The sequence below is a fragment of the Bacteroidota bacterium genome (genome assembly GCA_016194975.1).
In the GTDB taxonomy this organism is placed as follows: domain Bacteria; phylum Bacteroidota; class Bacteroidia; order Palsa-965; family Palsa-965.
On sequence record JACQAM010000007.1, the window covers coordinates 57672 to 405030 of the forward strand.

Below are 347359 nucleotides of genomic sequence, written 5' to 3' on the forward strand. Positions count from 1 at the left end.
CCGCTTTGTTTTGGAAACAGCGGGGGCTTCTTAATTCTGAGACGTCCTTTCCGGCATTGGAGGCCTTACTTGAAGGGTTGCCGGCGGACAGCCAAACACCTTAACCAGAATTGTTACTCAATTGTACGATGAATTACCAATACAGTTATTGCACTTTAAACAAGTGGCCGATTCTTTTTTTATCTGGAAATTTTTTAAGGATAACTGGGAAATTCAAAATTGAACTATTGAATCTTTGAATTATCGAATCTTTCAATCTTTAATCTCTTCGAACTCCACATATTCTCCCTCGGAAGCCGGGATCCTTGGAGCAGAATTTGTTTTTACTTCCACGCGTGCATTTTCCGTGTCCGGTGTTTTCTTCGAAGATTTCTCCTGATAATTAGTGCGGGTTGTGCTGGAATACATCCGTGCAGAAGAACTTCCTGAAAAAACGGAGAATAATTTCAGGATGACCCAGATGCTAAGAATGGTAAAGAAGAATTCCTCCATTCAGCAAAGGTACTGAGTTATTGAGGTATTAGGGTATTGAGAATAGATGATACAACAGCACATTCCCCAAATACCTCAATACCCCATTACGCATTAACGAATAACTTTGTCTAATGAAAGTAACAGTAACCATCAAAGCACTGAATCCTGATTTCAAACAGGAAATTGCAGACACCCATCACGACGGAAAAGAAAGCGAAGACAATTTCAAATACAGCTGGGAGGATGAGTTTGAAGTGAACGGCGAAGTGAATGAATTTCTCATACGCAACAACGATTCTTATTTTCTCGAAGGAATGAATGGCAATGAAAAATTCAGTTATGAAATTCCATCCATGACGATCGTAGAATGTTTGGGAGAAGACGGATCGATCACAAGATTTGCTGCATCAAGAAAACTGATCAAAGACACCAAAAAGAATATTGACAAAAATGAGAATGTTCACTTTTATCTTTTTCTCAAAGGCGGGCAACGCATTGCAAATCCTTTGCAGGGAATTTACATCAGCATGAAAGATTTTCCTTCTGAATTGCCGCTACCGGAAGAAGAAGAGATAACCGGTGATGAGGAGGAATGAGGAATGTGCTAATGAAAAAATAAATAAAATATTTTGAAAGTGGAGGCATGTGCTGCAGACTCTCGCTGAAACTTTATGGAATTTCTACAAGATCTCGTCATAAGTTAAATGAGGTCACTGCTCCTTCTCTTGTTCTTACTTCCGCAAATTCTTGCCGCGCAATCAAGGCCTCTTAATGAGAAAGAAAAAATATGGCTTGATTCCGTTTACCAGGTACTCGGGAAGCCGGCAAATCTTTCCACTTACTTCGGCGACCGAATGAAAAATGAAGGAACAGTGAATATTTATTTTTCTCAAACAGGTGACACTTCATTTAGTTTTTCAATTGATCTATATCCCAATGGCCTTGTTCCGGACGATGGCGAGCACTACATTGCATTTTCTTATGACACGGAAAAAAAACTGCTCTCGACCGGCTACTGTTTGAATATTTATTTACTCCCGGAAGGGCCGGTCTTCTTCTACCTGAATTGTGGCGGTTTTACCAATTCGGGAATTCACGGCGCAACGATTTATTCACTTCATGATACTATTTTCAACTGCGGTTACAATAATGTGATTTCAGATACCGCCGTTCCTTCCCCGTGGTCGCCCGGGAAATATTTATTATTCTGCAACGGTGGCAATGCATCAGAAATTTTGCAGGTAATTGTTGGCAAGAAAGAAAAAAAGTTCCATCGGAAATATTCTTACGGAGAAAACGGAATTCTCGTTAACTGTATCCTCGATTCATTTGTGAGCTATAAAAATTACATCTACCCAAAATTTCAAAGGGGAAGTTCAATGCAATTACTCTTTACTAAAAATGATTTTGGAAAAATTCACACGGGTGATACGCTCCTGGTTTCAGTCATTCATTTTTTCAAAGGCGACAGCACACGCATTTATGATTACGCGATTGTTAACCGGGTCTTTCCTTTCAGCTATAAAAGGGTGGAAGAAATCGTGGAGTTCAGAGAATCTTATATCACCGGAATTTATCGAAGGTTGTCGTTCCATGTCCGCCTGACCTTCAACAATGGGGAATCGCAAAAAGGAAATCATGTGTTCCGATATCTTCGCCGCAAAAAGATCTTTTCGATTCCGGTTTATTGATATTGTCCAAATGCAATCTTCGTCTTCTTATTGTCAGACTGAGCTTGTCGAAGGCTGACATCAGAATCTCGGACGAAATCCTTTCTTCCCTTTGAAATTTTTCGGTTCCGGTTCGGGTTCTGGTTTTTCATCGCGGGGAATCATTTTCAACTGCGCTTTTAATTTTTCGATCTCCGCTTTTGCAGCGTCCACTTTATTCTGGTAATCGGCGACAAGTGATTGCGCCCCTTTTGATTTTCCGAAAAATCCGAGATTTGTTTCGAGCGTATTGATCTCGCCCTGCAAACGTTTTATTTTATCCTGGATATTCATGCGCTCGCGGTGCATCTGCTCTTTTCCTCTTTCAGTTTGTTTCAGCTGATCGTAATGAATTCGTTTCAGAATACTTTCATCGCCGCCTTTTTCTTTCAGTTGCGCGATCATTTTGTCGGTTGCCTTTTTCCATTCTTTTTCCAGGTGCTCGCGGTCGTTGCGCGCAGGAGGCGGAAGTTCATTCCATTTTTTCTGGAACGATACGATGACCTCACGTGCAGAAACAAGATCGGCTCCGAGATCCGCAGCATTCGCTTCGGCGATCAATGCCTCTCTTGCAACAGAATTCTCTTTGAACTTTGCATCGGCTTCTGCGAACTGTTTGTTCCTTCCTTCGAAAAATGCATCAGCCGCCGATTTGAAACGCTGCCATATTTTTTCTGAGACTTTGCGCGAAACAGGCCCTGTATTTTTCCATTCGTCCTGCAATTTTTTGAACTGCGTCGCTGTATTTTTCCAGTCGGTACTTGTTTTCAGCGCCTCTGCTTTTTCGCACAATGCCGTTTTCTTCACAAGATTCACTTTGAATTCTTCACGCAACTTGCCATAATAATTTTCGCGGTTGCGGAAAAATTTCAAACGCGCTTCTTTGAAACGTTTCCAGGTTTTTCCTTCATCTTCCTTCGGCACATGGCCGATTTTTCTCCATTCTTCAAATAAAGCATCCGTTTTGTCATTTGCATTCGACCATTCTTTATGCGAAGAATAATTCTTCTCTGCCTCTGCATCCATTTTTTCGCAAAGGGAGATCTTTGTTTTTAAATTTTCTTCGTGCTTTGCTTTTGATTCGAGCAGCAATGTATCGCGGCGTGCGTGTACTTTATCGGAAGCCGATTTGAATTTTTCCCAGAGCTGGTCATTCAGTTCTTTCGCTGCCGGCCCGATCTCTCTCCAGTTCTCATGCAATTCATGCAGTTGATTCAACGCACGTTTCACCGAAGCTTCTTTATCCAGCGCTTCCGCTTTTGAAATGATTTCTATTTTCAGTTCATGATTTTTCTTGTGATCGAGTTCGCGCAATTCGCGACTGATCTTTACCACATCATAAAACCGATCGAGATGGTGTTGCCAGTTTTTCCTGAGCTCCTCCACATTCGACTGCGGAACAGTGCCCGTTTCTCTCCATCGGTGTTGCAGCAATTGTAATTTATCAAATGCCTTGTGCATGCTCTCGCTCGTTTCTGCGAGTGCTTTTAATTCATCAACGAGTTCGAGTTTGGCAGCGAGATTTTTTCTTTGTACTGCTTCCTTCTGCTTCCGAATCTCAATTCTCCTGTTATTGAATTTACGAATGAGTTCATCGAATTTAGAAACAAGCGGATCTGTCGCAGGCTCGAATTTATCGTCCTCATCCTCCTTCGTTTCTAACCATGCACGATGTTTCGCTTCTGTTTCTTCCTTCACCATTTCCTGGAATAATTCTTTCACTTTGTCGGCATTCAATTTCACCGCATCATGATCGGTGGCCGCAAGAAGTTCTTCCATTTTTTTCAACAGATCTGCTTTTCCCAGTCCGGAGTAATCTTCCGCCTGCTGCAATTCGTCCTGTGGATCGTGGTTCTCTTCGGTGTTAATAATTCCTGCATGATCTTCCTGCCCATTGAGAAGTTCCTTGTCGGAGACGGGCTTCTGCTCTTTCGCGTTCTGTTCCATTGTGTGAGAAATAAAAACCTTGTCGTTCGACAAGGCCGGCGTGCATGTTGTTTCCTCAAAAATAGTAAAAGTCATTCGTCCGGCAGCTATGCAAAAAATATTTTTTCACTGATAAAACACCGGATTTCTATTATAGCATGGCGCTTACTTGATTATCTTCATAGCTTATTACCGGAATAAAAATCATTTTAATTTCAAAAAATTATGCCGACAACTGCCACTAAAACTTCATTGAGAAAACTCGACAACTATGCGCTCGGAAAATGGATCACGGGCGAGGGAGAAGGACAGATTCTTTATAATGCGATCACCGGCGATCCGGTTGCCGCTGCTTCGAGCAAAGGGCTTGACTTCGGTGCAATGTGCGATTTCGGAAGGAAGACGGGCGGTTCTCATCTGAAAAAAATGACCTTTCATGAGCGCGGGCGTATGATGCGCGCACTTGCGCTTCATCTGCTCAACAAAAAAGATGAGTTCTATAAAATTTCCTGGGCCACCGGTGCAACGCGTAACGACAGTTGGGTGGATATTGAAGGCGGTATTGGAAATTTATTTGCTTATGCTTCGCTGCGCCGTCAATTTCCCGATGAAACTTTTTGCGTGGAAGGTGATGTGGCAAAACTTTCGAAGAACAATACCTTCATCGGCCATCATATTTGCGTTCCTAAAGATGGTGTGGCCATTCATATCAACGCATTCAACTTTCCCGTTTGGGGAATGCTTGAAAAAGTGGCGGTGAACTGGCTCGCGGGTGTTCCTGCCATTGTGAAACCGGCAACACTTACTTCTTTTCTGACTGAAGCAGTGGTGAAAGAAATTGTTGCGTCCGGAATTCTTCCTGAAGGAGCATTGCAATTGATCTGTGGTTCTGCCAATGGAATTCTTGATCACGTGATCAACCAAGATGTGGTAACGTTCACCGGTTCTGCTTCCACCGGGAAAATGCTGAAATCACATCCGCGCCTGCTCGAAGAATCTGTTCATTTCAATATGGAAGCCGATTCACTGAATTGTTGTGTGCTCGGCGCAGATGTTTCGCCCGACAAACCCGAGTTCGATATTTTTATTAAAGAAGTGGTGCGCGAAATAACAACGAAGGCCGGGCAAAAATGTACAGCAGTGCGCAGGATAATTGTGCCTGAAAACCGCGTGGAAGAAGTTCGCGTTGCATTGGGAAAACGTCTTGCTCAGAATATCATTGGCGATCCGAATGTGGAAGGTGTGCGCATGGGCGCGCTCGCGGGAATTTCACAGAAGAAGGAAGTGATGGAAAAAATAGAGCATCTTTCGAAAACACAAAAGATCATCATTGGCGATTTTGAGAATTTCGAAGTGAAGGGTGCCGATAAAAATAAAGGCGCATTCATGCCTCCTGTTATTTTCCTCAATGAAAATCCTTTTAAAAATACGGATTGCCACAACATAGAAGCGTTCGGCCCCGTGAGTACGATCATTCCTTATAAAACAACAGATGATGCGATCGCCCTTGCGCGAATGGGAAAAGGTTCGCTCGTGAGTTCCATTGTTACTGCTGACGATAAAATTGCAAAACAATATGTGCTCGGTGCGGCGAGTATGCACGGAAGAATTTTAATTCTGAATATTGATTGCGCAAAAGAAAGTACCGGTCATGGTTCGCCTATGCCCTTGCTCGTGCACGGAGGCCCGGGCCGTGCAGGAGGCGGAGAAGAAATGGGTGGCAAGCGCGGCGTGTTTCATTATTTGCAGCGCACAGCCATTCAAGGATCGCCAACTACCATTACAAATGTGACGAACCAATATCAGTACGGCGGAAAATACATTGACAAAAAAATTCATCCGTTCCGCGAATATTTCGAAGAATTGGAAATTGGTGAAACCATTATTACAAAAACGCATACTGTTTCCGAAGACGATATTCTGAATTTCGCAGAATTGAGCGGCGATAAATTTTACGCGCACATGGATGCGGGCGCGCTCGATGGAACAATTTTCAAACGCACAGTTGCACACGGCTATTTCATACTCTCGAGAGCGGCCGGATTATTTGTGGATCCGCCGAAAGGACCCGTGTTGCTGAATTATGGAATTGACGAATGCCGTTTTACGAAACCCATTTACCCGGGAATGACCATCGGTGTACGTTTCACCTGCAAAGAAAAAATTGAGAATGACAAACCGCTGAAGGCGGCGAACGGAACAGAAGTAAAATGCGGAATTGTAAAATGGGTGGTGGATGTTTATGATGCGAGTGAACAGGATGTGCGTGATCAATACGGCGTGGAAGGAGCAACAGGAGATACAGTTGCGATCGCTACAATTCTCACGATGGTGAAATTGAAAAATCAAACGTAATAAATTCGATTTACGATTTGATCGACAGCATAAATGACGTCCGCATAAAATTCAAACAATGAACTGCTTTTAAATCCGCAAGTAGTATTGTTAGAATAAATTACAGAAGTAATGACAAATAAGCAGGCCATAGAATTTAAAAACTTCCGGTTAACGGCCTTCCTGTTTTTATTTTATTTTTTTTCTGTTCAGGAATTTTATTGCCAGAATAAAACAATTGATTCTCTTCTCTCGCTGATCAAAACTGAAAAGGAAGACACGAACAAAGTGAATTCTTTCAATGACATCAGCCGGCAATACCGGCTCATCAGCGACCTTACTACTTCTCTGAACTATGCCAACAGTGCAATGGAATTGAGCAAGCGCCTGCATTTCACGAATGGAACTGCGTACGCTTACACTAATATTGCATTGTATTATTACCACAAAGGAAATTATGCCGAAGCGTTAAAGGAAAATTCGCTTGGAATGGAAATATATAAAGTCACCAATAACAAGCAGGGATTATCAAATGCGTACAATTCATTCGGGCTTATTTATCGTCACCAGGGAAATTATCCTGAAGCGCTGAAAAATTTCCTGGTGGCGCTGCACATCAACGAAGAACTTGGCCGGCCGGAAGGAATTGCTTATGCCTGCAACAATGTCGGAAATGTTTATGCCATGCAGGAAAATTATACTGAAGCGCTGAAAAATTATTCGCACTCACTTGACATCAGGAAAAAAATAAATGACCGGCAGGGCATTGGCGATTGCTATCTGAATATCGGGAATATTTATTATGAAACCCACAATTACGATGATGCGCTGAAGAATTACAAGGCGGCATTGGAAATTTTTCTCGTGACCGGCGATAAACGTGGAGTCGCTATGCTCTATGGAAATATGGGAGATATTTATTATACCCTGGAAAATTATCCCGAAGCCATGAAAAGTCTTTTGATGGGCAAGAAAATAAATGAAGAGGTCGGTGACAAGGATGGAATTGCTGTTTCATGCGTGAACCTTGCAAGTCTGTGCATTAGCATGAAAAATTTCAGCAGCGCATCCGCTTATCTCGATAGCGCTCTGTCGCTCTCTCTTGAAGTAGGCAGCAAAAGAGATTGCCGTGACACTTATAATTGTCTTGTTAAACTCGATACTTTGAAACTTAATTACAAAAAAGCATTTGAAGATTATAAAATGTTCATCACTTACCGCGACAGTCTCGTTAACGAAGAGAACACGAAAAAAACAGTACAAACGCAAATGCAATACGACTTCGATAAAAAAACTTCAGCCGACTCTATAAAAAATACAGAACAGAAAAAGCGCGACGATCTTAAACACACGCAGGAAATTCAGCAGCAGAAAATTTATTCTTATGGAGGAGCCGCGGGATTTTTGCTGATGCTCATTGTTGCAATAGTCTCCGTTCGTGCATTCCGTAATAAGCAGCGGGCGAATGAAATTATTTCGCGGCAGAAAGAATTAGTGGAGGAAAAGCAGAAAGAAATTTTGGATAGCATTCATTACGCGAAACGGATTCAGCAGTCGCTTTTGCCTAATGCTAAATTAATTGAACGTCACCTTAAGTCCGGATCAAATTAATATGAAAAAATATTTTCCACTTTTCCTAACTGCAATAATTTTATTAAACGTCAACTGTTGCCACGCACAACAGGATTCGTTAATAAAAGCACTGTCCATGGCAAAGGATGATACCAATAAAGTGAATGCTTTTATTAAATCAGGAAAAAATTCGATAAAGGATGGAGATTATGATAAAGCGAAAATGTGTGCACTTGCCGGCCTCACGGTTTCTCAAAAATTAAATTTTGATAAAGGCACAGGAACACTTTACCGCATTCTGGGCGCTGTGGATTATTATCAGGGAAGATACCCGGATGCCCTACAGGATAATCTTTCGGCTTTGAAGATCGCTGAGAAAACAGGGGACAAACGAAGTATGGCCAAAGTTTATTCGAATATCGGCGCCATTTACACCGACCAGCTTAATTACAATGATGCCATCTTTAATTTATCTGAAGCGTTGAAAATCCAAATCGAAATTGGGGACAGTGCAGGCATTTCAATCGATTATAATAATATCGGCACGTGCTGTGCTCACCAGGGTAAGTATAATGAAGCGCTTTCCAATCATCTTGCCGCTTTGAAGATAAAACAATTGCTCGGAGACAGCGCAGGTTGTGCGGCTTCGTATATCAATATTGGCGTGGCTTATTATTCACTTAAAAATTTTGATGCTGCTCTCAAAAATCAGTTCACCGCATTGAACCTTGCTGAACAGATCGGAGATAATCAAAGCGTGGAAACCAGTACCATGAACATCGGGAATATTCTCGTTCAGCAAAAGAAATTCGGGGAAGCAGGAAAGTATCTTGACAAAGGACTACAACTCGCGAAAGAAACGGGTGATAAATTCGGAATAAAAACATGTTATTTTTCTTACACTCAAATGGACAGCGCTCAAATGGATTTTCACTCTGCACTGGAACATTATAAATTATTCATTCTCTACCGCGACAGTCTCAACAATGAAGAGAACACAAAAAAAACAGTACAAACGCAAATGCAATACGACTTCGACAAAAAATCTTCCGCCGACTCCATAAAAAACTCGGAACAGAAAAAACGCGACGATCTTAAACACACGCAGGAAATTCAGCAGCAGAAAATTTATACGTACGGGGGCGCGCTCGGGTTTTTATTGATGCTCATTGTTGCAATAGTTTCGATTCGTGCATTCCGTAATAAGCAGCGGGCGAATGAAATTATTTCGCGGCAGAAAGAATTAGTGGAGGAAAAGCAGAAAGAAATTCTCGACAGTATTCATTATGCGAAACGGATTCAGCAGAGCCTGTTGCCGAATGAAAAATATATTTTAAAGAACCTGAACCGCTCTGCCAATAGGAAATGAAGAAAATTTACCTGCTTATTCTTTTTTTTATTTTTTCCGGAAATGGTCATTTGATCTTTTGCCAGGGCAATGTAATTGATTCACTTTCTCATCTTCTTCAAAAAACAAAATCGGATTCGGAGCAGGTAAAGTTGCTGAACTCCATTTGCTGGCAACAATTTATTCTGGAAGATTATGCAAACGCGAAAATGAACGGCAATGAAGCGCTGAAACGTGCCAGGACATTGAATTTATCAAAGGAAGTTGCGCGCTCTTATTCTTATCTCGGCAGTATCGCATCGAGAGAAGGAAATTATCAGGAAGCGATCGCCGATTATTTTTCTTCGCTGAAGATCAGGGAAAAAATGAATGACAGGAAAGGAGTGGCCGGAATTTACAATAACATGGGCATGGTTTATGAATCGCAGAACAATTTAAAAGACGCATTGCAGAGTTTCCGATCCGCAGTCTCCATTTTCGATTCATTGAAGGATAAAAAAGGGATCGGGAACGGATTGTTGAATATCGCCAATATTTATAATGACCAGAACCTGCTGGATTCAGCACTCAAACTTTATGAGCAGGCGCTTAATTACAGAACAGAAAGCGATGATGCACGTGGAATGGCTACTTGTTATAATGACATCGCAGTGGTCTACGACCGATTAGATAAGAATGATAAAGCATTGGAGTATTATAATAAAGCGCTGCAGATACGACAGGAAATTGAAGATGATTATGGAGTGGCAACTGTTTACGTGAATCTCTCGGAATTTTATATGAAACTGAATGAAATGAACAAAGCAAAAATAATGATCGATGATGCAATCCGTGTCTCAGAGGAAATTCAGAGTAAAGATGAATTGCTCGATTGTTACGAAACACTTTATCATCTCGACAGTATTTGCGGAGACTTCAAAGGTGCCTATAGTTCTTACAAAGAATATATCACTTACCGCGACTCCCTCATCAATGAACAGAATACAAAAAAAATAGTTCAACAACAAATGCAATACGGCTTCGATAAAAAAACTTCTGCTGATTCTATTAAAAATTCAGAACAAAAAAAGCATGACGACTTAAAACACAAGCAGGAAATTCAGCAGCAGAAAATTTACACGTACGGGGGCGCACTCGGGTTTGCGCTCATGCTCGTGGTAGCAGTCGTGAGTTTACGCGCGTTCAGGAATAAACAGAAAGCAAATGAAATTATTTCGGCGCAAAAATTATTAGTGGAGGAAAAACAAAAAGAGATCCTGGATTCCATTCATTATGCGAAAAGAATACAAAACGCATTATTGCCGAATGAAAAGTACATCCGGAACTCGCTGGACAGGTAGTGGATCGATTTGTTTTTTTCTTCGTGTCCCCGCCTCCGTGAATAAGCTCAGTGCGGCGGGCAGTCTGGTGCCTTCGCGGCATAAAAAAGGAACACTCAATCCTAAAATCATAATGTGATTTTTTTATTGATTCACTGCTGTCGAAATGCTTCTTTCATTTTCCTGATTTATTTTCCTAATTTTCAAGAATGATTTCACCATCCGCACTGGAATCAAAACTCGAACTCCTTACCAACGACCGCGCAAAAGCCGATCTGCTCAACCGGTTTTCATTCGAAGGAAGGAACATCGATCCGAAATATTCAGGCGAACTTGCCTCGCGCGCGCTGAATATCTCGGAAGCCATCCATTATGATAAAGGAGAAGCGGAGAGTCTTCTTCACCTTGGCTTTTCACACATGCAGCTCGCGCAGCATGAAAAAGCGTATGAGAATTTATTCCGTTGTATTTCCATTTATGAAAAGACCGGCGATGAATCCGGAATGGCACATGCCCAATACAACATCGGCATTCTGCACGTGCGCGTGGGAAATTTCAGCGACGGAATAAGTGTATTGCAGAAAAGTCTCGCATGGCGCGAAAGAAATAATGACAAAGCAGGAATGGCTGCCTGTTATTTTCAGCTCGCCTATATCAATGTTCATTTCAATGATCTCGACGATGCGCAACGTTCCGGCGAAAAGGCGCTTGCTATCCGTGAAGAAATGAGTGACGATGTAGGAATTTCCGCAGCGCTCATGATCCTCGGTGATATTTATCTCCGGAAAAAAGAATTTGAAAAAGCAAAAGAAGCACTCGCGAAAAGTCTGCAACTGCGAAGTGAATCCACAGAAACACTGGGTTACTTTGCTACACTCATCCGCTGGGTGGAGTTGCATATTGAGACCGGCGAAATTCAAAAAGCGCGCGAACTCGCGCAACGTGGATTGAAACGTTCGCGCGAAGAAGGAGGAATTCCCTATGGCATTATGCGTTTCCTCATGCTGCTGGGCCGAATCGATGAACTGGAAAATAATTTTTCCGAAGCAAAAGAAAAATTTCTTGAATCGTTGGTGTATGCCGAGAAATCAACTTTCCGAAGCGTGTCTTATGAAATCCTCGAATCGATCGGTAAACTTTATGAAAGAGAAGGAAATTACAAATCAGCTTTAGAATATTACCGGAAATTCCATTCTATTAAGGAAGAAGTGATCAGCATGCAATCGAATACCAAATTGAAAAGCATCCAGTTCCTCAACCAGGTGGAGTTCGCGAAAAAAGAAGCGGAACTGGAAAAAATAAAAAATACAGAACTGCAGAAAGCGTACACCATCATCGAAGAAAAAAACAAAGACATCCTCGATAGTTTTCATTACGCAAAAAGGATACAGGCAAGTTTATTGCCCGGAGAAAAATATATTGAACGGCACCTCCGGTATCTTTTCGAAAAACAAATGAATGAAAAATAATTTCCTGTAAATACTGCTTTTCTAATTTTTAATGAATAAACACGTCGATCACCATTGCCGTAAATTCAGGTTGTAATAAAACACAACCTAAAATTAATACCAGATAAACTATGGAAAGAAAGATTTACAATCCTGTTCAGAAAGATCATGTCACATTTCTGAAAACTCATGCCGATACCAATGGCGAATGTACTCTGGTAGAAGTAGAACTCGCCGATGGAGGCGGGGTCGGCCTTCATTATCACAAAACGTATTCCGAAAGTTTTGCCTGCCTCGAAGGCGAAGTGCAGATACGGCTCGGAAAAAAAATTCATACACTGAAAAAAGGCGAATCAGCAACTGCCCATCCCAACATTCATCATTTGTTCCGAAACCGATCGGGCAAGACGTGTAAATTCAAAGTTGAACTTCGCCCGGCGTCGATAGGATTTGAACAATCGCTGCAGATCGGTTACGGACTCGCGCAGGATGGAGAAACCGACAAAAAAGGTTTTCCGAAAAATAAACTCGCTCTTGCATGGCTCTTTGATATTTCTGAAAGCAATCTCCCCGGTTGGATGAGTATTTTTGAATTCATTCTTCGTAAGCAGGCAAAGAAAGCGCGCGCACGCGGGATCGATAAAATGCTCACTGAAAAATATGTTCGCTTCTGAAAAAATAATTATGGATAAAAAATCTGAACTGGAAACGCTGCGCAACATGGTGGATGCTACGCGGCAACTTGCGCACTTCGCCATAAAAAAACTCGACAACAAAAATGCAGATCTCAAAAAAAGATTTGAGGTGGAAGGAAGAAAGATCAACAGCGTCTACTGGCTTTTTGCACACATGACCTGGGCAGAGAGTATTTTAATTCTCCGTTCTAGCGGCGGGCCAAATCCCGAATTACCATGGATGAAATTATTTGCATTGGGAAAACCGGCGGAAGAAGGACAGGACAACGGTCCGCCGTGGGAAGAAGTATATGCCGGATTCAAAAAAGTCCACGAAATGTCGATGGCTCATCTTGCAATGTTGAATCCGGAAGATCTCGATTCAGAAAATAAATTGAGTTGGGAAATTCTCGGTGGAAAAACAATGCGCAACACTATTATGCATCACATTCGGCATGAGAGTAATCACATCGGGCAATTGCTGTGGTTGGTTAATTTTCACGGCGGTCGCACACTTTAGTACGAACTACGAAATGGGCGAATACGCCAACTACGAAAACGCGAATCGTACTTAGTACGAACTACGAAATGGGCGAATACGCCAACTACGAAAACGCGAATCGTACTTAGTACGAATGCACAAACAATATCTACAAATCAATTCGAATCTTTCGCGCATGTGAATTACGCGTATTCCCCCATTTCGTAGTTCGTACTAAAGCGAATTTACTATTCTCTTGAACTGAACACCATTCTCAGTAAAGCGAATAATAATTCCAAGAAGCTTACCGCTCGCTTTAAGATATTGAAGTACCTGATCAAGTTCACTTGGGTAATCGAACTTTCCGCGTTTTAATTCGATGACAATTTTGTCCTCGACGAGAAAATCAAAATAATTGGTTGCTACTTTCTCTCCATGGAACAACATATCATACTTCATTTGTTCCTTGAATGCAAGACCATTGGCTATCAATGAGACAGCCAACGCTTTTTGATAGCTCTTCTCCAACAAACCTGGTCCTAAAGCTTTGAATACCTCAAAGGCACATCCTACGATCTTGTAACTCAATTCAGGATACACAAGATCTTTACGTAATAATTCAGCTTTCATATTTTTTTAGAATTAATAATTAAGGGCGCAATGGTAGAAAATATTTCTCAATCCATTACAAAAAAACTTTTCAACACACCTTTAGTACGAACTAAAGCAAGTTTTCGAATCTTTAGCGAATCTGTATTACGCGTATTCGCCCATTTCGTAGTTCGTACAAAAGATAGTTTTCGAATCTTTAGCGAATCTGTATTACGCGTATTCGCCCATTTCGTAGTTCGTACAAAAGATAGTTTTCGAATCTTTAGCGAATCTGTATTACGCGTATTCGCCCATTTCTTTAGCGAATCTGTATACGCGTATTCGCCCATTTCGTAGTTCGTACAAAAGCTAGTATTGTTCTTCCTTATTAGGAAAATCCTTCCTCTTCACATCACCAATATATTTTTCTACTGCACTTTTTATATCATCGTACAAATTCAAATAACGTCTTAGGAATCTCGGGTGAAATTGTGTGGTAAGTCCAACGAGATCGTGAAAAACCAAAACCTGTCCGTCCACTCCTCCACCCGCTCCAATACCGATCACGGGAATGGAAACTTTTTTCGCCACTTTTTCTGCGAGTGCTGCAGGAACTTTTTCGAGCACGATCGCAAACACGCCCGATTGTTCGAGAAGAATTGCATCTTCCACTAATTGCTTTGCTTCATCTTCTTCCTTCGCACGCACGTTGTATGTTCCGAATTTGTAAATCGATTGCGGCGTTAATCCCAAATGTCCCATCACAGGAATTCCTGCCGATAAAATCCGTTCCACCGATTCTTTCACTTCTTTTCCGCCTTCGAGTTTCACCGCGTGCGCGCCCGATTCTTTCATGATACGTATCGCCGAGTTCAGCGCTTCTTTCGAATTTCCCTGATAAGAACCGAATGGCATGTCCACCACAATGAGCGCACGATCTATTCCGCGTACCACGCTCGATGCGTGATAGATCATCTGGTCGAGTGTGATCGGCAATGTTGTTTCATGTCCTGCCATTACGTTCGAAGCAGAATCGCCAACGAGAATTACATCAATGCTTGCAGCGTCTACAATTTTCGCAGTCGTGAAATCGTAAGCAGTGATCATGGAAATTTTCTCACCATTGCGTTTCATTTCCTGCAGTACGTGCGTGGTTACTTTTTTTACTTCTTTTTTGTGTATAGACATGCGCGTTTGTTTGAAGGCATAAAGGTAGTGTATCGGGTACGGATTACGAATAATACGGATATACGCCCGCCTGCTTGCCCGTGCCGCCCGCCCGGACGAGCCATTCGGACGGGGTAAGGACGGGAATGGCGAAGTCGGGCAGGAAGCACAGATTTTTTTATTGAAGTTTTTTGTTTGGAGCGGCAGCTTCAGTGCTTCAAATTCTCACCTGTCCCGCTGCGCCCCGAGTACTCGGGGCACATCGGGGCTAGGAAAACTGGTCCGTGCATTTAAATACCTCACTGGATAATTATTCCCATTTTGGGAATATATTTACCATTTTGGTAACTTTTGGCTATCTTTACCGTATTATTAGTGATCAGAATGAATATTTACAACAAGAGTTCCCTAATTGACGCTTACCGTAAGCACGCGGATGCGAAAGTTTCATTGGAAGTCTGGTACGAAGAAGTTCTTTCAAAAAACTGGAAAATACCAAACCAGGTTAAACAGGATTATGGAGGGAGTGTAAGTATTCTCAAAAGCAGCCGTGCTGTTTTTGACATCAAGGGGAATGACTACCGGTTGGTAGCTTCGATCAATTACGAGAATGGCTGGGTATTTATCAAATTTATTGGAACGCATAAGGAGTATGATTCGATTGACGCAAATACAATAGACATGTTTAAACCGAAAAAAAAAAAGAAAAAATAGATAAGAAAAAATAGCACTATACCACTGAAAGTAAAACTGTAAAGCAATGGAAGTAGAAGTATTAAAAACTAAAAAGCAGTATTTGAAAGCTTTGGCTCGCTTTGAAGAAATTTTTCTTGCAAAGTCAAATACTAAAGAAGGGAAAGAGGCTCAGCTTCTTGCTCTTGTTATTAAAGATTACGAAGACAAAAACTATAAAATTGAAGCGCCAGATCCTGTTGAGGCCATTCTATATCGCATGGAACAAATGCGTATGACAAAGAAAGAGCTCGGTGCTATTTTGGGTTATACAAGTCGTGTTAGTGAAATTCTAACTCGTAAACGTAAGCTAACACTCGAAATGGTTCGTAACCTTCATGTGAAACTTAATATCCCATTGGAATCACTTGTTCAGGAATATTAATGCGCTCTTTATTAGTGAATATCAATAATCAATCCTATTGAATAATGATTTTTTGTGTGAAAGATTTTTTTTCGGTTTTCACAGTCATTAAATAAATTCCACTTGATTGACTGGATAAATCAATTGTGGATATTGGAGAATTGATCTTTGATTGAAAAATAATTTCTCCCAACACATTGCAAACAGAAATTTCCCCATTCGCTGTTTGGGAATTCAAATTGAAAATTCCGTTTGAAGGATCCGGATAAATAATAAAATCATTATTATTTTCCAATTGGGAAACGCCAGTGCACGTAAGAACAATAATATTTGCAGTGTCCATCCCGATACATCCGTTTGCACCTGTACTTGAAACAGAATAAAAAGTAGTAGTAGTTGGAGCAACTGAAATAGAAGAGGTCGTCGCACTCGTGCTCCATAAATAATTTGTGTTTGGAGAAGCGGAAAGTATTACCGACTCGCCGACACAAATGGTATCTAAGGAAGGAGTAATGGTGACCGTTGGTGAGGGATTTACCGTAACAACTACGGGAGATGAAGTTGCAGTTCCGCAGGAATCAGTAATAATTACTGCATAACTTCCGCTTGTTGAAACCACAATACTTTGTGTGGTTTGACTGCTCCACCATTGATAACTGTTACCGGTACTCGCAGTAAGCGTTACACTTCCGCCACTGCAAAATGTTGTTGGCCCGCTTGCCGTAATTGTAGCAGTAGGAAAAGAAGAGCAAGGCGTGTATTTCCAGAAATCCTTTTTTCTTCCGCTTCCATCATGTCCAGTTCCAATATATCCTCTATTCCCAATAGAAAATCCAACTCCTTCATTGCGCGGCGATGCAAGATTAGCAACTAATATCCATGTGTTTGTTATGGGATCATATTCCCCGAAATCACTTCCAGCACCGCTATCATCTGTTAATACATAACCATAATTTCCAATTGAAAATGCTGCTGCATAGAACGGATCATATACAATGACATTTGCTTTTTGTGCCCATGTATCATTTGAAGGATTGTATTCCCAAAAATCATTATAATTACTACTGCCGCCGCCTATATATCCTTTGGTACCAATTGAAAATCCAAATGCCCCATTCCTTTCAAGCCCTCCGAAAAAAGCTTTCTGTGACCACGAATCTGAAGTGGTATCATATTCCCAAAAATCATTTTCATTTACACCGTCATTTCCTGTGCCTATATATCCTTTGGCCCCGATTGAAAAACCTACTGCCAAGTATCGTGCTGTTCCTCCAAAGTCGGATTTCTGAGTCCAAATATTTGTAGTTGAATTATATTCCCAGAAATCCTTTTTTCGCGCTTGACAAACCGAGCAGGTATCTAATCCTGTCCCAATAAATCCTTTGGTGCCAATTGCAAATCCCACAGCCCAACTTCTCGGAGAACCGCCAAAATCTGCTACCTGAGTCCATGCGTTTGTTAGTGTGTCATATGCCCAAATGTCTTTTGTCAAAGCAGTGTTGCTCCAACCCGTTCCTATGTATCCTTTTGAACCAATGGCAAAACCAACATCATCGCTTCTAAATCCCCCGCCGAATAAAGGTTTTTGAATCCACGTGTTTTGTGCATTTGCAATTGTGCAAAGTGCGATAAATACGATAAGTAATTTTGTTTTCATTTTTTTTAGTTTTTATTGTCAAGCCAGTCTTTTCATTTCTCAAAATATGACAGCAATATTTTTATGAAATTTACCAATAAATAATAATCAGAGCAAATTATTGGTTCGCCATTGGAATTTATTTAATTCACTAAAAAAAACTGCCGCTGCGCGCCTGCTTGTGCGAACTCAAAACCATCCCCACTCCGTTTCTTCCGTTCCCAAATAATATCCGTCTTCTCTTTTTTCTATTGGAAAAACACGTGCTGCTTCTGCGGCTCCTCCGCGCGCGCGTCCGGTTTTAAAATCAAAAACATAACGGTGCAATGGACAAATGATCGCCTCGCCATCGGGCGTGCACGACGCGTACTCGAGCGAGAATCCGTTGTGCGGACATTTTTCTTCTATCGCGTGAACGCCTGTGCCCGTGCGCACGAGACAGATCTTTTTTCCGGCTATGAAACGAACTACCGGAATTCCCAATGAAAATTTTTCGGGATCGTCTTTCAGTTTATGCCAGCGTATTATTTTTCGCGTTAAAGACAATGATCAGTTCATTAGCGGATGAAAAATTCTATCATGCAGTAAAAGTTCATCGTCATTCGCCGCCGGATCTGCTTTTATGAAATAATCGATGAGCACCGTTTTCTCCATCGGGTACGAAGAAGCCACCATGTTCTGATCATTGCGGATGAAACGGATCTCCACTATTTGTTCATCCGTTGGCGAATACACGGGGAGCAATGCTTCATCAAAATTTGCAGCGCCTACCACTACTCCATCCACACTCAGCAAACGATCTCCATTTCTCAGTCCGAATAAATTTGTGGTGTCGGCGTTGTGAATGAGGAATGCATCTTTCTCATCATCATAAAGCAAACCGAATTGTCCGAACGTGAGTACAGAATCAATAGAAGAAGGTGCATACGCCCAACCGATCGCTTCAAGATCTTTGATGAGCGGCAATGGTTTTATTCCATTCACATAATCGCGGAAAAAACCGGCAATGGCAGGATCCGAGAGTTGAATTATTTTTTTCTCCAGCGAGTCGGGCGGAATTCTTCCGTTTGCATTCATTTGCAGAATGAGTTCGCGCAAACCTGTTTTTCCTCCTGTTGCTTTTGTAATTTCTATATCGAGCAAAAAAGCAACGAGCATGGCTTTCGCGCGTATGCCTTCGCGCCGGAGCGGACTCTTCATCATGGTGATCGCATTCACAACATCACTCACCGGTTTTTCAGGACACACGAGAGACAAACGGATCTTCGCACTCACTGCGCCCATGAATTCATTTTCGCTGGTAAAAGAATCGCGTACCGCAGAAAGCCATCCGAGATACATGTTCGCTCCCTGGCAAAACCACCACGACGAAGACATCTGCGGTTTCGAAAGATCGCCCGATCCGCAGGAAGAAAGATAATCGAGCGGTGAAAGCAAATGAAGAATATCTCCGGAAGTAACACGCTGCACTTCGCTCTCGAGTTCATCTTCATCTGCAATTTCAGACATGAAATAAAATGAACAGTGACGATGGGCAAGTCCGCCGTAACTGCCATATTTATTGAGGATCGTTTTAAAAGGAGTAGTGAAATAAAAAATCATTTTGAAATTCTGTTCGCCTATGTCGCCTATGAAATTAAGGTTGGCCATCGTCTGTGCTGCAATGAGCCGGCGCACAAGCCGCGCCGAGATTTTTCCATTCTCCGAAAAAACAGAAACGGAAATATTTATTCTTCCATCGGAAAAACTGCATGTATCGGGACGCGAATACATGACCGGATTATCGATGAGTTCATAATAAGTAGCTGCATGGTATTCATCTCTTGACCGCGTTTGGTGAATGATCTTCAGGTAAGAAGAGGATTCCAGTTCATCGGGTTTTATGATGGTGATGTTGTACGGAATATTCGCAAGCCCTTCTAGATAACCGAAAATAAAAGCGTGGTTGAGTACAAAATTATTTCCGGCATCGATATTCGTTCCAGCACATTGCGGAACGTAATTGAATTTCTCATCCGATTCTTTTGCTTTCACTTTTTCAGCATCCCATGTATCGTCGATCCAGTATTCGATCTTGCGCAGTGTTTCTCCTTTTTTCAGGAAGAGGAGAATAGTGTTCTCTCCTTTCTTTTTCACCTTGAGCTGAAATCCGCGATCATCAATGGCATAGAACTGGTGAATGAATCGTCCTGCATCAACTTTTCCGGGAACGCCTGGCAAATAGGTAGGGAGAATATATTTTACAACCGGCCCGCTCACTGCAGGAGGAAGCACGGTCACTTTCACACGGTCTTTGTCTTCACTTACATTCTGGAGATCGATGGTGATGGAATAATTATAAGCGGCGATGGAAGCCTGCGCGGAAATGAGCCGCGGAAAAATGAGGAATAAAAAAAAGAAAAAGGTTTTTGCAGGGTGCATTGGCCATGATAAAAGTAGGAAAAGCCCCAACATCAATTTGGCCGGGAAGAATAATTTGCTTCTGAGTATTGAACAAAATTCCAAAACCCAATACTCAATACTCAAACCTCCATTCCCATCACCAGCACATCATCGATCTGTTCGAAATTTCCTTTCCAGCTGAGATGTTCTTTCTCCAGTAGCCTGCGGTGAGTAACGAACGGTTCTGTTTGAATTTTCGAGAGATAATCGACGAACGAACTGCGCTTGTATTTTTTTCCGAGTTCTCCGCCGAACTGGTCGGAATAGCCATCGGATGCAATGTAAAGGCGGTCGCCTTTCTGCAGCGCGTATTCTTTGTGTGTGAATTTTTTCAATTCTTCTTCTACAAAAAGTCCGACCGGAAATTTATCGGGAGACAATTCAATGAATTCTTTTCCGCGGAAAATAAAAACAGGATTGTATGCGCCGGCAAATTCTAATTTATTCGAGTGCTTGTGAATGCAGCAGAGTGCAATGTCCATACCATCGCGCACACGCGATTCATCCTGTCGCTGCCGAAGCGTTTCCGATAAACGGATGTTCACATCATTGAGAATTTCATTCGGCTGCGTGATGCCATGTTCTTTCACCGATTGCGTGAGCAGGTTGCTGCACACGATACTCATGAACGCGCCGGGAACTCCGTGGCCTGTACAATCAACCGCCGCAAAAAGTAAATGATCATTGGTTTGCGCCATCCAGTAAAAATCGCCGCTCACAATATCTTTCGGGCGATAAAGAATAAATCCTTTTTCATGAAAAGTGCTGGCGAATTCCACTTCGGGCAGAATCGCTTCCTGGATGCGGCTTGCGTACTGAATGCTATCGGTGATATCTTTATTTTTCAATTCGATCTCTTTATTCGCCGCGTGCAATTTCACATTTTTATTTTCGATCTCCGCTTTCTGCATGTTCAGTTTCACATTGGTCCGCTTCCTTACAACAGCACGGTTCCAGAGGAAGAAAACGATAATGAGAAATAAAAATCCGCCGATGAATGCGCCGATAGTGATGAGTTGTTTCTGCTTTTTTTCTGTGCGCGTGGCGTTCTCCGCTTTTTCCACATCGTACTTCGCCTGCATTTCTGCTATACTGTTCGACAATTTATCGTTGAACAACGAATCCTTCATGCTGGAATATTTTTTGTAATACTCAAGTGCTTTCTGCGGATTGCCGATCTTCTGGTAAACCTGCGAAGTGCTTTCGAGAATATTCATGGCGAGTTTCGATGCTTCAATTTTTTTTGCAATGGTGTACGACTGCTCCATATAGCTGATCGCCTGGTCCTGTTTTCCCAGATCGGCGCTGGTACTTCCAAGATTTGCGAGCGTAACGGCCATTCCTTTCTCATCGCCCGTCTGTTTCTGAATCGCGAGCGCCTGCATGAGATAATCCATTGCTTTATCGAATTGACCCATTTCTTCATACGTAGATCCAATATTGTCCATTACTTTTCCCAAGGCGAATTTATTTCCTGTTCTTTCATCAATGTCTTTTGCTTTCATGTAACACTCGAGCGCTTTAGCGGTGTCGCCCTTGTCGCCATAAATATTGGCAAGGTTACCTAAGGCAGTAGCTTCGTAGGAGAGATTGCCGGCCTCTTCTGAAAGCGTCATTGCTTTTTCATAATCATTTATGGCTTTATTGGAATTTCCCATCGTGCTATAAACAATTGCAGATGCAATAAGAGATCCCGCCATACCATTCTTATCATTTGATTTTTCACAGATCCGGTAGGCATCAAAACTTTTATTCAGCGCTTCGTTGAAGTCTCCTTTGCTCTGGTAAGCATCTGCTTCTGAATTCAGAACTGCAGCGGCGTCTTTTTCGAGCCCAATTTGTTTAAAAGTTTTTATCGATTCTTCGAAATTCAATATCGCATCGTCATAATGTGCCATTTTAAAATTAATGTGCCCGATATTCTGAAGTGCCCTTGCGAGTAAAGTGTCGTTCCCTAATTGAACCGATAAAGCTTTTGCTTCACTTGCAGGTTCTATCGATTTTTTAAGATCATACTGGCTGTAGGCATCAGAAAGTCTCAGCAAAAGAATAACACGGGAAGTGTCATTCGAAAAACCCATCACACGTTTAATGCTGTCGGCCAGTTCCCGCTGTGCTGCACACGGAAATGCAACCGATAAGATCAGAAATGAAAAAAATATTTTTGTTGTACTCCTGAAAAAGGACATCGTGATGAATGGGGTTGAAACGAAGATAAAAAAACAATCCCGCACTAAGCGAATGCAAAATACGGGAGTGTTAGAAAAGAATAATTGAAGATCAATTCTGGCCTACATTCACTGCAATTTCACCCTTAGTGGTGTAAACAAGTGTATATCTGACCGAATCACCTACTGCAATTCGTAATTCAGCAAGGTGTGCCTGATAAAAGTTCACGGTTTTCCCGGAAGTTTTTTCCGTGATCGTTCCTGAAGCGCCATCTGCATTGATAGTTGCAATTGTTCCAGTTTGTATTCTTTCAAGATAGACTGGAATATCAGGTTTCTGCATGGGTTGAGGAAGCACTTCAAATTTTACGGAGTCGCCTACATTAAGATTCATGGAACCGTAATAAGGGATGTTGAAAATATATTCCTGACCGGTACGATCACTGACAACCGTTACTAGAATCTGACTGAGATCAATAGCGCCGCCGCCGATAGAGCCGGTAGAACCTCCACCTGAGGTGTAAGTGATACCGCCGCCTGATCCCATATCGTCTTTAATGACTTTTATTTTTCCTGTTTCTGCCATAAAATTTTGTTTTTAGTGGTTAGTATTTTTTTTTGGATTGCGATAAAAATAGAAAATGAAATGAGAATCACAACTATTTTCCGGAAAGAAACGAAATAATATTTTTTTCCACGCGCTGCTTCATCACCGAAACATCGGCCCGCTCGAATTTTTTTCCAGTAACTTTTTCGTAAAGTTCTATATAACGATCCGAAACGCTGGCCACATATTCATCCGTCATAACAGGAATCTGCTGTCCTTCCTTTCCCATGAACCCGTTTTCGATGAGCCACTGGCGAACGAATTCTTTCGAAAGTTGTTTTTGTTCTTCACCTTTCCGCTGACGTTCTGCATAACCATCAAGATAAAAATAGCGCGACGAATCGGGTGTGTGAATTTCATCCATCAAATAGATTGTTCCATTCATCTGGCCGAATTCATATTTTGTATCTACAAGGATCAATCCCTGTTGTGCTGCCATTTCATTGCCGCGCGCGTAAAGTGCGCGCGTATAATTTTCGAGCTGCACATATTCTTTTTCTGCCACAAGCCCGGAACTGATGATCTCTTCCCTCGAAATATCTTCATCATGTCCGACTGACGCTTTTGTAGTGGGAGTGATGATCGGTTCCGAAAATTTATCGTTCTCTTTCATTCCATCGGGCATTGTCACTCCGCAAATGCTGCGCTTGCCCGCTTTGTATTCGCGCCACGCGTGCCCGCTCAGATATCCGCGTATTACCATTTCCACTTTGTAAGGTTCGCAGAATCTTCCAACGGTAACAACCGGATCAGGAACAGCGATCACCCAATTGGGAACAATGTCTTTTGTAGCTTCCAGAAAATGTGCTGCCACCTGGTTAAGCACTTGTCCTTTAAAAGGAATTCCTCTTGGAAGTACAACATCGAATGCGGAAATGCGGTCGGAGACCACCATCACCAGCAATTCATTTTTTATTGTGTACACATCGCGCACTTTCCCTTTGTAAAATGCGGTTTGTCCGGGCAAACTGAATTTTGTTTCAGTAAGCGCGCTATTCATTTGATTTTCCTTTATCATAAATTTCAATTATACGTTTTACTAATGTATGTCGTATTACATCATTGTTGTCGAGAAAAATAAAATCAATTCCCTTTGCGCCGCTGATGATGCGAATGGCCTGCAATAATCCGCTCGGTTGATTTCTCGGAAGATCGATCTGCGTCACATCGCCGGTGACAACGAATTTTGCAGAAGGCCCCATGCGCGTGAGAAACATTTTCAACTGGCTCTCGGTTGCATTCTGCGCTTCATCGAGAATGACAAATGCATTGTCGAGTGTGCGCCCGCGCATGAACGCGAGAGGAGCGATCTGGATCACATTCGATTCGATGTACTGTTTCAGTTTTTCGGTGGGGATCATATCAAACAATGCATCGTAAAGCGGCTGAAGATACGGATCGAGTTTTTCTTTAAGATCGCCCGGGAGAAAACCGAGATTTTCTCCTGCTTCTACAGCGGGGCGCGTGAGAATGATCTTTCTCACTTCACGATTGCGCAATGCCCGCACTGCAAGCGCAACTGCAGTGTAAGTTTTTCCTGTTCCAGCCGGGCCAATAGCGAACACGAGATCATTTTTTTCTGTGCTTTCAACGAGGCGTACCTGTCCGGGTGTTCGTGCTTTCACGAGCAATCCGTTATTCCCGTGAACAAGAATATTATTTTCTCCGTCCGCCTGTGTCATCCGGGCAGGCGATTCCTGCTTCTCCCCGTTGGGCTGATTTTTTTTTGCGCCGAGAACCGCATCGATATTATCGTTCGTGAGTGTTCCGTATCTTTTGAAATACTGCATAAGTGCATCGATCGATTCTTCGAAGCGGTTGATCTCCGAATTTTCTCCCACCACTTTCATCATCTCACCGCGGGCAATGATCTTCAGTTTGGGAAAGAAGGAGCGGATGTATTCGAGTTTGGTATCATTCACCCCGAAGATCACAACCGGATCCACATTGACGATTTCAATATTCTTTTCTGCCAATTTATTCAGTTCTGGTTTGAAAAATCAATGCAGTTCAGTGCAAATTTTTCTTCGCCACAGGCCTCCAACCTATTTCGCTAATTTTACCACAAATTAAAAGTATTTCATCCTAACTGCAAGGAACAAAATGCCGGTCATTACGCTCACTACCGATTTCGGATTGAAAGACCATTATATGGCTTCGGTAAAAGGTGCGCTCATCGGTAAATTGCCGAATACACACATCATCGACATCAGTCATCAGGTTCCGGCTTTTGATTTTGCACAGGCAGCTTTCATTCTCAGCCGCGCATTCCCGGAATTTCCGGCCGGAAGTATTCACATTATTTCTGTGAACAGCGGCGGAGGTCCATTCGATCATGTTGCGATACGGTTGCATAAACATTTTTTTATTGGTTGTGATAACGGGATATTTTCTTTGCTCTCCAATGAAGAAGAACCCTCGAAGATCATTCTTCTTGCCAAAGCCGGAGAAGAACCATCAACATTCGCGGCAAGGGATATTTATGTTCCTGCTGCGATAAAACTTGCGAACGGAATTCCACTCGAAAAATTAGGAACTGAATTGGACAGGATCACGCAGCGTATTCGCCCTGTTGCTCCACCCGAAAATGATGTGCTGAAAGGAACCATCGTTCACATTGATAATTTCGGGAACCTGATCACCGACATTACCGGCGATGAATTCGACCGCATTGGCAAGGGAAGACTTTTCACGATCGATCTTACGCGCGATGAAATAACAGAATTAAGCAGAACGTACAGTGATGTTCCTCAGGGAGAAAAACTTGCATTCTTCAATTCATCAGGCGTTCTCGAAATTGCAATGAACCTTGGCAAAGCATCCGGCTTGCTGAATATGAAGATCGGCACAGTAATACGGATCAGGTTTGAATAATAATATTTCTATTGCACAGAAACATTTCAAATGCGAATGAAAACCATTACCCGGATCGTGAAAATGAAATTCAGGAATGAAGCGACCGGTACATTCATGGAAATTTTTTCTGCGAATAAAGAAAAGATCGCGGCGAGTCCCGGATGTATTTCAGTGGAATTGAGAAGAGACTTGTATGACGAAACACTTTTCTTCACCATTTCCCAATGGAGATCGGCAGAAGACCTTGAAAATTACAGGAAGAGCGAATTGTTCACCGAAGTTTGGGAACGCACCAAAAAACTTTTTTCTGAAAAGGCAGAAGCGTGGACTGTAACCTGAAAAGGAAAAGAGATCAGAGCATTCCCACTTCTTTAAAACCAAAACTTTTTTCTTCGCCGTTCTCCATTCGAAGAACAAGTTTTCCTTCCGGCGTCACATGCACGATCTCTGCATGAAAGATCTTCCTGAAATCAGTGAATCGCTTCTGTTCGCCTCTGCCAAATAATTTTTTTTCATATTCTTCACGCAGAAGAACTTCGTTTCCCGCGCGCAGATGCAGGTAACGCGCCTCCACGCAGGAAAATAATTCTGCGAGCACTTTTTCCATTGCAGAACTTTTTCCTGATTCAATAAAGAACGACGTAGCATTCGGCAAACCTTCGAATTTTTCCTGGTTAACATTCAAACCGATCCCGATCACGGAAGAAGCGATCACATTCCCTGAAATGATATTCTCGATGAGTATGCCGCCTGTTTTTTTTTCGCCGGCGTAAATATCATTCGGCCACTTGATCAGAATTTTTTTTTCGCTGACGAATTTTTCAGTGACCTCTGCCAATGCGAGCGCTACTGCCCGCGTGAGATCGAATTGTTCTGTAACCCCGAGGAATGAAGGTTTGAGTAAAATGCTGAGCGTAATATTTTTTCCGCTTTCACTCATCCATTCCGCTCCTCTCTGCCCTCGTCCACCGGTCTGCAGACCTGCAATGATCACGATGCCTTCCATAAATTCCCTGTTCCGTATCATCTGCAAAGCATACGTATTGGTGGAATCCACCTCTTTCAGCTTCACTAACTGCTGCCCTATGAAAAGCGCTTCCTGCATCCGCAAGGTCAATTTTAGTTACCTTTGATTCTCAATAATAACAATAAAATTCAATCCTCCGTCCTCAGCGGAAAACACATTGATGAGCATAGCAAAAAAGAAAAAAACTGTCGCAGTAAAAAAGAAGAAGAAGAAACCGGCAAAAAAAACTTCTGCCCCTTCACGCAAATCCAAACCTGCAAAAGCAAGCGGAAAGAAAAAAAGTTCCGTCAGATCGAAACCGGCAGATAAGAACGGGTCGATGACCCTTGCCGAATCTGTAGTAAGAGGAATTCTCGAAAAAAAAGGAGAAGAGATCGTTTGCCTCGATCTGCGCCCGATGGAAAATGCAGTCACTGATTTCTTCATCATCTGCGAAGCAAATTCGAACATACAGGTGGAAGCCATCGCCGACTCCGTAGAAGAAGTAGTGAAAAAAGAATTGAAACAAAAACCCTATCGTTCGCAGGGAAGAGAAAATGCAACCTGGGTGCTTATCGATTATATCAGCGTTATCGTTCACGTTTTTGAAAGAGAGACACGCTACTTTTACAATCTTGAATCGCTTTGGGCCGATGCAGCAGAAGTAAAATTTCAGAAGGCAAAAAAAGCCGCTGTTCACGGTTAACACTTCTTAACGGCGCACTACAGAAAATCTATTCGGAAATAAAATATAACCGGCCGCATAAACGACATTGAATTAAAAGCACGAATTATGAGTGAGAATCAGAATCAGCAGCAGCCGGATAATGACCAGGACCGTTTTCGCGATAAAGGAAATCCGCGTAAACCACAATTGCCGCGTTCGCCTGCAGGATTTTTCTGGGTGTACATCATCATCATTGCCGGGCTGATTGGATTTTTTGTTCCGGGAATGATGAACAGTTTGCCGGAAGTAAATTACAATGAATTCACTGCGCTGGTGAAAGATCATGCCGTACTTGAGATCCGGCGCGTGTCCAATGATAATAACGTGATGGAGATTGTTCTCGATGATAAAAAAGCAAGCGCACCTTCCATTGCCGATATCAAATCAAAAAACAAAGGATGGAGAGGACCGGTTCCTCCCGGAGAAGCGCATTTGCAATTGTCGAGTACCTGGTCTGAAGAACTGGAAAAACAAATTCGCGCTACCGAAGATTCTGCTCATTATAAAAAAGACGGAATAGAATACATTCCCATCAGGGAAGTGAAACATCAGAATCTTTCTGACCATCTCAGCTGGATTCTTCCGATCCTCATGCTCGTGGTACTCTGGATTTTTGTTATGCGCAGAATGGGTGGAGGTGGAGGCGGGCAGATTTTCAACATCGGTAAATCGCGCGCCTCGCTCTATGACAAAGACACTTCTGTGAATGTGACGTTCAATGATGTGGCGGGACTTGAAGAAGCAAAAGTGGAGATCAAAGAGATCGTTGATTTTCTCAAGCACCCGAAAAAATATACCGATCTCGGTGCAAAAATTCCGAAAGGCGCATTGCTCGTTGGCCCTCCCGGCACAGGAAAAACACTGCTCGCAAAAGCAGTTGCCGGTGAAGCGAAAGTTCCTTTCTTCTCACTCTCGGGTTCCGACTTCGTGGAAATGTTCGTAGGCGTAGGCGCATCGCGCGTGCGCGATCTTTTCAAACAGGCGAAAGAAAAAGCGCCGTGCATTATTTTCATTGACGAGATCGACGCGATTGGCCGCGCGCGTGGGCGCAGCATTTCACAAGGTGCGAATGATGAAAGAGAAAATACGCTGAACCAATTACTCACTGAGATGGATGGATTCGGAACAAACAGCGGTGTGATCATTCTTGCTGCAACGAATCGCGCTGACATACTCGACCGCGCACTCCTGCGTGCAGGACGTTTCGATCGCCAGATCTATGTTGATCTTCCTGACCTGAATGAACGTCGTGCTATTTTCCAGGTGCACCTGAAACCATTGAAGCTCGATAAAACTGTTGACTTGGATTTTCTTGCCAAACAAACCCCCGGTTTTTCCGGCGCTGATATTGCAAACATCTGTAACGAAGCGGCACTCATTGCGGCGCGTCACAATAAAAAATTAGTGGAGAAACAGGATTTTCTCGATGCAGTGGATCGTATCATTGGCGGACTCGAAAAGAAAAATAAAATTATTTCCAAAGCAGAAAAAGAAACGATCGCATTCCACGAAGCAGGCCATGCCACAGTAAGCTGGATGCTCGAACACGCGGCGCCATTGGTAAAAGTGACCATTGTTCCTCGCGGGCGTTCGTTGGGCGCTGCCTGGTATCTGCCGGATGAACGTCAATTGACAACCACCGAACAATTCATGGATGAGTTGTGTGCAACTCTTGGCGGAAGAGCGGCAGAGGAAGTGGTGTTCGGAAAAATTTCTACCGGTGCACTGAGTGATCTCGAGCGTGTGACCAAACAGGCTTATGCGATGGTCATGTATTATGGACTGAATGAAAAAATGGGAAATATTTCCTACTACGATACGAGCGGACAGGAATTCATGATGAATAAACCTTACAGCGAAAAAACAGCCGAGACGATAGATGAAGAAGTAAAAAAACTGATTGCTGTTGCTTACGAAAAAACAAAACAGATCCTGCGTGACAATAGAGATAAACTGTCCCAGCTTGCGCATAAGCTCATGGAGAAGGAAGTTATTTTCAAAGAAGATCTCGAAACAATTTTCGGAAAACGCAAATGGGATAAATCAGATGAAAATCCTACGCCGGAACAAATGAAGAATGCCATTGAAGTGGATGAACCGATCGTGGAGCCGGGAGAAGAAGCAGCAGAAGGAAAAGATGTTCCTGCAGTTCCGAAAGTTGATGCCCCGAAGGAATAGAGGTGAGAAGTGAGAACTGAGAGGTAAGAACTGAGAACTTAGAAATGGGAAGTGGGAAATGGGAAATCAGGATGTTAGTAATTTTTTTTGAGGGTTGTTTGCCGGAAATATAGTTTTGCCTCCTATTTATCTATTATTAATTTTTATTTATGAAACACATTGTAAGAAAACTTAAAATCTGGAATGAAGCGATTGATCTCGCTGTAAATGTTTACGAACTGTCTTCTCATTTTCCGTCGGACGAAAGATTCGGATTGATCTCACAAACGAGAAGAGCATCTGTTTCTATTTCCTCAAATATTGCTGAGGGCGCCGGCAGAAATACCAACAAAGATTTCGCCCGATTTCTCGGAATTTCCAATGGATCATCTTGTGAACTGATGTCGCAATTGGTCATCGCGCAAAGGCTCGACCTGGTTCAGGAATATCAGGTTGCTCCTGTTCTCAAAAAAATTGACGAGATTCAACGCATGACTTATTCCTTCAGGCAGCAACTACTGTCAGGTACTGTTTACAAAAACTCTAAGTTCTAAACTCTAAGTTCTAAGCTCTAATCTCCCCTATCTCAAAAATGACTGACACCACCTCCAGGGAAAAAATTCTCAAGAAAGTACGGGCAGCACTCATTCACAAATCACGCGCGGAGCAACCTTCCATCGATTTCGACAGCAATATTTATCATGAACCGGAAGATGCGCTCGAACTTGTTTTTGCGCAACAATTCTCTGATGCCGGCGGACAATTTATTTTCTGCGAGAACGAAGAAGATTTCATTTACAATATCGGTGCGTTGACCGCCGATGAAAGTTTCGGTACTATCTGGTGCGGAGAAAAAGAAATTCACGAATTATTGAAAACTGCCGGCGTAAAATTTACCGGTGAAAAAAAAGATATTTCTGAAGCAAAAACTTCGGTTACCGGTTGTGAATTTCTTATTGCGCGCACAGGAAGTATTCTCGTGAGTTCAAGACAAGGCAGCGGAAGAAGAGGTTTCATTTACCCCGATCAGCATATCGTGATCGCGAAAACTTCCCAACTTATTTTTACGCTTCGCGAAGGATTGAAAGCGCTGAAGAAAAAATATCCTGAATTGCCTTCGAGCGTGAGCATCATCACCGGCCCGAGCAGAACTGCCGACATCGAAAAAACATTAGTGACCGGCGTTCATGGCCCCGGAGAAATTTATCTTTTCCTGATTGATGATGTGCCGCCTGTAATGGAATAAAATTTCATTGGCAACTTTAATGCAATTGTTCGTCTTTAAACAAAACTTCTTTGCATGAAAAAAATTATTCCGATCATCGCTGCCACATTTCTTGCCTCTGCGCTTCACGCACAACACCGGCCCGACTCTCTGCATTTTTTCAAACCGCAAGCGATCACTTTGTCGGGCGGAATGAATGTTTACAATGAAATTCCATTCACGCTCGGTGAGATGAGAAAGATCGCTCCCTCGTCGGTGATCCTTTCCGGCGATTTTTCTTCTTTCACCAGTTCAGGTACGCTCAGCGGATATTCCATGAGCACTAACGCACTCGGCGGACTGCTTGCGGAATTTGTTCCTTACTCAAAAAAGAAAAATTCATACGCCTGGAATTCGGTGGTACGCGCAGGATTGAATTACGCTTCGTTCCAATTCGACGGCGAAAGTTTTTCCCGTTCTTCTTCGGTTCGTTACGATACGGTCACTTCAGGCAACATGACCTTTTACATGGATTCTACTTTCTTTGAGAATTATTCCTTTTCATGGAATACGAGTGTGATCAGCGCCGACCTCAGCCAGCTTTTTCATTCGAATGAAGCAAAATTATTTTCGATCGGAATTGGATACGGAATTCAATTCGGCGCCGGAATAAATTCTGGTTTTACTGCTTCGTATTTCGCGATGCATGAAGTGACCATGACACAATATCCCGGGGGAGGAGGAACAGCGGGCATGTACTCCGTGAGTTCCGATCTGCATAATGAAAATGAATTGGTGAAAACGAAAAATGCATTTTTCGGAAGAATTTATGTTCCCCTGCAATTCCAGTTACGCCTCTCGAGAAAAAATACATTCTGGAATAAACTTGCACTCACTTCTGAAATAAGAACCAGTCTTGATTTTGTGACGGTTCCAAATCTCGGATTGCAAACGCATCCCTGCTATTTTCAGAATTTCGGCATCAAATATTATTTTCAGAATAATTCCACGGAGACTTTCATGCCGGGGGCCTGGTGAAAAATTTTAATTTTTCGTTTCGTGTCCCTCGTACGCGACTGCGGTAATTCGAAAATTCCAGATTCGAATGGCAGGCAGGTATTTTGAGAACGCAATTAGTACCTTCGTTCTGCCAATGGATAAAAACTTTTTCCAGCGAACCCTTACCGGTGCAATTTTCGTGATCGTGGTTGTGTCTGCCCTGGTTTTCAGCGCATGGAGTATGTTTGCATTGTTTCTGTTCATCGCTATTCTCGGGCTGAATGAATTTTACAAACTCGCTGAGAAAACCAGCGCACATCCGCAAAAACTTTATGGAATTTCGCTGGGAATATTCATAGTTGTCGTTGCCTTTCTTAGCAAAGCATTTCCGTTGCCGAATGAAATTCATTTTCTTGTTCCATTGGTCTTTCTCCCGTTCTTCATCGAACTCTTCCGGAAAAAAGAAAATCCGTTTTCAAACATTGCGTGGACATTTCTCGGAATAATTTACATCGCTGTTCCAATGTGCATGATCGTTGGGACTTTTACACCGGAATTTCTGCTAATGAGTTTCCTGAATCCACACGCAGAATTTCTTCCTGCTTATGCAGGCATAAAATATAATTATCCGCCGCTCCTAACTTTCATCATTCTCATCTGGGTGAATGATACGATGGCTTATCTCTGCGGAAAATTTTTAGGACGGCATAAATTATTCGAAAGAATTTCTCCGAAAAAAACATGGGAAGGATTCATCGGCGGAATGATCTTTACCATCGTTGCCGGGGGAATGATCGCGAACTGGTTCATTGGCAATCCGCACAATTATCGTCATGAAATTCTCTGGATACTGATGGGCTTTACCATTTCGATCACCGGAGTTCTGGGCGATCTTGCAGAATCTCTTTTCAAACGCAGCATCGGTATAAAAGATTCTGGAAATATTTTCCCGGGCCACGGCGGAATTCTCGATCGCTTCGATGCACTTTTTCTCGCCACTCCTTTTGCCATGGCGGTTTACTGGTTGTGCGATGCTTTCCTCAACACCGGAACTTTCTACTTTCCACATTAGAATTCATCTCTCATTTTCAGACGTTTATCTGCCCCGAAAAGCCGCCTGTCACAGCTCATATCCTGTCCTGAAAAAACCCTTAATTTCGTTCTCCGGATCACCACTAAAAACACAACGGAAAATCTCAAACAAAAAATATTTTATGGATACCACGATGAATAAAAAGACCGAAGAAACTTCAAATGCAAAAGCAGTTGTTCAGCATGCAACCATGTTCGAAGAAGTACTTGCCCGGCTCGATAAAGCGGCAGCACTTTACGGACTCGCTCCAGAAATTTTAGAGATTCTCCGTCACACAAAAAGAGAAGTTACCGTAAGTCTTCCTGTAAAAATGGACGACGGATCAATAAAAGTTTTTGACGGATTCCGTACGGTTCATTCCACTCATCTTGGCCCTTCAAAAGGCGGAATACGTTATGCAATGGATGTGAATGCTGATGAAGTTCGCGCACTTGCTTCGTGGATGACTATAAAATGTGCGATCGCAAATCTTCCTTATGGTGGTGGAAAAGGCGGAGTGAAATGTGATCCTAGAAAATTATCTGCAGGAGAACTCGAGCGCATTACACGTGCATATACGCGCGCAATGTCGGATGTGTTCGGTGTGAATAAAGATATTCCTGCTCCCGATATGGGAACAGGAAAAAAAGAAATGGCGTGGCTGCTCGATGAATTCAACCGCATCAAAGGAGAAGATACTCCCGGCGTTGTTACCGGAAAACCGATCACGCTCGGTGGATCGCGCGGGCGCGAAGCTGCTACCGGCCGCGGTGTAATGGTCGCATCACTCGCTGCAATGAAAAAGATCGGCATCAATTATAAAACGGCGACAGCCGCTGTGCAGGGATTCGGAAATGTGGGATCGAATGCAGCGCGGCTTATCGCTTCGAAGAATATTAAAATTCTGGCGATCTCCGATCACACTGCCGCTTTTCATAATGCAAATGGATTCAATATTGACGATGTGATAAAATTTGCTGCTGATAATGGCGGTGTGCTCAAAGGATTCAAAGGCGGAGACGAGATCACGAATAATCAACTCATCACTTCAGAAGTAGATCTTCTTGTTCCGGCTGCAATTCAAGGTGTGATCACCACTGCAAATGCAAAAGATATAAAAGCAAAATTAATTGTAGAAGGTGCGAATGGCCCCACTGAAGCAGATGCCGATCAACTCCTGAATGACAAAGGAATTGTTGTTGTTCCCGATGTGCTGGCGAATGGCGGCGGCGTTACTGTTTCTTATTTCGAATGGGTGCAGAACCGCATGGGACATTACTGGAGCGAAGATGAAGTGAATGCAAAACATGACGCAAGCATGGCGCAGGCATTTGAAAATTGCTGGTTCAATTCGCAGCAATACAAAACTTCCATGCGCATAGGCGCTTACATTACCGCGCTGAAAAAATTAGATAAAGCAATCCGGTATAAAGGGAATTATTAAGAGAACTTAGTGCGAAGAGTTTAGAACTTAGATACGAAAGGCCTGGAGATTTTCTCCGGGCTTTTTTTCTTGCTGATTTGCCTGCTCGCCGGAATTTTAATGAAGGCGAGGAACGGCGGCTTCAGCGTTTCATAAAACCACCTGTCCTGCTGGTGCGCAATCCCGAACGCGTTCGGGAAAAACGCACCATCAGGGTTAAGAAAGTTGGTTCGATGCAGCAAAATGAGTCACACAGATCTCACGGATTTACACAGATTAATTTTGAATCTTGAATTTTAAATTTTGAATGCGCGAAGCATTTCGCGTTTTCCCGGCGGGCCTTCCGTCCGCTCCACTTCAAATCCCGCAGCTTTCATATTCCTCCTCACCTGCCCCTTCGCGCAATACGTAACGAGGATTCCATTTTTTCTCAAACACAAAAACATTTTCCGAAAAACTTCCTCCGTCCACAATTCCGGCTGCACACGCGGAGAAAATGCATCGAAGAAAATAAGATCGAAACTTTCTTCCGCAGGAGAATATTTTTCCAGCGTTGTTTCAAGTTTTGTCAATGAGAAATCCTGTGATAACTGAATCTTTGCATTCCATTCCGCGCGATGCAATTCTTCAAACACGCTTTTCTCTTCATCATTATTCGCATAATTGATCGCACTCCATTCCTCTTTCTCCAATGGGAACGCCTCGATCGAAGTATAATCACAATTCGCTTTCGCATTTACATTCACTAAGAAAGCATTCAATCCCGTTCCAAAACCGATCTCAAGAATAGAAATCGTGAGGCCTTCGTTTGTCAGACTGAGCTTGTCGAAGGCTGAATTTTGAATTTTCAATCTTGAATCCTGAATCTTTTCCAATCCCATTTTCATGAACACGTGCTTCGACTCCGTGACCGCACCGTGAATGGAATGATAATGTTCGTTGTGTTCGGGAAGAAATAAAGTGGGGGAACCGTCTTTGGTAATAAATATAGTTTTCTTCGGAGAGGAATTCATCTGCTGTTTGACAATGGTAATGAGTTTTGAGTTTAATAAATACAATAGGAGTTACTCTCTCATAATTCATAACTCATTACTTACTCGTAATCTTAAACTCCGTCCGCCTGTTATTCGCTCTTCCCTCATCCGTATCATTCGTATCGATCGGTTTCGATTCTCCATAACCCACCCACGTCATACGATCTGCTTTTATTCCTTTGCCCACGAGATAATCTACGCACGCTTTCGCACGCGCCTCCGAAAGTTTCTGGTTGTAATCATCGGAACCTTTTGAATCGGTGTGTCCCGACAATTCAATTTTTATAGTAGGATTATCCTGCATGATCTTCACCAATCGATCGAGTTCAATATCGGATTCCGGTTTCAATGTCGATTTATCAAAATCAAAAAACACATTCCGGAGCACGATCGTACTGCCGACGCTGATCGGCTCGAGCTGCACATCTTTCGTCACTTCCTGATACATGGCTGTGGCGGGAATATCAAAATTCTCCGAGTGGAAAAGATAACCATCCATCTTCACCGCTATTCCATAATTTTTTCCGGATGGCAACGAGACTAAATATTTTCCGCTCGCGGAATTCGCCGGAAAAGTTGCAACGATCTGCGCCGTGGAATTATCGACGATCTCGATCATAGCTCCGAGCGGTTTTCCATTGGTAGCATCGGTCACCGTTCCTTTCAGGAGCGTTACCTGCGCAGTAGGAACTTCCACCGTCTTCAAAGCTTCTATCGATTTCACCGGCGCAGTTCTTCCTGCAAGAAGATTATCTTCATTACTCAACGCAAGTGGTTTCTCCGGGCCGAGGAAAGTAATTTTGTAAATATCTTTCTCTCCCTGTCCGTCACTTTTGTTCGACGCATAATAGCCGTGTTTTCCATCGGCAGAAATTACAAAGAACACATCATCATCGGGGCCATTGATTGGCCATCCGAGGTTTTCCGGCTCTCCCCATTTTCCATCTTTGAATTCACTTTTGAAAATATCGTAACCGCCCATCGAATTATGTCCCTGCGAAGAAAAATAAATTGTTTTTCCATCGGGGTGAATGAACACGCCTTCTTCTCCGTAAATTGTATTGATCGGTGCGCCAATATTCGAAGACTCTCCCCATTTGCCTTTTGCATCCATTGTAGAAACCCAGATGTCGCGGTTGCCCATCGTACCGTCTTTATCGGAAATGTAATAGAGTTTTTTTCCATCGAAAGAAAGTGAAACTGAAGATTCGTGTCCATCAGAATTAATATTTTTATTCATTCGTTCCGGATCAGTCCACTTGTCGCCTTTCAAAACACTTTCATAAAGATCACCGCCGTTCGTTGGACGATATACATACAGTTTTTGTCCGTCGGGAGAAAGGCCTGCCGTTGCATCATGGTCATCTGTGTTAATGGGCTTTCCCATATTCACCGGCGCGGTCCATTGCCCGTTCACATAATTTGTTTGATATAGATCTTCGAAATATTGCCCGTCTTCATCTTTTTTTGCTCCTGTAGAAGTTGCGCGGCGCGATGTAAATAACATTTCAGATTCATCGGCGGTTATGAGCGGTGTGTATTCCGGATCGGAAGTATTTACCGTTGCACCGAGATTATCAATGAAAACGCGCTGCGGGTTTTTCTGGAATTCTTTTCCGTTCACACATTCCTGGATCTTGCGATTCATATCCGCGATTTTATCTTTATTTTTTGCTCCGTCCACATTCAGCGGAACAAGATAAGCGCGGTATGCTGTGATCGCTTTATCCCATTGTGCGCTCAGGTGATAAAGCCGCCCGAGATAATACTGCACATCAGGAGCAACATTCGGATTGAGTTTATTTGCTTTCTCAATGTAACTCAATCCCATTTGTTTCTGCGAAGAAATATTATAATAGCAGATCGACATTTTATAATTCAGCGTTGCGCTGTTCGGGTTGAATGTATTTGCAATGAGAAATTCATCGAGCGCCTGCTTGAAAAGATCGCCGCCCGCACCACCGAGTTCATTGATCCCATTCGGGAGGTAATGATTCTTGTCAATAAAATATTTCAACTCGCCGGCCTGCGACGCCTGCGCCTGCCCGAAAATATCATTTCCTTTTTCATAATGTTTGTTGGCTTCCTTGAAAGCTTTATGATCCGGAAAATTCTTGTCATCCCATTCTGTGTTGGTTTGCGCGGAAATTTTTCCGGCACCGGAAACGAGAACAGAAATAAAAAATAAAGAGGAGAATAATTTTTTCATTGTGAAAATTTTTATTGGCATTCTGCAGAATATTGTAAGGCCTGTTTTACGCCGAGGTCAGCCGCTTTAATAAAATCGGAACAAGCCGAATCGTCGCGCAGCATTTCTTTGGCAATACCGCGATTCATGTAAGCTTCGCCGTATTTCTGATTCAACTGTATCGCTTTGTTGCAGTCTTCAACGGCTCCTTTGTAATCGCGTTGCTTGTAACGGACCGCAGCGCGATTCACATAAGCGAATGCATAATCGTTTTTTATCTGGATCGCGCGATTGAAATCAGACATTGCTCCATCATAATCGCCGGAATCGAATTTTGCTGAGCCGCGATTATTGTAAGCGATGTAATAATCACTTTTCATATTCACAGCAGTCGTGTACGATTCGATCGCTCCTTTGAGATCACCTTTTTCCCGCCGCGCACTTCCCATGTTATTGTAAACGAAAGCAAGTCCCGGATTCACCGTGATCGCGTGCTGGTAATCGAAGATCGCTCCATCGAGATCTCCGCTTTCTCTTTTCGCAGAGCCGCGGTCGTTCCAGTAGTACGCATCTTTCTGATTAATATTTATTGCCTTATCAAAATCAGAAATGGCGCCCTTGTAATCCATATTCTCGAATTTTATTTCTCCGCTGTGATAAAGCGCTTTGTCGTTCGACGGATTTATTCTCACAGCTTGCGCATAATCGTCGGCCGCTCCTTTCATATCATTATCCGCTTCTTTCACCTGCCCGCGCGAGAAATAAGAATAATCCGCAGCAGGATTGAGTTCGATCGATTTCGAAAAATCTTCTTTCGCGCTGTTATTCATAATGAGTTGAAATTTCGCCAGCCCGCGATTGTAATATGCTTTTTCAAAATCGGCTTTTGCTTCGATCGCTTTATTGAAATCGGCAAGCGCATCGGCATACTGGCCGGCATTGAGTTTTGTAGTGCCGCTGTTGTAATACATTTCGGCTTCGGGTGGAGGCGCGAGCGTATTCGCTTTCACGGTGTCCTGTGCGCGCAGGGAAAAACTTCCTGCTATTGCGAAACAAATGATGAAGAATAAACGTGCGTTCATGTTTACCGGGTTTAACGGACTAAAGTAGGAAAATCATTCGGGTTTCTAAATGAAAATAATACAAAATACGGGCCGCAATTCCAGAGAATTTTTATTCACAAATTCATTGGCTTGTTATTGTATCTTTAAACACAATTTATTCTTATGGCAAAAAAAACAACTACTCCCGATAAAAATACCATCTTAGGAAAAGAAGAACTTGCTTTTCTTGAGCGCTACATCAACAATTCATCGCCCACCGGTTTTGAAACGCCGGGGCAGCAAATGTGGCTCGACTACATTCGCCCTTTTGTGGATTCCACTTTCACCGATACGTACGGAACTGCAGTCGGTGTAATTAATCCCGGCGCAAAATATAAAGTGGTGATAGAAGCGCACGCCGATGAGATCTCCTGGTTCGTGCATTACATCACGAAAGACGGATTTATTTATTTGCGCAGGAACGGCGGATCGGATCACCAGATTGCTCCGTCGAAGCGCGTGAACATTTACACCGAAAAAGGAATTGTAAAAGCTGTTTTCGGTTGGCCTGCCATTCACGTGCGCGATGCGGCAAAAGAAGAAGCTCCTTCACAGAGAAATATTTTTCTCGACTGCGGATGCATTTCCGATAAAGAAGTTGCCGCACTGGGAATTCACGTGGGCTGCGTGTGCACGTACGAAGATGAATTCATGGTGCTCAATGATCGCTATTACATGGGGCGCGCACTCGACAACCGTGCAGGCGGATTCATGATCACGCAGGTGGCGCGGCTGCTGAAAAAAAACAAAGTGAAACTTCCGTATGCACTTTACATTGTGAATTCGGTGCAGGAAGAAGTGGGATTGCGCGGTGCAGAAATGATCGTGGAAAATATAAAACCAAATGTGGCGATCATTACCGACGTTACGCACGACACGCAAACACCAATGATGAATAAAATTGCGCAGGGCGATATTTCCTGCGGAAAAGGACCGACGGTAACTTACGGCCCCGCTGTTCACAACAAATTACTGAAGCAGATCATTGATACTGCTGCAAAAAATAAAATTCCCATTCAGCGTGAAGCCGTTTCCCGTTCTACCGGAACAGATACGGATGCATTCGCATATTCATCAGGAGGAATTGCATCGGCGCTCATTTCTCTTCCGCTGCGTTACATGCACACCACGGTGGAAAGCGTTCACAAAAAAGATGTGGATCAGGTAATCCGTCTTATCTTCGAAACACTGAAGACCATTAAGGCCAACCAGGATTTCCGTTACATAAAATAAACTATGAAAAAATTCGCAGTTCCGTTCCTGTTTTCCTTTATCGCTGCTCTTGGAATTTTTTCCTGTTCCGGCGATAAACCGAATGATGCCACGCATAACGATTCGGTGGGAGATACTTCATCCGACATTGGAAATGTTCCGGATTCAGTGAAACAGAAATTCAGAAAATTAGTTGCGGCATTGCCGGTTCCATTTGAAGTGCTCAATCGTTTTTCCGGCGCGCACCTTCCCTATCACGGCGAATTACTTAATCCTCCCGATAATGCAGATCGTTATAACGGCGGCAATATTGAGGCGGTGAATCTCGGAATTTACGGAGCGGATATCGCTTACATGATCTCACAGAATAATCTTGGAGAGTCTGCTCCTTACATGAAAAGTATCCGCCGCTTGTCTGACGAGATCGTTATTCCTACTGCGTTCGATGAAATGATCATGAAACGATATGGCGATAATAAAGACAGTAAGGATTCCATGCAGAGCATCATCACCGATTCTTATCACCGCATCGACAACACACTTCAAAGCAATGATCGTCTTACACTCGCAACGCTTGTTATCTGCGGAGGATGGATCGAGAGTATTTATTTAACCACGCAGCACATTGGCACCGAGCAACAGAATGAAAAAAACAAAGTGTTGTTCGATATGCTCACCATGCAACAGCCGTACATCGAAAAGATCGATGACCTGCTCAGTTCATTTCCGAATGACAGTACGTGCGCAATGATCTATCGCGATATGAAATCCATGCAGGATGTTTTTCCATCTTCGGAAATGAGCCCGGAAATTTTTTCGGCACAGTTGCAGAAACTGGATGCGATCATTGCAAAAGACCGGAATCAATTGGTGAAAGTGCAGTGATGTATCATCAATAAATTTATTCATCATGGCCATTCTTGGATCGATCGTAAAGCGAACACTCAATCTCAATAAAAGAATTCCGCGTTTCCGGAGGAGAGATGCTTACAACCAGCAGATAAAAACGCTGAAGAAATTATTAACGAAAGCAGAATTCACTGCGTTCGGCGAGCATTACAATTTCACCCGCATTCTCAGTGACGCCGATCCTGTAAAAGCATTCCGCTCTTCGGTGGATCTTTACGATTACAATTCCATGTTCCGCAAATGGTGGTACCGAACGCTCAATGGAGAATCGTATGTGTGCTGGCCCGAGCGCGTGAAATATTTTGCACTCAGTTCCGGAACTTCCGAGCAATCGAGCAAACATATTCCGGTTACAAAAGACATGATGCGCGCCATTCGCAAATCGAGTGTGCGGCAGGTGCTCGCGCTTTCGCAATATGATTTTCCCCCGGAATTTTACCAGAAGGGAATGCTCATGATTGGCGGCAGCACGCACCTGAATTACAACGGCACTTATTATTCCGGCGATCTCAGCGGAATTACAACCGGTAATGTTCCATTCTGGTTCCAGCATTTTTACAAACCGGGAAACCGAATTGCACGCGAGCGCGACTGGAGTACAAAACTGGAAGAGATCGTTCGCAACGCATCGCAATGGGATATCGGAATAGTAGCCGGTGTTCCTGCATGGATACAAATTCTTTTCGAACGCATCATTGCTCATTACAAAGTGAAAAACATTCACGACATCTGGCCGAATCTTGAAATTTATGTGTGGGGCGGAGTTTCCATCAAGCCGTACAAAAAAGGTTTTGAAAAATTAGTGGGGCGGCCGATCAAGTATCTTGAAACTTATCTTGCCTCGGAAGGATTCATCGCTTTCCAGAAAAATCCGGATTCAGAAGGACAGCGCCTTGTAACAGACAACGGGATTTTTTTCGAATTCGTTCCGTTCAACGAAGAAAATTTTGACGGCGATGGAAATTTAAAAAAGAAACCGAAAGTTTTAACGCTGGCAGAAGTGGATGGAGAAACGGAATACGCGCTCGTGATGAGTACGTGTTCGGGCGCGTGGCGATATCTCATTGGCGACACGGTGAAATTTTCTGACGTGGAAAATGCGGAGATCATCATTACCGGAAGGACAAAACAATTTCTGAGTTTGTGCGGCGAACATCTTTCGCAGGACAACATGAATCGCGCGATCGATCTTGTTGCGGAAGAATTCGATATTGAAATTCCTGAATTCACAGTGGCAGGAATCAATTATCAAAATCTTTTTGCGCATCACTGGTACATTGGCACAGACAGCAAAGTGGATGCAGAAAAACTGAAAGTTTCGCTCGACGAACACCTCAAAGCACTCAATGATGATTACCGTGTGGAGCGTATCGCTGCGTTGAAAGACATCATCATTGAAATTCTGCCGGTGAATGCTTTTCTCGACTGGATGCGAAAGCATGGAAAAATGGGAAGCCAGCATAAATTTCCCAGGGTAATGAGATATTCAATGCTTGATGACTGGAAAAAACATCTCGGGGAATTCAAAAGATCAACAGTTGCAAAATAAAATATGTTAGGCGCAATAGGCCAGGGAATATTATTCGGCATCGCTCTCTGTTTTTCCATTGGGCCGGCATTCTTCGGCCTTATCCAGACGAGCCTGCGCCACGGGCACGCCGCGGGAATAGAAATGGCGCTTGGAATTTTTGCTTCCGATCTTACTTATCTTCTTCTCGCCTATTTCGGTTTGTCGGGATGGATGATGGATGAAAAATATGCATTGCCTGTCGGGCTCACCGGTGGCGCATTACTCATCGGTTATGGTTCTTACCAGATCTTCAAAAAAACAATTGTGCAGAGTGTGGAAGGAGATGTCGAGATCAAATCGCCGACATTGGGAACGATGATGCTTAAAGGATTCCTGATGAACCTGCTGAATCCTTTCATTCTTATTCTGTGGCTGAGCGCAATGACGCTGGCATCGAACAGGTTCAATAATGACTATTGGCCGATGTTCGCATTTTTTGTTGCGACACTCGCCACTGTTTTGGGAACTGATATTCTGAAAGCGCTCGGTGCCGGAAAAATAAAAAGTTACCTCAACGAAAACATGCTTCACAAAGTAAATATTATTGCAGGGATCATTCTAGTTATTTCAGGGTTGGTTCTCATAGTGCGCGTTTTCGTGGAAGAACCATGGGCGAAAAAATAATTTTGGAATTTTTATTTTAGATCCTGTTTCCCTTCGTCGCCTATCACTCAAAACTCGGAACTCGGAACTAAAAACTCATAACCAAATGCAGGAAGACAACAGCGGGTACAGGCATATTTTCGTGATCGGTTTTTTTATCGGCTTGTTCGCACTTCTTGCATTCGTGATCATTTATTTTATTGCAACAGGAATTCACGTCATCCATGTTCCGGATAAAAAAGATTCATTGAAGAAAAATGATTCCGTTTCTGCATGGTGGAATCAAAAACCCGGCGCTGAATTTCACGATTCACTTTTTTCATTCTGCATTGTTTACTATTCTGTAAAAGCCGACAGCATGATTTCCGATTCCATAAGCCGGATCGATATTTATCATTTACCCGATAACAAAAAAATACAATCTGTTATTCCGGATTTCTCTTATGAAACAGAACGCATTCAGCTCGATTATCTGCATCCGTTCGTGATGGAAGACATGAACTTCGATGGCTACAGTGATTTCCGTGTGTTATCGTGGGTAGGCATTCGCGATCAGCAGATGAATGAATGTTGGATCTATGATCCGGAAAAAAATATTTTTCGAGAAGATTCTGTGCTTGATGAAACGTGGGATGTGGTTTTCGATCACAAGAAAAAAACAGTTTACTCGAATGAACGCGATGGATGCTGTTACGATCATTGTAATAGGATGATGGCTTGGGAAGGAGATTCGCTGGTAGTGCTGCGTGAAGAAGATGTAATGAGCAATCCAATGGATACGCTTTTTGAAGATGCCGACATCACTTTGTCCAAACGTGTTCATGGAAAATTGAAAGTGATAAAAGATTTTCATCTTGATTCCATCACTGAAAAATATTTAGGTTATGATTCTACAGGATGGTGTTTCCAGCAATAAAAAATCCAAAATAACTGAACTGAGAACTGAGAACCAATTTTCCTTCTTACCTTCACAAATCTAAAAAAATTCAAAATCCAAAACCCAAAATCCAAATCTGTAACCCTCCCCCATTGCATTTTGAATCCTAAAGTGAATTTCCAAAAGAAAAATATTGCCATGGCATTGCAGGGTGGCGGTGCACATGGCGCTTTTACCTGGGGTGTACTCGACCGTTTGCTGGAAGAGGAAGAAATTGTTGCGGAAGGAATTTGCGGCACGAGCGCGGGCGCAGTGAATGCGGTGGTGCTCGCATACGGGTTGCACATGGGCGGACCGGGCCGCGCGAAAGAAATGCTCGAAGAATTGTGGAAGAAGATCGCGCAATACGGAAGTTATCTTTTCAAACCTTCTACGTGGGATAAGACGATGAATTTCGGCGATCTCTATACTTCGCCGGGTTATCTTTTTTTCAATAGTATTTCGCAATCACTTTCTCCTTATCAGCTGAACCCGTTCAATTATAATCCGCTTCGTGATATCCTGAATGAACTGATCGATTTCAATGAACTGCGACGATACAATACAAAAAAATTATTTGTGTGCGCGACGAATGTGAAAACAAATCGCGCAAAAGTTTTTCATAACGATGAAATAACCGTGGAAGCCGTTCTTGCTTCTGCATGTCTTCCGCTTTTATTCCAGGCCGTGGAGATCGACGGAGAATTTTACTGGGACGGCGGCTATATGGGAAATCCTCCACTCACGCCGCTCATCACTGAAACAAATACGCGTGATGTTGTACTTGTAAAAATAAATTCCATCAATATCCGGACACTGCCTACCTCAGCGCGTGATATTGCCGAACGTGTGAATGAGATTTCGTTTAACAGTTCGCTCATCAATGAAATGCAGATGGTGCATTACCGGAATGAACTGATCCGAAAAGGCGTGACACTTCCCGAGCAGGACCGTGAAATATTTGTTCATTGTATTTCCGGTTACGATTCTCTGGACCATCTTTCCTATTCTTCGAAACTCAATACTTCGTGGGAATTCCTGATGCACCTGAAAGAGGAAGGAAGAAAAACCGCCGGCCAGTGGCTGCTGAATGATTATGATCTCGTTGGCGTGCGTTCTTCATTCGATGTGGAAGAACATTTTCTGAAAAAGTACTGAAAGTTTTAGGATGTCAGGGTATTGATTGCGGCTGGAAAGGTTGTGTCGCAATACAACCCCAATGACTCAATAACTATTAACTATCCTCTTCAAAATTTTTACCACCTGCGGAATTGCTTCCAGGTTCAGCGTATGTCCGGCTTTTTCGATGACAATGAATTCTGCACCGGGAATATTATCAGATACATCTTTTGCCACCACGGGAGGAATGAGTACATCTTCTTCTCCCTGCGCAACGATCACGCTGGCTTTTATTGTTTTCAATTCGTTACGGTAATCACCGCGCACTTCCGTGGCACGCATCAGTTGCATTAAACTTTCTGCAGACAGGTCTCTCGCTACTCTTGATTCTTTCAGTGTTTCTATCGGAATGATCGGATTTATGAAATAAGATTTCCCAAGCACATCCGGCAACATCACATCGAGCATTTTCGGATAACCGCCTTCTGCCAGGGCCACCTTCCAGCGTTCTCCCATTTCATTGAACAAAACTGTTTCGTGCGCGAAGGTGGAAAGAAGCAGTGCACTTTCTGCTTTCTGCGGATAATTCACAAGAAAATGTTGTGCTACAGCACTACCGTAAGATATTCCGCAAAGAACTGTTTTTCCGCGCCCGTGTTCCCCGACCAGGTTAAAAACATCAGCGGCATGCTCATCATACGTTCTGAATTTTGGAGCCGTCCCCGATTGCCCCTGGAAAACAAGATCGAGCAGAATAATGCGATGATCCGTATAGAAAGCAGGTGCAACACCAAGCCACGATTGCGTGCTTTGTGAAAGTCCGTTGAGAAAAACAATAGTTGATCCCGCAGATAAATTTCCCTGCAACTCAAAATAAATTTCAATACCGTCCGGAAGTTTGTGGAGCATTTTCGTCCGGCTAAATTAACTATTGCATTATTCATCCGGATGATCATCCGTTCACCGTGTGGTTTTGTTAGCAATTAATGGTGTTTTTTACATTGTAAAGGATTGATTTCAAGCACCGGATTGATTAACTTTCGCACGCTTAAACCACCTTCCTGCCCAATGAAAAAATTTCTAACGTTTCTCCTGCTGTTCCTCGTTATCACAAGCAGTGGAATTTTTGCGCAATCGGCCTGCCCGCAGGTTACTATTGCACCGGCTTCTTCTATTTGCTCCGGCCAATGCGAAAATCTTACTGCAACTGTGCAGGGATCTGTTGCTACAACTTCGTATAATGTTTCCAACATTGCTTATGCACCTTATGCATTTACCGGCGGTAATCCTGTACTTGTGAATATCGATGATACCTGGTCAAGTGTTGTAACTATGCCATTCTGTTTTCAGTTTTTCGGTAATACCTACACTCAATTTGTTATTGGATCGAATGCACTTATTTCCTTCGACATCACACAAGCCAACGCCTATTGTCAATGGCCGATCAATGCAGCCATTCCTACCAATACAAATCCCATGAATTCGATCATGGCTCCTTATCACGACATTGATCCTTCTGTTGGAACTCCAACATCCGCGACTGATATCAATTGGGCGGTATATGGAACTGCACCTTGTCGTTACATGGTTGTGAACTGGAATGATGTTGCTATGTTCTCCTGCACAACTCTTATTGCAACTTCTCAATTGGTACTTCACGAAACTACAAATATCATTGACGTTTACATTCAGAATAAACCACTTTGCGCATCATGGAATGCAGGTGCAGCAATAGAAGGAATTCAGAATTCCACAGGAACAGTTGCCTACTGGGTGGCGGGAAGAAATTATCCGACGCAATGGACTGCCTCTAATGATGGAAAACGATTCACGCCTTCGGGTGCGCCGCAATATACACTCAACTGGACGGGGCCATCAGGAAATTTAGGAAGTGCAAATCCACTCAACGTTTGTCCCACCACCACTTCCACATACACATGCACTGTAACCAATACAACATGCGCCGGAAACGTTGTTGTTTCTTCAACAGTAACAGTTCCTGTAACTTCTGGATTGACCGTTGCCGGTACGCAAATAAATTCAACTTCCTGTTTAGCATGCAATGGATCTGCGACAACTACTGTCACTGCAGGAACCGGTCCGTTCACTTACGCGTGGACTCCTTCGGGTGGAAATGCAGCTACATCAAATAATTTATGCGTAGGCACCTACACGTGTACGGTAACAGGAGCGGGCGGCTGCACGGGCACACAGGTATTCACCATCACAGGGCCGTCTCCTCCAACTTCGACGCAGGCAATGACAAATGTTACTTGCAATGGCGGATGTAACGGAACCGGAACCATCACTCCGAATCCTGCAGGCGCATACACTTATGCCTGGTCGCCAAGTGGAGGAACTGCTGCAACTGCCAGCGGACTTTGCGCAGGAACATACACCGTCACTGCAACAAATGCCGGGGGTTGTACTACAACACAAACCATCACGATCACACAACCAACAGTTCTTGCTGCAACAGTTTCCACAACTGCAGCAACATGCGGTGGTAACAACGGATCTGCAACAGTTTCTCCTTCGGGAGGAACGGGGCCTTACTCTTATTCCTGGGCCCCATCGGGAGGAACGGGTGCAACTGCGAATTCACTCGTCGCCGGAACGTACACATGTACAGTTACTGATGCAAGCGGCTGCACAACTACTGCGACCGCGATCGTAGGCAGCAGTGGTGGAATAACAGCAGCAACAACTGCAACAGTGAATGTTTCCTGCAATGGAGGAACCAACGGATCTTCTACTGCATCACCAACAGGGGGAACCGGGCCTTATACTTACGCATGGTCTCCGTCCGGCGGAAATGCAGCAACAGCAAATAATCTTGCTGCAGGAAACTATACATGCACGATCACAGATGCAAATGGATGTATCGCTACAACTACAGTCACCATCACACAACCGGTTGCGCTCACAGCAATTCAAGCTCACACCAATGTTACCTGCAACGGGGGAAACAACGGCTCTGCTACAGTAACTGCTTCCGGTGGAACCGGGCCTTACACTTACGCGTGGTCTCCGTCCGGCGGAAATGCAGCAACAGCAAATAATCTTGCTGCAGGAAATTATACGTGTACCATCACGGATGCCAATGGTTGTACTACAACACAACTCTTTACGATCACGCAGCCGACTCTTCTTACTTCCACCAACTCAACAACGCTAGCCACCTGCGGAAATTCGAACGGATCTGCAACTGTGACAGCTTCCGGCGGAACCGGACCTTATACTTATTCCTGGTCACCGGCCGGTGGAAATGCAGCCACAGCAAATAATATTCCTGCTGGCACCTACACGTGCACGATCACCGATGCGAGCGGGTGCACGCAAACTTCTATTGCAACGGTGAATAACAGCGGAGGCCCGGTTGCAACTATGAGTGCGCCGACAAACGTTTCCTGTTTCGGTGGCAATAATGGTTCGGCTAACGTAACTGTTGCCGGTGGAACAGTACCTTTTACATATTCGTGGTCACCCATTGGTGGCACTTCTGCAACCGGTGCAAATCTCACAGCGGGTAATTATACGGTTACTGTCACGGATGCGAACGGATGTATTACAACTTCGTCAGCGGTGATCACGCAACCAACTGCGCTCACGATAACCGGAACATCTTCCAATGTCGATTGTTTCGGAAATTCAACAGGAACGGCATCCGTTATTCCCGGTGGCGGTTCGCCTGCGTACACGTATGCGTGGTCGCCGGCAGGAGGAAATGCCGCGAATGCAAATCCTCTTACGGCAGGATCCTATACCTGTACTGTTACAGATCTAGATGGTTGTATTATAACACAAACCTTCTCGATCACAGAACCGCCGCAACTGACTCTCGCAGTAGCCGGATTCAATGTCACTTGTTTCAATGCATGCGATGGACAGATCGTTTCCATTCCTTCTGGCGGGGTTCCCGGTTATACTTTCAACTGGAGTACCGGTTGCAGCGCCGCGTCGTGCAATAATATCTGTGCGGGAAATTACACGTGTACAGTTACTGACGCTAACGGATGTATCATCACTAATTCCGCAACGGTCACACAACCAACAGCGCTTTCCATTGCCACCAGCGAAGTGGATGCGCATTGCAATCAGAGTGACGGTTCAGCAACGGCGACAGGCTCGGGTGGAACAGGAACATTGAATTATCAATGGACAGGAGGACCTTCGAATGCAAACTGGAATAATATTTCTGCCGGAACGTATTGGATTATTGTCACTGATCAGAACAATTGTATTGATTCAACTTCAGTAACTGTGAATAATATTGCGGGTGTGAATGCTTCGTTGCAAAGTGTTTCAAATATTTCCTGCAACGGAGCATGTAACGGAATTATTACAGGAACTTCAAGCGGAGGAACAGGAATACTCACTTATTCCTGGTCACCATCGGGTGGAAATACATTGACAACAAATCCTGTTTGCGCAGGAAATTATACACTCACTGTTACAGATGCAGTTGGTTGTACAGCTACGTTCACAGCAGCAGTAACACAACCTCCGCCACTCACAGTAACGGCAACTGCAAATCCTCCTTCGCTTTGTGCCGGATCATCAACAAGCATTAGCTGTCCGCCGGCTGGTGGAACTCCTGCATATAATATTACGTGGATGCCGGGAAATCTTTCCGGTGCGAATCAAACTGTTTCTCCTAATGTTACTACGACTTATTCGGTGGTGGTAACAGATGCGAACGGATGTATGGACAGTACAAATGTTACGGTAACTGTCAATGCAAATCCTGTTGCGACACTTGCCGGCGATTCGCTTTCGGGATGTGCGCCACACTGCGTGAACTTCAGTGATCTTTCTACCGTTTCGAACGGAAACATCACGCAATGGTCATGGGATTTCGGCGATGGAAATAATTCCACATCACAAAATCCGGTTCATTGCTATATCACAGCCGGAAATTATACGATCATTCTCACTGTTTCCACTTCTACCGGTTGCACCAACACCATCACGATGAATAATTACATCAGCGTATTTGCCATTCCGGTTGCTGATTTCACTTCCAGTCCACAGCCGACCACGGAACTTGACCCTACTTTATTTTTTACAGACGCATCACAAAATGCTTCTTCGTGGATGTGGAATTTCGGCGATACAACAAATGCAACTTCCATTCTGCAAAGTCCTTCTTATATGTATGGAGGGCCCGGATGTTTTGATGTAACACTAACTGTAACTTCTTCCAATGGATGTATGGATTCAACTGTTCACCCGATCTGCATTGATCCCGATGTTACGATTTTTGTTCCGAATGCATTTACACCGAATGGAGACGGAGTGAATGAAACTTTCTTTGCGCAGGGAGTCGGAATTGATCCGGATAAATTTGAATTGTGGATCTTCGATCGCTGGGGCAACCTGATTTTTTATTCGAAGGATATGAATAAAGGATGGAACGGAAAAGTGCAGGGGCACGAAGATCTTTGCCAGATCGATACTTACGTATGGAAAATAAAAGCGGTGGATGTGTTAGGCCACAAACATAATCTCATTGGTAAAGTGAGTCTCGTCAGGTAAAAAGTGAATTGATTTTATTTTGAAAAAATCCTGTGAAAAAATTCGCAGGATTTTTTATTTGAGCTCAATTGTTACTAAGAAAAAAAAATTGTTGAAAAGTATCGGGGGGTTCCGGCTCCAAATTACCGCTGATTTGGCCACAATAATAATATCTCATCGTCATTAATTTCATTTTCATCTTACTAATTAGCTTGTTTGTCGAAAATAATTTCAGATGTTCGCTTTTGACCTTTCTCATCAATGAGAATTCGCAAATTGTTATATATTGTAGGACGTAATTTCTATATCATTTACACACCATCAGGACGGCAAACCCTGAAAAGTAAAAGAATATGAAACACATCCACTCACGACTTCTTCTGGCGTGCACATTGCTCTATGCGATCGCGTCTAATGCACAACCTTCTCAACCCACAATTTGCCCGATCAACGCGGGACCTAATCAAAGTGTGTGCGTTCCTACTTGTGCAAATCTCTCGGGAACTTTTACTCCTACTTTTCAAACCAATACGTACTCGATGAGTACGATTCCGTACACACCGGATCCTTTCACCGTAGGAACTGCGCTTGTTCTTGGTGATGACCAATGGTCCTCTGCTATTCCACTGCCATTCACATTTTGCTATTTCGGCAATCCCTATACACAATTACTGATTGGCTCGAACGGTGCTTTGACATTCGATCTTACACCCGCAGGCGGTTATTGTCAGTGGCCAATTAGTGCTGCAATGCCTACTGCAAGTGACCCTGTAATGATCGGCGGTCCCTGGCAGGATCTTTATCCTCCTGGTGGCGGAACAATTAAATACACAACTTACGGGGTGGCTCCATGTAGAAGGTTTGTTGTTTCATGGTACCAGGTTCCGATGTATTCGTGCACAACAACACTTTGTACTCAGCAATTGACATTATATGAAACGACCAATGTCATTGACAATTATCTGCAGTCAAAAGGACTTTGTACCGGGTGGAATGGTGGAAATGCAATCCAAGGAATCCAAAACCCAGCTTTTAATACCGCCTTTGTTCAAGCCGGTCGTAATTATCCAACTCAATGGTCCGCAGTTAATGATGCCAAGCGCTGGCAACCAGCTGGCGCTGCAACTTCAGTAGTTTCATGGTACCAGGGAGCAACTGCAATTGCTACTGTAGTAAATAATGGAACCGGAATTGCAACAGCAACAGTTTGCCCGGTTGCAACAACAACTTATACGCTTCAGGAAATTTCTACAAATTGTAATGCTACTACTGCAACAGTAACTTCGACTATGACAGTTACAGTAAGTTCACTCACACTTTCAGGAACGCAAACGAATAACGTGTGTTCGAGTAGTTGCACAGGAACAGCAACCACAACCGTAGTTTCAGGTACTGGTCCTTTTACTTATTTATGGACACCAGCACCAGGAGGAGGACAAGGAACTGCAACTGCCACAGGTTTGTGTGCAGGAACTTATTCGTGTACTGTAACAGGCGCCGGTGGTTGTCAGGGAACTCAAACTTTTACAATCACAGCTAATCCACCAATTACAGACGTCCCGTCTCATGTGAATGTAAGTTGTAACGCTGCATGCAATGGCTCTGCAACTGTAGTTGCTTCCGGCGGAACGGGAACATATACTTATTCATGGGCGCCGGTCGGAGGAACATCGGCAACTGCCACCGGATTGTGTGCAGGAAATTATACATGTACAATTAGTTCACCGGCGGGTTGTACTATAACACAAACCTTCACGATCACGCAACCCACTGCTCTTACTGCAACACAGTCGCAAGGAACTATTTTGTGTAACGGAGGAACTACAACAGCAAGCGTAGTTGCATCAGGAGGAACTCCGGCTTATACTTACAACTGGACACCTTCCGGAGGAACCGGTGCAACTTCTACACCTCTGGGTGCGGGATCATACACGTGCACGATCACTGATGCGAACGGATGCTCGATAACAAAAACATTTACCATTGCCCAGCCAACAGCGATCACTGCAACTTCTACATCAAGCACTGCAACATGCGGAAGCCCGAATGGATCTGCTACAGTTACTCCTTCCGGAGGAACTCCTGGTTATACTTATTCATGGGCACCAAGTGGTGGAACAGGTTCAACCGCGAGCGGATTAACAGCAGGAACTTATACTTGCACGATCACTGATGCGAATGGATGTTCTATTACAAAAACAGTTACTGTTTCCAGCACGAATAGTTTAAGTGCAACCATTACCGGAAACGTTTCAGTTTCATGCAATGGAGGAAATAACGGAAGTGCAACTGTTACTCCTGTCGGAGGAAATCCGGGTTTCACTTATTCCTGGTCACCAACAGGTGGAACAGGTGCAACGGGTGTGAATCTCACTGCAGGAAATTATACGGTAACCGTGAATGATGCCGGCGGATGTTCTGCAACAGCAACTGTAACAATAACACAACCGACTGCAGTTACTGCAACACAATCTCAGACTAACGTAACATGCAATGGAGGAAATAACGGCACTGCTACTGTTGTTGCATCAGGAGGAACTCCTGCTTATTCTTATTCATGGGCGCCATCGGGCGGAACGAGTGCAACTGCATCCGGGCTTTCTGCAGGAACTTATACCTGCACGATCACAGATGCGAATGGATGTTTGATCACAAAAATATTTACGATCACTCAGGCAACTGCGATCACAGCTACCACTTCATCTACACAAGCAACCTGCGGAAATCCGAATGGAACAGCGACTGTAACACCTTCAGGCGGAACTCCTGGTTATACTTATTCATGGGCGCCAAGTGGAGGAACAGGATCAACAGCTTCAGGATTAGGAACAGGAACTTATACATGCACGATCACTGATGCTGCAGGTTGTTCGATTACAAAAACAGTTACGATCACCAATGCAGGTTCACCAACAGCAACGATCACTTCGTCAACAAATATTTCATGCTTCGGTGGCAACAATGGATCTGCTACTGTTTCTGCTTCAGGCGGAACTGGCCCTTACACTTATTCATGGTCTCCGATTGGAGGAACAGGAACTACTGCAAGTTCACTCACAGCAAATACCTATACTGTTACTGTTACTGATGCAAACGGATGTTCGAACATTGCAACCGTTACCTTGACACAACCAACAGCATTAACTGCTACTGCAACTGCATCACCGGTTTTGTGTAATGGTGGAAATACCGGATCTGCAGCAGTGACTCCTGCCGGAGGTTCTCCAGCGTACAGTTACTCATGGTCACCAAGCGGTGGAACTGGTGCAACAACAACCGGTGTTGGCGCAAATACATACACGTGTACAGTTACAGATTCACACGGATGTACAACAACAGCAACGGCAACAGTAACACAACCTACTGCACTCACTGCAACAACTTCTCAAGTAAATGTTCTTTGTAATGGAGCATTGACCGGATCTGCAACAGTGAATGCAAGCGGAGGAACTCCTGCTTATTCTTATTCATGGGCACCGAGCGGCGGAACATCTGCTACTGCAAGCGGACTCGGTGCAGGAACATTTACTTGCACAATCACTGATGCAAACGGTTGCTCGATCACAAAAATATTTACGATCACACAGCCAACTGCATTGAGTGCAACAACTTCGTCCACACAATCTACCTGCGGAAATCCAAACGGATCTGCTTCTGTAGTTGTCAGCGGAGGAACTCCTGCTTATTCTTATTCATGGGCTCCAAGTGGCGGAACCGGTTCTACTGCTTCCGGACTCGCATCAAATATTTATACAGTAACAATCACTGATGCTAATGGATGTTCGCTAACTGCAACTGCAAACGTAACAAACGCGGGTTCTCCAACAGCAACTATTACTTCTTCTACAAACGTTTCCTGTTTCGGAGGAAATAACGGATCGGCTACTGTTTCTGCTGCTGGTGGAACCGGACCTTATACTTACAATTGGACACCAGCAGGTGGAACCGGAATCACCGCAAGCGGATTGACCGCATTGAATTATAGTGTAACGGTGACCGATGCGAATGGATGCACAGCAACTGCTTCAGTTCTCATCACTCAACCAACCGCTCTCGCTGCAACTGCAAGTTCTTCTCCTGTTCTTTGTAATGGAGGAAATACAGGATCTGCAACTGTAACAATAACCGGTGGAACTAGTGCTTACACACAGAACTGGACACCGATCGGTGGAACAGGAACGACAGCAAATAATCTTACGGCGCAAACGTATACATGTACCGTGATTGATGCGAATGGATGTTCAACTACTGCGACAACAACTGTTACACAACCAACAGCACTCACTATTACCGGAACGCAAACCAACGTGAATTGTAACGGTGGAAATACAGGTGTAGCGAATGTGACAGTTGGCGGCGGAACACCGGTTTATACTTATTCATGGTCACCGACTGGTGGAACCGGTGCAACTGCAATGAATCTCCCCGCACAGAATTATACGTGCACAGCTACTGACGGCAATGGTTGTATTATAACACAAACCTTCGCGATCACTGAACCACCACTGCTCACGGTTACTACAACAACTGTTTCTTCCACCTGCGGAAATCCAAACGGATCTGCTACTGCAACTCCTGCCGGAGGAACACCGCCTTACTTCTATTCATGGTCGTCCGGCGGAACTGCTGCAACTGAAACAGGATTGAGTGCAAATACTTACACCGTTACTGTTACGGATAATAAAGGATGTACAGCAACTGCGGTTGTCACGATCACCAACATGGGATCACCAACTGTAACGATCACTTCTTCTTCGAATGTTCTTTGTTTCGGTGGCAACACCGGTTCGGCAACTTCGAATGGAACAGGCGGAACAGGCGTGCTCACTTATGCATGGTCGAACGGCGGAACAAATCCAACTGATAATAATCTTTCTGCAGGAACATATACGATAACTGTTACTGATGTGAACGGTTGCCAGGATACAGCACAGGTTATCATCACTCAGCCACCAGTGCTCACTGTTTCAACAACGCAAGCCGATGAACTCTGCAATGGTGGATCGACCGCTTCTACAAACGCAATTCCTGCCGGTGGCGTTACCGCGTATTCTTACCTCTGGTCGAATGGCGTAACCACTTCCACCAACTCAGGAATTCTTGCAGGAAATTATTCTGTTGTTGTTACTGATGCGAATGGATGTACTGCAAATGCAAACGTTACGATCATCGAACCAACTGCTCTTGCTCTCACCACTTCACAAGTGGATGAAACCTGCTTCGGCGGTTCTACAGGATCTGCGACTGTAACTGCTACGGGTGCGACACCTACTTACGGTTATCTCTGGTCGAATGCAAGCGCTGCTGCAACAACTTCGAATCTCACTGCAGGATTGTACACCGTGAATGTTACCGATGCAAACGGATGCACAGCTTCTGCAACAGTAACAATAACTGAACCGACGCAAGTGACAGCAGTCGCAACTGAAGTGGATGCGCATTGCAACCAATCTGATGGTTCTGCAACTGTGACCGGCGGAGGCGGAACTCCGGGACCGGGTTACACTTACCTCTGGTCGAATGGAGGAACCACTGCAACCATTTCGAATATTCCATCGGGAACTTACAATGTTACTGTGACCGATGCGAACGGATGCAGCGCTACAACTTCAGTTACTGTAAACAATCTCAACGGTGTGAACACTTCTGTGAATTCAACAACGAATATTCTTTGTAATGGAAATACAACAGGACAGATCCTCATCAATTATGGCGGAGGAAATGGCCCGTACAATTTTGCCTGGACACCGAACGTAAGTGCGAATGATTCTGCAAATAATATCGGTGCGGGAACTTACACTTGCGTAGTCACTGACGCAAACGGATGTTCTTCTACAGCGACAGCAACACTCACGCAACCCGCTGCACTTACTGTTACTGCGAGTGCATCTCCTCCTGCAGTTTGTGCCGGCTCGTCTGTTCAGTTGAATGCAAATCCAACTGGTGGAGTTGGTCCTTATACAGTAACATGGGGCCCAATAGGAATGACAGGAACTTCGCCGAATTATACTCCTGCTGCTTCCGGTGTTGATACGGTTTACGTTGTTGATGCGAATGGTTGTACCACAAATACAACTGTGAATGTTATTGTATTTGCAATGCCGGTAGTTTCATTCACGTCCAATATTCAAGCCGGTTGCGATCCTGTTTGCGTTTCATTCTCCGATCTTTCTACTGTTGCAAATCCGGCGGTGATTAATGCGTGGACATGGGATTTCGGTGACGGAAATAATTCTTCATCGCAGAATCCTGGTCATTGTTATTCCGTATCCGGTTCTTACAATGTTACACTCACTGTGAAAACCCAGGATGGTTGTTTGCAAACGATCACGATGAATTCTTACATCACCGTTCATCCGAATCCTGTAGCGGCATTCAGTGCATCGCCACAACCGACAACTATTCTTGATCCAATGATAGACTTCACGGATGCTTCAACCGGTGCAACAGCATGGTCATGGAGTTTCGGTGATCTCGTCGGTACATCCACGAATGAGAATCCATCTTATACCTATCCAAGCGTGGTCGATTGTTACCAGGTTGTACTTACTGTAACAAGTGTTGACGGATGTGTTGATACAGTTTCTCACCCCGTGTGCCTCGAGCCGGATGTGATGATCTATGTTCCGAATGCTTTCACACCTGACGGAAATAATACGAACGATATCTTCAACGCAGTTTGTCTCGGAATAGATCCCGATAAATTCCAGATGTGGATCTATGACCGCTGGGGCAACCAGATCTTCTATACTGATGACATTAATAAAGGATGGGACGGAAGAGTGATGGGACATCCTGACGTTGCGCAAATCGATACGTATGTATGGAAGATAAAAGCAACTGACCTCCTCGGAAAACAACACAGTCTGCTGGGAAAAGTAAGTTTGATCAAATAATTGCTCACCGGACCCCGATTAGAAAATCCCCTTGCTACAGCCTGGGGATTTTTTTTATGGTTGTATTCCTACACAACCTTTACTTTGCAGAAATTCAAGCCACAAAAGTGGCAAGTGATGAAGTGAATTTAATGCACTGCAGTAACACAACCAGCCCCGGCCACGCGCCTGCTCCCGCTGCGCACGGACGGGAAGAAAGGAAATTTAAAGTGAAAGCGGTGCGCTCCAAAACGCAACCCTCAAGATCGCTTCTTCCGGATAAATCCGGGATCGCGATGACCATCACACCGGTATCAGATTTAAAATAAAGAAACCGTCCCCGGGGATGCGGGACGGTTTCTTCAAGTGAAAAAAATTATTCTTTTTCTGTTTTGATAAAATTTCCTGTTTCATCGAAAATATAATCGAGTCCGCCGGCTTCTGCTTCATAGGTCACTTTCCCTGCGGAATCAGTAATACGTGAAGCTTCTGTGATCTTTTTTGTAGGAACATTTTTGCTCATGTACAATGTAACCGCGGCAGGAAGCTGGCTTTTGTCGATTCCCACTTCGGTTTCCTGTACATTTCCGGAAGCATCGAGAAGAAGAGAAGTTTCAACACCTGCATTTTTAAATTCAGCTTCGTAGTTATTTCCCTCAACGCCCCATTTTACGCCGGTTGCGTTAGGATACAACTGTGTCAGTTTTGTTTTGCATGCCGCAGGAATATTACTTTTCTGTGCGGAGACGGTAATGCTTGCTACAGCGAGCATGAGAATGAAGATGATTTTTTTCATGGTTGTATGGTTTTTGTTTCTGGTGTTACAATAATAATACCGCATTCTGTAGAGATTCTGTGTGACCAGCGGGAAACGATCATTTCAGAACCCAATGGTGAAGGAATGCACTCCATTTTCAAAATTGTGTGAGAGTATAAGTGAATATGTATCTGCGATCTGCTTGACGAGTGCAAGGCCGAGACCGGTAGATTCTGTAGAATTATTTTCCTTGTAAAATCGTTCGAACAATTTTTCGGGCGGGCCCTGTAGCGGAGCGCCGGTATTGGCAACAATTAATTTTTTTCCGTCGAAATTCACCAGCAGTTTTCCCCCGGCCACATTATGACGGATGGCATTCGTGAGCAGGTTGGAAACGAGTACCTCGGCCAGCACCTGGTGGATCTTCACTTTTGAATGCGGCGTAACATTCATTTCCGTTTTTATTTCCTTGTGCGCAATGATATCACCCAGTAATTCCATTCTTGATTTTAAAATTTCAGAAAGATCAGTCTCTTCCGCAGTATCGAATTGCCTGTTCTCGATCTTAGCGAGCAACAGGAGTGTCTGGTTCAGTTTTGAAAGTTTACGGGTCGTCTGGTTGATGCGCTGAATATTTTCTACAGAACGTTCGTCGAGATTTTTTTCCTGAAGTAACTGCTCAGTAGAAGCAAGAATCACCGAGAGCGGTGTCTGCAATTCGTGTGAAGCATTTTCGGTGAATGATTTCAGGTTGCGGTAATCGGTCGTAATTTTTTCCGTCATTTTCTCCAGCACACGATTGAGTTCGCGGAATTCTTTTGTAGATGTTTTCGAAAAAGAAACCGGTTCTTTTTCTTCAAGTTTGAATTCTTTCAGCTTGCCGACGGTGGAGAAGAAAGGTTTCATGATCTTTCCGGCTGCAATGCGATTGACAATGACCGTTACGACCAGCAGCACGATGATGATGGTGATGAACGACCAGGAGATCGCTTCCACGAGATCATCAGTCTCAAAAAGATTCTTGCTGATGAGAACGGAATATTCGCCCTTGCCCGCTTTGATCGGGAAGACGAGTTGCCGAAATGGAAGATCCTCGCCTTCTTCTTTCGAGAACATGATCGTATCGCGCAAATGTTTTGCCGGCGGATGAACCATAGGGAAGAACTGGAGTTCATCTCCTTCTGTGAAACTGTTGCCGGGAATGGTATCGTGCTCTTTAACGAAATCCTCCACCTGCGATTTTTCTGTAAAGAGCCGTTCCGTCGTTTCTTCATCCACAATTTTCCTAAGGTTGTAATAAAACACAACCCCACCGCTCGCAAAAACAAAGAGTGTCGTGACAAAATAAATGAGTCCTGTTTTAGCAAGCAGCTTCATTCTTTACTGAATTTATATCCTGCGCCGTAAACCGTGCGGATGTAATCGCCGCTCCCCTCGCCTATTAATTTTTTACGGAGATTTTTTATATGTGAATAAATGAAATCGTAGGAGTCGGCCATGTCCATATCATCGCCCCATAAATGTTCAGCGATCGATTCTTTTGTGATGACGCGGTTCTTATTACTGATGAAAAATACGAGCAGGTCAAATTCTTTTTTGGTGAGCACAATACTTTTTCCTTTCACTTTTACCGACTGCGCTTCGGGATCGACCGCGATCTCTTCGAAAATAATTTCTTTGTTGCCTTCGAAACTCATTCTCCGGATGACCGATTTTATTCTTGCATTCAATTCAGAAAGATGAAAAGGTTTGGTGAGATAATCATCGGCGCCCAGTTCGAGTCCGGCCACTTTATCATCGAGCGAATTTTTTGCAGAAATAATAATGATCCCGGCTTTTGATTTTGAATTCTTCAGTTGCTTCACAATATCGAGCCCGTTCCCGCCGGGCAAAGTAATATCCACAAGCACACAATCATAATCATACACACCAGCTTTGTCGGCAGCTTTTGCAAAATCGGAAGCCGACTCCACCAGGTAACCTTCCTGGTGAAGGAATTGCTTGATGGAACGGCGCAGTTCCGGTTCATCTTCTACAAGGAGCACTTTCATGATTCGAAACTAAGGTAGGAATCTGTACGAAATCTGTAAGCGTACGAATTACGAATGGGGGTTTATTAAATGATCCATTTATCGCCAGAAATTTCTGATTCTTAACTGTTTTTTGTAATTTACTAAACCCTTTCACAATGAAATTCAGGATTTTTATTTTATCGATTTTATTTCCTCTCTTGCTGTTTTCACAAACGGATAAAGGCGGCATCGATTCTGTTTCTTTTTATTCGAATGCCCGCCAGCATGACTCGGTCGGGCGGGGAAATCTTCGCTACGTGCATGAGCGCTATGAGGTGCGCGAATCGGAATACACGTATCACGAGAACGGGCGCCTGCACACAGTAAAGTCCATAGTTCCGAATGAATCTTACAATTTCACGGAATATTCTGAAGATGGAAAAATGCTTTTCGATACGGTGTGGACGCCTGATTATTATGTTCATTCTGCACATTATTATCCCGACGGATCGAAGAAAAGTTATTATTCAAAAAAAATGCGCCAGCAATCGAATGATACTCCTATTCTCACACAATATTTTTCATGGGATCAGAATGGAGAATTGAATCATTTCACAGAAGTGGATACTTCGGGAAGAACAGCTACGGATGAAAATTATCCTTTGCGGAAATATAAAAATCTTACATTTTACCGGGCATTTTATTCTTCGGGCTATTTGAAAGAACAGGGATTTCTTGCACCATCGATGAGCGATTCGCCCGGAGAAAAAAATAAATACGGAGCGTGGTTTACTTTTTTTTCCAACGGACAATTGCAAACTGCCGGACTTTTCATTGCCAATATTCCCTGGGGGATGCATTATGAATATGAAGAGAACGGAAAATTACTTTCGGTGAAATATTATGTGAAAGGAGTTCTTGTACAAAGCGAACCGGGAATTTCCATAACGACCGTGAATTTCACCAGCGGAAAAGACACGATCCATTCTTTTACGTGGAATCATTTTGGTTATGAAGGATTGTATGAAATGGGGCAAGACTACAAAAATCCTTACGCTCATTCTTATTATTTTCATGCGGCTGATCTTGCCAATGTTCCGGATCCTTCGCCCGTCGCACGCCTGCACGAAGGAAAAATGATTTTCGGTTTTCCTCCCGGCGATGTGTGGTGCACATGGAGTTTGTATTCCATTACCATTGATGAACAAAAAAATATTTCTGCAGTCAGTGAAGGAATTTCAGAGAACAGTTATGGATATTATGACAATGGCCAATTACGTTCGTGGGTAAAAGGAACAACCAACACCAGGTACGATTACAATGAAAACGGAAGTATTTCAAAAATTGAAACTACCGGCCACTTGAGAACATGGTTTATTTACAATGTATATCCTGTGAATTTTCCGGTTGATACGACAAGAACTTACGACCGCAACGGAAGAATTTCCACAATGACTATTTACGGAACACGAGGACAGATTTTTAAAACGATGAATAGAAATGCCGACAGTACCTGGACATCCGTCGTCGATTCTTCTTACCAGCATTTTTATATTTTAATAAAAGGACATTGGGTGGAGATCCTGGATCATGATGCAACTTTTACCGGCGAGTGGAAATTTATTTGTGAGAATGGAAATTATGTAATGGAAGGACATTATGACGGCGGAAAGAACGGCGAATGGAAAGATTATTACCGGAATGGAAAATTACATACCGATCAATATTATGACGACAACAAAGAACATGCGGAAGGAATTTTCAAATCGTATGATGAGAATGGAACCCTGATACAGAAGGGATATTACGATGGCGATCGGAAACAAAACGGCGTTTGGAAAGCATATACCAATGGAAAAAAAATATCGCGCGTGCGATACGTACATGATCGCGAAGCAGGGTTTTATTCCTGTAAAAAATGTTGCGCAAACAAAGATGGGCGCCCACGAAATCAACTTTCACTTTTCATAAATGGAAAAGAGATCCTCCATCTTCACAACTGCCACAGAAAACATTGGGATTATGATTATTGATTTTTTGCCTGCTCGCCGAAGTTTTTACGAAGGTGAGGAGCGCAATACCATCACTTCAAATTTTCTTTGCTCCCGTCCGTGTTATTACTCCGCACTTTCATTCCTGAATAAATTCCGTGGCTCGTGTGCGGGGTAAAGCACGTGGCCGGGGCTAATGAATTCACTTCATCACTTCAAATCATCAAACTTGTTTTTACAAAAAATTATTCCGGTTCCTCTACCGGAATAGAATCAGGATATTGCTGCTCCATTGTTTTCCTGTTCGCCATTGCCCAATCAGAAATAATTTTTTTCTGCGTGTCCGAAAGTTTTGCATACCGGTGAATCCACAGATACGAATTCAACGGCATTCCATCCGGATCATTCACTTCATCGGAAATTGCTTTGAACTTGTCCATTTTTCGCGAGATGCAATAGGAATTGAACTGCGAAAAATTCAATGTACGTTTTCCCCCATGCACATGTCGCGCCAGCCACCAACCCACCGGCTGAATATTCGTGTACCACGGATAAACCGTATGATCTGAATGACAATCGTAGCAGGAAGTTTCCAGGATTGTTTTTACATCAGCAGAAACCGCAGTTGCATGCGTTATATCATTGGGAGAATCCGAATTTCCGGAATTTCTTACCGGGCGGATGAATTGGATAACGACAAGAATGATCAGCAGCGTAATTCCGATCTGTTTTTTCTTTGCGAGGATCTTGCGGAAGAATTTTTTCATCATGCAGGGAACTATTTTTTGTCCACATAAATTTAACCAATTCTGAATCCCCTGTTCGAAAACGCCGGCAATAATTCTTCGAACGTATGTTCTATCAGTTCATCTTTATCTGCCACACCGAGTGAATACAACATCGGCACATAATGATCGGGAGTTGGAGAAGCGGTCAACCCCAATTTATTTTTTTCATAATCGATAAGCGATTGAAAATCCCGCTGGTCCACTTTCATTTTCACCCACTGATCAAATTCTTCTTCCCAACCGAAAAGGGATCTTTCTCCGTGCAGCATTTTTTTCATTCCCTGTTTCAGGTTATGCACCACGGCGCCGCTGCCGATGATGAGTACACCTTTTTCACGAAGCGGTTTCAATTGTTTTGCAAGATCGAAATGATATTGCGCCGACTGGTAATAATCGATGCTCATCTGGAAAACAGGAATATCTCCATTGGGGAAATAATGACGAAGCACCGGCCATGAACCGTGATCGAGTCCCCACTCTTTCGTTTCATTCACTACCGGTGCAAGTTTTTTCACTTCGTGCGCATACGCGGGCGAGCCATGCGCAGGATATTTTATTTCGTAATACTCCTTTGGAAAGCCATAATAATCGTGGATTGTTTCCTGCACTTCGCCAGCGTTCACGTACGTACCACGCGTGAGCCAGTGCGCGGAAATAACGAGCACTGCATTGATGGAAAATTCATCGCGGATTTTTTTACTCACTACTCCGAGACTGGTAAAAAAAGGAGTTGCGTTCAGATCAGAAAGCGCTTCCATGGGATTTCCATGCGAAGTAAAAAGCACCGGCATTTTTTTCGTGGAAGAAAATTTATCCACGATCTTCGACAGGTCGGTTGTTTCCATAATATTTATTTTCTCTTTTACTGCGTTACTAATTTACTCTTATTCCGATGGAGTTTAGTGCCAATGCTGTAAGGCCCTGAACCGAAATACGCAATGAAAAGTGCACCGCCGATCATTGCCATGTTCTTCATGAAGTTGGCCATTTGCATTTGCATCATCATCGGATCAGTAACTTTCCAGAACGCATGCATCCAGAAAGTGACGGGTACAAGAAAAGCGATGATGATCCATGCACCCCACTTCGCCCTGTAACCGGTGATCAAACTCAAGGCGCCCACCACCGCCATTACACCCGAAATCGGAACAAGAACCGACGCCATGGGAACTCCCATAGAAGCTGCATAACTTACACTCTGAGAAGAGAAGTGACCTAACCCGGCCACCAGAAACAGGAGCGAGAAGAATATCCGCCCGATCAATGGAATTACTTTCATGTTTTTAGTTTTTTAGATTGATTCATTTACAACACAAAGTTCCGACAATTTGGTATAAATTATATACTGATATACTAAAGTATACCAGTATCCTCCTGTATACCGCCTTACGATTCGAAACTTGATTTATATTTGTAATACCTTTGAATATGGCACCAAAAAAAACAGCCGGTTTCGGAAAATTGGATTCCACAGAATGCGCAGGGAAACTTCTTCCCGTTACAGATGCCTTGTACGTTCTCAGCGGGAAATGGAAACTCCCGATCATCATTGCGCTTGGCCATGGGCATAAACGGTTCAAACAATTACAGCGGGAAATAAAAGGAATAACCGCGAAAATGCTTTCGAAAGAACTGCGCGAAATGGAAATGAATGAACTCGTAACAAGAACTGTTTACGATACAACTCCTGTCACCGTGGAATATGAATTAACCAAATACGGAATGACACTCGACAAAGTGATCTTTGCATTGGGGGAATGGGGAGAAAAACACCGGAAACGGATCAGGGGAAAAAAGTGACAGCGCGTATTTACAATCCACATTTGCGCATTGCCGGAAATAAGATCGGTCCCTGGCCCTGATGTGTTTACGGAGTTCAGCGTTGAGAAGAGATCAGTCTAAGAGGCTGTCTAAATTTCATTCGTGCAAAGTTGCTTCCATTCAAAAAAGAACTATTTTTAGAATTCTAACCCTTAACCCCATTCATCATGAAAACACTTTCAGCAATGGCCCTGCTTTTGCTTGCAGGAATTTCCGCCCATTCACAGGACTGGTCAGGAACTATTTACAAAATCGGCGTGATCTATCCTGGTTTTTATGTTACCAATACCGGCGACACGGTGAACGGATATTTCATGCACGGAAACCAGGTGGAGAATCAGCAGAAGTGCCAGTATTACAAAAATGAAACCGACCACAAACCAACTTCCACATTCAAGCCGGAAGATATTAGGAGTTACAAAGTGGCGGATAAACTTTACCGTTCCATTCATTACAGCGGAGGCCTGCTTGAAAAACCTCTTCGTTTTAATCTTGTGATCAAGGACGGCGGCATCAGTGAATTTACTTTTTACAGCGAAACGTGGGAAAGAAATGCAGATGGAACGTTGAAGAGCGATGACGTTTTTTTTAAAGCGAATGATCCTGCTAATCCTAAACCAATAACGCTGCAGGATTTCGGCTTCGGGTTTGCAAAAAAAATGAGCGCCTTCGTAGCGGACGATGCTGAACTTTCGAAAAAAGTTTCTGACAAAGAAAAAGGATACGGCATGCTCAACCTGCTTGATATCATTGACGAATACAACAAATGGTACACAACAAAATAATTTAAACTCCTAACCTCTTCTCTATGAAAACATTTTTTATTTCAGCGCTTTGTCTCGCACCGTTCGTTTCATTGGCACAGACCGCAGAATTTATTGAACCCCGCAATGTGCAGAGTGTTGCTATTCCGGAGGTGAAAACTTTTCACGTGAAAGATTATTCATACGTCCTGTACAAACAATTCGATATGAAAAGCCCGATCAATCACGATCTGCAGCTCGATGTTTATGACGGATCGCTGAAACCTTCCGGCTCCTACCAGATCGATAAAACTCTTGATCCGGGCGACGCGAATATTTACGAAGGTATTTTTGCGCTGCCCGACAAACTCGTCATGTTCAAATCGGAATATGAAAAAGGAAAAGGATCGGAACTGGAATATTATCCTTTTACGCTCACGGGTTCGCGTCAAGCCGGAACTCTGCTGGTAAGTTTTGATGCGGAAAAAGCAATGAACTCCGGAAATTTCGAAGTGAATGCAAGTGACGATGGAACAAAGATCGTGGTGTTGTGTGAATTACCTTATGTAAAAGATTCCGTGGAGAAAACGATCATTTATGTTTTCGATAATAATTTCAAACAACTCTGGGAAAAGGAATACCGTTTCCCTTATGAGAGCGGGAAAGCTCCGCATAATGATGTTTTTGTGAGCAACAGCGGAACAGTTTATGACCTGAAACGTGTGCCGGTAAAAAAATCATTCGACTTCTTTACCGTTTTTACTTTTACCAATAACGGAAGCAGTGTGCAGGAAAGAAAAATGGATCTTGGCGAGAATGGAACTATTTCAACTTACAGATCAGCATTCCTGTCCAATGGCGATCTCGCGCTCGGCGGATATTATTATCCGGATAAAAAAGCGGGCATGAATGTTGAAACACCGGCCGGAACATTTTATGTAAAAGTGAGTGCGGTTGACGGAGGAATGCCGGTTGACAAGATCAATCCTTTCACACCGAATGCAAATATCAAAGCGCTGTATCTTCTTGCGCAACCCGACAACAGTGTGATCCTCGTTGGAGAAGATGAATACCAGAATTCGACTCCCAAACCAGGAAGCACCACTTTCGAATACGATTATGATTATGATTATTCAACCATCATCGCAGTAAAAATGGGTGCAGACGGATCGAAGAGTTGGGAATATTCAATCAACCGGGAAGTAAGATCACGCGACGATGGCGCACGGTTTCTCTCGTGTTACGCTTGCATGATGGGTGAAAATCTTGTGATCACTTACCAGGATTTTCTTTACCAGCATGACGGACAAAAACACACCGGCATCATCGATCCTATTTACGGAAGCTGGAGAGTGAACGTGCTTGAAAAAATAAATAAGGACGGAGGAAAGGCCGGTGAAAGTTATATCAATGACAAGCGGCTTGCCGGCCGCGACAGTGAATATGCACTGATCCCTGTTACGGGAATAAAAATCAATGATTCCACTTTATTCTTCATTGGCGCGCGAGGAATGGAATTGGTGGGAATAAAAGTTGCGATGTAAAATAATTTTGAGAAAAAATTCCGTCAGGCATTTGCCGGATCTGAAACCGGGGAAATATTATTTCCGATTTTAGAGGCTGTTAAAATTTCATCCTTCTGTTTTGTTATGCGCCATTTTTGTTCATCCTTCCCTGCCCGCCCACGCACGACCCATTTTCCTTTAGCAGGCGGGGTTGCATTTCTTGGCCGTAGTCGCTCCACTATGGCCTGCAAAATGCGTCTCGATTTTTCCATCGATATTTTTCCGATGTAATACTGGTGAAATTCTTTTTGTTTTTTAAGGGGGCGGTAATAGCCAAAAAATATTTTAGGATCTACCGGGTAAGGATAAACCTGTTTCCCTTCGCCGATGTAATGGCCATTCTGATCGTAATGATAAAAGATGGTGTCGTTTACAAATATTGAACGATTGCCTTCTCTGCGCCGTATGCTGTCGATCTGCAATTCCGTCATTCCTGAATTCTTGTATCGCTCATCTAAATAATCGGTGTATGGAACAAGTGAATTGCCATCTTCCGAATAAACACTATCATCAAGAGGAATGAGAACAGAGTAAATTAATTTTCCATCATTGTCGAAAACATTTTTTGCATATTCAGTCGGAGGTTGTTCGCACAGGTGGCAGGAAATATCCGTTTCTGTCAATGAAAAAGAATCGTTCCTGTCATCCACGGTAGTATTCGCAAAAGATCCCTGGCCTCCTCCCTGGTTTCCGTTGAAATTTCCGCTGCTGATATCGTAATAATCGCCGTTGATAAGTATTGCTTTTGTTAAAATGCTATCATAATTAAAAACAAAATTGCTGTCCTTGATAATGTACCAATCGTAACCAATAGTTTCATCGGTGAATGACTCTATTGTAATATCCCAATACTGTTCCATTCCTCCTGTATGCTTTGCCGGTTGCTGATCAATTTCCACGATCGAATCAATTTCAAATGCGCGGCGTAATGAATCGGAAATGAAATAAACTTTTTTATTCTGCCCGTAGTTGAAAGGAGATTGTGCATGAATATTATTCACAGAAAATAAAAATCCGAAGAAAAATATATTTTTCATTCCAGAATTATTTGCTTTAATAAAATTCGCAAATATTCATTGGTAATCGGACCTGTTTGAACAAGTGTTGCTTCTATTGAATAAGTGAAGAGAAAATAAAATAGGAGTGCCAGGATCGGAAGTTTTTTTATTTCGCCGGACTAAATCCACCTTTGGAGAACCAGATGTTATAACCGATCATAAAATAAAATCCGCCCTGGTTCACTTTTCTTGGATCGCTCGTATTGGAAGGAGGAGTTGAATAAGTCCATTGCGGATCGTGGAACTGAAAAGTATATCCGAAAGAAATGGTGGCGGGTATGCAATCGAATTTGAATTTCGGCCCCCTGAGAAGTTTAGGAAGTTCAAGCATTCCGCCCACATTGATCAGCGTGCTTTTTACATTTCCATATTCGAGATAAAAAGTAGTATCTGCATTCACTATTCCTTTTCCGCTGGCTTTGGAATAGATGGTTGATTTTACAAATTGAATTCCGGCAACAGGATAAATTCCGCGAAAACCTTTCAGATTCGCTTTGCCCTGAACATTGTAATACAGCGACGCTCCCCAATAGCCATAATCGCCACCCGAACGGACCGTGTAATTATCATAATTTCCTTTCTTCTGTTTGTTCAATGAAAAAACAAAAATGTCGGAAATTCCCATGTACGCCGAAAACAATAATTTATCCCTTCGCCCCGCTAAAAAACCTACTTCTTCTTTTATGGAAAAATCCGGCGGCTGATTTAACAGGTAACCATATTGCCGCAGATCATAAAAATTCATTTGTTGCATTCCAGCGCGCACATATCCCGCAAAAAAACTTTTATGTACAATGTGAGCTGAATCGTTTTGGGAAAAAGAAAATGTAGAAAGTGGCGCAAATAAAAATACTACAATGACTTTTTTCATTGTAATAAATGTATTGAAATATTTCTGTTTTATTTGCCAGCAGAAAGTTAATTGCTGACCTTTACTAAAATTACGCGGACGTGTCGTAACTGGTAGCCGAGCCAGACTTAGGATCTGGTGTCGAAAGACGTGTGGGTTCGAGTCCCCCCGTCCGCACAGAAACTCCGAAGATCAATCGGAGTTTTTTTATTTTTATTTTTCCGTGGACAGGTAAAACGGGATTATTTTCTTCGAAAACAAATGTGGATTTTCGAATGGAAGATAATGTCCGCAATCATCGAGGAGTTCAACTTTTGAATGAATGATCTTTTGTTTTGCAATCTCCGCGATATCGGAAATTTTCATGGATGAATGAAGAATTCTATTGGGAATGAGCTGGTCATTTTTCCCATAGAGCACAAGAACCGGTTGATGAAGATGGGGAAGAAAACTCATCACGGGTTCGTTGAGCATTCCTTTCACGCAGGAAATAATTGTTTCACTGAATTGCGAAAACATTTCTTTCTGTTGTTCGAGATGTTCCTGCGCAAGCTCGCTCACCTGTTCAGCACGCGCGCCCAGCTGTGGTGCGTACATGCTCATCACGTGCGCAACATCCATAGGAGCGCGATAAAAAAATTCAGTGCCCTGCACAAGATGCATTTTTTCTTCGGGAGAAAAAGTTTCAATTCCCGCAGGAGAAATAAGAACCAATCGCTGCACCACAGACGGCATTTGCAAAGCAGTAACGATACTGATCTGTCCGCCCATCGAATGTCCGGCGAGTGTTACATCCTGCAGGTTCAGTTTTTCAATCAACGCGCGCACAACTCCTGCAAAAAAATTCATAGAAAAATCGCCGCGGAATTTTCTTGAACAACCGTGCCCGGGAAGATCGATGGCGATGCAACGGAAATCATTCCGCAGGTATTCCACTGCATAATTCCAGAATTTTCCATTCAATCCCAATCCATGTACAAAAACAAGAACAGGTTTATTCGCCTGCGTATCAGATTTAACAATTCCCGAATCGTAAAATGCTATTTCATCTTCAGGAGAAATATTAAGATAATGAGGAGTGGCCCACATTGGGAAACGGATTACGAATGAACGCTAATATACGGATCGCGGATAAAAAGCTATTATTTTTTTTTGATAAAACACGCTCCATCCGCAATACGTTCCCCGCACGTGAGCATGCGCGCTGTAAAATAAAACATCCCGACTTCATGGGTAGAACCGGGATGTTTTCCAAACAAACAAGTAATCAAACTAAGCGGTATCCTAACTACCGCCAAGTGTCAGTCGCGCGAGCCGAGAAATTTAATTACGGCAGGTGCAAGTTCTTTTTGTGAGCGGGTACCAACGAAAACGCCGATATGTCCACCCGGAAATTTATATAATTCATTGTCTTTCGTTCCGAGTTTTTCATTGAGCGGAATAGATGCCGAAGGAGGAACCAAATGATCTTCTTCGGCATAAATATTCAGAACCGGAATGGTAATATTTTTAAGTGAAATTTTTTTTCCGCCGATCACCAATTCATCTTTAAACAATTTATTTCCCTGGTAAAGATCTTTCATGAACTGGCGGAAACATTCTCCGGATTGATTCGGAGAATCGTTTATCCATTTTTCCATTCGAAGAAAATTCAGCATTTTATTTTTGTCTTCCATGATGTCGACCATGCCCATGTATTTATTCACGCGCATCATCGGTTTCAACATCGAGAATCCGTTATTGAGAAATTCACCGGGAACAGTTCCATAAGAATCCACGAGACGATCGAAATTGATATTTTTAGACCATCGGAAAAGCAATCCTTCATTGGTAGAAAAATCGACGGGAGTAACGAGCGTAACGAGATTTTTTATTTTCTCCGTGTGCAGCGAAGTGTAAATAAGTGAGAGGGTTCCTCCCTGGCAAATGCCCATGAGATTTACTTTCTCCACTTCATTATTCTTCCGCACAAAATCAACGATATCGTCGAGGAACCAATTCACATAATCATCAAGCGTCACATCTTTATCGGCCTGCGTAGGATATCCCCAATCGATCATGTAAATATCCAGGCCAAGATCGAGGAGATTTTTTACAAAACTTCTGTCGGGCTGAATATCGAGCATGTCATGGCGATTCACCAATGCGTACGATACGATAACCGGCGTATTGAATTTCGCAGGAGTCTCTCGCTTGTAGCGGTACAATTTGATCTTATCGACTTTGAAAACAAGTTCTTTCGGAGTGGTAGCAACTTCCACCTTGTCGATCTTCACAAGATTATCATAACCTTTCACCAGTTTGGTTCCGGTCTCCGCGATTTGTTTTACAAGATTCTCGTTCGCCATTTCAGTTGGAAGTTGAGAGAAAAATCCGGAATATTTCCCCGGACTCCTCTCGCCGTTCTCCGGACTTATACTGTCGCAGTTTTTTTCTTGGAAGATTTTACTTCTTTCGATTCTGTTTCTTCGCTGCCAGCCTGTTTCTCGAGTGCATGAACGCGTTTACGGAGTTCGTAGATCGTCGTATAAAGTTCATTGGCTTCGCTGCGCAGAACAACAGGAAGTGGTTGAAGAAGGATCTCTGCAATTTTTTCTCCGTGCTGTTTTATTTCAAGGCCGAGGTCAAGCAGTTCTCCCTGCAGTTTTGAATACTCATCACTCTTGAAAAGCGTAAGAAAAACTTCTTCATTCTTGTTTGTCCATTTACGGAAAGCTTCCTGCGAATCAGAAAGATCAGTTCCTTTTTTCACCTCTTCAAAACTTTCGAGTGTGTAGGTTTCCCATGACTTTGCCCCGGTAGCATACATGAACTGTTGGAGTTCTGTAAGTTTTTGTCCGTACACAGTCATTTTCTCAGCAAGTGAAACGAGATCTTCATTGAGTTCAGTTTCTTTTCCCGGATTGAAAAGTTTCACGAGTGGAGTAAGCGCGCGTTGGTAAATGGAGAAAATATTGTTGTAAGGATTCTCCGGATTATTTCCGAATGCGAGATAAGGAAAAAGATTTTTGAAAGTCTCGGGAGTACTTCCTGCAAATTGACCAAAAACATGCTTGGAATAATTGGAAGTTACTTCTGTCCAGTTCTGCCATTGCTGGAAAAGATCTTTTGTCTGCACAGGAGATATCCAGGAAATGGTTTTATCCATCAGGTCTTTGAAGGCAGAAGCATTGAATGAATTTTTCATCCATTCATTGCTGTAGGTATTGCTCATCATATTTTTATAAAGCGGTGACCAGAGTTCATAGAATTTCACAAATGAACCGGAATAGTTCATCATGTTATTCCATGTTTCTTTCATATTCGAATCATTCAATCCGCCAGACCAGTTCTGGAACGGTGTGACCCATTGCTGCCACATCTCGGAAGATTTTTTTGTCCAGTCCTGGTTTGCATTCCACCACTGCTGGTTGAATTCAGCAGTTTTATTCAGTGTTTCGGTTGCGAACTGGTTGTTTGAAGTATAAGGTTGGGAGAATGTGCGGAAAGTATCGAACGATTTTTCGGCGATCTCTTTCTGTGCTTTCATCCAATTGGAATACGCTTCTGAAGAGTCGAATGATTTTCCGTTTTTGAAAGCTTCCGTATTTTTTTCGAATTCGGTTTTAAAAGTTTTCGACGCATTTTCATTGGCATTCTTCGTGATCTCCATTTGCTTATTCAGCCATTCCTGATAAATGGTTGCGCCCTCTTTCATTGAAGATCCTGTTTTCACAGAATCCTGAAGTTTTTTGTTGCTTTCTGTCCAGTTGTTCATCAACTGTTTCTGGGTTTCCAACCAGGCATCGAAGAAGTTGTTGTTTTCCATTGTTTTTGCGTTCTAATACTGTGTTTATAAATGATTTATGCTTTATTTCCGAATTTGAGGGTGCAAAGGTATGTTTTTTTATGGTCTCTTCCTATTAGTGGTCAAAATATTATTGTTGGTCGGTGAAACAGACTTGTTCGTGGATAAAACCTGCTTTTGATCCTATTCCTGATTCCGAAACAATAATCTTTTCATGATCAGAATATTTCTGTTCCGGTTGTTTTGATAAAATCTATTTTCGCATCATCAAAAACAAAACAAGATGATAGAACAGGGAACTAATTTCAATCACACCTTCCGTTTCACTCAAAAAGAAGTTGAATTATTTGCAGAAGTAACAGGTGATAAAAATCCGGTTCATCTCGATGCAGATTATGCAGCGAAAACGATGTTTAAACGTCCGATTATTCACGGATTCCTCGGCGGAAGTGTTCTTTCAAAAGTTTTCGGAACGTTATTTCCAGGTGAAGGAACGATCTATCTCAAACAATCGATGTCATTCATGCGCCCGATGTTCGTTGACACGGATTATGAAGTGCGCATGATGGTGAAAGAAGTGAACAAAGAAAAACACCGCGCAATTGTAGAAACGAATATTGCAGATCTAAAAACAAATGAACTTGTAATCAGCGGAGAAGCAACAGTGATGAACGTGAATAAAATCTGATCAGAAAATTTTTTACTTGATCAGGCTTACTCCACCAATGAGACGATACTGTTTGCCTTCTGTGTCTGTTGCAGTGATCTTGTAAACGTAAGTGTCTTCCTGACAAAGATCGGAATGTCCCTGTACTTTTCCATCCCATCCTTTATTGATATCTGTAGTTTCAAAGAGAAGATTTCCCCATCGATCGAAAATCATCATGCGATAATGATCAGGATTGATCCAATTTGATTTAGGAAGGAACACATCATTATGTCCGTCTCCATTTGGAGTAAAAGCATTTGGTACATACAAAGCCGGATCGGGCATAACACAAACGTCCTGAACAGTTGTATCAATACAACCATCTGTTGTAGTTACAACGAGCATTACGTTTCGACATCCTACATAACCAAAATCATAACTAGGATTTTGCAAAGTAGAAGTTCCGCTTGCGGTATCACCAAAGAACCATGACCAGTTGTTGATACTTCCGATTGAAAGATCGGTGAAGTACGCCGTTGGTGCTTCTTCCATGATAGGAACAGGAATCCAATCGAAATTAGCAACCGGATTCGGCTTCACAGAAATATAATTGTTTAATGTGAGTGAATCAACACAGCCGGCCGACGACCAAACTATGAGAGTCACATTGTAATTACCAGCAGAAATATAACAATGATTAGGTGCAGAAGAACTGGAAGCGCCTCCATCACCAAATGACCAACTCCATCCGGTTAAAGAAAATGGCGGAGCAATAGAAGAAGCATCGGAAAAATTAATGCATGCCGGAACGCAATTAGCATTCGTATCACTGGTGAATGCAACTGTAGGAGGAGGACTAACAGTAACCAGCACTGTTGATGAATTCGTACATCCATTCGCATCAACTATTGATGCAGTATAGGTAGTTGTAGCAAGAGGATTGATCGTGATCGGTGTTCCGGAAGGTAAAACACCAGGTGACCACGTTGTGGTATAAGCGGAAGTTCCTCCAGTTGTAGTTGCGGTTAATGTAACCGGAAGTCCGGAACAAGCAGCCGGCGGCGCTGCAGTGACAACAGTAGACAATGGCGCAGGTTGAGTAACGTTGATCGTTGAAGTGCCGATACAACCATTCGCATCAGTAATGATACAAGTATAAGTTCCTGCGTTCAGATTATTGGCAGTCGATCCTGTGCCACCACTCGGTGCCCATTGATATGTGTAACCCGGCGTCCCCCCGGAGGCGACTACGCTGGCAGTCCCGGTACTTCCGCCATTGCATAAAACACTTGTCATTGTTGCGGGTGCGGCGACAGCCGAGGGTTGCGTTATTGTAAAAGTTTGCGTGGCATTACAACCGGAAGTTGCGCTGACATTACAAGTATAAGTTCCCGCACAAAGGTTGGAAGCTGTTGCACCGGTTCCACCTGATGGTGACCATAAATAAGTGAACGGTCCATTGGCACTTGTGACATTTATTGTTGCAGTTCCATTGCAATTATTATTACAAGTCAGATTGGTTTGCGATGAAGTATAGGTCATGCTATTCGAAACAACGATCGTCACATCATCCGACGAGGTACACGTTCCCATGGTGCCCGTTACAGTATAGGTGGTAGTTACCGTTGGCGAAGCAACAGGATTAGCAATATTCGGATTACTCAATGCAGTAGTTGGTGACCACGACCAGGTAGTGACACTGCTCGCACTTGTCGCATTGAGTTGCACAGGAGCACCTGGACAAATTGTATCATCAACACCAGCATTCACGATCAGACTATTCACCACAACATTTACAGTGTCATAAGCAGCGCCTGCACAACTTCCCAAGGTTGCAACATACTGTGTTGTTGTTGTCGGGCAAACAGAAACAGTAGTTCCGGTTCCGACTAATTGATTTCCGTTATACCAACTTACTGCGGTAGCAGGAGAATTTAAAATAATCGGAGCATAAGGAATCAAAGCTATTGTATAGGTGTTCGGTCCTGTTGGAGTGAACCGGTATCCTTCATTGCTTGTAGTCCATACTGAAGGATAATTTCTACCTGGAACTACAAATGCAGTGGTTCCTGTGGAATTCTGAATTCCATGAATAGCGTAACTTCCATTCCACGGGCAAGTATATTTATTTGCAATATGCGTTTCAATAATATTGGAGGTTTCATAAAGCAAAATACTTCCGGTGTACAAAAGATTGGTACAGGAATACATTGGAGTTGAACAATAAGAAACAACAAATATCCTGTTGGGAGCAGTGCCAATAGTTGCATAGATTTCTGTTCCGCCCGCCGGAGGAAGAAGATCTTCCCATGGGCACATAATGGAATTCATCGGATCTGCATTAGTAGGAATAGCAGCGCTGATAGGCCACGGATCGTAAGTATTTGCAGCAGCAAGATCGAAGGTGACCATGTTATTCGAACCCACTACGATCTGGCTATAGGTATTTCCGAAAAAAGTAAAATTAAAACCGAGAGGAATTACTCCTGAATACCAGTCGTCGCTCAATGTGAGCGCAGTACCGGTAATTCCCACAGTGGTGGAAACAGTTGCAGTTAATGTTGCACAACCAGGCGCACAGATGGTATCATCCGGCCCGGCATTGATCGTATTCTGAGCGAATAATTTATCCGCCTTTCCTATAAACAGGAAAAATACGATTGCAAAACATTTTAGAAAAGTAGATTTCACTTTCCGCATGTATTTATTTTTTCAAGAAGAAGGAATTCCAGGGTTTGGAATCTCATTTATTTGCCGAATTAAAGATAAAACAAAATTCGAAAAAACCAAGCTATATCATTGTTAATTACCCCCTCAAATACCGGGGAAACAGGTAAATCAGGCGTTTTTTGCCCGGTTCCAGTATTCATCCATTTCAGCGAGTGACATCTGCCCCAGTTTTTTTCCGTCTTTTTGTGATTCCTTTTCGAGAAATTGAAATCGTTTTATGAATTTCTTATTGGTTTTTTCCAGCGCGTCTTCGGGATTAACGCCAATGAAACGCGCATAATTGATCAGTGCAAAAAGTGTATCGCCGAATTCTTCTTCTACTTTTTCCAGTGAACTTTTCTTTTCCACCTCCGTTTTCAGTTCACACAACTCCTCTTCCACTTTATTCCACACGTGTTCCGGTTTTTCCCAATCGAAACCTACCGCACGCGCCTTCTCCTGCATGCGCCACGCTTTCACGATCGCGGGCAGTGACACAGGAACACCCGCGAGCACGGAACGAAATCCATCGCCGGTCATACTGTCTTTCTCTTTCAATTTTATTTTTTCCCAGTTTTCTTTTACCTGTTGTTCATTTTCCACTTTCACATCGCCATAAATATGCGGATGCCGGTTCACCAGTTTATCACATTCCGCATGGATCACATCAGCAATGTCAAATTCATTTGTTTCGCTGGCGATCTTGGCGTAAAAAATAATGTGCAGTAAAACATCTCCCAGCTCTTTTTTTATTCCTGTAGTATTTTTTTCAAGGATCGCATCGGCCAGTTCATACATCTCTTCGATCGTTAGATGGCGGAGACTCTCCATGGTCTGTTTTTTATCCCACGGGCATTGTGCACGCAATTCGTCCATGATAATAAGCATCCGCTCGAATGCTGCTTTTTTTTCTTCTGTAGAACTCATCATAAAATCATTTTAACGAAGGTACGAAGTTAACTCCCGTTGATTTGTTGCCGGCTTAATCTTAAATTTACCATCCGGAAAAATGAGAAAAACAATTGCTTTATTGATGGGATTTTTTTCATTCGCATGTGCACGCGCGCAACACGATACTATTTCCGCTCCTGCAGATGTCCGCTATTTTCTCGGCGGAAGTTTTCATTATGGATTCATCTGGACGCATCACGCCGATATGGGCCTTCTCGTGAAAAAACATATTGTAGCGGGAGAGATCGATCTTTTTAAAACAACGGCGGGAAATAAAGCATGGCACGATCCTTATCATTATCCTACATGCGGATTGGCCCTGCACATCATTCCGCTTGGAAATCCGGATCAGACCGGAACTGCCATCGGACTGTATCCGTTCGTGAATTTTCCACTGGGAAAAAGAGAACGCCGTCTGAAATTATCTATGCGCTATGGATGGGGACTTGGCTGGCTGACCAAAAAATTTGAGCCCCTCGACAATCACAAGAATATTGTCATTGGTTCTCACTTGAATACCTGTTTCAGTTTGCGTTTGAATGGCATGTGGTGCATTGACGAAAACGATCGAATGGAATTCGGGATCGGCCTCACGCATTTCTCCAATGGGGCAGTGACAAAACCAAATCTCGGTTTTAATATTCCTCTTCTTTCGATCGGGTATTTTCATTCCATTTGCATTCAGAAAGATTATTGCAGGAATCATAACATGGAGAATGATGTGGAAGACATGGGAGTGCCGGCGATAAAAAAAATCCTCGCCGATCATTCGTGGCATTTGAATACACTTTTAATTCTCGGAATGAACGACGTGGATCCTCCCGGTGGAAATCGTTATGGTGTTTCAGCTTTACAGGCCTGTATGATCAAACAAACCGGGAGAAAAACAAGATTTGGTTTCGGATTCGATCTCATGTACAGTCAGGCGATACAGAAGAGATTGGGTGATGAAGGAATTTCTGTGAATGCAGCGGGAGCTTTGCAACCGGGAGTGAAAGGTGTGTATGAACTTGTACTCGGAAGAATTTCATGTCCGTTCGAAATCGGTACTTATATTTATTCCCGCTACAAAGGAAACGGGCCAATCTACAGCCGCTTTGGCGTACGTTATCTTGTAACGGATCACCTGGTAATTAATTTCTCTCTGAAAACACATTTTGCAGTGGCCGAATACTGGGAATTCGGGGCGGGATGGAGATTCTGAAAATGAAAAAACAATTCGCATACCTTCTTCCTCTTTTGCTTTTCTCCTGGAATTGCAAAAAGGAGAACGACTGCGATTGTTTCAAAGGAACCGGGGAGATTGTGACCGAAGAAAGGCAACTTCCTATTTTCAAAAGCGTCTTGGTAGAGAATAACATCAATGTGATATTTCTTGAAGATACTTTTCAGCGCGTTTCGGTGGAGGCCGGCAAACACCTGATCAAACTCATAAAAACCGAAATGAACGGCGATGAACTTCACATTACCAATGAAAATACGTGCAATTTCATGCGCCGGTATGATATTCCCATTAACGTTTATATCCATTACAAACGAAACCAGTTTTACCGATTGACTTACCGTGGAACAGGAACGATGTCGAATAGTAATCCATGCACCAATGACTCGATCGATCTTCAGTTGCAGAGTTCGGGCGACATTAATTTTGAAATGGGTTATGGAACTGTATTCACACACCAGCACGGCGCAGGCGACATCACGCTAACGGGCGCATGCGGAGAGGTCATCATTTATTCTATCGGTACAGGATTCACGATCACAGATGAATGCACCAATGGTTACACATGGTTGTATACTAACACAACCGGTAAGATCACCGTCGATCCTTCCGGCCTGCTGATCTCAAATATAGACGGAACCGGTAATGTCTATTATAAAGGCGCACCTTCTACTATTCAGAATTCTGAAACTTCCACCGGGCATTTACTTCCGTTGCAATGAGGCATGGCGTTTGATGTACGATTTATGATGTGCAATTTACAATTTGAATAATCCAAAATGAAAATGCTGACCACATTCCGGAGGTACCGGATCTTAAATTGTAAATTGTACATTGTAAATTGTACATTTTCTCTGGTCGCATTTTTCATCGCCGGTACAAAAGTTTTCGCTGCCCCCGATTCTATTCCTGATTATTATTCCGATCGTACATTGCATTATGATGACCGTGTGTATGTGAAGAATATCAAATCGGTGCAGTTGAGTCCCGATCCGCAGATCCTGGCGCCTGCTATCATTAAATTGAATACCGATGATAAACTCTACCTGAGCTTCGATGATCTTGATGGCGATTACAAGGATTATTATTTCACTTTCATTCATTGCACTGCCAAATGGGAACCGAGTAATATTCTCGTCTCGGAATACCTCGATGGATTTACAACAAATCCCATTCACGATTATCGTTTTTCTCGCGCAACTATACAGAGATACACGCATTATTCGCTTGCGTTCCCGGGCGATGGTGTGAACCTGCTTAAATCAGGAAATTACATCCTGAAAGTTTTTTCTGACAATGACGAGGACAAGATCGTGATCACCTGCCGCTTCATGATCCTCGATCAGAAAGTTTCAATTGATGAAACCGTTCATGCAGCAACTATAGTTGCCGACAGAAACTTCAAACAGGAAGTAGATTTCAATATCAATTATAATTCGGCAGAAATTTCTAATCCTTACGCTGAGCTTTCACCTGTGATCCTCCAGAATTACAACTGGAGCAATGCTGTTAAAGATCTCCAACCTCAATTTGTGAAAGATCAGCAATTAGTTTATGATTATGAAGATGTCAATGTTTTCCGCGGGGGAAGTGAATTCCGCTGGTTCGACACCCGAACATTGAGATTACAGACGGAAAGGATCCAGAGCATTGAACGCGACAGCAACAACGCCTACCAGGTATGGCTTCTTCCCGACGAGCGAAGAACTTACAAACGTTATGTGAACAGCAATGACATTGATGGAAAATTCCTGATCAAAACGCAGGATGGAGGAACGAACGATGTGGATGCAGAATATTGCTACATCCATTTTTTCCTTCCTTGGGATCTCCCCGTCTCGGATGGTAACATTTATCTTTTCGGCGCACTCACTAACTGGCAATGTAAACCGGAATCGCGGCTCACGTATAACTATACTTTAAAAGGATATGAAGCAACTTTGTACCTGAAGCAGGGCTATTATAATTACGAATATGTTCTGCTCCGCGATAACGACCCTGTTCCAGATGAATCATTCGTGGAAGGCATGCACCAGGAAACCGAAAATGATTATACCGTGCTGGTTTATTACCGGAGGCAGGGATCTTGGATAGACGAACTCGTCGGATTAAGAACAGTGAATACCCGCATGTAGATCCGCTTTTCTTCTTCTTACTGCTCTTTTTATCAACAATTTCACTTTGTTTGTCACAATAAAGCCGCCAGTTGTAAAAGTGGTCTTGCTTTTTACAAATACCCATTATAACATTGTGAAACCAAATCGTTATGCAGATGGCAACCTGCGTCACCCACGGAATAAGAATAAGCGCTCAGAGTTCATACCAGGATTTGTATTCAAGGCCTGAGATGAATAACTATTATTTTTCCTATCGCATCCGCATAGAAAATAATAGTAATCAAACGGTGCAACTGCTGCGGCGTCATTGGTATATTTTCGATGCTACCGCCGAAAAAAATGAAGTGGAAGGCGAAGGTGTTGTAGGACAACAACCGATTCTCAAACCCGGCGAATTTTACGAATATGAATCGGCATGCAACCTGAATTCAGAGATTGGCAGTATGTATGGCATTTACACTTTCGTGCGCATTTCTGATGACGGGCTTTTTGAAGTGGAGATCCCGCGTTTTGAACTTGCTGTTACTCACCGGATGAATTGAGTCCCGGATTCATTAACAGAAATTACCATTCCTTATTCATTTTATTTTATCGCTTCCAATTTTAATGGTTGATGACTACCTATTTTTGCAGGCGTCATGCATTATTTCCGGAATATTCTTTTCCTTGCTTTCATTTATTTTATTCCATTGCAGAATGAGATCAGTGCCCAGAATATTATTCATGGAAAAGTAAGCGGCACCCTAACCGACAGTTCCGGATCAGATCATTTACAATTTGTAACCGTGGTGTTGCTCCGGGTAAAAGATTCAACTGCAAAAGCGGGCGGAAGTTCCGATGTGAATGGAAATTTTCTTTTTGAAAATATTGAGGAAGGAAAATATTTTCTGCGATGTGATCTCTCCGGTTACACCGAATTCAATTCACACTCTTTTTCCGTTACCGGCGATTCTTCCTCCGTTGACCTCGGGAAGATCAAACTCACTGCTGATAAAAAGATGATGAGTACGGTGGTCATCTCCGACGAAAAATCGGATTACTCGAGTGATGCTGACAAAAAAGTATATGAAGTGGGCAAGAATCTCACGGCTACCGGGGGAACAGCAACAGATGTTCTGCAGAATGTTCCATCAGTCACTGTGGACAACGATGGCAACATCAGTCTGCACGGCTCCGCCAATGTCACTGTTCTCATCGACGGAAAACCATCAGGAATAACAGGCGAGGACAGGCAGGCGGCTTTGCAACAGATACCGGCCAACATGATCGAACGCATCGAAGTGATCACGAATCCTTCTTCGAAATACGATGCGCAGGGAATGGGGGGCATCATCAACATCGTTACAAAAAAAGGAAGTGGAAAAGGATGGAATGGAAATGCAACTGCCGGGGCCGGAACGAACAATAAATACAATGGAAGTGTGGCAGTAAGTGACCGTACCGATAAAATTAATTTTTATGCGAATTATAATTACCGTTACGAGGAGAAATGGGGAAAGAGTTATGGATCGCAGCACACCTTCACTTCAGACACCGATTATTTTTATCAATACAATGGCGGCAGCATGAACCGGTCTGCATTTCACAACGGGAAGATCGGCGCCGATTTTTATTTGAATGAAAATAATACGCTCAGCATTTCCGGCGCATACACCATGAAGACGGAAAAAAAGAATGACAGCACGATGTATTCCTTCATGGATAAAAATCAGCAACCCTTCTCCGGTTTTCAACGCAACACATGGACGAATGAAAAAACAGGAACAGCAGATGCAAGCGCAGATTACAAACACATTTTCAAAGGGAAAAAACAAACGCTGAATGTACTCGGAAGTTTTTCTTCCAATGAAAAACAACAGTCCGGCGCTTTCCAGAATGATTTTTACGGATTTGAAAATCCGCCGTACGAGAAAAATAACGGAACAACAGATTTTATTTCTTCCATTGCACAGGCCGATTATTCCAACGCCATCAACGACAGCGTTCATCTCGACGCAGGCTTGAAATATTCGCTCCGGCGAAACAATTCCCTGCAGGAAGGAGATCTTTACGATTTCGGAAATAATATTTACAACCTCGATCCGCGCTTCTCCGATCATTTTATTTTCGACGAGAGCGTGTACGCCGCGTACGCTCAATACACGGAGCGCGTGCACCGCATCACGTACCAGGCAGGTGCGCGCACGGAATACACCGATTTGCATGGCGCTTCTGAAAGCACTGGAATTAATTTTCATAATCCTTATCTCTCCTTTTTCCCCAGTGCAAATATTGTTTTTGATATTAAAACCGGCGAACAATTCCGTGTCTCGTACAGCAGAAGATTGAATCGCCCGAATAACCAGCAGATCAATCCCTATATTGATTACAGCGATTCCATTATGGTGCGAACCGGAAATCCGTACCTGAAACCTGAATTCATTCATTCAGTAGAAACAGAATTTTCAAAATCATGGGAAATTTTTTCTGTGAGCGCCACGGGTTATTACCGGCACACGGATAACATGATCTCCTGGTCGAGAATATTCGACACACTCACGGGAAAAGGAGAAGTGAAACCAAGAAATTTCAGCAGTTCAGACAATGTAGGCATGGACCTCGTGATCCGTTCTTCGATCGGTAAAAAAATTAATGCGATGCTTTCTGCCAGCGGATATGAAAGCCACATTAACGGAGAAAATATTGAAGCAGGATTACAAACCGCCTATTTCGGATGGAACGGAAAAATTTCTTTGTCGTGGAAGATCACAAAGGATATGGCGGCGCAGTTAAACGGAAATTACGGATCGCCCATGAAACAACCGCTGGGTTCATTCCAGATGCCGGGCGGAATTGATCTCGGAATGCGCCAGGATTTTTTCAAAGGAAGAATGTCCATAACACTGAACGTGGCCGATATTTTCAACACCAAAAGAATGAACATAAAAAGTTATAACACCGGCTATGATTTCACCGGGTGGAAACAAAAAGAATCGCGGATCGGAATGTTTACGCTCTCGTGGATTTTCGGGCAGGGAAATGATCAGTTGAAAAAGAAAGCGATCATACAGCAGGAAGAGAACAGCGGAGGGGAATAATCTCAAATTTCAAATCTGAAATAGTCTCTATTTCTTACTCATCATTTCTTTAAGCCATTGAATGGCTTCCGCTTCATCCGAAAATTGTTTTACCGGGTAAGAAGGTTTGAACATGCTCACGTAAGCATTCGAAAGCATACGGACAACTGGATTCGTAATCAAAACTGCTGTTGCGATTCGGAATGAAGAATTTGTGGCAATATATTCCTGCGCATCTTTTTCCCAAGTGTAATTTGTCCTTGCATCAATCAATACCGGGAATTTTTTTTTCTCAGCGAGCCGCATCATACTTTCATTCATCAGCTTCGACTGCCGCAGATCGATCACTGAATTCTCATGAATTTTCATACGCAGAATTCCGTCCTCTCCGTAAGTGAGCAGCATCGATTGCAATAAAATTTCTTTCGCCATCAGCATTGGATCTTTCAAAGGGGAGAAGATCCTTCTATTAAAACGCAAATTTAGTGCGCATCGCCCCCGCGCCTTATTTCATTGCACAACAGGAACAGTGGAAACGCTAAGTGGTCGCATTCATCCTTCAATTGGTATTTTGTCAAACCTGCTTCACTATTGAAAATAACTATCTTTGCATCCCTTTCAATTATCCTATTAATAAATCATTCTCATTCCTGAACAATGGATATTACCAAAGAACTCATCGATGACCTTAATGCGGTTGTAAAAGTCAAACTCGGCCCTGCAGATTACAGCGAGAAAGTGGACAAGGCATTGAAAACTTACCAGAAACGCGCGAACGTTCCGGGATTCCGTCCGGGAAAAGTTCCTGCATCACTCGTAAAAAAAATGTACGGCAAATCGGTTCTCGCTGAAGAACTGAATCGTATTCTTTCCGATTCTCTTTACAAATACATTAAAGAAAACCAGATCGAAGTTTTGGGAAACCCTTTGCCGAAAGAAGAGAACGATCATATCGACATCGAGCACCAGCAGGAATTTGAATTTCGTTTTGATATGGCGCTTGCTCCTCAATTCAATCTTGAACTGAATTCATCCCTCACGTTCAACGAACCGGTGGTGAAGATTGATGATAAACTGGTGGATGGATATGTGAGTGATATGGCCCGGCGTTACGGAAAAATTGAACCTGCAGAAATTGTTGGTGAAGGAGACCTGATGTATGGCGATGCAGTGGAACTCGACAGCAACGGAGAAATTCTCGCAGGAGGAATTTTCAAATCGATCACCTTATTCCTCGACAAACCCGCAAAGCCGGCACATCAGCAGATCATCGGTGCAAAAGCAGAAGATAAATTCGATCTCGAAGCGAAAGATCTTTCCGACAACCCGAAAGATCTTGCATCAAAACTCGGTATCGAACAGCAAAAAGCCGAAGGACTTTCATCTATGTTCCGCTTCACGGTGAAAACGATCAGTCATCTTGTTCCTGCAGAACTCAACGCGGAATTATTCGACAAATTATATGGGCCTGGAGAAGTTACAAGCACGGAACAATTCCGCGATAAGATCCGTGTTGAACTCAGCCACATGTTTTCACGCGATTGCGAACAACGTTTGCTGAATGAGATCACCAATGAATTGCTCAACAAAACAAATCTCACACTGCCGGATGCTTTTCTCAAGCGCTGGCTCATTGCCGCCAATGAAAAACCGGTGACTGCCGATCAGGTGGATCATGAATATCCTGTTTACGCACGTCAACTTCGCTGGCAACTCATCGAGAATAAACTGATCAAAGAAAATAATATCGGCGTCACTGCTGAAGAAGCAACTGAACACGTAAAAAATATTTTGCGTGCCAATTATGCGAAGTACGGGCGCAAACCGGAAGAAGTGTCGGACGAAGAATTAAATGATACGGCAAAACGTGTGCTGTCGAAAGAAGACGAAGCAAAAAAAATCTTCGAGGAATTATATGCGCAGAAACTGATGCTGCTCTACCGCACTAAATGCACGATCAATAAAAAAGAAATGGCATACGAAGAATTTCTTGGCAAATAATGCCAGACTGTCACTAAATTCACAGTGGCATTTTAATTGACAGAATAAATTCATAACCAAAAATAATTTTATGTTCGACCAGAATGAATTCCGAAAATATGCTGTGAAGCATCAGGGCATCAACAGCCTTACACTGGATCAATATACTTCCGCTATCGGCACAAGAATGTCAGTCACGCCTTACATCATTGAGGAACGTCAGTTGAATGTTGCGCAGATGGACGTCTTCTCCCGTTTGATGATGGACCGCATCATCTTTCTCGGCACAGGCATTAATGACCAGGTAGCAAATATTGTTCAGGCGCAACTGCTCTTTCTCGAATCAGTAGATGCGAAGAAAGATATTCAGATTTATCTCAATTCACCGGGAGGATCCGTTTATGCAGGACTTGGAATCTATGACACGATGCAGATCGTTCAACCTGATGTTGCAACTATTTGCACGGGCATGGCCGCATCTATGGGCGCAGTGCTCATGTGCGCGGGTGAAAAAGGAAAACGTACTGCGCTCACACACGCGCGCGTTATGATCCATCAGCCGCTTGGTGGTGCAGAAGGACAAGCTTCCGACATCGAGATCACTGCGCGCGAGATCATGAAACTGAAAAAAGAATTGTACGAGATCATTGCCAAACACAGCGGACAGACGTACGACAAAGTGTGGGCCGACAGTGACCGCGATTACTGGATGACCGCTCAGGAATCAAAAGAGTACGGTATGATCGACGAGATCCTTGTTCGCAAGGACAAGTAAGAAAAGAGACCATTCAATTTCGTAACTTTGAAAAGCATCCATGATCATAACGGGTGCTTTTCACATTAAGCAATTACCCAATGGCCAATAAAGAATCACAGATACATTGTTCCTTCTGCGGAAGAGATAAACAGGATACGCTCGTGCTGATCGCAGGAATACAAGGGCATATTTGCGATCAGTGCATTCACCAGGCTTACAAAATTGTGAAGGAAGAACAGGATTCGAGAAAAACGCAGGCCATTTCTTCCGCACTCACTTTGTTGAAACCGATCGAGATCAAACGTCAGTTGGATGATTATGTGATCGGGCAGGAACAGGCGAAGAAAGTTTTGTCTGTTGCAGTTTACAATCATTACAAACGCATTGCGCAAAAACCGGGAAAGAAAAATACCGAAGAGATCGATATAGAAAAATCAAATATTGTTCTGGTCGGAGAAACAGGAACAGGAAAAACTTTACTCGCGCGCACGATCGCGAAATTGCTCAACGTTCCATTCTGCATTGCTGATGCAACGGTGCTTACTGAAGCCGGTTATGTAGGAGAAGATGTGGAAAGCATCCTCGTTCGTTTATTGCAGGCTGCCGATTACGACGTGAATGCTGCAGAACGCGGAATAGTTTTCATTGATGAGATCGATAAGATCGCACGTAAGAGTGATAATCCTTCCATTACCCGCGATGTTTCCGGTGAAGGTGTGCAGCAGGCATTATTGAAAATGCTCGAAGGAAGCGTGGTGAATGTTCCACCACAAGGCGGAAGAAAACATCCCGAGCAGAAAATGATACAGGTGAATACGAGAAATATTCTTTTCATCTGCGGTGGCGCATTCGACGGCATCGATAAAAAGATCGCGAGAAGAATTCAAACGCAAACCATCGGCTACGCTTCGGGCGAAGAACGCCAGCAGGTGGATAAAGATAATTTATTGCAATACATTGTTCCGCAGGATCTGAAATCTTTCGGACTCATTCCTGAATTGATCGGCCGGCTTCCCGTACTCACTCACCTCGATCCGCTCGACCAGGATGCGTTGCGCAGAATTCTTACTGAACCGAAAAATGCGCTGACCAAACAATACATCCGTTTGTTCGAAATGGATAATGTGAAACTTTCCTTCGACGATGATGTGTTTGATCACATCGTTGAGAAAGCAATGGAATACAAACTCGGTGCAAGAGGATTGCGTTCTATTTGTGAAGCAGTGATGATCGATGCGATGTATGATATTCCTTCTGATCCCGGAACAAAACGTTTGCACATCACACTTTCCTACGCAAAAGAAAAACTGAGCAAAGCGCGGATCGAAAAACTGAGAGTTGCTTAGTTTTTTCATGAAGGAGGTTTCCTGTGATATCAAAACCAAAACGATCATCAGCGTGATCCTACTGACCATCGTAGGCATTTGTATGCTGGTGGCTCCGCTCTTCTTTCATTTTAATTCGCATTTCTATTTACTCCTTCTCGGAATGAAAATTGCCGGTTGGTTCTTTGTCGTTGTTGGCGGATTATCCATTCTTATTTTTAAAAAAGTAACTCTGCACCAGAATGGGATCCGCGTGGAATATTACATGGGCAGAACCATCAATTATTCTTTCAACGATATCATCGACATCACGGCGAATATGAACATGACCCCGATCACCATTTCCGGCAGGCTGAGTGGGGAAGCGAGGCACCAGATCGTACTCACACCTGCCGGAGGAAAAATGCGCATCATTCTCCATGCGGCGAGTTCCACCAATTTCATGGAAATGTACCATTCACTTCTTTTTGTTTTCAGGGAACGCGTTCGTGTGAATGACAAGGGGATGCGGTAAAAAATTCGAAGTTCAGGATTCAAATAATTATTTTTTTGCAATTACGGTTTCCTTTTCTACTTTAGTCTAAATCTAATCCTACAACTATGGCTAATCATACTCTTGTGAATTTCCAGGAAGCTAATGGAAAACACTATTTCACTTATGGAACCACTACTCCTGAAAAAGTGGCGCAGTCCTTTTCTGCTTATATGGCGGCACACGGTTATCGCCTCGAAAAAGGCGATGTCTATCGCGGAACTTATGGAGTGGGCAACCAGGTGATGCGTGTACTCTTTGGTGCATTTGTAAAACGCTACACCTTCGATTTTGCCTTGCAGCCGAGCGGGGAAAATGTGGTGATCGAATGGTCAAAAGCCGGAAGCGGATGGACCGGAGGGGTGATCGGTATAGCAAAAACGAATTCTGAATTCACCAAGCATTCGACCAACCTGAGACAGTTGTAATAAAACACAACCTCGGGAATAAAAAAATCCTCCCTTGCCGGTTCGAACGACAAGGGAGGATTTCTTTTCCCCCGGGATGGATCACATCTTTTTCCGGATCTTGATGTGTTTATCTACTGAATCTTTTTTACAGGACGCGCTATCGCCTTTACAACTTCCACCATTGCAATTCATCATCATCATCCTGCAGCAACAGCAGCAGCAGCCATTCATCATCTGCATTCCGCATCCACCGTCCTTATCCATTTTACAATTTCCGTTTCCCCCGCCCTGGCAATCCGGACGGACGGGCATAGGGCAGGAATTCCCTTTCATGCTGCATCCTCCGTTGTCTTTATCGCATGAATTTCCGCCGTTCATCATCGGGCATCCGTCATCATCATCACCCACAATGATGCGCACTTCTTTGTGAATATTCCCGTTTGAATCGCACGTTTCGGTAACGATCTGCCGGCAGTGGTCATTATCGCCGCATTTTCCATCTTTCATTTCCATCTGGCAATTATTTTTCCAGCGACAGCATTTTCCATTGCATGGAATGAGCCAGAGGATAACAATGAATCCAATGAGTGCGATGAATACCGCAGCAGAAGTGATGGCTAATTTTTTCATTTCAATTTATTTTTTGTTACCCGAAGATACTCAACTTACCGTTTTCTTTCATAGCGGATGAATGTGTAATCCCAGGCATGTTTTTCATCGGCCTTTTTTTCTTCTCTCCAGGTTTCTTTCCATTGCGAAAAGTCGAGCGCGGGAATGAACGTGTGCGCATCAGGGAATGTGTGATGCACGCGCGTAAGCCATATCACATCTGTAAGCGGCAGCGCGTGCTTGTAAATTTCTCCTCCGCCAATGACAAAAAGTTCGGTCTCATGAAGCGTATTTGCTTTTGCAACGGCTTCTTCGAATGAATGAACGACCACAGCGCCGGGTGCAGAATATTTTTCCGATCGGGTGACAACGATATTCGTGCGGCCGGGAAGCGGGCGGAAATTACCGGGAATGGATTCATAATTTTTTCTGCCGGTGACCACGCAATGCCCGGTGGTTTTCTCTTTGAAAAATTTCATGTCGAATGGCAAACGCCAGATAAGACGGTTGTCTTTGCCGATGGCATTGTCTTCAGAAGCGGCTACAATGATTGAGATTTTCAAAGTGACTTTGATGTGATGAAGAAATTATTTAGCCCTGATGTGGCGCCTGCTCCGTCAGCGCCGCAGCAGGAGCAAAGATTATTTGAAGTGATGCTGTTGCGCTCCCAGTCCTCGTTAAAACTACGCGGGCATGCAAAATATTTATTACACTGCAACCGCAGCTTTTATATGCGGATGGGGATCGTATCCTTCAATGATAAAATCTTCGTATTTGAAATCGAAAATATTTTTCACTGCAGGATTTATTTTCATTTGCGGTAATGAACGAAGATCGCGCGACAGTTGAAGATTGGCCTGTTCAATGTGATTGGAATACAAATGCGCATCACCCAGCGTGTGCACAAAATCGCCGGGCTGCAGGCCGCACACCTGCGCGATCATGAGCGTGAGCAACGCGTAGGATGCGATGTTGAATGGAACGCCGAGAAAAATATCTGCGCTGCGCTGGTACAACTGGCAGCTTAATTTTTTATCAGCAACATAGAACTGGAAGAACGCATGACATGGCGGCAATTTCATTTTCTCAATTTCACCCACATTCCACGCGCTAACGATCAGTCTTCTGGAGTCAGGATTTTTTCTGATCTGATCGATCACATGGGTGACCTGGTCAATATGTTTTCCATCGGAAGTTGGCCACGAACGCCATTGCGAACCATAGACCGGACCGAGATTTCCATTCTCATCCGCCCATTCGTCCCAGATAGAAACGCCATTGTCTTTTAAATATTTTATGTTCGTTTCTCCTTTGAGGAACCAGAGCAATTCGTGAATGATGGAACGGGTGTGAACTTTTTTAGTGGTGAGCAGCGGAAATCCTTCTGCGAGATCGAAACGCATCTGGTAACCGAACACGCTTAAAGTTCCGGTGCCCGTTCGGTCTGTTTTTTTTGCGCCGTGTGCAAGTACGTGGCGCATGAGATCGTGGTATTGTTTCATTGGTAAATTCAGTCGCAAAAATACTTCACCCGGAGGAAATCCTCCCGGAATAATTTCCCATCTTTTACAAAAAATATTAACCGAAAGAGAATTTCCATACTTTAGCGCCATGAATTTCAACAAACAATACTATTACTACTATCAGGAGTCTTCCCGGCCGGAGAAGTGGTAATGGACATTGTCCATAAAATAACACAAGCCGGTTCAGTTGAACCGGTTTTTTATTTGGGAAAGATTACAGATAGTACAAATTACCAAAGCCCTCCCACAGGATTGCTTCTCCCGAATAAATTCGGGATTGCAATGACCAACGCACAATCTGTATATCTGTACTACCTGTAATCTGTATTCTCAGTAAATATCCGTAATCCTCCCTTTATGAAACAAGAATGGAACAAGTATACGATCGAAGATCACGAAGTATGGAAATTACTTTTTGAGCGGCAGGTAAAAAATCTGCAGAACAAAGCATGGAGCGAATACCTGCGCTGCATTCCTCTCGCAGGATTGAAAGCAGATACGGTTCCTGATTTCGGGATCGTTGAACATTATCTCGCAAAAAAAACAAAATGGGAAATTGAAGTCGTGAAAGGAATTATTCCTGTGCAGGAATTTCTTGAACTGCTCGCGAAGAAAAAATTCTGCTCCTCAACATGGTTGCGGAAACGTCACCAGCTCGATTACCTCGAGGAACCGGATATGTTTCATGATACCTTCGGCCACCTGCCTTTGCTTGCGAATGAAAAGTATGCGAAGTTCGTGCAGGATTTTGCCGTGATGGGATTGAAATTCTGCAGCAATGAAAAGGCGGTGATGCTGCTCGAGCGCCTGTATTGGTTCACTATAGAATTCGGATTGATGAAGGACAATAGTCAGTTGAGAATTTACGGCGCGGGAATTCTTTCTTCATTCGGCGAAAGCAAACATATTTACAGCGACAAAGTGGAATTAAAAAAATTCTCTATCCGTGATGTGTTGCTGCAACCCTTTCACAATAACGAGGTCCAGAATTTATATTTCGTAGTGGAAGACATGAATGATCTGTGGAATTGTATTCCTGAAACGGAAAAAATGCTGAGTGATTTTGTGAATAGAAAAATTCCGGAAGAACAATTTCACTTCGGAGAACAACTGGGAAGCGCTAATGTATAATGAATAATGGATAATGAATAGTGGATAATGGATAATATAAGATAGTTTCGTCCGATAAAACTCTATTTGCAATTATGCATTATTCATTAGTGTTTGACATCGGCTACTGCATCCGGATCGTGTTTGTGGCGGAAGAACAGCATGAATAAAATTGCAACGACGAGCGCGTAGAGGGCGAACGTCAACCAGATCGGACTCCATTCTTTAATCACTACATCATTCCTAAAAGTACCATTTCTTAAAACTTCATTGTGAAACAATAGATTCTTGACAGCAGGATTATTGGCGTCTGTTTTAAGAAATCTCAAGAGGCTATCAATCGTTGTGAATTTGAGCGTGAAATATTTTGCGATGATCAATCCGCTGGTTACACTGCCGATCACAGCTCCAAAACCATTGGTCATCATCATGAAAAGTCCCTGGGCACTCGAACGAATCTTATGATCTGCATTTATTTCGACGAATAGCGAACCGGAAATATTGAAAAAATCAAACGCCATTCCGTACACAATGCAGGACATGAAGATCATCCATAATCCGCTTCCCGGATCGCCGTAAGCGAATAATCCGAAACGCAGCACCCATGCAAGCATACTGATCACCATCACTTTTTTGATACCGAATTTTTTCAGGAAGAATGGAATAGCAAGAATGAACAGTGTTTCAGAAACCTGAGAAATAGACATGATGATGGTTGAATATTTTTCAACGAACGAATCCGTATACCGGGGAACATTCTTGAAATCAGAAAGGAAAACATCTCCGTACATGTTCGTCAATTGTAAGGCAGCTCCAAGAAGCATCGAAAAGAGGAAGAACATTGCCATTTTTCTATCGGTGAATAAACGGAACGCATTCAACCCGAACATTTCCAATAATGATTTCTTTCTTTCCGGATTTGTCTGTGGCGGACAAACTGGAAGTGTGAAAGAATAAATTCCAAGAACGAAAGCCGCGATCGCCGAAATGTAAAATTGATTGGCTGTTGCTTTATTTCCCGAGAGATTCGTTGTCCACATGGCCGCGATGAATCCTATTGTTCCCCAAACGCGGATGGGAGGAAAAACTTTTATTACATCGAACGAATTTGATTTGAGAATATGATACGCCACTGAATTGGAAAGCGAGATCGTCGGCATATAACAGATCATCGCCGCAAAGATCACCCAGAAAAAATCGTGCGGATCATTGACAAATGGAATACAACACATAATTGCTCCGCCAAGAATGTGCAACACGCCATACAATCTTTCCGCATTGATGAAACGGTCGGCAAGAATTCCAATGATCGCCGGCATGAAGAGAGAAGAAAATCCCAGTGTAGAAAAGATCGCACCGAACGCTTCGGGTTGCCAGTGTTTTGTTCCGAACCAATAATTAGAAATGGTAATGAGCCACGCTCCCCATACATAAAACTGCAGGAAGCTCATAACAGTAAGGCGGAATTTTATTCCCATTCAGTCCAGGATAAATTCTGAGAAAAATAAATCAGGAAATTATTTTGACTTGCGCTTTTTCAATTCGTCGCGTATGCGTGACGCGCGCTCGTAATTTTCATCTTCGAGCGCTTTGCGCAACATCTCTTCTAATTCTTTAACGGTTTTCCTTCCGAACTCAGGCCCGCCCGCTGCAGCAGCAACAATCTCCTCACCTTCTTCTTCGCCTGCCTTTTTTTCTTTTTCTTCTTCTGCAGGAGTTTTTTCGTCTTCAAGAACAATTCCTGCCTGTGAGAGAATGAATTCGTAAGTGTAGATCGGGCAATTAAAACGAACTGCAAGCGCTATTGCATCAGAAGTACGCGCATCTACTTCTGTTTCTTCCGTTCCGTTAGAGCAGATAAGTTTTGCAAAAAATATTCCTTCAACAAGATTATAGATGAGCACTTCCTGCACACGAATATGAAATGCTTCGGCAAAACTTTTGAAAAGATCATGAGTAAGCGGCCGGCTCGGTGTCATTTTTTCAAGCTCGATCGCGATCGCCTGCGCTTCAAATCCTCCAATGATAATTGGCAATCTCCGCTGGCCTTTTGCTTCCCCGAGCACGAGTGCGTATGCGCCTGACTGCGTCTGGCTGTACGACAGGCCGACGATCTCAAGCTTCATTTTTTTCATGCCGCTGCTCACTGAATGGGAGACGAATGTTGGAATATTAAAGATAACAAATGCCTGTGAATTAATGCTGCGCCGCTTTGAACTTTTTGACTGCTTCAGTAAGGCGCGGAACAACTTCAAATGCATCACCGACCACACCGTAATCTGCTGCTTTGAAAAATGGCGCTTCTTTATCGGTATTGATCACCACCATTGTTTTACTTCCGTTCACTCCTGCGAGATGTTGTATAGCGCCGGAAATTCCAATAGCAATGTAAAGATTCGGTCGAATGGCCAAACCGGTTTGTCCTACATGTTCATGATGCGGGCGCCAATTCATATCTGCAACAGGACGCGAACATGCAGTGGCGGCACCCAACGCTTTTGCAAGATCTTCTATGATGCCCCAGTTCTTCGGATCTTTCATTCCACGGCCGCCTGATACAACGAGATCTGCTTCGGGAAGAGGAACAGTTGTAGATGATTCCTTCTTCACTTCTTTAACAGTGACCCTGTTGGTGAATGAAGACAGGTCGGGTTTGAAAGAAGAAATTTCTGCAGTGGAATCTGTGAGCTTTACAGGAATTGAATTAGGAAGAACAGTTATAATTTTTTTTGCAGAATTCATTGTATAAACTGCCGTGGCTTTTCCGGAGTAAGAAGTTTTTCGCACCGTAAATTTTCCGCCATCTGTTTTTGGAATTTCAACTGCACCTGCTACTACTCCTGCTTTCATTCTTGCTGCTAATCTTGGTGCTATATCTCTTCCGGGAAGATTGTGAGAAAAAATAATCACCTCGCAGGATTCTGCATTTGCAATTTGCTCCAGCGTTATCGCCCACGCACGCGCGATGCCGGCGCCGATCTTCTCATCGGAAACTGTCAGCACTTTTTTCGCTCCTGCTTTTCCCAGTTGCGCGAGCGCTTCTTGCGGCGTGTTACCATCGATCACGGCGACAACGCTTGTGCCCATTGCATTCGCTATAGCTGCTGCATAATTTGTCACTTCTAATGAATCCTTGCGGATCTTTCCATTGTTGGATTCGGTGTAAACTAAAACTGACATTTTGAATTACGATTTAAAATTTACGATTTAAAAATTTTTTGCGCTAAATTACTTTCGCTTCGGTATGCAGGAGATTCACAAGTTCATCCATATTATTTGGATCGATCATCTTCACTGCTTTTCTTCCTTCTGCTGGTGTATAATTTTCTACTGACGTAAGCACAGAAGGATTCGCCGCCGGAATAACGTTGAGTGGTTTTGTTCTCGCTGCCATGATGCCGCGCATATTCGGAATTCTTGCTTCGGCCATTCCTTTCTGGCAGGAGATCACCGCAGGCGTTTCGAATTCGAGTACTACTGTTCCTCCGTCAATGTCTTTTTCTACAGTGATCATTTTCCCCCGTCCGAATGGCTCGGCCGGGCGGGCATTCACATCAAGCTTTGAAGTGAGTGAGCAGAATGGAACAGATAACATTTCACCGAGCATTCCGCCGACCATCGAACTATTCGTGTCAATGGTTTCTTTCCCGGTGAGAATGAGGTCGAAATTTTTGTCTTTCGCATACGCTGCGATCTGCTCTGCTACAAAATAAGCATCACACGGATCAGCGTCAATACGAACTGCATCGTCGGCACCAATGGCAAGTCCTTTGCGGATGATCGCTTCGTTCTCGACTGGCCCAACATGAATGAGTGTAACTGTTCCTGCTCCCAATGCTTCTTTGATCTCGAGCGCACGCACGAGTGCATACCACTCATCATACGGATTGATGATGAACTGCACGCCGGTTTTATTCAGCGACTTCCCATCGGGAGTGAAAGCGATCTTCGTTGTTGTGTCAGGAACATTGCTGATGCAGACTAATATTTTCATGAAGCAAATTTTGGGTACCAAAAGTAATGTACAATTTACGATTTACAATGGACGATTTTGGAGTTCATGACAACCGGATTATTACCTGCAACTTATCTATCCTCACGTCAGTCAACGACACGGTGTGAGAATCACGCCCTAATTGTAAATCATAAATTGTAAATCGTAAATGCACTAAGAGGCTGTCTAAAATTCATTTTTTGGAATTGTTATGATGCCATTTTTGTTCAGCCGAGACGCATTTTGCAGGCCATAGTGGAGCGACTACGGCCAAGAAATGCAACGAAGGATGAAATTTAGACAGCCTCTAAGGTTCATCATAATTCACCACCACTCTTTCGCTTGCAGGATGTGATTGACACGTGAGAATATATCCTTGCGCTACTTCATCATCCGTCAGCGCGAAATTCTGATCCATCGTCACTTTTCCTTCCATCAGTTTCGCGCGGCACGTGCAACACACTGCGCCCTTGCACGCATACGGAACATCAAGATCGGCGTCGAGCGCAGCATCGAGAATGGCCTGCCCGTTCGAAGGAAGATCGATATTCACTTTCTGCCCATCCATAATGATCGTCACCTTACTCGTGATCACATTTCCATTGGCAGATGAAGCTTCTGCAGCTTTCACCGCATCAGCCACCGCTGTGAAATATTCGATGTGAATTCTCTTTGCATCGGCTTTCATTTCCGTCAGCGCATTCTTCACATTGTCCATCATTGGCCCGGGCCCGCAGATAAAATATTCGTTGTTGCCGGAGATCACTGCATGTTTCTCAAGAATGGAATTCACTTTTTCTTTTGTGAGCAATCCTTTCTGAATAAATTCATTTTCCGTCTCCGTATGCTCGAGTACATGAATGATCTTCAGCCGTCCGTTGCTTTCTGCAACAATTTTTTCCAATTGTTTTCTGAAAATAATACTTTGCTCATCGCGGTTTCCGTAAACAAGCGTCACTTTACTTTTTGATTCGGAATGCAGAACCGTTTTGAGAATCGAAAACATCGGCGTGATGCCGCTTCCTCCTGCGAAAAGAAAATAATTTATTTCGTTTGATGCATCGATCGGTGAATGAAAATTTCCAAGCGGAGTCATCACTTCCACTTCATCACCTGCTTTCATTTCATCATTCACAAATTTCGATCCGCGGCCATCTTTCACTTTCTTTATTGCGATCCTATATTCCGTATCCGCAACAGGGCTTGAGCAAAGTGAATAAGACCGGCGCAATTCTTCACCATTGACATGCAATTTCAGCGTGAGGTATTGCCCCTGCACATACGCAAATTCACTGCGCAGATTTTCAGGCACATCGAACACTACAGAAACCGTGTCGGGAGTTTCGTGCGTGATTTCTTTAATTCTGAGTTTGTGAAAGCGGGCCATGAATGATCAAATCAAGGCGCAAAAGTAAAAAAAAAGGAAGCGCACAGGGAGATTACCGCTCAATCAAAATCCCGTATCGGATTTTTGTGTTTTGCCACACTGTCGGCCACATGCGTGCTGTCTTCTTTCGAAAGATGAAAAGGTGTTTCCGGTTTTAATTTCTGCGCATTATCCGCACTATCCTTAGTGAATTGCTGACGTTGTGCCTTAGCCGCAGAATCGCTGATCGCCACATCGCCTACCACGTGGCCGGGACCGTTATTATCACCACGGCAGGAAAAAAGTCCGAATGAAAAAACAAAAAGCAGTGCAGCAAAGAATTTCGCTTGTCGTTTTTTCGGTTTGAAAAATAATTTCTCCCGCTGAATTCTTCCGCATACGCGCAAACCATTTTTATTCTTCACATATTCCACGATCTCTTCATCGGAGAAATCCGAAAAATCAACGACCGTCTTACAACACTTTTCACAGGAGCGTCCACCGGTTTCCGGCGACATGTTTTCCCACTTTTCAGGACAAGGGTTTTTTATTTCGATCATGAGCTAATGTAATAAAAACCCAAAATCCAAATTCCAACTAAGAAAATGAACTGCTTACTGCCTACCGCCTACTTCCTTCTACTTCGGAACATACTGCACTTTTCCCATTATCTCTTCTTTCGTCGTATCTGTTTTCGGCGGATGCGTGCAAATAACTTCTCCCTTCGGATGGTTATCTTTTTGTGGCGTATCGAGAACCGGTTTCGGAATGAAATTATTCTGAATTGAATCGGGAGTATGCGGATCGACCATGATGCCCATCACTTCTTTTTCTTTATGATGAGGAAATATTTTACAGCCGTTGAATAATGTTGCACCGAAAACAAAAACCAGCGCCGCGAGAAATAATTTTATTCTGCCCGTATAACTTTTGTTCTTCTCCGGAAATTCCGGAACAGAAACCTGATCGGAACGGAATCGCCCGCAGATCTTCTGATCTTTTCTTTCACTGATGTAGTCGACCACTTTTTCCGTTGGCATCAACGTAAAATCCACAACGACTTTGCAACAGACGGAGCAATGCCGGCCTCTTTCTTCGGGCGACATTTGTCCCCAATCTTCATGACAAGGTTTTGGAATGGAAAGCATGGAAGTATTATTTTAAAGTATCAGGAAAATAAGCAACATCGCCCATGATCTCATGCGGTTCATTCACCACCTTGTTGCATTTTTTATGTTTTGCATTTTTCTTCGTCACAGAATCAGTACGCAAGGTATCACCTGCGGGGCCAAAATTATTCTGACCTGAATTCTGCACCGTAACTTTTCCCATTACTTCTTCATTTCTTCCGCTGTGACAGGAAGTGAAAAGCAAACTTCCGAAAACAAATAAAACGGCAGCAGCAAAAATTTTATAACGCGGCATCCGCGGTTTTACAAAAGTGGGAACGGTAATCTCCGTTGCTTTGAATCGCCCGCAGACCTTTGACTCGGAATTCTTCTGCAGAAAGTTCACGATTTCATTCGTGGTTTTCTTTGTAAAATCTACAACAACTTTACAGCATTTATCGCAAAGACGGCCCTTTGCTTCGGGCGTCATCTCGTTCCAGTTTTCAGAACAAGGTTTGGGAATAGTGATCATGGTTTTAGCGGTTTTGATAGTAGGATGCAGGGAAAACCTGGATTCCATAAACAAAATTTATTTTTTTTGAAATAGCGTGAGTTCAAGTGGTGAATCATTTTGATAAATTCTTCGCGCCTTAGCGACTTGACGGTTAAATAAAAAAATAATTTAAGAACCGCGAAGGCACAAAGGCGCTAAGTTGAACTGCAAAAGAACAAGCATCTTTCATTTAATAACGACCGGTTCAGAAATAAATGGCTCCTGGAAAACAACACTTACCCTCTTTTCCCACACCTGTTCAAATAAAACCACACTTATCAGGAATGCCCTGCCTGACTCATGATCACGGACTATCTTTGTTATGGGTGAAAAAATTCATTGCCATAACGAAGAAAATTTTTCCTGCTGCATGGAAACAAGCAAAAGGAATTCCTTCCCGCTATGCACAAACGTGGAAAACACGCAGAGGCCGATGGGCCAACTATATTTCAGCTCTTCTTCTCACTTATGCATTCTGTCTTCCGTCAAAACTTTTTACAGATCCTACCTGCACTGTCATTCTTGATAAAGACGGAAAATTGCTCGGCGCAAAAATTGCGAGCGATGGCCAATGGAGATTTCCCGATCGGAAAAAAGCTCCTTACAAATTTGCGCAGTGCCTCATCCAGTATGAGGACCGGCAATTTTATTCTCATCCCGGCGTAAATCCTGCCGCACTTTTCCGCGCCGTAAAACAGGATCTCTCCAATGCAAAAGTGGTTTCAGGAGGAAGCACACTCACCATGCAACTCGTGCGCATCTCAAGAAAAAATCCGCCGAGAAATGTGTGGCAGAAATGTGTGGAGATCGTTCTCGCAACACGCGTCGAACTCGATTACAGCAAAGAAGAAATTCTTGCACTGTATGCCTCACACGCACCGTTCGGAAGTAATGTCGTTGGCATCGACGCTGCTTCGTGGAGATATTTCGGAAGAGATCCGGATAATCTTTCCTGGGCCGAATCGGCAACGCTTGCTGTTCTCCCGAATTCTCCTTCGCTCATTTATCCGGGAAAAAATCAATTGCGCCTCAAAGAAAAACGCGATCGTTTACTCGACCGGTTGAAAGATGCAGGAATCATCGATTGCAAAACGCGTGATCTCGCCAAGGAAGAACCTTTGCCGGGAGCGCCGCATCAGCTTCCCCGCATTGCTCCTCACCTGCTCGATCGCGTAGCGAAGGAAGGAATGGAAGGACAAATTGTGAAAACAACAATTGATATCGATCTCCAGGAAAAAGTAAATGGAATAATCGCGCTGCATCACGCAGAATTAAAAGGAAATCAAATCAATAATGCCGCAGCAATTGTGCTCGATGTGGAAACAGGAAATGTTCTTGCGTATTGCGGAAATACAAATGATGATGCAGCAGAAAATAATGGCGATGATGTGGATGTGATCATGGCGCCACGTAGCACCGGAAGTATTTTAAAACCATTTCTCTATGCGGGAATGCTCACCGACGGACAACTTCTTCCGAACACACTTGTCGCTGATATTCCAACGGATCTTTCCGGTTACAATCCGCAGAATTTCAATCGTACGTATGATGGCGCTGTTCCCGCACGTCGCGCACTCGCACGTTCGCTCAATGTGCCTGCCGTGCGCATGCTCCAGCAGTACCGCGTAGAAAAATTTCATTCGCTGTTGCAGAAAATTGGATTGACAACCATCAATCAGCCGCCCGATCATTATGGACTTTCACTTATTCTCGGTGGCGCCGAAGGAAAATTGTGGGATCTCGCAGGTGCATACGCATCCATGGCGCGCACGCTCAATCATTACAACACAAATAATATTTATGACAAAAAAGATTTTCATGCGCCCACCTATCTTCCTCTTCCGAATGAAAAACACGATGCGCCCATTGGAGAACATTCGTATTACGATGCATCCGCAATCTGGTTTACGTTCGATGCGATGACCGAAGTCGTGCGTCCCGATGAAGAAGTAAACTGGACCGCATTTCTTTCTTCGAATAAAATTGCGTGGAAAACAGGAACGAGTTTTGGCTTTCGCGATGGATGGGCCATTGGTGTAACGCCGAAATATGTGGTGGCGGTGTGGGTGGGAAATGCAGACGGAGAAGGAAGGCCGGGACTCATAGGCGTTCAAACTGCGGCGCCCATTCTCTTCGATATTTTTTCCGATCTCCGTTCACCGGGTTGGTTCAAACGCCCCGACAACGATATGGTGAAAGTGAATATCTGCAAAGAGAGTGGTTATCGCGCCGGTGATCTTTGTGATGCAGAAGAACAATGGATCCCGAAAAGCGGATTGAAGAGCGGCCCCTGTCCATACCACCGCATGATACATCTCGATGCAAGCGGAAAATTTCAGGTGACGAGCGACTGCGAAGAAGTTTCAAAAATGCAACACGCTCCGTGGTTCGTGCTTCCGCCTGCAATGGAATATTATTACAAAACAAAAAATCCTTCTTACAAAACTTTACCTCCGTTCAAAGATGGTTGCGGTGGCGTCACTGTGAATTCCATGGATTTCGTTTACCCGCGCCAGGAAACACAACTTTATATTCCCACAGAATTAGATGGCCGCCCCGGAAAAGTTGTTTTTGAAATTGCACATCGCAAATCAGGAATGACCGTGTACTGGCATCTCGACGATCAATACATGGGAATGACAAAAGACATTCACCAGTTCGCAATGAATCCCGATCCGGGCGCGCATACGGTTACGTGCGTAGATGAGAATGGAGAAAGTATTTCTATGAAGTTTGAGGTGGTGAGTAAAAAAAAATAGGGGTACGAATTACGAATGGGTGCGAATAGGTGAATTGCTGATTTGCTGATGAAGTTGGATTGAGAATGCAAGAATTTGAGAATAGAAGAATGAAATATTTTGCAGTGAAAATTTTTGGGCGTGCCGGTGAAGTAGGCGCTTCGCTTTACTTCACCGTCGGGCTATCCGCGCTGCATGGCAGCTTGCTTCTATCCCTCACGCAGAAAAATTATTTGCTGCTTTGCGGGAGAAATGCAAACTATGTTGCAAAAACATATAGAGGCTGTCTAAATTTTATCCTTCTGTTTCTGATTTTGTTCAGTACAAATATTCCCGCGCAGGATCTCTGCAATGAAAAAACTGCCGGTGCGGAACAAGGATTATGCGGAAAAATAAACGGGCAGAATATTTATTATGAAGTGTGGTTGGAATTCGATGCAGGTGGATTCCGGAAAAATGTTTTGTTCTTAAGAACCGACACGATTGACATCAGCGATTCCGTTTCTTTTTGTGTCGATAATATTTTTGGTGGCAATGAAGAACATGGCGACAGCATTGGTGTTTCAATGACGGTGAACGATACAGCTAAAGAATTTTACACAATGAATGCAAATGATATTCCAACGGTAGTTCAGATTCTCGATTTTCATTATGGGAATGAGGAATACGGTGGTTTCAATCAGGGTGGGTCAGGATATTCAATTAAAATAAAAGGAAAAAAACTTTACCTCACCACTCTTTCTTCTTCTTCTAAATACGACGCGACGTTTGAAGTAAAAAGAAAATACAAATACAGGAATGGAATTTTTGTACCGGCAAGAACGAGATACAGGAAAATTTCGGATGGATATACGCTAACAGGAGAATAATATTTTCTTCTTGTTACCAAACCAGGAAGTCATTGTAATCTTTCCAGACACGCCCGCCCGCAAGACTCCTTCACTGCGCTCGGAGTGACCAACGCACTTTTACAATAGAGTTTATTCCGAATAAGATACTAAATGCGAAACAGGAAACTTTTTGACATTCAAATGAATCAGACTGAGCATCGGGAATACCTTGCAAATGCTCAGTTTTTAATAATGGAGCGCTTGCAATCATTGTTATGCAAATCTTAATCGATATAAACTCTAATGAATTCAGAATAAGATCTGGCACGAAGGCAGCAACGCCTGCAGGCATTCTACCTCGTAAGGATCAATTGGATTTCCACGCAGATCGAGTACGGTGAGATTTTGCAAAAAACAGATCGTACTCGGAATGTGCTGAATTTTATTTCCACGCAACGAGAGAATAGAAAGATCCTGCATGAGTGAAATATTTCTCGGCAGCACAGAAATATTATTACTGTCGAGCCACAACTCTTTAAGTGCGGGCATGTGCTTCACAGGCGCGGGAAAATAAGTAAGCCCACATTTGTAGAAAACAACTTTCTGCAGTTTAAACATGTTATTCATGTCGTGCGGCAGGGTATCGAGGATCGTGTTGTAAATGCGCAGTTCTGTAAGCGAATAACCCAGCGCAGAAAATTCTTTCGGAATGTACAAGGTGTCTTTGTTGTGATCGATCGTAAGTGAAGTGAGCCGCGTGAGCCCGGCAAGGCCAATGGGTAGCGTATCGAAATTCGTTCCGGAAAATTCCAGGTAACGCAGGTTGCCCAGCATCCCAATCGAATCACTGAGACCGGTAAGCGGGTTTCCGAATGAACCGAAATATTGCAGCGACGAAAGCGAAAGAAATTCAGAAGGAATTTCCGTGAGTCCATTGTTGCCGGTCTTAAGCGCCATCACATTGGTGAGCTTCGGGATTTTCGGCAATAATTTTTTGTCGAGCGTGAAATTCTCATTGGTAAGATCGAGACGATAACAAACTGCCGCTTCTTTGTAAGCAGTTTTTATATCCGTGTAAACATTCGATCCGGGAGGAGCAACAAAATCAAAAGGAGATTCTGCCTGGGAATGGAGATTAGTCGCAACGAATATTACCGCGAAAAAATATTTTGCCTTTCCTGACGAAAAATATTGCCGCAGATTCACACAGATTTTCACAGATTGCTTTTGGGATTTTCAATGCCGTATCAACTCCATCGTCTTCGAGAATTTCTCTGAATGCAGTGTTGCAAAATACGTGCCCGCGGCAAACAAAGAAAGATCGAGCGGCAAAATTGCACTTCCTCCATTCACGATCTTCACGTCAGAGGAAAAAATAACTCTTCCCGAAATATCTGTGATGTCGATCGTCCCGCTGAATTCATTCGCAGCATTTACATCGAGATAAAAAATACCGGAAGACGGATTCGGATAAATATTGCAGTTCACATTTTCCCCGGCGAAAATTCCCGTTGAAAGCATGGCCACTTGCCCATCGCTCTGCACATGCACAGAAGTGAGTAACGCATTATTCGTTGCGCGCACGGAAAAATAATACCACTGCCCTGCCGTCAATGAAACCGGGGTGGTAACAGAAATAAGATTTCCATTGTTCGTCCACATCACCACATCGGAGTCTCCGGAAGTTGTTCCTACAGCGAAATCGTAATTCATTACACCGGAATTTGTGTCTGCTGCGGCCGCCCAGTTCGCCTGCAGTTGCGCGAGGTTGAACGTCGTGTCAATATCTGCAGCAGTTCCATCAAGAATAATTCCCGGCATGACCGGCGCTGTCCAGTCCACATTCACATCCTGTTGCGCGATCGTAGAAATATTATGTGCGTTATCATTATTAATGGAACGGATCCTTCCGCCCGGCGTTGCAGGATCCACATTCTCATTCTGCATATCGCAGGAAGCGCAATTTCCAACCGTAATTAAAGTTTGAGTATTTGAATAACGCGAACGATACACCTGGAAATTATCGACCTGCCAGTTGCAATTTCCACTTCGGAAAGAAATGTAATCTCCTGTTGCTATCGGAGAAGGATCGGTCCAACTGCCAATGAAAACATCATCCTGGTAAACTGTAATTTCTCCCGTGATCCGGTCATAGGTTACTTTCCAGTCGTACCACTGTCCTGCATTCACCGTCATCGGCACGGTGTACATCAAACTGAAAACATCGTTCGTTGTTTTATAAAACTGCAATTGCGACTGATCGACACGGAACCAAACGAAATAATTATTTCCGCGGTTAGGAAGCGTTGGATTATCGCAGAAGAAATGCAATCCCGCACGACGATTATTTCCGGTACCGCTTATCATTCCCTGCCAGTGATACAAATAACGATTGGAAAGATTTTCAGTGAGCGGCGCATAAATATTCGTGTTGGAATTTGTTTCATCACTCTGCTCGAGTTGTCCCGTTGCATTCGCATTCCATATTCCTGTTACACCCGTCCATTGTGGATTTATTGTTTGCTGATCGAAATCGTCATTGAAAAATCCTGCTGCATCATTCGAGCGCCATTCCGTTCCATTGTAGCCACACACCTGGTAAAAACTTTTATCGAGGCCGCTTCCTCCCGAATTATCAGCGTCGTTGAACGTCGCGTTGAAATCCTGCGTGATCCATCCCGGTGGAGTAACAATCTGCGTGGTCGGAGAAATATTATCAGCAATGCAATTCCAGATCGCAGTGAATCCCGGGCGATTAGTATTGTTATCCGATTTAAATCTCAATGTGAGCGATGGGCCGGTTGATGTAACTGTTCCCGGGGAATTCGTTCCCGTGTAGGCGCCAATGAGCGGAGAAATTGTGGATGGCCCGTCGTAAAGAAAAAGAGAATCGTAATTCAATTCCACATCAAATTGTGAAAACGCCAATGAAACAGAAGATGCGCCGGTCGGAGAAATTGTTGTTGTATAATTTTCTGCGTCATAATAATTTCTCGTTGGCCCGCCCATATCCCACAATGTATCACTGCAGGGAATCGTTGCGCAATCAGAAAATTTATCGCGGATGGCATCCCAGAAATCAGAATAGCCATCATCGTAACCGAGTGCCCATATCCCTATTCCTCCAATGCCATATTGATTCACTACATCGAATCTTCTGCGCATGCTCCACGAATTATCGCACCAGCATTGACGATCGTTACCCAGATAAACGTAAGGATAAAACGGAGAAAAACTGTTCGCTTCCCATTGGGAATTTGAATAATATCCATTCACATTTGCTTTCACCACATTGAAAGTTTTTGTCGCCGTGTACGCGCCCGTGGTCGCGGAAGGCGCAGTCAATCCTGTTGTTTCCCATTCGCGGCCGTAATAAGGAAGCCCCAATAATAATTTTGCTGCGGGAACACCCTGCTTCCGATAATACGTGATGGATTTTGAAAGTGTGTAGTTGTAAGTCGTCTGAAAATTGTACAGCGGATCTTCGGGGCCGGCAGTTGTACTTCCTCCGTAATAATAATCATATCCCATGATCACGAAGAGATCGACATACGGAGTAAGATTCGGAATATCGAAAACTCCGCTCCAGTCCACTGAATAAAGTGCAACAGAAACTTCCGATCCTGGAATGGCAGCGTGCAGTTGATTCGAAAGATTCTGCATGAACGCAGTGAAGCCCGCTGTGTTCGACGAACCCATTCCTTCGAAATCAATATTCACTCCATGCCCGCCGCGCGATTGAAGCAAAGAAATAATATTCGTGATGAAAGTCTGTTGTGCAGAAGAGCTGGCAAAAAAAGTAGAATGACTGCTGAACATGGTTGCGCAGATATCGGCATTCACCCCGTTACTGATCGCTGCAGTAACCGCCGCACTTGTACTCCATGCGAAAGAACCGTTTGTATTATTTCCCGTATTCGGGCTCACCGTGTAATCGAAATAACAGAGATCAGAAAGTAAATTCCATTGGTAATTCGAGTACACGCTTCCCACCCAATAAGGATGCCATCCGAAAACACGTTTGTTGAGATTGCAAACCGATTGCGGGGAAACATTCTGATTTGTTGTAACGGGAGCGCCTTCGCTGTAACGAAGCTGATCCCAATATTGATCATCGTGCACACCGAGCGAAGAATAATGTTGCGACTGTTCCTGTATCACGGAAATATTCTGCGCGAAGGAATTGCCAATGAGAAATACAGCGGAAGCGGAGAGTAAGATTTTTTTCATGGGTGAGAAAGCGAGTACGCAAGTTAGGAAAAATGTCAATGGTCGCTGGTAATGAGTTATGGGTTTTGAGTTTCGAATTCAGCGTTGTGGAAATCGTTCAGAAAAAAAATTATTTTGATTGACTGCTGCTACCGCTCATCAACTGCCGCTCCCTTGTCACATCGAGCATAGTCGAGATGCCGCTTACTTATTTTTTGCCCATTGCAGAATCGCCTCTTCATACGCATTCGTGACATCTTCGAGACGCTGATTGTAAATAATTGGATTCGGAAAATCCTGGATATATAATTCACATTCAGAAGAAAGCTCTAAACATTCCATGTAATTATCCTGGTACAAGGTTTCTCCGTAGATGATGGTTCCTTCCACTGTTCTTGTCAATGAAAGATCGCGGCAGAAAACTCCGGGCTGGTTGGTAGCAATGCAACTTTCCTGCAAATAATTTGCATCGTTGATCGTTGCCAGCGGAACTTTCAGGTAGTTCTGAAATGCGTGAGTTGCGTAACCGGAAGCGCGAATGCTGTTCGGAAGATCGTCAGTGAGAATGAGCCGGAGAAAATCAAATCTTCTCAGCGAATCAGAAAGTTCATCCGGTAAAAAACTTCCGCCGACAAAGGCCATGCAGAAATCTTTACCGGACGGTTTGGTCCAGTCTTTATTTTTTTCATCCACGTTGAAGTGAATGATCACGGTGAGATCGGGTTGAAATGAATTGATGATCTCGGCGCGTTTTTTCATTTCCACATTGAAGAAAACAAAACGGAAAATAAAACGATCATCTTTACGGATTCCTTTTTTAAGTTTCAATAAATTTTTGTCTGCCGGATTTACTTTCAGCAATGAGTCGAGTGTTCGCTGGTAGTCGTCTTTTTTCCATTGCTCAAAAGTTTTCCCGAACGCGCTCACGCCCGGCGCGTGTGTGATCATCACGATCGCGCCCTCGCCCCTGAGCCGGCGTGCGAGATCCTGCGCTACGATTTCCGTGAGCATTCCTTCTGCGAGATGAATTTCTACACTGTCGCCCACCTGGTGAATTTTACAAAGATCGGTATCGAGTCCGGGCGGAATGTATTTCACTTTGAAATTAATGAAACGTTCTTCCACTCTCCCGAATGCAGTGTCGCCGGCAATATGTCCGGGATCGATGGCGATACGAATTCCATTCAGCGGTTTGGAAGCTGTTTCGGATGGGGTTAAAATTTCCGGCGGTAAAGCACGATCGGAAAAATTTTTTCCTCCCTTTTGCAACATGATCTTCAGCGCCGCATCTTTCGGCTCTCTCGCCATTACCTCTTTGTACATTCCTATTTCATTCCACGCCACAAAATATTCGGGATTATTTTTTTTCTTCTGAACACTGTCTTTGTAAATGAAAATTCCGGCATCATTTAAATTATAATACTGCTGCAACTTATGATCGTGATCGAGATAGGTATTGATCCGCGCGGCATAAAATGATTTTACGGTATCAGAACGTTGCGCGAAGAATGACTTTGCAGTATCAGGACGTTGCGCGAACACAGAGGATGCAAGGAGCATAAAAACCAGGAGAAAATATTTTTTAAACATGGAATGCTCTCCTCCTTCTTCGTTTTTCAATGTGAATAAAAACCGCTTTCCCATTCTCATATTCAATCGTGTGATTCCTCCTCTTATCGCACCAGGTTTCCTCGAAGTGAACACGATTCCCGTCTTTATCATAATCGATCTGCTGGTAATAAATTTCATAACAATGTTTCCCGCTCATCCCGTTCTTAGTGATGCGCTCGGTATGTTTTATCCTCTTACCGGTAATGGAATCAAATTCCGTGCAAATGACCGTTGTCTTTTTATAAAAATTAAAAAGATCAACATAAAGATTGGTGGTCACTTTGGTTTTGGTGATGGTCTTCGTATTCCCGTTTGCATATTTTTCTCTCACCACGTGCCTGCGCGTACGCGTTTGTGCCTGCATTCCTGCGCAAAAAAGAAAGACAGTAACCAGGATTAAGGTTCCTCCGCGTATCATATTCCATCTAAAAATACGAATTGTACTGAGTATTAAGTTTTGAGAATTGGCAGGTAAGAAATATTCTGTTTCCATTATGCCTCAACCCATAACCCATAACTTTACAGCATGAACATCCGCGAATTGAATCTGGTCTGCGAAGCAACAATGAAAGCAACGCGTTCGGGCGGTGCAGGCGGACAGCATGTGAATAAAGTTTCTTCGCGCATGGAACTTTATTTTGATGTGCGGAATTCGAAACTGCTTTCTGAAGAACAGAAAAATATTCTACTGGAAAAACTTGCTTCGAGATTGACGGAGGAAGGAATACTGCGTCTCACCGAAGATGGTTCCCGTTCGCAATTTGAGAATAAAGAAAATCTCATTGGTAAATTTTATTCATTACTTGAAAATGCGCTGAAACCGGTGAAGAAGAGGAAGAAGACAAAGCTCCCGAAAAGTGTGAAGGAAAAAAGATTACAATCGAAAAAGAAAAAATCGGAGAAGAAAAAACTGCGCCGGAATAAATTCGATTAATAATGAATAATGTATAATTGGACAATGCAAGATTAGAAAACCCTCCCCATTATACATTATGCATTATGCATTATTCATTATTAATTCTTTTATTAAGGAAATATCATTCGCAGAGAACCAAATCACACCAGGAAAATTCCGCCACCACGTTAATTGCCGCTTCGCATAATTCCTTGAATGTTGTTGGATGAGTTCAACCGCTTTTTCTTTTGTTGTTTTTCCTTCGAAGAAATCGAAAAGTTCTTTGTAGCCGACTGTTGATAAAGTCGGAATATTTTTAAATGGCAAAACTTTTTTCGCTTCTTCCTCCAAACCATTCTTCATCATCACGTCCACGCGTGTGTTTATGCGCGCATACAATTCTTCCCTCGGCAGATCGATGCAGCAAAGTAATACCCGGAAATCATTTTCCTGTTTTCCTCCCTTACGCAACTCCGAATATTTTTTCCCTGAAGCGCGACAGATTTCAATCGCACGCATCAGGCGCACGTGATTGCGCGTATCCATCTGCGCGTAATGTTCCGGGTCGAGTTGCTGCAATTCATCCCGGAGCGATTCCAAACCCGACTCCTCGAATTTTTTTCTCACTTCAAAACGTATTTCATCCGGGACGACAGGCAGTTCATCAAATCCATTCACAAGCGCATCAATGTAAAGTCCGCTGCCGCCACAGAGGATAAGAATATTATTTTCCCTGAATTCTTCCTGCACGAGTGCGCGCGCTTCCATCGCATACGCGCCTGCATCAAGCGGTTCGCGAATGCTTCGATCTCCAATGAAAAAATGCGGAACAAGTTTTAATTCTTCAGCAGAAGGTTGCGCTGTCCCAATGGGAATTTCACGATAGAATTGCCGCGAATCGGCAGAAATTATTTTTGTTTTAAAATGAAGAGCGAGTTTTAAAGCAATTTCAGACTTACCGACACCGGTCGGGCCTGTGATCAGCACCAATAAATTTTTGCTCATCAGAAATCATCTCCTTCGGCTCCGAGTGAACCGGGATCAAAATCTTCGCCGGCTTCCTCTTCACTTTCTTCCGCATCCTCTCCATTTTCCGAAGCAGTTTCACTTTCCTCTTCATTGTGATGCGAATCCTCCCCTTCTTCATTGCCGGGATGTTCCGAGTGATCGAATTGCTCTACAGCAGTGAATGCAAGATTTTTTCTCTTTTTATCTTCTTCATCATCTTCCACCTCTTCATCTTCCACCGGGGGAGCAACGGTCTGTTTGTATTGTTTGGGTGCAGCGCCGGAAGTTTTTGTGGTCTTCGGATAATTCACTTTAGGATCGTCCGGAATAATGCGCACCAGTTCCATCAGCAAGGTCCAGTTCGCTCCGGGATCAAAAACATAAACAAATCGCTGGTGAGGATCATCAATATGATCGGCGATCCTTTCGCCCGACATTTTTTTTGGTTTCTTTTTCCTGGGGGGAAGATCATCGTCGTCGTCATGGCCGGAAACATTCAGCGCCAGTTCCTCTCCTTTTCTCCAGAGATCATCACTGATGAAAAAGGAAGCGTTCTTTGAATTATCGAAACCGATCGCTTCCTGTATTGCACGGTGCAACTCTTCGTAATTCTGCTTTCCCAGAATATCTATTTCGCGCAAAACATCCTCGTGTTCTTCGAATGTGATCCTGAAGCGGTAAACTGCCATGGCTCAAATTTACCGAATAGGAATGAAATGAAAAAAAGAAAAAACAGATTCATAAATCCCAAATAACAAATCCCAAAACAAAATAATTACCCGACGCCCGGAGTTTGTAAATTGGAATTTTCTGCTTTGAATTTGGTACTTTTCTTCCTCGTACTTTTGACGCGTGAAGAATCACCAGGAATTCATGCGGCAATGTTTTTTTCTCGCGGAAAAGGGCGCAGGAAATACAGCGCCGAATCCGCTCGTGGGATGTGTGATCGTACACAATGGGAATATCATCGGGCAGGGCTATCATCGTTTTTTCGGCGGGCCTCACGCAGAGGTGGACGCCATTACGCATACGGGTGATGCGCGTTTACTGAACGAATCTACTTTGTATGTGAATCTCGAACCCTGTTCTCATCACGGAAAAACTCCTCCGTGCGCTGATCTCATCATTGAAAAAAAAATTCCTTACGTCGTTATCGGTTGCCTCGATCCGAATCCATTGGTGAAAGGAAAAGGAATTCAGAAACTCATTGCAGCGGGGATCGATGTGAAAGTGGGATTGCTCGAAGCAGAAGCAAAATTTTTGAATCGCAGATTTTTCACCTGGGTGGAAAAGAAAAGGCCGCACATCATTCTCAAATGGGCGCAGTCGGCCGACGGATTCATCGATCATGACCGCGAAGAAAATAATAACGAACGGGCCATTATCAGTTCGCCCGAAGCGCATTTGCTCGTTCACCAATGGAGATCGGAAGAAGCTGCTATACTCGTAGGTACGAATACAGTGCTTACTGATGATCCTCAACTCACCGTGCGCCTCGCAGATGCAACGGGTACATTAATGCAGAAAAAAAATCCGGTGCGTCTCACGTTCGACCGCCGTGGAAGAATTCCGATGCATGCAAGAATACTCGACGGAACATCACCCACTGTTGTTTTTCATTCGGGCGCGCATTACCAGGCCGCACATGCGGAATATGTTCCGGTCGATTTCGGGAATGATCCGATCACGCAGGTGATGAATTTTCTTTACAACCGGGAATTGCAATCGGTATTGGTGGAAGGGGGCGCGGCCCTGTTGAATAAATTTCTTGAAAAAAATTTGTGGGATGAAGCGCGCGTTTTTGTTTCGAAAAAAAATATCGGCAAAGGTGTGAAAGCACCGGCATTCAATAAGACTCCCGTTAAAGAGGAAATGGCCGGCCCTGATAAACTTTATTTTTATCAGAATAAGTGAGCAGCTTTTTTTTTATTTCTACATGATCGAAAATGAAAAATCAAAAATAAATGTACTGGCTACTGCTCAGTATTTTTACGAACTCGGCATTATTGCTCATCCTGAAATCATTCACAAAATTCAGGATCGATACGCTGCAGGGCATCGTGGTGAATTATTTCACTGCGGGATTTATAGGCATTCTCATTGGGAGAATTCCACTTTCTGCAGGGGAGATCGCGCACCAGCCCTGGGCGTGGATGCCGCTTGCCCTTGGTTCATTGTTCATTTCTATTTTTCTTCTCCTCGCGAGAACTGCGCAAACGATGGGCGTTTCAGTTGCCACTGTTGCAAATAAAATGTCAGTGGCCATTCCTGTTGTTGCAGCTATTCTTCTCTATGGAGAAGCGGTTACGTTCAAAAAGATCACCGGCCTTGCGCTCGCGCTTACCGCTGTTTATCTCACTTCCTTGTCGAAGGAAAAAAGCGGCAGTGGAAATTTAAAACGATTATGGATGCCGGCTCTTGTTTTTGCCGGAAGCGGTATCATCGATGCGCTCATCAATCATTCGCAGAAAATGGTTTCAGAAGTTTACAATTCTTTTTTCATTTCACTTTGTTTTCTTACCGCCGGTATTTTCGGAATTCTCATTGTCGGTTACAAAGTAGCCATGAAAAAAACGAAGATTGATTATCGGAATATCATCGCAGGGATCATTCTCGGAATTCCGAATTATTTTTCCATTTACGGGATCACACACGCGCTCAACAGCCACATCATGGAAAGTTCGGTGCTTTACCCGGTGAATAATATGGGCATCGTGGCACTTTCTGCTATGGGCGCGTTGCTGTTGTTCCATGAAAAATTATCGCTCATCAATTGGGCAGGGCTTATTTTATCGCTCTGTTCCATTGCACTTATCGCTTTCTGAAAAATAATGTTCGACGACAATTACAAAACGATCGCATCAACAGCCGAAGGAATTTTCAAAGACCGCGGAAGTAAGTTTCTTGCTTATGCTTTCCCTGCGGCAAACGAACAGGAAGTAAAAGAGCAACTCGCTTCATTGAGAAAAGAACATCACAGTGCGCGTCATCATTGTTATGCATTCCGCCTTGGCGCCGACAAACAATTTTTTCGTGCGAATGATGATGGCGAACCATCGGGCACTGGAGGAAAACCAATTCTCGGGCAGATCCAGTCGCATGGCCTGACGAATGTGCTCATTGTGGTGGTGCGTTATTTCGGCGGAACACTGCTTGGTGTGAGCGGGCTCATCCATGCTTATCGTTCGGCGGCGGCTGATGCATTGGCGAAAGCATCGATCATGGAAAAACAGATCATGGAAATTTATGAACTTCATTTTCCCTATGCTACAATGAATGATGTGATGAAAATTCTAAAAGATGAAGAACTCCGCCAATGGGAACAGGATTTTCAGCTGGAATGTAAACTGAAATTTGCAGTGAGAAAGAGGGATGCCGATAAAATTGTTGCGGAATTACGGAATATGGAAGGCGTTCAGATCAGTTACCACTCGACCAGTTAGTGCAGTGTCAATGATCATTGGTTCGATTCGGAAAAAGTGAACTTAAAAATATTTGCTGATTGCATTAATGAATTCCTGCGGCGCGTTCCTTGGTTTTTTCGTTTTCGCGTCAATGAACACCAATGTAGTTTCTCCTTCGTTGATCTTTTCTCCTTTTGAATTATACATTTCATATTCAAAACGCAATCGCGTTGATGGCAATTCCACAACCGATGTTTTCAAAGAGAGCAGATCATCATAAAAAGCAGGGCGGAAATATTTTATGCTGAACGTGTAAACCGGCAGGAGAATTCCCCCGTCTTCCATGTCTTTATAATTCCATCCCAATGCGCGCAACGCCTCTACGCGGCCAACTTCATAGTATTCCGCATAATTTCCATAATAGGAATAACCCATACGGTCGGTCTCGCCATAACGCACACGAATAGTTGTCTCTGATATAAACATAGTACGAAATACGAAAATACTACTAAAAGTTACGCAATACGAAAGTGCAGATGATCGCGGAATTCGTTTCCACTATTTCATTTTTCGTAATCTTTCGTACTTCGTATTTCGTGAATTTCGTAATTCGTACAATAATTATATTTGCGCCCGAATTATTCGTAACTTACATTCCCGAAATAAAAAAATCGGTTTTTTCATTGGTAAAAATGCGCGGCGGTAAAAAAATAATCTTTGTTGTTCTTTCCGGAATTCTCCTTGCGGGCGCGTGCCATCACCCCGCGCAGGTAACTGGCGTGAACGTGGAGTATGTGGAGATGAATGGCAAAAGTGATGTTCACGATACTGCCACAGAAAACATCATTGGCCCTTACAAAAAATCGCTCGACCAGGAAATGAATGCGGTGATCTGTTATTCAGACACGGCGATGAATAAGGAACGCGGCGGACTCGAATCTTTACTGGGAAATTTCACAGCGGATGTTGTACTCGGTAAAACGAACGAACGCTATACGCTCGATGATCCTTCAAAATATTATGATGCGCAGATCTGTTTGCTGAATACCGGCGGCCTTCGCAATTCATTACCGAAAGGAAATATCACGAAAGGAAATATTTTCGAACTCATGCCGTTCGACAATGAGATCGTGGTGGTAACTATTAGCGGAAAAAATATGTGGGAACTTCTCCGCTACATTGCAGCAACAGGAGGACAACCTGTTTCGGGAATAAAAATGGGACTACGGAATGATAAAACGCCGGGAAAAGTTCTGATCGATGGAATTCCACTCGACACGACAAAAACTTATAAAGTGGCGACGTCGGATTATCTTGCGAATGGAGGAGATAAAATGACTTTCCTTATGAATCCTGTGAAATTGGAAACGACTGGCTACAAAATACGCGATGCACTGCTCGACTATTGTTATGATCAGCAGCGAATGGGAAAACACCTGCATCCGCAACTCGACGGGAGGATCTATTATGAATAACAGCAGGAGAGATTTCATTCGCATGATGGCGAGCGCCGGTTCTTTACTTGGACTCGGCATGCTCACTTCTTCTTTCAGGAAAGATGAAGAGCAGGATGATAAGCACGTGCGCATTGTCATTCTTCATACCAATGATGTTCACTCGCACATCGATCCTTTTCCCGATAATGATCCGAAGTATCCGGGACTTGGCGGAGTGGAGCGCAGAGCAACACTCATCAATGAGATACGTGCGCAGGAACCGAACATCATTCTTATTGACGCCGGCGATATTTTCCAGGGCACACCTTATTTCAATATGTACGGAGGAGAAGTGGAAATGAAACTGATGACAAAGATGGGTTACGAAGCTTCTGCGATTGGCAATCATGATTTCGATGGTGGGCTCGATAATCTTGCGAAACAACTCGAACATGCATCATTCCCGCTCCTGTGTGCCAATTATGATTTCACAGGTACACCCATGGAAGGAAAAACGCAGGACTATAAAATTTTCGAACGTGAAGGAGTGAAGGTCGGTGTGTTCGGACTTGGAATAGAACTCGCCGGGCTTGTGGACAGCCGTCTTTATGGAAAAACAATTTATCTCGACCCTATTGTGAAATCGGCAGAGATGGTGAAGACACTGAAAGACGACAAGAAGTGTGATATTGTAATTTGTTTGTCACATTTAGGATACAAATACGAGAATGATAAGGTGAGTGATGTGAAACTTGCGAAGGAATCGCGCGACATTGATGTCATCATTGGCGGTCACACCCATACTTTCCTCGACAAACCCGTTGTAATCACCAACCGGAAAGGAAAAGAGGTTCATGTTGCGCAGGTTGGATGGGCCGGAATCAGGTTAGGAAAAATAATTATCACCACCAATAAAAAATCAAGAAAAAAATCGCTGGAGAGCGCATCTGTTTTAATTACTGAAAAGTCAAGTGTCTGACAAAAATATTTTAAAAATTATTTTTTTGATAAATGTTTGATGGTAACGATGAAATTATAATTTTGGGACACGATTGAGGCGAACCCATAACATCATCATAATACGCAGGAGATTTTACGAATGGAGAAAACACACGAAAAGGTCTGGTCAAGTTGTCTCAACATAATCCGGGACAATGTTAGTTCACAAAGTTTCAAAACATGGTTCGAACCGATAAAGCCGCTCAAACTTTCGGCGAGTGTTCTTACCATTCAGGTTCCGAGCCAGTTCTTTTATGAATGGCTGGAGGAACATTACATCACGCTATTGAAGAAAACCATTAAGAAGGAACTCGGCATCGAAGGAAAGCTCGAGTATTCCATCATTATGGAGAATGCATTCAACAATACAAAACCGTACACGGTAAAAATTCCTACTTCCAATCGCCGTGAAGTGAAAAATCCTTCGGTGGCTATGCCCATCGATCTCAACAAGAATACGATCAGAAATCCATTCATCATTCCCGGCCTCAAGAAAGTGAATGTTGAATCGCAACTCAATCCGAATTATTCATTCGAGAATTTTGTAGAAGGAGATTGCAACCGGCTTGCACGTTCTGCAGGATGGGCTGTTGCAGACAAACCCGGCGGAACCGCTTTCAATCCACTCCTTATATATGGCGGAGTTGGTTTGGGAAAAACACATCTCGCACACGCGATAGGATTACAGATCAAATACAAGCATCCCGGAAAAACTGTATTGTATGTTTCTTCGGAAAAATTCACGCACCAGTTCATTGATGCAGTGAAGAACAATAACCAGAACGACTTCATTCATTTTTACCAGATGATAGACGTGCTCATCATTGACGATGTGCAGTTCTTCGCCGGTAAAGACAAAACACAGGATGTGTTCTTCCATATTTTCAATCACCTTCATCAGACCGGGAAACAATTGGTGCTCACTGCCGATAAAGCGCCGGTAGAAATGCAGGGAATGGAACAACGCCTGCTTTCCCGTTTCAAATGGGGACTCTCTGCCGATCTGCAGATACCCGGACTTGAAACACGCATTGCTATTCTTGAGAAAAAACTTTACATCGACGGAATTGAACTTCCGCGCGAAGTGATCGAATATCTTGCTTACAGCATTACCACCAATATCCGCGAACTCGAAGGTGCTTACATCTCCCTGCTTGCACAGGCGTCGCTCAATAAAAAAGCGATCACGCTTGAACTTGCAAAACAGATGATCGACAAATTCGTGAAGAATACTGCGCGCGAAGTTTCTATCGATTACATTCAGAAAGTGGTTTGCGATTACTTCGATCTTCCTATTGAACTGCTCAAATCCAAAACACGCAAGCGCGAAGTGGTACAGGCAAGACAGATTGCAATGTATTTCGCGAAGAGCATGACCAAATCTTCACTTGCTACTATTGGAATGCACTGCGGAGGAAAAGATCACGCTACTGTTCTTCATGCATGCCGCACAGTGAACAATCTCATGGATACCGATAAACGTTTCCGCGCCTACATCGAAGAACTCGAAAAGAAACTGAGCATCCAGTAAAAAAATCTTGTTTCCCTCAGGAAGGCCTTCATAAGAAATTGTGAGGGCCTTTTTGTTTAGAGTACGAAATCCCGAATTAATTCGGGATTTCGTATTTCGTACCCCTCAGAATCTATCCTTCACATTTTCCGAAAACTCAATTATGTATTTCGTTCCTTTTTCGTTATCCAATTCCACTTTTGCATTGATCTGCCCGCTGAGCATATTGATGAGCTGCATTCCGAGCGAGTCGGCGGTTTTGAAATTTATTCCATCCGGAATTCCCTTTCCATCATCAGAAACGATGAGCAGGAATTTGTTGGTTTCTTTCTTATGAAGCGAAACAAAAAGATTTCCTTCATTCTTATCCGCAAACGCATACTTGAGCGAATTGGAAATGATCTCGTTCAGGATAAGCCCGAGCGGAACTATAGTATCAATACGGAACGGATGATCTTCGATATCCGTCTTCAGATGGATGGCTTTATTGGAATCATACGCATCAATGAGCGAACCGATGAGTTCGTCGATATAATTCCCGATATCAATATTCACCAGGTTTTTACTCTGGTACATTTTTTCATGAATGAGCGCCATGGAATTCACACGATGACGAAGATCCTCGAACAAGGCAAGCACATGTTTATCGCTGATCCCTTCTGCCTGCAGGTTGAGTAAACTGGAAATGACCTGGAGATTATTTTTTACACGATGATGAATTTCTTTCAGCATCAGCGTTTTTTCTTCATTCTGTTTTGAAATCTCCAGTGTGCGCTCATGCACCTCATGCTCGAGTAATTCTTTCTGATGAACGATCCTCCTGTTCCTTCCCACGGAAATGTAATAGAGCGAACCGCCGGTAAGCGCTAAAGCGAAAAGGATAAACCACCATCTCGCATAGAATGGTGGAGGAGCAGGAAGAATAATGATGGGACAGGAAACAGCTTCGGGAACATTCCATCCTGTTCCGTTATTCGCTGCTTTCACATGAAAAGTATAATTGCCCGGAGGAAGATTGGCGTACGTGATCTCTGTAGCTGTTGTGACCGGCTGCCACGTGGAATCAAAACCAGTGAGCATGAAAATATATTTCGTGCTTTGTGGATTCTGAAGATTAACGGCCTGGTATAAAAAAGTAAGATGGTTCTGTTCATAGCTGAGAGAAAGTTTATCAGGCAAATGATAAAATCCTTTTTCTTCCACACCGGTCCATCCCCAATCTGTTGTTTCGAGAAACAAACGGATAGCGCCCAAATGAACAATGGGCTGAATATTTTCCTTCTCTTCTTTCGATGGATTGTATTTGATAACGCCTTTCACTGTTCCGAACCAGAGACAACCATCTTTCGAAACACAAACAGCTCTTGAATTACATTCTATTCCACGAAAACCTTCATTGCGCGAATAATTTTTTACAGAATGAAATTTCCCTGCTGCATCCACTTTCACACGATCTATTCCCTTGTTCGTTCCCACCCATAAATTACTGTCGTTGTCAAATGCAAGAAGATAAAATGTATTGGAAGCCAAACCATTTTCATCCGTGTAAGAAGTGAAAACATTTCCATCAAAACGCATAATACACTCATCTGTATGAAACCAGATATTTCCCCAGGGATCTTCCACTAACGAACCCACATAAGCATTGCACAGGCCATCACCCGCTCCATACGAACGAAATGTTTTTCCATCGGTGCGGCAAAGTCCCCCGCCCGTTCCGATCCACATAATTCCGTTTTTATCCTGGCAGAAAGTGTGTACGTAATCATTCGGCAACTCTTTCGTTTCCATATTGTGCGGCACGAGATTTTTTCCATCGTACACATACAATCCTTTTCCCCACGTACCGATCCAGAGGTTTCCATCGCGATCACAATACACAGAACGAACACGTATTCCTTCGAGAATTGTTTTTGTCACATGTCCGTTTTCCACGCACGACAATCCATCATAATGGCCGATCCAAATCCGCTTGTCGTGATCTTCCGCGCAGGTCACCGGTTGTTTGAATTGTTTTCCGTTATTGAGAACAGCCACAGAATTTTTTCCATCGTAACAATAAACACCGTCCTGGTTGGAACCTACCCAGATTCTCCCGGAATGATCTTCATAAATGCGGAAGACCGTTCCGCTTTCCATTCCAGGAAGATTTCCATAATAAGTAAAAGTTTCACTTCTTAATTTCAAAAGACTCTGCTCCCGCGTTGCAAACCACATGTGATGCGAGTTGTCTTCAACGATCATGAAAATTCCTTCGGCGGTCAATCCATTACTGCTCTCGAAAGTTTTGAAAGTACCATCGCGCGCGAGTGACACAACGAGATTGTTCAGCGTGCTTGCCCACATGGTACCGTTATGATCGCAGTAGATGTAATGAACTGTTTTTCCATTGAGAAGATCAGCAAGTCCATTGCGCGAAACTGTACTTGAAGAAGGACGATAAATGAGCATACCATCGCTGAGCCCGATGTAAATGAGTCCGTGCTTATCGCTGCAGAGCGAATAAATACTTCCGGAATAACCTGCGGGCAATTTCAGGTCAACAGAATCGCAACGGTATCCTGAGAATCTGAAAAGTGTTTTTTCACTGCCGGCCCAGATCGTTCCGTTCTCATCAGCGCACATGTACCGTACACGTTTCCCGGTGAGAATGCGATGAATTGTTTTTTTATTGCAATCGTATTCACAGATCCCTCCCGTTCCCGCAATCCACATTTTATTTCCATGCTTCACCATTGATAAGATCTCATCATACCCGAGTTGCTGATTATTGAAATTGAAAAAAGTTTTTCCGTCATACATACTTGCTCCCAACTGCGTTCCGAACCAGAGATCGGAAAGCGAATCTTCCGCAATGCAATTCACGACTTGTCCGGCGAGTCCGTTCTTTTTTCCATACTCTTTGAAAGTCGTGCCGTCAAAACTGCAAACACCTCCGCCGGTTGTACCCACCCACATATAACCGCGACTGTCCTGGTAAATACACTGAACTTCTGATTGGGAAAGCCCTTCTTCTACACCATACGAGATAAAATCACAGGTTTGCGCGGACAGGAAGCTGACGCGGAAAAAAGTTGCGCAGAAAAAAATCAGGAAAGATATTCCGGACATCCCGGGGAAAAAGGCTTGCCGCTTACACATATTTCCTGAAAATTACCATTTTATTTTTAATAAACCTTTGTCGATTAACTTTGGGTTTTACCTTATGAAGAAAATCCTGATGGTTTGTATGGGAAACATCTGCAGATCCCCAATTGCGGAAGGTATCCTGCGGCATAAACTTCATACATCCGGAATAAAAAACATCCTCGTTGATTCTGCAGGAACTTATTCGGGGCACAAAGGTGAACATCCTGATGCGCGCGCGATCGCAAATGCACGCAGTCACGACATTGATATTTCCCGGCTTGTTGCGCGCCCGTTTCATAAAAAAGATCTCGATGAATTCGATCACATTTTCGTGATGGACGCAACGAATTTCCGTGAGGTGACGAGCCATGCTGAAAAAGAAGAACAGCGTGCGAAAGTGGAATTTCTTCTGAATATTAAATGGCCGGGAAAAAATATCGCCGTGCCCGATCCGTATTACGGAGGTGAGGATGGATTTGAAAAAGTTTTTCAGTTGGTTTCGCAGGCGTGTGATGTGCTGGTGGAAAATTTTAAAAATGAAAAATAAATGAAACCCGGAAAACTTTTTCTCATACCGGTTACGCTCGGCGAAGAAAGCAAACCGACTCATGTTCTTTCTGCTGAAACGCTGAATATCATTCACGGGTTGAATGAATTCATCGTGGAGAATGAAAGATCGGCGCGTCAATTCCTGAAACAAAGTGGAACTCCGGTTGCAATGCAGCAACTTGTTCTTCACCCGATAGGAAAACATGTGAAAGAAAATGATAGGATTACTTACCTGTCATCACTTCTCGCCGGAAAAAATATCGGTTTGCTTTCCGAAGCAGGTTGTCCCGGGGTTGCTGATCCCGGCGCTGAGATCGTGAAACTTGCTCACGAGAAAAAAATTCCTGTTGTTCCGCTTGTCGGGCCTTCTTCGCTGCTGATGGCGCTCATGGCTTCCGGTTTGAACGGGCAACATTTCCAGTTTCACGGTTATCTTCCCATTGACAAAAATGAACGTGCCCGTTTCCTGAAAAATATTGAAAAAAATATCCGTCAATTTCACGCTACACATTTATTCATTGAAACTCCTTTTCGCAACCAGCAACTATTCGAAGATATTCTGAGGATTGCTGATGCATCCCTGCGCCTGTGCATTGCGTGCGACATCACGCTCGCAGGCGAGTACATACGTACGATGAGAATTTCGGAATGGAAGAAATTTCCTGCGCCTGATCTGCACAAACGGCCGGCTGTTTTTTTGCTGGGGGAATAATTGGCAGAGACACGATGCCTCGCGTCTCTGCCAAAAAAGACCGGGAAAAACGCTACTAAAACCCGGTCTTCGGTTCCGCGACGCTTATCAATTTCTTCCGGGTGGAAGGAGCGGCTGATGAAGCTGTGCGCGGTTGTATTTTAACACTACCCGTGATAACTGTTGATGTATGCTGCTAATTCATCAATGCTGGAGCTGAAAGTGAACGCATTATTCACGAGGTAATAATTTCCACGGTCTGCCGTTCTGCCGTAAGCATATTCGGCAAATGCCAGTTTTGTACTTTCGAAACTGAAGAGTTTTGCCAGCTCTTCCGCCTGGGCCGATGAAATATTATTCGAAGCAACAACCTGCTCAGCGATCGTGAGTTTTGTTTCGTCAAATGATTGTGCACTCACGGTTGCTTTCAGTGCATCGAATTGCTGCTGATTCATTCCATAGTTGCCCGGATAATTATTCCATCCATTGTATCCTGATGAGTTGCCATTGTTATTTCCATATCCGTAACCTGAATTATTTCCATAAGGATCATAACCGTTTCCACCTGCATTACCATAACCATAAGTGTAGCCGGGATCGGAATCATATAACTGTACAAGTGGAACACTGCTCACAATATTGAACTGGTCGATGCCACTAGCGTATGCGGTGATGGAATAATTTCCTGGGAAATTCACAAATCCATCATACAACAATTGAGGCATTCCGCAATTTCCATAGGAAGAAGTTACATTGCGCAACATTCTTATATGATGGCGGCCCGGCGCAATGTCGGTGACATTATAAGTGTTTGATGGAGTGGAAAAAAAAGCATTGTCGAAATACATTACAAATTTCGCGTTATCGTAATTGGTGAGGCTGAGCATGGAATTAAGATTTGCGAGTGCCGGCATCGTAACAGATCCTGCGAGCACTTGTAGAATGATGACCTTTTTCATAGTTGAACTCCTTCCGGGAATTTAGCTTCCCTGTAAAAGATATTTCAACTTGCGTGCCAAATAAAGCCGGGAGAATGGAGGGAGGAGTACGGGCTGTTTTTTTTAATAACAAGTGCGCACGTTATTCTGACAAGTGGTTTGCATGAAACAAACGCCGGTAACAATAACGAAACCGGGTTTGCTGATATTTTTTTCTTTCTAAACTCAAAACTCCGAACTCCTGCCTATTTTTACGAAATGAATTTTATCATCAAAGTCATTATCTCTACACTGGCGGTTCTCGTCACGTCCTATTTATTACCGAAGACGATGGTGCATGTGGATGGATTTGTAACGGCGCTTATTGTCGCGATCGTACTTGCGTTCCTGAATGCAATTGTAAAACCGATCATGATCCTGCTTACAATTCCTGCAACCATTTTTTCGCTCGGACTTTTTCTGCTCGTGATCAACGCGGTCATTATTCTCATTGCCGATTATTTTATTGATGGTTTTAAAGTGTACGGATTCTGGTCGGCACTCATCTTTTCAATTGTGCTTACGATCGTGAACAGTATTTTTGAAGCGATCAGGAGGAATGATGAACAACGGGATTCATAATGTATAATTGATAATGGAAATATTGTTTCAGATCAAGAGATGTTTCCACACCTTAATCTCTCATTATCAATTATACATTATCAATTATACCTTATGAACTGGGCGACTCTTTTTTCCGAAGCACGATTAGGCGATAAACATTTCAAACGTCTCGCCTCTCCGGAGCGTACAAATTTTGAACGTGATTTTGACCGTGTTGTTTTTTCTTCGGCATTCCGTCGTTTGCAGGATAAGACGCAGGTCATTCCCCTTCCCGAAAGCGATTTTGTGCACACGCGCCTTACGCACTCGCTCGAGGTTTCGTGCGTGGCCCGCTCATTAGGAAAAACGATCGGCAAAATAATCATTGACCGGCACAAACTTTCCGATATTCATTCTTCCGATTTCGGAGCGATCTGTGCAACGGCTGCATTGGCTCATGATATCGGCAATCCTCCTTTCGGCCATAGCGGTGAATCTTCGATCAGCAATTATTTTAAAAACGGGAACGGAAAAATATTTTCCGGGAAGATGAATGATAATGAATGGAGTGATCTCGTGAACTTCGAAGGCAACGCGAATGGTTTCAAATTGCTCACGAATTACAATGATTCTTCAGGTGGAAATATCGGCCTTACTTTTTCCACGCTTGCGGCTTTCACAAAATATCCGACGCGGTCGAATAAATTGAAAAAGCACGAAGAAATTTTCAAAGGAAAAGTTTCGCAGAAGAAATATGGTTATTTCCAGAGTGAAAAAAATATTTTCGAAACGATTTTCTCTCATCTCGAAATCGATCGTCTTACGGAATATGCGTGGCGTCGTCACCCACTGGCTTATCTCGTGGAAGCAGCCGACGATATCTGTTACCGGATCATTGATTTTGAAGACGGCATACGCATAGGACTCATCCCATTCTCAACCGGCGAAGAATTGCTGAAAGAAGTAACAGGAAAGGATTTCGATTCAAAAAAATATTCCGCCATTACCGATCAGCGGGAGAAGATCTCGTACCTGCGCGCGAAGGCGATCAACACGCTCGTGAATAACGTGACTGAAATTTTTCTTGCGAAAGAAAAAAATATCCTGAATGGAAAGTTCGACCGTTCGCTGGTGGATGTGATGAAAGGGAATATTGCCCAACCGCTGAATGAACTTTTGAATATCTCTATTGACAATGTTTACCGGAGTAAAAATGTGCTGCAAATAGAAATTGCCGGATTCAATGTGGTGGCGGAGTTACTCGATATTTTTATTTCGGCGGTGAATGATCATCACGCTTACGGAAAAGAATTGCGGAAACAAAAGCCGCACAGCGATAAGGTGATCCGCCTTTTCCCGAAGCAATTCCTGCAGAACACCAATGAAAATGTGTATTTACAATTGTTGCGCGTGTGCGAGTTTGTAGCCGGAATGACGGATACTTATGCGGTGAGTTTGTACAGAAGATTAAAGGGAATTGAATTGCCGAAATAAAATTCAAGATTGAAAATTCAATATCAACATAGAGTACCCCAAATTTTGAATCTTGAATCTTGAATTTTTAATTATTGAATTATTGAATTTTCCAGCACTTCCAGTATCCTCACCATTCCCAGCGTATCAAGTTCAATATATTCCTGGAGATTTGTTTTTGCTTCAGCCAATGCAAAAAGATCATTCATCGAATCTAATTTTTCATAGATCGACATCGCATGAATTCCATTCTGGATAGCGATATTTTCATAATGCAATTCAGGAACAAGCGCAGGCAAAACATTTTTAAGTGATACCGATCCGCTCATGGCGGGATGATAATACCAACCTTCCGCAAAAGGTTGTTTGAGATCGAGAATACGATTCAGCCGCTGTTCGATCTCCTTTGTTTTAGAAGTGAATTTTCTTTTCAGGAGATTGAGTGCATTTTTTTCTGCCGAACTGTCGTAGGAGAGAATAATGGAATCGCCTTCGGTTTCAGAAAGAAATTTTTCCAGGAATTCTTCTCTCGGATCAGGCCCGGGTTCGGCCATGAAGGAATGAAAGGAAATTTCTCCGGCAGCATTCCGTTTGTGAATGGAAAATGCGAATGGCAGAGCGAGAAAAGGCCAGGTGCCTTCGTATTTCGGAATGGCGGGCTGAAAATTTTCGATGTCCAGAAAAATAATTTCTGATGTAAGATGAGACAGCCATTCACGGATCCGCTCTTTCACGATGAGCGTTTCTTTCGTCATGCGCACATGCGCCTGTAGGCGTGCGAGCACAGGAAGCGGTTCTGAATCGGGGATCTGCTCCGGAAAAATAAATCCCTGTGAAAAATATTTCTGCGCGTCGCTTCTGGAAATGCCGGTGAGTTCGAATACATTTCCAGCCGGAATATTTTTCCAGCATTGTCCGCGGAAATCACATTCGTAAGGATAAAAGCAATGATCACCGATGGAAATTTCGGGTGCCTGTTTCATCTTCAGAATATTTTTCTGAGCGGCGATCTTTTTTTCAATGGATTCTGAATTTTCTTCGGCAGATTGCATCACGGAAACAAAACGGAATAATTTTTTCAGATCGAGTTCACCATTCCGCACATAATCGCCGTTCAAATGCACGAGCGAAAAATCCTTCACATTCAATCCCGATTTTTTCAGCACATAAAACTGCAACTCTGCATCACGGAAATAAGAATGACTCAGCCGCAGCGAACTTTTCACTTCATACGCTCTCCATCCATCACCATCACGAACAAGAATATCAACAAGAACCAGAACCTGGTCGCCGACAAAAGCCGCTTCGTAAATAATATTTTCTCCTGCAGCAATAAGTTCCGCAGTACGTTCCACCGATTTCTTTGATTTTGGCCCCGCTTTTTCCGTCGCATCTTTTCCACCGGGAAATAATTGCCGAGCAAGAAAACCTACTTCATGTCCGCGATTGAAAGTTGCCTGTCGCGAAGGGGAAACAGGATCGCGGAACTGCGGATAATGCCGATAGAAAAAAAGAGCTTTCGGACACTGAAGCCCTTTGATGTAAGAAGATTTACTGAGGAGGTAGTGAGACAAATCGGGTAAAGATAGGGAACGGAAATAAGACTCCGGACGCTCACGCAGAGTCTGATTATCTACTAATTTTGTTGCTTATTATCTACATAATGTAGATATTTGTAGATAATAAGCAACAAAATGAAATCAAGGAAGAAAGCCCTTTTCCCAAAGCATATACAGATCCTTGTAAAGCTCGGCGAAAACATCCGGCTTGCGCGTAAACGCAGGAAACTGAAGACAACAGAAGTGGCTGAGCGTGCCGGAATAGATCGCAGTACGTTGTACAAAGTTGAACTCGGCTCTCCTTCTGTTTCTATTGGTGCTTATTTCAATGTACTGCGTGCACTGGGGCTACAGAATGATCTTCTGAAACTGGCAGTCGATGATGCGATGGGTCGCGATCTGCAGGACGCGGAATTACTGAACAGAAAATAAAATGACGACGGCGCAAAAAGAAATATTCGTTCATGCAGGCTGGACAGATGCAAAAAGTCCGGCGCTGATCGGTGTGCTTTCTGCTCAACAGGGAAAAGGCAGAAGGTCGTTCGATTTTGAATTCGATCATCAATGGCTAAAGGAACAGAAACCATTCCTGCTCGATCACGATCTTACCTGGCATAGTGGAAAACAATTTCCGAATGGAAAAACTATTTTCGGAATGTTCTACGATGCCATACCCGATACATGGGGGCGCGTGCTCATGCGCAGGCGCGAGTCCGTTCTTGCGCGTGAAGAAAAACGTACGGTGCGCACGCTGCACGAATTGGATTTTCTTCTCGGCGTGAATGATGAAAGCAGGATGGGAGGATTGCGTTTCAAAACAGAACAGAATGGAAATTTCATCAATGCAGATGGGACGCATCCGATTCCAATGTTGTCAACGATCCGGGAACTGCAACATGGAATTTCTCTTATCGAATCCGAAAAAGAAAATAATGAAGTCCGCAAATGGCTTAAAATTCTTCTCGCACCCGGATCTTCGCTCGGTGGTGCACGACCAAAAACGAATGTGATGAACGAGCGCGGAGATTTGTGGATCGCGAAATTTTCTTCGAAGGATGATACGATCGACAAAGGAGCATGGGAATTTCTCGCTTACCAACTCGCGCTGAAAGCTGGAATAAAAATGTCGGAATGCAGATTAGAAAAGATCGCCGGGCGACATCATACTTTTTTCACAAAAAGATTCGACCGTGTAAAACAAAAGCGAATTCATTTCGCTTCAGCAATGGCAATGACAGGAAATGACGAAAGTTTGATAAAAGAAAATCGCCCATCTTATCTTGATATCGCCGAATTCATCCAGTTCAATGAAACAAACAATAAAAAAGAATTGCATGAACTCTGGCGGCGAATGGTTTTCAATATCGCCATTTCCAATACAGATGACCATCTGCGCAATCACGGATTTCTATTGCACGAAAACGGCTGGCAACTCTCTCCAGCTTTTGATATCAATCCTTCCGTTGACAAAGAAACACTCGCCCTGAACATTGATACGGATTCCGGCGAACTTGATTTTGCTCTCGCAAAAAGTGTTGGTGAATATTTTCAACTGAACAAAGCTTCGATGGAAAAAATTATGAGTGAAGTTGACAAAGCTGTGCGCGGATGGAAAACTGTTGCAACAAAGATCGGAATCTCCCGCGCGGAACAGGAATTGATGGTGGCGGCGTTTCGGGTTTGATTCATAATAGTGGGTGTGCTTCCTGATAATTAAGAGGCTGTTTAAAATTCATTTTCGATTTCGTCACTTATCAGAAATTAAAAAAAACCGCCGGCCTTACGGGGCCAACGGTTCATCTTCACATCGACCGAGCGAGCGGTGCCGGTCTTTCTTCTTTAGTTCGTCACATGTTCGATCGTTCCGATCGTTGCCGATCTTTTGATCTCGAGCGACCTGGAGAATCTGAGCAGAGCATCTATGACATGCTGCCTTGGTTCTTGCGGTCCTGAGCTTGTCGAAGGATCCTCATTAGCGTAACGAAGAAGGTCTTCGCTGTCGATTCCGAGGTTCATAATTTCAGTAGTAGTAGTTTTTATCATTCAGGAGAGTGTTGGTTTTGATGTATAACGGGAGGGTATTTACGATTATTGTGTTCAATTCCTTTTTTGTTGGTCGTTTTAAGGTTGGTCGTTGGTGGTGGCTACATCAATTACAACGACAACCAACCACCAACGAAACGACGACCAACGAAAAAGGGCCCATCCTCGCGGACAAGCCCTAATTTACCGATGTTGATACCACTTTCCCTGTTACGCAGAGAGAGCGATCTTTTGTGGCTCGAGCGCCTTGCGCATATTGATGAGCGCATAACGCATACGGCCGAGGGCAGTATTGATGCTGACGTTGGTGGTGTCGGCAATTTCTTTGAAACTCATATCGAGATAGTGACGCATAACGAGTACTTCCCTTTGTTCGGATGGAAGATTTTCGATGGCCTTGCGGATGTCACTTCTCATTTGTGATTTTACAATGCGGTCTTCCACATTTCCCTGGCGAAGTGTGATGACATCGAAAATATCGAAGTCTTCTCCTCCGTCAACGATCGGCATTCGCTTGAGCCGGCGGAAATGGTCGATCACAAGATTATGCGCAATGCGTAAAACCCACGGAAGAAATTTTCCTTCGTCGTTGTAGGTACCGCGCTTCAGTGTGTGAATGACCTTGATAAATGTATCCTGAAAAACATCTTCTGCAAGATGGCGGTCGCGCACAACCATCATAATGTACGAGAAGACTCTCTTCTTGTGGCGGGTGATCAATACTTCGAGGCAGGATTCTTTACCGGCGATGTACAGGTCGACCAGTTCCTGGTCTTGCAATTGGTCGTAACGCATAATAACCTCCTTTTTGGTTTTTCGTCAGTTGGTCTGGTAGAAAAAGTAGAGGTGTACGCGATAGGACTCCTGTTTTTAGTGGCCTAAAAATAAATCGGCCGGTTAGTGCAATAATATTTGGTGTTACGAGGACAAACGCTGAGCGGTTTCATTTATTGTGCGGAATTATGAAAAAATTCCAAGCAACGACCTTTGTTTGTAAACGTCTTAAACAAATATAGCAGTAATAATGGAATAGTCAAATGCTATGCCGTAATTTTGCCGCCTTCTAAAAAGGGGTTATTCCCGGGAATGATGGCCGAAACAACGGAACTATACGATCCAAAGAAATTCATTGTCATTAAAGGAGCGAGGATGCACAATCTCAAAAATGTGGATCTCGCCATTCCGCGCAATCGTTTTGTAGTCATTACCGGGCTTTCCGGATCAGGAAAATCTTCGCTTGCTTTCGATACACTTTTTGCAGAAGGACAACGCCGCTATGTGGAAAGTCTTTCTTCCTACGCGCGACAGTTTCTCGGGAAAATTGAAAAACCGCAAGTCGATTATATCAAGGGAATTTCTCCCGCTGTTGCCATCGAGCAGAAAGTGAATACCAGAAATCCGCGTTCTACAGTAGGAACTTCCACTGAGATTTATGATTATCTCAAATTACTTTTCGCAAGGATCGGAAAAACATTTTCTCCTGTTTCCGGTGAATTGGTAAAAAGACATACGGTTTCCAATGTGGTTGATGCGGTAATGAATTTCCCTTCCGGGACAAAAATTTTCCTGCTCGCTCCTGTACATCAGAACAGAGAAAAAACGCTCAAAGAACAAGTCGGGCTTTTATTACAGCAGGGTTTCACCAGAATTTTGTACGATGGAGAAATGGTTCGGTTGAATGAGATTAATGTTTCTAAACTCTCACCGAAAAAAGAGATCATGATCGTCATTGATCGTTTTGCTGTTAATGCTAATGATGAAGAACTTTCATCGAGAATAGCCGATTCCGTTCAGACTGCATTTTTTGAAGGAGAAGGGGATTGCGTGGTGGAAATTATTCCGGAAGAAGTAGAAGCGGACTATAAAAAAAACACATCAGCAGAAAGCGGCAGCAATCAGCGGAAGTCCGGAGAAACTGGTAAGACCAAGAAGAAAACCACGGGCCAACAACCAACCGCCAACCGCCAACTTTTTTCAAATCGATTCGAAGCAGATGGAATTTTATTCGAAGAACCGAACGTTCATTTTTTCAGTTTCAATAATGCAGTGGGCGCATGCAAAACGTGTGAAGGATTCGGAAGTGTGATCGGCATTGATCCTGACCTTGTTGTTCCGAATAAAAATCTTTCTGTTTTTGAAGAAGCGATCGCGTGCTGGAAAGGCGAAAAGATGGGCGAATGGAAAGAAAAATTATTGATGAATGCTTATAAGTTCAATTTCCCAATTCACAAACCTTATTGCGATTTATCGACAGCGCAGAAAGAATTATTGTGGACCGGGAATAAATATTTCGACGGGCTGAATTCTTTTTTTCTTTTTCTTGAAGAGCAGAGTTATAAAATTCAATACCGCGTTATGCTTTCCCGCTATCGTGGAAAAACAACCTGTCCCGATTGCAATGGAACGCGGTTGAGAAAAGATGCGAACTATGTGAAAGTAGCCGGCAAATCGATCAGCGATATTGTGCTCATGCAGGTGAAAGATGCGCTGCAATTTTTTCTCTCTGTAAAACTCCCGGAGTACGAAACAAAAGTTGCGAAGCGTCTTCTCACGGAGATCACGAATCGTTTGCGTTTTCTCACTGATGTTGGCCTGGGTTACCTGAGTTTGAATCGCCTCTCCTCTACTCTTTCGGGTGGTGAATCGCAACGCATTAATCTTGCAACTTCACTCGGAAGTTCGCTGGTGGGATCGATGTATATTCTCGATGAGCCGAGCATTGGCCTTCACCCGCGCGACACCGGGCGACTGATACGCGTGTTGCACGCGCTGCGCGACATTGGCAATACAGTGATCGTTGTTGAACACGATGAGGAGATCATGCGTTCTTCGGATGCGATGGTAGACATGGGCCCGATGGCAGGAACACTCGGTGGCCATGTTGTTTTCTCCGGTACACACAATGATCTTTTAAAAGCGGAAAGTTTAACAGCTAAATACCTTACGAAAAGAGAAAACATTCCTGTTCCTTCTTCAAGAAGAAAATGGAAATATTTCATGGAGATCACCGGCGCCACAGAAAATAATCTGAAAAATCTCAACGTGAAATTTCCGCTCGATGTGATGACGGTCATTACCGGTGTAAGCGGTTCGGGAAAATCCACATTGGTGAAACGAATCCTTTACCCGGCGCTGCAAAAATCTTTCGGTGGATTCGGCGGAGAACAAACAGGGCAACATGCAGCGCTTAAAGGAGATTATCATCACATAGCAGCCGTGGAATTCATTGACCAGAACCCGATCGGAAAATCGTCACGTTCAAACCCGGTTACGTATGTGAAAGCGTACGATGAGATACGCGCGCTATACGCAGATCAGGCGCTTGCGAAATTGCGCGGGTACAAGCCCTCTCATTTTTCTTTCAATGTGGATGGAGGCCGTTGTGAGATCTGCGAAGGAGAAGGAGAAGTAATTGTGGAAATGCAGTTCATGGCCGATGTGCATTTGCAATGCGAAGCGTGCCATGGAAAAAGATTTAAAGACGAAACGCTGGAAATTCTTTACAACGAAAAAAATATTTACGACATCCTGGAAATGACGATCGATGATGCGGTCATTTTTTTCAATGATGCCCGCCCGCCCGCCCGTGCCGCCCGCCCGGACGAGCCATTCGGACGGGGTACGGACGGGGATGACACGGTCGGACGGGGAACAAAGCCAGGAGAAAAAATTGTTTCGAAACTGAAACCGCTGCAGGATACAGGCCTTGGTTATGTACACCTCGGTCAATCGTCAAGTACACTCAGCGGCGGAGAAGCGCAACGGATCAAACTTGCTTCCTTTCTCGGAATGGGACAACATCAGCCGCCTACACTTTTTATTTTCGATGAACCAACGACCGGTTTACATTTTCATGACATAAAAAAACTTCTTGATGCTTTCAGTGCACTCATCGAACAAGGGCATTCCATAATCATCATTGAACATAATCTTGAAGTAATAAAATGTGCTGACTGGATCATTGATCTGGGTCCCGAAGGCGGTGATGAAGGCGGACAAGTGATGTTTGAGGGAACACCCGAAGAAATGGTGAAGAGTAAAAGTTCGCTGACGGGAAAATACCTGAAGGAGAAATTGGAAATTTAATAATGCGTGCCGGGAAAAAATGAGTGAATTCTTTTCACTTCACCGGCCTGCAAACAGAAAGTTTTGCTTTCTCCGTTTCAAATTTCTCCAGCTCACTCATCGGAACATTCTTCTTCACTGAATCGGAAAGCGGTGTGGTTTCCAGGTTGGAAAAAATACACAGCTCGGTAGTTTCGTCGAAATGAGAAGTAACATTCGGAAATCTTTCTTTTCCGTCGAGGTAACCCGATAATGTATCACCGAGCGCATATTCCATCAGGTAGTTGGTGAAAATAATTTTGTTCCTGAATTTTTTATCAATGCAATAGTCCACGCACTTTTTGTAGGCAACAACAGCATTTTCATATCCAAGATTCACATCGCTGTTCGTCCTCTCCGTCGCATCATAATAAATGAACGTGGAAACTAAACCGGCAACTGCTGTCCACTTCAGAATTCTTTTTGATAATGCAGCATCCATAAAATAAGCACAGGGAATGATCAGTGCGACGACACCAACCATCATGTACCTGTCGAGATAAAAATTCAACGAGCTGAACGAGAAAAAAATAACAAGAAATAATCCGAAGAAAGAAAGAATTTTATTCTGCAAAATACTTTGCACCGCGATCCTGTTTTTCATTCTCCGGATAACAGCGAAAATACTGCAGGCAATTCCCCCGAAGAAAAGAACATTTCGTCCATAATAAATACAGGTGAATAAAAAAGCGCCCCTGAATTTTCTTGCAAAATCAGCCCATTTGAATGAAATATAATTCATGTGTTCCGGGAAGAAGAACCATCCGTACATTTTTTTCTGAATGATAAAGTGAACAGACGCAATAAAAACCGGGACGATAATGAGAAGATACTTCCTGAAATTTCTGAATGGTTTTGACCAGCGGGGAAATTTTTCTACCTCTCCCCTATTTACGAACCAATCGAAAAGCAGTTCATTCAGAAACAAGGTGAGCAGAGCAACCAATCCTGTTTCTTTGGTGAATAACATGAACGTGGCAAAGATTACATATCCTGTTTTTTTTTCGGAATAAAAAGCGAGAATGGAAAGGATGATCCACAGTGCAAGCATCACCTCGGGCAACACGGCACAGGACTGCGCGAGAAAAATGCTCTGGAATAAAAGAATCGTCGACGCAAAGAAAGCAACACGGGCTGAAAAAAATGTTCTGCATAATTTATATACGGCCAGCACAAGAAGAACAGAAATAAAAAGAGAAAACAGATGGCTCGCGAAAATGGTGTTGCCAAATATTTTCAGCCACACTGAAGTGAGGAAATAAAACAACAACGGATGTCCACGGGAAACATCTACAGGTAATGCACCAGGTAAAATTCCAGGGCCTGATGCGCACATCAACCGGCTGCCGTGTCCGTAGACCCACGACTCATCCCAATAATAAGGAAGATGCAGATCGGGAATTTTAAAAATGATGAATCCTGCAATAAGAAAAAGCAACGATAGAAAATACGTATCGCTGAAAAAACGGGAAAAAATGCTCTTCCTACTTTTCACAACTCCAGATTCGGCAGATTAATTGTGAAAATTACTGAAATAACTTCAACGGCTTTTTTCATTGGCACAGAAACATGGCCAGCAATGAAATAATTTCTTAAAAGAAAATCAAAAAGAAATTTTATTGCACTGCAGTTTTTATCCTAACCCCGATGTGCACACCTGCTCCGTCAGTGTGCGCAGCGGGACCGGCGGGAATTTGACGCTGCGCAGTTGCGTTCCAAAACATTCGCATAGAAAAAACCAATACGGATTTACGCGAAAACATCTTTAGTTTTACGTCATGGCTTCCTCCCTTAAAACAAAGAATAATGACGATCTCGGTTTCGGTACGAAAGGCGCCGACCGCAGCATGAAGAAAGACGGTTCGTTCAATCTCGAACGCGTGGGTGAACCGAAATTCAAGAACTATGAAATTTATCATACGCTGATCACTATGTCGTGGCCGAAATTCATCCTGCTGATCACGATCGGTTACCTGGCCACGAATTTAATTTTTGCAACCGTTTATTTTTTTCTCGGGATGGGAGAACTGAAAGGTGTGGAGGCAGTGGATTCAACTCATCAATTCTTCGAAGCATTTTTTTTCAGTTCACAAACACTGACCACGCTCGGTTACGGACGCGTTTCTCCAATAGGAATTTCAGCGAGCACGGTTGCTGCGATCGAATCGATGATGGGGTTGCTGAGTTTCGCGCTCGCAACAGGATTGCTTTACGGAAGATTCTCGCGCCCGCAGGCGAAACTGCTTTACAGTGAAAATGCGATCATCGCTCCTTACCGCGACATGACCGGGCTGATGTTCCGTCTCGTGAATATGCGAAGGAACCAATTGATAGAAGTGGAAATGGAAGTGACGCTTGCCTGGTTTGAAAAAAATAATCCGATCCGCCAGTTTACACGTTTACCACTTGAGCGGAATAAAATAAATCTTTTCCCGACGAGCTGGACGATCGTTCATCCTATTGATGAGAACAGTCCGTTCCTCGGAAAAAATCTGGAAGAGATTATGGAAACCAAAGCGGAACTCATTGTATTGCTTAAAGCTTTCGACGATACATTTTCGCAAACTGTTTATTCGAGAACTTCTTATCGTGCTGAAGAATTCCGTTACGGAAAAAAATTCCTCCCGATGTTCACGATCCTCGAGAGCGGAAAAACAAGAATGGATCTGCGGCTGATAAATGCGATGGAGAATATTCAAATTCCTGCAGGGAAAATTGTAAGTAACTGAGGGGATTACGCGGGAGGATTACAGATTTTTACGGAATACAGATTACAGATTAACGGATGTTCCGGATACAATTCTTATAGGTAAAATCAGTTTACATCCGTAATCTGTATTCCGTAAAAATCTGTAATCCACCCTACACCAGTTCTTCTTTGAATTGCAGTTCAAATAATCTGCGGTACTGGCCTTCTTTCTTCAGCAGTTCATCGTGCGTTCCCGATTCAATTATTTTTCCGTGATCGAGTACAATGATAGTGTCGGCTTTGCGGATGGTGGCGAGGCGATGTGCAATGACCACGGAAGTTCTTCCTTCCGTGAGCACCTTTGTCGCTTTCTGAATGAGAATTTCCGATTCTGTATCGATGGAAGAAGTGGCTTCATCCAACACAAGAATCCCCGGATCGTACACGTAGGCGCGTATGAACGCGATGAGTTGGCGCTGTCCTACTGAAAGTGTTGCGCCTCTTTCTTTCACATCATAATCATATTCGCCCGGGAGGCGGGAAATAAAATCGTGCGCGCCCACCGCTTTCGCCGCAGCGATCACTTTTTCTCTCGTGATGGACGGATCGTGCAGCGTGATGTTATTGTAGATGGTATCGGAAAAAAGAAAAACATCCTGCAGCACCACACCGATGTTCGAACGAAGATCGTGCAGTTCGTAGTCGCGGACATTTTTCCCGTCGAGCATTATTTCCCCTTTATTGTATTCGTAAAAACGATTGAGCAGGTTGATGATGGAACTTTTTCCTGAACCCGTTGCACCGACGAGCGCAAACATTTGCCCCGCTTTCACCTCGAAAGAAATTCCGTTGAGCACAAAATCTTTTTCATTGTAAGCGAACCACACTTCCCGGAAAGAAATATCTCCTTTTATTTTCAGCAATGCTGTTTTTCCATTATCGTCAATAGCATCTTTCGTGTCCATCACTTTGAAAACGCGTTCCGAAGCCACCATTCCCATTTGCAAAGTATTGATGCGATCAGCAAGCATGCGGATCGGGCGGAAAAACTGGTTAATAAGAATTACAAAAAGCGTAACGTCGCCGGGTTCTGCAAATCCGTCAAAGATTTCTTTCCCCGCATACCATACGAGCAATCCGAGAGAAACAGAAACAAGAATTTCCACCACCGGAAAAAATATGGAGTAGTAAAGAACCGAGCGCACATTCGCATCGCGGTGTTTGCGGTTTATTTTTTCAAAACGGCCCATCTCCACTTTCTCGCGGTTAAAAACCTGTACCACGCGCATGCCCGTGATGTGCTCCTGCACGAATGTATTGAGAGCGGCCACTGCATTGCGCACTTCAATGAAAGAAGCTTTCACTGCATTCTTAAACCACCACGTGGCAATGAACATAACAGGAACTGTGGAAAGAACGATGAGTGTAATTTTCCAGTTCACAAAAAACATGGCGCCCATGTAAACGAAAATTGTGAGCAGGTCGCCGGCAATGACAATGAATCCCTGTGAAAAAACATCGTTGATGGATTCGATATCGGAAACTGTTCTTGTCACCAGCATTCCTATTGGCGTTTGATCAAAATATCTTGAACGGAAATGGAGAATTTTATTGTGAAGCTGAACGCGCATATCTTTCACGATGCGCTGTCCGAGTAATGAAGTGCTGTAGGAATTAATGAACTGGAAAACAGATTCGATGATGAGCATGCCGATCATGAGCGCACAGAAAATAATAAGCTGGTGATGAAGTTCATTTTTTTCTGCAACTGCATTCCCCGTATGCACGAACGTGTTCATCGTGTAACGGATGAGCATGGGCCGCACAATAGACAAAAATGAAAGCGTGATGGTGAGACTGATCGCGAGATATAAAAGTCCGCGGTAAGGGCGCGTGTATCCGAGAATACGCTTCAGTAATTTCCAGTCTATCGCTTTTCCGGATACGGCACTCATGATCTGTTTTCTGTTTTCTGTTTTCTGTTTTCCGCCTTCTGCATTTTTTCCGGCTCCAATCCGAATTCCAAAGGATATTTCACATCCGTAAGAAAAAGTCCTCCAGGCGGAACCGACATCGATGCTTCCGAACGGTCTCCGCTTTCAATTATTTTTTTGAATTCACCGGCAGAAATTTTTCCGCGCCCCATATCCGTGAGCGTGCCCGCGATGGCGCGCACCATGTTGCGCAGGAAACGGTTTGCAGAAATAAAATAGACTATTCCTGTTTCTGTTTTTTCCCATTCGGAAAATGTCACTTTACAGAACGTCGTTTTATTGTCGCTTCCTGTTTTACTGAATGCGGAAAAATCATCATACCCCATAATTATTTTTGCTCCTTCATTCATTTTTTCAAAGTTGAGTTCTTCATGCAGTTCCCAGGAGAAATTGGCTCCGAACGGATCTTTCACTTGCGAAATATGATATTCATAACTTCTCGATGTGGCGGCGAATCGCGCGTGCGCGTTATCAGGCATTCTGAAAATTTTTTGAATGGCAATTCCGGGAGGAAGCATTTTGTTGAGCCGGAAAATTATTTTTTCATCGTTCTCTATTCCTTCCTGCGCACAATCGAAATGAGCAAAATATTTTTTCGCGTGCACACCGGAGTCCGTACGCCCGCACCCGACGACAACAGTTTTTTCTCTCAGCAGCAAACTCATTTTTTCCTGCAGTGTTTCCTGGATGGTGGGAACGCCGGGCTGGAATTGCCATCCGCAGAAACCGGTTCCATTGTAGGAAAGCTGAATGAAGTAGCGGAAATATTTTTGCATGAACGCGGCCATAAATTGCGGGACAAAGTTACGGTTTACACAGAAACATGTAGTTACAGTGAATTGCTATTTTCTATTGGGTAATAAGCCTATTCAGGAGGGCAACCCCTGTTCTTCAAATTTCCTGTGCTCCCGCTGCGGCACATCCCGATCGCGATCGGGAAGGTGCCACATCGGGCCTATACTAAATTTCTTCAGCTCGTTAAATGACCGGTCACCCATGGCAAAAATAATATTACAACTATTAGAGGTTATCCTCAACAATCTATACTCATCAAAGCTAAAATGAAAACATTTTATTAAAACTTTTTCTTGTCTTCGTCAAATAAATATTTTCAAGTAAATAATATTCAATTACGATTATTTCCAACAAAAGAATTTCTACTGTTAAAAAAAACAAGGCAGCAACTCTGACTAGTTTCATTCGCATTTCATTTTCTCTATAAGCTATTTCAGATAAAAGCAACACAGTACTCAACGATTTCATTTCAAAACCCTTTCTCCATCATCCATCTTCCAAAAATATTATTGCAACAAAAAATTTAATTCTTAAACATTTCGTCACTTCGAAGCAAATCCCAATAGCAAATGACCATTTACCAATAACCATTAACATTATTTTACAACAAGCCACCTTCCTTTACATAGCATACCACTAACTTTGACTCACTGCCAATCTCACACCAATTTATGACAACAGATATTCAGGCGCTGAACGATCGCATTGCGAAAGAATCAGCTTTCGTTCCGAAGATCCATGCAGAACTCGATCACGTGATCGTGGGACAAAAAACAATGATCGAGCGTTTGCTCATTGCGCTGCTCTCGAACGGCCACATTCTCCTCGAGGGAGTTCCAGGCCTTGCAAAAACACTTGCAGTGAAATCACTTGCGTCTACCATTCACGCCGACTTCAGCCGCATCCAGTTCACACCCGATCTTCTTCCGGCCGATCTCATTGGTACAATGATCTACAGCCAGAAGCAGGAATCGTTCACGGTGCGCAAAGGCCCTATCTTCTCCAACTTCGTTCTTGCTGACGAAATCAATCGCGCTCCGGCAAAAGTGCAGAGTGCGTTACTCGAAGCGATGCAGGAAAGACAAGTGACCATCGGTGATAACACGTTCAAACTTCCTTCTCCGTTTTTGGTTCTTGCGACGATGAATCCCATTGAGCAGGAAGGAACTTATCCACTTCCCGAAGCGCAGGTGGATCGTTTCATGCTCAAGTGCGTGATCAAATATCCTACGCGTGAAGAAGAGCAACGCATCATTCGCCAGCAACTTGCAGTGAACCGTACCGAACCGAAACCTATTCTTACACCGGAAGAAATTATTCGTGCCCGCGATGTAGTGGCCGACGTTTATCTCGATGAGAAAATTGAAAAATACATTGTGGATATTGTTTTTGCCACGCGTGTTCCCTCTGAATATCGTTTATCGAAACTTGCGCCGCTTATTTCATTCGGCGGATCTCCACGCGCGTCCATCTCGCTCGCACAGGCGGCGAAAGCGTACGCATTCCTGCAGCAGCGTGCGTTCGTGATCCCGGACGATATACGCGCAGTGGCGTACGACGTATTGCGCCACCGCATCGGGCTCACTTACGAAGCGGAAGCAGAAAACATCACGAGTGAAACAGTGATACGCGATGTACTTGCCGTAGTACAGGTTCCCTGATTTTTTTCGCCCCGAATCAATTTCTCCAATGGAAACCGATGAACTTCTAAAGAAAGTCAGGCAGATCGAACTGAAAGCGCGCGGACTCACCAACCAGGTTTTTTCCGGTGAATATCACAGCGCTTTCAAAGGAAGAGGAATGACTTTTTCTGAAGTGCGCGAATACCAGCAGGGCGACGAAGTGCGGACGATAGACTGGAACGTTACTGCGCGATTCAATCATCCTTATGTAAAAGTTTACGAAGAAGAACGCGAACTTACAGTGATGATTCTTGTGGATGTGAGTTACTCCGGAGATTTCGGAACGCATGCACAACTGAAACGGGATCTTGTTACTGAGCTGAGCGCCGTACTTTCTTTTTCTGCAATTCACAACAATGATAAAGCCGGCGTACTTTTTTTCAGCGACATCGTGGAGAATTTTATTCCGCCGAAAAAAGGAAGGCCGCACATCCTGCGCATCATTCACGAATCGTTGTTGCACAAACCTTCGGGGAAAGGAACGAACATCAGCGCCGCACTCGAATATGTAACGAATGCGATCAAGAACCGCTGCATTGTTTTTATCATTTCTGATTTCATGGCGGGCAGTTATGAAGATGCACTTCGTATTGCGAATCGTCGTCATGATGTGGTTGCACTCCGTATTTACGACCGGCGTGAACTTGAAATGCCCGACATCGGTTTGGTGCAACTCATCGACAGTGAGAGCGGCGATTTGATGTGGGTAGACACTTCGAATCCAATAGTTCGCCAGAATTATGCGCGTGCTGCACGATCACATCGATTGTGGCTCGATGATCTTTTCAGAAAAACAGGAATTGATTCAGTACATATTGCAACCGGTGCTCATTACATGAGCATACTCTCCTCTTTATTCCGGCGGAGAGAAAAACGTGTCCGATAAAAAATGTTCCGTCATTCACACGTATTCCTATTTTTTCTTTCGCTGATCACGGCGAATGTTTTCGCGCAGGACAAAGGTGCGATCGCCAAATTGCAGAAAGACCAGATGAAGATCGGCCAGCAGATTGAGTTGAAGTTAAGTGTGCATTACCGCGAAGGATCGGTGAAATCGAAAGTGATATGGCCGGAGTTGAAAGATACGATCATGAAAAATATTGAGATCGTAAAAGCAGATACACTTTCCACCAAACTCATCGATCGCGCTTCGGTTCTGTATGAGCAGGCAAAAAAACTCACGATCACTTCTTTTGATTCCGGCATGTATCGCATTCCTCCGTTCATTTTCATTGTGGATAATGATACCGTCCGGACGGATACTTTATTTCTTTACGTCGCAACAATTCCGGTTGACACCACGAAACCGATCATGGACATCAAGGGGATCATTGACGTTCCTGCAGAAAAAATAATTCCAACAAATCCCTGGCCGATCGTTCTTTATATTTCACTTGCAACTCTTGTTGTGATCACAGGAATCATTCTGCTGATCGTTGCGCTGAGAAAGAAAAAGAAACAGGTTCCGATTGCGCAGATTCCGATGCACAACCTCTTGCCGCATGAACGCATCCTCGAGGAACTGGCTGAACTTGGCCGGAAAAAATTATGGAGAAGTGCAGGAATGAAAATGTATCACATTGCACTTACCGACATTCTTCGTCAATGGATCGTGGAGCGTTACGGAATAAATGCGAAAGAAATGACTACGGGAGAGATCCTGCGTGCGCTCAATGGAAAAAGAGCGGAAGTGCATTCGATGAAAATTATTGAAGGAATTCTCCGCAATGCCGATATGGTAAAATTCGCGAAGGTCATTCCAACTGAAATGGATTGCGAGAATAACCTGCAGTCGGCGATCGAATATGTGCAGATGACTATTTATGTTCCACCACCAGAACCGATGATGCCATGATAGACTGGTGGGACTCCCTGATTTTTGCCGATAAATGGGCGCTGTGGTTTTTACTTGCAGTTCCCGTTCTTGCCGTAGCTGTTTTTTTATTGGCGGGAAAAGGAAAACCAGTTCTTCGTCTCTCTTCGTTCCGTTATCTGCAGGGCGCTCCCTCTCCACCGATCGTGAAATGGAGAACCTTACTTTATATTCTTCGTCTCGGCGCGATCGTTCTTCTGATCATGGCATTCGCAAGGCCGCAATCAAAATCAGAATTCAAACGTTCACACGGAGAAGGGATCGACATCATGCTCGCCATTGACGTTTCCCCGAGTATGAACGCGATCGATATTTCGCCAACGAGAATGATCGCTGCAAAAACGCAGGCCGAAAGATTCATTGATGCGCGTCCCGACGACAGGATCGGTGTGGTTATTTTCAGTGCAGAAACTTTTACACTCTGCCCGCTCACTTCCGATCATGAAGCGCTGAAGACGATGATCGAAACAATGGATCCGGCTACACTCGAAATGGGAACTGCTATAGGAATGGGACTTGCGAAATGTGTGGAGCGGCTGAAAGATTCGAAAGCAAAAAGCAAAGTGATCATTTTACTTACCGATGGAGAAAACAATGCAGGCATTATTGCGCCGCTCGATGCAGGAAAACTTGCGAAGACTTATAACATTCGTGTTTACACGATCGGCCTTGGCGCCAACAGCGGAAAAGTTCTTGCACCGGTTACGCAAAATCCCGACGGAACATTTGTTCAGCAATACCAGGATGTGGACATTGATGAAGCAACGCTGATGAACATTGCGAAGAATACCGGTGGAAAATATTTCCGCGCCGGCGATTCCGGTAAACTGGAAGAGATCTACAATGAGATTAACCGGATGGAAAAAAGTGAATTTGAAAAGAATGACAATGAGCAGCGGCAGGAAGAATTTCTTCCGTTCGTGAATATTGCAATTCTTCTTCTCTTCGTGGAATTTATTTTACGTTACACTTTATTCGACAGCATCACATGACACTCGACAGTCCATGGTTTCTTTTATTGCTGTTGCTGGCTGTTCCCTGTTGGTTACTGTGGAAGCGATCTGTTTCGCTCAGGAAAGAACGTTTGCAGAAATATGCAGAGAGTGCTTTCACCGGAAAATTATTACTCGGTGAAAATCTGGTGTTGCGCCTCTGGCATTTCATTCTTCTTTTCGCCTCGGTTATTTTTCTTGTTGCCGCAGTTGCCGGGCCCCAGCTTGCAGGCGGAAAACAAAAAGTAAAAAACACCGGCATCGATATTGTTCTCGTTGTTGATATTTCGAACAGCATGCTTGCACGCGATCTTCAGCCGAGCCGGCTTGAGCGTGCGAAACTCGGTTTACTGCAATTCATTCCAAAAACAGGAGAAGACCGTTTAGGTATAGTTGTTTTTGCAGGACAGGCGTATTCACAACTTCCGCTCACCTCCGATCATTCCGCTGCAGAAATGGTAGTGAATTCACTTTCGCCGGATATTATTTCCATGCAGGGAACTTCCATTGGCGCGGCCATTGACCGTGCAACAAGTTCATTTATCAAAGATGATTCAAAAAGAGGAAAGGCGATCATTCTTATTTCTGACGGAGAAAACCATGAAGATGATGCGGTGGAAGAATCGAAGCGCGCTGCTGAACAGGGGATCATTGTGAATTGTATCGGTATCGGATCTACAACCGGTGCGAAGATCCCGTTGTATGATGACCAGGGAAATTTTACAGGAAATAAACTCGATGAGAATGGCAATGAGGTGACCACGCGAATGGACGAATCACTTTTACAGGATGTGGCTTCTTCGGGAAAAGGGATTTATTTGCGCGCAACATCGGCCGACATTGGTTTTCAAACTATTTACAATAAACTCCAGGGATTGAATAAAACAACAAAGGAAACGTGGCGTTATTCTGTATTCACGCCGCTCTTCCAGATCTTTCTCATTCTTGCGATCATTTCACTCATCGCGGAAACTTTTCTTCCCGAAGGACAACGAAACTGAAAAACTGAACATGAAAAATATTTTCACCATCATCGCGATCCTTTTCTGCATTTCAGTTGATGCACAGAAGGACACCACGCATTACAAAGATCCGTACAAGAATACGCGAGCCGGAAATGCCGATTATAATAAGAAAGATTACAAAAGTGCCCAACAGCATTATGCAGAAGCCGTGAAGAAAGACAGTTTAAAAAATGTTGCGAGTTATAACCTGGGCAATGCGTATTACCAGCAGAAAAAATATGATGCGGCATCGCAGGCGTACGCGAATGCGATCACGGGCAACAACGCAGACACGAATGCGCGTGCGTGGCACAATCTTGGAAATTCAATGCTCGAACAGAAAAAATATGAAGAGAGCATCAACGCTTACAAACAGGCGCTGAAAATTCATCCGGATGATGATCAGACGAGATACAATCTTGCTTATGCTCAATCGATGCTGAAAAAACAGCAGCAGCAGCAACAACAACAACAACAGAACAACAATGGAAATTCGCAGGACAAGAACAATAAGAAGAACCAGAACAATTCCAATAATTCAAACAATAAGAATCAGAAAAATAATCAGAATCAGCAACAGAATCAGCAACAGAGTCAGCAACAGAATCAGAATAAAAATAATCAGAGTCCTCAGCAGCCGAATAAAAGCCAGGATCAGCAGCAGAACCAGGATAATTCAAAACTCAGTGATGACCAGGCCCAGCGCATGCTCGACGCAATGAAAGATGAAGAGCGAAAGACGCGGAATAATATGAATAATAAAATGCGGGCGCGGAATTCGAAACACCGTTCGCTTGATAAAGACTGGTGAGAACGAACTGGAAAATATTTTCTCTTTTACGGACAGTACTTTTTCTTTTATTGTCCGGCAATACTGTGTCTGCGCAATTGCAGATCAGTTGCAATAAGGATACCATCACACTCGGGGAAAACGCGGTCATCACCCTCTCTGGTCAGGTGCAGGATGCAACTGATTTTGCCACACTACCTGAATCGGATGGTTTTGCGATCGTCAGTACTTCCAATAATTATTCTTATGCCGGAGGAAGCGGCAAAGTAAATCTGAGCCAGACCTTCGAGATTCAGCCATCGCGCACAGGAACTTTCACCATCGGCCCGGCTTATGTTCAGTCAGGAACACAACGCATTTTTTCGAACTCACTTACGCTTACAGTTTCCACGACCGGCACGGTGAAGATCACGCGCGATACAAAAGTTTTTCTCCGTTGCGAACCAGATAAGAGAACCGTGAAGGTGGGAGAACAGATCGGACTCACGATCCGCATTTATGGAATACCGGGAACAACGTACTACAGTTCCGATCGGCCCATTGCACAATCCTTTGTTGGATTTTATTATAACAACGCTCCGTATCCCATCGATTTTTCTTATCCTGATACAACAATTATAGTTAACGGAGTGACTTACGTTGGAAAAGTGATCTATCGTGAATTTGTATTTGCCAACAGTACAGGAAAAATCCCACTTCCTATCTATACATTTCCGTGTACTGTAAAAACGGTTGCTTTCCCTACGGGAGATGAAATTGTGGATGATCTTAATTCAACAGAAACTACAGTTGAGCTTCAATCGCAACCTGTTTCAGTTAATTCAGTAAAAGTTCCTGATGAGGGAAAGCCAGCCGGTTTTTCCGGTGACGTCGGAGAATTCACGTTGAAGGCTTCATTGGATAAAAACACGGTGAAAGCGGATGAACCGGTAACACTCACCGTCATCGTAAGCGGAAGCGGGAACGTAAATCTTGTACAGCTTCCGAAACTGAATTGCCCTTCGGATTTCGACGTTTTTCCAGCGGATGCGTATGATACACTGACGACCACTTCTGCCGGAGTTTCCGGATTCAAAAAATTCACGTTCAATTTTATTCCGCATAAGGCAGGCGATTTTCACCTGGAACCGGTTTCATTTTCTTACTGGGATCCGGCCGATCAAAAGTACCACACTGTTCAATCTTCTTCTTTCGATCTTCACGTTGATGCGGCTGCTCAGGGCAATGCTGCTTTAAAAAGTAACCTGCCGGATTCCTTTCCCGGTGAACACGAGAGCACTTCTTATTTTGAAACTGCGCTCTGGATCATTATTCCCATGGTGATCGTTATTCTGACAGTGTTGCTCATTTATTTGCAGAAGAAAAAAAAACAGGGGGAACTTTTGAGAAAAGAAAAAATTGCAAGTGGGAAATCGGCAGAACCTCCGATTCCCGTTTATACCGGTCCATTACCTGTCGATCATATGCAAAGTGCAGATCAATATCTTTCATACGGAAATCCGCAGCGGTGTATCATCGAATTGTACGAAGCCGTTCTTCTGGGAGTTTGTCTGCGATGTGAATTGCAGAGGGAAGAATCTTCTCCTTCAAATATTCGTTATCGTCTCGGTTTGAAAAAATTCCAACCCGAAATGTGTGAGCGCACGATCGTCCTTATTAATGATCTTTCGCTTAAGCGTTACTCCCGGAGATTAATTCCTTCTGCCGAACTGCGTGACATTATTATGAACTGCCAGAAAATTCTTCTGGAATTGGGTTTTTAGTCGATATTATCGTCTATTTTGTCGATGAATTTATATGATTTGTCGTGATTACCTATTTTTTTTTATCTTTGCCCCGGCAAACGATGATGAAAAAACTACTCCTGATCCCGGTTTCGGTTGTTACTGTTGCGCTTTCCCTTAGTGCACAGAGCGGATCAACTCCCCAAAATGGACATAATCCAGCGGTAACAAATTCAGTGAATACATTGAGTGTGGGCAATCCGAATTCGCCACAGAACGGAAACGCAACACTCGGCCCCACTTTTTCAATGTCGGCGTGTGGTTTGAATTATACTAAAGCCACGGTCAAGATCGGTCAGCGATTTTCTCCACCGGGTGTTATTCAACCTGCAACTTTTACTATTGCCGGAATTCCAGCGACAGCAAATATTCAGAAAGCATTTATCTGGTGCGACGCTTCAGGCAATGGAATTGCGATCACGATCAACGTTACAAATCCGTCGGCATCATCTGCTGCTTTTCCAATGACGATGATTGGGCAGGATCAGGATAAATGCTGGGGATATGTAGGAACTTTTTCTTATCGCGCCGACATTACTTCCATTACAAATGGAAATGGAAATTATACGATCAGTGGTTTTCCTACCGGAAATCCGAATGATGTTGATGGTGCAACAATGGTTGTGATCTGGAGTGATCCGACTGCAACGTTCCAGGGTGATATTAATATATGGGATGGAGCTGTTGTGATCAATGGTGGAACCACCACACAAACTATGACAGGATTTACTGCATGTACAGGAACAGTGAGTAATGCGCGCGCATTCATGTTCGTTGGTGATCTGCAGGGCCTCGGTTCTCAGCTTACTTTAAATGGAGTTTTCCCGATCACAACTGTTGAAGATTGGTGGAATGATATTGATGTTGCAACTACAGTTACTCCCGGGCAGTCGTCTGCGGTTTTCGGAAATAATTCTTCCGGCGATTGTTATAATTTTTGTGTGATGGGATTGTATTTTCAATCAAATTGTCAAACGTGTTGCGCCAATCCTTTTACTCTTACAATGGCACAAACACCAAGCAGTTGTTCTGCAAGTAACGGAACCGCAAGTGCAACACCGGTTGGAGGATCAGGAACTTTTACTTATTCGTGGAATACCACACCGGTTCAAACCACGCAAACTGCAACAGCGTTGCCGCCCGGACAATACATTTGCACAGCAACGGATAGTCTTGGCTGCACAACAGTTGATACGGTTGTAGTATTGGGCACTGGATCTTTGCCAATGAATACTACTTCGGTCAATGTTATTTGTAATGGAGGGAATAATGGTTCTGCTTCGGTAACTCCAACAGGGGGAACCGCGCCATTCACTTACACTTGGACACCTAACGTGAGCATCACCGGCACTGCGTCAAATCTTACTGCGGGAATTTATGTTGTGGATGTCACTGATAATTTCGGTTGTCAGAATTCATTCACATTCAATATTACAGAGCCCGCACTTGTGCCTATCACTGCGACTATCGCCGGAACTTCCCCGATCTGTATTGGACAATCAACTACTTTATCGGTAAGTGCAGTGGGTGGTGCGCCACCTTATTCCTGGCTGTGGTTGAATAATAATTCAAACAACGTATCCATTACTGTTTCTCCAACGGTAACTACAACCTATACTGTAGTCGCAACGGATGTCTGCAATACACCTGCTGATACAACAACATTTACAGTGACCGTCAATCCACTTCCTGTAATCACTTTCAGTGGCGATGTATTGAGCGGATGCGCTCCGCATTGTGTGAACTTCACGGGTTCATCAAATCCTTCAAGCGCAAATTGCATCTGGAATTTCGGAGATAACACTTCTGCTTCAGGATGCAATACTTCACATTGTTATATAATTCCAGGTACATATCCGGTGACGCTTCATGTTGATGATGTGAACGGATGTACAGATTCTCTTACGATCAACAATTATATCACGGCAGATCCGACACCGGTTGCCGGGGTCAATATCCTTTCTTCGCAACCTGCTACAATTGATGAAGCAACGATCTCCTTCGAGGATTTAGAAATTGGCGGTGATACATGCTATTGGGATTTTGGTGATGGGAACACCGTGACTTCAATTGGTTGTTCCGATGTTGCGCATACTTATCCCGATACAGGAATTTATCAGGTCACTGAAATTGTGGTCAACCAATTCGGTTGTGCAGATACAATTACAATGGATGTTGTCATTGTTCCGTATACTACGATTTATGTTCCGAATTCTTTTACACCGAATGGAGATGGAAAGAATGATGAGTTTAAATCTTATGGTGAATATGTGGATGATTTTCACATGATGATATTTGATCGCTGGGGAAATTTACTTTTCGAAACATATGATCAGAATAAAGGATGGAATGGTCACGTAAAAGATGGCCCCACACTTTGCCAGATCGATACCTATGTTTGGGTGATCACTTATTCGGATGCGTATCTTGGATTCAAGCATAAATTGATTGGTCACGTGAATTTAATTCATTGACATTTTTGAATTCTTTAATAAGCGGCTACTATCATAAAGGCCGCTTTTTTTATGTTTTTTATCCTCGATTTTGGGCTAATGCCAACTTCATTTGGAATAACCATTTATTTGAAGTAAATTGCCATTGGCAAATACCTAATAAACACACCATTTTCTAAAAAACGGAAACAAGATGATCAAACATCTACGCTTTCTCGTAACGTTCGCGATTGTTTTCTTTTTCTCTTTTGCGTTCGCCCAAACTAATATTTCCGGTTCAGGATGTCTTGGAATTCCAGGTGCCTGCGGATATCATTCCACTAATTCTTCGAATGTATCGCGCTCGGGCCCGAATCAAACTCCCCAAAACGGTAACGGTACGCTCGGAAATATTTATAACAATACCGCATGTGGATTAAATTATTCATCCGCATCTCAAAGACTTGGAAAACGATTTTCTCCTGCGGGAATAAATCAGCCTGCGCCATTTGTTATCAGTGGAATTCCTTCCTGTGCAATTATTCTCAAAGCCTATTTGTGGGCGGAAGGATCAGGAAACGGCGCAGCACAAACTGCAAATATCAACGGCCCTTGTGGTGTGGCAGGTTATCCAATGGCAGTAGTAGGTTCTGGTCCCGATAAATGCTGGGGCTATAGCGGATCTTATACCTATCGCGCTGATGTAACTCCTTCCGTTTGTGGAAATGGAACATATAACATCAGTGGAATCCTCACAAACCCGCCAACTCCTGGAAATGATATGGACGGCGCAACACTGCTCGTTGTGTGGAGAGATCCAACGCAATTGTATTCCGGAACATTAATAATTGACGATGGAGCTATCGTCATCAATGGCGGAAGTACAACTTATAATATGAATTACCCTGCAGTCTGCGGCGCTACAACGAATGCGGTAGCCTTTTGCGGATTGGGTGATATTCAAATGGCGGTGTCTTCTCTTGATTTGAATTTCACAGCTGATCCTATCGTATGGAACTGGTGGAATTTTGAACAAGTGAATACAACAGTTGCTGCCGGGCAAACCACTTCTCCTTTCTTTATCAGTACACCTAGTGATTGTTATAATCTGTGCATTGCAGGGTTGTATTATCGCACAACCTGTACTGTTTGCACTCCAAGTTCTTCTATCACATTAACCACCTCTACAACTCCCGCTTCCTGTTCTGCATGCAATGGAAGTGCAACCGTAAGTGTTACTCCGGCCGGTCCATATACTTATTTATGGTCGCCATCGGGGCAAACAACTTCCACTGCTACTAATTTATGTGCCGGGACTTACACCGTTACTGTTACGGCCGCCTGCGGAACCGGCACCGCTGTTGTCACTGTTCCAACTTCAGGTGGTGGAATAACTGTGACCAATACCGGGCAGACTAATGTCTCGTGCAATGGACAATGTAATGGATCTGCAACGGTTACTCCGTCCGGAGGAACTCTTCCGTACACTTATGCATGGATGCCTTCAGGAGGAACTAATCCGACTGCTCCGAATTTATGTGCAGGAAATTATACTTGTACTGTTACGGATGCAGCGGGTTGTACTGGAACACAATCTTTCGCTATAACGCAACCTCCGCTTCTCACTGCAACAAGTTCATTTGTAGGTGCCACTTGTGGTAATTCGAATGGCAGTGCAACTGTTACTCCTGCTGGCGGAACTCCGGGTTATGGATATTCGTGGTCTCCGATCGCTGGATCGACTCCAACATTACCCAATATTCCTCAGGGCACTTACACCTGTGTGATCACGGATGCACTCGGATGTACTACAACTGTTACTGTTACTGTACCGAACGCCAGTGGACCTGCAGCAACTCTTGCTTCATTCACCAATGTGTCGTGTTTCAATGCCTGCGATGGAACAGCCAACGTAACTGTTGCTGGTGGAGCTCCGCCAATCACATATAACTGGTTGCCCTCAGGCGGAAATTCTGCGAATGCAACTGGATTATGTCCGGGTACTTATACCTGCACAACAACAGATGCCAACTCCTGCACTTCAACTGCAACAGTTACAATAACTCAACCAACAGCACTTGCTGTTACTGCAGCTCAGGCAAACGTCACTTGTTTTGGCGCTTGCAATGGATCCGCAACTGTAACTGTTACAGGTGGAACCGCACCCTACACATACAACTGGCTGCCATCGGGAGGAACGGGGCCGAGCGCACCTGCTTTGTGCGCAGGCACGTACACCTGTACCGCAACAGATGCCAATGGTTGTGTTATAACACAACAGGTAACTATTACCGAGCCACCCATACTTACTTTGACTTCTGCTGGCTTTAATGTTTCCTGCTTTGGAGTTTGTGACGGACAGGTTGTGGTGATCCCGGCCGGCGGAACTTCTCCTTATTCTTTCTCATGGAATACGGGATGTACTGCTGCAAGTTGTTCAAACGTTTGTGCCGGAACTTATAATGTAACTGTAACTGACCTCAATGGATGTACTGCTACTTCAACTGCAACAGTGACAGAACCCCCGGCAATCATTATCACCACATCGGAGATCGATGCACATTGCGGCCAATCTGACGGATCTGCAACAGCAACTTTCTCCGGTGGAACAGGAGGACTTACACCGGTTTGGTATAATCCACAGCAAGCTACGGGTTCTACTTATTCCAATATTCCTCCGGGCAATTATTTCGTTGTAGTTACTGATGCAAATGGTTGCGATGACACTGCTCAGGCAACTGTGAATAATATTCCGGGAGTGATTGCTTCACTTGGGCAGGTGAGTAATGTGTCTTGCTTTGGTGGCAATAATGGTTCCATTACTGTGCTGGATAACGGGGTAAATACCCCTTATAGTTATTCATGGAGTTGTTCGCCAAGTACAACAAATACTGCACCTAATTTGTCCGCCGGAAATTGTACTGTTACGCTAACTGATGCAACGGGATGTACTTCTTCCGTAACTGCAACTGTAACTCAGCCGACTCAATTAACATTAACAGTGACTGCGAATCCACCATCTGTTTGCAATGGTCAACCTGTTTCACTTTCTGCAACAGCCGGAGGTGGAACTCCGGGATATCAATATGTATGGATGCCAGGAATATTACCTGGACAGAATCAGAATATCGTTCCCGTTGCAACCCAAACTTACAGCGTTTACATTACGGATGTGAATAATTGTGTGGACAGCGCAAATGTTCTTGTAACGGTTAATCCGATTCCTGTCGCTGGACTCAGCGGTGATTCGCTACAGGGATGTGTTCCTCTTTGCGTGAATTTCTCAGACCTTTCAACACTTGCTAGCGGAACGATCAATCAATGGTCATGGAATTTCGGTGACGCCAATACTTCAACACAACAGAACCCAACTCATTGTTACATTACCGCCGGAGTTTATACAATTACGCTTACTGTTTCATCGACCAGCGGTTGTGCGAATACAATTACGATGACGAATTATGTAAATGTATTCACGAATCCAATTGCTGATTTCTCAGCAAGTCCACAACCAACGACGGAACTTGATGCTACAATTTATTTTACGGATCAATCAATAAATGCAACTACCTGGTCTTGGAGTTTCGGCGATACAACAAATGCAAGTTCGCTTTTGCAGAACCCTAGTTACACTTACGGAGGTTCTGGTTGTTATCCGGTTGTACTTTCTGTAAGTACACCCAACGGTTGCGTAGATACAACCATGCATGTCGTTTGTATAGATCCTGATGTAACAATCTATGTGCCGAATGCATTCACCCCGAATGCAGATGGAATAAATGATATTTTCTTTGCACAGGGAATCGGACTTGATCCGGAAAAATTCCAAATGTGGGTATTCGACCGTTGGGGAAATCTCATATTTACATCTACTGATATTAATAAAGGATGGAACGGATGTGTGCAAGGTCACTCGGATATTTGCCAGGAAGATGTGTATGTCTGGAAAATAAAAGCGGTGGATGTTCTCGGCAAAAAGCATAGCCTGATAGGGCACGTTTCCCTAATTCGATGATAAAAACTATTTACCGGAAGGCCGTTTTCACTTAGGAAACGGCCTTTTTTATTGTTTTTGAACAATTGTTGGTATCAATTATTTGATTTTATTCAGAATTGCTATATATTGGCTACGGCAAACACTTGAATTTCACTTAAATCCCTTCCAATATGAAACAGATATTACGCTCTGTCATATTGTTCGTGATGTTTCTCCCCGGAATTGCATTCGGACAAACACACAACAACTCGTTGAATGACTGCCCTGGTATTCCGGGTGCATGCGGTTATCATCCCAGCGATAATACTGCTGTTCAACATTCAATTCCCAATGTAAATCCGCAAAATGGAAATGGAACGATGGGAAATATTTTTTCCCTGACAAAATGCGGACTGAATTATGCAACCGCATCTCAGCGTTTGGGAAAACGCTTCACACCTGCAGGAATTAATCAACCTGCTCCTTTTGTGATAAGCGGTATTCCTGCATGCGGAGTAATTGAAAAAGCTTATCTCTGGGCGGAAGGATCAGGAAACGGTGCAGCTCAAACTGCAACCATTGTAAATCCTGCTCTTGTCAGCACAAATTATCCAATGGCAATTGTTGGACAGGGTCCGGATAAATGCTGGGGATATGCAGGATCTTATACTTATCGCGCAGACGTTACTTCCTGCATTAGCGGAAACGGAACTTATAACATCAGTGGAATTCTTACTAATCCTCCTACATCGGGAAATGATATGGATGGAGCTACTCTTATCGTCATCTGGAGTGATGCTTCCCAGGCATGGCAGGGTACGATCAACATCGCGGATGGAGCAATTGTTGTCAATGGAGGAAATGCGAGTTGGAATATGACCTTCCCTGCAATTTGCGGAACCCCTACCAACGGAAATGGATTTTTCGGCATTGGAGATATTCAATTCAATCCGAATTCATGGTCGATCAATGGAACTGCATGTGCATTGACATGGAACTGGTGGAATATTATTTCTACTGCTACTACTTATGCAGTCGGACAAACATCAGCTAACTTTAGTGTGAGTTCGAGTGGCGACTGTTATAATTTATGCATTGCGTGTACCTATTGGCGAACTACATGCGTCGCCTGTACATCTGCCTCCATTACTCTAACAACAAGTGCTGTTGGAGCCACGTGTTCCGCTTGTAATGGATCTGCCACAGTCACGGCTACTCCTGCAGGCGCGTACACGTATAGTTGGTCTCCAAGTGGAGGTACTGGTTCTACTGCTACTGCACTCTGTGCGGGAACATATACTGTAACAGTTACCGGAACATGCGGATCTCAAACCGCAACCGTTGTTGTCCCAACTGTTGGAGGTACTTTAACTTTGTCTGGCGCGCAAACCAATGTCACGTGTTTTGGCAGTTGTAATGGATCGGCAACAGTAACAGTCACTAGTGGAACAGGTCCATTCACTTACGCTTGGTCACCTTCCGGTGGAACTGGATCAAGCGCAACCGGATTATGTGCAGGCACCTATACATGCACGGTTACCGGTGCAGGTGGTTGTACTGGAACACAAACCTTCAACATCACTCAACCGCCAGCAATCACTGATGTACCCTCTCAGGTGAACGTTACCTGCTTTGGAACGTGTAACGGAAGTGCAACAGTAGTTGCCGCAGGTGGTACAGGAACTTATACGTATTCCTGGGCACCGGTTGGAGGAACCGCTGCAACCGCTTCTGCTCTATGTGCAGGAAGCTATACCTGCACGATCAGTTCGCCTGCCGGATGCACCCACACCCAGACATTCACCATCACACAACCCCCTGTAATTACCGCTACTCCATCGCAAGTAAATGTTACCTGTAACGGTTCGTGCAATGGAAGTGCAACAGTAGTTGCCGCTGGTGGTACCGGAACTTATACTTATTCATGGGCGCCAGTTGGAGGAACCGCTGCAACCGCTTCTGCTCTATGTGCAGGAAATTATACATGCACCATTAGTTCGCCGGCGGGTTGTACTATAACACAAACATTCAACATTACACAACCACCAGCTATCACAGCAACAAATTCTCAAGTGAACATTACTTGTAACGGAAGTTGCACGGGATCAGCCAGCGTTGTTGCTTCCGGCGGAACAGGAACATATACTTACGCATGGACTCCTTCCGGAGGAACAGCAGCAACTGCTTCCGCACTTTGTGCAGGTAATTATACTTGCACTATAAGTTCGCCCGCAGGTTGTACTATAACACAATCATTCTCGATCACTCAACCGCCTGCAATAACTGCTACTCAATCGCAAACCAATGTCACTTGTAATGGTGGATGCAATGGAACTGCAACCGTAGTTGCTGCCGGTGGTAATGGTACTTACACTTATGCATGGGCTCCTTCAGGTGGAACAAGTGCAACTGCGAGCGGATTGTGCGCGGGCACATACACCTGCACGATCAGTTCTCCGGCAGGATGTTCTATCACCAAAACTTTTACGATAACTCAACCTACTGCTGTCGGAGCTACAACATCATTTGTCGGCGCTACCTGTGGTAACTCAAATGGTTCTGTAACTGCCACCGGTAACGGTGGAACCGGTCCATATACTTATTCATGGAATTCTACACCGGTTCAGAATACTTCTACTGCAACTGGATTACCATCCGGAACTTACACTTGCACAATTACAGATGCAAATCTCTGCACATTCACCGTTGCGGTTACAATTCCCAACGCGGGATCTCCTACTGCAACCATCACTGCATTTACAAACGTAACTTGTTTCGGTTCATGTAATGGAACTGCAACCGGATCAGCTTCGGGTGGCACAAGTCCTTACACCTATAGCTGGTCTCCAACTGGAGGAACAGGAACAAATGCAGTAGGATTGTGTCCTGCTACTTATACGTTCACAGTCACAGATGCGAACGGCTGTTTGAATGCTGCTACTGTTACGATCACACAACCTCCTGTCATTACAAGCACCGGATCGCAAGTGAATGTATCCTGCAATGCTGCATGTAACGGAAGCGCAACAGTTGTTGCTTCTGGTGGAACCGGAACATACACTTATTCATGGTCACCTTCTGGTGGTACGGGCGCTACTGCAAGTGCATTATGTGCGGGTAACTATACCGTTACCATCAATTCTCCTGCAGGATGTTCGGTTACACAATCTTTCGCGATCACGCAACCTGCTGCTTTAGCAATTACACCTTCTCAAACAAACGTTACATGTAATGCTGCGTGCAACGGCTCTGCAACCGTTACTGTTACCGGTGGAACTCCTCCTTATTCCTATGGATGGGCTCCTTCAGGCGGAACAGGATCATCAGCAACAGGATTATGTGCAAACAACTATACCTGCACTGTTACGGATGCCAATGGTTGTATTCTAACACAAACCTTCAATATTACTCAGCCTACTGCTCTTACGGCAACTTCGTCATTCATTCAATCTACCTGTGGAAACCCGAACGGATCTGCCACTGCAACAGCGTCTGGCGGTACTCCGATATATTCTTATTCATGGAATACAACCCCGGTGCAGACTACAGCAACTGCTTCTAATATTCTCGCGGGTACGTACACCTGCACGATCACAGACGCGAATCTATGCACGTTCACAATTTCTGTTACAGTTCCGAACGCAGGATCACCTACCGCAACACTTTCTGCATTCACGAATGTAACTTGCAATGGCGCTTGTAACGGTACTGCCGACGTAACTGTAGCAGGAGGAACTCTTCCTTATACATACAACTGGACACCTGCAGGTGGAAATGCGGCGAACGCTACCGCACTTTGTCCCGCAACATATACTTGCACCGTAACAGATGCAAATGGATGTCAATCCACAGCAACAGTAACAATAACAGAACCACCTGCACTTACCATTTCAGGAACGCAGGTAGATGTGAATTGCAATGCAGCCTGTAACGGATCTGCAACGGTAACCGTTGGCGGAGGTGTTACACCTTACTCTTATAACTGGACCCCTTCAGGCGGAAGCGCTGCAACGGCCGCATCACTTTGCGCGGGCACCTATACTTGTACCGTGACGGATGCGAATGGTTGTATTATAACACAAACCTTCACGATAACGGAACCAACAGCTCTTACGCTAGCTGCTGCAGGATTCAACGTTACCTGTTTCAACGCCTGTGACGGCCAAATAGTGGTCATTCCTTCCGGCGGAACACCAGTATATACCTTCCTTTGGAGCACGGGTTGCAATCAACCATCATGCAGTAATATCTGCGCTGGAACTTATAACATAACCGTAACTGATAATAACGGATGTACGGCAACCGGAACTGCAACGGTAACACAACCGACTGCAGTTGTTGCAACAGCAACTGAAGTGGATGCACATTGCAACCAGTTCGATGGATCTGTGACTGCAAGCGGATCAGGCGGAACAGGAACACTTAATTACCAGTGGACTGGTGGCCCTGCAACTGCAACATGGAATGGTGTACAACCCGGAAGCTATACATGCACAGTTACTGATGCAAATAACTGCACAGGAACAGTTATAATTACTGTAAATAATATTCCAGGTGTCGTTTCGAATTTTGTCTCTTCTGCAAACGTGAGTTGTAATGGCGCGTGTGATGGCACGATCACTTGTTCTACAACAGGCGGAACCGGAGTTCCAACTTATGCATGGACTCCATCGGGCGGAACTGGCCTGACCGCTTCTGCTCTTTGTAACGGAACTTACACATTCACAGCAACAGATGCTGCAGGATGTACCGATACAACAGTTACAACAATAACTCAACCAACTCCGCTTGTAGTTACTGCATCTGTGAATCCTCCTGCAGTTTGCGCAGGACAAAGTGTAACGCTTACAGGTGGTGCTTCTGGCGGAACTCCCGGATACACTTACAACTGGGTGCCGCTCGGACAATCAGGTTCATCTCAGACTTATGTTCCTGTTGCAACCGGACCACAAACTGTGTTAGTGCAGGATGCGCATGGTTGCATCGACAGTGCGAGTGTGAATATTACTGTCAATGCAAATCCAGTTGCAACACTTGCTGGTGATTCGCTCACAGGTTGCGTTCCTCATTGCGTGAACTTCTCCGATCTTTCCACCTTAGCAAACGGAACGATCACAGGATGGAGTTGGGATTTTGGCGATGGTGTAACTTCTACTTCTCAGAATCCTTCACATTGTTATATCACTGCAGGAACTTATTCTGTAACATTAACAGTAACCACATCTACAGGATGCACGAACACAATAGTAATGCCGAATTACATTACGATCTACCCGCTGCCAGTTGCAGATTTCACTGCAAGTCCGCAACCGACAACAGAACTTGATCCAACCATTTATTTCCTGGATGCTTCTATCGGCGCAAATACCTGGTCATGGACATTCGGTGATACAACCAGTGCTTCCTCAACACTTCAGAATCCTTCGTTCATGTATGGCGGATCCGGATGTTTCAACGTCGTTCTCACTGTGAGTTCAGTGAACGGATGCGTGGATACAACCGTCCATCCTATTTGCATAGATCCGGATGTAACGCTCTTCGTTCCGAATGCATTTACTCCGAACGGAGATGGAATCAACGAAACATTCTTCGCACAGGGAATCGGAATTGATCCTGATAAATTCGAAATGTGGATCTTCGACCGCTGGGGAAATCTCATCTTCTACACCGATGACATGAACAAAGGATGGAATGGAAAAGTGCAGGGACACGAAGATCTTTGCCAGATCGATACTTATGTCTGGAAAATCAAAGCGATCGATGTGATGGGACACAAGCACAGTCTCATTGGTAAAGTGAGCCTGATCCGGTAAATAATTTCACTTGTTGAACGGTCATCGGAAATTCCGGTGGCCGTTTTTTATTTTCAACTCATGCGAAAAAATATTTTTCTTCTTTTCTTTTTATTCTTCAATTCGCTTTTGTGCGCACAGGATCATGTGCCCCTGCCCTGTGAAACAGGAATTGTTATTCCAACGGTTTTCATTGGCAATAATGACGGAATCCCTCAGTTATTCCGGCCTTATTTCAGTGGAATAGAACCGTGGTATCTTACCATGGAAATTTACGATACGTCAAACACACTTATTCTCACAACCTATTCTCCGGAAGAAGGCTGGAATGGCCATTACTGGAATCATGGGAATGTAATGCCGGATGGAATTTATAAATGGAAGATATCCTACCAGTGGACAAAAAAAGATTCCCTCCTGCAATGTGATGGAACAGTGCGTTGCAGCGATCTTGAATTTAATATTGCGGAGGTGAATGATTCGATCGGTTGCGGAATTTTTATTCCCAATGAAATGTCATCTGAAGATGATAATTTCCGTCCGCGATTTGTTTGTCCTCCACTTTCATTTCACATGCAGATCTTCGACCGCTGGGGAAATCTCATTTTTGAAAGCAAAGATTACAATGCGGGATGGGATGGCAGAAAAAATAAAAATGAAATAGCTCCGGAAGGAACTTATTATGTAGTGATCGATTGCATCTCGAATCCCGGTGAAGTGAAAAAGCATTGCGTCACCAATCTTTTGCTGATCAGATGAACAGTAGAGTTTATTCCGAATAAGATACTAAATGCGAAATCGGAGACTTTTTGACATTCAAATGAATAAGACTGAGCATCGGGAATGTCTTGCAAATACTCAGTTTTTTATAATGGAGCGTTTGTAATCATTGTTATGCAAATCTTAATCGATATAAACTCTAGTTATTGCAGCTATTTTTTTCAATGAGAAAATTCAATGGAAAAAGTACAGGCCTTGTTCAGGAAGACAATTATGTTTTCAGCGTGAAATGCCGATTTTTTTTCATATTGATATCCGGCACAATTATACCGGAAAAATTGCAGTGGTAAAATAATCCGGCCGCATGAAAAAGATCGCACTGCTATCCGATACGCATGGTTACCTCGATGAAAAAATTATTTCTCATTGCAGGAATGCCGACGAGATCTGGCACGCCGGCGATGTCGGAAACAAATACTTGATAGAAGAACTGGAAAAAATAAAACCGGTACGTGGTGTTTACGGAAATATTGACGGGCAGGAGGTGCGAAATTTTTTTCCGAAAGCCAATCGCTTTTTATGTGAAGAGGTGGATGTAATGATGACACATATAGCCGGAAGGCCGGAAAATTATATTGCTGAAGTGAAAAAAATAATGGAAAAAGATCCGCCACAAATTTTCATCTGTGGACATTCACATATCCTGCTTGTGAAATTTGAGAAAAAATACAATTGCCTTCACCTCAATCCAGGCGCCGCAGGAATTTCGGGTTTTCACAAGGTGAGAACTATGATGCAGTTTGTGATCGACGGGAAAAATATTTCCAATATGGAAGTGATCGAATTGGGTAAGAGATAAAATAGGCGTTAATCAGTCGTCAATATTCTCGAATAAAGAACCACTAATACCTGACAGAAATATTGCCACAGATTATCACGGACTGATCACCGATTCTTTAGTCAAAATTGATATGCCAAGCGAAAAGAGAGGTAGTGAAAATGCCCGCAAAACATCGAAAAAAAACTCCGGAATTCGTTTGAAACAAAAAATTCTTCGTATTATTGCATAAGCATTCCAGATATAAAAGCCCTTCCGGGTTTTTCCCTTCCCAAAAAAGTTTCTTTCACATCGCATTAAAAAAAAATCTCTTTATCCGACACGGATCTTTTTATTCTCAGGTTACAAACTAAGTGCTGAAACGTCACAGCGTAGCAGATCCGCCAGTCAGAATTCCCAATCAAAACCGAACAAAAATCAATATCCTTTAATTCTATTACTTCTTAAAAAAAAACATGTACGATATTATTGATCTGAACAGCAAGCTGGTCGGTGAGCTCCGCGAAATTGCAAAGCAGCTGAACATTCCCAAACACGACACGCTTAAAAAACAGGAACTGGTTTACAAGATCCTCGATGCGCAAGCTATTACCGGTCCGAAAAATGAAAACACTGAAACGAACGATATGACCAAACAGAGAAAAGTAAAAAAATCCAAATCAGAAGAAACAACAAATGATTCCGAAGAAAAGATTGATTCACGTTTCGTGACACTCGATACCGGCGATTCTGATCAGACTCTTTTGCCCGATCCCAATCCGGATACAACAAGAATAGAAGTGGATCCGAATCCTGCAGTGAACACCACGCCGACTCCTGAACAGAATCCCGTTCCTCTTCAGCAAAATATTATTCCCCCTCAAACGCAACAGCAGAATTTACAGCAACGTCAGCAAAACCCTCAGCAACGCCAGCAATACAATCAAAATCAACAGCGGCAGCCTTTCAATAAAAACGCGCCTCCTCCTCCGGCACCTCCGGCTTACAATCAGCCCCCGGCTTTTATTCAGGCACAAATGGGAACAAACAATCCGAACCCGCAGCAGGGAAGTGACAAACCGAATGCAGACAACCCGCAGAATATTCCGCCAAACACCGGGGGCGTAAACAATCCGCAGAATATTCCGCAGAACACAGGGAACGTAAATAATCCGCAGCAACGCCCTTACCAGCAATTCCAGCAGCGCCCTTATCAGCAACAACAGTTTCAACAGAAACCTCCTCTCGAAGAAATGTACAATTTCGATAACGTGGTGGTGGCTGAAGGTGTGCTCGAAATTATGCCCGATGGTTATGGTTTCCTCCGCTCTTCCGATTACAATTACCTGAATTCTCCCGACGATGTTTATGTTTCTCAATCGCAGATAAAACTTTTCGGACTCAAAACAGGTGACACTTGTCGCGGTGCTATTCGTCCGCCGAAAGAAGGAGAAAAATATTTTCCATTAGTAAAAGTGGACAAGATCAACGGGCGCGATCCTTCCTACGTGCGTGACCGCGTACCTTTCGATTTTCTTACGCCGCTTTTTCCGAAAGAGAAATTCAAATTGTGCGGAAGCGGAAAATCAAAAACAAGTATGTCCATGCGCATCATGGATATGTTCACGCCGATCGGAAAAGGTCAGCGCGGACTCATTGTTGCGCAACCCAAAACAGGAAAAACTATTTTGCTGAAAGAAGTTGCGAATGCGATCGCGGATAATCATCCTGAAGCGTATCTCATGATCCTGCTCATTGACGAACGCCCGGAAGAAGTGACCGATATGGCGCGCAGTGTACGTGCAGAAGTGATCGCTTCTACATTCGATGAACCGGCCGATCGCCATGTGAAAATTGCAAACATCGTTCTCGAAAAAGCAAAGCGAATGGTGGAGTGCGGACATGACGTTGTCATTCTTCTTGATTCCATAACACGTCTCGCCCGCGCCTACAACACCGTGCAACCTGCTTCCGGAAAAGTTCTTTCCGGTGGTGTGGAAGCAAATGCATTGCAGAAACCAAAACGTTTCTTCGGCGCTGCGCGGAAAATTGAAGGAGGCGGATCACTTACGATCATTGCCACCGCGCTCATCGATACTGGTTCGAAAATGGATGAGGTGATCTTCGAGGAATTCAAAGGAACAGGAAATATGGAATTGCAGCTCGACCGCAAACTTGCGAACAAACGCGTATTCCCTGCGATCGATCTCGTTTCTTCTTCTACACGGCGCGATGATCTGCTCATGGATAAAGACACCATGCAGCGCATCTGGATCCTGCGCAACCATCTTGCTGATATGAATCCGCAGGAAGCGATGGATTTCCTTAAAGGGCAGATGAAGAACACGCAAAGTAACGAGGAGTTTCTGATCTCGATGAACGGATAACAATTTCTTCATTGGTAAAAGTTGTATTAAAATACAACAAGGCTTCTTGCCGCTGACAAGTATAATCATCAACAGACATCCGCATTTTCGTAACATCTGCACTATCTGTAATCCTCCCACATGAACCAGGCAGTAAAAACAGGATTGGTGACCGGCGCAATCTCCGTCGCCTGCATGATAGGTGTGATCTACGTGCCACGCGGAAATGCCACCGCCATTTTCCAGTATGCTTCCTTTCTTGTTTTTCTCAGTGGCGCTTACGTGGCCATCAAGCGCACGCGCGATCACGAGATGGACGGGCACATCGAATTCAAACTCGGATTGAAAGCAGGCGTAAGTGGTGGAAGCGTTGCTGCGCTTATGATCAGTATTTTTCAGTTCATCGCGTGGACACACATTGACCTGAAAGAATTCACCGGCGAACTGAAAATTCACGGCGCAAGCGACAGTGAGATCATGGCGCAACTTCGCGGTGTAACGCGTGGAAATTTTTTCCGTGGAGCAAGCATGCTGTGCGCAACAAATATCATTCTTTCACTTTTTGTTTCCATTGCCGCTTCACTTATCCTTCGCAAAAAAGGCGGGCTGCTTAATCAGTAATAATTTGAGATTTTAAAAAGACTTCATCATTTCTGTTTGCAATAAATATCGAATCCTGAATTTCGGGTCTGCCGCAGGCAGGCAAATCTCGAATTTTCCGGATGGTGTGCGGCAGAATGAAACAGAGAATTGGTTTGAGAAACCTGGACAGATTTCCTAATTTTTTTTTATGAACGGATATTTCAACTGGCCCCAGATGGAATTGGGAACTTTGTCCTTATCCTGAATTCCAACTTTATTTATTTGTTTTTCTTTTGGAAAATAAAATGTGCCGAATACAATGTCCCATACTGAAATAATTTTCCCAAAGTTAGAATTGGATTCGCGCACTTCAATCGAATGATGCCACCGGTGAAGCTGCGCGGTATTGAAAAAATAATTAAGATACCCTGCTCGAAAATCCACATTGGCATGTTCGAGAAAACCTGTGACTGCACTTAATCCGATAAACAGGATCATTACTTCAACCGGAGCCCCGAATAATACCAGTGGAAAAAAGAAAAACAGGGAATCTATGAGTGTGTCAAGAAAATGAAATCTTCCGGAATTAATCCAATAAACTCTTTCACAGGCATGATGAACAGCATGGAATCGCCATAGAAATTTATTAGTGTGGCTAAAGCGATGAATCCAGTAAAAACAGAATTCAGCCATTAAAAGAATTATGAATAGCTGCAGCAGGACAGGAATTCCGGCTGACCAGATATTGATACCGATTTTATTTCTGACCCATAATGCAGGATAAAATAAAATAAGCGGCAAAATATTTTCAATGATCTTGGAAGCAAGAGGAACGGAGACAAAAGTCTGAACAAAATCCGCACCGGCATCGCCCTGATTTTTTTGCCACTCCTTTTTGTACGGCAAGTACCTTTCTCCAATTTCAATAATAATTATGACACCAAAAACAAGCAGGAGTGGTATGAATGGCCAGTATTTTTTTTCAAAATAACCGAAAAGCATCATATTGACAGCTAAGCAACCAAACACGATCAACGGGTAGAAAGAATATTGCACGGCTCTTATGAGTGCAGGATTTTCAGATTTCATTTTTTTACGGCTACTTTCAAAACTGTACAATGGTTTGTATTCATGATTTTCTTTTTTCAAGTTGAACGATAATGTCTTTTTCAGGGCGAAGTGTAATATAAGCACCAAGCTTAACGTTATCTCCGCTCACAATTTTTATTCTGAATTTCCTGATAATAGCCGCTACAGTTATCAGCAATTCCATCATTGCAAAATTCTGCCCAATGCATAATCTCGGCCCTCCTCCGAATGGAATGTAGGAATAGGGTAATCTGTTTTTTGAATTTTCAGGAGAAAAACGTTCGGGATCAAATTTATCAGGTTCATTCCAGTATGCGGGATGCCGGTGCATCACATAAGGGCAGATCATAATGTCAGTCTTCTCCGGAATAATATAATCGCCAAGTTTGTCTTCCTTGATCGTTTGCCTTCCGATCAACCATATAGGAGGATATAACCGGAGCGATTCTTCAATTACCTGAGAAGTATAAATCAGTTGCGGTAAATCCTCGAATGAAATTGGTTTGTTCTTCGCAACATTTTTAACTTCAATTAATATTTTTTCCTCAGCATCAGGGTTTCTGGCAAGGAGATAAATGCACCACATCAAAGCGTCCGCGGAAGTTTCATGTCCTGCCAGGAAAATGGTGAGTACCTCATCGTGCAGTTGTTTATCGGTCATCCCCTCCCCTGTTTTTTCATCGCGCGACTTCATCAGCATGGATAAAAGATCAGTATACTCATCCACTTTATTTCTTCGCATTTCAATGGTCCTGTAAATTACTTTATCAATATTTTCAGAAGCTTTCGAAAATTTTATGTTCGCAGGGGTCGGGAAATTTGCCGGGAGATTAAACGGATTGGTCCGTGTTCTGTTGTTCACATATTTTAGTGCGTAGGATAATGCATGCCAGAATTCGTCCGGTTCATTTTCAAAATCAAAACTCAACAGCGTAATTCCTGTTATTCTCGAGGTGAGTTTGATCAACTCGAGAGAAAGGTTGATCGTTTTATTTTCATTCGTCATTCCTTCCCACCGGTCGAGCATCTCACCCACAGCATGAAGAACAGTATTTGAATATTCCTGGATATTTTTTCTGCTGAATGCAGGTTGCTGAAGCCGTCGCTGTTTCAGCCAGAAATCACCTTCACTGGTCAGCAATCCATTTCCAAGAAATAGCCGCAGCGGAGCATAGCCGGTACCTTTGGTATAGTTGGTATTATTTTCCTGTAAAATTTGCTTGATATAATTCGGATTACTTACCAGGGCAAATTTGAAATTCAATGCCTTGAAAAAAACAACATCGCCGTATTTCCGCATATTTTTAAGAACAAATTCCGTCGGATTCAATGCGAATCCCATCGCGTTACCGATCAGTGGAATAGATTGGGGCCCGGGTTTCTTATTCAGCTTTGTCGTCTTACTACTTTTCATTTTGCAGAGGATCTTAATTGCAATCGGAGCAAAGCGTAATCAATTTTTGAATTATGCCTGGGGTCGCGTGGAATTTTTTTCAGAAAAATAATTTTATCGAATTCAATTCCGTAAGTGTACGCCTTTTCACGCGCTGCTTTTTCCTGCGACGGATCATTAAGTTCAAGGACCGCTGTCAATTTTTCACCGAGCATCATTACTGTTCCCATTTCAATTCCGGGAATAGTCTGAAAAATATTTTCATAGATGAAAGGGGCAATAATTTTTCCGCCCTTCGTGATCAGGGTGGCGCACCTGCCCGTTAAAAATAAATTCCCATTCTTACCCAGGTAGCCGCTGTCGCCGGTACGATGCCAGCAATTTTCACCGATGAATATTTTATTCCTCCTCAGGCCTTCGGGATTGTTGAAGTATTCTGTAAGAACATGATCGCCACTTACAATTATTTCCCCAATCACAGTTTCCGGAACTTCCAACGCGTTCAACTCCTGCTCACTTGTCACCGCAATATTTTCTTCTGTGATCTGGATGACTTTTACGGTTGTATTTTTATCCGGTTTACCCACGTTGAGTCCACGTTCAGAAATTCTATCTGCACTTTGCACAAGTTCCTTCACATCAATTGAACTGATAGGTTCGGCTTCAGTGGAACCGTAAACAATTTGCACTGCAGCATCGGGAAATGCATTTCGATAAATGATCGCTTCGCCGGGAAAAACAGGAGCCCCACCCGTGAATATTTTTTTCAGGTGCGGCAATAAAATTTTATTTTTAATGACATACCTGGAAATTTCTTTCACAAAAAACGGAGATGCCGTTATCCTGTTTACTGAATTCGATTCAAGTTGCCCGATTATTTTTTCCGGTTGCAGTGAACCCGGCTTGCCCGCTTTGAAATCGGCTATCACTGATGTTGTTCCTGAACCAAGGTTTATAAGAAGTACGATCGGTAGAACAGGCATGTCAATATCATCTTCTGCCGGATTAATTTTGGTAAGTAGTGCATTGAATTGCACTTGCAAAAAACCATGCGTTCGTTTTGCGGCTTTAGGAGTTCCCGTGCTTCCTGTTGTAAATGTAATAAGGGCAGTATCCTCCCTGGAAGTAGCAGGAAATGCTACAGGAGAAACCGGCGCTGAATAATTCACACCAAGATGAATCGGAATTTTTTTCAATTCAGATGAAAAAAACGAGAGTATTCTCGCTTTGAATATTCCAATGAATACTTTGCATCCTGCTACCTTGCAACATTCTTCCATTCTTTTTTTGCTCACCCATTCATCAAGAAAAACTGCAGTAGCGCCGATCCTGAAAAGTGCCAGGACAATTCTGTACAGATCAAAACTCATAGGAACAAAAATCATAACGCGGTCGCCTTTACAGATTCCTTTACTCATAAAATAAGCGGCGGTATCCGTAATCTGTTTCCGGAATTCTCCAAACGATATTTTTTGTCCCTTATAAATGATTGCGGTCTTTTGCGGATCGCGTTCCGCAGACTCAAAGAATAAATCAACTATGTTGAAATTATTTTTCATTTTTATTTTTGATCAACTTTAAAGTGCTTTGCCGTACAACGCATAATTCTTATAGACCTCGCCGAAAGTATTTCTTGATAATTGCACCGACGTTCCTTCTTCCCGCATAAATGCATGAACCAAAGATTTGTAACCGGCATTCATGGCCCGTTTGAGAATTACATTTGCCATAATGTGTCCTAACCCTCCCCATTTTTTATCCGGGTGCCTTGCAATGGATTTTACGATAAGCGATTTTTCTGTACGGTTAAAAAAATCTTCCACGCAGAAAAAAAATCCTATGATGTTACTCTTTTCATCTTCAGCAATAATTACAAATTCAGGGTTTATGAATTTTCGCGCTTCGGTGTATTTTTTTTGAAATGTTCCCAGTGATACCGGTGTGTAAAGAAAATTGGTATGAAACGCCAACTCATTGAACTCAAACATTTTTTTTAATTCATTTTTAAAATCAGCGAGGTTGATATTCCTGATCTTCATGCCCGATGCTACCAATTGTTTCTCCCGCTGAATTAATTCCGGAATATCGGCCTTCATTTCACGTTCAAGACTTGAGAAATATTTTGCGATTACCTCAAAACCTGAATCGACAAATTGCCGGTTGTAGTACAAATGCTGGTACGGTTCTAAAAAAAAATTGGGAGCGTTATGATGCAGACTGAAACGGTAATTATCCCACGTACTTCCATTCATTGGCCCTATCAGGTAAGCTGCACCCAGTTGTTTTGCTTCTTGTGCAACATAAGCAAGTAAAGTTTCGGAAACGGCCGCATCATTCACCGATTCATAATTTCCGATACAAAAGGATTTTTTTCCATTGTACATTAAATAAGGATTATTGTAAAGCGCGATCCTGGCCCTGCATTGTCCATCTTCTGTAAGCACATAACAGGATTCAAGATATTCTGTATTGATAGGGTCAGGAAGTTTGAAATGCAAACTATCAGCGGGATAAATATTTTTCGGAAAATTTTCAAAGAGATTAAAATTTCCGTCACCGGGTTTTGTCGGAACGATGGTGTATTTCATAAGAAAAAAATTAAAATTGTAATTACACAGGCAGGAATGGTAATGTTGTCACTTCCTTTACCGCTCACCGCTTCCACAACGCAAGCCGATAAAGCTATTCCCGCTGCAAGAAGGAGAAGATGAAAAGTACCAGAAGAATATTTCCCGGAACAAACCAGCATCACGATCGAAAGCAGTACGCTGCTGATAAAAAATGCGCCGGTCCCCACGATTGTTTTAGTGTCCTTCCCGATTGTGAATTTTCCGTAAGGATATTTTTTTCCGAATAGGGCAGCCATCGGATCACAAATAGCGAGCGTGAGAATCGGCAAATAAAAATAGATGTATTGATCCGGCGTTCTTCCGGATTTGTTTGTATAATAATTATATACAAGATAACATCCGTAAACGGAAACCGGATACAGAATACTGCCAAAAGAACTTCGCTCAATTGCATTGATAGATTTGAGCAGATTGAATTTCAAACTGGCCAGTAGTATGAACGCAAAACTTCCGCAAAGAAAAAGAACAAACCATTGATTGCTGAGCATAAGCGGAAATAACAGTGTGAGCAGTCCTGTTCCGAAATGAACGAGCTTTCTGGTGAGTTCAACCTTTACTTTAAATTTATGGTAAAGAATTTCCGCCAACCCGAAAAGCAGGAGAAAGGATGCCGCAAGAATGGCCGTATGAATAATGTCTTTGCTCATTTTATTGTATCGATGATGAACTGGCTATAGAAAAAACCTTTGTCTTTTTCCATCAAAGCAAGAGACGTTTCTTTCTCATAGGAAACTTTCTCAGGAAAATTTCCGGATATTCTGCGCGGAACCATCAGGTTCCAATAAGCAAGTTTCCCTCCCTGTTGCGTGCCGGCAATCAACTCTTCCGCCGTTGAAGCAAAATGTTTCTCATCCATATATTCAAATATGTTGGAAAGATTCATAAAATGAAATTTTCCGTATTCAGTGATCGCGTTCTGGGCATAACCTTCTTTTATCTTCAACCGGTCTATATTCCGTTTTATTATTTCGAAATTATTTTTCCGGAGATAGTGGGGCAACAATGTCCCGAAGTTCCGATTCATGATAAAATAAAGCATGAAATTTTTCTGGGCCTTCCCGGTTTTTAAATGCACGCCTGCCTTGCTGAAAATATATTCCGAAACAGGTACTTCCACTTCTTTCAGAAATTCCGGATCCCTTCCGAATTTACCCATCACGTATTTGCTGAAGAATATCCTGAACAGCATTCTCCACCTCCATGAATTCCATTTTTCATTATAGAATTTCTCCTGCTCCTTATCTGTTTTATCCCGGAATAATTCTGCTATTGTTTTTTTAGAATGGATCCATGGCAGAACTCTTCCACTGAACATTTGGAAATATTTTTCAAATTTCCCCTGGTAAATCACGCCATCCGCGATCGTTTGAATATTTTTTTCCCAATAATTTTTTGCATCATCACTTAAATCATTTTTGACCTGATCAAAGTAATCTTTCCTGTTCTCAGAAGGGATAAATCCTAAAAAAGCCAGGACTGCGTTATGATCGAATTTTTTTATAGCAACTTTCTTGAGTTCGATCAGGTAGAGCTGTATCCTGTTCACATCAACCGCAACTACCAATTCCGGATCTGCTGCAAGCATAGAAAAACTATTATCACCTGCCGAACCGACCGAGAGAATTCTGCTTCCCGAATGAGGTGACAATCCCTCAAGGAGAATATCAGCATCCTCCCAGCAATTCGCATAGCGGATGATCTCGAAATCGACGCGTTCTGTCAAATCGTCTTTCATGCTTTCTGAATTATTTTTATTTCTCCGCTACTGCCGTCCATTTCTATTTCGTCTCCTGTTTTTAAAGTCTTGAGCAGTCCCGTAACCGAAACGATGCAGGGTTTTCCCATTTCGCGTGAGACGATGGCGGAATGACTCAGTAAACTTCCGCGCTCCACAATTATTCCGGATGCACTTGGAAAAAGTGTCACCCAACCCGGATCAGTGCTGGATGTTACAAGTATATCTCCATCAAGAGAAGAAACTTCATCGGGATTCAATATTACTTTCACTTTTGCTTTTACCCTGCCGGGGCAACACCCGATTCCTTTCAGATCTCCTTCTACTTTATTCACCCTGCTCAGACTGAAAAAATCATTCGCGTGGTAAACGGTTCCATAGGTTGCGAATCTTTCTGACGGAATATCCTGTTTCTGATAATTTTCAAATTCCGTTTTCCTCAGTTGAATCAGCGCTTTTATATTCTGTGTTACGGAGGTTCCTTCGATAAAGCAGAATATTTCTTCCCGTGTGAGATAAAAAATATCCCGCGCGTTTTCAATGATCCCATCGGAATAAAACCGGGTTCCCATATTCGAAAATATTTCGCGTACAATTCCGAAAGCTCTGGTCCGTTCATAACGGAGATTTTCCCTCGAACTGACCAGCGCACGGGCTTTGCTCAACGTTCTTTTCAACTTCCATTTTCTGTAAATATTATATTGAAGTGTTGCATTGACTTCCTTCTCCGCATTTGCGCGGAGTTCTTCTTCTATTTTCCCTGATGTGGTTTTCAGCGTAATGCCGGTTTCAACATAGGATTTTAATATTTTAATGAATTTAGCCGGATCCTGCGTGTAAGAAACTGTTTCAAGTTTAAGTTCACCAATGCAGCGTTCTCCGAAATCAGAAATATACCGGTCAATCTCTGTTTTCAGTTCACGGTATTTTTCCGCTTTATTTTCTGAAAGGTTTTTCCAGATTGTTTTTTCATTTTCATGGATGAATAACTTTTTTAATTCTTCATCGGATGAAATAGAAGTGGCAAGAGCTATACTGCGATGAATGGGTTGAATGGAAATAATGTCGCTGCTGCCACAGAGAAGATCGTTGTGAATGTTCTGATTTTTTTTGCTCAGGCCATATTTCACGCATCGTTTCTGAAGAAGGCCAAACCAGATCATCGCAAAAAAGTCATTCAATAATGGCGCTTTCCATTCATTCAGCAATGTTCTTTCGAATTCGAGATACAATTGCATCAGTTCATTCGCATTTTTCTCGCTGTAATTGATTTTCTTATAATGAGAAATAGTTTCATTAAGCAACTTCATGAACGCTCTTCTTTTCCGGGGAAGAGAAATGAACCGCATATACATTCTCCCGATCATTTTTACAATGCTCCACCATGCTTTTCCTTTCGTCAAACGGTAGGTTTCCGGAATATCAAACCGCTCTTTCACACCCATCATTTTTTCCATGAAACGCGCATTAATGCTATAGCCGGGCAGCATAGCGAGCATGTGATACCATGTTTTTAAATTATAATAAACTCTTCCGTTAATCAACCCGAGTGTATTCGCAAATACTCTTTCATTTTGTTTCTGGGTTTTTTCACTCACGCCCATAAAGCCACCAAAAAGCCGGTAAGCGCCCTCGTACGATTTGCTGATAAAAGAAAAAGTAAGCGGCGTGGTAATTCCCGGATAAGATTCAATGATATTACTGTTATCCCAGAGAATGTAATCTCCGCTCTGATCATTGAATTTATTTAGTGTAGTTATCGGCCTTGCCTGCAACAGGAACAATTCACCGGATCTGAAAGCAAATTCAATGTCCTGTGGTTTTTTATATTCGGAAAAAAGCTGGTCGAGAATCCTGCCGATCCCGTAAACTTTCTGCTCATCCAGCGAAGCGATGTTCTGTTTCACTTTTTCAACCTCGGCCATCCTGGTTCCACCGGAACTTTCTGAATCAAGAATAATTTTATGTGTCTTTTCGGTAAGTTGCGAATTTATTTTTTCCCGGGTTAATGTATAATTATCTGAATTCAGTTCGCCGGATACAAGGCCCTCACCCAAACCATATACCGAACTGATCAGTTTTTCATTTTTGTTTCCATTCATGGGATTTATCCCGAAGGCAACACCGGCAACTTCCGCATCAATCATTTCCTGGATGATAACTGCAATTCCGAATTTCTGCTCCAGCTTATTGTTTTTCCTGTATTCAAAAACTCTTTCGGAAAAAGCCGAGCACCATACTCTTTTTATTTTTGCAGCAATATTTTCTTCTTTTACAAACAAATGACTTTCAAATTGCCCCGCGAAAGAAAATTCACTTCCGTCCTCGTCAATTGCAGAAGAACGCACAGCAAAATATTCTGTACCCGGAAAATCAGCACGGATCTTTCTGATGAATTCTTCCGGAATGCTGATACGATCAATAAAATCAATGATACTTTTGTAATCAGAGTTCCTGATATCTTCCGGAACAAGTGAAATCAATTCTTCCTGCGGGATCACCGCGAATTTAGGAACGTTCATCCCGATCTCTGCCATGCGAAAAAGATTTCTCGCTTTGCCGCCAACGACAAAATCTTTCGCACACTCTTTTTCAGTATTTAAAAAATAACGCATCATCCGAAAAGTAGTTTTGAAATCATGGGACCGCCTCCCAGCGTCAGGTACATGGCCATGGTCCATAAAGCGGAAGCGTATTCTATCATCCGCGAAAGCCGGTATGTTTTGGTGCGGAGAAAAAGAAAAGCGGGAAGAGAACACAAAATAAAAACACATCCAAGAACAATGAATGACGTCATTCCGTATCCCGCAAAAATACTTGCAGCAACATTAAGGACAAGTGTAATGAGTAACATAAAAAGCCACAGTATCACAGCGCGATTGGTTCCAAGCATGGACGTATAGGAGAGTACACCGTGCGCTTCTTTTTCCGGCGTGCGTATTTTTCTCCCGATCTCCAGTACAATTCCATTCATATAAGTCACTGCAAAAAAGAACATCAATCCGGATGGGGCGCGCACACCATTAAGAAGCCAGTCCAGCCCGCTGGAATAAATATCGATGAGCGGAATAATGAACATGTGAGAGGTCACGTACCAGAACTGGTGTTTCTTCAGCCATTCGCCCACAAAAAATTCTTTCCCCATCAGCGACAAATAAGCGATGATAATAAAATAAATGATCAGTATTTTCGGGAAGAAGATCAGGTTCACAGTGACCTGGAGAATTACAATACTAATTCCCATAATGGCAAGTTCCCTGAACGAGAGCAATCCTCTCGGCATCGGAAGTTCCTTCCTGTATTTTGCGTCATCCTCCGCATCTTTGAATTCATCAAATATCCTGACGAGAAGAAAAAGGGAAATCGTAGTAAAAATTCCTGCGAGATAAATTTTCCAGTCTACAAATCCGTGTGCGCCCCTGCATATCCGCGAGTACGCAATGGCAGAAAAACTGAATGAGGCCACTAATATTCCATGACCGAGTATCGGGAACCGTTCATTCTGATAGATGTAAAATCTTTTCAGAAAAGAAGCGTTGTTCTCTTCTGCTTTACTGAATTCGTTTTCGCTGACTCCTGTTTTCATTTTTTTCTTCCCAGTTTTTTGTGCGCCGAAGAAAAATGTCCTGCAGAAAGTGCGGCGGCAATGGAAAGTTCACCGGAAAGAATAACAGCTCCGCATATTTCAGCAAGTTTTCTTGCCTTGCCCTTTCCGTAACAATCCATTAATTCCAGGCATTCTCTTTGCGTGGGTAACGCTGTTCCGCCTCCTACAGTTCCCAATATCAAATTAGGCAACGTTACGCATGCATATAAATTTCCACCGGAAGTAACTTCCATTCTTGTAATTCCTACTGCTGCTTCCGACACGCACGCCACGTCTTGCCCTGTTGCAATAAAAAGCGCTGTAATTCCATTGGCAAAATGGCCTTGCGCACCAATTGCGCCGCTTTGAATTATTCCAACTGTTGATGTCTGCCAATATTCGGCCATGATCTTAGGAGTGGTTTTCAGAACTTTTTCTACTATTTCTTTCGGCAGCTCCACTTCGGCCGTCACTTTTTTTCCGCGGACAGTTGTGAATGAAAGTGAAGTAGCTTTCTTATCGCCGGAATAATTTCCTTCAATGAACCAGAATACAGGTTGCACCGGCGTATTGGCAATGATATACTGACAGATTTCATCCGTACATATCGTTACCATATTCTGTCCCGAAGCATCACCGGTCTGGTACTCGAAAGTGATCATCAGGTTATTTCCTTCAATGTTCGGAATTACATCTAATAATTTCGCATGCTGACTTGTTGCCTCAATAATTTTTTTGAACTCCTCCACTTTTGAAAGCGCCCAAAGTAGAAAAATTCCCAATTCACCAATGTTATTGAACTTGAAAACCGGACTTCGCTGAACCGCCTCAATTAAACAAATAGAAGTTATTCCGCCGCACAAACGGGTTGCTTTGGCTCCCCGGTGATAAGAGGCCACGAGCGCTCCTTCACTTGTTGCGAGCGGAACAAAAAAATCTCCCTGTGCTGCAGAACCAAGAACTCTCAGCGGGCCTATTATTCCTGTCGGAACCTGCGTCATACCTATGTAGTTCTCAATATTGCCTTCGAGCATTTTTGTATCCGCAAATATTTTTTTTCCGGCAAGGCAATCCGCATTTTTTCCTGTTTCTTTTTTCAGGTAATCCAGGCGCAGAGCTTGTCCTTCTGCAGATGCCATGGCTTCAATAGGAAAATGATCGTGCGTTATTTCCTGCGAAGATTTTTCTTTTATTTTTTTTATCAGGTCTGCAATATTGTGATGCTCGTCCAGGATCTGAATAGCACGCGAAGCTCTTGAAGTGGAAGTTCCCATTGGATCGTTTTTTATTTTAGAATTGTTGATTAGGATGAACGAAGCAAATCTAAATACGGAGTCAGGATCAAAAAAACTGTTTATTATTGCCCGTACCCTTATTTGTTGCAAATACTACTAATTTTTCTGAAACGCCATCGGCAAATCGCGGATTTCCGCAAAAAGAACCTCGCATCGTCTGCCAATTTTTGTTTTTTGATATATTAATTTGAACAGTTGGCTTTATTTCATACTAATATTTTTTTCTTCCCTTTCATTCCTTTTCATGTGCACCGCATCAGCAGTTTAATGCAGCAGAGCCAATCCTTCCCGAATGTTCGTTCGCTATTGTAAATCCTGAATATTTTGGAGCGCAACTTCATCACTTTTTTGTTCCTCCGTTCCCGCTACCACCAGGCCGGAGGCGGTGGTGGTATCGGGGCTAATTATGTTACTGCAGCGCGTTGAAATTCCTGCATCACTTTCTGTTTTGTGTCCTTCGTTTTCCCTTGCAAAAACCACCTTTTTTCGTAACTTGCTATGCTCAAATCCCTACTCTGAAAATGAAAAAATGTTTACTTTTTTTCATTCCGTTTTTTTCCCTTTCAATTTTTTCGGATGCCCAGTCTTTCATGAACGGAAGTTTTGAGATCAATACAGCCGGCGTCGATCAGATCAATCTTTCCAATCCTGCTTTCAACGGTTTCATGTCGAACACAATCGCCTTCGGAAGTTTCGGCGACATGGATATCATCCGCTCAGCAACTTATTGCGGGCTTCCGCAGAACGGAACGTGGTACACCGCGCTCACCGGTTCCGGAACAGATGCAATCACCATGCAACTCGCCGCTCCATTGGTAACGGGAACAACGTACACCATCACTTTCTGGGATAAAGGTTGCTGGGGAACTTATTCGACCAGCGCTCCTCCTGTGCAGATCGGACTTTCTACTGTTGCAGGCGCATTGGGAACTGCAGTTTATACTGCACCTGCTCCAACAAATAATGTGTGGGTGCAACGCACTGCAACTTTTGTTGCACCAAACAACGGACAATATATTTCTGTTGTACTCACAGCAGGTGGCCTCGGCGACTGGACACAGATCGATAATTTTGCTTTCTCTGCAGCTGCTTCTCCCACTGCAAATTTTACTGCATCGAATACAAATATCTGTCCGAACAATTGCATCAACTTCACCGACATGAGTACGGGCGCACCCACTTCCTGGTCGTGGACCTTTGCAGGAGGAATTCCCGCAACTTCCACAGCGCAGAATCCAACAAACATTTGTTATTCCACTCCCGGAACTTATGCAGTCACTCTTACTGCAACAAATGCAAACGGATCGAACACCATGAACCAGACCACTTACATCACGGTAAATCCATTCCCTACAGTTACAGCAGCTTCTTCCGGAACCATCACCTGCGCGAATCCGAGCGTAACACTTACGGGAACGAGCGCAGGAAATACCATGGTGTGGAATGGCGGCGCACTGGTGAATGCACCGAATCCCGCTACCGTTAGTGCAGCTGGAACCTACACTTGCACTGCCACAAGTCCTGCAGGTTGTACTGCAACACAAACCATCACGGTCACATCCAATACCACTCCGCCTGTAGTTACTGCAGCTTCTTCCGGAACCATCACGTGCACGAACACGAGCGTAACGCTCACAGGCACGAGCGCGGGAAATACCATGGTGTGGAACGGTGGAGCGCTCGTAAATGCCCCGAATCCGGCAACTGTTTCTGCAGCCGGCACCTATACTGTGACTGCGACTGACGCAACTAACGGTTGTACTGCAACACAAACCATCGCCGTTTCATCAAATACAACTCCTCCCACTGTCATTGCAACTACAAGCGGAAATCTGTCATGCACTGTTTTATCAGTTACTTTGACCGGAACAAGTGCAGGGAATACTATGGTGTGGAACGGAGGCGCTCTCGTAAATGCGGCAAACCCGGCAACAGTTTCTGCAGCCGGATCTTATACCGTTACCGCGACTGATGCCACGAATGGTTGTACTGCAACACAAACCGTCACTGTCACATCCAGCGCAACACCGCCGGCTGTTACGGCAACAGCATCAGGAAATATTACCTGCACTACTACAAGCATTACACTCACGGGCACGAGCGCAGGAAATACCATGGTGTGGAATGGCGGCGCGCTGGTGAATGCACCGAATCCCGCTACAGTTAGCGCAACGGGAACTTACACCTGCACCGCAACGGATCCTGTTACCGGTTGCACAAATACAACTACGGTCACCGTCACCGCAAACACCACACCACCTGTTGTTACTGCAACGGGCGGAACGCTCACGTGCTTCACCACCTCCGTAGTGCTCACGGGCACGAGCGCAGGAAATACCATGGTGTGGAATGGCGGCGCGCTGGTGAATGCACCGAATCCCGCAACAGTTAGCGCAACAGGAACCTATACGGTGACTGCAACTGATCCCGCGAATGGTTGTACTGCAACACAAACCGTCACTGTAACATCAAATACAACTCCGCCAACTGTTACTGCAACATCATCGGGAAATATTTCCTGTACCAATCCTACTTCAACGCTCACCGGAACTTCTGCCGGAAGTACAATGGTGTGGAACGGAGGTGCACTTTCAAACGCGTCAAATCCTGCGACAGTGAATGCAGCCGGAACCTATACGGTAACTGCAGTGGATATTGCGAATGGTTGCTCCAGCACAGCAACGATCACGATCACGGCAAATATAACTCCGCCATCAGTAACCATAGCGCCTGCCGATACGATCACTTGCGCTGTGACTACCGTTGCATTGAGTGCAACCGGATCAGCGGGAGTAACCTATTCGTGGGCCGGCCCCGGAATTCAGAGCGGCGGAAATTCCGCAACACCTATTGTGAGTGCCGGTGGAAATTATACCTGCACGGTTACCAACCCGGTGAATGGTTGTACTGCAACACAAATCGTGAATGTAGTGGCGAGTGTAAATCCTCCTGTTGCAACTGCGGGCGGCGGAGCAACAATCAACTACGGCAACAGCACATTGCTCACCGGTACCGGCGGGGGAACTTACGCATGGCTTCCACACGCGGGACTGAGTTGCTACAGTTGTCCGAATCCTACTGCTTCACCAACTGTAACGACAACTTATTGTGTGAACGTCACTGATTCGCTTGGATGTTCCGACAGTGCGTGTACGATAGTGGTGGTGGATATCACTTGCGGAACTTTTGGTTTTCCCAATGCATTTTCACCGAATAATGACGGGGAGAATGATGTATTCCATTGCATGATCAACCCGGGTTGCATCTCAGATTATCACCTGGTGATCTATGACCGCTGGGGAGAAAAAGTTTTTGAGACTGAAGATTACACGCAGGGATGGGACGGAACAGTGAAAGGAGAATTACTCGACAATGCAGTTTTTGTTTATTACGCCACAGCAACACTGAGCACCACGAAAGAAAAATTAGTGAGAAAAGGAAATGTCAGTTTGATACGGTAACCGCATCGCGATGAAAAATATTATCATAAAATGTTTTTTTATTTTCGGGATGCTGTTCTCCGTTTCGGTTTCTCATTCGCAGGATATTCACTTCTCGCAATTTCTCGCCACTCCATTGCTCATCAATCCTGCACAGACCGCACTCAACAACAGTGTACGCACGATCGCGAATTATAAAAATCAGTGGGCCGCATTCGGCGCGCCTTACACTACGTATGCATTTTCTACTGAGTTCGCATTGTTTCACAAGAAAGATCACCCGAATTACATGGGCGCAGGACTTGTTTTTTACAATGACAAAGCAGGCGATTCTCAAATGGGAACCACCGAAGGTGCGATGACGCTTTCCGGAATTATCAAGGCAGGAGCAAACAGTCATCTGGCCGGCGGAATGCTTTGTGGATTTTCACAGCGTTCGATCAATTATTCGAAACTCATCTGGGAAAATCAATACGACGGGATGAATTTCAATACGTCTTTGAATCCGAATGAACCGACGGGGGTAACAGCTTATCATTACATCGATCTTGGTGCAGGGCTGGCGTACAATTACGGCACGCAGGAAAAATATATTTCTGCGAATGACGGGATCCACATCAACGCAGGAATTTCTGCCTGGCATTATGGTTTACCGAAATATACTTTCTACGGCATAGGCGACGAAAAACTGAATACAAAACTAATTGCGCATGGTGCCGTGGAAATTGGAATTGCAAATAGCAACATGATCCTTGTTCCGCATGTGCTATTGATGAAGCAGGGGAAATTGCACGAGGAAGATCTCGGCTGCCAGATCAAATTCATTCTGAAAGAAAATTCAAAATATACGGGCCGCATTAAAGCGGCTGCTATCGGTTTTGGAATTTCGTATCGCCACAGGGATGCGATCATTCCTCAATTCACCTATGAGAATTCGCATTACGCGGTCGGCATAAGCTACGATGCCAATATTTCAAAACTGCGCGCCGCGACTTCGATGCAGGGTGGAATGGAAATTTTTCTGCGCTTCACAACCGATCATCTTTTCCGTTCGGCAGAATCGCCTGAACCTTTTTATAATTAGAAAAGACATTCTATCTTTCCGTACGCTTTTCTACAACAGAAAGAAAAAAATGAAAAACCACGGAAGGTTCCTTGCACTATTTTTTCTCGTTTCGCTTTTTTCCTGCAAGCGGGATCCATTAACAGGAGATAAAAGTATTCTTACCGGCACATGGAACTGGCACCGGTCTGATCTCTATGAGACCAATTCGCAGGGAAATTATTTTATCTATGATACTGATTCGCTCGGCGGTGCACTTGGAACCACTTCGCAAATTACTTTTCTTGAGCGCGGAGAAGTTTCTGTTTCAGGCCCGCGACAAACCACGAGGAGCAGCAGGAGGATCACTTTTAATTCCTTCGAACACAACAGCACTGACAACAGTTACACCTTTGATATTAAAATTTATAATGGCCACGACGTACATCATTTATCGGGAACGCTGCTTGACCGTTCTACCGATACATTGCTGGTGAATGAGATTCCTTATCCCGTGTCGGGCAATTATACAAAGACGGTGAATATTTACACGAAATAAATTTCGGGAGTGATTTAGAGGCTGTCTAAATTTCATCCTTCTGTTTTGTTCTTTTGCAATTCAACTTCGCGTCTTGGCGCCTTCGCGGTTTCTATAATATTCTTTTATTTAACCGTTAAGACTAAGATGCTAAGAGTTTTCAAACTGACCCACTCCAAATTTTGTATTCTGAATAATAACTGCGTTCTTCGTGTTGGCTTCACATCAAACATTTTTCAACCCTTATGAATTCTACTCTTACTTCAGTATCGGAATTGTATTTCGATGAGGCGAATTCCATCCTGCATATCCGCATGCTTCCCGGTGCCGACATGAGTATGGAGAATACAAAAAAGCATTATGATGTCATTCATAAATTGACCGGTGGAAAAAAATATCTCGCACTCGTCGACTCGCACGAATATTTTACAATGGACTCCGATGCGCTGCAGTTTACGTCACAAAGAGAAACCATCGCCAACAGGATTGCAACGGCACATTATAATTCTTCATTCGGAAATAAACTGACCATTGATTTTTTCCGGAACGTACTCAAACCGCATATCCCGGTGCAGGTATTCAGGTCGAAACAGGAAGCGGAAGAATGGCTTCTCTCACAACTCAAGTGAGTCTGCCAGCAATTTAAAATCGACACCATCGAAATTGCCGCTGGTCATGAAAAGCAAAACTGAATTATTCCATTTTCTTTTTTTGAATTCCTCCATCAGCTCCGCCGAATTTGTTGTCACCCGCAGATCATTTCTTGCGAATGCATTCTTCACCTGTTCTCCAGTGACAGGCGGAAGTTTTTTGTGCGCAATGGTATGCGGATTGAAATAAACGATCGCTTCATCGGCTTCATCCATTGCTCCATTGTATTCCAGCAGAAATTCAGAAGTGAGTGAAGAAAAAGTATGCAGTTCCATGCACGCGACTAATTTTCTATTGGGGAATTGCTGCTTCACTGCGGCAGTAGTTGCTTTTAATTTAGAAGGAGAATGCGCGAAATCCTTATAGCAATTAAAATATTTTTCTTTGCGAACGAGTTCCAGCCGGCGCGCAGCACCTTTGAAAGACTGAATTGCGTCATCGAATTTTTCATCACTCACGCCGATAGCGGCACAAACTCTTCTGGCGCCTTCGAGATTCATAAGATTGTGATCGCCGAAGATGAGCAACGGAACTTTTTTATTATTGCGCAAAAGAAAAGTTGTTCCATTCACAATTTCATTCGGCGGAACGGAATAGGGTTTCAGTGAAATATCATTCCTCACCTGCACTGATAATTTTTTCAACTCCGGATCATTCGTACAGTAAACAAATGTTCCATTCGTTTCTATAAGATCGATGAACTTCCGGAACTGGTCAAGATAAATTTCAAAAGTGGGAAACACATTGATATGATCCCACGCAATTCCACTGAGCAAAGCAACATGCGGATGATACAAATGAAATTTCGGGCGGCGATCGACCGGCGAGGCAAGATATTCATCTCCCTCGAGCACCATGAATTCTGCATCGGGTGTGATCTTCACCATTGTTTCAAATCCTTCCAGTTGCGCTCCAACCATGTAATCTGTTTCAATGCCGCAATATTTTAAAACATGAAGCACCATGGCCGTGATCGTGGTTTTACCATGACTTCCTCCAATGACAATTCTGGTTTTATTTTTACTTTGCTCGTAAAGATATTCCGGGTAGGAAAATATTTTCAGTCCGAGTTCCTGCGCGCGAACGAGCTCGGGATTATCCGCACGTGCGTGCATGCCCAGAATAATTTCATCGATCTCTTTACTGATCACTTCCGGCCTCCATCCCATTTTCTCCGGGAGCAAACCATGTTTTGCAAGGCGTGAATGCGAGGGTTCATTGATCTCATCGTCGGAACCGGAAACAATATTTCCTTTCAGCTTCATAGCGATCGCCATGTTGTGCATAGCGGAACCACCAATTGCAATGAAATGTATCCTCATTTTGTACGAACTACTAAATTGACGAACTACTAAATACGAATGAGGCGAATTTACGAACCGGAGATCGTAAGAAAGTCTGAAGCTGTTTTCTTTTATAAACAACAACCTGCTGATTAATGTGCGAATGAACCAATGTGCAAATCATCTTTCGCTCGAAACCCGAAACCCGGAACTCCTAACTGCCAACCATTTTTTCTATCTTTAAGCAACGAAATTTCTGCTCTATGAAAGCCCTCTCTATCATTGGTATAATTATGAGTCTCGGTTGTGTACTTGCGTCTTTCTACATTATGTCGGAAGCGCGGTGCCATTGTAATTGCGATAACGATTTTTATCTCGGCAGTGGCGATATTCCCGGTGAAGCGGTGGGCGGAAGCATCGTGACTTTACTCATCGGTATTTTTTTCCTGATCTTTTCCATTGTATCTGCTGTTATCAGTTTCGGAAGAAAAAATGAGTCGACACCCATGCAGCCCCTCTCTCCTGTTCCACCTTATCCGCAACCACAACCTTTCCAAAATTATCAGAACCCTTACCAGCAACAATATCCGAATTACAATAAACCGAATCCTTACAATAATCCCTTTCCACAAAATCCATTTCAACAACAACAACAACAACAGCAGCAACAGCAGCAACAGCAGCAACAGCAGCAACAGCAGCAACAGCAGCAACAGCAGCAACAGCAGCAACAACAACAAAATTATCCTAATCCAAATCCGAATATCAATCCATACGCTCCGAAACCTAATCAGTCCACTACTCCGCCTCCGGCCCCGCCCAATGAGAATGATGATAAGAATAGTCCATGGGCTCCTAAATAATTTGAAATTCGAGATTTGAAATTTGAAGTCAATGAAGCTTCACTCGATAAACACCGGTTTTTTTAAATTAGACGGCGGCGCAATGCACGGCGTTGTTCCGAAAAGTCTTTGGAGCAAACAGAATCCTGCTGATGAAAATAATATGTGCAACTGGGCCATGCGCTGTTTACTTGTGGAAGATGGCGATCGCCTTATTCTCATCGACAATGGAATGGGCGAGAAACAGGATGCGAAATTTTTCAGTTACTATTTTCTGAATGGCAACGATTCACTGGAAAAATCGCTTCGTGCAAAAGGTTTTGATTTCGGCGATGTCACCGATATGTTTCTCACGCATCTTCATTTCGATCATTGCGGCGGAAGTATTAAATACAATAATGATCGCACCAAACTTGAAACTGTTTTTCCGAATGCTACTTACTGGAGCAACGAAGCACAATGGGAATGGGCCACGAAACCGAATGCGCGGGAGAAAGCAAGTTTCCTGAAAGAAAATATTCTTCCCATAAAAGAAAGCGGCCGGTTGAAATTTTTAAAAGAAGGAGAAGATCTGTTCCCCGGATTTTCCACGCTGTGGGTGCACGGGCACACGGGCGCGATGATGCTGCCGAAAATTTCCTGCAACGGAACAACCGTTGTATTCATGGCTGATCTTCTTCCGAGCATTGCGCATATTCCTCTCGCATGGATCATGGGATACGACACGCGTCCATTACTTACGCTGACAGAAAAAGAAAAATTTCTTCCTGTTGCGGCAAAAGAAAATTATGTACTCTTTTTCGAACACGATGGAGTGAATGAGTGTTGTACGGTTAGTGATACAGATAGAGGAGTTAGAGTTAATGAGAAGTTTAGATTGGATGAGTGTTTCTCTTCTTAAGAGGTATTAGGGTATTGAGGTATTAGGGTATTGAGGTATTAGGGTATTGAGGTATTAGGGTATTGAGGTGCTGGCATGAATCGGATCGAATTTCCTAACGGTAAGTTGGAGTGTTGAAAAAATAATTTTGTTTTTATGAAACAGATATTACACATTTGCGGCCTTAATCTTTATTTATATGAATGATACTTACGAATTTGAAACATTAGAAGTCTGGAAAAAAACAAGGGAATTCCGAAAAGCGATCTCGCAACTCACAAAAAAATTCCCTCCCTGTGAACAGTATGAATTGACGAAGCAGATCAAAATATCTTCAAGATCGGTGACTGCCAATATTGCTGAGGGAAATGGGCGCTATCATTACAAAGATAATAGCAGGTTTATCCGGATATCCACCGGTTCTCTCAAGGAAACCATGGATCATCTTTACGTTGCCTTTGATGAAGAATATATTAAAGAGGACGAACTGAAATTTTTTAAAAGCGATTATTTGCATTGCAAAAAACTCCTCAACGGATATCTCGCCTATCTCAAGAAAAATATCAAATGAACAGGAGTATATTCGCCCCAATATCTTAATACCTTAATACCTTCTTTTAACTTTAGAATGAAATGAAAACAGGATTAATATTAAGCGGCGGCGGCGCGCGCGGATTTGCTCACCTGGGTGTGTTGCGTGCGCTTGATGAATTAGGCGTGCACGTGGATGCAATAGCGGGTACGAGTGCAGGTGCATTGGCGGGTGCATTTTATTTCGCCGGTCATACACCGACCGACACATTGCGTTACATTCGTTCCTATAAAATTTATCAGTGGGCAAGAATTCTCTGGAGAAAGCCCGGCATACTGAACATGGAGAAGATCGGGAAAATGATCGCTCAATATCTTCCTGAAAATTTTGAAGGCCTGAATGCCCCGCTCACCGTTTGCGCTACAGATATTCTCAACTGCAAATCCGTTTTTTTTAATTCAGGTCCGCTCATTCCCGCCCTTTGTTCTTCAGCGTGTATTCCAGTTTTGTTTGAACCGGTAAACTTCGGCAGTAATCAATACGTGGACGGAGGCATCATGGATAATTTTCCGGTCGAGGCATTGCGTGAAAAGTGCGACCGCATCATTGGCGTTCATGTGAATCCGCTACAGAAAGAATTCCGGAATGTGCACATGAAAGATGTGATGGACCGCAGTCTTCACCTCGCGCTTCGTCACCAGGTTTTTTCGAAAAGAGAGGAGTGCGATATTTTCATTGAGCCGGAAGAATGTTCGCAGTTTGGCATGTTCGATCTTTCTTCGGCGGAAAAAATAGTTGAGATCGGTTATAAAGCAGCTATGCAGCAGAAAGAAGAATTACTGAAACTGAAATAATGGTATTGTATTTGCAACACTTTTCCCAATGAAAAAATCATTTTCCATTTTATTTTTTTTCTCCACAATACAATTTTCTTTCGCGCAGGAATTCACTCCGCCCGATTCCGTTGCTATCATCAACAATCATGTGAAGGAAATCCGCATTTATTATACAGGGACAGGAGTGGTGAAAAATCTTCAGCATACGTATCGCTACAATAAAAAAGGCCAGTGCATTTACAGCAGCGAAGGATCGCCCAATCCCGGAAATTATTATTATTCCTATAAATACGACAGCGTTGGCAGGAACAGCAAAAGTATTCAACGGCTTATTAGCGGAGAATTTGTAGCTGCTTATGATTTCAAATATTTTAAGAGTGGTAAATTATTGCGGGCCGGATATTATTCGCATAATGATTCCATTCATCCTTACCGGGTCTCCGATTATGATGAAAATGGAAATATTATTGCCGATACTTATTTCAGTGGAAAAGAATTCTCTGAGCAAAAAACGATGACTTACAATTCGAAAAATGAACTCATGAGTACTGTGGACTCCATACCGAAAGTGAGAACAACTACGGTACTTGCGAATAACCGATTGGTGCGCGAGATTGATTACGACAGCAATTATGTACTGACTTCTTCCTGGCTATTATTTTATGATGCCAATGGAAAACTCACGAGCAATACGCATTTGAAAGGCGGCCACAAAACGGAGTACGCTGTTATTTACAGCGGCAACGGTTATAAAATTCTAATGAACGGACTTCCGGCCACAGTGAGTGAAACAAAAAAATGGGCCTACAAATGGGAATATCTCACTTCTCCACCGGAATCCTTGACTGATGCAACCTATAACGAACAGGCCGTGCCAACTTACAAGCACGAATTAAAACGCGATGCGAAAGGAAATATTACAGAAGATATTATTTCTCCCAGTGAAACATGGATGATACAGAAGACGGTAAATTTTTCTTATGAATATGAGTACTGGAAATAAACGGCACTAATTTTTAGCCGATCAATAGTTGGACCGATCCGATTCGGATGTGCCACTGCTGAAACAAAAAATATTACATCTTATCCTGATCTGGAAATAAGAAAGCCGCGGAGAAAAAAAAGTATAACACGAAGCAGTTGAGTTGTTATACAATACCACAATCGTATTCACATTAACAACATTGAGTGAACCAAGAAAATAAATATATTCCAGATCAGCGCTTATGGAAAAAATCCTTTTCCTGATCAAATCTATAAGCGAGAGTCCTGCACCAACCTCGGCTACAACAGGATTATTTGGTTTTCCGATTGCAAGGTTATAGTTAGATGCATAACCTGTAGTAACAATTTTATTAATGAGAAAGAATTCATCGCATCCGGCAATTGCATTCACATTCACGCCCAGCTCGGATTTCCTTATTCTGAAATTTTCCCCGAATCTTAGCTGTTCACCGAACTGTTGATATTTCATATGGACTCCATAACCCCGCAGGTTCCAGCCGTTGGAGGGATATGTTGTATCCATTATTTCTGAATTCACAACATAATTACATTGATTGTACTTAATGACAAATCCTGCTGTGAATTTCTGGTGAATGAACGCATCACCAGATAACTCAAGAACGTATGGAAGATTAACTCCTTTCTGTATAGTTTCTGTATTGGTTTCCAAGTGCGATAGTTTCAAATTCCTGTCAAAAGGCAATCCGCCGGAAATTCCAATGGTATAATCAGTTTGAGACAATGCATCGAGCTTAATGAATAACGTTACAACTGAAAATAGTATTCTCATATACGCAAGACGCAAAAACAAACTATACGTTGCTCCTCCGCCAGGGTTATCCTACAGAAATTTTGCCAGAGATTTTCTCGAATTTTCCTATTCCTTCAAATCGTAAATTGTAGATTGTAAATCGTAAATTTGAGTATGGATTTATTAAGGGAAAAATTCGTCTTCCTCCTCTCCACGCCGCTCTACACTTTTTTTATCCTCGGCGAGATGATCCTTTCGCGTATTCATCACCGGAAATTCTACACGCTCAAAGGAACGCTCATGAATGTGTGGCTCTCGGCGCTCAACTTCGGTCTCGATTTTGTTTTGCGCGGATTCGTTCTCGTTTTCCTTACTTATTTTTTCAATCACAAATATTTTCTCATCGCCACTCCCTGGATCTACTGGACGGCGCTGCTCATTGCTGAAGACTTTTTATTTTACTGGCTGCATCGTGTCGATCACTACTGCCGTTTTTTCTGGGCAGTGCATGTTACGCATCATTCATCGGAAGAATTCAATCTCACCGTAGGATTCCGCTCTTCCGTTTTTCAGCCGTTGTATCGTTTCATCTGGTTCATTCCTCTTCCGCTTCTTGGATTCCGTGCAGAAGATATTATGCTCATGTACGCCATCACGCAGATCTACGGCATTCTCATTCACACCCAATTCATAAATAAAATGGGGCCGCTCGAGTGGTTCATGAGTACGCCTTCGCACCACCGCGTTCATCACGGCGCGAATGTTCCTTATCTCGACAAGAATATGGGAATGGTTTTTATTTTCTGGGATAAACTTTTCGGAACGTTTGTTCCTGAAGAAGAAAAAGTAAAATTCGGTTTGACAAAAAATTTAGAACATCCTTACAATCCTGTCACTTCTGTTTTTCACGAATGGGGAGCGATCTTGCGCGATCTCGGAAAAAAATCTTCACTCAAAGCAAAATTCATGTACGTGTTTGGCCCGCCGGGATGGAGTCATGATGGAAGTAAAAAAACGAGCGGGCAATTGCGAAAAGAATTCAAGATTCAAGATTCAAAGATTAATGGTGGGCTATAATAATCCGAAGGTTGTCGTAATTTTTTTTCCTAACTTTCGTTATAGCTAAAATACCGCTGCCATGAAAACTCTACTCCCGCTTTTTATTCTCCTCTCGGTTCAACTGAGCGCACAATTTAATTCCCTTACTTATAACCGCCAACATCTGCCCGATTCGGTTATCAAAGCAAACAAGATCCGTTCAAGAACATCTGTCCTGGTTTTCGATAAAGGAAAAAGCACCGATCGATGGGAAGTGGATTATGATGCGGATGCAAAAATTACCGGTGAACATTCCATTAGCAATACAAAAAATCATACCGACAGCACTCGTGTAGTTTATATCCGTAATGCGAATGGAGATCTTACCGGCAAACTTCATTTCTCGAATGGAAAACTCACCGACAGTGTTGTTGTTATTCACGATCGCCCCGATTATTCTGAACGTACTTATTCCAATGGGAAATTGATCGGCTGGGAAGAAACAAAAGGAGATTCGCTCGACAGAATATCCATTATAAAAACAATGAATGGAAAGGATACCGCGACCACGATGACAGAAACCAAAATGCTGTACAATTCTTCCGGCAAACTGATGTTGAGTTCTAAATTGTACACCACCATCAATAAAGGAAAAGTGGACACCACCTATTTTAATTCGCAGGATTACGGCAACCCTTCCATCACAAAATATTTTCTCACTTTTGGTTTCGCCGATGTACATGAGAGCGAATTTGAATATCATTATCCGCAGGCAGATACTATTTTCGGTTACACCACGAGAAAAGGAAAACCGTCCTCTACTAGTGTCATCGCGATAGACAGTCTCGGCCATTTTCAAAGCAGCAGATTCTATAACAAGAAAAAAAAGATTTTTGCCCTGAGCAATTATTCGTACGACAGCAATGGAAAAATCACGGCGATCATTTCGAAAAACAAAAAAGGGAAAACGACTTACACGCAAACATTCACCCGTAATTCAAAGGGGCTATTGGACGAAGAGAAAAAAGGAGAAAATCTGAAGAAGCCGGAAGTAGATTTGAAATACGAGTACACCTATTACCAGTAATTTCTTTCGCATAAAGTGCTTCATTTCATTCCTGATTTGGGCGTGTGCTGAAGCATCCGCAAGCGGTTTGCTTCAGCACCGGGCTATCCGCTTGTACTCCTCGGCCGCAAGCGCCCTGTGGGGTACCGCTGCTATCCCTCACGCACGGAGCGAAGCCGGAATGCCTCCCGCCTGATTATAAGTTTACAAATGGATAAGACTGCAAACGGAAAAATGTTTTTGTAGATTCGCGCGGCTTTTTTCCCGGTCATAAACCATTCAGAAAAATCCTCAGATAACAATGGAAAATAACACACCCGACAAACTCAGATCACAATTCTTCGACGAGTCAGAAATTCTTTTCGCAATTTTTGATAAAGATTTAAATTGCGTTGATGCGAATACTGCATTTTTAAAAACACTGCACTTCACAAAAGAAGGCATCATCGGAAAAAATATTACAGAAATTTCGCCGGACAATAAATCGAGCGGGCGAAACGATCTTTACAGAGAAGTTATCCGCACAGAAAAAACGCTCATCCTCGATGAGGTAAAACCTCACCCGAGCATGGGGAATATTTATGTGCGTGTAAAAGCTTTTAAAGTAGGCGATGGATTGGGAACCGCTTCAGAAAATATTACCGATCTTAAAGAAGCTGTATCCGAACTTGAAACTTTTATTTACAAATCATCTCACGACATGCGCAGCCCCATTGCAAGTATTCTCGGCCTTACCAATATTGCGGAGGAAGGTTTAAAAGATATTGATGAAGCGAAACGTTTCTGCAAAATTGTAAGGCAACAAACCCGGCGGCTCGATACTATTCTGCAGATCCTTGTTGCAACAACAAGGATCAGGGAAGGCGAAAAAATAATTCGCCTTCTCGATTTTAAAGAAATTATTGAAGACACGCTGAAATCGTTGGAATCTGCAGAAGGATTCGATAAAATTAATTTTGAAAAACACATTTCTTTCAACGGAAAATTTTACAGCGACAAACTTCTGGTCATCTCCCTGTTCCAGAATCTTCTTGACAATGCCATCAAATACAAAAAAGAAAATACCCCAAACCCTTTTATTAATATCTCAGTTGTGAATGAAAACGATGGCGTAAAAATTACTGTCGCCGACAATGGGATCGGCATCCCCGATCATTTGCAGAAAGATGTTTTTAAAATGTTTTTCCGCGCCACAGAAAAAGCAAGCGGCAGCGGGCTCGGTCTTTACACCGTAAATCATACCCTCAAAAAACTAGGCGGAACAATACAACTCGACAGTAAAGAAAAAACAGGGACTACGTTTACCATTTATTTGCCGAATGAAAAAGCGGGACCAGTAGAGAAATGAAATGGGAATTAATTCCGTTACGGCAAAAAAAGCAATCCGTAAATCCGTTTACGTCTGTAATCCCTGCCCGCAGCAGCGCAAGCCCTCGCTTCGGCAGGCGGGTGTATTGTCTGTCTTATTCGTAATCCATCTCCTACATCGGATCTACCCGCCTCCGCTTCACGTAGTCGGGCAGGCATCCCTCACATAGGATCAACGTCAGTAATAATTCCCACCCTCCTAAAATCACCATGCGCCCTTAAGTGTGCAATTTCATTTGCAATAATTTTTTTTGCTGAAGAACTATTTGCATCGCGTTCCAGTTTCACTAAAATATTTTTAAGGTATTCGTCTCTCACTTTTGAAACAGAAGGAAATTCAGGGCCAAGAATACGCTCTGCAAAATGCGTACGTAAACGATCGGCGAAATACAGCGCGGCTTCATCGAGGAGCACATGATCTTTTGTCTTCAATGTCAAACGGATCAAACGGTGAAACGGCGGATAATGAAATTCTTGCCGCTCCACAATTTCCGTTTCATACATCGTGAAATAATCTGAATTCAGCACGCAGGAAATAACAGGATGCTGCGGATTGAAAGTCTGTATGATCACTTCGCCGCGCTGTTCTCTCCTGCCCGCGCGCCCCGCCACCTGCGACATCAATTGAAAACTTCTTTCCACCGCACGGAAATCGGGATAGTTCATGAGCTGATCGGCTTGCAGAATTCCAACGAGCGAAACATTTTCGAAGTCGAGTCCTTTAGTCACCATCTGTGTTCCCACAAGAATATCAATTCGCCGTTCTTCAAAATCATTTACTAATTTCTGGAGCGCAAATTTTCCCCGCGTTGTGTCGAGATCCATGCGCGCCACTTTTGCTTCGGGAAATATCAATTGCAATTCTTCTTCTATTTTTTCTGTGCCGAATCCTTTCATGCGTAAGTCTGCATTCCCGCACGCCTGGCATTGCGCCGGAGGATTCGTGGTCCATCCGCAATAATGGCAACGCAGTTGATTGGAATTTTTATGATACGTGAGACTCACATCGCAGCGCACACAATGCGGAATATGCCCGCAGTCCTGGCATTCGATGGAAGGCGCAAATCCACGTCGATTCTGAAATAAAATAATTTGTTCTTTTTTCTCCAGCGCGTTCGTCATCTTTTCCATGAGCGTCGGTGAGAAATGTGAATTCATTAATTTTTTCCGCGACGCTTCTTTTATGTCCACCACATTTATTTCCGGCAAACTCGATCCGCCGTAACGTTCAGTGAGAATCGCATAACCATATTTTTTTTCCTTTGAATTAAAATACGTTTCTACCGAAGGCGTTGCAGAACCGAGAATAACTTTCGCATGGTGCGTACGCGCAAGCCACACCGCACTGTCGCGCGCATTGTAACGCGGCGCGCGTTCGTTCTGCTTGAAAGAAGAATCGTGTTCTTCATCCACGATGATGATGCCCGGCGAATGAAACGGAAGAAAAACTGCAGAGCGCGCACCGATCACCAGGATCGGTTCTTTCTTCAGCACTTCGTTCCAGATCTCCACGCGTTCATTTTCATTGAAACGCGAATGATAAACAAAAACTTTATTCCCGAAATGTTTCTGCAAACGCGTCACGAGCTGCGTGGTGAGCGCGATCTCCGGGAGAAGATACAACACCTGTTTACCGGCATCCATTTGTTCGCGGATGAATTTAATGTAAACCTCCGTCTTTCCGCTCGAGGTAATTCCCTGGAGCAGGCAAACATCTTTCGTTTTGAATTCCTCTTTTATTTTATCGAAAGCAATCTGCTGATGCGAACTCAGCGTGAGTTCTTTTCCTTCACTTTGTTTCTGCAACAAACGCGACACTTCCACTTCTTCCGTTGCAAGAATATTTTTTTTCACCAATGCGCGAAGTGCGCTGTCAGAAACACCGGAAGTTTTTAAAAGATCAGATCGGCGGACCGATCCGTGTTTTTTTCCATAGCGGTCAGAGAGATGAATGAACGCCATGATGGCCTGCAGTTGTTTGAAAGAACGTTTTTCCAATTGAGAAAAAACCACTTTCAGTTTTTCTTCGTCTTCCAATTCACCGGCAAGACAAATGTAGGTTTCGAATTTCGGATGATAACGTTGCTGCAGCTCTTCGTAAACGAGAATAACACCGATCTCGAGTAATTCTTTGATCACCGGGTAAACAGTTTTTTTCTGCAGCAGTTCCACCATCTCTTCTATGGTGAGTGTATTCCGCACATCGAGCGCTTCACAAACAGCGAACTGGTCGTTGGTCAATTTGGCTCTATCACCATCCCAGGAAGTATTGAGCAGAATCATCGTTTCGCTCGACAGGCGCAATCCCGAAGGCAATGCAGCAAGCATCACTTCTCCTCTGGTGCAGAGATAGTATTCGCTCATCCATTTCCAGAACTCCAGTTGTTTTTCCTGCACTACTGGCTTTTCATCAATGAGCGAATCGATGTATTTCGCAATGTAACCAGGCGCTGTGCTGTGAATTTTTTCTACAATTCCTGAATAAAGTTTTTTCTTTCCGAACTGCACCACCACGCGCATTCCTGTTTTCACCTTGTCATTCAATTCCTGCGGAACACGATACGTATAGGCATTCGCAATTGGAATCGGGAGAATAACGTCGGCAAACAGATCGATGCGATCAGACATAAGCAAAGGAAATATTAATGAAGCACAACAAGCTTCTGGCGATATACAGAATTCTCCGTGATCACGCGTACAAAATAAGTTCCATCAGCAATATTCTCCATTGAAAAATTCACATCCTGTCTTCCATTGTGCTCTTCACTGCGAATAATTTTTCCTGTTGCATCAATAATTTCAATTTTTATTTCCCCATCGGCATGCACACGCACCGCAACATTATTCGCTGCAGGATTTGGAAAAACATCCACTGTTCCTTCTGCCAAAGGATTCTGCACGTCAAGTAAATTCGCATCAGGCGTGAGATAAACTCTGTACACCGTATCATTCGCCCACGAAGTTGGTGGAAGATTCGGAGTGGGAGAAACAATTCCACCCACAAGATATCCCGCAAGAATTCTCCCGCTCACATTGCGCAAATTCACCACATCATTCGAATAAGACGGAACACTACTCAGCGGAACAAACTGCATATTACTTCCCTGCAATCCCGGCATCTGTAATTGCAAAGGCACTTGCGCCCACGCGCCATTCTGCGCATGCACGAGAACAGAAATATCACTCACAAAAGGAACGAGCGTGTCTTCTGTTAAAATTCCATTCGAAGGATTGAAATCATATTGACTCATTCCGCCGAATAGTACAGTGAACATTGTATGTTGCACCGAATCAAAAACCGGCAACATCGCACAAGTGTAATTATTCATTTGCTGGCTGTAAGAAGAATCAACAGCATAACCATTGAGTGTATCGTAATTAATGGGCCACGGGTAAGGCAACTCACGGTCTTTGCGGAACACTCCACTGTAAACACAGGAACCAAAACTTCCGTCTGAGTGAATTATGGGGCCAAGATTAAAATCGCGGCGATGAAAATTATTCGTGTCAGTGATCGCAGAATAATTGGTGATGAAAAGATTTGTACCGTCGTCAGAAATTTTAAAACGTTTCAGTTCATTCGAGTAAATCTGCGTGAATGTAGGTTGTGGCGGATCAGAATATCTTCCATAAAAATTGTGTCCGAAAAAAAGAAGACACGTGCTGTCGCTCAAACTTGTCATTTCTCCCCCGCACACACGCAGGTTTGTGTACGTGATCTGGCGGATGTGCGGCGCGATCGGCGTTCCATTGATCACCGCGTTGATCATGTTATCAATTTGTATGGCGGAAACAACCGGGAAAGTGCGGTAAGCATTCGCAGTGGAATCAAATCCAAATCCGCCGATGATGTAGAGATAATCTCCAATACGCGTGAACTGTGCATTCGTTGCGCGCAGCGGATCTGCTTCTGCAAAAGGAAGAACGCCAAGCGGGGAAGAATAATAACTCCACGTAGCCGTATCGATCACCGTGATGACATCACTTTCATAAACGACATCGAAATTGCTGTTGGTAGAAAATCCGTGAAGGCCGTTGGTTCTTCCTCCAATGAAAAGCCACTTTGATCCCGATTGTGCAAAAGCGAAAGAATGCATTCCGGGTAGCGGACCGGCGATCACAGGTTCAATTTCAATAGTAAAAGGAACCTGCGCCTGCGAATGAAGAAACGGTGCAGAAAAAATAAAGAAGAAAAAAGTAAATTTTTTCATGCCGGAAAATTGGCTCATCATTCTATAAAGATAATCCTAAAGAATGATTTTTCAATGCAGAACCAGGCAGAATACCTGTTCCTTTTTGTAAATTTGAATCAATGAAAAAGTATTTATTTTTCTTTTTTCTTTTTCCTGCACTGAACGGTTGGGCCCAGCACGACAGTATCCGTACGGATGTAAAACTGAATGTACTTGCCCCGATGCTTGGCCTCGCTGATATTTCACTGGAACACCGGCTTTGTAAAAATTTTTCGCTCACCGGCGAATTCGGTTACCAGGTTTATGGTTTTCCGAAAGGAGATACGCAATGGGTGAAGCCGAGCGGTTATCGCGCTATAGTAGAATTGCGCCGTTACAATTTATTCGGCGGTGGCGAAAAATATTATTCATTGACAGGATGGTATTGCGGCGTCGATCTGTTTTACAAATACAATCGTTATAATGAAACGCTGACTTACCTGAATGAGAATGACACGCTCACACATCACGACAGTTTCTCAATGGAAAAAAATGTTTTCGGTGGAAATCTTATCCTCGGTTACCAGTCTGTATTTGCAAAACATTTCTGTTTTGATATTCACGGCGGCCCGGGAATGATGTATCGATCGATCATAGATCACAACATTGAATTCGGAATGGTGCATGGAGATTATTTCTCGGGCGGAAAAGATCTCGCTCCTTTTTTTGCTGAACAGGATTATCGTGCCAGTTCAGGAACAACTTTCTCTTTGCGTTTTTCATTGGGGATCGGTTACATCATTAACTGAAAGATTTTTTTATGAATACAGAAGAACTTGCAGCTTCGCTCAAACTCACATCACAACTGATGGAAATGCACGGTGAGAATCCATTCAAAGTGAAGGCGCTTTCCAATGCCGCCTATCGTCTTGATAAAACGGGCGTCGATCTCGAAAGAAAATCGCTGGAAGAACTCGAAGCCGTGGAAGGAGTTGGAAAAGGAATTGCGGCAAAGATTTTTGAGCTCAACACCACAGGAACAACAAAAGAACTTCAACATTACCTTGAAAAAACTCCGCATGGTGTGATTGAAATGCTTTCGGTGAAAGGGATCGGCCCTAAAAAAGTGGCGCAGCTATGGAAAGAACTCGGCGTGGAATCTCCTGGCGAATTATTATATGCATGCAAAGAGAATCGCCTTGTTGACCTGAAAGGTTTCGGTGAGAAAACACAGGATTCCGTAATGAAAGCCATCGAATACATGATGGCTAATAAAGGAAAATTTCATTTTTACAAAGTGGAAAAATTCGCGGAGGACACGGTAGAATTCCTGAAAGAAAAATTAGAAACTGAAAATATTTCTGTCACAGGAGCAGTGCGCAGAAAAGAACTCGTCATTGATAAAATTGAAATTGTCGCCGCAGTTGAGGAAGATGCTATCGATCTTTCCGAACTTGAAAACCCGATGAACATTCCCGTAGAAATTCATTCCTGCGATCCGGCCGATTTTTACAGCGCACTTTTTCATACTACAGCTTCTGAATCACATTTGAAACAACTGGAAGAACTGAAAAGAAATTCGCTCGATGAATCTTCTGAAGAAAAAATTTACAAGTCGTACGGACTCGATTACATTGAACCGGAATTGCGCGAAGGGAACGGCGAAATTCTTCTTGCTAAAAATCACAAACTGCCGGCGCTCATTGAAGTTTCTGACCTGAAAGGAAATCTTCACAACCACAGTAAATACAGCGACGGTATGAATACGCTGAAAGAAATGGCGGAAGCATGCCGGAAATATGGTTTTGAATATTTCGGGATATGCGATCATTCCAAATCTGCTTTTTATGCGAATGGCTTGCAACCCGACCGGATTGAACGCCAGCATGAAGAAATTGAAATTCTCAATGAGAAAATGGCCCCGTTTAAAATTTTCAAGGGGATTGAATCCGACATTCTCAATGATGGCTCGCTCGATTACGAAGAAAATATTCTGAAAACTTTTGATTTCATTGTAGCTTCTGTGCATTCGAATCTTAAAATGGAAAAAGAAAAAGCGACGCAACGTTTACTCAAAGCAATTGAAAATCCTTTCACAAGAATTCTCGGCCATCCTACAGGAAGATTATTACTCTCCCGCGAAGGGTATCCAATCGATCACAAAAAAATAATCGACGCATGCGCTGCGAATAATGTAGCCATCGAACTGAACGCACATCCCTATCGCCTCGATATTGACTGGAAGTGGATCCCGTATTGCATGGAAAAAAATGTGCTCATCTCCATCAATCCCGACGCGCATGAAACAGAAGGATTACTTGATGTAAAATGGGGAACGATCGCCGCAAGAAAAGGAATGCTCACGAAAGAATTCTGTTTGAACGCCATGAATTTATCTCAGTTTGAAAAGTGGCTCTCTTCGAAATAGTTCGTCGTTTTGTCGTAGGTGGTTGGTCGTCATCTATGGTGGCCTTAGCAAGGATCAACGACCAAACCACCTACGACCAATAAAGCAAACGACCAACCTCGAAAAATGCCTCTCATTAATTCCATCGCATCCTGGTTGATGGTGAAACGAATTCACCAGATCGAACTCTTCATGAAATATCCACATGAAGTGCAGCAGGAATGGTTTTTAAAATTAATCGAATCGGGACGAGAAACTGAATTCGGAACGAAACACGGATTCGATTCCATTGTAACGCCGGAAGATTTTAAAAATAAAATTTCGGTGCAGAATTACGATTCGCTCAAACCCTACATCGAACGATTGCAGCGTGGTGAAGAATTTTTACTCTGGCCTACGGAAGTAAAATGGTTTGCAAAATCCGCAGGAACTACCAATGATAAAAGCAAATTCATTCCTGTCACCGAAGAATCGCTGTACGAATGTCATTACCGCGGCGGAAAAGATATGATCACCATTTATTGCAACAATTATCCCGATCATAATCTTTTCACAGGAAAAAATCTTGCGCTTGGCGGAAGTCACCAGACGAATGTGCTGGAAAATTATGAAACCTACAACGGCGATGTTTCTGCCATCATCATTCAGAATCTTCCCATGTGGGCCGATTTTTTCCGCGCACCGAGTACGGAGATCGCATTGCTCGGTAAATGGGAAGACAAACTCGAACGCATTGTTGATTCCACGAAAGATGAAAATGTCGTGAGCCTTGCCGGCGTTCCTTCATGGATGATCGTGCTGCTGAAAAAAATTCTCGAGGTTACCACGAAAAAAAATATTTCCGAAGTGTGGCCGAATCTCGAATTGTATTTTCATGGCGGCGTCAATTTTCTTCCGTACCGCGAATCATTCCGCAATCTCATTGGTAAAAATATCCACTATCTCGAATTGTACAATGCATCCGAAGGGTTTTTCGGAATACAGGATCAGCGCGATTCGGAAGAATTACTACTCATGCTCGACTACGGAATTTTTTATGAATTCATAGCTGAAGCAGAGTGGGAAAAAGAATTTCCGGAAACAATTTCGCTCGCAGATGTGATCACCGGAAAAAATTATGCAATGGTCATTTCCACTACTGGCGGACTTTGGCGTTACAATACCGGCGACACGATCCTGTTCACTTCTCTTCTGCCCTATCGTTTTAAAATTACCGGGCGTACAAAAAATCACATCAATGTTTTTGGCGAAGAAGTGATGATCGGCAATGCGGAAAAAGCGCTGCACATTGCCTGCGAAAAGACAAATTCTTCTGTGCGCGAATTCACAGTCGCTCCTGTTTTCCTCGATGAAAAAGAAAAAAAAGGGCGGCACGAGTGGATCATTGAATTTGAAAAAGCGCCTCCCGATCTGAATTATTTTTCTGAACTGCTCGACAATGCACTGAAATCGGTCAACTCCGATTACGAAGCAAAGCGCTACAATAATTTTATTCTTCAGTTGCCGCTCGTGAACGCATTGGCGCAGGGAACATTTTACAAATGGATGAAAGCACATGATAAACTCGGCGGACAATACAAAGTACCACGCTTGTCGAATAACAGGAAAATTGCAGAAGAAATTCTTGCGCTGAAATGATTTTTTTTGGAGCGCACCGCCTGTTCTTTGAATTTTCTGCCTTCCCGCTACACGCGCATCCCGACCAGGATCGGGAACGCGCGTATATCGGGGCTAAAAATTTCCGTTCAGCTCATTAAATTTTCCCGGCTCATAATTCATAACTCATTCCTCATAACATTCCGGCATTTTATTTGCTTTATCTTTATCCCGATGAGCAGAATTATTTTCATAGCCGCGATCTTTTTTATGCCGTTATTTTTTTCTTTTGTAGATCGCGCCCCCTCCTGCACGATCAGAGAAACCGCAACAGCGATAACGACCGACAACCTGAAAAATGTTTATCTCATCAATGGCGAATCCATCCGGAAATTCGATTCGAGTTGCACGTTCCAGAAAGAATTTTCCAATAAAGATTTCGGCAACATCACTTCTGCCGATGCAACCAATCCGCTCCGCATTGTTCTTTTCTACCGCGATTTCAACAGGGTTGTATTCTTAGACAACACCATGAGTCAGAACGGTGATGCAGTTCAGCTCGAATCGCTTGGATTTCCTTTGGCTTCTCTCGCTGCATCATCGCACGACAATGGATTGTGGATCTACGACCAGGCGAATTTTGAATTGATCCGCTTCAACCGCAACATGCAGATTGAACAGCGCACCGGGAATCTTGCACAATTACTCGGCATCGATCTGCAACCCGATTTCATGATGGAAAAAGGAGATCGTCTTTACCTGAATAATCCTGCAACAGGAATTATTGTCTTCGATGTATTCGGAACTTATTCCAAAACAATTCCGGTTAAAGGCCTCCGCACTTTTCAGGCAACAGAAAATACTTTGTTCTATATGACCGGCGGAAATCTTGTTGCAGAAAATATTCTCACCCTCGAAACGATCAGCTACGAAGAACCTACTGATGCAAATGCGATCGACATCCGCAAAGAATCGAATCGGTTTTATGTTCTCCTGAAAGACGCAACAGAAATTTACTGATCACCTTCCCGCTTTCTCCACGAGATCGATCAGCCGGTTCGAATATCCCATTTCATTATCGTACCACCCGATCACTTTCACCATATTTCCCACAATGGAAGTGAACTCCGCATCAAACAAACAACTGTGCGGATTTCCTACGCAATCGATGGACACGATCGGATCTTCCGTGTACTCGAGAATATTTTTCAGCGTACCACCTGCGGCAATTTTAAATGCAGAATTTATTTCTTTCACACTCGCTGTTTTTTTCAGAACGCAGGTAATGTCGGTGAGCGACCCATCGGGAACAGGAACGCGTATTCCACAGCCGCCGAGTTTTCCATCGAGATGCGGAAATATTTTTGTGATCGCTTTTGCTGCACCGGTTGAAGTGGGCACCATCGACACCGCTGCCGCGCGCGCACGCCGCAGGTCCTTGTGTGGCGCATCATGCAGGCGCTGATCGCCCGTGTAGGAGTGAACCGTAGTGATGTAACCGTCTTCAATTCCCCAATGATCGTCGAGCACTTTGATCATGGGCGCTGCGCAATTCGTAGTGCAGGATGCGTTGGAAATGATACGGTCGTTTTTATCGAGGATAGAATCATTAACACCCATGACGATCGCTTTGATCTCGCTGTCATTCGCAGGCGCCGACAGAATTACTTTTTTCGCTCCTGCGTTTAGATGAAGTTCGGCACTTTTTCCATCCAGGAATTTTCCGGTCGATTCAATGACAATATCTGTTTCAAATTTTTGCCACTGTAATTTTGCAGGATCTTTTTCTGCGGTGACCTGGATTTTTTTTCCATTCACGATGATCGCATTTTCTTCTGCGGTAATTGTTCCCGGAAATTTTCTGTGAACAGAATCGTATTTCAATAAATGGGCGAGTGTGCGGCTGTCGGTAAGATCATTGATCGCAACCACTTCGATGTCTTTTCTCTCCATGATCACACGCAGGCTTACGCGCCCGATGCGGCCGAATCCGTTTATTGCAACGCGAATTGGTTTCATTTTTTTTCTTTCAAAGTTATCTTTAAAAAAAAGAACCCGCTCCTTTCAGAACGGGTCCGTTGAAAATTCTTTTTACCGATCAATTCATTTTTATGAAACGTCCTGTACCTACACGACGGCTATTCTCGATGATCGTAACGAGATAAGTTCCTTTCGCCATTTCACTGGTTTCAAAACGGATGTTGGTAATGCCGGCCATCATATCATCATGTTCTTCAGAAGAAATAAGATTTCCGTTGAGATCGTAAACCTGGAGGATCACATTTCCATTCAAAGGAATATTCACATTCACGAAAGCTTCATCACCTACAGGATTCGGGAATACTTTCAGGTCTTTGTTATGAGAAGTGGAATTGTTACCGGGGATCGGTTGAGGATCATTGATTCCATTCATTGGCCCCTGCCAGCTTGAATCGTCGCGCCATATTCCACGTCCATGTGTTCCAATATAAAAACATCCTGAATTAGGTACCAACCATGGATCCCAGCGTTGCTGGCGGATCATGAACACAGCAACATTATCGAGGCCGGTCATTGCAGTAGCCCACGTTGGCGATGCTGCTGTGATGTTGGTGGTTTCAAACATTCCATGTTCTGTTCCCGCAAGCACACGGTTCGCTGTGTATTTATCAAAACAAATTGTGTAAACAGGAGCGCCACCAATGTTATCAAGGTTCGCTGTTTTGTCAACCCACCCCGCATTTGCAGTGGAGGTTGCAGTGTCAGCAGTAGTTGATAAATAAACATACTGTGTCATTCCGTAGTTACCGAGAGAAACGATAACGCGGCCAGGATTATTTGGATCCACATCAAGTCCGCAGATGTAACGTCCGGAAAAATTTCCGATGAGATGACATTTTACTTTGCATCCTGGATTTGCGGCGGAACCATTATCAACATATCCGGTTGCAGAATCCAACGCCTGGGAAACATTATCGAAACGGTAAAGTGTTCCGCTACCGGTTGACGCAAACAAAGAATTTCCATCGACAGACCATGCTAATTTTTCACACTCCCCGGCATACGAATTCGGAGTAGAGTGTGTTCCGCCAATCTTAAGCCACTCCGGAGAAACAGAAAAATCTATTGGCCTGCGTGTGATCCATATTCCATGATCACTTGTAAATCCAACTGCGAAGCGCGACTGTATTACATCCTGAATTTTTACGGTGTCGCCGGGATTTACCTGCAAAGCGCTGAGATGACTGATGACTTTTCCCTGCACATTTGAATTCACAAAGAAGGTAGTTCCTGCTGTGAAAATTCCATCGTAATAAATTTTAATGACCTTATTTGCCGGAGGAACGGTGTTGAATGTTACAGAATAAGAACCATCACCATGAATAAATCCGGTAGCGGTTCCTGAGAGGACTCCATTGGTAGTGGTGGCCGAATCGAGGCCGGTGATCTTGACCATTGCTGTATTCGTATCAAGGACTCCGGCAGGAATAGCATTAATTGGAATGCTTACTGTTCCTGTGTAAGTAGCTGCAACACCATCGGTGATTGTAGAACTGTTCAGATTTGTGCGGTTAATAACACGGATCGTATCTCCGCTCAACAGATCATTCGTGCTTTCCCACAAACGGATGGGAGTAATGAAACTTGCGAAGGACGCAGTTCCAAAACCAGACTGAGATGTGATCTTCGAAGAATAGAAACTTGCCGAACTCTGTCCGCGATTATTGGAACGCGCGAGTGAGCCATAATAAATGGTACTGAAACAAGCATAACCATTCAGGAATGAAGTTTCACACTCCGCTCCGTCACCACCATTTATAGATGAAGCCCACATTGGATCGGGATATCCTGATCCGTCAATGTAAGTCGTGCCGTTATCCTGATTGCCGGAGATCGCCATCGTGCGCGTACCATCGAGCATATCAGGTGCTACGGAATAACATTGTGTAACATCATACCCTTTGTTCATTTGCGTATAGGTGGAACCATTATTTATGGTGCGGAAAATTCCACCATCTGTACCAATGAAAAATTCTCCTGCAGCGCTTGGATGGAAAACGATGGAATGTTTATCAGAATGAACATACCAGGGATTGAAAGGTGAATCAGGAAATTCAAGAGCGATCCTGCTCCATTGTCCGGCAATAGGACTTGTACTCGTCATATTCCATTCCCATAATTCAACTCCACCGAAGATTGCGCGCATTTTATTGTTGGGATCAACAGCAACTACATTATCATACTGTCCCTGCGACTGGTTGAACGGATCGAACTGTGCGTTTCCTGCACCTGTTACAATTGTCCAATTCATACCTCCATTAATTGAAACAAGCATCCCGGCAAGTCCGCCGTTCGAAGAGCTTGCACAAAAAGCATAAACATAATTCGGATCAGAAGGAGCAACAGCGATCTCTGTTCTTACAAGAGAAGTAGTCAGCCATCCGAAAGCAGTTGTTCCGTGATTGGTAAATGTCAAACCATTATCAGTAGAAACATAGGGTTTCTTGTTGCAGGTAGCGATAACTGTTCCGGCTGCGCCAAGATCAACATCAGTGCAGGGAATATTTTGTGCTGTGCTTGCAGGTTGAGTAAACGTAACTCCACCATCAATAGAATAACGGAATCCTTTATTCATTCCCACAAAAATGTGCAGAGCATCATTCGGATCAACAACAATTTTATCGACTGCTGCCCATGCTGAAGAAGAAGAATTAACCGGGGTAACATTAGTCGATGCAAGATGTGTCCAGGTCAATCCATCATCACTGGAAGAATAAATTCCACCGCCGAGTAATCCGCCGGAACCTGTTGCATAAGCACCGTAGAAATTATCTTCGCCGGTTCCAACATAAAGAATTCCTGTTGGGCCCTGAGCAATGGTGGTTATTGAAATAACAACACCGGATAAATTGAAGAAAGGTGCACAACGGTGCCAGTTATTCGCTCCATCATTGGATTCAAAAAGTCCACCACCAACTCCACCTGCCCACATGTGCTGGTGAGTAGGATCAAGATTATCAAAAAGTATAGCACGTGTACGGCCACCGATATTATCGGGACCAAGTTCGGTCCATGAAGCTGTGGAAGCAGTTGCCTGTGGTCCACCGGTACGAGATGCAGTGATCGCCTGATTAGCGCGATCTGCCACATCAATCATTGCCTGGTAATCGAGCTGACCGGTTGCAGGATTTTTTTTGATATCAAACATCCATTTTATCGCGCCATTCGCATCTTGAGCATCTCCATCCGAATTACCAACTTCGAATTCGTGAGAAGGGCGATAGAGCGAGCCATTATCTTTTCTGAAAGAGTAAGTGGTTAAAACAGCCAGTGCGGTTGCAGCAATACCGATCCCGGCCAGAACGAGTCTGTTTCGTTTCATTGGTGAAAGTTTTTTTGAATCCCTCATTAATATTTCTATTCTGAATTATTCAGAACAGGGTTTTAGTTAAGCATCCAAAACTAAGTCTTTTTGAATGAACAACAAAACCAAATTTTCAGCCGCAAACTCCTATTGCGATAAGGGGGGATGATTAAAATCGGGGATAATCAAAAGTAGTGAAATAATTCTGGAAATCAAATTGAAATTTAAACGAAGGGTTCGTTTTTCAGATGTGTTTTTCAGCGTGATACGAACTCCGCACGAGCGGGCCGCTTTCTACATAACGGAAACCTTTTTCCAGTGCAGTTTTTTTGCAGGCAGCGAAACTGTCGGGGTGAATAAATTCTTTTACCGGAAGATGTTTCCTGGTCGGTTGCAGATATTGTCCGAGTGTGAGAATAGAAACTCCGGCATTCAACAGATCATCCATTGCAGTTTCTACTTCTTCTTTTGTTTCTCCCAGGCCGAGCATCAATCCTGATTTTGTTTTGCATCCATTGTCGCTGAGAAATTTCAGCACATCGAGACTGCGTTCGTATTTCGCCTGTATGCGCACCTGGGGCGTGAGGCGATGAACTGTTTCCAGGTTGTGCGAAACAATTTCAGGCATCACATCAACAATGCGCTGAATATTTTTCTTTTCTCCTTTGAAATCCGGAATGAGCGTTTCAATAGTTGTACCCGGACTTATTCTGCGAACAGCTTTGATCGTTTCTGCCCAGATAATAGATCCGCCATCGGGGAGTTCATCTCTATCGACAGAAGTGATCACGCAATGTTTCACCTTCATCAGCCGCACTGATTCTGCAACATGCGCCGGTTCATCATAATCAACAGCAAGAGGACGGCCGGTTGCAACTGCGCAGAATCCGCACGAGCGTGTGCAGATATTTCCGAGGATCATGAACGTTGCTGTTCCTGCGCCCCAGCATTCGCCCATGTTCGGACAATTTCCGCTTTCGCAAATGGTATGAAGTTTATGCTCATCAACGAGCTTGCGTACATGAAGATAATTTTCTCCAACAGGAAGTTTCACCCGGAGCCAGTCCGGTTTTTTCACGCGGACAATTTCAGCCACATCACTCTTCTCTGAATTTTCCATGAAAGATCAGTACCACTTGGCGCCGAAAGAGAAATTGATATAAAGCGAAAGAAGAAACTGGTGATTGTGATCATACGCCATAAGCGGGATCACTTTCGGATAAGCATCGAGAATGACGCCGGTTTCAATGAAACGAACATCAGTATCCAACGTTCCGTGTTCGAAATTCAATCCGAATTTTCCATAAAGGCCCGGATAAATTTTTGTTTCACCCACACCACGAAGGAAAGGCCCGCGTCCGTAAATATTATCCACGAAATGTTTCGTTGGATCGTAACGTTCCGTGACGATGATTCGTTGTCCGTTTGGTGCAGGATTATCTTTCAGAATATCGAGGTAAACCGGTTTGGCAAGTCCGAGTGAAATTCCGAGAAAAGCAACGTAACGTATTTCCACGCCGTTCTTTTCCGGTTTGGTGAAGATCACATTCTGGTAACCGAAACCGGAGCGGAGAATAAAAACCGAATTGAGTTTTCCGTAATAATAACCTTTCGGATTATCAACATAAGGATTCACCACTTTTGTTTCTTTCGGGTGGCGATAATTCACCATCTCCACTTCCACCACACGTTTTTTCATTGCTGTAACATGCCATGCACGGCGATAATTCAATCCTAATCCATTCGTATGAACGAGGAAACCGAAAGTAGCCTCGTTGCGATAAAGAAGTTTCGTGTCGTCGTAAATATTCGCATTCACTTTCACCGTTTGCGTTTCCACCTGCGCGAACAGAATTCCTGTCAATAAAACTCCGGAAAAAGATAAAAGGAAACGACGCATTTAGAATTACATTTGAGAGTTCTTCAAATTTACAACATTTCTACTGAAAAAACTTTTCGTATGCACATTTCAGATATCGAATATTCCGGGGAATTACGCACAACAGCGGTTCATTTACGATCGGGAAAAGTCATTATCACCGATGCCCCGCCCGACAATAACGGAAAAGGCGAAGCTTTTTCTCCAACTGATCTGATGTCAACTTCTCTCGGAAGCTGTATGCTTACTATCATGGGCATTATTGCCGCACGACACCAGATCGATCTTCGGGGAACAAAAGTTTCCATCAGTAAATTCATGGGAACAGATCCGCGGAGAGTGACGGGAATAAAAGTGGAAATGAAAATGCCGGCTCTGGAATTAAACAGCGAACAGAAACGATTACTGGAAAACGCAGCTCTCACCTGCCCTGTAGCAAAAAGCCTGCACCCTGATATCAAACAGGACGTGACGTTTCAATGGTAAAAAAAAACATCCCGCCATGAAAATGGCAGGATGAATCTATGATCTTGTTTCCGATCAGTAATTTGCCTGGTTCAGTTTGTGATGCGCAGGAGTGCTGCTTTTGTATGCATCACAATTCTGTTTTGATTTGCACGAAGCAAAGAAAATACCTGAACAGGAAATAAGGGCTAATGCGATGATGATCTTTTTCATTGGTTTAGGTTAAATGTGATTGCCGAATGTTTTACAAATACTATGCAAAAGTATCTGAAGCAACCCCATCCTCCAAAGATTTGTTCATTTTTTTTATTAACAGAGTCAAAATACTACATTTGCTGCCCGGCTTTTTCGGGATTTACTTTTTCGGATACTCGTCCTTTTATACTGATACAGAAACATCATTTGATCATGAGTACAACTGCACAACCCACTATCCAGATCGAAGAAAGCTGGAAGCAAATTCTGAACGATGAATTTCAGAAGCCCTATTTTCAGACGCTGAGAAATTTTCTCACTGAGGAAAAACAACAATTCTCAGTGTATCCTCCAGGCCCGCTCATTTTTGCTGCGCTCAATAACACACCATTCGAGCAAGTGAAAGTGGTGATTCTCGGGCAGGATCCTTATCACGGACCGGGACAAGCGAACGGACTTTGTTTTTCTGTTTCTACAGGGATAAAACATCCGCCATCACTGGTGAATATTTTCAAAGAGATGCAGAAAGATCTGAATGTTCCATATCCGCGTACCGGCGATCTTTCCGGTTGGGCGAAACAGGGAGTGCTGTTGCTGAACACAACTCTTACCGTGCGCGCACACACGCCCGCATCACACCAGGCACAGGGATGGGAAGATTTTACAGACAGCGTTATCCGCAATCTTTCCGAGAGAAGAAGCGGCATAGTTTTTATTCTATGGGGAAGACACGCGCAGAATAAAAAACCACTCATCGATACTACGAAACATCACATCCTGGAAGCAGCACATCCTTCTCCGTTTTCTGCGAATGGATTTTTCGGATGCCGCCATTTTTCCAAAACGAATTTTCTGCTGATGCAGGATAATAATCAGCCGGTGAACTGGATCGCTTTATAGAATTTGAAAATTTGAGATTTGAATATTGCTTCGTTTGCTGAATGAAAACCAAAATTCAAATCTCGAATTTCAAATCTTCGAATTTATTCCTGCCCTCTTTCCATCCATTTTTTTTCTGAAACCGGTTTAGCTTCGAGGATTTTCTTCAGGAGAATTTCCGGTTCACCATCTTCGATCACCAGCGCCCGGTTTTTTTCGCTGAGAAATTTTTCTTTCACCATCACATCTAATTGAGCAATGAATGGATCGTAGAATCCATTCACATTTAAAATTCCAAGCGGTTTGTTATGCAATCCGAGTTGTGCCCAGGTGAGCATCTCGAAAAATTCATCCATCGTTCCGTAACCTCCCGGCAAGGCAATGAACGCGTCTGCTAATTTTTCCATGAGCGATTTTCTTTCATGCATGGAATTCACGACGTGCATTTGTGTAAGATTTTCATGCCGCACTTCTTTCACGTGCAGAAAATCCGGGATCACCCCGATTACTTCTCCCCCACGCTGCAGAACCGAATCAGCAACCACGCCCATCAACCCGATGCTTCCTCCTCCGTAAATAAGACGGATATTTTTTTCGACAAGAATTTTTCCGAGATGGTGCGCCGCGCTTTTGTAAACAGGATTATTTCCCGTTGATGAACCACAATAAACCGCAACAGACTTCACCGGTCAGAAATCGATTTTATAATAGAACAACGGAAGAAATCCCAATTGATATTGCACCACCGTAGGATCATTCGCCGGATGAAGCGGGTTGGGCGAATACGTGAGGCCGAGAGTATTTTTATTGTTCGTGATGTTCACCAGGTCGAGCCCGATCTCATGCGTCATACTTTTGGTGTTGTATTTCCACACAACCCTTGCATCGAGACGGAAATAGCCGGAAGAAAATTGTTTTGTATTTGTCAGTTTCTCATCCAGCACCATATCATTCGCCAGGCGGGATGCAGCCGTATCCACCGGCGTGTAATATCTTTTTCCGGCCATCGTCAGTTTCAATCCCGTCTCCAGCGTTTGCTTATCATTCAGTTTGAATTCGCGCGCACCCAGAAGATTGACCGCGTAATGCGTATTGAAATCCGTATTGCGCAGAATGCCATCGCTTCCCCTGTACTTCGAATCAAAAACAGAAACAGTAGACATGAAAAAGAATTTCCTGCTGAAAAATTTCTCCACGGTCAATTCGCCTCCCATGTTGTAACCGGTTCCCGCATTCACCAGGTCGCCGGGAAAAAACCGGCTGAAACCGCTGCCCTGGTTCAACACAGAAAATGCAGAACTTGTTTTCTCCACCGGCACATCGTACAAATACTGGTAATACGTTTCCACTTTTATGCGCATGTTCTTCGCTATGGAAATATCGTAACCCAGTATCGCATGCGCACTGCGCATGAAGCCCACATTTTTATTATGAAGGTCGTACGGCTGCAGATTCGATTCCTGGTGCGTGTAATAAATATACGCCGGCAACATCTGGCTGTGCAATCCCGCACCCACGTTGATGGATTGTTTTTCATTGATGCTCCAACGCATTCCTAATCGCGGCTCTACTGCGTAACTTCCATTGAGCGTAAAGTATTGTCCGTGTACTCCCGCATTGAAAGTTACTTTATCATTCGGTTTGTATTTCCACTGAACGTAGGGCTGAATGAGAAACGCGCTTCCGGAATAATTCTGCCGGTTGTAAAAAATATTCGCCTGCTCATCGTGAATAGAATCCAGAAGATTATTGATGAACAGGTCGTTGAACATTCCCGCTTTGATCACATTCTTCACTCCTATTTTTTTCGTCACATAAAAATTCAGTGAGAAACGATCTTCCGAATTCCGGTATCCCATTTTCGGCGTGATCGAATCGAGAGCGAAGGTGGTGTCTCTCCAAACGAGATTATGATGCGCTGCCGAATAACGCGTGCTTCCGGCAACCACCATTCTGAAATACGTATTCTCATTAATTGGTTTTGAATAAACAATTCCGGCCACTCCCATTCCTGTATTGAAATACTGATCGCGGTTATCCACACCATACAATTCATCAGCAGGATTTTTATACTGGCTCACGATGATGCTGATCTTACTCGCGCCACCAATTCCGAACATGGAAATATTTCCGCCCTTTTTCATTGGGAAATTTAATTTGAATGCGCCATCCTGATAATTCGGAACAGCTCCTGTCCCAATGGGAATATGCGCTGCTTCAAATAATTTCAACGTGGAATAACGGTACGTAACAAGAAAAGAAGAACCTTTTGTTTTATTGATCGGCCCTTCTCCCGCTAATTCCGTTCCGAGAAATCCGAATTGTCCCGTCCATTCATATTTTTCATTGTTGCCGTTTCTCATTCGCAGATCGAAAGCCGCAGCAACAGAATTTCCATACTCCGCCGGAAATGCGCCGGTGAAAAAATCGGAATTGGCAAGCGTTTTATTATTTAAAATACTCACTGGACCTCCTGTTGTTCCTTCCACCGCAAAATGATTCGGGTTCGGAATATCCACTCCTTCCAGTCTCCACAAAACTCCCATTGGAGAATTTCCTCTCACCACAATGTCGTTTCGCGAATCATCTGCGCCCTGCACACCCGCGTAGTTGCTCGCCATGCGCGCAGGGTCGCCGCGACTGCCCGCGTAACGATTCGTTTCTTCCACCGAAAACATTCTTCCGCTTCCGGTACTCATATCATTCACCGTTCCTTCCCTGTTCGTTCCGGTAATCACTACTTCTTCTTTCGTCACTGCAGATTGTTCGAGTTCCACATCGATCACATTTTCTTTTCCCGAATTCACGATCACGTCGGGGATGGACGTCGGTTTGTATCCCGCATATTTGAAAACGAGTGTGTATCGTCCCACCTCTACATTATCTATCCGGTAATTTCCGTCGAAGTCAGACGCGCCTCCTTTTACCACGCTCGAATCTTTCATCAGCGTTACGATCACTCCCGGCAATGGCGACTTCGATTCGAGATCGACAATTTTTCCGCGCACTGTTTGTGTGTTCTGCGAAAAAAGAATTGCGGGGAGAAAAAGAATTGCGCACAGGAGAAAATTTTTCATCGGGGATTTTTTTGTTTCCGTCAAAAATAACCAGAAGAACATTCCGTGCAAGAGTCGTTGCAAAATGAGCATCACAAAGTTTTACAGAAGTATTAACTGCAAATTTCAATTACGGAGTCAATTGATTTTTGCAAATAATAATCAGGAGCGCAACAGCAGTTCATCAAAGTTGCCCGCCCGCCCGAATGCGATTGCAATGGGGATCGGGCGTGCTCCTGTCCTGCTACCGCAATGTCGGAGCCAGTTGCGGTATCAGGGCTAGTGATGTTGGTCCGGTTCATTAAATTCACATCGTCCTGCTTTTTTTGAAAAAAAATTACCATTTATAATTCTTCACCGTCTCCACGAACAACTTCACTTTTTCTTTTTCCATATCGGGATACAATCCGTGGCCGAGATTGGCAATATGTTTTTGCGGGCCAAACGCACGCAGCATTTTTTCTGTTTCAGCCACAATTGTTTTTTCATCGGCGTACAGCAAACACGGATCGGCATTCCCCTGCAAAGTTTTATTTTCTCCAATGATTTTTCTCGATTCCGCTGCTTCCATCGTCCAGTCGAGGCCGATCACATCACAATTTATTTTTCCGAGTTCTTCGCGGATGAAATGCGCATCTTTTGCAAAAACAGTTACAGGAGCAAGCGGACTGATCTCATCACAGATCTCAGAAATAAAACGCAAAGCAAATTCGCGATACATTTCCGGTGAAAGAATTCCCGCCCACGAATCGAAAAGCTGCACCATATCGGCGCCTGCTTTTATCTGCGCTTTTAAGTAATGAATAGTTGAAATGGAAATTTTTTCGAGCAACTCATGCGCAAGTAGCGGCTGCGTGTAAAGAAATTTTTTCGCTTTCGAAAAAGTTTTTGATCCGCTTCCTTCCACCATGTAAGCGAGAATCGTCCACGGTGCACCGGCAAATCCTATGAGCGGAGCTCTGCCGCCCAGCGCTTCTTTCGCAATTCTGATCGCATCGCACACGTACGAGAGATCATTTTCCCCATTGGCAATTTTCAGTTTGTCGATATCTTCTTTCGAAGAAATCGTTTTTTCAAACCACGGCCCGCGCGCTTCCACCATTTTGTAAGGAAGTCCCATCGCTTCGGGAATAACGAGTATATCAGAAAAAATAATTGCCGCATCTACTTTGAGAATGTCCACCGGCTGCACGGTAACTTCTGCAGCGAGTTCCGGATTTTTTACCAGTTCAATGAATCCTCCGATCTTTTTTCTCACCTCGCGATATTCGGGCAACACTCTTCCCGCCTGCCGCATCAGCCACACGGGAGTGCGTTCTGTTTTTTCGCCGCGAGCTGCTTTTAAAATAAGATCGTTTTGTAATAGCATTTCCGGAGATTATTTTATTTGATCAGCAATGAATTTCAATTCGGCGTCAGAAATTGTTGCCCGTTCCGATTTATCATAAATAGCAGCGAGGTAAACTGTGCGGGATACCACCCTGACCAATGTAATCACTCTTGCGCCGCCGCTTTTTCCTTTTCCTTTACTTGAAATTGCCATACGCACTTTATAGAAGCCATTTCCCAAAGGCGTACCCTGAACCGGATTTGTTTCAAGAGCAATAACAAGTTGCGAAAGATCCTTCCTTATGGAGCGATACTTTTTATAAAGTCGTTTGGCTTCTCTTTCAAATGAAGGAAGTACTTCAACCTTATAATTCATTCAGGAATTTTTGTGCTGATCTTGATTTTAACTTTCCCTTCGCTGCCTGCTTCGCTTCCATCATTCCGGTCACTACATCCTGAACAAGTTTTTCTTTCTGTTTATTCACCGGTTTCTTTTCTGATACGTGAACAAAACCGAGACTCTTCATCAATTCGAGGAAGAATTTATATTTTGAATCATCAATGGATACCGTGACCTGTTTCATGATGAACAAATTTACGAAAATGAATTCATACTGGCCGTGATTCATATCTTTGCACAAATCATTTTTTGTGAGCGCAGAAAATCATTCGTTCGATGTGATCGTTGTAGGAGGAGGATGTGTCGGTTTAGCAGCGGCGTACAAGATCAATCTTCGTCATCCTCATCTGAAAGTTGCGGTGCTTGAAAAAGAAGATCATCTTTCTCCGCACCAGACGGGACATAATTCCGGAGTGATACATTCAGGAATTTATTACAAGCCCGGTTCTTACAAAGCGAAAACCTGCGTTGACGGGAGAAGGGAGATCGTTGCGTTCGCCAAAGAACATAAAATCGCGATCGACATTTGCGGAAAATTAATTGTTGCCACGCACGAGAGCGAGCTCGCGCACATGAATAAAGTGTACAACAACGGCGTGGCGAATGGCGTGGAAGATCTCGAACTCATTGACAAAAAAAGAATAAAAGAAATTGAACCGTTCGCCGAAGGTATCGCGGGCATACGCGTGGGCTGCACGGGCATCATTGATTTTCCGGCAGTAACGGTGAAACTCGGTGAGCTGATCGAAAAACAATTTGAGGGAAGTAAAATTTTTCTTTCCACCGAAGCGAAAGATTTTGTGCACAAAGAAAATTCCACCGACATCATTACGAACAAAGGAATTTTTAATGCAAAATATATTGTTACCTGCGGTGGATTGCAAAGCGATCGTCTCGCAAAAAAAGAAGGAGCAAAGTCAGACGCGGCGATCGTGGGATTTCGCGGCGATTATTACGATCTCACGGAAAAAGGAATGAAAAAAGTGAATCATCTCATTTATCCTGTTCCGAATCCGAAGTATCCTTTTCTCGGTGTGCATTTCACGCGCATGGTTCATGGCGGGGTGGAATGCGGGCCGAACGCAGTTTTTGTTTTCAAGCGCGAAGGTTATGGAAAAACATCCTTCAGTTTCCGCGATACATTTTCCGCTTTCGGTTTCGGCGGCACCTGGAAATTCTTTGCGAAGAATATGAAATTCGGTTTCGATGAATACCGTGGTGCATTCTCAAAAAGATTTTTCCTGAAACGATTACGCACACTTATTCCTTCACTCGAAAAAGACGACATCGTTTCTTCGCGCAGTGGCGTACGCGCAATGGCGCTCTCACGCGAGGGAAACATGATCGATGATTTTAAAATTGAAACCAATAAAAATGCGATCCACGTTCTGAACGCTCCGTCTCCGGCTGCTACTGCATGTCTTGCAATAGGAAAAGCGATAGAAGAAATGGCAACGGAAAAATTTGCTCTGGCGAGATAACTGTGAAGGGGGAGGATTACGGATTTTCTACGGAGAATACAGATTACAGATTGATCTAATCTACGGATCTCACATTCCACATGATTTGGTAGTGGCTCAGTTTGCTCTTTTCCGATTCAACTTCGCGCCTTGGCGCCTTCGCGGTTCCTAAACCATTCTTTTATTAAACCGCAAAGACGCTAAGGCGCTAAGAATTTTCAAACTGACCCACTACCCATGATTTTCGTTTTCGATAAGTAATCACTACATTTCTTATCGCAACATCCCTGACATGAAATATTTTCTGCTTTTCTCCACATTCTTCTTCCTCCCGATGTTTCGGGACTCCATTCTCAATGCGCAGACCGATTCCACTTTTGTTGGCAAATGGACGTGCACGGTGGTCGCAGACGAAAGCAGCAGAAGTTCATACCTGGATCTCAAGAGTGATAGTACGTTCGTATCCGGATCTGATTCCAGCTTTAAAGACCTCAGTAAACAAATGGCGACGGGAATGTGGAAAATTAATTCAAAGGGAGAAATCATTCTCATTCCGAAAGACACAACGCTGGAAACGCATTATTTCGAACATGTCGATCACTGGAAATTCCATTATTGCCTGAACGAAAGGCATGGACAGACTTATCCTGTCGCCGTTATGGAGATGCAGTTTGATATTTATCTTGAGAAAATAATTCCAAAAGCAAAAAGAAAACGAGGCAGATAAAATAAGAATTCCGGGAGGGAGGATTACAGATTTCACGCCCGCCTGAATGACGAAGTCGGGCAGGATATACGGATTACAAATCAGAACTGATCTACAGATAAGTTTACCGGCAAATACCTTATTCATGAAAAAGTTTCTATTCTTATTTCTCCTCCTTCCATTCTCCATTCTCCATTCTCAAACAGATTCTACTTATGTTGGCAAATGGAAATTCCTTGTGGATGCCGGTGAAAAAGGAACTTCTGTTTCTTTCTTGCTGCTTAAAGCCGACAGCACTTTCATTACCGGCGCCGATTCCACTTTCAGAAACTCAGCTAAAAAAACTGCAGATGGGAAATGGAAGATTACTCCGGAAGGAGAAATAAAACTCGTTCCTTCCGATACATCACGCGAGGCGCATTACTACAAACACATGGACGGATGGAAATTCAAATATTCAAAAACAGAAAAGAACGGAGTGGTTTCCCCTGTGCAGTTGATGGAGATGGATATTTACCTCGAGAAAATTATTTATGCAAAGAAAGAAAAAGAAAAGAAAAATAAATGAGTCGTTAATTTTCTTCTGCCGCTAACAACTGCCTACTGTTTACTGCCTTCTGTTTTTTCTCCTTCAAACTGATCTTCCTTATTCCTGAAAAGAACATTGAACGTAGTAAGCGATCCATAAATTTTTGTGATGTATTGCTGCATATCCACTTTTTCTTCGTCAGAAAGTTTCGCGTGCGCGTTGATCTTCTGTTCGAGCACACGCAGGCGGTCGCGCAGCATGACGATCTTATGAAAAAAAGTTTCGATCGGAATTTCTTTCGGTTTGAGCGAAGTGTCGGCTGGCTGCATGAGGAGTGTTCCTCCTTCCCATTTTCCACCGAGCTCAATGTTCATTGAAATATCGCTGTAGTCTTCGAGTACTTTGCGTAATGTTCTTTCCAGTTCTTCCATGTCAATTTGATTTTTATTTTTTTCTTCGCCGGGCAATGCAACGAGCGTAAGCAGATCAGCATTCCGTTTTACAATTTCTATAACACCTCGTTTACCGAAATCGATCAGCCAGGAAAAATTTTTTTCTTCCATGACTTTCCCTTTGCCATAATGTTCGTGATCGATGATCGTGCCGGGAATGATCTCCATATTTTTTATAGTGCCCCAATATACAAAGACTGAATTACAGATTACTCCATTACAAATTGAGCAACGACCGCTCCGGTTGAAAACAATTAATCTGTAATTTGTAATCAATATATCTGTAATCTATGCGGTTAGACAAATGGCTTTGGTGTGTGCGCATTTTCAAAACGAGAACGCATGCATCGAACGCGTGCAAAGGAGGAAAAATAAAAATGAACGGTGAAGCGGCAAAAGCTTCAAAAGAAATAAAAGCCGGGGACGAAATAAATTTTAAATCGGGTGTGATTACAAAAACTATCCGTGTAAAAGATTTTCCGAAGAATCGCATCGCGGGAAAAGTTGCAAAAGATTTTTATGATGACCTCACTTCTCCGGAAGAATATGAGCGATTGAAAATGATGAAAGAAATGGGGCCTCCTGTTTTCTTCACCGGCAAAGGCCGCCCTACAAAAAAGGATCGCAGAAGATTAGATGGCCTGTTGTAGGGAGAATTACGGATCTTGCGGGATACAGATTACAGATTGAAAAAAAATTTGAAACAAATACTTAATCAAAATCCAACGAACCACCCTTTCTGTAATCCGCATATTTGTATGATTCGTAATCCTCCCCCCTGTTAGCTATCTTTGAACAACTAACCGGCGTATGGCTGAATTTAACTTCGATGAGCTGAAAATGAAACTGGAAAAGAATTCCTGGCCCCAGGTTTACATGTTCAAATTCATCATTCCATCCAACAACCAGAAAATAGCGATCGTGCAGGGTTTCTTCGAAGACGATGCAGAAATTTCGCTTCATCCTTCTTCCAATGGAAAATACACCAGCATCACATCGAAACAAGTCATGCTCTCGGCCGAATCGGTCATTGACATTTACAAAAAAGCATCTGCTATAGAAGGAATCATCTCGCTCTGATCTTTAATTTCAAAATTTCAATTCACAATCACCATGAAAAAATCAATTCTTCTCTCACTCACTTTCGTTTCCGTTTCACTCTTCGCACAGGATAAAATGTTAACTGTGCGCGATGCAGTTTTCGGCTATTACACCGGGTTGTATCCTTCCAATCTCGAACAACTCAACTGGATCCCGGGAACGGATGATGAATATTATATTCTGAAAGAAAATAATTCGGAAACACTTGTTTCCATTCATGGAACGGGTTCTTCAAAAACAAATACCATTCTTTCGCTCGATGATCTCAATAATAAATTTGCTTTCTTCCGCGAAAATAAACTCGAATCTTTTCCTTCGATCACATGGACGTCCTCTTCCACTTTTACATTCGACGCCAAAAGTTCGCGTTATACCTATGATGTAAAAAAGAAATCACTCAGCGGAAAAATATTATCACTCGCGGGAGATAAAACTGTGGAGAACATGGACGAGTCGTCGAAGAGCGGGAACATCGCTTACACGATCGCAAATAATCTTTATGTGAATAAATTAACTGGCAATAATATTTATCTGAAACTTCCCGTTACAAAAGATGACAACATTAATATTGTCAATGGAAAATCCGTTCACCGCGAAGAATTCGGAATTACAAAAGGAACGTTCTGGTCGCCATCAGGGAATTTACTTGCATTTTACAGAATGGATCAGACCATGGTAACCGATTACCCGATCTACGATCTTACCACGCAACCTGCAAGCATGAGCGTGATCAAGTACCCGATGGCGGGCGCAACTTCGCACCAGGTTACTGTTGGAATTTTCAATGTCAATACTTCGCAAACTGTTTTCCTGAAAACCGGTGAACCGAAAGATCAGTACCTCACAAATATTGCGTGGAGTCCCGACAACAAACATGTTTACATTTCTGTTCTTAATCGCGATCAGAATCATTTGTGGTTGAATCGTTATAATGCAGAGACAGGTGAATTTGAAAAAACTTTATTCGAAGAAACCGATCCGAAATATGTTCATCCCATGCATCCGCTCGTTTTTATTCCAGGGCATGACGATGAATTCATCTGGCAGAGGCAATTGTGTTCGGAAGAAAATCCGGAAGGGCTCGATCATCTATTACTCTGCACAACTGACGGAAAAATAATTTCCGATCTCACGAAGACCATTGAAGTTTCTGTTCTGAAACTGAGAATGGGAATGGAAGTGACCGATGTTTATGGATTCGATGCAAAAGGGAAATGGATATTTTTCCAGGGCGCCCCGTTGAACACCTGCGATAAACAGATCTACGCAGCATCACTCGATCCTGCTGCGCCACAGGTTAAAAAACTTACCAATGATCCCGGAACACACAACGCAATTTTTTCTTCCGACAAAAAATATTTCATCGATTATTTTTCTTCCAGCACGGTTCCCGGAATGCAATGGGTAGCCGATGCATCGAACGGAAAACAATTATTGACCTTATCACGTTCCGGAAACCCACTTGCATCCTATAAAAACTGCGCGGTGAAATTATTCACGATCACCGCAGCAGACGGACAGACTCCACTCTGGTGCAGGATGATCATGCCTGCGGATTTTGATTCCACTAAGCAATACCGTTCGCTCACTTATGTTTACAATGGGCCGAATGTTCAGCTCGTAACGAATTCTTATCTCGGGGGATCGGATCTTTTTCTTTATTACATGGCGCAACAGGGATTTGTAATTTTCACGGTCGATGGAAGAGGAAGTGGAAATCGCGGAATGAAATTCGAGCAGGCAACCTTCCGTCATCTCGGTACGCAGGAAATTTCCGATCAGCAGAAAGGAAATGATTTTCTGCATTCGCTGAAATACATTGACAAAAACCGGATGGCGGTTTACGGATGGAGTTACGGTGGATTCATGACCACCTCGCTTATGACGCGCACACCCGATCTTTACAAATGCGGAGTTGCGGGTGGAGCAGTGATCGACTGGAGTTATTATGAAGTGATGTACACCGAACGCTATATGGATACGCCGCAAACCAATCCGGAAGGTTACAAAGAATCTGATCTGAAAAATTATGTGCAGAATTTAAAAGGAAAATTATTATTGATCCACGGCACGAGCGATAATGTGGTGGTGTGGCAACATACGCTGCTGTACACAAAAGCCTGCGTGGATAAAGGAGTGCAGACCGATTATTATGTTTACCCGGGACACGAACACAACGTGCGCGGGAAAGACCGGATTCATTTGCTGACGAAAGTGAGTGATTATATTATTGCGAATACCTGAGTACGAAAAACGAAAGTGCGGTGGTCATTACGATCCCGATTTTAATCGGGAGAAGCAATCTTGCGCGAGGGTTTTCATAGCTATTTGTATTGCGTAACTTTTTCCCGAATTCATTCGGGATTTCGCATTACGTAGTTCGTGAGTTTCGTATTTCGTACTCCTCAAAACCATTGATAAATTTTATTCGCTTTGAGCCATTTCAACCAGCGGCGTTCGCGGAAATGGAAACGATAACCCATATTGAAATCAACAGAAAAATACCTGGGTTGGAATTTATAATTCGTGAACTGGTAACTGTTGTAATCGGCGGCGAAGGTCCACGCCATGAAAAAATATTTCAGGTTCAATCCGAGTGCAGCGCGAAAATCTCCCGCTCCCCCTGTTTTCCAATATGATTTTACACGCCCGTCCTGGAAAGCATCAAGATCGCGATGCTGCACATCGATGCCGCCGGTGAGCGTGAGATTCAAAAATAAAGAATGAACTATCACAAGACTGTAGGTGTAACCCGGCCCGAAAGAAAATCCTGTTGCGTTGAAACGGTTCACATAACCGTATTCACCATAGTATTGACGTGCAGCAAATGGAAGCAGGGAGGAATCGGCGCTGAAAAGATAATTGTAAATATTACTGATGAGTAAAAATGATCCGGCAGATTTCAATTGCCGCTCGGTATTGAAATACGCAGCGCCATAGGAAAATTTTCTCTTATTGCGGATCCAGATAATTTTTGCCTTGTAAGAACGTGCAAGCATATTCGGATTCTGCCAGTAAATTCCAGTCGTGTGAAAAGAAGTATCGTAGGTAGAAGTTTTATTATCGTAAAATCCTTCATACTTCCGGTAACTTGTTTCAAAACGGAAACGGTATTCTGAAAAACCGAATGAGAATGTACTGTATTTGGTCTCTCCTGTTTTTTTTAACTGATCGGCAGTCGAAGGAACGGTTCTCAATCCGAATGAAACAGAAATTTTATCGAGGTCGATGGAAGCGCCTGTCGATTTATTTGCGTTCGAGATCATTTCCGGTGCGCTCACTCCGAGTGAATCTTTCGTCATCGTTTGCGTTTGGAGAATATTGTAAGAGCGGTAGGAATTGGAAAGTGTAAGAATAAAACGATCGGGATAAAGATGAACGTAATTCGTATCGATCGTCCTGCGATACTGAAGAATGGAATCACGTTTTTCCTTTCGCGCAGATTGTGAAAAAAGTGCAGGCGGAATAAGGAGCGAAAGAAAAATAATATGAGAGAATTTTTTCAGCCGGGATTTTTTGCTCATCGAAATTAAAAAAAGAAAATCATTCCATCGCGTAAATTTCTTCGCCCACCTGCACACGATCGCCCGCGCGAAGCTTCGCGCGCTTGCGGAGTTCCACTTCTCCATTCACTTTCACCAATCCTTCTTCCACCATGACTTTCGCTTGTCCGCCGGTATCAGCAAGGCCGATCACTTTCAGCAGTTGGATCAGCTCGATGTGATCGCCTTCGATCCTGAATTTTTCCATCAGATTTTTACCCCGGCCCTTATAATATTCAGCGCTCCTCCCGCTTTGAACCACTCGATCTGCTGCGCGTTGTACGTGTGATTCACGCTGATATCTTCTGAACTTCCATCATCATGATGGAGAACGAGCGCCAGTGATTTGTTCGGCGCAAACGTGGTGAGCCCGGTGATATCGATCGAATCATTTTCACGGATCTTATTGTAATCTTCTTTATTCGAAAATGTCAATGCGAGCATTCCCTGTTTTTTCAGATTCGTCTCGTGTATGCGCGCAAACGATTTCACGAGCACAGCACGCACACCCAGATGACGCGGCTCCATGGCTGCGTGCTCGCGCGATGATCCTTCCCCGTAATTTTCATCACCCACAACAATGGATCCCATCTTCTCTGCTTTGTAGGCACGCTGCACTTTCGGCACTTCATCATAATTTCCGGTCAGCTGATTCTTCACACTGTTTTGTTTTTCATTGAAGAAATTCGTAGCGCCGATGAGCATGTTGTTCGAAATATTATCGAGATGCCCGCGGAATTTCAGCCACGGTCCTGCCATGGAAATATGATCCGTTGTGCATTTTCCTTTTGCCTTGATGAGCAGTTTCAGATTATTCAGATCGGTTCCTTCCCACGCTGCGAACGGATCGAGTAACTGCAACCGTTTTGAATCGGGAGAAACTTTTACTTCCACATTACTTCCGTCAGTTGCCGGCGCCTGGTAACCTGCATCTTTTACATCGAATCCTTTTTTCGGAAGTTCATCTCCGTTCGGTGCGTCGAGTTTTACTTTTTCTCCATTTTCATTGATGAGATAATCGGTCAGCGGATTAAAAGTAAGATCTCCCGCAATAGCAAGCGCCGTAACGATCTCCGGCGATGCAACGAACGCATGCGTATTCGGATTTCCATCATTGCGCGCAGAAAAATTCCTGTTGAACGAATGAACAATTGTATTTTTTTCTTTTTTGTCGGCTCCGGTTCTGCTCCACATTCCAATACACGGGCCACATGCATTTGCAAAAACGTGCGCGCCTATTTTGTTGAATGTGGCAATGAATCCATCGCGCTCTATCGTGTAACGCACCAACTCAGAACCCGGCGTGATCGTGAAAACCGATTTCGGTTTCAGATTTTTTGCAGCCGCCTGCTCAGCGAGAGAAGCCGCACGCGCAATATCTTCATAGGAAGAATTCGTGCACGAACCGATCAAACCTACTTCCACATTTTTCGGCCAGCCGTTTTTTTCTGCAGCCGCTTTCATTTGAGAAACAGGTGTTGCAAGATCCGGAGTGAACGGACCGTTGATGTGCGGCTCGAGTTCGGTAAGATTTATTTCAATGACCTGATCAAAATATTTTTCCGGAGATACGTACACTTCTGCGTCGGCAGTAAGATGTTCTTTCACTTTGTTCGCGAGATCTGCAATTTCTGCGCGCGAGGTGGCACGCAGGTATCTTTCCATCGAATCGTCGTAAGCGAAAGTGGAAGTTGTTGCGCCTATCTCCGCTCCCATATTGCAGATCGTTCCTTTTCCGGTGCAGGACATTGCGGTCGCTCCTTCACCGAAATATTCCACGATCGCACCCGTTCCTCCTTTTACTGTGAGAATTCCTGCCACTTTAAGTATCACATCTTTCGGCGAGGTCCATCCGTTTAATTTTCCGTTGAGTTTTACACCAATGAGTTTCGGCCATTTCAATTCCCACGGAAGTCCGGCCATCACATCGCACGCATCTGCTCCACCAACACCGATCGCGATCATACCAAGTCCGCCGGCATTCACCGTGTGCGAATCTGTTCCAATCATCATTCCTCCGGGAAATGCATAATTTTCGAGCATCACCTGGTGAATGATCCCGGCTCCCGGTTTCCAGAAACCAATTCCGTATTTGTTGGAAACGGAAGAAAGAAAATCGTACACTTCTTTATTTTCTTTAGTCGCAAAAGTGAGGTCTTCTCCTGCGCCGATCTTCGCAGTGATGAGGTGATCGCAATGAACGGTAGATGGCACCGCCACTTTTTTTCTTCCCGCCTGCATAAATTGCAGCAACGCCATTTGCGCAGTTGCATCCTGCATGGTCACACGATCGGGATTGAAATCGACATAATCTTTTCCGCGCTCGTAAGCTTTCGACGGAGATGCATTTACAAGGTGCGCATAAAGAATTTTTTCAGTTAGAGAAAGCGGGCGTCCGGCAAGTTTGCGTGCAGCTTCAACTTTTGCAGGAAGAGCGGCGTAAACTTTTTTAATCATGTCGAGATCGAAAACCATAGAGCAGAATTTTTTTGTGATTTATTTTTTTGAGGATTAGGAGAACAAATTTACAAATTCGTTTCGTGGGAATTGAGTAAATTTGAAATAGAAATTCGTTTCTGATTTTTTTTGGAGCGGAACAGCGTAGCCTTAAATTCTCTTTTGCTCCGGTCATCGCTATTACTCCTCGCTATGTTTTTTTCCTGTGAACTTTCATCCGCTGCGGGGTAAAACGCTTCTGCCCGGGCTATGGACTCAAACCTTCATCACTTCTGATTCTCTTTTTTTTCGCCGGAACTGAAAACTGAAAACTTACAACAATTCCCTAATTTCACACCATGAATTTTGCATTCCGTGAAAATCTAAGCAGCAGTTGGTCGTCCATTCGCGGACAAGCGCTGCGCGCATTTCTCACGATGCTCATCATTGCACTCGGCATTACCGCGCTCGTGGGAATTCTCACGTCGATCGATGTGCTGAAAGGATCACTCAACAGCAACTTCACGAGCATGGGCGCGCACACATTCACGATACGCAACAAGGAAACGCGCATACGCGTGGGCAGGAGAGGAAAACGCCCGAAGAAATTCCGTTCCATTACTTACAAAGAAGCGATGGATTTTTCGAAGCGTTTCGATTTTCCTGCTACTGTTTCTGTTTCCACGATGGCTTCGTTCAACGCAACACTGAAATACAAATCGAAAAAAAGTAACCCGAATGTACAGGTCATCGGTTCGGATGAAAATTATCTTGCGTGTTCAGGATACGAACTGTCGGGCGGAAGAAATTTTACCGCGAATGAAATTCTCTCCGGCGATCATGTAGTGATCATTGGCCACGACATGGTGGTGAATCTTTTTAAAGGAGTGGATCCGATAGGAAAAGAATTGAGCGTGGGCGACGGAAAATACCGCGTGATAGGAACACTCGCATCAAAAGGAAATGCGATGGGATTCGGCGGCGATAAAATGGCGCTTTTACCAATAGAAAATGTGCGGCAATATTTTTCGCGGCCCGATATGACCTTCACGGTAAATGTTCTCGCGCGCAATTCCGCTATCATGGATTACACGATCAGCGAAGCGACCGGTTTGTTCCGCATCATCCGCAAAGTAGATCCCGACGAAGACAATAATTTCGAGATCACGAAGAGCGATAACATTGCGACAACGTTGATTGATAATCTGCGTTATGTAAGTATGGGGGCAACGATCGTGGCCATCATCACATTGCTTGGTGCTGCGATCGGTTTGATGAACATCATGCTCGTGTCGGTGACCGAGCGCACACGTGAAATAGGAATAAGAAAAGCGCTTGGTGCAACACGTTCTTCTATTCGCAATCAGTTTTTAACCGAAGCCATTCTCATCACACAGATCGGCGGATTGTTCGGAATTATTCTTGCACTTTCTCTCGGAGGCATTCTTGCATTTTTCATGAAGTCGCATTTTGTTACGCCGTGGTTATGGATCGCGCTGGGACTGGCCATCTGTTTTCTCGTCGGGCTCATCTCCGGAATTTATCCTGCCATCAAAGCATCAAAGCTGGATCCGATAGAGGCGCTGCGGTACGAATAAAAAATTCGAGGATTCAAAAATTATACTTCTTTAATCAGGAAACTAACATCTCAATTTTTCCAATAATTAGAGTTTATATCGATTAAGAGTTGTATAACAATGATTGCAAGCGCTCCATTATTAAAAACGGAGCATTTGCAAGGCATTCCCGATGCTCAGTCTGATTCATTTGAATGTCAAAAAGTTTCCTGTTTCGCATTTAGTATCTAATTCTTCCCGAATAAAAAAAGGCCGCTCTTCCGAACAGCCTTCTTTTTAAAAGAGTTTTAAATTATTCCGCTACCACTTCGAATTTGAATTGTGCAACAACTTCTTTATGTAAACGGACTTTTGCGTTATACACACCGAGTGTTTTCACGGTATCAGCATTTTCAATAGTGATGTTTCGGCGATCGACATCAAATCCTTGTTGACGAAGGCCTTCATTGAGTTGCACCGCGGTAACTGATCCGAAAATTTTTCCGTTTTCACCTGCTTTGGTTGCAACCTTCACGGTCATTTCAGAAAGTTTTTTTGCATTCGCTTCGGCTTCGGCTTTCACCTTGGCTTCTTTGTGTGCGCGTTGTTTCACATTTTCTGAATGCACTTTTTTCGCTGATGCATCGGCAAGCAATGCAAGTCCGCGCGGGATCAGGTAATTTCTTCCGTAACCCGGTTTCACGTTCACAACGTCGTCTTTATAGCCGAGATTGCGGATATCCTGTTTGAGAATTACTTCCATGTTTCGTTCCTCCTTATTTAAGTTGATCAGCTACGTAAGGAAGCAAAGCAAGATGGCGTGCGCGTTTAACCGCGGTGCTCACTTTTCGCTGGAATTTTACGGATGTTCCGGTCAGTCGGCGGGGAAGTAATTTTCCCTGCTCGTTCACAAACTTCAGAAGGAAGTCGGCGTCTTTGTAATCGATGTATTTGATGCCTGCTTTACGGAAGCGGCAATACTTTTTCTTTTTCACCTCAACAGATGGAGGATTGAGATAGCGGATCTCTGATGTATTTTCTGCCATGACTTTCTTTGTTGAGATTAGTTAGCGGTTTCTTTTTTCTCCGCAGCTTTTGCGGCATCTTTTTTCGCTTTTGCTTTTGCGCGGCGTTTCTCGGCATAAGCAGTTCCGTTCTTGTCGAGTTTCACAGAAAGGAAACGAAGCACGCGCTCGTCGCGTTTGAAAGTTACTTCGAGTTCAGCAAGTGCATTGCCGTCTTTGGCAGTGTACTCAAACAAATGGTAATGGCCGGTGGACTTTTTCTGGATCTGGTAAGCCAGCTTTCTCAGGCCCCAGGATTCCTCATGAACGATAGTTGCGCTGAGGTCTTTTACAGACTTGCGGAACTTGCCCACCGCCTCCTTTGCCTGTTCTTCAGACAAAACGGGAGTTAAAATGAAGACGGTTTCGTAGTGATACATGATTTGTTTTTGATTTTAATTTGATACCCCGACACCTTGTCCGGGCATTTTCCCTCTTTTACAAGGGACGGCAAAGGTACTATTTTCATGGAATCCGGCAATAAGGATGCTTTGAAATGCAATTAATAAGGAAAATAATATTGCACCGCCAGTCAAAAAATCCATCTGTTGAATCCGGATGAAAAGCATCAGTTTTATGTAAAACCATAATCAGTTCGTAAGAGTTGAAAATGCCTACTTTCGCAGTCAAACCTTCGAACCCTATTGATCGTATATGTTGAGTAATTACAGCGTTATTTCATTCCCTCCTGAACGCGGTATTTTTCAATAATAACGATCTTAAAAATAATAATTATGAAAAACCTTACTTCTTTCAGGGGAACTGCATTATTAATTGCTACAGCAATAAGTTCCTTATTATTTTCCCAGTCTCCGAGTTATGTTTGGGCTAAAGGTGTTGGCGGAACCGGAGCAGACCAGGGAATGGTAAATAAAACAGACGGCGCAGGAAATGTGATCGTGGCCGGTACATTCAGCGGCACAGCAGATTTTGATCCCGGTGCCGGGACTGCCAATCTTATTTCTGCCGGCAGTACTGATATTTTCATTGCGAAATATAATTCCACTGGAGATTACACCTGGGCTTTTGGCCTCGGATCGACAAATAGTGATTCGCCCGGTGATTTTGCAATTGATGGTTCCAACAATATTGTAGTTACCGGTGGATTCATTGGAACGGTAGATTTTGATCCGGGTGCAGGTGTAGCCAATCTTACTTCTGCAAGTGGAAGCACACCTGATATTTTTATTGCGAAATATGATGCTTCAGGAAATTATGTTTGGGCAGAAAGGATAGGAAGCAGTACCGGTGGTGACCAGGGAAAAGGAATTGCTTTTGATTCGGGTGGAAATATTATCATCTCCGGATATTTTTTCGGTACGGCGGATTTTGATCCTGGTGCAGGAACAGCAAACCTGGTTTCTTTCGGATCGTTTGATGCCTGCCTCGCCAAATATGATGCTTCCGGAAATTATATCTGGGCAAAAAAAATGGGAGGAGTGAGTTCGGATCAGGGCGGTCGTATCGCTATTGATGGCAGCGGCAATATAGACTTCACGGGCACTTTCAATGGAACTGCAGATTTTGATCCTTCTGCCGGGGTTGCCAATCTTACTTCAGCCGGAGCTACCGATATTTTTCTTGGTCAATATAATTCTTCAGGAAGTTATTTGTGGGCCGACAGGATCGGTGGAACTCTTGCTGATCAGTCGAGCGGAATTGGTACTGATGGAAGTAATAATGTTTTGTTGAACGGATATTTTAACGGAACAGCCGATTTTGATCCGGGTGCCGGAACTGCGAATCTTGTTTCTGCAGGAGGAAGTGATATTTTTCTTGGGAAATATTCTTCGGCCGGAGCTTATGTATGGGCTGGTAAAATGGGTGGAACACTCACTGACCAGGGATCCGGATTGGTGGTTGACGGTAGTGGTAATTCATATACAACAGGTTTGTATACCGGCGCTGCAGATTTCGATCCTTCTGCTGCGAATGCAAATCTTATTTCTGCCGGCTCAACCGATGCGTTCATGGCCATGTATAATTCTTCCGGTGCTTATGTTTCAGCAAAATCAGTTGGAGGAACCGGTGGCGATGCCGGAAATAATATTACTCTGAATTCTTCCGGCGATCTTATTGTAGCAGGATATTTTTCCGGCACTGCAGATTTTGATCCTTCTGCTGCAACAGCAAATCTTGTTTCTGCAGGAAGCACAGATATTTTTTACGGAGATTACCTGATGTGCACTTTTGCTACCGCTTCACTTTCTTCACAAACTAATGTGAGTTGTAATGGCGGAAGTGATGGAAGTGCAACAATAACTGCTGGTGGTGGAAGTAGTTTCACTTATTCATGGGCTCCATCCGGTGGTACTGCGGCAACAGCTTCCGGATTGACCGCCGCAACTTACACATGCACCGTCACAAATCAATGCGGAAATACTGCAACGCAAACAGTGATCATTACTCAACCTATTGCAATTACTTCATCCATTTCTTCTCAAACCAACGTAACATGCAATGGAGGAAATGATGGTTCTGCAACAGTGAGCGCTTCCGGCGGTACCGGCGCATTCACTTACAGTTGGTCACCAAGTGGTGGATCTGCTGCAACAGGAACTTCTCTTTCCGCGGGTACCTATACCTGTACGATCACTGACGCGAACGGATGCACGCATACGCAAACTGCAACTATTACTCAGCCATCAGGAATTCTTTCATCAATCTCATCACAAACCGACAATACTTGTTTCGGCGGATCATCCGGATCCGCTACAGTTTCTGCTTCCGGCGGAACCGGTGCATTAACTTATTCCTGGTCACCAAGCGGTGGAACTGCTTCAACTGCCAGCGGCCTTGCTGCAGCGACATACACATGCACGATCACCGACGCGAGCGGATGCACGCACACGCAAACTGTTACCATTACTCAACCAACAATTATCACAACATCTGTTTCTTCACAGTCAAATGTAAGTTGTAACGGGGCGAATGACGGATCAGCTACTATTGCTGCTTCAGGTGGAACACCGGGTTATACTTATTCATGGGCACCGAGTGGCGGATCGGCTGCTTCTGCATCCGGACTTTCTCCGGGAACATACACGGTGACAGTGACCGATGCCAATGGTTGTGTTGTAACACAAACCCTCACTATTACTGAACCAGCCGTTCTCGTCGCTTCAACCGGTGGCAACGCTACAATCTGCGCCGGATCTTCAACAACACTTACAGCAGGATCGTCAGGCGGAACAGCAGTGGTAACTTTCAACTGGATGCCCGGTTCTCTCAGCGGAAGTTCTGTTTCTGTAAGTCCGGCCGCTACTACTACTTACACTGTTACTGCTACCGATGCTCATGGTTGCACCAGTACAGCAACATCAACCGTAACTGTAAATCCTTTGCCAACTGTAACCGCTTCTGCAAGTCCGGCAAGCATGTGTTCAGGAAATTCTTCTACGCTTACTTCAACCGGTGCAACAACCTATTCCTGGAATCCCGGATCGATGAGCGGTGCAAGTGTTTCAGTTTCTCCAGTGGCAACAACAACTTATACTGTAACAGGAACAGATGGAAACGGATGTGTGAACACAGCTACAGTTACCGTCACGATAAATAATTGTGCGGGATCTATGCTTACTCCAACATGGTGCGGGGCAACACTCACTTCAATGACGCAGAATTTTTACTGGACCGCAACATCGGGCGCAACCAATTATCACATTCGTGTACAGAATGCTTCATTGGGATACAGCCAGGTCGTTACAAGAACAAATAATCTTACCTATACCAATCTTGGTGTTTTCACAGGAATATTATACAGCACTACTTACAATGTAGATATCTCTGCTTACGTAGGGGGAGTTTGGGGAGCTTATGGAAATGTATGCACACTCACTACACCACCAACACCAACTTCACAATTGACGGGCGCTTCCTGCGGAGCAACCGGTGTAACGAATGCTACTAATCTTTATTACTCTGCTGTTACCACTGCAACCAATTACAAGATCCGCATGTCGAATGCCGGCCTCGGTTACAGCCAGATTTTAACGAGAGGAAATAATTCAACCTACTACCGGATCAGTTCATTCACCGGGCTTCTCACGAACACCACTTACAACGTAGATATTTCTGCATACGTCGCTGGTGTGTGGGGCGCTTATGGAACTGTTTGTACGATCACCACAGCATCGGCGCTCAGATATGCTGCGCCCGATGATCCGAATGGAAATTCCGATGCAGCTTCTTTCAGTGTCTATCCGAATCCTTCGCCCAACGGATCATTCAACGTAAGTCTGAATTCATTCGGTAACGACCAGGGCAGTGCTCAGATAGAAATGTTCGACCTGCTCGGGAATCTCGTTTATGCGCAATCTTATGCATACAGTTACGGCGATATTATCACAGTGGAATCTCCTGCAGAATTAGTTACCGGAATTTATGTGATGCGTATAACTGCAAATGGAATTTCAGTGAATGAAAAAGTTTCCATCGAACGATAAATCATTGAAATTATTGCCAGGAAAACCTCCTTTCACCGGGAGGTTTTTTTATGGAGATGTTTCAGCAGCATTTTTTTTCTCCTGCATTTATCCCTGCACGTATCTTTATTCCGATTTCAGCGTTATTCAATTATAACCACAGATCCATGCGGGGAAGCGGTATTATTTTTTTTCTGTCTTTCGTTTTCGTTCCGCTGACCGGAATTTCTGCGCCGGCATCGCAACAGGATTATAATCGTGCGCAATATTCTCTTTCCGTCAACCAGAAAAAAACAGAACGATTTTTTCCCGATACAATTTCAGGAACAGAATTTTTAAAACTGGAAACACCCTTCGCAAAAGCAGATTTCATTAATGAAAAAGAAATAACGAATCTGCGCGGACTTATCATCACCAAAGTTCAGCTCGTGTACACCACATTCGCCGTTTCTTCTTCGTTCAATCAGCAGCAACTGAATCTTCAGCGATTGAAAAATCTTTTCGCACTTGATCCCGGAATTTTTTCTTCTGCTCTTACCGAATGGCAACTCGTGGGACAAACCGGCGCAACTTCACCTGAAACAGGAAGAACTTTTTTTCATGGGTTCGTCATCTATTATCGCCCGGCTTCTTCCGATGAAGAATTAAAAAACGAATTCAGTTATATCGAAAATATTTTCAGATCGGTTGATAAGAAAGGAAGTTCAGGAATTCATTCCGACAGCATTCGCACCGGCGATAAAATTCTCACACTTCCCGATGGATCGAAGATCACGCTCGACCGGAATATCCCGGAAGACAGTTTGTGGAGATACCTCCGGCCTTCGTACAGGGGACTCAGCGTGATCGATGCGCGATATAACAACAGGGAACATTCTTCCATTCGAGTAACTGAGCAGGCGCAAAACGGAAATAAACTCGTGCGCATCTGGAGCCTGGAAGATCATTATGCAAAACCGGAAGCAGAAAATGAATTCAAGCTGAATCCCAATGATCCCGATTCAGTTGTACTCTCCGCTTTTCACCGCAACAACTGGAAAAATACGATCATCGTTACCGACGTCACATCGAGCATGTCGCCGTACACCGCTCAAACACTTTCCATCATTTCTTCATTGACATCGCAGAAAAAAATTGCGGCCTGTATTTTTTTCAACGACGGAGACGGAAAAAAAACAGAGAAAAAAAATATCGGAAGTACGGGAGGCATTTATATGTGTACTGCTGATTCTTTCGATACGATCCTCAACACCGCTCAACTTGCAATGAAAAACGGGAATGGCGGTGATATTCCGGAAAATGATCTTGAGGCAATAATTTACGGCGTGAATAAAATAAATTCGGTGAGCGACGTTGTGCTTATCGCAGATAATTATTCTTCGCCGCGCGATCTCGAACTCGCCGATAAGATAGGCAGGCCGGTTCACATTATTCTCTGCGGTGCGCGCGTTGCAGTAAATCCTGATTATCTTTTTCTCGCGCGACAAACCGGCGGAAGCATTCACACACTGACGCAGGATATTTATGATCTCGATAAATTGAAAGACGGTGATGTGATCGTGATTGGCCGGCAACATTTTCTCCTGCACGGCGAACATTTTGTTTGCACCGATACATGGGATGATCCTAAGTAGTACGAAATACGAAAATTCTACTAAAAGTTACTAAATACGAATTGATACGAAAAACGGAAACCTAGCCAAAATTCTGTTAGCGGAAAAGTTCATCTTCCATACAATAATTCCTTTCGTACTTTCGTAGGTGTTTAGCATTTAGTAACATGAAAGAAAACGAACTCGCTGAAAAAGTTGTCTCAAAAATGTACGACAACGATTGGTTTTCCCAATGGCTCGGAATAGAACGGTTGAAAGTGGAACCGGGAAGTTGCATTCTTAAAATGACGGTGAGAAAAGAAATGCTCAACGGATTTGCGATCGCGCACGGGGGCATCACCTACTCGCTCGCGGATAGCGCGCTCGCGTTCGCGTCGAACAGCCACGGAAAAAAAGCAGTGTCGGTGGAAACTTCCATTTCTCATCTCGAACAATTGCACGAAGGCGACGTGATCACTGCCGTTGCAGAAGAAAAAAGCAGGTCGAATAAAATTGCCGTTTATCACATCACAGTAAAAAATCAGAAAGAAGAAATTGTTGCGCTGTTTAAAGGAACTGTTTACCGCATGAGCAAGGATTGGTTTCCTGCTGCGGAATAATTTTTTTTTCTAACTGCCGCTGCTTCCTTTTGCCGCTACAATTGATACACTCTCTTTTTTACAAAGGAGATTTCAGTAGAACAAAAAATAATATTGCCACAGATCTTCACTGATTATTTTCACACCTGCCCGCCTTCCATTTCTGTGTTTTTAGAGATGCCCTAATTATTATCCTGACTTCCGCTTCTGACTTCTGCTTACTTTTTCCTCTTCACTTTTCCATTGAGCGAATTGCGTTCCCAGAAAAATCCATCATGATATCCCTGTATGGAATTATCTTTTTTGATCTTTAAAATTCTTTTTTCTCCCCAGCAGCAATACTCGGCGTTCATTTCGATGCCGCAATAATGCCGGCCGAGTTTTTTTGCAACAACGGAAGTCGTTCCTGAACCAACGAACGGATCGAAAACAATTCCGTTTTCCGGGCAACTTGCGAGAATGAGTTTAGCAATGAGTTTTTCCGGTTTCTGCGTCGGATGATCGGTATTCTCCGGCATGGACCAGTACGGAACGGTGATATCGTCCCAGAAATTAGAAGGGAAAGTCATTCTGAAATTTCCGTGTTCGGTTTCTTCCCATCCTTTCGGTTGCCCATTCACTTTGTAAGGCGCAATGACTTTGCGTTTCAGTTTTACTGCATCGACATCGAAAAAATATTTTTTTTCATTCCTCACACCGAACCAGATATCTTCCATTCCGTTCTTCCAGTTCTTCGAAGCGCCGCGGCCTTTTTCACGCTGCCACGTAATCCGATTAAGCACAAAAAGATTTTCCGACATCACCTGTTGCAACATCATCGTATTTTTCCAGTCACCGCAGAGATAAAGTGAGCCGTTTGGTTTCAAACATTTCACAATGCGCGGGAACCAGGAGCGGAGATAACTGAGATAATTTTCGTCGGAAGAATTGCGGAAACGATAACCGTGAAAATCTTTATTGAGATTGTAAGGTGGATCAACGATAATAAGATCGGCAAAACGCTCAGGAAGATGATTGACCACGCTGAGCAAGTCGGCGCAAATAGTTTTATCGGAAATATTTTTTTTTGTGAGTATCGTTCCGTTATTGAAAAAAAGAATTCTCTTCCTGAGTTTTTTTTTCTCGGGAGGAAGCAAAGTGAGCGTACGGTTTCGCGGTGCTCTTTTTTTCATTGCGGAAGTTTTCGCCCCGCAAAAATAAGAGCATTGTGACAGGAATGACTTTTCTATTGAAGAATTATCGGAACTTATCTTGCAAATTGGCATTTCACCACTAAAATCCCAAATGAAAAACCCCAAATTCCAAACAAGGAGTATTCTTCGTCGATTTTCGGAATGCTGGATTTCTCTATTTGGAATTTTTGATTTGGAATTTTCAGGTTACCTGTTTTCTTCCCGGTTCCCGTTATTTTTCTTCATCACCTCTGCAAATCGTTCCCCTGTAATGCGGCTCTGCATCCATACAGTAAAATCAAAATAATCAAGGATGCGTTTTTCCGCAGGCGATTCCGCAAGTTTCAGCATTTCGTCGCGCAAAGGAATAAGGGCGTTCTTCAATTCATTTTCGGTGTGGATACCCGGAAGATCTTTCCGCAGAAAACGAAGAAGAAGCATCTCGATCCCGGAAATATTTTTCTTTTTTACAAGATACCGGTAAGCCGACCTCACAAAATATTCCATGGACGATTCCGTTCCGAGTTCAAAATGAAGAATGAGATTCAGCAAATGCGAAATGCCGGTGATGTCCTGCCGTGCTTCCGATCTTTCATTCAGAATACGATTAATCCATTGCAAGGATCTCCGGAATTCCCCGGCGCCGAAATAAGTGTAGGCAAAACTGTAGCGATAACTTGCCTGTGTGCTCGCCGGAATTTCTTCACCCATCGATTCGAATGGTTGCGTGATCTGCTCCACTAATTTTTTTCCTTCTGCGAATTCTCCGGAGTGAATGTAATAATGCAACATGGAACTGCATGCACCGAGCAATCTCACCTGCACCGTATGATTTGATTTCCATCGTTCATCTTCCAGCATGATGAGAACTTTTGAAAAAGTAGAATGCAGGTCGCGGAAATGTTGTGTGTATTCGCAAGTGACAATGAAGTTGGCCAGCGCTGAAGCATACAATTGCGGTGCGAGTGCGATCTGTACAGGATTTTTTTCGATGTGAAGGATCAGTGCTCTTCGCTCGGAGAAGGTGGAATTCCAATCGCTCTTCATCATGTGATACATTCCCATCAGGTTGTGATAAAAATAATATTCCTGGTAAGCATCCGGTTTCGCGATCTCACCTTTGCGCAATGGTTCTATTATTTTTTCCAGCGAACGAATGTCTTCTTCCTTCGACAACATTCCTTTCGACACGAACAAACGATGAATGCGGTGAAGTAAAGTCCGATAACGATTAATGGTACGTACCGTTTTCAAAACGCGTTCACCTTCTTCGAGCAATTCTTCCACTTCATTTTCTTCTCTCGGAATATTCAGCGTTTCATTCAGCACACGTTCTTCCCAGGAGATCAATTCATACAGCAACACATGCCGCTGAAGTTCTTTCGCTTTTCTTTTTGTTTTGCGGATGAGTTTGAGGCATTGCTTCATCAAACGTTTTTCATACAGCACTTCGATCTCGCTGAGAATATTCCGCATGCGCATCTCTTCGCCCGAGTAGGCGTGCGCAACGCGCAGGGATTCGATCACCAGGTCGTGAAGATATTTTTTCAGATTTGCGAAACGTGCGGAAGTGAGTTGTGGAAATTTTTTACGAATCTTTTTTTCGTCATAAATTTTCTGCGAAAGCAAAGCGTTGAAAAGCTGCACATAAATTTTTCCACCCGCACGCTCATGCCCTGACACGAATGCGTGAAATTTTTTGCGTTCAGAGACATTCAGCGAACGCACCAATTCATGAAGATCGGAGGTAGGAATACGGGACATTTTTCGGAATATTTCAGTTCAGAATGATCGATTTGTTTTATTATAAATAATTAGTTTTAGTCATTTATTTTCAATGCTTTATATAATTATTATTTCATTTGAATTCAAATATAAAAGAAATTATGAATTGGACGCACATATAGGTCGTTCTACATTTGATTCATCAACCCGTTTATTTTTTTTCCTAAGAACCAAAACCGAAACTCATGAAAAAAATCTACTCACTCACTTCGATCGGGATGCTGCTTTTCTGCGCAAATATTTCTGCGCAATGGTGCACACCGACAACTGCGATCCCTTATGATGCGAATATGCCGGGTGTAACGCATTACATCTGCAACACGATCAACCGCACTTCTGCTGCCTGCGAAAATTATCCGAACAATAACTATGTTCTCGCAACAAACACTACGACGCTTACACGCGGCTCAGCATACAACGTGTCGATCACTTTCACGATTGACGCAAGTATTTGTCCCGATATGAATCTTCGTGTGTGGATCGATTACAACCAGGACGGACAATTGGATGATCCGGGCGAAACGGTGGTCACCGCGAATAATCAGTTGCCGGGAACTTACAGTGCATCTATCACTATTCCTGCAACAGCAACACTCGGAAGTACGCGTATGCGCGTGACTGCAAAAATGACTTCGAATGGCGGGCACACACTTCCAACTCCGTGCGACAACCCTGCAGATCCGCTGGGCTATCACGGAGAATTTGAAGATTACAATGTGACGATCAGCGCACCAACGGGAATCGATCAGGTTAATGATCTTATCTCTTCGCTGAATGCTGTTCCGAATCCGGGAACGATAGACAACACTGTGATCCATTATTCGCTTGCGAATGCATCACCGGTGAATATTACGATGACCAACATTGCCGGGCAAACAATAACCCTCGCTGCCAGTGAAAATCCGCAGGTAGCCGGCGATCACTACATCTCCCTAACGGATGTGGGCACAACGATCCCTTCAGGAATATATCTCGTGTCCCTGAACGCCGGAAACCAAAGGCAGACTATGCGGATTGTTATTCTCAACGAATAATAACTGTCAATGAACGAAGCGTCCCGTCCCACGGCAAACAGGGATCGGGGCGCTTTTTATTTTTACATTTATTCAAATGAAATACGCGCTGCTGCTTACTCCTTTTTTATTTTTCATTTGCATTGATTCCTGTAAATACGACAAAGCGAATCCCATTCCCGGATGTACTGCAGCGAATTCATCCTGGTCGCATTCGGTGAATTCGATCGTACAATCGAAATGCGCAGTGAGCGGATGTCATGTGAACGGTGCGTACACGGGCGACTTCACCACGTGGGGCGGAGTTAAAATGCGGGTTGATGACGGAACTTTCAAATCGCGCGTATTCGATCTTCACGTAATGCCGCCCGCAGCTTCCCCGCAATTGACGAGTGAAGAATATCAGTCATTGAAGTGCTGGTATGATGCAGGGGCTCCTAACAACTAGTCATTGGTAATTGTGTTTCGCTAATTGAATTCTCCGAATGACTATTGACCAATGGCCAATCACTTTTTCTTTTTCCCTTCCGAAATCATCATCTGCGGATCTTTCTTTTTCGAAAAAATATTTCTGAACGGGTAGATCATCTGTCCCATGAAATTCTGCGGAACCTCTTTATCGGGAACTCCGAGTTGCGGTTGAATTTTAGGGTCGCCGGGCAAATAAAAAGTCCGGAAGAGAAGATCCCAGAAAACAAGAACAGATGCGTAGTTCACTCCAAATTTTCGCGGAATATTTTTTGCATGATGCCAGTAATGCGTGTTCGGTGTGATGATGATCTTATTCAGTATCCCGAAATTTACTTTCACATTGCAATGAGAAAAGAAAACGAGAAAATAGGCGATCCACATATAAAGCGCAGTGCAGACAATATATTTTTCGTCGGAATAGCCGAGCAATCCCATCGGTATCCATCCGAACGGGCGCAGCACAAGATATTCCATGAAATGAAAATGCCGCGTTGATGCAAAGCCAAGCGTTTCCTGCGCGTGATGAATTTTGTGAAAACGCCAGAAGAAATTGATGCGGTGCAGAAGATAATGCGCAATGAATTGCGAAAAATCCATCACAATGAAAAATACCAGGAATTGAAGAATGAACGGAAGTTTACCCAGGTTCGCCAATGGAAAACTAACGCCGATATTTTTCATGCCATTCGTGAAAACAAATTCGATCGTGTACGTGAGCGCGATAAAACCGATGATGCCGAAAAGAAAATCGATGAAGAATAAATAAAACAGGTCGAGAAAAAAACCCTTTCGCCCGAGCACCGAATAATTTTTATTCCTCGGAAGTATTTGCTCGAAAATAAAAGTCGTGATCCACACTACAATGAGCGCCCAGAACGGATTTTCCCAGAATTTATAATTCTGTCCCGACGGATGCCGGATCATGGTGATCACCGCATCCGGAACCTTGCTGAATAAACTGGAAAAATATCCGCTGATAGTATCGGTGGAAAGCTGCATAGTACGAATTACTGTTGTACGAATTACGAATTTCTCGAAGTACGAAATACGAATAAGCGAATTTACGAAATGGGAAAGTGAAATGGTAAATCAATTCCACAGTACACCGCTTTTTATCCTATCCTGTCAGAATTTTCCACCTAAGCTGCGGCGGCGACGGCGGCGATGATGAAATATTTTTTTACCCGGCAATGGCGCAAGCATTTCTTTCCCACTAAGAGAAATTCCATTCAGATGCCGATCCATAATGATCAGCATAAATCCGGTCTTGTAATCCAATGAGCCGGTATAACGATATTCATAACTCATACCGGCAGAAAATTTCATGTGAAAGATCTCGGTAGAATCATGGCCGGAAACCACAAGACTGAATTCTCCTCTTTCATCGGTGATGGTTTCTCCCAATTCATTTCCATTATTATCATAGAGAAAAACAGCAGCGCCGGGTATCGGTTTGTAATGATGTTCCTTCTCCACAATGCCACTGATGGTAAAAACTTTTTTATTTTCTTCTCCGGGAATTGAATTCACACGAATGTTAGCATTGATCTTATTCGTGAGTGTGAACATTCCAACGAACATCGCAGCCGCATAACCGATCGCATTTTTCCAGTTCTGCCAATAGGAAGGTTCCCGCATCTGTTCCGGGCGAAACATTCCGCACATTTCTTCCTTCCCTTTTTTCTGAATGAATTTTATCAGTTCTTCATCGCTCATCTTCGTAAAATCGCGCACCACTTTCACACACACGTTACAAAAACGACCGCCATCCACTTCGGGCATCTGCTCAAAGTTCATGGGACAGGAAAATTTCAGGTCGACTGTAGGGTTAGCAGACTTCATTATGAAAATGAAAGTTAGGGAAATTTTACGCGGAAAAAAAATTACGTCGAAGGCACTCCAGCACAAATGGAAACTTTTTTCCACAACACATATTGTTTTCCATTCCAGCGGTAAAAAGTATACACACAACCTGAATTCTGAAAACGCAGGTCATTCATTCCTTTTGTTTTATGTTCGAGCACATCGGGATAAAAGTCCGCTTCAAAATCGCCCACCAATTGATAATGGCGCGAGTTGATCTCTTTCAATAAATATTTTTTGTCGAGCATATCTTCTGCAAGAATGTAAGTGAAAAGTGTATCGCCGAAATTCACATATTGAAAATTAATATGATCATACGGCAGTAAACTCGCTGTATCAGATTTCGTAATCACTTTGCGGATCTCCTCTTCCGGATCGGCCGGAGATGGATTTGAATATTCCACAAATTCTTTTCCATTGTAACGGAAATAATGCGGAACATCGGAATACCACGCGGAATACCAGACCATGAAATCACGAATTCCATTATGAGAAATGTTCAGCACCGAATCTATTGCGCCGCAATCCTCATACAATTGCTGCACGTTTCCATCTTCATTCGCGCGCACAGCCACGAGCGTGTATCCGCAACTTCCGCCCGCGTAGCCCGCCTCCGTCTGCACGAGATAAGTTTCATTCGTATCGTCGCTAATGTCCCAGATCTTTGTATTTCCACTATCGGGTTCATAATAAGTTTCACCCACAAGATCGGAATCGCGAGGAAGAATTTTGTGTAGCAGATCCATCATATCGCCGGAAAATTTTCCGGGTTTCTTATGACAAAAGTCCGTTGAGATTGTTCCGGTAACTATCGGCGAAATTCCCGGCATGCGGTATTTTTCGCGGGAACAACAAGCGCAGAAAAAAATTGCCTTGAATAAAAACAAAATAAAAAAATAATTTCCGTTCCGTTTCACGAATGAAATGTAGAATAGAAAAAAATTAAATTGAATACATTCAGGATAAGTGCGGAAATTTCAGAACAAGTGTCTGCTTTTACTTAAAGATCATTCTCCCGTAGAGCGCTCCAGCGTACAATAAGATCCAAGTACATTGGTCTTGTCGTAAAAATAACTGAACGTGATAAAATTCTCATCGATCTTCGTGAGTACCACTCTTCCCTTATCCACGCAACTGTCGAGATTTTCTGTGATTTTTTCTTTGAATTCCGCAACATGTTCATCACTCTTCACAAGCGACCAGTGCCCTTTGCACGGAACAGAAGGATAGTCAATATCGTAAGTTCCCGTTCTCGGATCGGCAGTGAATTTCATGGTCCACGTAGTTGTTGGATTCCTGATCTGGTAACCGATACCGGTCCACGTACCGGCAAACCAACTCGTGCTGTCGCCCTGCACGAAGGAGAAAAAAATAAAAAGCACTGGAAAAAGGAGAATACGTTTCACCGGGATTATTTTTTGGTTGTGGAAAGTTACTGTTCTTTTCCGGCGAAACAAAAAATTGCTCAATGCTGCACAATGAATTTGCCGGCAGTTCTTCTTTCCTTAACAAAATTTTCAAACGAATAAAAATAAATTCCATTGCTGAATAAAGAAAAATGAAGATGATAATTTTTCGCACGAATAAAGATACTCCTGCTCCCTGCGAATTCACGAACAGGAAAGTCCCATTCTTCAATCTGTCAAGAGCAACTTCTTCCAAAAAAAAACCGGAACATTTCGCCCCGGTTTCGTTTATTAGCACATTCGCACTTCGCATATTCGCACGTCACGCTCAGCGTGGCGAATTCGCAATTCGTTCCCTACGATAACTTCTTTTTAAGATTAGTATCCAACGCGGATAGAAAATCTTCTGTGTTCAGATAATGTTCGCCGAGTTTCACATTATTTCCGTGCGCGCATATCGCGAGATCTTTTGTCATCTTTCCGCTCTCAATTGTTTCCACGCAAACTTCTTCCAATGCTTTTGCAAAACGAATGAGTTCCGCATTGTTGTCAATTTTCCCTCTGAATTCCAGTCCGCGTGTCCATGCAAAAATACTTGCAACGGGGTTTGTCGAAGTTGGTTTTCCCTGCTGGTGCTCGCGGAAATGACGCGTCACTGTTCCGTGCGCCGCTTCTGCTTCCATTATTTTCCCGTCGGGTGTTACGAGAACGGAGGTCATTAATCCGAGAGAGCCGAATCCCTGCGCAATAGAATCGCTCTGCACATCTCCATCATAATTTTTGCAGGCCCACACAAATTCTCCGTGCCATTTCAAGGCAGAAGCAACCATGTCGTCGATCAAACGATGCTCGTAAACTATTTTCGCTTCTTTGAATTTTGTTTCAAACTCATTTTTATAAATTTCTTCGAAAATATCTTTGAAGCGCCCGTCGTATTTTTTCAGGATCGTATTTTTTGTAGAGAGATAAAGCGGCCATTTTTTATTCAGCGCCACATTCATGCACGCATGCGCGAATCCTTTTATCGATTCATCCGAATTGTACATCGCCATCGCCACACCGTCGCTTTTGAAATTATATACTTCCCAATTCTGCGCCTCTCCTCCGCCATCAGGAACGAACGTCATCGTCAACTTTCCTTTCCCTTTTATCACCACATCTGTCGCGCGGTATTGATCACCAAATGCGTGACGTCCTACAATAATTGGTTTCGTCCAGTTCGGCACAAGGCGCGGAACATTTTTACAAACGATCGGCTCGCGGAAAACAGTTCCGTCCAGGATATTCCGGATCGTTCCATTCGGAGATTTCCACATCTGTTTCAGCGAAAATTCTTTCACGCGCGCTTCATCGGGAGTGATCGTCGCACATTTTATTCCCACCTGGTATTTTTTTATTGCTTCCGCAGAATCAATCGTGACTTGATCATTTGTTTCGTCACGATGTTCAATTCCGAGATCATAATATTTTATGTCAATGTCGAGATACGGAAGGATTAGTTTTTCCTTTATGAATTTCCATATCACGCGTGTCATTTCATCTCCGTCGAGTTCCACAACAGGATTCGCAACTTTTATTTTTGTCATAATGTGTTTGGTGTTTTTCCAAAGGACTCCTTCGGAGAGGTCAGAAATTTTTGAGAAGCCCGAAATTACGAATAGACGTGAGATGTGAGACCCTCCTTCGTAAAAAACTTCGGCGGGCAGGCTTGAGACTTGAGATTTTTTTATTGGGCGTGCCCCATGAAGCGTCGCAAAGCGTCTGCTTCATGGGTCGGGCTGCTCCGGGCTCCACTTCGTTGCGGTGCGCTGCACCAGGCCCTGCACATCCCTCACGCAAAGAAAGTTATTCGGTAAATATAAAAATCCTCGTTTCATTTCACCTGTGCATTACGGGTCAAACCTGATAATCCTTATGCAACACGGAAAATCGCGGGGATCAATGAACTTTAAAAGAGTAAAACTCTTTAGCGGGAATTTTGGATCTTGAATTTTTGAATTACTTCGCCGCATTCGCAGCCGCGACAGTAATATCCAGCGCTTGTATCGCAAACTCCGGCGTGTACATTTTCTGAATTCCAATTGTACTCGGCGCGGAATTATTATCCAGCGCAAGCCAAACTGTATTCCCGTAAATTTTTATTTCAGTGTATCTCCAGTTGCGCAGAAGTTGTGCGAGTTCTTGTGACGAAGCAACTTTCCCTCCGGCAGTAGGATCATTGGTATAAATATCAATTCCTGTTTTCAATTGCGATCCGGGAATATTCTGCTTCGGCATATCAGGGCCGCTTCCGGTTACAAAATCCTGTATGCGCTGGCTCGTATGCGAAAGCAATCCCGGTGTTTCATAAAGTGTAACAGGAGAAAAATTTGCACTCGCATTCAACGTCACATGAAGTCGCGGATACATTGCGTTCTTTCCGTAAGCATTTGAATTTCCCGAAGAAATTAAATTGATCGCAGACATTACATTTCCGCTCATGGAATATTGCAGATGCACAGTGTAACCTTTATAATTTCCCCGAAGGCCATCGTTGGTTACCTGCAATCCTGTTCGCCGTGCGAGATCGGGAAAAAAATTATTCGCTCCCGCGCGTGCTTTACGAGTGGAACGAAGGACAAGGGGAACAACAATGAGGGCGAGTAAAACAAAAACGCCGATGCCGATATACATTCCGTATTGCGACATATCAATTCCGTCTGGCATGAGTGTGTGGGTTTGGTGTAATTCAAATTTAGAATAAAAATCCAAAAAACAAAGAACTTAGAAATTAGAACGGTATTTCAACTGCCCCTGCCAACTGACAACTTTCCCTATCTTTGGTTTCCTAAAAATTCACCTATGAGAACCATCGCATTTCGTGAAGCATTACGTGAAGCATTGAATGAAGAAATGCGGCGCGATGAAAAAGTTTTTCTCATTGGTGAAGAAGTTGCCGAATACAACGGCGCTTACAAAGTTTCGCAGGGAATGCTCGCGGAGTTCGGAGCGAAAAGAGTCATTGATACTCCGATCGCCGAACTTGGTTTCGCAGGAATTGCTGTTGGAGCAGCGATGAATGGATTGCGTCCTGTTGTGGAATTCATGACTTTTAATTTTTCGCTCGTAGCAATAGACCAGGTCATCAATGCTGCTTCTAAAATGCTGGAGATGTCGGGCGGGCAATTCAATATTCCAATGGTGTTCCGCGGACCGACCGGAAATGCAGGTCAACTCGGTGCGCAGCATTCGCAGGCATTTGAAAACTGGTATGCGAACTGCCCGGGATTGAAAGTTGTGGTTCCGTCAAATCCTGCAGATGCGAAAGGACTTTTGAAAACTGCGATCCGCGATAATGATCCTGTCATTTTTATGGAATCGGAATTAATGTATGGCGATAAAGGAGAAGTTCCCGAGAGTGAATATTTAATTCCCATCGGTGTCGCCGATGTAAAACGCGAAGGCCATGATGTGACGATCGTTTCATTCGGAAAAATTATCAAACATGCTTACAACGCTGCTGATGAATTAGCGAAAGAAGGAATTTCTGCAGAGATCATTGATCTGCGTTCGGTGCGTCCCATCGATTATGCTGCAATCATCCGCTCCGTAAAAAAAACAAATCGTTTGGTCATTCTCGAAGAGGCATGGCCGCTCGCAAATATTTCTACCGACATTACTTTTCATGTTCAGAAAAATGCGTTTGATTATCTCGACGCGCCCATACAGCGCGTGGTGAATGCAGATGTGCCGCTCGCATACGCGCCTACGCTCATTGAAGCCGCATTGCCTAATCCCGCAAAAGTGATTGATGCCGTGAAGCAGGTGATGTATGTGGCGTAAAACAATTTTTTTATTTTTTGATTTTTCATTTTTGATTTGCATTCGATAGGCCTTCAACTGAAAAATTATTTTTAACTTGGACATTCCTTTCAATCCACTACCCTATACATGAAAAAATTTTTACTCGTTGCAGCACTTCTTTCCGTAAGTAGTCTCGCGAAATCGCAGGCGCTTGCTGCTTCCTCTTCTCAAACCGATGTCACCTGCTTCGGCGCGTGTAACGGATCTGCAACTGTCATTGCATCCGGAGGAACTTCTCCATACTCTTACAACTGGTCGCCGAGCGGCGGTACCGCGGCAACTGCGAGTGCGCTCTGCGCCGGAAATTATACTTGCACAGTTACTGATGCCGTTTTCGCTTCGGTGAATGTTACGGTCAACATCACACAACCCACTCCAATTACTATCAGTCCTTCGCAGCAGAATGTTTCATGCAATGGAGGAAACGATGGCCATGCACTCGCAACGGTAAGCGGCGGCGCGGGATTTTTCACTTACTCATGGTCGCCCGTCGGTGGAAATGCACCGATTGCTAATTCCCTGACTGCGGGAATTTATACCGTCACTGTCACGGATGCAAATTCATGTACAGCTTCCCAAACATTTCAGATCACAGAACCTCCCGCACTGAGCGCAACAAATGCTATTGTAAATGTAAGTTGCTTTGGCGGGTCAGACGGAAGTGCCGTGGTAACTGTCAATGGCGGAACTCCCGGTTATATGTATTCCTGGGCGCCGGGCGGATACACCACTGATTTTGCAAACGGGCTCAGCGAAAATCTTTATCTCGTTTCCATCACGGATCTCAATGGTTGTTTTCTCCGTGACACGGTCAACATAAGCGCTCCTTCGCAATTAACGAGTTCAATTACAGGAACAGATGTTACCTGTTTCAATTCCAATGACGGAACAGCAATGATCACAGTCAATGGCGGCACCGGGCCTTTCAATTATTCCTGGGCGCCGAATGGTGGATCCGGGAATACACAAACGGGGCTTTCAGCAGCCACCTATACGTGTAATGTTACAGATGCGCATGGTTGTACTACAACACAAACCATCGATATCACGGAACCGGCGCCGCTTTCTTCGATTGATTCGCAAACCGACGTAAGTTGTTTCGGTGGCAGCAACGGATCTGCATCAGTGAGTGTAAGCGGCGGCAATGGATCCTATTCTTACAACTGGTCGCCCTCAGGAGGAAATTCTTCTATGGCGGGCGCACTCATGGCCGGAAGTTATTCCTGTACCATCACCGATATCAATGGATGCATGCTTACCGAAACTTTCAGTTTAACAGAACCATCGCTTATCACTGTTGTAGGTTCGCAGTTCGATGCGTCATGCAGTGGCGGCAATAACGGCAGTGCGACTGTAAATGCAAGTGGAGGAACGGGGCCGCTTACTTATTCCTGGACAAGCGGCGGAACGGCCGCAACAGAAACTTCGCTGTCGGCAGGATCTTACACCTGCACAGTTACAGATATGAATGGTTGTGTTGCAACACAAACCTTCGTTATCACGGAACCAGCTGCGATGACTTCGAACGCGATGATCACCGGTGTCACCTGTTATAATTTCAACAACGGAAGCATCACGCTCAATATGAATGGCGGAGCGGCTCCTTATAATTATTACTGGTCCGATTTTTCCAATAATGCTTATGATTCGATGCTCGTTGCCGGAGTTTACACACTCACCGTGCAGGATGCAAACAGTTGCGTTTTCAATGATACATTCACTGTTTCTCAACCTGCACCGCTTTCATTTGTGGTAACGCAAACTGACATTTCTTGTCACGGTAATAACGATGGAACTGCTTCCGTAACTCCATCCGGTGGAACCGGCCCCTATACTTATTTGTGGAATACCGGGAATACTTCTTCATCACTCACCGATCTTTCACAGGGAATTTACACTTGTGTTGTTACCGATTCGAACGGATGCGTTGATTCAGCACAGGCATCTATTTATGATCCGGGACAATTGGTAGCATTTGTACAGGCGGTGTTGAATCCAACAACATGTGGCGCTTCTGATGGCGGAATTAATATTGCAATGACCGGTGGAACACAACCTTTCATTTACCAATGGAGTAACGGCGATACGATCGAAGATCTTTACAATATTGCTGCCGGTGTTTATTCACTCACTGTAACTGATGCGCATGGTTGCGTTGGAACTGCACTTGCAACACTCAGCGATCCGAATGCTCCTGTTGTTGCAATGACGCTGCCGGAAACTTTCATTTGCATTGACGATGATACACTCCTGATTTCCGGTATTCCTGCAGGAGGAACTTTCACCGGCAATGGAATGAATGGAAGTGTTTTCGATCCATCTCTCGCCGGGTTGGGTCAAAGTGTGATAGCGTATGCGTACACGGATACGAACGGATGTTTGGGCGCGACCACTGACACGATCACTGTGGATCCGTGTACAGGAATACAGGTGAATGCCGATTATTCTCAATGGAATATTTTCCCGAATCCTACGACCGGTGATGTTTTTATTACTGCTTACGTGCCAACAGAAGAACCTGTGCATGTTCAGCTTTTTTCTTCAGAAGGAAAATTGATCCGCGATGTGGAATGGAATACAAAAGATGAAATGCATTTCGGAATACAGGACGAGGCAAGCGGCATTTATCTTGTGAGAATTATTTCTGCAGATTCTGAAAAATCATTCCGCATCATCAGGCAATAATGAACCGCGCCATTTTTGAAAGCGATACGCGAAAAAGCATATCGCTTTTTTTTATGTTGAGAAGTCGCGGAAAAAAATTCGTTCAATTTTTATACATTTGTCGCTGTGAAATGTGGTAGCTGAAGTCAGTTGCTTTTCGTTTAACCCTAACTCAACTAATTATGAAATCAAAATTCTACATGAAATGGAATGCATTGCATGCACGTGTTGCGGCAATGAGTTTTGCGATCCTGCTGTTGTTCAATCTTCATTCAGATGCGCAAACTGTTTACACATTTACCAGCGCGGCTGCCACTGGCGTTAATGGCCCTACGCAGGCGCAGGTGAACACAGCTTATACTTCAACAACACTTGCCGGAGCTGTTACTGTTGTAAGTAATGGAATTCAGCAATGGACAGTACCTGCAACAGGAAATTATACCATTGAAGGATACGGAGCGCAGGGAGGAAACGGAACCGGATTTAGCCTGATCGGTGGAAGAGGCGCTTACATCAAAGGAACATTTAATCTCACTGCTGGAACTGTTCTCAATATTGTTGTAGGACAGATCGGCGCTGATGCAAGTTCAGGAAGTTCTGGTGGCGGCGGAACTTTTATTTACACAGGTGCAATTGGCGGCGCAGGATTAATGATCGCTGCCGGTGGTGGTGGCGGAACAGGACACAACGTTGCGAATGGTGGAAACGGAAGTGCAACGAGTACTCCCGTTAGCAGCGGAACAGGAAGAGGAGACGGCGGATACCAGGGATTAGGAATGGGTGGAAATGGTGGATCAGGTGTTGGAGGATATTCTGCAACGTGGAATAATGCTGCAGCTGGTGGTACAGGTTGGGGAAGTAGTGGACTCGCAGGATTTTTCCAGGGCGATGTTACTTATCAGAGTAATCCGGGAACAAGATTCACCGGAGGATATCATGGAACTGTGAATACAGATTTTCCCGGCGGATTTGGTGGAGGTGGTGGTTGCGGTGGTTGGGGATATTCTGGTGGTGGTGGCGGTGGATACACTGGTGGCGGTGGTGGAGATGACTGGGACGGAAATTCCGGGCCGTGCTCTTGCGGCCATGGCGGTGGACAAGGTGGTGGAAGTTTCAATTCAGGAACAAGTCAAACCAATACTGCCGGTGTAAGAAGCGGGGACGGAACTCTGATCATCACTAACATTTATTCAGCTACAACTGCAGTTTCATCACCAATCACTTGCAATGGCGCATCGAATGGTTCTCTTACTGTAACGGTGACCGGCGGAACGAGTCCTTATACTTATTCATGGGCGCCAACAGGAGGAACTGCTGCAACGGCTAGTGGATTATCTGCGGGAACTTATACCGTAACCGTAACTGATGCTACTTCCGCAGTTACTACAAGTACATTCAATCTTACACAACCGTCAGTAATCTCTACTTCTGTTTCTTCGCAAACGAACGTTTCCTGCAATGGCGGATCGAACGGAGTGATCAACGTTTTTGTTACCGGTGGAACACCCGGCTACGCTTACTCGTGGGCGCCATTGGGGGGAAGTATGGCAACGGCATCCGGCCTTCCTGCAGGAACCTATACCTGCACGGTCACCGATGCGAATGGTTGTACTGCAACACAACCTGCCGTCATAACACAACCAACGGCAATTACAACTTCTGTTTCGGCTCAAATGAACATTACCTGCAACGGAGGCAACAACGGATCTGCAACCGTCACTCCTTCCGGAGGAACTCCGGCCTATTCTTTTTCCTGGTCACCATCGGGAGGAACCTCTGCATCGGCTTCCAGCCTGCCGGTAGGGTCATATACCTGCACGGTCAGCGATGCCAATGGTTGTACTGTAACACAAACCGTGATGATCACAGAACCTACGGCTATCGTTACTTCGGTTTCTTCACAGACGAATGCAACCTGCAATGGAAACATGGACGGATCTGCAACAGTTGCTGCTTCGGGCGGAACCGGCGCTTATACTTACATGTGGAGTCCGACCGGTGGTTCTACGGCTATGGCAACGGGACTTGGTGCCGGAAGTTATTCCTGCACGATCACGGATGCCAATGGTTGTACTGCAACACAAACACTCAGCATCACAGCACCGATGACGGTCACGTCTTCCGTTTCCAGCCAGATGGATGCTACATGCAACGGAGGAAGCGACGGATCAGCTACGGTAATGGCTTCCGGAGGAACCGGGCCTTACACTTACGCGTGGAGTCCAATGGGAGGAAATGCTGCAATGGCAGCAGGACTTTCAGCCGGAACTTATTCCTGCTTGGTCACGGATATGAATGGTTGTACTACAACACAAACCGTTATGATCGCTGAACCTTCGCCGATCATTGTAACAACAATGGGAACTGATCCTACCGGATGCGGCGCAAATGACGGGTCTATAACCATGTCTGTGAACGGCGGAACACCCGGATATACTTTCATGTGGAGCAACAGTGCGACGACACAGAATATTTCCGGACTCACCGCAGGAACCTACACCTGCATCATTACCGACATGAACGGATGCAGCGCGAATGGAAGTGCAACACTGGTGGATCCGAATCCTCCAACGGTGACTTTGAATATTCCGACTTCGACTATTTGCTTCGATGATGCCACACTCGCATTGACCGGTGAATCTCCTTCGGGCGGAACATTCAGCGGAAGTGGTGTAACCGGAAATTCATTCGATCCTTCGGTTGCGGGAAACGGAACACAAGTGATCACTTATATGTTCACTGCCACCAATGGATGCTCCGGTACAGCAATGGATTCTATAGTTGTTGATCCTTGTACAGGAATCCGGAATGCAAATTCCAATTCAACATGGAATCTTTATCCGAACCCTACGACGGGCGAAATTTTCATCACAGGTTCATTGCACCAGGAAGTCCGTGTACAGTGTTTCACCTCTGATGGAAGAATGATCCGTGATTTCATGATGATCCCGAATGATAATTCGAAATTCAGTTTGAGCAATGAAGCGAGCGGGCTTTACCTCGTGCGCATCATCTCTTCTGAAAAAACAGAATCGTTCAGGATCACCAAACAATAATTTTTTTATCACAAAGTGAAAAAGGCGATTCCCGCGGGCGTCGCCTTTTTTTTATGATATTTGATCATGCGGAAAATATTCCTCCCACTTTTTCTTTTTTTCTTTTTCCACAAGATCTCCGCCCAGAGTTTTCTCGGTTACGAACACAGCAATTATGCAGGAATAGTCGGCGCTTCGTACAATCCTGCTTCGCTCGCCGATAATAATTACAGTCTCGATATCCTGGTCGGCGGTTTAGATGTGGAAGGAGCGAATAATTATGTGGGCGTAAAAAGAAAAGACTTCGGAATTCCCGATTGGGGAACGCAGAATCTTTATTTGCGCGATGGAAGAAATACGAAGAAAGCTGCATTCGCACGAGCGGAGATTCTTTTGCCCGCGGTGATGTTCTCCAATGATAAATTCGGATGGGGCGTAGATATGAAGATACGCACGTATGCAAATATTGACGGAGTGGAACCTGAGCTCGCGCACCTGCTCGCACGCGGATTGAAAGATCCTGCCGACTATCAGGAATTTCATAATAAGCACGTGGGTGCGAATGCGTGTTCGTGGTTCGAGATCGGCGGCACTTATTCGAAAACTATATGGACCGGCGCTGAACATTTTGTGAGTGTAGGTGTGCGCCCTAAATTTTTACTCGGTCTCGGCGCCGCTTATGCTTTTGTAAATGATCTCGAGTACCAGGCGTATAGCGACACTACTGTCGGAATTTTCCGTTCCGATCTGAAATTCGGCCACTCGGATAATTTCGCATTCGGCGCAAATTTTTCATGGCAGGGGTATCACATCGGGTTCAATCCGGGAATAGGATTGGATGCAGGAATCATTTATGAATTTCGCCCGGACGCAATGCAGAAAGACAAAAAAGATAAACCGAAAGAATGGCCCGGATTCCGTGAGCGTCCGATTTACAAATACCGGATTGGTGCATCACTGACCGATCTCGGCATCATTCATTTCCGTTCCGGTATTTTTACCGATCATTATTCTGCAAATTCAGAGGACTGGAATTTCAATAACAAAGATTTAAACTATACAGAGCCCGGCCCGATCTACAATAATTTTTCATTGGGGAATGCAGGAAAAGGAAGCGGAAAAGGATTGTGGATGCGCACACCGCTGGCCCTCGATCTTTTTTACGATTATCATTACCGCGATAATATTTATTTAAGCGGGCAATCTTTCAATGCACTTTATTTCCGCGGAACTGATTTTAAAAAAGTTCACGAGCTCACGCGCATAAGCGTGACCGCGCGCTACGAAACGCGCTGGTACGGTGCGTGGGTGCCCGTATCATTCACGCGCATGGGCACAGTGAGCATGGGCGCGGGATTCCGTCTGGGTCCGTTCATTTTCGGAACGACAGATCTTTTAAATCTCATTCTGAAAAGCAAAAAAGTTTACAATGCGGATTTTTACTTCGCGCTGAAAGTTCCGCTCTTCCCGACCGGAAAACTGAAAACGAAAAAAGGAAAAGCAAAGACGGGAGGAAATCCGGTTGATTGTCCGAAGTAGTTTCGGGTTATTACGAATCCTGATAATTTTAAGTGGTGAGTGACGATGAATTGTTTTCGGTTTACTGTTTCCGGTTTTTTTAAAGCAATAATGTTTGCATTTTTTTTTGCAAACAAGTTCACAGGAAGACACAGGAGAGAATAATTTGTGATGAAGTTTTTTCGCATAGCCCCGATGGTGCGCCTTTACCGAACGCGTTCGGGATTGCGCACCAGCGGGAAGACAGGAAATAAGAAGTGATACAGGTGCGCTTCAAAATAAAAAAATGAGAAGCTGCCGTATTCAAGTTCACTTTCTCACCAATATTTTTTCCGACTGCCGTTGCCGCTTGCTCCTTTGGAGCTGATTTCTGGTAGTGGGTCAGTTTGAAAATTCTTAGCGCCTTAGCGTCTTTGCGGTTTAATAAAAGAATGGTTTAGGAACCGCGAAGGCGCCAAGGCGCGAAGTTGAATCGGAAAAGAGCAAACTGAGCCTCTACCTGATTTCTGCTTAATTCCCCAATACAACTTTTCTTGCTAAATTTGCGCCCTTTAACACCAATGGGTAGTTTCAAAACACCCTGATCAATCAATAACAACTATGAACGAACAACTTATTTATCTGGTTCCCGCATTGGGAATTCTCGGACTCATTTTCATGATCCTCAAATCGGCGTGGGTGAGTAAACAGGATGCGGGAAACGATCGCATGAAAGAAATTGCAGGATATGTTTCAGAAGGAGCGATGGCATTCCTGAAAGCTGAATATCGCATTCTCGCAATTTATGTCGTACTCGCCGGCAGCGCACTCGGTTGGTTGAGCCAAGAGGTAACTACTTCTCACATTCTTATCGTCGCTGCATTTGTTTGCGGATGTATTTTTTCTGCACTCGCCGGATTTTTCGGAATGCGAATCGCTACAAAAGCAAACGTTCGCACAACGCAGGCGGCGAGAACTTCTCTTGCAAAAGCACTGAGAGTTTCTTTCACCGGCGGAACAGTGATGGGACTCGGTGTTGCCGGACTCGCAGTTCTCGGACTAAGTATGCTCTTCATTATTTTTTTCCAGTTTTTCATGCAGAGTTCACTTGCGAATGGCGGATATGAAAAAATGACGCAGGTACTTGAAGTGCTCGCAGGATTTTCTGTGGGTGCAGAATCGATCGCGCTTTTCGCTCGTGTGGGCGGTGGAATTTATACCAAAGCCGCAGATGTTGGAGCCGATCTCGTTGGAAAAGTAGAGGCAGGAATTCCGGAAGATGATCCGCGTAATCCCGCAACCATTGCAGATAACGTTGGTGATAATGTGGGTGACGTTGCAGGAATGGGCGCCGATCTTTTCGGATCGTACGTCGCAACAGTTCTCGCGTCGATGGTGCTGGGCAATTATGTGATTCGCGATATGGTTGCAGCGAATGGAAATTATGATGTGATCCCGTTCAAAGGACTCGGCCCCATTTTTCTTCCACTCATGATCTCTGCTGCAGGATTATTCGCTTCCATCATCTCCAGTTATTTTGTGAAGGTTGCCGACAATGCAAAAACAGATACACGTACCGTACAACGGGCACTCAATATCGGAAACTGGTCTTCGATTCTTCTCTCGCTCGTAGCCGCTTATTTTCTCATTCAGCAATGTTTGCCTGCAACAATGAACATCAGTGTTTTCAACGCGGGTGAATTCGGAAAAGCAACTACAACAAGTATGCATATTTTCTATGCGGTGATGATCGGAATGTTTGTAGGTGGTGCAATTTCATTTATCACCGAATATTTTACCGGCCTCGGCGGGCGTCCTGTAAGAGGCATCGTCGAAAAATCTGCGACAGGTGCAGCAACAAATATTATCGCCGGGCTCGGAACAGGAATGTTATCTACTGCACTTCCTGTAATTCTTTTCGCAGGTGCGATCTGGGGCGCGTATTCACTCGCAGGATTTTACGGAGTAGGAATTGCAGCGTGCGCGATGATGGCGAACACCGCAATGCAATTGGCGATCGATGCATTCGGTCCCATTGCAGACAACGCCGGCGGAATTGCAGAGATGAGTGAACTTCCTGCAGAGGTTCGAGAGAAAACAGACGTACTCGATTCAGTTGGAAATACAACTGCTGCTATCGGGAAAGGATTTGCAATTGCATCCGCAGCGCTTACTGCACTCGCACTTTTCGCTGCTTACGTAACATTCACCGGCATCAACGGAATAAATATTTTCGATGCAAAAGTTCTCGCTGCGTTATTTCTCGGCGGAATGATCCCGGTTGTTTTCTCCGCGCTCGCTATGAATTCGGTTGGTAAAGCAGCAATGGATATGGTGAATGAAGTACGCCGGCAGTTCCGCGAAATACCCGGCATCATGGAAGGAAAAGGAAAACCTGAATATGCAAAGTGTGTTGCTATTTCCACGAAAGCTGCATTGCGCCAGATGTTATTGCCGGGCGTGATCACGATCGTAACTCCAATCATTGTTGGATTGGTGATGGGCGCAGAAGCGCTCGGTTCTTATATGGCAGGCGTAACCGTGAGCGGTGTACTCTGGGCAATTTTCCAGAACAATGCCGGTGGTGCGTGGGACAATGCAAAAAAATCTTTTGAAAAAGGTGCGGAGATAGAAGTGAACGGCAAGAAAGAAATTTTTTATAAAAAATCTGATCCGCATAAAGCGGCTGTCGTTGGTGATACGGTTGGTGATCCTTTCAAAGATACTTCCGGCCCGTCGATGAATATTCTCATCAAGCTTTCCTGTCTCGTTGGACTCATGCTTGCACCACTTCTCGCCGGACACAATGCTACCGCAATGAACAACATGTGCAAAGGAAATTCCTGCTGCACCCAGATGATGAATATGAAATGCGATCTGAATAAATGCATGCACATGACGCAGCAACAATGCGCGCAGTATTGCGACTCGATGAAATGTACGCCCGAAGAAAAAGAAATGTGTTTGAAACATGCAATGGGTGGAAGCTGCTACGATTCGACAAAGTGCAATAAGTAAATAGTTATCTCAAAATTGAGATTCAATCATGAAATTCCAAAAAAAGTAAAGCTCCAAATTCCAAAAGACGGCACAGTTAACCAATGAACTTTGGGATTTTCGATTTGTGATTTTCCGGAAATGACTGTTTAATTTCGAGGTGAGTTCTACTGAGAAAATATTTTTTGAAGAAAGCCATTCCGTGAGGAGTGGCTTTTTTTATTGAGGATACTAATTGCGAATTACCCGAATATCCGGATCAGGATTTGTGAAATGTGCAATTTACGCGGCTGCACGCGCTTTACATTTAAAATCTGCAAATTATTCTTCCCGCGTTATCCGGAATTCAATTTTCTTTTATGGTTGGACTCCTCTACGTTTGTCAGGTAACGAAATTGAAATAAAAAACAGAGCCATGAAAAAGAAACTGACTATTCTATGCCTGCTCACTTCTCTTTTCGCTTTCGCGCAGAAGGACAGCACCATTCTGCTTAAAAAGAATTCACTCAACTTCCAGGCAGGTGGAATTTCTTTTTTCCCACAAGTAAATTACGAACGGATTTTTTACCAGAAGAAAAAACTCAAACTTAATGCTTCCATCGGAATAGATCCTGTCGATATGTTTTTTGCCGCGGTTTTCAATGGCCCGAAATTCATTGGCACAGTCGAATCAGACGCCATGCTCGGAAGAAAAAATAATTTCCTGGAAATGGGAATTGGAAATCTTTTGGAATATAAATCTTCAGGCGAATATCCCCGCAGGAAAACAGAATCCTATTTGCTTTACGGGCCAGGCGATCCTGATGGTTTTCAATATGGCGTCAAGGACGTAAAAACAGTGAATTATTATCAAGCAAAATTCAATATGAGGATCGGATACCGGTATCAGAATGTAAATAAGAAATTTTACTTCCGCATCGCATGGATACCAACCGTGATTTTGAAACTGGGTTATAAAATGGAACCTTACGATCAATTAATAAGATTACGCGGCAGTATATGGGGTGACTCTTATTACAACGACTACAGACCGATCCCGTCGGAATATCATCCATCTGGTCACGGTGTCGAATCCATTGCAGAGATCTATACACTCAATGGAGCATTTACAATTGGATATCTGTTCAGGTAAAAGAATGCAGAAGTGCAGTTTCGTTTAAAAATCAATACATCATTAAAATAAAAATTTTGCGCTAAATACTAATCACGCAACAATCACTACCATGCGTTTCAATATTTGCAATACAAAAATGAAGTCCACATGCAATTCGATTTCGGAAAATGAATCAACTGGTTTACGTTTGTCATGTCAATCAATCAACTGCATGATAAAACCTTTACACACCGTTTGCACAAGAAAAATTATTTCTTTTCTACTTGTAGCATTTTTATTTTTCTCTGACTCCTGCCACAATTTCGCGGAGATTGACAAAATGAATTACAGAAAAGATCGTGCGAGCCGTCACATTCCAAAGGAAAATACTATTCCTTTCTTCAATTTGACTCTGAATAATTTTTCAAAAGATTCCATTATTCCAAGATCAAATGATACCGTAGGAATATTTTCAGCGGTCAAATCCTTACATGAAAATATTATTGACAAGCATCCTTCTCTTTTATCCGATACAAACCGTTCGAAAAAAGGAAAAGCAAAGTGGCATCCTGCTTCAAAAAAGAATGATGAACCTTTAACGCCACAGGAAGAGGTGAACGAAGATTTCAGAAAAGGAAAATTATATCTTGCCTTGGGGATTCTTTTTCCACTCCTTCTGTTTCCGATGTCGATCTTCTTTCTATTCGAGGCAAGAAACAAAATGAAAGAATACGGCATCGTGGATGAGCAATTGAAACAAAAAATAAATTTCTGCATTTTTTTAACGATCGTCTTCGCCATTGGCTTCGGTGCCTTTTACATTTATCTTATGATCATGCTGGTACAGGGATTCCTTTTTCTAATGGGTGTGATGAGTGAGGTTTGTTACATTGCAACGATGGTTTATGGTGATTATGATGCGCCCGAAGTTCTTGTGCTGAGAAAATTCCGTGATGAAAAACTGAAACCACATTTCGCCGGCAGGATTTTCATTGCCGTTTACTATGCTTTGTCGCCCTACTTCGTGAAATTTTTCCGGAACAATAAAAGCGTGAACAGATCCTGCAAATACCTTCTTGACAAATTTGTTGCGCGGCTGAGAAGGGAATTTGCGGAAGAACAGATTATTCTGAATTGATAATAAAAGATAATGAAATGCAACTTCTTCGATTCGAAAAAAATAACCCTTGAATAACAAAACTTAAAAACTAAAACCATGTACAATAATCAGCCTGAAAAATTTACTGCGACTGCCTTCAATTTCTGCCATCGCACTGCTATCGGCCAGGGCGCGTCAACTTATTTGCCATTGGCCGGTGGCACGCAACAGCCTTCCTCAACCGGTGAAACAAGTATTTTAATTTCTCGAAGCGGAACGTTGAAAAATCTTTTCTGGGATTGCAAATCAAATTCACTGACCGGATCGGGAAATATATTTACTGTTCAATTTGCTTTAGAACATGTTTCACCTGCTAATGCGCTTGCCCTTGGAAATAATATTTCAGTTTCACTCGATGGCAAAATAACAAATGGAACCGGCGTGCTTAGCTTAAATGTCAGTGCAGGACAGCGCATTGCTATATTGGTACAAACAGCCTCTGGCGGACCGTCTACAAATATTGTAAATCTCAGAGTCTCCTTTGAACTCGAATCAGATTTACCGCAACCTAATCCATGGAATTTATCCGGAACAAATCTTTCTTACACCGGAGGTAATGTTGGAATTAATAGTATTAACCCTTCGGAGAAATTGGACGTGAGCGGTTCAGTAAAAATTGTGGATGGAACGCAAGGAGCAGGAAAAGTTTTTACATCAGATAACAATGGTAAGGGAAGCTGGGTAACACCAAATAATTTGCCGAATGGAACGAATGGGCAAACGCTTAGGCATGATGGAACAAATTGGAAAGCAGATTCCAATTTATTTAATGATGGAACCAGGGTTGGAATCGGAACACTGACGCCGCAATATTATTTCGAAGTCCATCATCCGGATAGCACATCTACTATTGCGGTTACAACAAGCCAGAGTAATGGATACGCTCAGTTTATTATGACTAATCCTGATTCTATTTGGGCAATGGGTTTCGTTGACGGTGGTCTGAGTGACTGGCGACTTGCAAATTATTCTACGGGTGTCCGCGTTTTAACAGCAACAACAACGGGAAGGTTGGGTATTGGAGTACAAATCCCAAGAGCTAAACTTGACGTTGATGGTGATATTAATATTTCAGGAGGCAGCACAATTAAAATTGATTGCGAAGATATTTTAGTGGTTAAACAAAACAACACTTTCATCGGTCTGCAAGCTGGCTACAATAACGGGCATCATTTATCTAATTCAGGATTTGGTGACAGAGCATTAGCAGACAACATGGGAGATGAAAACAGCGCTTTTGGTTGTTCGCCATTGCAGTTTAATAAAACCGGCATTCAGAATTGTGCGTTTGGCAACTCTACACTTTTGCAGAATACAGATGGTTCAGGCAATACAGCGATGGGTTATCAATCCGGGATGAAAAATGCTTCCGGTAACAATAATACTTACATCGGAATTAATTCCAGAACAACAGGAAATTATGATAACTCAACAGCCATCGGTGCAAATTCAATTGTTGAACAAAGTAACAGTTTAGTGCTTGGTGATTTAAATGTAAATGTTGGAATAGGAATTACAAAACCACAAGACAAACTTCATGTAGAAGGAAGTATAAATATTGGAACTTCTTGTGCTTATAAAATTGATGGAAGCAGGGTATTAGTCAAAAGTGGGCAAAATTTATTGCTTGGTGATGCAAATACGAATGTTGGAATCGGATCAACTGATCCACGAGAGAAAATCACACTTGGATCTGATTCTAATATTGCAATTGAAATGTCGCCTCCATCAACTTCAATTATCACCGGCCATCACGCAATTGGTTACTTAACAGAGGGAGACGTTTACTATTTCAGGGTAGCAGCTTCCGACGGAACAGGATGGACGAGAGCTTCTGATCCCGTGTCATTTATTGTCGATGTTTACAAAACTATTCGCATTGGTTGGAACGCGATTCCGGGAGCAATGAACTATAGATTGTTTAAATCCTCTTCTCCTTCAGGCCCCTATAGTTTTGTTGATGTGCCGTCGGGTTCAGGGCCATCCGCAGGTTATGAATTTATGAACGAGGCGCAATTCACGATCACATCATTTCCTCCTCCGGAAGAAAACACTGCGTATGTCAATAAATTATCTGCTTCCGGCAATAGTTGGTTGATGGGGGGAAATCTTGGTATCGGAACATCTGCTCCGACGAGTCAATTGCAGGTCGTTGGTTTGCCGGTGTATACAAATAATCTTGCAGCGCGAAATGCAGGTTTATCGCAAGGAGCTTTCTACAGAACCGGCGGTGATCCGGATTTGGTTTGCGTGGTGCATTAATCTGCCATCACAACTTAAAAGATTATGAAAGCAAAATCCACACGGCAAAATCTTTGGATAAAAAATCAATATTGAAAATAATTTCGCCTGAAAAAAATATTTTACTCTTCGTGTCTCTTTTATTTCGATTATAGTTTTCAGGCAACCACTCTCCCCTCTTCAAAACTGAAAATAAAATCCAACGTGTAAACCAAAAGTCTTCAGGTGAAATTTCTGCTCGATTGCAACCGGTTTTCCATTGGTGAGAAAATTTGATTCCGTCGCACCTTCATCCATGTTATAAATCGAATATTTTTTTACAGGATTACTCAGGCCGTGTGTCCAGTGCGATCCGAAAGCAAAAACAAAATGTTTTCCGAGTTCAATCCTGTTTTCCATCCCGGCATATAAGGTGAACAAAGTAGAATTCATTTCATTCCTGGTGACTGCATCCCCGAGCGTAACGAAGATCTCCGTCGAATCAGAATATTTGTAATAGTAATCTTCAAAATCAGTTTCTGTCCTGAATTGCAATTCTCCTCCAACTATGAAAGTGAAAGAATAAATATCATACTTCACGATCCGGAAATTCACCAGCATTGGAACTACTGCGTAATTTGATCCGTAAGTCCGCGAATCAAACAAACATTTATTGGTTCCCGGATGAAGACGCAGATAACTGCTGTCGATCTGGCTGATGGGAACAAGCGCATTGCCGGACTGGTAAACCATGATCGCCTTCTCGCTCTCAATTCTGCCAGCGATACGCGCGAAAAAAATTCCTGATGTGAAAAATATTTTTGGCTTCCATTCATACCCCGCAACCAACCCGATCGATAACGTCTCGACGATTCCACCTAATCCAAGTCCGCCTTCAAGAATATCGGGCCTCCTGTAAACCTGGCTGTTCTCCGGTTTGAAATTTGTCCATTCCAATGAGGGTTGCACACCGATCATGAAACGATGTGCGATCGAATCCTGCGAATGAGCAAAAAAAGTTGCTGTAGAAAAAAGCGAACTGAGAATTATTTTTTTCACCTGAAGAATAGTGATGCAATTTAGGAATTTGGATAGTCTGTTAGTTTGAATTTGAATAAGATTTTTCCCTCAAAAACTTTGTGCTCTGGTGTCCTCGTGGCCTATTGAAACTTCGTGAATACAAAATCATTTTCTCTTGAGAAATACTTGTGAGGCCACAAAGACTCAAAGAAGTATCAAAAAAATCTCAACCTGCTCCTCTACCGGAATATAAAATTCTGTCGTTGCTCATGGTTATTTCGTAAATTAGATAAATGAAAAACCTCTTTACCCTATTCTTCCTTTTAATTTCTTCTGCAATTTTTTCTCAAACTCCCGGCTGGAACTGGTCGCGTGTTGCCGGAGGAGAGAGTTACGATCTCGGAAGTTGTATTGCCACTGATAATTCGAACAACGTGATCACGTGCGGATATTTTTACGGCGACACGGTTTTTTTCGGCACACATACTTTGCTTAACAAAGGCCTCAACGATTTTTACATTGTGAAATATGATGCAAATGGAAATGTGGCCTGGGCAACGAGTGAAGGTGGTGCTGGTGATGATTATGCAATTGCGCTCGCGCCTGATGCTTCCGGAAATATTTATGTCACCGGTTATTTCACCGGCGATTCGCTCATCATCGGTAACGACACCTTGTTGAATGCATCGGCCGGCTACGGAGATATTTTTGTGGCGAAATATAATTCGAATGGAATTCCCCAATGGGCAAAACGTTTCGGCGCGGGCGACTGGGATATTGCGCAAGCGGTAGCGGTTGAACCTTCTACAGGAAATTTTTATGTGGCCGGATGTTATTACAACAGCACGATCACTATCGGAACAAATACATTCACCAACAACGGACTTTACGATGTACTGCTGATAAAATTCGATCCTTCCGGAAATGTGAAGTGGGCAAAACATTCCGGCGGCTCGCTCAATGATATGGGCAATGCAGTGGCGACAGATAACTTCGGAAATATTTATATCTCCGGTGGATTTGCAAGTGATTCGCTCACGTTCGGCACAACTACTTTGCATAATGCAGGCCCGGGTTATCCCGATATTTTTGTTGCGAAATATGATTCGGCAGGAAATTTCCGCTGGACAAAACGCGCTGGCGATTCGCTGAACGATCATTCTGTTTGTGTGGCCACTGATAATTCCGGGAATTGTTTTGTAGGCGGGCATTATCACAGCGCCTCATTTCAATTTGCAAGTACTACGATCACGAACAATGGAATGGGCGATGTGTATTTGTTGAAATATGATTCTGCAGGAAATGAATTGTGGGGAAGAGGCCAGGGCGGAGCGATGCATGATTTCGGTTATGCAGTGGCGGTAGATGCGGTGGGAAATTCCTACATGAGCGGAATGTTCAACAGTTCGTCAATGACAATTGGCACAACAACGCTAACAAATTCTTCCATGAGCAGCCAGGATATGTTTTTATACAAATACGATCCTTCCGGAAATCCGTTGTGGGCGATTAGTGCAGGAGGAATGACGGACGATGAAATGAATTCCATTGCCATCGGATCTTCCGGCGCAATATACGCGACCGGCGACTGGAGAAGCCCGATGATAAATTTTGGCCCCGATAATTATTTCAATGAAGATTCCACGATCGGTTATGCCGATATTTTCATTGGGAAATTAGATGTGATGACGGGAATGAGTACTATGAGTGAAACAAAAAATATTTTTCTGTATCCCAATCCTTCGAATGGAATTTTCACCATCCGGAATAATTTTTCCGAAACTTTTGAACTGCAAATTTTCAATTCACTCGGACAGGAAATTCTTCGCAAAGAAAATCTGAATGAAAATAATTTTGAAATTGATCTGGGCAGTGAAGCCAATGGAATTTATTTCATGAAGGTAATGAGCGATGAAAATATTTATTCGGAAAAAATAATCATTGAGAAATAATTTTTTCATGAAAACGAAATTCATTTTAGTTTTTGCAATCATTATCTTAGGTCTGCCATTTTATTTTTCTGCCCAGACTTTTAGCGGTGGTTACCAGCATTCACTCGCAATCTGTAGTGATCATACCGTAAAAGCGTGGGGAAATAATAGTTCGGGTGAGTTGGGAATTGGCAATACAACTGATAGTTATTTTCCTGTTACGGTTAATTCTCTCACCGGGATCATTGCTGTTTCTGGCGGCGGCGGTTTTTCGATCGCGTTGAAAAATAACGGAACACTTTGGGCATGGGGTGATAATTCTACAGGCGAACTCGGAAATGGAAATAATGCAAGCAGCAATATTCCCGTGCAGGTTACGAACTGGACCACAGGTTATGTTTCGGTTGATGCAGGTTTCGACCATTTACTTGCAATAAAACCTGACGGAACCGTCTGGTCTTGGGGAACGAATACTTACGGGCAACTCGGAATCGGAAATTTCTCCAATAGCAATGTTCCTGTTCATGTTTTAGGTTTGACAGGAATTATCGCTGTGTCGGCAGGAAATGGAAATTCTCTCGCGTTGAAAAATGACGGAACCGTGTGGGCATGGGGACTGAATCATTCGGGCCAACTCGGCATCGGTGATACCGCGAACAGAAATCTTCCTGTGCAAATAAATATTACAAACATTATTTCTATTTCTGCTGGTTATGCTCATTCGCTCTTTCTCAGGAATGACAGTACAGTTTGGGGCAGTGGTTGGAATGTTTATGGACAGCTCGGAACCGGAAATAATATCAGCAGTAATACTCCAGTGCAATCAACGGGTCTTTCTGGAATAATTTCCATTACTGCAGGATGCGGACATTCGAATGCCTTGAAAAGCGATGGAACAATTTGGGCGTGGGGAGAAAATATGTCCGGTGAACTCGGTGACGGGAATGGTGAATTTGCAAGCAACGTTCCGGTCGCGGTTGCATTTCTCAACGGAGTTTCTACAATAGGAATTGGCGGCAGGCAATCTTTTGCTCTGAAAAACGATGGAACATTCTGGACGTGGGGACAAAATAATTATGGACAACTCGGAAATGGAAATACAAATGACAGCCCTGTTCCTGTGGAGTTGAATGGATTTTGCCAGGTTGCGGCTTCAGTAAATGAAATTGAAGAAACAAAAAATATTTTTCTGTTTCCCAATCCTTCTTCCGGAATTTTCACAATCAGAAATAATTTTTCAGGAAATTATCAAATAGAAATTTTCAATTCACTCGGACAGGAAATTTTGCATAATGAAAACCTGAATGAAAATAATTTTGAAATTGATCTGGGCAGTGAAGCCAATGGAATTTATTTCGTGAAGGTAACGAGCGATGAAAAAATTTATTCACAGAAAATAATTATTGAGAAATAATTTTTTCATGAAATCAAAATTCATTTTAGTTTTTTTATTTTTTATTCTATCGGCAAATATTTTCGCGCAGGGAAACTGGTTGTGGGCGAAGAGTGCGACAGGCGCGAGTCCCGATGAAGGTTTTGCCGTTTGTACTGATACGGCAGGAAATGTTTTTGTTACAGGAGAGTTTCAAAGCCCCATCCTCACTTTTGGATCTGTCAATCTTGTGAACACCGGTGCGTGGGATATTTTCATTGCTAAATATGATCCGAACGGAAACGTTCTTTGGGCAAAAAGAGCGGGTGGCGGAAGTGGTGATGAGGCATTTTCAATTTGCGCTGATCAAAATGGAAATATTTTTATCACGGGAACCTATTCCAGCTCTTCTATTACTTTCGGAAGCACGACAATTACGAACGCCGGCGGCTATGATATATTCATTGCCAAGTATGATGCGAATGGAAATGCACTTTGGGCGAAAAGCGAAGGAGGAACAGGCACTGATGTTGGTTATGGCGTAAGTGCAGACGCAACCGGAAATGTTTATTTAACCGGATATTTTTTCAGTCCGACGATGACCATCGGCACAACTCTCCTTACCAATGCAGGCAGCAGCGATATTTTTATTGCCAAATACGATCCGAACGGAAATGCGCTGTGGGCGAAAAGTTGCGGATCAACAGGAGGTGATGAAGGTGTCTCCGTTGTTGCTGATCATTCCGGCAATGCAGTGCTCTCCGGATTTTTTTTCGGCCCTTCTATTTCCATTGGAACAAATACACTAACGAATGCCGGCAGCTATGATATTTTCATTGCTAAATATGATGCTAATGGAAATGTACTTTGGGCGAACGGTGCCGGGGGAACCGGTGATGATGAAGGTTACTCTTTATGTGCAGATGCAAACTCAAATGTGTTTTTAACCGGATATTTTCAGAGTAATTCGATCGTGTTCGGCACAAACACACTCACTAATCCTGGTGTATCGAATGATGCATTCCTTGTCAAATATGATCCGAATGGAAATGCGGTCTGGTCAAAAAATGCGACAGGAATAAACGATAAGGGCTACTCTGTAAGTGCAGATGCATCGGGCAGCGTTTATATGTCCGGTGAATTTGTTTTGTCTGTCACTTTCGGTTCAACAACACTCAGCATGCCATCCAATTTTACTGAACCGATGTTCCTTGCCCGGTTTGATCCGAATGGAAATCTTCTTTGTGCGGAAGCGCTTTCGAGCGGAGGTGACGACCAGAATGGTATTGCTGCAGATTCCTTCGGGAATGTTTACATCGGCGGAGATTTTTACGTTAGCCCTTTTGTTATTGGTTCCGACACGCTGACATCAGCCGGAGCCGGCGATGAAGATGTTTTCGTTGCAAAATATCATTGCGGTAATGAAACCGGAATAGATCAATCGAATATTTTTTTCACTCCGGTAATTTTTCCTAATCCTTCCAATGGAAATTTTATTCTTCAAAATAATTTTACCGGAAAATATGATTTGTCTATTTTCAATTCACTCGGACAGGAAATTTTGCGTAATGAAAACCTGAATGAAAATAATTTTGAGATTGATCTGAGTGCTGATGAAGATGGAATTTATTTTATTCGCATAACGAACAGAGAAAATATTTTTTCACAAAAAATAATTATTCAACATTAATCACTTCCTCGTAACCCATAACTCATAACCCAAAACTCAATTCATCATCTCCCCGATCCTGTTCTCATATTTCATTTTATAATCTGCAACACTTCCGAAATTCTCCCCGTCTATCACACTATCTTTCCCTTTCACTTTTCCTAATTTTAAAAACGGAACTCCTGCATTTTTCATTTCCATTTCCAATTTATTTTCATTCGCCGCAGAAACACTCACCACTACCCTGCCCTGCGATTCGCCGAACAGGAATGCATCTTTCCTCACCGACTTCTCAGAAGAAATTTCAAATCCCATATTTTTCGGCATTGCACTTTCGAGCAGCGTGATGAATAAACCTCCGTCCGAGCAATCGTGCGCACTTGCGATCACGCCTGCGCGTATGGCGGATGTGAGCGCACGCTGCATATTGAATTCTTCATCGAGATCAAAATACGGGGCGGGCGAATTTTTTATTCCGTGAAATGAATAAAGATATTCTGAAGAAGAAATATCATTTGCAATTTTACCAATGAGATAAATAGAATCGCCTTCGTTTTTGAAATCGAGTGTGGTGATGAATTTTTTATCTGTAACAATTCCGATCATACCGATCGTTGGTGTAGGAAACACGGGGCCATCTGAAGCAGAATTATTATAGAACGAAACATTTCCTCCTGTGACCGGCGTCTTGAATTTCTCACACGCTTTTCCCATTCCTTTTATTGAACCCACAAATTGCCAATACACTTCTGGATTATATGGATTTCCGAAATTCAAACAGTTTGTAACAGCCGAAGCTTCTCCTCCCGAACAAACAATATTCCGCGCTGCTTCTGAAACTGCGATCGCGCAACCAACTTCCGGATCTGCATTCACATATCTCGCATTACAATCCACATTCATCGCGAGCGCTTTTTTCGAACCTTTGATATTCACAATCGCGGAATCGGAAGGAGCATTCGTACTCATGTTCACTGTTCCCACCATGGAATCATATTGATTGTACACCCACTTTTTCGAAGCGATGTTCGGATGAGAAGCAAGATATTTTGCAACTCCTTTCAGATCCGCAGGAATTTTCACATCGTCGATTTTAAATTTCTTCGTTTCAGAAAAATATTTTGGTTCTTTCCATTCGCGCTTGTACACGGGCGCACCACCGCCAAGAACGAGCGATTCGCCCGGAACATCAGCGACCAATTCTCCACTCATAAAATATTTCAGGCGATCGCCATTCGTCACTTCACCGATCTGCACGCAATTGAGATCCCATTTATCAAAAACTTTTTTCACTTTTTCTTCCTGTCCTTTTTTCACCACCACCAGCATCCGCTCCTGAGATTCAGAAAGAAGAATTTCCCAGTCTTTCATATTCTGTTGACGCGTGGGAACTTTATCGAGCCACACATTCATCCCGCTTTTTCCTTTCGCCGACATTTCAGAAGTGGAACACGTGATTCCCGCCGCGCCCATATCCTGCATTCCGACGACAGCGCCGGTTTGAATGACTTCGAGTGACGCTTCGAGCAATAATTTTTCCTGGAACGGATCGCCCACCTGCACAGCGGGAAGATCTTTCGCAGAATCTTCAGTGATATCTTTCGACGCAAATGCAGCGCCGTGAATTCCGTCTTTGCCTGTGGAAGATCCCACAATGAAAACAGGATTTCCTTCACCATAAGAAATAGCGGAAACAGTTTCGCCGTTCTTCACAATTCCCACCGACATTGCATTCACTAATGGATTCACATTATAACATTCATCGAAAAAAACTTCTCCGCCAACCGTAGGAATTCCAAAAGCATTTCCATAATCGCCGATTCCTTTCACCACACCACGCACAAGCCATTTTGTTTTCTCGAGATTCGGATCGCCGAAACGAAGTGAATTCAATTGCGCGATCGGGCGCGCGCCCATAGTGAAAATATCGCGGTTGATCCCGCCGACTCCAGTTGCTGCGCCCTGATAAGGTTCGAGCGCACTCGGATGATTATGTGATTCGATTTTGAAAGCGCAGCCGAGTCCATCACCAATGTCAATGAGCCCGGCATTTTCTTCGCCCGCTTTCGCCAGCATGTGCGGGCCATCTTTCGGAAGCGTCTTCAGCCACACGATGGAATTTTTGTAAGAGCAATGCTCCGACCACATCACGGAATAAATACTCAGCTCCGTAAAATTCGGAATGCGTCCGAGAATGGATTTTATTTTTTCAAATTCTTCGGGAAGTAACCCGAGTTGTTTTGCAGTTTCTACAGTGGTGAGTGTGGCAGTTGCTGACATAGGGAAAAATTGAGTTGCAAAACTACGGAGAATGCAGGGCGGAAATTTCTGTTTTATCAACAAATGAGGAATTGTTTTTCAACGGGAATGGAAGATGGACTGATTTCACTTCGAGGAAATTATTCAGTCGTGGCTCAGTTTGAGAATTCTTAGTGCCTTTGCGCCTTTGCAGTTTAATAAAAGAATTATTCAGGAACCGCTCTTCAATTCTTCAGGGCAGGCTGCGGCGCTAAGACGCAAAGTTGAATCGCAAAAGAACAAACGCAGGCATTACCAATAATTCATCTGTCCCTTATTGCGAAATGTACAACCTCCATCTTCCATTCGCAAAAAACTATTTCATGCCCTTCAAAAAATAAATTCCATTAAGGCAAAGCAAGTAACTATTTTATTTAGTACATTAGTACTAAACTTTTTAGTATGTCGAAAATCGGAAAAAATCTGCGCTACCTGCGCGGAATAAAAAGATGGTCGCAGGAAAAGCTGGCCGAAGAACTGAAGATCACGCGTGCGCGCATTGGCTCGTACGAAGAAGGAAGATGCGATCCGCCGGTGGATGTACTCATTCGCGTTTCGAATCTTTTTCACGTGGCGGTAGATGCACTTGTGAAATGTGATCTGAATTCGGTGGATCCATCCTCGCTGATGAAAGTGGGACAGAACCGGATCCTGTTTCCGATTGTCATTGACAAAATGAACAACGACCAGGTGGAAGTGGTAACGGTGAAAGCATCGGCCGGTTATCTCGAAGGATATTCCGATCCCGAATACATTTCGAAATTGCCGGCAATGAATCTTCCTTTCAAAGTCACGGGTAAGAACCGCGCATTTCCCATCAAAGGCGATTCCATGCCGCCGCTGAAGCCGGGCGCGTGGGTGATCGGGAAATTTGTGGAGCATGTGAATGATATTGTCAATGGAAAAACGTATGTGCTCATTACAAAAGAAGAAGGCGTAGTGTACAAACGCGTTCACCGGAAAAATAATTCCTCTTCGCTCGAACTGCATTCCGACAATAAAGATTACGAACCGTATTCTGTAAAAATTTCCGATGTGGTGGAATTATGGGAATTCGTGTGCGCACTCAATTTATCGGACCGCAAAGAAGAAGAGATCAATTTGGAAAGTGTGATGCAGTTACTGCGAAGTATGAAAGTGGAAATGGAACAGATCAGGAAGAGGTAGTGATTGCTTGGTTGCTTGTGTTGCTTGGTTGGTTGTGTTGGTTCGTGATGAAGAATTCGCACTTTCCGCATTCCGTTCCCAAGCCATAACTCATAACCGGTTTTTTGTTGAAAAAAACCGTCTGAATAAAACCAGTCCTCGTCGAAAAACGCAGTAGCATCTGCCCGATAATCCGTAAATTGTTTTCCCTAATTCACACACTTATGAAAAAAATCATACCCGCTCTTATTGGCCTTTTCGCTTTCACAGGCATGCATGCGCAATGCGCGCTCACCGAACTCACGCTGCAGTCGCGTGTGAATGCTTCTGACGTTATTGTAGAAGGACAAGTCATTGCAAAATATTCATTGTGGAATACTGCGCACAACATGATCTACACAGTGAACACGGTGGATATTTACAAAGTTTTCAAAGGCGATGTGAATACTTCCACTATCGAGATCATCACCGAAGGCGGAACAGTTGGTGATTTCATGATCAATGCCGATCCCGCTCTTCATCTCGGAATTGGCGATGTTGGAATTTTCACTTGCGAAACGGTGAAGCATGTGAAGGGAACTTTGCAAACAAGATCTTCCGTTCCGCAATATGAAGCTTATGGTTCTGTTCAGGGATTTATCCGTTATGATCTGGTGAACAACACAGCGAGCGATCCATTCCATACTTATCGTGATGTTTCCAATGAAATTTACCCTGTTCTTCTTCCGCCGGGATCTCCGCGTTACAGAATCATAAAAGATTTTTCCATTGGTAATTCATCCACACAACGCATCGGTCCGAATATTGCTTCAGTTTCTATTTCAAGTTTTTCCCCGACAACAATAACCGCAGGAACAGCATCGCAACTCACGATCAACGGAAGTGGATTCGGCGCTACAAGAAGTTCCGGAACTGTTGGATTTAAAAACGCAGATGATGGTGGAGCCACTTACATCAATCCGCTCGCCACACAATATATTTCCTGGAGCGCTACGCAGATCATTGTAGAAGTTCCGCAGAATGCAGGAACAGGAACAATACAGGTTACGCAGGGAACAACTGCAACCAGTGCGGGAACACTAACAGTTTCGTGGGGAAATCTGAATGCGAATTTTGATCCGGGAACAGGAACACAGGCTTATCACACCGATCATGTGAATGATAATGGAAGCGGAGGATATACCTGGCAAATGAATCCGGGGTTTGCAGGAAATGCTCCTGCGAGTGCTTCGTTCATGCGTGCATTTGATACGTGGAGATGCAATACAGGAATTAACTGGACCATTGGCGCAAATACAGCAGTGAATGATGCCGTGAGTGATGGAACGAATTGCATTTGTTTCGACAATACTGCTCCACTCTCTGCAGGAATTCTTGGTGTGTGTTACAGTTATTGGAACGGGTGTAATCCGGGTTCCGGCTTTCAATGGTACGTTGTTGAGCTTGATATTATTTTCGATGACGGAAGTAATATTTCTCCTGATACTTGGAATTATGGCCCGGGATTGCCAACAATCAATCAATACGATTTTCAATCTGTTGCTGTGCATGAACTCGGCCACGGTCATCAAAACGCACATGTTATTAATCCGGGCGCTATCATGCACTATGCTATATCAAATGGTGCGCAGAATATTACTCCGAGTGCTGATGATCTCGCAGCAGCGAATAATGTGCAGACGAAAAGTCTTGCGGGAAATACCTGCGGGCCATCTGCAATGACAAGTTACACTTGCGCTACTCCACCTGTTGCAGATTTCAGCGGATCGCCAACAACACTTTGCGCCGGCGGAACAGTAACGTTCACCGATCTCAGTACAAATTCTCCGACCTCATGGTCGTGGACTTTCCAGGGAGGAACTCCTGCTACATCCACTTCACAGAATCCAACTGTAACTTATAATACTGCCGGAACTTATTCTGTTTCTCTCACCGCTACAAATTCAAGCGGCAGTGATACAAAAAATCGTTTGGCCTATATCATTGTGAATGCTAATCCAACAGTTACTGTTTCTTCTCAAACAAATGTCACCTGTAATACTTTGTGCAATGGATCGGCAACGGTAACTGCCTCTGGCGGAACACCGGGTTACGCTTATTCATGGATTCCATCGGGAGGAACAAGCGCAACTGCGGGCTCATTATGCGCGGGCACATACACGTGCATAGTTACCGATGCGAACGGTTGTACTGGAACACAAACAGCAAGCATCACGCAACCAACAGCGATCACCCATTCCGGGTCATCCACTCCGAGCAGCTGCAGTGGCAGCACAGGAACCGCAACAGTCAGCGCTTCCGGCGGAACTCCCGGTTACACTTATTCGTGGGCGCCGGTTGGCGGAACGGCAGCAACAGCATCCAATCTTGCAGGTGGAACTTACACATGCACGATCTCCGATGCCAATGGTTGTACTGCAACACAAACCGTAACAGTCGGCACAACATCGGGACCAACTGCGACATTGTCCTCACAAACTAATGTCACTTGTAACACTTTGTGCAATGGATCGGCAACGATAACTGCTTCCGGCGGAACACCTGGTTATACTTACGCATGGACACCATCAGGGGGAACAGGAGCAACTGCAAGCTCATTATGCGCGGGCACCTACACGTGCACAGTTACAGATGCAGCAACATGTACCGCAACTGCATCAGTAAATATCACACAACCTTCGGCGCTTACTGTTACTGCAGGGGGAACGGCCACTATTTGTTCCGGAAATTCTGCAACCATCACCGCATCATCTTCCGGCGGAACAGGAGCAGTTACTTTCGGCTGGATGCCGGGATCATTGAGCGGCGCTTCTGTTTCCGTTACACCGGCAGCAACCACAACTTACACAGTGACCGGCACAGATGCGAACGGATGTACAGCAACTTCGAATGTAACGATCACGGTGAATGCATGCGGCGGATCGCAATTGACAGCAACATGGTGTGGAGCAACACTCGCATCGATCACGCAGAATTTTTACTGGACCGCAACATCGGGCGCAACCAATTATCATATTCGCGTGCAGAATGCTTCATTGGGCTACAGCCAGGTGGTGACGAGAACAAATAATCTCACGTATACTAATCTTGGTGTGTTCACCGGAATTTTATACAGCACTACTTACAATGTAGATATTTCTGCATACGTTGGCGGAATATGGCAATCTTATGGAAATGTTTGCACACTCACTACTCCTGTTACACCCACTTCGCAATTATCAGGAAGTTCTTGCGGACTCAGCGGCGTTACCAATGCAACAAATCTTTATTACACGTCAGTTCCTACTGCAACCAATTACCGCATCCGCATGTCGAACGCAGGACTCGGCTATACTCAGGTAGTAACGAGAGGAAATAATGCAACGTATTACCGCATCAGTTCTTTCACCGGAATTCTCACCAACACTACTTACAATGTAGAAATTGCAGCCTACGTTGCGGGTGTGTGGGGCGCATACGGAACAATTTGTACTATCACTACTGCATCTGCGCTGAGATACGCTGCACCCGATGGAACGATCAGTGACGACGGAATGAGTGCATCGATCAGTGTATATCCGAATCCATCTCCGGGCGGAAATATTACGATCACGCCGAATGATTTTACTTCAGGCGCAGGACAGATGACGCTGGAACTTTATGATGTGCTTGGAAATAAAGTCATCACGCAGCAAGTAGATTTCTATAATGGAGCAGCCATTGAATTCCATCCCGAAACGGAATTGCAGAGAGGAATTTATATTCTGAGAGCGGCGAATGGAAATGAAAGCAGCAGCGCGAGGATCGTGGTGCAGTAAGAAAATAATTTTTCTAAAAAGAGATCTTTGAACGGAGGTCTCTTTTTTTGTTGGTGATTCTGAATTCTACCGCGATCAGGAATTCAATTGTGATATTTCAATTAAACAAAAAAAGGTATTCCCGATTGAGAATACCTTTGCAAAATGTAGCGGGGACAGGACTCGAACCTATGACCTTCGGGTTATGAGCCCGACGAGCTACCACTGCTCCACCCCGCATCGTTTGTTGCTTTTAAAGCGGTGCAAATATAGTCGTTTTCCTTTCACTCTAATAAATCTTATCAACAGCTTAGTGTCTTGTTACCGCTCAATAATACTCTATTCCGTAAGTATAGTTTCGTTCAGTTTTATTCCAGTAATCATAATCCGTTTCGCTGATCACATTTTCTTTATCATCAAATTTCATCTGCGCACGAACAGTATTGTGGTAAACATCATAATGTGTCTCTTCCGATAATTTTCCATTCTCAGAATATTGCCAGGCAACGCGATAACTCAATCCGTTCTGAAAACCATAAACGAGCCATTCCGTCTTTCTCCCCTGCGCATCGTAACTCCAGGTTTCTTTAGTAGGCGTTCCCATCGACCAGTACTCCGGCATTTTTGCAATCATATCAAAATCCGGTGAAGCCGCTTGTGCAATGATTTTATTTTCTTCATCATTCCTGTATTCATAAGAAATATTGTATTCATCGTAACGATCCGATTCCGTCTTATGATTTCTTCCATCGTATTTAAAAACATAACGCACATCTTTATCTATATCTGAATTGAGTTTTACAATCTCGGTCGCGTTCCCGTTCGCATCATATTTGTACATCATCAGGTTCAGCGTGGAATCGGTTGCCACTCCTGCATCGTCGCTCCTTACTTTCACTCCACCAACGTTTTTTTCATGACGGGAATCGGTATACACTTCCCAACTCACCACCTGCTTGCTTAATTTCCGGATCATTCTCCCGTGCGAATCGTAAGCGTACGTTTCATGAAACCGTAAAATTGAATCCGAATAATTCACTATGGATAATTCATTCACCCCGAAAATTATTTTTTCAGTCAGCAGGTTCTTGTCGTTGTACTTATAAGTTACTGCGGAATTGTAAATGGTTTGCACAAGTTCGCTGTCATTCTCATTCTCATAATTCCTCTCGTAAATATCGATAGTCCCACCTTTCGTTTCGGTGAGATTTCCTTTTTCATCGTATTTATAAATGCTAGTATACAATTCAGTCCCATCCTGGTTCATCGCTTTTTTTACCAGTACTTTTCCATTTTTATCATAACTGCAAGAAAAAATTCCGGAACGTTCTGCATTGCTTACTGAAAGAGAATACGTGTTATAAATTTTTCCATCGGGCCCATAATAAAGACACTTCGTAATATTTCCATAAGCATCATATTCCTTCACACTTTTCAGAATGGTTCCGTTCCCGCTATCGGTAAGAATACGGCCGGCCTTATCGAAATTCATGTACCGAACTAGTTTACCATCACAATACTCCCTCCATGATTTCACTTTTCCTTTAAGTGAATAATCTTCAGCGGATGGCCACCGGCTGTAATCAATATAACCTGAAAAAATAAACGCGGGACTTATGCAAATAATGAAGAGTAAAACTTTTCGCATGAGAATATCACAGCAAAAATTGTACCGGCGCTGTGGAAAGTAATTTTTTTTTGATGAAAGTGTGATCGACTGAAACAAAAAAGCATTCCGTTTAAAGAATGCTTTTTCTGAAAAATATTTCAAAAATCTCAATTCGGACTCACATGCAATGTCGAAGTCCCGTCGGTGATGATCACTTTTGAATTCGGCGAAGCCATCAGTTCCCTCGACATATTGATGCTTTCTTCTTTGAGTATTTTATCCGTAAGCGAATTACTCTCGATGGAATTAGCATTTGCTTTCGCTTTCGCTTCGATCTCCATGCGCTCCGCTTCTTTCTTCTGCTGCTCAATAGCAAAATCTTCTTCCTGCCTGCGCTTCTGCATATCGTAAGCCACCTGTATGCTGTCTTTCTCCAGCGCGTATTCCTGTTCTATCCGCTGCTTCTCAATATTCACTTTCGCATTTTCCAGCTCCTGCTGATCTTTTACTTTTTCCTGTATGGAAGCCATTACCTGGTCGGGAAGATCAATGTCTTTCAGGAGCAATGCATCGATCACAATTCCATAGGAAGAAATTGCCGCTTCCAGTTTCTGCCTCATCATCACTTCGAGATTTTCTCTTTCTGTAATGATGTCCTTCGCATAATAATTCAATGTGGCTTCGCGCGCGATCGCAATAAAATTATTGACCACGAGAATATTCCCGTAATTCAGTCCGAAAGTTTCATACATACTTTGCGCTGATTCCGGTTTCAGGTGATAAAGCAAAGTAACCTCGGCCTGTATCTCCAATCCTTCTTTCGTAGGCAAATGTTCCGTTGCAGAATATTCCACTACGCGTGTACTCATCTTGATGACGCGCCGCCCGAAGAGATCGGTCATGTGCCTGCCGCCGGTAAACGTTTTGGATTGCATTCTTCCGTACTCTGTAACAATGCCCACTTCGCCGGGGTGTATTGTAACACAACCATTGAAAACAAACATGGAAACAATGAGCGGCGTGGCGAAGAGGATTTTTTTGCGGAATGAACGCACCTCTCCCTGATGAAAATAGCTGTTTTTCATTTTTTTATTTTTTTACTGGTTAAGGGGCAGGTGTGTATGGCTACCCGCGTTCGCACACGGATGCAGATGGAAAAGTCACAACTATCTGTCCACTTCCTGTTTTCCCGCGTTAATCAATGTTAATCTCGTAACTTTTCATTTGCCTTCACCACGATCATCACACAACAATTAACGGTTAAAATAAGATCAGTTCAGGCAGATTTCATTCACGATATTTGTCCCGCATAAAATTTCAAGAATGAAAAAAATATTACTCCTCCTCACTTCTCTTGCTTGCTGCACTTTCATTTCTGCACAGCAGATATCCAAACCTTCTGCAACAATTATTTCCACTCTTCCACAATGGGCGCAGGAAATGTACAGCGATGATCCAAACGTTTTTGTTGTTGATAGTCTCTATAAGGAATATTATTCTTCTCATCCATTCGTGCAAACCAGCCACACCGCTTATTACCGGATATGGCGGCATGAAAATTTTCAATATGTGAATGAGAATGGTTTCATCCGCAAACCTTCTCCAACCGACCAGCTTAAAAAAAGGAACAGGTTGTCTTCCAGCACAACCTCCACCGCAAGCGCATGGACACTGGTGGGCCCCGAAAAAGTTTTTGCAACAGATGGAACGCGAACCGGCGAACAGACCAATGTGTATAGCTTTTCCCAATGTCTTTCTCATCCCAACTATCTTTATGCAGGAACTGAACCGGGAGAAATTTATCGCTCTGTCGATATGGGAGCGAACTGGCAATTGTGCACACTCAACGATCCGCTCGGTGGAAGTGTTTCTGCTATTTGCGTTTCTCCAACCGATTCAAGCATAGTGTATGCAGGCAGCGGCGATTTTATTTTCAAATCAACTGATGCAGGAACAACATGGAATCCTGTTCTTGCAGTGAGCGGATTGTGGGCGAATGAAATTCTTGTGCATCCTGCCGATCCGAACGTCGTGCTTGTTGCAGCGAACAAAGGATTTTTTAAAACCACGAATGGCGGCGCCAACTGGACCACCGTTTACACACAGCAATGCTGGGATGTGAAAATGCAACCCGGAACAGGGAATGTGGTGTACCTCGTGAAAGACAATGCTTCTCAATTAAAATCAGAATTTTTTCTTTCGGGTGATACCGGTTCTACTTTCACCATTCAATCGAATGGCTGGTACAATTCAACTGATCCCGCGCGTGCAGACGGTGGTGCACGCATTGCGGTCTCGCCCGCTGATCCGTTGCGCGTGTATGCGTACCTCATTGGGCAGGCGAAAGCAAATGATTATGGTTTCATTGGAGTTTACAGAAGTAACGATGGTGGATTGACTTGGAATTTACCGAACGGGCCCGATGGCGGGCCGTACACTGCATCGCATTTAAATCTCGCTTACGGAACACCAACGTGGACCTACGACCAGGGATTTTACAATTGCGCGATCATGGCTGATCCCGCGAATGCAGATCATATTCTCATTGGAGGATTGAATCTCTGGCGATCGGATGATGGCGGAAATAATTTTTCTTCTGTTGCCGGCTACATTGGCGGGCCGTTGGATATTCATGTCGATCAGCAGGATTTTCGTGTAGGCGTGGGTGGAGTTTGGGTGACGAATGATGGTGGAATTTATTTTTCGAATGATTTCTTCAATGCCGATAATCAGGTGAGAATGGATGGCGTACACGGTTCTGAATTCTGGGGATTCGGTGAAGGATGGAATGATGATGTGATGGTGGGCGGACTTTATCATAATGGAGTGGTGGCTTACGATGAAAATTATTCTGCGAATAATTATATAGAACTCGGCGGAGGTGAACCTGCTTCGGGTTATGTGAATCCGGGAATGAATAAAAAAGTTTACAGCAGCGAGATCGGCGGGGCAATTCTTCCGAATGCGATTGGCCAACCGGTGCAGTATCTCACTCTTGGAATGTCGCCGAATGAAAGTTACTGGACCGCGAATTCAAGTGAAATGAAATTCGATCCGCGTTGTTACAATATTGCCTGGATCGGAAATGCCAATAAACTTTATAAATCAAGTGATGGTGGCGGATCATTCAATCTTGCTTACTCATTCGGAACAAACACCGCGGCGAACGTAAGCTATTTTGAAATTTCAATGGCCGATCCCAATGTGATGTATGTAACGCAGCAACCGGCTTCGGGCAATCTTGGAAAAATATGGAAGTCAACAGATGGCGGTAGTACTTTTACACAACTCCCTATTCCTGCAGGAAACAGTTCGCGAATCATCATCACACTTTCTCCTACTGATCCTGATTCATTGTGGATCGGCTATCCTTCGAATGCAAATGGTTTTAAAGTTTTCCGTTCTTCCGATGGTGGAGCAACGTGGAATAATTATACAACTTCTGATCTCGACAATCAGGAAGTGCGTTCCATTCAGTGCATAGGCGCAACGAATGGCGGAGTTTACATTGCCACGGATCAAACCGTTTATTACCGGAATAATTCCACGAGCGGCTGGATGCCGGATAATTCCGGTTTGCCTGCACAACTGAATTCACTTTATCTCCGTCCTTTTTATCGCGATGGAAAAATAAAAGTTTCCAGTTACGGTCACGGTGTATGGGAAAATGCGCTCATCGATCAGCCACAATTTCCCGTGTGCCAACCGCAGGTAGATAAACTTTCTTACGTGATGAATTGTGTTGTCGATACTTTTTATTTCGAAGATCATTCCATTATCAATCACAACGGCGCTTCGTGGCAATGGTCTTTCCCGGGTGGAAGTCCTTCTTCTTCTACATTGAGAAATCCGAAAGTGGTTTATTCCACTCCCGGAACTTACACTGCAACATTGATCATCACTGATAATTTAAGTCAAACAGATACAGGAACAGTTTCTGTAACGATCACTTCTTACGCTGTGAATAATTATCTCGCTGAAGGGTTCGAAACAACTTTTCCTCCGAACGGTTGGTTCATTTACAATCCTGAAGGTGATGCGCAATGGTCGCTCGCGAATAATGCAGGAGGTTACGCACAAAGTACGCAGAGTGCAATTTTCGATAATTATGATTTCGACAGCCAGGGACATCACGATGATCTTCGCATTCGCACCGACATGACGCAGCAGTCGACGCACTGGTTGAAATTCGATCGCGCGTACGCGCCTTATGGTTCTCCTTATGATGATTCACTCGAAGTTCTGGTTTCAACAGATTGTGGAAATACGTTCACTTCACTTTACATGAAAGGCCCTGCACAATTGGCAACAGCTCCTGTAGAACAGAATGTAACTTTTGTTCCAACTGCAACGCAATGGGCAACGGACAGCATCGATCTTTCTGCCTGGACTTCTTCCACCGATCTCATGATCGCATTCCGCAATCACGGCTACTACGGGCAGGCGTTGTACATCGACAATATCAATCTTTCTCCAATGACAGGAATTCACGAACATCATCTCTCCAATGGAAATGCAATGCTCGTTCCGAATCCTATTGTGCAGGGACAATCGCTCCTGTTGCAAAGTGATGTGATGGAAAAATTTATCGTGGAAATTTTTGATGCAGGCGGAAAATTAATTCTTCGTGAACAACATCTGCCGGGAGATTATATTTCTCCACCGGCAAATAGGATGACTCCGGGAATTTATTTTTACAAACTGACGGGAGACACGATGATCAGGAGCGGGAAATTCATTGTGCGGTAATTTTCAGAATCCTTCTTTCTCCGGCTGGCGGTACTTCCATATTTTCTGAAGAAATTTCACCCCGAGCGGCGCTGAATAGATTTTTGATTTGTAACGAAGCGCAGAATATTTTTTCATAACCGATCTTTTCATTGGAGAAAGCCGCACATCCGACACCGTCGGATAATACCCGTTAAGCACGGTTTCAAAATTCCTGACGCGATTTACCAATGAAGAATTCAACCAGGGCGTTAAAGGATTTTTCCGCAGATCGAATTTTTCCCATGCCGGGCTTATCCATTCTTCCAGCTTTTCCGGGAAATGAAATCCTTTTGCTTTCACGCTTTCGAATAATTCCGATCCTTCTACCGGAACAGGGCTATACATGTAAATGATAATTTCCGTTCCCGGATTTATTTCTTTCACGCGGCGAATAAAAACAATATCGTCTTCAATTTGTTTGTGAGATTCTTCCGGAGAATCGGCAGGAGTTCCGAGCACAAAAGAATATTCCGGGATGATGCCGAATTTTTTCATTCGTTCCGCAAAGCGAAGGATCTGTTCCCCGGTTTGCGTTCCGCCTTTATCCATTTTCTTCAGGCGGGCATCATCGCCGGTTTCTGCACCGAAGAAGATCATTCTGCAACCGGCTTCACGCATGAGTGCGAGCGAATCATCTTTGAATTTATCAATCGTGTCAATTCTTCCTTCGCCCCACCAGTTCATTTTTTCATTCAGCATTAGTTCCGAGAATTCAACAACACGCTTTTCAGAAACAAAAAAATTATTGTCGTGAAATTCTATTGCATTCCCGCCGAATTTTTCTTTAAGAAATTTTATGTCGTGATAAATTTTCTTTGCCGATCTTCCTTTCCAGCGCGCGTTGTACACGGGCACAACCGCGCAGAACGAGCACGTGAACGGGCAACCGAAACTGGAATGGTAAGCGATAGTTTTCGTTCCGAGCCACGTTTTGCCGAGATAGTTCTCAAGCGGATAAATTTCATTGAGCTTTTCATAAGGAAGATCGGGTAATTTATCCTGGTCATAGAGTTCATCTTTCCTTGTAGTAATTATCTTTCCACTTTTTCTGAAAATAATATTCGGAATGTTCTCCCAACTCAACTCCCCCCGCTCCCAACTCTCCAGGAGCAACGGAAAACATTTATCGCCGGGGCCATTCACGATCACATCCACATATCCCGATTCGAGGCAGACCTTAGGTTGATTCGATGGAAAATATCCTCCCCAGATAATTTTTACATCCGGAAAATGTTTGCGCACATCACGACAAATGGGAATGGCCTGGTGAAGCTGCGGTCCCGGCATTACAGTCACTCCGAGAAAATCAAAATTACCGGAACTCAAATAATGAAATATTTTTGCCGCAGGATGCTCTTCAAGATTTCCATCGATGATCGTCCATTCCTGTTTTCCCTCAATGGAAGCAGCTACCTGTAAAACCGAATTCGGAATTCTCGGTTTACCTGTTGCTGATCGCGGATTGAAGAGCAAAATTTTTTTCATCGGTGAAATTCATAAATGAAATACGTTTCGGAACGCGTACCAGATTTTTCAAAGAAAATGAGCGGATGCAAATGAAGAGCAGGCGCAGAATCAATAGCCGTTTGTCGCAGCATTTTATTCGTGATGAGGAGTCCGCCTTTGCCCAGGTCATTACTCACAGGAATTAATTTTCCAAGTAACACATCCTGTGGAATGATAAATGGAATTGTATTCCACCTGCAGAAACTCTCGTAATTATTATTCTCAGCATACCATAAATTCCTGTCCAGGTACGCAGCGATCGGCGGGCCAGTGGAATGATCATGCACAACAATAAACTCCTTGTCCATTTTATTCTTTTTTATCCAATCGGTCACTTTTTTTGAAGCAGAAAAATCATTGCGAAAGTCCCAGGCGTACATAAATATACCGGAGATCAGTTGAACAAGGAGAACAGAATAGAAAAGCATCTTCCCTGGCTTTGTCATCAACTTTTTTTCATCTTCATTGATCCAGATCGCAAAGAGGAGAAAAAGAAAAAGTACACCGCAATGCCGCGATGCAACCATGAGAGGCGAAAAGAAAACAAAACAGGCAACAAGCAAAGCAGCGGAATAAAACAGGAGTCGCGTTTTTTTTGTGGTAAGAATAAAATAAGGAAGTATCCACACGGCCGCCGAAGGGAGTACTGCCAAAGTTTTCGAAAGTGAAATGACCCAATTCGAATTCCACGGATGATCGCAACTCATGTCGGGCAATGGAAAAAATCCTTTCCAGAGAATTGAAAATGCTTTCCCGATACGTTTAAAAGAAAAATAAGCATCCGTATCATAGCGATAGAGAAAATGATCAGAGGGCGGATGCGCTTCGTAGCCGACGAAAAACAATACTCCAAGAACGAGACAGAGCGGAATTATTTTCTTAATGGCTATTTTATTTTCATTGCCATAAATACTTTCGGAAAACTCCATCATTAGGAGCACACCCGCGAGCGCGCAGGCAAACAGGTGCGTGAGCGCAAGAAACGCGAGTGCAAGCGCGAAGAGCCAGAGTTTGTTTTTTCGTTGCGGATAAAGGATAGCAACAACGGTCATCGCAAGGAAAATGAGTCCGTAATTCCGCGAGATGACGGTGTATTCGTAAAAAATGAAATAACCGAAAACAATTATTATGCATGCATAAAAGCTGAAAGGAGAGTAACGCATGAAAAGAAAAACAGCAATAGAAGAAATAAGAATGTGTGCAAACTGCATCCAGAACGGATCGTGAGTGAAACGGGTTATGACGAATAACAACAGATCCCAAAGCAGCGGATGTCCATCGTAGCGCGCGTTGTAGAATAATTCACCAATAGAATGACTGTCTCTTGCCAACAGCCAGTGATGCGCTTCGTCGAGCCACAATTCATGATGGAGGATCCCGACAAGCGCCAGCCCAAAAAAAATCACCATGGTGATCAGCGAAAATATTTTTCTCTTCCTCATCGGTTCCCTGTATATCTATGATGATCGATCTCGATCCTTTTTTCTTTTACATTGAACTTTCTCAGCGCATACATACCCAATCCCCTGTCCTTGTCGGATAAAAATATGATCAGCGAATCATCCATGAAACAAGGTACCCTGATATTAGCAGTAGTTGAAAAAAGTAATTCTCCATTCTCGCGGATCGAATGTCCATCGCAGGAAAGATCTTCACTCCCTTCCGCGTATCCCCCGCAATTCACATCTTTTGTTTCAAAACCGTTGCGATCGTAACAGGAAAGCCGCAGCGTATCTCCGAAGTCAACATAATAACCGGTAAGCATGGCCGATTCATGATCCAGCAAATAAACACTTTTGTCGTCTTGTTTTCCATTCAGGAGAAAAGGTAAAAATGCAAGAACGAATGCCGGAACAAGATATTTCCATTTGAATTGGGGTTTCATTTCAAAAATAATTAGCGCAAAAAGTAGTAGCAGAAACAATAAACGCGGAAAACGTAAAAACACATTCAGTTGGAAAAAATAAGAAACCGGGATCCCGCAGGCAAGCAAAGCAACAACGAACATTAACGATAATTTTTCTTTTCCAATATTATTTTCTCCAGCGAAGAGCGCGAGCATAACGATCGCAAACAAAATCATTCCATAAACAGAACCATAACCAACAATGAGGAGCATGATAAATATCCATATAGCGAATTTTGCTTTTACTGAACGTTCTCTCGTGAATGAAAATGAAATCCCAACCCACAAACAGAAAAATATGAAAAGTGAATTCAGCAAACGATAAAGAAATACGGATTGAAAAATATTCCGTGGGTTCAGCAACTGGTCGTGTACGAATACCTGCCGGAGAAAAACATTCATCGACTGGTAAGTTGTCGCAAACGGATCATTGATCTCGTTATTCATCAGCCGGGGAACGATTACCGTAAAATAATCTTTCATCACTGAAAACGGAATGAAGATCATAGAAATTCCCTGTATAATAAAAATGAAAATGAATGTTGCCGAAAAGATCCTGTATTCTTTATTGCACCAAAGCATCACTAACAAAACTGCCGGAAATAATTTGAGGTGAATAGCGAGTGCAAAACAAACAGCGCTTGCCCATCTCTTCCTTTTTTCCATCAGCAGAATTCCTCCGGCGATCAATGCAAAAAGAAAAAAATAAAGTTGCCCCGAGTCAATATTGCTTTTCATTGGCAGAAAAAGCAATAACGGAAAGATCAGCAAGTGAACGGAATTTATTTTCGTGCGCACTATAGATGCGTTGAGAACAAAAAGAAAAAGAAAAAGCCCGGCGAGATTGAAAAGGAGTTTTGAATTTTTCACATCAATGAAAGAAAGCGGAACACAAAAGATCGCAGTGACCGGCGGAACAGGCGTGAAATTCTCAAAGGAACCTTTTTCTCCTTCGAGAGAGATCATCCCGTTGAAGCTCCAGGCATCATAAATGTTGATTGAGAATTTTCCTTCGCGAAGAAATTTTCCTCCGTAATAATAATTTCCAAAATCAGAAACAGGTTTGCGATAAGCGTTCAACGCAAATAAAATCCCTGAAAGCAGGATGATTCCGATTGTAATTTGCCTGTAATTGATGGCTTTCATCTCCCGTTTTGATGCGTTTCTCTCATGGACTATTCAACGAAAATAGACAAAAGCAAAAGGACATTTTTCATTGACAAAAAGTAAGGAAATATACCCCCATTGTAAAATTCGGAAATTCGCGTATATTGCATGTTAATTCAATCAATTAATCACAATTACAAGTTCTTTGCATGAAAACAGGAACAATTAAATTCTTTAATGCGACCAAGGGTTATGGGTTCATTAAAGATGACGAATCCGGAACGGAGATCTTCGTTCACATTACGGGACTCGTTGATCAACCGGTGAACACAGGTGACAAAGTTTCATTCGATGTCGCTGAAGGCCGTAAAGGACAGAACGCCATTAATGTCAAAAAGATTTGATGGATCTGATCGCAAAAAGAAAAGCTGCTCGAGAGAGTGGCTTTTTTTGTGGGTACGGACTTGTACCGTACGAACTACGAAATTCACGAAGTACGAAGGGACGAATAGAAAAATTACTTTCGTAGTTCGTACGGTACATGGAATTTATACGTAAACATTTCCGTCTTGTAAGCTGGATCGCCATGGTGCTGGTGACCGGCATCACCGTGCTTTCCATTTACGAATTAAGAAAAACAAGATTCGATTACGAGTTCGAAAGTTTTTTCCCGGTTGATGATCCCGACATCGATGTGTATCATGATTTCAGGAAAACTTTCGGTTACGATAATGAATTCGTTCTTCTTGCGCTCGAAAATAAAAAGGGAATTTTCAATGAGGATTTTCTCGAGCGTGTACAAACGCTCACCGATTCGCTGCGCAATTGCAAAGACATTACGTCCGTGCAGTCGCCATCCGACATGGAATATCTTTCGGGTTCCACCGGCAAGGAGCCTTACATTCATCTCGGTGAACCGGAAAAATTCAAAACTGATTCTGAAAATATTTACAAGTGTGAAGAACTGATCGGTTCTTTTTTCGCAACGAACGGAAAAGCAATAAGTATTTACATCAGCACGACGAACGGTATCTCCAAAGAACATTCAGATGTCCTGCTCGCGAAGATGAATAAACTCATTGCTGCAGGGTATTTCGATACGGTGCATTTTGCGAGCAAACTGAACGGGCAGAAAGTTTATCTCGACCGGCTGAAGCGCGAGTTCGTTGTTTTTTTCTGCGCGTCATTTTTTCTTGTCGTTCTTTTTCTTTTTATTTCCTTCCGTTCCTTCTGGGGAATATGGGTGCCGATCCTCATCGTGATCATTTCCATCATCTGGACACTCGCGCTCATGACCGCGTGCGGGAAACCGCTCGACATCATGACCGTTCTTTTGCCAACGATGATGTTCGTGGTGGGCATGTCGGACGTCGTTCACATCGTTACAAAATACCTGGAAGAACTGCGCGAAGTAAAAGGTATTTCAAGATTCGATGCGCTCATCAAAACAATAAAAGATGTTGGCTTCGCAACTTTCATCACACTCATCACCACCGGCCTCGGATTTCTCACACTGCTTAATTCTCACATTGTTCCGATCCGTGATTTCGGATTGTTCACTTCCATCGGCGTTTTTATTTCTTTCATTCTCGCTTTCACCATTATGCCGGTTGTACTGAATGTTATCCGTCATCCGAACCTTCGTCTTGAGCAAAAGTCATCTCACTTCTGGAGAAAAAATCTTCATCGGTTACTTGCCTGGATATTCCGGAAAAGAAAAATGATCGTGATCGGAACTGTTCTATTGACGCTTGCAAGTGTTTTCGGTGTGACGAGGATCGAACTGAATAATTATCTCATTGAAGGATTAACGCGGCACGATGTGTTGCGCCAGGATTTTATTTATTTCGAAAATAATTTTTCCGGTGTGCGTCCGTTTGAACTCGTGGTAAATCCTTCTGATCCCAAAGGAAATCTTTTCGGATCGAAGGAACTTCATGCCATCGATTCATTGGAGAAATGGCTGAAGAAAAATTATTATGTGGGATTCATTCTTTCTCCGGCGACAATAATTAAAGAAGCAAATAAAAGTTTCAACCAGGGAAATCCGCTTTATTTTAAACTGCCTGATGATTCTGTACTCGCCGGTTTTGTTGCCGACACGGCGAAATTTCTACGAAGAAAAGAAGTAAAACTTTTTGTAACGCGCGATCTGAAAAAAGGAAGGATCTCCGGAAAGATGCACGATGTGGGAAGTAAAATAATCCGTGCAAAAGATGCGCAGCTCAATGCATTCATGCAAACGCCGGAAATGAATTGCATTCAGATAAAACACACAGGCGCGGCAGTGATGCTCGACAAAAACAATGTTTACCTCGTTACGAATATGCTCCAGGGATTATTTTTTTCTGTCTTCGTCGTCGGGCTCATCATCGGCGTCATTCATCGTTCCTGGAAAATGGGGCTCATTGCCATCATCCCGAATTTTCTTCCGATCGTTTTCATTGGAGGATTGATGGGATTCCTCGGCATCGATCTTAAATCTTCAACCTCAATTATTTTCTCCATCGCTTTCGGAATTGCGACTGACGACACCGTACATTTTCTAGGGCGATTAAAATTAGAGCGCTCGAAAGGAAGAACCGTTTTTTATGCGCTGAAGAGAACGTATCTCTCCACTGGAAAAGCAGTGGTCGTTACCTCACTTATTCTCTCCGCCGGATTCATGACACTTATTTTTTCTGCTTTTGAAAGCACTTTCTTTTTCGGAACACTTGTGAGCATCACTTTACTCATTGCAGTATTGACCGATCTGCTTTTATTTCCGCTGCTGGTAGTTTGGTTAGTGAGGGATAAAAAATTCAAAAATTCAAAAAAAAATTAAAGCGAATTTCCGTTTTCAGCAATGGAAGATGAAATTTTTTATTCCGTCACTGCAATATCCTGATCGATCTCTTTTTTTCGGTCGCCATATTTTATTTTGATTGCCATTCCGCCAACAACACGGTAAGGTCCGCTGCTGTCCATTCCGGTAACATAGAAATAATATTTGCCGGTGTGTAAATTAATACAGTGAGTATGATCTTCGCCCACTTCGCCCACATACAACGCGTCATAATTATGAGTCGGATCGCTGGGAAGATCTGTTGCATTGAACTTAATGAAAACAGAATCAGGATAAGTTACATGATTCTTGATTGTGTTGCCATGGTGTTTTGCAAAAACAACAACCGTTGTAGCTCCATCCGTTCCGGCTTTCTTGCAGGAGGAAAATGCAGAAAGAAAAAGAATGAATGCGGAAAATACTCTGAAGATTTTTTTCATGTGAATGGAATGAGAGCAAATTTAGTCAAATTTGAACCGGCGATGTTAATGCGAAAAGTTAAAATTTTCATTCCCGCATTTTATTACCTTTAATTCATCCAATTATTTTCAATTCTTGAAAAGATTTTTCAAATACACCGGCCTTGTCATTCTCGTTTTAGCTGCGGTTGTTCTCACACGCACATTTCTTTTCACTTCGAAACAACTTCCACCGGAAAAATCTCCCGCACAGGTTTTCATTCCCGATTACGTACTCACTCATCTTTCAGACGCCGTTCAGCTTTCTACCATTTCGCATGCGGGCGCGCTAACGAGTGCAGACACGGAGAACCTTTCCCGCTTCGAAGAATTTCTTTTTGAAACTTTTCCGCTCTGCGATTCCTTGCTGCACAAAGACATGATCAACACGTTTGGAATTCTGTACACGTGGCAGGGAAGTGATGCTTCCCTACAACCGTTATTGCTCACCGCTCATCTTGATGTTGTTCCGATCGGTGATGAAAAAAAATGGACGTGTCCTCCGTTCAGCGGAACGATCAAAGACGGATTTCTCTACGGGCGCGGTTCACTCGATGACAAAGGAAGTGCATTGGGAATTCTAGAATCGGTGGAAATGCTTTTGAAAGAAAATTTTCACCCGAAGAGAACGATCCTGATCGCTTTCGGTTTCGATGAAGAAGTAGGTGGCAACAAAGGCGCCGTTCAGATCGCGGATTTTCTGCAGAAGAAAAATATTAAAGCAGAAATGCTCGTGGACGAAGGAATGGTGCTCACGAAAAATATTGTTCCAAATATTGATAAACCTGTTGCGCTGATCGGCGTTGGGGAAAAAGGATATTTGTCGCTTGAACTTTCTGTGAATTTCAATGGCGGGCATTCTTCGATGCCGGGAAAAGAAACTTCCATCGGAATTCTTTCTTCAGCAATTTCTAAATTACAGGATCATCCTTTTCCCGCGCATTTCTGCGAACCGGTGAATCTTTTTCTTGATGACGTAGGACCAGAAATGCCTTTCTTCACAAAAATGGCATTTGCCAACCGATGGCTTTTCAAAAGCATGATCATTTCCAAATATGAAAAATCAAATTCCGGGAATGCCACCGTGCGCACCACAACGGCTCCCACTATTTTCAATGCCGGTGTGAAGGATAATGTGCTTCCTGATTCGGCAAGCGCTGTAATTAATTTCAGGATCCTTCCAGGCGAAACGGTGGAGAGTGTGAAAAAATATGTGGTGGAAATAATAAACGACCCGAGAATTAAAATTGAACAACGGGGATTTTCGGAAGACCCTTCACCGGTTTCTCCTTCCGACAATAATTCATTCGTCACTCTCGAAAAAACCATTCTGCAGATCTTTCCCGGATCACTCACCACTCCCGCACTCATGGTAGGCGCCAGTGATGCGCGTCATTACTACCGCATCTGCAAAAATGTGTACCGGTTTCTTCCCGTACAGTTCACCACTGAAGATCTCGACCGTATTCACGGAAATAACGAACGCATCAGCACCGAAGCTTACAAAAACTCGATCCGTTTCTACAGGCGGCTCATCCTGAATTTCGATTGAAATACCTGCTGAAAATCATTCCTTCGACCCGTTTGCCCGTTCCGGAAAATTTATAACTTTATGCATGCATAATAAATCAAAGTAATACCCCTGTCGCCATGCCGCCAAAAAAAGAAACGTACTGCTCCCGGGTAAAACAATCCTGGCATTCCATTTCCAGGATGTACAATACGATCGGTACTCAACACGACCTTACTACTACCATTGGGTTCATCCTGCTTCACATCGACAACGAGGAAGGAATTCCTTCTACCAGTATCGGCCCCGCTCTTGGAATGGAAGCCACGAGTCTTGTGCGCACGTTACACCAGATGGAACAACGCGGACTTATTGCCCGGAAAAAAAATAAATCAGATGCAAGAAAAGTAATGATCCAGCTCACGAATAAAGGAAAACAGAAACGTGAGATTTCTAAAAAAGTTGTGAAAGCATTTAATGAAGAGGTTGAAAAAAAAATAGGGACATCAAAACTGAAAATATTCAACGAAGTGATCGAAAAAATAAATTCAATAGCGGAAAAACGTAAATAATGGGAACGAAATGCAAAACCCGCCGCTGGCGGTGCGGAAATGCAGAGTTCGAAATTCGAAATCAGCAATTCGGCATTCGCAAGTTCGCACTCCGCATTTTCGCACTAGTTCGTATTTCGTACCCGCATATTAATTTTAGTCTATGAACAGAAAAATAAATAAAGTAGCAGTCCTCGGTTCCGGCGTAATGGGATCGCGCATCGCCTGTCATTTTGCGAATATCGGCCTCGATGTTCTGCTGCTCGATATTGTTCCGAAAGAACTCACGGCGGCAGAGACAGCGAAAAAGAAGTCGCTCAATGACAAAGATGTGCGCAACAGAATTGTAAATGATGCGCTGCAATCTGTTTTAAAAAGTAATCCCTCCCCTATTTACCGGAAATCTTTTGTTTCGAGAATCACTACCGGAAATTTCGACGACGATCTGAAAAATATTTCGAATTGCGATTGGGTGATTGAAGCAGTTGTAGAACGACTCGACATCAAACAACAGGTTTTTGAAAAAGTGGAAAAATTCCGCAAGCCGGGAACTTTAATTACAACGAACACCTCAGGAATTCCCGTTCATCTTCTTACACAAGGGCGTTCCGAAGATTTCAGAAAAAATTTCTGCGGTACGCATTTTTTCAATCCGCCGAGATATTTGCGCCTGCTGGAAATAATTCCCGGCCCCGATACCAATTCAGATGTGATCAGTTTCCTGATGAACTACGGAGAATTGTATCTCGGAAAAACTACGGTGCTTTGCAAAGACACACCAGCTTTCATTGCGAATCGCATTGGTGTTTTCGGGATTATGGCGCTGTTTCACCTCGTGGAGAAAATGAATTTGACCGTTGAGGAAGTGGACAAACTTACCGGGCCTGTTCTTGGCCGTCCGAAATCTGCAACGTTCAGGACGTGTGATGTAGTTGGGCTGGATACACTCATTCACGTAGCGAATGGACTCGATCAGAATTTACCGGATGACGAAGCAAAAGAACTTTTCAAACTTCCCGCTTACGTTGCGAAACTCGGAGAGAACAAATGGTACGGCGATAAAACCGGGCAGGGATTTTACAAGAAGACAAAAAAAGACGGCAAGACAGAAATTCTTGCGCTCGATCTGAAAACGATGGAATATCGTGCGCAGGTGAAAACGAAATTTGCAACACTCGAAGCAACAAAACCTATTGAGAATCTTCGTGAACGGATGAAAATTCTCATTGCCGGAAAAGATAAAGCCGGAGAATTTTATCGCGCCTCATTTTTTGGTTTGTTCCAATATGTTTCCAATCGTATTCCGGAAATCACCAATGAACTTTACAAAATTGACCAGGGCATGAATGCGGGATTCGGCTGGGAACTCGGGCCGTTCGAGGCGTGGGACGCGCTTGGTGTTGCTGAAAGTGTGAAAGCGATGGAAGCTGCAAATCTGAAACCCTCGAAATGGATCTATGAAATGCTGGCAGCCGGCGCAAATTCGTTTTACAAAACTGAGAATGGAAAAAAATTATTCTACGACATTCCTTCGAAGTCCTATACAATAATTCCCGGAACCGAAGCATTCATTCTCCTCGATAATATCCGCGATAACAAAACGGTCTGGAAAAATTCCGGAACAACACTGACCGATATCGGTGACGGAATTCTGAATCTTGAATTTCACACCAAGATGAATACGCTCGGCGGAGAAGTGTTGCAGGGAATAAATACAGCTATAGAAAAAGCGGAAAAAGATTTCCGCGGACTCGTCATCTCCAATGAAGGTGCGAATTTTTCTGCGGGCGCAAATCTCGGAATGGTTTTTATGTTCGCGATCGAACAGGAATGGGATGAACTGGATTTTGCAGTGCGCGCTTTCCAGGCAGCAACATCACGCGTGCGTTACTCTTCTGTTCCGGTTGTCGCTGCTCCGCACAATCTTTGCCTCGGCGGCGGAACGGAAATTTGTCTTCACGCAGACGCAGTGGTTGCTCATGCAGAAACTTATATGGGATTGGTTGAATTCGGTGTCGGTGTGATTCCCGGTGGCGGAGGAACAAAAGAATTCGCAGCACGGCTTTCCGATGAATTGCACGATGGCGATGTGGAATTGAATGCATTCCGGAATCGGTTTCTCACAATTGGACAGGCGAAAGTTTCTACTTCCGCTTATGAAGCGTTCGATCTCGGTTACCTCCGCTATGGAAAAGACAGGGTTGTATTATCACACAACCGTCTTCTTGCCGAAGCAAAAATGGAGGCGTTGCGTCTCGCTGATGAAGGTTACACCAAACCTGTTCCGCGTCACGATATACGTGTGCTTGGCAAATCCGCACTCGGGCTTGCATACGTGGGTGCGAATTCCATGGAAAGCGGCAACTATATTTCTGCTCACGATACACTCATCTCGAAAAAACTCGCTTATGTTTTATGCGGGGGAGATCTTTCTCAACCTACACAAGTGAGTGAACAGTATTTATTGGATCTCGAACGTGAAGCTTTTTTATCATTGTGTTCGGAGAAAAAAACATTAGAGAGAATGCAATCCATTCTTAACGGGGGAAAAATTCTCAGAAATTGATTTAGTATGGCAATCAGTAAATTCACAAAACAATTCAACGAGATACTAGAACTTGCGCAACAGGCGAGGCAGAGCGCCTATAAAAATGTGAACGCCGAACTTATTAATCTGTTCTGGCAGGTAGGAGAATACATCAGCAGAAAAGTAGAAAATGAAGAGTGGGGAATGAATATAGTGGACAACCTTGCTGAATTTCTGGGGAAGAAAAGTCCGGATCTGAAAGGTTTTGACCGCCGGGGGCTCTACAGAATGAAACAATTTTACGAGGCATATAGTTCTGGTTGGGCCGATCCATCAGATAACAGTACAACCATTCCTGTAATTGTGTCCGCAGTGCGGTCACAATTGCGTGGCAAGGGAAAAGTGTCCGCAGTGCGGTCACAAATCGATATCTCTTCGCTTTCCAATATAAAAGATTCCATTCTCGCTCAGATCAACTGGACCAATCATCGTCTCATTTTATCAAAAACAACATCGCGCGAAGAACAGGTCTTTTATCTTTTCCTTACAGTTAAAGAGGGCTATAGTTCACGCGAACTCGAAAGACAGATAGACAGCGGATACTATGAACGCGTAATGCTTTCAAAGAAAAAACTAACTCCGGTTATCAAGAAACTCAAGCGGGATGTCTCGCAGGTATTTAAAGACACGTACGTATTTGAGTTTCTGAATTTACCCGCTACACATTCCGAGCTTGATCTGAAAAACGGATTGGTTCAGAACATCAAAAAACTTCTTCTTGAACTGGGAAAGGATTTTTCATTTGTCGGAGAAGAGTACAAATTAAAAGTAGGTGGCAAAGATTTTTTCATCGACCTTCTTTTTTATCACCGCGAATTATGCTGCCTTGTGGCATTCGAATTGAAAATTGATGAGTTCAAACCGGAATACCTGGGAAAAATGAATTTCTATCTCGAAGCGCTTGACCGCGAGGCGAAGAAAAAACATGAAAATCCGAGTGTAGGCGTGCTGCTCTGCAAACAAAAAGATAATGAGGTTGTAGAATACGCTTTGAGCAGGAGCCTGTCACCAACGTTGATCTCCAAATACAAGACCAAACTGATCGATAAGAAATTATTGAAAAAGAAACTGCACGAGCTTTTCCAATTGGAAGAAAGCCGTCACAAAAATAAATTTTTATGAATGCTTACATAATCGCCGGACTCCGGTCAGCAGTAGGAAAAGCAAATCGCGGCGCTTTCCGTTTTCTTCGTCCCGATGATCTCGCCGCGCAAGTCATCAGGCAAGTCGTTGCGCAGGTTCCTAATCTTGACAAAGAAAAAATTGACGATGTCATTGTAGGAAATGCGATGCCGGAAGCAGAACAGGGATTGAACGTGGGAAGATTGATCTCTCTTCTTGCACTTGACACTGATAAAGTTCCGGGAGTTACTATCAATCGTTATTGCGCCTCAGGATTGGAAACCATTGCAACAGCATCTGCAAAAATTCACGCGGGACTTGCCGATGTGATCATTGCAGGCGGTGTGGAATCGATGAGTTTGATCCCGATGGGCGGATGGCGGGTTATTCCCAATGCAGATATTGCGGCGAATCATCCCGATTGGTATTGGGGAATGGGACTCACTGCGGAAGCGGTTGCAAATGAATACAAAGTTTCGCGCGAAGACCAGGATAAATTTTCCTACAACTCTCACCAGAAAGCGATCGCTGCAATTCAGAATGGAAAATTCAAAAATGGAATTGCTCCTGTGAAAGTGACGGAAGTTTTTCTTGATGAAAACAATAAAAGACAGACGAAAGAAATCATTGTCGACACCGATGAAGGCCCGCGCGCAGACACGAGCATGAATGCGCTCGCTAAACTGAAACCGGTTTTTGCCGATGGAGGAAGTGTTACTGCAGGAAATTCTTCGCAGACTTCCGATGGCGCTGCGTTTGTAATTGTGGTCAGCGAAAAAATGCTGAAAGAATTAAATGTAAAACCCATCGCTCGCCTCGTGAGTTACGCGCCTGCTGGTGTGCCCCCGCGCATTATGGGAATTGGCCCCATCGCTGCAATTCCGAAAGCATTGGCAAAAGCGAATATGAAGCTGGATCAAATCGATCTCATCGAACTCAACGAAGCATTCGCATCGCAATCAATCGCTGTTCAACGAGAATTGAAAATAAATCCTGAAATTCTGAATGTGAATGGCGGAGCAATTGCGTTAGGTCATCCGCTCGGCTGCTCTGGAGCAAAACTTTCGGTCCAGATATTCGACGAATTGAGAGCGAGAAAAAAGAAATTCGGAATGGTAACCATGTGCGTAGGAACAGGACAAGGTGCGGCGGGGATATTTGAATTAATAAATTAACGTCAGCCTTCGACAGGCTCAGTCTGACAACAAATAAAACATTAGCAACCAAGTAACATAAGCAACTATGAGCACCGCACTAAAAGGAGGAGAATTCCTGATCAAAGAAACAGCCGCCGCAGACATTTTCATTCCCGAAGAATGGGACGAAGAAAATTTAATGATGGCGCAATCGTGTAAAGATTTTCTCGCACAGGAAATTTTTCCCAATCTCGATCGCATCGATGCGCAGGAACCGGGTTTGATGCAATCGCTTCTCGACAAAGCGGCGCAACTCGGTTTACTCGGAATTTCTGTTCCGGAAGAATACGGCGGATTCGGAAAAGATTTTAAAACGTCCATGCTCACAACAGAAGTGGTGGGTGCCGGACATTCTTTCGCCGTTGCAATTTCCGCGCACACCGGTATCGGAACATTGCCCATTCTTTATTATGGAAATGCAGAACAGAAGAAAAAATACCTGCCGAAACTCGTGAGCGGAGAATGGAAAGCGTGTTATTGCCTTACCGAACCGGGTTCAGGTTCCGATGCAAATTCAGGAAAGACGCATGCTATACTTTCTGCCGATGGAAAAAATTATGTGATCAACGGGCAGAAAATGTGGATTACGAATTCCGGTTTCGCCGATATTTTCATTGTATTCGCAAAGATCGATAACGATGAAAATCTCAGCGCATTCATCATAGAGAAAAATTTTGGCGGAATTGAATTACAACCGGAAGAACATAAAATGGGGATCAAAGGAAGTTCTACGCGCCAGGTTTTTTTCAACGATTGTAAAGTTCCGGTGGAAAATCTTTTGTCGGAGCGGCAGAATGGTTTCAAGATCGCCGTGAATATCCTCAACGTGGGAAGAATAAAATTAGCCGCGGCTGCATTGGGCGGATCGAAAGGAACCATTACTTCCGCTGCAAAATATTCCAATGAACGTCAGCAATTCGGAAGGCCTATTGCAAAATACGGCGCCATCAAACACAAACTCGGTGAAATGGCGATACAGGTTTTCTCAATGGAATCTGCTTTGTATCGCGCAACACAGAATATTGACGATGCGATTAAAACGTTGCACGCCGGCGGAATGGAATATGAAAAAGCAAAATTGAAAGGCGTAGAACAATTTGCAGCAGAAGCAGCCATTTTAAAAGTTCATGGTTCCGAAGTTTTGGATTTTGTGGTGGACGAAGGTGTGCAGATCTATGGAGGAATGGGATATTCTGCGGAAGCTCCAATGGATCGTGCCTATCGTGATGCGCGCATCAACAGAATTTTCGAAGGAACAAATGAAATTAATCGAATGCTCATTGTCGATATGCTTTTAAAACGCGCGATGAAAGGAGAACTTGATCTGATGGGGCCGGCAACAAAAGTTGCAGGAGAATTAATGTCGATTCCCGATTTCGGAACGACTGACGATTCTTTGTTCGCCGCAGAAAAACGCGCCATTGCCGGATTCAAAAAAGGAATTCTGCTTGTTGCAGGAGCGGCTGTGCAGAAATTAATGATGCAGCTCGCGAAAGAACAGGAAGTGCTCATGGACATTGCCGATATGCTCATTGATCTTTACGCGTGCGAGTCTGTGCAGTTGCGCGTGGAGAAGCTCGTGGGTATGCGCGGTGCAGATGCGTGCGCGATCCAGACCGACATGATGCGTTGCGCGATCTACGATGCAGCAGACCGAATTGCAAAATCAGGAAAAGATGCGATCAATAGTTTTGCAGAAGGAGATGAACAAAGAATGATGCTGATGGGATTGAGAAGATTTACAAAAGTAGATCCGTTCAACACGAAAGAAGCACGGAGAAGAATTGCGGGAAAGATTTTAGAAGAGAATAAATATTGCTGGTGATTTCTTATCTTTATTTTATAAACACAAAAAGATGTCGATTAATAATCTGAAAAAAGTTTTATTCAGCAAAATAGCTGAAACGAAAGACGAGGAAATTCTGAGAGTGGTGTACAGAATTCTTGATAATTGCAATGAAGTGTATCAGATGTCTGCCGAAGAGATCAATGCCGTTAACGAGGCACAGGCAGAATATGAAAAGGGCGAATGTATTTCCGATGAGGATTTTCAAAAAGAGTTTGAGAAATGGCTGAAAAAATAGTCTGGTCGAACAAATTCAGAAAGGAGCTGCGGAAAATACTTGAATACTTGGATCAGCACAATCAAAGCAATGTTTACAGTACCAAATTGATCGGTGAAATTGTTGAGGCGTTCAACCTTATCCGTGAAAACAATCGATTAGGTAAAGAAGCTTCAATGACGGATGTAAGAATTGTCATCGTCGATAAATTCCTTTTGTTTTACAAAATAACAAGTAAAGAACTCATCGTGCTGGCGATTTTTGACGGCAGAAGAAATCCTTCATCGCAAAAGATGCGTTAGAATTCGCAGTTCAACGTGAAAGAAGCGCGGAGAAGAATTGCGAATAAGATGCTGGAGGAAAATAAATATTGCTGGTAGAATTACAAATTACAGGATGACAAATTACGATGGCAGAGGAAATCCTTTACCAAAAAAAATAAAATAGAATCGACCCTTTCATTCTTCCCAATATTTCGTTCCGTGAATATCCATATTCCCTAAATATTCTGCTTCTTTTTTGACTTCATCATATTTTCCATAAACCCGGAATAAACCCGGCACAAAATAATCTTCCGAGATACCATCAAGATCCTTCACAATAATATTTCCTTTCGCATTCATGATCCCCCATTTCTTGTCGATGGAAAAAATAAAATATCTGTTTTTGTTGGGTTGGTAAAGATGATCGTAAATGGCCGGAACGATCACATGTCCATCTTCAGAAGAAACCAATCCATATTTTTTTCCTTTCTGCATGATAAACACTCCGGGCGTATGCGTTCCGTAAACACTGACAGAATCCGAAAATGTGTGGAGTTCTTTCCCCGTAAAATCAAAATAGCGGGAATGCCCAAGCGTATCTGTTGCTCCTATGTAACCCGGCTCGGGAGCGCCGATTACAAAATTGCGATACACTTGTGGAATAATAATTTTTCCAGTGCTGTCCATAATTCCATCCCACGAATTTACGCCTGACATTTTTTTATTGCTGTTTATTTCATAAAAAGAAGTTGTACCTGAAAAAATATAGAGCAGTTTTTTATCGTCAATACTTTGGAGATGACTGGCTTTTCCCGATAAACCTTCACGCTTCGTTCCCGATTCAGTGTATACATCCAGCAAACCATCTTTCGTTTGCTGCATATAATATTCATAGTAGTCGTATTCCAGGATGTAGTGTCTGGATTCGTACTTTACTCTTCCGCCATGTCGCTTCTCGTGATAAATGACTGCCCCGGAATAATATTCCGCGGGAATGATCCATTTGAATTGCTCATTTGCATAACCAAGTTTTCCGTTTTTTATCAATGAAACTACCTTATCCGGATTCACCGCATCGAAAATTATCTCGTCATAAAAATCCGATAAACGATTCCCGGTAGAATCATACACCGCATACGGACTGATTTCATGTGTTCCATTTATGTCGCTGTAAACAGTTTTATTCCGGAGATAAACTTTGTAAAGCTTTTTTTCATAAGGTACGATGGCGCTGAATGTATCCGGGATAATGATTTTTCCTGACGGGGAAAGTAGTCCTTCCCCGGAATGACTCATGCAATAAATGACGGGCTTGTAACTCCAGTTTTCCGGGTGAAAGTAATTTCCATGCAAATTGACTTCGTAATATTCATAATAAGTCAATAATGAATCATACTTATTTGCCGGTAAAATTAAATTCCCGGTTTTATCAATAAGATTATCATTATGCGGAGTTGTTTTGGTCTGAACAAATGCATTACCATTCTGAAATTGACTAATGGAATAATATTTCGCATCGGTTATTTTTTTTCCTGTAACATCCATGAGTCCCCACTTATTCCACTCGCGATACATGAAAATATTTTCACTTCCGTCATAATGAATATCCTCGTAGTCAAATGGAATAATCATTTTTCCTTTGTAATCCATTACTCCCACCCTTACTTTATCTTTATTTCTCACAATGAAAAAGTGGTCATACAATTCATAGGAATAAATTCCGGAATCGAGAGTAAGAATTGTTTTTCCCAGTGAGTCAATGATCCAATTTTTTTTACCGGATGTATCTGAAACAAAAAACACAGTTCCCCATTTCAGGAAATAAAAACTGATGCCGCCATACGCCGGTTTTACTATTTCCTTCTTGTGAATGTTGATCACACCCTGCAATCCTGATTGATCAGCGATCAGAAAGTATTTACTCCCCCAATAACTCATGTCGACATAGTTGCCTTTATAATTTTCTTTCAGCAAAATTTTGCCGGAAACAGATACAAGCTCGTACCCTTCTTTTACTTCCACTAATGCCAATGAATCTGTGTAATCTTCCAACTGGCCAGTCTTAAGTTTTTTTACAATTAGTTTTCCTGACGTATCGTAAACAGCGCAAGGAAAAATTTCCTTTTGCCTGGAGGCGTAGATCACCGGGTAATCATCAAAATTAAAATACTGATACGCTGCGGGAATGATCACCCTTCCTGCCCTCGTTCTCAGGCCATGCTTATTTTTCCTGATGAATTCATAATATCCAAACATTTCATCCGGCTCCTGCCTTGTTGCACAGGGAATGATTTCTTTTCCGGTCGATACTTTAAGAAGCCCCCACAAATAATTTCTTCTCACGTTAACCGAGTCCAGCGAAGGATCCCAATCGATCTGATCGTAAATAGTGGGAACAATTATTTTTCCTTTAAGATCAAGAAAACCATATTTCCCATTCTTGCGAACGAATAAATATTTCCATCCTTTATCACATTCAATTTCATCGTAAATGAGCGGAACGGTCAATTTCCCTTTGAAATTGTACGCGCCTTGCTTTTTGTTTTTCTGCACGATGACCAACGCTGCAGAATCATCACACACATAAACGGATTCATACTTTACCGGAACAATTATTTTTTTCGTGCTATCCACACCTCCCCACAAATTTCCAATCCTGTACGGAATCACATCCGGTAATCGCTGGGAAAAACCATCTATAATAAAAAAAGAAAAGAAAAAGAAAGTGACGGATCTCATCGGGCAAAACTTCATTACTCTAAGTTACTGAATTGCTATTTCCATGAAAAGGTTAATTTTGCTTTCCCATCGGAAATAGATTTATTTCCGGTAACCCAACCCAAAAAAACAAACCTCATGAAAAAAATTTACACGCTTTCAGTTTTTATTTTCTGCCTTTCATTTGCAAAGGCACAGAACTCCATTCCCAATGGAAATTTTGAAAACTGGACTACCGGAACTTACGAGTATCCTTCCTTTGCAACCCAGACTTCAAATCCTGAAGCATTTTTGCGCTGCCAGGTTCCATTCAACTGTTTAAAAACATCTGACTACTACCACGGCGCTTATGCGGTTCAACTCGTCACTCACATTGGCGCGGATACCTGTTTCGGATATTTCATCAATGGAAATCCGAACGGACCTCCAACAAATTACTGGCCCGGTGGAATTCCATACAACCAGCAGGCGACAGGAGTCCGCGGTTATTATAAAAACAATACTCTGGGAAATGATACGGCACGCATCCTCCTTTCATTTAAACTGAACGGCGCGAACATTGGCGTTTATGTTTTACCTTTTTACGGAGTGCATAATTCTTACACCCCTTTCAACATTACATTTTCTCCCGCACTTCCCTTTGCACCCGACACGGTGATCATTGCTGCAGCTTCAAGCGATTTTCTCAACAACAACCTGGTGATGAATAACAGCATGTTCCAGCTCGACAGTCTTACGTTCACCGGTGTTGCAAGTCAGCCCGCGCAATTCGACGGGGATTTTGAAACATGGAACAGTCAAACAATTTATAGTCCGACGAACTGGTATTCGAATACCAATGACGCCGGAACAAGCGTTACACAAACTACAGATCGTGTTGCGGGAAATTTCGCCTGTGAACTGATGACGTATCTCGGTCAGCGTGGACCTAATTCAACTCCGGCAGCAAATTCTTCCAGTGTTTCTACAGGTATGTGGAGTAATTCCTGCAATTGCCAATTGGGAGGCAATGCATTCACCAACCAAATTGACACGCTTGAATTTTATTATAAGTATTTGCCATCAGGAAATGATTCTGCTGAAGTGGATATGAATTATATTCTGAATGGAAATTCCATTAATTGGTTTGGACGACGCCTGGGAGCTTCAGCTTCTTATCAACTCGTTGATATTCCATTTAACCTCGCGCAGGCGCCCGATTCCGTGATCATCAATATTAATTCTTCACTGTGGCAGGATTCAGCACTGACTTATGTGGGCTCCGATCTGAAAGTAGATGAGATGCATTTCAAAACACAACCACTCACCACTTCGATCCCTGTTGCTTTCTCCGGATTGAAAAATATTCCATTCGTTTATCCGAATCCTTCCAATGGAATTTTTATTATCCAGTCTCCGTCAACTATCGATCGCGTGGAAGTGATGAATGATCTGGGTGAAATGATCTATTCTTCCGAATCGAATTCGCAAAGTGTAAATGTGAACCTCTCTTCACAGGCGGCAGGAATTTATTTTGTGAAAATTCTTTCCGGAGAAAAAATATTCACGGAAAAAATTATTGTAAAATAATCTGAAAAATAATTCTATGGCAGCCGGGTGGAAATATCCGGCTGTTTTTTTTATCGAGGATTACTGATAGTACAGATATACAGATCGTGCACGGGTCATAGCGATACCGATTTTAATCGGGAGAAGCAATCCTGAGCGATAGCTTTTGTAATCTGCATATCTGTACTATCTGTAATCAACCCTACGCATCGCACGGCACTCTCAGATCGATAAATGTAAGGTACCAGGTGCTTCCCGAAAGTGTGAAATAGAATTTACCGACAGCAGTATTCACCACGGTTCTCGTGATCTTCGATGCCAGTTGCTTCACCTTGCCCTGGTCGGTTTCCGAAAGCGACGAATACGTCCACGCCTTTTCATCTGCAAAAATATTGAGTTGTGTTGTAAAACAACCCTCTTTGGAATAGCCGCTGCTTTTATTGCAATCAGCAACCGGCAGTTCTCCTTCTACCGGAACCGCCATCATGTTATTGCGATCTAACGGTAGAAGTTTTTTTCCATTCCAGTCAAAATCGTCAAAATGTTTTACGTTCTCGAACTCCGGCATTGCACCCGGCGCATAAATGATCCACAATCCATCATTCGGGGAAATGAATTTATCGGCGAGCGAATCTTTACCTGAAGTAGCGGCATCCGCAAATGCACTGTAGATCCAGTTGAACTGGTGAATTTCATCAGCCGGCTGAAGATCCTGCCTCATCGCTTTCTTCAAAGAATCTTTTGAAGAAAGTGAATCGGTTTTTGATGGGTCCTTCTTTTGATCACCACTACAGGAGAAAAAAAGAAACGCAAGGAGAATAACAGAATACTTCATGTTATTTTTTTTTAAATTCAGGTTCTTTCGTCAGAAAGATAAGCCAGAAAATTGTGATGACCGCAACAAGAGAGGGAAGAATGAATACCGGTAATGGCCCTGCAAATTTCCATAACAATCCTGCTGTAACACTTGCAAAGAGTGTGGCAATACTGGCGAATGCAGAAAAAAGTCCCAATGCTTTTCCTTTGTCTTCTTGCCCGCAGATCATGCTCACCCATGCGCGTGAAATTCCATCCGTGAATGCAGAATACAATCCGTAAATAAAAAATAACAGCACAACGATCCGCAGGTTTCCGCTGTGGCCCGGCACAAGCAATGCCATCCCTGAATACATCATCACGAAAAAAACAAATCCCATAATGAGCATTTTTTTCGGGCCCGATCTGTCCGACAATGATCCTGCCGGAAAAGAAATGATCGCGTAAATGAAATTCGAAAAAATATAACAGGCGATCACCAGCATGGCGGGAGAAATATTCCATCCCGAAATTATTGCACCATTGGGAAAAAGATCTTTTACCCGCAGAAGAAGGAACATGTCGGAACTGTTGAATAAAGCAAAGAGCGTGAGTATTCCCACCAACCGCCTGAAAGCACGCGACGATCTTTTCCAGTATGAAAATGAAAAAAGTTTTTTGCGATGAACACTGCTCTTCACTTTCCCGGCTTTTTCTTTCAGCAGGAACAAAACAGAAACACCGAATAATCCCGGCAACAGTGCGAAATAAAAAAGAGGACGGTAATTTCCGTCGCGGTGAAAACCGATCCACACCAAAGCAATGACCGGACCTATGAATGCACCGGCAGTATCCATTGCGCGGTGAAAACCAAAAACTTTTCCGCGCACATTTTGTCCTGTCTCTTCCGCAAGCATCGCATCACGCGCTCCCGTGCGTACACCTTTTCCCAGGCGATCACTCGCACGCGTGAACAATGCCCAGAAAGGAGACGCAATAAATATTAATGAAGGTTTTGCAATGGCACTGAGAAAATATCCGAAGCGAACAAAAGGCAAACGTTTTCCAAGATGATCACTCCATTCGCCGAACCAGCTTTTTGTAGAACCCGCCACTGCTTCCGCCACACCTTCAAGAATCCCGATCCATACTACACCATAACCGATCGATGTGAGATAAAGTGGCAACACCGGGTAAAGTAATTCACCGGCCATGTCGTTGAGTAAACTCACGACGGAAAGAAGAAAGACAGTTCGCGTTAACCACTTAAACATTAATTGTGGTATTTTAACGGCTTAAAGTTACCGCAAAGAAACACTCCCTGCCCTTTGGCATTATCCTTGCTTTATTCTTCTCAACTAAATAACAACAACCAATGAAAAAGCTCAGTTTAGTCATCGCGTTTGCTGCTTTCTCCGCACTGGCACTTTCCGCACAGGATGGTACCAAACCAAAAAGCAAGAGCAAATCTTCCTCCACTACCACCGCAGCTCCTGCACCGGCCGATAATCGCGCCTCCACCGGAACTGCTACTGCGAGTACTGCCCCTAAGAACACCGTTCCTGCCAAAAAAGGCGGATCGAAACTGGTTAGAGTGAAATCAACTCCGGCGAAACCGATCGAACCAACGAACGCGCCGAAGAATCTCCGCTGACCAGCGATATCTTACATCCTCATCCTGTTGTGCTAAAACGCAACAGGATTTTTTTTGTTTTATCCCAATGTGTCGTGGCTTTTTCATTGCTTTAAAAGAAGTATTTTAAGTACCTTTATAAAAACTTTATTTTGTGTTTAAGACAATTGCCACCCTTTTATTGTTCCTTTCATTTTCAACAATAACTTTTTCCAAAAATGATAGTATAACTACATTGTACCAGGATAATAAAGCACTTAGTGAAAGAGTAACAGAACTCGAAAAACAAAATGTTGCATTAACAAAGGAGAATGAAAAAACAAGCACTAGATTTAGTGATTATCAGTGGTCGTTTCAGGTTTTTCTGAGCATACTTTTCGCCCTTCTTGTAGTGAATTGGTTAAGTGCAAACCGCGCTGCCAGAAAACAAGCAAAGGAAGAGTTGAAGGAAATGAAAGATGAAATAACAACTAAAATCTCAGCAATTTGTGTCCTCATTAACTGAAATGTCAAAGATGCGGATGGAAGCAAAGGAGATTTTGGATGAGATGAAAAGAATTTTAGAAGAAATGAAAACAAAAAAATAATGGCTTTAACATTGGACATACAGAATAAGATTAGGGAGCTATCGAATAAAATACGAGATAACCAAGCGACTGCACAGGAGTATGCAGAGTATGAGCATTTGTTGGTCACCAGCGGAGCAAGCCTTGACCAAATTGAAGCGACATTAAAACAATCTGGTTTTAAATCGTGGGGTGATTATGCCAAAGCTCGTAAGGATGCAACTTCTTTAGAAGAAAAAAGAAAAATTCAAGAATCATTAGTGATAGGCGGATTAATTGGCTTAGGTCTCGGAGTATTAGTTGGACTCATCTCCAAGGAAAAATAATACTTATTTTCATCGGCTCATTCTCATCCTGGCCCTGGAAATCAGCGATTTTAATTTCAACTTCACATCATTTTTCCCCGATTTCCTTTTTTTCCTGAAAGCCACTTCATTATTCACCCAGCGTAAAGCATGCTCATAATATTTTCTCGGGTGCGTTCTCTTGAAATCAATATCACGGTCGGTAGAAACTGACCATTCTCTTTTCCCAATGAATTTTTTTTCTGTTTCTTCATAAAGCGGCGTTCCTTTTATCGGGTAAGCGATCGTGAGCGTGAAATGGTCGGGATCAGAATCAGAAAGATGATCAATCGTGGCGCGAATATCTTCTTCTGTTTCTCCCGGGTAACCGAGCATGATAAATGTTCCGGCTTCCATTCCGTGTTTTTTCACAAGTTGTATTATAGCACAAACCTCTTTCACTTCCACTCTCCGGTCCATCGCGTCAATGATCTTCTGTGATCCGCTCTCGGCTCCTATCCACACACGGAAACAACCGGAATTCCTCAGCAGCCGTATTACTTCTTCATTCAGCCGGTCGGCACGTGTAATGATCTCGTAACTGATCTTTATTTTCCTGGAAATAATTTCATCGTGAAATGCTTTCATCCATTTATGACTGATCGTGAACACATCATCCACAAACCAGATCTTATCGAAGGAATAATTTTTTTTCAGTTGTTCGATCTCCTCTGCAACGAGTACTGCGCTTCTTCTCCGGTACGTGCCTCCATATACAGCGCGGCTGCACCACTTGCAGGTATATGGGCATCCGCGCATCGTGCTCATGGAGATCATGGAATAGCCGTGCGCATTTTTCCATGCGGTAAAATATTTTTGAAGTTCCACTTTATTCCGCGCCGGGAATGGCAGCTCGTCTATATTCTTCAGAAGTGTTCTTTCCGGATTGAAAATGATCTCCTCATTTTTTTTCCAGGCAATTCCATTTACAGCAGCAAGCTCTTTGTTGTTTTCAAAAACACAACATAATTCATGCATCGTTTCTTCTCCTTCACCGATTACCACCACATCTGCTCCTGCCTGCAGGAATTCTTTTGCGTGATGACGGACTTCCGGCCCGCCGAGAATGATCTTTGTTCTCCTGAATTTATTTTCTTTCCTGAGAAATGTGATCAGCCGGAGCACATTCAGTTTGGTCATCAGGTTGGTATAAATTCCGATCACATCCGGAATTTCTTTCAACAGGAATTCTTTCTGCTCCTGAAACGAAGAAAAGGTGCTGTCGAAAATATTAACAGCTTTCCCTTTTTTCTCAAGGAAAGCACCGATATATAAAATTCCGAGCGGGACATACGGTTTCATGATGAGTTTTTCTTTCTCATCTTCTTCCAGGAAATATCCGTGTGTCAATACGATTTTCAAGTGAATTTATTTTCGCACAAGATCAATGAGGTAATGATCGGCTTTATCAGACAAACGGGAAAATTTTCCGAGAATTGATTCAGCGGCATTCAACATTTCCAGATAAAAGGAATGTTGCTGAAAATAGTTCCGGGTATAAGAAGGTGGAATGGCTATACCAATCGGTTTGCAATTCCGGACTGTGAAATATTTTCCGAAATACTTTTTTATTTCTTCCGGGCTATAGTACCATGTTGCCACTTTGCTCCCGGCAATATCTGCTTCAACTGCGTTTGCATTTCTCCGTCGATACGCATTTTTCATATCCTTCTTTCTTTTGAAATAAAATTGCTCCCATTTGCAGTTCCTTCCCATGATCACCATTACGAGACGCCCGCTCCCGTTGAGCAAGTCATTCATTTTTTCAGCAGCGTCCTGTATCGAATCCGGATCAAGGCAATTCATTCCACCGAAATCAGAAAAGATTATATCGAATTTTTTTCCGGAAAATTTTTTCGGCACATTACGAATATCACATTGAATGATTTTTATGTTCTCACTTTTCAGTTTCTGTTCAGCCGCACGGATCATTCCGGAAGAACTATCAGTAGCCGTTACAAGGAATCCTTTCCGGCAAAGCCATTCCGCATCTGTCCCCGTTCCGCAATTCAATTCGAGCAATTCAGGATGTGTCGTCGAAGAAATATTTTTTTCAAGATAACGCCAAACTCTTTTGCGCTGCAGTTTCCCGATGCACGTTTCCGTGAAGGATGCGTCATAGTTTGCGGCATATTTATCGAAAGCGATCTCAGCTGCGTTCATCGGGAAATGCTGCTAATTTTTTTCTTCCTGAAAATTCAAGCTGCGCATAAAATGGAATTGCTGCAACGCGGCGCAGATCGTTTCGCCCGGAGCCGGATGGTGAAAGAATTATTTTTTTCAGGAGACGCACTCCCTGTTTCCGGCGGAATCTCCGGTGTACATAGCGATGAAGTATCCTGTAAAATTCTTTGGGGTAAAAATTACTGAACATCAGTTCGAGATCATCGGAATCGGACCAGTTTTGTTTCTGAACGAGTTCTGTTTTCACAGTTTCATAGAATTTTGTCCCGGGCAATGGATAGGAAACAGAAATTCCAATATCATCCGGCTGAAGTTCATCGACCAGTGCAATTGTTTTCTCAATATCTTCTTTCATCTCGCCGGGATAACCGAACTGGAGAAAAAGCGCAGGATGAATGTTGTTTTTTTTCAGCAAGCGCGTGGCTTCCCTGATCTGTCCGATAGTCGTCCCTTTTTCCATTGCATCCAGAATTTTCTGCGATCCGCTTTCCGCGCCCATCCACACGCTCTCACATCCTGCACGTGCGAGATCATTCACATAATTTTCCTGCACGAGCAGATCGGCCCTTGATTGTATTTTGAATTTTATTTTCAGTCCTTTCACCTCGAGAATATTCGCAAATTTTTTCACCCAGCCCGGTTTCAATCCGAAAATATCGTCAGCAAACCAGAAATGGTCAGGACTAAATTTTTTCTGAAGCATCGAAAGTTCTTCCACTACTTTTTCCGGTGAGCGTGAATTGTATCGATTGCCGTAGATCGGTTTTGCGCACCAGTTGCATTTGTACGGACATCCTCTCGTGGTAGCAACGTTGAGAGAAAAAGAATCATGTGCTGCCATCCACGCTGAGCGGTATTTTTCAATGTCCAGAAGATCCCACGCAGGAACAGGAAAAAGATCGAGGTCTTTCATCACTTCACTGTTCCTGTTGCAGATCGTCTTTCCATTTTTCCTGGAAACCAATCCCGGAATATTTTCGGGAATATTTTTTTTCCTGAGTTCATTCACCAGCATCAGCAACGATTGTTCAGCTTCGCCGCGAATAACAAAATCGGCGCCGTTGTCGAGGTATTTTTCATAATGATCACTTGCATCGCTGCTGCACACGACGACCGTGGAGGAAAATTTTTTTGCAACGCGCTGCATTTCAAACGCAGCTTCCCGCATATTGGTCAGGCACATTTTTGTGAGGTAATTGAAACCATCATCAAAGATTACGAACACATGCGGACTGAATTTCTCCATGAACGGGATCAATTCACCGGCACGGTTCGAGAATTGCGGATCGAACAATTGAACACGGTGTCCATTTTCACGGAGGAATGCAGCAGCGAGAATTGTACCGTATGGCGGATAAGGTTGCGCAGCCCGATCTTGTTTCTGATCGAAATGCATGAACCAGGAATGAGAAAAAAGAACGCGCATGTTCATTCTGGTTTTGCAATTTTCCATTCCCAGTTGGCGGCAGGAATTGAGATCCTGTGTTTACTCTCCAGAAAATATCTCCTGTTGCTCAATTCACTGATCACCTTCTGCTGAAATCCATTCGGGTGATGTTTGGATGTATTTTTTTTTGAGCGGAATTTATTTTCGAAAACCTCCGGATCTTTTTCCGGGAATTTTCTTTTCCATCTCCTCAATGTCATTTTCCAGAAACGATTGTCGAGACGATCGCCTGATTTTCCTGAGAATATTTTTTCCATCATTCGTTTTAGTAAAGTCGACCGTACGCCCGGTGATTCCTCCATTACTTTTTTCTCCGTATTCGGATAAAACAGTTCCGCCCATTTATTTTCCTGGAGGAATTTTTCACACAACATTCCCCCGCGCATAGCTTTCAGAAAAATGATCTCCGTTGCCACAAAAAGATTCCGGTCGGGAATGGACATATCATGGGAATCGACAAAATAATTAACGCAGAAATATTTTTTCGAATTCAACAGGAATACTTTTTTGAACAGGACAAGAAAAGTCCGCGCCACCCACAACCTGCCCGGGCGTGTGATGATGAAATAATCAATGTCACTGTTCCTGTCCATCGTCCCTTTTGAAAGTGATCCGCTGATGAAAACCGCCTCCACGAATGGAAATGAAGAAATGAAAGAAGAAAATCTTTTCGCTTTTTTCTGGAAACGCAACGCACGCGCCATACGCTCGCCCCTGAGATCAACATATTCTTCTTTCCCGCTGAGGAACCAGAAACCGTTTTTTTCTTCGAGTATTCCTTTCGCAGAAAATTCTTCGATCGCAAATGCAACTTCAGAAAGGGAAGGATTATTCCACTGGCAGTAACGATGGATCTCGTCGGTCGTCAGCGGATGACGGAAAATATCGAAATAAATTATGGTATTGATGACGGCCACGGCTGTAGCAGAAAGTGATGTGCTGAGATTTTCTTTGAGAGTGGAATACATTCAACGCAATTTACCTAAATAATCCTGAAGTTGTAATTCATAAATAAAAACGCTTTCTCCCCAATGGTATTCAGTCTTCAGCAATTCTTCTTTCCATCCCGATTCCGAAGCGATATGAAATATTTTATCACGATCACAATCATCAGAAAGCACCATAATAATTTTCCCAGTCCTTGAAATAAAATCCCCCGCGTCGCGAAAAAATCTGCGGAAGAATTCGAGATCTTTTCCGGCATACCAGGCACGATCTTCTGTTGTTGCCGGATCGGCGGAATAAAAAGGAGGATTCACCAGGATCAGATCGAATTTTTCTGCTGGAATTTTTTCAAAAAGATCGGAGCAGAAAAGTCGGACTTCAACATTGTTCAGTAAAAAATTATTTTCCGCACATTTCATTGCTTTTTCCGAAAGATCGAATGCAAACTGTTGCGCGCCCGCATGTGCACACGCGATACTGAGAATTCCGCATCCGCATCCCGCTTCTATTATTTTTTTTCGATTGAGATCCTGTGCCGCAATAAAATTCAACAACGCTTTTGTAGAATAAAAAAATCCCGGGTGAAAAACACCGGGATCAATGAGTACGCTGATCGTTCCGTATTTATATTTTCTTTGCTTACGAAGATAATGGCGAACAATGGGCTTCCAGGTCCGGTTGAGCAACTTCTTTACGATACGATTCAAAACCGGAAAATGAAAAAATTATTTCACTTCTTTCATGGGCATACCACAAACAGGGCAGTTCCCCGGTTTATCGTACGTTGTATCACGCTGGCATTTCATCGGGCACTGGTATTTCACTTGCGTAGTTTTAGCAGCCGGGGCCCCCATGCTGTCGGTGTTCGAAGTCGTTCCTCCTTTATTTCCGCATGATGCGAGGAATGAAGAGGCGATAACGGCGATGACGAGAAATTTTTTCATAGAATTATTTTTTACAAAAATACAACTTAATTAAGGGCATCTCTAAAAACACAGAAATGCAAGGCGGGCAAGCCCGAAAAACCGGAATTTACTATTCGTAAATGAGGATTTTGAGGACGTAGCCCAACGCAGCAGTTCGAAGTTATTAGAGATGCCCTTAAATGAAGGGGGTGAGATTCATAATGAAGATGAATTCAATTTATAAGCTTCGAATGCAATGATCGAAATTCCAAGTACAAGGATCACCCATCCGAAAATATTTTTCAGAATTGCCCCGGAAATATATTTTGACAGCCACAACCCGAAAAGAATTCCTGTCACCGCGACACCGGAAAAAGCGAGCAAAAGATTCCAGTCCGGTTGATTGCATTTAATAATGTCGCCGCCAAAACCAATGGTACAATTGATGAAGATGAGTCCGAGTGAAGTTCCGACTGCTTTTTTCATTGGCAAATTGGCAAGGATAACAAGCGCAGGAATAATAATGAAGCCACCGCCTGCCCCGAGAAAACCCACGATCGTTCCGATGAGCCCGCCGGAAATAAAAATGAGCACATACCTGAATCTGCGTGCTTCTGAGTAATCATCTTTCCGGATCACTTTCGGCGGCCGTATCATAAATACAGAAGCGAGGATCATGAGCGCGGCAAAAAGAAAAAGAATGAAAACATCTTTTGAAAAAATAATTCCGAGAATAGATATGCTTTCCGGAAATGCCGGCATCACTTTCACGCGCATGAAATAAGTGGCGGCTAAAGAAGGTAATCCGAAAAAGAAAAGCGCTTTCCACGAAATGAGTTGTTTCCTGATGTAACCCAACGCGCCTATGAATGCAGAAACACCAACCACAAAAAGAGAATACGTAGTGGCTTTCGAAGAAGAAAGATGAAGCATGTAAACAAGAATGGGCAACGTTAAAATGGATCCGCCTCCGCCGAATAAACCAAGCAGGATTCCCATGATGAACACCGTGATGTAAGCGAGAATTATCATTTTAAATTGCCCGTGAAAGTAAAATATTCTCCCGAATTGTCTCGCCGTATTCATTCACTGCATTTGCATTTTCTGCAACGTGTTAAAATGTGCAAACAGATGGCCTCAAAACATCAAAAGTAAATTTCTTATATTTGTATAAGCGCAACAAATGAAAAAGACATTCATACTTTTCTTTGCATTTGTTTTCCTCGTAGAAACACTGGGAATTACAATGAGTATTGCTTACTGCCCGATGCAGAAGAATTACTCATTTGCTTTGAGCGGTAATGCTTCCTGTTGCTGCAAAAAGAAAGACCATAGCAAATGCTGCACCTCAAAAAAAATAGTTTTCCAGAAGATCAGCAGCAGTTACGTTTCTACCGGAAGCCAGCTTGCGCCGGTATCTTTCGATTTCATTAATTATTCTCCGTCTTCTGCGGCACACTTCTCTTTATTGGTCAGCCGCCAGAATTCAAACCTGAACCGTGATCATTCTCCTCCAGGCCGTTCAGTCGCGCTGAACATCCTTCACGGATCTCTTCTCATTTAAGTTTTCCCCTTTTAGTTTTCTTCGTTTCATCGCGGAACGAAGCCATTCCTTTTATTTAAAAATTCATGATCATGAAAAACAAAATCATTGTGCTGCTTTGCTGCGTTCTTGTATTCAGCATTGCCGGCGCTGCACAAAGTGCAACCAAAACAGATACCATTAAAGTATATGGTAATTGCGAAACATGTAAATCCAAAATTGAAGGATCGCTGAAGAAAAAAGACGGCGTCATTTCAAAAGACTGGAACACGGAAACCAAAATGCTGATCGTGACTTACGATCCTTCGAAGATCACGATCAAACAGATCGGTGAAAAAATTGCTGCCGTAGGTTATGACAATCAATATGCCACTGCACCGGATGCTACTTATAATGGTTTGCCGAAATGCTGCCAGTATGAGCGGCCGAAAAAAAATTAGTATCACGTAATTGAAAATGGTACAGAAACTCATTTCACTTTCTTTCCGTAACCGCTGGCTGGTTTTACTTTTCAGCGGGGGATTACTCGCATGGGGAATTTATTCCATGAAGCAGAATCCTGTTGACGCCATTCCTGATCTCTCGGAAAACCAGGTGATCGTTTTTACGGAATGGATGGGAAGAAGTCCGCAAGTGATCGAAGACCAGATCACGTATCCGCTTGCATCCAACCTTCAGGGAATTCCGAAAGTAAAAAACATCCGTGCGACTTCCATGTTCGGGATGAGTTTTGTTTACATCGTTTTCAATGACGACGTGGATATTTATTGGGCGAGAACACGTGTGATGGAACGATTGAATTATGCGCAGCGACTTTTGCCGGAAGGAGTAACGCCTACGCTCGGCCCCGATGGCACAGGCGTGGGCCATGTGTTTTGGTACACGCTCGATGCGCCCGGGTATGATCTCGGGGAATTGCGCGCGTTGCAGGATTGGTATGTAAAGTATGGTTTGCAAACGGTGAATGGAGTAAGTGAAGTGGCATCGTTCGGCGGATTTCAGAAACAATACCAGGTGAATATCGATCCGAACAAATTGAACTATTACAATATTTCGCTGATGGATGTTCTGAAAAACATCAAGGCGAATAATAATGATGTGGGCGGAAGAAAATTCGAGATGAGTGATATGAGTTATATCGTGAGGGGAATGGGCTACATCAAAAATATTTCTGAAGTAGAAAATATTCCTGTTGGGAAAGACGGCACCACACCGATCCTTGTAAAAGACATCGGCACGGTGCAGATGGGCGGCGATCTGCGGCTCGGAATTTTTGATGAGAACGGCGATGGTGAAGTGATAGGCGGAATTGTGGTGATGCGATACGGCGAAAATGCCGATAAGGTGATCACCGATGTAAAAAAGAAAATGGCGGAAGTGGAAAAAGGTTTGCCTTCGGGAGTGAAATTCAAAATTGCCTATGACCGCAGTGAATTGATAGAAGCTTCCATTTCGTCGGTCAAGAAAACTATAATAGAGGAAATGATCGTTGTTTCGCTCATCGTGCTTTTATTTCTTTTTCACTGGAAAAGCGCGCTCATCATCATCCTACAGATCCCGGTTTCAATTGCTGCAAGTTTTATTTTACTACAGGCATTCGGCATTTCATCAAACATCATGTCCATAACAGGAATAGCGCTTGCGATCGGGGTGGTGGTCGATGACGGAATTGTAATGGTTGAAAATTCATACCGGCATCTTGCCGAATCGGAACAAGATTCCAAAAAATAAAATCAAAACAAATAAAACCAAAAACAAAATGAAAAAAACAATTCTTATTTCCATCTGCGCACTCACACTCGCATTCGGCGCATGCAACAGTTCCTCTTCCGGAAAAACAGGAGGCGATTCTGCAAAGATCAGTGCGTTCGACACTGCTAAACTTACGAAAGGGTCAACTTTCTACCAATGCACAATGGATCCGTCTGTTGTTTCTGATCAGCCCGGCAAATGCCCGAAGTGCGGAATGGATATGACAAAAGTTGAAAAAAAATAATACGGTGAACGAAGAAAATAAACATAAAGAAGAAAAGCGCCTTGCCATTATAGAACGTGCCAGTCACCAGATCGGCAAAGGCGCTTTTTATTCCACCATCATCATAGTGGCTTCCTTCCTTCCTGTTTTCCTGCTCACGGGACAGGAAGGAAAATTATTTTCTCCGCTTGCGTGGACCAAAACTTTCATTCTCATTATCGATGCTTTCATTGCAGTGACACTTGTGCCGGTGCTCGCCTCTTTTTTCCTGAAAGGAAAATTCAAACCCGAATCCAAAAATCCGGTGAATAGTTTTCTGCAGAAATTATATTCTCCCGTTGTTAAATTCTGTTTGCGATGGAGATGGCTCACCATCGGAATAAATTTCACTGCACTTTGCATTTCCATCCCGATGATGCTGAGTCTCGGTTCCGAATTCATGCCGCCGCTCGATGAAGGAAGTATTTTATTCATGCCCGTGACCATGCCCGACGCATCGAATGCGGAAATAAAAAGGATTTTACAGTTGCAGGACCGCATCATCAAAGATGTTCCCGAAGTAAAAAATGTATTGGGAAAAGCAGGCCGCGCTTCTACCGCGACCGATAATTCACCGATCAGCATGATCGAGACGATCATTCTTCTCAAACCGAAAAATGAATGGCGGCCGGGAATAACAAAAGAAGATATCATCAATGAATTGAATGCAAAACTCCAGATACCGGGAACTGTAAATGGATTTACGCAACCGATCATCAACCGCATCAATATGCTTTCGACAGGGATCAGGACTGATGTGGGTGTGAAAATTATGGGCGATAATCTCGATACAATAAATGTCATTGAACAAAAAATAAAAGAAGCATTGACAGGAATTGACGGAGTGAAAGACTTGTACGCAGATCCGATCACCGGGGGAAAATATCTTGACATCAAAATCAACAAAGAAGAGATCGGCCGTTATGGATTGAGTGTTGACGATGTGAATATGGTGATCGAATCACTCATCGGAGGAATGAAACTCACCACGACGATAGAAGGAAGAAAAAGATTCAGTGTGAATGCGCGCCTGCCGCAGGATTACAGGAATTCTATTGAAGACATTAAGCGGACAATTATTCAGACGCAGGACTTCGGCCCTATTCCACTTTCTGCTGTTGCAGATGTTTCTTTTTCTGAAGGCCCGCCCATGATACAGTCTGAAAATTCTTTACTGAGAGGAACGGTGCTCTTCAATGTGCGCGAACGCGATCTTGGAAGTACAGTGGAAGATGCAAGAAAAAAAATTGAACAGGCGATCAAAAAACTTCCGAAAGGATATTTCATTGAATGGAGCGGACAGTGGGAAAATGAGATCCGTGCTACGAATACTCTTAAAATTATTGTTCCGATCGTGATCTTCATCATTTTCCTCGTGCTCTACATGGTTTACAAATCACTGCGCGAAGCATTTTTCAGTTTGATCACCGTGCCGTTCGCACTCATCGGTGGCGTGTACATGATCTATTTCTATCACGTGAATCTTTCTGTTGCCGTAGCTGTAGGATTCATTGCACTTTTCGGAATTGCCGTGCAAACCGGAATTTTTATGGTGATCTATTTGCACGAATCGATGCACGATCTGGTGAAACTACGCGGCAATTCGCGCGAAACGATCAGTGATGCTGACTTACGCGAATATGTTTACCGCGGTGCAGCGCAACGACTCCGCCCGAAGATCATGACCGTATGTGTTGCACTTTTCGGGTTGATCCCTGTCTTATGGTCGCACGGTGTGGGAAGTGATGTGATGATCCCGATCGTGTTGCCGATGATCGGCGGAGTATTCACTTCGTCGATACATGTGTTGCTCACTACTCCTGTTGTTTTTGAAATGACAAAAAGATACGAGTTGAATAAATTCGGAAAAATGGATATGGTAGAATCGTCGATCAAACACTGAGCCATGAAAAAAAATCTGGTCATTTATTTTCTTTCCTGCGTGTGCATGCACGCAAGTGCGCAAACGCTCTCATTGCGCGCGGTACTGGATTCCATTCAAAAAAATAATCCGCTCCTGTTGTCTTATGCAAACAGGATCAACGCCGACAGCGCTATGATCCCTGCAGCATCTGCATGGATGCCGCCGACTGCGGGAATTGAATTTGACAAGAATCCTTATTCGTTCAATAATTTTTACAATGGGGTTGTGCGCATTTCTATCATGCAGAATTTTCCGAACAGGAAAGTGATCGATGCCACCAGTGCTTATTACGGATCGTTTTCCTCCATTGACCTGAATGAATATTGTTATCAGCGCAATAAACTTTTTTCGCAGGCGAAGGAAACGTATTTCAATATTTACATCACGCAAAAAAATATTTCGATCCTCAACCAGAATATTGCAACACTGGAATCGATGATTGATCTCGCAGAAAAACAAATGGCCACCGGTAAAGGAGATCTTTCTTCCATTTATTTATTGCAGGCAAAAAAAGAAGAAGCGCAGGCAAAACTCATTCACGAACAGAACATGATCCTCGCCGACATGGCTAATATCGATTACCTGATGAATGCAGATGTGCGCAAAACATTTTCGATCGACACGAACAACGTAGTCCGCGATTACAGGAATCTTTTATTTGAACCGGAAAAAGATTCATTGGAAACAAGGCGCAGCGATATTATGCAAATGAACAGCATCATCTACTCGATGAAACTGAAACAAAATATGACAGCACTTTCTTCGCGTCCCATTTTCGGATTGAAAGTAGAACACTTCGCTATCATGGGTATGCCGGATATGTTTTCCGTGATGGGAACCATGACCATCAATATTGCTCCGTGGTCGGCAAGAAAATATAAAAGCCAGGTTCGCTCTATGGGATTTCAGATCCTTGACATGCAGCAGCAAAAACAAAACATGGTGAACATGACCTTCAGTATGATCCAAATGCTGACGATAGAAATGAATTCGGAATATCGCGAAGTGGATACTTATTCGAATAAAGTAATTCCTGCTTACCAGAAAAGTCTGGATGCCAATTTACTTGCATACGGACAAAATTCAACGAGCATGACCATGGTGCTCATGTCGTATGACGATCTTCAAATGGCGCAAATGGAATACCTGAAACATCTCGGAACATTATTGAATGTACAAGCTTCCTATGAAAGAGAAATGCAGATACAATAACAGAGAACGATCAATGTTGCGATCGCTTTCCTGCTTTTGCGGGTTGCTGCTTGTTTTTTTCTTTTCATGCAATACTGCTGAAGAAAAAAAACAAACCGGTGATTCTACAAACATTTTGAAAAGACGTGTCGTCGATTTTTCTTCTGTACTCAAACCTGTCTCTTCCTCTGTGCTCTCCAATGTCAAAGTCATTTCCCCCATGCAGGAAACTCTTCCGCTGATCGTTGATGCCACCGGTTACATTGATTACGACAATTATTCTAAATGGGATATTTCATCGCGCTACTCGGGGCGAATTGAAAAACTTTACATCCGTTACAATTACCAGCACGTGAATAAAGGAGAAATGCTTTTTGAAATTTACAGCCCGGACCTGGTGACGGCGCAGGAAAATTTTGTTTATGCGCTGCAGAATTCGGCGGGCGATACAGCGTTGATCAATTCGGCGCGTGAAAAATTAATTCTTCTCCAGTTTACCAGCGACCAGATTCGTGAGATCGAATCTTCACGGGTGGTAAAGAATTCATTACCCGTTTACAGCAAATTTGATGGATACGTTCGTGAAATACCAATGGAAACAAACTCAATGGCCAGTTACCAGCAGAGTCCGTTGCTCTCTGTGCGTGAAGGAATGTATGCTGACCGCGGGCAAATTCTTTTCAATGTTGTGAATCAACAGAAATTCGTTGCAATGCTGAAAATCAAATCAGATGACCTCGGGAAAATAAAACTGAAACAGGAAGTGACTTTTTACATTGATAATGATTCCAGCATGCAGATGAACGGAACAGTTGACTTTATTGATCCCGTTTTTAATTCGGACTCAAAGACGCTGAACATTCGCGTGAATGTGAATAACAATAAGAATATGCACAAGATCGGAAGCCTGGTAAATGCAAAAATAAATTCCGGAAATGCTGACGGGCTTTGGTTGCCGAAGAGTGCAGTGATCGATCTCGGATCAGAAAAAATTGTGTGGATACTGAAAGACGGATCTTTCAGATCGGCAAAAGTTGAAACGGGACAATACTCCGGCGGAATGGTAGAAATAAGAAGCGGGCTCACTGGAGCAGACCAGGTAGCAGCCGAAGCACATTTTCTTTCCGACAGTGAAGATTTCATAAAAACTCCAGGCGATGAAAAATAAAATATTTTTTCCGGCGCTTATTCTTCTCCTTTTTTCCTGCCGTGGAAAACCGAAGGAAAAGATCGGGGCGAATGAATATTATGTGTGCTCGATGGATCCGCAGGTAATGGAAAAACAACCGGGGCCCTGCCCGCTCTGTAAAATGCCCTTGTCAAAAGTTACGATCGACACCACGGAAAATGTTGTTCGCCTGAGCAAGGAACAGATCCGGCTCGGAAATATTCAAACCAATATTGTGAAGTACGACAGCATTGGCGAAGAAAAAACACTCACCGGAGTTTTTGCCATCAACCAGAATTCACAGCAACAGGTTTCTTCGCGATTCAACGGCCGGATCGAAAAACTGTACCGGAAAATTCCGGGTCAATCAATCAGTGAGGGAGATCTTATTTATGATGTTTACAGCAGGGATCTTATGCAGGCAGAGCAGGAATATATTTTTGCACTCGATCGCATCAATTCACTTTCGGGATCAACGAATAACAAAGAACTTTCTGAATCGGCGAAGAATAAATTAGTGTTGTGGGGTTTGACAGAAAAACAAATTGACTCTCTCGTAATTTCTAAAAATGCAACGATCGTCAATCACATTTACAGTAAAGTTTCGGGAACGATCACAGAAATTCCGTTCAGGGAAGGCGATTATATTGATGAAGGAAGTACCATCTTTAAATTGGCCGATCTCTCTTCCTTGTGGGTGGAAGCGCAAATTTATTCCGGCGAACTCGGAACATTTGAATTCGGAGATCAAGCAGAGATCACGCCGGAAGCATTTCCAGACGAAACGATCGAAGGTGAAATTGATTTTGCAAATCCTTCACTGCAACCGGAAACAAAAATAAACCTGCTCCGCATCAGGGTGTCGAATGCAAAGAAAGAATTCATTCCGGGAATGATGGCATTCGTGGTTCTTCGTTCAAAAACAAAAAAGGCCATAACACTTCCAACAGATGCAGTAATACAGAACGGAAAATTTTCGCACATCTGGATCAGGATCAAAGACGGCACATACCAGGCGAGAAAAGTTGAAACGGGAATTCAGACCAAAACAAAAATTGAAATAATTTCCGGTTTGAGCGAAGGAGAAGAAGTGGTGACTTCGGGCGCTTACCTTGTCTATAGCGATTATGTTTTCGCGCGTGGAAAATATCCGTTTGCCGGAAGTGCCGGCAATGCGATGGGCAATATGAAAATGGATCATCATTGATGCCCATGAATGCCCTGTTAAAATAGATCAAGCGAAAGTTAAATCAGATCAAGTCGTTTGAAAATTCATTGGAGAATTTGAAATAAACGTGCAGGTTTAAGAAGAAAAAAGCCGGAATTCACCCTAAAATGGTTTAACTTTAGTACTCAATTAAAAACAAAAAAGCCCAACGCTCAATCCTAACCACATGAAAAAAACCTTACTCCTTCTCAGCACCGCATTTCTCGGAGCGTTTTCAATGAACGCACAGACGGCTGTAAATTTCAACTGCAATGATTGTGCAGGAAATAATCATGATCTTTTTACCGAGCTCGCTGCCGGAAAAATTATTGTGATCACCTGGGTAATGCCTTGCGGTGCGTGCATCAGTGTGGCTTCAACAGCTTCAAATACTGTTGCGGGTTACGCATCTTCAAATCCTGGTGTAGTTAAATTTTACCTGACCGATGATTATGCAAATACTTCCTGTGCCACACTCACAAGTTGGGCAAGTACGAACAGCATTACCACCGATGCCACTTTTTCCAATGCCTCTATTAGTATGACGGATTATGGAACAGCTGGAATGCAGAAGACTGTTATTCTCGCAGGAGCAAACGGAACAGTTTATTATAATGTGAACGGAACGGTGAATGCTTCTGCTATGCAGACGGCGATCAACAATGCACTCGCTACCGGGATCAACACAAACAATTCTTCTTTCGCGCAGCTCAATGTTTATCCAAATCCATCTGTTGGAAACAGTACAACAGTAAGTTTCGATCTTGCAAAAACTTCTGATGTGACTTTAGATATTTTCAATGTGGTGGGTGAAAAAGTAGAAACGGTTTCACTTGCAAAAGAAACAGCAGGAAAACATGAGGTTGCTGTTGATCTCACAACATTCAACAACGGAGTTTACTTCGTTCGTTTGAATGATGGAAAAAATTCAGCAACTACGAGGATGGTTATTGCCAACTAATTTTTCAAAAATTTCGAGCCTGCATTTTTTATAAAAATTAATGCAGGTTTTTTTCTGTCGAACATTTTAAAATCTTCCGATCATGCGTTCAGTTCTCTTCCTTCTTTTGATGTTGGTGTTGCCGGGTAAAATATTTTCGCAGGGATGTTGCTCAGGTGGAAGCGGAAGTCCGATTGCGGGTGGAGCTTCACAAGGAGTTTTGCTAGACCGGCAAATGGAAATTGCCACAAATTACCAATACATCAGCACCAATACCTTCAAAGCCGGAGACAGGGATACTTTGCCGCTGTTTGATAATTTCAGAAGCGACTACTTGTATTTAAAAGCCGCTTATGGTATCAGCAAAAATTTTACGATGTCCGTTGAATCCGGATATTACCTGAACAAAACACAAAGTGGTTTAAAAGACATTGATACGATCAAGTGGCATTCGTCAGGCATCGGCGACCTGATATTTTTTCCGCGGTATGACCTTTTCAATCATACGGAAGAAAAAAAGCGAACAGAAATTACGGTGGGGTTGGGATATAAAATTCCATTAGGGAGATTTAATGATTCTACACTGGTTTACATCAATCCGTACAACGGGCATAATACGTACACCACTTCTCCCCCATCGATTCAGGCTACGAGCGGTTCAAACGATTTTATTTTTTATGGATTCTTTTTCCGTGGATTTCCACTGAAGAATTTCAGGTTGTTTGCAAATGTCCTTTACATCAAAAAAGGATGGAATCCGCTTGGGGAAAAAATGGGCGATTATTCCAGTGTAGGACTTTTCTTCGGTACCACCTTATTTAAAAAACTTGGAGTTACGCTACAGGTAAAAGGTGAGCATGTGAGTAAAATGCAGGCTGCAAAAAATGTGGATCTTGTTGCCATGTACAATGTTGATATCAATTCGACCGGCAGCAGGAAAATTCTTTTCGTTCCTCAGGTGAGTTATTCCTACAAGAGTTTTACAATTTTCGGGCTGAGTGAAATTCCTTTGTATCAATATGTGAATCGTGTGCAGGTCGGTTCACATTTCCAGCTAACAGTTGGTTTGTCCTACCGTTTTTTCACTTACAAAAGTGGCGTAGTAAAACCGGAAAACAGTTCAGCTGCTGTTTATTATTGCCCCATGCATCCGGAAGTTACTTCTACTGTTCCTGCAAAATGTCCGAAATGCGGAATGGATCTTGAGAAAAAATCCCAATGAAAATTACAAAAGGGCATCTCTAAAAACACAGAAATGCAAGGCGGGCAAGTCCGAAAAACCGGAGTTTACTTTTCGTAAATGAGGATTTTGAGGACGTAGCCCAACGCAGCAGTTCGAAGTTATTAGAGATGCCCAAAAAACAAATTCCAAAACTTTCATGAGTTCGTTTGGAGTTTGGGATTTAGCGTTTGTATAATTTTTATTTTTTCTCTACAGCCCTGCTTCTTTCCACGCTAATGCAGCAGCGCCAAGCACAGCCGCATTATCCGGCAATCCCGACATTTCTATTTTCACTTTTCCTTTGTAGTTGCGCAGAATATATTCGTCAAAATATTTTCTTGTTGGTTCGAGAATATGTTTTCCTGCTTTGGCAAGTCCGCCATAAAGAAAAATATGCGACGGACTTGTTACCGTTACCATATTCGCGAGTGCAAATGCCAGTTTTTCTGCGGTGAAATCCATCAGTCGAAGGGCAAGATGATCTCCGTGTTCGGCCGCGGATGCAATGTGTTTACTTTCGAGTTGATCGAGCGGAATACTTTTCAATTCACTTTTTTCTTTATCGGATCCGATCATTTCTCTCGCCGTATTTACAATTCCGGTTGCAGATACATAAGTTTCGAGACAACCTTTTCTTCCACAACCGCAGAGCCGCCCGTTTTTTTCCACGATCACGTGTCCTAATTCTCCTGCAAAACCATCGTGCCCGTAAAGCACATCGCCATCCACAACAAATCCGCTTCCGAGCCCGGTTCCGAGTGTGATCACTACAAAATCTTTCAGCCATTTTGCATCGCCGAAAAGTTGCTCGCCCAGCGAAGCAGCATTCGCATCGTTGGTAAGTTTACAGCGACGAAAAGTTTCTTTCTCCATCATTGCGGTCAATGGAATAATTCCGGGCCACGGCATGTTGGGCGCAAATTCAATACTTCCTGTAAAATAATTCGCGCTCGGTGCGCCGATCCCTGTACAAACGAGTTCAGTTCCCGTACTTCTCAACCCGTTTTTCATGTGTGTAACGGCTGCCTCCACCCATAATTCCGGAGTTGCATAAGAACGCGTATCCATCTTCGCGCTGAAATGAATTTTTCCTTCGCGATCCACCAGAGCGATCTCTGTATTCGTTCCGCCGATGTCTATTCCTGCTACTACTTGTTGTTTCATGTTATGAGAGATGAAAACTGAGAGTTTAGAACTGAGAGATGAGAATTATTTTTTCAACTCGATAGTCTAAGTTCCCAGCTCTAAGTTCTATTTCACAAAATAATCAGAATCGAGTAAAGTATTTTTATCATGCTGGTAAAGTGCATAGTTGAATCCTTTCTGTAATCCGTAAGCGCCGTGTTCCCCTTTTTTATTTATGGTGAGAATTCCAACCTGGAAATCTTTATAGTTAGTATTTTTTTTCACGATGCGGTTAATTGCCTCTTCGCAGGCTTCCTGTGGAGTAGCGCCGTGACGCATCATTTCCACAGCAGTGTGTGATGCAAGTGTGCGCAAAACAGTTTCACCGAGGCCCGTGCATGTTGAAGCGCCGACTTCATTATCGAGAAATAATCCTGCGCCAATGACGGGAGAATCGCCGATGCGCCCGTGCATTTTCCACGCGAGCCCGCTCGTTGTGCACACGCCTGCAAATTTTCCATTCTTATCGAGCACGAGCAATCCAATCGTATCGTGATTCTCAATATTGATCACCGGTTTGTAATTTTTTTCTTTGCACCAATCGTCCCACGCTTTTTTCTGAACGCCATTCAATTTGTTCGGAAGAATTTCAATTCCTTCTGATTTTGCAAAAAGTTCTGCGCCACTTCCAACAATCATTACATGGGGAGTTTTCTCCATCACTTTTCTTGCAAGTGAAATCGGATGCGCAACGCCCTGTACAAATGAAACTGATCCTGCCATTCCATCATCGCTCATGATACTTGCATCGAGCGTAACAATTCCTTCCCGATCGGGATATCCGCCGAGGCCAACGGAAGTATTGGTGGGATCTGCTTCGACAACCATCACACCGCTTTCAGCTGCATCGGTAGCAGAACCGCCGTCATTTAATTTTTTCCACGCTGCATCATTCGCAGGCATTCCGTGTTTCCAGGTGGAGATCACAATAGGAAATCCTTCCGTTGAATTTGGATTTTTCTTTTTGCCTAATTTTTGTTTTTTATCACTCATAGCAAATGAAGACACGCCTGTTGCAGCGAGTGCCGTGGTGAGAATTCCTGTTCTTAAAAATGACTTTCTGTTCATGGAGACGGGGTGATAATTTGACTAAAGGTACTAAGAGGGGACGGAATGCGGACGGTGCGGACGTGCGGAATACAAATCAACCAGGTTTCTTCCCAACCAAGTTAGTATTTATTACCCGCTTGATCAATGCTCTGTCATTCGAGAATCGGATCATGAGTCCTAAGAGTTTATTCATTGACAACAGGTATTGATTCAATTGAGCATAATCACCAGAACTAAAATATATTCCACGCTTTAGTTCAAGAATGATTTTGTCTTCGATCAGGAAATCAACTCGCCCGTTGCCGATCTTTTCTCCATCATAAATTACGTTACAAGTAACTTGTTCTTGCACAATCAAACCTTTTTTCTTCAATGCATTTGATAATGCTTTCTGATAAATTTTCTCCAAATGTCCAGGACCGATTGATTTGTAAACATCATAAACGCATCCGTTAATGACATAAGTCAAATCAGCATAAAGCAATTTTTCATTTAATATTTTTTCCATAAGTAATGATTTTGTGGCAAAAGTATTTTCGACAAAACAAAATGTCAAGTCATGTTGATAAGTACTTCCGCATGTCCGCACCGTCCGCATTCCGTTCCCAGATTTCCGCATGTCCGCACCGTCCGCATTCCGTTCCCAGATTTCCGCATGTCCGCACCGTCCGCATTCCGTTCCCAGATTTCCGTTCCCAGATTTCCGCATGTCCGCACTGTCCGCATTCCGTTCCCTCCGGTTATTCTATCTCAATTTCGTCTGCAAATATCCACGCCGGACTTCCTTTTCCCGGGTGCCATTGCGGGCAAGTTCCGATATTTTTTGCAACGACTTTTATGTAGCGCGCTTTTGTTTTTTTCACCGAAAGAAATTGATTGCGTATGGTTCCATCTCTTTTCGGATCGATATTATTTGCAACGGAATCGATGATCGTGAAATTTTTTCCATCGGAAGAAGCGTAGAATTTTATTTCGGAAGGCATGAATATCCATGCGCCCTGATCCTGCAAACATCCGAGTGAAATTCTCGAAACATCTTTTACTGAACCAAGATCGATCACTGCATCCAGATCTTTTCCTTCATAACCCTGCCATTCACCCGTGCGGAAATTATCGGAACCCATTATTCCATCGATCAGCGCGTCATCTCCTCCGCCGGTGTATTGATTTTCATATTGCGTATTTAATTTTATAGAACGGCCTCCTGGAATTTTTGTGTATTTGAAATCGACGGTGTCGCTGTGCTGACCGATTTCGTTTACGGTAAATGCTTTGATCGCGGAAGTTTCTTTGATGTCGAATTTCCATGTCGTTTCTGCAAACGCGTTTCCGTTAATGCTCTGGAATATTTTCACTCCTGGAACCTCGTAGTAGAACAGATGCATCACATCGGTAAATGTTCTTTTAATATTCGGACCAAAGAAAAGATTATTCGTTTCATAGAAATCTGTCATCTCAATTCGTGGAGGAAGCGGAATGGCGGCCTGGTCTGAGCAAACATTCACTTCCTGCCAATTCGTTCCGATCCTGATCAAAGCAAACTTTCCTCCTTTTGCAATTTCATTGAATGCAATTTCATTTTTGTGAATTTTCTTTCCATTCAAGTCAGCAAAAAGATATCCCGCTTTGAATCCTTCAGGAAGTTTGAGTTGATCTGTATCCTTTGTCAAGTCATTGATCTCAAAATCCTTTCCTGATTCAAGATGTAAAACAACATGATCAAATCCTGGTTCTGTTATGGAATAATCACTTGTTCCTGGACTCACATCATACATCCCCATCATACTCATCACGTACCACGCACTCATTTGCCCGCAATCTTCATTACCGCAAAGTCCGTCGGGCTTATCTGTGTATTGCTCATTACAAATTTTAGAAACGATCTTCTGCGTTTTCCATGGCTCCGAAGTGTAATCATACAAATACGCCATGTGATGACTTGGTTCATTTCCCTGCGCGTATTGCCCGATCATTCCTGAAATATCTGCCTGGTCTCTTCCGGAAGTTGCGGATGAAGTGGAAAATAATTTATCCAAAAACTCAATGAACTTTTTATCACCTCCATGTGCCGCGATCAATCCGGGAATGTCCTGTTGCACTGCCAATGAATATTGCCATGCATTCGCTTCGGTGTAATGGAAATTAACTTCATTCGGATCGAACGGAGAAGAAAAAGAATTGTTCAGGCGTGCGCGCATGAAACCGGTTTGCGGATCAAATAAATTTCTCCATGACATAGAACGGTGAGAAAAATATTTATAGTCTGCATCATTCTTCATTCTCTTTGCTGCAAGTGCAATGCACCAATCGTCATACGCATACTCCAAAGTTTTCGAAACCGATTCACTTTCTCCTTCGGCAGGAATAAATCCATATTTTTTATATGCTTTCAATCCATTATCATCACTCATCGCAGAAACTTTCATCGCTTCATAAGCGAGAGCCGTATCGAAATCCGTCAATCCTTTCATCCACGCATCCACGATCACGGGAACAGAATGATAACCGATCATACAATTTGTTTCATTCGCAGAAAGTTCCCACACCGGTAATTTTCCTCCGTCCTGGAATTGTTTGAGAAAAGTGCGGATGAAATCCTGGTCGCGTTCCGGTTGAATGATTGTGAACAAGGGATGCAATGCGCGATACGTATCCCACAATGAAAAAACAGTGTATTGCGGATGAAGTGAATCGCGGTGAACTTTTTTATCCATTCCCCAATAATCGCCATTCACATCGGAATACAAATTCGGAGAAATAAAACAATGATAGAGTGCAGTATAGAAAATTCTCTTTTTTGTATTCGAAGAATCCTTCACTTCTATTTTTCCCAATTCGGAATTCCATTGCTGCTGCACCTTTTTTCTTACCGCATCAAAATCAAAATCCGGAACTTCTGTTTCCATATTGAGTTTCGCATTTTCGCAACTCACGGGAGACAGTGCAACTTTAACAATCACTTCTCCATGATGAACATCTTTCGTATTACAATCAAATTGAAAAACAGCCTTCAGATCTTTTGCCGAAGAAGAATCTGCTTCGAAAATTTTACCATTGCTCCATAAAGAAGATTTTTTAAACGGCACGGAAAATTTCGCGTAAAAATAAACACGCTGGTCATTTGCCCAGTTTCTCGAAAAACGATAACCACGAATGATCGAATCATTTACTATTTCGAGATGCGATCCGATAACCTCATCCCGATGCTGAAGATCCAGCAACACCCAGGAAGAATCATTTTTATAAAATTGATAACGCTGAACTCCAACCCGGGGTGAAGCAGTCAATTCAACATTTATTTTATACTGGGGAAGACTTATAAAATAATAACCAGCTTCTGCTCTTTCGTTGATATGAAAAAATTTTGTCCGATAACCTGGTTTCCCATCTGCACCATTTGTATAATTTATTTTTCCTGACCCCGGCATAAATAATATATCTCCATAATCACTGCAACCCGTTCCACTTAAATGCGTGTGAGAAAAACCATAGATCACCGAATCATCATAATGATAACCCGAACAACCATCCCAGCTTCCATCCACGCGCGTATCCGGGCTCAACTGCACCATCCCAAATGGCGCGCACGCACCCGGGAATGTGTGCCCATGCCCGGCAGTACCGATCATCGGATCGACATACTTTGCAAAATCAGTTTTTACAGTATCCACTTTCCAGGGAAAACAAACGTAGCCCGGAGTTTCATTTTCACTGCAGGTGAAAAGAAAAAAAGACAGCGGAAGTAATAGAAGTAGTTTTTTCATTGGTAAAATTGTTATTCGAAGATAAGTATTAGGTTGGAGAATAGAGGGAAGATCTCCACGAAGAATAAATGTAAATTATTGGTAATACCTCCCAACTCCTCACTCCCTGCTCCGAACTAAAATCTATCTTTACCCAATGAAATTCTTTCTTCCAGCATTTATTCTTGCAACACTTTTTTCCTGTGGCGGGAATGGAAATAAATCGAAAACAGATTCGGCCGGGCCGAAGATCGTAAAAGTTCCTGCGCTGAAAAAAGGCGACTTCAATTCGCTTTACGTTTTTACCGATCCAACAAATACTTACGAAGTTTACCTGCCATCGTCTTACGACACTGCCAAGAGATTTCCGGCGGTGATCTTCTTCGACGCGCATGGCGACGGGCATTTGCCATTGGAGAAATACAAAACGCTCGCAGAAAAATGGAATTATATTTTCATCGGTTGCAATTCCACGAAGAACGGAATGACAAGCGATATGACGATGAAGATCGGGAGTGAGTTGATCAATGAAGTGAAAACACGTTTCCCGGTCGATGAAAGTGAAATGGTACTGTGCGGATTTTCCGGTGGTGCGCGCGTTGCAGCCGGCCTCGGGGAAAATGAGAGTGATCTGAAAGGAGTGATCTGCAATTCTGCTGCGCCACAGTCTCCGCAAGCGGGAAAAGTTTTCATTGGACTCGCCGGTCTGGGCGACATGAATTACCTTGAGATGAAAAAATTCGTTGATGGAGAGAAACAGAATGGAAATAAATTCCCGAATGAACTCCTGGTTTTCGATGGTAAACACGAATGGGCGCCGGTGGATGTGATGGAAGATGCGATCCTGATGGTGAATGCTTACGATCTCCGGAATAATGTGAATGAAACAGACTGCCAGATGGCGGTGCAACTCGATAAAAACATCAGCGCGCAAAGTGATTCTATAAAAAATTCAAGCTGCCTCGTTGCTAAAGAACTGCTTGAGTCATTCGACGATCTTCATTTGCGGCTTTCGATGACTGAAAAAAATAATTCGGAGAGCAGTAAAAAACTTTCCTCGTTGAATTCATCCTGCGTGAAGAGTGATGAAGCCGATTGGAAAAATGCAGAAGATCTCGAGGGAAATCTTCAGAAAGAATTGCAGGACGCCATGCTCAACAATGATACGAGCTGGTGGAGAACAAATGCATCTTCCTATTTTGAAACGGATAAAGCCGGTGCGGAAAAATTCATGCGCCAGCGTTTGCGCGGGTATGCGAGTCTCATGGCGTACTCTTATTCCAACCAGGCGATACAAGTCCAGAATCCACATGCTGCTGATAAATTCATCACTATTTACAGCATTGTGGATCCCTCGAATTCTGAATGGGCTTACCTGCGCGCAACTTTTTACATGCACACCGGAATGCAGGATTATGCTTTTCCCATGCTCGAGAAAGCAGTGGATCTCGGATTCAGTGACCGCGCACGACTTTCATCAGATCCCGCTTTTGCGTCAGCACAGAATGATCCGAGAATGAGTGAGATTTTTTCCAGGATAAAATAATGGTTACGAGTAATGAGTACGTTCTCAATAATCCAAAATTCAAAATTCAAAACCCAAAATTCAAAACCCAATAACCATTGGCCAACGACATAGAACCATTTGTAAAGAAGAAACAACATTCAGCCGCAACAAAAAAATTAATTGAAATACAGGCACAACTATTGATGCAAATGAGAAAATAATCCTCACTAAATGAAATTTAAAAAGCTACTTCTCCTCTCCTATTGCATTCCCGCATTTCTTATTGCCCAGAAAAATTATGTGCCGAATCCTTCATTCGAATCAGATGTGAATGCTCCTCCCATTCAACAATTCAACTGGAATAAATATGTGGACTGGAGAAAAGATTCGCTTTACAATCATTCCGGAAATGAATTGTATCTCTGCTCGGGATGGTGGCAACCCACTTCAGGAACGCCGGACTACCTGAATTCCGATCGTTCTTATTTGCTTGGATTCAAAACCAAAACTGCACGCACGGGCGAAGGGCGCATGGGAATCATTGGAGGAATTGCAGAGAGCAGTTTAGTGACCTGGCTTTTTTACAAAGACACTTATGCCGAATACATCGAATGCAAATTGAATGCGCCGCTCGATTCAGGAAAAATGTATCGTGTGCAGTATTATGTTGCGCTCGACCGCAAATCGAATTTTTCCTGCGATCATTTCGGTGCGGTGATTGCGCGCGATTGCATGATGGTGAAAGATTATCACTCGAGTTTTTACAGTTATGATCCTACGCCGAATGTGATGATGCATGATGATCATTATGTGACGAGCGATGAAGGATGGGTGCTGGTATGCGATACATTCATTGCAAAAGGCGGCGAAAAATTTCTGACACTCGGTTCTTTCATGGGCGATTTCCCGGTGCGCGTTCATAGTGTAAAACCATCGCAGCACGGATCTTTGCGCGTGGCTCCGTTCAACAAATACGCTTACTACTATGTGGATGATGTGACGCTCACAGAAGTTCTGCCCGAAGAAGAATTATGTGCAACACCGCGCGATTCCATTGTGCGTGATAATCTCGTTTTTCTCATTGATGCTTCAGGTTCCATGGCGGAAAAAGGGCTCATTGATGAAGCGAAAGATGCAATCACTTCGCTCACGAAAGAATTGCCACCGGGCGATCACGTTACGATCATTTCTTACAGCGACGAGGCGGTAGTGCATGCGGAACAGGTGCGTGCGGATGATGAAGAAGCAATTAAAAAAGCGTTGAAAGAAGTTCAGTCGGGAGGAGGAACCAATGTTGTTGCCGGATTCAACGCTGCTTATCTTGGATTGAGAAAACAAATGATAACGGGAGGAAATAATAAAATTGTGGTGCTCACCGATGGAAAAATTTATTTGCCGGCAGGCGAAAAGAAAAAAATTCTCGATGCTTCTACGAATGAAGGAATAAAAGTTTCGGTAATATTTTTCGGCGATGAAGTTCCGGATGATGTGCAGAAGTTTGCCGAATCTACCGGCGGAGGAACACAGGCAGCGAAAAAAGGCGCGGGAGGTGATGCATTGAAAGCGGAAGTTCCGCCGGTGGTGAAAGACACGCCCTACGGAGAGCGGAATGCCGGAAAGATCATTGCGTGGGAAGCGCTTACAAAATTATTATTCCCCGCGATTTTGGCGGCGATAGTGTTGCATGGAATGAAGGTGATTTAGGAATTGACCAATAAGAAAGATTTCAGCGACAAGAAATTTATCTTTAGAGGCTGTTTAAATTTCATCCTTCTCCACAATTTCCCCTTCCCGGTTAAAAACCCGCAGCAAATACTGATCTGTTGAATGAAAGATTGGAGAATTTTAATGCTCATTAAAAAAATATTTTGTTTGCAAATCAAATTCCTGCCCCTTACTCCTTATACAAATTCTCAATCGCCGATTCATTCTCTTTCAATATCACTTTTCTTTTGATTGATAATTTCGGGGTGAGTTCTCCGCCATCAACGGTCCATTCTTTCGGAAGCAGGATGATCTTTTTTATTTTTTCATATTGCGCGAGCTGCACATTTATTTTTTCCACCACGCTTTCCATTCGCTTCACTACTTTTTCATTCTTCACAATTTCATCTGCGGTATTGCCAATGGAATAACCTTTCAGTTTTGCCCAGTCTTTGAGAAAAGTAATGGAAGGAACAATGATGGCCGAAGGAAATTTCTGATTTTCTCCAATGATCATGCTCTGTTCAACGAATTGAGAAGTGCGCAATAAATTCTCGATCATTTGCGGTGCAATATATTTTCCGCCGGAAGTTTTGAAAATTTCTTTTTTGCGGTCGGTAATTTTTAAAAATCTTCCTTCCACTAAAGTTCCGATGTCGCCGGTATGAAAATATCCGTCTTTGTCGAGCGCTTCTGCTGTTGCATCAGGACGATTATAATAGCCGAGCATCACGTTGGGGCCTTTCACGAGAATTTCTCCGTCGGCTGCAAATTTCACAGTCACATCTTTGATCACCGGGCCAACCGTTCCGAAACAAATACTATCGGGATTGAAATTATTTACGGCGATAACCGGTGAAGTTTCTGTCAATCCATATCCCTCGAGAACGGGCAAACCTGCTGCCCAGTAAATTCTGCAGAGGCGCGGTTCCAGCGCTGCTCCGCCGGATATCATGGCGCGTACATTTCCACCAAGTGCTTCTCTCCATTTCGAAAAAATAAGTTTTGAGGCGATGGAAAGTTTCAACTTGTACCACCAGGAATTTCCGGGCTTGCGTACTTCAAATTTTTCCCCGAGTTGAACTGCCCAGAAAAATAATTTTCTTTTGATCCCTTTTTGTTCGAGTCCTTTTGCGGTGATGCGGTTGTAAACTTTCTGCAATAAATGAGGAACGCAGGAAAAAATATGCGGCTTGAGTTCCCTGATATTATCGCCGATCGTTTCAATGCTCTCTGCGTAATAGATGGCGGGACCACGATACAAATAGAGATACGTGAGCATGCGTTCGTAAATATGATTGAGCGGAAGAAAACTCAGCGCGCGGCACGTATGATCTACAGGAGGAAGATCGCATAGCGTAGTGAAATTGCTCACGAGATTATTATGCGAAAGCATTACACCTTTCGGGGTTCCGGTTGTGCCGGAAGTGTAAAGAATAGTAAGAAGTGAATCGGGATGCGTTTCGTTTTTTATAACGCTGATCACTTCTTCGCGCGGATTTTTTTTCCCGTTCTCAATAAGCAAACTGATATTTTCAGCGCCGCCATTTTGAATGGTAAAAATTTTTGGCGGCGATGCAAGTCCTTCACAGGCCAATTTTGCATTGGCGAAAACAATATTGTTGGAAACGAAAATAATTTTTGCGCCGGAATCCTGCAGAATGAATTTCAGATCGTTCCCGGAAATATTCGGATACACCGGAACAAGAACGGCGCCGGAATATTGTACTGCGAAGTCAATGACATTCCATTCGGGGCGATTGTTGGAAATGATAACGGCACGATCGCCTCGCTGCAAACCGGAATTGATCAATCCTGATGCAAGCTGGTGAGCGGTCTCTGTAAATTTTTTCATGGACCATTTCACCCACTGGCCATTCACTTTTCCGGCGAAGGCATCTTCTTTATCGCCAAAATTTTCCAGGTAATATTCCGGGAGATCGAGTACGCGGGTAACGCTCATAAATGGTGGTTTGCAGTAACTAAAATTAGGGATTTTATTGCTCTGTTGTTTACTGTTTTGCGTTATTGAGATTTGTTATTGGTCATTCAATGCACTGCAGGAAATTTTTAGCCCTGACAGCCGCGCTTTACCCCGCAGGGATGGGCGTTTCTCCGGATGTAACTTGCGAGGAGTAATAGCAATGGCAGGACAGGAGTGAATTTAATGCACTTCCACTGCCGCTTCAGAAAAAAATCATCCTGAAAAAGAAAAGTATTATCGACTGATAAAATTTATAATTTGGCGTGAATTAATTTTTCTTCCAATGACGATTGATCTCAGGAGTGATACGGTAACGCGCCCTACAAAAGGAATGCTTGATGCGATGTTTCATGCAAAAGTGGGTGACGATGTTTTCAATGAAGATCCTACGGTAAATACGCTCGAGGAAAAATGCGCGAAACTTTTCAGCCATGAAGCGGGATTATTTTGTCCGTCGGGAACGATGACGAACCAGGTGGCGATAAAGGTGCACACGCAACCTGGCGATGAAGTGCTGTGTGATGTGAGTGCGCACATTTACAATTTCGAAGGCGGAGGAATTTCTTTCAACTCGGGTGCGCAGGCAAAAGTAATCAACGGTGATCGCGGGCGCATGAGTGCGAAACAGGTGGAAGAAAATATAAACGCAACATTCGACTGGCTGACGAGAACACGTTTGGTGAGTATAGAAAATACAGCGAATCGTGCGGGAGGAAGTTTTTATTCCTTCGAACAAATGAAATCTATTGGTGATGTTGCCAAAAAACACGGATTAAAATATCATCTTGATGGTGCGCGCATTTTCAATGCAATTGCAGAAGCAGAATATTCTCCTTCGCAGATCGGCCCGCTTTTCGATTCTATTTCCGTTTGTCTTTCGAAAGGATTGGGAACTCCTGCGGGATCTGTTCTGCTCGGATCGAAAGAATTCATCCGTCATGCGCGTCGCGTGCGGAAAGTTTTCGGAGGAGGAATGCGACAGGCGGGATTTCTGGCTGCTGCAGGAATTTATGCGCTCGATCATCATACCGAGCGATTGAAAGAAGATCACAAACGTGCAAAGATCATTGGAGAAACGCTCTCGAAACTTTCTTTTGTAACCAACGTTCTTCCCGTTGACACGAACATCATTATTTTCTCGCTCGATGATAAAATGCCGGGCGAAAAATTTGTTGAACAACTTTCGGCGAATGAGATCAAGTCGGTGGGATTCGGAAAACAAACGATACGTTTTGTAACGCATCTTGATTTTACGGATGAGATGCTGGAGAAGACGGTGGATGTTTTGAAGAAGATTCGGTAGACGGTTGTTAGTTGTCAGTTGTTAGTGGCAGTTGTATTAATTTCAACACAACTGCCACTGACAACTGCCGCTTACAACTGGCAACCTCTTCTCCTTATTTCCAGAATTCACTAATTCTTATTTTATTTTTTTCTCTTTTTTCGCGGAAGAAGAACTGGAACAATTCGTGGAACCACACTCTTTTTCCAATACGCGTGTACCAGCGCATAGCATCACGCAGGCGTGCATCGCGATGAAAAAATAACCGCATTACCGCTTTCGGCCGCGATTGCATGATCACTTCGATGAGCTTTACATAGAGAATAACGAGCCAGGGTGGAAGATTTTCGGTGGCGAGCACCTGGTGTTTGTAATCCCATTTGCGCTGATCTGTAATAATAATTTTTTTGTGTTTAATCTCTTCGAAGTATGGCGTCCACTTGTGCGGAGTTACGTAGAGCAACTGAACCTGGTCGGGATCGTAGGAAATTAACTGGCGGAGACTCCTGTAAAAATCTTTTGTTGTTTCTTCGCCGAAACCAACCACGTAAGTGGCCATGGAAAGAATATTATTTTTCCTCAGCAAACGGATCGCTTCACGATCGTTTGAAATTTTTCCGGCTTTCTTAATTTTCTCGAGTACGACTTCGTCATAATTCTCTATGCCGAGGAGAAAACGTTCGAAACCGGCCTTCTTGTATAGCGGCAACAGATCGGCGTCACGCACAATATTATCGGCGCGTACGGAACCAACGAGAATGAGCGGAAGATTTTCTGCGATAAGTGCAATTAAAAATTCTTTCCATGCTTTTTTGTCAGTCGCAGGATTTTCATCGGCAAAGTTGATCACTTCAATTCCGAACTTATGATGAAGCATGGCAATTTCTTTTGCGAGCAATTGCGGATCACGATGTCTCCATTTTTTCCAGAATAAACTTTGTCCGCAATAACTACAGGGATACGGACATCCTCTCGAGAACTGTATGACAACCGCTTTTCTTTTCCCCCAATAGGTGTAGTTGTAATTTCCCATCAACTCCCATCCTACCCTGTACAGATCCAGGTCTCTTATCATTTCGGCAGGAATAGTTCTGAATGGTAAACCGTTTTTTTGTAATGCAATTCCTTTTACCTTTTCCGGAGCAATATTTTTTTCAATTGCGTTCACAAGATTTACAATTGTCTCTTCGCCTTCGCCACAAACAATAAAATCTATTTGCGGGTCGTCGCGCAGAATTTCATTCCAGTGATACGTCGGAAAAACTCCACCGATAATAATTTTTATTTCCCTGTTATTATTTTTGATGATTTTTGTCAATGAAGAAATGACGGGCTGGGCCGAAGTGGAACCGGAATGGCCGAGCAGAACGAGTTGAGGGCCGTACTTCGCAGTTTCATCTACGATCTCATTAAATTTCATCGGCGCAAAATCGGCGTCAAGCAATTTCACTTCATGGCCGTGATCGATGAGCGGGCCACCGATCGACAGAAGCCCAAGCGGTGGAAGATGCTCATGTGGCATACGGCTGCCGATAGACAAGTGAGGCGGGTTGATCAATAAAATGCGCATGTTGTGTTATTATACAACCTGTTTCCATTCCTCCGCGTGAAATTCCTTCAGCGTATTTTTTATCCTGAGTCCGAAAATTGAAATGGCTCCGCTCATGAGCATGAAACCTGGAATGAAAATTTCCCAGCGGAATGATTGTGGAATAAAACCTTCTGCTTCGCTGAAGAGATCTTTTCGCTGAGAAAATGTCCACACCCCTTTATCGCTGTGGTGAGCAAGTACGAAAGTGATATAATCGGCAACGAAAGAATAAAGCACGAGAGCACAACCGGCGAATAGAATGAGTCGCTCGATCGATCTCATCTTTAAATTTATTTTTGCCGGGTTCCACACAACTATCATTGCATAAAAAATAAGTAGTGCAGAGATCAGGCACGGGCAAATGACCGGTGATATCCACGGAACAGGGATGAGAAAAAGCACATCGAACGTGAGCAGCGATTTCGGCCAGCCGAGCAATACGTAGAGAAAAACGTAATAGAAAATATCCCAGATGGCAAAGCAGTAGATGAAGAACGCGAATCGCTGCAAACGGTTTTCACCAACAAGAATTCCAATCCCGGCGAGCATGATGATCGTAGCGATCTCGCGGAAAAATTCGGTGATAGCAATGTCTTTCCCTATTGGTAAAAGCGGAAAATCAAACCCGTTCGGATAATAATGTTTTCGGATATAAACGACCACTGCCGTTTCGAGGTAACCCATGGCAATACTGAAAATGGTAAGCCAGGTTATTTTTTTTGTGAGTGAGAGGTGCATGTTGTGGTTATTGAGTTATTGGGTTATGAGTTTCCTGATTTTATTATGAATGAAAAAAAGTAAGGCGAATCCGAAAATCCCGAAAGAACAATCTACAAATGTCCACATGATCGGAATTCCACGAATGGGCCCGCAGATGAACGCAAGCAGAAGCACGCCACCGCACGCGACCATGCCCGTGCGTATTACCCACACATTAGCGACCGGATCTTTCCACGCTCCAATGAAAAAAAGAGCAATAACAAGATGCGCGAAAGCGAGCCAGTCATAACCGTACAGCAAATAAGATTTGGTCTGATCGACTTCATCGAGCGAAGCAGAAACTTTCACCAGCCAGTTGTAAATTGTTTCCGGAATAATATTCCCGGCACAAAGCAGAACATGCAATTCGCTTACCGTCGGAAATGCAGTGAGTCCGCTGAGGACGAGCAGTACGATGAAGAGTCCGATCAGTTTACGAATGGTTTTTAGTTCAGTCTTTTTAGTTTCCATATTTCAAAGTTCTTTGTTTTACAAAGTAAAACGCTAAAAAATATATTTTATTATTTCTTACCAGACTTTCTGATGAGTTTTTCGAGTGAATTGAGATGGTCATTGAAAGCTTTTTTGCCGGCAGATGTGACGGCGTACGAAGTATTCGGTTTGCGGTTAACGAATTGTTTGATCACAGCAACATATCCTTCTTTCTCCAGTGCAGAAAGGTGACTCGCAAGATTGCCGTCGGTCACTGAGAGCAATTCCTTTAATCGTGTGAATTCTACATTGTCGTTCACCATAAGTACCGACATGATCCCAAGACGTATCCTGTTTTCAAAAGTCTTATTGAATTTCTGCAGGTAATCGTTTCCCATCTTCCCCCTATTTCCTTTCGTATTTTATCCAGAGCACTATTCCGTAAACGATATGCAACACCCCGAATCCGGCGGCCCAGAAAAAAAGTCCGTGGGCAACGAATGCGGTAGCAATTAATCCGAGTATGATCTCGCAGATCCCGAGATAGCGAATGTCATTCAGCGTGTATTTGCCGGCGTTAAGCAATGCGAGTCCGTAAAAAATAAGTGTAGCAGGCGCAATCAGTAGCACATCGCCGTAATAAAGGAGTGCGATGCAGAACGCTCCACCGGTGGCAAGTGGAATAAAAAGATTGATAAGCATTCTCCATGCGATAGCGTCGAGTAATTTCAATCCGGCTTTTTTTGCTTTTCGCGCCGAGAAGAACCATCCTGCGAAAAGAGAGGCGATGAGAACGGATCCGGCATCTATAAAAAAGAAACGGTAAAAACGGAATTCAACTTCATTCTGCCGCATTGAAATATTTTCTGCCGCAAAATCCACGTAAATAAATTTCCAGGCAAGCCCCGCACCGACCAGCGCAAATATTCCCGCACAAATACCCGACAAACCGCTGAGTGACAAAAACCGGGATGACCTGTTCATAAGGTCGCGCATTTCCCCGAGCGCTTTGAGTTGTTCTTCCTGTTCCTGCATGAAGGGCTTGTTTACTTTGCCGTACAAAGTATGGAAAGAAATTTCATAAAAGCAAGAAAATTTTAATTATTTACTAATTATGAGCAGAAACCGGTTACGGATTTATCCGAACACTATCAATTAGTGCGGAAGCGGAATTTGTGTTCTTTCAACTCTTCATTCGCCTTGAGAATTTTCGATTTCAGGTTCTCTTTGAATTTCAAAATTTCGTCCAGCATTTTATCATCACCGGCAGCGAGGATCTGCACAGCAAGAATTCCGGCATTTTGTCCGCCATCGACACCCACGGTTGCAACCGGAATTCCGGGAGGCATTTGCACAATGGAAAGCAGCGAATCCCATCCATCGAGAGAAATAGAAGAACGACAGGGAACACCGATCACCGGAACAGGAGTAAGTGCGGCAACTACACCGGGAAGATGAGCTGCGCCTCCCGCGCCTGCAATGATCACGCGCACGCCGCGCCGGTGTGCTTCTTTCGCAAATTCCAAAACTTGTTCCGGAACACGATGAGCAGAAAGCGCGTTGATCTCGAATGGAACCTGGAACTGATCAAGAATTTTTGCGGCTTCCTGCATAACGGGCATGTCGGAAGTACTGCCCATGATGATACTGACTTTTGGCTGCATAATGGAGTTGATTAGATCGTAAAATTACTCCTTTATCAACTCGGTTCGCTTGTAATCAGTACAAAAAACATTCGCCGGTTTATCACCTTTCAAGGGAAATCCTAAAAACTGAAAAGAAAATTTTTTCCTTCATTTTTCCGTGAACTCTGTTTTGAAAAAGAAGTGCTATGATTTCCGGAGTCCCCTTCGCCTATGCACTCGACAATCTTCGGACTTTTCGATACACTGAACATTCTATTCGATAACCTGCGTGTTGATCTTCCTTCGTAAGAAATTTATTTTGTCATCTTAGTGCATTGAATTATTTCATGATGCCGTAATGAAAATAACTCACGACAGAATAAAAATCCCGCTATGAAAACAATTTTTCTCTTCTTCCTTTTTCCAGTCGCTCTCCTTTCGCAGCAAACTGTTTTTCAGAAAAATTTCAATCAACTGTCGTATGATTGTTTCCGGGCGATCGCTTCAACTTCGGACGGCGGATATCTCATAGCCGGGGAAACCAATTCGAACGGTAATGGCGGACTCGATGTGTGGGTTATTAAAACTGATGCAAACGGTGATACTTTATGGACGCGCATGATAGGCGGACCACAAACGGACAGAGCTCATGCGGTTGCGGAAATAAATGGTGAATACCTCGTGCAGGGAACCACCAATTCATTCGGATCAGGAAGACTTGATCTTTTTCTTGTGAAACTGAATTCTGCCGGCGATACCATTTTCACAAGAACTTACGGCTCTGCCCTAGATGAATCGGTGATCATTCCAACCAGCCACATCATTCCTTCCTGGAATGGCGGATATGTTTTTACAGGACTCGCTTATTCCGACACGACACTGATGAACAATAATGCTTACGTGGTTTGTACAGATTCTTCCGGAAATGTAGTGTGGGCAAATATCTATACCGGCATTGGAAATTCATTCAGCAATTCCATTCAGCGGACAACAGATTCTTCTTATGTTTTTGCTGCCGGAGGATCGCTGAGTACTGCTGCTGCGGATTATATTCTTACAAAAATTGACCGCAATGGAAATGTGATCTGGTGTCGCGATTATGATACACAGGGCGGAGTGGATTGGGCGATGAATGTGCAAACCACTGCTGACAGCGGCTACATTATGTTCGGCATGACCGATGAATCGAATTTATATGCAAGCATAGGAATTATCAGAACCGATTCGAATGGTGTCATCGAGTGGGCAAAAGAATATAAATACCCGACGCATGGTACGTGGATAAATGATGCTGTAAAATTCTCCGATGCCTCCTACATCGTTGCGGGTTACATACAGGAAACAAATTCGAATGATCTGAATGCTTTTCTGATGGAAGTGGATTTCAATGGAGATACCGTATGGACCAGAAAATTCGGAAGCGTAACAGGGCACGATGAAATGAGTTCTGTGCAGGTGGCCGTCGATAATGGCATTATAGCCGCAGGTTATTCTATCGGCTTCGGAAACGGATCATTCGACGGCTATCTTGTAAAAACAAATTCCATGGGTGAAGAATTCTGCAATGATTTGCCCGACACCATGATCATCAGCAACGTAAGTTTTTCGGATACACTTTGTTATCCCGGCGTAGTGAGTTTGGGCGTGAGCCATTCTTCATCACCGGGCATACTTTCAGGATGCGGCAATTATACTTCGCTTTGTTTTTCTCCCGCATCGGTGAATGAAGAACAACAACAGATTTCTTTTTCTTTATTTCCCGATCCGGCCATTGGCGAAATAAATATTGAAATAAAAAATACGAATGAAAATTATCTCGCAAACATCACTGACGTTTCCGGAAGAATAATTCTTTCACCAGTTGAATTTTCAAAGAACATACAAATTAACATTTCATCGCTGAGTCCCGGCATTTATTTTGTGCAGATTATGAGTGAGAACAAACACGTCGTTGCAATAAAGAAGCTGATCGTAGAATAAAATCATTCATTTACCGAAATCGGTAAGAAGAGTCCGTTCATCGAAAAACCAATTTAAACACTCAGTGCTTCCTTAACTTTATATACAAATCCTATCGGCAATGAAATCGTATGAAACCATGAGTGAAGCGGTGAATGACCTGGTGAAACGGGGTTACGATCACGACTTTAATATTGAAAAGGAATTTCTTATTTGCGAAGCGGAAAATTTCCGTCTATCTCCCGATGAATTCTGCATTGATGAAATTTATCGTTTTGAAGGAGATACCGATCCCGGCGATGAGAATATCGTTTACGCGATCAGCTCAGAGAAAAAAGGGGTCAAAGGAATTCTTGTCAATGCATTCGGCCCTTACACCGACAGTCTTTCAGCAGAGATCGTAGCAAAACTTGCGAACCGGAATTGATGCGCATCACCGGATCATTTTATCCCGCATAAAAATCTGAGGCCAGAAATTTCGATGGATTCGTTGAAGCGATCCTGTCGAATGAAGAAACTGAAATATTATTCGTTGCATCCATATTCATCAGCGCCTGTTTCAGTTCATCGCGCAGAAAAGCTTCGTCTTTATTTTTCTCTACCACGAAAAAATCTGTTCCGAAAAGAATTTTATCACCGAGTAATTTATTATTCGCATCGTTGATGTCGTCGTGAATAGTTTTGAAAATGCGCGTGTCGTTCAGCGAAAAGGAAACATCCGTGTACACGTTGTTATTGCCCGCCACCATTTCGCGGACAGTGGTGTACCATCTTGCTCTCGGAACAATTTTATCTTCTCCACCGTAATGCGCGAGATTTATTTTCAGATTTGGAAATAGTTCAAGCACTTTTTTGTAATTGAAAGGTTCGGTGAAATTCCACTGATATTTTGCCGGATCAGTTTCTTTCAGATTGTGAAACTCATTCGGAAATCTCGGCGGAGGAAATCCATTCAGCTTCCCGCGATAATGAATCACTCCGTCAATGCAATGATAAGTGACTGGCACGTTGTGATCCGATGCCCATAGGTAAAGTTCATCGAGCCGCTCATCAAAAGGATAATAACCCAGTGCAGGATACATTTTCAGTCCCACGAATCCCGATCTTTCAAAATACGGTTTCACCCAATTGAGAATATCATTTCCATTTTGAAATTCACGACGACGCGGATCAACAAATAAAAACGGGAGAAGGATATTCGCAAAATTATCTTTCGCACGCAGGCGGATGATCTCGTCGAGTTGCGTGTTGTAATTGCTCAGTGGTTTTCCCGCGCCCATCTGCTCCATATCCATCGGCAGAATTACAAAACGCACATCGCCCCATCCTTTGTAATAATCGCGCAACTGGTTGAAAATAACTTCCTGGCTTTTTCCCAAACCTATCTCAGCAAACTTCGCAACGCGTTCGTATTTTTTATTGACCGCACCCGACAAAAATAATTTCGCAAACTTTCCGATAGACTGGCTCACGGGATATTCCGCCAGGAATTTCATGATCGGCAACCCGACAACATTGTTCGGAACATATTGCGCAGTGAAAATGTGGGTGTGGGCGTTGTAGTATTTCATTTTTTATTTTACATTTTTTATTCTTCTATTCCTTCGGTTTCACACTCGTTCTTATATTCAGTAAACGCACAAGAAGATTGAACCAGTTATCGGCTCCGTAACCGAGTGCGCCTATCGTGATCATCCATCCGAAGATCATGAGAATTAAATTCTGCGATTCGGGTTTCGGCCAGCCGATTGGAAGATCCAGCAAACCCGATTCGGTATAAGCTGTTTTTATCCGGTCCACATTTTTTTTCACGAGATCTTTCACCGCAGAATCAGTTTGTATCACTTTATTGAGCGAGTCCTGTTGCTGTTGCTTGTGAATATACTGATCGGCATTCTGCACAATATTCAGCCGGAGATTTTTATCGGCGAATAATTGTTTCGCAATGTGAATGGAATCAATATTGAAACTGATGGTGACGACAGCGGAAATAACAAGCAGCGAGCGCGTGATACTTTTTTTGTACCAAGTGGAAGTGGCCATCATATAATTACCATACCACGATTTTATTTTCGCGCGCAGCGTTTCATAATCGGCGGCGCCGAATGCAAATGTCCTTAGCAATTGTTTCAGGTCGCTTTCTTTGAGTTGATCGGTTCCCTGAAGGAACTGGCTGAAAATTTCTTTACCTCCATTCTCGAGAGGCGGCGTGAGCAAAGGCTGTTGCACTAAGAATTTTTTCTGATCGCGGTCAAAAGAATATTCCGGAAGTTGATGATCGCTGCGGATCACATCGATGAGTGCATCAGAAAAAATTTCCGCACCTATGTAATGCGGGTAGCGCGTATCGCTCTCGCGCAGGCGGTCGATGAGCGGGTGCGAAAGCAATTTAAAAGTAAAATCCTTGTTGATCGGATCATTGAAAACATCGTTCAGCGCTTTGTAGAGAAATCGCCCGCGCTTGTGCGTGAACAGTTGCCACAATTCGCAAACGCCCGAAACAATGATGGAAAAAATAAGAAAGATGAACGCGAGTGAGATGATGACTTCGAGAAGAGTGGTCATACTCCGGATTATTTTTTTGCGGGGGAATCGGTAACGAATATACAAATCCGTCTGAAATGACAAGGACGTTTTGGTGACAGCTGAGAAATCTCAATCCCGATAGATATCGGGACCAAATCCCAAATACCCTAATACCCCAACACCTCAATAACCCAATAACCAATAACCAATAACCAATGACAATAATTTATCCAACCTTATCAAAACACCTTGCGCAACTCATCTTTCTCGCTTACTTTTATTGCTTCATGAAAAAATATAGTCTCCTTCTTTTCACCTGCATTTTTTCCATCGCAAAAGCCGATGATAATCCACCGCTTGGCGCGCGCTCGCTCGCTATGGGCGGATGCGGTGTAGCACTGAAAAACGATCTCTGGTGCACACAAAATAATCAGGCCGGACTTGCGTGGATGAAATCTTTTGAAGCCGGCGCATTTTATGAATCGCGTTTTCTTGTGCCCGGCCTCGGCATGAAAGGTTTTGCTGCGGCAATGCCTACGAAAGCCGGCACATTCGGATTGAACATGACCTCACTCGGACTCGGAAATTTATATTCTGAAAATAAAGCGGGGCTCGGTTATGCAAAATCTTTTGGCCCGAAGATCGCCGCTTCCGTTCAACTCGATTATATCTACACGCACATTGCAGAAAATTATGGCTCTGCTTCTACTGCTGTTGGTGAAGCCGGAATCATTGCAACGCCGGTGAAAGGGCTCGTTATTGGTTTTCATATTTTCAATCCTACAAAAAGTAAACTCAGCGGAAATGTGAGTGAGCGTGTTCCTACCATTATGCGTTTTGGCGGCGCCTATAATTTTTCGGACCAGGTCATCGTCTCTTCCGAAATTGAAAAAGATGTGGACTACAAACCCATCATTCGCGGCGGAGTGGAATACCGGCCGGTGAGTGCGTTTTACCTGCGCGCAGGTGCTGCCTCCAATCCGGGGCTCATCACTTTTGGTTTCGGTGTAGCCATGAAAAAAATTCGTCTCGATGTAGGAGCCGGTTATCATTCCGTACTCGGGTTCTGCCCCTCTATGGGTTTGCAATACGGATTTGAATAGAAGCCACTGATCTCACAGGTTTACACAGATTCATGAATCATAAGGGAAATACGTTTTTGTTTAACAGGGAATTTTCTCTTCATCAAAGAACTTTCTCCCCGGGAAAATTATTTTTTTCCATTGCGTGTTTTTTCATTTCATCAATAAATATTTCTGCGCAGGTAAAAACAGATACCGTTCCGCAGGATGATCCGTTACAACAACAGATCGAAAATCTTTCTGAAAGTATCGGCAGTGAAAACGCCGACCTCTCCACGCTCGAGGAAAATCTGAAATATTACACTGATCATCCGCTCAACCTGAATTCCGCGACGAAAGAAGAGTTACAGGACCTGATGCTGCTCGATGAAATTCAGATCGACAACCTGCTCGATCACCGCGCGCGCTTCGGAAATATGATGAGCATTTATGAATTGCAAACCATTGACGGTTTCGATCTCGCCACCATTTATAAAATTCTTCCCTATGTGCGCGTTAACGATTACACAACGGCTGGCCATTTCAGTTTCCGGGAGATGATGAAGAATGGAAAAAGTGAAATTGCCATTCGTGATTCACGCATTCTCGAAACTCAAAAAGGTTTCACTCCTGCCGATAGCGCCACACTCGCTGCAAATCCGAATGCGCGTTACCTCGGTAATCCCGATCACCTGTATGCGCGCTATCGTTTCACTTACGGAAATTATGTGAGTGCGTCGCTCATTTCCGATAAAGATGCGGGCGAACAATTTTTCCGCGGAACAGAAAAAAATGGTTTCGATTTTTATTCCGCGCACTTGTGCGTGCGTAATATGGGTTTTGTAAAAACTGCGGTCGTTGGCGATTACCAGGCGAGTTTCGGACAAGGATTAGTTGCGTGGACAGGTTTTGCATTCGGAAAAACTTCGGCGGTCATGAACACCAAGAGAAATTCAATGGGCATTCGCCCCTACTCTTCCGTAGATGAAAATAAATTTCTGCGCGGCGCTGCAACAACTCTTCGTTTCGGAAAATTTGAATCGACTGCATTTTTTTCCATGAATAAAAAAGATGCGAATATTTTAACGAGCGACACCACCGGCGGAAAAAATATAGACATCCTCGAAGTAAGCAGTTTGCAAACTACAGGATTGCACACCACTCCCGGAGAGATCGCCGATAAGAATGCGATCACCGAAACGATCTACGGCGGCAATATTTCTTTCCGCGGAAAAAAATTCAACATGGGCATCACGGCGATGCACAGCCAGTTCGATGCCGATCTGAAAAGAAGTTTATCGCTTTACAATCAATTCGAATTTTCTTCGCAGTCGAATAATGTGATTGGCGCCGATTATGAATGGAGTTTGCGCAATTTTCATTTCTTCGGAGAAGAAGCTATTTCGCAGAACGGGGGGAAAGCATTCATCAACGGCGTGCTCATCAGTCTCGATCAGCGTCTTGCTTTTACCGTGCACACACGCTGGTTCGAAAAAGATTTCCAGAATATTTATGCGAATACTTTTTCAGAAAGCACAACGATCGCCAATGAAAAAGGAATTTATTTCGGGATGCAGGCCAAACCCGCGCCGCGAATTACGATCAGCACTTACTATGATAATTTTATTTTTCCGTGGTTGCATTACCAGGTGAATGCACCTTCGCACGGAACCGATTATCTCGGGCAGATCAATTTTACTCCCGATAAAAAAACGGATATGTATTTCCGTTACCGCCATCGTGATAAATTCATCAATGCCGGCGACAAAACAGTTCCTATCGATTATCTTATTCCACTCACGCAGGACGATTACCGTTTCAACATCACTTACCCTCTCACTTCTTCGTTCACGCTGAACAACCGCGTAGAGTTCACTCAATATTTTAAAACGAATGCAAAAGCGGAAAAAGGATTTGTGATCTGGCAGGATGTGAAGTACCATCACTTCGGAAGTAAATTTTCTTTCACCGCGCGTTATGCATTGTTCCAGACCGACAGTTACAATTCTGCGATCTACGCTTTTGAAACAGACATGCCCTACACGTATTCCATTCCCGCTTACTATTACAAAGGATCGCGCATGTACCTGCTCGTGGATTATGATCTTTCGAGGAAAGTTGAAATTTATTTCCGCATTTCACAAACGTATTACAACAACCAGAACGTGATAAGCGCCGGTTCACTCACCGAGATCGACAAGAATACGAAGACCGAAGCGAAGGTGATGGTGAGAGTGAAGTTTTAAAAATTATTCTGCTGATTTTTTGCCTGCTTTAACTCTGAAGGAATTTTCGGGGGAGGGACAAATTAGGAAAAAGAAGGGGTGGTAAAAAAATCTATTTTCAGAAATGTTTTCTTCTTTTTTCTTATTGGTAATTTCCATCTCTTAAAAGTAGAAACCAGGTTTCATTTGTATCTGCAAATTTTATCCTTTTTGCAAACATATTTATTTAAAATTCTATACGTCTTCACTATCGCTTGCATGGAATCAATAATCTTTGGATCAGTTACAGAAGTAGCATTGAAATTTTCATCAATCTTTGAAACATGATCACTTGATATCAAATAATCATTGTGCAGAAAATTCGGATAAGTTGAACTGAACAGACTTAAAGAAAAGGATCGATCATTTCTGAATGTTAGAGATGTATCCAAGCCCATTCCCATCCAATGTTGCTGATAATTAAATTGCATATTGTAATTACTTTTAAATAATTCAATTAGTGACGGAAGAATATCGATGTGACCTGAAACTCCTTGAAATTCGCTTTTCGTTGCTAATAAAGGGGAATAAATAATAAGCGGAACATGGAAATAATCTATTTCACTTCTGAAAGGAATATCTGTTTCAACTCGATGATCACCAGTGATGATAAAAATAGTATTATCATAATCACTGCGTTTCTTATAAGTTTCGAAAAATTGTTTTATTGCATCATCAGTAAATAAGGCTGCCGAAATGAAATCCTTATTTACCTTATTGTATATTTTATCAAAATCGGGATTGGTTGATTCCAGCCTGCTTTTCAGAAATTCGTAATTGTAATATTGTTTGGTACACAAATCAAAAGGACTGTGAAGAGATAAAGTGATATAAAGATTTAAATATGGATTCTTGTTTTTAATCGTATCAAGTATCTCAAAAGACTGACTGAATAAATCTTTATCGTTATAACCCCATGAAAAGCTAATCCCTCCTGGTTTTTTATATTTTGAATTGAATTTTGTTCCATCAAGAATGCAATCCAATCCAATTTCATTCATGTATAATCCGATCTGGTCAAAATAAAGTCCTCCACCATAAAATGATCTTGTTGCATATCCATTCTGCTGAAGAAGATTAATTAACGAAAAGTGTTTTGGATAATGATGTTGATCTGGAAAATCCTGATCGATATTGATTAGTCCACGAGAATCAGTTCCGTAAGGTGCAGACGCAAGAATATTGGGCAACGATCCATAAGAATGCTCGGCATTGCTTAAAAAATGATTCCAATAAAGGCTTTGTTTTGAAAGCGAATCGAGAAAAGGTGTAAAGTGACCTATGTATGTATTGTCGCCGCAAAACGATCCAGATAATCCTTCCACAATAAGTAAAACAACATTTGGTTTATTACCCGTTTTTTTAAAAAAGCCCCCTAATGCATTCGGGTAGCTGTCCTTATGCAATAAGGGGTATTCCTCAGAAGTAAAAGAGAAGTTTGGATTTAATTTATGGTAAAGATCAATTTGTTGGTTTATTTCCTGAGTTGACAAATCATTTTCTTGTTTCTCATTATATAAATAATCAGCAACCGATTTTGCAAAATAAATTCCTTTATTGTTTCCAATATAGTAATCAAAATAACTGTCGAAATGTTTAATTGATTTATAATAATGATTGCGATTCCATAAAAGCATGATAAAAATTCCTGAATAGATGATCAGGGAAATCTTTTGATTCCTTGGGGAAAAATTAATCTTGGGTAATTTGAACAGACAAATCCATGACGCAAAGCCAAGTATTGCAAAATACATCAACCACAATCCTATTCTTCCGAAAGTAAATTCAGATGCCGCAATCTTGAATGATTCAGAAAATGAGAATTCCAATAAAACATTTGATAACGGAACTCCGTTTGAAAGGAAAAAATGAGTGAATGCGATTTGAATAAATGTCAATAGTAAAATGGTAAAAGAATATACTCGAAAAGCAAATCGCTGACTAATGTAATTAATGAAAACAAAAGGCAAAAAGAGAAATGAAAGACTGAACGCAAAAAAAGAATCGAAATTTATTCCTGATGCGATTGCCCACATTGAAGGAAGAACATGACCAGAGAAGAACAGGAATAAATATTCATATACCCTGAGTGATATTAGAATTGCAAGGAATGCAACAAAAAAAATAAAGTGAGTTACAATGTTTTTTCGCACATGGATGGGAATTGATCTTTTAAATCTAAAGGAAAAAACAATTATTTGAACAGAAACATCGCCTGAATTCTATTTCATACTTATCAGAGGGAATTATTAATTGAAATGAATCCAAAGGCCAGAATTCATCGTGTTCATGGATAAAAACCAATTTGTACTTCCCAATAATTCCCTTATAATCCGGATAAGTGTCCTTTCTTCTGCAGGAAGAAAAGCACATTAGAAAAACTATCAGATATAAAAGTGTTCGCATTATTTCTCAATTATTATTTTTTTACGCTCTATCATTTCCCCTGCTGTTAAGGTCACAAAATACACTCCGCTCGCTAAGGAAGATACGTCAATTGATTGTGTTCCGTTTTTTTTCTGTTCAGAAAAAACTACTTCGCCTGACAAATTTGCGATTTGAATATTGTAATTGCATGACGCGCATTCGGGAGTAACAATAATTGTATTCTGCGCCGGTATTGGATAAACTTTAAACTCACCGGCGCTGTTTTCGCTTATAGCTGATGCATCAGCAGAAGTTGTCTCAAGAATTTGAGCAGAAGAAGTCCTGACGAATGTACTTCCGTATGGATAAATTTTGAACGCAAGAATAGGCCTGATGGGAGTAGCGGTAACAACAAGCGCTGGATACTCCAATACAAGATCTCCATCGAGCTGGCTGTATTTATTGTCAGTTTCAATAGTATTTCCAGTCATAACATCCATCCATTCGATGGTGTAATGATGCAATGGTTCCATTGTTGTCACTTTGAGTTTTATACCCGGGCCATTGTTGAAATACACGTCTTGTGGAGGATCGTAAAGCGAAGTATTCGGATAATTCCAGTAGTCTCCGCCCTGATCGCTGTAGTCAACGCAGTCGCCTGTATTACTCGTTCTCATATTCCATGCGTTATAAAACCTGCTCAGCACCACACCGATTGCCCTGTCCGCGTGTGGGCTTCCTTGCGGGAAAAATTTAAGATGAATCGTTTCAGCATAATAATCATTTCTCAATTGATAATCCGGCTCCCAATCTCCATCATTAAAATCTGTACCCGCAAGATAATCGCGCAATCGCGCAAAATGAGAATAGTAAGAAATATTGGCATCCGGTAAGGATGTTTTAGGCCAGTTCAATCCACCGGCACAACCCGAGAAAGGAACTGTCCAGAAAGTACGAATCCATTCTGTAAAGTTGGAACATTCGTCATGCGCAGGCGCGTGGAGTTGAAATTCGCGGTAATAAAAACCATAAACTTTTGCAACGAGTTGCCCCGTACTGTTTGGAAACAATTGTGTGAATTCTGCATACACATTTAAATCTTCAGGATTATAAGGATTGACGGGTGTGGCGTAACTTGGTGAATTGTTACAAAATCCTTCCACATCATCGAATAAATTCTGCGGAAGATGAAGTCCCAATTCAAATTTTTCGTTCTGGTACGCGATCATTTCTGTTTGCATGGGCGGTTGCACCGGGTTGAAAACTGCAAGGTCCATATCAGTATTGGCAATGAGGGCGCGGAAAAAATATTGTGAATTCTGCGGAACGGAAAACCCAGGTCCAAGGTGGATCCGTGTATTCGAAGTCAATGTGGTGATGGTGGTGGTCGGCACCACCACTGTTGTATTCGGAGCCGGAGCAACAATATCATTCATATTCTGAATAACATTACTGGTGTTGCTGTAGAAAGAATTCTGATCCAGAATAAGCGGAGGAATCGGTTGCGGTGTAAGGTTTAGCTGCGCATGCAAGCAAAACGCAGAAAATATTCCGGAAAAAAGAAAAATATTTTTCATTTTATTTTCCTCCATTCGTTTGCGCGGCTTCCAAAACTTTCAACCGTGCATCTATCTGAACAATGTAAAGCGCCATCTGTTCGATCTGCATTTGCTGCTGCTTGCATAACTCAGCTAAGGAAATTCCATTCTTCTCTATTTCCACAGCAGATTTTGATCCTGGTAAATGGTGATTTGTTTTTATGAATTCTCCAAGTACGTCTATCGGCATCAGTTTATAAGCGCTGTCGAAAACAAAATCGGGCCAATCGGCGGTGGTGCTTATCACAATGTCCTTGCACATTATTCGTCCATCAACAGTAAGTTTTGTAAAACTTTCATCATACAATCCACCTGTTGTAATTTGTGCTGCTCCTATTGTTACTCTTCCGCCGGGAAGAACGCAAAATTTTCCAGTGCCACCATCTCCAACCTGAAAATCTCCCTGCGGAGTTGCAGTTCCCACTCCCACTTTTCCTGTTGTATTCGCTCCGCTCGAAGTCCCGACAAAAAAAGTGGGAATAGTGGAATTGAATCCGATCATCAAAGAATTTGGAATTGTA

The 347359-nt window shown here is 43.3% G+C and carries 280 protein-coding genes and 2 tRNA genes; 153 read left to right on the top strand and 129 right to left on the bottom strand.

The features are described from left to right. Positions 1-252: 252 nt before the first annotated feature. Positions 253-492, bottom strand: a complete 240-nt coding sequence (locus HY064_04885) for a DUF4834 family protein (protein ID MBI3509975.1) — start codon at positions 490-492, stop codon at positions 253-255. 113 nt (positions 493-605) lie between these two features. On the opposite strand from HY064_04885, the gene HY064_04890 reads away from it, so the two are divergent. Together HY064_04890 and HY064_04895 are read left to right on the top strand one after the other, a co-directional pair. After that, entirely contained in the window at positions 606-1070 is a 465-nt protein-coding gene (locus HY064_04890) for a hypothetical protein (GenBank protein MBI3509976.1), read from the top strand. 108 nt (positions 1071-1178) lie between these two features. Continuing rightward, positions 1179-2165, top strand: coding sequence for a hypothetical protein (locus HY064_04895; protein MBI3509977.1), 987 nt, complete (start codon positions 1179-1181; stop codon positions 2163-2165). 60 nt (positions 2166-2225) lie between these two features. Here HY064_04895 and HY064_04900 read toward each other — a convergent pair whose 3' ends face one another. Then, complete coding sequence (locus HY064_04900; GenBank protein ID MBI3509978.1) at positions 2226-4205, bottom strand: DUF349 domain-containing protein; 1980 nt, start codon at positions 4203-4205, stop codon at positions 2226-2228. Between the two features lie 129 nt (positions 4206-4334). Between HY064_04900 and paaZ the strand changes: the two genes are divergently transcribed. From paaZ to HY064_04935, 7 genes are all read left to right on the top strand, one after another. Beyond that, the gene (gene paaZ, locus HY064_04905; protein MBI3509979.1) at positions 4335-6464 is read left to right on the top strand and encodes a phenylacetic acid degradation bifunctional protein PaaZ; all 2130 of its coding nucleotides are present in this window, start codon (positions 4335-4337) and stop codon (positions 6462-6464) included. 111 nt (positions 6465-6575) lie between these two features. Continuing rightward, on the top strand, positions 6576-8054 hold the full coding sequence (locus HY064_04910) for a tetratricopeptide repeat protein (protein MBI3509980.1): 1479 nt from the start codon (positions 6576-6578) through the stop codon (positions 8052-8054). A 97-nt stretch (positions 8055-8151) separates the two neighbouring features. After that, entirely contained in the window at positions 8152-9384 is a 1233-nt protein-coding gene (locus HY064_04915; protein ID MBI3509981.1) for a tetratricopeptide repeat protein, read from the top strand. Beyond that, positions 9381-10703 carry a tetratricopeptide repeat protein gene (locus tag HY064_04920; GenBank protein MBI3509982.1) on the top strand — a complete coding sequence of 441 codons (1323 nt, stop codon included), beginning with the start codon at positions 9381-9383 and terminating at the stop codon, positions 10701-10703. Before HY064_04915 ends, HY064_04920 begins: the two co-directional genes overlap by 4 nt. Positions 10704-10891: 188 nt before the next feature. After that, positions 10892-12151, top strand: coding sequence for a tetratricopeptide repeat protein (locus HY064_04925; protein MBI3509983.1), 1260 nt, complete (start codon positions 10892-10894; stop codon positions 12149-12151). A 110-nt stretch (positions 12152-12261) separates the two neighbouring features. Next, entirely contained in the window at positions 12262-12804 is a 543-nt protein-coding gene (locus HY064_04930; protein MBI3509984.1) for a cupin domain-containing protein, read from the top strand. Between the two features lie 10 nt (positions 12805-12814). Beyond that, complete coding sequence (locus tag HY064_04935; protein ID MBI3509985.1) at positions 12815-13324, top strand: DinB family protein; 510 nt, start codon at positions 12815-12817, stop codon at positions 13322-13324. 195 nt (positions 13325-13519) lie between these two features. On the opposite strand, the gene HY064_04940 is transcribed toward HY064_04935, so the two are convergent. Together HY064_04940 and panB are read right to left on the bottom strand one after the other, a co-directional pair. Next, the gene (locus HY064_04940) at positions 13520-13915 is read right to left on the bottom strand and encodes a GxxExxY protein (GenBank protein MBI3509986.1); all 396 of its coding nucleotides are present in this window, start codon (positions 13913-13915) and stop codon (positions 13520-13522) included. 330 nt (positions 13916-14245) lie between these two features. Continuing rightward, on the bottom strand, positions 14246-15064 hold the full coding sequence (gene panB / locus HY064_04945) for a 3-methyl-2-oxobutanoate hydroxymethyltransferase (protein MBI3509987.1): 819 nt from the start codon (positions 15062-15064) through the stop codon (positions 14246-14248). Between the two features lie 363 nt (positions 15065-15427). Between panB and HY064_04950 the strand changes: the two genes are divergently transcribed. Both HY064_04950 and HY064_04955 read left to right on the top strand, forming a co-directional pair. Beyond that, the gene (locus tag HY064_04950) at positions 15428-15757 is read left to right on the top strand and encodes a type II toxin-antitoxin system HigB family toxin (protein ID MBI3509988.1); all 330 of its coding nucleotides are present in this window, start codon (positions 15428-15430) and stop codon (positions 15755-15757) included. Between the two features lie 46 nt (positions 15758-15803). After that, positions 15804-16160, top strand: a complete 357-nt coding sequence (locus HY064_04955; GenBank protein MBI3509989.1) for a transcriptional regulator — start codon at positions 15804-15806, stop codon at positions 16158-16160. 34 nt (positions 16161-16194) lie between these two features. On the opposite strand, the gene HY064_04960 is transcribed toward HY064_04955, so the two are convergent. The 7 genes from HY064_04960 to HY064_04990 all read right to left on the bottom strand — a co-directional run bounded on the left by HY064_04960 (position 16195) and on the right by HY064_04990 (position 24968). Next, on the bottom strand, positions 16195-17796 hold the full coding sequence (locus HY064_04960; protein ID MBI3509990.1) for a T9SS type A sorting domain-containing protein: 1602 nt from the start codon (positions 17794-17796) through the stop codon (positions 16195-16197). A 168-nt stretch (positions 17797-17964) separates the two neighbouring features. Next, the gene (locus HY064_04965; GenBank protein ID MBI3509991.1) at positions 17965-18321 is read right to left on the bottom strand and encodes a Rieske 2Fe-2S domain-containing protein; all 357 of its coding nucleotides are present in this window, start codon (positions 18319-18321) and stop codon (positions 17965-17967) included. A 3-nt stretch (positions 18322-18324) separates the two neighbouring features. Beyond that, positions 18325-20196: a hypothetical protein gene (locus tag HY064_04970; GenBank protein ID MBI3509992.1), complete on the bottom strand. Its 1872-nt coding sequence runs from the start codon at positions 20194-20196 to the stop codon at positions 18325-18327. A gap of 101 nt (positions 20197-20297) precedes the next feature. Next, positions 20298-22406 (bottom strand): tetratricopeptide repeat protein, encoded by a 2109-nt coding sequence (locus HY064_04975; GenBank protein ID MBI3509993.1) that lies wholly within the window; start codon positions 22404-22406, stop codon positions 20298-20300. Between the two features lie 91 nt (positions 22407-22497). Next, positions 22498-22971, bottom strand: a complete 474-nt coding sequence (locus tag HY064_04980) for a hypothetical protein (protein MBI3509994.1) — start codon at positions 22969-22971, stop codon at positions 22498-22500. A gap of 73 nt (positions 22972-23044) precedes the next feature. After that, positions 23045-23992, bottom strand: a complete 948-nt coding sequence (locus tag HY064_04985; protein ID MBI3509995.1) for a phosphoribosylaminoimidazolesuccinocarboxamide synthase — start codon at positions 23990-23992, stop codon at positions 23045-23047. Further along, positions 23985-24968 (bottom strand): PhoH family protein, encoded by a 984-nt coding sequence (locus HY064_04990; GenBank protein MBI3509996.1) that lies wholly within the window; start codon positions 24966-24968, stop codon positions 23985-23987. The genes HY064_04985 and HY064_04990 overlap by 8 nt, the downstream gene beginning before the upstream one ends. A 127-nt stretch (positions 24969-25095) precedes the next feature. Here HY064_04990 and HY064_04995 point away from each other — a divergent pair, with 127 nt between their 5' ends. Together HY064_04995 and HY064_05000 are read left to right on the top strand one after the other, a co-directional pair. Next, positions 25096-25866: an SAM-dependent chlorinase/fluorinase gene (locus HY064_04995; GenBank protein MBI3509997.1), complete on the top strand. Its 771-nt coding sequence runs from the start codon at positions 25096-25098 to the stop codon at positions 25864-25866. A gap of 36 nt (positions 25867-25902) precedes the next feature. Further along, entirely contained in the window at positions 25903-26187 is a 285-nt protein-coding gene (locus HY064_05000; protein ID MBI3509998.1) for an antibiotic biosynthesis monooxygenase, read from the top strand. Positions 26188-26200: 13 nt separating this feature from the next. Here HY064_05000 and HY064_05005 read toward each other — a convergent pair whose 3' ends face one another. After that, positions 26201-26953, bottom strand: a complete 753-nt coding sequence (locus tag HY064_05005; GenBank protein ID MBI3509999.1) for a biotin--[acetyl-CoA-carboxylase] ligase — start codon at positions 26951-26953, stop codon at positions 26201-26203. Between the two features lie 241 nt (positions 26954-27194). On the opposite strand from HY064_05005, the gene rsfS reads away from it, so the two are divergent. The 7 genes from rsfS (at position 27195) to HY064_05040 (ending at position 34457) form a co-directional block, all read left to right on the top strand. Continuing rightward, positions 27195-27560: a ribosome silencing factor gene (gene rsfS / locus HY064_05010; protein ID MBI3510000.1), complete on the top strand. Its 366-nt coding sequence runs from the start codon at positions 27195-27197 to the stop codon at positions 27558-27560. Between the two features lie 87 nt (positions 27561-27647). Then, positions 27648-29759, top strand: a complete 2112-nt coding sequence (hflB, locus tag HY064_05015) for an ATP-dependent zinc metalloprotease FtsH (protein MBI3510001.1) — start codon at positions 27648-27650, stop codon at positions 29757-29759. A 149-nt stretch (positions 29760-29908) separates the two neighbouring features. Next, positions 29909-30292: a four helix bundle protein gene (locus HY064_05020; GenBank protein MBI3510002.1), complete on the top strand. Its 384-nt coding sequence runs from the start codon at positions 29909-29911 to the stop codon at positions 30290-30292. Positions 30293-30330: 38 nt separating this feature from the next. Continuing rightward, positions 30331-30984, top strand: a complete 654-nt coding sequence (locus tag HY064_05025) for an LUD domain-containing protein (GenBank protein ID MBI3510003.1) — start codon at positions 30331-30333, stop codon at positions 30982-30984. A gap of 54 nt (positions 30985-31038) precedes the next feature. Further along, complete coding sequence (locus HY064_05030) at positions 31039-31980, top strand: hypothetical protein (GenBank protein ID MBI3510004.1); 942 nt, start codon at positions 31039-31041, stop codon at positions 31978-31980. A 115-nt stretch (positions 31981-32095) separates the two neighbouring features. Continuing rightward, positions 32096-33013: a phosphatidate cytidylyltransferase gene (locus HY064_05035; protein MBI3510005.1), complete on the top strand. Its 918-nt coding sequence runs from the start codon at positions 32096-32098 to the stop codon at positions 33011-33013. A gap of 211 nt (positions 33014-33224) precedes the next feature. Beyond that, positions 33225-34457, top strand: a complete 1233-nt coding sequence (locus HY064_05040; protein MBI3510006.1) for a Glu/Leu/Phe/Val dehydrogenase — start codon at positions 33225-33227, stop codon at positions 34455-34457. A 275-nt stretch (positions 34458-34732) separates the two neighbouring features. On the opposite strand, the gene mnmD is transcribed toward HY064_05040, so the two are convergent. From mnmD to HY064_05055, 3 genes are all read right to left on the bottom strand, one after another. Next, positions 34733-35449, bottom strand: a complete 717-nt coding sequence (mnmD, locus tag HY064_05045) for a tRNA (5-methylaminomethyl-2-thiouridine)(34)-methyltransferase MnmD (protein MBI3510007.1) — start codon at positions 35447-35449, stop codon at positions 34733-34735. A gap of 76 nt (positions 35450-35525) precedes the next feature. Beyond that, positions 35526-37679 carry an OmpA family protein gene (locus HY064_05050; GenBank protein MBI3510008.1) on the bottom strand — a complete coding sequence of 718 codons (2154 nt, stop codon included), beginning with the start codon at positions 37677-37679 and terminating at the stop codon, positions 35526-35528. Between the two features lie 11 nt (positions 37680-37690). Beyond that, complete coding sequence (locus HY064_05055) at positions 37691-38740, bottom strand: tetratricopeptide repeat protein (GenBank protein ID MBI3510009.1); 1050 nt, start codon at positions 38738-38740, stop codon at positions 37691-37693. Positions 38741-38884: 144 nt separating this feature from the next. Here HY064_05055 and HY064_05060 point away from each other — a divergent pair, with 144 nt between their 5' ends. The 6 genes from HY064_05060 to HY064_05085 all read left to right on the top strand — a co-directional run bounded on the left by HY064_05060 (position 38885) and on the right by HY064_05085 (position 45129). After that, a complete protein-coding gene (locus HY064_05060) occupies positions 38885-39994 on the top strand; it encodes a M20/M25/M40 family metallo-hydrolase (GenBank protein MBI3510010.1) in 1110 nt (369 codons plus the stop codon). Between the two features lie 3 nt (positions 39995-39997). After that, entirely contained in the window at positions 39998-40858 is an 861-nt protein-coding gene (locus HY064_05065) for a hypothetical protein (protein ID MBI3510011.1), read from the top strand. 25 nt (positions 40859-40883) lie between these two features. Continuing rightward, positions 40884-42431, top strand: a complete 1548-nt coding sequence (locus tag HY064_05070) for a GH3 auxin-responsive promoter family protein (GenBank protein MBI3510012.1) — start codon at positions 40884-40886, stop codon at positions 42429-42431. A 3-nt stretch (positions 42432-42434) separates the two neighbouring features. Beyond that, positions 42435-43076 carry a LysE family translocator gene (locus HY064_05075; protein ID MBI3510013.1) on the top strand — a complete coding sequence of 214 codons (642 nt, stop codon included), beginning with the start codon at positions 42435-42437 and terminating at the stop codon, positions 43074-43076. A gap of 85 nt (positions 43077-43161) precedes the next feature. After that, a complete protein-coding gene (locus tag HY064_05080; GenBank protein ID MBI3510014.1) occupies positions 43162-43971 on the top strand; it encodes a hypothetical protein in 810 nt (269 codons plus the stop codon). A gap of 159 nt (positions 43972-44130) precedes the next feature. After that, positions 44131-45129 carry a patatin-like phospholipase family protein gene (locus HY064_05085; GenBank protein MBI3510015.1) on the top strand — a complete coding sequence of 333 codons (999 nt, stop codon included), beginning with the start codon at positions 44131-44133 and terminating at the stop codon, positions 45127-45129. 66 nt (positions 45130-45195) lie between these two features. Here HY064_05085 and HY064_05090 read toward each other — a convergent pair whose 3' ends face one another. Further along, entirely contained in the window at positions 45196-45999 is an 804-nt protein-coding gene (locus HY064_05090) for an alpha/beta hydrolase (GenBank protein MBI3510016.1), read from the bottom strand. 159 nt (positions 46000-46158) lie between these two features. On the opposite strand from HY064_05090, the gene HY064_05095 reads away from it, so the two are divergent. From HY064_05095 to HY064_05105, 3 genes are all read left to right on the top strand, one after another. Next, positions 46159-50628 carry a gliding motility-associated C-terminal domain-containing protein gene (locus HY064_05095; GenBank protein ID MBI3510017.1) on the top strand — a complete coding sequence of 1490 codons (4470 nt, stop codon included), beginning with the start codon at positions 46159-46161 and terminating at the stop codon, positions 50626-50628. Between the two features lie 332 nt (positions 50629-50960). Continuing rightward, positions 50961-57503: a gliding motility-associated C-terminal domain-containing protein gene (locus tag HY064_05100; GenBank protein ID MBI3510018.1), complete on the top strand. Its 6543-nt coding sequence runs from the start codon at positions 50961-50963 to the stop codon at positions 57501-57503. A 56-nt stretch (positions 57504-57559) separates the two neighbouring features. Continuing rightward, positions 57560-57811 (top strand): hypothetical protein, encoded by a 252-nt coding sequence (locus tag HY064_05105; protein MBI3510019.1) that lies wholly within the window; start codon positions 57560-57562, stop codon positions 57809-57811. Between the two features lie 47 nt (positions 57812-57858). Here the strand turns inward: HY064_05105 and HY064_05110 are convergent, their stop codons facing one another. The 3 genes from HY064_05110 to HY064_05120 form a co-directional block, all read right to left on the bottom strand. Then, positions 57859-58278, bottom strand: a complete 420-nt coding sequence (locus tag HY064_05110; protein ID MBI3510020.1) for a PepSY-like domain-containing protein — start codon at positions 58276-58278, stop codon at positions 57859-57861. An 84-nt stretch (positions 58279-58362) separates the two neighbouring features. Next, positions 58363-59616 (bottom strand): HAMP domain-containing histidine kinase, encoded by a 1254-nt coding sequence (locus HY064_05115; GenBank protein MBI3510021.1) that lies wholly within the window; start codon positions 59614-59616, stop codon positions 58363-58365. After that, positions 59613-60290 carry a response regulator transcription factor gene (locus HY064_05120; GenBank protein MBI3510022.1) on the bottom strand — a complete coding sequence of 226 codons (678 nt, stop codon included), beginning with the start codon at positions 60288-60290 and terminating at the stop codon, positions 59613-59615. The genes HY064_05115 and HY064_05120 overlap by 4 nt, the downstream gene beginning before the upstream one ends. 137 nt (positions 60291-60427) lie before the next feature. Between HY064_05120 and HY064_05125 the strand changes: the two genes are divergently transcribed. Next, positions 60428-62284, top strand: coding sequence for a hypothetical protein (locus HY064_05125; GenBank protein MBI3510023.1), 1857 nt, complete (start codon positions 60428-60430; stop codon positions 62282-62284). A gap of 203 nt (positions 62285-62487) precedes the next feature. Here HY064_05125 and HY064_05130 read toward each other — a convergent pair whose 3' ends face one another. Genes HY064_05130 through HY064_05140 form a run of 3 tightly spaced genes read right to left on the bottom strand, consistent with a single transcriptional unit; the run spans position 62488 to position 64309 of the window. Continuing rightward, positions 62488-63009 (bottom strand): heme-binding domain-containing protein, encoded by a 522-nt coding sequence (locus tag HY064_05130; GenBank protein ID MBI3510024.1) that lies wholly within the window; start codon positions 63007-63009, stop codon positions 62488-62490. Between the two features lie 32 nt (positions 63010-63041). Next, on the bottom strand, positions 63042-63875 hold the full coding sequence (locus tag HY064_05135; protein MBI3510025.1) for a dioxygenase: 834 nt from the start codon (positions 63873-63875) through the stop codon (positions 63042-63044). A gap of 17 nt (positions 63876-63892) precedes the next feature. Continuing rightward, complete coding sequence (locus HY064_05140; GenBank protein ID MBI3510026.1) at positions 63893-64309, bottom strand: DoxX family protein; 417 nt, start codon at positions 64307-64309, stop codon at positions 63893-63895. A gap of 149 nt (positions 64310-64458) precedes the next feature. On the opposite strand from HY064_05140, the gene HY064_05145 reads away from it, so the two are divergent. From HY064_05145 to HY064_05155, 3 genes are all read left to right on the top strand, one after another. Further along, a complete protein-coding gene (locus HY064_05145; GenBank protein ID MBI3510027.1) occupies positions 64459-64830 on the top strand; it encodes a helix-turn-helix transcriptional regulator in 372 nt (123 codons plus the stop codon). A 188-nt stretch (positions 64831-65018) separates the two neighbouring features. Continuing rightward, positions 65019-65636, top strand: coding sequence for a hypothetical protein (locus tag HY064_05150; protein MBI3510028.1), 618 nt, complete (start codon positions 65019-65021; stop codon positions 65634-65636). Positions 65637-65659: 23 nt separating this feature from the next. Further along, positions 65660-67138: a hypothetical protein gene (locus tag HY064_05155; protein MBI3510029.1), complete on the top strand. Its 1479-nt coding sequence runs from the start codon at positions 65660-65662 to the stop codon at positions 67136-67138. Between the two features lie 23 nt (positions 67139-67161). On the opposite strand, the gene HY064_05160 is transcribed toward HY064_05155, so the two are convergent. Both HY064_05160 and HY064_05165 read right to left on the bottom strand, forming a co-directional pair. Beyond that, positions 67162-68196, bottom strand: a complete 1035-nt coding sequence (locus tag HY064_05160; GenBank protein MBI3510030.1) for a hypothetical protein — start codon at positions 68194-68196, stop codon at positions 67162-67164. A gap of 127 nt (positions 68197-68323) precedes the next feature. Continuing rightward, positions 68324-69088 (bottom strand): hypothetical protein, encoded by a 765-nt coding sequence (locus tag HY064_05165; GenBank protein MBI3510031.1) that lies wholly within the window; start codon positions 69086-69088, stop codon positions 68324-68326. A gap of 74 nt (positions 69089-69162) precedes the next feature. Here HY064_05165 and HY064_05170 point away from each other — a divergent pair. After that, positions 69163-69244: transfer RNA gene (locus HY064_05170), tRNA-Leu, on the top strand. 36 nt (positions 69245-69280) lie between these two features. Here HY064_05170 and HY064_05175 read toward each other — a convergent pair. The 3 genes from HY064_05175 to HY064_05185 form a co-directional block, all read right to left on the bottom strand. Continuing rightward, complete coding sequence (locus HY064_05175; GenBank protein ID MBI3510032.1) at positions 69281-70156, bottom strand: alpha/beta hydrolase; 876 nt, start codon at positions 70154-70156, stop codon at positions 69281-69283. 212 nt (positions 70157-70368) lie between these two features. After that, positions 70369-71415: a class III poly(R)-hydroxyalkanoic acid synthase subunit PhaC gene (phaC, locus tag HY064_05180; GenBank protein ID MBI3510033.1), complete on the bottom strand. Its 1047-nt coding sequence runs from the start codon at positions 71413-71415 to the stop codon at positions 70369-70371. 65 nt (positions 71416-71480) lie between these two features. Further along, on the bottom strand, positions 71481-72875 hold the full coding sequence (locus HY064_05185) for a hypothetical protein (GenBank protein MBI3510034.1): 1395 nt from the start codon (positions 72873-72875) through the stop codon (positions 71481-71483). 262 nt (positions 72876-73137) lie between these two features. Between HY064_05185 and HY064_05190 the strand changes: the two genes are divergently transcribed. Continuing rightward, positions 73138-73542, top strand: coding sequence for a MaoC family dehydratase (locus HY064_05190; GenBank protein ID MBI3510035.1), 405 nt, complete (start codon positions 73138-73140; stop codon positions 73540-73542). Between the two features lie 12 nt (positions 73543-73554). Here the strand turns inward: HY064_05190 and HY064_05195 are convergent, their stop codons facing one another. Further along, positions 73555-76203 (bottom strand): gliding motility-associated C-terminal domain-containing protein, encoded by a 2649-nt coding sequence (locus HY064_05195; protein ID MBI3510036.1) that lies wholly within the window; start codon positions 76201-76203, stop codon positions 73555-73557. Positions 76204-76341: 138 nt separating this feature from the next. Continuing rightward, on the bottom strand, positions 76342-77139 hold the full coding sequence (gene mazG / locus HY064_05200) for a nucleoside triphosphate pyrophosphohydrolase (GenBank protein ID MBI3510037.1): 798 nt from the start codon (positions 77137-77139) through the stop codon (positions 76342-76344). An 82-nt stretch (positions 77140-77221) separates the two neighbouring features. Between mazG and HY064_05205 the strand changes: the two genes are divergently transcribed. From HY064_05205 to HY064_05225, 5 genes are all read left to right on the top strand, one after another. Continuing rightward, complete coding sequence (locus HY064_05205; protein ID MBI3510038.1) at positions 77222-78367, top strand: acyloxyacyl hydrolase; 1146 nt, start codon at positions 77222-77224, stop codon at positions 78365-78367. Between the two features lie 2 nt (positions 78368-78369). Continuing rightward, positions 78370-79107 (top strand): DUF2807 domain-containing protein, encoded by a 738-nt coding sequence (locus HY064_05210; GenBank protein MBI3510039.1) that lies wholly within the window; start codon positions 78370-78372, stop codon positions 79105-79107. 105 nt (positions 79108-79212) lie between these two features. Continuing rightward, complete coding sequence (locus HY064_05215; protein ID MBI3510040.1) at positions 79213-80520, top strand: DUF5103 domain-containing protein; 1308 nt, start codon at positions 79213-79215, stop codon at positions 80518-80520. A gap of 137 nt (positions 80521-80657) precedes the next feature. Next, a complete protein-coding gene (gene apaG / locus HY064_05220) occupies positions 80658-81044 on the top strand; it encodes a Co2+/Mg2+ efflux protein ApaG (protein MBI3510041.1) in 387 nt (128 codons plus the stop codon). 96 nt (positions 81045-81140) lie between these two features. Then, on the top strand, positions 81141-83579 hold the full coding sequence (locus HY064_05225; GenBank protein MBI3510042.1) for a TonB-dependent receptor: 2439 nt from the start codon (positions 81141-81143) through the stop codon (positions 83577-83579). Between the two features lie 27 nt (positions 83580-83606). On the opposite strand, the gene HY064_05230 is transcribed toward HY064_05225, so the two are convergent. Further along, on the bottom strand, positions 83607-83990 hold the full coding sequence (locus tag HY064_05230) for an STAS/SEC14 domain-containing protein (GenBank protein MBI3510043.1): 384 nt from the start codon (positions 83988-83990) through the stop codon (positions 83607-83609). Positions 83991-84215: 225 nt separating this feature from the next. Between HY064_05230 and tig the strand changes: the two genes are divergently transcribed. The 5 genes from tig (at position 84216) to HY064_05255 (ending at position 88580) form a co-directional block, all read left to right on the top strand. Further along, the gene (gene tig, locus HY064_05235) at positions 84216-85559 is read left to right on the top strand and encodes a trigger factor (GenBank protein ID MBI3510044.1); all 1344 of its coding nucleotides are present in this window, start codon (positions 84216-84218) and stop codon (positions 85557-85559) included. 70 nt (positions 85560-85629) lie between these two features. Further along, complete coding sequence (gene clpP / locus HY064_05240; protein ID MBI3510045.1) at positions 85630-86313, top strand: ATP-dependent Clp endopeptidase proteolytic subunit ClpP; 684 nt, start codon at positions 85630-85632, stop codon at positions 86311-86313. 80 nt (positions 86314-86393) lie between these two features. Next, complete coding sequence (gene clpX / locus HY064_05245; protein ID MBI3510046.1) at positions 86394-87641, top strand: ATP-dependent Clp protease ATP-binding subunit ClpX; 1248 nt, start codon at positions 86394-86396, stop codon at positions 87639-87641. 7 nt (positions 87642-87648) lie between these two features. After that, positions 87649-88134 (top strand): hypothetical protein, encoded by a 486-nt coding sequence (locus HY064_05250; GenBank protein MBI3510047.1) that lies wholly within the window; start codon positions 87649-87651, stop codon positions 88132-88134. Between the two features lie 86 nt (positions 88135-88220). Further along, entirely contained in the window at positions 88221-88580 is a 360-nt protein-coding gene (locus HY064_05255; protein MBI3510048.1) for a hypothetical protein, read from the top strand. An 81-nt stretch (positions 88581-88661) separates the two neighbouring features. Here the strand turns inward: HY064_05255 and HY064_05260 are convergent, their stop codons facing one another. The 3 genes from HY064_05260 to HY064_05270 form a co-directional block, all read right to left on the bottom strand. After that, complete coding sequence (locus HY064_05260; GenBank protein ID MBI3510049.1) at positions 88662-89192, bottom strand: hypothetical protein; 531 nt, start codon at positions 89190-89192, stop codon at positions 88662-88664. Positions 89193-89227: 35 nt separating this feature from the next. Next, the gene (locus HY064_05265) at positions 89228-89734 is read right to left on the bottom strand and encodes a dihydrofolate reductase (GenBank protein MBI3510050.1); all 507 of its coding nucleotides are present in this window, start codon (positions 89732-89734) and stop codon (positions 89228-89230) included. A gap of 144 nt (positions 89735-89878) precedes the next feature. Then, on the bottom strand, positions 89879-90673 hold the full coding sequence (locus HY064_05270; protein ID MBI3510051.1) for a thymidylate synthase: 795 nt from the start codon (positions 90671-90673) through the stop codon (positions 89879-89881). Positions 90674-91051: 378 nt separating this feature from the next. On the opposite strand from HY064_05270, the gene HY064_05275 reads away from it, so the two are divergent. Continuing rightward, entirely contained in the window at positions 91052-91825 is a 774-nt protein-coding gene (locus tag HY064_05275) for a phenylalanine-4-hydroxylase (GenBank protein ID MBI3510052.1), read from the top strand. Between the two features lie 86 nt (positions 91826-91911). Here HY064_05275 and HY064_05280 read toward each other — a convergent pair whose 3' ends face one another. From HY064_05280 to HY064_05315, 8 genes are all read right to left on the bottom strand, one after another. Then, on the bottom strand, positions 91912-93282 hold the full coding sequence (locus tag HY064_05280; protein ID MBI3510053.1) for a nucleoside permease: 1371 nt from the start codon (positions 93280-93282) through the stop codon (positions 91912-91914). A 39-nt stretch (positions 93283-93321) separates the two neighbouring features. Then, positions 93322-93939 (bottom strand): bifunctional nuclease family protein, encoded by a 618-nt coding sequence (locus tag HY064_05285; GenBank protein ID MBI3510054.1) that lies wholly within the window; start codon positions 93937-93939, stop codon positions 93322-93324. A 61-nt stretch (positions 93940-94000) separates the two neighbouring features. Then, complete coding sequence (locus HY064_05290; GenBank protein MBI3510055.1) at positions 94001-94984, bottom strand: electron transfer flavoprotein subunit alpha/FixB family protein; 984 nt, start codon at positions 94982-94984, stop codon at positions 94001-94003. Between the two features lie 43 nt (positions 94985-95027). Continuing rightward, positions 95028-95798 carry an electron transfer flavoprotein subunit beta/FixA family protein gene (locus HY064_05295; GenBank protein ID MBI3510056.1) on the bottom strand — a complete coding sequence of 257 codons (771 nt, stop codon included), beginning with the start codon at positions 95796-95798 and terminating at the stop codon, positions 95028-95030. Positions 95799-96105: 307 nt separating this feature from the next. After that, entirely contained in the window at positions 96106-97185 is a 1080-nt protein-coding gene (locus HY064_05300) for a 2Fe-2S iron-sulfur cluster binding domain-containing protein (GenBank protein ID MBI3510057.1), read from the bottom strand. 59 nt (positions 97186-97244) lie between these two features. Further along, entirely contained in the window at positions 97245-97724 is a 480-nt protein-coding gene (locus HY064_05305) for a hypothetical protein (protein ID MBI3510058.1), read from the bottom strand. Positions 97725-97802: 78 nt separating this feature from the next. Continuing rightward, positions 97803-98312, bottom strand: a complete 510-nt coding sequence (locus tag HY064_05310) for a hypothetical protein (protein MBI3510059.1) — start codon at positions 98310-98312, stop codon at positions 97803-97805. 7 nt (positions 98313-98319) lie between these two features. Beyond that, the gene (locus tag HY064_05315; GenBank protein ID MBI3510060.1) at positions 98320-98853 is read right to left on the bottom strand and encodes a hypothetical protein; all 534 of its coding nucleotides are present in this window, start codon (positions 98851-98853) and stop codon (positions 98320-98322) included. 257 nt (positions 98854-99110) lie between these two features. Between HY064_05315 and pbpC the strand changes: the two genes are divergently transcribed. Further along, positions 99111-101585 carry a penicillin-binding protein 1C gene (pbpC, locus tag HY064_05320; GenBank protein MBI3510061.1) on the top strand — a complete coding sequence of 825 codons (2475 nt, stop codon included), beginning with the start codon at positions 99111-99113 and terminating at the stop codon, positions 101583-101585. Between the two features lie 293 nt (positions 101586-101878). Beyond that, a complete protein-coding gene (locus tag HY064_05325; protein MBI3510062.1) occupies positions 101879-102433 on the top strand; it encodes a hypothetical protein in 555 nt (184 codons plus the stop codon). Between the two features lie 270 nt (positions 102434-102703). On the opposite strand, the gene HY064_05330 is transcribed toward HY064_05325, so the two are convergent. From HY064_05330 to HY064_05345, 4 genes are all read right to left on the bottom strand, one after another. Next, a complete protein-coding gene (locus HY064_05330) occupies positions 102704-103612 on the bottom strand; it encodes a leucine-rich repeat domain-containing protein (protein ID MBI3510063.1) in 909 nt (302 codons plus the stop codon). An 18-nt stretch (positions 103613-103630) separates the two neighbouring features. Next, positions 103631-106624 carry a T9SS type A sorting domain-containing protein gene (locus HY064_05335; GenBank protein MBI3510064.1) on the bottom strand — a complete coding sequence of 998 codons (2994 nt, stop codon included), beginning with the start codon at positions 106622-106624 and terminating at the stop codon, positions 103631-103633. A gap of 183 nt (positions 106625-106807) precedes the next feature. Next, entirely contained in the window at positions 106808-108223 is a 1416-nt protein-coding gene (locus HY064_05340) for an N-acetylmuramoyl-L-alanine amidase (protein MBI3510065.1), read from the bottom strand. Beyond that, positions 108186-108578, bottom strand: a complete 393-nt coding sequence (locus HY064_05345; protein ID MBI3510066.1) for a hypothetical protein — start codon at positions 108576-108578, stop codon at positions 108186-108188. Before HY064_05345 ends, HY064_05340 begins: the two co-directional genes overlap by 38 nt. Positions 108579-108740: 162 nt before the next feature. Here HY064_05345 and arfB point away from each other — a divergent pair, with 162 nt between their 5' ends. Further along, positions 108741-109148 (top strand): aminoacyl-tRNA hydrolase, encoded by a 408-nt coding sequence (gene arfB / locus HY064_05350; protein MBI3510067.1) that lies wholly within the window; start codon positions 108741-108743, stop codon positions 109146-109148. A 63-nt stretch (positions 109149-109211) separates the two neighbouring features. On the opposite strand, the gene miaA is transcribed toward arfB, so the two are convergent. Next, positions 109212-110114 (bottom strand): tRNA (adenosine(37)-N6)-dimethylallyltransferase MiaA, encoded by a 903-nt coding sequence (miaA, locus tag HY064_05355; GenBank protein MBI3510068.1) that lies wholly within the window; start codon positions 110112-110114, stop codon positions 109212-109214. Then, positions 110114-110806, bottom strand: coding sequence for a hypothetical protein (locus HY064_05360; GenBank protein MBI3510069.1), 693 nt, complete (start codon positions 110804-110806; stop codon positions 110114-110116). Before HY064_05360 ends, miaA begins: the two co-directional genes overlap by 1 nt. A gap of 184 nt (positions 110807-110990) precedes the next feature. Between HY064_05360 and ribD the strand changes: the two genes are divergently transcribed. Genes ribD through HY064_05375 form a run of 3 tightly spaced genes read left to right on the top strand, consistent with a single transcriptional unit; the run spans position 110991 to position 113560 of the window. Continuing rightward, complete coding sequence (ribD, locus tag HY064_05365; protein MBI3510070.1) at positions 110991-112031, top strand: bifunctional diaminohydroxyphosphoribosylaminopyrimidine deaminase/5-amino-6-(5-phosphoribosylamino)uracil reductase RibD; 1041 nt, start codon at positions 110991-110993, stop codon at positions 112029-112031. 50 nt (positions 112032-112081) lie between these two features. Then, entirely contained in the window at positions 112082-112942 is an 861-nt protein-coding gene (locus tag HY064_05370) for a DMT family transporter (GenBank protein ID MBI3510071.1), read from the top strand. Positions 112943-112945: 3 nt separating this feature from the next. Further along, positions 112946-113560: a YigZ family protein gene (locus HY064_05375; protein MBI3510072.1), complete on the top strand. Its 615-nt coding sequence runs from the start codon at positions 112946-112948 to the stop codon at positions 113558-113560. A 42-nt stretch (positions 113561-113602) separates the two neighbouring features. Here the strand turns inward: HY064_05375 and HY064_05380 are convergent, their stop codons facing one another. Beyond that, entirely contained in the window at positions 113603-114007 is a 405-nt protein-coding gene (locus HY064_05380) for an acyl-CoA thioesterase (GenBank protein ID MBI3510073.1), read from the bottom strand. Positions 114008-114117: 110 nt separating this feature from the next. Between HY064_05380 and HY064_05385 the strand changes: the two genes are divergently transcribed. From HY064_05385 to dnaA, 3 genes are all read left to right on the top strand, one after another. Further along, positions 114118-114996: a 5'-nucleotidase C-terminal domain-containing protein gene (locus tag HY064_05385; protein MBI3510074.1), complete on the top strand. Its 879-nt coding sequence runs from the start codon at positions 114118-114120 to the stop codon at positions 114994-114996. Further along, positions 114989-115936, top strand: a complete 948-nt coding sequence (locus tag HY064_05390) for a metallophosphatase (protein ID MBI3510075.1) — start codon at positions 114989-114991, stop codon at positions 115934-115936. The genes HY064_05385 and HY064_05390 overlap by 8 nt, the downstream gene beginning before the upstream one ends. Before the next feature lie 120 nt (positions 115937-116056). Continuing rightward, on the top strand, positions 116057-117487 hold the full coding sequence (dnaA, locus tag HY064_05395; protein MBI3510076.1) for a chromosomal replication initiator protein DnaA: 1431 nt from the start codon (positions 116057-116059) through the stop codon (positions 117485-117487). Between the two features lie 105 nt (positions 117488-117592). Here dnaA and HY064_05400 read toward each other — a convergent pair whose 3' ends face one another. Next, positions 117593-120577, bottom strand: coding sequence for a hypothetical protein (locus HY064_05400; protein MBI3510077.1), 2985 nt, complete (start codon positions 120575-120577; stop codon positions 117593-117595). Between the two features lie 94 nt (positions 120578-120671). On the opposite strand from HY064_05400, the gene HY064_05405 reads away from it, so the two are divergent. Both HY064_05405 and HY064_05410 read left to right on the top strand, forming a co-directional pair. Further along, positions 120672-121142, top strand: a complete 471-nt coding sequence (locus HY064_05405) for a low molecular weight phosphotyrosine protein phosphatase (GenBank protein ID MBI3510078.1) — start codon at positions 120672-120674, stop codon at positions 121140-121142. Further along, on the top strand, positions 121143-121856 hold the full coding sequence (locus tag HY064_05410) for an SAM-dependent methyltransferase (protein ID MBI3510079.1): 714 nt from the start codon (positions 121143-121145) through the stop codon (positions 121854-121856). Between the two features lie 146 nt (positions 121857-122002). Here the strand turns inward: HY064_05410 and HY064_05415 are convergent, their stop codons facing one another. Beyond that, positions 122003-122794: a DUF4476 domain-containing protein gene (locus HY064_05415; protein ID MBI3510080.1), complete on the bottom strand. Its 792-nt coding sequence runs from the start codon at positions 122792-122794 to the stop codon at positions 122003-122005. Between the two features lie 237 nt (positions 122795-123031). On the opposite strand from HY064_05415, the gene HY064_05420 reads away from it, so the two are divergent. Both HY064_05420 and HY064_05425 read left to right on the top strand, forming a co-directional pair. Further along, entirely contained in the window at positions 123032-123394 is a 363-nt protein-coding gene (locus HY064_05420) for a phage holin family protein (protein MBI3510081.1), read from the top strand. A 93-nt stretch (positions 123395-123487) separates the two neighbouring features. Further along, positions 123488-124849 (top strand): deoxyguanosinetriphosphate triphosphohydrolase, encoded by a 1362-nt coding sequence (locus HY064_05425; protein ID MBI3510082.1) that lies wholly within the window; start codon positions 123488-123490, stop codon positions 124847-124849. Positions 124850-124920: 71 nt separating this feature from the next. Here the strand turns inward: HY064_05425 and HY064_05430 are convergent, their stop codons facing one another. Next, positions 124921-126402: a DUF2779 domain-containing protein gene (locus HY064_05430; GenBank protein MBI3510083.1), complete on the bottom strand. Its 1482-nt coding sequence runs from the start codon at positions 126400-126402 to the stop codon at positions 124921-124923. Positions 126403-126522: 120 nt separating this feature from the next. Here HY064_05430 and HY064_05435 point away from each other — a divergent pair, with 120 nt between their 5' ends. Next, positions 126523-126819, top strand: a complete 297-nt coding sequence (locus tag HY064_05435) for a helix-turn-helix transcriptional regulator (protein ID MBI3510084.1) — start codon at positions 126523-126525, stop codon at positions 126817-126819. A gap of 1 nt (position 126820) precedes the next feature. Beyond that, positions 126821-128071 carry a HipA domain-containing protein gene (locus HY064_05440; protein MBI3510085.1) on the top strand — a complete coding sequence of 417 codons (1251 nt, stop codon included), beginning with the start codon at positions 126821-126823 and terminating at the stop codon, positions 128069-128071. 155 nt (positions 128072-128226) lie between these two features. Here the strand turns inward: HY064_05440 and HY064_05445 are convergent, their stop codons facing one another. Further along, positions 128227-128430: a hypothetical protein gene (locus HY064_05445; protein MBI3510086.1), complete on the bottom strand. Its 204-nt coding sequence runs from the start codon at positions 128428-128430 to the stop codon at positions 128227-128229. 210 nt (positions 128431-128640) lie between these two features. Next, complete coding sequence (locus HY064_05450) at positions 128641-129225, bottom strand: sigma-70 family RNA polymerase sigma factor (GenBank protein ID MBI3510087.1); 585 nt, start codon at positions 129223-129225, stop codon at positions 128641-128643. 294 nt (positions 129226-129519) lie between these two features. Between HY064_05450 and uvrA the strand changes: the two genes are divergently transcribed. Further along, a complete protein-coding gene (gene uvrA / locus HY064_05455; GenBank protein ID MBI3510088.1) occupies positions 129520-132516 on the top strand; it encodes an excinuclease ABC subunit UvrA in 2997 nt (998 codons plus the stop codon). A 34-nt stretch (positions 132517-132550) separates the two neighbouring features. Here uvrA and HY064_05460 read toward each other — a convergent pair whose 3' ends face one another. Continuing rightward, positions 132551-134029, bottom strand: a complete 1479-nt coding sequence (locus HY064_05460) for a glycosyltransferase family 39 protein (GenBank protein ID MBI3510089.1) — start codon at positions 134027-134029, stop codon at positions 132551-132553. 283 nt (positions 134030-134312) lie between these two features. Here HY064_05460 and HY064_05465 point away from each other — a divergent pair, with 283 nt between their 5' ends. Next, a complete protein-coding gene (locus tag HY064_05465) occupies positions 134313-135263 on the top strand; it encodes a hypothetical protein (GenBank protein MBI3510090.1) in 951 nt (316 codons plus the stop codon). A 133-nt stretch (positions 135264-135396) separates the two neighbouring features. Here HY064_05465 and HY064_05470 read toward each other — a convergent pair whose 3' ends face one another. After that, positions 135397-137178, bottom strand: a complete 1782-nt coding sequence (locus HY064_05470; GenBank protein MBI3510091.1) for an ABC transporter ATP-binding protein — start codon at positions 137176-137178, stop codon at positions 135397-135399. Further along, positions 137175-137993, bottom strand: a complete 819-nt coding sequence (truA, locus tag HY064_05475) for a tRNA pseudouridine(38-40) synthase TruA (GenBank protein MBI3510092.1) — start codon at positions 137991-137993, stop codon at positions 137175-137177. The genes HY064_05470 and truA overlap by 4 nt, the downstream gene beginning before the upstream one ends. Before the next feature lie 690 nt (positions 137994-138683). On the opposite strand from truA, the gene HY064_05480 reads away from it, so the two are divergent. The 14 genes from HY064_05480 to HY064_05545 all read left to right on the top strand — a co-directional run bounded on the left by HY064_05480 (position 138684) and on the right by HY064_05545 (position 162861). Continuing rightward, on the top strand, positions 138684-139673 hold the full coding sequence (locus HY064_05480; protein MBI3510093.1) for a MoxR family ATPase: 990 nt from the start codon (positions 138684-138686) through the stop codon (positions 139671-139673). Between the two features lie 28 nt (positions 139674-139701). Next, the gene (locus tag HY064_05485; GenBank protein ID MBI3510094.1) at positions 139702-140580 is read left to right on the top strand and encodes a DUF58 domain-containing protein; all 879 of its coding nucleotides are present in this window, start codon (positions 139702-139704) and stop codon (positions 140578-140580) included. 3 nt (positions 140581-140583) lie between these two features. Beyond that, a complete protein-coding gene (locus HY064_05490) occupies positions 140584-141549 on the top strand; it encodes a hypothetical protein (protein MBI3510095.1) in 966 nt (321 codons plus the stop codon). Beyond that, complete coding sequence (locus tag HY064_05495; GenBank protein MBI3510096.1) at positions 141546-142559, top strand: VWA domain-containing protein; 1014 nt, start codon at positions 141546-141548, stop codon at positions 142557-142559. The genes HY064_05490 and HY064_05495 overlap by 4 nt, the downstream gene beginning before the upstream one ends. Continuing rightward, positions 142556-143560, top strand: coding sequence for a VWA domain-containing protein (locus HY064_05500; protein MBI3510097.1), 1005 nt, complete (start codon positions 142556-142558; stop codon positions 143558-143560). Before HY064_05495 ends, HY064_05500 begins: the two co-directional genes overlap by 4 nt. Before the next feature lie 10 nt (positions 143561-143570). Next, on the top strand, positions 143571-144374 hold the full coding sequence (locus tag HY064_05505; protein MBI3510098.1) for a tetratricopeptide repeat protein: 804 nt from the start codon (positions 143571-143573) through the stop codon (positions 144372-144374). 65 nt (positions 144375-144439) lie between these two features. Continuing rightward, positions 144440-146116, top strand: coding sequence for a protein BatD (locus HY064_05510; GenBank protein MBI3510099.1), 1677 nt, complete (start codon positions 144440-144442; stop codon positions 146114-146116). Between the two features lie 86 nt (positions 146117-146202). Then, positions 146203-148611: a gliding motility-associated C-terminal domain-containing protein gene (locus HY064_05515; protein MBI3510100.1), complete on the top strand. Its 2409-nt coding sequence runs from the start codon at positions 146203-146205 to the stop codon at positions 148609-148611. 172 nt (positions 148612-148783) lie between these two features. Beyond that, positions 148784-152584, top strand: coding sequence for a gliding motility-associated C-terminal domain-containing protein (locus tag HY064_05520; protein ID MBI3510101.1), 3801 nt, complete (start codon positions 148784-148786; stop codon positions 152582-152584). 152 nt (positions 152585-152736) lie between these two features. Next, positions 152737-158358 carry a gliding motility-associated C-terminal domain-containing protein gene (locus tag HY064_05525; protein ID MBI3510102.1) on the top strand — a complete coding sequence of 1874 codons (5622 nt, stop codon included), beginning with the start codon at positions 152737-152739 and terminating at the stop codon, positions 158356-158358. Between the two features lie 60 nt (positions 158359-158418). After that, entirely contained in the window at positions 158419-159096 is a 678-nt protein-coding gene (locus tag HY064_05530; GenBank protein MBI3510103.1) for a gliding motility-associated C-terminal domain-containing protein, read from the top strand. Between the two features lie 325 nt (positions 159097-159421). Then, complete coding sequence (locus tag HY064_05535) at positions 159422-159916, top strand: metallophosphoesterase family protein (GenBank protein ID MBI3510104.1); 495 nt, start codon at positions 159422-159424, stop codon at positions 159914-159916. Between the two features lie 434 nt (positions 159917-160350). Continuing rightward, positions 160351-162261 (top strand): transcription termination factor Rho, encoded by a 1911-nt coding sequence (rho, locus tag HY064_05540; protein MBI3510105.1) that lies wholly within the window; start codon positions 160351-160353, stop codon positions 162259-162261. Between the two features lie 120 nt (positions 162262-162381). After that, positions 162382-162861, top strand: a complete 480-nt coding sequence (locus HY064_05545) for a DUF4199 domain-containing protein (protein ID MBI3510106.1) — start codon at positions 162382-162384, stop codon at positions 162859-162861. 156 nt (positions 162862-163017) lie between these two features. On the opposite strand, the gene HY064_05550 is transcribed toward HY064_05545, so the two are convergent. Genes HY064_05550 through HY064_05590 form a run of 9 tightly spaced genes read right to left on the bottom strand, consistent with a single transcriptional unit; the run spans position 163018 to position 174529 of the window. Further along, positions 163018-163911: a sterol desaturase family protein gene (locus tag HY064_05550; GenBank protein ID MBI3510107.1), complete on the bottom strand. Its 894-nt coding sequence runs from the start codon at positions 163909-163911 to the stop codon at positions 163018-163020. Between the two features lie 40 nt (positions 163912-163951). Beyond that, complete coding sequence (locus HY064_05555) at positions 163952-165325, bottom strand: cytochrome P450 (GenBank protein ID MBI3510108.1); 1374 nt, start codon at positions 165323-165325, stop codon at positions 163952-163954. Beyond that, entirely contained in the window at positions 165322-166863 is a 1542-nt protein-coding gene (locus tag HY064_05560) for an AMP-binding protein (protein MBI3510109.1), read from the bottom strand. The genes HY064_05555 and HY064_05560 overlap by 4 nt, the downstream gene beginning before the upstream one ends. A gap of 18 nt (positions 166864-166881) precedes the next feature. Next, complete coding sequence (locus HY064_05565; protein ID MBI3510110.1) at positions 166882-167892, bottom strand: hypothetical protein; 1011 nt, start codon at positions 167890-167892, stop codon at positions 166882-166884. Then, complete coding sequence (locus tag HY064_05570; protein ID MBI3510111.1) at positions 167889-168581, bottom strand: phosphatidate cytidylyltransferase; 693 nt, start codon at positions 168579-168581, stop codon at positions 167889-167891. Before HY064_05570 ends, HY064_05565 begins: the two co-directional genes overlap by 4 nt. Beyond that, positions 168578-169669: a DUF3419 family protein gene (locus HY064_05575; protein ID MBI3510112.1), complete on the bottom strand. Its 1092-nt coding sequence runs from the start codon at positions 169667-169669 to the stop codon at positions 168578-168580. Before HY064_05575 ends, HY064_05570 begins: the two co-directional genes overlap by 4 nt. Continuing rightward, positions 169666-172284, bottom strand: coding sequence for a phosphoenolpyruvate synthase (locus HY064_05580; protein MBI3510113.1), 2619 nt, complete (start codon positions 172282-172284; stop codon positions 169666-169668). Before HY064_05580 ends, HY064_05575 begins: the two co-directional genes overlap by 4 nt. Further along, positions 172284-173255, bottom strand: a complete 972-nt coding sequence (locus tag HY064_05585; protein ID MBI3510114.1) for a UbiA family prenyltransferase — start codon at positions 173253-173255, stop codon at positions 172284-172286. Before HY064_05585 ends, HY064_05580 begins: the two co-directional genes overlap by 1 nt. Next, positions 173252-174529: a hydroxymethylglutaryl-CoA reductase gene (locus HY064_05590; GenBank protein MBI3510115.1), complete on the bottom strand. Its 1278-nt coding sequence runs from the start codon at positions 174527-174529 to the stop codon at positions 173252-173254. Before HY064_05590 ends, HY064_05585 begins: the two co-directional genes overlap by 4 nt. Positions 174530-175140: 611 nt before the next feature. Between HY064_05590 and HY064_05595 the strand changes: the two genes are divergently transcribed. From HY064_05595 to HY064_05610, 4 genes are all read left to right on the top strand, one after another. Beyond that, the gene (locus HY064_05595; protein MBI3510116.1) at positions 175141-178011 is read left to right on the top strand and encodes a gliding motility-associated C-terminal domain-containing protein; all 2871 of its coding nucleotides are present in this window, start codon (positions 175141-175143) and stop codon (positions 178009-178011) included. 10 nt (positions 178012-178021) lie between these two features. Continuing rightward, entirely contained in the window at positions 178022-179074 is a 1053-nt protein-coding gene (locus tag HY064_05600; GenBank protein ID MBI3510117.1) for a PorP/SprF family type IX secretion system membrane protein, read from the top strand. A 49-nt stretch (positions 179075-179123) separates the two neighbouring features. Continuing rightward, positions 179124-179591 carry a hypothetical protein gene (locus HY064_05605; protein MBI3510118.1) on the top strand — a complete coding sequence of 156 codons (468 nt, stop codon included), beginning with the start codon at positions 179124-179126 and terminating at the stop codon, positions 179589-179591. Between the two features lie 224 nt (positions 179592-179815). Then, positions 179816-180199 carry a hypothetical protein gene (locus HY064_05610; GenBank protein ID MBI3510119.1) on the top strand — a complete coding sequence of 128 codons (384 nt, stop codon included), beginning with the start codon at positions 179816-179818 and terminating at the stop codon, positions 180197-180199. On the opposite strand, the gene HY064_05615 is transcribed toward HY064_05610, so the two are convergent. Continuing rightward, on the bottom strand, positions 180185-181543 hold the full coding sequence (locus tag HY064_05615) for a peptidoglycan synthetase (protein ID MBI3510120.1): 1359 nt from the start codon (positions 181541-181543) through the stop codon (positions 180185-180187). The two genes, HY064_05610 and HY064_05615, sit on opposite strands and share 15 nt — an antisense overlap. Positions 181544-181767: 224 nt before the next feature. Between HY064_05615 and HY064_05620 the strand changes: the two genes are divergently transcribed. The 5 genes from HY064_05620 (at position 181768) to HY064_05640 (ending at position 185597) form a co-directional block, all read left to right on the top strand. Continuing rightward, positions 181768-182367: a hypothetical protein gene (locus HY064_05620; protein ID MBI3510121.1), complete on the top strand. Its 600-nt coding sequence runs from the start codon at positions 181768-181770 to the stop codon at positions 182365-182367. A gap of 31 nt (positions 182368-182398) precedes the next feature. Continuing rightward, positions 182399-183247: an MBL fold metallo-hydrolase gene (locus HY064_05625; GenBank protein ID MBI3510122.1), complete on the top strand. Its 849-nt coding sequence runs from the start codon at positions 182399-182401 to the stop codon at positions 183245-183247. Between the two features lie 178 nt (positions 183248-183425). Then, positions 183426-183797: a four helix bundle protein gene (locus HY064_05630; protein ID MBI3510123.1), complete on the top strand. Its 372-nt coding sequence runs from the start codon at positions 183426-183428 to the stop codon at positions 183795-183797. Positions 183798-183859: 62 nt separating this feature from the next. Next, positions 183860-184612: a patatin-like phospholipase family protein gene (locus HY064_05635; protein MBI3510124.1), complete on the top strand. Its 753-nt coding sequence runs from the start codon at positions 183860-183862 to the stop codon at positions 184610-184612. A gap of 28 nt (positions 184613-184640) precedes the next feature. Next, the gene (locus HY064_05640) at positions 184641-185597 is read left to right on the top strand and encodes a hypothetical protein (GenBank protein ID MBI3510125.1); all 957 of its coding nucleotides are present in this window, start codon (positions 184641-184643) and stop codon (positions 185595-185597) included. Between the two features lie 21 nt (positions 185598-185618). Here the strand turns inward: HY064_05640 and HY064_05645 are convergent, their stop codons facing one another. Further along, positions 185619-186389 carry a hypothetical protein gene (locus tag HY064_05645; GenBank protein ID MBI3510126.1) on the bottom strand — a complete coding sequence of 257 codons (771 nt, stop codon included), beginning with the start codon at positions 186387-186389 and terminating at the stop codon, positions 185619-185621. A gap of 135 nt (positions 186390-186524) precedes the next feature. On the opposite strand from HY064_05645, the gene HY064_05650 reads away from it, so the two are divergent. The 3 genes from HY064_05650 (at position 186525) to HY064_05660 (ending at position 189802) form a co-directional block, all read left to right on the top strand. After that, complete coding sequence (locus HY064_05650) at positions 186525-187427, top strand: sterol desaturase family protein (protein ID MBI3510127.1); 903 nt, start codon at positions 186525-186527, stop codon at positions 187425-187427. Between the two features lie 61 nt (positions 187428-187488). Further along, complete coding sequence (locus HY064_05655) at positions 187489-188475, top strand: hypothetical protein (protein ID MBI3510128.1); 987 nt, start codon at positions 187489-187491, stop codon at positions 188473-188475. A gap of 280 nt (positions 188476-188755) precedes the next feature. Beyond that, positions 188756-189802, top strand: a complete 1047-nt coding sequence (locus HY064_05660) for a GHKL domain-containing protein (GenBank protein ID MBI3510129.1) — start codon at positions 188756-188758, stop codon at positions 189800-189802. Positions 189803-189984: 182 nt separating this feature from the next. On the opposite strand, the gene priA is transcribed toward HY064_05660, so the two are convergent. Both priA and HY064_05670 read right to left on the bottom strand, forming a co-directional pair. Then, positions 189985-192450 carry a primosomal protein N' gene (gene priA, locus HY064_05665; protein MBI3510130.1) on the bottom strand — a complete coding sequence of 822 codons (2466 nt, stop codon included), beginning with the start codon at positions 192448-192450 and terminating at the stop codon, positions 189985-189987. A gap of 14 nt (positions 192451-192464) precedes the next feature. Further along, a complete protein-coding gene (locus tag HY064_05670; protein ID MBI3510131.1) occupies positions 192465-194033 on the bottom strand; it encodes a T9SS type A sorting domain-containing protein in 1569 nt (522 codons plus the stop codon). 101 nt (positions 194034-194134) lie between these two features. On the opposite strand from HY064_05670, the gene HY064_05675 reads away from it, so the two are divergent. The 4 genes from HY064_05675 to HY064_05690 all read left to right on the top strand — a co-directional run bounded on the left by HY064_05675 (position 194135) and on the right by HY064_05690 (position 199017). Further along, positions 194135-194803, top strand: a complete 669-nt coding sequence (locus HY064_05675) for a DUF3575 domain-containing protein (protein MBI3510132.1) — start codon at positions 194135-194137, stop codon at positions 194801-194803. 11 nt (positions 194804-194814) lie between these two features. Beyond that, complete coding sequence (locus HY064_05680; protein MBI3510133.1) at positions 194815-196422, top strand: PHP domain-containing protein; 1608 nt, start codon at positions 194815-194817, stop codon at positions 196420-196422. A gap of 105 nt (positions 196423-196527) precedes the next feature. Beyond that, the gene (locus HY064_05685; GenBank protein MBI3510134.1) at positions 196528-198039 is read left to right on the top strand and encodes a GH3 auxin-responsive promoter family protein; all 1512 of its coding nucleotides are present in this window, start codon (positions 196528-196530) and stop codon (positions 198037-198039) included. 192 nt (positions 198040-198231) lie between these two features. Then, positions 198232-199017 (top strand): hypothetical protein, encoded by a 786-nt coding sequence (locus HY064_05690; GenBank protein ID MBI3510135.1) that lies wholly within the window; start codon positions 198232-198234, stop codon positions 199015-199017. Here the strand turns inward: HY064_05690 and gap are convergent, their stop codons facing one another. The 4 genes from gap to HY064_05710 all read right to left on the bottom strand — a co-directional run bounded on the left by gap (position 199018) and on the right by HY064_05710 (position 205241). Then, the gene (gene gap / locus HY064_05695; GenBank protein MBI3510136.1) at positions 199018-200016 is read right to left on the bottom strand and encodes a type I glyceraldehyde-3-phosphate dehydrogenase; all 999 of its coding nucleotides are present in this window, start codon (positions 200014-200016) and stop codon (positions 199018-199020) included. Between the two features lie 79 nt (positions 200017-200095). Further along, the gene (locus tag HY064_05700; GenBank protein MBI3510137.1) at positions 200096-203359 is read right to left on the bottom strand and encodes a T9SS type A sorting domain-containing protein; all 3264 of its coding nucleotides are present in this window, start codon (positions 203357-203359) and stop codon (positions 200096-200098) included. 226 nt (positions 203360-203585) lie between these two features. Then, on the bottom strand, positions 203586-204461 hold the full coding sequence (gene lipA, locus HY064_05705) for a lipoyl synthase (protein ID MBI3510138.1): 876 nt from the start codon (positions 204459-204461) through the stop codon (positions 203586-203588). A gap of 6 nt (positions 204462-204467) precedes the next feature. Continuing rightward, positions 204468-205241 carry a hypothetical protein gene (locus tag HY064_05710; protein MBI3510139.1) on the bottom strand — a complete coding sequence of 258 codons (774 nt, stop codon included), beginning with the start codon at positions 205239-205241 and terminating at the stop codon, positions 204468-204470. Positions 205242-205301: 60 nt separating this feature from the next. On the opposite strand from HY064_05710, the gene HY064_05715 reads away from it, so the two are divergent. Next, positions 205302-205706 (top strand): OsmC family protein, encoded by a 405-nt coding sequence (locus HY064_05715; protein MBI3510140.1) that lies wholly within the window; start codon positions 205302-205304, stop codon positions 205704-205706. 54 nt (positions 205707-205760) lie between these two features. Here the strand turns inward: HY064_05715 and HY064_05720 are convergent, their stop codons facing one another. After that, on the bottom strand, positions 205761-205898 hold the full coding sequence (locus HY064_05720) for a hypothetical protein (protein ID MBI3510141.1): 138 nt from the start codon (positions 205896-205898) through the stop codon (positions 205761-205763). A 195-nt stretch (positions 205899-206093) separates the two neighbouring features. Between HY064_05720 and ung the strand changes: the two genes are divergently transcribed. Then, a complete protein-coding gene (gene ung, locus HY064_05725; GenBank protein MBI3510142.1) occupies positions 206094-206780 on the top strand; it encodes a uracil-DNA glycosylase in 687 nt (228 codons plus the stop codon). 83 nt (positions 206781-206863) lie between these two features. Here the strand turns inward: ung and HY064_05730 are convergent, their stop codons facing one another. The 5 genes from HY064_05730 to HY064_05750 form a co-directional block, all read right to left on the bottom strand. Next, positions 206864-207445 carry a TIGR00730 family Rossman fold protein gene (locus tag HY064_05730; protein MBI3510143.1) on the bottom strand — a complete coding sequence of 194 codons (582 nt, stop codon included), beginning with the start codon at positions 207443-207445 and terminating at the stop codon, positions 206864-206866. 3 nt (positions 207446-207448) lie between these two features. After that, positions 207449-209836: a TonB-dependent receptor gene (locus tag HY064_05735; protein MBI3510144.1), complete on the bottom strand. Its 2388-nt coding sequence runs from the start codon at positions 209834-209836 to the stop codon at positions 207449-207451. 316 nt (positions 209837-210152) lie between these two features. Continuing rightward, the gene (gene hemE / locus HY064_05740; protein ID MBI3510145.1) at positions 210153-211184 is read right to left on the bottom strand and encodes a uroporphyrinogen decarboxylase; all 1032 of its coding nucleotides are present in this window, start codon (positions 211182-211184) and stop codon (positions 210153-210155) included. A 9-nt stretch (positions 211185-211193) separates the two neighbouring features. After that, entirely contained in the window at positions 211194-211520 is a 327-nt protein-coding gene (locus tag HY064_05745) for a type II toxin-antitoxin system RelE/ParE family toxin (GenBank protein ID MBI3510146.1), read from the bottom strand. Beyond that, a complete protein-coding gene (locus HY064_05750; protein ID MBI3510147.1) occupies positions 211510-211728 on the bottom strand; it encodes a hypothetical protein in 219 nt (72 codons plus the stop codon). The genes HY064_05745 and HY064_05750 overlap by 11 nt, the downstream gene beginning before the upstream one ends. A 67-nt stretch (positions 211729-211795) precedes the next feature. Here HY064_05750 and lhgO point away from each other — a divergent pair, with 67 nt between their 5' ends. From lhgO to HY064_05765, 3 genes are all read left to right on the top strand, one after another. Continuing rightward, positions 211796-213025, top strand: coding sequence for an L-2-hydroxyglutarate oxidase (lhgO, locus tag HY064_05755; GenBank protein MBI3510148.1), 1230 nt, complete (start codon positions 211796-211798; stop codon positions 213023-213025). Between the two features lie 271 nt (positions 213026-213296). Next, on the top strand, positions 213297-213731 hold the full coding sequence (locus HY064_05760) for a hypothetical protein (protein MBI3510149.1): 435 nt from the start codon (positions 213297-213299) through the stop codon (positions 213729-213731). Positions 213732-213855: 124 nt separating this feature from the next. Beyond that, positions 213856-214278, top strand: coding sequence for a hypothetical protein (locus HY064_05765; GenBank protein ID MBI3510150.1), 423 nt, complete (start codon positions 213856-213858; stop codon positions 214276-214278). Between the two features lie 32 nt (positions 214279-214310). Here the strand turns inward: HY064_05765 and HY064_05770 are convergent, their stop codons facing one another. Then, the gene (locus tag HY064_05770; GenBank protein ID MBI3510151.1) at positions 214311-214859 is read right to left on the bottom strand and encodes a hypothetical protein; all 549 of its coding nucleotides are present in this window, start codon (positions 214857-214859) and stop codon (positions 214311-214313) included. 122 nt (positions 214860-214981) lie between these two features. Here HY064_05770 and HY064_05775 point away from each other — a divergent pair, with 122 nt between their 5' ends. The 3 genes from HY064_05775 to HY064_05785 all read left to right on the top strand — a co-directional run bounded on the left by HY064_05775 (position 214982) and on the right by HY064_05785 (position 218036). Continuing rightward, positions 214982-215341, top strand: a complete 360-nt coding sequence (locus HY064_05775) for an RNA-binding S4 domain-containing protein (protein ID MBI3510152.1) — start codon at positions 214982-214984, stop codon at positions 215339-215341. A 160-nt stretch (positions 215342-215501) separates the two neighbouring features. Next, positions 215502-215771, top strand: coding sequence for a DUF493 family protein (locus HY064_05780; protein MBI3510153.1), 270 nt, complete (start codon positions 215502-215504; stop codon positions 215769-215771). A 33-nt stretch (positions 215772-215804) separates the two neighbouring features. Continuing rightward, positions 215805-218036: a DPP IV N-terminal domain-containing protein gene (locus HY064_05785; GenBank protein ID MBI3510154.1), complete on the top strand. Its 2232-nt coding sequence runs from the start codon at positions 215805-215807 to the stop codon at positions 218034-218036. 161 nt (positions 218037-218197) lie between these two features. On the opposite strand, the gene HY064_05790 is transcribed toward HY064_05785, so the two are convergent. From HY064_05790 to HY064_05800, 3 genes are read right to left on the bottom strand one after another with little or no spacing between them, the layout of a single operon-like run. After that, on the bottom strand, positions 218198-219316 hold the full coding sequence (locus HY064_05790) for a DUF4421 family protein (GenBank protein ID MBI3510155.1): 1119 nt from the start codon (positions 219314-219316) through the stop codon (positions 218198-218200). Between the two features lie 19 nt (positions 219317-219335). Further along, positions 219336-219542, bottom strand: a complete 207-nt coding sequence (locus HY064_05795; GenBank protein ID MBI3510156.1) for an RNA-binding S4 domain-containing protein — start codon at positions 219540-219542, stop codon at positions 219336-219338. After that, the gene (locus tag HY064_05800) at positions 219542-221809 is read right to left on the bottom strand and encodes an aconitate hydratase (GenBank protein ID MBI3510157.1); all 2268 of its coding nucleotides are present in this window, start codon (positions 221807-221809) and stop codon (positions 219542-219544) included. Before HY064_05800 ends, HY064_05795 begins: the two co-directional genes overlap by 1 nt. Positions 221810-222129: 320 nt before the next feature. Here HY064_05800 and HY064_05805 point away from each other — a divergent pair, with 320 nt between their 5' ends. Continuing rightward, positions 222130-223368 (top strand): ABC transporter permease, encoded by a 1239-nt coding sequence (locus tag HY064_05805; GenBank protein ID MBI3510158.1) that lies wholly within the window; start codon positions 222130-222132, stop codon positions 223366-223368. Between the two features lie 271 nt (positions 223369-223639). Here HY064_05805 and HY064_05810 read toward each other — a convergent pair whose 3' ends face one another. From HY064_05810 to HY064_05820, 3 genes are read right to left on the bottom strand one after another with little or no spacing between them, the layout of a single operon-like run. After that, on the bottom strand, positions 223640-224089 hold the full coding sequence (locus tag HY064_05810) for a 50S ribosomal protein L9 (protein MBI3510159.1): 450 nt from the start codon (positions 224087-224089) through the stop codon (positions 223640-223642). Positions 224090-224102: 13 nt separating this feature from the next. After that, entirely contained in the window at positions 224103-224372 is a 270-nt protein-coding gene (locus tag HY064_05815; protein MBI3510160.1) for a 30S ribosomal protein S18, read from the bottom strand. 17 nt (positions 224373-224389) lie between these two features. After that, the gene (locus HY064_05820; protein MBI3510161.1) at positions 224390-224770 is read right to left on the bottom strand and encodes a 30S ribosomal protein S6; all 381 of its coding nucleotides are present in this window, start codon (positions 224768-224770) and stop codon (positions 224390-224392) included. A 354-nt stretch (positions 224771-225124) separates the two neighbouring features. Here HY064_05820 and HY064_05825 point away from each other — a divergent pair, with 354 nt between their 5' ends. The 4 genes from HY064_05825 to paaI all read left to right on the top strand — a co-directional run bounded on the left by HY064_05825 (position 225125) and on the right by paaI (position 231026). Further along, the gene (locus HY064_05825; GenBank protein ID MBI3510162.1) at positions 225125-228835 is read left to right on the top strand and encodes a T9SS type A sorting domain-containing protein; all 3711 of its coding nucleotides are present in this window, start codon (positions 225125-225127) and stop codon (positions 228833-228835) included. Further along, complete coding sequence (locus HY064_05830) at positions 228810-228971, top strand: hypothetical protein (protein MBI3510163.1); 162 nt, start codon at positions 228810-228812, stop codon at positions 228969-228971. Before HY064_05825 ends, HY064_05830 begins: the two co-directional genes overlap by 26 nt. A 10-nt stretch (positions 228972-228981) precedes the next feature. Continuing rightward, positions 228982-230448, top strand: a complete 1467-nt coding sequence (locus HY064_05835; GenBank protein ID MBI3510164.1) for a hypothetical protein — start codon at positions 228982-228984, stop codon at positions 230446-230448. Positions 230449-230594: 146 nt separating this feature from the next. Continuing rightward, a complete protein-coding gene (paaI, locus tag HY064_05840; protein ID MBI3510165.1) occupies positions 230595-231026 on the top strand; it encodes a hydroxyphenylacetyl-CoA thioesterase PaaI in 432 nt (143 codons plus the stop codon). 197 nt (positions 231027-231223) lie between these two features. Here the strand turns inward: paaI and HY064_05845 are convergent, their stop codons facing one another. Both HY064_05845 and HY064_05850 read right to left on the bottom strand, forming a co-directional pair. Next, on the bottom strand, positions 231224-232177 hold the full coding sequence (locus tag HY064_05845; protein ID MBI3510166.1) for a site-specific DNA-methyltransferase: 954 nt from the start codon (positions 232175-232177) through the stop codon (positions 231224-231226). Positions 232178-232384: 207 nt separating this feature from the next. Further along, positions 232385-233941, bottom strand: a complete 1557-nt coding sequence (locus HY064_05850) for a hypothetical protein (protein ID MBI3510167.1) — start codon at positions 233939-233941, stop codon at positions 232385-232387. Between the two features lie 206 nt (positions 233942-234147). On the opposite strand from HY064_05850, the gene HY064_05855 reads away from it, so the two are divergent. After that, positions 234148-234996, top strand: coding sequence for a T9SS type A sorting domain-containing protein (locus HY064_05855; protein ID MBI3510168.1), 849 nt, complete (start codon positions 234148-234150; stop codon positions 234994-234996). Between the two features lie 76 nt (positions 234997-235072). Beyond that, on the top strand, positions 235073-235423 hold the full coding sequence (locus tag HY064_05860; protein MBI3510169.1) for a hypothetical protein: 351 nt from the start codon (positions 235073-235075) through the stop codon (positions 235421-235423). A gap of 59 nt (positions 235424-235482) precedes the next feature. On the opposite strand, the gene HY064_05865 is transcribed toward HY064_05860, so the two are convergent. The 6 genes from HY064_05865 to HY064_05890 form a co-directional block, all read right to left on the bottom strand. Further along, a complete protein-coding gene (locus HY064_05865; GenBank protein MBI3510170.1) occupies positions 235483-236445 on the bottom strand; it encodes a sterol desaturase family protein in 963 nt (320 codons plus the stop codon). A gap of 126 nt (positions 236446-236571) precedes the next feature. Continuing rightward, positions 236572-237243 carry a carboxypeptidase regulatory-like domain-containing protein gene (locus HY064_05870; protein MBI3510171.1) on the bottom strand — a complete coding sequence of 224 codons (672 nt, stop codon included), beginning with the start codon at positions 237241-237243 and terminating at the stop codon, positions 236572-236574. 86 nt (positions 237244-237329) lie between these two features. After that, positions 237330-238139: a hypothetical protein gene (locus HY064_05875; protein ID MBI3510172.1), complete on the bottom strand. Its 810-nt coding sequence runs from the start codon at positions 238137-238139 to the stop codon at positions 237330-237332. 177 nt (positions 238140-238316) lie between these two features. Then, on the bottom strand, positions 238317-238715 hold the full coding sequence (locus HY064_05880; protein ID MBI3510173.1) for a hypothetical protein: 399 nt from the start codon (positions 238713-238715) through the stop codon (positions 238317-238319). 356 nt (positions 238716-239071) lie between these two features. Next, positions 239072-240301 (bottom strand): isocitrate dehydrogenase (NADP(+)), encoded by a 1230-nt coding sequence (locus HY064_05885; protein MBI3510174.1) that lies wholly within the window; start codon positions 240299-240301, stop codon positions 239072-239074. A 412-nt stretch (positions 240302-240713) separates the two neighbouring features. Continuing rightward, a complete protein-coding gene (locus HY064_05890; GenBank protein MBI3510175.1) occupies positions 240714-241421 on the bottom strand; it encodes a hypothetical protein in 708 nt (235 codons plus the stop codon). 135 nt (positions 241422-241556) lie between these two features. On the opposite strand from HY064_05890, the gene HY064_05895 reads away from it, so the two are divergent. The 8 genes from HY064_05895 (at position 241557) to HY064_05930 (ending at position 257265) form a co-directional block, all read left to right on the top strand. Further along, complete coding sequence (locus HY064_05895) at positions 241557-242537, top strand: pyruvate dehydrogenase complex E1 component subunit beta (GenBank protein ID MBI3510176.1); 981 nt, start codon at positions 241557-241559, stop codon at positions 242535-242537. Between the two features lie 108 nt (positions 242538-242645). Continuing rightward, a complete protein-coding gene (locus HY064_05900) occupies positions 242646-245243 on the top strand; it encodes a T9SS type A sorting domain-containing protein (protein MBI3510177.1) in 2598 nt (865 codons plus the stop codon). 161 nt (positions 245244-245404) lie between these two features. Next, positions 245405-248278, top strand: a complete 2874-nt coding sequence (locus HY064_05905) for a T9SS type A sorting domain-containing protein (protein MBI3510178.1) — start codon at positions 245405-245407, stop codon at positions 248276-248278. Positions 248279-248344: 66 nt separating this feature from the next. After that, positions 248345-249796, top strand: a complete 1452-nt coding sequence (locus HY064_05910; GenBank protein ID MBI3510179.1) for a hypothetical protein — start codon at positions 248345-248347, stop codon at positions 249794-249796. Between the two features lie 579 nt (positions 249797-250375). Further along, entirely contained in the window at positions 250376-252772 is a 2397-nt protein-coding gene (locus HY064_05915) for a sodium-translocating pyrophosphatase (protein ID MBI3510180.1), read from the top strand. A 394-nt stretch (positions 252773-253166) separates the two neighbouring features. Beyond that, positions 253167-253883 (top strand): hypothetical protein, encoded by a 717-nt coding sequence (locus HY064_05920; protein MBI3510181.1) that lies wholly within the window; start codon positions 253167-253169, stop codon positions 253881-253883. A 301-nt stretch (positions 253884-254184) separates the two neighbouring features. Further along, positions 254185-254982 (top strand): hypothetical protein, encoded by a 798-nt coding sequence (locus HY064_05925; protein MBI3510182.1) that lies wholly within the window; start codon positions 254185-254187, stop codon positions 254980-254982. 78 nt (positions 254983-255060) lie between these two features. Beyond that, positions 255061-257265, top strand: a complete 2205-nt coding sequence (locus HY064_05930; protein ID MBI3510183.1) for a hypothetical protein — start codon at positions 255061-255063, stop codon at positions 257263-257265. Positions 257266-257424: 159 nt separating this feature from the next. On the opposite strand, the gene HY064_05935 is transcribed toward HY064_05930, so the two are convergent. Continuing rightward, positions 257425-258282: a hypothetical protein gene (locus HY064_05935; GenBank protein MBI3510184.1), complete on the bottom strand. Its 858-nt coding sequence runs from the start codon at positions 258280-258282 to the stop codon at positions 257425-257427. Positions 258283-258536: 254 nt separating this feature from the next. Here HY064_05935 and HY064_05940 point away from each other — a divergent pair, with 254 nt between their 5' ends. The 3 genes from HY064_05940 to HY064_05950 are packed head-to-tail and all read left to right on the top strand — an operon-like array spanning position 258537 to position 263236. Then, on the top strand, positions 258537-260195 hold the full coding sequence (locus HY064_05940; GenBank protein ID MBI3510185.1) for a T9SS type A sorting domain-containing protein: 1659 nt from the start codon (positions 258537-258539) through the stop codon (positions 260193-260195). Positions 260196-260202: 7 nt separating this feature from the next. Further along, positions 260203-261588 carry a T9SS type A sorting domain-containing protein gene (locus HY064_05945; protein ID MBI3510186.1) on the top strand — a complete coding sequence of 462 codons (1386 nt, stop codon included), beginning with the start codon at positions 260203-260205 and terminating at the stop codon, positions 261586-261588. 7 nt (positions 261589-261595) lie between these two features. Continuing rightward, complete coding sequence (locus tag HY064_05950; protein MBI3510187.1) at positions 261596-263236, top strand: T9SS type A sorting domain-containing protein; 1641 nt, start codon at positions 261596-261598, stop codon at positions 263234-263236. A 36-nt stretch (positions 263237-263272) separates the two neighbouring features. Here the strand turns inward: HY064_05950 and purL are convergent, their stop codons facing one another. Next, a complete protein-coding gene (gene purL / locus HY064_05955; protein MBI3510188.1) occupies positions 263273-265495 on the bottom strand; it encodes a phosphoribosylformylglycinamidine synthase subunit PurL in 2223 nt (740 codons plus the stop codon). A gap of 420 nt (positions 265496-265915) precedes the next feature. On the opposite strand from purL, the gene HY064_05960 reads away from it, so the two are divergent. Further along, on the top strand, positions 265916-266680 hold the full coding sequence (locus HY064_05960) for a LexA family transcriptional regulator (protein ID MBI3510189.1): 765 nt from the start codon (positions 265916-265918) through the stop codon (positions 266678-266680). Positions 266681-266883: 203 nt separating this feature from the next. After that, positions 266884-270456, top strand: a complete 3573-nt coding sequence (locus HY064_05965; protein ID MBI3510190.1) for a PKD domain-containing protein — start codon at positions 266884-266886, stop codon at positions 270454-270456. Between the two features lie 147 nt (positions 270457-270603). On the opposite strand, the gene HY064_05970 is transcribed toward HY064_05965, so the two are convergent. The 3 genes from HY064_05970 to HY064_05980 form a co-directional block, all read right to left on the bottom strand. Further along, a tRNA-Met gene (locus HY064_05970) sits at positions 270604-270675 on the bottom strand. Between the two features lie 88 nt (positions 270676-270763). Beyond that, entirely contained in the window at positions 270764-271927 is a 1164-nt protein-coding gene (locus HY064_05975; protein ID MBI3510191.1) for a hypothetical protein, read from the bottom strand. A gap of 284 nt (positions 271928-272211) precedes the next feature. After that, positions 272212-273129, bottom strand: coding sequence for a prohibitin family protein (locus HY064_05980; protein ID MBI3510192.1), 918 nt, complete (start codon positions 273127-273129; stop codon positions 272212-272214). Between the two features lie 238 nt (positions 273130-273367). Here HY064_05980 and HY064_05985 point away from each other — a divergent pair, with 238 nt between their 5' ends. Beyond that, positions 273368-276793 (top strand): T9SS type A sorting domain-containing protein, encoded by a 3426-nt coding sequence (locus HY064_05985; GenBank protein MBI3510193.1) that lies wholly within the window; start codon positions 273368-273370, stop codon positions 276791-276793. Positions 276794-276796: 3 nt separating this feature from the next. Here the strand turns inward: HY064_05985 and HY064_05990 are convergent, their stop codons facing one another. Genes HY064_05990 through HY064_06000 form a run of 3 tightly spaced genes read right to left on the bottom strand, consistent with a single transcriptional unit; the run spans position 276797 to position 281372 of the window. After that, positions 276797-278299: a B12-binding domain-containing radical SAM protein gene (locus tag HY064_05990; protein ID MBI3510194.1), complete on the bottom strand. Its 1503-nt coding sequence runs from the start codon at positions 278297-278299 to the stop codon at positions 276797-276799. Then, entirely contained in the window at positions 278296-279729 is a 1434-nt protein-coding gene (locus HY064_05995; GenBank protein MBI3510195.1) for a hypothetical protein, read from the bottom strand. Before HY064_05995 ends, HY064_05990 begins: the two co-directional genes overlap by 4 nt. A gap of 29 nt (positions 279730-279758) precedes the next feature. Next, the gene (locus HY064_06000; GenBank protein ID MBI3510196.1) at positions 279759-281372 is read right to left on the bottom strand and encodes a DUF2029 domain-containing protein; all 1614 of its coding nucleotides are present in this window, start codon (positions 281370-281372) and stop codon (positions 279759-279761) included. Between the two features lie 170 nt (positions 281373-281542). Between HY064_06000 and HY064_06005 the strand changes: the two genes are divergently transcribed. Then, positions 281543-281737: a cold shock domain-containing protein gene (locus tag HY064_06005; protein MBI3510197.1), complete on the top strand. Its 195-nt coding sequence runs from the start codon at positions 281543-281545 to the stop codon at positions 281735-281737. Between the two features lie 137 nt (positions 281738-281874). Then, a complete protein-coding gene (locus HY064_06010) occupies positions 281875-284157 on the top strand; it encodes an MMPL family transporter (GenBank protein ID MBI3510198.1) in 2283 nt (760 codons plus the stop codon). Between the two features lie 38 nt (positions 284158-284195). On the opposite strand, the gene HY064_06015 is transcribed toward HY064_06010, so the two are convergent. Beyond that, entirely contained in the window at positions 284196-284597 is a 402-nt protein-coding gene (locus HY064_06015) for a hypothetical protein (protein ID MBI3510199.1), read from the bottom strand. Positions 284598-284712: 115 nt separating this feature from the next. Here HY064_06015 and HY064_06020 point away from each other — a divergent pair, with 115 nt between their 5' ends. The 8 genes from HY064_06020 (at position 284713) to HY064_06055 (ending at position 293946) form a co-directional block, all read left to right on the top strand. Then, on the top strand, positions 284713-286167 hold the full coding sequence (locus HY064_06020; GenBank protein ID MBI3510200.1) for a M20/M25/M40 family metallo-hydrolase: 1455 nt from the start codon (positions 284713-284715) through the stop codon (positions 286165-286167). Between the two features lie 98 nt (positions 286168-286265). Next, entirely contained in the window at positions 286266-286697 is a 432-nt protein-coding gene (locus HY064_06025) for a winged helix-turn-helix transcriptional regulator (GenBank protein MBI3510201.1), read from the top strand. 142 nt (positions 286698-286839) lie between these two features. After that, positions 286840-289242, top strand: coding sequence for a 3-hydroxyacyl-CoA dehydrogenase/enoyl-CoA hydratase family protein (locus HY064_06030; GenBank protein ID MBI3510202.1), 2403 nt, complete (start codon positions 286840-286842; stop codon positions 289240-289242). Positions 289243-289248: 6 nt separating this feature from the next. Then, positions 289249-290385: a DUF1016 family protein gene (locus tag HY064_06035; protein MBI3510203.1), complete on the top strand. Its 1137-nt coding sequence runs from the start codon at positions 289249-289251 to the stop codon at positions 290383-290385. Next, complete coding sequence (locus HY064_06040; GenBank protein ID MBI3510204.1) at positions 290382-291560, top strand: acetyl-CoA C-acyltransferase; 1179 nt, start codon at positions 290382-290384, stop codon at positions 291558-291560. The genes HY064_06035 and HY064_06040 overlap by 4 nt, the downstream gene beginning before the upstream one ends. Positions 291561-291627: 67 nt before the next feature. Further along, positions 291628-293406, top strand: a complete 1779-nt coding sequence (locus tag HY064_06045) for an acyl-CoA dehydrogenase family protein (GenBank protein ID MBI3510205.1) — start codon at positions 291628-291630, stop codon at positions 293404-293406. A gap of 31 nt (positions 293407-293437) precedes the next feature. Beyond that, on the top strand, positions 293438-293665 hold the full coding sequence (locus HY064_06050) for a hypothetical protein (protein ID MBI3510206.1): 228 nt from the start codon (positions 293438-293440) through the stop codon (positions 293663-293665). After that, a complete protein-coding gene (locus HY064_06055; protein MBI3510207.1) occupies positions 293650-293946 on the top strand; it encodes a type II toxin-antitoxin system RelE/ParE family toxin in 297 nt (98 codons plus the stop codon). The genes HY064_06050 and HY064_06055 overlap by 16 nt, the downstream gene beginning before the upstream one ends. A 156-nt stretch (positions 293947-294102) precedes the next feature. On the opposite strand, the gene HY064_06060 is transcribed toward HY064_06055, so the two are convergent. Further along, positions 294103-296646 (bottom strand): WG repeat-containing protein, encoded by a 2544-nt coding sequence (locus tag HY064_06060; GenBank protein MBI3510208.1) that lies wholly within the window; start codon positions 296644-296646, stop codon positions 294103-294105. Positions 296647-296763: 117 nt separating this feature from the next. Between HY064_06060 and HY064_06065 the strand changes: the two genes are divergently transcribed. Then, a complete protein-coding gene (locus tag HY064_06065) occupies positions 296764-298194 on the top strand; it encodes a T9SS type A sorting domain-containing protein (protein MBI3510209.1) in 1431 nt (476 codons plus the stop codon). A gap of 181 nt (positions 298195-298375) precedes the next feature. On the opposite strand, the gene HY064_06070 is transcribed toward HY064_06065, so the two are convergent. Both HY064_06070 and HY064_06075 read right to left on the bottom strand, forming a co-directional pair. Then, positions 298376-299008, bottom strand: a complete 633-nt coding sequence (locus HY064_06070; GenBank protein ID MBI3510210.1) for a hypothetical protein — start codon at positions 299006-299008, stop codon at positions 298376-298378. A gap of 1 nt (position 299009) precedes the next feature. After that, positions 299010-300200: an MFS transporter gene (locus HY064_06075; GenBank protein ID MBI3510211.1), complete on the bottom strand. Its 1191-nt coding sequence runs from the start codon at positions 300198-300200 to the stop codon at positions 299010-299012. Positions 300201-300343: 143 nt separating this feature from the next. Between HY064_06075 and HY064_06080 the strand changes: the two genes are divergently transcribed. The 3 genes from HY064_06080 to HY064_06090 all read left to right on the top strand — a co-directional run bounded on the left by HY064_06080 (position 300344) and on the right by HY064_06090 (position 301493). Then, positions 300344-300622, top strand: a complete 279-nt coding sequence (locus tag HY064_06080; protein MBI3510212.1) for a hypothetical protein — start codon at positions 300344-300346, stop codon at positions 300620-300622. Positions 300623-300755: 133 nt separating this feature from the next. Continuing rightward, positions 300756-301106 (top strand): hypothetical protein, encoded by a 351-nt coding sequence (locus HY064_06085; protein ID MBI3510213.1) that lies wholly within the window; start codon positions 300756-300758, stop codon positions 301104-301106. 81 nt (positions 301107-301187) lie between these two features. Then, positions 301188-301493 carry a hypothetical protein gene (locus tag HY064_06090; GenBank protein MBI3510214.1) on the top strand — a complete coding sequence of 102 codons (306 nt, stop codon included), beginning with the start codon at positions 301188-301190 and terminating at the stop codon, positions 301491-301493. A 9-nt stretch (positions 301494-301502) separates the two neighbouring features. Here the strand turns inward: HY064_06090 and HY064_06095 are convergent, their stop codons facing one another. The 7 genes from HY064_06095 to HY064_06125 all read right to left on the bottom strand — a co-directional run bounded on the left by HY064_06095 (position 301503) and on the right by HY064_06125 (position 308024). Next, complete coding sequence (locus HY064_06095) at positions 301503-302873, bottom strand: radical SAM protein (protein MBI3510215.1); 1371 nt, start codon at positions 302871-302873, stop codon at positions 301503-301505. A 6-nt stretch (positions 302874-302879) separates the two neighbouring features. Continuing rightward, positions 302880-303674 (bottom strand): class I SAM-dependent methyltransferase, encoded by a 795-nt coding sequence (locus HY064_06100; GenBank protein MBI3510216.1) that lies wholly within the window; start codon positions 303672-303674, stop codon positions 302880-302882. Then, positions 303661-305121, bottom strand: a complete 1461-nt coding sequence (locus tag HY064_06105) for a B12-binding domain-containing radical SAM protein (protein ID MBI3510217.1) — start codon at positions 305119-305121, stop codon at positions 303661-303663. Before HY064_06105 ends, HY064_06100 begins: the two co-directional genes overlap by 14 nt. A gap of 2 nt (positions 305122-305123) precedes the next feature. Further along, positions 305124-306110, bottom strand: coding sequence for a nucleotidyltransferase domain-containing protein (locus HY064_06110; protein MBI3510218.1), 987 nt, complete (start codon positions 306108-306110; stop codon positions 305124-305126). Then, entirely contained in the window at positions 306111-306794 is a 684-nt protein-coding gene (locus tag HY064_06115; protein MBI3510219.1) for a methyltransferase, read from the bottom strand. Between the two features lie 18 nt (positions 306795-306812). After that, positions 306813-307031, bottom strand: coding sequence for a hypothetical protein (locus tag HY064_06120; protein ID MBI3510220.1), 219 nt, complete (start codon positions 307029-307031; stop codon positions 306813-306815). Positions 307032-307208: 177 nt separating this feature from the next. Beyond that, positions 307209-308024 carry a sulfite exporter TauE/SafE family protein gene (locus tag HY064_06125; protein MBI3510221.1) on the bottom strand — a complete coding sequence of 272 codons (816 nt, stop codon included), beginning with the start codon at positions 308022-308024 and terminating at the stop codon, positions 307209-307211. A gap of 151 nt (positions 308025-308175) precedes the next feature. Between HY064_06125 and HY064_06130 the strand changes: the two genes are divergently transcribed. The 10 genes from HY064_06130 (at position 308176) to HY064_06175 (ending at position 318201) form a co-directional block, all read left to right on the top strand. Then, positions 308176-308556, top strand: a complete 381-nt coding sequence (locus HY064_06130; GenBank protein ID MBI3510222.1) for a hypothetical protein — start codon at positions 308176-308178, stop codon at positions 308554-308556. A 71-nt stretch (positions 308557-308627) separates the two neighbouring features. Continuing rightward, positions 308628-308975 carry a heavy-metal-associated domain-containing protein gene (locus tag HY064_06135; GenBank protein MBI3510223.1) on the top strand — a complete coding sequence of 116 codons (348 nt, stop codon included), beginning with the start codon at positions 308628-308630 and terminating at the stop codon, positions 308973-308975. Between the two features lie 16 nt (positions 308976-308991). Further along, positions 308992-310266 carry an efflux RND transporter permease subunit gene (locus HY064_06140; GenBank protein MBI3510224.1) on the top strand — a complete coding sequence of 425 codons (1275 nt, stop codon included), beginning with the start codon at positions 308992-308994 and terminating at the stop codon, positions 310264-310266. Between the two features lie 28 nt (positions 310267-310294). After that, positions 310295-310531, top strand: coding sequence for a hypothetical protein (locus HY064_06145; GenBank protein ID MBI3510225.1), 237 nt, complete (start codon positions 310295-310297; stop codon positions 310529-310531). Further along, a complete protein-coding gene (locus HY064_06150) occupies positions 310518-312452 on the top strand; it encodes an efflux RND transporter permease subunit (protein MBI3510226.1) in 1935 nt (644 codons plus the stop codon). The genes HY064_06145 and HY064_06150 overlap by 14 nt, the downstream gene beginning before the upstream one ends. 3 nt (positions 312453-312455) lie before the next feature. Continuing rightward, complete coding sequence (locus HY064_06155; GenBank protein MBI3510227.1) at positions 312456-313685, top strand: TolC family protein; 1230 nt, start codon at positions 312456-312458, stop codon at positions 313683-313685. Between the two features lie 13 nt (positions 313686-313698). Beyond that, positions 313699-314832 carry an efflux RND transporter periplasmic adaptor subunit gene (locus HY064_06160; GenBank protein MBI3510228.1) on the top strand — a complete coding sequence of 378 codons (1134 nt, stop codon included), beginning with the start codon at positions 313699-313701 and terminating at the stop codon, positions 314830-314832. After that, positions 314822-316039, top strand: a complete 1218-nt coding sequence (locus HY064_06165; protein MBI3510229.1) for an efflux RND transporter periplasmic adaptor subunit — start codon at positions 314822-314824, stop codon at positions 316037-316039. Before HY064_06160 ends, HY064_06165 begins: the two co-directional genes overlap by 11 nt. A gap of 187 nt (positions 316040-316226) precedes the next feature. Then, entirely contained in the window at positions 316227-317000 is a 774-nt protein-coding gene (locus HY064_06170; protein ID MBI3510230.1) for a T9SS type A sorting domain-containing protein, read from the top strand. 82 nt (positions 317001-317082) lie between these two features. Further along, entirely contained in the window at positions 317083-318201 is a 1119-nt protein-coding gene (locus HY064_06175) for a hypothetical protein (GenBank protein ID MBI3510231.1), read from the top strand. A gap of 210 nt (positions 318202-318411) precedes the next feature. Here HY064_06175 and HY064_06180 read toward each other — a convergent pair whose 3' ends face one another. From HY064_06180 to HY064_06195, 4 genes are all read right to left on the bottom strand, one after another. Continuing rightward, complete coding sequence (locus tag HY064_06180; protein ID MBI3510232.1) at positions 318412-319377, bottom strand: ROK family protein; 966 nt, start codon at positions 319375-319377, stop codon at positions 318412-318414. 75 nt (positions 319378-319452) lie between these two features. Further along, a complete protein-coding gene (locus HY064_06185) occupies positions 319453-320454 on the bottom strand; it encodes a N(4)-(beta-N-acetylglucosaminyl)-L-asparaginase (GenBank protein MBI3510233.1) in 1002 nt (333 codons plus the stop codon). A gap of 76 nt (positions 320455-320530) precedes the next feature. Continuing rightward, the gene (locus tag HY064_06190; GenBank protein MBI3510234.1) at positions 320531-320944 is read right to left on the bottom strand and encodes a GxxExxY protein; all 414 of its coding nucleotides are present in this window, start codon (positions 320942-320944) and stop codon (positions 320531-320533) included. Between the two features lie 232 nt (positions 320945-321176). Continuing rightward, positions 321177-324200 (bottom strand): glycoside hydrolase family 92 protein, encoded by a 3024-nt coding sequence (locus HY064_06195; protein ID MBI3510235.1) that lies wholly within the window; start codon positions 324198-324200, stop codon positions 321177-321179. A gap of 136 nt (positions 324201-324336) precedes the next feature. Between HY064_06195 and HY064_06200 the strand changes: the two genes are divergently transcribed. Both HY064_06200 and HY064_06205 read left to right on the top strand, forming a co-directional pair. Then, complete coding sequence (locus HY064_06200) at positions 324337-325725, top strand: hypothetical protein (protein ID MBI3510236.1); 1389 nt, start codon at positions 324337-324339, stop codon at positions 325723-325725. A gap of 192 nt (positions 325726-325917) precedes the next feature. After that, positions 325918-327390, top strand: a complete 1473-nt coding sequence (locus HY064_06205; protein ID MBI3510237.1) for a VWA domain-containing protein — start codon at positions 325918-325920, stop codon at positions 327388-327390. 190 nt (positions 327391-327580) lie between these two features. Here HY064_06205 and HY064_06210 read toward each other — a convergent pair whose 3' ends face one another. Further along, positions 327581-329353 (bottom strand): long-chain fatty acid--CoA ligase, encoded by a 1773-nt coding sequence (locus tag HY064_06210; GenBank protein MBI3510238.1) that lies wholly within the window; start codon positions 329351-329353, stop codon positions 327581-327583. 304 nt (positions 329354-329657) lie between these two features. Here HY064_06210 and HY064_06215 point away from each other — a divergent pair, with 304 nt between their 5' ends. Beyond that, the gene (locus tag HY064_06215) at positions 329658-330677 is read left to right on the top strand and encodes an aminotransferase class I/II-fold pyridoxal phosphate-dependent enzyme (protein ID MBI3510239.1); all 1020 of its coding nucleotides are present in this window, start codon (positions 329658-329660) and stop codon (positions 330675-330677) included. A gap of 94 nt (positions 330678-330771) precedes the next feature. Here the strand turns inward: HY064_06215 and bchE are convergent, their stop codons facing one another. From bchE to purE, 6 genes are all read right to left on the bottom strand, one after another. Then, positions 330772-332226, bottom strand: a complete 1455-nt coding sequence (gene bchE / locus HY064_06220; protein MBI3510240.1) for a magnesium-protoporphyrin IX monomethyl ester anaerobic oxidative cyclase — start codon at positions 332224-332226, stop codon at positions 330772-330774. Positions 332227-332235: 9 nt separating this feature from the next. Next, entirely contained in the window at positions 332236-332931 is a 696-nt protein-coding gene (locus HY064_06225; protein ID MBI3510241.1) for a hypothetical protein, read from the bottom strand. A 69-nt stretch (positions 332932-333000) separates the two neighbouring features. Further along, positions 333001-333477, bottom strand: coding sequence for a hypothetical protein (locus HY064_06230; protein ID MBI3510242.1), 477 nt, complete (start codon positions 333475-333477; stop codon positions 333001-333003). Positions 333478-333527: 50 nt separating this feature from the next. Beyond that, positions 333528-333836 carry a transcriptional regulator gene (locus HY064_06235; GenBank protein ID MBI3510243.1) on the bottom strand — a complete coding sequence of 103 codons (309 nt, stop codon included), beginning with the start codon at positions 333834-333836 and terminating at the stop codon, positions 333528-333530. 7 nt (positions 333837-333843) lie between these two features. After that, the gene (locus HY064_06240; protein MBI3510244.1) at positions 333844-334473 is read right to left on the bottom strand and encodes a hypothetical protein; all 630 of its coding nucleotides are present in this window, start codon (positions 334471-334473) and stop codon (positions 333844-333846) included. Positions 334474-334589: 116 nt separating this feature from the next. Beyond that, positions 334590-335102 carry a 5-(carboxyamino)imidazole ribonucleotide mutase gene (gene purE, locus HY064_06245; GenBank protein ID MBI3510245.1) on the bottom strand — a complete coding sequence of 171 codons (513 nt, stop codon included), beginning with the start codon at positions 335100-335102 and terminating at the stop codon, positions 334590-334592. Between the two features lie 354 nt (positions 335103-335456). Here purE and HY064_06250 point away from each other — a divergent pair, with 354 nt between their 5' ends. Further along, positions 335457-337043, top strand: coding sequence for a T9SS type A sorting domain-containing protein (locus HY064_06250; GenBank protein ID MBI3510246.1), 1587 nt, complete (start codon positions 335457-335459; stop codon positions 337041-337043). Positions 337044-337143: 100 nt separating this feature from the next. Continuing rightward, positions 337144-337449, top strand: coding sequence for a phosphoribosylpyrophosphate synthetase (locus tag HY064_06255; GenBank protein ID MBI3510247.1), 306 nt, complete (start codon positions 337144-337146; stop codon positions 337447-337449). Between the two features lie 19 nt (positions 337450-337468). On the opposite strand, the gene HY064_06260 is transcribed toward HY064_06255, so the two are convergent. Then, on the bottom strand, positions 337469-338593 hold the full coding sequence (locus tag HY064_06260) for an amidohydrolase family protein (protein ID MBI3510248.1): 1125 nt from the start codon (positions 338591-338593) through the stop codon (positions 337469-337471). A 25-nt stretch (positions 338594-338618) separates the two neighbouring features. Beyond that, positions 338619-339587 carry a hypothetical protein gene (locus HY064_06265; protein ID MBI3510249.1) on the bottom strand — a complete coding sequence of 323 codons (969 nt, stop codon included), beginning with the start codon at positions 339585-339587 and terminating at the stop codon, positions 338619-338621. A 248-nt stretch (positions 339588-339835) separates the two neighbouring features. Between HY064_06265 and HY064_06270 the strand changes: the two genes are divergently transcribed. Then, positions 339836-340651, top strand: coding sequence for a hypothetical protein (locus HY064_06270; GenBank protein ID MBI3510250.1), 816 nt, complete (start codon positions 339836-339838; stop codon positions 340649-340651). Between the two features lie 32 nt (positions 340652-340683). Then, positions 340684-342855: a helix-hairpin-helix domain-containing protein gene (locus HY064_06275; GenBank protein MBI3510251.1), complete on the top strand. Its 2172-nt coding sequence runs from the start codon at positions 340684-340686 to the stop codon at positions 342853-342855. 161 nt (positions 342856-343016) lie between these two features. Here HY064_06275 and HY064_06280 read toward each other — a convergent pair whose 3' ends face one another. The 3 genes from HY064_06280 to HY064_06290 all read right to left on the bottom strand — a co-directional run bounded on the left by HY064_06280 (position 343017) and on the right by HY064_06290 (position 347340). Further along, on the bottom strand, positions 343017-344909 hold the full coding sequence (locus HY064_06280; protein ID MBI3510252.1) for an LTA synthase family protein: 1893 nt from the start codon (positions 344907-344909) through the stop codon (positions 343017-343019). A gap of 369 nt (positions 344910-345278) precedes the next feature. Continuing rightward, complete coding sequence (locus HY064_06285; protein MBI3510253.1) at positions 345279-346817, bottom strand: T9SS type A sorting domain-containing protein; 1539 nt, start codon at positions 346815-346817, stop codon at positions 345279-345281. 1 nt (position 346818) lies between these two features. Next, positions 346819-347340, bottom strand: coding sequence for a hypothetical protein (locus HY064_06290; GenBank protein ID MBI3510254.1), 522 nt, complete (start codon positions 347338-347340; stop codon positions 346819-346821). Positions 347341-347359 lie beyond the last annotated feature (19 nt).

What these genes read in the sequence shown, in the direction of transcription:
- HY064_04885 (MBI3509975.1), bottom strand. Translation starts at nt 492, where the DNA reads ATGGAGGAATTCTTCTTTACCATTCTTAGCATCTGGGTCATCCTGAAA.
- HY064_04890 (MBI3509976.1), top strand. Translation starts at nt 606, where the DNA reads ATGAAAGTAACAGTAACCATCAAAGCACTGAATCCTGATTTCAAACAG.
- HY064_04895 (MBI3509977.1), top strand. Translation starts at nt 1,179, where the DNA reads ATGAGGTCACTGCTCCTTCTCTTGTTCTTACTTCCGCAAATTCTTGCC.
- HY064_04900 (MBI3509978.1), bottom strand. Translation starts at nt 4,205, where the DNA reads ATGACTTTTACTATTTTTGAGGAAACAACATGCACGCCGGCCTTGTCG.
- paaZ (MBI3509979.1), top strand. Translation starts at nt 4,335, where the DNA reads ATGCCGACAACTGCCACTAAAACTTCATTGAGAAAACTCGACAACTAT.
- HY064_04910 (MBI3509980.1), top strand. Translation starts at nt 6,576, where the DNA reads ATGACAAATAAGCAGGCCATAGAATTTAAAAACTTCCGGTTAACGGCC.
- HY064_04915 (MBI3509981.1), top strand. Translation starts at nt 8,152, where the DNA reads ATGGCAAAGGATGATACCAATAAAGTGAATGCTTTTATTAAATCAGGA.
- HY064_04920 (MBI3509982.1), top strand. Translation starts at nt 9,381, where the DNA reads ATGAAGAAAATTTACCTGCTTATTCTTTTTTTTATTTTTTCCGGAAAT.
- HY064_04925 (MBI3509983.1), top strand. Translation starts at nt 10,892, where the DNA reads ATGATTTCACCATCCGCACTGGAATCAAAACTCGAACTCCTTACCAAC.
- HY064_04930 (MBI3509984.1), top strand. Translation starts at nt 12,262, where the DNA reads ATGGAAAGAAAGATTTACAATCCTGTTCAGAAAGATCATGTCACATTT.
- HY064_04935 (MBI3509985.1), top strand. Translation starts at nt 12,815, where the DNA reads ATGGATAAAAAATCTGAACTGGAAACGCTGCGCAACATGGTGGATGCT.
- HY064_04940 (MBI3509986.1), bottom strand. Translation starts at nt 13,915, where the DNA reads ATGAAAGCTGAATTATTACGTAAAGATCTTGTGTATCCTGAATTGAGT.
- panB (MBI3509987.1), bottom strand. Translation starts at nt 15,064, where the DNA reads ATGTCTATACACAAAAAAGAAGTAAAAAAAGTAACCACGCACGTACTG.
- HY064_04950 (MBI3509988.1), top strand. Translation starts at nt 15,428, where the DNA reads ATGAATATTTACAACAAGAGTTCCCTAATTGACGCTTACCGTAAGCAC.
- HY064_04955 (MBI3509989.1), top strand. Translation starts at nt 15,804, where the DNA reads ATGGAAGTAGAAGTATTAAAAACTAAAAAGCAGTATTTGAAAGCTTTG.
- HY064_04960 (MBI3509990.1), bottom strand. Translation starts at nt 17,796, where the DNA reads ATGAAAACAAAATTACTTATCGTATTTATCGCACTTTGCACAATTGCA.
- HY064_04970 (MBI3509992.1), bottom strand. Translation starts at nt 20,196, where the DNA reads ATGCACCCTGCAAAAACCTTTTTCTTTTTTTTATTCCTCATTTTTCCG.
- HY064_04975 (MBI3509993.1), bottom strand. Translation starts at nt 22,406, where the DNA reads ATGTCCTTTTTCAGGAGTACAACAAAAATATTTTTTTCATTTCTGATC.
- HY064_04980 (MBI3509994.1), bottom strand. Translation starts at nt 22,971, where the DNA reads ATGGCAGAAACAGGAAAAATAAAAGTCATTAAAGACGATATGGGATCA.
- HY064_04985 (MBI3509995.1), bottom strand. Translation starts at nt 23,992, where the DNA reads ATGAATAGCGCGCTTACTGAAACAAAATTCAGTTTGCCCGGACAAACC.
- HY064_04995 (MBI3509997.1), top strand. Translation starts at nt 25,096, where the DNA reads ATGCCGGTCATTACGCTCACTACCGATTTCGGATTGAAAGACCATTAT.
- HY064_05000 (MBI3509998.1), top strand. Translation starts at nt 25,903, where the DNA reads ATGAAAACCATTACCCGGATCGTGAAAATGAAATTCAGGAATGAAGCG.
- HY064_05005 (MBI3509999.1), bottom strand. Translation starts at nt 26,953, where the DNA reads ATGCAGGAAGCGCTTTTCATAGGGCAGCAGTTAGTGAAGCTGAAAGAG.
- rsfS (MBI3510000.1), top strand. Translation starts at nt 27,195, where the DNA reads ATGACCCTTGCCGAATCTGTAGTAAGAGGAATTCTCGAAAAAAAAGGA.
- hflB (MBI3510001.1), top strand. Translation starts at nt 27,648, where the DNA reads ATGAGTGAGAATCAGAATCAGCAGCAGCCGGATAATGACCAGGACCGT.
- HY064_05020 (MBI3510002.1), top strand. Translation starts at nt 29,909, where the DNA reads ATGAAACACATTGTAAGAAAACTTAAAATCTGGAATGAAGCGATTGAT.
- HY064_05025 (MBI3510003.1), top strand. Translation starts at nt 30,331, where the DNA reads ATGACTGACACCACCTCCAGGGAAAAAATTCTCAAGAAAGTACGGGCA.
- HY064_05030 (MBI3510004.1), top strand. Translation starts at nt 31,039, where the DNA reads ATGAAAAAAATTATTCCGATCATCGCTGCCACATTTCTTGCCTCTGCG.
- HY064_05035 (MBI3510005.1), top strand. Translation starts at nt 32,096, where the DNA reads ATGGATAAAAACTTTTTCCAGCGAACCCTTACCGGTGCAATTTTCGTG.
- HY064_05040 (MBI3510006.1), top strand. Translation starts at nt 33,225, where the DNA reads ATGTTCGAAGAAGTACTTGCCCGGCTCGATAAAGCGGCAGCACTTTAC.
- mnmD (MBI3510007.1), bottom strand. Translation starts at nt 35,449, where the DNA reads ATGAATTCCTCTCCGAAGAAAACTATATTTATTACCAAAGACGGTTCC.
- HY064_05050 (MBI3510008.1), bottom strand. Translation starts at nt 37,679, where the DNA reads ATGAAAAAATTATTCTCCTCTTTATTTTTTATTTCTGTTCTCGTTTCC.
- HY064_05055 (MBI3510009.1), bottom strand. Translation starts at nt 38,740, where the DNA reads ATGAACGCACGTTTATTCTTCATCATTTGTTTCGCAATAGCAGGAAGT.
- HY064_05060 (MBI3510010.1), top strand. Translation starts at nt 38,885, where the DNA reads ATGGCAAAAAAAACAACTACTCCCGATAAAAATACCATCTTAGGAAAA.
- HY064_05065 (MBI3510011.1), top strand. Translation starts at nt 39,998, where the DNA reads ATGAAAAAATTCGCAGTTCCGTTCCTGTTTTCCTTTATCGCTGCTCTT.
- HY064_05070 (MBI3510012.1), top strand. Translation starts at nt 40,884, where the DNA reads ATGGCCATTCTTGGATCGATCGTAAAGCGAACACTCAATCTCAATAAA.
- HY064_05075 (MBI3510013.1), top strand. Translation starts at nt 42,435, where the DNA reads ATGTTAGGCGCAATAGGCCAGGGAATATTATTCGGCATCGCTCTCTGT.
- HY064_05080 (MBI3510014.1), top strand. Translation starts at nt 43,162, where the DNA reads ATGCAGGAAGACAACAGCGGGTACAGGCATATTTTCGTGATCGGTTTT.
- HY064_05085 (MBI3510015.1), top strand. Translation starts at nt 44,131, where the DNA reads ATGGCATTGCAGGGTGGCGGTGCACATGGCGCTTTTACCTGGGGTGTA.
- HY064_05090 (MBI3510016.1), bottom strand. Translation starts at nt 45,999, where the DNA reads ATGCTCCACAAACTTCCGGACGGTATTGAAATTTATTTTGAGTTGCAG.
- HY064_05095 (MBI3510017.1), top strand. Translation starts at nt 46,159, where the DNA reads ATGAAAAAATTTCTAACGTTTCTCCTGCTGTTCCTCGTTATCACAAGC.
- HY064_05100 (MBI3510018.1), top strand. Translation starts at nt 50,961, where the DNA reads ATGAAACACATCCACTCACGACTTCTTCTGGCGTGCACATTGCTCTAT.
- HY064_05105 (MBI3510019.1), top strand. Translation starts at nt 57,560, where the DNA reads ATGGTTGTATTCCTACACAACCTTTACTTTGCAGAAATTCAAGCCACA.
- HY064_05110 (MBI3510020.1), bottom strand. Translation starts at nt 58,278, where the DNA reads ATGAAAAAAATCATCTTCATTCTCATGCTCGCTGTAGCAAGCATTACC.
- HY064_05115 (MBI3510021.1), bottom strand. Translation starts at nt 59,616, where the DNA reads ATGAAGCTGCTTGCTAAAACAGGACTCATTTATTTTGTCACGACACTC.
- HY064_05120 (MBI3510022.1), bottom strand. Translation starts at nt 60,290, where the DNA reads ATGAAAGTGCTCCTTGTAGAAGATGAACCGGAACTGCGCCGTTCCATC.
- HY064_05125 (MBI3510023.1), top strand. Translation starts at nt 60,428, where the DNA reads ATGAAATTCAGGATTTTTATTTTATCGATTTTATTTCCTCTCTTGCTG.
- HY064_05130 (MBI3510024.1), bottom strand. Translation starts at nt 63,009, where the DNA reads ATGAAAAAATTCTTCCGCAAGATCCTCGCAAAGAAAAAACAGATCGGA.
- HY064_05135 (MBI3510025.1), bottom strand. Translation starts at nt 63,875, where the DNA reads ATGGAAACAACCGACCTGTCGAAGATCGTGGATAAATTTTCTTCCACG.
- HY064_05140 (MBI3510026.1), bottom strand. Translation starts at nt 64,309, where the DNA reads ATGAAAGTAATTCCATTGATCGGGCGGATATTCTTCTCGCTCCTGTTT.
- HY064_05145 (MBI3510027.1), top strand. Translation starts at nt 64,459, where the DNA reads ATGGCACCAAAAAAAACAGCCGGTTTCGGAAAATTGGATTCCACAGAA.
- HY064_05150 (MBI3510028.1), top strand. Translation starts at nt 65,019, where the DNA reads ATGAAAACACTTTCAGCAATGGCCCTGCTTTTGCTTGCAGGAATTTCC.
- HY064_05155 (MBI3510029.1), top strand. Translation starts at nt 65,660, where the DNA reads ATGAAAACATTTTTTATTTCAGCGCTTTGTCTCGCACCGTTCGTTTCA.
- HY064_05160 (MBI3510030.1), bottom strand. Translation starts at nt 68,196, where the DNA reads ATGAAAAATATATTTTTCTTCGGATTTTTATTTTCTGTGAATAATATT.
- HY064_05165 (MBI3510031.1), bottom strand. Translation starts at nt 69,088, where the DNA reads ATGAAAAAAGTCATTGTAGTATTTTTATTTGCGCCACTTTCTACATTT.
- HY064_05175 (MBI3510032.1), bottom strand. Translation starts at nt 70,156, where the DNA reads ATGTGGGCCACTCCTCATTATCTTAATATTTCTCCTGAAGATGAAATA.
- phaC (MBI3510033.1), bottom strand. Translation starts at nt 71,415, where the DNA reads ATGGCGAACGAGAATCTTGTAAAACAAATCGCGGAGACCGGAACCAAA.
- HY064_05185 (MBI3510034.1), bottom strand. Translation starts at nt 72,875, where the DNA reads ATGGAAAACAACAACTTCTTCGATGCCTGGTTGGAAACCCAGAAACAG.
- HY064_05190 (MBI3510035.1), top strand. Translation starts at nt 73,138, where the DNA reads ATGATAGAACAGGGAACTAATTTCAATCACACCTTCCGTTTCACTCAA.
- HY064_05195 (MBI3510036.1), bottom strand. Translation starts at nt 76,203, where the DNA reads ATGCGGAAAGTGAAATCTACTTTTCTAAAATGTTTTGCAATCGTATTT.
- mazG (MBI3510037.1), bottom strand. Translation starts at nt 77,139, where the DNA reads ATGAGTTCTACAGAAGAAAAAAAAGCAGCATTCGAGCGGATGCTTATT.
- HY064_05205 (MBI3510038.1), top strand. Translation starts at nt 77,222, where the DNA reads ATGAGAAAAACAATTGCTTTATTGATGGGATTTTTTTCATTCGCATGT.
- HY064_05210 (MBI3510039.1), top strand. Translation starts at nt 78,370, where the DNA reads ATGAAAAAACAATTCGCATACCTTCTTCCTCTTTTGCTTTTCTCCTGG.
- apaG (MBI3510041.1), top strand. Translation starts at nt 80,658, where the DNA reads ATGGCAACCTGCGTCACCCACGGAATAAGAATAAGCGCTCAGAGTTCA.
- HY064_05225 (MBI3510042.1), top strand. Translation starts at nt 81,141, where the DNA reads ATGCATTATTTCCGGAATATTCTTTTCCTTGCTTTCATTTATTTTATT.
- HY064_05230 (MBI3510043.1), bottom strand. Translation starts at nt 83,990, where the DNA reads ATGGCGAAAGAAATTTTATTGCAATCGATGCTGCTCACTTACGGAGAG.
- tig (MBI3510044.1), top strand. Translation starts at nt 84,216, where the DNA reads ATGGATATTACCAAAGAACTCATCGATGACCTTAATGCGGTTGTAAAA.
- clpP (MBI3510045.1), top strand. Translation starts at nt 85,630, where the DNA reads ATGTTCGACCAGAATGAATTCCGAAAATATGCTGTGAAGCATCAGGGC.
- clpX (MBI3510046.1), top strand. Translation starts at nt 86,394, where the DNA reads ATGGCCAATAAAGAATCACAGATACATTGTTCCTTCTGCGGAAGAGAT.
- HY064_05250 (MBI3510047.1), top strand. Translation starts at nt 87,649, where the DNA reads ATGAAGGAGGTTTCCTGTGATATCAAAACCAAAACGATCATCAGCGTG.
- HY064_05255 (MBI3510048.1), top strand. Translation starts at nt 88,221, where the DNA reads ATGGCTAATCATACTCTTGTGAATTTCCAGGAAGCTAATGGAAAACAC.
- HY064_05260 (MBI3510049.1), bottom strand. Translation starts at nt 89,192, where the DNA reads ATGAAAAAATTAGCCATCACTTCTGCTGCGGTATTCATCGCACTCATT.
- HY064_05270 (MBI3510051.1), bottom strand. Translation starts at nt 90,673, where the DNA reads ATGAAACAATACCACGATCTCATGCGCCACGTACTTGCACACGGCGCA.
- HY064_05275 (MBI3510052.1), top strand. Translation starts at nt 91,052, where the DNA reads ATGAAACAAGAATGGAACAAGTATACGATCGAAGATCACGAAGTATGG.
- HY064_05280 (MBI3510053.1), bottom strand. Translation starts at nt 93,282, where the DNA reads ATGGGAATAAAATTCCGCCTTACTGTTATGAGCTTCCTGCAGTTTTAT.
- HY064_05285 (MBI3510054.1), bottom strand. Translation starts at nt 93,939, where the DNA reads ATGAAAAAAATGAAGCTTGAGATCGTCGGCCTGTCGTACAGCCAGACG.
- HY064_05290 (MBI3510055.1), bottom strand. Translation starts at nt 94,984, where the DNA reads ATGTCAGTTTTAGTTTACACCGAATCCAACAATGGAAAGATCCGCAAG.
- HY064_05295 (MBI3510056.1), bottom strand. Translation starts at nt 95,798, where the DNA reads ATGAAAATATTAGTCTGCATCAGCAATGTTCCTGACACAACAACGAAG.
- HY064_05300 (MBI3510057.1), bottom strand. Translation starts at nt 97,185, where the DNA reads ATGGCCCGCTTTCACAAACTCAGAATTAAAGAAATCACGCACGAAACT.
- HY064_05305 (MBI3510058.1), bottom strand. Translation starts at nt 97,724, where the DNA reads ATGATCGAAATAAAAAACCCTTGTCCTGAAAAGTGGGAAAACATGTCG.
- HY064_05310 (MBI3510059.1), bottom strand. Translation starts at nt 98,312, where the DNA reads ATGCTTTCCATTCCAAAACCTTGTCATGAAGATTGGGGACAAATGTCG.
- HY064_05315 (MBI3510060.1), bottom strand. Translation starts at nt 98,853, where the DNA reads ATGGAATCCAGGTTTTCCCTGCATCCTACTATCAAAACCGCTAAAACC.
- pbpC (MBI3510061.1), top strand. Translation starts at nt 99,111, where the DNA reads ATGCCCTGCCTGACTCATGATCACGGACTATCTTTGTTATGGGTGAAA.
- HY064_05335 (MBI3510064.1), bottom strand. Translation starts at nt 106,624, where the DNA reads ATGAAAAAAATCTTACTCTCCGCTTCCGCTGTATTTCTCATTGGCAAT.
- HY064_05345 (MBI3510066.1), bottom strand. Translation starts at nt 108,578, where the DNA reads ATGCAGGCACAAACGCGTACGCGCAGGCACGTGGTGAGAGAAAAATAT.
- arfB (MBI3510067.1), top strand. Translation starts at nt 108,741, where the DNA reads ATGAACATCCGCGAATTGAATCTGGTCTGCGAAGCAACAATGAAAGCA.
- miaA (MBI3510068.1), bottom strand. Translation starts at nt 110,114, where the DNA reads ATGAGCAAAAATTTATTGGTGCTGATCACAGGCCCGACCGGTGTCGGT.
- HY064_05360 (MBI3510069.1), bottom strand. Translation starts at nt 110,806, where the DNA reads ATGGCAGTTTACCGCTTCAGGATCACATTCGAAGAACACGAGGATGTT.
- ribD (MBI3510070.1), top strand. Translation starts at nt 110,991, where the DNA reads ATGCGGCAATGTTTTTTTCTCGCGGAAAAGGGCGCAGGAAATACAGCG.
- HY064_05370 (MBI3510071.1), top strand. Translation starts at nt 112,082, where the DNA reads ATGTACTGGCTACTGCTCAGTATTTTTACGAACTCGGCATTATTGCTC.
- HY064_05380 (MBI3510073.1), bottom strand. Translation starts at nt 114,007, where the DNA reads ATGTTTATATCAGAGACAACTATTCGTGTGCGTTATGGCGAGACCGAC.
- HY064_05390 (MBI3510075.1), top strand. Translation starts at nt 114,989, where the DNA reads ATGAATAACAGCAGGAGAGATTTCATTCGCATGATGGCGAGCGCCGGT.
- dnaA (MBI3510076.1), top strand. Translation starts at nt 116,057, where the DNA reads ATGGAGAAAACACACGAAAAGGTCTGGTCAAGTTGTCTCAACATAATC.
- HY064_05400 (MBI3510077.1), bottom strand. Translation starts at nt 120,577, where the DNA reads ATGTCCGGAATATCTTTCCTGATTTTTTTCTGCGCAACTTTTTTCCGC.
- HY064_05405 (MBI3510078.1), top strand. Translation starts at nt 120,672, where the DNA reads ATGAAGAAAATCCTGATGGTTTGTATGGGAAACATCTGCAGATCCCCA.
- HY064_05410 (MBI3510079.1), top strand. Translation starts at nt 121,143, where the DNA reads ATGAAACCCGGAAAACTTTTTCTCATACCGGTTACGCTCGGCGAAGAA.
- HY064_05415 (MBI3510080.1), bottom strand. Translation starts at nt 122,794, where the DNA reads ATGAAAAAGGTCATCATTCTACAAGTGCTCGCAGGATCTGTTACGATG.
- HY064_05420 (MBI3510081.1), top strand. Translation starts at nt 123,032, where the DNA reads ATGAATTTTATCATCAAAGTCATTATCTCTACACTGGCGGTTCTCGTC.
- HY064_05425 (MBI3510082.1), top strand. Translation starts at nt 123,488, where the DNA reads ATGAACTGGGCGACTCTTTTTTCCGAAGCACGATTAGGCGATAAACAT.
- HY064_05435 (MBI3510084.1), top strand. Translation starts at nt 126,523, where the DNA reads ATGAAATCAAGGAAGAAAGCCCTTTTCCCAAAGCATATACAGATCCTT.
- HY064_05440 (MBI3510085.1), top strand. Translation starts at nt 126,821, where the DNA reads ATGACGACGGCGCAAAAAGAAATATTCGTTCATGCAGGCTGGACAGAT.
- HY064_05445 (MBI3510086.1), bottom strand. Translation starts at nt 128,430, where the DNA reads ATGATAAAAACTACTACTACTGAAATTATGAACCTCGGAATCGACAGC.
- HY064_05450 (MBI3510087.1), bottom strand. Translation starts at nt 129,225, where the DNA reads ATGCGTTACGACCAATTGCAAGACCAGGAACTGGTCGACCTGTACATC.
- uvrA (MBI3510088.1), top strand. Translation starts at nt 129,520, where the DNA reads ATGGCCGAAACAACGGAACTATACGATCCAAAGAAATTCATTGTCATT.
- HY064_05465 (MBI3510090.1), top strand. Translation starts at nt 134,313, where the DNA reads ATGGCTTCCTCCCTTAAAACAAAGAATAATGACGATCTCGGTTTCGGT.
- HY064_05470 (MBI3510091.1), bottom strand. Translation starts at nt 137,178, where the DNA reads ATGAGTGCCGTATCCGGAAAAGCGATAGACTGGAAATTACTGAAGCGT.
- truA (MBI3510092.1), bottom strand. Translation starts at nt 137,993, where the DNA reads ATGCAAAAATATTTCCGCTACTTCATTCAGCTTTCCTACAATGGAACC.
- HY064_05480 (MBI3510093.1), top strand. Translation starts at nt 138,684, where the DNA reads ATGACAACAGATATTCAGGCGCTGAACGATCGCATTGCGAAAGAATCA.
- HY064_05485 (MBI3510094.1), top strand. Translation starts at nt 139,702, where the DNA reads ATGGAAACCGATGAACTTCTAAAGAAAGTCAGGCAGATCGAACTGAAA.
- HY064_05490 (MBI3510095.1), top strand. Translation starts at nt 140,584, where the DNA reads ATGTTCCGTCATTCACACGTATTCCTATTTTTTCTTTCGCTGATCACG.
- HY064_05495 (MBI3510096.1), top strand. Translation starts at nt 141,546, where the DNA reads ATGATAGACTGGTGGGACTCCCTGATTTTTGCCGATAAATGGGCGCTG.
- HY064_05500 (MBI3510097.1), top strand. Translation starts at nt 142,556, where the DNA reads ATGACACTCGACAGTCCATGGTTTCTTTTATTGCTGTTGCTGGCTGTT.
- HY064_05505 (MBI3510098.1), top strand. Translation starts at nt 143,571, where the DNA reads ATGAAAAATATTTTCACCATCATCGCGATCCTTTTCTGCATTTCAGTT.
- HY064_05515 (MBI3510100.1), top strand. Translation starts at nt 146,203, where the DNA reads ATGAAAAAACTACTCCTGATCCCGGTTTCGGTTGTTACTGTTGCGCTT.
- HY064_05520 (MBI3510101.1), top strand. Translation starts at nt 148,784, where the DNA reads ATGATCAAACATCTACGCTTTCTCGTAACGTTCGCGATTGTTTTCTTT.
- HY064_05525 (MBI3510102.1), top strand. Translation starts at nt 152,737, where the DNA reads ATGAAACAGATATTACGCTCTGTCATATTGTTCGTGATGTTTCTCCCC.
- HY064_05530 (MBI3510103.1), top strand. Translation starts at nt 158,419, where the DNA reads ATGCGAAAAAATATTTTTCTTCTTTTCTTTTTATTCTTCAATTCGCTT.
- HY064_05535 (MBI3510104.1), top strand. Translation starts at nt 159,422, where the DNA reads ATGAAAAAGATCGCACTGCTATCCGATACGCATGGTTACCTCGATGAA.
- rho (MBI3510105.1), top strand. Translation starts at nt 160,351, where the DNA reads ATGTACGATATTATTGATCTGAACAGCAAGCTGGTCGGTGAGCTCCGC.
- HY064_05545 (MBI3510106.1), top strand. Translation starts at nt 162,382, where the DNA reads ATGAACCAGGCAGTAAAAACAGGATTGGTGACCGGCGCAATCTCCGTC.
- HY064_05550 (MBI3510107.1), bottom strand. Translation starts at nt 163,911, where the DNA reads ATGAAATCTGAAAATCCTGCACTCATAAGAGCCGTGCAATATTCTTTC.
- HY064_05555 (MBI3510108.1), bottom strand. Translation starts at nt 165,325, where the DNA reads ATGAAAAGTAGTAAGACGACAAAGCTGAATAAGAAACCCGGGCCCCAA.
- HY064_05560 (MBI3510109.1), bottom strand. Translation starts at nt 166,863, where the DNA reads ATGAAAAATAATTTCAACATAGTTGATTTATTCTTTGAGTCTGCGGAA.
- HY064_05565 (MBI3510110.1), bottom strand. Translation starts at nt 167,892, where the DNA reads ATGAAATACACCATCGTTCCGACAAAACCCGGTGACGGAAATTTTAAT.
- HY064_05570 (MBI3510111.1), bottom strand. Translation starts at nt 168,581, where the DNA reads ATGAGCAAAGACATTATTCATACGGCCATTCTTGCGGCATCCTTTCTC.
- HY064_05575 (MBI3510112.1), bottom strand. Translation starts at nt 169,669, where the DNA reads ATGAAAGACGATTTGACAGAACGCGTCGATTTCGAGATCATCCGCTAT.
- HY064_05580 (MBI3510113.1), bottom strand. Translation starts at nt 172,284, where the DNA reads ATGCGTTATTTTTTAAATACTGAAAAAGAGTGTGCGAAAGATTTTGTC.
- HY064_05585 (MBI3510114.1), bottom strand. Translation starts at nt 173,255, where the DNA reads ATGAAAACAGGAGTCAGCGAAAACGAATTCAGTAAAGCAGAAGAGAAC.
- HY064_05590 (MBI3510115.1), bottom strand. Translation starts at nt 174,529, where the DNA reads ATGGGAACTTCCACTTCAAGAGCTTCGCGTGCTATTCAGATCCTGGAC.
- HY064_05595 (MBI3510116.1), top strand. Translation starts at nt 175,141, where the DNA reads ATGAACGGAAGTTTTGAGATCAATACAGCCGGCGTCGATCAGATCAAT.
- HY064_05600 (MBI3510117.1), top strand. Translation starts at nt 178,022, where the DNA reads ATGAAAAATATTATCATAAAATGTTTTTTTATTTTCGGGATGCTGTTC.
- HY064_05605 (MBI3510118.1), top strand. Translation starts at nt 179,124, where the DNA reads ATGAAAAACCACGGAAGGTTCCTTGCACTATTTTTTCTCGTTTCGCTT.
- HY064_05610 (MBI3510119.1), top strand. Translation starts at nt 179,816, where the DNA reads ATGAATTCTACTCTTACTTCAGTATCGGAATTGTATTTCGATGAGGCG.
- HY064_05615 (MBI3510120.1), bottom strand. Translation starts at nt 181,543, where the DNA reads ATGAGGATACATTTCATTGCAATTGGTGGTTCCGCTATGCACAACATG.
- HY064_05620 (MBI3510121.1), top strand. Translation starts at nt 181,768, where the DNA reads ATGAAAGCCCTCTCTATCATTGGTATAATTATGAGTCTCGGTTGTGTA.
- HY064_05625 (MBI3510122.1), top strand. Translation starts at nt 182,399, where the DNA reads ATGAAGCTTCACTCGATAAACACCGGTTTTTTTAAATTAGACGGCGGC.
- HY064_05630 (MBI3510123.1), top strand. Translation starts at nt 183,426, where the DNA reads ATGAATGATACTTACGAATTTGAAACATTAGAAGTCTGGAAAAAAACA.
- HY064_05635 (MBI3510124.1), top strand. Translation starts at nt 183,860, where the DNA reads ATGAAAACAGGATTAATATTAAGCGGCGGCGGCGCGCGCGGATTTGCT.
- HY064_05640 (MBI3510125.1), top strand. Translation starts at nt 184,641, where the DNA reads ATGAAAAAATCATTTTCCATTTTATTTTTTTTCTCCACAATACAATTT.
- HY064_05645 (MBI3510126.1), bottom strand. Translation starts at nt 186,389, where the DNA reads ATGAGAATACTATTTTCAGTTGTAACGTTATTCATTAAGCTCGATGCA.
- HY064_05650 (MBI3510127.1), top strand. Translation starts at nt 186,525, where the DNA reads ATGGATTTATTAAGGGAAAAATTCGTCTTCCTCCTCTCCACGCCGCTC.
- HY064_05655 (MBI3510128.1), top strand. Translation starts at nt 187,489, where the DNA reads ATGAAAACTCTACTCCCGCTTTTTATTCTCCTCTCGGTTCAACTGAGC.
- HY064_05660 (MBI3510129.1), top strand. Translation starts at nt 188,756, where the DNA reads ATGGAAAATAACACACCCGACAAACTCAGATCACAATTCTTCGACGAG.
- priA (MBI3510130.1), bottom strand. Translation starts at nt 192,450, where the DNA reads ATGTCTGATCGCATCGATCTGTTTGCCGACGTTATTCTCCCGATTCCA.
- HY064_05670 (MBI3510131.1), bottom strand. Translation starts at nt 194,033, where the DNA reads ATGAAAAAATTTACTTTTTTCTTCTTTATTTTTTCTGCACCGTTTCTT.
- HY064_05675 (MBI3510132.1), top strand. Translation starts at nt 194,135, where the DNA reads ATGAAAAAGTATTTATTTTTCTTTTTTCTTTTTCCTGCACTGAACGGT.
- HY064_05680 (MBI3510133.1), top strand. Translation starts at nt 194,815, where the DNA reads ATGAATACAGAAGAACTTGCAGCTTCGCTCAAACTCACATCACAACTG.
- HY064_05685 (MBI3510134.1), top strand. Translation starts at nt 196,528, where the DNA reads ATGCCTCTCATTAATTCCATCGCATCCTGGTTGATGGTGAAACGAATT.
- HY064_05690 (MBI3510135.1), top strand. Translation starts at nt 198,232, where the DNA reads ATGAGCAGAATTATTTTCATAGCCGCGATCTTTTTTATGCCGTTATTT.
- gap (MBI3510136.1), bottom strand. Translation starts at nt 200,016, where the DNA reads ATGAAACCAATTCGCGTTGCAATAAACGGATTCGGCCGCATCGGGCGC.
- HY064_05700 (MBI3510137.1), bottom strand. Translation starts at nt 203,359, where the DNA reads ATGAAACGAAACAGACTCGTTCTGGCCGGGATCGGTATTGCTGCAACC.
- lipA (MBI3510138.1), bottom strand. Translation starts at nt 204,461, where the DNA reads ATGGAAAATTCAGAGAAGAGTGATGTGGCTGAAATTGTCCGCGTGAAA.
- HY064_05710 (MBI3510139.1), bottom strand. Translation starts at nt 205,241, where the DNA reads ATGCGTCGTTTCCTTTTATCTTTTTCCGGAGTTTTATTGACAGGAATT.
- HY064_05715 (MBI3510140.1), top strand. Translation starts at nt 205,302, where the DNA reads ATGCACATTTCAGATATCGAATATTCCGGGGAATTACGCACAACAGCG.
- HY064_05720 (MBI3510141.1), bottom strand. Translation starts at nt 205,898, where the DNA reads ATGAAAAAGATCATCATCGCATTAGCCCTTATTTCCTGTTCAGGTATT.
- ung (MBI3510142.1), top strand. Translation starts at nt 206,094, where the DNA reads ATGAGTACAACTGCACAACCCACTATCCAGATCGAAGAAAGCTGGAAG.
- HY064_05735 (MBI3510144.1), bottom strand. Translation starts at nt 209,836, where the DNA reads ATGAAAAATTTTCTCCTGTGCGCAATTCTTTTTCTCCCCGCAATTCTT.
- hemE (MBI3510145.1), bottom strand. Translation starts at nt 211,184, where the DNA reads ATGCTATTACAAAACGATCTTATTTTAAAAGCAGCTCGCGGCGAAAAA.
- HY064_05745 (MBI3510146.1), bottom strand. Translation starts at nt 211,520, where the DNA reads ATGAATTATAAGGTTGAAGTACTTCCTTCATTTGAAAGAGAAGCCAAA.
- HY064_05750 (MBI3510147.1), bottom strand. Translation starts at nt 211,728, where the DNA reads ATGAAACAGGTCACGGTATCCATTGATGATTCAAAATATAAATTCTTC.
- HY064_05760 (MBI3510149.1), top strand. Translation starts at nt 213,297, where the DNA reads ATGAAATATTTTCTGCTTTTCTCCACATTCTTCTTCCTCCCGATGTTT.
- HY064_05765 (MBI3510150.1), top strand. Translation starts at nt 213,856, where the DNA reads ATGAAAAAGTTTCTATTCTTATTTCTCCTCCTTCCATTCTCCATTCTC.
- HY064_05770 (MBI3510151.1), bottom strand. Translation starts at nt 214,859, where the DNA reads ATGGAGATCATTCCCGGCACGATCATCGATCACGAACATTATGGCAAA.
- HY064_05775 (MBI3510152.1), top strand. Translation starts at nt 214,982, where the DNA reads ATGCGGTTAGACAAATGGCTTTGGTGTGTGCGCATTTTCAAAACGAGA.
- HY064_05780 (MBI3510153.1), top strand. Translation starts at nt 215,502, where the DNA reads ATGGCTGAATTTAACTTCGATGAGCTGAAAATGAAACTGGAAAAGAAT.
- HY064_05785 (MBI3510154.1), top strand. Translation starts at nt 215,805, where the DNA reads ATGAAAAAATCAATTCTTCTCTCACTCACTTTCGTTTCCGTTTCACTC.
- HY064_05790 (MBI3510155.1), bottom strand. Translation starts at nt 219,316, where the DNA reads ATGAGCAAAAAATCCCGGCTGAAAAAATTCTCTCATATTATTTTTCTT.
- HY064_05795 (MBI3510156.1), bottom strand. Translation starts at nt 219,542, where the DNA reads ATGGAAAAATTCAGGATCGAAGGCGATCACATCGAGCTGATCCAACTG.
- HY064_05800 (MBI3510157.1), bottom strand. Translation starts at nt 221,809, where the DNA reads ATGGTTTTCGATCTCGACATGATTAAAAAAGTTTACGCCGCTCTTCCT.
- HY064_05805 (MBI3510158.1), top strand. Translation starts at nt 222,130, where the DNA reads ATGAATTTTGCATTCCGTGAAAATCTAAGCAGCAGTTGGTCGTCCATT.
- HY064_05810 (MBI3510159.1), bottom strand. Translation starts at nt 224,089, where the DNA reads ATGGAAGTAATTCTCAAACAGGATATCCGCAATCTCGGCTATAAAGAC.
- HY064_05815 (MBI3510160.1), bottom strand. Translation starts at nt 224,372, where the DNA reads ATGGCAGAAAATACATCAGAGATCCGCTATCTCAATCCTCCATCTGTT.
- HY064_05820 (MBI3510161.1), bottom strand. Translation starts at nt 224,770, where the DNA reads ATGTATCACTACGAAACCGTCTTCATTTTAACTCCCGTTTTGTCTGAA.
- HY064_05825 (MBI3510162.1), top strand. Translation starts at nt 225,125, where the DNA reads ATGAAAAACCTTACTTCTTTCAGGGGAACTGCATTATTAATTGCTACA.
- HY064_05830 (MBI3510163.1), top strand. Translation starts at nt 228,810, where the DNA reads ATGAAAAAGTTTCCATCGAACGATAAATCATTGAAATTATTGCCAGGA.
- HY064_05835 (MBI3510164.1), top strand. Translation starts at nt 228,982, where the DNA reads ATGCGGGGAAGCGGTATTATTTTTTTTCTGTCTTTCGTTTTCGTTCCG.
- paaI (MBI3510165.1), top strand. Translation starts at nt 230,595, where the DNA reads ATGAAAGAAAACGAACTCGCTGAAAAAGTTGTCTCAAAAATGTACGAC.
- HY064_05845 (MBI3510166.1), bottom strand. Translation starts at nt 232,177, where the DNA reads ATGAAAAAAAGAGCACCGCGAAACCGTACGCTCACTTTGCTTCCTCCC.
- HY064_05850 (MBI3510167.1), bottom strand. Translation starts at nt 233,941, where the DNA reads ATGTCCCGTATTCCTACCTCCGATCTTCATGAATTGGTGCGTTCGCTG.
- HY064_05855 (MBI3510168.1), top strand. Translation starts at nt 234,148, where the DNA reads ATGAAAAAAATCTACTCACTCACTTCGATCGGGATGCTGCTTTTCTGC.
- HY064_05860 (MBI3510169.1), top strand. Translation starts at nt 235,073, where the DNA reads ATGAAATACGCGCTGCTGCTTACTCCTTTTTTATTTTTCATTTGCATT.
- HY064_05865 (MBI3510170.1), bottom strand. Translation starts at nt 236,445, where the DNA reads ATGCAGCTTTCCACCGATACTATCAGCGGATATTTTTCCAGTTTATTC.
- HY064_05870 (MBI3510171.1), bottom strand. Translation starts at nt 237,243, where the DNA reads ATGAACTTTGAGCAGATGCCCGAAGTGGATGGCGGTCGTTTTTGTAAC.
- HY064_05875 (MBI3510172.1), bottom strand. Translation starts at nt 238,139, where the DNA reads ATGCCGGGAATTTCGCCGATAGTTACCGGAACAATCTCAACGGACTTT.
- HY064_05885 (MBI3510174.1), bottom strand. Translation starts at nt 240,301, where the DNA reads ATGACAAAAATAAAAGTTGCGAATCCTGTTGTGGAACTCGACGGAGAT.
- HY064_05890 (MBI3510175.1), bottom strand. Translation starts at nt 241,421, where the DNA reads ATGCCAGACGGAATTGATATGTCGCAATACGGAATGTATATCGGCATC.
- HY064_05895 (MBI3510176.1), top strand. Translation starts at nt 241,557, where the DNA reads ATGAGAACCATCGCATTTCGTGAAGCATTACGTGAAGCATTGAATGAA.
- HY064_05900 (MBI3510177.1), top strand. Translation starts at nt 242,646, where the DNA reads ATGAAAAAATTTTTACTCGTTGCAGCACTTCTTTCCGTAAGTAGTCTC.
- HY064_05905 (MBI3510178.1), top strand. Translation starts at nt 245,405, where the DNA reads ATGAAATCAAAATTCTACATGAAATGGAATGCATTGCATGCACGTGTT.
- HY064_05910 (MBI3510179.1), top strand. Translation starts at nt 248,345, where the DNA reads ATGCGGAAAATATTCCTCCCACTTTTTCTTTTTTTCTTTTTCCACAAG.
- HY064_05915 (MBI3510180.1), top strand. Translation starts at nt 250,376, where the DNA reads ATGAACGAACAACTTATTTATCTGGTTCCCGCATTGGGAATTCTCGGA.
- HY064_05920 (MBI3510181.1), top strand. Translation starts at nt 253,167, where the DNA reads ATGAAAAAGAAACTGACTATTCTATGCCTGCTCACTTCTCTTTTCGCT.
- HY064_05925 (MBI3510182.1), top strand. Translation starts at nt 254,185, where the DNA reads ATGAATTACAGAAAAGATCGTGCGAGCCGTCACATTCCAAAGGAAAAT.
- HY064_05930 (MBI3510183.1), top strand. Translation starts at nt 255,061, where the DNA reads ATGTACAATAATCAGCCTGAAAAATTTACTGCGACTGCCTTCAATTTC.
- HY064_05940 (MBI3510185.1), top strand. Translation starts at nt 258,537, where the DNA reads ATGAAAAACCTCTTTACCCTATTCTTCCTTTTAATTTCTTCTGCAATT.
- HY064_05945 (MBI3510186.1), top strand. Translation starts at nt 260,203, where the DNA reads ATGAAAACGAAATTCATTTTAGTTTTTGCAATCATTATCTTAGGTCTG.
- HY064_05950 (MBI3510187.1), top strand. Translation starts at nt 261,596, where the DNA reads ATGAAATCAAAATTCATTTTAGTTTTTTTATTTTTTATTCTATCGGCA.
- purL (MBI3510188.1), bottom strand. Translation starts at nt 265,495, where the DNA reads ATGTCAGCAACTGCCACACTCACCACTGTAGAAACTGCAAAACAACTC.
- HY064_05960 (MBI3510189.1), top strand. Translation starts at nt 265,916, where the DNA reads ATGTCGAAAATCGGAAAAAATCTGCGCTACCTGCGCGGAATAAAAAGA.
- HY064_05965 (MBI3510190.1), top strand. Translation starts at nt 266,884, where the DNA reads ATGAAAAAAATCATACCCGCTCTTATTGGCCTTTTCGCTTTCACAGGC.
- HY064_05975 (MBI3510191.1), bottom strand. Translation starts at nt 271,927, where the DNA reads ATGAATTTCGATAAGGCCGGCCGTATTCTTACCGATAGCGGGAACGGA.
- HY064_05980 (MBI3510192.1), bottom strand. Translation starts at nt 273,129, where the DNA reads ATGAAAAACAGCTATTTTCATCAGGGAGAGGTGCGTTCATTCCGCAAA.
- HY064_05985 (MBI3510193.1), top strand. Translation starts at nt 273,368, where the DNA reads ATGAAAAAAATATTACTCCTCCTCACTTCTCTTGCTTGCTGCACTTTC.
- HY064_05990 (MBI3510194.1), bottom strand. Translation starts at nt 278,299, where the DNA reads ATGAAAAAAATTTTGCTCTTCAATCCGCGATCAGCAACAGGTAAACCG.
- HY064_05995 (MBI3510195.1), bottom strand. Translation starts at nt 279,729, where the DNA reads ATGGTGATTTTTTTTGGGCTGGCGCTTGTCGGGATCCTCCATCATGAA.
- HY064_06000 (MBI3510196.1), bottom strand. Translation starts at nt 281,372, where the DNA reads ATGAAAGCCATCAATTACAGGCAAATTACAATCGGAATCATCCTGCTT.
- HY064_06005 (MBI3510197.1), top strand. Translation starts at nt 281,543, where the DNA reads ATGAAAACAGGAACAATTAAATTCTTTAATGCGACCAAGGGTTATGGG.
- HY064_06010 (MBI3510198.1), top strand. Translation starts at nt 281,875, where the DNA reads ATGGAATTTATACGTAAACATTTCCGTCTTGTAAGCTGGATCGCCATG.
- HY064_06015 (MBI3510199.1), bottom strand. Translation starts at nt 284,597, where the DNA reads ATGAAAAAAATCTTCAGAGTATTTTCCGCATTCATTCTTTTTCTTTCT.
- HY064_06025 (MBI3510201.1), top strand. Translation starts at nt 286,266, where the DNA reads ATGCCGCCAAAAAAAGAAACGTACTGCTCCCGGGTAAAACAATCCTGG.
- HY064_06030 (MBI3510202.1), top strand. Translation starts at nt 286,840, where the DNA reads ATGAACAGAAAAATAAATAAAGTAGCAGTCCTCGGTTCCGGCGTAATG.
- HY064_06035 (MBI3510203.1), top strand. Translation starts at nt 289,249, where the DNA reads ATGGCAATCAGTAAATTCACAAAACAATTCAACGAGATACTAGAACTT.
- HY064_06040 (MBI3510204.1), top strand. Translation starts at nt 290,382, where the DNA reads ATGAATGCTTACATAATCGCCGGACTCCGGTCAGCAGTAGGAAAAGCA.
- HY064_06045 (MBI3510205.1), top strand. Translation starts at nt 291,628, where the DNA reads ATGAGCACCGCACTAAAAGGAGGAGAATTCCTGATCAAAGAAACAGCC.
- HY064_06050 (MBI3510206.1), top strand. Translation starts at nt 293,438, where the DNA reads ATGTCGATTAATAATCTGAAAAAAGTTTTATTCAGCAAAATAGCTGAA.
- HY064_06055 (MBI3510207.1), top strand. Translation starts at nt 293,650, where the DNA reads ATGGCTGAAAAAATAGTCTGGTCGAACAAATTCAGAAAGGAGCTGCGG.
- HY064_06060 (MBI3510208.1), bottom strand. Translation starts at nt 296,646, where the DNA reads ATGAGATCCGTCACTTTCTTTTTCTTTTCTTTTTTTATTATAGATGGT.
- HY064_06065 (MBI3510209.1), top strand. Translation starts at nt 296,764, where the DNA reads ATGAAAAAAATTTACACGCTTTCAGTTTTTATTTTCTGCCTTTCATTT.
- HY064_06070 (MBI3510210.1), bottom strand. Translation starts at nt 299,008, where the DNA reads ATGAAGTATTCTGTTATTCTCCTTGCGTTTCTTTTTTTCTCCTGTAGT.
- HY064_06080 (MBI3510212.1), top strand. Translation starts at nt 300,344, where the DNA reads ATGAAAAAGCTCAGTTTAGTCATCGCGTTTGCTGCTTTCTCCGCACTG.
- HY064_06090 (MBI3510214.1), top strand. Translation starts at nt 301,188, where the DNA reads ATGGCTTTAACATTGGACATACAGAATAAGATTAGGGAGCTATCGAAT.
- HY064_06100 (MBI3510216.1), bottom strand. Translation starts at nt 303,674, where the DNA reads ATGAACGCAGCTGAGATCGCTTTCGATAAATATGCCGCAAACTATGAC.
- HY064_06105 (MBI3510217.1), bottom strand. Translation starts at nt 305,121, where the DNA reads ATGCGCGTTCTTTTTTCTCATTCCTGGTTCATGCATTTCGATCAGAAA.
- HY064_06110 (MBI3510218.1), bottom strand. Translation starts at nt 306,110, where the DNA reads ATGTATTCCACTCTCAAAGAAAATCTCAGCACATCACTTTCTGCTACA.
- HY064_06120 (MBI3510220.1), bottom strand. Translation starts at nt 307,031, where the DNA reads ATGAAAAAATTTCTCGTCATCGCCGTTATCGCCTCTTCATTCCTCGCA.
- HY064_06125 (MBI3510221.1), bottom strand. Translation starts at nt 308,024, where the DNA reads ATGATAATTCTCGCTTACATCACGGTGTTCATCATGGGAATCCTGCTT.
- HY064_06130 (MBI3510222.1), top strand. Translation starts at nt 308,176, where the DNA reads ATGAAAAAGACATTCATACTTTTCTTTGCATTTGTTTTCCTCGTAGAA.
- HY064_06135 (MBI3510223.1), top strand. Translation starts at nt 308,628, where the DNA reads ATGAAAAACAAAATCATTGTGCTGCTTTGCTGCGTTCTTGTATTCAGC.
- HY064_06140 (MBI3510224.1), top strand. Translation starts at nt 308,992, where the DNA reads ATGGTACAGAAACTCATTTCACTTTCTTTCCGTAACCGCTGGCTGGTT.
- HY064_06145 (MBI3510225.1), top strand. Translation starts at nt 310,295, where the DNA reads ATGAAAAAAACAATTCTTATTTCCATCTGCGCACTCACACTCGCATTC.
- HY064_06155 (MBI3510227.1), top strand. Translation starts at nt 312,456, where the DNA reads ATGAAAAAAAATCTGGTCATTTATTTTCTTTCCTGCGTGTGCATGCAC.
- HY064_06160 (MBI3510228.1), top strand. Translation starts at nt 313,699, where the DNA reads ATGTTGCGATCGCTTTCCTGCTTTTGCGGGTTGCTGCTTGTTTTTTTC.
- HY064_06165 (MBI3510229.1), top strand. Translation starts at nt 314,822, where the DNA reads ATGAAAAATAAAATATTTTTTCCGGCGCTTATTCTTCTCCTTTTTTCC.
- HY064_06170 (MBI3510230.1), top strand. Translation starts at nt 316,227, where the DNA reads ATGAAAAAAACCTTACTCCTTCTCAGCACCGCATTTCTCGGAGCGTTT.
- HY064_06175 (MBI3510231.1), top strand. Translation starts at nt 317,083, where the DNA reads ATGCGTTCAGTTCTCTTCCTTCTTTTGATGTTGGTGTTGCCGGGTAAA.
- HY064_06185 (MBI3510233.1), bottom strand. Translation starts at nt 320,454, where the DNA reads ATGAACAGAAAGTCATTTTTAAGAACAGGAATTCTCACCACGGCACTC.
- HY064_06190 (MBI3510234.1), bottom strand. Translation starts at nt 320,944, where the DNA reads ATGGAAAAAATATTAAATGAAAAATTGCTTTATGCTGATTTGACTTAT.
- HY064_06195 (MBI3510235.1), bottom strand. Translation starts at nt 324,200, where the DNA reads ATGAAAAAACTACTTCTATTACTTCCGCTGTCTTTTTTTCTTTTCACC.
- HY064_06200 (MBI3510236.1), top strand. Translation starts at nt 324,337, where the DNA reads ATGAAATTCTTTCTTCCAGCATTTATTCTTGCAACACTTTTTTCCTGT.
- HY064_06205 (MBI3510237.1), top strand. Translation starts at nt 325,918, where the DNA reads ATGAAATTTAAAAAGCTACTTCTCCTCTCCTATTGCATTCCCGCATTT.
- HY064_06210 (MBI3510238.1), bottom strand. Translation starts at nt 329,353, where the DNA reads ATGAGCGTTACCCGCGTACTCGATCTCCCGGAATATTACCTGGAAAAT.
- HY064_06215 (MBI3510239.1), top strand. Translation starts at nt 329,658, where the DNA reads ATGACGATTGATCTCAGGAGTGATACGGTAACGCGCCCTACAAAAGGA.
- bchE (MBI3510240.1), bottom strand. Translation starts at nt 332,226, where the DNA reads ATGCGCATTTTATTGATCAACCCGCCTCACTTGTCTATCGGCAGCCGT.
- HY064_06225 (MBI3510241.1), bottom strand. Translation starts at nt 332,931, where the DNA reads ATGGGTTACCTCGAAACGGCAGTGGTCGTTTATATCCGAAAACATTAT.
- HY064_06230 (MBI3510242.1), bottom strand. Translation starts at nt 333,477, where the DNA reads ATGGAAACTAAAAAGACTGAACTAAAAACCATTCGTAAACTGATCGGA.
- HY064_06235 (MBI3510243.1), bottom strand. Translation starts at nt 333,836, where the DNA reads ATGGGAAACGATTACCTGCAGAAATTCAATAAGACTTTTGAAAACAGG.
- HY064_06240 (MBI3510244.1), bottom strand. Translation starts at nt 334,473, where the DNA reads ATGCAGGAACAGGAAGAACAACTCAAAGCGCTCGGGGAAATGCGCGAC.
- purE (MBI3510245.1), bottom strand. Translation starts at nt 335,102, where the DNA reads ATGCAGCCAAAAGTCAGTATCATCATGGGCAGTACTTCCGACATGCCC.
- HY064_06250 (MBI3510246.1), top strand. Translation starts at nt 335,457, where the DNA reads ATGAAAACAATTTTTCTCTTCTTCCTTTTTCCAGTCGCTCTCCTTTCG.
- HY064_06255 (MBI3510247.1), top strand. Translation starts at nt 337,144, where the DNA reads ATGAAATCGTATGAAACCATGAGTGAAGCGGTGAATGACCTGGTGAAA.
- HY064_06260 (MBI3510248.1), bottom strand. Translation starts at nt 338,593, where the DNA reads ATGAAATACTACAACGCCCACACCCACATTTTCACTGCGCAATATGTT.
- HY064_06265 (MBI3510249.1), bottom strand. Translation starts at nt 339,587, where the DNA reads ATGACCACTCTTCTCGAAGTCATCATCTCACTCGCGTTCATCTTTCTT.
- HY064_06270 (MBI3510250.1), top strand. Translation starts at nt 339,836, where the DNA reads ATGAAAAAATATAGTCTCCTTCTTTTCACCTGCATTTTTTCCATCGCA.
- HY064_06275 (MBI3510251.1), top strand. Translation starts at nt 340,684, where the DNA reads ATGAATCATAAGGGAAATACGTTTTTGTTTAACAGGGAATTTTCTCTT.
- HY064_06280 (MBI3510252.1), bottom strand. Translation starts at nt 344,909, where the DNA reads ATGTGGGCAATCGCATCAGGAATAAATTTCGATTCTTTTTTTGCGTTC.
- HY064_06285 (MBI3510253.1), bottom strand. Translation starts at nt 346,817, where the DNA reads ATGAAAAATATTTTTCTTTTTTCCGGAATATTTTCTGCGTTTTGCTTG.
- HY064_06290 (MBI3510254.1), bottom strand. Translation starts at nt 347,340, where the DNA reads ATGATCGGATTCAATTCCACTATTCCCACTTTTTTTGTCGGGACTTCG.